Origin of the sequence: Bacillus sp. BP-3, assembly GCF_028401955.1 — a bacterium.
Lineage (GTDB): Bacteria > Bacillota > Bacilli > Bacillales > Bacillaceae_G > Bacillus_A.
The window spans coordinates 1-447,152 of record NZ_JAQOTJ010000003.1; the positions used below are offsets into that span (position 1 = coordinate 1).

At 34.4% G+C, this 447,152-nt stretch carries 444 protein-coding genes, 25 pseudogenes, 4 riboswitches and 7 other annotated features; of the genes and pseudogenes, 293 read left to right on the forward strand and 176 right to left on the reverse strand.

The annotated features are described in order from the left end of the window. Positions 1-510, forward strand: a 510-nt coding sequence (locus PLX19_RS05360) for an RNA-guided endonuclease InsQ/TnpB family protein (protein ID WP_272187484.1), incomplete at its 5' end; no start/stop codon positions are given. A gap of 44 nt (positions 511-554) precedes the next feature. Here the strand turns inward: PLX19_RS05360 and PLX19_RS05365 are convergent. Further along, positions 555-962, reverse strand: a complete 408-nt coding sequence (locus PLX19_RS05365) for a ribosomal maturation YjgA family protein (RefSeq protein WP_272187485.1) — start codon at positions 960-962, stop codon at positions 555-557. An 812-nt stretch (positions 963-1,774) separates the two neighbouring features. Between PLX19_RS05365 and PLX19_RS05370 the strand changes: the two genes are divergently transcribed. The 8 genes and pseudogenes from PLX19_RS05370 (at position 1,775) to PLX19_RS05405 (ending at position 7,732) form a co-directional block, all read left to right on the forward strand. Beyond that, on the forward strand, positions 1,775-2,839 hold the full coding sequence (locus PLX19_RS05370) for a DmpA family aminopeptidase (protein ID WP_272187486.1): 1,065 nt from the start codon (positions 1,775-1,777) through the stop codon (positions 2,837-2,839). Between the two features lie 120 nt (positions 2,840-2,959). Further along, positions 2,960-3,490, forward strand: coding sequence for a class I SAM-dependent methyltransferase (locus tag PLX19_RS05375; protein WP_272187913.1), 531 nt, complete (start codon positions 2,960-2,962; stop codon positions 3,488-3,490). A gap of 39 nt (positions 3,491-3,529) precedes the next feature. Further along, complete coding sequence (locus tag PLX19_RS05380; protein WP_272187487.1) at positions 3,530-4,426, forward strand: PhzF family phenazine biosynthesis protein; 897 nt, start codon at positions 3,530-3,532, stop codon at positions 4,424-4,426. Positions 4,427-4,525: 99 nt separating this feature from the next. Further along, positions 4,526-4,615, forward strand: a pseudogene (locus PLX19_RS26130) (DUF3885 domain-containing protein); the annotation flags it as partial. Between the two features lie 294 nt (positions 4,616-4,909). Beyond that, the gene (locus PLX19_RS05390) at positions 4,910-5,416 is read left to right on the forward strand and encodes an NUDIX hydrolase (protein ID WP_272187488.1); all 507 of its coding nucleotides are present in this window, start codon (positions 4,910-4,912) and stop codon (positions 5,414-5,416) included. A 33-nt stretch (positions 5,417-5,449) separates the two neighbouring features. Next, positions 5,450-5,869 (forward strand): GNAT family N-acetyltransferase, encoded by a 420-nt coding sequence (locus PLX19_RS05395; protein WP_272187489.1) that lies wholly within the window; start codon positions 5,450-5,452, stop codon positions 5,867-5,869. Positions 5,870-6,326: 457 nt separating this feature from the next. Continuing rightward, positions 6,327-6,512, forward strand: a complete 186-nt coding sequence (locus PLX19_RS05400; protein ID WP_272187490.1) for a hypothetical protein — start codon at positions 6,327-6,329, stop codon at positions 6,510-6,512. Continuing rightward, on the forward strand, positions 6,509-7,732 hold the full coding sequence (locus PLX19_RS05405; RefSeq protein WP_272187491.1) for an MFS transporter: 1,224 nt from the start codon (positions 6,509-6,511) through the stop codon (positions 7,730-7,732). Before PLX19_RS05400 ends, PLX19_RS05405 begins: the two co-directional genes overlap by 4 nt. Positions 7,733-8,242: 510 nt before the next feature. Here the strand turns inward: PLX19_RS05405 and PLX19_RS05410 are convergent. From PLX19_RS05410 to PLX19_RS05420, 3 genes are all read right to left on the reverse strand, one after another. Continuing rightward, positions 8,243-8,686, reverse strand: coding sequence for an aminoacyl-tRNA deacylase (locus PLX19_RS05410; RefSeq protein WP_272187492.1), 444 nt, complete (start codon positions 8,684-8,686; stop codon positions 8,243-8,245). A 73-nt stretch (positions 8,687-8,759) separates the two neighbouring features. Beyond that, a complete protein-coding gene (locus tag PLX19_RS05415; protein WP_090917350.1) occupies positions 8,760-9,992 on the reverse strand; it encodes an MFS transporter in 1,233 nt (410 codons plus the stop codon). Between the two features lie 4 nt (positions 9,993-9,996). Beyond that, complete coding sequence (locus PLX19_RS05420) at positions 9,997-11,043, reverse strand: ArsR/SmtB family transcription factor (RefSeq protein ID WP_272187493.1); 1,047 nt, start codon at positions 11,041-11,043, stop codon at positions 9,997-9,999. A 171-nt stretch (positions 11,044-11,214) separates the two neighbouring features. On the opposite strand from PLX19_RS05420, the gene PLX19_RS05425 reads away from it, so the two are divergent. Next, entirely contained in the window at positions 11,215-11,961 is a 747-nt protein-coding gene (locus tag PLX19_RS05425; RefSeq protein ID WP_272187494.1) for a Nif3-like dinuclear metal center hexameric protein, read from the forward strand. Positions 11,962-12,044: 83 nt separating this feature from the next. Here PLX19_RS05425 and PLX19_RS05430 read toward each other — a convergent pair whose 3' ends face one another. Then, positions 12,045-12,764, reverse strand: a complete 720-nt coding sequence (locus PLX19_RS05430; protein ID WP_272187495.1) for an alpha/beta fold hydrolase — start codon at positions 12,762-12,764, stop codon at positions 12,045-12,047. 263 nt (positions 12,765-13,027) lie between these two features. On the opposite strand from PLX19_RS05430, the gene PLX19_RS05435 reads away from it, so the two are divergent. After that, positions 13,028-13,573, forward strand: coding sequence for a hypothetical protein (locus tag PLX19_RS05435; protein WP_272187496.1), 546 nt, complete (start codon positions 13,028-13,030; stop codon positions 13,571-13,573). Between the two features lie 154 nt (positions 13,574-13,727). Continuing rightward, positions 13,728-14,480, forward strand: coding sequence for a WecB/TagA/CpsF family glycosyltransferase (locus tag PLX19_RS05440; protein WP_272187497.1), 753 nt, complete (start codon positions 13,728-13,730; stop codon positions 14,478-14,480). A gap of 52 nt (positions 14,481-14,532) precedes the next feature. Here PLX19_RS05440 and PLX19_RS05445 read toward each other — a convergent pair whose 3' ends face one another. Next, entirely contained in the window at positions 14,533-15,249 is a 717-nt protein-coding gene (locus PLX19_RS05445; RefSeq protein ID WP_272187498.1) for a HoxN/HupN/NixA family nickel/cobalt transporter, read from the reverse strand. Between the two features lie 567 nt (positions 15,250-15,816). Between PLX19_RS05445 and PLX19_RS05450 the strand changes: the two genes are divergently transcribed. From PLX19_RS05450 to PLX19_RS05545, 20 genes and pseudogenes are all read left to right on the forward strand, one after another. After that, a complete protein-coding gene (locus tag PLX19_RS05450) occupies positions 15,817-16,023 on the forward strand; it encodes a twin-arginine translocase TatA/TatE family subunit (RefSeq protein ID WP_272187499.1) in 207 nt (68 codons plus the stop codon). 127 nt (positions 16,024-16,150) lie between these two features. Next, positions 16,151-16,915 (forward strand): twin-arginine translocase subunit TatC, encoded by a 765-nt coding sequence (gene tatC / locus PLX19_RS05455; protein WP_272187500.1) that lies wholly within the window; start codon positions 16,151-16,153, stop codon positions 16,913-16,915. 135 nt (positions 16,916-17,050) lie between these two features. Beyond that, positions 17,051-18,124, forward strand: coding sequence for a hydrogenase small subunit (locus tag PLX19_RS05460; protein ID WP_272187501.1), 1,074 nt, complete (start codon positions 17,051-17,053; stop codon positions 18,122-18,124). Further along, positions 18,121-19,845, forward strand: a complete 1,725-nt coding sequence (locus PLX19_RS05465; RefSeq protein ID WP_272187502.1) for a nickel-dependent hydrogenase large subunit — start codon at positions 18,121-18,123, stop codon at positions 19,843-19,845. Before PLX19_RS05460 ends, PLX19_RS05465 begins: the two co-directional genes overlap by 4 nt. Positions 19,846-19,858: 13 nt before the next feature. Beyond that, positions 19,859-20,653, forward strand: a complete 795-nt coding sequence (gene cybH, locus PLX19_RS05470) for a Ni/Fe-hydrogenase, b-type cytochrome subunit (protein ID WP_272187503.1) — start codon at positions 19,859-19,861, stop codon at positions 20,651-20,653. Continuing rightward, complete coding sequence (locus PLX19_RS05475; protein WP_272187504.1) at positions 20,640-21,125, forward strand: HyaD/HybD family hydrogenase maturation endopeptidase; 486 nt, start codon at positions 20,640-20,642, stop codon at positions 21,123-21,125. Before cybH ends, PLX19_RS05475 begins: the two co-directional genes overlap by 14 nt. Then, positions 21,122-21,550, forward strand: a complete 429-nt coding sequence (locus PLX19_RS05480; protein ID WP_272187505.1) for a hypothetical protein — start codon at positions 21,122-21,124, stop codon at positions 21,548-21,550. The genes PLX19_RS05475 and PLX19_RS05480 overlap by 4 nt, the downstream gene beginning before the upstream one ends. 5 nt (positions 21,551-21,555) lie before the next feature. After that, complete coding sequence (locus PLX19_RS05485) at positions 21,556-21,912, forward strand: hydrogenase maturation nickel metallochaperone HypA/HybF (protein ID WP_272187506.1); 357 nt, start codon at positions 21,556-21,558, stop codon at positions 21,910-21,912. Next, on the forward strand, positions 21,912-22,568 hold the full coding sequence (gene hypB / locus PLX19_RS05490) for a hydrogenase nickel incorporation protein HypB (protein ID WP_272187507.1): 657 nt from the start codon (positions 21,912-21,914) through the stop codon (positions 22,566-22,568). Before PLX19_RS05485 ends, hypB begins: the two co-directional genes overlap by 1 nt. Further along, entirely contained in the window at positions 22,556-24,835 is a 2,280-nt protein-coding gene (gene hypF, locus PLX19_RS05495; protein WP_272187508.1) for a carbamoyltransferase HypF, read from the forward strand. Before hypB ends, hypF begins: the two co-directional genes overlap by 13 nt. After that, a complete protein-coding gene (locus PLX19_RS05500; protein WP_242224590.1) occupies positions 24,826-25,062 on the forward strand; it encodes a HypC/HybG/HupF family hydrogenase formation chaperone in 237 nt (78 codons plus the stop codon). Before hypF ends, PLX19_RS05500 begins: the two co-directional genes overlap by 10 nt. Further along, on the forward strand, positions 25,034-26,146 hold the full coding sequence (hypD, locus tag PLX19_RS05505; RefSeq protein WP_272187509.1) for a hydrogenase formation protein HypD: 1,113 nt from the start codon (positions 25,034-25,036) through the stop codon (positions 26,144-26,146). The genes PLX19_RS05500 and hypD overlap by 29 nt, the downstream gene beginning before the upstream one ends. Next, complete coding sequence (gene hypE, locus PLX19_RS05510) at positions 26,146-27,147, forward strand: hydrogenase expression/formation protein HypE (protein ID WP_272187510.1); 1,002 nt, start codon at positions 26,146-26,148, stop codon at positions 27,145-27,147. The genes hypD and hypE overlap by 1 nt, the downstream gene beginning before the upstream one ends. Before the next feature lie 143 nt (positions 27,148-27,290). Beyond that, positions 27,291-28,001, forward strand: coding sequence for an HAD family hydrolase (locus tag PLX19_RS05515; RefSeq protein WP_272187511.1), 711 nt, complete (start codon positions 27,291-27,293; stop codon positions 27,999-28,001). Positions 28,002-28,038: 37 nt separating this feature from the next. After that, positions 28,039-28,917, forward strand: coding sequence for a class I SAM-dependent methyltransferase (locus PLX19_RS05520; protein WP_272187512.1), 879 nt, complete (start codon positions 28,039-28,041; stop codon positions 28,915-28,917). Between the two features lie 60 nt (positions 28,918-28,977). Next, positions 28,978-29,433, forward strand: a complete 456-nt coding sequence (tsaA, locus tag PLX19_RS05525) for a tRNA (N6-threonylcarbamoyladenosine(37)-N6)-methyltransferase TrmO (RefSeq protein WP_272187513.1) — start codon at positions 28,978-28,980, stop codon at positions 29,431-29,433. Positions 29,434-29,532: 99 nt separating this feature from the next. After that, the gene (locus PLX19_RS05530; protein WP_272187514.1) at positions 29,533-30,057 is read left to right on the forward strand and encodes an AAA family ATPase; all 525 of its coding nucleotides are present in this window, start codon (positions 29,533-29,535) and stop codon (positions 30,055-30,057) included. A gap of 52 nt (positions 30,058-30,109) precedes the next feature. Continuing rightward, a pseudogene (locus PLX19_RS05535) lies at positions 30,110-30,274 on the forward strand (IS66 family transposase); the annotation flags it as partial. Then, positions 30,272-30,446 (forward strand): annotated as a pseudogene (locus PLX19_RS05540) (alpha/beta fold hydrolase); the annotation flags it as partial. The pseudogenes PLX19_RS05535 and PLX19_RS05540, both read left to right, overlap by 3 nt. 30 nt (positions 30,447-30,476) lie before the next feature. Further along, positions 30,477-31,520, forward strand: coding sequence for an MARVEL domain-containing protein (locus tag PLX19_RS05545; protein WP_272187515.1), 1,044 nt, complete (start codon positions 30,477-30,479; stop codon positions 31,518-31,520). A 162-nt stretch (positions 31,521-31,682) separates the two neighbouring features. On the opposite strand, the gene thrS is transcribed toward PLX19_RS05545, so the two are convergent. Then, positions 31,683-33,605 (reverse strand): threonine--tRNA ligase, encoded by a 1,923-nt coding sequence (gene thrS, locus PLX19_RS05550; RefSeq protein ID WP_272187516.1) that lies wholly within the window; start codon positions 33,603-33,605, stop codon positions 31,683-31,685. A 46-nt stretch (positions 33,606-33,651) separates the two neighbouring features. Beyond that, positions 33,652-33,881, reverse strand: a binding site (T-box leader). 42 nt (positions 33,882-33,923) lie between these two features. Beyond that, positions 33,924-34,155 (reverse strand) — a binding site (T-box leader). A 216-nt stretch (positions 34,156-34,371) separates the two neighbouring features. Between thrS and PLX19_RS05555 the strand changes: the two genes are divergently transcribed. From PLX19_RS05555 to PLX19_RS05565, 3 genes are read left to right on the forward strand one after another with little or no spacing between them, the layout of a single operon-like run. Beyond that, positions 34,372-35,301 carry an AAA family ATPase gene (locus PLX19_RS05555; RefSeq protein WP_272187517.1) on the forward strand — a complete coding sequence of 310 codons (930 nt, stop codon included), beginning with the start codon at positions 34,372-34,374 and terminating at the stop codon, positions 35,299-35,301. Next, the gene (locus PLX19_RS05560; RefSeq protein WP_272187518.1) at positions 35,298-36,398 is read left to right on the forward strand and encodes a DUF58 domain-containing protein; all 1,101 of its coding nucleotides are present in this window, start codon (positions 35,298-35,300) and stop codon (positions 36,396-36,398) included. The genes PLX19_RS05555 and PLX19_RS05560 overlap by 4 nt, the downstream gene beginning before the upstream one ends. 56 nt (positions 36,399-36,454) lie before the next feature. Next, a complete protein-coding gene (locus PLX19_RS05565) occupies positions 36,455-37,156 on the forward strand; it encodes a DUF4129 domain-containing protein (protein ID WP_272187519.1) in 702 nt (233 codons plus the stop codon). Positions 37,157-37,185: 29 nt separating this feature from the next. On the opposite strand, the gene brnQ is transcribed toward PLX19_RS05565, so the two are convergent. Then, positions 37,186-38,553: a branched-chain amino acid transport system II carrier protein gene (gene brnQ, locus PLX19_RS05570; protein WP_272187520.1), complete on the reverse strand. Its 1,368-nt coding sequence runs from the start codon at positions 38,551-38,553 to the stop codon at positions 37,186-37,188. A gap of 365 nt (positions 38,554-38,918) precedes the next feature. On the opposite strand from brnQ, the gene PLX19_RS05575 reads away from it, so the two are divergent. Genes PLX19_RS05575 through PLX19_RS05585 form a run of 3 tightly spaced genes read left to right on the forward strand, consistent with a single transcriptional unit; the run spans position 38,919 to position 40,831 of the window. Continuing rightward, positions 38,919-39,371: a DinB family protein gene (locus tag PLX19_RS05575; RefSeq protein WP_272187521.1), complete on the forward strand. Its 453-nt coding sequence runs from the start codon at positions 38,919-38,921 to the stop codon at positions 39,369-39,371. 20 nt (positions 39,372-39,391) lie between these two features. Further along, on the forward strand, positions 39,392-40,216 hold the full coding sequence (locus PLX19_RS05580; protein ID WP_272187522.1) for an MBL fold metallo-hydrolase: 825 nt from the start codon (positions 39,392-39,394) through the stop codon (positions 40,214-40,216). Positions 40,217-40,261: 45 nt separating this feature from the next. Next, on the forward strand, positions 40,262-40,831 hold the full coding sequence (locus PLX19_RS05585; protein ID WP_272187523.1) for an SGNH/GDSL hydrolase family protein: 570 nt from the start codon (positions 40,262-40,264) through the stop codon (positions 40,829-40,831). A 60-nt stretch (positions 40,832-40,891) separates the two neighbouring features. Here the strand turns inward: PLX19_RS05585 and PLX19_RS05590 are convergent, their stop codons facing one another. After that, positions 40,892-41,065: a DUF1272 domain-containing protein gene (locus PLX19_RS05590; RefSeq protein WP_272187524.1), complete on the reverse strand. Its 174-nt coding sequence runs from the start codon at positions 41,063-41,065 to the stop codon at positions 40,892-40,894. Between the two features lie 138 nt (positions 41,066-41,203). Between PLX19_RS05590 and PLX19_RS05595 the strand changes: the two genes are divergently transcribed. The 6 genes from PLX19_RS05595 (at position 41,204) to PLX19_RS05620 (ending at position 45,864) form a co-directional block, all read left to right on the forward strand. Then, positions 41,204-41,662: an Lrp/AsnC family transcriptional regulator gene (locus PLX19_RS05595; protein WP_272187525.1), complete on the forward strand. Its 459-nt coding sequence runs from the start codon at positions 41,204-41,206 to the stop codon at positions 41,660-41,662. Positions 41,663-42,056: 394 nt separating this feature from the next. Continuing rightward, the gene (locus PLX19_RS05600) at positions 42,057-42,464 is read left to right on the forward strand and encodes a MerR family transcriptional regulator (RefSeq protein ID WP_272187526.1); all 408 of its coding nucleotides are present in this window, start codon (positions 42,057-42,059) and stop codon (positions 42,462-42,464) included. Between the two features lie 124 nt (positions 42,465-42,588). Then, a complete protein-coding gene (locus PLX19_RS05605) occupies positions 42,589-43,911 on the forward strand; it encodes a hemolysin family protein (protein ID WP_272187527.1) in 1,323 nt (440 codons plus the stop codon). 125 nt (positions 43,912-44,036) lie between these two features. Next, positions 44,037-44,354 carry a hypothetical protein gene (locus PLX19_RS05610; protein ID WP_272187528.1) on the forward strand — a complete coding sequence of 106 codons (318 nt, stop codon included), beginning with the start codon at positions 44,037-44,039 and terminating at the stop codon, positions 44,352-44,354. Positions 44,355-44,483: 129 nt separating this feature from the next. After that, a complete protein-coding gene (locus PLX19_RS05615) occupies positions 44,484-45,200 on the forward strand; it encodes a class I SAM-dependent methyltransferase (protein WP_272187529.1) in 717 nt (238 codons plus the stop codon). Between the two features lie 91 nt (positions 45,201-45,291). Continuing rightward, complete coding sequence (locus tag PLX19_RS05620) at positions 45,292-45,864, forward strand: histidine phosphatase family protein (protein ID WP_272187530.1); 573 nt, start codon at positions 45,292-45,294, stop codon at positions 45,862-45,864. Positions 45,865-45,931: 67 nt separating this feature from the next. On the opposite strand, the gene PLX19_RS05625 is transcribed toward PLX19_RS05620, so the two are convergent. The 3 genes from PLX19_RS05625 to PLX19_RS05635 form a co-directional block, all read right to left on the reverse strand. After that, the gene (locus tag PLX19_RS05625) at positions 45,932-46,252 is read right to left on the reverse strand and encodes a cytochrome C biogenesis protein (RefSeq protein ID WP_272187531.1); all 321 of its coding nucleotides are present in this window, start codon (positions 46,250-46,252) and stop codon (positions 45,932-45,934) included. A gap of 46 nt (positions 46,253-46,298) precedes the next feature. Continuing rightward, positions 46,299-46,709, reverse strand: a complete 411-nt coding sequence (locus tag PLX19_RS05630) for a DUF5391 family protein (protein ID WP_272187532.1) — start codon at positions 46,707-46,709, stop codon at positions 46,299-46,301. Between the two features lie 134 nt (positions 46,710-46,843). After that, positions 46,844-48,031 (reverse strand): MFS transporter, encoded by a 1,188-nt coding sequence (locus PLX19_RS05635; RefSeq protein WP_272187533.1) that lies wholly within the window; start codon positions 48,029-48,031, stop codon positions 46,844-46,846. Between the two features lie 138 nt (positions 48,032-48,169). Between PLX19_RS05635 and PLX19_RS05640 the strand changes: the two genes are divergently transcribed. Further along, positions 48,170-48,691 carry a CGNR zinc finger domain-containing protein gene (locus PLX19_RS05640; RefSeq protein ID WP_272187915.1) on the forward strand — a complete coding sequence of 174 codons (522 nt, stop codon included), beginning with the start codon at positions 48,170-48,172 and terminating at the stop codon, positions 48,689-48,691. Positions 48,692-48,728: 37 nt separating this feature from the next. Here the strand turns inward: PLX19_RS05640 and PLX19_RS05645 are convergent, their stop codons facing one another. The 3 genes from PLX19_RS05645 to PLX19_RS05655 all read right to left on the reverse strand — a co-directional run bounded on the left by PLX19_RS05645 (position 48,729) and on the right by PLX19_RS05655 (position 50,825). Further along, a complete protein-coding gene (locus tag PLX19_RS05645) occupies positions 48,729-48,872 on the reverse strand; it encodes a hypothetical protein (RefSeq protein WP_098917096.1) in 144 nt (47 codons plus the stop codon). A gap of 97 nt (positions 48,873-48,969) precedes the next feature. Then, positions 48,970-49,114: riboswitch (cyclic di-AMP (ydaO/yuaA leader) on the reverse strand. Between the two features lie 38 nt (positions 49,115-49,152). Further along, positions 49,153-49,605, reverse strand: a complete 453-nt coding sequence (locus PLX19_RS05650) for a GNAT family N-acetyltransferase (protein ID WP_272187534.1) — start codon at positions 49,603-49,605, stop codon at positions 49,153-49,155. A 65-nt stretch (positions 49,606-49,670) separates the two neighbouring features. Then, the gene (locus tag PLX19_RS05655; RefSeq protein ID WP_272187535.1) at positions 49,671-50,825 is read right to left on the reverse strand and encodes a 1-deoxy-D-xylulose-5-phosphate reductoisomerase; all 1,155 of its coding nucleotides are present in this window, start codon (positions 50,823-50,825) and stop codon (positions 49,671-49,673) included. A 140-nt stretch (positions 50,826-50,965) separates the two neighbouring features. Further along, positions 50,966-51,179 (forward strand) — a binding site (T-box leader). Between the two features lie 41 nt (positions 51,180-51,220). Between PLX19_RS05655 and PLX19_RS05660 the strand changes: the two genes are divergently transcribed. Beyond that, entirely contained in the window at positions 51,221-52,207 is a 987-nt protein-coding gene (locus tag PLX19_RS05660) for a tryptophan--tRNA ligase (protein WP_272187536.1), read from the forward strand. Between the two features lie 30 nt (positions 52,208-52,237). On the opposite strand, the gene PLX19_RS05665 is transcribed toward PLX19_RS05660, so the two are convergent. Together PLX19_RS05665 and PLX19_RS05670 are read right to left on the reverse strand one after the other, a co-directional pair. Further along, the gene (locus PLX19_RS05665) at positions 52,238-52,693 is read right to left on the reverse strand and encodes an NUDIX hydrolase (RefSeq protein WP_272187537.1); all 456 of its coding nucleotides are present in this window, start codon (positions 52,691-52,693) and stop codon (positions 52,238-52,240) included. Between the two features lie 146 nt (positions 52,694-52,839). Then, the gene (locus PLX19_RS05670; RefSeq protein ID WP_272187538.1) at positions 52,840-53,682 is read right to left on the reverse strand and encodes a DUF2785 domain-containing protein; all 843 of its coding nucleotides are present in this window, start codon (positions 53,680-53,682) and stop codon (positions 52,840-52,842) included. A 163-nt stretch (positions 53,683-53,845) separates the two neighbouring features. Here PLX19_RS05670 and PLX19_RS05675 point away from each other — a divergent pair, with 163 nt between their 5' ends. The 7 genes from PLX19_RS05675 to PLX19_RS05705 all read left to right on the forward strand — a co-directional run bounded on the left by PLX19_RS05675 (position 53,846) and on the right by PLX19_RS05705 (position 60,467). Continuing rightward, complete coding sequence (locus PLX19_RS05675; RefSeq protein ID WP_272187539.1) at positions 53,846-54,598, forward strand: GNAT family N-acetyltransferase; 753 nt, start codon at positions 53,846-53,848, stop codon at positions 54,596-54,598. A gap of 49 nt (positions 54,599-54,647) precedes the next feature. Next, positions 54,648-55,493 (forward strand): hypothetical protein, encoded by an 846-nt coding sequence (locus PLX19_RS05680; RefSeq protein ID WP_272187540.1) that lies wholly within the window; start codon positions 54,648-54,650, stop codon positions 55,491-55,493. Positions 55,494-55,598: 105 nt separating this feature from the next. After that, entirely contained in the window at positions 55,599-56,615 is a 1,017-nt protein-coding gene (locus tag PLX19_RS05685; RefSeq protein WP_272187916.1) for a tyrosine-protein phosphatase, read from the forward strand. A gap of 169 nt (positions 56,616-56,784) precedes the next feature. Further along, on the forward strand, positions 56,785-56,979 hold the full coding sequence (locus PLX19_RS05690; RefSeq protein ID WP_272187541.1) for a hypothetical protein: 195 nt from the start codon (positions 56,785-56,787) through the stop codon (positions 56,977-56,979). Between the two features lie 181 nt (positions 56,980-57,160). After that, positions 57,161-57,886 (forward strand): ABC transporter ATP-binding protein, encoded by a 726-nt coding sequence (locus PLX19_RS05695; protein WP_272187542.1) that lies wholly within the window; start codon positions 57,161-57,163, stop codon positions 57,884-57,886. After that, positions 57,879-59,534: a putative ABC transporter permease subunit gene (locus tag PLX19_RS05700; RefSeq protein WP_272187543.1), complete on the forward strand. Its 1,656-nt coding sequence runs from the start codon at positions 57,879-57,881 to the stop codon at positions 59,532-59,534. Before PLX19_RS05695 ends, PLX19_RS05700 begins: the two co-directional genes overlap by 8 nt. A 336-nt stretch (positions 59,535-59,870) precedes the next feature. Then, positions 59,871-60,467 (forward strand): hypothetical protein, encoded by a 597-nt coding sequence (locus tag PLX19_RS05705; protein ID WP_272187544.1) that lies wholly within the window; start codon positions 59,871-59,873, stop codon positions 60,465-60,467. 148 nt (positions 60,468-60,615) lie between these two features. On the opposite strand, the gene PLX19_RS05710 is transcribed toward PLX19_RS05705, so the two are convergent. Next, a complete protein-coding gene (locus PLX19_RS05710; protein ID WP_272187545.1) occupies positions 60,616-61,908 on the reverse strand; it encodes a histidine--tRNA ligase in 1,293 nt (430 codons plus the stop codon). 341 nt (positions 61,909-62,249) lie between these two features. On the opposite strand from PLX19_RS05710, the gene PLX19_RS05715 reads away from it, so the two are divergent. After that, a complete protein-coding gene (locus PLX19_RS05715) occupies positions 62,250-62,948 on the forward strand; it encodes an ABC transporter ATP-binding protein (protein WP_272187546.1) in 699 nt (232 codons plus the stop codon). Further along, positions 62,929-64,218: an ABC transporter permease gene (locus PLX19_RS05720; RefSeq protein WP_272187917.1), complete on the forward strand. Its 1,290-nt coding sequence runs from the start codon at positions 62,929-62,931 to the stop codon at positions 64,216-64,218. Before PLX19_RS05715 ends, PLX19_RS05720 begins: the two co-directional genes overlap by 20 nt. A gap of 34 nt (positions 64,219-64,252) precedes the next feature. On the opposite strand, the gene ybaK is transcribed toward PLX19_RS05720, so the two are convergent. Further along, complete coding sequence (gene ybaK / locus PLX19_RS05725; protein ID WP_272187547.1) at positions 64,253-64,726, reverse strand: Cys-tRNA(Pro) deacylase; 474 nt, start codon at positions 64,724-64,726, stop codon at positions 64,253-64,255. 121 nt (positions 64,727-64,847) lie between these two features. Between ybaK and rraA the strand changes: the two genes are divergently transcribed. From rraA to PLX19_RS05755, 6 genes are all read left to right on the forward strand, one after another. Continuing rightward, positions 64,848-65,327 carry a ribonuclease E activity regulator RraA gene (gene rraA, locus PLX19_RS05730; RefSeq protein ID WP_272187548.1) on the forward strand — a complete coding sequence of 160 codons (480 nt, stop codon included), beginning with the start codon at positions 64,848-64,850 and terminating at the stop codon, positions 65,325-65,327. 472 nt (positions 65,328-65,799) lie between these two features. Beyond that, positions 65,800-67,443: a DUF4430 domain-containing protein gene (locus PLX19_RS05735; protein ID WP_272187549.1), complete on the forward strand. Its 1,644-nt coding sequence runs from the start codon at positions 65,800-65,802 to the stop codon at positions 67,441-67,443. 58 nt (positions 67,444-67,501) lie between these two features. Next, a complete protein-coding gene (locus PLX19_RS05740; protein ID WP_272187550.1) occupies positions 67,502-68,242 on the forward strand; it encodes a DUF4430 domain-containing protein in 741 nt (246 codons plus the stop codon). 6 nt (positions 68,243-68,248) lie between these two features. Further along, the gene (locus PLX19_RS05745) at positions 68,249-69,127 is read left to right on the forward strand and encodes an energy-coupling factor transporter transmembrane component T (protein WP_272187551.1); all 879 of its coding nucleotides are present in this window, start codon (positions 68,249-68,251) and stop codon (positions 69,125-69,127) included. Continuing rightward, entirely contained in the window at positions 69,106-70,764 is a 1,659-nt protein-coding gene (locus PLX19_RS05750) for an ABC transporter ATP-binding protein (protein ID WP_272187552.1), read from the forward strand. The genes PLX19_RS05745 and PLX19_RS05750 overlap by 22 nt, the downstream gene beginning before the upstream one ends. Further along, entirely contained in the window at positions 70,734-71,420 is a 687-nt protein-coding gene (locus tag PLX19_RS05755) for an ECF transporter S component (protein WP_272187553.1), read from the forward strand. The genes PLX19_RS05750 and PLX19_RS05755 overlap by 31 nt, the downstream gene beginning before the upstream one ends. Positions 71,421-71,828: 408 nt before the next feature. Here the strand turns inward: PLX19_RS05755 and PLX19_RS05760 are convergent, their stop codons facing one another. Then, entirely contained in the window at positions 71,829-71,999 is a 171-nt protein-coding gene (locus tag PLX19_RS05760) for a hypothetical protein (protein WP_272187554.1), read from the reverse strand. After that, on the reverse strand, positions 71,999-73,093 hold the full coding sequence (locus PLX19_RS05765; RefSeq protein WP_272187555.1) for a Rap family tetratricopeptide repeat protein: 1,095 nt from the start codon (positions 73,091-73,093) through the stop codon (positions 71,999-72,001). Before PLX19_RS05765 ends, PLX19_RS05760 begins: the two co-directional genes overlap by 1 nt. Before the next feature lie 105 nt (positions 73,094-73,198). Here PLX19_RS05765 and PLX19_RS05770 point away from each other — a divergent pair. Together PLX19_RS05770 and PLX19_RS05775 are read left to right on the forward strand one after the other, a co-directional pair. Next, positions 73,199-73,416 (forward strand): annotated as a pseudogene (locus PLX19_RS05770) (hypothetical protein); the annotation flags it as partial. Next, positions 73,413-73,637 carry a hypothetical protein gene (locus PLX19_RS05775; protein ID WP_272187556.1) on the forward strand — a complete coding sequence of 75 codons (225 nt, stop codon included), beginning with the start codon at positions 73,413-73,415 and terminating at the stop codon, positions 73,635-73,637. The pseudogene PLX19_RS05770 and the gene PLX19_RS05775, both read left to right, overlap by 4 nt. A gap of 61 nt (positions 73,638-73,698) precedes the next feature. Here PLX19_RS05775 and PLX19_RS05780 read toward each other — a convergent pair whose 3' ends face one another. Further along, positions 73,699-73,890 carry a hypothetical protein gene (locus tag PLX19_RS05780; protein ID WP_272187558.1) on the reverse strand — a complete coding sequence of 64 codons (192 nt, stop codon included), beginning with the start codon at positions 73,888-73,890 and terminating at the stop codon, positions 73,699-73,701. A 147-nt stretch (positions 73,891-74,037) separates the two neighbouring features. Further along, positions 74,038-74,136: riboswitch (SAM riboswitch) on the forward strand. A gap of 100 nt (positions 74,137-74,236) precedes the next feature. Between PLX19_RS05780 and PLX19_RS05785 the strand changes: the two genes are divergently transcribed. From PLX19_RS05785 to PLX19_RS05795, 3 genes are all read left to right on the forward strand, one after another. After that, complete coding sequence (locus PLX19_RS05785) at positions 74,237-74,488, forward strand: hypothetical protein (protein WP_272187918.1); 252 nt, start codon at positions 74,237-74,239, stop codon at positions 74,486-74,488. 309 nt (positions 74,489-74,797) lie between these two features. Next, positions 74,798-74,935, forward strand: a complete 138-nt coding sequence (locus PLX19_RS05790) for an NAD(P)H-dependent oxidoreductase (protein WP_272187559.1) — start codon at positions 74,798-74,800, stop codon at positions 74,933-74,935. Further along, entirely contained in the window at positions 74,932-75,300 is a 369-nt protein-coding gene (locus PLX19_RS05795) for a group-specific protein (protein ID WP_272187560.1), read from the forward strand. The genes PLX19_RS05790 and PLX19_RS05795 overlap by 4 nt, the downstream gene beginning before the upstream one ends. Positions 75,301-75,338: 38 nt before the next feature. Here the strand turns inward: PLX19_RS05795 and PLX19_RS05800 are convergent, their stop codons facing one another. The 3 genes from PLX19_RS05800 to PLX19_RS05810 all read right to left on the reverse strand — a co-directional run bounded on the left by PLX19_RS05800 (position 75,339) and on the right by PLX19_RS05810 (position 78,329). Continuing rightward, positions 75,339-76,601, reverse strand: a complete 1,263-nt coding sequence (locus PLX19_RS05800) for a serine hydrolase domain-containing protein (RefSeq protein WP_272187561.1) — start codon at positions 76,599-76,601, stop codon at positions 75,339-75,341. A 94-nt stretch (positions 76,602-76,695) separates the two neighbouring features. After that, positions 76,696-77,895, reverse strand: a complete 1,200-nt coding sequence (locus PLX19_RS05805) for an MFS transporter (RefSeq protein ID WP_272187562.1) — start codon at positions 77,893-77,895, stop codon at positions 76,696-76,698. A gap of 17 nt (positions 77,896-77,912) precedes the next feature. After that, positions 77,913-78,329, reverse strand: coding sequence for a MarR family winged helix-turn-helix transcriptional regulator (locus tag PLX19_RS05810; protein WP_272187563.1), 417 nt, complete (start codon positions 78,327-78,329; stop codon positions 77,913-77,915). Between the two features lie 188 nt (positions 78,330-78,517). Between PLX19_RS05810 and phaZ the strand changes: the two genes are divergently transcribed. The 11 genes from phaZ to PLX19_RS05865 all read left to right on the forward strand — a co-directional run bounded on the left by phaZ (position 78,518) and on the right by PLX19_RS05865 (position 91,099). Beyond that, on the forward strand, positions 78,518-79,414 hold the full coding sequence (gene phaZ / locus PLX19_RS05815) for an intracellular short-chain-length polyhydroxyalkanoate depolymerase (protein ID WP_272187919.1): 897 nt from the start codon (positions 78,518-78,520) through the stop codon (positions 79,412-79,414). A 222-nt stretch (positions 79,415-79,636) separates the two neighbouring features. Next, complete coding sequence (locus tag PLX19_RS05820) at positions 79,637-80,812, forward strand: MFS transporter (protein ID WP_272187564.1); 1,176 nt, start codon at positions 79,637-79,639, stop codon at positions 80,810-80,812. A gap of 4 nt (positions 80,813-80,816) precedes the next feature. Further along, positions 80,817-81,023: an NETI motif-containing protein gene (locus tag PLX19_RS05825; protein ID WP_272187565.1), complete on the forward strand. Its 207-nt coding sequence runs from the start codon at positions 80,817-80,819 to the stop codon at positions 81,021-81,023. 332 nt (positions 81,024-81,355) lie between these two features. Further along, positions 81,356-81,547 carry a DUF378 domain-containing protein gene (locus tag PLX19_RS05830; RefSeq protein WP_272187566.1) on the forward strand — a complete coding sequence of 64 codons (192 nt, stop codon included), beginning with the start codon at positions 81,356-81,358 and terminating at the stop codon, positions 81,545-81,547. Between the two features lie 223 nt (positions 81,548-81,770). Next, positions 81,771-82,853 carry a 3-phosphoserine/phosphohydroxythreonine transaminase gene (gene serC / locus PLX19_RS05835; RefSeq protein ID WP_272187567.1) on the forward strand — a complete coding sequence of 361 codons (1,083 nt, stop codon included), beginning with the start codon at positions 81,771-81,773 and terminating at the stop codon, positions 82,851-82,853. A gap of 12 nt (positions 82,854-82,865) precedes the next feature. Next, complete coding sequence (locus PLX19_RS05840) at positions 82,866-84,038, forward strand: 3-phosphoglycerate dehydrogenase family protein (RefSeq protein WP_272187568.1); 1,173 nt, start codon at positions 82,866-82,868, stop codon at positions 84,036-84,038. 57 nt (positions 84,039-84,095) lie between these two features. Then, positions 84,096-85,343 carry a DUF1015 domain-containing protein gene (locus PLX19_RS05845; RefSeq protein ID WP_272187569.1) on the forward strand — a complete coding sequence of 416 codons (1,248 nt, stop codon included), beginning with the start codon at positions 84,096-84,098 and terminating at the stop codon, positions 85,341-85,343. Positions 85,344-85,433: 90 nt separating this feature from the next. Beyond that, positions 85,434-86,111 carry a response regulator transcription factor gene (locus PLX19_RS05850; RefSeq protein WP_272187920.1) on the forward strand — a complete coding sequence of 226 codons (678 nt, stop codon included), beginning with the start codon at positions 85,434-85,436 and terminating at the stop codon, positions 86,109-86,111. 1 nt (position 86,112) lies between these two features. Next, positions 86,113-87,504 carry a sensor histidine kinase gene (locus PLX19_RS05855; protein WP_272187570.1) on the forward strand — a complete coding sequence of 464 codons (1,392 nt, stop codon included), beginning with the start codon at positions 86,113-86,115 and terminating at the stop codon, positions 87,502-87,504. 325 nt (positions 87,505-87,829) lie between these two features. Further along, positions 87,830-90,142, forward strand: coding sequence for an AAA domain-containing protein (locus PLX19_RS05860; protein ID WP_442869027.1), 2,313 nt, complete (start codon positions 87,830-87,832; stop codon positions 90,140-90,142). A gap of 144 nt (positions 90,143-90,286) precedes the next feature. Then, on the forward strand, positions 90,287-91,099 hold the full coding sequence (locus tag PLX19_RS05865; RefSeq protein ID WP_272187572.1) for a GNAT family N-acetyltransferase: 813 nt from the start codon (positions 90,287-90,289) through the stop codon (positions 91,097-91,099). Positions 91,100-91,162: 63 nt separating this feature from the next. Here PLX19_RS05865 and PLX19_RS05870 read toward each other — a convergent pair. Further along, positions 91,163-92,000 (reverse strand): annotated as a pseudogene (locus PLX19_RS05870) (alpha/beta fold hydrolase). Positions 92,001-92,097: 97 nt separating this feature from the next. Here PLX19_RS05870 and PLX19_RS05875 point away from each other — a divergent pair. The 8 genes from PLX19_RS05875 (at position 92,098) to PLX19_RS05910 (ending at position 98,403) form a co-directional block, all read left to right on the forward strand. Continuing rightward, positions 92,098-92,676 carry a GNAT family N-acetyltransferase gene (locus PLX19_RS05875; protein WP_272187573.1) on the forward strand — a complete coding sequence of 193 codons (579 nt, stop codon included), beginning with the start codon at positions 92,098-92,100 and terminating at the stop codon, positions 92,674-92,676. 12 nt (positions 92,677-92,688) lie between these two features. Further along, positions 92,689-93,186, forward strand: a complete 498-nt coding sequence (locus tag PLX19_RS05880) for a GNAT family N-acetyltransferase (RefSeq protein ID WP_272187574.1) — start codon at positions 92,689-92,691, stop codon at positions 93,184-93,186. 336 nt (positions 93,187-93,522) lie between these two features. Further along, positions 93,523-94,152, forward strand: coding sequence for a YdcF family protein (locus tag PLX19_RS05885; RefSeq protein WP_272187575.1), 630 nt, complete (start codon positions 93,523-93,525; stop codon positions 94,150-94,152). A 207-nt stretch (positions 94,153-94,359) separates the two neighbouring features. After that, positions 94,360-95,514, forward strand: a complete 1,155-nt coding sequence (locus tag PLX19_RS05890; protein ID WP_272187576.1) for an acyl-CoA dehydrogenase family protein — start codon at positions 94,360-94,362, stop codon at positions 95,512-95,514. 59 nt (positions 95,515-95,573) lie between these two features. After that, positions 95,574-96,254: a copper homeostasis protein CutC gene (locus tag PLX19_RS05895; RefSeq protein ID WP_272187577.1), complete on the forward strand. Its 681-nt coding sequence runs from the start codon at positions 95,574-95,576 to the stop codon at positions 96,252-96,254. Positions 96,255-96,270: 16 nt separating this feature from the next. After that, a complete protein-coding gene (lepB, locus tag PLX19_RS05900; RefSeq protein WP_272187578.1) occupies positions 96,271-96,813 on the forward strand; it encodes a signal peptidase I in 543 nt (180 codons plus the stop codon). A gap of 176 nt (positions 96,814-96,989) precedes the next feature. Next, a complete protein-coding gene (locus PLX19_RS05905; protein WP_442869028.1) occupies positions 96,990-97,730 on the forward strand; it encodes an NAD-dependent protein deacylase in 741 nt (246 codons plus the stop codon). 79 nt (positions 97,731-97,809) lie between these two features. Continuing rightward, entirely contained in the window at positions 97,810-98,403 is a 594-nt protein-coding gene (locus PLX19_RS05910) for a kinase (protein ID WP_272187580.1), read from the forward strand. Positions 98,404-98,462: 59 nt separating this feature from the next. On the opposite strand, the gene PLX19_RS05915 is transcribed toward PLX19_RS05910, so the two are convergent. Both PLX19_RS05915 and PLX19_RS05920 read right to left on the reverse strand, forming a co-directional pair. Next, the gene (locus PLX19_RS05915) at positions 98,463-98,759 is read right to left on the reverse strand and encodes an iron-sulfur cluster biosynthesis family protein (RefSeq protein WP_272187581.1); all 297 of its coding nucleotides are present in this window, start codon (positions 98,757-98,759) and stop codon (positions 98,463-98,465) included. A 279-nt stretch (positions 98,760-99,038) separates the two neighbouring features. Next, positions 99,039-100,508 carry an amino acid permease gene (locus tag PLX19_RS05920; protein ID WP_272187582.1) on the reverse strand — a complete coding sequence of 490 codons (1,470 nt, stop codon included), beginning with the start codon at positions 100,506-100,508 and terminating at the stop codon, positions 99,039-99,041. Between the two features lie 107 nt (positions 100,509-100,615). Further along, positions 100,616-100,809, reverse strand: a riboswitch (Lysine riboswitch). A gap of 433 nt (positions 100,810-101,242) precedes the next feature. On the opposite strand from PLX19_RS05920, the gene PLX19_RS05925 reads away from it, so the two are divergent. Further along, a complete protein-coding gene (locus PLX19_RS05925; RefSeq protein WP_272187583.1) occupies positions 101,243-102,046 on the forward strand; it encodes a VOC family protein in 804 nt (267 codons plus the stop codon). 134 nt (positions 102,047-102,180) lie between these two features. Here PLX19_RS05925 and PLX19_RS05930 read toward each other — a convergent pair whose 3' ends face one another. After that, the gene (locus PLX19_RS05930) at positions 102,181-102,690 is read right to left on the reverse strand and encodes a GrpB family protein (RefSeq protein WP_272187921.1); all 510 of its coding nucleotides are present in this window, start codon (positions 102,688-102,690) and stop codon (positions 102,181-102,183) included. A 168-nt stretch (positions 102,691-102,858) separates the two neighbouring features. Further along, positions 102,859-104,304: a MocR-like pyridoxine biosynthesis transcription factor PdxR gene (pdxR, locus tag PLX19_RS05935; protein WP_272187584.1), complete on the reverse strand. Its 1,446-nt coding sequence runs from the start codon at positions 104,302-104,304 to the stop codon at positions 102,859-102,861. 126 nt (positions 104,305-104,430) lie between these two features. On the opposite strand from pdxR (PLX19_RS05935), the gene PLX19_RS05940 reads away from it, so the two are divergent. From PLX19_RS05940 to PLX19_RS05955, 4 genes are all read left to right on the forward strand, one after another. Then, positions 104,431-105,342: a DMT family transporter gene (locus tag PLX19_RS05940; protein WP_272187585.1), complete on the forward strand. Its 912-nt coding sequence runs from the start codon at positions 104,431-104,433 to the stop codon at positions 105,340-105,342. Positions 105,343-105,450: 108 nt separating this feature from the next. Continuing rightward, on the forward strand, positions 105,451-105,945 hold the full coding sequence (locus PLX19_RS05945) for a GNAT family N-acetyltransferase (RefSeq protein WP_272187586.1): 495 nt from the start codon (positions 105,451-105,453) through the stop codon (positions 105,943-105,945). Between the two features lie 74 nt (positions 105,946-106,019). Continuing rightward, positions 106,020-106,661: an FMN-dependent NADH-azoreductase gene (locus PLX19_RS05950; RefSeq protein WP_272187587.1), complete on the forward strand. Its 642-nt coding sequence runs from the start codon at positions 106,020-106,022 to the stop codon at positions 106,659-106,661. An 80-nt stretch (positions 106,662-106,741) separates the two neighbouring features. Further along, complete coding sequence (locus PLX19_RS05955) at positions 106,742-107,206, forward strand: NUDIX hydrolase (RefSeq protein WP_272187589.1); 465 nt, start codon at positions 106,742-106,744, stop codon at positions 107,204-107,206. Positions 107,207-107,305: 99 nt separating this feature from the next. On the opposite strand, the gene PLX19_RS05960 is transcribed toward PLX19_RS05955, so the two are convergent. From PLX19_RS05960 to PLX19_RS26135, 6 genes are all read right to left on the reverse strand, one after another. Next, positions 107,306-108,508: an MFS transporter gene (locus PLX19_RS05960; RefSeq protein ID WP_272187590.1), complete on the reverse strand. Its 1,203-nt coding sequence runs from the start codon at positions 108,506-108,508 to the stop codon at positions 107,306-107,308. 110 nt (positions 108,509-108,618) lie between these two features. Then, positions 108,619-109,167, reverse strand: a complete 549-nt coding sequence (locus PLX19_RS05965) for a MarR family winged helix-turn-helix transcriptional regulator (RefSeq protein WP_272187591.1) — start codon at positions 109,165-109,167, stop codon at positions 108,619-108,621. 316 nt (positions 109,168-109,483) lie between these two features. Beyond that, the gene (locus PLX19_RS05970; protein WP_272187592.1) at positions 109,484-110,587 is read right to left on the reverse strand and encodes a DUF4018 domain-containing protein; all 1,104 of its coding nucleotides are present in this window, start codon (positions 110,585-110,587) and stop codon (positions 109,484-109,486) included. Then, the gene (locus PLX19_RS05975; protein WP_272187593.1) at positions 110,562-111,725 is read right to left on the reverse strand and encodes a DUF58 domain-containing protein; all 1,164 of its coding nucleotides are present in this window, start codon (positions 111,723-111,725) and stop codon (positions 110,562-110,564) included. Before PLX19_RS05975 ends, PLX19_RS05970 begins: the two co-directional genes overlap by 26 nt. Beyond that, entirely contained in the window at positions 111,722-112,651 is a 930-nt protein-coding gene (locus tag PLX19_RS05980; protein ID WP_272187594.1) for an AAA family ATPase, read from the reverse strand. Before PLX19_RS05980 ends, PLX19_RS05975 begins: the two co-directional genes overlap by 4 nt. Positions 112,652-112,777: 126 nt before the next feature. Then, positions 112,778-113,143, reverse strand: a complete 366-nt coding sequence (locus tag PLX19_RS26135) for a PH domain-containing protein (protein WP_442869029.1) — start codon at positions 113,141-113,143, stop codon at positions 112,778-112,780. Between the two features lie 86 nt (positions 113,144-113,229). Here PLX19_RS26135 and PLX19_RS05985 point away from each other — a divergent pair, with 86 nt between their 5' ends. Next, on the forward strand, positions 113,230-113,700 hold the full coding sequence (locus tag PLX19_RS05985) for an NUDIX hydrolase (protein WP_272187595.1): 471 nt from the start codon (positions 113,230-113,232) through the stop codon (positions 113,698-113,700). 259 nt (positions 113,701-113,959) lie between these two features. On the opposite strand, the gene PLX19_RS05990 is transcribed toward PLX19_RS05985, so the two are convergent. Next, the gene (locus PLX19_RS05990; RefSeq protein WP_272187596.1) at positions 113,960-114,205 is read right to left on the reverse strand and encodes a DNA alkylation repair protein; all 246 of its coding nucleotides are present in this window, start codon (positions 114,203-114,205) and stop codon (positions 113,960-113,962) included. A 119-nt stretch (positions 114,206-114,324) separates the two neighbouring features. Here PLX19_RS05990 and PLX19_RS05995 point away from each other — a divergent pair, with 119 nt between their 5' ends. The 4 genes from PLX19_RS05995 to PLX19_RS06010 all read left to right on the forward strand — a co-directional run bounded on the left by PLX19_RS05995 (position 114,325) and on the right by PLX19_RS06010 (position 117,491). Beyond that, entirely contained in the window at positions 114,325-114,708 is a 384-nt protein-coding gene (locus PLX19_RS05995) for a VOC family protein (protein WP_272187597.1), read from the forward strand. Between the two features lie 12 nt (positions 114,709-114,720). After that, positions 114,721-115,290, forward strand: coding sequence for a GNAT family N-acetyltransferase (locus PLX19_RS06000; protein WP_272187598.1), 570 nt, complete (start codon positions 114,721-114,723; stop codon positions 115,288-115,290). Positions 115,291-116,120: 830 nt separating this feature from the next. Beyond that, the gene (locus PLX19_RS06005; protein WP_272187599.1) at positions 116,121-116,486 is read left to right on the forward strand and encodes a hypothetical protein; all 366 of its coding nucleotides are present in this window, start codon (positions 116,121-116,123) and stop codon (positions 116,484-116,486) included. 255 nt (positions 116,487-116,741) lie between these two features. After that, positions 116,742-117,491 carry a DUF4362 domain-containing protein gene (locus PLX19_RS06010; RefSeq protein ID WP_272187600.1) on the forward strand — a complete coding sequence of 250 codons (750 nt, stop codon included), beginning with the start codon at positions 116,742-116,744 and terminating at the stop codon, positions 117,489-117,491. Between the two features lie 615 nt (positions 117,492-118,106). Here the strand turns inward: PLX19_RS06010 and PLX19_RS06015 are convergent. After that, the gene (locus PLX19_RS06015) at positions 118,107-119,543 is read right to left on the reverse strand and encodes an IS4 family transposase (RefSeq protein ID WP_272187602.1); all 1,437 of its coding nucleotides are present in this window, start codon (positions 119,541-119,543) and stop codon (positions 118,107-118,109) included. 261 nt (positions 119,544-119,804) lie between these two features. Beyond that, positions 119,805-120,387 (reverse strand): annotated as a pseudogene (locus PLX19_RS06020) (HAD-IA family hydrolase). A 435-nt stretch (positions 120,388-120,822) separates the two neighbouring features. Between PLX19_RS06020 and PLX19_RS06025 the strand changes: the two are divergent. From PLX19_RS06025 to PLX19_RS06065, 9 genes and pseudogenes are all read left to right on the forward strand, one after another. After that, positions 120,823-120,939, forward strand: a pseudogene (locus PLX19_RS06025) (recombinase family protein); the annotation flags it as partial. A gap of 248 nt (positions 120,940-121,187) precedes the next feature. Beyond that, a complete protein-coding gene (locus PLX19_RS06030) occupies positions 121,188-122,129 on the forward strand; it encodes a metallophosphoesterase (RefSeq protein WP_429755138.1) in 942 nt (313 codons plus the stop codon). Between the two features lie 653 nt (positions 122,130-122,782). Continuing rightward, positions 122,783-123,430, forward strand: coding sequence for a response regulator transcription factor (locus tag PLX19_RS06035; protein ID WP_272187603.1), 648 nt, complete (start codon positions 122,783-122,785; stop codon positions 123,428-123,430). Further along, a complete protein-coding gene (locus tag PLX19_RS06040; protein ID WP_272187604.1) occupies positions 123,423-124,820 on the forward strand; it encodes a sensor histidine kinase in 1,398 nt (465 codons plus the stop codon). The genes PLX19_RS06035 and PLX19_RS06040 overlap by 8 nt, the downstream gene beginning before the upstream one ends. 101 nt (positions 124,821-124,921) lie before the next feature. After that, positions 124,922-127,228 carry a glycoside hydrolase gene (locus PLX19_RS06045; protein ID WP_272187605.1) on the forward strand — a complete coding sequence of 769 codons (2,307 nt, stop codon included), beginning with the start codon at positions 124,922-124,924 and terminating at the stop codon, positions 127,226-127,228. 36 nt (positions 127,229-127,264) lie between these two features. Then, complete coding sequence (locus tag PLX19_RS06050; RefSeq protein WP_272187606.1) at positions 127,265-127,531, forward strand: hypothetical protein; 267 nt, start codon at positions 127,265-127,267, stop codon at positions 127,529-127,531. After that, positions 127,528-127,758 (forward strand): hypothetical protein, encoded by a 231-nt coding sequence (locus tag PLX19_RS06055; protein ID WP_272187607.1) that lies wholly within the window; start codon positions 127,528-127,530, stop codon positions 127,756-127,758. The genes PLX19_RS06050 and PLX19_RS06055 overlap by 4 nt, the downstream gene beginning before the upstream one ends. A 960-nt stretch (positions 127,759-128,718) precedes the next feature. Then, positions 128,719-129,499 (forward strand): annotated as a pseudogene (locus tag PLX19_RS06060) (phosphotransferase). Between the two features lie 588 nt (positions 129,500-130,087). Next, positions 130,088-130,585: an ACT domain-containing protein gene (locus PLX19_RS06065; protein WP_272187608.1), complete on the forward strand. Its 498-nt coding sequence runs from the start codon at positions 130,088-130,090 to the stop codon at positions 130,583-130,585. A 331-nt stretch (positions 130,586-130,916) separates the two neighbouring features. Here the strand turns inward: PLX19_RS06065 and PLX19_RS06070 are convergent, their stop codons facing one another. Next, positions 130,917-131,447: a GNAT family N-acetyltransferase gene (locus PLX19_RS06070; protein WP_272187609.1), complete on the reverse strand. Its 531-nt coding sequence runs from the start codon at positions 131,445-131,447 to the stop codon at positions 130,917-130,919. Positions 131,448-131,628: 181 nt separating this feature from the next. Here PLX19_RS06070 and PLX19_RS06075 point away from each other — a divergent pair, with 181 nt between their 5' ends. Both PLX19_RS06075 and PLX19_RS06080 read left to right on the forward strand, forming a co-directional pair. Next, positions 131,629-132,198 (forward strand): DJ-1/PfpI family protein, encoded by a 570-nt coding sequence (locus PLX19_RS06075; RefSeq protein ID WP_272187610.1) that lies wholly within the window; start codon positions 131,629-131,631, stop codon positions 132,196-132,198. 55 nt (positions 132,199-132,253) lie between these two features. Then, complete coding sequence (locus PLX19_RS06080) at positions 132,254-132,448, forward strand: DUF4083 family protein (RefSeq protein ID WP_272187611.1); 195 nt, start codon at positions 132,254-132,256, stop codon at positions 132,446-132,448. A gap of 113 nt (positions 132,449-132,561) precedes the next feature. Here the strand turns inward: PLX19_RS06080 and lsrF are convergent, their stop codons facing one another. From lsrF to PLX19_RS06100, 4 genes and pseudogenes are all read right to left on the reverse strand, one after another. Further along, positions 132,562-133,344, reverse strand: coding sequence for a 3-hydroxy-5-phosphonooxypentane-2,4-dione thiolase (gene lsrF, locus PLX19_RS06085; protein ID WP_272187612.1), 783 nt, complete (start codon positions 133,342-133,344; stop codon positions 132,562-132,564). A 13-nt stretch (positions 133,345-133,357) separates the two neighbouring features. Continuing rightward, the gene (locus PLX19_RS06090) at positions 133,358-133,714 is read right to left on the reverse strand and encodes a cupin domain-containing protein (RefSeq protein ID WP_272187613.1); all 357 of its coding nucleotides are present in this window, start codon (positions 133,712-133,714) and stop codon (positions 133,358-133,360) included. Positions 133,715-133,738: 24 nt separating this feature from the next. Then, the gene (gene lsrK, locus PLX19_RS06095) at positions 133,739-135,301 is read right to left on the reverse strand and encodes an autoinducer-2 kinase (RefSeq protein ID WP_272187614.1); all 1,563 of its coding nucleotides are present in this window, start codon (positions 135,299-135,301) and stop codon (positions 133,739-133,741) included. 22 nt (positions 135,302-135,323) lie between these two features. Then, positions 135,324-135,473, reverse strand: a pseudogene (locus PLX19_RS06100) (sugar-binding transcriptional regulator); the annotation flags it as partial. Positions 135,474-135,718: 245 nt separating this feature from the next. On the opposite strand from PLX19_RS06100, the gene PLX19_RS06105 reads away from it, so the two are divergent. Both PLX19_RS06105 and PLX19_RS06110 read left to right on the forward strand, forming a co-directional pair. Next, positions 135,719-136,249, forward strand: a complete 531-nt coding sequence (locus PLX19_RS06105; protein WP_272187615.1) for a GNAT family N-acetyltransferase — start codon at positions 135,719-135,721, stop codon at positions 136,247-136,249. A 19-nt stretch (positions 136,250-136,268) separates the two neighbouring features. Further along, a complete protein-coding gene (locus PLX19_RS06110) occupies positions 136,269-136,790 on the forward strand; it encodes a cysteine hydrolase family protein (protein ID WP_272187616.1) in 522 nt (173 codons plus the stop codon). Between the two features lie 100 nt (positions 136,791-136,890). Here the strand turns inward: PLX19_RS06110 and PLX19_RS06115 are convergent, their stop codons facing one another. Then, positions 136,891-137,445, reverse strand: coding sequence for a helix-turn-helix domain-containing protein (locus tag PLX19_RS06115; protein WP_272187617.1), 555 nt, complete (start codon positions 137,443-137,445; stop codon positions 136,891-136,893). 159 nt (positions 137,446-137,604) lie between these two features. Between PLX19_RS06115 and PLX19_RS06120 the strand changes: the two genes are divergently transcribed. From PLX19_RS06120 to PLX19_RS06140, 5 genes are all read left to right on the forward strand, one after another. Beyond that, positions 137,605-138,936, forward strand: a complete 1,332-nt coding sequence (locus PLX19_RS06120; protein ID WP_272187618.1) for a D-serine ammonia-lyase — start codon at positions 137,605-137,607, stop codon at positions 138,934-138,936. 188 nt (positions 138,937-139,124) lie between these two features. Then, positions 139,125-140,153 (forward strand): DUF2332 domain-containing protein, encoded by a 1,029-nt coding sequence (locus PLX19_RS06125; protein WP_272187923.1) that lies wholly within the window; start codon positions 139,125-139,127, stop codon positions 140,151-140,153. Between the two features lie 18 nt (positions 140,154-140,171). Then, positions 140,172-140,810, forward strand: a complete 639-nt coding sequence (locus tag PLX19_RS06130; RefSeq protein ID WP_272187619.1) for a hypothetical protein — start codon at positions 140,172-140,174, stop codon at positions 140,808-140,810. A 70-nt stretch (positions 140,811-140,880) separates the two neighbouring features. Beyond that, positions 140,881-141,816 (forward strand): aminoglycoside phosphotransferase family protein, encoded by a 936-nt coding sequence (locus PLX19_RS06135; RefSeq protein WP_272187620.1) that lies wholly within the window; start codon positions 140,881-140,883, stop codon positions 141,814-141,816. Positions 141,817-142,046: 230 nt separating this feature from the next. After that, complete coding sequence (locus PLX19_RS06140) at positions 142,047-142,913, forward strand: DUF2785 domain-containing protein (RefSeq protein ID WP_272187621.1); 867 nt, start codon at positions 142,047-142,049, stop codon at positions 142,911-142,913. 257 nt (positions 142,914-143,170) lie between these two features. Here the strand turns inward: PLX19_RS06140 and PLX19_RS06145 are convergent, their stop codons facing one another. The 3 genes from PLX19_RS06145 to PLX19_RS06155 all read right to left on the reverse strand — a co-directional run bounded on the left by PLX19_RS06145 (position 143,171) and on the right by PLX19_RS06155 (position 144,555). Continuing rightward, the gene (locus tag PLX19_RS06145) at positions 143,171-143,653 is read right to left on the reverse strand and encodes a DinB family protein (RefSeq protein ID WP_272187924.1); all 483 of its coding nucleotides are present in this window, start codon (positions 143,651-143,653) and stop codon (positions 143,171-143,173) included. A 91-nt stretch (positions 143,654-143,744) separates the two neighbouring features. Beyond that, complete coding sequence (locus PLX19_RS06150) at positions 143,745-144,218, reverse strand: hypothetical protein (RefSeq protein ID WP_272187622.1); 474 nt, start codon at positions 144,216-144,218, stop codon at positions 143,745-143,747. Between the two features lie 127 nt (positions 144,219-144,345). Continuing rightward, on the reverse strand, positions 144,346-144,555 hold the full coding sequence (locus PLX19_RS06155) for a hypothetical protein (protein WP_272187623.1): 210 nt from the start codon (positions 144,553-144,555) through the stop codon (positions 144,346-144,348). Between the two features lie 584 nt (positions 144,556-145,139). Here PLX19_RS06155 and PLX19_RS06160 point away from each other — a divergent pair. Then, entirely contained in the window at positions 145,140-145,409 is a 270-nt protein-coding gene (locus PLX19_RS06160) for a DUF1292 domain-containing protein (RefSeq protein WP_272187625.1), read from the forward strand. Positions 145,410-145,743: 334 nt separating this feature from the next. Here the strand turns inward: PLX19_RS06160 and PLX19_RS06165 are convergent, their stop codons facing one another. After that, on the reverse strand, positions 145,744-146,007 hold the full coding sequence (locus PLX19_RS06165; protein ID WP_272187626.1) for a DUF4825 domain-containing protein: 264 nt from the start codon (positions 146,005-146,007) through the stop codon (positions 145,744-145,746). Positions 146,008-146,572: 565 nt separating this feature from the next. Here PLX19_RS06165 and PLX19_RS06170 point away from each other — a divergent pair. Then, entirely contained in the window at positions 146,573-147,277 is a 705-nt protein-coding gene (locus PLX19_RS06170; RefSeq protein ID WP_272187628.1) for a YoaK family protein, read from the forward strand. A gap of 197 nt (positions 147,278-147,474) precedes the next feature. On the opposite strand, the gene PLX19_RS06175 is transcribed toward PLX19_RS06170, so the two are convergent. Next, the gene (locus PLX19_RS06175) at positions 147,475-147,924 is read right to left on the reverse strand and encodes a YndM family protein (protein ID WP_272187629.1); all 450 of its coding nucleotides are present in this window, start codon (positions 147,922-147,924) and stop codon (positions 147,475-147,477) included. Between the two features lie 299 nt (positions 147,925-148,223). Between PLX19_RS06175 and PLX19_RS06180 the strand changes: the two genes are divergently transcribed. From PLX19_RS06180 to PLX19_RS06210, 7 genes are all read left to right on the forward strand, one after another. Further along, positions 148,224-151,739 carry a DUF4020 domain-containing protein gene (locus PLX19_RS06180; protein WP_272187630.1) on the forward strand — a complete coding sequence of 1,172 codons (3,516 nt, stop codon included), beginning with the start codon at positions 148,224-148,226 and terminating at the stop codon, positions 151,737-151,739. Between the two features lie 96 nt (positions 151,740-151,835). Further along, positions 151,836-152,068 (forward strand) — a binding site (T-box leader). A gap of 55 nt (positions 152,069-152,123) precedes the next feature. Beyond that, positions 152,124-152,357 (forward strand) — a binding site (T-box leader). Between the two features lie 144 nt (positions 152,358-152,501). Continuing rightward, complete coding sequence (locus PLX19_RS06185) at positions 152,502-153,578, forward strand: bifunctional 3-deoxy-7-phosphoheptulonate synthase/chorismate mutase (protein ID WP_272187631.1); 1,077 nt, start codon at positions 152,502-152,504, stop codon at positions 153,576-153,578. A gap of 7 nt (positions 153,579-153,585) precedes the next feature. Next, positions 153,586-153,819, forward strand: a binding site (T-box leader). Between the two features lie 50 nt (positions 153,820-153,869). Then, on the forward strand, positions 153,870-155,042 hold the full coding sequence (aroC, locus tag PLX19_RS06190; protein ID WP_272187633.1) for a chorismate synthase: 1,173 nt from the start codon (positions 153,870-153,872) through the stop codon (positions 155,040-155,042). Positions 155,043-155,056: 14 nt separating this feature from the next. Next, positions 155,057-156,151 carry a histidinol-phosphate transaminase gene (gene hisC / locus PLX19_RS06195; RefSeq protein WP_272187634.1) on the forward strand — a complete coding sequence of 365 codons (1,095 nt, stop codon included), beginning with the start codon at positions 155,057-155,059 and terminating at the stop codon, positions 156,149-156,151. Continuing rightward, positions 156,144-157,244 carry a prephenate dehydrogenase gene (locus tag PLX19_RS06200; protein ID WP_272187925.1) on the forward strand — a complete coding sequence of 367 codons (1,101 nt, stop codon included), beginning with the start codon at positions 156,144-156,146 and terminating at the stop codon, positions 157,242-157,244. The genes hisC and PLX19_RS06200 overlap by 8 nt, the downstream gene beginning before the upstream one ends. A 17-nt stretch (positions 157,245-157,261) precedes the next feature. Then, positions 157,262-158,554, forward strand: a complete 1,293-nt coding sequence (aroA, locus tag PLX19_RS06205; protein WP_272187635.1) for a 3-phosphoshikimate 1-carboxyvinyltransferase — start codon at positions 157,262-157,264, stop codon at positions 158,552-158,554. A 106-nt stretch (positions 158,555-158,660) separates the two neighbouring features. Next, positions 158,661-159,833 carry a GNAT family N-acetyltransferase gene (locus PLX19_RS06210; protein WP_272187636.1) on the forward strand — a complete coding sequence of 391 codons (1,173 nt, stop codon included), beginning with the start codon at positions 158,661-158,663 and terminating at the stop codon, positions 159,831-159,833. Between the two features lie 78 nt (positions 159,834-159,911). Here PLX19_RS06210 and PLX19_RS06215 read toward each other — a convergent pair whose 3' ends face one another. Both PLX19_RS06215 and PLX19_RS06220 read right to left on the reverse strand, forming a co-directional pair. Further along, entirely contained in the window at positions 159,912-160,115 is a 204-nt protein-coding gene (locus PLX19_RS06215) for a hypothetical protein (protein ID WP_272187637.1), read from the reverse strand. 116 nt (positions 160,116-160,231) lie between these two features. Continuing rightward, positions 160,232-160,564 carry a nitrous oxide-stimulated promoter family protein gene (locus PLX19_RS06220; RefSeq protein WP_272187638.1) on the reverse strand — a complete coding sequence of 111 codons (333 nt, stop codon included), beginning with the start codon at positions 160,562-160,564 and terminating at the stop codon, positions 160,232-160,234. A gap of 568 nt (positions 160,565-161,132) precedes the next feature. Here PLX19_RS06220 and PLX19_RS06225 point away from each other — a divergent pair. Then, on the forward strand, positions 161,133-161,975 hold the full coding sequence (locus PLX19_RS06225; RefSeq protein ID WP_272187639.1) for an SDR family oxidoreductase: 843 nt from the start codon (positions 161,133-161,135) through the stop codon (positions 161,973-161,975). 430 nt (positions 161,976-162,405) lie between these two features. Next, positions 162,406-162,846 carry an Lrp/AsnC family transcriptional regulator gene (locus tag PLX19_RS06230; protein WP_272187640.1) on the forward strand — a complete coding sequence of 147 codons (441 nt, stop codon included), beginning with the start codon at positions 162,406-162,408 and terminating at the stop codon, positions 162,844-162,846. A gap of 621 nt (positions 162,847-163,467) precedes the next feature. Here the strand turns inward: PLX19_RS06230 and PLX19_RS06235 are convergent. Then, a pseudogene (locus PLX19_RS06235) lies at positions 163,468-163,801 on the reverse strand (RidA family protein). A gap of 280 nt (positions 163,802-164,081) precedes the next feature. Here PLX19_RS06235 and PLX19_RS06240 point away from each other — a divergent pair. Continuing rightward, entirely contained in the window at positions 164,082-165,269 is a 1,188-nt protein-coding gene (locus PLX19_RS06240; protein ID WP_272187641.1) for an RtcB family protein, read from the forward strand. A 391-nt stretch (positions 165,270-165,660) separates the two neighbouring features. After that, positions 165,661-166,227 (forward strand): hypothetical protein, encoded by a 567-nt coding sequence (locus PLX19_RS06245; protein ID WP_272187642.1) that lies wholly within the window; start codon positions 165,661-165,663, stop codon positions 166,225-166,227. Between the two features lie 88 nt (positions 166,228-166,315). Here the strand turns inward: PLX19_RS06245 and PLX19_RS06250 are convergent. From PLX19_RS06250 to PLX19_RS06280, 7 genes and pseudogenes are all read right to left on the reverse strand, one after another. Beyond that, positions 166,316-166,483, reverse strand: a pseudogene (locus tag PLX19_RS06250) (imm11 family protein); the annotation flags it as partial. A 146-nt stretch (positions 166,484-166,629) separates the two neighbouring features. Then, positions 166,630-166,824: pseudogene (locus tag PLX19_RS06255) on the reverse strand (SMI1/KNR4 family protein); the annotation flags it as partial. A 35-nt stretch (positions 166,825-166,859) separates the two neighbouring features. Continuing rightward, entirely contained in the window at positions 166,860-167,234 is a 375-nt protein-coding gene (locus tag PLX19_RS06260) for a hypothetical protein (protein WP_272187643.1), read from the reverse strand. Positions 167,235-167,389: 155 nt separating this feature from the next. Continuing rightward, positions 167,390-167,659, reverse strand: coding sequence for a hypothetical protein (locus PLX19_RS06265; protein ID WP_272187644.1), 270 nt, complete (start codon positions 167,657-167,659; stop codon positions 167,390-167,392). Positions 167,660-167,941: 282 nt separating this feature from the next. Continuing rightward, positions 167,942-168,238: a hypothetical protein gene (locus tag PLX19_RS06270; RefSeq protein ID WP_272187926.1), complete on the reverse strand. Its 297-nt coding sequence runs from the start codon at positions 168,236-168,238 to the stop codon at positions 167,942-167,944. Positions 168,239-168,413: 175 nt separating this feature from the next. Beyond that, complete coding sequence (locus PLX19_RS06275) at positions 168,414-168,752, reverse strand: hypothetical protein (RefSeq protein WP_272187645.1); 339 nt, start codon at positions 168,750-168,752, stop codon at positions 168,414-168,416. Between the two features lie 203 nt (positions 168,753-168,955). Further along, on the reverse strand, positions 168,956-169,258 hold the full coding sequence (locus PLX19_RS06280) for a contact-dependent growth inhibition system immunity protein (RefSeq protein WP_272187646.1): 303 nt from the start codon (positions 169,256-169,258) through the stop codon (positions 168,956-168,958). Positions 169,259-169,808: 550 nt separating this feature from the next. On the opposite strand from PLX19_RS06280, the gene PLX19_RS06285 reads away from it, so the two are divergent. The 4 genes from PLX19_RS06285 (at position 169,809) to PLX19_RS06300 (ending at position 173,216) form a co-directional block, all read left to right on the forward strand. Continuing rightward, a complete protein-coding gene (locus PLX19_RS06285; RefSeq protein WP_272187647.1) occupies positions 169,809-171,437 on the forward strand; it encodes an ABC-F family ATP-binding cassette domain-containing protein in 1,629 nt (542 codons plus the stop codon). A gap of 116 nt (positions 171,438-171,553) precedes the next feature. After that, a complete protein-coding gene (locus tag PLX19_RS06290) occupies positions 171,554-172,735 on the forward strand; it encodes an NAD(P)/FAD-dependent oxidoreductase (RefSeq protein WP_272187648.1) in 1,182 nt (393 codons plus the stop codon). A gap of 27 nt (positions 172,736-172,762) precedes the next feature. Next, a complete protein-coding gene (locus PLX19_RS06295) occupies positions 172,763-172,963 on the forward strand; it encodes a sigma factor (protein WP_272187649.1) in 201 nt (66 codons plus the stop codon). A 16-nt stretch (positions 172,964-172,979) separates the two neighbouring features. Next, positions 172,980-173,216, forward strand: coding sequence for a hypothetical protein (locus PLX19_RS06300; RefSeq protein WP_272187650.1), 237 nt, complete (start codon positions 172,980-172,982; stop codon positions 173,214-173,216). 52 nt (positions 173,217-173,268) lie between these two features. Here the strand turns inward: PLX19_RS06300 and PLX19_RS06305 are convergent, their stop codons facing one another. Next, positions 173,269-174,096, reverse strand: coding sequence for a peptidoglycan-N-acetylglucosamine deacetylase (locus PLX19_RS06305; RefSeq protein ID WP_272187651.1), 828 nt, complete (start codon positions 174,094-174,096; stop codon positions 173,269-173,271). Positions 174,097-174,388: 292 nt separating this feature from the next. On the opposite strand from PLX19_RS06305, the gene PLX19_RS06310 reads away from it, so the two are divergent. The 12 genes from PLX19_RS06310 to PLX19_RS06365 all read left to right on the forward strand — a co-directional run bounded on the left by PLX19_RS06310 (position 174,389) and on the right by PLX19_RS06365 (position 183,613). Then, the gene (locus PLX19_RS06310) at positions 174,389-175,246 is read left to right on the forward strand and encodes a hypothetical protein (RefSeq protein WP_272187652.1); all 858 of its coding nucleotides are present in this window, start codon (positions 174,389-174,391) and stop codon (positions 175,244-175,246) included. 147 nt (positions 175,247-175,393) lie between these two features. Then, positions 175,394-176,377 carry an alpha/beta fold hydrolase gene (locus PLX19_RS06315; protein WP_272187653.1) on the forward strand — a complete coding sequence of 328 codons (984 nt, stop codon included), beginning with the start codon at positions 175,394-175,396 and terminating at the stop codon, positions 176,375-176,377. A gap of 11 nt (positions 176,378-176,388) precedes the next feature. Further along, positions 176,389-177,060 carry a response regulator transcription factor gene (locus PLX19_RS06320; RefSeq protein WP_272187654.1) on the forward strand — a complete coding sequence of 224 codons (672 nt, stop codon included), beginning with the start codon at positions 176,389-176,391 and terminating at the stop codon, positions 177,058-177,060. After that, positions 177,057-178,073: a HAMP domain-containing sensor histidine kinase gene (locus PLX19_RS06325; RefSeq protein ID WP_272187655.1), complete on the forward strand. Its 1,017-nt coding sequence runs from the start codon at positions 177,057-177,059 to the stop codon at positions 178,071-178,073. Before PLX19_RS06320 ends, PLX19_RS06325 begins: the two co-directional genes overlap by 4 nt. Positions 178,074-178,309: 236 nt before the next feature. Further along, positions 178,310-179,020: a nucleotidyltransferase domain-containing protein gene (locus PLX19_RS06330; RefSeq protein WP_272187656.1), complete on the forward strand. Its 711-nt coding sequence runs from the start codon at positions 178,310-178,312 to the stop codon at positions 179,018-179,020. Continuing rightward, positions 179,020-179,688: a serine hydrolase gene (locus PLX19_RS06335; RefSeq protein WP_272187657.1), complete on the forward strand. Its 669-nt coding sequence runs from the start codon at positions 179,020-179,022 to the stop codon at positions 179,686-179,688. Before PLX19_RS06330 ends, PLX19_RS06335 begins: the two co-directional genes overlap by 1 nt. Positions 179,689-179,692: 4 nt before the next feature. Then, on the forward strand, positions 179,693-180,262 hold the full coding sequence (locus PLX19_RS06340; RefSeq protein WP_272187658.1) for a GNAT family N-acetyltransferase: 570 nt from the start codon (positions 179,693-179,695) through the stop codon (positions 180,260-180,262). Further along, a complete protein-coding gene (locus tag PLX19_RS06345) occupies positions 180,243-180,413 on the forward strand; it encodes a hypothetical protein (protein ID WP_272187659.1) in 171 nt (56 codons plus the stop codon). Before PLX19_RS06340 ends, PLX19_RS06345 begins: the two co-directional genes overlap by 20 nt. 291 nt (positions 180,414-180,704) lie before the next feature. Then, positions 180,705-181,469, forward strand: a complete 765-nt coding sequence (locus PLX19_RS06350) for a VOC family protein (RefSeq protein ID WP_272187660.1) — start codon at positions 180,705-180,707, stop codon at positions 181,467-181,469. Between the two features lie 151 nt (positions 181,470-181,620). Beyond that, positions 181,621-182,589, forward strand: a complete 969-nt coding sequence (locus PLX19_RS06355) for an NAD-dependent epimerase/dehydratase family protein (protein WP_272187661.1) — start codon at positions 181,621-181,623, stop codon at positions 182,587-182,589. 122 nt (positions 182,590-182,711) lie between these two features. Further along, the gene (locus PLX19_RS06360; protein WP_272187662.1) at positions 182,712-183,212 is read left to right on the forward strand and encodes a GNAT family N-acetyltransferase; all 501 of its coding nucleotides are present in this window, start codon (positions 182,712-182,714) and stop codon (positions 183,210-183,212) included. 56 nt (positions 183,213-183,268) lie between these two features. Beyond that, positions 183,269-183,613: an exosporium protein C gene (locus tag PLX19_RS06365; protein ID WP_272187663.1), complete on the forward strand. Its 345-nt coding sequence runs from the start codon at positions 183,269-183,271 to the stop codon at positions 183,611-183,613. A 245-nt stretch (positions 183,614-183,858) separates the two neighbouring features. Here PLX19_RS06365 and PLX19_RS06370 read toward each other — a convergent pair whose 3' ends face one another. Together PLX19_RS06370 and PLX19_RS06375 are read right to left on the reverse strand one after the other, a co-directional pair. Further along, a complete protein-coding gene (locus PLX19_RS06370; RefSeq protein ID WP_272187664.1) occupies positions 183,859-184,107 on the reverse strand; it encodes a hypothetical protein in 249 nt (82 codons plus the stop codon). 12 nt (positions 184,108-184,119) lie between these two features. Next, the gene (locus PLX19_RS06375; protein WP_272187665.1) at positions 184,120-184,446 is read right to left on the reverse strand and encodes a hypothetical protein; all 327 of its coding nucleotides are present in this window, start codon (positions 184,444-184,446) and stop codon (positions 184,120-184,122) included. A gap of 16 nt (positions 184,447-184,462) precedes the next feature. Between PLX19_RS06375 and PLX19_RS06380 the strand changes: the two are divergent. The 7 genes and pseudogenes from PLX19_RS06380 to PLX19_RS06410 all read left to right on the forward strand — a co-directional run. Continuing rightward, positions 184,463-184,810 (forward strand): annotated as a pseudogene (locus PLX19_RS06380) (multidrug resistance efflux transporter family protein); the annotation flags it as partial. Positions 184,811-185,115: 305 nt separating this feature from the next. Continuing rightward, the gene (locus tag PLX19_RS06385) at positions 185,116-186,516 is read left to right on the forward strand and encodes a protoporphyrinogen oxidase (RefSeq protein WP_272187666.1); all 1,401 of its coding nucleotides are present in this window, start codon (positions 185,116-185,118) and stop codon (positions 186,514-186,516) included. A 370-nt stretch (positions 186,517-186,886) separates the two neighbouring features. Beyond that, positions 186,887-187,093: pseudogene (locus PLX19_RS06390) on the forward strand (multidrug resistance efflux transporter family protein); the annotation flags it as partial. Positions 187,094-187,249: 156 nt separating this feature from the next. Continuing rightward, the gene (locus PLX19_RS06395) at positions 187,250-188,074 is read left to right on the forward strand and encodes an aminoglycoside N(3)-acetyltransferase (protein WP_272187667.1); all 825 of its coding nucleotides are present in this window, start codon (positions 187,250-187,252) and stop codon (positions 188,072-188,074) included. Between the two features lie 12 nt (positions 188,075-188,086). Next, positions 188,087-188,782: a phosphopantothenoylcysteine decarboxylase domain-containing protein gene (locus PLX19_RS06400; RefSeq protein WP_272187668.1), complete on the forward strand. Its 696-nt coding sequence runs from the start codon at positions 188,087-188,089 to the stop codon at positions 188,780-188,782. A gap of 38 nt (positions 188,783-188,820) precedes the next feature. Then, entirely contained in the window at positions 188,821-189,294 is a 474-nt protein-coding gene (locus PLX19_RS06405) for a tetratricopeptide repeat protein (RefSeq protein ID WP_272187669.1), read from the forward strand. A gap of 23 nt (positions 189,295-189,317) precedes the next feature. Beyond that, a complete protein-coding gene (locus PLX19_RS06410; RefSeq protein ID WP_272187671.1) occupies positions 189,318-190,388 on the forward strand; it encodes a hypothetical protein in 1,071 nt (356 codons plus the stop codon). Positions 190,389-190,460: 72 nt separating this feature from the next. On the opposite strand, the gene PLX19_RS06415 is transcribed toward PLX19_RS06410, so the two are convergent. After that, a complete protein-coding gene (locus PLX19_RS06415; RefSeq protein WP_272187672.1) occupies positions 190,461-191,444 on the reverse strand; it encodes a phosphodiester glycosidase family protein in 984 nt (327 codons plus the stop codon). 185 nt (positions 191,445-191,629) lie between these two features. Between PLX19_RS06415 and PLX19_RS06420 the strand changes: the two genes are divergently transcribed. Further along, positions 191,630-191,722 carry a putative holin-like toxin gene (locus tag PLX19_RS06420; RefSeq protein WP_090996886.1) on the forward strand — a complete coding sequence of 31 codons (93 nt, stop codon included), beginning with the start codon at positions 191,630-191,632 and terminating at the stop codon, positions 191,720-191,722. 248 nt (positions 191,723-191,970) lie between these two features. Here the strand turns inward: PLX19_RS06420 and PLX19_RS06425 are convergent, their stop codons facing one another. After that, complete coding sequence (locus tag PLX19_RS06425) at positions 191,971-192,783, reverse strand: HNH endonuclease (protein ID WP_272187673.1); 813 nt, start codon at positions 192,781-192,783, stop codon at positions 191,971-191,973. Positions 192,784-193,078: 295 nt separating this feature from the next. On the opposite strand from PLX19_RS06425, the gene PLX19_RS06430 reads away from it, so the two are divergent. From PLX19_RS06430 to PLX19_RS06445, 4 genes are all read left to right on the forward strand, one after another. Further along, positions 193,079-194,161, forward strand: coding sequence for an AI-2E family transporter (locus tag PLX19_RS06430; RefSeq protein ID WP_272187674.1), 1,083 nt, complete (start codon positions 193,079-193,081; stop codon positions 194,159-194,161). 235 nt (positions 194,162-194,396) lie between these two features. Further along, the gene (locus tag PLX19_RS06435) at positions 194,397-194,753 is read left to right on the forward strand and encodes an ArsR/SmtB family transcription factor (protein WP_020061802.1); all 357 of its coding nucleotides are present in this window, start codon (positions 194,397-194,399) and stop codon (positions 194,751-194,753) included. Further along, the gene (locus tag PLX19_RS06440; protein ID WP_272187676.1) at positions 194,737-195,177 is read left to right on the forward strand and encodes a DNA mismatch repair protein; all 441 of its coding nucleotides are present in this window, start codon (positions 194,737-194,739) and stop codon (positions 195,175-195,177) included. Before PLX19_RS06435 ends, PLX19_RS06440 begins: the two co-directional genes overlap by 17 nt. 118 nt (positions 195,178-195,295) lie before the next feature. Further along, a complete protein-coding gene (locus PLX19_RS06445; protein ID WP_272187677.1) occupies positions 195,296-197,059 on the forward strand; it encodes a SulP family inorganic anion transporter in 1,764 nt (587 codons plus the stop codon). Between the two features lie 360 nt (positions 197,060-197,419). On the opposite strand, the gene PLX19_RS06450 is transcribed toward PLX19_RS06445, so the two are convergent. Then, positions 197,420-197,560 (reverse strand): YrzI family small protein, encoded by a 141-nt coding sequence (locus PLX19_RS06450; RefSeq protein ID WP_272187678.1) that lies wholly within the window; start codon positions 197,558-197,560, stop codon positions 197,420-197,422. 480 nt (positions 197,561-198,040) lie between these two features. On the opposite strand from PLX19_RS06450, the gene PLX19_RS06455 reads away from it, so the two are divergent. The 7 genes from PLX19_RS06455 to PLX19_RS06485 all read left to right on the forward strand — a co-directional run bounded on the left by PLX19_RS06455 (position 198,041) and on the right by PLX19_RS06485 (position 208,201). Beyond that, entirely contained in the window at positions 198,041-198,976 is a 936-nt protein-coding gene (locus PLX19_RS06455) for an alpha/beta hydrolase (RefSeq protein WP_272187680.1), read from the forward strand. Positions 198,977-199,133: 157 nt separating this feature from the next. Further along, complete coding sequence (locus tag PLX19_RS06460) at positions 199,134-201,224, forward strand: hypothetical protein (protein ID WP_272187681.1); 2,091 nt, start codon at positions 199,134-199,136, stop codon at positions 201,222-201,224. A 280-nt stretch (positions 201,225-201,504) separates the two neighbouring features. Beyond that, positions 201,505-203,853, forward strand: a complete 2,349-nt coding sequence (gene helD, locus PLX19_RS06465; protein ID WP_272187682.1) for an RNA polymerase recycling motor HelD — start codon at positions 201,505-201,507, stop codon at positions 203,851-203,853. Positions 203,854-203,995: 142 nt separating this feature from the next. Further along, entirely contained in the window at positions 203,996-204,121 is a 126-nt protein-coding gene (locus PLX19_RS06470; protein ID WP_272187683.1) for a hypothetical protein, read from the forward strand. Positions 204,122-204,354: 233 nt separating this feature from the next. Continuing rightward, a complete protein-coding gene (locus PLX19_RS06475) occupies positions 204,355-205,881 on the forward strand; it encodes a spore germination protein (RefSeq protein ID WP_272187927.1) in 1,527 nt (508 codons plus the stop codon). 27 nt (positions 205,882-205,908) lie between these two features. Continuing rightward, the gene (locus PLX19_RS06480; RefSeq protein ID WP_272187684.1) at positions 205,909-207,012 is read left to right on the forward strand and encodes a spore germination protein; all 1,104 of its coding nucleotides are present in this window, start codon (positions 205,909-205,911) and stop codon (positions 207,010-207,012) included. Beyond that, complete coding sequence (locus PLX19_RS06485; protein WP_272187685.1) at positions 206,996-208,201, forward strand: Ger(x)C family spore germination protein; 1,206 nt, start codon at positions 206,996-206,998, stop codon at positions 208,199-208,201. The genes PLX19_RS06480 and PLX19_RS06485 overlap by 17 nt, the downstream gene beginning before the upstream one ends. Before the next feature lie 65 nt (positions 208,202-208,266). Here PLX19_RS06485 and PLX19_RS06490 read toward each other — a convergent pair. Together PLX19_RS06490 and PLX19_RS06495 are read right to left on the reverse strand one after the other, a co-directional pair. After that, positions 208,267-208,662 (reverse strand): annotated as a pseudogene (locus PLX19_RS06490) (3-hydroxyacyl-ACP dehydratase FabZ family protein). Positions 208,663-208,870: 208 nt separating this feature from the next. Beyond that, on the reverse strand, positions 208,871-210,064 hold the full coding sequence (locus tag PLX19_RS06495) for an LL-diaminopimelate aminotransferase (protein ID WP_272187686.1): 1,194 nt from the start codon (positions 210,062-210,064) through the stop codon (positions 208,871-208,873). Between the two features lie 284 nt (positions 210,065-210,348). On the opposite strand from PLX19_RS06495, the gene pduL reads away from it, so the two are divergent. Then, positions 210,349-210,918: a phosphate propanoyltransferase gene (pduL, locus tag PLX19_RS06500; RefSeq protein ID WP_272187687.1), complete on the forward strand. Its 570-nt coding sequence runs from the start codon at positions 210,349-210,351 to the stop codon at positions 210,916-210,918. 32 nt (positions 210,919-210,950) lie between these two features. Here pduL and PLX19_RS06505 read toward each other — a convergent pair whose 3' ends face one another. Continuing rightward, positions 210,951-212,153 carry an MFS transporter gene (locus PLX19_RS06505; protein WP_272187688.1) on the reverse strand — a complete coding sequence of 401 codons (1,203 nt, stop codon included), beginning with the start codon at positions 212,151-212,153 and terminating at the stop codon, positions 210,951-210,953. Between the two features lie 270 nt (positions 212,154-212,423). Here PLX19_RS06505 and PLX19_RS06510 point away from each other — a divergent pair, with 270 nt between their 5' ends. The 14 genes from PLX19_RS06510 to aroC (PLX19_RS06575) all read left to right on the forward strand — a co-directional run bounded on the left by PLX19_RS06510 (position 212,424) and on the right by aroC (PLX19_RS06575) (position 232,044). Next, a complete protein-coding gene (locus PLX19_RS06510) occupies positions 212,424-212,987 on the forward strand; it encodes a TetR/AcrR family transcriptional regulator (RefSeq protein WP_272187689.1) in 564 nt (187 codons plus the stop codon). Positions 212,988-213,001: 14 nt separating this feature from the next. Next, on the forward strand, positions 213,002-214,081 hold the full coding sequence (locus PLX19_RS06515) for a DUF418 domain-containing protein (RefSeq protein ID WP_272187690.1): 1,080 nt from the start codon (positions 213,002-213,004) through the stop codon (positions 214,079-214,081). Between the two features lie 93 nt (positions 214,082-214,174). Then, positions 214,175-214,351, forward strand: a complete 177-nt coding sequence (locus PLX19_RS06520) for a DUF3970 family protein (RefSeq protein WP_272187691.1) — start codon at positions 214,175-214,177, stop codon at positions 214,349-214,351. A 364-nt stretch (positions 214,352-214,715) separates the two neighbouring features. After that, a complete protein-coding gene (locus PLX19_RS06525) occupies positions 214,716-215,492 on the forward strand; it encodes a 2,3-dihydro-2,3-dihydroxybenzoate dehydrogenase (RefSeq protein WP_272187692.1) in 777 nt (258 codons plus the stop codon). A gap of 26 nt (positions 215,493-215,518) precedes the next feature. Continuing rightward, on the forward strand, positions 215,519-216,739 hold the full coding sequence (dhbC, locus tag PLX19_RS06530; protein ID WP_272187928.1) for an isochorismate synthase DhbC: 1,221 nt from the start codon (positions 215,519-215,521) through the stop codon (positions 216,737-216,739). 3 nt (positions 216,740-216,742) lie between these two features. After that, positions 216,743-218,362 (forward strand): (2,3-dihydroxybenzoyl)adenylate synthase, encoded by a 1,620-nt coding sequence (locus PLX19_RS06535; RefSeq protein ID WP_272187693.1) that lies wholly within the window; start codon positions 216,743-216,745, stop codon positions 218,360-218,362. A 45-nt stretch (positions 218,363-218,407) separates the two neighbouring features. Continuing rightward, a complete protein-coding gene (locus tag PLX19_RS06540) occupies positions 218,408-219,340 on the forward strand; it encodes an isochorismatase family protein (protein ID WP_272187695.1) in 933 nt (310 codons plus the stop codon). A gap of 6 nt (positions 219,341-219,346) precedes the next feature. Continuing rightward, positions 219,347-226,501, forward strand: a complete 7,155-nt coding sequence (locus tag PLX19_RS06545) for an amino acid adenylation domain-containing protein (protein WP_272187696.1) — start codon at positions 219,347-219,349, stop codon at positions 226,499-226,501. Further along, positions 226,498-226,719, forward strand: coding sequence for an MbtH family protein (locus tag PLX19_RS06550; protein WP_272187697.1), 222 nt, complete (start codon positions 226,498-226,500; stop codon positions 226,717-226,719). Before PLX19_RS06545 ends, PLX19_RS06550 begins: the two co-directional genes overlap by 4 nt. Positions 226,720-226,721: 2 nt before the next feature. Then, a complete protein-coding gene (locus PLX19_RS06555) occupies positions 226,722-228,161 on the forward strand; it encodes an MDR family MFS transporter (protein ID WP_272187698.1) in 1,440 nt (479 codons plus the stop codon). A 131-nt stretch (positions 228,162-228,292) separates the two neighbouring features. Then, a complete protein-coding gene (locus PLX19_RS06560) occupies positions 228,293-229,063 on the forward strand; it encodes a 4'-phosphopantetheinyl transferase family protein (protein WP_272187699.1) in 771 nt (256 codons plus the stop codon). Between the two features lie 54 nt (positions 229,064-229,117). Beyond that, complete coding sequence (locus PLX19_RS06565) at positions 229,118-229,675, forward strand: cold-shock protein (protein WP_272187700.1); 558 nt, start codon at positions 229,118-229,120, stop codon at positions 229,673-229,675. A gap of 70 nt (positions 229,676-229,745) precedes the next feature. Further along, positions 229,746-230,822 (forward strand): bifunctional 3-deoxy-7-phosphoheptulonate synthase/chorismate mutase, encoded by a 1,077-nt coding sequence (locus PLX19_RS06570; protein WP_272187929.1) that lies wholly within the window; start codon positions 229,746-229,748, stop codon positions 230,820-230,822. Between the two features lie 49 nt (positions 230,823-230,871). Further along, positions 230,872-232,044 (forward strand): chorismate synthase, encoded by a 1,173-nt coding sequence (gene aroC, locus PLX19_RS06575; RefSeq protein WP_272187701.1) that lies wholly within the window; start codon positions 230,872-230,874, stop codon positions 232,042-232,044. A gap of 62 nt (positions 232,045-232,106) precedes the next feature. Here the strand turns inward: aroC (PLX19_RS06575) and PLX19_RS06580 are convergent, their stop codons facing one another. Continuing rightward, entirely contained in the window at positions 232,107-232,877 is a 771-nt protein-coding gene (locus PLX19_RS06580) for a sulfite exporter TauE/SafE family protein (protein ID WP_272187702.1), read from the reverse strand. Between the two features lie 282 nt (positions 232,878-233,159). Here PLX19_RS06580 and PLX19_RS06585 point away from each other — a divergent pair, with 282 nt between their 5' ends. The 5 genes from PLX19_RS06585 to PLX19_RS06605 all read left to right on the forward strand — a co-directional run bounded on the left by PLX19_RS06585 (position 233,160) and on the right by PLX19_RS06605 (position 236,781). After that, positions 233,160-233,939: a TrmB family transcriptional regulator gene (locus PLX19_RS06585; RefSeq protein ID WP_272187704.1), complete on the forward strand. Its 780-nt coding sequence runs from the start codon at positions 233,160-233,162 to the stop codon at positions 233,937-233,939. Positions 233,940-234,263: 324 nt separating this feature from the next. Then, positions 234,264-234,830: a sigma-70 family RNA polymerase sigma factor gene (locus PLX19_RS06590; RefSeq protein ID WP_272187705.1), complete on the forward strand. Its 567-nt coding sequence runs from the start codon at positions 234,264-234,266 to the stop codon at positions 234,828-234,830. Next, a complete protein-coding gene (locus PLX19_RS06595) occupies positions 234,827-235,927 on the forward strand; it encodes a DUF4179 domain-containing protein (RefSeq protein ID WP_272187706.1) in 1,101 nt (366 codons plus the stop codon). Before PLX19_RS06590 ends, PLX19_RS06595 begins: the two co-directional genes overlap by 4 nt. A gap of 107 nt (positions 235,928-236,034) precedes the next feature. Beyond that, positions 236,035-236,283: a GlsB/YeaQ/YmgE family stress response membrane protein gene (locus PLX19_RS06600; RefSeq protein WP_272187707.1), complete on the forward strand. Its 249-nt coding sequence runs from the start codon at positions 236,035-236,037 to the stop codon at positions 236,281-236,283. 102 nt (positions 236,284-236,385) lie between these two features. Beyond that, positions 236,386-236,781 carry a cytosolic protein gene (locus PLX19_RS06605; protein ID WP_272187708.1) on the forward strand — a complete coding sequence of 132 codons (396 nt, stop codon included), beginning with the start codon at positions 236,386-236,388 and terminating at the stop codon, positions 236,779-236,781. A gap of 21 nt (positions 236,782-236,802) precedes the next feature. Here PLX19_RS06605 and PLX19_RS06610 read toward each other — a convergent pair whose 3' ends face one another. Beyond that, positions 236,803-238,014, reverse strand: a complete 1,212-nt coding sequence (locus tag PLX19_RS06610) for an MDR family MFS transporter (protein ID WP_272187709.1) — start codon at positions 238,012-238,014, stop codon at positions 236,803-236,805. A gap of 61 nt (positions 238,015-238,075) precedes the next feature. Here PLX19_RS06610 and PLX19_RS06615 point away from each other — a divergent pair, with 61 nt between their 5' ends. The 4 genes from PLX19_RS06615 to PLX19_RS06630 all read left to right on the forward strand — a co-directional run bounded on the left by PLX19_RS06615 (position 238,076) and on the right by PLX19_RS06630 (position 242,171). Beyond that, the gene (locus PLX19_RS06615; protein WP_442869030.1) at positions 238,076-239,890 is read left to right on the forward strand and encodes an ABC transporter substrate-binding protein; all 1,815 of its coding nucleotides are present in this window, start codon (positions 238,076-238,078) and stop codon (positions 239,888-239,890) included. 199 nt (positions 239,891-240,089) lie between these two features. Next, complete coding sequence (locus tag PLX19_RS06620) at positions 240,090-240,713, forward strand: YhbD family protein (RefSeq protein ID WP_272187711.1); 624 nt, start codon at positions 240,090-240,092, stop codon at positions 240,711-240,713. Positions 240,714-240,726: 13 nt separating this feature from the next. Then, positions 240,727-241,437, forward strand: coding sequence for a polymer-forming cytoskeletal protein (locus PLX19_RS06625; RefSeq protein WP_272187713.1), 711 nt, complete (start codon positions 240,727-240,729; stop codon positions 241,435-241,437). A gap of 26 nt (positions 241,438-241,463) precedes the next feature. Then, positions 241,464-242,171, forward strand: coding sequence for a cytoplasmic protein (locus tag PLX19_RS06630; protein WP_272187714.1), 708 nt, complete (start codon positions 241,464-241,466; stop codon positions 242,169-242,171). A gap of 131 nt (positions 242,172-242,302) precedes the next feature. Here PLX19_RS06630 and PLX19_RS06635 read toward each other — a convergent pair whose 3' ends face one another. Next, on the reverse strand, positions 242,303-242,623 hold the full coding sequence (locus PLX19_RS06635) for a hypothetical protein (RefSeq protein ID WP_272187715.1): 321 nt from the start codon (positions 242,621-242,623) through the stop codon (positions 242,303-242,305). A 376-nt stretch (positions 242,624-242,999) separates the two neighbouring features. On the opposite strand from PLX19_RS06635, the gene PLX19_RS06640 reads away from it, so the two are divergent. Then, entirely contained in the window at positions 243,000-243,857 is an 858-nt protein-coding gene (locus PLX19_RS06640) for a DegV family protein (protein ID WP_272187716.1), read from the forward strand. A 232-nt stretch (positions 243,858-244,089) separates the two neighbouring features. Then, positions 244,090-244,320 carry a hypothetical protein gene (locus PLX19_RS06645; RefSeq protein WP_272187717.1) on the forward strand — a complete coding sequence of 77 codons (231 nt, stop codon included), beginning with the start codon at positions 244,090-244,092 and terminating at the stop codon, positions 244,318-244,320. A gap of 58 nt (positions 244,321-244,378) precedes the next feature. Here the strand turns inward: PLX19_RS06645 and PLX19_RS06650 are convergent, their stop codons facing one another. Further along, positions 244,379-245,539 (reverse strand): tyrosine-type recombinase/integrase, encoded by a 1,161-nt coding sequence (locus PLX19_RS06650; RefSeq protein WP_272187718.1) that lies wholly within the window; start codon positions 245,537-245,539, stop codon positions 244,379-244,381. A gap of 338 nt (positions 245,540-245,877) precedes the next feature. Here PLX19_RS06650 and PLX19_RS06655 point away from each other — a divergent pair, with 338 nt between their 5' ends. From PLX19_RS06655 to PLX19_RS06670, 4 genes are all read left to right on the forward strand, one after another. Next, on the forward strand, positions 245,878-246,861 hold the full coding sequence (locus PLX19_RS06655; protein WP_272187719.1) for a DNA-binding protein: 984 nt from the start codon (positions 245,878-245,880) through the stop codon (positions 246,859-246,861). A gap of 336 nt (positions 246,862-247,197) precedes the next feature. Further along, positions 247,198-247,800 carry a DJ-1/PfpI family protein gene (locus PLX19_RS06660; RefSeq protein WP_272187720.1) on the forward strand — a complete coding sequence of 201 codons (603 nt, stop codon included), beginning with the start codon at positions 247,198-247,200 and terminating at the stop codon, positions 247,798-247,800. 197 nt (positions 247,801-247,997) lie between these two features. Continuing rightward, positions 247,998-249,434, forward strand: coding sequence for an FAD-binding oxidoreductase (locus PLX19_RS06665; protein WP_272187721.1), 1,437 nt, complete (start codon positions 247,998-248,000; stop codon positions 249,432-249,434). Next, on the forward strand, positions 249,431-249,982 hold the full coding sequence (locus PLX19_RS06670; RefSeq protein WP_272187723.1) for an MFS transporter: 552 nt from the start codon (positions 249,431-249,433) through the stop codon (positions 249,980-249,982). The genes PLX19_RS06665 and PLX19_RS06670 overlap by 4 nt, the downstream gene beginning before the upstream one ends. 34 nt (positions 249,983-250,016) lie before the next feature. Here the strand turns inward: PLX19_RS06670 and PLX19_RS06675 are convergent, their stop codons facing one another. Then, a complete protein-coding gene (locus tag PLX19_RS06675; protein WP_272187724.1) occupies positions 250,017-250,778 on the reverse strand; it encodes a DUF1836 domain-containing protein in 762 nt (253 codons plus the stop codon). 259 nt (positions 250,779-251,037) lie between these two features. On the opposite strand from PLX19_RS06675, the gene PLX19_RS06680 reads away from it, so the two are divergent. Together PLX19_RS06680 and PLX19_RS06685 are read left to right on the forward strand one after the other, a co-directional pair. Next, positions 251,038-251,490, forward strand: a complete 453-nt coding sequence (locus PLX19_RS06680; RefSeq protein ID WP_272187725.1) for a hypothetical protein — start codon at positions 251,038-251,040, stop codon at positions 251,488-251,490. Beyond that, a complete protein-coding gene (locus tag PLX19_RS06685) occupies positions 251,478-251,786 on the forward strand; it encodes a YxcD family protein (RefSeq protein WP_272187726.1) in 309 nt (102 codons plus the stop codon). Before PLX19_RS06680 ends, PLX19_RS06685 begins: the two co-directional genes overlap by 13 nt. A gap of 213 nt (positions 251,787-251,999) precedes the next feature. Here PLX19_RS06685 and PLX19_RS06690 read toward each other — a convergent pair whose 3' ends face one another. Further along, complete coding sequence (locus tag PLX19_RS06690; RefSeq protein ID WP_272187727.1) at positions 252,000-252,824, reverse strand: alpha/beta fold hydrolase; 825 nt, start codon at positions 252,822-252,824, stop codon at positions 252,000-252,002. Positions 252,825-253,070: 246 nt separating this feature from the next. On the opposite strand from PLX19_RS06690, the gene ppaC reads away from it, so the two are divergent. Both ppaC and PLX19_RS06700 read left to right on the forward strand, forming a co-directional pair. Further along, positions 253,071-254,003, forward strand: a complete 933-nt coding sequence (gene ppaC / locus PLX19_RS06695) for a manganese-dependent inorganic pyrophosphatase (protein WP_272187728.1) — start codon at positions 253,071-253,073, stop codon at positions 254,001-254,003. Between the two features lie 285 nt (positions 254,004-254,288). Continuing rightward, entirely contained in the window at positions 254,289-254,741 is a 453-nt protein-coding gene (locus tag PLX19_RS06700; RefSeq protein ID WP_272187729.1) for a DUF6884 domain-containing protein, read from the forward strand. An 87-nt stretch (positions 254,742-254,828) separates the two neighbouring features. Here the strand turns inward: PLX19_RS06700 and PLX19_RS06705 are convergent, their stop codons facing one another. Beyond that, the gene (locus PLX19_RS06705; protein WP_272187731.1) at positions 254,829-255,200 is read right to left on the reverse strand and encodes a cytoplasmic protein; all 372 of its coding nucleotides are present in this window, start codon (positions 255,198-255,200) and stop codon (positions 254,829-254,831) included. A gap of 289 nt (positions 255,201-255,489) precedes the next feature. Here PLX19_RS06705 and recQ point away from each other — a divergent pair, with 289 nt between their 5' ends. The 3 genes from recQ to PLX19_RS06720 all read left to right on the forward strand — a co-directional run bounded on the left by recQ (position 255,490) and on the right by PLX19_RS06720 (position 260,538). Beyond that, positions 255,490-257,607: a DNA helicase RecQ gene (recQ, locus tag PLX19_RS06710; RefSeq protein ID WP_272187732.1), complete on the forward strand. Its 2,118-nt coding sequence runs from the start codon at positions 255,490-255,492 to the stop codon at positions 257,605-257,607. Between the two features lie 91 nt (positions 257,608-257,698). Continuing rightward, on the forward strand, positions 257,699-258,169 hold the full coding sequence (locus tag PLX19_RS06715) for a DinB family protein (RefSeq protein ID WP_272187733.1): 471 nt from the start codon (positions 257,699-257,701) through the stop codon (positions 258,167-258,169). A 260-nt stretch (positions 258,170-258,429) separates the two neighbouring features. After that, entirely contained in the window at positions 258,430-260,538 is a 2,109-nt protein-coding gene (locus PLX19_RS06720) for a HelD family protein (protein ID WP_272187734.1), read from the forward strand. A gap of 119 nt (positions 260,539-260,657) precedes the next feature. On the opposite strand, the gene PLX19_RS06725 is transcribed toward PLX19_RS06720, so the two are convergent. Continuing rightward, positions 260,658-260,978, reverse strand: coding sequence for a 2Fe-2S iron-sulfur cluster-binding protein (locus PLX19_RS06725; protein WP_272187735.1), 321 nt, complete (start codon positions 260,976-260,978; stop codon positions 260,658-260,660). Between the two features lie 181 nt (positions 260,979-261,159). Here PLX19_RS06725 and PLX19_RS06730 point away from each other — a divergent pair, with 181 nt between their 5' ends. The 16 genes and pseudogenes from PLX19_RS06730 to PLX19_RS06805 all read left to right on the forward strand — a co-directional run. Next, positions 261,160-261,855, forward strand: a complete 696-nt coding sequence (locus PLX19_RS06730) for an RNA polymerase subunit sigma-70 (RefSeq protein ID WP_442869031.1) — start codon at positions 261,160-261,162, stop codon at positions 261,853-261,855. 9 nt (positions 261,856-261,864) lie between these two features. Further along, entirely contained in the window at positions 261,865-262,455 is a 591-nt protein-coding gene (gene clpP / locus PLX19_RS06735; RefSeq protein ID WP_272187736.1) for an ATP-dependent Clp endopeptidase proteolytic subunit ClpP, read from the forward strand. A 249-nt stretch (positions 262,456-262,704) separates the two neighbouring features. Beyond that, positions 262,705-263,217: pseudogene (locus PLX19_RS06740) on the forward strand (ABC transporter permease); the annotation flags it as partial. Beyond that, positions 263,214-263,555, forward strand: coding sequence for an MBL fold metallo-hydrolase (locus tag PLX19_RS06745; protein WP_272187737.1), 342 nt, complete (start codon positions 263,214-263,216; stop codon positions 263,553-263,555). The pseudogene PLX19_RS06740 and the gene PLX19_RS06745, both read left to right, overlap by 4 nt. 29 nt (positions 263,556-263,584) lie before the next feature. After that, the gene (locus PLX19_RS06750) at positions 263,585-264,493 is read left to right on the forward strand and encodes an MBL fold metallo-hydrolase RNA specificity domain-containing protein (protein ID WP_272187738.1); all 909 of its coding nucleotides are present in this window, start codon (positions 263,585-263,587) and stop codon (positions 264,491-264,493) included. A gap of 160 nt (positions 264,494-264,653) precedes the next feature. Then, a complete protein-coding gene (locus PLX19_RS06755) occupies positions 264,654-265,706 on the forward strand; it encodes a P1 family peptidase (protein ID WP_272187739.1) in 1,053 nt (350 codons plus the stop codon). A 35-nt stretch (positions 265,707-265,741) separates the two neighbouring features. After that, positions 265,742-266,089, forward strand: a complete 348-nt coding sequence (locus PLX19_RS06760; protein ID WP_272187740.1) for an NIPSNAP family protein — start codon at positions 265,742-265,744, stop codon at positions 266,087-266,089. A 110-nt stretch (positions 266,090-266,199) separates the two neighbouring features. After that, the gene (locus tag PLX19_RS06765; protein WP_272187741.1) at positions 266,200-266,664 is read left to right on the forward strand and encodes an HIT family protein; all 465 of its coding nucleotides are present in this window, start codon (positions 266,200-266,202) and stop codon (positions 266,662-266,664) included. Beyond that, the gene (locus PLX19_RS06770; protein ID WP_442869032.1) at positions 266,642-267,481 is read left to right on the forward strand and encodes a protein phosphatase 2C domain-containing protein; all 840 of its coding nucleotides are present in this window, start codon (positions 266,642-266,644) and stop codon (positions 267,479-267,481) included. The genes PLX19_RS06765 and PLX19_RS06770 overlap by 23 nt, the downstream gene beginning before the upstream one ends. Before the next feature lie 30 nt (positions 267,482-267,511). Continuing rightward, complete coding sequence (locus tag PLX19_RS06775) at positions 267,512-268,078, forward strand: GNAT family N-acetyltransferase (RefSeq protein ID WP_272187743.1); 567 nt, start codon at positions 267,512-267,514, stop codon at positions 268,076-268,078. 110 nt (positions 268,079-268,188) lie between these two features. Continuing rightward, entirely contained in the window at positions 268,189-268,503 is a 315-nt protein-coding gene (locus PLX19_RS06780) for a hypothetical protein (protein WP_272187744.1), read from the forward strand. Positions 268,504-268,660: 157 nt separating this feature from the next. Then, on the forward strand, positions 268,661-269,851 hold the full coding sequence (locus PLX19_RS06785; RefSeq protein ID WP_272187746.1) for a DUF2515 domain-containing protein: 1,191 nt from the start codon (positions 268,661-268,663) through the stop codon (positions 269,849-269,851). Next, entirely contained in the window at positions 269,817-270,224 is a 408-nt protein-coding gene (locus PLX19_RS06790) for a CBO0543 family protein (RefSeq protein WP_272187748.1), read from the forward strand. The genes PLX19_RS06785 and PLX19_RS06790 overlap by 35 nt, the downstream gene beginning before the upstream one ends. 226 nt (positions 270,225-270,450) lie before the next feature. Beyond that, positions 270,451-272,157 (forward strand): IS200/IS605 family accessory protein TnpB-related protein, encoded by a 1,707-nt coding sequence (locus PLX19_RS06795; RefSeq protein ID WP_272187749.1) that lies wholly within the window; start codon positions 270,451-270,453, stop codon positions 272,155-272,157. Positions 272,158-272,612: 455 nt separating this feature from the next. After that, entirely contained in the window at positions 272,613-274,421 is a 1,809-nt protein-coding gene (locus tag PLX19_RS06800; RefSeq protein WP_272187750.1) for a GMC family oxidoreductase, read from the forward strand. A 260-nt stretch (positions 274,422-274,681) separates the two neighbouring features. Beyond that, positions 274,682-274,816, forward strand: a pseudogene (locus PLX19_RS06805) (LysE family translocator); the annotation flags it as partial. A gap of 156 nt (positions 274,817-274,972) precedes the next feature. Here the strand turns inward: PLX19_RS06805 and PLX19_RS06810 are convergent. Then, entirely contained in the window at positions 274,973-275,698 is a 726-nt protein-coding gene (locus PLX19_RS06810; protein ID WP_272187751.1) for an MBL fold metallo-hydrolase, read from the reverse strand. Positions 275,699-275,919: 221 nt separating this feature from the next. On the opposite strand from PLX19_RS06810, the gene PLX19_RS06815 reads away from it, so the two are divergent. The 4 genes from PLX19_RS06815 to PLX19_RS06830 all read left to right on the forward strand — a co-directional run bounded on the left by PLX19_RS06815 (position 275,920) and on the right by PLX19_RS06830 (position 278,496). Further along, positions 275,920-276,726, forward strand: coding sequence for an HAD family hydrolase (locus PLX19_RS06815; protein WP_272187752.1), 807 nt, complete (start codon positions 275,920-275,922; stop codon positions 276,724-276,726). Between the two features lie 30 nt (positions 276,727-276,756). Further along, positions 276,757-277,356: an HD domain-containing protein gene (locus PLX19_RS06820; RefSeq protein WP_272187753.1), complete on the forward strand. Its 600-nt coding sequence runs from the start codon at positions 276,757-276,759 to the stop codon at positions 277,354-277,356. A gap of 295 nt (positions 277,357-277,651) precedes the next feature. Next, positions 277,652-278,068 (forward strand): e9imm peptide, encoded by a 417-nt coding sequence (locus tag PLX19_RS06825; protein WP_334313758.1) that lies wholly within the window; start codon positions 277,652-277,654, stop codon positions 278,066-278,068. Between the two features lie 299 nt (positions 278,069-278,367). Next, positions 278,368-278,496 (forward strand): hypothetical protein, encoded by a 129-nt coding sequence (locus tag PLX19_RS06830; protein WP_272187755.1) that lies wholly within the window; start codon positions 278,368-278,370, stop codon positions 278,494-278,496. Here the strand turns inward: PLX19_RS06830 and PLX19_RS06835 are convergent. Both PLX19_RS06835 and PLX19_RS06840 read right to left on the reverse strand, forming a co-directional pair. Continuing rightward, complete coding sequence (locus tag PLX19_RS06835; protein WP_272187931.1) at positions 278,479-279,318, reverse strand: oxidoreductase; 840 nt, start codon at positions 279,316-279,318, stop codon at positions 278,479-278,481. The genes PLX19_RS06830 and PLX19_RS06835 overlap by 18 nt on opposite strands. A gap of 278 nt (positions 279,319-279,596) precedes the next feature. After that, positions 279,597-280,208 carry a TetR/AcrR family transcriptional regulator gene (locus PLX19_RS06840; protein ID WP_272187756.1) on the reverse strand — a complete coding sequence of 204 codons (612 nt, stop codon included), beginning with the start codon at positions 280,206-280,208 and terminating at the stop codon, positions 279,597-279,599. Between the two features lie 161 nt (positions 280,209-280,369). Between PLX19_RS06840 and kynU the strand changes: the two genes are divergently transcribed. Genes kynU through kynA form a run of 3 tightly spaced genes read left to right on the forward strand, consistent with a single transcriptional unit; the run spans position 280,370 to position 283,165 of the window. Continuing rightward, positions 280,370-281,656, forward strand: coding sequence for a kynureninase (gene kynU / locus PLX19_RS06845; RefSeq protein ID WP_272187757.1), 1,287 nt, complete (start codon positions 280,370-280,372; stop codon positions 281,654-281,656). A gap of 2 nt (positions 281,657-281,658) precedes the next feature. Continuing rightward, positions 281,659-282,288 carry an arylformamidase gene (kynB, locus tag PLX19_RS06850; RefSeq protein WP_272187758.1) on the forward strand — a complete coding sequence of 210 codons (630 nt, stop codon included), beginning with the start codon at positions 281,659-281,661 and terminating at the stop codon, positions 282,286-282,288. Positions 282,289-282,325: 37 nt separating this feature from the next. Next, positions 282,326-283,165, forward strand: a complete 840-nt coding sequence (gene kynA, locus PLX19_RS06855) for a tryptophan 2,3-dioxygenase (RefSeq protein ID WP_272187759.1) — start codon at positions 282,326-282,328, stop codon at positions 283,163-283,165. A gap of 172 nt (positions 283,166-283,337) precedes the next feature. Here the strand turns inward: kynA and ppsA are convergent, their stop codons facing one another. After that, entirely contained in the window at positions 283,338-285,977 is a 2,640-nt protein-coding gene (gene ppsA, locus PLX19_RS06860) for a phosphoenolpyruvate synthase (RefSeq protein ID WP_272187760.1), read from the reverse strand. A gap of 391 nt (positions 285,978-286,368) precedes the next feature. On the opposite strand from ppsA, the gene PLX19_RS06865 reads away from it, so the two are divergent. Continuing rightward, complete coding sequence (locus PLX19_RS06865) at positions 286,369-287,292, forward strand: serine hydrolase domain-containing protein (protein WP_272187761.1); 924 nt, start codon at positions 286,369-286,371, stop codon at positions 287,290-287,292. Positions 287,293-287,415: 123 nt separating this feature from the next. Here the strand turns inward: PLX19_RS06865 and PLX19_RS06870 are convergent. Beyond that, positions 287,416-287,670, reverse strand: a pseudogene (locus PLX19_RS06870) (DUF3889 domain-containing protein); the annotation flags it as partial. A 419-nt stretch (positions 287,671-288,089) separates the two neighbouring features. On the opposite strand from PLX19_RS06870, the gene sleB reads away from it, so the two are divergent. The 18 genes from sleB (at position 288,090) to PLX19_RS06960 (ending at position 305,613) form a co-directional block, all read left to right on the forward strand. Beyond that, the gene (gene sleB, locus PLX19_RS06875) at positions 288,090-288,857 is read left to right on the forward strand and encodes a spore cortex-lytic enzyme (protein ID WP_272187762.1); all 768 of its coding nucleotides are present in this window, start codon (positions 288,090-288,092) and stop codon (positions 288,855-288,857) included. An 18-nt stretch (positions 288,858-288,875) separates the two neighbouring features. Continuing rightward, positions 288,876-290,216: a germination protein YpeB gene (gene ypeB, locus PLX19_RS06880; protein WP_272187763.1), complete on the forward strand. Its 1,341-nt coding sequence runs from the start codon at positions 288,876-288,878 to the stop codon at positions 290,214-290,216. 18 nt (positions 290,217-290,234) lie between these two features. After that, a complete protein-coding gene (locus PLX19_RS06885; protein ID WP_272187764.1) occupies positions 290,235-290,840 on the forward strand; it encodes a YhcN/YlaJ family sporulation lipoprotein in 606 nt (201 codons plus the stop codon). Positions 290,841-290,975: 135 nt separating this feature from the next. Then, positions 290,976-291,467: a GNAT family N-acetyltransferase gene (locus tag PLX19_RS06890; protein WP_272187765.1), complete on the forward strand. Its 492-nt coding sequence runs from the start codon at positions 290,976-290,978 to the stop codon at positions 291,465-291,467. A 26-nt stretch (positions 291,468-291,493) separates the two neighbouring features. Continuing rightward, positions 291,494-292,516, forward strand: a complete 1,023-nt coding sequence (locus PLX19_RS06895) for a homoserine dehydrogenase (protein ID WP_272187766.1) — start codon at positions 291,494-291,496, stop codon at positions 292,514-292,516. A gap of 215 nt (positions 292,517-292,731) precedes the next feature. Next, positions 292,732-293,490 (forward strand): DUF3959 family protein, encoded by a 759-nt coding sequence (locus PLX19_RS06900; protein WP_272187767.1) that lies wholly within the window; start codon positions 292,732-292,734, stop codon positions 293,488-293,490. 215 nt (positions 293,491-293,705) lie between these two features. Further along, on the forward strand, positions 293,706-294,803 hold the full coding sequence (locus tag PLX19_RS06905; RefSeq protein WP_272187768.1) for a hypothetical protein: 1,098 nt from the start codon (positions 293,706-293,708) through the stop codon (positions 294,801-294,803). Positions 294,804-295,345: 542 nt separating this feature from the next. After that, positions 295,346-296,122, forward strand: coding sequence for a DUF817 domain-containing protein (locus PLX19_RS06910; protein ID WP_272187769.1), 777 nt, complete (start codon positions 295,346-295,348; stop codon positions 296,120-296,122). Between the two features lie 40 nt (positions 296,123-296,162). Then, on the forward strand, positions 296,163-296,513 hold the full coding sequence (locus tag PLX19_RS06915) for a hypothetical protein (RefSeq protein ID WP_272187770.1): 351 nt from the start codon (positions 296,163-296,165) through the stop codon (positions 296,511-296,513). Positions 296,514-296,686: 173 nt separating this feature from the next. Next, positions 296,687-297,910, forward strand: coding sequence for a cytochrome P450 family protein (locus PLX19_RS06920; protein ID WP_272187771.1), 1,224 nt, complete (start codon positions 296,687-296,689; stop codon positions 297,908-297,910). A gap of 72 nt (positions 297,911-297,982) precedes the next feature. Next, positions 297,983-298,138: a DUF1540 domain-containing protein gene (locus PLX19_RS06925; protein WP_081904805.1), complete on the forward strand. Its 156-nt coding sequence runs from the start codon at positions 297,983-297,985 to the stop codon at positions 298,136-298,138. 219 nt (positions 298,139-298,357) lie between these two features. Then, positions 298,358-299,212, forward strand: a complete 855-nt coding sequence (locus tag PLX19_RS06930; protein ID WP_272187933.1) for a Cof-type HAD-IIB family hydrolase — start codon at positions 298,358-298,360, stop codon at positions 299,210-299,212. A 320-nt stretch (positions 299,213-299,532) separates the two neighbouring features. After that, a complete protein-coding gene (locus PLX19_RS06935; protein ID WP_272187772.1) occupies positions 299,533-301,269 on the forward strand; it encodes a PAS domain-containing sensor histidine kinase in 1,737 nt (578 codons plus the stop codon). Between the two features lie 317 nt (positions 301,270-301,586). Next, positions 301,587-302,117 carry a hypothetical protein gene (locus PLX19_RS06940; RefSeq protein WP_272187773.1) on the forward strand — a complete coding sequence of 177 codons (531 nt, stop codon included), beginning with the start codon at positions 301,587-301,589 and terminating at the stop codon, positions 302,115-302,117. An 11-nt stretch (positions 302,118-302,128) separates the two neighbouring features. Beyond that, positions 302,129-302,803, forward strand: a complete 675-nt coding sequence (locus tag PLX19_RS06945) for a response regulator transcription factor (protein ID WP_272187774.1) — start codon at positions 302,129-302,131, stop codon at positions 302,801-302,803. Continuing rightward, a complete protein-coding gene (locus PLX19_RS06950; protein ID WP_272187775.1) occupies positions 302,800-304,221 on the forward strand; it encodes a HAMP domain-containing sensor histidine kinase in 1,422 nt (473 codons plus the stop codon). The genes PLX19_RS06945 and PLX19_RS06950 overlap by 4 nt, the downstream gene beginning before the upstream one ends. A gap of 195 nt (positions 304,222-304,416) precedes the next feature. After that, positions 304,417-305,016 (forward strand): undecaprenyl-diphosphatase, encoded by a 600-nt coding sequence (locus PLX19_RS06955; protein WP_272187776.1) that lies wholly within the window; start codon positions 304,417-304,419, stop codon positions 305,014-305,016. Between the two features lie 90 nt (positions 305,017-305,106). Then, complete coding sequence (locus PLX19_RS06960; RefSeq protein WP_272187934.1) at positions 305,107-305,613, forward strand: DUF3189 family protein; 507 nt, start codon at positions 305,107-305,109, stop codon at positions 305,611-305,613. 45 nt (positions 305,614-305,658) lie between these two features. Here the strand turns inward: PLX19_RS06960 and PLX19_RS06965 are convergent, their stop codons facing one another. Beyond that, positions 305,659-306,363: a hypothetical protein gene (locus PLX19_RS06965; RefSeq protein WP_272187777.1), complete on the reverse strand. Its 705-nt coding sequence runs from the start codon at positions 306,361-306,363 to the stop codon at positions 305,659-305,661. A 593-nt stretch (positions 306,364-306,956) separates the two neighbouring features. On the opposite strand from PLX19_RS06965, the gene PLX19_RS06970 reads away from it, so the two are divergent. The 7 genes from PLX19_RS06970 to PLX19_RS07000 all read left to right on the forward strand — a co-directional run bounded on the left by PLX19_RS06970 (position 306,957) and on the right by PLX19_RS07000 (position 315,283). Then, a complete protein-coding gene (locus PLX19_RS06970) occupies positions 306,957-308,180 on the forward strand; it encodes an MFS transporter (RefSeq protein ID WP_272187778.1) in 1,224 nt (407 codons plus the stop codon). A 105-nt stretch (positions 308,181-308,285) separates the two neighbouring features. Then, positions 308,286-308,717: a GNAT family N-acetyltransferase gene (locus PLX19_RS06975; protein WP_272187779.1), complete on the forward strand. Its 432-nt coding sequence runs from the start codon at positions 308,286-308,288 to the stop codon at positions 308,715-308,717. A 215-nt stretch (positions 308,718-308,932) separates the two neighbouring features. Then, positions 308,933-309,244: a heterocycloanthracin/sonorensin family bacteriocin gene (locus PLX19_RS06980; protein WP_272187780.1), complete on the forward strand. Its 312-nt coding sequence runs from the start codon at positions 308,933-308,935 to the stop codon at positions 309,242-309,244. Between the two features lie 185 nt (positions 309,245-309,429). Beyond that, entirely contained in the window at positions 309,430-311,355 is a 1,926-nt protein-coding gene (locus tag PLX19_RS06985) for a putative thiazole-containing bacteriocin maturation protein (RefSeq protein ID WP_272187781.1), read from the forward strand. After that, the gene (locus PLX19_RS06990; RefSeq protein WP_272187782.1) at positions 311,352-313,295 is read left to right on the forward strand and encodes a TOMM precursor leader peptide-binding protein; all 1,944 of its coding nucleotides are present in this window, start codon (positions 311,352-311,354) and stop codon (positions 313,293-313,295) included. Before PLX19_RS06985 ends, PLX19_RS06990 begins: the two co-directional genes overlap by 4 nt. A gap of 22 nt (positions 313,296-313,317) precedes the next feature. Beyond that, on the forward strand, positions 313,318-314,889 hold the full coding sequence (locus tag PLX19_RS06995) for a SagB family peptide dehydrogenase (RefSeq protein ID WP_272187783.1): 1,572 nt from the start codon (positions 313,318-313,320) through the stop codon (positions 314,887-314,889). A 250-nt stretch (positions 314,890-315,139) separates the two neighbouring features. Continuing rightward, positions 315,140-315,283 carry a hypothetical protein gene (locus tag PLX19_RS07000; RefSeq protein ID WP_272187784.1) on the forward strand — a complete coding sequence of 48 codons (144 nt, stop codon included), beginning with the start codon at positions 315,140-315,142 and terminating at the stop codon, positions 315,281-315,283. A gap of 83 nt (positions 315,284-315,366) precedes the next feature. Here the strand turns inward: PLX19_RS07000 and PLX19_RS07005 are convergent, their stop codons facing one another. The 3 genes from PLX19_RS07005 to PLX19_RS07015 all read right to left on the reverse strand — a co-directional run bounded on the left by PLX19_RS07005 (position 315,367) and on the right by PLX19_RS07015 (position 316,445). Then, positions 315,367-315,594 carry a hypothetical protein gene (locus PLX19_RS07005; protein WP_272187785.1) on the reverse strand — a complete coding sequence of 76 codons (228 nt, stop codon included), beginning with the start codon at positions 315,592-315,594 and terminating at the stop codon, positions 315,367-315,369. A gap of 369 nt (positions 315,595-315,963) precedes the next feature. Beyond that, the gene (locus PLX19_RS07010; protein ID WP_272187935.1) at positions 315,964-316,287 is read right to left on the reverse strand and encodes a hypothetical protein; all 324 of its coding nucleotides are present in this window, start codon (positions 316,285-316,287) and stop codon (positions 315,964-315,966) included. 5 nt (positions 316,288-316,292) lie between these two features. Next, positions 316,293-316,445 (reverse strand): hypothetical protein, encoded by a 153-nt coding sequence (locus PLX19_RS07015; RefSeq protein WP_272187786.1) that lies wholly within the window; start codon positions 316,443-316,445, stop codon positions 316,293-316,295. A 159-nt stretch (positions 316,446-316,604) separates the two neighbouring features. Between PLX19_RS07015 and PLX19_RS07020 the strand changes: the two genes are divergently transcribed. The 9 genes from PLX19_RS07020 (at position 316,605) to PLX19_RS07060 (ending at position 324,976) form a co-directional block, all read left to right on the forward strand. Next, positions 316,605-316,730, forward strand: a complete 126-nt coding sequence (locus tag PLX19_RS07020) for a hypothetical protein (RefSeq protein ID WP_272187787.1) — start codon at positions 316,605-316,607, stop codon at positions 316,728-316,730. A gap of 248 nt (positions 316,731-316,978) precedes the next feature. Next, positions 316,979-317,815 carry an adenosylmethionine decarboxylase gene (gene speD, locus PLX19_RS07025; protein ID WP_272187788.1) on the forward strand — a complete coding sequence of 279 codons (837 nt, stop codon included), beginning with the start codon at positions 316,979-316,981 and terminating at the stop codon, positions 317,813-317,815. Between the two features lie 171 nt (positions 317,816-317,986). Next, on the forward strand, positions 317,987-318,991 hold the full coding sequence (locus tag PLX19_RS07030; RefSeq protein WP_272187789.1) for a serine hydrolase domain-containing protein: 1,005 nt from the start codon (positions 317,987-317,989) through the stop codon (positions 318,989-318,991). Positions 318,992-319,216: 225 nt separating this feature from the next. Then, positions 319,217-319,390 carry a hypothetical protein gene (locus tag PLX19_RS07035; RefSeq protein WP_272187790.1) on the forward strand — a complete coding sequence of 58 codons (174 nt, stop codon included), beginning with the start codon at positions 319,217-319,219 and terminating at the stop codon, positions 319,388-319,390. Between the two features lie 278 nt (positions 319,391-319,668). After that, the gene (locus PLX19_RS07040; protein ID WP_272187791.1) at positions 319,669-320,487 is read left to right on the forward strand and encodes a DUF2785 domain-containing protein; all 819 of its coding nucleotides are present in this window, start codon (positions 319,669-319,671) and stop codon (positions 320,485-320,487) included. 79 nt (positions 320,488-320,566) lie between these two features. Then, positions 320,567-321,382 carry a hypothetical protein gene (locus PLX19_RS07045; protein ID WP_272187792.1) on the forward strand — a complete coding sequence of 272 codons (816 nt, stop codon included), beginning with the start codon at positions 320,567-320,569 and terminating at the stop codon, positions 321,380-321,382. Positions 321,383-321,655: 273 nt separating this feature from the next. Beyond that, complete coding sequence (murQ, locus tag PLX19_RS07050; protein WP_272187793.1) at positions 321,656-322,543, forward strand: N-acetylmuramic acid 6-phosphate etherase; 888 nt, start codon at positions 321,656-321,658, stop codon at positions 322,541-322,543. An 18-nt stretch (positions 322,544-322,561) separates the two neighbouring features. Further along, positions 322,562-323,980 carry a PTS transporter subunit EIIC gene (locus tag PLX19_RS07055; protein WP_272187794.1) on the forward strand — a complete coding sequence of 473 codons (1,419 nt, stop codon included), beginning with the start codon at positions 322,562-322,564 and terminating at the stop codon, positions 323,978-323,980. Between the two features lie 153 nt (positions 323,981-324,133). Next, entirely contained in the window at positions 324,134-324,976 is an 843-nt protein-coding gene (locus PLX19_RS07060; protein WP_272187795.1) for an alpha/beta fold hydrolase, read from the forward strand. 217 nt (positions 324,977-325,193) lie between these two features. On the opposite strand, the gene PLX19_RS07065 is transcribed toward PLX19_RS07060, so the two are convergent. Further along, complete coding sequence (locus PLX19_RS07065) at positions 325,194-325,763, reverse strand: hypothetical protein (protein ID WP_272187796.1); 570 nt, start codon at positions 325,761-325,763, stop codon at positions 325,194-325,196. Positions 325,764-325,911: 148 nt separating this feature from the next. Then, entirely contained in the window at positions 325,912-327,291 is a 1,380-nt protein-coding gene (locus PLX19_RS07070) for an aldehyde dehydrogenase (RefSeq protein WP_272187797.1), read from the reverse strand. Positions 327,292-327,511: 220 nt separating this feature from the next. Here PLX19_RS07070 and PLX19_RS07075 point away from each other — a divergent pair, with 220 nt between their 5' ends. From PLX19_RS07075 to coaW, 6 genes are all read left to right on the forward strand, one after another. Continuing rightward, positions 327,512-327,661, forward strand: a complete 150-nt coding sequence (locus tag PLX19_RS07075) for a hypothetical protein (RefSeq protein ID WP_272187798.1) — start codon at positions 327,512-327,514, stop codon at positions 327,659-327,661. A gap of 172 nt (positions 327,662-327,833) precedes the next feature. Further along, positions 327,834-328,610: an NUDIX domain-containing protein gene (locus PLX19_RS07080; RefSeq protein ID WP_272187799.1), complete on the forward strand. Its 777-nt coding sequence runs from the start codon at positions 327,834-327,836 to the stop codon at positions 328,608-328,610. Positions 328,611-328,698: 88 nt separating this feature from the next. Then, positions 328,699-330,177, forward strand: coding sequence for a nicotinate phosphoribosyltransferase (locus tag PLX19_RS07085; RefSeq protein WP_272187800.1), 1,479 nt, complete (start codon positions 328,699-328,701; stop codon positions 330,175-330,177). Continuing rightward, positions 330,164-330,865: a nicotinate (nicotinamide) nucleotide adenylyltransferase gene (gene nadD, locus PLX19_RS07090; RefSeq protein WP_272187801.1), complete on the forward strand. Its 702-nt coding sequence runs from the start codon at positions 330,164-330,166 to the stop codon at positions 330,863-330,865. Before PLX19_RS07085 ends, nadD begins: the two co-directional genes overlap by 14 nt. Positions 330,866-330,918: 53 nt before the next feature. Next, entirely contained in the window at positions 330,919-331,740 is an 822-nt protein-coding gene (gene nadE, locus PLX19_RS07095; RefSeq protein WP_272187802.1) for an ammonia-dependent NAD(+) synthetase, read from the forward strand. A 261-nt stretch (positions 331,741-332,001) separates the two neighbouring features. After that, entirely contained in the window at positions 332,002-332,826 is an 825-nt protein-coding gene (gene coaW / locus PLX19_RS07100; protein WP_272187803.1) for a type II pantothenate kinase, read from the forward strand. 81 nt (positions 332,827-332,907) lie between these two features. Here coaW and PLX19_RS07105 read toward each other — a convergent pair whose 3' ends face one another. After that, positions 332,908-333,072, reverse strand: coding sequence for a hypothetical protein (locus PLX19_RS07105; RefSeq protein WP_272187804.1), 165 nt, complete (start codon positions 333,070-333,072; stop codon positions 332,908-332,910). Positions 333,073-333,477: 405 nt separating this feature from the next. Here PLX19_RS07105 and PLX19_RS07110 point away from each other — a divergent pair, with 405 nt between their 5' ends. Both PLX19_RS07110 and PLX19_RS07115 read left to right on the forward strand, forming a co-directional pair. Beyond that, on the forward strand, positions 333,478-335,814 hold the full coding sequence (locus tag PLX19_RS07110; RefSeq protein ID WP_272187805.1) for a GW domain-containing glycosaminoglycan-binding protein: 2,337 nt from the start codon (positions 333,478-333,480) through the stop codon (positions 335,812-335,814). A gap of 121 nt (positions 335,815-335,935) precedes the next feature. After that, complete coding sequence (locus PLX19_RS07115; protein WP_272187806.1) at positions 335,936-336,121, forward strand: hypothetical protein; 186 nt, start codon at positions 335,936-335,938, stop codon at positions 336,119-336,121. A gap of 144 nt (positions 336,122-336,265) precedes the next feature. On the opposite strand, the pseudogene PLX19_RS07120 reads toward PLX19_RS07115, so the two are convergent. Continuing rightward, positions 336,266-336,751, reverse strand: a pseudogene (locus tag PLX19_RS07120) (GNAT family N-acetyltransferase). 426 nt (positions 336,752-337,177) lie between these two features. Between PLX19_RS07120 and PLX19_RS07125 the strand changes: the two are divergent. The 5 genes from PLX19_RS07125 (at position 337,178) to PLX19_RS07145 (ending at position 339,050) form a co-directional block, all read left to right on the forward strand. Then, the gene (locus tag PLX19_RS07125; RefSeq protein WP_272187807.1) at positions 337,178-337,387 is read left to right on the forward strand and encodes a hypothetical protein; all 210 of its coding nucleotides are present in this window, start codon (positions 337,178-337,180) and stop codon (positions 337,385-337,387) included. Positions 337,388-337,426: 39 nt separating this feature from the next. After that, complete coding sequence (locus tag PLX19_RS07130) at positions 337,427-337,966, forward strand: hypothetical protein (RefSeq protein WP_272187808.1); 540 nt, start codon at positions 337,427-337,429, stop codon at positions 337,964-337,966. 69 nt (positions 337,967-338,035) lie between these two features. Beyond that, positions 338,036-338,545, forward strand: coding sequence for a hypothetical protein (locus PLX19_RS07135; protein ID WP_272187809.1), 510 nt, complete (start codon positions 338,036-338,038; stop codon positions 338,543-338,545). 31 nt (positions 338,546-338,576) lie between these two features. Further along, positions 338,577-338,861, forward strand: a complete 285-nt coding sequence (locus PLX19_RS07140; RefSeq protein WP_272187810.1) for a hypothetical protein — start codon at positions 338,577-338,579, stop codon at positions 338,859-338,861. Between the two features lie 3 nt (positions 338,862-338,864). Next, on the forward strand, positions 338,865-339,050 hold the full coding sequence (locus tag PLX19_RS07145; RefSeq protein WP_272187811.1) for a hypothetical protein: 186 nt from the start codon (positions 338,865-338,867) through the stop codon (positions 339,048-339,050). A 1,356-nt stretch (positions 339,051-340,406) separates the two neighbouring features. Here the strand turns inward: PLX19_RS07145 and PLX19_RS07150 are convergent. The 6 genes from PLX19_RS07150 to PLX19_RS07175 all read right to left on the reverse strand — a co-directional run bounded on the left by PLX19_RS07150 (position 340,407) and on the right by PLX19_RS07175 (position 345,832). Next, positions 340,407-340,820 (reverse strand): J-domain-containing protein, encoded by a 414-nt coding sequence (locus PLX19_RS07150; RefSeq protein WP_272187812.1) that lies wholly within the window; start codon positions 340,818-340,820, stop codon positions 340,407-340,409. Between the two features lie 21 nt (positions 340,821-340,841). Then, entirely contained in the window at positions 340,842-342,035 is a 1,194-nt protein-coding gene (locus tag PLX19_RS07155) for an alpha/beta hydrolase (RefSeq protein ID WP_272187813.1), read from the reverse strand. 202 nt (positions 342,036-342,237) lie between these two features. Next, positions 342,238-342,723, reverse strand: a complete 486-nt coding sequence (locus tag PLX19_RS07160; RefSeq protein ID WP_272187814.1) for a dihydrofolate reductase — start codon at positions 342,721-342,723, stop codon at positions 342,238-342,240. 33 nt (positions 342,724-342,756) lie between these two features. After that, a complete protein-coding gene (locus PLX19_RS07165) occupies positions 342,757-343,203 on the reverse strand; it encodes an NUDIX domain-containing protein (RefSeq protein ID WP_272187815.1) in 447 nt (148 codons plus the stop codon). Between the two features lie 437 nt (positions 343,204-343,640). After that, entirely contained in the window at positions 343,641-344,711 is a 1,071-nt protein-coding gene (locus PLX19_RS07170) for a CHAP domain-containing protein (RefSeq protein ID WP_272187816.1), read from the reverse strand. Positions 344,712-344,983: 272 nt separating this feature from the next. After that, a complete protein-coding gene (locus PLX19_RS07175; RefSeq protein WP_272187817.1) occupies positions 344,984-345,832 on the reverse strand; it encodes a patatin-like phospholipase family protein in 849 nt (282 codons plus the stop codon). A gap of 197 nt (positions 345,833-346,029) precedes the next feature. Here PLX19_RS07175 and PLX19_RS07180 point away from each other — a divergent pair, with 197 nt between their 5' ends. After that, a complete protein-coding gene (locus PLX19_RS07180; RefSeq protein WP_272187818.1) occupies positions 346,030-346,407 on the forward strand; it encodes a PH domain-containing protein in 378 nt (125 codons plus the stop codon). 157 nt (positions 346,408-346,564) lie between these two features. Here the strand turns inward: PLX19_RS07180 and PLX19_RS07185 are convergent, their stop codons facing one another. After that, a complete protein-coding gene (locus tag PLX19_RS07185; protein ID WP_272187819.1) occupies positions 346,565-348,238 on the reverse strand; it encodes a ribonuclease J in 1,674 nt (557 codons plus the stop codon). Between the two features lie 325 nt (positions 348,239-348,563). Here PLX19_RS07185 and PLX19_RS07190 point away from each other — a divergent pair, with 325 nt between their 5' ends. Beyond that, positions 348,564-349,769: an MFS transporter gene (locus tag PLX19_RS07190; protein WP_272187936.1), complete on the forward strand. Its 1,206-nt coding sequence runs from the start codon at positions 348,564-348,566 to the stop codon at positions 349,767-349,769. 66 nt (positions 349,770-349,835) lie between these two features. Here PLX19_RS07190 and PLX19_RS07195 read toward each other — a convergent pair whose 3' ends face one another. The 6 genes from PLX19_RS07195 to PLX19_RS07220 form a co-directional block, all read right to left on the reverse strand. After that, the gene (locus PLX19_RS07195; RefSeq protein ID WP_272187820.1) at positions 349,836-350,705 is read right to left on the reverse strand and encodes a pentapeptide repeat-containing protein; all 870 of its coding nucleotides are present in this window, start codon (positions 350,703-350,705) and stop codon (positions 349,836-349,838) included. A gap of 61 nt (positions 350,706-350,766) precedes the next feature. Then, a complete protein-coding gene (locus PLX19_RS07200) occupies positions 350,767-351,288 on the reverse strand; it encodes a YfiT family bacillithiol transferase (RefSeq protein ID WP_272187937.1) in 522 nt (173 codons plus the stop codon). 22 nt (positions 351,289-351,310) lie between these two features. Next, positions 351,311-351,811 (reverse strand): GNAT family N-acetyltransferase, encoded by a 501-nt coding sequence (locus PLX19_RS07205; RefSeq protein ID WP_272187821.1) that lies wholly within the window; start codon positions 351,809-351,811, stop codon positions 351,311-351,313. Between the two features lie 77 nt (positions 351,812-351,888). Continuing rightward, positions 351,889-353,208, reverse strand: coding sequence for an NAD(P)/FAD-dependent oxidoreductase (locus PLX19_RS07210; RefSeq protein ID WP_272187822.1), 1,320 nt, complete (start codon positions 353,206-353,208; stop codon positions 351,889-351,891). Between the two features lie 116 nt (positions 353,209-353,324). Continuing rightward, complete coding sequence (locus tag PLX19_RS07215) at positions 353,325-353,489, reverse strand: hypothetical protein (protein ID WP_170857705.1); 165 nt, start codon at positions 353,487-353,489, stop codon at positions 353,325-353,327. 12 nt (positions 353,490-353,501) lie between these two features. Next, on the reverse strand, positions 353,502-354,281 hold the full coding sequence (locus PLX19_RS07220) for an undecaprenyl-diphosphate phosphatase (protein WP_272187823.1): 780 nt from the start codon (positions 354,279-354,281) through the stop codon (positions 353,502-353,504). Positions 354,282-354,479: 198 nt separating this feature from the next. Here PLX19_RS07220 and PLX19_RS07225 point away from each other — a divergent pair, with 198 nt between their 5' ends. Continuing rightward, entirely contained in the window at positions 354,480-354,890 is a 411-nt protein-coding gene (locus PLX19_RS07225; protein ID WP_272187824.1) for a VOC family protein, read from the forward strand. Between the two features lie 208 nt (positions 354,891-355,098). On the opposite strand, the pseudogene PLX19_RS26140 reads toward PLX19_RS07225, so the two are convergent. Beyond that, positions 355,099-355,182, reverse strand: a pseudogene (locus tag PLX19_RS26140) (HAD family hydrolase); the annotation flags it as partial. Here PLX19_RS26140 and PLX19_RS07230 point away from each other — a divergent pair. Further along, positions 355,181-355,354, forward strand: a complete 174-nt coding sequence (locus tag PLX19_RS07230; RefSeq protein ID WP_442869033.1) for a hypothetical protein — start codon at positions 355,181-355,183, stop codon at positions 355,352-355,354. The pseudogene PLX19_RS26140 and the gene PLX19_RS07230 overlap by 2 nt on opposite strands. Here the strand turns inward: PLX19_RS07230 and PLX19_RS07235 are convergent. The 6 genes and pseudogenes from PLX19_RS07235 to proB form a co-directional block, all read right to left on the reverse strand. Next, a complete protein-coding gene (locus PLX19_RS07235) occupies positions 355,347-355,721 on the reverse strand; it encodes a nucleotide excision repair endonuclease (RefSeq protein WP_272187826.1) in 375 nt (124 codons plus the stop codon). The genes PLX19_RS07230 and PLX19_RS07235 overlap by 8 nt on opposite strands. Positions 355,722-356,117: 396 nt before the next feature. Beyond that, positions 356,118-356,243, reverse strand: a complete 126-nt coding sequence (locus tag PLX19_RS07240) for a hypothetical protein (RefSeq protein ID WP_272187827.1) — start codon at positions 356,241-356,243, stop codon at positions 356,118-356,120. 156 nt (positions 356,244-356,399) lie between these two features. Continuing rightward, positions 356,400-356,501, reverse strand: a pseudogene (locus PLX19_RS07245) (helix-turn-helix domain-containing protein); the annotation flags it as partial. 279 nt (positions 356,502-356,780) lie between these two features. Then, positions 356,781-356,975, reverse strand: a pseudogene (locus PLX19_RS07250) (glutamine amidotransferase); the annotation flags it as partial. Between the two features lie 21 nt (positions 356,976-356,996). After that, a complete protein-coding gene (locus tag PLX19_RS07255) occupies positions 356,997-358,244 on the reverse strand; it encodes a glutamate-5-semialdehyde dehydrogenase (RefSeq protein WP_272187828.1) in 1,248 nt (415 codons plus the stop codon). A gap of 190 nt (positions 358,245-358,434) precedes the next feature. Then, a complete protein-coding gene (gene proB, locus PLX19_RS07260) occupies positions 358,435-359,538 on the reverse strand; it encodes a glutamate 5-kinase (protein WP_272187829.1) in 1,104 nt (367 codons plus the stop codon). Between the two features lie 171 nt (positions 359,539-359,709). Then, positions 359,710-359,920, reverse strand: a binding site (T-box leader). A gap of 265 nt (positions 359,921-360,185) precedes the next feature. Here proB and proC point away from each other — a divergent pair. Then, positions 360,186-361,004, forward strand: coding sequence for a pyrroline-5-carboxylate reductase (gene proC / locus PLX19_RS07265; RefSeq protein ID WP_272187830.1), 819 nt, complete (start codon positions 360,186-360,188; stop codon positions 361,002-361,004). Positions 361,005-361,186: 182 nt separating this feature from the next. Here the strand turns inward: proC and PLX19_RS07270 are convergent, their stop codons facing one another. The 4 genes from PLX19_RS07270 to PLX19_RS07285 form a co-directional block, all read right to left on the reverse strand. Next, positions 361,187-362,314: an NAD(P)/FAD-dependent oxidoreductase gene (locus PLX19_RS07270; RefSeq protein ID WP_272187831.1), complete on the reverse strand. Its 1,128-nt coding sequence runs from the start codon at positions 362,312-362,314 to the stop codon at positions 361,187-361,189. A 163-nt stretch (positions 362,315-362,477) separates the two neighbouring features. Further along, the gene (locus tag PLX19_RS07275; protein ID WP_272187832.1) at positions 362,478-363,773 is read right to left on the reverse strand and encodes an MFS transporter; all 1,296 of its coding nucleotides are present in this window, start codon (positions 363,771-363,773) and stop codon (positions 362,478-362,480) included. Positions 363,774-363,891: 118 nt separating this feature from the next. Then, the gene (locus PLX19_RS07280) at positions 363,892-365,109 is read right to left on the reverse strand and encodes a methyltransferase domain-containing protein (RefSeq protein ID WP_272187833.1); all 1,218 of its coding nucleotides are present in this window, start codon (positions 365,107-365,109) and stop codon (positions 363,892-363,894) included. Positions 365,110-365,170: 61 nt separating this feature from the next. Next, positions 365,171-366,649: an amidase family protein gene (locus tag PLX19_RS07285; protein ID WP_272187834.1), complete on the reverse strand. Its 1,479-nt coding sequence runs from the start codon at positions 366,647-366,649 to the stop codon at positions 365,171-365,173. A gap of 295 nt (positions 366,650-366,944) precedes the next feature. Here PLX19_RS07285 and secY point away from each other — a divergent pair, with 295 nt between their 5' ends. Then, positions 366,945-368,249, forward strand: a complete 1,305-nt coding sequence (gene secY, locus PLX19_RS07290) for a preprotein translocase subunit SecY (RefSeq protein ID WP_272187835.1) — start codon at positions 366,945-366,947, stop codon at positions 368,247-368,249. Positions 368,250-368,749: 500 nt separating this feature from the next. Beyond that, positions 368,750-369,601: a creatininase family protein gene (locus PLX19_RS07295; protein ID WP_272187836.1), complete on the forward strand. Its 852-nt coding sequence runs from the start codon at positions 368,750-368,752 to the stop codon at positions 369,599-369,601. Between the two features lie 195 nt (positions 369,602-369,796). Here PLX19_RS07295 and PLX19_RS07300 read toward each other — a convergent pair whose 3' ends face one another. The 3 genes from PLX19_RS07300 to PLX19_RS07310 are packed head-to-tail and all read right to left on the reverse strand — an operon-like array spanning position 369,797 to position 372,337. Continuing rightward, positions 369,797-370,663: a DUF4097 family beta strand repeat-containing protein gene (locus PLX19_RS07300; protein WP_272187837.1), complete on the reverse strand. Its 867-nt coding sequence runs from the start codon at positions 370,661-370,663 to the stop codon at positions 369,797-369,799. A 53-nt stretch (positions 370,664-370,716) separates the two neighbouring features. Then, positions 370,717-371,421, reverse strand: coding sequence for an ABC transporter permease (locus tag PLX19_RS07305; RefSeq protein ID WP_272187838.1), 705 nt, complete (start codon positions 371,419-371,421; stop codon positions 370,717-370,719). Beyond that, positions 371,414-372,337, reverse strand: coding sequence for an ABC transporter ATP-binding protein (locus tag PLX19_RS07310; RefSeq protein WP_272187839.1), 924 nt, complete (start codon positions 372,335-372,337; stop codon positions 371,414-371,416). Before PLX19_RS07310 ends, PLX19_RS07305 begins: the two co-directional genes overlap by 8 nt. A gap of 161 nt (positions 372,338-372,498) precedes the next feature. On the opposite strand from PLX19_RS07310, the gene PLX19_RS07315 reads away from it, so the two are divergent. Further along, positions 372,499-373,218, forward strand: a complete 720-nt coding sequence (locus tag PLX19_RS07315) for a response regulator transcription factor (RefSeq protein ID WP_272187840.1) — start codon at positions 372,499-372,501, stop codon at positions 373,216-373,218. Next, positions 373,209-374,312: a sensor histidine kinase gene (locus PLX19_RS07320; protein ID WP_272187841.1), complete on the forward strand. Its 1,104-nt coding sequence runs from the start codon at positions 373,209-373,211 to the stop codon at positions 374,310-374,312. Before PLX19_RS07315 ends, PLX19_RS07320 begins: the two co-directional genes overlap by 10 nt. Positions 374,313-374,343: 31 nt before the next feature. Here PLX19_RS07320 and alr read toward each other — a convergent pair whose 3' ends face one another. From alr to PLX19_RS07345, 5 genes are all read right to left on the reverse strand, one after another. Beyond that, on the reverse strand, positions 374,344-375,522 hold the full coding sequence (alr, locus tag PLX19_RS07325; RefSeq protein ID WP_272187842.1) for an alanine racemase: 1,179 nt from the start codon (positions 375,520-375,522) through the stop codon (positions 374,344-374,346). Between the two features lie 47 nt (positions 375,523-375,569). Next, complete coding sequence (locus PLX19_RS07330; RefSeq protein WP_272187843.1) at positions 375,570-376,484, reverse strand: D-alanine--D-alanine ligase; 915 nt, start codon at positions 376,482-376,484, stop codon at positions 375,570-375,572. After that, positions 376,481-377,938, reverse strand: coding sequence for a MocR-like pyridoxine biosynthesis transcription factor PdxR (gene pdxR / locus PLX19_RS07335; protein ID WP_272187844.1), 1,458 nt, complete (start codon positions 377,936-377,938; stop codon positions 376,481-376,483). Before pdxR (PLX19_RS07335) ends, PLX19_RS07330 begins: the two co-directional genes overlap by 4 nt. Before the next feature lie 468 nt (positions 377,939-378,406). Next, positions 378,407-378,904 (reverse strand): DUF421 domain-containing protein, encoded by a 498-nt coding sequence (locus PLX19_RS07340; protein ID WP_272187845.1) that lies wholly within the window; start codon positions 378,902-378,904, stop codon positions 378,407-378,409. Positions 378,905-379,143: 239 nt separating this feature from the next. Then, positions 379,144-380,022, reverse strand: a complete 879-nt coding sequence (locus PLX19_RS07345; RefSeq protein ID WP_272187846.1) for an SDR family oxidoreductase — start codon at positions 380,020-380,022, stop codon at positions 379,144-379,146. A 228-nt stretch (positions 380,023-380,250) separates the two neighbouring features. Between PLX19_RS07345 and PLX19_RS07350 the strand changes: the two genes are divergently transcribed. From PLX19_RS07350 to PLX19_RS07360, 3 genes are all read left to right on the forward strand, one after another. Next, positions 380,251-380,703 (forward strand): PH domain-containing protein, encoded by a 453-nt coding sequence (locus PLX19_RS07350; protein WP_272187847.1) that lies wholly within the window; start codon positions 380,251-380,253, stop codon positions 380,701-380,703. 230 nt (positions 380,704-380,933) lie between these two features. Further along, positions 380,934-381,053, forward strand: a riboswitch (glycine riboswitch). A 107-nt stretch (positions 381,054-381,160) separates the two neighbouring features. Continuing rightward, positions 381,161-382,528 carry an alanine/glycine:cation symporter family protein gene (locus tag PLX19_RS07355; RefSeq protein WP_272187848.1) on the forward strand — a complete coding sequence of 456 codons (1,368 nt, stop codon included), beginning with the start codon at positions 381,161-381,163 and terminating at the stop codon, positions 382,526-382,528. Between the two features lie 321 nt (positions 382,529-382,849). Then, positions 382,850-383,710 carry a GNAT family N-acetyltransferase gene (locus PLX19_RS07360; protein WP_272187849.1) on the forward strand — a complete coding sequence of 287 codons (861 nt, stop codon included), beginning with the start codon at positions 382,850-382,852 and terminating at the stop codon, positions 383,708-383,710. Between the two features lie 434 nt (positions 383,711-384,144). On the opposite strand, the gene PLX19_RS07365 is transcribed toward PLX19_RS07360, so the two are convergent. Then, on the reverse strand, positions 384,145-384,327 hold the full coding sequence (locus PLX19_RS07365; RefSeq protein WP_272187850.1) for a hypothetical protein: 183 nt from the start codon (positions 384,325-384,327) through the stop codon (positions 384,145-384,147). Positions 384,328-384,904: 577 nt separating this feature from the next. Next, complete coding sequence (locus tag PLX19_RS07370; RefSeq protein WP_272187851.1) at positions 384,905-385,246, reverse strand: SdpI family protein; 342 nt, start codon at positions 385,244-385,246, stop codon at positions 384,905-384,907. Positions 385,247-385,970: 724 nt separating this feature from the next. Between PLX19_RS07370 and PLX19_RS07375 the strand changes: the two genes are divergently transcribed. Genes PLX19_RS07375 through PLX19_RS07385 form a run of 3 tightly spaced genes read left to right on the forward strand, consistent with a single transcriptional unit; the run spans position 385,971 to position 390,372 of the window. Then, complete coding sequence (locus PLX19_RS07375) at positions 385,971-386,933, forward strand: AAA family ATPase (RefSeq protein ID WP_272187852.1); 963 nt, start codon at positions 385,971-385,973, stop codon at positions 386,931-386,933. Then, positions 386,933-388,147 carry a DUF58 domain-containing protein gene (locus tag PLX19_RS07380; protein WP_272187853.1) on the forward strand — a complete coding sequence of 405 codons (1,215 nt, stop codon included), beginning with the start codon at positions 386,933-386,935 and terminating at the stop codon, positions 388,145-388,147. The genes PLX19_RS07375 and PLX19_RS07380 overlap by 1 nt, the downstream gene beginning before the upstream one ends. Beyond that, the gene (locus PLX19_RS07385) at positions 388,144-390,372 is read left to right on the forward strand and encodes a DUF4129 domain-containing transglutaminase family protein (protein WP_272187854.1); all 2,229 of its coding nucleotides are present in this window, start codon (positions 388,144-388,146) and stop codon (positions 390,370-390,372) included. The genes PLX19_RS07380 and PLX19_RS07385 overlap by 4 nt, the downstream gene beginning before the upstream one ends. Before the next feature lie 70 nt (positions 390,373-390,442). Here PLX19_RS07385 and PLX19_RS07390 read toward each other — a convergent pair whose 3' ends face one another. Both PLX19_RS07390 and PLX19_RS07395 read right to left on the reverse strand, forming a co-directional pair. Beyond that, positions 390,443-390,733 carry a hypothetical protein gene (locus PLX19_RS07390; RefSeq protein WP_272187855.1) on the reverse strand — a complete coding sequence of 97 codons (291 nt, stop codon included), beginning with the start codon at positions 390,731-390,733 and terminating at the stop codon, positions 390,443-390,445. Positions 390,734-390,865: 132 nt separating this feature from the next. Further along, on the reverse strand, positions 390,866-391,423 hold the full coding sequence (locus tag PLX19_RS07395; RefSeq protein WP_272187856.1) for an isochorismatase family protein: 558 nt from the start codon (positions 391,421-391,423) through the stop codon (positions 390,866-390,868). 420 nt (positions 391,424-391,843) lie between these two features. Between PLX19_RS07395 and PLX19_RS07400 the strand changes: the two genes are divergently transcribed. After that, complete coding sequence (locus PLX19_RS07400; protein WP_272187857.1) at positions 391,844-391,978, forward strand: hypothetical protein; 135 nt, start codon at positions 391,844-391,846, stop codon at positions 391,976-391,978. Positions 391,979-392,539: 561 nt separating this feature from the next. Continuing rightward, positions 392,540-393,469, forward strand: a complete 930-nt coding sequence (locus PLX19_RS07405; protein WP_272187858.1) for a GNAT family N-acetyltransferase — start codon at positions 392,540-392,542, stop codon at positions 393,467-393,469. Positions 393,470-393,625: 156 nt separating this feature from the next. On the opposite strand, the gene PLX19_RS07410 is transcribed toward PLX19_RS07405, so the two are convergent. Continuing rightward, positions 393,626-394,969 carry an aminotransferase-like domain-containing protein gene (locus tag PLX19_RS07410; RefSeq protein ID WP_272187859.1) on the reverse strand — a complete coding sequence of 448 codons (1,344 nt, stop codon included), beginning with the start codon at positions 394,967-394,969 and terminating at the stop codon, positions 393,626-393,628. A gap of 129 nt (positions 394,970-395,098) precedes the next feature. On the opposite strand from PLX19_RS07410, the gene PLX19_RS07415 reads away from it, so the two are divergent. Continuing rightward, positions 395,099-396,031 (forward strand): DMT family transporter, encoded by a 933-nt coding sequence (locus PLX19_RS07415; protein WP_272187860.1) that lies wholly within the window; start codon positions 395,099-395,101, stop codon positions 396,029-396,031. A gap of 66 nt (positions 396,032-396,097) precedes the next feature. Here the strand turns inward: PLX19_RS07415 and PLX19_RS07420 are convergent, their stop codons facing one another. Further along, positions 396,098-396,517 (reverse strand): carboxymuconolactone decarboxylase family protein, encoded by a 420-nt coding sequence (locus PLX19_RS07420; protein WP_272187861.1) that lies wholly within the window; start codon positions 396,515-396,517, stop codon positions 396,098-396,100. A gap of 122 nt (positions 396,518-396,639) precedes the next feature. Here PLX19_RS07420 and PLX19_RS07425 point away from each other — a divergent pair, with 122 nt between their 5' ends. The 3 genes from PLX19_RS07425 (at position 396,640) to PLX19_RS07435 (ending at position 399,023) form a co-directional block, all read left to right on the forward strand. Further along, the gene (locus tag PLX19_RS07425; protein ID WP_272187862.1) at positions 396,640-397,080 is read left to right on the forward strand and encodes an Lrp/AsnC family transcriptional regulator; all 441 of its coding nucleotides are present in this window, start codon (positions 396,640-396,642) and stop codon (positions 397,078-397,080) included. A 155-nt stretch (positions 397,081-397,235) separates the two neighbouring features. Then, positions 397,236-397,838 carry a DUF6241 domain-containing protein gene (locus tag PLX19_RS07430; protein ID WP_272187863.1) on the forward strand — a complete coding sequence of 201 codons (603 nt, stop codon included), beginning with the start codon at positions 397,236-397,238 and terminating at the stop codon, positions 397,836-397,838. 1,053 nt (positions 397,839-398,891) lie between these two features. Then, entirely contained in the window at positions 398,892-399,023 is a 132-nt protein-coding gene (locus tag PLX19_RS07435; RefSeq protein WP_272187864.1) for a hypothetical protein, read from the forward strand. Positions 399,024-399,103: 80 nt separating this feature from the next. On the opposite strand, the gene PLX19_RS07440 is transcribed toward PLX19_RS07435, so the two are convergent. The 17 genes from PLX19_RS07440 to yqeK all read right to left on the reverse strand — a co-directional run bounded on the left by PLX19_RS07440 (position 399,104) and on the right by yqeK (position 413,412). After that, positions 399,104-399,709, reverse strand: a complete 606-nt coding sequence (locus PLX19_RS07440) for a PRK06770 family protein (RefSeq protein ID WP_272187865.1) — start codon at positions 399,707-399,709, stop codon at positions 399,104-399,106. Between the two features lie 465 nt (positions 399,710-400,174). Then, on the reverse strand, positions 400,175-401,041 hold the full coding sequence (locus tag PLX19_RS07445; RefSeq protein WP_272187866.1) for an NmrA family NAD(P)-binding protein: 867 nt from the start codon (positions 401,039-401,041) through the stop codon (positions 400,175-400,177). Further along, positions 401,038-401,547: a hypothetical protein gene (locus tag PLX19_RS07450; protein WP_272187867.1), complete on the reverse strand. Its 510-nt coding sequence runs from the start codon at positions 401,545-401,547 to the stop codon at positions 401,038-401,040. The genes PLX19_RS07445 and PLX19_RS07450 overlap by 4 nt, the downstream gene beginning before the upstream one ends. Positions 401,548-401,654: 107 nt before the next feature. Then, positions 401,655-402,248, reverse strand: a complete 594-nt coding sequence (locus PLX19_RS07455; protein ID WP_272187868.1) for a MarR family winged helix-turn-helix transcriptional regulator — start codon at positions 402,246-402,248, stop codon at positions 401,655-401,657. A gap of 178 nt (positions 402,249-402,426) precedes the next feature. Next, positions 402,427-403,245, reverse strand: coding sequence for an alpha/beta fold hydrolase (locus PLX19_RS07460; protein WP_442869034.1), 819 nt, complete (start codon positions 403,243-403,245; stop codon positions 402,427-402,429). A 297-nt stretch (positions 403,246-403,542) separates the two neighbouring features. After that, entirely contained in the window at positions 403,543-403,848 is a 306-nt protein-coding gene (locus PLX19_RS07465) for a MazG nucleotide pyrophosphohydrolase domain-containing protein (RefSeq protein ID WP_272187869.1), read from the reverse strand. A gap of 149 nt (positions 403,849-403,997) precedes the next feature. Next, on the reverse strand, positions 403,998-405,689 hold the full coding sequence (locus PLX19_RS07470) for a M3 family oligoendopeptidase (RefSeq protein ID WP_272187870.1): 1,692 nt from the start codon (positions 405,687-405,689) through the stop codon (positions 403,998-404,000). A gap of 16 nt (positions 405,690-405,705) precedes the next feature. Beyond that, positions 405,706-405,954, reverse strand: a complete 249-nt coding sequence (locus tag PLX19_RS07475) for a hypothetical protein (protein ID WP_272187871.1) — start codon at positions 405,952-405,954, stop codon at positions 405,706-405,708. A 71-nt stretch (positions 405,955-406,025) separates the two neighbouring features. Next, positions 406,026-406,550 (reverse strand): NAD(P)H-binding protein, encoded by a 525-nt coding sequence (locus PLX19_RS07480; RefSeq protein ID WP_272187872.1) that lies wholly within the window; start codon positions 406,548-406,550, stop codon positions 406,026-406,028. A 19-nt stretch (positions 406,551-406,569) separates the two neighbouring features. After that, on the reverse strand, positions 406,570-407,490 hold the full coding sequence (gene murB, locus PLX19_RS07485; RefSeq protein ID WP_272187873.1) for a UDP-N-acetylmuramate dehydrogenase: 921 nt from the start codon (positions 407,488-407,490) through the stop codon (positions 406,570-406,572). 203 nt (positions 407,491-407,693) lie between these two features. Beyond that, complete coding sequence (locus PLX19_RS07490; RefSeq protein WP_272187874.1) at positions 407,694-408,278, reverse strand: GrpB family protein; 585 nt, start codon at positions 408,276-408,278, stop codon at positions 407,694-407,696. A gap of 93 nt (positions 408,279-408,371) precedes the next feature. Continuing rightward, a complete protein-coding gene (locus PLX19_RS07495; protein ID WP_272187875.1) occupies positions 408,372-408,770 on the reverse strand; it encodes a DUF3221 domain-containing protein in 399 nt (132 codons plus the stop codon). A 237-nt stretch (positions 408,771-409,007) separates the two neighbouring features. Next, positions 409,008-409,853: an alpha/beta fold hydrolase gene (locus PLX19_RS07500; RefSeq protein WP_272187876.1), complete on the reverse strand. Its 846-nt coding sequence runs from the start codon at positions 409,851-409,853 to the stop codon at positions 409,008-409,010. Positions 409,854-409,968: 115 nt separating this feature from the next. Next, positions 409,969-410,685: a 5'-methylthioadenosine/S-adenosylhomocysteine nucleosidase gene (gene mtnN / locus PLX19_RS07505; protein ID WP_272187877.1), complete on the reverse strand. Its 717-nt coding sequence runs from the start codon at positions 410,683-410,685 to the stop codon at positions 409,969-409,971. A 561-nt stretch (positions 410,686-411,246) separates the two neighbouring features. Continuing rightward, positions 411,247-411,810, reverse strand: a complete 564-nt coding sequence (locus PLX19_RS07510) for a GNAT family N-acetyltransferase (protein WP_272187878.1) — start codon at positions 411,808-411,810, stop codon at positions 411,247-411,249. A 72-nt stretch (positions 411,811-411,882) separates the two neighbouring features. Next, positions 411,883-412,797, reverse strand: a complete 915-nt coding sequence (locus PLX19_RS07515) for an aminoglycoside phosphotransferase family protein (RefSeq protein ID WP_272187879.1) — start codon at positions 412,795-412,797, stop codon at positions 411,883-411,885. A 3-nt stretch (positions 412,798-412,800) separates the two neighbouring features. Next, on the reverse strand, positions 412,801-413,412 hold the full coding sequence (gene yqeK, locus PLX19_RS07520; RefSeq protein WP_272187880.1) for a bis(5'-nucleosyl)-tetraphosphatase (symmetrical) YqeK: 612 nt from the start codon (positions 413,410-413,412) through the stop codon (positions 412,801-412,803). A gap of 273 nt (positions 413,413-413,685) precedes the next feature. Between yqeK and PLX19_RS07525 the strand changes: the two genes are divergently transcribed. Continuing rightward, positions 413,686-414,240 carry an undecaprenyl-diphosphatase gene (locus PLX19_RS07525; RefSeq protein WP_272187882.1) on the forward strand — a complete coding sequence of 185 codons (555 nt, stop codon included), beginning with the start codon at positions 413,686-413,688 and terminating at the stop codon, positions 414,238-414,240. A 71-nt stretch (positions 414,241-414,311) separates the two neighbouring features. Here the strand turns inward: PLX19_RS07525 and PLX19_RS07530 are convergent. From PLX19_RS07530 to PLX19_RS07595, 14 genes and pseudogenes are all read right to left on the reverse strand, one after another. Then, positions 414,312-414,410 (reverse strand): annotated as a pseudogene (locus PLX19_RS07530) (VOC family protein); the annotation flags it as partial. Between the two features lie 399 nt (positions 414,411-414,809). Next, entirely contained in the window at positions 414,810-415,214 is a 405-nt protein-coding gene (locus PLX19_RS07535) for a hypothetical protein (protein ID WP_272187883.1), read from the reverse strand. 16 nt (positions 415,215-415,230) lie between these two features. Then, positions 415,231-415,428 (reverse strand): hypothetical protein, encoded by a 198-nt coding sequence (locus PLX19_RS07540; RefSeq protein ID WP_272187884.1) that lies wholly within the window; start codon positions 415,426-415,428, stop codon positions 415,231-415,233. Between the two features lie 90 nt (positions 415,429-415,518). Then, the gene (locus PLX19_RS07545; RefSeq protein ID WP_442869035.1) at positions 415,519-416,007 is read right to left on the reverse strand and encodes an SMI1/KNR4 family protein; all 489 of its coding nucleotides are present in this window, start codon (positions 416,005-416,007) and stop codon (positions 415,519-415,521) included. A gap of 360 nt (positions 416,008-416,367) precedes the next feature. Further along, positions 416,368-418,938, reverse strand: a complete 2,571-nt coding sequence (pulA, locus tag PLX19_RS07550) for a type I pullulanase (RefSeq protein ID WP_272187886.1) — start codon at positions 418,936-418,938, stop codon at positions 416,368-416,370. A 941-nt stretch (positions 418,939-419,879) separates the two neighbouring features. After that, the gene (locus PLX19_RS07555) at positions 419,880-421,679 is read right to left on the reverse strand and encodes a Xaa-Pro dipeptidyl-peptidase (RefSeq protein ID WP_272187887.1); all 1,800 of its coding nucleotides are present in this window, start codon (positions 421,677-421,679) and stop codon (positions 419,880-419,882) included. A 962-nt stretch (positions 421,680-422,641) separates the two neighbouring features. Further along, positions 422,642-423,136, reverse strand: a complete 495-nt coding sequence (locus tag PLX19_RS07560) for an 8-oxo-dGTP diphosphatase (protein WP_272187888.1) — start codon at positions 423,134-423,136, stop codon at positions 422,642-422,644. 60 nt (positions 423,137-423,196) lie between these two features. Beyond that, entirely contained in the window at positions 423,197-423,985 is a 789-nt protein-coding gene (locus PLX19_RS07565) for a class I SAM-dependent DNA methyltransferase (protein WP_272187889.1), read from the reverse strand. 112 nt (positions 423,986-424,097) lie between these two features. Then, the gene (locus tag PLX19_RS07570; protein ID WP_272187890.1) at positions 424,098-424,646 is read right to left on the reverse strand and encodes a nucleoside deaminase; all 549 of its coding nucleotides are present in this window, start codon (positions 424,644-424,646) and stop codon (positions 424,098-424,100) included. 75 nt (positions 424,647-424,721) lie between these two features. Next, positions 424,722-424,883, reverse strand: coding sequence for a hypothetical protein (locus PLX19_RS07575; protein WP_272187891.1), 162 nt, complete (start codon positions 424,881-424,883; stop codon positions 424,722-424,724). 187 nt (positions 424,884-425,070) lie between these two features. Next, a pseudogene (locus PLX19_RS26145) lies at positions 425,071-425,184 on the reverse strand (small, acid-soluble spore protein, H family); the annotation flags it as partial. A 319-nt stretch (positions 425,185-425,503) separates the two neighbouring features. Beyond that, positions 425,504-426,997 (reverse strand): M1 family metallopeptidase, encoded by a 1,494-nt coding sequence (locus PLX19_RS07585; protein WP_272187892.1) that lies wholly within the window; start codon positions 426,995-426,997, stop codon positions 425,504-425,506. A gap of 520 nt (positions 426,998-427,517) precedes the next feature. Beyond that, positions 427,518-428,234, reverse strand: a complete 717-nt coding sequence (locus tag PLX19_RS07590) for a histidine phosphatase family protein (protein ID WP_272187893.1) — start codon at positions 428,232-428,234, stop codon at positions 427,518-427,520. A gap of 329 nt (positions 428,235-428,563) precedes the next feature. Then, on the reverse strand, positions 428,564-428,743 hold the full coding sequence (locus PLX19_RS07595) for a small acid-soluble spore protein H (protein WP_272187894.1): 180 nt from the start codon (positions 428,741-428,743) through the stop codon (positions 428,564-428,566). 394 nt (positions 428,744-429,137) lie between these two features. Here PLX19_RS07595 and PLX19_RS07600 point away from each other — a divergent pair, with 394 nt between their 5' ends. Both PLX19_RS07600 and PLX19_RS07605 read left to right on the forward strand, forming a co-directional pair. Then, complete coding sequence (locus PLX19_RS07600) at positions 429,138-429,455, forward strand: PadR family transcriptional regulator (protein ID WP_272187895.1); 318 nt, start codon at positions 429,138-429,140, stop codon at positions 429,453-429,455. Continuing rightward, complete coding sequence (locus PLX19_RS07605) at positions 429,442-430,008, forward strand: DUF2812 domain-containing protein (protein WP_272187896.1); 567 nt, start codon at positions 429,442-429,444, stop codon at positions 430,006-430,008. Before PLX19_RS07600 ends, PLX19_RS07605 begins: the two co-directional genes overlap by 14 nt. Positions 430,009-430,238: 230 nt before the next feature. On the opposite strand, the pseudogene PLX19_RS07610 reads toward PLX19_RS07605, so the two are convergent. The 17 genes and pseudogenes from PLX19_RS07610 to PLX19_RS07690 form a co-directional block, all read right to left on the reverse strand. Continuing rightward, positions 430,239-432,191, reverse strand: a pseudogene (locus PLX19_RS07610) (ABC transporter permease); the annotation flags it as partial. A 77-nt stretch (positions 432,192-432,268) separates the two neighbouring features. Beyond that, positions 432,269-432,496 carry a hypothetical protein gene (locus PLX19_RS07615; protein WP_272187898.1) on the reverse strand — a complete coding sequence of 76 codons (228 nt, stop codon included), beginning with the start codon at positions 432,494-432,496 and terminating at the stop codon, positions 432,269-432,271. Between the two features lie 221 nt (positions 432,497-432,717). Further along, complete coding sequence (locus PLX19_RS07620) at positions 432,718-434,661, reverse strand: AMP-binding protein (protein WP_272187899.1); 1,944 nt, start codon at positions 434,659-434,661, stop codon at positions 432,718-432,720. Between the two features lie 244 nt (positions 434,662-434,905). Next, positions 434,906-436,447, reverse strand: a complete 1,542-nt coding sequence (locus PLX19_RS07625) for an acyl-CoA carboxylase subunit beta (RefSeq protein WP_272187900.1) — start codon at positions 436,445-436,447, stop codon at positions 434,906-434,908. A 2-nt stretch (positions 436,448-436,449) separates the two neighbouring features. Continuing rightward, complete coding sequence (locus PLX19_RS07630; RefSeq protein ID WP_272187901.1) at positions 436,450-437,238, reverse strand: enoyl-CoA hydratase; 789 nt, start codon at positions 437,236-437,238, stop codon at positions 436,450-436,452. Positions 437,239-437,242: 4 nt separating this feature from the next. After that, complete coding sequence (locus PLX19_RS07635; RefSeq protein ID WP_272187902.1) at positions 437,243-438,154, reverse strand: hydroxymethylglutaryl-CoA lyase; 912 nt, start codon at positions 438,152-438,154, stop codon at positions 437,243-437,245. A 21-nt stretch (positions 438,155-438,175) separates the two neighbouring features. Next, complete coding sequence (locus PLX19_RS07640) at positions 438,176-438,391, reverse strand: acetyl-CoA carboxylase biotin carboxyl carrier protein subunit (protein WP_272187903.1); 216 nt, start codon at positions 438,389-438,391, stop codon at positions 438,176-438,178. Positions 438,392-438,419: 28 nt separating this feature from the next. Next, on the reverse strand, positions 438,420-439,757 hold the full coding sequence (locus tag PLX19_RS07645) for an acetyl-CoA carboxylase biotin carboxylase subunit (protein ID WP_272187904.1): 1,338 nt from the start codon (positions 439,755-439,757) through the stop codon (positions 438,420-438,422). 14 nt (positions 439,758-439,771) lie between these two features. Next, the gene (locus tag PLX19_RS07650; RefSeq protein ID WP_272187905.1) at positions 439,772-440,917 is read right to left on the reverse strand and encodes an acyl-CoA dehydrogenase; all 1,146 of its coding nucleotides are present in this window, start codon (positions 440,915-440,917) and stop codon (positions 439,772-439,774) included. Positions 440,918-441,130: 213 nt separating this feature from the next. Continuing rightward, positions 441,131-442,099, reverse strand: coding sequence for a YbgA family protein (locus PLX19_RS07655; RefSeq protein ID WP_272187906.1), 969 nt, complete (start codon positions 442,097-442,099; stop codon positions 441,131-441,133). Between the two features lie 4 nt (positions 442,100-442,103). Further along, positions 442,104-442,757: a TetR/AcrR family transcriptional regulator gene (locus PLX19_RS07660; protein ID WP_272187939.1), complete on the reverse strand. Its 654-nt coding sequence runs from the start codon at positions 442,755-442,757 to the stop codon at positions 442,104-442,106. 23 nt (positions 442,758-442,780) lie between these two features. Then, complete coding sequence (locus PLX19_RS07665; RefSeq protein WP_272187907.1) at positions 442,781-443,800, reverse strand: ABC transporter permease; 1,020 nt, start codon at positions 443,798-443,800, stop codon at positions 442,781-442,783. Next, positions 443,797-444,528, reverse strand: coding sequence for an ABC transporter ATP-binding protein (locus tag PLX19_RS07670; RefSeq protein WP_272187908.1), 732 nt, complete (start codon positions 444,526-444,528; stop codon positions 443,797-443,799). The genes PLX19_RS07665 and PLX19_RS07670 overlap by 4 nt, the downstream gene beginning before the upstream one ends. 254 nt (positions 444,529-444,782) lie before the next feature. Next, on the reverse strand, positions 444,783-445,175 hold the full coding sequence (locus PLX19_RS07675; protein ID WP_272187909.1) for a GtrA family protein: 393 nt from the start codon (positions 445,173-445,175) through the stop codon (positions 444,783-444,785). A 478-nt stretch (positions 445,176-445,653) separates the two neighbouring features. Further along, positions 445,654-445,863, reverse strand: coding sequence for a hypothetical protein (locus PLX19_RS07680; RefSeq protein WP_272187910.1), 210 nt, complete (start codon positions 445,861-445,863; stop codon positions 445,654-445,656). Positions 445,864-445,981: 118 nt separating this feature from the next. After that, complete coding sequence (locus PLX19_RS07685) at positions 445,982-446,569, reverse strand: DUF2441 domain-containing protein (protein WP_272187911.1); 588 nt, start codon at positions 446,567-446,569, stop codon at positions 445,982-445,984. 275 nt (positions 446,570-446,844) lie between these two features. Next, positions 446,845-447,152 (reverse strand): transposase (locus PLX19_RS07690; RefSeq protein ID WP_272187912.1); only part of this gene is annotated, 308 nt, incomplete at its 5' end.

Below are 447,152 nucleotides of genomic sequence, written 5' to 3' on the forward strand. Positions count from 1 at the left end.
TATACAACAAAACAAACAAACGGAAATATTGCGATTGCAGGAAATAAAATAAAATTACCGAAACTTGGCTTTGTTCGTTTCGCAAAATCAAGAGAAGTAGAAGGGCGTATTTTAAACGCTACCGTTCGACGTAATCCAAGCGGGAAATACTTTGTTTCAATTCTTGTTGAAACAGAAGTGCAACGATTAGAAAAAACAGGTTCGTCTGTTGGTGTTGATGTTGGATTAAAAGACTTTGCTATTCTTTGGACTGGTGAAGTATTTGGAAATCCTAAATGGTTTCGTACATTGGAAAAGAGGTTGGCTGATGCGCAGCGGATTCTTTCCAAACGTGTAAAAGGTTCTTCAAATTGGAATAAACAGCGTGTCAAAGTCGCTCGCATTCACGAAAAAATCACCAACGCAAGAACAGACTACTTGCAAAAAATTTCTACCGAAATTGTCAAAAACCACGACATCATTGGTATTGAAGATTTGCAAGTGTCAAATATGCTGAAAAAACAGAAGTAAAGTATTTCATTTAACGATGTACAATGATGTGTGTAGAGATTAGTTTAAATGAGATTGCTAGGTTTTCGAATCAATACAAATAACATTTCGATTATCACACCTATTCCAATACCTATCGCATAAGCCAATAAGTCACTCCATAAAAAACCATAACCTAATACTAATCCACCTAAAGTTGTTTCGCGAATATGATCTATCCAACAAGCATGATACAATTGGCTGAACTCAATGATATAACAAAATGATATGGCAAGTAACACAATAATTTTTGTTTGAGCTCTATTGAAAATAAATCCAAAACCAATAAAAATCATTAACGCCCATAGTGCATCTCCTAAGTATGTATTCAAAATATGTGGTAATACATAAGCAATTTTTCTTGAAGTTAGCCCTAATATAATTACAATGACGGTCATCATTGCGTATAGGAATCGATTGCGTTTTAATGTCATATGTAAATCTCTCCTCAAAGTATACTTTCGAAAATTAATAGCTTAATGATTTGTAGATTAAAATATTGTTACGTGCTGCAAATATGTTCTTGTTAAGAATACAGTCTCATGTAACTATGCAATTGTAGTTTATACCATTCCTTGTAACGAGAGGGTTTTTATACATTATAGATTGAATAACAATAAAAGGAAATGTTCAATCGTAGTTTATATATAGTGGGTTAGCGGTGTGGAACGTATAAAAGGAGTTGCTTCGTTATTTTTTTGTAGTTTGGATATACCTTCTTTATTGAAAGAATTAGGTTTAGTTTTTATGTTTGAAATAAAGTGATATTAGATAGTAAGGGATGGGAGGTCCATAATTGAGGAGCATTCAGTATAAACGTGTTTATATTTCAGAATAGCCTCTTCAAAATATTTAATCATGCTTTACATGCTTTTCAATTCAAACTGGAATGGGGCTAGTTTACTTAGACCTCATATATAGGTGTGAGGCGCTCTGCGCTTTAAATTAAGTATAAGATTTTTAAATCTGTCATTTTCGACACGTTTTTTATTTTAAGGAGGGAATTTGTGTTATTTGTCGTATTTTTAAAAAATAATAGACTATATAGAATATATGAATAATTTTGTGTAATTAGCAGTTGAAACTCTAAATAAGTTTGGAGTTAGTGCAAACAGCAAACTCTTTTGTTTAATTTGAGGTTTTTATATAGCGACATAATTCTGACATGCTACATTGGGCATATAATCCTAACAGAAGCTTGGATATTCAGATGTGTAACACTTGTTTAGAAAGATGGAGGTTATTAATGTTTAGTCAAAAAAGAATAAGAGATTATGGTGTGAAAATAGGACGCTTAGAAACAGGCTACTATAACTCTATTACAGATGTTGAAGGAGTTACTGTTGGGCATGTAACTCTTAGTGATAAGGATATACAAACGGGTGTCACAGCTATTCTTCCTCATCAAGGCAATATATTTAAGGAAAAACTAATTGCCTCAAGCCATGTAATTAATGGGTTTGGCAAGACTATGGGAACCATACAAATCAATGAGCTAGGTACATTAGAATCCCCCATAATTTTAACGAATACATTAAGTATCGGAACAGCTGCCGATGCATTAATTGAATATATGTTAGAACATAATCCAGAAATAGGACGAACGACTGGAACTGTTAATCCAATCGTATGTGAATGCAACGACATGCTATTGAACGATGTTCGAGCTAGATTTATAAATAAAGAACATGTGATTCAAGCATTAAACAATGCCTCATTCGACGTTCAAGAAGGTACTGTTGGAGCAGGTACTGGAATGCTGTGTTATTCATTAAAAGGTGGCATAGGTACTGCTTCTAGACGCATGAGAATGGAACATGGAACTTATACTATGGGTATTTTAGTATTATCTAACTTTGGAATCTTGAGTGATTTAAAAGTGAATGGAAAAGCTGTTGGAGAAGAATTGAGAGATGCTATCATTCAATCGCGTGAAGAACAAGATAAGGGATCAATTATCATAATTGTGGGAACAGATCTTCCCGTATCAGAAAGACAGCTAAACCGAATTATAAAAAGAACTATAACAGGCTTATCACGTACTGGTTCTATCATTACAACTGGAAGTGGTGAGGTGGTAATTGGTTTTTCAACAGCTACAAAAATCCCCCATGAAAAAACTGCACATTACATTTCGGTTCCAATGATTCACGAAGAAGATATAGATTTAGCATTTCGAGCTATTGGTGAGGCTACTGAAGAGGCTGTTTTGAACTCATTAGTGACTGCCACACATGTTATTGGACGAGATGGAAATGAAAGACCCACTTTCAAAGATTTATTAGATAAATATGACATTCAATTAACATAGAAAGTGAAAATGTTTTTTATAAGTGATATTCCTTCCTAACTACCGATAACACTGATTGTGCGAGGGGGCTTTTAAAGATTTTGCGATACCTTGGTTTTACATTAGAAAACAGAAGCTTCGATATTAGATTATGGATGTGGATATGGAAGAACGTTACTTGAGCTAAAACAAAATCAATTTATGAATTTGTACGGTGTAGATTTTTCAGAGGAAATGATTAAGCGAGCGAAGTTACTTAATAAAGACATCCATTTTGAGGTTGTTGAGAGTGGAAAGATTCCTTTTCCAGATGATTCTTTCGATGCGGTACTGTTAGTTGCGGTATTAACTTGTGTCTATCGTAATCAAGAGCAGGAGGCTATTTTACAAGAGGTGAAAAGAGTATTAAAGCCTGAAGGAATTGTTTATATTAATGATTTCTTACTAAATGATGATGACAGAAATGTAGATCGGTATACCAAATATTATGAAAAGTATCATACATACGGTGTATTTGAGTTACCTGATGGAGCTATGTTGCGGCATCATAATGAGGAACGAGTAAAAGAATGGACAAGCAATTTTCAACAGTTAGAATATGAAAGAGTAGAATATGTGACGATGAATAGAAATCGCTCTAATGGATTAGTATATATGGGAAGTTTGAAGTAATAGAATTTTTGAATCATATGTGATGAAGGGATGAATCTAGTGGATACAGTAACAGTTTATCATTATGACGCATTTAGCGATAAACCAAATAAGGGAAATCCGGCAGGGGTTGTTTTACAGGCTGACAAGTTACCTGATGATGAGATGCAGAGTATAGCTTATAAAGTCGGATTTAATGAAACTGCTTTTGTAATGGAATCAAGCGTAGCAGATTGGAGAATCCGTTACTTTACTCCAGGATATGAAATGGATCTTTGTGGTCACGGGACTGTAGCTGCCATTTATGCAATGCAAACTAGAGGTCTAATTAAAGAGGCGGGAGACTTTACAATCGAAACGAAAGCAGGGGTTTTACCAATAGAAGTGGAGTTAGATTCCAACAGTAGACCATACATAACGATGAAACAAGCAAATCCACAGTTTCAAGGATTTGATGGTTCAATAGAAGAGTTAGCTGCTTCTATCAACCTACATAAAAATGAATTAGAAGAAAACTTACCAATTGTATATGGAAGTACAGGGAATTGGACTTTATTAATTCCAGTGAAAAAGCTTGCGTCTTTTAAAAAGATGAAACCAAACAACAGGTTATTTCCATCTATCTTAAAAGAAATGCCTCGAGCTTCCATTCACCCTTTCTGTTTCGAAACATACGACTTAAATGCTCATATGCATGCACGTCATTTTTCATCAGCATATGCTGGTACAATAGAAGACCCAGTAACTGGAACAGCTTCTGGAGTTATGGGTGCATATTACGTTATGTTTATTGATAAAGAATCTAACGAAAAAAGAGAATTTTTAATAGAGCAGGGGCATGAAATGGGGAAAGATGGAAGAGTGCGAGTAATGGTGAGAAAAGAACAGAATGATACTTTAGAGGTTAAGATTTCGGGAAGTGCGGTGTATGTGAACGAGTTTGAAGTTACTTTATAAAAATGTTTAGCAAGAATGGATGTTTAGTTTTTTATTATAAGTAATTTTATAAAATTGATTCAAAAAGCCATGGGGGCGGAGATGTTATTAAATAATTTTATGCACAAAACATTTCCTAATTTAGAACTTAGACTACCTTTGTTTGATAGTTGGGAGATTGGTATCCGTTTTGAATTAGGTGTGGACTATATTTATGATGACAGGGGTGTGATTTGTTAGCTACATCACCTGAAACAATAAGAGAAATTTATAATAAATATAATGAGTAGATTTTAGATTACAACAGGGATGAAATTGCTAAGGTGTTTAAATAATATATGAAGGACTTAGCTTGAATATAGGGAAATCTTATTCATGAGATGATTCTTTTTTATTTATGTAAATATTAACAGTAATGTTTAAAACAATCTATAAAAGTTAATGTATTTTTTATTTTGCTTGAAATGAATAAAGAGATTATTAATGGATGGAGAGATTTAAATATTGAATGCACTATTAGGAATTACAGAAATTATTGATGAAAATAAAGTTAAGATCAACTACAGAGAAGCTGTCAGAGCAATTATTATTCAAGACAATAAGATCCTTCTCGTTCATTCTAACTTAGGAGATTATATATTTCCTGGAGGAGGGGTTGAGAAGGATGAAAGCCATGCAGAAGGGTTAATGAGAGAAGTAGCTGAAGAGACAGGTTATCTTAACTGTGTAATCGGAAAGAAAATGGGTGTGGTCGTTGAAAGGTATATAGATAAATATGATGAGAAAGCTATCTTTCAAATGACTTCCCATTATTATTTTTGTGAAGTGAATGGTGAGAAAAGCGCTCAAAAGTTAGAAGGCTATGAGCTTGAACAAGAATATACACCACAATGGGTAAGGCTTGATGAGGCGATTAATCAAAATAAAAATATCATTAACCAATGTGAACAAAATTGGTGGATACATCGAGAAAATTTTGTTTTAAAGGAACTGCATAAAATCAAAAATTAAATTCATGATATAAAAGAAAGTGGGAGTGACAAGTTGAATATTAGAGTAGCGAATGAATTAGATTATCCTTCTTTAAGAAAAATATATTTAGAATCACGTCGTAATAGTTTCCATTGGGCGAATATAGAAAAAATGGCTCTAGAAGATTTTGATAAGGACACTGTAGAAGAATATATTATTTTAGTAGAAGAAAATAATCATATCCTTGGATTTGCTTCTTTGTACTTGCCAGAAAACTTTGTACATAATTTATTTGTTCATCCTGATTTTTTCGGTAAGGGTGTTGGTGGAGATTTACTTAATGCTTCTATAGAAAAAATGAATAAACCGATAAGATTGAAGTGCATATCTGAAAATGAAAAAGCAATGAAATTCTATGAAAGTAAAGGTTGGAAGAAGGTTGTTGAAGAGGGAGAACCTGGGGAAAGATATTGGGTTATGGAATATGAATGAAAATATATAAGGAAAAGCCTGTTGATTGGGCTCTTTTTTGTTGAACTTATGTTAACTAGGTAAGATGAAAACACAAAATTACACTGCTAATCTTTAATCACAAATAATTTAGGGGGAGAGGCATTGATACATGCCATCAAGTCACGAATTTTTTATAATTATTTGCTACTTTGTCCCGAGTTACAAGAACGCTGGTACTGGGCTAACAAAACAAACTCCCCCCTAAAACGTTAAAAATTTCAGGTGTTGCAGGTTATTCTTTGAATTGTTGCTGTCCACTTACAGGAAGTCAGTTGATTTATACTCAAAATGTGTCTAAACGTGCAATTTTCCTGAAATAATATGTGCTCCTCAATAGACTAGGCACAAAAAACAATCTTTAACTCTTCTTTTCTCGTAACCTAGTTGGGTTTAGTGGTTTTAAAATTAAGAATAGATATTATTTTCTAACTATTTTTTGACAAAAAACATCTTTTGTGGAAAAATATACATTGTGATAAATTTCCAATTTAATGTAGAAGAAAGGTTATGTATAGATAAAGAAAAAGAAATTGTTTGTGGACTTTCTGGAATAGGACATATAAGTGATAAAGCTAAAAAACATGGGAGAAATTTTAGATTTAGAGGAGAGGATTTGAGATGAAATCCTTTAAAGCCATCATACATAATAAAAATTTATGCATTGTATTAGGAAGTCAACTAGTCTTTCAATTAGGGATATGGTTCGGTACAATTGGTAATTTACAATTTTTACAAATACATATAAAATCTCATGTTCTTCAGGCTTTTTTTCTTGTTATTGGTGGTGTCCTTGGGGTTATAATAGGCCCTTATGCAGGACGTTATATAGATTCTACTTCTAAATTAAAAGTATTACAATTAGTCGGATTGATGAGAATTGCATCTGTTTTATCAATGTTAGTTGCCATATATACGGGATCAATTTATTGGATGGTTATTTATAGTATAGGAATTGGCTGCTCGGCTTCTTTTTTTAATCCCACTATACAAACAATATTGCCAACTTTAGTTAAAGAAGATGACTTAATTACGGTTAATGCTATCAATATAAATATTATCACTTTATCAAGAATTTTTGGAGCTGTATTAGCTGGTCTTTTATTAACAGTCGCTCCTCTATATACATTATTTATTATTGCTCTTATTGCTTATGTAACCTTATATTTTATCAATTTTTTATTAGTTATTCCAAACGATGTACGATTGAATCCTAAAAAATTTAAGACTAATTTTAAGGATATTTTCCCTGTTATTATAAAGAATCATTCTATTAAAGTAGTTCTTACGTTATCCATTATCCCTCTAATCTTTATTTCAGGCTTTAATTTATTTGTTATTGAGATTGGAAAGGGACAACCGGGTTCAATCATGGGTATACTCTATTTTATGGAAGGGGCAAGTATATTAATTGCAGGATTATTTATCAAAAAAGTAATAAAACGATATCAAAAACAAGTGCGTATCCTTTTATTTACTTGCTGTTTGATGGGTATAGCTCAAATTTTATTATCATTGACAAACTTTTATCTAACTATTTTCTCTTTTAGTATATTTGGTTTGGCATATGGTATGTTTAATCCTCTTTTATACACATATGCACAACAAAAAGTTCCTTCAAGTATTCATGGAAGATTTTTTTCATTTAAAACAATGTTAGATCGAACCATTATGCAACTATGCTTGGTGTTAATTGGATTTTTACTAGATCAAATAGGATATAGAAGTTTAATGGTTTTGTTAGGTATATGTACTCTTACCCTAGTTTCTTCTATTATAATTGATTTTAAGGTAAACCCTAAAAGCTATACAATTGAGAATAGAAATAATTATTCTGATGTTTAATTAACTAATGGGCCTAGTGACAGGGTTCTTACTGCAAACCGCAAAGTAAATAAGATAATACTTTTATCAGTGGGCGATTGTATCTGGTAATGCTAGAAAATCTTTTGATAAAGCGATATGGTATTATTCTTAAGTGCAGATAATGTTTAGTTGTTTTTAGAAAACAATTCTAGTTTATCAGAAATCAATAAATTCATATCAAAAACGTTATCTTTTTTGTGTATTTCTCCAAAAAGAATAACGTTTTTTCGTTTTATAGATACAATTTCACTTAAGTTTGATAGGCGTAAGACGGTACTCCTAACTGTGTTTATCATATACAGTTAAAACAAGCACCTTACGACTGTATTGTTTCAACTAACATCAACTTTTTAAGCAATTCTTCAGTCGTTAAAACGGTGGCAAACTTATCTTCAAAAGCTTTTTGAACATCAATTATAATTCACTTGTTACTATACTAGATAGTCGGGGAACAGCGTTGAAAAAAGATGAACTTCTATAGTCACTACCTTAATCAAGAAAAGCAACAACTTGATTTATTTTTTCTAACGCATTTGGGTCAATCTTCAACGTTGATGTTGGTTCGCCTGTACCTCCGTAAATAAATGGATAGCACATAAGTCCTCTATCTAAGATACAAGGTAATGGAAGAACTAAAGATACGCTGCCAACAATGTATCCAGTTATTTGCTTAATTTCTTGCGGAGTCGCCATTTTCAATTGATTGCATCTTAAAATTCCCGATACTTCTTGTAAATTTACACGTCCGCGAGCTCCAGAAACAATAACCGCAAAATAATCTTTTTCTGACTTGATCACTAATGTTGCAGCCGTTTGACCAATCTCAATTCCGAAATAATCTGCACCTTCTTGGGCGGTACGTATTTGTTTTTCATGATGAATAATATCAAATGGAACTTCATGTTCTAGCAAAGTCATTTTTAAATTATTCATTGGTAAAAATCCCCCTTAGTGTAAATATATTTCCTAATAAAATTATACTATCTTTTGGATAACATAAAGAAAACTACGTGTTAGTAACGCTATCATTCTCCTCATCTAAAAAGGAAAAGAAGGGAAGTAACATACCAAATAAAGCAGGAATCATAATAAAGCTACCAATCATGATATACAAAAAACGGATACCTGATATTTCGACAATTTGCCCTGCAAATAAAATACCTAAAGGCATAGTTGCTCGGATCAAGAAGAGTCGAACAGAAAATATTTGTCCCATAAGATGAGAAGGAACGATTTTTTGAAGAAGACTCGTTTGATAAATATTGAAAAACGGGAAACAAATACCTCCAAGAATTTCGCATAAAACAGCAAGAGGAAAGGAGGTTACAAAACCAAGTAAGAAAAAGGATAACCCGCCCATAAGTAGGCCAGAAAGCATAACATATCTTTGCGGCCATGTATTTCCCCATTTTCCGACTAGAAAAGAACCAATTACATAACCGAAAGGAAAACTCCCCATAAAAATACCATATGAAAAAGATGTTCCGCTTAATTCTTCTATTATATATGGAACGTTGATTACCATGGTTACCCCAACGCTAAATTGAACTAAAGAAGTAAAGAAGCCAAGCCATATAAGCGTACGTTGCTTGAAAAAATATTGATATCCAGAAATGATTTGTTTTAACCAAGTCACCTTTTTACTATCGTGTGTAACGGAAGGCTCATGAAGATAAGCAAGGCTACTCGCACTTATAAGAAATAAAACTCCTACCATTATATAAGTAGATGAAGCTCCTATGTAAGCAATGATGAGCCCTCCTAGTGTAGGAGCTAAGAAGCTCATTGTTCGGACTGTACCGTCAAGCCAAGCATTTGCTTGTGTCAGTTTATTATGTTCGACAATTGTAGGAAGCAGGGCTGATGCAGCAGGAACATATAGAGGTTGCAGAATTCCAAGTACGATTTGAATAATGAACAAACTCCATATCTCAATCTGACCTGAAAACATAAGAAGAACGGGTATAAAAAACACCATTCCTCTTAAAATTTGAGCCCACAGCATAATATATTTACGACTTATCCTGTCAATGAACGGGCCGATAAACAGCTGAAGAATTAAAGACGGGATAAAATACGTTAGCCATAGCGTTCCCATAGCGGACTTTGAACCGGTCAATTCATACAATAATAACGAATTACATAGAGCGCCTATCGCTCCTCCTAGTTCAGAAATGGTTTCTCCGAGCCATAAACATAAAAAAGAACGGTTGGTAAATACATGTTGATTTTCCTTCATTTTTTCACCTCTTTTCTAGAAAACGCTGTAATTTTTCTTGGAGAGAAGTTAAATGATCAAGCTGTATATAATACCGAGAACCTTTGCCATTAATGATGCGAGCTGCTCGAAGTAAAGACAAATGATGATGAAGAGTCGTTTTTGGAATTTTAAGCTGCTCGGTTAGCTCTTGAAGTGAGTGATCTCTTTCTGTTAGCAACTTTATAATTTTTAATCGCGTTTCATCTCCAAGTGCCTTAAAACTATGAACTAATGTAGAAGGTGGAGAATAAGGATCTTCCATTAAACTCACATTATTGTCTGAGATTGGATAATAAAATACTTTCATCCCTGGTAAAGTTGTTTCTACATTCCAAGGCCGATACACATATTGCGGGATAAGTATAACTTGATGAATAGAAGGCTCAGGTTGATACATACTGCCTGTTATATATTTAACAAGCTCTTCTGGATGATACGTTGATTGAAGCGCACGTTTTTGCTGGGCATCACGTTCAAGCATACTGGTAAACTCGATGTAATTAGGTTGTATCACAGTTTCATACCAACCTTCAGAGATAATTTTTAAATGTTGTTTAAGCAAGGAAGTATCGATAGATGAAATATGTTTCATGTATGCTGGAAAGAATTTATGATGTTGGCAAGCCTTTATAAGGGAAGCAATAGCTGCACTGTCTTGCTGGGATGCTTTTTGCCGATGATCTTCATGCTGTAATCCGATATAAGGAAGAGAGTGCCAACGTAATTCCTCTTCAGTTAGTTCATCAAGAAAATGAAAGAAACTTTCAAGAGAATCAAAAGTACGAGAGTGAAGTAATTGCAGCAAAGCGAACCATGTGTTGTGCTTGTGTGTATACTGTAGTTCTTCGCGTACAGCCGCAGGTAATTTTTTCCCAATGTCCGCCCAATACTCGATTGGCTTTTCAAAAGTATGATGAAAATCATAATACGTAAAAGCCGCAATACCTAATCCCATTTCGAATAAAATCGAATGTTTAATTTGAACAGAATACGTTTCTCTTGTCACATTTAGGTTCATTACTTTTTTCATTGTTTAGCCTCCTTTTTATTTTATTCTATATTTTTGGAATTTTATTTTCAATAATTTTCGAATAATTTAAAAATAATATATAATACTTAAGGTTTAATGAAGGTTTTTTTAGATCAGTGAAGAATTTGTATATGTTTAAAATATAGTAAAAGTAAAAGGGTGGAGAAAAGCATGCAGATACAACAATTTAACCAGCACATTGAAGAATTATTTCGAGAACATTTACGTAAGTACGGTGATCAGTTTGGGATGACAAACGTAAGCCATGAACATTTTCATAAGATTGGTTATGCTACTAATTTAACACTTGAAACGATTAAAGAAGCAAAGAAAGAGAATGTAGATATGATGATAACGCATCATGATGCATGGGAGTTTCTATACGGAATGGAAGAAGCTTGTCTAACAAAACTGAAAGAATATAACATCAATCACTTTTGGGTGCATTCACCGTTAGATTTTGTTGAATTCGGAACGTGTACTTCGTTATTTCATACAATCGAAATTGATGAAATGATAACGTATTCTTCTTGTGACGATGAAGAATTACCTGGCGTTGGTGAATATACAAATCCAATTCCGTTTGCAGAGCTTGTAGAAAGAGTAGAGAATAAACTAGGTGAAAAGGTGAAGGCGTGGAAAAATAATGATAAAGAAGTAAAACGAGTTGGTATTATAACAGGAGCAGGTCATTCAACTGATCATATTCAAGCAGCGCTGGATAGTGGCTGCGATACATACATTACGGGAGAAAAGACGTTATATACAGTTCAATATGCGCAGTTTAAAAAGATTAATCTTATCGTGGGTAGTCATACGTTTACCGAAATATTTGGGGTGGAAAGTTTAGTGAAAAGGTTGCAGGAGTTGGATAACTCGCTTGAGGTTGTTCGATTGAATGAGGAGCACATGGAATAGATAAAGGGTGATGAATTTCTGACAACGATTTATGCAAATTGCGGCCTAGAAAAAGCATGGTATTTCTAACCATGCTTTTTCTATTATTCATGAACGCTCCTGTGTATAAAATCTTCGACGATAATATTAAAGAGATTAGGAGCATCGTGATGAACTAAATGGCCAGCTTTAGGAACGACAGCTTTTTCAATAAAAGTAGAATTGTTGAAATGTGAAAATAAATATTTGGTATCAAGTTCAGCGTTCGTTCCAGCGATTAATAGAGTAGGTATTTCTATCTCTTGTAATTGCTGAATTTGCTCAAAAGGATACCAGTTACTTTGAAAACTAATTTCAAAGAGTGTTTTCCAATCATTTTTCATATGAAGTTTATTAAAATAGTGTATGGAATTTTGGTCCTTCATTAACAATTGTAAACGATGTGCGTTTTCTTCGTTTAATACCTCCCGGTTTTCAGGTTTTTCTAACATAATACCAGCAAGCGTACAGGAAGATACTTTTTGTTGTGGAAGTTGTAAAATATGAGCGGTAATAAGAGCACCTAAGGAGGTACCAACAATTTGGTATGTTTCTAAGTGGAGCTGCTCGGTTAATTCTAGTATATCTAGTGCGGCTTGTTGAAAATAATTAGTGAAATCTTCAGCGTACGAATGACCGTGTCCTCTTAGATCGGGAACAATAACACGAAAACGGTTACTAAAATAATCAATTTGATGTTGAAAGCTTGACGCCCCGGTTTCTAGACCAGGATGCAAAAAAATAACAGGGTCTCCTTTTCCGTATTCTTCAAAGTACAATTGCATATAACCACCTCTATTGTATAGAATATATATATTATAATGTATTTTTCTGAATTTTAGTTAGAGCAAAATCTTAAAAATAAGTCCATGAGCCTTCAGAAATCGTTGTAAATGTAGCTGTTAATTATGGGGGAATTACAGATGTCAAGTAGGAGGCTTTGCTTCTAATTTTCAAGATATATTTATATAAATTAAGAAATATTAATAATCATACTTATGTGAAGAACGAGAGCCATATTTTAAGATTAATAATGTTGGGGGTATATATGCAATTTAAATATGAGTTAATTGGTACCGGTTGGGCGAACGGATTTATTGAACTAAACTCCCAAAAAATTGTATTTAGTCCCAGTTACATAACTGATGCATTTGGAGGTTTATTAGGTGGTTTAACCGACTTATCAAATGGTGAAGAACGAGTTGTAACTTTTTTATGGGAGGAAGAGCCCCATGGATTAGGTTGGAGACTCGAGCTTCAAGACAGCAAGGAACTATTCTTAACTATAACAGAATATAATGACACACTAGACTATATTAAGGGGAAGGAAGGCGTGACCATTGTAGACGCCACTTGTAATTTTCTTGACTTTGTTAAAATGGTTATAAAAGAAGCGGATAAAATATTACTTAGATATGGAATTGTGGGTTATCAAAATTTATGGGCCGAACACGAATTTCCATTAAGCAGTTACTTGCAACTGAAATATTTCTTAATGGAAGCAGACAAAATCTCCTTACAGACTAAAGAGAAATGTGAAAAAAAGGAATTAAAACAAGAGCTTCAATTCCTTATTCGTAATTTTAATTTTTAACTTTTACTTTTAAAAAGGATGTAAGCGACTGGTGAATGTATGGATAGGTGTTTTAAAATATGATACATATTAGCTATCATAAGTACTGTGATGGTAGTTTGAAGTGAAAATTTACATAATAATAGAAACATATGAAGGGAATTAGATTTAGAAAATGAAACAACAATACATAAAAGGAATACCATTTTGTAGTTTGGAGTATAAGCAGGTAGTAAATGTATTAAAAGATTGGGTATCAGAAAAGAACGGGAAACCAAGATTTATTGTTACTGCCAATCCTGAAATTGTGATGTCTGCGAAAGAGACATCAGCCGAATCTGTACACTTCAAAAATATTTTGTTGTCTGCGGATTTAATCACAGCTGATGGAATCGGTGTTGTAATAGGTTCTAAAATTTTAAATGGGCAGTTGAAAGAGCGGGTTACAGGTGCAGATTTAACGTATGACTTAATAGAATATTGTAATCAAAACAGCTATCGCGTGTTTCTTTTTGGAGCTGCTCCAGAAAATAATGAAAAAGCAATTAAAAATTTAAAAATAAACTATCCACATGCCATTTTTCAAGGGCAACACGGTTTTATAGGTAAGGAACAAATCGGAGAAGTTAAAAATCATATTAAACAGTTTCAACCACATTTGCTGCTTGTAGGCCTTGGTTCTCCTAAGCAAGAGATGTTTATCTATGATAATCTACAAGAACTAAATGTTCCTTTGTCCATTGGTATTGGCGGAATGATCGACATCATATCAGGTAATGTGAAAAGAGCCCCAAGGGTTATGAGAGATACGGGAACAGAATGGTTATATAGATTGGTAACACAGCCGAAGAGAATCAAACGGCAGCTTGTACTGCCGAAGTTTTTGTTGTCAGTTATGGCGGATAGGGTTAGAAAAACAACGAATTAAAAGTATAAAAAGAGATGGGAAATCCATCTCTTTTTATACTTTTAAAGAATTATTATTGGATCCAAAGTTTAAACAGCCCTTCTGTCACTCCTATGTTGTACATGTAATATATTCCAAATATTATACTGATGCTCCCAGTTATTTGGGTGAGTGTTTTATTCAGACTTATTTTTTGGGCACTAAAAACAAATGGAATCCCAATAATTGTTGTAAAGAAAAGCATCCCAATAACAGTTCCTACACCAAATATAAGAATATAAATAGCCGCTTCCCAAACACTCTTCACCGTACTCATAGTTAATAGCACCATTGCTCCACTTCCAGCAAGTCCGTGCACTAAGCCGATGAACATGGATTTTAAATATGAAACATTTTTATGTTGGTGTTGATGCTCATGTTTACCGCTATGTATATGAGAGTGGATATGCTTATGTTCTTCCCCATCATGTTCATGCTGATGTACATGAATATTTTTTAAAGAAAAGACGGTAGTCACACCAAGATAAACGAGCATAATACCTACTAGAAATTCTAATGACATCGCCCACTTTTCTGGTATTTCACCTTTCATAAAAATAAGAATAATTCCAATGATAAATAACGTAGCAGTATGACCTATTCCCCAGAATACTCCCGCTAAAGTGGAACGAGATAATTTTTTACTCTGACTAGCAATAGTAGAAACAGCGATTACATGATCCGGCTCAATTGCATGCTTGATTCCAAGTACAAATCCTAAAGCCAGAATGGATAGAAAACCAAACTCCATTCAAATACCTCCTCTAATAATATAACTTGTGAGATAAAGTGAAACTTTACTCAGTGGGGAGTTTTTCATCCCCCACTGAGTATTAGCCCGACCAATCGGGTTTTTACGGGCAGTTTATTTACCGCCTAACTTTTTTGCTTTTGCTAAATTTTGAGGTGGGAGTATTACTGCACGTTAATGCGGGATGGAAAGTTTAGAAACACGTTATAAATGTTAGTAAAAAAGAAGTAACATTCAACCCAATGCAGGAATGTTATTTCAAAGGTAAATTATAACAGAGAAAAATTAATTGCTTTTATAAAAGTGGAAAAATTCATAAATTCTTCTTAAACGAGCAGGTGAGTTAATTTAAGAAAAAAATTTTATAGATAAGTGCGATGTTGTTGCCTTTAACTTGTTGATGTGCAAATCAATATTAAAAGAATTTTATTACACGAACAACAAAACAGACACATTTCGTTCATATTCGAACTTCTTGTGAACTTTCCACTATTTGGGACAATGTTTTCCAAAATAATACTATAATCAATTTAGCAAAACACATCAGAAGTGAAGGGGTGAATACGCATGTTTTCTAATATTGGCATTCCTGGTTTAATTTTAATTTTAACTCTTGCACTTATAATATTTGGCCCTAAGAAGCTCCCCGAAATTGGTCGTGCGTTTGGTCAAACGTTAAAAGAATTTAAGAAATCTACAGCTGAGTTAAGGGATGATGTGGTAAGTGAAGTGAAGATCGAGAAAAATGAAGAGCAAAAAGTTGAAACAAAGTAAGGTGTAGTAGAAAGAATTTGGAATGTTCGCGGTTTTACTTGTTATGAAAGCGATTTCGTATTTTTTATACGAGTCGTTTTTTTGTAAAGCGGTAGCCGTTACCATTGTGAATGGGTAGGGGAAGAGGATGATAGATAAAGAATTGCAGATTGTGGACCATTTAGAGGAATTGCGCAAACGGATTATTATTTCAGCTGTTGCATTTGTTGTCTTTTTTATCGTTGGGTTTATGTTTACCACTGATATTTATAAATGGTTTGCAAAGGGTATAGATATGAAACTATCGGTACTCGGACCAAGTGATATATTATGGGTATATTTTATGCTTGCGACGGTGGTTGCAATTGCAGGAACAATCCCTGTAATTGCGATGCAAATATGGTTGTTTGTACGTCCAGCGCTGCGTCCGAAAGAGAGAAAGGTTACGCTTACGTATGTACCAGCACTCTTTTTCTTATTTATCATTGGGCTTGCGTTTGGCTATTTTGTTATTTTTCCTATGATTCTTTCGTTTTTGCTTCATTTGGGTCAGGATATGTTTGTTGCTCAATTTACAGCGGAGAAATATTTTCAATTTATGATGAATGTGACGTTGCCGTTTGGGGTTTTATTCGAGCTTCCGGTTGTAGTTATGTTTTTAACTTCACTCGGTATTTTAAATCCCTACGTATTATCAGCCATTCGTAAGTATGCCTATTTTATTTTGGTTGTAATTGCTGTTGTCATTACACCGCCCGATTTCGTGTCCGATTTTATTGTAACGATTCCCTTATTAGTATTATATGAAATTAGTATCTTTCTATCTAAATTTGTTTTTCGAAAGCAATTGAAGCGTCAGCAGGAAGAAGAAAAAGAATGGAATGTGTATGAGCAAGGGGGCGCTATCAAATAGTTATGAAAAGTGATTCAAGAGTTTTTTCTGAACAATTTTTCTATATCAAGGTGAAAATTTGATTAGTATGTTACATTTACTCTGAATTTTTGAGTATTACCTACTTGTTCCATGGAAAATGGAGGGGGCTAGCAAATGAAAAAGCAGAAAACAATCTATGAAACTGCGATGGATAACGGGGTTACCCGAAGAGATTTTTTAAAAATGTGCACGGTATTGGCTGCGGCGATTGGTCTCGATTTTTCAAAAACGGATAAAGTCGTAAAGGCGATGGAGACGAGTACAAGAGTTCCTGTAGTATGGCTGCAATTTCAAGATTGTACAGGCTGTTCGGAGTCGTTTATCCGTTCTTCTCAACCTAAAGTTGAAAGCGTTTTATTTGATATGATTTCACTCGAATATACAGAAGTTCTTTCGGCTGCATCTGGATTTCAAATTGAAGAAGCGATGGAACAGGTGTTGAAAAAATATAAAGGAAAGTATGTTCTTGCTGTTGAAGGAAGTATTCCCCAAGAGGGCTTCTTAAACATTGGGGGAAAATCAGGAAAAGATACTTTTATTGAAATGGCTTCGAACGCACAAGCGGTCATTGCTTATGGATCTTGTTCTGCATGGGGTGGCATTCCTGCTGCTTATCCGAATCCAACAGGTGCAAAACCAATTACGAGCTTTCAAACGAGTACACCTACTATTCTCGTTCCAGGTTGCCCGCCGATTGCAGAGGTAATGACTGGTGTGATAGCTCATATAATAACGTTCGGAAAATTGCCGGAATTAGATCATCTGGGACGTCCGAAGGCATTTTATCGTCACCGTATTCATGATAAATGTAACCGCCGTGCCTATTTTGATGCAGGCTTGTTTGTAGAGTCCTTCGATGATGAAGGAGCAAAGCAAGGGTATTGCTTATATAAGGTTGGCTGCAAAGGGCCAACAACATATAATTCCTGTGCTGAAATGCGCTGGAATGGAGGGGTTAGCTATCCGATTCAATCGGGAAATCCTTGTATTGGTTGTTCAGAAAAGGGATTCTGGGATAATGGTCCTTTCTACACAAGAAGAGCGAAAATTCCAGGCTCACAAACAACAATTAATCCGGATACGATTGGATTAGCAGCCGTTGGTGTTACGACAGCGGGTATTGCTGTTCATGCAGCAGGAACTGTAATTAAGAAAAAAATCGATGACAAACGAGGGGAAGACGAATGAGCGAGCGTATAGTAGTAGATCCAGTTACGAGAATTGAAGGCCATCTTCGCGTTGAGGTAGATATCGATGATAGGGGGATGATTAAGGATGCATTTAGTTCTGGGACAGCGGTTCGGGGACTGGAGTTAATTGTTCGAGACAGGGACCCTCGTGACGTATGGGCGTACATTCAACGTATTTGTGGTGTTTGTACATCGACTCATGCTCTTGCGTCACTTCGGGCTGTTGAGGATGCATTAGAAATTAAAATTCCGAGAAATGCTCATTTAATACGGGACATTATGAATATGGTAATCTTCTTTCATGACCATGTCGTTCACTTCTATCATTTGCATGCGTTAGACTGGGTCGATGTAATAAGTGCTTTACATGCAAATCCTTCTGAAACATCACGAATTGCACAATCGATTTCAAGTTGGCCAAAATCTTCCCCGGGCTATTTTGCAGATGTGCAAAACAAAATAAAGAAGCTTGTAGATAGCGGACAGCTTGGCATATTTGCGAATGGATATTGGGGACATAATGCATATAAACTTCCGCCAGAAGTGAACTTATTAGCAGTTGCTCACTATCTAGAAGCACTTGACTGGCAAAAAGAAGTTGTAAAAGTACAAACGATTTTTGGAGGCAAAAATCCGCATCCTCATTATGTAGTAGGCGGTATGGCAACTCCACTTGATATTAATAGTGACAATGGTATTCATGCAGAACGATTAATGCATATATCTCAAATCATTGATCAAGCTCGTGAATTCGTAAGTCAAGTGTATGTGCCTGATGTAATTGCTATCGGTTCTTACTATAAAGATTGGACATATGGCGGTGGGTTAGATAACTATTTATGTTATGGTGATTTCTCTACGCGCAGCATATATGATACGAAATCATACCGATTCCCAAGAGGAATTATTTTAAATGGAAACATGAATGAAGTACATGATATAGATCTCAAAGATCCTGAACAGGTGAAAGAGTTTATTGATCATTCTTGGTATACGTATGATGGAAAGGAAGGCAGTGGGATTGGAAAGCATCCGTTTGAAGGAGAAACATCCCTTCATTATACAGGACCGAAAGCACCGTATAAGAATCTGGATACGAATAAGCAATATAGTTGGCTGAAAACACCACGCTGGAAGAATCAGCCGATGGAAACAGGGCCACTCGCCCGGATGATGGTTGGTTATGCAGCAGGGGATAAAGAGATTATCAGTTTGATGGACGACACGCTGAAAAAGCTAGATCTTCCAATTACTGCAATGAAATCAGCGCTTGGTCGCACAGTGGCACGTGCGCTCGAAACGATTCTTCTATCGAGTTGGATTCGACATGATATGGATGAACTACTTAAAAATGTGAAGAATGGAAACCAGGTCACATTTGACCGTACAAAATGGGAGCCAAGCACTTGGCCGAAGAAAACAAAAGGAGTTGGTTGGGTTGAGGCGCCGCGCGGAGCATTAGGGCACTGGATTGATATTGAAAATGGAAAAACAAAAAACTATCAAGCTGTTGTTCCGTCTACTTGGAATGCATCGCCTCGTGATCATAACAATAATCTTGGAGCTTACGAAGCGGCATTGAAGGGAACACCGATGCTGAATAAGGAACAGCCATTAGAAATTTTACGGATTATTCATTCCTTTGATCCTTGTCTTGCTTGTGCAGTGCATTTAACAGATTTAGAGTCTAATAAAACAACTGAAATCCGATTAGGTTAGGAGGGGACACATTATGTCAGACCTCATGCCAACAACACATAACACCAATACGATTGTTACAGAAAAAAACAGCGAGGTGACGCTTCATCCAGAACGTCCAATTCAATATAAGAAAACAAAAGATGTCGTCAAAGTTTATGTATGGCAATTACCGGTTCGAGTGTTTCATTGGATTAACGTAGTAGCAATTATCTTGCTCATGATAACGGGAATTTATATTGGAAAACCATTTGTTAGTTCAAGCGTACAAGAGGAAGCATATTACTCCTATCTCATGGGATGGGCGAGATATATACACTTTTTTGCAGCATTTCTTTTCACAATCAATCTTCTTTATCGATTGTTCTGGGCGTTTATAGGAAATAAATTTGCCACATCGAACCCATTTCGCCTGGTGTTTTGGAAAGAAGTATTAGAAACGATTAAATTTTACTTATTATTAAAAAATAAAAAGCCGCATTACATCGGTCACAATCCACTGGCACAGCTTAGCTATTGGATTTTTATCGGTCTTGGTTCTTGGGTAATGATGCTAACAGGCTATTATATGTATTTTGAGCCGCAGCCAGAATCATTCTGGGCTAAGCTATTTGTTTGGATTCCGACTCTATTTGGCGGAGATAGCTATACGATTCGTTCTTGGCACCACTTAGTGGCATGGGCGTTTATGTTATTTACAGTTATTCATGTCTACATGGCAATTCGTGATGACTACATGGAACGAAATGGTACTATTTCGTCGATGTTTACAGGCTACAAGACCGAACCAAAAAAATTAGTTGGTGATAAGAATGATGAATCAAAATAAGAAAGTGAAAATTACGATACTTGGAATTGGCAACACCCTCTTTACAGATGAGGGTGTTGGCATTCATTTGCTGCCACTGCTTGAAGAAGCGTATAAGGATGATAAGCAAATTGAGATTATAGAGGGATTAACGGATGGGATGAAGCTTCTAGGTCCGGTTGAGGAAGCGGAAAATCTTCTAATTATTGATGCGATTAATGCAGGTGTTGAAGGTGGAACCATTCTTTCATTAGAAGGGGATGAAATTCCTGCTTATTTTGGTATAAAGATGTCCGTTCATCAAATGGGCTTCCAGGAAGTGTTATTTGCAGCGAAATTCAGAGAGCGCTATCCGAAAAAGATTATTATGTTTGGCATGCAGCCCACTTCATTAGAGCTTGGTGTAGAACTAACGGAAACGAACCAGGCAAAACTAGGGGACCTAGCGGAAGCAGTTATGAATCAAGTAAATCGTTGGAGACATATATCATGAATCGTCTCGATTTCTTAAAAGAGGTGACAGGAAGCATATTTCAAACCATGAAATATGTGTATGAGCCTTTTTTAAAGGATGATTTAGAAAAAGTGGAAGAGGCAGCAGATCGAGCACTCGGAATTACATGGGTACCTGTGATGAAAGTTGATGAAATGGTTATCGGGCCGGAAGTTCGCTTTGCTTCTGGCAAATCGATTATCGTGTTCTCACATGAAGAAAAGCTTCATGCTATTAGCGGTATTTGTCCGATTTGCTCCAATCTCATTCAAGTTCGTATGTATGATCATCGGGCGACATGTCCGATTTGTGACAAGGACTACGATTTTAAAACGCTGGGCGGAGAATTATCTGTCCAAAGGTTACAGATAAAAAGGAAGGACCAAATGTATGTTGTCGGTTTTACAGACAACAGTAAAAGGTGATCGTGATGCATGAAATGTCATTGATGGGAGATATTTTGCAGCTTGTTCAAGAGGATGCCGCAAAAAGAAATATTGTACAAATAAAGAAAATTGAATTAATTGTAGGAGAAATTAGCAATGCGATGCCAGATGCATTGCTAATGGCCTTCGAAATTTTTCGTGACCAAAACCTGCATCTATTTAGCCCCGCTGCACAATTAATTATTCATACAGAGGAAGCGAAGGCGGAATGTGTTATATGCGGTTTGACATATCATCCTACCCAGAAAATCGCATTGTGTCCGAACTGTAACATTCCATCTGGCAAGGTATTAGCGGGGGAAACATTTCAAATTTTATCTTATGAGGGGAACGATGATTGATGAATATAACGTTACGAACAGATGTATTAACGAACAATAATAAAGCGGCTGAATTTAACCGCGATCTTTTTGAAAAAACAAATACACTTGTGATTAATTTAATGAGTTCTCCTGGAGCTGGTAAAACGACGTTATTAGAGGAAACGGTAAAGGCGTTATCTGGATTCTATCGTATTGCTGTTATTGAAGGAGACTTGGCAACGGAGCGAGATGCTAATCGTATCCGCGCAATGGGAGCGAAGGCGGTTCAAATTAACACGTATGGCGGCTGTCATTTGGATGCACGAATGGTTGCAGCAAGTCTTGGCGAACTGGATTTAGATGAGATTGATATATTATTTATTGAGAATGTAGGTAACCTTGTCTGTCCATCAGGATATGATTTGGGACAGAACCATAAAGTTGCGGTTCTTAGTGTTCCTGAAGGAAATGATAAGATTCCGAAATATCCGCAAATGTTTATACGTACGGAGCTAGTTCTTCTTAACAAAATTGATTTACTCCCTTATCTTGATTTTAATGTGGAGGAAGCGAAAAAGGATTTAATGGAGATTAACCCAAATTCAACGCTTATTCCTCTTTCAGCAAGATCAGAAATCGGACTAGAAGAATGGTATGAATGGATTCAAGAGGCGTATAAAAAATGTACGCAGTAAATGTTAGTATCCGCGGGAGGGTACAAGGAGTTGGATTTCGTCCATTTGTATACCAGCTTGCCCATGAATATCATCTAGCGGGAAAAGTACAAAACAATATGGACGGCGTAAGAATTACAGCACAAGGAGAGAAGGCGAATGTGCAGCAGTTTTTGTTAGAGCTGCAAAGTAAAGCGCCCCGTCTCTCGCGTATTCATAACATAACTGTAGTAAATACAGAGCCAACCGATAGAGCCGAGTTTATCATTATTGATAGCGAGCGTCAGGGAGCTTCATCTCTTGTCATTCCAATTGATTCTGCAGTATGTGATGATTGTTTACAAGAGATGAATGATAAGGACAATTTCCGTTATGAATATCCGTTTATCAATTGTACGCAGTGTGGACCGCGATATACCATTATTGAAGAATTGCCCTATGACCGGTCGTACACGGTGATGAAGAACTTTGCGATGTGCACAGATTGCCAAAGAGAATATGAAGATCCAACAAATCGGCGCCATCATGCTCAACCTATCGCTTGTCCTTCATGTGGTCCGAAAGTTACACTTTTGGATCAGCATGGACATAAGCTTGAAACGAAGCAACCGATTCAACAAGCCGTGCGGTTAATACAAGCGGGACATATAGTGGCGATAAAGGGACTCGGTGGCTATCATCTTTGCTGCGATGCAACAAATGAACAGGCTGTGGCACTTTTGCGAAAACGAAAAGAACGTCCAGCACGGCCGCTTGCAGTTATGACTGCTTCTGTTCTTACGATTGATACTTTTGCTTATGTGAATGAGGCAGAAAGAAATTTGTTAAAAAGTCCAGAAGCACCTATTGTAATTGTAAAGAAAAAAGAAGGTAAACTTGCAGAAAATATAGCGCCAAATATGACGACAGTTGGTGTGATGCTTCCCTATACACCGCTTCATCATTTGCTCTTTAAGTATAATGAGAATGGTTGCTTTGTCATGACGAGTGCTAATCCTTCCGGGATGCCGATTCTCTATAAAGATAATGAAGCGATGACCTACTTAAACGGAATCGCTGATTATTTTCTTGTTCATGATCGAGAGATCCTTCATCCTGTTGATGATTCGGTTGTGCAAGTAAACGCCGGTCGTTTAGATTTTTTCCGAAGAGCTAGGGGTTATGTTCCTGATCCTTTTTCGGCAAGTCATGATGTATCTGGAATTGTTGCTTTTGGGGGACAACAGAAAACAACTTTTACAATTGGAAGAAATGAGCAAATTTTTCTTGGACCGCACATTGGTGATTTGGAAAATATGGAAACAATGAGTCATTACTTGCAGGAGTATAACCATTTAATGAAATGGTTGGATACAGAGCAGGACATTGCAGTTATAGATGCGCATCCAAACTACACAACGAGACAGCTTATTGAAGGATTTCATACAGTGCTAGAAGTGCAACATCATCATGCCCATATGGCCGCATGTATGGAGGAACACCATCTTACAGGAAAAGCTTATGGAGTTATCCTTGATGGAACCGGATACGGACTTGACGGAAACATTTGGGGATTTGAAATTTTTTATGGAGATGCCAGCAGTGCGGAAAGACTTGCTCATTTGCAATATACACCTCTTCCTGGTGGGGAAGTGTGTATTCGTGAACCTTGGCGAAATGCGGTCGCTATGCTGCTATTCTTACTTGGAGAAGAAGGAAAAAGCTTAGCAATCCTTCTATTTCCAGATAAAGAGAAAGAAATTCATATTTTAAAGAAAATGATAGAAAACCATATAAATATTATTCAAGCTGGTACATGCGGTCGCTTGTTTGATGCAGTTAGCGCGCTGTGCGGGATTACGAAAATTGCGAGCTATGACGGAGAGGCAGCAATATTGTTCTCGGAATTAGTGGATGAAACATGCGTATACGAGCCATATTCGTATGAATACATAGAAGACGAGCTTGTTACAATTCAAATGAAGGAAATGATTAAGGAAATTGTGCGTGACGTTTTAGCTGGTGAGGAGCCTGCAAGTATTAGCGGTCGTTTTCATGAAACGGTTGTCCAGTCTATTCTTACCGCCATAGAAAAGATTGCTAGTACACAACCTGAGCGAAGCAAAGCCGTCGTATTAAGCGGTGGTAGCTTACACAATCGTTATTTACGCAAACGATTACGAGAAGAATTAGTGAAACGAAAGTTTACCGTATATGTACCAGAACAAGTGCCGTGCAATGATGGTGGCTTATCATATGGTCAATTGGCAGTTGCAGCGGCGAAAAGGAGGGTTCAGTCATGTGTGTAGGAGTACCGGCAAAGGTTATGAAAAAAATGGAATATACGGCGGTAGTTGATGTGATGGGATCACAAACGACCGTTGGGATTATTTTCGTTCCCGAAGTAGAAGAAGGGGAATTTGTTATTGTTCATGCAGGTCAAGCGATGAGTATTGTTGATGAACAATATGCAAAAGATAGCGTGTTGGAATGGAGGAAGTTGGTCGATGCTCGAAATTCTGAAACAGTCGAATGATCCTGGTATATGTATGCCGCTTGTGGAAGCAGTTCTTGAAAAAGCGAAGGAATTTCAAAAGAAGTTTGGACGGAAGCCGGCTTTCATGGAAGTATGCGGTTCTCATACGATGGCACTTGCTAAAACGGGAGTAAAGCAATGCCTAAAGGCTGATGTAAATTTAATATCTGGTCCAGGATGTCCGGTCTGCGTAACGGATCAAAAGTCTATTGATGCAATGATTGCGCTTAGCGATGGAGATAACCGCATTATTTGCACGTTTGGTGATATGATGCGCGTTCCTGGGTCGAACAAAACGCTGCTAGATAAAAAAATTGCTGGCAGTGATATTCGGGTAGTCTATTCTCCGATTGATACGCTTACAATCGCAGAAAAAAATCCAGATAAAGAAGTCATTTTTTTAGGTGTCGGGTTTGAAACAACCATTCCGATTCTTACACTAATGGTTGGGGAAGCAAAGAAGAAGGGGATTATAAATTTTTCTATTTGGATGACGACGAAATTGGTGGAGCCTGTCCTGCGCTATTTACTAGAAGCAGGGGATGTACAACTCGATGGTTTTATCCTTCCAGGACATGTTTCCATTGTGTTAGGGGAATCATCTTATAACTATTTAGTTGAAGAGTATAATATGTCTGGTGTTATCGCAGGATTTGAAACAGCTGAATTGCTTTCTACCATTTATAAACTCATTGATTTAGCATTGCAAGAAAAGACTGCTATTGAAAATAATTATTCATCGGTTGTAAGCAACAGCGGAAATAAAGTTGCTAAGCAATGGATGGAAACATATTTAACGACTTGTGATGAAGTATGGCGTGGCATAGGTGTTATTTCAAATAGCGGGTTAGATTTAAAGAAAGAATATGATTTGTATAATGCAAAAAAGCGGTTTAAAGTGGAAGTAGGAGAACCGCGGAAAACAAAATGTCGTTGCGGGGAAGTCATAAGAGGTGTGATTTCACCGAGTGAATGCCATTTGTTTGGAAAAGCATGTCAGCCATTAAATCCAATCGGTCCATGCATGGTATCGGCAGAAGGTAGCTGCGCTGCCTATTATCAATATATGAGGGAGAGTTTGTAATGGAAACGTTCATCAATTTGGCACACGGAGATGGAGGAGAATTAACGCATCGTCTCATTCGTGATGTATTTGTAGCTGCATTTGGTGGGAAAGATACAGCACTATTTGATGCGGCATCCTTGTATATTCCAACCGGAAACGTTGCTGTCACAACCGATTCCTTTGTCATTAAACCAATTTTTTTTCCAGGCGGTTCGATCGGAAAATTAGCCGTTGCTGGTACGATCAATGATTTAGCTGTGAGTGGTGCAAAGCCGCTTTATTTAACGTGCGGCTTTGTCATTGAAGAAGGTTTTCCGATTGCTGATTTAAAGAAAATCGTAATCGATATGGCGAATGAAGCGAAAAAAACGGGTGTTACGATTGTTGCTGGTGACACGAAGGTAGTTGAAAAGGGAAGTGCTGACGGGGTATATATTAACACCACTGGGATTGGCGTGTATGAACAAAATAAGGGTTGCAGCCTTGCCTTTGAAGAAGGTGATGCTATTATCATCTCAGGAACGATTGGCGATCACGGCATTGCAGTCTTAACAGCAAGAGGAGATTTAGGAATAACAGCTCCTACCTTAAGCGATTGTGCTTCACTAAACGGCATGATTGACATCGTACTTCAGCAATGCGGGACTGTTCGCATTATGCGGGATCCAACGAGAGGTGGTCTTGCTACAACACTTGTAGAAATTGCCGAAGATTTTCAAATTACGATGACAATTAATGAACGTTCGCTGCCAATTAAACAAGAGGTACATGGTGCCTGTGACATTCTAGGCTTCGATCCTCTTTATCTTGCAAATGAAGGGAAAGCCATTTTTATCGTTGCAGACAGCCAGAAAGAAAAAGTAATCGATATATTAAAATCCCGCCCCGAAGGAAAAGATGCTACCATCATTGGCAGCATTACAAGCAAAGGAAAAGGACAGTTACTTTTGGAAACTCCCATTGGCTCTAAACGAATGCTGAATCGATTATCGGGCACTATGTTTCCGCGTATTTGTTAAATGACACCTCCTTTATTTGGAGGTGTTTTTTTATGCTTTTGAGATTAGTATGTGTAGTATAATAGAAGGAAAGTATAAGAGATTTTTCCTGAATTGGAATATTATCGCTGTAGGAAATAACCTGATATAAGGGGGGGAGAGGATTGAATAAGTATAGTTTACTCTTATTCGATTTGGATGACACGCTTCTTGATTCCACTTGGTTTAAAGTTGGATTAGTTAAGACTCTTGAAATACATCCTATTACCAAAAACATTGATGCATCTATATTCCTTGAAAAAAAGTTGCATATTCCTACGTCTTTATTGGAACGTTTTAAAAATCGAGAACTAACCCCAGTTGAATTTAGAAGAGCTAGGTGGAAGCACGCTTTTGCTCATTTTAATGTAATACCTGATGTAGAAGTTATTGATGAGATTGATGCACTGTTTCTTAAAACTAGTATGTCTTGCATTGATATAAATAATTCAATTACAAGTTTATTAAATGAGTTAAAAACACATTATAACCTTGGAATAGTCAGCAATGGATTATATGATCCGCGATTAAAAATTTTCCAAATGGGACTGTCTGAAGTATTCGGCAACGACACAATACTTCATGCGGAACAATTAGGTTATAGAAAGCCAGATTCAAAAATCTATTCGATGGCATTGGAACGCTTTGGCAAAAAACCAGAGGAGACTCTTTTTATTGGTGATTCATGGATTCATGACGTAGTTGGACCAATAGATGCTGGAATGGATGCTATTTGGATAAACAAAAAGGGTATTTCCAAAGCCACCGCACATATTCCAATTGCAATCGTATCAGATGTGACGGAAATAAGTGATATATTGCTAGGGAGTAACTAAATTACTAATTCAATGTAAAGAAAGGAGGCGTGTTAATTTGGAAGAATATTATTGGGGCGAAAAGTTAGATTATTTAAAAAATACAAGAGATTTATATTATAACGCTGATTATTTAGGATTTTTAGTGAATTCAGTTTGGGAAATTTCTAAGCCTGTACATATTATTGACTACGGTTGTGGGTATGGTTATTTAGGACTTAAGTTGTTACCACTGTTACCGATAGGTTCAAGATATACAGGTATTGATAAAGGACAGAAATTGATTAACGATGCAAAGAATTTGTTCCAAACTCTTCCTTATGAAACTGAATTCATAGTGGCTGATGTTGCTGAAATTGAATTAGAGAGTAAATATGATATAGCAGTTTGTCATGCTTTTCTACTACATATGACTGATCCAATAAAAATGTTGCAGAAAATGATCGATTCGGTTGTTAATGAAGGGAATATCATATGTTTTGAACCGCACTGGATCTCCAATATGTCTTCGTATCATCTTAGTGAATACGCTCAATCAGAAATTATGCAGCTTGGTGTTCTTCAGAAACTGTTTGAAGAAGATGCAAAACGAAATGGAAAAGATGGAAACATTGGGATTAAATTACCGACATACTTAAGTAAATTAGGTGTAAAAAATATTGATTGTCGAGTTAGTGATAAAGTTAATTTTCTTGACTCTAATGCAAACCAAGCAGATAAGCAGAGATTATATGATTCTCTCAAAGAGGAAGGACTAGGAATAGCCCCCGCTGAAAGAGAAGAGTTTCTTGAACGCTTAATAAATCGAGGGGCTACAAGTAATGAGGCATATGAACAGTATAAAGCAGAACTACGATTTTCTGAGGTATTCAATATTAATTCTTCTTTAAATTATGCTCCAAGTATGAGAATTACTTTTGGGATTGTAAAAAAATGAGGAAGATATTTTATTTACTGCTGTTAAGTGTACATCATGTAAAGAAAGAAGGAAACAAAATTGAATTTAATAAATATGTCTTTTATAGGTGAAGTGGCATCAATTATTGATGAAAAGGTATATGAACAGTGGGGAAATGTTGTTTCAACTATCATTATTCATCCAGAATATAAAAATGGACTAGTTGGATTAGAAGAATATTCACATGCGATCGTTATTTTTTTCATGGATCAATTTAAAGAAAAAACGCAGTCTTGGATTAGAAAACCAAGAGGGATAGAATCTTTAGATGAAAAGGGATGTTTTGCACAAAGAACAAAGTATCGTCCGAATCCTATTGGGATTTCTACTGTTGAGATTGTATCAATTGAAGATAATGTAATGATTGTAAAAGGATTAGATGCTAATAATAAGACGCCAGTTCTGGATATTAAGCCGTATATATCAGAATTTGATTCAAGAGAAGATACTCGTTCTCCGATATGGATGAAGGAATTGATGAAAGATTATTTTTAATTTATTTGATAGCGATGATAGTAATTTACGTATGTAGAAAGTATCTTTATTGCTTGTTTTAATAGATGAAAGACTAAAGTATATGGAGGGTGTATTCTTATGTTTTTTCTGCAAATGTCAGGTTTTCCAGGTTCGGGTAAGTCAACTTTGTCTAGGGAAATAGCTAAAATGACAGGTGCTATTATAATAGACCATGATATTGTGAAAACGGCACTGCTAGAATCTTTTGGGATAGATGATATTGATACAAGGCTTGCTGGTAAGATTTCGTATGATATTGAATGGGCGTTAATAGACTTTCATCTGTCACAAGGGCATGATGTGATATTTGATAGTCCTTGTTTGTATGTAGAAATGGTGGAAAAGGGGACAGCTGCGTCTAAGAAGCATCATGCAAAATACAAATATGTTGAATGTTATCTGAATGATATGCAGGAAATTGATAACAGGTTAAAAAATCGGAAGCGAATGATTAGTCAAATTCAGCATGTAGAATCGAAAGAATTATTTAAGGAATGGATTGAAAATAGTAAAAAACCATCTGATTCTCATTATTTGGTTGTTGATTCTGGACAGCCTTTAGATTGTTATATAAATGAAGTGATGACATATGTTAATAGTTAATAATAAATGGTGAAAGTACATATAAAAGTAAGCGTCAAATATTTTCAACTACCAGGTTTTACGCGAACCTGGGCGGGTCACAACAACCGAGTCCTATCTGTGGTTATACCGTACAGGAGATGTCCCGATCGTTCTCTATGATTATCAACCCACAAGAGCAGGAGAACATCCGAAATGTTTTTTAACTGGTTTTCAAGGATATTTACAGGTAGATGGATTAGGAAGTACAAAATTGAGTTTTATAGAGCTGGCTAAATTGCTAAAAGATAAATATCATATCATTTGATTTGCCTGGACATGGGAAAACACCAAGTTTTAAAAAAGATGAAGATTATGGGGCGTCATATTTAATAAACTGGGTAGTAGCGGTAGGAAAGGACATATTTCATAACATATAGAATGGTATTTTTGTTATATAGATGCAAATATATAAAGATGGTGAAAAAATGGCGGAGGAAAACAGAATAAATAAAAAGCAATATATAATTACTTTTCTCGTTTCAACAAGTTACATTTGGTTTTTGGTTATATCAGCATACAGTATGGGGGTTCCGCAATATAACCAATTGGTCTGGGGTATAGTACTAATAACGGCATTTACATTTATCATTACAGTACCAATTTTTTATATTGGCTTGCCTCTATTATACATTGGAGTTGTACTTGCCTGGTTCCGTATATTCTCTGTAAGGTTAATGTTGACTTATTATGTACTTTCTTGTTTTGTTTTATGGATTGCTTTATTTCTTCCTTTAAAATTATATGGTTATTATGAAGAAAATCAGATATTCACTAAACAAGCTAAAGAACAACGGATTGTAGAAAACATAAAACAAGCAGTTGAAAAAAATAACGGTCCCATTAAAGTTGTAGATGTAACAAAGGACAGTATGCTGGAATGGAATGAAGGTACAGGAAGTCCTGATCATCCATATTTACATATCAAATTTGAGTTATTAAACTGTGATAAACAAAAAGAAAATATTTTTAGATTTTCATGTACATCTTCTATTGAGGCCTACTACAAAGATAACAAGTGGCTGGTAGATTTTGATTCCAAAGAAAATGCAAGTGCAATGAACTTATCAAAAGATAACCAACAAGCCGAGGAAAATGATAAGAAGCAAGCCCTTACGCCTGATGAAGAAACGAATATTCGTAAAACTGCAGAATCTAAGGCAGCTCAATTATTAAAAGAAGATTATAATATAGATTTAACAATCGTAAAGTACACATTTAGAAAGAGCACGGATTCATACCAGAAAGAAAATAGACCGTTGAATCCAATTCACGCAATAACAATCAACGGATATTTAAATGAGGATCCCCAAAAAGCTGTCACGGTTAGGGTAGAATACGATCCTAATACAAAGCAATATTGGCGTCGTATATACGAAATGAGCGAAGCGGCTCAAAAAGAAATAAATAAACAGACCAAATTAAAAGAAGAGAAAAATACTTAAAAATGATATATCAAATTAGAGAAGGGCATCGTTACGGGGTCCTTCTTTTTTTATAATTTTAAAGGGAAACATTACAGAATAAATCATTCCTCATTACATATAAAAGAAACCGCAAGAAGGCTCAAATTATATCTTTTGAACTTCTTGCAGTTTCTTTTTGTATTATAAACTTCTATTTTGAATTTCCTGCTGAATATTTGCAAAGAATTCGTCAAATCGTACAGCTTTAGATTGTTGTTCTCCGTATTTTCGAATGTTTACTTCGTTACGCTCGGCTTCTTGATCACCAACGACAAGGACATATGGGACTTTTTGAACTTGCGCTTCTCGCATTTTATAACCGAGTTTTTCATTGCGAAGATCAAGTTCTACTCGTACACCAGCATCTTTTAACTTTTCTTCTATTTCTTTTGCGTATTGTTCATGTACTTCGGCAGATACAGGAATGATTTTTGCTTGTACGGGAGCTAACCATGTTGGGAATGCTCCGGCAAAATGTTCAATTAAGATGCCAAAGAATCGATCTATTGAACCGAATACAGCACGGTGAATGACAACAGGACGTTGCTTTTCATTTTTTTCATTAATATAGCTTAAGTTAAATTTCTCCGGCATTTGGAAATCGAGCTGTACAGTTGCACATTGATGGCTTCTATTTAAAGCATCTTTAATGTGAAAGTCAATCTTTGGACCGTAAAACGCTCCGTCACCTTCATTGATTTTATAGCGGAAATTGAGCTCTTCTAGTACATTTTGCAGGGCGCCTTCTGCCTTGTTCCATAACTCGTCATCTCCCATTGAATTTTCTGGTCTTGTAGAGAGCTCAACTTCATATTCAAAACCAAATGTACGATATACATAATCGATTAAATCAATGACTCCTTTTATTTCATCTTCAATTTGTTCAGGTGTTACAAAAATATGGGCATCATCTTGACAGAATGTACGAACTCTAAGAAGTCCATTAAGAGCGCCGCTAAATTCATGACGATGGACTTGCCCAAATTCAGCCATTCGAACTGGTAAATCACGATAAGAGTGCAGCTTATTTCTAAACATTAACATGTGACCAGGGCAGTTCATTGGTTTTAAAGCAAATTTTCCATGATCAACTTCTGTGAAATACATATTCTCTTTATAATGGTCCCAATGACCGGAGTTTTCCCATAGTTTTTGATTCATCATTAAAGGAGTACGAACTTCTTGATAATTACGCTTTTGCTGAATCCCTCGTAAAAAAGCTTCCATTTCGTTTCGGATAATTTGTCCTTTTGGTAAATAAAATGGCATTCCTGGCGCTTCTTCAGAGAACATAAATAATTCTAATTCATTGCCTAATTTACGATGATTGCGTTTTGCGGCTTCTTCTAAAAAGATTACATACTCATCTAGTTCCTTTTTAGAAGGGAAGGCAACCCCATATATTCTTTGAAGGACTTGGTTATTACTGTCACCGCGCCAATATGCTCCTGAAACATTTGTTAATTTAAAAGCTTTCATAAAACCAGTAGATGGTAAATGTGGTCCGCGGCATAAGTCTAAAAATTCACTTTGTTTGTAAAGAGTTATGTTTTGATCAGCAGGGATATCTTGTAATAGCTCTAATTTTAAATGGTCACCGAGCTCTTCAAATATTTGTTTTGCTTCATCTCGGCTTACTTCGATTCGTTGAATTTCTAAATTTTCATCAATAATGTTTTGCATCTCTTGTTCAATTTGAACTAATTCTTCAACTGCAATACTATTTGGAAGATCCATATCATAGTAAAAGCCATTTTCAATAACAGGACCAACGCCTAAGTTGATGTGACCGTGTATTCTTTTAACGGCTTGTGCTAATATGTGGGCTGCTGTATGACGTAGCACATCTAAACCTTCTTTTGATTCTAAAGTTAGAATCTCAATTTCTGCATCTTCCTGTATGCCTCTACGTAAATCAAATAGTTGCTGATTCACTTTTCCGGCAATAGCTTTCTTTTTTAATCCAGGACTAATTGATTCTGCAATTGCCTCTAATGTAGTTCCTTTTATATACTCCTGTTCACGACCATTTGGAAAACGAATTTGAATCATTTTGTTACTCATCATTATCACTCCATTTCATAATATAAAAAAACGCACTCATCCCTAAAACAGGGACGAGTGCGTTAATACCCGTGGTTCCACCCAGATTCCCATCACACTAAACAAGTGTCGATGGCTCCGTGCGCTGTAACGTAGCGTCTACGGTATTGGATACTATGTTTCCCCAATACAGCTCCAAGGTGGTAAGTATATTCTTCTGCGTTTAGGAAGATCTCAGCAATTCTTCCTTCTCTGTAAAACCGTAAGAATACCTCATGTCCTTTTCATAGCTAATTGTTATATGGAATTGAGAAAAATAAAAAACGCACTCATCCCTAAAACAGGGACGAGTGCGTTAATACCCGTGGTTCCACCCAGATTCCCATCGTACTAAAAAAAGTGTCGATGGCTCCGTGCGCTGTAACGTAGCGTCTACGGTATTGGATACTATGTTTCCCCAATACAGCTCCAAGGTGGTAAGTATATTCTCCTGCGTTTAGGAAGATCTCAGCAATTCTTCCTTCTCTGTAAAACCGTATAGAATATCTCGTGTCCTTTTCGTTGCTTTTTTATAGCATTAGTATGTTGATTCATAATATACAATATTTAAATAATTTTTGCAAATATTTTTTGGAATGAATTGTATTTTTTATAATTTAATATATGTAAAAAGAAAACTTATTTTACAAAAAGTCTCAAAAAATAAACGGTAAATATGCGAATTCTGATATACTACAAATAAATATCAGAAAAAACAGAAAATATCAAGAAGGAGGATGAGAAGAGTATGTCAATTTTAGAAAGAATTCGAGAAAATGTCTCGCAAGTCATTGTAGGGAAAGAAGAGGTAATTGATTTAGCAATGATTGCATTGGTAGCAAACGGACATATTTTATTAGAAGATGTTCCAGGAACAGGGAAGACATCATTAGCGAAAAGTCTTGCGAAAAGTATAGATGGAAAATTTCAGCGTGTACAATTTACATCAGATACATTGCCGGGGGATGTAGTTGGTTTAGAGTATTTTGACATGAAAGAATCTGATTTTAAAACGAGGATCGGGCCGATTTTTGCTAATATCGTGCTAGTCGATGAAATTAATCGTGCCGTTCCGCGTACTCAGTCCGCTTTATTAGAAGTGATGGAGGAGCGTACGGTTACGATTGCCGGGGAAACGCATGTGTTGCCGCAGCCGTTTATTGTACTTGCTACGCAAAATCCATTAGAGTCTGCTGGTACATTTCCGCTTCCGGATGCACAGTTAGATCGTTTTTTATTAACGATCAGACAAGGGTATCCAAGTCGAATGCATGAAAAGGAGATGTTACGTCGTTTCCGCAAACAAGACCCGATGCGCGGTTTACAAAGTGTGGTGTCTCTTGCGGATATTCTATCTTTGCAAGAACAAGCAAGGCAGGTTGAAATTCATGAAGAGGTAGAAGATTACTTATTGGATATTGTGGAGAAGACACGTCAGCATGAACTTGTTGAAATTGGGGTGAGTCCACGGGGGTCATTGGCTTTCATGAAAGCAGCACAAGCCCGGGCGTTATTAAAGGGAAGAGAATTTTGTACACCGGATGATTTTTATACGCTAGCAGAGCCTGTTTGTGCTCACCGATTAACTCTTAGCATTGAAGGGGATATGAAAACAACGAAAGCACGTGTAATGAAAGAGATTTTGGAGCATGTGGCTGTCCCGGTGGAGAATGTATGAAAGAGAAATTAACAATTAAACATCCGTTTGTGGAAACGTATGTTGCATGGAGTGTCGCTTTTATTACTATACTTATGTGGCTATTTATACAAAATTTCTTTCTGTTTGTACTTGCTTTTTTTTATTTGCTTATGGTTAGTTTTGCTCATTGGTATGTACGGAAAGCTTCACAAATATATTGTGAAATATCACAACAACACGAACGTCTTTTTATTGATGAGAACGGGCATTGCCGTGTACGTATTGTAAATCCAACGAAACTGTCGATTTTTGAAGTTGCTTTTCGCTTTCGCTCAGATGAACAGATGAAATGGGGATGGTCAGAAGGAGAATTAGAGCAATCAGTTCATTCGTATCGTATTCCTTTGCAACTGAAAAAGCAGGAAACGTTAGACATATATTTACATGTATCAGCGCAGCAAAGAGGACTACATAGCTGGCAAGAAGCGGAAATCATTTTGTCTGATCCATTTCATCTTATTACAATTCACATCCCAATAAGGAAACAACATATGCCGTGCTTTCGTATATATCCTCGCATTGCCAAAATAAATATTCCGGAAACAAACAGCTGGAAACACGGATTTCGAACTGCAGCTGTTTCGCCTCTTTATGATGAAACGAAGATTATTGGCGTAAAGGCATATGAACAGGAATCATTTCGTGCTATCCATTGGGGAGCAACTGCAAAAACAGGTGTATTAAGTGCAAAAAAATATGAATATACGCAAGGTGATCGGTATGCGGTCTATTTAAATGTATTAGGTTCAACGGGTTATATACTGCGTACTGATATAGAGTATTTAATCGAAGTGACAGCGGGCATTTGCCGGGAACTAATAGCACAAGATTGTTCATTTGAACTATGGGTGAATAGTATGTGCGAAAACGGAATTGTCCATATAACGTCTGGTAAATACCGAAAACAATTGCACAAAACATTACAATTATTGTCTTCTTTAACAGATCGAGATGTTCCGTTATCTTCGACTTATTTCTATCAAACCGGTTTCCGCCAGCAAGAAGCTGGAGCTATTCCGATTATTATTGGGAATCCACCTGAAAAACATGGGGGATGGTTGCAAGTGGTGAAATAAAGTAGCGGGGATAATTAGTGGTTATTATTGCAATTGATCTGGGAGGCCATACGAGTATGATATATAAACGAAAGCGTTTCATGTTTCAGATGCTTTTAGTTAGTATTTGTTTATTACTTGCTATGTCTATATCAAGCGGTGCGCTTTATACGCAAAAAATATTAAAAGAATTGTTGAAACAAGAGCGATCACCTATTACGGATGGGTGGGTTCCCGCTAAAACATCTAAGAGCAAAGAAGCGGTGCCTCCTTGGGAGAAGGCAAAACGGACAAAAACAAAATCGGATGTCAAAAAAGGTGAAGGGGAGCCGATGGAACAAGAGGATAGCGAAGTAGAAAAAAGAGTCACAGCGCCCCATGTTGATAGTAAACTCTTTCCCGGCCAGCAATTGTTTATCATGATTTCAGTTATCACAATCATACTAGTTTTAATTGTATTATATCGTTTGAAGAGAAAGAGAGGGAAAAGTGAAGAAGAAATTATTAAAATGAGCAGTGAACAGAAAGGTGAGGAGACTACTATTCAGCAAGTTTTCGCTTCTTTACCAGACAATAAAATTAGAGCCGCTGTTGCACAGTGGGAGCGAGCGTTACCCCAACATGAACAACGTCGTCCTTTTGAAACCATTCAACAATGGCTGTTTCGTCTACGGAAAAGCAAAGATATTGTCTCGATTTACGAAGATGTACGTTACGGACATCGTAATGTTTATAGTGAAGATGTAGAAAAAGTGAAAAAGTGGACAGAAGAGAATTGAAAATGAAAAACATCCTAAACTTGTTCAGTTTAGGATGTTTTTTTACGTGCAAGATCATGAGATGTATCTACACTAGAAGTACTCTTCACTCGTAATAAACTAATTCCATAGCCTAATACAGCTCCGATAAGTGCTGGCATAATCCATCCAAGTCCAGCATCATATAAAGGTAAAATGCGAGAGAATAAAGAATTGATTGCTTCAACTTTTAGATTTGCAGCATTTAGTCCATCAAAGAGACTTACGATAAAAGTAAACAGTAAGCTTACTTGATATACTACTGATCTTCCTTTAAACGCGCGGTGTAAAAACGTTAAGAAAATTAATACAATCGCTAACGGGTATATCGCTGTTAATACAGGTACAGATATGGTAATCAGCTCTGTTAAGCCAAGATTTGCAATGATAGCACTGAATATAGCTAAAATAACAGCGAATGTTTTATATGATATTTGTGGAAATACTTTATGGAAATAGGATGAACATGCTGTAGTCAGCCCAACACTTGTTGTTAAACAAGCTACAGTGATCATCATTCCTAATAATACATTTCCTAAAGAACCGAAGTAGTAATTTGCTACTTTTGATAAAACTTCTCCGCCATTTTCTAAGTGTCCTAATTTAGAAACACTAGAAGCCCCCATAAATGCAAGTGAAGTGTAAACAGCAATTAATACGACTGCGGCAATTAATGCGGCTTTTATACAAACATTGATGATTACTTTTTGGTCACTTACACCTTTCGCTTTGATTGCATTAATAATGATAATACCAAATACGAAAGCTGCAAGAGTATCCATTGTTAAATAGCCTTGCTGAAAGCCTTTGAAGAAAGAATTTGTAACAAATTCTTGTGTTGGCGCTTGAATGTCACCAATTGGTTTTACAACAGCGGTAACAACTAAAATACCGATAAATGATAATTTAATCGGAGTTAAAAACTTTCCGACAACATCAACAATCTTTGTAGGATTTAAAGAGAGTAAACAAGTTATGCCGAAAAATACGATAGTGAAAATAATTAAAGGTAAATGACCACTATTTTCTCCTACGAATGGTTTTACACCTATTTCAAATGATACGCTTCCTGCTCTTGGTAAGGCAAAAAGAGGACCAATTGCTAAATAAAGAATAAATGCATATACACTCGCAAACCATGGATGTACTCGACTTGCCATTGCTTGTAAGTCATCACTACCAGAAACACCAAATGCTAATACACCAAGTAGTGGTACACCAACTCCTGTAATTAAAAATCCAGCGGTAGCAACCCATACGTTACTTCCAGCTGTTTGTCCTAACATAGCAGGGAAAATTAAATTACCTGCTCCAAAGAAAAGGGCAAAGAGCATAAGCCCAATCACAAAAATATGTGAAGTTTGTACATTTTTTGACACGAAAAAACCTCCGAATTTAAAAATTTTGAATTTTTTGTACAACAATTACAATACAAAGTCATTTTTTGTCGAATTACTAACGATAATAACAAAAATAAATTATTATGCAAGACAAAAATGAATTTTTCGTAAATTTATTTTTTTAATCATTTTTATTGTATAGAAAATTTAATTTCTTTCTCTTCTTAAGCGCTTTCTTTCTGTATTGTATTATATAATAGTTTATGATAATTATTATTTTTGTATAACAAACAAAATAATAAATTAAATATTCCATTATTTTAAAATAATGTAAAAATAATTGATTTGAAAGTTTATTTTGTGATATTCTGTAAAAAAGAACGAATGTTTGTAGGGAGATGGTTATGGCGCAAACATCAATTGTTGAATATTGGGAGTATTATTCTAGTCTTACTAATAGTTTATTAGATTACTTAAGTTCAGAAGATCTTTCTTTTCGGCCATATGAATCTATGAAAACATTAGGAGAAGAGCTTCGTCATATTGCAGATGCACGAGAAATATATTTGCGTGCGATGGTGAATAAAAAAGGGCCATCATGGCGGGGAAAACGAATGGATTCAGAAATGGCTGTAAATCTCGATAAGTTGAAAGCATATTATAGTGAATTAGAGAATGGTTATAAAATGTTTACTTCGGAGCAAATCGAGTGGGAAAGAACTGTGGTTTGGAAAGAAATGAATGATCCTGATATCGAAAAGTGTTTCAATTGGTTGGTTCACTTTGAATGTACACATCAAGGGATATTAAGTGTGTACTTAACTGGACTACACATTGATTATGATATTTCTAGTTAATTTGAAGGAGAGATATAAAGATGAAGCATTATGTTTGTATAACGTGCGGTGTACAATACCCACTTTATAATGAACCACCTGTAAACTGTGTAATTTGTAATGAAGAGCGTCAATATGTAAATCCGATGGGACAAACATGGACAACGTTAGAGAGTCTACAGGAAAGCAAAACGTATAAGAATGAGATTGTAAAAGAAGAAGAAAATTTATATAGCATCACAACAAAACCGAAGTTTGCAATTGGTCAAAATGCTTATTTAGTCCAAACAGATTCATATAATTTGTTATGGGATTGTATTACATATATTGATGAAGAGACTGTAGAAAGAATAAATGAATTAGGGGGGATTCATGGCATTGCTTTATCACACCCGCATTATTATTCTACACAAGTAGAATGGGCAGAGCGCTTTGATGTTCTTATTTACATGCATGAAGATGATAAGGAATGGGTGACGCGTCCAAGCGAACGTATTGTATTTTGGTCTGGAGAATTGTTACAACTTTCTGAGAATCTTACACTGTATCGTTTAGGTGGGCATTTTAGCGGTGGCTCTGTATTACATTGGAAAAATGGAGATGAAGGAAGAGGAGTTCTATTAACTGGAGATATTATTCAAGTTGTTGCTGATGCAAAATGGGTAAGCTTTATGTACAGTTATCCGAATCTTATTCCATTACCAGCATGGAAAGTGAAAGAAATGGCTGAGAACGTAAAAGGATTGAAGTTTAATCGATTATATAATGCGTTTCATGGAATTGTGAAGGAAAAAGCAAATGAAGCTGTTCAAAAATCAGCGAAGAGGTATATTGAGGCACTTGAAGGAAAGTTACTTGATAAATAATATCATATAAAGATAGGTTATAAATAGAAACGGCAGGTGTAGAAAGTGAAAAGGTTAATTTGTTTTGGGGATAGTATAACAGCAAGAGAAATATTTGAAAATAAGGCATTGCGATTAACACCTAGATTGCGAAATGCTTTTCCTGAATGGGAGATTTTGAATGCAGGTATTTCAGGTAATAATACGAATGATGCACTCAAAAGGCTTGAAGAAGATGTATTATCTCATCAGCCTAGTTTTGTAATTGTATTTTTTGGTGCGAATGATGCTGCATTTCATAAACAAATACCATTACAAGAATATAGAGAGAATATACAAGAAATTGTAGAACGAATTTCACCACACAAAGTATTGTTAATTAGCCCAGCTCCAGTTGATGAGGAAAGGCAAAATGCAAGAACAAATGCTGTTTTAAAGCAATATGCAGAAGTTGTATCAGATGTAGCAACTCGAACTGGTAGCAATTTTCTTGATTTGTATACATCTATCATTCAGCTACCAAATTATAAGCTTCTTTTAGAGAATGAAAATCAAGATGGACTACACTTTGGAGTACATGGGTATGAATTTTTAGCCGAAGTAATCATTGAAAAGATAAAAGAAATTAAGTGGTGAAAAAATAACAGTAAAGAGCGCAAAATCTTATAGATTTTGCGCTTTTAATACGTAAAACCGTTATTTTTTTTTCGGTCTTCGAACTAATTCACCACCACAATTTGGACAGACATGATTTGTATTTTCTGTACAAGATGGGCAAAAGGTACATTCATATACACATATATATGCTTCTGAATCTCCTTGAAGGGAAGTATTACAAGTTTGACAATTTGCTTTCATTTCTAGTGCCATGGGGTTTCCTCCTTACATAGATCAATAAATTTTATAAGTATATAATAATATGAGATGGAGCTATTTTCCTTTCTATAAATAATGCATTCTATGATTTTTCTTTGTGGTTAAAACGAATTTATGAGAGGGACATTACAAATGAAAATAGATGTAATTGACGCACAAATTTTACAATGCTTAAATCAAAATTCTCGTCTTTCCATTCGTGAATTATCTAAAAAAGTTAATTTGTCTGCGCCTTCCGTAGCTGAAAGAGTACGGAAGTTAGAGGATGAAGGGATTATTGAAGGTTATACAACAAAAATTAATTATGATAAGTTAGGTTTTCATATTCAGGCTGTATTAGAAGTGAAAACAAAAAATGGGCAGTGTGAAAGGTTTAGAGCATACATGAAAGCTTATCCACGAGCTGTTTTTTGTTATCGCGTAGCAGGGCCTGCTAGTTATATAGTGAAAATTTCTGTCCGAAGCTTTCAAGAAGTAGAAGCGTTTATTGACGATGTTTCAAAATTTGCTGAAACAGTTACCCATGTTATTTTTTCAGAAGTAGGGATAGGCAATAATGTGTTAGATTATTATAGTCCAGATGAAATGTAACGAATAAAGTGAATGGGGGGGTCTTCATCCCCCACTGATTATTAGTTGAACCAATCGGGCTTTTACGGGCAGTTGAAGATGCTTGTACGACAAAAGATCTTGTATTTAACAATGAATTGATTCAGGCTAAACATGTTCATACAGTATTCATGAGTGCTTTAGATAAAATGTTTGCGAATGTAATAAAAACCACAGAACTTTTATCAAATAAAATGTAGTAAGAAATAGAAGCTATTCTACGACATGTAGATTTATAGCTTCTTCTTTTTGGCTGAAAAAAGGCGAATCTTAATATTTCTATAAAACATTTTTTAAACTGTAACGTTTGACTGTACAGTTTATGTATTGTATGATTGTTTGTAACATATACTGGGGAGGGAAGGTCGTTGGGAAGGTGTACCGAATCGGACAGTTGGCTCACATGGCTCATGTTTCGAAACGAACGATTGATTATTATACGAATCTAGGTATTTTGAAAGCGGAGCGATCTCAATCCAATTATCGCTACTACGACGAAACAGCAATTGAAACATTACGTTTTATTGAGAGATGTAAAGAAATGCATATACCGCTTTCTGAAATTAAGGATAGGATTGAGGAGAAAAAAAAGCTGCTCGGTGTAAATGAAAACGTTTCGGAACAAGTAAATGATGTAACAGAGCGTATCCACCGTTTGGAGACGGAATTAGTAGAATTAAAACCGTTATTAGATGGGTTAACAGATTTACAGCGCAAAAAACTAACGAAACATTTATCAACTCAAACGACAGCTTTAATCCAATCTCTTATCTTACTATTATAGTAGATAGAGCTATCCACCCTTTTAATTTCTGTATAGCGCGTTATTTTCTAAATTTAGAGAGTAAAAGAAAGTAATTATTTATACAGGAGGTGGACACCTTAGTTTTCGAACTAAGGGGAATTCTTTGGAAATATTTAATTTAGTTATGATTGCGATTTTAATCGCATTTACTGGATTTTTCGTGGCAGCAGAGTTTGCTATGGTTAAGGTGCGTTCAAGTCGTATCGACCAACTTGTCGCGGAAGGAAAACGAGGCGCATTAGCAGCCAAAAAGGTAACAGCGAATTTAGATGAATATTTATCGGCGTGTCAGTTAGGGATAACTATTACAGCTCTTGCGCTCGGATCATTAGGAGAGCCTACGGTTCATCGCTTATTACAACCGTTATTTCAAGATCTGCATTTACCAGAAACAGCTGCGAATTCAGTATCGTATATTCTTGCATTTGCAACGGTTACCTTTTTACATGTTGTTGTTGGTGAATTAGCACCGAAAACTGTGGCAATTCAAAAGGCAGAGACAATTACAATGTTGTTTGCAGCACCGCTTATTATGTTTTACAAAATTATGTTCCCATTTATTTGGATGTTAAATAAATCAGCGCGTCTTGTAACTGGTTTATTCGGATTAAAACCCGCTTCTGAGCATGAGGTAGCGCATTCAGAAGAGGAATTACGTTTTATTCTTTCAGAGAGCTATGAAAATGGAGAAATTAATCAAGCGGAGTATAAATATGTAAACAATATTTTTGAATTTGATAATCGTATTGCAAAAGAGATTATGGTGCCACGCACAGAAATCGTTGGTTTCTATCTTGAAGATTCAGTGGAAGATCATATGAAAGTTATCCGAAGTGAAAAGTATACACGTTATCCAATCTTTGGAGAAGACAAAGATGATATTATTGGTATGGTGAACGTAAAAGATTTCTTTATTCGTTATATGAAAAACGATAAAGAAGACCTACAATCTATCAAAACATTTATGCGTCCTATTATTGAAGTAATGGAGACAATTCCAATCCATGATTTACTTCTGCAAATGCAAAAGAAGAGGATTCCAATGGCTGTATTATATGATGAATATGGCGGGACAGCAGGAATTGTGACGCTTGAAGATATATTAGAAGAAATTGTTGGTGAAATTCGTGATGAATATGATGAAGATGAGCACCCTCCAATTCATCATGTTGACGAGCATCATAAAATTGTCGACGGCAAAGTATTGATAAGTGAGATTCAAGATTTATTTGGATTACACATTGATGAAGTAGAAGTTGATACAATTGGCGGTTGGGTGATGACACAAAATCACGAAATTCAAGAAGGACAATTTGTTGAAACAGAAGGATATGAATTTAAAGTTTTAGAAAAAGACGCACATCAAATTAAGCGTATTGAAATTCGTAGAATAGATGTACAAAAAGAAGAAGCAGCAACTGTATAGTTGCTGCTTCTTCTTTTATTCATGTAAAAATAAATTCCAGTATTATCCAGTTAAATGTATTTAATTATTCGGAATTATGTTAAAATGAAAAATGTGTCCTTTTAAACGAGAGGTGGATTCATGTGATGTTTTCTTCTTTACCTGGTTGGTTTTGGGCAATCTATTATGTTTTTTTATTAATCGCATTCAGCCTTTCTTGTGTTTATCTCTCCCAGAAAAAGAAACAACGCATCAGTATAATAGGCAGTATCATCAATATTTGTTGTATTGCAAGAGAGGGAAATGAATGGGATCATTTTAAGTTGTCTTTCTCTCAAGGGGAAAGCTGGACGTTTTTTACACTTGGTGGACATATATATATTCTACTTTGGACTTTGTTACTGATTTGGTTACTTTTTCACCTTTTTAAACGGAAGAGAATCGAAAGTACTATGAAAGAATAGCTTTTCTTCTGCATATTTGAGGATTTTTTAGTGGCTTTTTTTAAAGAATAAAGTGTTTTTGGTTAATGGTTGTAATTATATGGAATTTATTAGAAATTTACGTCTTCAGAAATGAAAGGAAGATAGAGTATGAATAAACAGCAAATTATTGATGCATACGATATATTAGCTAGTTATTATGAACATAGCGTTGATCATGAGGGCCCGTATAATACAGATTATGAACGTCCAGCTATGATGAGTCAGTTCTCTAGCAATATGAAAGAGATGAATATACTCGATGCTGGGTGTGCAGCAGGATGGTATACAGAGCAGTTTTTAAATAGGGGAGCAAATGTAACCGCGATTGATATTAGTAGTGAAATGGTTGCGGCTACAAAAAGAAGAATAGGAGAGAAAGCAGACGCTTTTCAACTAGATTTTGAAAATACGTTACCTTTTGCAGATCGTACATATGATTATATTGTTAGTTCGTTAGCTCTTCATTATATTGCAGACTGGAACCTTACATTTGCTGAATTTGCGAGAATACTAAAGCCAAATGGAACATTTTTGTTCTCCGTTCATCATCCAACAATGGATATTCATTTATCAGAGAATAAACAGTACTTTAACCGCGAATTTCTTCACGATAGATGGAAGAAAAGTGATAAGTATGTTGATATGTACTTTTACCGCCGGCCGCTGCAAGATATTATAAATGATACACTTCATCATTTCGAGATTGAAAAAATGATTGAACCGACCCCTACTGAAGAATTGAGAAAAAATCATCCATCATCTTATGAGAAGTTATTAAAACAACCAAGTTTTTTAATTATAAAGGCAAAGAAAAAAAGAGTCTAAGATTGTAATATTAATCGCCGTGTAGGGTTCTACGAGGTTAAACCCTAGATTTGTGTATAATATAAAATCACAGTAATTTCAGGAGGAAATTATGTATACATACATTTATATGGTAAGACATGGTGAATCACCTAAAACAGAAGGTAACGAACGAATGCGTGGATTGACTGAGAAGGGGAAGTTTGATGCAAATAGAGTAACTGAATTATTGAAAGATGAAGGGATAAACACATTCATTTCCAGCCCATATAGCCGAGCTATGTTGACAATTGAGGAGTTAGCTCATTTTTATGAGAAAGAAATATTAATAGACGAAAATCTTAGAGAATGTATGTTTACAAGTGAAGACACGATAATGTCAGATAAGGAGGTGTATCCACTTGTAAAGAAGATGTTTTCGAGTCCGAATTTTTCAATACGCGGCGGAGAATCAAAAGAAGAATGTCAGAACCGTGCTGTTACAGTATTGAAGGAGATATTAACAGATTATAAAAGGCATAAAATTGTAATTGGAACTCATGGACTTGTCATGACTTTAATGATGGAATACTTTGATCGTCAATATGAATATGAATTTTTAATGGAGACTTCAAAACCGGATGTATATAGGATGAAATTTAACGGTGAGCAATTAATTGATATAAAGAGATTATGGACAGAATGATTTTGATTTTAAAAATGCGAAGCTAGGTTGCTTCGCATTTACTTTTGTAAATTTTATAATGTTTCACTCAGAATAATAACGGCAATACATTTATTACAGGTTCTTCGTAGGGATGAATGCTTTTGATAATACGTAACACTTCTTCAATTTTTTCATACAAACATCTAAATTCCATTTTACATTCCGTACCGAAGCATATTTCACCAGTAGTACCGTTAAAAGGGATAGCCCCTTCTAGTGGCCTCCAAGATCCCTTAACATATGAGTAAGAAATAACATGATCATACTTACCTATTGTCAAAATACCAATATCGTTTAGTCTATTTCTTAATGTTTCGATATATTCTTCTGGTAATAGTACCTCAACTTTTACAAACGTAATTTTCATTTTGGTAGCTCCTTAAAACAAGTTGTATTGTAAATAACTTGTTTTATTAGATAAAGCGTTTTTGATGATTAAGCTTTGATGGTGAACGAAAAGCTATGAAATACCACAAAACGTTAACGATTAAAGAGGCTATGCAAAGTACTAGTAAAATAGGGGATTTACCCATCGTTAAAATGACCACAAGTATTGTCAAGGTTGTGAGAATCCCAAATCCACAAAAAACGGCCATGACGATTTTCATTACATTTACTCCTACAATATATAAAGTTAAAGGTAGGATATAAATTGCAAGAACGGTACCTATACTTGCCCACATACCATAAGTACCAAACTTATTGGTTTTAGGCCCGGAATCAGCAAGTGGAGAAAGTGAACCCGCAACAAATAAAGAACAGAAGAGTAATGCGGAAACGATAGTGATGAAAATAATACGAGATTTGTTTGTGTCTTTTGTCATAATCTGTTTCATTCCTTTCAAAGTAATTTACTTTCTCTTTATATCATAACAAATATATGAAAAAAAGGTTATTTTTGGTTTAATTGTAGATAAACTTAACATATGTGAAGGCGAAAACAGGGTATGTAAGAACGTTACATACTCTGTTTTATATGCATTAGATTTTCATCCGTTTTAACAGATCGATTTAAAAAATGAAGAAGTGAAAATCCAACAATGCCTAAAAGACCAAAAAGAATCCAAGGAAAACTCATATTTTGCCAATACTTCGTAAAGAAAGTTCCTGTATAGTTTCCAATCGTAAATCCTAGGGCAAGTGATAGTTGGAAGAAACCAAAATAGGTTGCTGTGTATTGTTCGTTGCTAAAGTTCGCTACCGCAATATCGGCATTCGGTAATACAAGTGTTTCCCCGATTGTAAATAAAATAACACATACCAAAAGCCAATTTGGATGAAAAGCCAATGGGATGAGAAGAAAAGATAGCCCCATTAGTAACACACCATACTTTACAAGAGACAACGCATAATATTTTTTGAAGAGATATTTAAATACAATCATAAATAAAAAACCTGTAATCGCGTTTACTGTAATGACAAGTCCTACTAAGTTTTGATCGTGGCTTATATTATTCATATGAAGTGGTAATGCAACCGTAAGCTGTGTAAACATCGTATAAAAAAACACCATGATGAGTGAAAAAGATAGAAAGGGTTTGTTTTGACCAGCCGCTTTTATTCCTGTTAAAAGTTGTGTTTCGTACACAGTAACATGAAAGTGAGATCTAAGAAGAAAGAATAGGAATGCAAGAACCAACATGAGTGATCCGGTAAATATAAATGGATACATAGGATTCCATTTAAGCAATATGCTCCCTGCAATCGGTCCAATAATTGCTCCGCCATTTAAAAAGAGATTTAAGTATGTAAAGGTATCTTTTCTTATATGGGCTGGTTGAGAGCCGAAGACAGCTCGTGCAGAAGGTTCATAGAAAGCTGTCCCAAATCCAATGAATATTGTAGCGAGCATAATGGTGTGAAATCCAGAAAATATTCCTAGTGAAAGAAAACCAATCCCTCGTAAAATTATTCCGATTATCATCATAGTAATATAGCCGATTTGATCTGCAAGTATTCCGGTACATAATGGGAATATTCGCGAAGTAATCGTAAGGGCTGTTAAAATGGTACCCACTTGCATAGCGGAAAAATGTAAAGAATTAGATAAATAGATAGCCAAAAAAGCCATTACAGCAAAATGACCGAGTGTCATAAAAAAAGAAGAAAATAATACAAAACGAATAGGTAATGAAAAAGACCTCAAAGTTGTCACCCTCCTTGTTAACCATCTATTTTTTTAAATGGTTAACATTTTTATGTTATGATTATACTGAAAATACGAAATAAAGTAAACTATGGAAAGTTGGTGGTGATTTTGAGTAACAACCAAATTGCGCCAGAGATGTTAGAAAGTATAAGAGCCTTTTTAAATACATGGAGAATTCCAAATGAAACGAGAGAACCAGTCGATTTATTTGAATCGGAAAAAGATATACATCAGTTTATGATTGAGCAGTGGAATGAAAAACTACCTTTTGGTTCAGTGAAAGAAGTAAAAAAATTCCGTGATACGATTCGTAGGGCGGTGGAACAACAGAAGCCGTTAAAGCCATTGTTTGAAAAATATCCATTGCAAGTAATGACGATGGATGAAGCGGACGTCATTACATACCAAGCACTTGGTGAAGAAAATTTATATACATTTTCATTGCGAGTTATTATCTCTGCCATTACAAACAACCAGTGGGGGAGATTAAAAGCTTGCCCAGATTGTAAATGGGTGTTTTACGATCAATCTCGTAACGGTAGTAAACGTTGGTGCGGTATGTATGCTGAAGGAGAAGGGGGACGTGCTTGTGGTACAATCGCAAAAGTAAAAAGGCACCGGGCGAAGAGAAAAGCGAGTTCAATTTATATAAAATAGCGGAAGCTTTGCAGTATGCAATGCTTCCGCTATTCTCTTACTTTTTACACTGAACAATGTGTTGCATAACATATTTATGTTGAATGCAACTTGCTGTTTTTGCTGTATAATATGGACGATGTTGTTCTAATTTTACTCTTTGCTCCATTGTTTTCTTTTCATGGTCGGATATACGTAACATGAAAATCATCTCCTTTTATCTAACAATATAGTTAAGTAAAATAAGAAACATATTGTTAGGGTTAAGGAGGGATGCTTTGTAGCATAAGTAAAAAACACCTTCCTCTCTCAATGCGCTTACGAGGTTAGCTGTCGGACTCGGAATGTGAGAGTATCCCTACTTAAACAAAGATTCGCCCCAAGTGGTATATGCCACAGAAATGGTTTCCCCGCTCCAAAATTTGGACTCAGCAAAAGGTTGTATATAAAATAAATTAACATATTTATCCAAAACAATCAATTTATTTTAGCCTTTTCAATTGTACAAGAACGAGGTCGTCTGGTAATGTAACTTCTTTTGTTTCTATAAAATTATGTTTCTTATATAAAGAAAGAGCAGGCGTGTTTTTCTTACCGGTTTGTACAATATAGTCTGTTGTTTCTTCATGTAGTTGAAATAGGTGTTGTAATAGTGCTGTTGCGATGCCTCTATGGAAATACGTAGGGGAAACAACGAGGCGATGAATATCAACAACAGTATCCACATATTGAAACGAAATAAATCCAGCTAACGTATCATCAATGAAGTATCCATAAAAGATTTCATTACAATTTTGAATATCCAAAATCGTGTCATATAATCGCGGAATTGAATTGTTTTGAATGTACTGTGCTTCAATTTTATATGCGGGAATTTGAACTCCTAAAATTTCCGCAGCTTCTTCAATAGAAGAAGGAGATAACTTTCGAATCAAATGAAGGCCCCCTTTTATGAAAAGAGTGAGAACCTTATATTCTCACTCTTTCGTATCGTTATTTTTTACATTTTTACAAGTAATTGATTGGCATATTGACGTGCCCATTGATCAGCTGCTAATACTTCTTCTAATGAAGGGTTTGCAATATTATGATGAGCTTCTAATGCAGAATAGATTGTTTTTTCAATGTCAAAAAATGAAATTTTATCTTGTATATATAAAGCATTCGCAATTTCATTAGCAGCATTTAATACAGCCGGAGTTGTCCCACCGATTTTCCCAGATTCATAAGCATAGTGAAGGCAAGGAAATTTCTCTAAATCAGGTTTTTCAAAATGCAAGCTACCAACTTTTAATAAATTTAATTTTTTAAAAGAAGATGGTAAACGTGATGGATAGTGGAATGCATATTGAATCGGCATACGCATATCAGATGCCCCAAGCTGAGCCATAATAGAGCCATCTACAAACTCTACAAGAGAGTGAATAATGCTCTCTTTATGAACCATAACATCGATTTTTTCATAGGGAACGTCAAATAACCAACGTGCTTCCATTACTTCAAATCCTTTATTTAGTAAGGTAGCACAGTCAATTGTTAATTTTGCTCCCATTAGCCAGTTTGGATGTTTTAGCGCATCTTTCGCTTTGAGAAGTTGCATTTCTTCACGTGTTTTATCTCTAAATGCACCGCCAGATGCTGTTACAATTAACTTTTCAATTTCTTTATTATTTTCACCATTTAAGCATTGGAAAATAGCAGAATGCTCACTATCTACTGGAATAAGGCGGCAATCATTTTTCTTTGCTAATTCTGTAACAATATGACCTGCTGCCACTAATGTTTCTTTATTCGCAATCGCAATGTCTTTTTTCGCTTTTAGTGCTTCAATTGTTGGAAGCAGTCCTGCTACACCAACGACGGAAGTTAAGACAAGATTACTATTCGGGTGTGTAGCAACTTCAATCAAGCCATCTTCTCCGTATACAACTTTTGTTTGAGTAGAAATTCGTGAGCGCATTGTATCTGCTAATTCTTTCGTACTCACACTTACAATGCGCGGCTGAAATGTTTGGATTTGTTGTTCTAGCATTTCAATATTTTTATTTGCAGTTAAACCGATAATTTGAAAATGTTCTGGGTGAGCAGTGACTACATCTAGAGCTGACGTCCCAATCGAACCAGTTGATCCCAGAATGGAAATGTATTTTACCATAATAAATCCTCCGTAATTGAATGAATCGTTTCCGTAAACTTATATGTAATTAGATAAAAAAAGAAAAATTCCTACTTAATAAGACAGAAAGTTCCCTTTTATCTAAAAAAACATCATGGTATAATAAGGAATAAATAAAAGAAAAGGCAATGAAAGAGAAGAGTACATATTTGGAGCTTCACAGAGAACTGATGGTTGGTGAAAATCAGTAAGGGAAAAATATGGAATGGACTCTGGAGCTGCAAGCCGAATTGAGTAGGCTTTGACGGTTGTTTCGACGTTATTCGAATCATAAAGAGAGCTATAAAATTGTAGCTAATAAAGGTGGTACCGCGGGAGTCCCTCGTCCTTTTTAGGATTGAGGGGCTTTTTTATATGTAAAAGGAGGAGTAGTTGTGAATAAAAAAGTTATGTTAACAGGAATTAAACCAACTGGACATCCGCATCTTGGAAACTATATTGGGGCAATTAAACCAGCATTGCATCTTTCTAAACATAGAGAAGGAGAAGCGTTATATTTTATTGCTGATTATCATGCATTGAATGCCGTACAAGATTCAAAGGAGTTTCGTGAATATACAAAGGAAGTAGCAGCGACATGGTTATCATTAGGTTTAGATGAGCATGTAGTCTTTTATCGTCAATCAGATGTTCCAGAAATCTTAGAATTATACTGGATTTTAGCTTGCCTTACTCCGAAAGGCTTAATGAATCGCGCTCATGCTTATAAAGCAAAAGTTGATCAAAATATAGAAGCAGGGGTAGATGTAGATACGGGTGTAAACATGGGATTATATACGTATCCTATTTTAATGGCTGCCGATATTTTATTATTTCAATCAAACTATGTTCCAGTTGGAAAAGATCAAATTCAGCATGTAGAAATTGCGAGGGATATTGCTTCGTATTTTAATAACGCATTTGGAGAAATCTTTATATTGCCCGAGTATATCATTCAAGAAGAAGGAGCAATTGTACCAGGCCTTGATGGACGAAAAATGAGTAAAAGCTATGGAAATGTCATTCCGTTATTTGAAGAACCGGAAAAGCTGAAAAAACTTATTTTCAAAATGAAAACAGATTCTTCCTTACCAAGTGAACCGAAAGAACTTGAAACATTATTTATGTTGTATAAAGAATTTGCGACAGCTGAAGAAGTCGCAATAATGAAAGAGAGATACGCAACAGGCATCGGCTGGGGAGATGTTAAAAAAGAGCTATTCCGTGTCATCAATCGTGAGCTAGAAGAGCCGAGGAAGAAATATGAAATGTATATGAATGAACCGCATTTACTTCAAGAAGCAATAGAAAAAGGAGCAGAGCGGGCAAGGAAAATTGCGAGGGTGAATTTGGCAGAAATAAAAAAACAGATTGGCTGTTAATGTGGAAAGGAACCAATTGATTTGGTTCCTTTAATCAAGATTGTTCTTTACAAATGTATCTAAAACTAATTTATGCACTGATCCAATATTTGTAGGGAGATCGTGGATGGGAAAGAATCGCAACTCTTTTGATTCAGCGTGATCGACACGTAATGTTCCTTCAAAATCACGACAAATATATGTAACAAGAACACCATATACTTGATCTCCATTTGGATAAATATTAAAAAATTCTTTCCCAGAAAAATTTTGAAATGTTTCTAACTGTTTCACGATTAACCCTGTTTCTTCAAAGACTTCTCGCTTAGCGGCTTCTTCTAACGTTTCGCCGCATTCAAGTGCACCGCCAATAATGCCCCAGCAATTGTAATCACTGCGAAGCTGAAGAAGTACTTCATTATTTTTGTTTAATATAATTACATGTGAACCTACTAAAATGAGTGGACGATTCCCAACTAAACTACGCATTTCTTCGATATATCCCATATAGACACCTATTCCTTTATTTATATTACATACATGCAAATTGTAAGTATGTTTCGTATGAAGTAAATTTTAACTTTTCAAAAATGGGAGCAGAATGACTTGCTCTTGCCTGACATATTGCTAAAATAAGGCTATTTCCCTCTATATTAATAAAATGCTGGCAGTTCTTTTAACATCATTTCTGCTTGAGATGTTATATTACTAAACTGAATATTGGGTACCGTTCTAAAATATAAACTGCGCAGGAAAGTTTTTATATTTGTACATAGATTACAAAAATCATTGACTGGAAGTCTTGCTTTGTATTGTGGGAGCAAGTTTAATTTGACACGAATAATATCAAAAAGCTGCTTTTGTGAGAAGCCTTTTGATATTATGGAAAGAAGAGGAGTAATAATACGCTCATCTTCATCAAAATGATATACAATCGAATAAACGAATATTTTATTTAAAAGACAATGAGTTAGTTCTTCGTAATATTGCTGCGGCAGTTTTGGATTATGAATAAGGGCATCAAAAGTATCTGCTGCATGAGCAACACTATGCGCCCAGCCGTGAGGATGTACATATCCTCTTAAATCAATTTCTCGGTTCATATAATCAACTAATTTTTCTTTTACAGTAATAATCGTTTCTGGAGATAAAAAATTCGTTTTATTATCTGCACATAATATTAAGGCGATTAATAACGTTGTGAAAGAACGTGTAAACACGCTATCATCATTATCATTAGAAGTGATGCCGCAATATAAGTATTGTTCTTTCAAAGTTAGCATAAGTAATTTTTCTAACTGAGCTTCATGAAAATATTCACGTGAAATGAGGTAAGAAAAGGTAGAGTAAATCAATTGATCACGTAAATAGCTGTCTAACGTTCCAATATGCTCTAGCATATGTATGCTTAATTGATTTAAATCGATATTTTGAGGCAATAAATATCCGTTTTTTTGAATAGTTTCTAACAATTGCTGCAGCATAATGGTATTCAATGATGCTCCTCCTCTTTATAACTTTATCGATAAAATCCCTTTTCTTGATGAAAGATTGCTGTTATAAATATCAAATTTCTAGTATTCTACATATTCATCAAAACTCCTGCTCATGCAATAAAAAATATGTTATTGTAATAATTTTACAGAAAGAGGTAAAAGAATGAATCAAATTGTTAATATGGAACGAGATTTCAAAGTATTAGGAGGAGAACCGCACTATATTACGATTGAAGAAAATAATACAGTTTCTTTTACAAAGGAACAAGTGACAGAGATTGTCCAATATTGGCTAGAGAAAGCAACAAATAAAGGAGTTTTACATTTACACTTTGTTATTTCATCAAAAAGTCCAAATTATACCCATTATGAAGAAGTGTTTCAACGTTTACAATTTCAGCATCAGAAAAGTTGTGTTATGGTGCTAAAAGATTTATCTGATGTTACAGATGTGGAAGTTCCGTTTACGCTGAAAACAATAGATGAAGTAGGCGAAGACGCATTTAAAGCAATTTGGTTTGAATCTATGAAGGATTCTTTAAATACGAAAGAAACGTTATCTATAGACCAATTATTATATGCTTTTCAAACAGGAATTGGCGGTAGATGGAACGAACATTGTTTAGTCGCCATTCAAGGAGAAGATCCAGTAGGTGTTATTTTGCCGCATATAGAGCCAGGTACGGTAGAAGAAGGGCGATTGTTTTATCTTGGTATTGTCCCGGAAATGCGTGGTAAACATTACGGGACAATGCTTCATGAAAAAACATTATACATTTTAAAAGAAATTGGTGCCTCATATTATGTAGGTAGCACTGACGAAATGAACGATGTCATGAAACGAGTGTTTTCTAGCAATAACTGTATACAGTTAGGGAAGATAAAGAAATACACAAGGTTGATGAGAAAAGGGTAAATGAAGATTACCCTCGAAGTATTGAAGAAATAAAACAAGGGGGAATTGGATGTTACAACAATCATTTAAAAGAATGATTCCTTTATATCCGGAAACTTTATTTTCAGACTGGCATGTAGAGCATATATCGCAGCGACAGGAGAATGAAAAGTGGGAAACGCTTTGGTTTCAGGTGATTACTCCTACAGGAATATTTCGGGTCAAACAGTTTTTTCTGGATATTATGGAACCGACTTTTCCAGACAGTTGTCTGTATCACGCGCAGGGCGAGTGTTTTCAATATAATAAACTTACCTATTGGTGTGGGATAAATTATAAAGGGTGCGATAGTTACGTCACTTCTAAGTGGAAAACACAAATTGAAATTTCTATTGATGATGGAGTTATCGAACAACAACAAATGGAGGAATTTTTATATGGATTACAACCGATTGAATTAGAGAAAGCAAAACAACAAATGAACTTACCATTTCATCGTCTAAGTTTTCAGGCTCATACAGAAAAGGGTGGAGGCGAAATCAGTCGTTGCTTTGGATGGTGTTCTCCTGAAGAAAAGGAATTTATATCATTACCGCTTCTAGTACCACGTTCATGGGATTTAGAGTCTGTTGGTTTTGGGGATAACGAAACGCAGTATGTATATTGGGATGCAAAAGAGCAGTTATATATATTATGGGCATGTCGGCATACCAATTATAGCTATTATCCTGTATCCTCATGGATAAGAAATTATAGTTCCCCGCAAAAGATTGGAAACTGCGAATACTATTTACATCCACAAAGAGGTACAGTTGTATATCAAGACTTGGGGAATGAACAAATTGCTTATGTATTTCGGGGAATACCTTGTACATCTTTTACAGATATACAAGATATGTTTTCTCTATATGTATAAATTGATTACAGAGTGTCGAAATATGTAAGACGCGTTACCATATGTGATATAGAATAGAGATTAGAAACAATAGAGAAAGTGATAGGTGAAAGAATGGAAACGAACATGAAACAACCAAGTTTAGATGTAACAGTAGAGCGAGAAAACGAGAACACTTTATCTATAAAATGGGGTAGTGTAGAAGAATCAGTATGTGTTTATTGGAGTACATCTCCGAAGAGTATTGAAGAAAATGGAACATTATTAACGATTGTAACAGAAGCTTCTGCGGTTACAATTGAAGATCCAAACCCGGCTGTACGTGTTTATTTTCGATTGGTAACGAATAAAGGAGATCGTATTACAGTAGCAGAGCGCCGCTTACCGCTGCAAGGTGCGTTTAACTTTCGTGATTTAGGCGGGTATGAAACAAAAGATGGCCGTGTGGTGAAATGGGGGAATTTGTACCGTTCTGAAGAATTAGCAGGGTTAACAGAAGCGGACATTCATTATATACATAATTTGGAGTTAAAAACTGTCTGCGATTATCGTACAGATTTTGAAGTGCAACATAAACCAAACCCTGAGATGCAAGATGTTCGCCAAGTTTCTTTACCAGTTATGCAAGATTTAGCAAAAGACTTAAATATCAATGAATTTTTTAGTTTAGGAGATTTATCAATGCTTGGCAAACCAGGTGAGTATTTAGTGAAGATGAACAGAGATTTCGTGACTAGTAATGAAGCATTTGTGACATTTTTAGAGCTGATACAAGACGCAAACAACTTACCAATTGTAAACCATTGTACAGCAGGAAAAGACCGAACTGGATTTGCATCTGCATTATTATTACTTTTACTAGGTGTGCCGGAAGAGACGATCATGGAGGATTATTTACTAAGTAATGGTTTTCGTGAACAGTTGAATGAGAAAATGATGGCTTTTTTAGGAGCGCAGCTTCAAGATGAAGCAAGTATTGAGATTTTAAGTGCAATGTTTGAAGCGAGGGTTGAATATTTACAAGCGGCATTCGATGAAATTCATAATGTATATGGTTCAGTGGATCAATATGCTGAAAAAGGAATTGGACTTACGAAAGAACAATTAGATGATCTGCGCGATTTATTGTTAGAAGAAAAGTAAAATAGGAGGTAGAGATTTTAAAAAGTCATGAGATTGCTTTTTAAAATCTCTATCTTTTTTATTTTCTTTATTTTACAATTAATTTGAAAATTGTTGAAATAATCACAAAGATATCCACATTATAAATAGTATAAATAATGCAAAATTAGAAATGTAGGGGGATGGGGAAATGTTAACATGGATATTAGGGGTATTAATCATAGTAGCAGTGACAGTTATGTTGACGATTATGGTAGGAAAAAATGAAGAAGAGAATTATGGAATTTCAACGAAAGGAAATATTAAAAGGCTTTCAATTATTTATCTTCTTTTAGGAGTAGTTTTAGCAGTTGGGGTAGCTTCGTATATATATTTTTATGGATAAGAGAACATAGAATAGTAGAAATAAAGTAAGACTTCCAGCAGTGGGGGTCTTACTGCTCGTTAATGTGGGAGGAAGAAGATTTTTTAGCATCTGATAATTCTAAAAAGTTACAAAATGCAGAAACGTATTATGTTACAATTAGAATGTAATTATTGGAAAATAAGAGAAGGGCTGGATATGAATGATTGAAATTATTAATGTATCAAAGAGCTATAATGGTAGTAAATTTGCAGTGAAAGATTTAAATTTAACAGTACCAAGTGGAGAGATATTTGGTTTTTTAGGCCCAAATGGTGCCGGGAAATCAACAACAATTAAGATGATAACAGGTATTCATTCTCTTGATAGCGGGACGATTTCGGTAAATGGAAAAGACATTGCGAAAGAGCCGCTTGAAGCGAAAAAGCTATTTGGATATGTTCCTGACAGTCCTGATATGTTTTTACGCTTAAAAGGGATTGAATATTTAAATTTTATGGCGGATATGTATGATGTTCCGAAGGACGTGCGCCAAGAAAAGATTCGAACACTAGCAGAGCGTTTTAGTTTGTACGAAGCATTATCTGATCAAATCCAAAGTTACTCACATGGAATGCGCCAAAAAATTATTATTATTGGAGTTTTGTTGCATGATCCAGATGTTTGGATTTTAGACGAGCCAATGACGGGATTAGATCCAAAATCGGCATTTATATTAAAACAAATGATGCGTGAACACGCTGATAAAGGGAAAACAGTGTTCTTTTCAACACATGTGTTAGAAGTTGCTGAAAAATTATGTGATCAAGTTGCGATTATTAATAAAGGAACACTTCAATTTCAAGGGAATTTAGCAGAAATACGAGAGCACTTTGAATCTAATGAATCTCTTGAAAAAATGTTCTTGGAGATGACAGAAAATGAATAAAATTTGGATGTTAACGAAAATATTATTAAAGATGAACTATGCTGATATGGTAACTGATAAGAAGAAACGTGTTACATCTTTATTTTTATTATTAGGTCTTTTGCTTGTTGGGTTTTTATTTATCGGTCCACTTGCGAATGGTATGTATGGAGTATTAAAACAAGTTAATCAGGAAAACGTACTACTTGGCATGGGATTAGCTATTGGTAGCATCTGGATATTTGTGTTTAGTATTACGACAATTTTAACAGTGTTTTACTATAGCAATGACGTTGAAATGTTATTACCACTACCACTTAAGCCCGCCCACATTATTACTGCGAAGTTTATTACCGTTTTAATTACACAATATGTAATGACTTCGTTTATTTTATTTCCTATTTTCATTGTGTATGGATTACAAAGTGGTGCATTTATTACATATTATGTTTACTTTTTAATTGTTTACGTATTTTTCCCGATTATTCCGTTAGTTCTTGCTTCACTTCTTATGATAATCATTATGCGTTATACAAATATTGCAAAAAATAAAGATCGAAATAATATGTTTATGGGGTTATTTACTTTATTACTAGTTGTCGGTATTAATATATTTATACAATGGAAAAATAGAAGCGCTGCTTCTGGGCGATCAGCAGCAGACTTTCTTGCAAATAACCAATCTTCATTTCTAGTAGAAATGACAAACTATTTTCCAACTACATATTTTGGAGCAATGGCATTAACAGAAAGTGATTCGTGGAAAGGCTTTTTATATTTACTCCTTTTCGCTGCGATTTCGTTAGCATTTTATGTATTGTTTTTCTATGTTGCAGAACGTACATATTTAAAAGGGGTTATTGGGATTTCAAATAGTACTGCGAAAAAAGAAGTGATTTCTTCTGAAGATTTTAATAAAGCTACCGTACAAAATTCACACTGGAAAGCATATGTGAAAAAAGAATTTCGTATTTTGACACGTACGCCACAATTTTTTATTAATTGTATTGTGCAAACTTTCGTGATGCCAATTATGTTTTTCTTTATTATTTTTGTGCAAGACGGTAACTTAGCTTGGATAAATAAATTTATAAATGATAGTGAAACAACAGGTCTTGCGCTTGGTCTTGCTTTTTGTGCAGGTATGTTTTTAATGGGGTCCAACGTTATTGCGACAACATCTTTTTCAAGGGAAGGTCGTACGTGGTTTATCAATCGTTATTTACCAGTTAAGGCAGAAGGCATTTTCTTTGCGAAAGTATTTACAGCTTGGCTCATTAATACTACTATTTTAGCGATCGTTGGTCTAGTGCTTATCATTGTGGGCGGTGTGTCACCAGTATTTATTTTACTTTGGTTCTTGCTTTGTGCAAATGGGTTATGGTTAAACAATTTAATTGGCACACGCTGGGATGCGCAAACAGCTGATATTCATTGGGATAGCGAACAAAAAATGTTTAAAAGTCGTTATACTACGCTTTGGAACTTTTTTGTGAATATACTGTTAGTGGGCATTACTGTTGGCGGGGTATGTGCGTTATTTTTCTCATTAGGAGTTGGAATGTGGGGGATGTTTTTCAGTATCCTAGTTATTTTCACAATAGTAAATGTTATTGTGTCTCGTAGTTTACAACTTGGTGCTGAACGCATCCTAGCAAATATTAAATAAAGTGAAACTTCCATCAGTGAGTGGGCTTCATCACCACTGATGGAAAGCCCTCACCTATCTTTTTTGCTGTCCTTTCAATCTTAAGGTGGGGGTCTTACTGCCCGTGAATGCGGGATAAATTGCAAATCCTCTGTTACTAAACAGAGGATTTATTGTATATTACTATCGGAAAATTGCAATATGATATAAAAGCAGCGTGTCTAACCGGATAGGTAATTTATTCGAATGAAGGATTTTATTGAGAAATTTGTATTTTAAATAAATAATAAAAAGGGATTTTTGGAAGTATATAGAAACTTATTTGGGAGGCGAAATTGTAATTTTAGGAGGCTTATTATGAAATTGAAAAAAATATCGATTGCTTCATTGGCAATTGGAGCGATGCTCTCCATTACAGCTTGCGGTACCTCGACAGAAAAAGATCAAGCAACTCAAACTAAAAAAGAACAAACAAACAATCAAGAAGAAGCGAAAACAACAAGTGCAGATCAAACAACTACGGGTAAAAACGAAGAAAAAGATTCAAAAACAACAAATGCAGATGGGAAAACTGAAACGAAATCAACGAATGCAGATCAAACAAAAAATGAGAAAACCGGAACAACTGAAACAAAATCAACAAACGGAAAGCAAAATGCTAGTGTGAAGAGTGGAGTAAAAGAAGTTGTACAGTTAATTGAAGAAGTGGACAAGCAATTGAAAGCTAATCCAAAACAAGAAGCTGTAAATAAACTTGGCAAACAACTTACTGATAAATGGGATGTAGTTGAGAAAGAAGTTGAAGCACAGCATGCAACCGATTATAAAACAATTGAGCAAAATTTATATCCACTCCTTGTTGAAATGGGAAAACAGAAACAAGATTTAAAGAAGCTAAAGACATTAACGATGAAAACAAAGCAAGATTTAAATCAACTTTTGAATAAGCTTTAATCAAAAAATGAATGCAAAATTAAATCTTATCTTATATATAGCTTATGTAATAAAAGGAGAAACGTAGCAGCAGTGTACGTCTCTCCTTTTATGATTAGTTGCAACAAATACATAAAAACATTCCGTATGCGCGGGGGGGCAATTCACGTCATAAATATTGTTTGAAAGTTCCATCTTCAATAGATGCGAGAGGAATGGTTTGTTCTGTTCCTTCCTTCATATTTCGTAAAACAGCTACATTGTTATTTATTTCTTCTTCACCGATAATAAGTACATATGGGATGTTTTCTTTATTTGCATAGTTAAGGGCTCGTTTTAGTTTACGATCTGCCAGCTCAAGTTCTATCTTTAAATTTTCATTTGTTCGCAATGTGTGAGCAATTTTTAAACACTGTGCCTGTGTTCCGAGTGGAATGATAAAAATATCTACAGAAGAGGAGGCACGTTCTTTTTGGATAAGAGCAGTATAAATGACATCTAAACCAAGCGATATTCCGACTGTTGGATAAGGTTTATTTTCATTTCGAAATGCACCGATAATGTAATCATAGCGCCCACCACTGCCTATGCTAGAAGTAATACTACGATCCGTTAAAAAAATTTCATAAATCGTTCCAGTATACATTGTAAGACCCCGTGCAAGAAAAGGGGAGAACATTGTATTAGCTTGAACGCCTAGTGTGGCTAGGTATTGTTGAAGTTCTTGAAGCTCAGTAACTCCTTCCTTAACAAGAGAATTTGGGAACATTTTATTAAATTCAGAGAGCGACATAGACATACATGTTTCTAACGTACTACATAACACGTCAATCATTTCGCTTTGTATCCCCCGATTTATTAAATCATTTCTTACACCGTCAATGCCGATTTTCTCAAGTTTATCTACAGATAAAATAACATCTTGTACTTGTGATTCAGGGATTTGAATTGCTTGTAACAACCCTGTTAATAGTTTTCGATTATTATATTGAATGGTTACGTCTAATTTTAATTTGTTAAAAACGTCAAGAGCCATTACCATTAATTCTGCTTCTGCTAAGACAGATTCAACGCCAACAATATCTACATCACACTGCATGAACTCTCGAAATCTCCCTTGTTTAATTGGACCGTTACGAAATACTTTCCCAATTTCATAACGTTTAAAAGGAAGGCGGATTTCTGGATTCATAGCGGCAACTTTTGCAAAGGGAATGGTTAAATCATAACGCAGAGCAAGTTTGCGATTCCCTTGATCTTGAAGCGTGTACATCTCCTTTAATATTTCAGATCCTCCCCCGTATTTATAAGCCATCAAATCATACATGTTCAAAATAGGTGTTTCTAGCGGTTTGCAGCCATATGCCTCAAATATTTCTTCACAAGTCCGTTTAATTGTATTACGCAACATTTGTTCTTCTGGTAAATAGTCTTTCGTCCCTTTTACATTTTGTAAGTTCATATTTATCACCCCTTTTTGAAATAAAAAAAGCTATGCGGGTATGAAAAGACCCACATAGCTTTATAATCGCTTCGTGGGTAAACAGGAATAACCCTGTACCCGCGAAGAAAAATTTCTTCGGATACAAGGCTTTATGTATGATGATGAAGTTGGAAAGAACAATCTATTCTCAACATAAGCAATCTCTCCTATAGATTTTTAAGTATTATACTATGAATTATTTAAATTATCAAATTATATTTCAGATTAAAAAACGATTGACAAAATTAGGGATGTTTAATAGTGTATTAAGTGTACTATATGTAATAGTACACTTAATAATAAGAAGATGGAGGAATTCTATGATTGAAGTAAAGAATTTATCATACTCTTTTAAAGTCGGTAAAAAAGGAAAAGAACAATCTATTCGAGTGTTAGACAATGTTTCATTTTCTATAAATAAAGGGGAACGAATAGCAATCGTTGGTAGAAGTGGTTCGGGAAAATCGACACTATTACATTTATTATCAGGGTATATAACACCAAATATGGGCAGTGTTTTCGTGCAAGATACTGATACAACAAATTTTACTGAAAAAGAATGGGCTCTATTTCGATTAGAACATTTTGGATTTGTATTTCAGAACTTTCAACTGATACCTAGTTTAACAGCTTTTGAAAATGTGGAACTCCCGCTTACACTGAAGGGAATAGAAAAGAAAGAAAGGAGAGATAGGATTTTAGAATTATTTAAAAAATTAGGATTGCAATCATATATGAATCATTATCCGAATGAATTATCAGGTGGGCAGCAACAGCGTGTTAGTATTGCAAGGGCACTTATTACAGAGCCAAAGATTATTTTAGCTGACGAACCAACTGGAAGTTTGGATACAGAAACAGAACAGGAGATTTTGCATCTGATTAAACAATTGAACGAAGAAAAGAAAATTACCTTTGTCATGATTACCCACGATGAAGCAGTGGCTTCAATTGCTAATAGGAAATTACGTCTAATTGATGGTCGTTTAGTAGATGGGGGTGTTCCGTTTGAAGTTTAAAGATCAATTACAATTTGTATGGCGGAATATGAAGAAAAATAAGTTAAGAGTATTTATGACGATTTTTGCGACAACAATTGGTTGCGCATTTCTTATTGTCTTAGCCTCTGTTGGTTTTGGACTACAAAAGAGTATTACAGATGAAATATTATCAAGACAAATTGTTACGGAAATTAGTATTCATGGAAAAAAAGATAAAAAAGAAATTTCTGAGGAAGATTTAAAGTATTTAAAGCAAAGTTCTGAAATAAAAGCTGTAATTATGCGGAAATATTGGGCGTCTCACACTGAGGCTTTCTTTGAAAATCGTATTGGAAATGTACAAGCAGTAACAACGAATATGGAAGAAGAAATGAAAGCACAAGCAGAACTAGCAGAAGGCCGCCTTCCGAAAAACAAAACAGAAGTGGTGATTGGTCATAATTTCGCGAAGAGTTTGTTAACTGCGGAAGAAAAACAAGTAATAGAAAATGAGCCGGATAAAAAGGTGGCTGGTTATGAAGGGAAACTTTTAAATAAGAGTATAATTATAAAAATAAAGGATGAGAAAGGCGAAGTGAAAAAAGAATACAATTTTACAGTTGTCGGAGTTTTAAAGGCACCATCAAGAGATTGGATGGAAGACAATCGGATTTATATGAATGCAGAAACAGAAAACGAAATAAATGAATTATTTAAAGAGCACGGGGAAAAAAACGAACTATTTCATCCTGAAATAAAGGTATATGCAAAATCGTTTGAAACAGTGGCAAGTACAACAAAAATGTTAAAAGAAAAGGGATATCATGTTTATTCTGTTAGTGAAGAGATTGAACAAGTAGATACCTTCTTCTTAATTGTAAAGATTGGACTGATTTTTGTAGGTACAATTGCTGTACTAATTGCATCAATTGGAATTTTTAATACGATGACGATGGCTGTAACTGAGCGGACAAGTGAAATTGGTATTATGAAAGCCATTGGAACAAATCCAGCAATTATTAGAAGGATGTTTGTAATGGAGAGCGCAATAATTGGGTTTGGTGGTTCTTTGTTAGCGATTTTCATCTCATACCTTATTAGTTTAGGTGTAAATGAATTACTTCCAATCTTATTAAAAGAATTTGCAAAAACGGAAGCACCAAAAGGATTTATGTTTTCAATGATTCCTCCATTTCTTATTGTTATTTCTGTTTCTATTAGTATAATTATTGCAATTTTTTCTGGACTAAGGCCGGCAATAAAAGCAACGAATATTAATGTGTTATCAGCAATTCGCCGAGAAATGTAAACAAAACCTGTCTCATCTATTGAGACAGGTTTTGTTATGAAGTAATGGAAGTCAGTGTTGCGTTACTAACTTTGATTAGGTCAGCGCCGTTCATAAAAATTTGTAGTCCTCTTTTTCCAGCACTAATGCTAATTGGGTCTAGATTTGCAGCAGATTCGTCAATAAAGAGTGGATAATTTTTCTTGACTCCAAGTGGTGAAACGCCGCCGCGTATGTACCCTGTTAATCCGAGTATTTCTTTCATTGGAATCATTTCAACTTTTTTATTTTTACTTGCAGATGCCAATGCTTTTAAATTGAGCTCTTTATGCGAAGGGATACAAGCCATAATTACCCCAGTTTTATCGCCGCGAAGGACAAGTGTTTTAAAGACTTGTTCTAATTGTAAATGAACTTGGTCAGCGACATGTTTCGCATCTAAGTTCTCTTCATCCCATTCATATTTATGAACTGTATAGGCGATTTTGTGTTTATCTAATAAACGACAAGAGTTTGTTTTACTACTCATGTTACACACTTCCTTTTTTATTTCTTCTATTTAGTATACAAAATTTTGCAACATAAGACAGGGGAAATAAGAAAGGACAAGAATATGTAACATAAATTATGAAAAGAGAAGAGGGAAAATGATGTGGAGAACGACTGATCTTTATGATATCAATGAAATGGAAGTGCAAGTGTGTAAGCCATTATTTCAATCATATGGAAAGAAAAAGCAGTTTTATGGAAAAATCGCGACGGTGAAAGTAAAAGATGATAACGTACTCGTAAAAAGAGCATTAGAGACGCTACCAGAGGGAACGGTACTAGTCGTAGATGGAGAGGGTTCAACAAATTGTGCATTACTTGGTGATAACTTAGCAAACATAGCAAGAAAGCGCAATTTAGTAGGTATCATTATCTATGGATGTGTTCGCGATTGTGCAGAGCTTCGGAATATCGAACTCGGTATTTTAGCGATTGCGACGATGCCAAAGCGAAGTGTGAAAGAAGGGAAGGGAGAAACAAATATTCCGCTGTCTTTTGGCGGAGTTTCTTGGATTCCGGGAAATTATGTTTATGTTGACGAAGATGGTGTAATTGTATGTGAAAAAGAAATTCATCGGTGAGTTATTATAAAAAATGAGGAGATAAAGTGAATCTTCTATTAATGTTTTTCATTCCTTATTGGGTTGTGACGAGGTCTATCTTTTTTTTGATTTCTTACAATCTTGAGATGAGGGGGGAATTCCTGCAAATAGCCATATAAAAATATTGTTAATCTTAAGAAGGAAATATGAGAAATGATAGACAAAAAAATATATAAATAGTAAAATAGTACAGAATTTTGTAACATTATGGATTTGCAAGAGCGTAAAATCTATGATGTAAAACAGTATTGTTTCCTATATAAAGGAAGCAACAGAGATGTTAAACACTTATTGAATATTTGTTTAGCTGCGTGTTTTTAATCCCGCATTAAAGGGCAGTAAGACTCCCACTTCAGGGTTGGGAGAGAAGAAAATAGGTGGGGGATGAAGTCCCCCCACTGATGGAAGTTTTACTTTATGTGATTTATAGGAGAGGGGATGATTCATCAGTATGACGAACATGAAAAAGTGGTTAATAACGTCATTTATGACAGTTACATTGGTTGTTTTGTCTTTTGCAAATACTGTACATATTACGTTTGCTGAAGGGAATACAGCAACGTTAGCAATTGTTGGAGATTCGCAAAAAGGAATTATGCTATGTCCAAAAGAAGTTGCAATTCAAGATGGAGAGACAGCCTATAGTTTCCTGCAAAAAGAAATGGGTAATAAAGTAACGGCAGAAAACACACCATATGGTGCATATATTAAAGGTATTGATGGCTTAATGGCAGGTGCAACAAGCGGATGGACATATGAGGTAAATAATCAATCACCAATGGTTGGGGCAGATAGCTATAAATTAAAAGCTGGAGATGTTGTGGCGTATCGCTATGTTGTTGATTGGAACAATATGAGTCAAGAAACTTTGCAGCAAGTGTTAGATAAACGTGGTACATGTAAGAAGGATACAGATCAACCGAATACAGAGAAACCAAGTACTAATAAGCCAGATGCACCAAAACCACAAGAACCTACAAAAGTTGATGTAATAAAGAAAGTTGATGAAGCAATTACAAAAACTGCCCAAAAGATGATGATAGATGGTATTGATGGTGACTGGGTTATGATTGGACTTACTCAATCAGGCCAAAAAGTTTCTAAAGATGCAAAGTTTAATTATTTACAATCGATAGTAGAACGTGTAGAAGAAAAAGAAAATAAATTTTCTTCTACTGAATTAGCACGTACTATTTTAGCAGTTACAGCAGTAGATGGAGATCCAACAAACATTGCTAGTAATAACTTAATTTCAAAGTTATATAACTTTGAAAATACACATTCTATTACAGATTACGTTTTTAGTTTAATTGCGTTAGATACAAAAAAATACGAAGTGCCAGCAAATGCAAAATGGAATCGTGACGCCTTAATTAAAGCTATTTTAACATTACAACATACAGACGGTAGCTGGGCGTATATGGGTAAATTAGAAGAACCAGGTGATGCTGATGTAACAGGAATGACCCTTGTAGCATTAGCACCATATCAAGATCAAGCAGAAGTAAAACAATCGTTAGAAAAAGCAAAGCAATATTTAGCTAGTACACAAACAGGTAAAGGTGGATTTTCATCTGGTGGTGTAGAAAATGCTAACAGTGTAGCACAAGCTGTTCTTGGACTAGCGGCAGCTAGTATCGATCCAACAAGTGCTTTATTTACAAAAAACAATTATAATGCAGTCCAAAATCTATTATCCTATCAACTAGAAAATGGTGGGTTTAAATGGTTGCCAGCTGATACGGAAGAGAGTGGCATGACAACAGAGCAAGCAATGTTAGCACTTGTACAATATAAGAACTTTTTAACGGGTAAAGGCTCTGTGTATGATTGGACAAAAACAGAGGCGTCAACAAATGAAGGAAATAAACCAACTGATGAGTCAAAACAACCAGTAGCAGAAGAACCGCAAAAGCAAACGAATAAACCTTCTGCTTCAAATGATGAAAAGCAATCTGTACAAAACGATACGAAAGTAGAAAATCGTTACTTACCAGAGACAGGTATGTCAGGCGGAGGTATTGCTACGTCAACTACGTTAGGCGTATTATGTATGACCAGTGCATATGTATTATGGAGAAGAAAAGCGGCTTGACAAAATTAGGAGCAAATATTTGCTCCTAATTTTATTATGAAAGGTGTGTGTGTAAAAGATGAAATTGATGAAATGGCTTGTATTGCTCGTTTTCTCATTTAGCTTTATTGCGGGATGTAGTCAAAATGAAGTGAAAACCGACACAAAAGTTGCTGGAAAGCAAATAGAGAAAAAAGAAGAGAAGAAGCAAGAAGAGAAAAAACAGGAAGAACAAAAACAAGAAGATAGTAAGCAGGAACAAAAGCCGGCAGAAGAACAGAAACAAGCAGAGAAACAAAAAGAAGAAAAAGCTGCAGAACCAAAATCTATAGAAGAAAATCAGTCCCAAGCGAAAACTGCAGAACCATCACAAAATCAACAAGAACAATCCGAAGTTGTAAATGAATCGAAAGAAACACTGAAACAAGAAAATGTACAGCAAGCACAAGTAAATCCTGTACCTACACCAGAACCAAAATCAAAACCAGAGGTAAAGACGGTTACGTTATCAGTAAGAGATGATCAAAGTACAATCTTAGGAGAAACGGAAGTAGAACTTCAAGACGGGGATACAGTCTTTAAAGTGTTAGGCCGAACATTGAAGAAAAAAGGGGTTCAAATGGAATATACAGGTTCGGGAAGCGGCGTATATGTTCAAGGTATTAATAATTTATACGAGAAATCTAAAGGTGCCGGGAGCGGATGGATGTATCGTGTGAATGGTGTTGCTGTGAATAAGGGTGCAGGTAGCTATAAAGTGAAACAAGGCGATAAAATTGAATGGTTTTATTCATTAGATTATAGGAAAGAAGATCGGTAAGGGGTAATGAAACTAGCATTTTCTTCAATGCATCCATTCATCAATTTTCTGTATTATATAGGGGTGATAATACTATGTATGGTATGTCTTCACCCTGTTTTTTTGATTGGTGCAATTTGTATGATCCTTATATTAAATATTACGCAAGGCAATGGAGAAAAATTGAGAAAAATGTTACCTAGTTCACTTTTTTTCGCTTTTATTATTACGATAGCCAATTCGTTATTAACGCACCGAGGGAGTACAATTTTATTTTATATTGGTTTTAATCCAATTACATTAGAAGCTGTAATATATGGATGCACAATGGCGTTATCATTGATTGTTATTATGTTTACGTTTACTTCTTATAATGAAATGATATCGAGTCATAAGTTTTTATACTTATTTTCCCGTATTTCACCGAAGGCAGCATTACTCACGATGATTACAGTACGCTTTGTACCTTTATTTATGAGACGTGTTACTCATATTACCCTTGTACAAAAAACAAAGGGAGTTCAAGTGGACGCGGGCTCTTTGAAAGAAAGGGCGCAGAACGGCATGAAGCTTTTACAAGTATTATTAGTTTGCTCATTAGAAGAGGCCCTACAAACTGCTGATTCAATGCAAGCACGTGGATTTGGAGTGACGAAACGAAGTACATATATTGGGTATCGTATGGGCCGCAGAGATTGGTTTATTCTTAGCTTGTTCGTCATTTTATTTGTATGTTGTCTTTTTTGTGTAAGTAAGGAATATGGAATTTTAACTATCTATCCAAAAGTAGAAGCGCTTTTTTTAGATCGGAATGATCTATTTGTATTTATTCCATTTCTTATGTATATAAGTCTACCAATTCTAATGGAAGGAAGGGAGTGGTTATGGTGGCGCATGCAGAAATAAAAGAGTTGTCATTTACATATACAGATGAGGAGTCTGCTGCTTTATGTAATGTATCTTTATCTATTTCCCATGGAGAATTTGTTGTATTAGCAGGCCGTTCTGGTTGCGGTAAGACGACGCTATTAAAACACTTTAAAAAAGAACTTCTCCCAATTGGTATGAGAGAGGGCAACATGTATTATGATGGAGCATCCTTAGAAGCAATACCAGACTTATTATCGGCTCAGGAAATCGGTATGGTATTTCAAAATCCAGAGAATCAGCTTGTGATGGATACGGTAATTCAAGAACTTGCATTTTCATTAGAGAACATCGGCTATGAAACAACTGTCATTCAAAAAAGAATTGCTGAATTAATTAGTTTTTTAGGATTTCAAGATATGTTGCATCAATCTGTACATACGTTATCTGGAGGGCAAAAGCAGCTTGTAAATTTAGCTGCTGTACTTGTTTTACAACCTAAATTGTTGTTGTTAGATGAACCGACAGCACAGTTAGATCCAATTGCAGCAAAAGATTTTTTAGGACTATTGAAACGAATTCATGAAGAATTAGGAATTACAATTATTATGAGTGAACATCGTTTAGATGAAGTAGTTCCTCTTGCCGACCGAATTGTTTTTATAGATGAAGGAACCGTTGTGTATGATGGAAAGCCAAATGAAGTGATACCAGAAATGTGGAAAGTAGAAGCGTTTCGTCCATATATTCCGCAAATCCCACGGTTGTTTTTAGAGTGGAAGGCTGAACATGTTCCGTTTACCGTTCGTGATGCACAGAAACAAATTCGTCCTATTTTAAATGAGTTTCGGTGTGATATACCATTACAGCATATAGAAAAAAGGGATGTAATACTACAAGCAAAACATGTTTCATTTCAATATGAAAAGAATGGACCGTTCATTTTACAGGATTTGACGTTGAATGTTAAACAAGGGCAATGGACAGCGCTTGTTGGAAAAAATGGTACTGGGAAATCAACGTTATTAACGCTTCTAGCAGGATTGCAAAAATGTCGCAGAGGAAAAGTAGTTTGGGAAGGAAAGCCCATTCATAAAGTGGAAGCGAAAGAACGCTTTCAAAAAATCGGTTATGTATCGCAGTATCCTTACTATCATTTCACCCATGATACTGTTTGGGACGAGTTGCTTAGCCGCGCAGAAGAACTATATAAAAGGGAAGCAAATGAAAAAGTAGAAGAAATGCTTCGGAAGTTTTCAATCTTTCATATTCGTAATCGCCATCCGCATGATTGCAGCGGTGGGGAACAGCAATTAATTGCTCTTTGTACAGTATTATTATCAAAGCCAAATCTCTTAGTATTAGATGAACCGACAAAGGGACTAGATCCAGGGAAGAAAGAAGAACTGGGGAAGTTGTTTCAACAACTACAAAGAGAAGGAACGACAATTGTTATGGCGACGCATGATATTGAATTCGCAGCAAAATATGTGGATAACTGTATTATGTTATTTGATGGGAAAATTATCATGGAAGAAACACCGGCGCGCTTTTTTAGTGAGAACTTTTTTTATACAACGTCTATTAATCGGTTTATTCGTAAACAATTGCCGTATGCTTTAACGTGGGAGGATGTGTTTGAGGCGTGTCCAGAAGATATGCTTGTATCGTTTTAGCTGTTTTAATCGTATTGATTAGTACACTTTTATTTACATCTTTTGTGGCAGATCAATACTACATATGGTGCAGCATTTTCTTTTTAATTATGATTATGCTACCATTTTATGTGCGTTTTGAGAGAAAAGCGTTTGTTTCACGTGAAATTGTACTGGTAGCTGTTCTAGCGGCAATTGCAGCGATTAGCCGAGTTCCGTTTTCAATCATTCCAAGTGTACAACCAACATCGTTTGTGATTATCGTATCAGCAATTGTATTTGGCAGTGAGACCGGTTTCCTTATCGGTGCAACAGCTGCCCTTGTTTCTAATATCTTTTTAGGACAAGGACCTTGGACACCATGGCAAATGTTTTGCTGGGGTATGATGGGATTTTCGGCAGGATTATTGCGGCATACGTGGATGATGAAAACTTTATGGGGAAGAGTCCTCTTTGGCTTTATCGCAGGATTTGCTTTTAACTGGATAATGAATTTATGGTTCCTTATTGGCTTTTTGAAAGAATTAACATGGGATACTTTTATAAAAGCATATATGACAAGCTTTTATTTTGATCTAGCCCATGCACTTTCCAATGTCCTTTTTCTTTGGATGTTTAGTACATCCTGGCTTAAAATATTGACACGCTTTAAGAGGAAGTATGGCATATTAGAGTAAGGAACTATCACTTACGTAAATAGTGAATAAATTTTTCTTGTACGACATAAATATATACAGTAGGATCGCGACTTACATATTCGTTTGCCTTTTGAGACACTTCTTACATTCAGTAGGAGGTGTCTTTTTTATCTTGAAAATTTAATTAAATAGCGATTCGATATAATCAATAAATACTATAATGACAGGTAAAAAGAATGGGTTTCACTTTTAAGTGTGAATGAGAAGAAGATGAAAGAAAATACTCCAAAGCATAGTGAGAGTACTGATATAGTCTCTTAAAAAAGAAGATAACCCCCAGGGGATTATCTTCTTTTTGGTTTTAGTATATTGATAAATATTTTGTTGTATATTCAAAGTAACCACTATATGAATTATCTCTGAATAATGTATTTTTTTATTGTAAAATCAAAACGTTTTTCCATGTTCTTCTTGAACAGAGTTTAGAGCATCTGATTGTTTTATGAATGTTTTACCATGTTCCGCCTGTAATGTGTTTGAAGGAGTATACCCAATAAGTCCTGTTAGTAGTAAAGTTAATCCGAATGTAATTCCAAAAAATTTAGCTGTTTTTTTCATTATTTTAAAGCCTCCTTATCTTGTAGTTTTTGTTCGGCTTCGTGTGACTTGTAAAAATATTGACTTGCTTTATCTGATTGATTAGAAGCATAAAACTTTAAAGCCAATTGTTTAGAGTAGTCATGTACGAATCCTAATAAATCTTCTTGCTCAAAGTATTGAATTCCTTCTTTAATTATTATTTCAAATGTACTAGTTGGTAATTTTGTATTTAATGCATGAATGATGGAGAAGTGGTGTTTATATTCAATAGCTTGTAAACGATTACAAATTTCCAATCCCTTTTCAATTAATTTATTTGTTTCTTTAGTATGACCTAATTTAAAATGTTCTCTTGCTAATAGAAAGGTACATTTATAGTCAGTTTCAGGATCTTCAATAGAAGCAGATAAATTTCTAATAGCAGCCTCAGATAAGTTTTGCTCAGCATATAAGAAGCCTAAATTATGTCTGATTTTTAGAGCAAGTTGTGTATTTTTCTTTTTATTAACAATATCTAAAGCATTTATGAAATATTCTTCAGCAGCTTCATATTGACCTAAAGAAGTGCATGTAAGTCCTAAAATATTGGTACAACCAGCAATATTAATCTCATTTCCTAATGAATTTTCATAATATTTTTTGGCTTTTGTTGCATAATTGATAGCCACAAGTGGTTGACGAATTTGATAGTTGAATGCTGCGAATTTGTAGGAAAATTCAGCTTTCTCAGCTTCGTCAGGTATATTCTTTAATAACTCTTTAGCATTGTTAAAGTACACGTTAGCTTCTTTAAATTTACCAATTTCAGTAGCATGTATTGCATTAAAAAAATAATAGTAATACGATAAAAAATTGTCAGCTGGTTTTTCAAAGCTGTTTATTTTTTCTGACAAAATTTTGGATTCTCTAAAATCATTTATAAGTAATTGATATCTAAACTCTAGTAAAGAGTAGTAGAATAAAATATTTTGATTTCCCTCGATATTATCAATTTTTTCCTTGACATCATTTCTAATTTCAAGTGCAAGAACAGTATTTTGATTACGAATTGAATCGTGCCATTTATTTAGTAGAGATGTAATTTGTTCTATCGCAACTTTTGTAGTCTCCATTCATAAACCCTCCTAATTTATATTTATTCAATTGTATCAAGTTTTAAAATATTTAGTTATTGAGAAATTTTTTTCTTTTACTAAGATTTTAAAGAGGTCTAAACTTGGTTAAAGGAGAGGGGAAAAGAAGTGATTGGAAGTCAAGGAAAAGGGAGTGAAGAACCGATTGTTCAAAGCTGGATGTCGGCAGCGAGTATATATTTTCTTGATTATGATGGGAATGAGTTAGAATTTATTTCTTTGTTATTTGATGGGCCTAACGATCATGAATATTACCATATTTAAGTGAATGGGAGAAGGAGATAGAGAATAAAAGGGTTTGAGGAAAAAATTTTATAATGAAAAAAGATTACAGTGTGTTGTTGTAACTGGAATTGTTCAATTAAAGACACCATGGTTTGTCATTGCGTTTATTCCAAGCTGCATTCGAGCTATCGTTTTGTATGGTAAAAAAGTATCTGTTTTAAAAGTGGGTGTGTGGGAAATCGTCAATTCAATTTATTTTTTCATTGCTACTATAGTGTTATTTCAATTTAAGGGCTGATATTAAGTAATAAAAAAGTAAGCATGATTCATATGTGCTTACTTTTTATTGTAAGGCATTTTTATTCTTGAGATAAAACTTCAGCTGTACTATCACATTGATGCAGTGCATGTTGAACAGCTTGTAAAGATTGTTCAATGCGTTGACGATTATCTGATTTCTCAACTGTTTGTAAGGCATTTTGTAAACAATTCTTTGCTTCGTGTAAAGCTTGGCAAGAATCTTGAACGTGACCACGTGCATTTTTTTGCATGACTGCGCCTCCTTTGGTTTTATACATTTGTAGTATGAGCAAAACAAAATAAAATATCAGAGCAGTCTAAAAAATAAATCCTGATTATTCTTATGAGAATTGACTTTTTAGGTTATATTCATTATAGTAAGAGATAAAGTGAATATTTTCTTATCCAGAGAGGTGGAGGGACTGGCCCGATGAAACCCAGCAACCACGATGTAGGTGCTAATTCCAGCAGAACAGTTTTGTTCTGACAGATAAGAAGGAAGAGATATGTACCGCTTCTTCTTATCGAAGAGGTTTTTTTATTGCAAAAAAACCGATAATGAAAGATGGACAACGAGAAGAAAGGAACGATCATGTTATGACACTTGAGAAATATATTACACTACGTAATGCAATTTATAAATATATGGAAGAGAAGGAAGAACCGATTACATTATTAGATATTCAACAACATATTGCAGCTGAACATGAAGGGAAATTTGCGAAGAAGATGCTGCAGCAATTTTACTTACTACGACTGCTAGATGAACTAAAATTAGATGGGAAAATTACGTTAGCAGAGCAACATAAATGTATAGATGATAAGGGGATATATTACATTGTAAAATAACAAAAAGGGGGTTACTCTCCCTTTTTTATAGTATTATTTATTTGAAAATTCATTTTGTTCGAAGAGCGTTATGTAGATAAAAAGACTGTGTTATGCAGTCTTTTTACAAGAGAATGGTGCTGAGTGTGTAGTGTTAAAAAATTAAATGTGCCCCTAAAGATGAGCGTTTTCGGCTAACAAATAAAAAGGACACCATCGCCGAATAGGTGTCAGTTGTTTTGTCAAAGAGGCTTGCCCCTTGACATGTATTAGAATAGCATGTGAGCATAGAAAAAGTCAAAAGGGAATTAAAGGAAGGTGTTGTTTACAATGAACATATTAATTGTATATGCACATCCAAACTCTTATAGCTTCAACGGTGCCATTTTGAAACAAGTGAAAAATAGTAAACAAGAAAAAAGAGAGAAATGGCTGCAAAAGATATATGAAAAGGCAACAAGATTATGAAAAATAGAGAACTGATTTACAAAATTGCGAATGTATGTAAAAGAGAAGATGATTTGTTTTTTTCTTATCTGGATTGTTTACTTGGTATAAAGGAGAATAGCAAGCAATTTTCTAAAGCCAAACAAGAAGTGCAAGAAGAGTATCTTATAAGAGGTATTTGTGAGAGAGAAGTAGACATATTAGTAGAACAAAGTGAACAAGTTGTAGAGTTGTATATACCTAAGTTGCTCCAATGGGAATTTTTACAGGAAAATGTTCATTATATAGAAGAGATATGTTCTATGGTATTTCAGTTAAAACCGTTATGTTTTTCAGAAGAACAATGGAAATATGTAATTACAATTATAGAGAAAGAGCTGTCATGAGACAGCTCTTTTCGTAACAAAAATTTAGGGATTTAAACTTAATTAGAGGACTCCCTCTGTAAGTATTCTGCAATTTGCAAATACATTTTGCTATATGCGGATTGTATTTCTCCATTATGATTCGCATTGGAAGAAAAATGAACGATAACCATATGTGCAGTTGGGTCGATATATAATCGTTGTCCATAACTGCCTAGTACTTCAAAGGCATTATGTTCATTGTGGGAGATCCACCACTGATTATGGTATGAATATTCTTCGCCATCGCCAACAGGGAGATCGTATTTTTTAATATCCTTAATTTCTTCAATTATAGAAGAAGAAATAACTTGTTTCCCGTCATATACACCATTGTCTAAAATCATCTTTCCGAATCTCGCCATATCTCGTGCAGTGGTATTTAATCCTGCACTTGCCTGTTCCACTCCAGTTTTGTCAACAACGTAATATGCATTTTCTTCTGCGCCAATTGGTGACCAAATCCGTTCACTTACTAAATCTGCGAGTGATTTTCCTGTTACAGTACGAAGGAGCCAGGCTAGTGTTTCAGCAGAACCGTTATTATATGAAAATGTTTCCCCTGGAGCAGCGGTTTCATTTGCTTCTAGTAACATATCATATATTGTTGTCGGTCCATTATAGTATTTACCACGAGGAAGAAGATTGCTTGCTAAATATAATTGTGCATCCTGGTTATCTAATCCAGCCTGTTTAAAACCGTGAGTTGGATATTTTGCTGAAACTTGCATATCTAACAGTTGTTGAATTGTTGCGATTCCAAATGGTGTTCCTTGTAACTCTTTTACATATGTTTCAGCAGTTGCATTGGGTTGTAGCTTTCCTTCTTCAATGAGTGAATTAACGAGCAGCCCTGTAAATACTTTTGCTACTGATGCCATACCGTGCGGTTCGCTTTCTTTATATCCATGAAAGTACAGTTCATATACAAGCTTTCCATCATGTAAAACAATAAAGGCATCTGTTTTATGTTTTTCTAATAATTTCCGAACCGTGGTATTATTTTCATCTTCATCTGTGATTTCTAGATTATCTAGATTTTGCAAATTAGTTGGAATTGAGGATACATAATTTTGATTTTTAACAACAAATTTTGTTGATGTTAATTCACACATATGTGAATAAGACCAACGGAGATAAGGATCTTGTAACCAATTTTTTTTTGTTACTGTTTGTCTTGAAGAAAAACTTTTATTTGGATTGAATAACGTAAATCCCATACCAGTCAAGATACATAAAAAAATCAAAATGATTAAAATGAGCGGGGATTTTTTTAGTCTCATAATAAGCCTCCTTCTAGTTTTATTATAAGAGATAAGCCTATTGAGAAGCAAAAAAAAGGAGAGTAAACGTAGAAGTTTACTCTCTCTTATAGGATTAAGCAGATAATTTTTCTTGCGTTGTTTGCCTTTTGAACTTTTGTTTCCGTCCATGAAGAATATAGTAAATCAGTAATGTAAATGCAACGATAATGGAAGAAATAAAATACATATGATGATAACTTGAATGTGCTGCGATAATTCCTAGAACGAATGAACCAATACCAATCCCTGTATCGAAGAATGAGAAATAAGTGGCTGTGGCAGATCCGCGTCGATGATCTGGTGCAACACTAACTGCAATTGTTTGGAAGCTTGGAATTAGAGTTCCATATCCAAAGCCGATAAGTACGCCAGAAGCTAGTAACCAAAATGGAGTATGTGATTGGCTTAAAACGAACATTCCAATCATAAAGATAATAATTGATGGATAAATGAGAACATTCTCTCCGAACCGATCGAATATTTTTCCTGAAAATGGCCTGGAAATAACAACTACAATGGCATATACAACAAAGAAATAACTAGCAATATCTGCCATGCCGAGCTCTTTCGCATAAACGGGAATAAATGAAAGAATACCGCTATAAGCAAAGGAAAGTACACAACCTGTAAGGGCAATAGGAATTGTTGAAGGCTCAATTAAATCTTTCCATTGCATACGTTTCTTTTCGTTATTGCCTGATGTTTTTTCGTCAGGAATATTTACTAATAGTCCGCATAAAAAAGCAAGTATAGAAAATATAGAACAAAGGATAAATAAACCTGTAAACGAGAACTTGGAAATGATTGTTAAACCTAAAAAAGGACCGATAACCATCGGTAAGCTCATAAATACTCCATAATAACCAAGTGCTTCACCGCGCCTGTGGGGTGGTGCTACATCTGTTATGATTGTACCAGTAGCTGTCGTTGCCATTCCAAATCCGATGCCATGAAAGAAGCGAAGAGCAAGCAGTAAGAATAAGCTTTGTGCACCAAAGTACATGATTGTTGCAGCTAAAAATAACGAAAGGGAGATGAATAAAATCTTCTTCCTTCCTAAATCATCAAGCCATTTCCCTGTAAATGGTCGGCAGATTACAGAAGAAATAAGAAACACTGTAGCGACAAGACCCATTTCTTCAGGCTTTCCTTTTAATCCGTCAATAACATATACAGGTAAAGTGGTGATAAGCATATAAAATGTTAAAAAGAGAAATAGACTACTCAAACATGTTCCAATAAAGTCTTTCGTCCAAAGTCTTTGACTTTCCATAGTCATCCCTCCAATTTTTAATCAAGATTTTGAATTACTTTTTGTAGTACGTGAAAAGCAAGGCGTAGTTCTTCCTCGCTAATATCTTGTAATGTCTTTTTCTCAAATGAATCTACTTCTTCCTGCCAACTTGGTATCATTGCAATTGCTGTTTCTGATAAAGAAATGAGTTTCTCGCGTCGATCTGTTCCCTCAGTTCGAGTAATCCATTCCATTAATTCCATGCGTTTTAAAGTACGGGTCATTGTTGGAGATTCAACGTTTAAATAATGACACAATTCTGTTTGTGTACAAGGTCCAGTTTGATTTAGCCGGAAGATCACAGCCCACTGCGCACTGTATAAACCAGTTGGGGAAACACGCTCATTGAAGCGTTTAGAAAATTTCCGAGCGGTTTGGCTGACAGTGTGAAAAAAGTGTTGTTTTTCGTCCATAGTGTATTCCCTTTCTAATTAGTTACCTAGCTAACTATATCTATTTTTTTCTGAATTGTCTAGTAGTATATTGCTATGCTTATGTGAAAAATAAATTAATTTCAGATTGAGAACATACATTCTGTGTGATATGATTAAATTGGAATTTTCTGTTTTTTTGTTATTGATAATTTTAAAGGGGGAAGCGAATAATGAAACCGACCATTATGAAATCAGTAGCATTATCAAATAGAGAAACAATTGCTTATCAAGAAGCGGGAAGTGGAACAGAAATAATAGTGCTTATTCACGGGAATATGACATCTTCACAGCATTGGGATTTAGTTATCGAACAACTACAAAATTCTTACCATATTTATGCCCTTGATTTACGAGGTTTTGGCTTTTCGACTTATCATCATCCGATTGATTCATTGAATGATTTTACAGAAGATGTGAAGTTGTTTGTAGATGAACTGCAATTAAAGAATTTTTCATTAGTCGGATGGTCAATGGGGGGAGGAGTTGCTATGCAGTTTGCAGCAGCTTATCCGATGAATGTAAATAAACTCATATTGGTAGAATCAGTAGGCGTGAAAGGATATCCGATTTTTAAGAAGGATATAAATGGTCAACCCATTGTATATAACCTTTTAAAAACAAAAGAAGAAATAGCCGAAGATCCTGTTCAAATTGCACCTGTTGTTGAAGCTTTAAAACAAAAGGATAAGCAGTATTATCGCAATGTCTGGAATTTACTTATTTATACGCATCATCAACCTAGTTCGGATCGCTATGAGAAATATCTTAATGATATGTTGACGCAGCGCAATTTTGTTGATGTAAATTATGGACTTGTAACATTTAATATATCCGATGAACATAACGGAGTTGTACCTGGAAACGGGGATATGAATCGCATTCAAGTACCAACATTAGTTCTCCAAGGTGATCGTGATTATGTAGTACCAAAAGTAGTTGGTGAAGAGTTGGCAAAACATTTACCAAATGCAAAATTGGTCATGTTAGATGATTGTGGACATTCTCCATTTATTGATTGTTTAGATGTGTTTATCAATGAAGTAATTACATTTTTGAAAGAGTAGCTACATTGTTTCCTACTTGTAAATACGAAATGTATCCTGTAATAGAATGTTGTATACGCTTATTCAGAAATTATATTTTTAAACATTCTCTCAAGTGTATGGGAAGGATGAAAGCTAGAAGTATGGACTTCTAGCTTTATTTTTGTGGAAATTAAGAGTATACGATTTATGGATAAAACATCTATAATAAAGGATGTGAGTTTATCGAGGGAGCGTAATAAAATGGGTAGAAAGTATACGTTTTGGATTATGGTTGGAATTGTTGCGATTTCCGGACTTTCACAAGGTATGTTGTTACCGGCAATTGCAATGATTTTTGAGAAAGAGGGAATTAGCTCAAGTTTGAATGGCATTCATGCAACGGCATTATATATTGGTATTCTTGTTATTTCACCTTGGCTTGAGAAACCGATGCAAAAATTTGGAATGAAACCGCTTATTGTAATTGGAGGATTTCTTGTTGTTGCAGCATTATTTGTATTTACGCAAACATTTTCTTTTTGGGTATGGTTTGTTCTTCGTTTTTTAGTTGGGGTAGGGGATCATATGCTCCATGTTGGAACGCAAACGTGGATTACGACAACAGCAAGTCCGCACAAAGTAGGGAAACAAGTGTCTATATACGGAGCGTTTTTTAGTATCGGCTTTGCGCTGGGGCCTTATTTAGCAAGTACAGTACAATACGGTATTGCAACACCATTTATTGTATCAACTGTCCTTTGTTTAATAGGATGGTTATTGTTGATTCCAACGCAAAACGCATTTCCTGACCAAGGAGAATTGAATCAAGAAAGTGAATCATCTTTGCAGCGATATAAGCAAGTATGGATAATAGGGTGGATTGCGCTACTTGGACCGTTAGCATACGGAGTATTGGAAGGGATGCTTAATAGCAACTTACCAGTATATGCGATGAGGAAAGAGTGGTCCGTTGAACAAATTTCATTTTTATTGCCAGCATTTTCGATTGGTGGAATTGTTACGCAAATCCCACTTGGTATACTTAGTGATCGTCTTGGAAGAGAGCGTATTTTAACATGGGTGTTTAGCGTCAGTACAGTGATTTTTCTATTTGCAGCTATATTCGATAAATATTATTGGCTTGTATTTATATGTATGTTGCTTGCTGGTATGGTTATTGGATCATGTTTTTCACTTGGACTCGGTTATATGACAGATTTATTATCTAAACATTTATTACCAGCAGGAAATATTTTGTGCGGAATTGCTTTTAGTATCGGAAGCATTACTGGGCCTGTATTAGGTGGACTGTTTATAGAGAAAATACAGTATACAAGCTTTTTCTTTGCCATTATGATCATAATGGCAGTCATTTCGATTGTTTATGTGACATATATGAAAAGTCAAGCAATGATAAGGAAAGTAGAAAGTAGGTAAAACAATGACAAAGCAATTAAAAAAGAAAAAATTTGAAGTATTTCCAGATGAAACGATTACACAGTGCCTAGAAAGAATGGAAAAGGAGGGCTACGCACCGTCTCGCCGTATGGAAGAACCTATTTTTCATGAGGTGAAAAGAGATGGAAAAACGGTTGTAGAACCTTGTGGACGAAAAATAATTTTTGAAGGAAAGATAAAAACGGTATAAAGTTCAACGTTATATAAATACAAATTAAAAAATCGACATAAAAACCCTTTTTCTTTTTAGGTGGGTGAGAGCATCTAGCCATGCATAGAAGCGACTTATATGTCTAAAAATTAAAATGGATATATAGATTGCGTGGATTTTTTATTGGAAAGTTGGCAAGTAACCGCTACTTCAAGATTCAAAGGAGATAAGTAGTAGGAGTTTTCATTTCATGCGAAGAAGGTAATTTGTTTAAGAGAAAAAATAAATATAAAAATGGGAAAATTCAAGAATTCCATGCATATAATATAGCGAAAGGCCTTTCACCATTTTTCACCAAGGGGGCAATCATAATGAAATTTTTGTCTTACCTTACAGCAATTCTGGTGATTATTGGCGGTTTAAACTGGTTATTTGTTGCGTTAGATTTTAATCTGGTGGAAAAACTTTTTGGTTCTGTACCAGCACTTGTTGATACTGTTTATTGGCTTATTGGTATTTCTGCATTATATCAAATTTATGACCGTTTTTTTGCAAGTAATTAGCAATTATACAATTATTATTCAAGGTGTTAAGCAGACGTGCTTAACACTTTTTTTGTTTCAATACGAAAGAGAAGTAAAGAACTTCATTAAAAAACACTTATGAGAACGGTTCCAATACTTCTTGGAATAAAATAGGGAAAACAATTTGACCGGGTATTTTATATGAGTTATAATTCAGAAAGTTTTAAAATTTATAAAAACAAATTAGAAAGAGGGGAATGTGATGCATCGAGTATACAATTTTTCAGCGGGGCCATCCATACTTCCTATTCCTGTTTTAGAGCAAGTACAAAAAGAATTACTGAACTATCAGGAAACAGGTATGTCGATAATGGAAATGAGTCATAGATCAACAGCTTTTCAGGAAATTATAGACGAAACGAAAAGTTTATTATGTGAGTTAATGAATATCCCTGAAAATTATGAAGTCCTTTTTATTCAAGGAGGCGCATCTTTACAATTCTCCATGATTCCACTAAATTTAATGCACCGATATAAACAAGCGGCATATGTGTATACAGGCTCCTGGTCAAAAAAAGCAATCGAAGAAGCAGAAAAAGTGGGAACGGTTTCGGTTGTTGCATCTTCTGAAAATGACCGATTTACATCCATTCCAGAATTCAATCGTACACTTCTTTCTCAAGAAATAGATTATATGCATATTACAACGAATAATACAATTGAAGGTACGCGTTATGTAAACATTCCTGAGACAGGAAAAATCCCACTCATTGCTGATATGTCTTCCAATATTTTATCTGAAGAGTATGATGTTACAAAGTTTGGACTCATTTATGCTGGAGCACAGAAAAATTTAGGACCTGCAGGATTAACGGTTGTCATCGTTCGTAAGGATTTAATTGGCGCTGCTAATTCTTCTTGTCCGACTATGTTAAACTATGAAACTTACAGTAAACATAATTCACTTTATAATACCCCGCCAGCTTTCAGTATTTATGTAACAAAACTAGTTTTGCAGTGGCTGAAAGTACAAGGAGGCGTACAGGAAATTGAAAAAAGAAATTACAAAAAAGCAGAAATTTTATACAATTTTTTAGATGAATCAAGCGTGTTCACTTCACCAGTACATACTACATATCGATCTTTAATGAATATTCCATTTACAACGTCTTCAAATGAAAGAAATGCATTGTTTATTCAAGAAGCGAAAAAGCATGGCCTTGAAGAATTAAAAGGGCATCGCTCAGTTGGCGGTATGCGTGCTAGTATTTATAACGCAATGCCAGTGGAAGGTGTACAATCACTTGTGAATTTCATGTATGCATTTGAAAAGAAGTTCAAATAAGGGGATGAAAAAATGTTTCATATTCAAACATTGAATCAAATTGCCGAAAAAGGAATTGCTACGTTTTCAAAAGAGAGATATAGAATAGGAGAAACTATTGAGAATCCTGATGGTATGTTATTGCGAAGCTACTCATTGCATCATGAGGAGTTTTCAAGTGATTTAAAAGCAATTGCAAGAGCGGGGGCAGGTGTAAATAATATACCAGTAGAACGGTGTACAGAAAAAGGGATTGTTGTTTTTAATACACCTGGAGCTAATGCAAATGCTGTAAAAGAACTTGTACTTGCAAGTTTAATTATGTCATCTCGTAATGTTGTAGACGGTATTGTATGGACAAAAGGTCTGCAAGGTGAAGAAGTACCTCAACTTGTCGAGAAAGGGAAAAAGCAATATGTTGGTTCAGAAATCGCCTCGAAACGTCTTGGGATTATTGGACTAGGTGCAATTGGGGCCCTTGTTGCAAATGATGCTTTATCATTAGGAATGGACGTCGTTGGTTATGATCCATATGTTTCTGTTGAAACAGCTTGGCGATTATCGAGACAAGTGCAGCGAGCGTTTAGTTTAGAAGAAGTTTTTGCGACATGCGATTATATTACCTTACATGTTCCATTGGTTGAACAAACGCGAGGTTTTATAAATGAACATGCACTTCAAGTAATGAAAAAAGGAGTTCGCATTTTAAATTTTTCTCGCGGCGAGCTTATTGACGAAGATGCGTTGGAACGGGCGCTTCATACGGGGGCAGTGAATCATTATATAACAGACTTTCCAAACGAGCGTGTGCTGCAAATGAAAAATGTCATTGCAACGCCGCATCTTGGTGCATCTACATATGAATCAGAGGAAAATTGTGCGATTATGGCAGCACGGCAACTGCAAAGTTTTTTAGAAACGGGTAATATCCGCAATTCAGTAAATTATCCAGATGTAGACCTACCGTATATCGGCAAAAAACGAATTACAATTGCGCATCAAAATATTCCAAACATGGTTGGACAAATTACGGCATGCTTAGCGGAGCATCATATAAATATTGCAGATATGATTAATCGTAGTAAAGGCTCTTTTGCATATACAATGATTGATATTGATAATGGGATAGATGATATTCTTAAAGAAGATGTTTTAGCGAATATTAGAGACATTGCAGGTGTCGTAGCAGTACGAATGATTGTATAAAGTGGTAGGTGCTTCTAGAGTTTACTACTTGTTAATGAGGATAAGGAGGAGATTTTGGTGGTAACAATTAAACCATTTCGGGCAGTTCGTCCTATACAAGAGCGAGCAAATGAAGTAGCTGCTCTTCCATATGATGTACTCAATAGTAAGGAAGCTAGAGAAACTGCAAAAGATAATCCATATTCGTTTTTGCATGTTGATAAGGCAGAAATTGACTTAGATTCATCTATTTCCCCATATGCTAATGCGGTGTATGAGAAAGCGAAGGGAAATTTACAATACTTAATTGAAGAGGGTGTGCTTATACAAGAAGAACGACCATGTTTTTACATTTATGAACTTACAATGAATGGTCGTTCTCAAACAGGACTTGTTGTTTGTACATCAATTGATGAATATATAAACGACACAATTAAGAAACATGAGCGGACAAGAGCTGAAAAAGAAAAAGATCGTATCCGTCATGTTGATGTGTGTAATGCTCATACAGGACCTATCTTTGTAACATATCGCGGGAACAATGAAATTGTAAATGTAATCGCGAATTGGAAAATAACGCATGGCCCTGTTTATGACTTTACAGCAGATGATGCAATTGGACATAAAGCGTGGATGATTCATGAAGAAAGAGTTATCGCTACATTAATCGAATTGTTTGAGGACATCCCTTCTTTATATATTGCTGACGGTCATCATCGCTCTGCATCGGCTGTGAAAGTGGGAATGATGCGCCGCGAAGCGCATGCAGACTATACAGGTGAAGAAGAGTTTAATTATTTTTTATCTGTACTTTTTCCGAAAGATGAATTAGAGATTTGGGATTATAATCGTATTGTAAAAGATATAAATGGGTTATCAGAAGTACAATTTTTACAAGCGATATCTCAAGCTTTTTATGTAGAAAAAGCAGAAGTAGCACCTTTTAAACCGACAGAGCGTCATACGTTTGGAATGTATTTGAATAAAGTATGGTATAAATTGACTGTAAAAGAAGATAGGGTTGATGAAAAGGATGTCGTAAATAGATTAGATGTATCAATTTTACAAGATCAATTATTACATACCATTTTACATATTGATGATCCGCGTACAAATGACAGAATTGATTTTGTTGGAGGAATACGAGGACTGAAAGCGTTAGAGAGAATGGTTGATGAGGAAGGATGGGCCGTTGCTTTTTCAATGTATCCAACAACAATGGAAGATTTATTAGCTATTGCAGATGCAGGGGAAGTAATGCCGCCAAAATCAACATGGTTTGAACCAAAACTTCGCAGCGGTTTATTTATTCATTCGTTGGAATAGAAGAGGGAGCAAATTGCTTTCTCTTTTTTTCTTGCATATTATGTACCTATCTTATAATGTATAGTCGTACTGACTGAAGGAAAGGGTTTGATATATATGATACATATTTTGTTAGCTGATGATGATTTACATATAAGAGAGCTCCTTCGTTATCACCTTCAAAAAGAAGGGTATACAGTGTGGGAAGCAGAAGATGGAAAAGCAGCACAGTCTATATTAGAGAAAGAAACGATTCATTTAGCAATTGTTGACATCATGATGCCGCATGTAGATGGTTACACACTTTGTGAAGAAATTAGAAAATATTATGATATACCAGTTATTATGTTAACAGCAAAAGATCAGTTAGTAGATAAGGAGAAGGGCTTTTCCGTCGGGACAGATGATTATATTGTAAAGCCATTTGAACCTGCTGAAGTATTATTTCGAATGAAAGCATTATTACGCCGTTATCAAATGCTAAGTGCAGATGTCATTCAATTGCATGGAACGACAATCGATCGAAAAAGCTATGAAGTACGTTGCGAGGAACAAATCATTTTGTTGCCGTTAAAAGAATTTGAGTTGTTATCACAGCTTGCGAGTTACCCCGGACGGATTTTTTCTCGTGAAGAATTGATTGAACTTGTGTGGGGAGTGGATTTTGCAGGTGATGAACGCACTGTAGATGTCCATATTAAGCGATTGCGTGATCGTTTTTCGAAACGGACAGATGATTTTCAAATTAAGACGGTACGTGGTCTTGGATATAAATTGGAGTTGAAATAAAATGCGATCATTATATTCAAGATTTGTAATAATATCGATTGTCATTATGTTAGTTAGCAGTATGATTGGGTTTTTATTATCGAATGTGTATTATCATCTTTATTTGAAACCATATAACAGTGAAAAAATTTTAAAATACGCACAAGAAGTAAAACATTTATATGAGCAATCCGATGAACAAAATCGAGAAGAATATTTGAAATCTATTTCTAATCTCGGTTTTGAAATTTATGTAGTAGATGATCAAAAACAAGGAAAACGATATGGAAATGCATTTCGAAAAATTAATGTGAGTGACGAAACAATAGAGAGTGTATTAAAAGGTCATACATATAATGGTATTTCAACTTATCCGACACGGTTGTTTATAACAGGCTTTTTTGATAATGAACTTTTAAATAGTATTGGGATTCCAATCCAACATGATGATAAGCAGTATGCGCTCTTTATTCGTCCTGATATTCAGCAACAATTTGGTGAAATGCGTATTTTCTTTTCTGTATTATTATGTTTAATGGTCGGATTAAGTATTATTCTTATTGCAATTGCAGCTCGGTTTATTGTGCGTCCTATTCAGCTTTTTACAAATGCAACAAAAAAAATTGCAAACGGAGAGTATGAAGTAGCCCTGCCAGAATATCGAAAAGATGAAATTGGAACACTGGCTGTCAGTTTTCGTAAAATGGCAAAAAGCTTAAAGGATTTAGATCGGATGCGACAAGAGTTTGTTTCAAACGTTTCCCATGAATTTCAATCTCCACTTTCATCGATTCAAGGATTTTCGAAGACGTTACAAACAAATGAGATGAGTGAATCCGAGCGTAAGCGTTATTTGAAAATTATTGAATCAGAAAGTAGACGTATGTCTAGTTTGTGTAAACAATTATTAACGCTTGCATCTCTGGATAAAGAAGAGAGAGTTTTAGATAAGAAAACATTTGATGTTGGAAAACAAATAAGAGATGTTATTTTTATGTTAGAGTGGCAATGGCGTGAAAAAGATGTTGCAATTGAATTGGATGTTCCAAATATACAAGTGTACGGTGATGAAAACTTACTCCATCAAGTGTGGACAAATTTACTGACGAATAGTATTAAATTCACAGAAAGTGGCGGTACCATTTCATTTTATGGAGAAGAGAAAGAATCGGAATTGTGTCTTACGATTTCTGACACAGGGATTGGTATGGGCGAAGATGAGATTGACAAGATTTTTGATCGATTCTACAAAGTAGATGAGGCGCGAAATAGAACGATTGAAGGTAGTGGACTTGGGCTTTCAATTGTAAAAAAAATTATTGACCTTCATGAAGGAAGTATTACTGTCCAAAGTGTAAAAGGCGAAGGAACTACGTTTACAATTTATCTTCCGAAAATAACTAATAATGTTTAGGGTATATAAGTTAAAAACGACCTAAAAACCTCTTTACTTTTTAGGTGGATGAGAGCATCTGACCTTGTATAGAAGCAGTCAGTTCTTTTTTACCACATGTAAGGGGAGAAAGTAAGTGCAGATTATATTTTATTTTGCATAGCAGCGACTTAGATGTTGAAAAATTTCATAGAAGGCTTGTACAAAAAGGATTGATAAAATGAAAAACCGTGGTGGAATTTTACTGCGGTTTTTTATGTTTTGTTTCAAAACATTGAATTTACTCTCCATTAGGAAGGATTTCACTTTCAGTCAAGCTTTAGATTTTATGGTATAGTGAGAAAGTATGTTTGCAGTAGAGGAAGGAGATCTAAACATGATTACATCTGCGCAAACTCCTTCATTAACAGAAACGATGAAAGAGTGGCATGAAGCGTTAATATATGAAATTAAACATTGGAAGACAGTTGGTGGAAACAAATTATCCATTATAAATGGACGGTTTTTGTATACAGACTATGAAAGTAGTGTCTATGTATTTCAGCTTATTTCTGAAATAAGTTTACCAGACGGAACACCGATTCGAATTGAATTTGACGGTGAGGAAGCAACTGGAGAAGTATTATCTGTTCAAGGATTAGACATTGAAATCAAACTCAATTATTACATGCAGCAACATATACATGAAGCGGTGTTATATAGTGAGCCGTGGCAGCTGTTAGAACAGTTACAAGAACGTTTAAAAGAAGTAAGAAAAGATAAACAAAGACGTCAGCGCGTGAAACGGTTACTACAAGGAACGAGTGAACCAAAACATATTGCGAAAATGAAAAAAGAGAAAAATGAACTTGCATACCGCGCTTTTTATAATGCAACAACGTACGTCTGGGGACCGCCAGGAACCGGGAAATCATACAATTTATCACGTATTATTGCAGCTCATTATCAAAGTGGAAAATCTGTTCTTGTATTAGCTCATAGTAATGCAGCAGTTGATGTATTAATGAGTGAAGTAACAAAACAAATTGAGAAAAAAGAAAAGTGGATACCGGGAGATGTGATTCGGTATGGTTTTAGTCAAAATGAACAAATTCGTAATCATGAAACGTTATTAACTACGCGATTAGTTGAATCAACAAATGAAGAATGGGAAGAAGAAAGGCTCTATTTAGAAGAATTAAGGCAAGAATTAAGACGAAAAATTCTTTCTTTTAAAGCGACTTCTGCTGAAAAGAGAAAAATGCAGGAAATAGAAGGAGACCTTCGCAAGCAAAAAGCAAAAGTGAAAGAAGTTGAAAAAGAGTATATTGAAAATGCAAAAGTTATTGGGGCAACATTATCGAAATGTGCAATCGATTCACTTGTGTATGAAAGAGCGTTTGATCTTGTGGTCGTCGATGAAGTAAGTATGGCATATGTTCCGCAAATTGCATTAGCAGCTTCTTTAGGAAAGCGTATTGTTGTGTGCGGGGACTTTCTACAATTACCGCCAATTGCTTTATCAAATCATGAGCTTGTGAATAAGTGGTTAAAAGAAGATGTGTTTTATCATGCGGGAATAGTAGAAGTGGTAAATGAACGTAAAAAGCATCCGAATTTATACATGCTGCAAGAACAGCGGCGTATGCATCCACATATTTCAAGCTTTACGAACGAATTTATTTATAAAAACGAAGTGTTCGATCATCCTTCTGTTATAGAGCGAGATAAAATAGCGACTTTACAGCCCTTCATGAAAGAAGCAGCGGTTTTACTAGATACAAGTAATATGGGCGCTTATTCATTAAAAGACGTAGCATCAAGCTCACGTTATAATATTTTTTCTGGATTAATAGCGATGCAGCTTACGCTAATTGGCTTAATGGATGGAATACCGTCAATTGGTATTGTAACACCATACCGTGCTCAGTCGCGCTTTTTATCAACGTGCATAAGGGAATTTCTTCAAAAAACAAAGTTCAAAAATGCACCGGTACTAGCGGCAACTGTTCATAAATTTCAAGGATCTGAGCGTGATATGATTTTGTTCGATACAGTTGATAGCTATCCGCGAGAACGACCGGGTGTGCTCTTCTTTGATCAAAAAAACCACCGTCTCGTTAACGTTGCAGTTACGAGGGCGAGAGGGAAATTTATTCAACTATCAGATTGTCAATATATGAGGAAAAATCTTTCGCGAAAACAAGCTTTATCTCATTTAACGTCTCATATACAAAGGCAAGGAGATGTGTATGATCGTACAACATTGAGGGCGATTTTAGAGCGGAAGATTACGAAAAGGTTACGGTGGTTTGTACAAACAAGCAAAGAAGAGACGAAAGTATTATTAAAAGATATGATCTCAGCGAAAAAGAAAATCATTGTATCTATTCCTAATTCAAGTCGTATAGATAAAAGAGTATGGCAAGCATTAGCACATGCAGAAGCGTCGGTAATGATCTATACAGAAGGTCAAGTTCCGATAAAAAACGTACAAGTGCATCGCCAAAATAAAGTGATGCCATTTGTTATTATCGATGACGATATCATGTGGGTAGGTGCCCCATTAACATCTCAGATGATCTTTGATGGTAGTCCAGAATTTCCGTATATAACAGCAAGACTACAGGCTCCGCAAACAATTGGAGTACTAAAAGGGTTTTTAGATATAAAAATATAGAGTTTTTTTCAAAATGGATTTATATGGTATGGGAAATAAATCAAAAATAACCTCAGACAAAAGTGTCTGAGGTTATTTTGATTAAACATAGGTTGTAAAGGAATGATTTCGAATTTGTCGAATAAATGTTATGAGGTGAAAGAAATGGAATTGTTAACAGAAATAGATGAAAGTTGTAAAGAAGAAATGCGATGTTGTTTATATAGGGAAGAGATGTTTCAAACATTAGCAATTCAAGGTTTGGAAAATGAACAACTTGGAGAATGTTATGTGGAGAAGGATGACAATGAAATAACTAGCATTTTGTATATAAAAGATGAAGGTAATACATATTTTACTACGTTTTGGATAAAAGACAAAACCAAACTTTTAGTTATCGCAAAACAGATCGAGTGTTTGAAAAGAAATTCTATACTTCTTGCTGGGAAGAGTGAATATGTAGAAAGTATTTTTAAGTATTTAGGGATAAAGGAGGAGATTAGTAGGGATACTCATTATGTATATGGTCAGAAATGTACGAAAGATAAAGATGTTCCAATAGTTAGAAAAGCTATTCATAATGAATATGATATATCGTTCATTCATAAATTTTTCATTCACTTTTTTCAGCCGAGTAATGAAGAACAGTTGCAGCGTTTGATCAATAAAGAAAAAATAAGCAATGATATTGAGAAAGGGATTTTTTTTGTTATGCATGACAATGTGCCAATCGGAATGGGGAGATATGGAAGTTATACAAAGAATTACATTGAATTCACAACATTTTATGTTGAAGAAAAATTTCGTGGGCAAAAATATGGAAAAATATTATTGTCTCATATGATTTTAGATTGCTTGAATTGTGGTAAAATCCCTATTTTACAAACATCTTCTAATAATATATCAGCTAGAAGTTTATACGAAAAACTCGGGTTTACAGCAGTAACAGACTATAGTTTCACATTTATCCCATATTAACGGGCAGTAAGATCCCCCACCTCAAAAATGAGAGAATCAAAGAAGAGAGGTGGGAATTGTGAATTAAGAACGAGACCAATTCTTCCTTATTTCCTCTACTACAGCCTCTGGATTATCACAATGTAGCATGTGAGTTGTATTAGGAATGCATTTTACTGTTCCTCTTGTTTTCTGCTCAAAAATATTTGCTGTCTTATCCCGGTATTCGTTCCAGCTGCTCGGTAATGTAGCTCTTAGTAATATGATATTGGATGGCAAGTTTTCATAAATATCTGCTGTTTCGTGTTTATGCATAGCTTTAATAATATTTCCAGCTGTTATGCCTCTTGCGTGCCAATATATTTTATTGTTCTGTTCTAATCCAAGATCTTTTACTGACATTTCTATGAGCGGAGACCACCTTGTATATACTTTTTTTTCACTATTGAAGAAATCTTTCCAATTATCAAACACATATTCTTCAAAATCTTTTTCATAGTACGCTACTTCTTCTTCCATAGTTTGGTTCTTAAGTCTTTTCGTTTGATAGCCACCATCAATGAGAATGGAACCTTTTACTCTTTCTGGATATTCCGCTAAATAAAATAATGATGCAAAACTTCCCCAAGAATGTGATAAAAAATAAAATTGACCAATCTCAAGATGATCCAATAAGTCGTTTAGCCAGGTTGCCAAACGAGGCATTTCGTATTCTTCAGCTTGTTCAAATGGAGAAGTTTTACCGTGTCCAGGCGCATCAATTGCAATCAACCTATACTCCTCTAAGCTCTTCAGCAACTTCGATAAAGCTAAGACTCGTGCTGCCTAATCCGTGTAAACAAAAGATTACAGGGTTATTTTCATTGCCCCATTCTGTAATATGTACATCTGTTTTCCCGTTGTTGATAAAATAGCGTTTCAAAATATATTCCCCCTAAGTATTTTTAGTCTGATATTTTGAAGATTTATACAATTGATATTATTATATAATAGAGATGGAAAGAAAAGGGGACTGTTTTATGGAATTTATATATAATCGAGCAAAATTGCAGTTATTATCTATAAATGATGTTAGGCCATTGTATGCTATTATTGAAAAGCACCCCGACATTTGGGCATATTTAATAGCGAAAATGGATTGCATGGAAGATATGGAAAGATTAGTTGAAGAATCATTAGAAAAGTATAAAAGGGGAGTTGACCTTCCGTTTACTGTAATTGATCAAACAAAAAATGAAATTGTGGGAACGACGCGGCTATACAACATGTCAATGGATTGCAAAACAGCAGAGCTTGGACATACTTGGTACAGTCCAAGCGTTCAACGTACAAGTGTAAATACAGAGTGCAAATATATGATGCTTCGCTACGCATTTGAGGAGCTAGGAATGTTGCGTGTACAAATTAAAACAGATGCTCGCAATGAAAAGTCACAGCGGGCAATTGAAAGGCTAGGAGCAGTTAAAGAAGGTGTAATGCGAAATGAACGTAAACTTCCAAATGGATATGTGAGGGATGCGGTTGTTTATAGTATTATTTCGGAAGATTGGCCAAGTGTAAAAGAGCAATTAGAAAATAAATTAATGTGTTATAAGTAGAGGGGGATTAAGTTGCCGTATATAGAAACAGAACATTTAAAAATGATTTCTTTCACTTTAGAGTTAGTAGAGGCTACAATAAAAGGAAATGAGGAACTTTCGAAAGTAATTCCTTATAAAATTTCGGATCAGTGGCCAATGCCTGATTATGCGGAAATTTTACCGTGGAAAGCAGAGCGACTACAGGAAAATCCGGAAAGTAGTAGGTGGAGTGGTCTTATTATTCATAAAAAAGATAATACAATTATTGGCGACATGGGCTGTAAAGGTGGTCCAGATGTGAATGGGATTGTGGAAATTGGATATAGTATTGTCCCAGATTACCAAGGAAATGGATATGCTACAGAAATGGTAAAAGGTCTTGTGGAGTGGTTATTAGATCAGCAAAATGTAACGACGATTAAAGCGGAATGTTTAACAAATAATACTGCTTCTGCGAGGGTATTGGAAAAATCTGGTTTTTGTTGTGTGTTACAGGAAGAACATATGAAATATTGGATTTTGAAATAACAGTTTAAGGGAAATGTCTCCTAGCATGCTAGGGGGCATTTTTTTCTTACAAAATGATTACGTATTTTATATACTTTTGATTCATGATTCCATTCTGCAGAAAAATTCGCTACAATATAGAAGTTAAGAGTTTGAGATAAATATAAGTTGTTATTGTAAATAGACCACTCATGTCAGTGTGAAATATAAAAGTTTCTTTTTATTGCAACCTCTTTTTTAGAACTGTTATATAAGAAAACTACCTTTTTTCAGATGAATGTAAATGATAAATTGACCGATTATTCGTTGAAACGAATTTTTTATAAAGTATGTATGAGTTACGGGGGCTATAAGTTTATGAAGAAAAAAAGAAGTATAAAAATAAGGGTGGTGCAGGCACTCTTATTCGTACTTGGTTCCATTATTGTATTTGTTAGTTATGCGGCGTATGATATTTGGAATTATTGTTCTAAGACAGATCGAGTTGATACAGATGTGGCAGTTGTGTTAGGTGCTGCTTCTTGGAATGGGAAACCATCACCAGTACTTCGCGAGAGAATAAATCATGCTATTTCTCTCTATCAAAATGGAAATGTTAAAAAAATTATTTTTACAGGTGGTACGAAATTTGAAGCGGAATTAGAAGAAGCGCGTACATCAAAAATATATGCACTAAAGCATGGTGTAAGAGATGAGGATATTTTAATTGAAACAGAGTCGCGTTTTACAGAAGAGAATTTAAAAAATGCTCTGCAGATTGGAAAAGAAAATGGCATACAAACGTATACAGTTGTAAGCGATCCACTTCACATGAAACGAGCAATGCAAATTGCTAAGCATCTCGGTATGGATGCCTATTCTTCACCAACACCAACGTCTGCGTACCGCAGTCTAGATACAGAGTTACCGTTCTTTTTTAAAGAGTTATGCTCTTATATTGGTTATGTTGCATCCTTACCTGTTCGGTTTATAAAGGGTGATGAATAAAGGAGATTTCCTAATGTTTTAGGAAATCTTTTTTTGTTCAAAACATTGTTTTTATATCGGAATAGTGTAACAATTGAGGTGTGGATTAATATGTTTAAGGAAAAGAATGTGTAAAGTGAAAGATCAATGAACGAAATATTTGGTGTGTTATAACGAAAGAGAACTGAATGCATATAATTTTAGGATGACGTGGAAAGGGTTGATGAAATGGATTTTGTAAGAACGAAAGAGCAACAAGAGCGGCTTAGTAAATTACAACCATATATCACTCTATTTTCAAAGAGAGAACAGCAGTTAGATAAATTGTATTCATTTCCTTTTGAAAATGTAGTAGATTTAAAAGGAATTGGGTATACATCATGGACAGTTCCAAAGGACGAAGGTGGGATAGGCATATCTTTATATGATTTTTTACTATTTCAAGAATACATTGCACAGGGCGATGGTGCAACGGCACTATGTATGGGATGGCATCTTGGGATTATGCATGAACTATCAGAAAATCGTTCATGGGATAAAAAAATGTTTTCTTGGCTTTGTAAGGCGGTGAAGAACGGGGCACTTATAAACCGTGCTGCAACGGAAAGAAATACGGGAAGTCCGACAAGAGGAGGAAGGCTAGAGACAATTGCAGTACGAAAAGGAGATAAGTGGATTATTTCAGGACAAAAAACATTTACAACAATGGCACCGGTATTAGATTATTTCCTTGTTTCCGCATCTATAGAAGGAACAGAAGAAGTAGGAGAATTTCTTGTTCCGTGTCGTACAGAGGGTGTTTCAATTGAGGAAACGTGGGATAGTGTAGCTATGCGCGGTACAGCAAGTCATGATTTAATTTTAGAACAAGTAGTAGTTCCGTATAAATATTTTGTTGAGAAAATCTCTCCGCGTAGTATAGAAAAGAGAAGAGGATGGCTTCTGCACATTCCGGCTTGTTATCTCGGAATTGCCCAATCAGCGCGGCAGTATGCTTTGCAATTTGCTGTAACGTATCAACCAAATAGTTTGAAAGGGCCGATTGCGACGGTGCCAAATGTGCAAAGATTAATAGGAGAAATAGAATTAGAGATGATGCAAGCTCGTTCTTTTTTATATAGTGTTGCAAAGCGCTATGAAGAAGAAAATAAACAGTGTATGCAAGCCGAGATGGCAGCGGTAAAATATACGGTGACAAATGCAGCGATTTCTATTGTAGATAAGGCGATGCGTATCGTCGGAGCAAGGAGTCTATCTGAAAAAAATCCATTACACCGTTATTATTTACATGTACGCGCTGGCCTTCATAATCCTCCAATGGATGATATGACAATTTCGCTATTAGCTCAGCGCGCTTTGCAAGATTTTGGTGTTGAAAAATAGGTACTACTTTCCTTTTTCGTATATAATAAAATGGACAATGTACAAAAAGGAGTTAACGAATGCTAGAAGTCATCGCAACATGTTTAGAAGATGCCAAACGGATTGAGCGTGGCGGTGGGAAACGGCTAGAATTAATTACAGCTTTTACAGAAGGTGGTCTTACACCAAGCTACGCGTTAATAAAAAACGTGATAGCTGCTGTTTCTATTCCGGTGCATGTAATGATTCGTCCGCATGCTAAGTCTTTTGTATATTCTAATGAAGAAATAGAATTATTGAAAGAAGATATTCGAGTGGCAAAAGAGCTTGGTGCAGCTGGTGTTGTATTAGGTGTTTTAAATGAAAAGAATGAAATTGATGAAGAAAAGTTGGCAAAATTATTAGAAGTAGCTGAGGAAATGAATGTGACGTTTCACCGCGCAATTGATGAAATGGCGGATTTAATAGCGGCCGTCAAAATATTGCGGAGGTCGAAGAAAGTCACACATATTTTAACATCTGGCGGACAAGGGAAAATAGAAGATAACATTTCGGTCTTGCGTCAAATGCACGAAGCAAGTGAAGGGCAAATAGAAATGATTGTTGGTAGTGGTGTCACGAAAGAAAATGTACAACGATTACTGCATGAAACAGGGATTACACAAGCCCACGTAGGTACTGCGGTGAGAGAAGGGAAATCGTGCTTTGGTGAAGTTGTAGCTCAAAATGTACAAGAAATCGCAAAAATGACTAGTTGTTAAAGGAGATAGTGGATAGATGAAAAAGAGTGAGATTATGTCATGGGTTAAAAGTATTGCTTTCGCTTTAATTATTGCATTTGTTTGTCGAGCATTTTTATTTACACCATCGCTTGTACAAGGGGAATCTATGATGCCAACGCTGGAAAACAATGAGCGGATGGTTGTAAATAAAATTGGCTATAGCGTACAAGGGTTAGATCGTTTTGAAATTATCGTCTTCCATGGGAATGAAGGGCATGATTTAGTGAAACGAGTAATTGGGTTACCGGGGGACACAATCGAATATAAACATGATGTTTTATATGTAAATGGTAAAGCAGTAGCTGAACCGTATTTAGATGAATATAAAAAGCAAATATCAGGTGAGGTGTTAACTCCTGATTTCACATTAGAAGGAATAACTGGACAAAAAACTGTTCCAAAAGGTTCTGTATTTGTACTAGGAGATAATCGTCAAGTATCTAAAGATAGCCGAGCATTTGGAGTTGTTTCTGAAAAACAAATTGTTGGGAAAGGTTCAGTAGTATTTTGGCCACTGCAGCATGCTAGATCGTTATAATCGTGTTTGGAAGGAATCAAAACTCATCTGGAGTTTTGATTCCTTCTTTTATTTTTTTAGGAAAATGTGCAATCAATATTTATGGAGTAGACGGGATACCTTATTAAGGAAATATTTCCAAGTTGTTGCGAATGCCTGTTATAATGAAAAAAGAATGATACATAGAGGTGAATGTTGTGCAGCATTATGGAGAAGTGCATTCTATTATTAAAAGTGCTAAGAAAATTACAGTGTTAACTGGAGCGGGTGCAAGTACAGAGAGTGGAATTCCAGACTTTCGTTCAGCAAATGGTTTGTATGCAGATGCAAATGTAGAAATGTATTTATCAAGGGGATATTATAATCGAAACCCGAAAGGATTTTGGAAACATTATAAAGCAATCTTTCAAATTGATACATTCCATCAATATAAACCGAATCAAGGACATACGTTTCTTGCGCAGTTAGAGCAGATGGGAAAAGATATTGTAGTGTTAACACAAAATATTGATGGTCTCCATCAATTAAGCGGGAGTACGCATGTCATTGATTTACATGGTACGCTTCAATCTGCTCATTGTCCAAAGTGCCGTGTACAATACAACTTACAATATATGATTGAACATGAAGTGCCGCGCTGTGAAAAGTGTAATTTCATTTTGAATCCAAATGTTGTGTTATATGGAGATACATTACCGCAATTTCAAAAGGCAGTTGAAAGGTTATACGAAACGGATGCATTGCTTGTGATGGGAACGTCATTGAAAGTACAGCCTGTGGCATCCTTTCCGCAAATAGCAAAACGAGAAATAGGGGCAACAACAATACTTGTTAATAACGAACAAACAGGACAAGAACAATATTTTGATTATGTGTTTCATGAAACAATTGGGGGATTTGTGAAGGGGATATTAGCAGATCAAGATAAGCCAGAGTAAATGTATTATATTTGATAGAATCTCGTTACTATTCCATCATAGTTACTAAAAAGAGAGCTGTTGCAAAGGGGAGAGGAGTTTGGGGGAGAACGAAAGAATATTGCTGGAAATAATTGAAAATGCAAGCGTAGGAAATAGGTTTATATTAGGGATAGATGGATTAAGCCGTTCTGGCAAAACAACAATTGTGGAAAAAATTAGTCAAAATGTGAAAGAAAAGAAGATCCCGTTTCATGTTTTTCATATTGACGATTATATTGTTCGGCGTGAAAAACGTTATAATACGGGAAATGAAGAATGGTATGAGTATTACAACTTACAATGGGATACGGATTGGTTAAGTCGAAATTTTTTAGGTAATCTAAAATCCGCTAACTATCTGAATCTTCCTGTTTATGATGATGAATCTGATACACATAGTTGGCAGGAAGTTCAACTTTCTAATGTTTCAGTTATCATCGTAGAAGGCGTTTTTCTGCAGCGGAAAGAATGGAGAAGCTTCTATGATTATGTCGTATATTTAGATTGTCCGAGAAATAAGAGGTTTCTTCGTGAAAGAGAAGATACACAAAAGAACATCGCCAAATTTGAGAATAGATATTGGAAAGCTGAAGAATTTTATGTAAATACGGAAGCTCCTGATAAAAATGCTGATTTGGTTCTAAAAGGATAAAGTAAGAAAAACAACGCATGACGTTTCTCAATGCGTTGTTTGTGCTTTGTTTAAAAGTATTATTTTTTCAGTGATAACCCATAAACAATCGTTTCACTCGGTGTTGTAATTTTATAACCAGTATTGTAATCTAGCGTCATTGTATTTCCAATGTAATCTTTTGTGAAATCATCCATTTGAATGATGAGTTGACCATCTTCAAATACAACATCATTTGCATTGTATTCATCAACGATTAAATCTAAGTTTACATAGACAGTACAAGTGTTTCCGATACTTCCTTTAATTCTAACAATGAGTTTATTTTTGTTTTGTAGCAATTGCTCTTTTGCGGCATTTGTAACACGAATATTCATATGATCACGTTCCTTTCTTAAACACCTATTTTAACAAAGAAACAGTAATATATAAATCCATTTTGATTTTTCAATATATTAGTTAATAGCATGCAAAACAAGAAGTGACCGTTACTTACGTTCTCCCTTTGTTGTAAACCTTGCATGTGGAAGGAGAAATCCTTGAGCGTTTCTGTGCACGCTAGATGCCCTCGTCTGTCTAAAAAGAAAGGAACGTTTTTCTGTATATATACATTAACATAAGAAAACCTACCAACAAAAGTTGATAGGTTTTGGTTGTTAAAGTTCACATTTATCTAATGGGATAACTTTTGTTTTCTTAGTAAATTTATAGCCTAACCAAAGTATTAAGAATAGAGGTAAGCCAATATACGAAACGAGTACACCGTTCCAATCAATAGATTTTCCCATAAATGCACCGTAGTTTTGACCTAGAATAACGATTAAGCATAATACAAATGCAAAGATAGGGCCAAATGGGAACCATTTTGCTTTATATGGTAAGTCATTTAAGTCTTTTCCTTGTGCAATATATGCTTTTCGGAAACGATAGTGACTAATTGCAATTCCAATCCAAGCGATGAAACCTGACATACCAGAGGCATTTAATAACCATACATAGACAACACCATCACCGAATAAAGAAGCTAAGAACGCAGCACATCCAACTAATGATGTTGCAATCAATGCATTTACTGGTACGCCGCGACTATTTAATTTTCCTAAAAATTTAGGTGCTTTACCTTGGTTTGCTAAATCCCAAAGCATACGTGCTGATGCATACATGCCGGAGTTACCAGCTGATAAAACAGCTGTTAAAATAACGGCGTTCATTACTGATGCCGCAAAGGCAATCCCGGCTTTTTCAAATACAAGTGTAAATGGACTTACTGTTATATCACTTGCTGCAAGGTTTTCGTTTGTATAAGGGATTAATAAACCGATTACGAGAATCGCAAAAATATAGAACAATAGAATTCGCCAAAAGATGCTGCGAATTGCTTTTGGGATGTTGCGTTGTGGATCTTCAGTTTCGCCAGCCGCAACTCCTAATAATTCTGTTCCTTGGAATGAGAATCCAGCTGCCATGAATACACCGATGATTGCCATGAAGCCGCCGTTAAACGGTGCATCTGCAACTGTAAAGTTTTTAAAACCAACAGGTTCTCCGCCCATAATACCGAAAATCATAAGAAACCCGACAATTAAAAAGGCAATAACAGTTACAACTTTGATAAGTGCAAACCAATATTCTGCTTCTCCAAATCCTTTAACAGATAAATAATTTAATAAGAACATAATAGCTAAACAAATGCCGCTCCAAAGCAAGGAAGGCGTATTAGGAAACCAAAACTTCATAATTAATGTAACTGCAGAGAGTTCGGCAGCAATGGTAATAGCCCAGTTATACCAGTAATTCCAACCTAGTGCGAATCCAAGTGATGGATCAACAAACCTTGTTGCATAGGTGCTAAATGATCCTGCTACAGGCATGTAGGATGCTAATTCTGCTAAGCTTGTCATTAAAAAATATACCATAATACCAATTGCAGCATAGGCGACGAGAGCGCCACCAGGACCAGCTGTGTGGACAACACCACCGCTCGCTAGAAATAAACCTGTTCCAATTGTACCACCAAGTGAAATCATTGTAAGATGGCGAGATTTCAATCCGCGTCGTAGTTCGTTAGTTGTTTGTGCAGATTGATTTGTAGTTGTAGAGGTAACGTTAGTAGTTGCGCCGTTCATGTTCAACACTCCTTTTCTTGTAAGATAGGAAGGAGCGGGGGGAATTAAAAAAACCGCCAAAGGACTTTAGCGGAGCAATTCAAAAATAACCACCCCATCATACCTTCCGTTAAGATAGCGCCCCACGTTTACACGGTAATTTTGTAAACGTGACAGTTCTGTTCCTATTCGAAAACAGCCCCAGCATATACTCCCAGAGAAGAAGTATAAACTTCGGCAGCTTTTCCTTTTATCTAGAGTTATTGACATTCTCTGTGTCTCGTCTAGATTACTAATAAAAGCCGCAACCTCTACCTCATCGGATTGATGAGGATTTTTCTATTACTATGATTTTTAATATATGGCAATTGTAATGATTTTCTGAAAATAGTGCAAGGATTTTTTTATAGAAATAAATGGTTATTTTAGAAAAGCGCTTTCAAAATTCATCCCGGTCCTAAAAGAGTATGTATTAAGTGACTCTCTGATAAAAAAGGTTATACAATAGTTTCGTATCGTGTTTCAAAAAAACCTTTAAATTAATAGAAAATTCAGAAAAAATTTTTCGACAAATCTATTTAAAATGATTATCTTAATTTTAAGAAGTATTGTGTTAAACCTAAATTATCTTTTAGTCCTCCAATTACTTTTTTCAATATGATAAGCATGAATTATCTAGTTTTCAGAAAATTTAAATTGAAAAGAACAATTGAAAAGTAATACACTAAAAGGATAAAAGTAAGGGTGGTGAGGAGATGTTACAGTTTGATCATCTTGTTCATGTCGTTCCATGCTCTCCAGCTGAGGTAATCAATCAAATGAAAATACACGGATTTCATGTAGTCCAAGGAGGAGAACATCCGAATTGGGGGACACATAATAGTTTATGTTATTTTGATTTAGCGTATATTGAGTTTTTGGCGGTGCAAAATCAAGAAATTGCAAACCAATCGGAAAATCCACTTATTCAACAAGTTGTTCAAAAGTTGCATAAAGGAGAAGGGATGCTTCAAATTGCGCTACGCACAGAACATATGGAAGTGCTTGCTGAGAGATTGATAGAACAGGGATTTCACATAAATGGTCCATTGGAAGGGAAACGGATGAGGGATGACGGCACACTCTTGAAATGGAAAATGCTGTTTATTGAACAAGAAGAAGAAGGTCCTAGATTTCCATTTTTCATTGAGTGGAGTGAATCGGATGAAAAAAGAAGGGATGATTTACAGAAAAAAGGAGTAATATCGCTTCATAACAATCAAATAATAGAAATGAAATCAGTGTTCTACGCTGTTACAAATGTAAGTGAAATAAGCAAGCGCTGGAAAGATTTACTGCAAATTGAAATGAGTCCACTGAAAATAAATAAGAACTGGAATGCAATAACTCAAAGTTTTTCTCTAGGCAAAATAACAATTCAATTTTGCGAACCTATAGGGAATGGAATCGTTCAAAATCAACTAACGAAAAACGGAGAGGTACCATTTGCGATAGAATTTGAAGGAAATGAAGAAAATATGAGAGTAAGTCATATATGGAATGGTATGTACATCTTTTAGCAGGTATTAAGGTAATGAAGATTACCTAGAGTACAGATACCTACTGTATTTCTAGGTAATTTGTTTGCTTTCTGTTTAGAGATAATAAAGTTGTTTAATCTCGGAATGCGAATGTTTACATATAGTCTCCCTTTTTAATTGTTAATTTTAGCTATTATTGATTTAACGAAGTCTGTTTTATCAGCTGCATATTTATATTTATTATTGGGATTAACCTGTGAAAGTTGAATTTTTAACTGTTCATATTCAATCCGAGCAGTCTTATTATTTTTTAAGTAATTTCTAAAACACAATTGTTCAATTAAATATTTATTACTCTTTTCATACATATGAATTTGATGCGTTCTCGGTTCTCCCTTGTTAAAGTAATATCTTTCAGGTAATACATCTTTTCTATACCTATAATTTAATTGTTCTAACTTAGCAACACATTTCACACCATTTTCAAAATTCTTTAATTCTATCGCAATATCAAGAATAGGTTTTGCGCTCAAGTGTGGAATAGAAGTACTTCCAATATGGTGTATTGCTAAAATGTATTCTCCAATTTGTTCTTCAATTAATTGTTTCTCTTTTAAAAATTCGACTTCCCATTCCTCAGTCCAAGGAACTAAAAAAACTTCACCATGGGGTAATCCTAACATTTGATTAACTCCTCCTGCATATAGCCCTTTTTTACATATGAAATATTGGAATATTCTTTCTTTCATTATAGAGCATACAAATAAAAAGATGGTGTGAAATTACAATTCATACCATCTTTTTGAATAACTATTTTATTTTAAAAAGGAAAAAGGAGATAGATTAACCTTTTATATACGAGACAAATGAATCGCCTGTTGCAGACGAGAGACTCCTTCAGTAATGTGATTTATATCTACTTTTCCATAAGATAGACGAATATAACCATCTTTTGCACCGAAAATACTGCCGGGCATAAAAGAAACTTGTTGTTTTAAACTTTGTATAATTAACTGTTTTTCATTGATAGGTTGATGTAATTTTCCCCATATATAAATTCCCCCTCTTGGTATAGAGAATGAGAGTTCTTCGTAAAGTGAGTGTTGCAGTGCATCTATTAAAACATCTCTTTTTTGTACTAACTTTGAACGTAGTTGCTGTAAATGTGTTTCAAACGGAACGGTTTCAAAAAATTGCTGCATAAGCCATTGCGGGAAAATACTTAAGCCTAATTCCATTTGATGTCGTGCATCTGATAAGCGTTCAACAACGGATTGAGGAGCAACGAGCCAACCGATTCGTAATCCTGGTGCTATCATTTTCGATAGGGAATGAACATAAATGACTGTTCCATTTGTATCAATTGATTTTAAGGTTGAACATGTTTGTTCTTTCTTTTCTAATGTTAATAAACTAGATGGATCATCTTCAACAATCGCAATACGTAAATCTGCACATAAAGATAACAGAGCTTCTCTTCTTTTTGGATGTAGAAGCGTTCCGGTTGGATTTTGGTAATTTGGATTTAAGAAAATCATTTTAATCCGATGTCTACGGTAAAGCTCTTCTACATCATCGGGATTAATCCCGTGTTCATCAACAGGTAATGGGAAAATACGAATGCCAGCCGATTGGAAAAGAGGCAACGAATAACAATGCGATGGGCTTTCAAATGCTACTGCATCACCTGGATTTAATAAACATTGCACAATAAGATGCAGTGCTTGCTGGGCACCGGAAGTAATCATAATCGATTGTTCCGTTGCATCAATTTGTAAATGCTCCTTCATATATGTAGCAACAGTTTGTCGTAATGGTAGAAAGCCCTGTGGATGATCATAACTTAATGATTGTGTTAACGGTTGTTCGTGTAAAATTGCTTGTAATTGCTGGTGCGGAAACAAATCGCATCCAAGTTCTCCATTAGCAAAATCAATGATACTTTCATTTTGCTGCACTTGCTCACGAATATAACGAAGAAGTGGTAAGTTAGGTAAAAATGTCCCGCCCTCTACAAACCCTCTCCAATTCGGTGTGAATTTTGGAGATACGCCCCACATATGTGTGCTGACACGCGTTCCTTTTCCGGTCGTACTTTCAACAATTCCCATTGCACGTAGTTCGTTATAGGCTGTCGTAATTGTACTTCGATTCACATGGAGATGCTCTGCTAGCATACGTTCTGACGGAAGAAAACTGCCAGGTGGAAGCTCACCGTACAAAATACGTCTTTCAATATAATCAACAACTTGTTGATAAATTGGAATTTTACTATCAGTATCTAATGTCCATTTCATTTGTAGCGTCTCCTTGTTTTTTCATTAAAACCATTATAGCAAATTGGCTGGGTGAAAAAACAGCCAATTGGATGGTGTTTCATTGGGCTAATTTTACTATCCTTAATAAGGGAAGGAGAGGTTTTGATGAAACAAAGGAAAATGGAAGTGCTCCTGATGTTAGTTGCTTTAGTATGGGGAGCAAACTATACGATAGGAAAATATGGAGTGGCATATATGTCATCCTTTCAATTTAATAGTATGCGTTTTTTAGTGGCATCTCCAGTTTTATTACTAATTACTTTTATTATGGAACGCTCATTACGTATCGAGAAAAAAGACTGGCTTAGACTTTTGACGGTGGGGATTGTAGGGACTACTTTATATCAAACACTGTTTATGCTTTCCGTAAAATATACATCTGCGACGAACGCTTCATTATTGATTGCAATGTCACCAATCTTTACGGGGATTTTAGCTGTCTTACATAAACAAGAACGCTTTTCTTTAAAAATCCAAGTTGGATCACTGCTGTCATTTAGCGGAGCAACACTTGTGTTATTAACAGGCCATACGAATCAGTCTGCATATGAATATGCGTGGATTGGAAATCTTATTGGATTAGCTGCATCGATTGCGTGGGGCTGGTATCCGATTCTGGCACAGCCGCTTATTACGAAATATTCAGCAATGCGCGTAACTGCCTGGTCGACTTTGGTAGGAATTGTTCCACTTGTAGTTTACTGTTTTATAAATGTCGACTCTTTAGCGTGGCCAACTGACATGTTAAGCTGGGGATCATTAGGGTACTCTATTGGTTTTGCGACAATCTTTGGACTTGCAATGTGGTATGTTGGAATTAGTAAAATTGGTTCAACAAAAGTAATGGTCTATATGTATCTTGTTCCGTTATTTGCTGTTATATTTGCGGCTATAACAATAGGTGAAGAGATAAATATGATGCAGTTATTTGGTGGATTTGTTATTTTTGCTGGTTTATATGTTGTGAAAAAAGGAACAGTGAAAAAGCCAGCATTTAATTTAAAAAAGGTAAGTTAGTATGGAAATGACTACACCGGGAGAGGTGCAGTCATTTTTTGTGTATTCAGAATGTGTATTTTAATATCTAATAATATAAACATTAATAAAAAAAGAGAGGTATGACATATGCACGTTAGGAAAATTAGACCTGAGGATTATATGACGATTCATTCTGTTATTAATGACTGGTGGGGCGGGAGAAAGATGGCAGATATGCTGCCAAAACTCTTTTTTGTTCATTTTCAAGAAACAAGTTTCATTATTGAAAAGGATGGTGAAATTGCAGGGTTTTTATGCGGCTTTTTCTCGCAAACTTTTGTGGATGAAGCATACGTTCATTTCATCGGTGTGAATCCGCAATTTAGAAGACAAGGGATTGCATCGACATTGTATTCTGCCTTTTTTGATGCAGTTCGTTCCAATGGTCGTCACGTTGTAAAAGCAATAACATCTCCAACTAACAAAAAGTCTATTCAATTTCATCGTGAGATCGGATTTGAAATTGAAAGAGGGGATGATGAAGTGGATGGAGTATCTGTACATACAAACTATGACGGAAAAGGTGGAAGTCGCGTGTTATTTGTAAAGTATATAAATGATGTAAGTAGCAAAACGATATAAAATTTTTAATAAAAATCAATATAAAATGCAATATAAGGAGGGTTGAAATTATATTTCGAAAGGAAAGATCACAAATGAACAAAGTTTTATACATTACTGCAAATCCAAAAACACCAGATCAATCATATGGACTATCAGTTGGACAAGCTTTTTTAGAGGTATATCGTAGCGAGGCTCCAAATGATGAAATTATTGAACTTGACTTATATAAAATTAATATTCCTTACATTGATGCGGATGTATTTAGTGGATGGGGAAAGCTACAACAAGGGACAGCATTTGAAAATCTTTCTGCTGAAGAACAAAGTAAGGTCGCTGCAACTAATAAATTAACAGATCAATTTGTAGAAGCGGATAAATATGTATTTGTAACACCGATGTGGAATTTTAGTTTTCCACCGCTCATGAAAGCGTATATTGATACAATTTGTATTGCAGGAAAAACATTCAAGTATACAGCAGAAGGTCCTGTTGGTTTGTTATCTGGTAAAAAGACTGTTCATATTCAAGCACGAGGTGGTATATATTCAGAAGGACCAGCAAAAGAAATGGAATTTGGAGATCGTTATCTTCGGGCCATTATGAGTTTTGTTGGAATTACAGATGTGCAATCTATTTTTGTAGAAGGTATGAATCAAATGCCGAATGAAGCAGAAAATATTAAAGAAAAAGCAATTGCACAAGCGAGAGAAATTGCAAAAAAATTCGCGGAATAATTAGAAAAAAACCCACAAATTTCTTATAATGGAATTTGTGGGTTTTTTATTTGTCAGATAGATATGGGGAGGAAATCGGGATGGATATTGTTTTTGCAGATAATGGGAAACGTTTTAATTATCGCGTAGCAGCTGTATGTATAGAGAATGGAAGAGTTCTTCTTCATCGCGGGAAGGGAGATAGCTTTTGGTGTTTACCTGGGGGAAGGGTTCAAATGCTTGAAAATAGTGAAACAGCCTTAAAAAGAGAGTTGAGAGAAGAACTAGAAGTGGCTGCAAATATAAAACGATTACTATGGGTTGTTGAGAAGTTTTTTACATATGACAACCATAAATTTCATGAAATATGTTTTTACTACGAGACAAGTTTAGAAGATTGTTCGATTCCGAAAACGGGTTCTTTCATAAGAGAGGATGGCGGACGAGAGTTTGAATTTCAATGGGTACAAATAGAGGAACTGCATCTTTTTCATACGCAACCGGCTTTTTTAAAAACAAAGCTAAAACATTTACCTGAGTGTGTAGAACATATTGTGACAACGTAAAGAAATAAGGAAATGTATGATAAAAAAGAGGATATAAAGGTATCCTCTTTTTTACGTGATGGAATGACCCATTACATATTAAAAGTAGCGGAAATCTCCTTATTTCACTTCAGCCATTGGTAAGTTTTCATGCTTAACGAAACACGCTGCAAGTAAGCCTAGACCGAGTATGGCTGCAAATAGAATAAACGTCGTAGTGAAACTGAAAGCTTTCATAAATGTAAAAGAGATAATTGGACCAAAACTTGTTCCAGCAAATAAAATGACTGTGTACATTGATATTGCAATACTACGGGCTTTACCTCCTAATTGACCAACAAGAGAAACTAAAGAAGGTACGGAGAGTGCAATGCCACTTACAAAGACTATACTCATTACTGTTAAAAAGAATATGTTTGTAAGAAAGCCCATCGAAGCTAGGGCGAAAATGGAGAGAAGTAGTGCCCACCGAAGTACAAACAGAACGCTAAAACGTTTTGCTAATTTACCTGCTAGTGGAGACAATATCATTCCTAGGACCCCGAATGAACGAATATAAAGAAGTTCGTGATTGTTCATTTGGAAAGGTAGATTAGTTAAATATTGTCCTAAGGTGGTGTACATACTAACGAAAGACATGAGTAGAACAAACGCTATTACGTAACTAAATATTAGATTTTTATTAGTAAAGACAATGCCGAGTTGCTTCATTGGCTCCCAAATATTTTTCTTTTGATTATGACTTATACTTGTTGGTAGTAACCAGAACACTATTGATGCAGTAAGAATATAAACTGCAGAAAGGGAGTAAAAAACAAATTGCCAATGAAATTGTTGGCTTACGTAAGCACTAAACACTTGACCGACGATTCCGGCAACGAGGAATCCTGTACTAATAAAACCAACAGCACCAACCTTTCTTTCGTTAGGGAATACTTCTAGTGTGTACGCTAACGCTACTGGTGAAAATGTTGCAGCAGCTAAACCTTGTAGACCTCTTAATACAACAATATATGAGAAAGAATGAACCATTCCAAGCAGTAATGAAATGACACTTAAAGAAATTAGTCCAATGCATATAATGTTTTTGCGGCCATATTTTTCAGAAATCGCACCGTAAATAAAACATCCACTAGCAAAACCTATTGAAAATATACTAGAAGTTGTAGCTGCTTGCGATAGAGAAACATGAAAATTATCACTAAACATGGTAATGAGTGGGATACTTACATATAAACTGGACATAACAACCATTCCAGTCCAGCATAATATGAGTGTCATAAGATTATAGTTGTGCTGTTTTTCAAAATCAATCGCGATCATAAAATCACCTTCACCTTTATTTTAATTATATTAACTTATAGTTAGATAACCTAATTAAATGGTCGAAAAAGAGCTACTATCGCTTTGGATAGGTAGCTGTTAATTGTTATTTATCGCTCAATTCCAAGTCGTACTTGCATATTTTCATTTAATTTTTTGATGATTTTCTCAAATACTTGGCGCTCAGTAGGATCTAATTCATCAAAAATAGAGGCACAAACGGACCAATATGTTGGCAATACTTTTTCAACAAACGTACGGCCTTCTTCGGTAATACTGACATGGATTTTTCTACGATCAAACGAGCTGGGTTTTCGTGTAACAAAGTTTCTTTTTTCCAACCAATCAATCATAGAAGTTGCAGATGCCCGCCTAATTCCTAAACGTTCAGCTATTGCTGAAGGAGTTATCACTTTGTTATCATGCAGAGTTATTAAGATTAGCAAATCAAGTTTGCTTTCTGTAATCCCGAAGTGAGCTAACTCTTGATCCATTACATCTAAGATATTATCGCTTAACCATAACATGATTAAGCCCATAGAGGCATCATTACGGTTTGTACTTGATGATGCAGAGTCATTAATAAGGTCTAAATAAGGGTGAATACCCAATTTTGGTAAGGTATCATCTGAATATGTTCCTTTTCCGTTCTTACGCATTTTCGTTATGTCTACTCCTTTAATTAGATTACCTAACTATAATCTATTCTAACTACAAGAAAGGAATTACGCAAGAGGAATTGTAGAGAAATTCATTCTTTTTTTAGGGGCTGTTATTTTAGAAGGAGAAAGATAATAAATTAGAGCATGTTTTGATTAAATCTTAATTTCTAAATTTAGACAGCAATAAGCCAAAAAAATAATGATGGTAGTTTTCACTTAATAAAATAAAGGAGAGCACATGTTGTAAATGACTAATGCATACTCTCCTTTATTTTTTACATTGCTTTCATGGAGGTCTTGAAAGCTTTTTATATTATTTTTTCTTATTAACTACCTTTTTGTAGTTATATAATGTATGCGCTTCTGTTTTGAATTGCTGAAGAAGGGTGCTATCTTCTTTCTCTCCATACCTGGCAGTACTATATGCTTTTATAATAATGTTGGACTGAATATATATGTCTTCTTCAGTGCCAAGTCTTTCCATCCACTGTTCTACTGTTTCACCACGTTGCCGATTTAAGGGCGGTTTTAATTTTTTTTCAAGTTTAAAAATTTCTTTGCGAATTGCATTATTTGGTGGTCGTAACTTTCGGTTTCGTTTTTGTATATTTTCTTGTTCTGGACCAACAACGATAGGTTCATAGGAAGACATACGCCCAAATAGGATTTCATGACGCTTTTTATATAGTTTCCGAATCACATATATCGCAATAACTACAATAATCAAGATGGTAATACATTGGATAATGAAAGGATCATATTCATTTCCTGGAAGCGGTGGAGGCGTCAAATTACCTTGCGTCAAATTACTATTTAAAGAAACGTCTGTCTGCTTCCGTTCAGCTGCTAGAAATAGTGGTTTTAATATATATCCCAATCCTAAAGCAATCCATTGAAGGGCATAAGTAATACCAGTTCGTACGTAAGAGAGTAAAGGGATGAATAATAAAACAATAATCCCAATAGCTGTAATTGAGAATAAACGCAACATTTGTTGGTTCCGATTGAAACTTGTAATCCATAATGTTAGGAATGTATGCAAAATAAGTAATCCTATTTCCCATATGTTTGGAAGTTGCATATGGAGAAGAATCGAACAAAAGGACCATAGAAATGCTCCTAATAATTTATGAAATGGTGAAACATTATCTTTTGCATACACAAGAAAAAAGAAAAACGGTAATAATACGGAACTTATTGAAGAAAATAACGCCAATGAATAGCAAACAATGATTTGTAGAATGAATAGTGCTACGAACCATGTTTTTTTCTTTTGTCCAATCTTTAAAATAGGCAGTAAACAAATATGACTAACTAGCAGAAATAAAATAATGAGTACAATTTCTCCTTTTTCAGTTAATAAAGAGAGAAGGAGAAGAAGAATAAAATCATTAACGTACCGTAGCCATGTATTCAAGCTGTTCCACCACTCCTTCATCGTGAACAATATATGTTGGCTGCATTGTATGAGGGATATTATGTTTAAGGATGCCAAGGAAAAACATCGTAGACGACCTCACTCTTTTTCGCATCATATAATGCAGAAAACTTTCTTTCGGCAGTAATGTGCTATCTTCTGAAATACGTGCAAGTTCTTCCAATGCCTTTGCATAATGCATAGGACCTTCATTTAGCGTCAAGTGCAGCGGCCCATCTTCTGCTAAAATGCTAATAAATAATTCAAAGGGAATTTTCTTTTTTGTTGCAATTTGACAAATGTATGTCGCATAGGAAATCAAGTCTTCTATATTTTCTTTCCATCCAATTCCTCGTTCTGATGCAAGGGATATGCAGATGGTCCAGCTATAATTTTTTACAGCTTCATATTGCTTTGCTTGTAAGCTTTGCATTTTCGCTGATGCTTTCCAATGGATGGAACGAAATGACTCCCTTTCATACTGTTTTACCCCGACAATTGACGTTTCATCATGAAAAAAAGAAAAATTTGTTCTGTAAGTGCCTAGTAATAGTTGCTGTATTTCTTGTAACCCAGCAACTTGCTTCGGGTTAGGATAGACAATAATTTCTGTTTTTAATTTATGCATAACGGGTAAATGAGCTTGAATGATGTTAAAGGGATCACCAATGATGCATTCAAACTGTTCAATTTGGAAAACGCCTCGTCTTGTCGCTGTGAACGATAAATCCCATATATTCTGTGAGCGAGCACGTTGTGAAAATGGGAAAGAAAAGAGCGTTTTTGATATTTGATCTAGACCATCGCTTGGCTGCATAACGAGCGACGGATTAATATGAAAAAAACATTTCCCATTCACTAGCGGTAATTTTGCTTCATTTTGTAACGCAACGGATAGTTGTCCGTTTTCTTCAGGAAACAATCTTGTTGTTTGTTTTTTATTCATAATTTGAAAGTGGTCTTCTATGTAAGTGACATACCGATAAATAAAAAAAGAAAATATATAATAAAACAGCATCAGATATACGATATATGACTGCGGTAAAAAAAATGTGAACAACAGTGCAATCGGGATCGTTAATTTAATGATATGAGTTTGAAATAATAATGGGATGGAGACGAGACGTTGACCATTCATGCTTGCTCAATCTCCACCGGTACATCCACCTCTTTTAAAATTGCTTCTATAATCTCTTGTTTTGTTGTACGAAGAGCACCTTCCATAGATAAAATAATACGATGCTTCCAAATGTAAGGAAGTAGGATTTGTACGTCTTTTGGTGTGCAAAATTCGCGATTACGTAAAAAGGCAAGAGCTTGAATTGCCCTCACTAAAGCGAGTGTTCCACGCGGACTAATTCCATTTGCGATGAAATCATGATTACGAGTTGCATTTGCAAGTTTGATAATGTAGCTTTCTATAGGTTCTGAAACATGAACATCCTTTACTTTATTTTGTACGTGGATTATATCTTCTAGTGAGATAATTGGATGAAGTTCATCTAACGGTTTGTTCGTTCGAAAACGTCGCATCATTTGAAGTTCTTCTTCTGAAGTAGGATAGCCAATCGAAACAGTCATTAAAAAGCGATCAAGCTGGGCATCTGGAAGAGGAAATGTTCCTTGAGATTCAATTGGATTTTGCGTTGCGATTACGAAAAACGGTTTCGGAAGAGGGGTGGAGTGCTTTTCAAGTGTTACTTGTCTTTCTTCCATTGCTTCTAATAAACTCGATTGTGTACGTGGCATCGCGCGGTTAATTTCATCTGCTAATAATAAATTTGTCAAAACAGGACCAATACGCAGTTCAAATTCACTTGTTTTCGGATTAAAGTATTCAATACCCGTTACATCACTCGGTAATACATCTGGTGTGAATTGTACACGCGAAAATTGCCCGCCAATACTTTTCGCAATTGTTTTTGCCAGCAATGTTTTTCCTGTTCCAGGTACATCCTCTAATAAGACGTGTCCATCTGCTAATAAAGAAACGAGAAGGAGATCGATTACATTTTCTTTTCCAACAAAAACAGAAGAGATATTCTCTTTTAATTTATGTATCATTTGTTTCTTCCTTTCTAGTACAATCTTTTTGAATATTTTAACAAAATTTTCTAAAAAATAAAACTATTTTTCGTTATACAACAATGTAGACCATCTCTTAATGAAGAGATATAAAAATGAGAAGCCCTAGGATAAAGGGCTTCTTGTAATTTGTTTTTGTAGTATGGAACAAAGTTGTTTTCTTACATTTTTATCATAAATATCTCGAAATTGTACCCATTCATCGTTGTAGTAAATCGCGATGTGAGAGCTGAAGAAATAAGGGTGCTCTTTTACTTCCTTGACATTTTCGTAAATGTATTCTTCATATCGCATAGGATTATAGTTGTCTTTTTCTTTATATATAAACAGCAGCCTATTATTTGTTATTACTATTACTCCCGGTACGGAAGGCCCATTATGTAGAAATAAAGATAGAGAACATTGTGTGTGATAAAGGATCATTTCATCTTTGTGAAGTAGGTTTTTTACTGTATCTTGTAATGTTGACATTGTATTCAGTCCTTTCTGTATATTATGATTATATCATGTGCATTTGTACGATTTAGAAAAAAGTAATGAATAATAGGGGGATTTTTATGGTTGAAAAACGCGATTATATTCGTTTCATCCGAGAGAAAGTGGGGTCTGAACGGATTTTTCTTAATTTTGCAGGTGGACTTATTTGTAACGAGGAAGGCGAAGTACTTTTGCAAAAACGAGGAGATAGGAATGCGTGGGGGTTTCCTGGCGGCGCAATGGAACTTGGTGAATCTGCCGAAGAGACAGCCATTCGTGAAGTATATGAAGAAACAGGGTTAAAGGTAACGGTTGAACACTTAATTGGGGTGTATACAAAATATTTCGATGAATATCCAAATGGAGATCAAGCGCAGACGATCGGATTCTTTTTTCAATGCAAGCCAGTAGGTGGGTCTTTAAAAGCAGATGGCAAAGAAACATTAGAGCTTAAGTATTTTCCGGTTGACGAATTCCCGCTACTCTTTGTGAAACAGCATGAAGATGCTTGGAAAGATTGGCTTTCGAATAAGAAGGGGTGTTTTAGATAAAGTGAAACTACCTTCAGTATAGAGTCTTACTACCTGTTAATGTCAGATAAATGTAGTAGAGGTGAGACACTTTTAATGAAAAAAATCTTTAAAAATCAGCATCGAAGGTTAGAAAGTAGGTCACCTTTTTGGATGCAATCTGCTAAAAATCGAGATGTGGTTCTTAAAGCTATTGCGAAACTAGAACAAAAGGAAAAAGCCTTCAAATAAGTGAAGGCTCTCTTTTAGATGATAAGTTAATATGTCCATCATTTAAAAACTAAAATAATTGATTTTGTGCGGGTTTAATAAATTGCTCTGGATTTTCAATTAATCCACACGCAGCGCATTGTACACGATATGTAGGACCTTGGTAGGCCATATGAAATGCACTTATATTATCATTTGTATATTCTTCTTCAATTTGGCCAGTCTGTGGATTTAATTTTACTGGTTTTACTGATTGTTCAATAATGTTGAATCGTGTGCGGTTTGTTTTACAATTTGGACAAAGCATTGGTTCCATTTTAACACACCTCCATCGTTAGCATTTGTAACTATGAAGGTATTTATTCACGAGAAAATTTTAGAAAGGATTTTTGCGTATTTTGTCAAATAGAGTAAGGATGTGAAGGAGGAAGAAATGTGAAACTTCAAATGAAATATATCATTTTATATGCGAAGCAATATGAGGACTGTATTCGTTTTTATCGTGATATATTACAGCTACCGATTAAAGGGGAGCACGGTACATATATTGAATTTGATACAGGCTCTACCATTTTGGCAATCAATAGGAGAGATGATGTTCGAGAGTTAACTGGATTACCAATTCCGAAGACGTTATCGGAATCATCTACATTTGAAATTGGATTTGTGGTCGACGATGTTACGGAAACAATACATAACTTCAAAAAACATGGGGTAAAGGTGTTAGTGGAGCCTATTACAAAACCATGGGGGCAAACCGTTTCCTACATTTGTGATCCAGATGGAAATTATATTGAAATTTGCAGTTCATTAGACTGAGGGGGAAAGGGCATGGAGAAGTTTCCTAGTTTAGAAACAGATCGTCTGCATTTAAGAGAATTAACGTTAGTCGATGCAGATGCAATGTTTCATTATTTTGCAAAAGAGCCTGTTATTCGTTATTTTGGAATGGATTCGTTTCAAAATGTTGAAGAAGTAAAAAATGTTATTAAAAACTTTAGGAGCAGATATGAAGAAGGATCTGCATTTCGCTGGGGAATTGTCTTGAAAGGAACAGATCAACTCATTGGAACGTGCGGCTTTCATTTAATTAATAATAAACATAAACGAGCTGAAGTTGGTTATGAATTAGATGAAACGTATTGGGGAAAAGGATATGCAATAGAAGCGCTGCAAGCTATTTTGAAATATGCATTTGAAACACTTTACTATTTACGCATTTCAGCACTTGTGTATCCGAAAAATACATCATCCCGCAAATTATTACAAAAGGCAGGTTTTAAAGAAGAAGGGTTACTTCGAAAATATATGATTCAAAATGAAGTAGCGCACGATGCGATTATGTATTCGCTGCTACAGGAGGAGTGGGTAACATCACTTCAAGGTACGATGAACACGTAAAAATAAAAAAAGATAACCTGAAACCTGAACTGTAGCCTATAAAATGGACGGTTTAACAAAAAATTATAAATAAAAACAAAAAAGCATTAGATATGAGATTATCCTCTTTAGGCAGACAGTGTAAAAAGACCATACACACATGGATGTTACACTATTACTTGGAGGGGATTATTCTAACGCTTTTCCAAATATTTGAAACCAAGAATTCAAAAACCGCTTACAAAATGAAGAACTCGTTACCGGTATTACCTATCTACGATTTCAGGGTGGATTCTGGTACCTTTATGTTGCGCAAGATATTTATAATACCGAAATTATTTCTTGGAAAATCCCTAAACACAATGATAATAAGCTTGTATTAGATACACTTTGATTAATACTAACAGGGGAGCACTCCGTATCCATTAAGTTAAAGAATTAGTGTCCCAAAAACGAAATTTCTATGCCTTTTATAGCAACGAAGTTCATTTTTATCGTTTTGGGGGTAACCCGTTTTATTAGGTTGATAGCGATGGGATACCGCAAGCACTTCGGACCCCCCACGCTAAGAGCATGCAGGATCTTATACAGTTTTTCGGCTAATCCAGTAACAAACAAGAACCCTAAAACTGCTCCAAGACAGGAATGTATAAAAAGATGCATAGAATGATAGAAAAAGAAACAGGCGAATCCCTTGTGAGAGTGAGAGTTCGTCTTTTTCCTTGCTACCAATAATGAGACGTTATGTTAACCAAACATGAATGCAGTATACATATTATATTTTATCTATCTTTTGTAAATAAAATTGTCATATAATAGAAATAACATTATGAATTATACAGGAGATACAAATGAAAAAATTTTTAATTAGTTATACTACAAGTCTGCTTACTTTTATTATCGGATGGATCTTGATCCTGTTTATTTTTGATCCCAGTCATTTTAAATGGACCGATTTATTTGGATTTATTATAATTGTCATCATTTATGGTAGTATACCAGCTCTCGTAGCTTGCCTGATTGGAGAAGTATTATACAGAAAAATAAAGCGATGTAGAGAATTTCAATTTGGAATTCCTGTATTTATAGGACTAGCAGTTATCTATACATTTTTTACTAGGTCATTTTCTTTTTATAGTTTTATTGATTTTGTTAGTTCTGTTACACCTATTATTATAGGTTCCTTAACTTTTTATTTAGTACGTAGAAAAATATAATTAACTTCCTATATCAAGAATTATGTGGACACGAAAGTCCTCCAGCAATCTGGAGGACTTTTAATAGTCTTTTAAATATATTGAATCCCCATAATGTTATGTTACGTTATGTTAACTTTACATGCATGTTTATTAATCACCTGATTAGAGATATGTGATCTAAACTTAGCTTATTCAAGGTACTAAGTTTTTTAATAAAAATAGTCATTTATTGTTATGATTAAATTTATAATATTTTTTAGGGAGGAACTCAACTTGAAGAAAACATTAATTGTTGGAGCATTATGCTTATCGATCGCTGCTTTAACTGCATGTAGTAATGGCGGTGAAGGGGCATCCACTGAAGCGAACAAAAATGAGATTATTATACATATACCTAAAGAAAAATCTAGAAACATAGAACGATTTGAAACATTTTCTCAAAATGTAAAAGATAAGAAAAATGACGAAATACAAATTAAAAATTATTTAACTGACGAGGAAGCAAAAGTACCAACTTTACAAACTGTAACTTATAAAGATGAAAAATTCACTTTTACTTACAAGTACAAAAACGACTATAGAAAGGATATATGTAATAAGCTTGTTACTCCTCAAGAAACACATGGTATAGCATATATGCTAAGAGATTGTGAACAGTCAGAAGATGGTATTATACTTCATAATACAGCGAAGGACGGTGAAGGAGTACACTCCATAAAAGATAAATCTATTGAATTTATTAAAGTTGAAGGGGATAAAACCTACATATACGTAAAACAATTTGATGTTGGAGCATTCGTGAACGCTATCACCCATATCGGGCATACACATTCAAATATATCCAGTACACACAAGCCAAATTTCAAAGTAAATGTTCACTTTTTAAGTGGAAAAACTCAAACATACTATTTGTGGATTGACAAAGAGAAATCACAAGGAATAATTATGGATTCAGAACAAACGAACCAAGGATATGAAATCGATAAAATATTTGTAGATGACATCATAAAAGCGTTAAATTAAAACGACATATTTTAATGCGCCTTGTTAAGATGCACTTTTAAGATGATTACATTAACTCTATTACTATGTTAAAAATCGACTGCCATCACAGGCGGTTTTCTTATACTCTCCTATACTTCCGCTAACGATAATTATGTGAATACAAAAGCTCTCCAAATCGCTTAATTGGAGGGCTTTTGGTAATCTCCTAAATACATTGACTCCCCATAATAGGATGTTATGTTAACCGAACATGTATAAAATATACAGCCAATTTCTAAAAGAAATAGCTTCCTTCGAATGGTACAATTAGGAAAAAGGGAGAAATATTATGCTTTCTGTATTGATTACAATAGGGGATAGCACCACATGCCCATCAAGCTATGCTTTTAAGACACCCCCATAACGAGAATTTTACCTTTTTACAGTTATTTATGAGAATTCGGCTCATTTTTTTCGTTTTGGGGAACAATCAATTTCTTAAGTTGATGGCGATGTATGGTGACCCCATGCCCATCAACTTAAGAAGGAAAATAAAATGAACTTTCGTTCATATGAACAAAAAAAACTTAAAATATTTTATGCCCTTAAAAAGGAGTATACCAAATAAACCTAGATAGGTATTATTTTTAAAAATTATGCTGCTTTCTTTTGTTTTCCAAGTCCACTATACTCATAGACAACACCCATAATATCAAAGACTGTCTTTTTCTCATATCTATGAGATTTCCGTCCATTCTTCTCTAGGAGGTGGAATAGGCGGATTAGAATCTTTATCATTTCTATGGTGCTTTGTCTTATAGCTTGATACAACAGGTGTAAATGATCTTGAATTATTCCAATCGCTTTATATTCACTTAATTCTCTTTTCTTCTTTTTCAAAAGAAGTTGACGCATTTTAAACATAGTAGAGGAGCACAGGAAGATAGCGATTAGCTTTCCATATAATTGGCACTCTAATCGTTCCTGTTTTACATGACGATAATGGTCTATTTTGAAAAGTGATTTCCACGTTTTAAAGATAATCTCTATTTGCCAACGTAAAGTATATAATTCATGTACCTGTTCCATCGGAACCCATTCCCAAGGTATATTCGTCACATACACGTTTAATCCAGCTACCAATTTACTTTTCTCTGAGTACGTTCTATTTTTAGATTTTTCTTTTTCCGCAATCTTCGCTCGTCGTTTTTGGAGTTGCTCTTCTGTTAATCGATTAAAAATAACACGTGCAAATAGTTGTTGTTTATCACCAATATAAGCATGTTTTAATTCAAATGTTTCTCCAGGCTGTAGTTGTTTCAAAATCTGTTTCACATCGATTTGTATGTATTCCGATTGTTTCTTAATGGCACCATTTTTAAAGTGTTCTGGAGCTGGATTTTTCACATATACATTCGTATTTAATTTTAAACGAGAAATATAGTATGTACCTCGTTGATCCATTTGATCTAAGTCTTCCAATGAAAAATAACCCAAATCACGAATACATAAATCTCCTGGGCGTAAAGTATTTAAACACTCCGTGCCAAATGTTTTGTCGTTATTTTTTCCTGGCTCAACTTGAAAGTTAAGAAATTCTCCACTGTGCAGATCATATTCTAATTGAATTTTGATTCCGGCTTTTTGAGCACAGCCTCCAGAGCCTGGATATACATTCTCTAAAGCATTTGGCACCTGAAATACGGTAGCATCTAGGATACGAATTCGCCCAAAATAAGAGAAGAGACGATTAGAAAATTGCGTTTGTTCACATACTTTTTGTTGTAACAGTAAAGAAAAAATATGTTGTAAAAACAAAACTGCTTTAGCATTTAAACGTTTATTTAAGCCCTCAGGGCTGAGTAAAGTACCAGTAGCTGCATGAAGCCTGCTACATAATCGGACTAAGGGATCACTTGCCACCCGTTGACTGATCCAAATACAAATGGTAGCTAAGTCTGAACCAGAAAACTTACGTTTTCGTTTGATAAATCCGATTTCCCTTGCAAGTTCTTCTAAGAATACAGGTGTAACATATCGTTGTAATTCTTCTGCAAATGGTAGTAGTTCATCTTGAATCGAGAGATTCATAAGAAAACGTCACCCTTTCTAATTTAGCTTTTTTAGAAAGGATAACGTTTTTTTGTATTTGAGGGTATTAAAATCTCTTGAATTGATGGGCATGTATGATGACCCTTAAGAGGATAGCGCATTTCTTTGCTATATAGTATAAAGCATGCATATAATTCGATGTTAGAGTGAGATTTATTTAGACACTATTTATTTAAATTAAGTTAATGGATAGAAACATTGAGCCCCTAGAAAAATCGAGGTATAGCTCCTTTATATCATTTATTGTTGATTATGCACTTGTCTTAATGATGGAATATCTGTATTAAAGAACTCCAAGTAGTCGTGTAAATGGTAATCTGCTACATCACTTTGTCCTTGATACATGCAGGTTACAATTCCTAATTCTTTTGCAGGTAACAAATCTAATTCCCTGTCTCCAATAGCTAGGTCAATTCTGTGTTTCTGATGCAGATGAATATATGATTCTGGATTAGGTTTGCGAGGAAAACCATCATCAATTGTAACCATATCTACAAAGTATTTGTCCCAGCCATAGTATTTTAAAATTTCTAAAACGCCATCTCTATGCTTATGTGTCATGATTACATTCTTATCTGCGAACTTTAAGATCTCTTCCACACCATGAAATGGTTTCATATCTTTTGGAGTCAATTTTTTCTTTAATCTTTTCTTTCTGATCGCTAGAGATATTATAGTAGTCCACGACATGGGAATATGAAATTTTCAATTTTTCATAAATTTCCTGTTTGTCTACCGCTTCTCCTAACACTAAAGAGAGCATTTTCGTATAAGCAGGATATGTATCAAATAAGGTTCCGTCAAAATCCCATAGAATATTCAATTAAATCACCTTTCTTGTAGTTATCTTGATATAATTTCGACAAAAAAACGTAAACTCCTTTTCCTAACATATTACTATGTTCCAATTAAGGGAAAGAATGTATAGGCACGCTAAAATAAGGAATTTGCACAGTTTACTCAAAATCTTCGTTTTGGGGTAATCTCAAATTTTTGAATTGATGGGCATGGGGTGACTTGTTTTCTTAAGTTGATGGGTATGTATGGTGACCCCGTGACCCTCAACTTAAGAGATTTTAATACCCCCAAATACAAAAAAACGCTATTCTTTTTGTAAAAATATACAGAAAGGATGGCGTTTTTGTATGTCTATTTCTGTCTCTGATGAATTACAACCAGTTGCTCAAGAAATTCAAAACTTCTTATCTCCAAATATTTTACGAAATATTTAGGGATAGAAGATCGGGATATTTTCATTGATAAAGAATGGAAGTCCGGTTCAATTACAGCAGTAGGAGCTATGAAAAAGTATGGCATCAAACGTTCTTCATTTTATAAACTTGCTAAACAATATGAGGAAAAAATAAAAGAATAGTTTGTCTTATTAATGTTTTCTTAAAAAGAACTTGTAGTGATTGCTACAAGTTCTTTTTGTTAAACTCCGTTTTGTTTGTTAAGAGATATACCACACTTTTTATTCTTTACACGTTTGGATAGATTGTTGGTTGAGAAATGATTTGAATTTTTTTCACATGAATCTCCAAAATGACAAATACCTGTAACATAAAAATGCTATAACAATTTTTAAATAGTAGTTTTTTATGATAAATACAGAGGTGACGTATGAAAGATAGTTTAGAATACACTCAGAAAAATGGACTAATAGTAAAGCCAATCCATTCTTTGAAACAATCAAAAAGAGGGATGTCCCGATGGAAGTTTAAGCGAGCATGTATCATTTTCCTTATAATCTTCATTTTCCCAATCGCTATTTATTTATATGCGTTTCAGTTTGAACCGAAATCATTGTCCATTACATGGACTGATATCGAAAGCCCTAATATTCCCAAAGGATTTCAAGGTGTAAAGATTGTACAGTTTTCAGACACACATTTCGGACCTAATTTTTCTCATGAGCAGCAAAAAAAGCTAGTCGATCAAATAAATGAACTGAAACCCGATATTGTAGTTTTTACAGGTGATTTAATTGATAAATTTGCAGAGTATGGTTCTAAAAGAAAAGAAACACAAACGATTTTGTCACAAATTCATGCTCCTCTTGGAAAATATGCGGTATTTGGCAATCATGACCGCGGGGGAGGCGGAGGGTATTTGTACAAACAGTATATGGAGGAAGCGGGTTTTACTGTTTTGGCCAATGAAACGACAAAAATCAAGGCAAACAATGGTGACTATATTACGATTTCTGGTCTTGATGACTTTTTACTTGGCAAACCAAAGGTGCAACCTACCCTTCAGCATTTACAAGAAAAAGATTTTAACATACTGCTAGTGCATGAACCGGATACGGTAGATGAGGTTCTTGCATATCCAGTTGATCTTCAACTATCTGGTCACAGTCATGGAGGACAAGTGCAACTTCCATTTATTGGTCCTATCATCACTACTAAATTAGCAGATCAATATGTAGAAGGATTGTATTCATTACAAGGGAAAACGAGACCGTTACAACTGTATGTAAATTGTGGTATTGGAACGACAAGAATGCCCTTGCGCTTTTTGAGTAAACCAGAACTCTCTGTCCTTTCATTAAGAAATTCATAACGTTAAGTTAAAATGAAAGATTTGTTAGATATGATGAAGTCAATCTTGCTATATTTAAAATTTGGTTGTAGTTAGGGGGATCCTGCTGACAAAAATGAATTACCCTAAAAGAATAAAAATAAGTCTTATTGTTTTAAAAGACACCAAATTTTCATTTAGAAGGTGACATAAGATCTTAAATTGCTGGCGATGTGACAGGGTTTCTATTAAAAATGACACAGAATATGTATTCTGCTTCACTTTTTAATTATAATCGATAGAAAGAGAAATCAATATCGGAGAGTTCACGATGAAAAAAGGTGATAGAGAGTGCTATGGATTTTAAAATTATCTTTTGGAAAAAGGTAAAAAGAAAACGATTTATATGACTCATTTAGAAAAATGGAGGGTGTGTAGCAACGGAGAAATTTTATATAAGAAGTATTAGGTGGTATAAGAGGTAATAAGAAATGTAATTTTTGGTTCATCACCGTAACATGGGGTTGATTTTTTGAAAATGACTCATTTTTCATACACGGAACGGAGAGTGGCAACTCGGAGTGGAGTGTACATCTATCTATATGTCACCTCCGTCTTTTGGTGATGAACTTACGAAAATTATTTTTTTAGAATTCTGAACAAAATCATAAGAATAAATTATTGATGGAGGAAATATGAACGTACTGATTGTAGACGATGAAAAGGATATGCTGCGGATTTTAAAAGCTTATTTTGAGCGAGAAGGTTATCATGTGTTTCTAGCTGAAGATGGAGAGCAGGCCCTCAATATATTTTACGGAACGAAAATTGATTTAGTGATTTTGGATTGGATGATGCCCTATGTTAACGGGCTTAATGTGTGTAAAGAAGTGAAGAAGCACAGCGATGTAAAGGTATTGATGCTGACAGCGAAAAGCGAGCATGAAGACGAGCTGATGGCACTAAACACGGGTGCGGATGATTATGTGAAAAAGCCGTTTCACCCAGGTATTTTGCTAACGCGGGCGAAAAAACTGCTGAAAGAGGATAAGGTCATATATATACACAATATTAAAGTTGATATGCAGGCGAAGAAAGTTTATAAAGATGATGAAGATTTAGAATTGACGAAGAAAGAGTTTGAGCTTATGAGCTGTTTTTTGCGGAATCAAGGCAGTATTTTGTCACGCAAGGATTTACTGGATCTTGTATGGGGGATTGATTATTTCGGTGAAGAGCGAACGGTAGATACCCATGTGAGACGATTGAGAGAAAAAATAGGTACGGATTTAATTAAGACACATAGGGGAATGGGATATAGCATGGAGAAAGGAAATGAATAAACTCGGGAGAAAATTTGCCATTACCATCTCTGTTTGTATTATTTGTATTTTTTCGTTCTCTATGTTGATTACCAACTATTTTTTGCCCCGCTATTATGTACACAGAGTGAAACAGGATTTAAATGCCATTTCAAAAGAAATTACATCTATGGAATACAATGATTTTATAAATTCTGTGGCGGACCTCGAGAAAAAACATAACTTGACAATTGTATATGAGCCCATCAGCAATGATGAGGAAAGTTTCAATTGGTCGCTGCGTGCACAGCTGGCAAAAAAGGGGCTGACATTGAATAAGTTTTGGGTTACAAAGGAAACATTGCAGAACGTGAAAAACGGAACCCTTGTAAATAAGCTATACGACCAAGGGAAGCTGAAGTCGAGTTTTTTGACAAGTTATACGGTAAAGGAGGGCGTATTTATAATGGTAGGTGAATCTATCGTACATTTTAATGAAACAGCCTATATCATTAATACGTTTAACCTGTATGTCCTCATTTTTGCTATTTTTGTTCTCGTTGTATTGGTATGGATATGGTCGCGGAAAATTACAAGCCCTTTACAGAAGTTGACAGATATTTCTAAAAATATCGCCATGCTAGATTTCAAAAAAACTAATATACGGACAAATGATGAAATCGAAGATCTAGCCAATAGTATTAATGTAATGAGTGATGCATTGAAAGTGGCGCATGAGGATTTAAATAGAAAAAACAAAAACTTAAAACTGTTCATGTCAGATATTACGCATGAGCTAAAAACACCCCTATCTTTAATTAAAGCATATTCCGTAGGCATTCAGGACGGCTTAGATGATGGCACGTATGTTCATACAATATTGAAGCAAACTGATAATATATCTGCGTTAATAGACGAATTGCTCGAATTTTCAAGGATAGAGCGGGAAGAATTGCACAAGGAGCCATTCGATTTGCTAGCTTTGTTTCAACATTGTTTGGCGAAGCATGAAATTGAAATCCAGCTTAAAGAAATTCATCTTTCGATCCAACAGGAAGATAAGGCATTATGGATCACAGCAGACCTCAGCAAGATTGAGAAGGTGCTAAACAATCTGCTTAGTAATGCCATCAAGTACACACAAAATAAGAAAATTGATATACGATTTGAAGAAAAGGAGGATAGAATTCTCTTCACAGTGGAGAACGGTACAAATATAAAGGAAACGGAGATTGAAAATATTTGGGAGCCCTTTTATGTGATTGAATCTTCACGAAGCAAAGATAAATCTGGCACTGGTCTAGGATTAACAATTGTCCAGTCTATTCTGAACCGCCATCAATTTGATTACGGTGTGTCCCTATGTGAGGACATCATTCAATTTTATATTTGTTTTCCGAAGAGTGTCTCTTCCGGCAAAAAAAGCAGCTAGCCATATGTGAATGGATAGCTGCTTTTTTGTTATTTTACCGAGTTTGTAACATTGGCGTCACAATGTGGACTTATAGTAGGTGACAGAAGGAGGTTTACAAGATGAAAAAAGCAATTTGTTATGTGATTATTTCTGTTTTATTACTTATCACGTTTCCCTCTGTGTATTATGCAAAGGGTGAAAAGAAGAAGATAAATGAGGGGCACAAATTTCAATACAGTGACTTCTCATTTGACGTTACACCAGAAACTGGTGAAATCGTCGTGGAGAAGGATGGCGTAAAGGAAAGTGCTTCTCTTCCTGTTCCAAAGAAAAAGGTTGCGGATGTAAAAAAGACAGACCGCCTGGTGTCGTGGAGCTATCCAGACGATAAGATGGAAATCAAGGTAGAGAAAAAGAAATATTATTTGGATATTACGCTGAAATCAGATGGGGCAAAACAATTCGAATGGCCAAAAGTAAGTGCAAATAGTTATACTTTGCCTCTATGGGAAGGTAAGCGAATACCAGCTGATGACCCATATTGGAAAGAATTCTTGAAGGATGAAGAGTTTTCATTTATTGAAAGTTTTTCTATGAGGTTCTTTGCATTGGATAAGTCTAAATATTCGATTGTATATATTGCGAACAATATGTTTAACGATAGCATCCATTTCAATACGGATGGTAATATACAATTTAGCTTTACTCATAAGTTTCCATCAATTAATCCAAATAAGGAGTATGGATTCAGATTATATGTGACGGATCCTGACCCTTCTCAAATCGCTCAAGTGTATAAGAACTATATAAAGGAGAAAGGAGAGTTCAAAACACTTACGGAGAAAGCGAAAGAAAATCCGAACATCAAAAAACTGTACGGTGCTCCTCATATCTATTTATGGAATGAGAATGCAATTACAGTGGAGAATATTCGTTGGAATCAGTTGAAGAGTAAATTGGATGACCCGTTTATCGCTTGGATGGAACAATTGCTGAAGCAGACAGAAGACGGCTCCACAGAGTTTGAAGCAGCTATTAGCGAATTGAATAAACAAGAATATATTGATAAATATCAAAAAAATATAATTATTCGTTCGTTTAATAAAGTACTGAAACTAGATCAGTTCTATAATAATGCAATATTCCCGAATACGGACAACGAATCGAAAAAATTGTTGGAGAAAGGAATTTCTCATTTAAGTGAACAAGAACTGTATACACTCAATAAACTATTACTAAAAAGTAAGCTTAAGGATGCAGCAGATGATATCGAGCAGTGGGGTAAACAGGATTCTACTAATTTAATTGAGGACATGCGCCAATCAGGAATCAAACATGCTTGGATTGGTTTGCCAAATTGGTCAAACGGTTTAATGAACCCGGGCATGGTGAAAGAAGCAAATGATTTAGGGTATCTTATTGGTCCTTATGATTCTTATCACTCTATTCAGGAGACTGCAAGCAAAGATTGGAACACTGCTTCTTTTGAAGATAAGAGTTTATACGAAAAGGCGACCATTACAAATAAGAATGGAGAAAAAATAAAAGGTTTCTTAGGAAAAGGAAGAAAACTGAATCCGACTCTATCGTTACCTAGTGTGAAGCAACGTACAGGTAGTATTTTACAGAATGGTATTCCATTCAATTCTTGGTTTGTAGATTGTGATGCGACTGGTGAAATATATGATGATTATTCTCCAGGTCATATTACAACGCAAGCACAGGATTTGAAGGCAAGGTTGCAAAGGATGGATTATATTGGAAAGGAAAAGCATATGGTAGTTGGTTCAGAAGGTGGTAATGATTTTGCAAGCAATGTTATTACTTTCGCACATGGTATTGAAACACCTGTAATTAAATGGGATGACGAGGATATGAGAGAGAATAAAACGAGTCCGTACTATGTAGGCGACTATTGGTCGTCAAATGATGCAACACCTGAACGTTACAGCAAGACTGTGCCAATCAAACCATTGTACCAACACATTTATCTAGATCCAGTATATTCTATCCCTCTTTATAAGCTTATATACAATGATTCGGTGATTACGACGCATCATTGGGAATGGGGAAGCTTGAAAATCAAAGATGAAGTTGGAAACAGAATGCTGTCCGAGTTATTATACAATGTTCCACCGTTATACCATATCGACAAGGATACGTGGAATACCAATAAGGATATGATTGTTTCCTATGTAAACATCTGGTCTGATTTTCATCAAAAAGCAGTGACAAAACCAATGACAAACTTTAAGATTCTTTCTGAAGATCGTTTAGTTCAATGTACGGAGTTCGGAGAGGATATGAAAGTCATTGTGAATTTTTCAAACAAATCGTTTAAATATAAGAGCGAGGAGATAAAAGGAAAAACAGCTGTTATATATGATGGGCATTCCAAAAAAGTATGGGATGCATCGAAATACTAGAATGATTTTTGTTTGTGCAAGGAGAGGGAGATATCAATGAAAAGGATTGTGTCAGTTCTGGTCCTAATCATTGCGGTTATAGTGGCTTTCCGTGCAATCTATGGAGAGTATACGCATAAGCAGGAAGTGCGTAAAGTAAAAGAGACAATCACTCATATAGCAAAGCAGTATGATATACCGCCATGGATTCCGCTCTTCATCGCTCAACACGAGAGCGGATTTAATCCGAATACTGTAGGGCACGACGGTACATCATTTGGGTTATTCAATTGCATCGATGTGGATTGGCTCTTTCCAACTTGACTGATGAAGAACTGAAAGATCTAGAAGTAAACACAAAAATCGTGGTGTCTCATATGACAGATTCATATAGAAAAGGAATAAAACAAGGATTAGAAGGATTGGAGCTTCTTAGGTACTTCGCAAATACTTCGGGCTGGCCCGGTAACTTAGGAACAAAATGGACAGATGAAAATACAAAATACAATAAGAGGTTGGCGGAAGCGTTCTTTGCTATAACTTCCAGCTAAAACTTGTAGGCGTTTATGTATTACGGCAGTCAGTGTAAAAACTTATTTATAAAGTCAGGAGATCTTCCCATTTGGGGGGGTCTTTCTTTAAAACATATGTAATTAATGTTCGCTAATGCTTATTGTGTGATTTGGTTCCATTGCTACACAGACTCCATATTTGGTCTGTAACTAAAAAAGTAAACTTTTTTACTGATATTGGTGAATCAATACAAGACAAAATCATCGAAAAAATAAATGCAGAAACTCCAGGATATTCTGTATCTTATAAAGTTGTGAAATCTTTTGGGGAAGAGTAAATAATCTATATGGGGTCACCATATATGCCTATCAACTTAAGATCACCTAATACCCCCATTATGAAAATTTTGTGCATTTTGCTCGTTTTTATTGTTTTGGGGTAACCTGTTCTTTTTAACTTGATGGTGATAGGACGCTACTCCTATTTGAAAACTTGGAAACACGTGATCGACTGCTCATCGAGAGTTTGAAAACGACCTTGAAAGAGAGATAAGAAGAACAGAAAATGGAACAGAAGAAAGGATTCTTTTCCTATTTTTTGAATCATGAGGACAAGCTTAAGCGTAGATTCTTATAATGTTGTTGAGGGGTCTTTTTTGATTTTTTCAACTAAATAGCAAAATAATTTAAAAACTTTATACAAAAGTCTTTTCTTGGTTGGAAGTCCCTGGTAATATCTAATTTAGAGATGTAAAGAAAGGGGAATCTGTACATATGTGGAATACCTTGAAATGATTATTTAATTGGATAGAGACAGTGGCGGTCCTTGGTTCTTAAGGATGCGTTTATTTGTCTATCTTAAATCATTCAAGGGATACATGGTGTGGACAATTAAATTCCCATTGCCGAGCAGATACCTTTGTATATCTGCTTTTATTTATGGGTAAAAATACATCTCTATTGACACAATCATAGAGTCCCTAAATTGGGGGGATTTTAATGAAAAGTCAGTACGAAAAAGAAGAAGCACTAACAGGAGGGAATGTCTCCAATGTATATCGTTTGGGAGATACGGTTCGACGAGAATTAAAGCCTGATAGTGTTAAAATTCATACATTGCTAAAACACCTTGAAAACAAAGGCTTAAACGGTGTGCCAAAGTTTTTAGGTATTGATGAAAAAGGCAGAGAGATTTTATCCTTTATCGAAGGAGAAGCTGGCAATTATCCGTTAAAAAAATACATGTGGTCGGATGAGACTTTAAAAGAGATTGCAAAAATGCTTCGTCTCTATCATGATGCGGTGAGTGATTTTTCAGTGGAAGAACGTTGGCAACCTATTGATAACACCCCGCAGCCATTTGAGGTGATGTGCCATAATGATTTTGCTATCTATAACATTATCTTTAATCGCGAAAAACCAGTAGGGGTGATTGATTTTGATTTGGCTGCTCCTGGTCCAAGACTTTGGGATATCGCCTATACGCTTTACACTTGCGTTCCTTTAAGTAGGCTTTATAGCTATTTATTATGATTCGTTAAAGGATGCTGAGCGGATCAAACAAAGGGTTAAATTGTTTTTTGATTCCTATGGTATGGAGGGAATAGAAAAAGGGTTTTTAGAAATGGTATTGCTACGAGTAGAAGGATTATGTAAAACCATACAAAGGAAAGCCAAAGAAGGCGATATGGCGTTTCGAAAAATGATCGACGAAGGACATTATGATCATTATGAAGAGGAACTTCGATTCATTCGCGAACACGGAAAAGAGTGGATTTAAGTTCATAGTTTCTTTTGGATAATTCCACCATTATATAAATATTCCCAAACATCTAAGAACCCTCATAACCGCTTCTAATTACACACTAATATGTAATAAATAAGCCGCTTTTTTTCTTGGAGTAGAAAAAGCGGCTTATTTTATGCTGAAATTTGCTTAGTATAAGTTAAAACAAACATTGTAAATGAATATAATCTAAAACGTTGAAATATTACGGTTTTAGTAATTTGTTTTTGAATTAGCTTTTGATTATAAAAAATCGATTTAAGAAGCAGAATATAAAAGCACCACTTAGAGTCACCAAAAAAATTCATTTTCAGTTGATATATCCTTTAGCGTAAGAAATTTACAGTCTCACATTCTAATAAATGTCATAGGGTATGATTTTAACGTGTTATCGGCGAAATCTTAATTACTCTGAATTAGAGGACAGTCCTATTTTTTATGTTATTTTTAGTAATTAAAAAATACAAATTTTGGATTTACTGAGCTATTCTTTTAATTTAAAATGAGAAGTAATGTTCTGAAAAATATAAAGAGTATAAAGGTTGAAAAAATGAATGGTTTTAAAGATGGGAGATTATGATTATGAGTGAAATATTTAAAACAAATATTTTTTGTAGTTCACCAATAAATCAAATAAAGGTAAAGAAAAAAGAAATAGATACTATGTTCCCAATGCCGATATTTGATCAGATTGTTAAAGGGAAAATTAAGGTTGATTTTGTACACATATCTGTAGAGGAAGTCTTATTTTCTGTAGAGAATGAAAAATTAGCAAAGGCAACTACAATTATCGAACAGTTAGACTATATTCCTGAAATCAATCCAGGGTGTATTAAGATAACCATAGAAGGAACAGCCGAATTTTCTGGGGTGCCTGGAATCGTAGCACAAGTCAGTACTGCTTTATGGAAAAAAGGTGTGCAAATCTTACAAGCAGCTGATAGTCATAAGACGATTTGGGTTTTGGTAAAAGAAGAAGATAGAAAGGGAGCAGTGGATGCATTATGGGAAGCTTTCAATGAATTGAACAGATTTTGTAGGAAAATCAATAAAGATAAACTAAGTGCTGTGCCTTGTTAAAAGATATTACTGTGGATTTGAAATAAAGTTATGATGCTCATAAAAAAGGAATTAGCAAATATAGTAAATGATCGAGTGAGTTATACGGAATGTAAAAGTGAGTTTGTAAATAAGATTTTAGAAGAAGTAATGAAATCATCTTGAACTAAAAGACTATTTATAATGTAACATCCGATACCACTAATTATGCGAACGGAAGTCTTTTCAGGTCTTCTGAAGAGACTTTTAAATTTTTTGTGATACATTGGTTTTATTTTAACAAAAGATGCTTTCATATATAGAAAATAATTTTTCAGTCTACAACCATTTTTAAACAGTCTAAAACATTTTTTTAGTGAAACGGTAAAGTAGGTGAATGAATTGGTAAATTATGAACAATGTATTTATAAAATTTTTTATCTACTTGCATGACAGGGAAATTTGTAGGTAATGTATCAATTTCTATATTTTCAAAATGATGCTTCTCGTAAAACCTGTGGGCCGCTACAAACTGTAACGTCGTTCCTAGGTATATTTCTTTTACTTCTTTTGTCTTTGCCCAAACAATCGCATTATGTAATAAAAGACTAGCTGCTTGAAATATTTTTCCTCTATACTCTTTTTTTACAAACATTTTTCTCAATGCTACTTGATGATTGCCAATATCTAAAAGGGCGATAGTTCCTACAACTTCTCCTTGATAAAGTGCTATCCAAAAGTTACCGTTTCCAGATTGATAAACGCTTTCTATCTTAAGTAAGTCAGGTTGATCCTCTTTTGAAATAGGCATATTATATTCATCTTGTTGAATGGAGAGAATTAAATCTAAAATTTGAGATTGATAGTCAGAAGAGTATTCTTGTATGGTAAGATTCTCATTCATATATAACACCGTCCGATTATAGTAGATTTTCATTACTTCTTTTATTATACAATATTTTATATTGATTATTCTAACAATTTGGTGGTGAAAAATTTCGCAATTTATTCTGAAAGTATCGGATAGGAATGTTTAAGGTTTTATAAGTAATCGAATCATAAGTGTAAAGGAGTAGGATTATTGTATGAAAAAGGTATTGTTTCTTGCTTATCCAGAATATGCTGATTTTGAAATAGCTCATGTACTATTTTTACTTAGAAAAATGGGTAAAGCGAAAATTACTACTGTCTCCGTAGATGGTAACCCAGTAGAAAGTATTGGTGGGTTATGGACCCAAGTTGAAGCTTCTTTATCTGAAATTAAACTAAATGAATTTGATCTAATTCTTATTTCTGGAGGAGATGGTATTCATAAAATATTAGATGAGGCAATTGTTAGTAAGATGCTAATGAACGCTTTTAACTTAAAAATTCCCATTGCTTCTATATGCGCTTCCGCTATTTTGTTGGGGAAGGCAGGGATACTTAACGGTAGAAAATTTACGTGTCTTCAGCATACATATGAGAATAACAAATCCCTATTTGAAACATCGATATATACGGGAGCAGATATTGAGGTAGAAAATACAATAATTACTGCAAAGGGTACTGCATTTGCAGAGTTTGCAGTAGCTGTTTGTCAATTAATGGACTTGCTGAAAGAGAAAGAAAAGTTAGATTCAACATTAAGGTTTTGTAAGGGGATAACCTCTTAACTTAAGAATCTTTTTAAAGAGAATTTCAATAAAGAAGAAATAGGGGGATAGGATGTTGGACCACTTTTCAATTATAAATATCATGTTTACTATTCTTTTCTTCGCTTTAATACTGGTATTTTTTATTTCGCTCGGTGCTTTTATACGCTCAAGACTCGTCAATCAATCTAGTCAAAGCACTTCTTTAGTTGAAATTGAGAAGAAATTAGATAGATTAATTGAGATGTTGGAAGAGAAAGAGAAAAATTAACAACATGCTTGATATAACAAGTAAGAAAATATATGAAATTAGAAAAGAACAAGTGATTTGGATAAAGCAAATTACTTGTTCTTATATCGTGAACATAAATGCTGTCTGAATGGTTAACTTATAATAGTATTATATAATTCTAGGGCTTCTTTTACATTTAATCCATTTTTTACGATACTATGAATAGATTGAATCATTGCGATCGGATGTTCAGATTGCCAAATATTCCGCCCCATATCAATACCTACTGCACCTTCTTGCAGTGCATTGTATGTAATTGTAAGCACTGCTTCAATTGTGTCTAACTTTGGTCCCCCTGCAATAACTACTGGAGCCGGACATGTACTTGTTATTTTTTCAAAGCCTTCACAATAATACGTTTTAATGATATCAGCCCCCATTTCAACACATACGCGTGAAGCTAACGCTAAAAAACGTGCTTCTCGTTTTTGCAGTTCTTTTGCTACCGCAGTAATTCCAAGTACAGGTAAACCATAATCGTGCGCTTCAGATACAACATTCGCAAGGTTTGTTACAGTTTGTGTTTCATAATCAGAGCCAACAAAGACAGATACGCCAACTCCAGCCACGTTATGACGCAAAGCTTCTTTTATTGGAGTAACAATTGTTTCATTCGAAAGATCTTTTCCAACTACAGTAGCCCCACCAGATACACGAAGAACCATAGGAGTTTTACAATCTTCTGGTATACAAGAATTAAGAACGCCTCTCGTTAAAAAAAGGGAGTCTGTGTATGGAAGAAGGTTTTTTACCGTTTCATGAGGTTGTTCCAATCCATGTATTGGTCCTAAGAAGTAACCGTGGTCAATTGCTAACATAACTGCTTTTCCATCAGGCAAAATAGTATTTAGGCGATTTTGAAATCCCCAAGTCATAGGGTATCACTCCTTAATTACAGTTTGGATTTTTTGTTTGCACAGTATCTTTTTCTTGCAAATGAGGTGATTTAATAAAGAGAGCTTTAAAATTTTGTGAAGAACGGTTGATGAGATAGTGAGATTCATGAGGTTGAACTTGTAAGACGTCACCTTGTTTAATAGGTACCTTTACGTGATTTATATAGAAATCTATTTCACCTTCTAATGCATAGAAAATTTCTTCACAGGTTGTATGATAGTGGTTTTGAAAATCTTGTCCTGGTTTAATGACAACAACACCTATATCAATATTAGGGCCCTTTACTAAATATTTTGGTCCACTATCACCGAAGCGGTAGGAGAAATCTTCTTCATTTACTTTTAACATGCTTTTCACTCCTTGTGTAACAATTTATAGAGCGCCAGGTGCAATCCACATATGAGAAGTATAGCCTTGATCAGCTAATTGGAGTTGCTGCTGATATACATTATTCCAGTTTTTGTATAGTTTTTGGTATTGTTTATGGTTTTCGTTGTTCGGTATATAAGTAGTTTCCCATTTTACAAATTGTTCAGAAATAGACTCCATTGAATGATAAATACCGGTGCCAATCCCTGCTACAATCGCTGTTCCTAAAGCGGCTGCTTCTTTGACCACTGGTACTTTTACAGGAACACCTAATACATCAGCTACAATTTGGCACCATAATTTTCCCTTTGATGCCCCTCCGGCAAAGACTACTTCTTTCGGAAATTGACCAGTTAATTCTTCAATTAACTTTAAATTCCCATATGTCACGAAAGCAGCATTTTCTTCAATAGCTCGAAATATTTCTTTCTTCCCGCATTTTTTAGAATCTAAGCTTAAATTTAAAAAAGAGGGAGACGCATGGCGCCAAGAAATATAGTTCATGACATTAGAAAAAATCGGAATGATACCGTGCGATCCAACTGGGACATGTTTTGCTTGTTCTTCTAATAATTCGTAAGCATCGATACCTAGTTCTTTTGCTTGTTGTTTTTCTTCTTGACAGAAAGCATCGCGAAACCAGCGCATAACAAGACCGGGAAAAAAGGCAATTGTTTCGTATTGCCAAAGAGCAGGAAGAACGTGACAATTTACACGAATGCGAGCGTTTGGATCTAGTATAGGATTGCTTACGTTTACTTCTTGTTGCCAAAAACTTCCGCCACAAATGAAAGTTTGCCCGCTTTTGACAACTCCAGAACCGAGAGAAGCCATTTGCGCATCTCCGCCTCCAGTAACAACAGGCGTTCCCTCGAATAATCCAGTTTCTGCTGCACATTGTTTTGTTACGTTTCCAATAATAGTTCCTGCTTCATTTATTTGTGGTGAGGGTATAGAGGAGAGTCTACATTGGGCTGCTAATTCTGGAGCCCAATTTCTATTTTGTAAATTGAAAATTCCCGTTGTACATCCATTGGAAGGGTCAACTTGTAATACGCCGCACAGTTTATATAAAATCCAATCATTTAACATAGAAATAGAATGTACTTTTTCATAAATCTCTGGTTGGTGTTTCGTAATCCACAGTAACCTTGGTAATGCACCTAAAGCGAACGTTTGCCCTGATACTGTATATACACCATGTTCAAGGCGAGGGTGTATTTGCTTAAGTTGTGTAACCTCAGCTGCCGCACGGTTATCAACATTGGCACACGCCCAAATTTCAGTACCATCCTTGTCATATAAAACAAGTCCTTCACGCATGCTTGTTGCACTAATTCCTTGAATAGAAGAAGAAGGGATTCCACTTGTTAGTAGTACATCATTTGTACAGTCTTGAATAAGCTTCCAGTTTTCCTTTACATCAAAATCCATTGAACCTGGGTATCGTGAGTTTTCTATGTGAACCCATTCTCGTTGACTAACAGCAAGTTGATTCCCTTGTAAATCAAATAAGACAGCTCGGATACTACCAGTTCCAGCATCATAAGCTAATAGAGCAGTCATTATATTTCACGCTCCTTCAGTCCCGTACCTTCTCTAGTAAACGGACAACGTTATTTCTAGATATATGTAGCAAGGAGGCATTTTTTTGTGGGGTAAGTTGTTTTTTATAATAATAGTAAACCGTTTTCGTTAACAAATTTTCTTCAATGTTCAGTTGTGTCATGTTTTCCATCTCTTCAACATATGTACATGGATTTTTATTTATACCGTTAGAAGATGGAATTTACTTGAGAATAATAAACTTTAGATATGAAGAAAAAGATAATGCTATAAAACACGTAGAGAAAAAATAGAGTTTGAAAAAATATTACACTCAATGCTGAACTAAGATGATTCTTCAAACCCCTTCCTTTCAAAGGAAGGGGTTATTTCATTAAAAGTTGAATACAGTAATGTTGCAAGAGGGGGAAGAACTATATGATATTTGAAAAAGGAAACCTATCCATTCGATACGTAACAGAAAATGATGTTCAAACTTTATCAAACTGGCTATCAAATCCTGAAGTTTTACGTTTTTATGAAGGACGAGACAAACCACAATCACCACAGCAAGTTCGAGAGCGTTATATAAGTGGTTTGGGAGAGAAAAGGTGTATTGTAGAATATCAAAACCAATCTATTGGTTATATACAAATGTATCCTTTAGATCCAGAATGGAAAGCGCTATACGGATATGATGAGAGAGAAAATGTGTGGGGGATGGATCAATTTATCGGAGAAACAGCGTACTGGAATCAGGGAATTGGTACAGAACTTATACAAGCTGCAATTACATATATTATGAATGAGTTTGGAGCAGTCGCAATTGCGATGGATCCAAGAGTAAGTAATGAAAGAGCAATTGGTTGCTATGAGAAGTGTGGGTTTCAAAAAGTGAAAGTGTTAAAAGAACATGAATTGCATGAAGGGGTATTGGAAGATTGTTGGATGGTGGAGTTTAAAGCATAAGGTAAAGGGAGTGATTATAATGAAACAAGCACTTATAGTAATTGATGTCCAAGAAGGAATGTATTCAGCGGGTATACCTGTACATAATGGCACGGAATTATTGAAAAATTTACAGGAAGTCACTCAAAAATGTCGTGCGCATGATATTCCAATTATTTATGTTCAGCATAATGGTTCTAAAGGTCATCCACTAGAAAAAGGAACAGCAGGTTGGCGCATTCATTCTAAAATTGTCCCGATGCCAAATGAGGTTGTAGTGGAAAAAGAAACACCGGATTCATTTTATGAGACGAATCTTCTTGAAGTTTTGCAAGAAAAAGGAATTGAACATCTTTTCATTTGTGGATTGCAAACAGAATATTGCGTCGATACAACCGTTCGCCGTGCGTTTAGTGAAGGGTATAAAGTAACGTTGATTCAAGGAGCGCATAGTACGTTTGATTCAGAGCAACTACAAGCTGAGGAGATCATTCGTCATCATAACAAAGTATTAGATTGGTTTGCGGATATAGTCGATGTAAAAGAAATAAAACTGATTTAGAGAAAGTTCATTGTATTTTTGTTTCATGGTAGTTAAGCCAGTATTTTTAGGAGGAATCCCTCGAAATGCTGGCTTATTTACTAGTGCGCTTTGTTGTTAATTAAAAAGTAGGTGGAGTAATTGCAAAAATCACTATTGCTTTCTTTTTATATGGATTTTCCCATTTGTGTTTCATGTAAGAGGGAATTTTAACACTATCGCCTTTGTGTAAGGTTAATGTTTCTTGATTTAAAGATAGGGTAACAGTTCCTTCTAAAACAAATGCAATTTCCTCCCCTTTATGTTCCAGCGGTTTTTCGGAAGAAGCGGATTGCGGCAATAAAGTCATAAGAGCAAGCTCGAGTGCTCCGCTTAAATCGGGAGATAGTAACTCGTATGATAAGCTTTCGCTTTCAGGAAAAGTAATTTTTTTTCGCTGGTCAGCTCTAACAACTAAACTTTGAGCATTTGTATTTTCCAAAAAGAAATTAAACATAGGGATGTTTAATGCTGCAGATATTAACTTAAGAGTTTGCAGTGATGGGTTTGCGGATCCCTTTTCAATTTGACTTAACATAGAAGGAGTGATATTGACGAGTGTCGCCAGCTCCCGGCTACTTAATCCTTGTGCTTTTCGGTATTCTGCTATTTTCTCTCCAACATTTATATCATTCATGTTAATGCTCCTTTTATCCATTCCTGTTAAATTAAATTAAAATTTATTAATTTATATTTAATTAATTATGTTTATGTGTTAAATTTATTTTAATTATAATAAATAAATTTTAATTTTGAAATGATAATATAGTAGGAATTAAGAAGGGAGAATATTCGAATGAAGAAGTATGACAGCGAAGCTATACAAATGTTAAAAGAAAAGCATCCTTTATTAAATCAACTTGTTTTGACAAAGGAAGTATTTTGGGTGAATCCGAATAAAGAAGAATTTGAAACAGGAATGAAAAAGGCTCCTCTTACTAAAGATGATGTAATGGATGCGGAGGAAAGGTTAAAGCGTTTTGCGCCTTATATTGCGAAAGCTTTTCCTGAAACGAAAGATACAGGTGGAATTATTGAATCTCCTTTAGTTGAAATTTCTTCTATGAAACAACATCTAGAACAAGAGTATAATCAGCATATCGAAGGTAATGTATTGCTAAAATGTGATAGTCATCTACCGATATCAGGGTCTATTAAAGCAAGAGGCGGGATTTATGAGGTTCTGAAACATGCAGAAGATTTAGCTTTGAAACATCATTTATTAAATAAACAAGATGATTATTCTATTTTAGATAGTGATACATTCCGCGTGTTCTTTTCGAAATATTCAATCGCAGTAGGTTCAACGGGGAATTTAGGACTTAGTATCGGCATTATGAGTGCTAAATTAGGATTTAATGTGACGGTTCATATGTCTGCTGATGCAAAACAGTGGAAAAAAGATTTACTTCGCAGTAAAAATGTTACTGTTATTGAATATGCAGCGGATTATAGTAAGGCAGTAGAGGAAGGAAGAAAGCAAGCAGAAGCGGATCCAATGTGTTATTTTGTTGATGATGAGAATTCAAAAAATTTATTCCTTGGATACGCTGTAGCTGCTTCTCGTTTACAAAAGCAACTGCAAAATCAAAACGTTATTGTTGATGCTGATCATCCTTTATTTGTTTATTTACCATGTGGTGTTGGCGGCGGACCTGGCGGCGTAGCGTTCGGTTTGAAATTATTGTTTGGTGACCATGTACATTGCTTCTTTGCGGAGCCAACACATTCTCCTTGTATGTTAATTGGTTTACTGACAGGTCTACACGATGAAATCTCTGTCCAAGATTTTGGTATTGATAATGTGACGGATGCGGACGGACTTGCGGTAGGAAGAGCATCAGGATTTGTAGGGAAAGTGATGGAGCCGTCATTAAGCGGCTGTTACACAGTAAGTGACGAAGCGTTATATAGATTACTAAAGGCTATGGCTGATACAGAAGGAATAAAATTAGAGCCGTCAGCATTGGCAAGTGTATATGGACCAGTTCAACTCTTTAAACAACAGCAATATATTCAAGAAAATCACCTGCAAGAGAAAATGAAACAAGCAACGCATATTATGTGGGCAACAGGTGGAGGAATGGTTCCACCTCAAATTATGGAAGAATATTATCAAAAAGGATAAACAATTTTTTTCTAATATATTATGTAAGGGTACATCACTTATCTAAAGTGGTGTACTTTTTGTTTTTTATAAGTTTCTTTTGGATTGTATATATTTCTATAACGAGGATAAATTTACCAAAACGTCAGTTTCGGTTATAATTAAATTGTTTTTAAAATTAGGAAAATTCATAATAAGTAAGGGGGATTATTTTGAATACAACTCAACTATCTGAACGATTTAAAAATTTCGCCAAACTAGAATGTAGAGGATCGAGTGAATTATATGAGCATTTATCCATCAAAATTTCAGAGGATGATGAATTGCTAGCGTTATGCATGAATTCTCGAGAAGGGCAGCCAGTTCCTAATTTATTATTTGGTACGGTTCATTTTCTTTTGCTAAAAGGAAATGAACATGTTTTAAAAGAGTATTACCCGAGTGTTACGAAGAATCCAAGGGAAATTGATGATTCTTTTCTTCATTTTAAAGATTTTTGCCAAGTGTATAAAGACGAAATAATTTCTCTCCTAAAGAGTAAGTTAGTACAGACTAACGAAGTAAGACGCTGTGCGTATCTGTATCCAATTTTTTGTTATATTTATAGTGTTGTCAAGAAACCGTTATCATTAATAGAAATTGGAACAAGTGCTGGTCTTCAATTGTTATGGGACAAGTATAGTTATTCATATGGGACAAACGGAATATATGGAGATAGAACCTCACATGTCCATATAACATCTGAAATAAAAGGAGATCATACACCATCATTTCTATTACCTAGTCCTCCAGTAGCTTCAAAAGTAGGATTAGACTTACATATTAGCGATTTAAACAATTTTGAAGATTATTTGTGGTTAAAATCTCTTATTTGGCCCGAACATGAAGAAAGGTTAGCGCTTTTTGAAAAGGCAGCTACATGTTTAATTGAAAATTCAGTAAAACTTATAGAAGGCGATGGAGTGGCATTACTTTCAGAAGTTGCAGAAAACCTTCCGGAAGATACTGCAATTTGTATTTTTCATACTCACGTTGCTAATCAAATACCAGAAGACACTAAGTATGAACTGATAGAAAAAATAAAAATCATTGGAAGTAAACGAGACGTTTTCCATCTTTACAACAATATGTGGGATCGAAAACTGCACCTTGATTATTATCTAGATGGTGTTGAGTACAATCAAACGGTTGGAGAGACAGATGGACATGGTAGATGGTTTGATTGGAACTTGAGGTAGATATGGAGTGGAGTTTTTATGACGATAATCGGTTTATTGGGAACAGTACACATAGATGATTTACGAAAAAGGTTAAGATATCCTCTACATTTAATGGAGAGTGCCATTCGTACTTTTCAGCCAAGTTCAATTCTTGGAGAAGTGAGACCTGAAGATTATAACCGGTACTTAGAAAATAGAAATTATAAAGGATATTTAGGTCCCTCTGAGTATAGGTCTTTAATTCTCCCATTGTGTGAGAGTGAAGGTGTTTCATTCGTACCTATTGATTGGTTTGATGACGAGGTAACAAGCCTAAACTACTTTTCTTATTATAATGAAGAATCGAGAAAGCACTTGGAACATGAGTTGTGTCAAATATATGAAAATATATTTAAAGTGACAGTTTTAGAACCATTTCCTTTAAATTCCCATACGACGAATGAAATAATCAAGAAAAAACAATTATGGCTAAAAGAAAAGAACCCCGTTGTACATGAAATTGTATGGTGTAAAAGAAATGAACAAATTATTGATAATATTATGGAATATGTTACAGATAATGAAAAAGAAAGAATCTTAATAACAATCGGCGCAGAGCATTGTTATTATATTCAGAAAGAATTAAGTAAGATAGGAATAGATGTGATTTTTCCGATTGATGTAAAGAAACGATAATTACTATAACTATCGTAATGTAATGAAAGAATTAGAAAGGCATTTGAAAAATCCATAATGGAGGTAAACTATGGAGAACGTTCCTCAATTTCTTCAAGAAAAAATTGATTTCTTACATTGTGCTAATAGAATTGAAAGATTATCTAAAGGATATTCTCCAGATGAAAAGTATGTAGTCTATTCTGATGATAAAAAACTCTTACTAAGAATCGGAAGTTTAGAAGGGTATGAAAGAAAAAAGACGGAGTTTCAAATATTAAAAAAACTGCAAGAATATCATGTTAAATCTCCTAAGCCAATAAATATAGGAATTTTAGACGAATTGAATTCTTGCTACACAATTTATTCTTTTATTGAGGGCGTTGATGTAAAAGAGAAATTAACTGTTCTTACTGATCAAGAGCAATACAAGATTGGTATTGAAGCAGGAGGACAGCTATCTAAAATGCATTTGCTTGAGGCACCTGTTCATATCAAATCTTGGTATGAACAAGCAATGCACAAGCATTATCGATACCTTGATGCATATAGGGAAAGTGGAATAAAGATTGAAAATGATCAAAAGGTTATGAATTTTATTGAAAAAAATAAGTATTTATTAAAAGGACGTCCGAATCGATTTCAACATGATGATTTTCATTTGCAAAATATTATTGTAGACAATAATAGGTATGCTGGGGTAATTGATTTCAATAATTTTGATTGGGGAGATCCAATTCATGATTTTGTAAAAGTAGCTTTATTTCAAAGAAATGAGAGTATTCCATTTTCAATAGGGCAAATTCAAGGATATTTTAATGATAATATTCCTGAAGATTTTTGGATGCTTTATTCTATTTACGCGGGAATGGTTATCTTTTCATCAGTAGTCTGGTCATTACGTTTTGCGCCACAGCAATTAGATGAAATGATTGAGAGGCTGCATCATATACTGGAAGATCATAAAGAATTTGAAGTTGTAAGACCTTTATGGTATGAACCACATATGTTATTTTGTGAAAAGTGATAAATGAAGTGTATTGAAAGAGGGATTTGGAATTTATGCTTATTAGGTTCATTACATTGTAGTAGAGGTTGAATGAAATATTGGATTAACAAAGTAAGTGTCAATATTGCCCACCTAACATTTGTAAAAAAACCATGGCGACCACTACTTTAAAATGGCTGATAAGGTAATAAAAATGGAAATGGGTATGGGTATGGTTAGCTAGTTTATTACCAAATGGAGGAACGAATATGAATATTGAAAGAGAAAAGCTTATAGCAGATTTAAAAAGGATAGCAGAGAACAACTATCATTTAAATAGCGAGGAAGAAGCAATGAGCTTCGCTCGCCTCATGCTCCAATATATAGGCGATACTGATCCAATCTTAAGAGACGACTTAATATACTCTACTTTTTATCAGTGGATTTGTGAAAAACAGTACTTCAGTAATGAAGAGCTAAATGAGATCGCTGATACTCTCATAGATGAAAAACATCTCTTCTTCCATATTGGAAATGAAGGTGATGATACTGTATTCACAAGGACTTTTTCAGCGCTTCTCATGGAAGTATTTTTATATTGGAATAGAAATAATACATACTTATCCATGGACAAATTTATTAAGATCAAGGATAGCATAATAAGATACTATAACGAAGAAAGAGATTTGCGCGGATATTTGGATGTTAAGGGGTGGGCTCATGGTGCGGCTCATGGAGCTGATGCTATGTGTGAGCTGGTACACAGCAAAGAAAGCGATGAAAATACTAGATTGAAGGTTCTTGATTCGCTGCAGCGGGTTTTAAGCAACGGAAAGTATATTTTAAGCAATGAAGAAGACGAACGTATGACACGAGTAGTTTTCCTTATTGCAGTGAAAGCTTTGCTTCCTAAGGAAAGCATATGCCAATGGATTGAGGGGCTGGAAAAAGGCATTAGCTCAGAATACAGCAGAGAGCAGTATATTGCCAGGATTAACACCAAGAATTTTATCAGATGCCTGTATTTTTCACTAATGCATCAGCAGGATACGAAGGACATTACAGATCTTTTATTTGAGACAGAAGAAAAACTGAATAAGTTTATTCGAATAGATAAAATTTTAGTAAGTAGCTAAATATATAGATTTTAATTTTTAATTAGTATAAAAACTAAACTTTCATATTTGCCGGTTTCTGGGCAATCAAAGTGTATAATACAGTTGTCTCTTTAAAAAATGTTTTGGACTATAGGAAAAAGTATTAGACTGAAAAAGTTGATTTCTGTACATGAAAGCACTTTTTGCTAACATAAAACCAAAGTATCGTAAAACCTTTAAAAGTCCCTTTAAGTACTGAAGGGACTTTCCATTTACATAATCAATGATATTGGTAATTATAGTGGATCACTTTTTTGTATAATTGAATTAATCAAGGTCTGTGTTAGGGGGGATCCGAGGTGACGAGCTATTGATACGATTTGTCCTTTATGATGGAATTCGTGTGTCTCGGTATGGGTTAAAAGCCATAGCGGAGTCGTACTCCATGGTTCTTTTTGCAATTTTACTTCATTTGCTATATTTTCGAACCAGCGAGCATTGAATTCATCCCAAAAACGTTGTACAACTGCATCTACTATCTCAAATCTAGTGCGAACTTTCTCTACATCCGAATGCTCAATTTCATAATCAGTAGCAAACAAAAAATCTGCTTGCTTTTGGTTAAATGCGAATGATCCAAGCCAGTATCGATAGCAATCGGTTACATGAATGTGGGTTCTAATAATATTACCGCTTCCGAAATTCGGAACTGTACTGTGCAACTTTTGCAGTGGAATTTCTTCCAAAAATGTAAATAAACTTTCTCTGGTAGAGCTAATAAAGCTGTATTATTGCTTTAAAACATCTAACATTCAACATCACCCCTCTTTTATTTATCATAATCCCCGTTATTGGAAGTTATTTTTAAAATTAGGATTCTGCATTATAAACATTTAAATCATTAGCATCCTTAAAGTAACTTTTAAATTTTTTATCAATATCTACATCCTTGCTTAATAGTAATATCAAGGTAGAATCCCAACAAACAATTTCAAGGGTTGCTTGTGGATGTTGAATCTTTGGATTTGATACCCAGAGTTCTTCGTTACCGTCTGCATAAGGTTCTATAAGTAGATTATTTACATCAATATTTATAGATTTATCAAACGCAGATAGTACCCCAAAAATAAATTGAGGATCATATTTGTTTACAAGAGCTGAAAGATCCTTACCAGCTATCCAGGTTATTTGATGCGACATTGTAGGATAATCTCGTATAAGTTTCTCTTCTTGAAGAGTAGCAAACTCCAAGTCTGTTATAAGCCAATTAAATTCTTTTTCTCTACCTTGAAATGCATCAAAAATTGGAGCTAAATGTGTATGCCCGGGTAAAATAAAATTCATATGGTTCCCCTAACTATTAATAATTTATGTATCTCCATTCGCTATTTGTAGTTACTATACCTGTTTGTATACTCTATTCATGCTCGGTTAACATAACGTAACATTCTCAAAAGTCTATTCATTAACATTACTTTTTAAATGCTTTTGGATTTTCAACTTTAAAAAATTGAACTAACCCACAGTCTAAACAAAAGGTAGTTAATAATTTAGAACGAGCTCCGCCTTTAAAAATAGTAGAAGATGTATCTTCACAAACATATGCATGAGCTGCATAACCAACTTTTCCTTCTTTAAGATTAGTTGAACCACAATTAGTACAGCTTGTTTTTTGTTTCATAATACAATCTCCCGCTTTCCTTTTTGTTCCATTTTATCATATTCTCTTAGAGGAAACTAAAATGTATATCTTATACACGTAAGGTTAACATAACGCATCATTATCAGCAGTAGCCAAATCCCAGAAACCCATTCATACCAGGAGTTTTCCATCCTTCTGTTTACCTTCACTGTATGCAGGATTTCATACAGCCCTATCACAATAGCATTGACAGTTTAAACCGTTTTCGCAGTCTGCATGAAACCGTGCATATCCTTAACATATAAAATCCTCGTTTTACCGTCATATGATCTTGACGTATCCAAAAAACGAAAAATTTATATCTCGACAGTTATTTATGAGAGTTTAACTCATTTTTTTCGTCTTAGGGGCAATCCATTTCTAAAGTTGATGGGCATGTGACGAGAGCTCAAAATGTATTCATTCATATTCACAGATGATATTCTTTTAGTTGGATTCTTACGCTGAAGCAGAAAGAAATTATTGTTTTTTGCGCATTAATTTGATTTTTTATGGAAAGATATACTAGTAAGTATACAATTTGAACGTTCTATTTTTTAGATTACAACAGGAGGAGAATGAATATGTCGGAAATTGAAATAGGAGAAATTTTTACCCTTAGCGATGAGAGTAATGAGGAGCAGGAAGTTGAAGTGCTCGGAACGATGAATGTCGAAGGAGCAGAATACATTGCTGTTGGCTTTGTAGAAGACATTCAAACGGAAACAGAGGAAGACATTGATATCTTCTTTTTAAAAGTAGAAGAAGATAGTGAATTCTCATACATTGAGAGTGACGAGGAATTTGAAAAAGTATCTGCTGCGTTTGAGAAAATTATGGACGAACAAGAATAATATTGGTTGGACACAAGAGGCGGATGCATATCAGCCCTCTGTTTTTGTATATAGATGTCCGCCCCATCGCTATCAAGCTAACAAGACAAAGTACCCCCTAAAATGAAAAAGACGTTATTCTTTCAGAGGAATCATTGGAAAGGATAATGTCTTTTTTATTTTATAAATTTGGCTCTTTTAAAGATAGTTTTTGATAATACCCTAAAAATAAGAGTGCTCTAATCTAGAGCACTCTTGCTTTTACTGGTGAAAAAGCTGATTAACTGAGTCCTCAGACTTCAAGTGTTCCTGTATCAGTTTCTTTAAGTCTTTTTCATTTTCAAACCCATCCAATTTATTGTTGTACCAATCTTGTAATTTCTCTTTTGTTACAGAGAATTATAATTCCATATGGTTCTTTCTTGGTCTCAAGTGAAATTTGATTTAACTCTTTGTTATGTGCCAATTGTTTTATGATATTTCCAACTGCACTGTTGTCACCTACATATGAATTCTTATATTGAAACAAATCTGTTTTTGAATCAGCATTTAGACTACATCTACTCAATAATATCATTAGCGATAACAATGAAATGAAATAAATGGTAATCCTCTTCACAGTTTACTCACCTTTCAGCTGATATTTTTATCTAATTTTACTATATTCAATAAAATACCTTCTAATAGTTTCTTGTTTTAGGATTTTCAAAGCAATCAATCTAAAGAGAATTTAGAGGGTGTTTATTTATATAAAAATAAATGATTAAGTTTCTACCACAACATTGCATTTTATGTTGTAGTAAATGAGGACATATGTTGTACAAAAAATAGATACAAGCACAATAATACAGCTTGTATCTATTTTTTAAATCTTTCTCACTTTTGTTTTTTGTAAAACTTCTTTTTAATACATTGGGGGTAAAATCCATTCTTAGCTAAATCAATACTCGATTATAAAGGGAGAATCTATAGATGTGAACGAAATTAAACAATTATAATATATTAAATAATTATGTTGATTGTAGGTGAAAATCTTGGTATGGTATTATATCATATTAGGAAAAAGTAAAAGGAAGCAACATCAAGATATAAATTACGAATATCGTGTGAATAGTATTAAAAATTATGTTGTTATTTGTATAAATGGATAATATATGCAATATAAGGTACAAGGAGATAATATTATGAAAGACAAACTAAGTACAATCCCCTCATTATCTTCAAACTCTGTTTATTTAGGTGTTTTGTTAGCTGTAGTTGGAGGCTTTTTAGATGCTTATACTTTCATCAGTAGGGACGGAGTATTTGCTAATGCACAAACAGGGAATGTAGTATTACTTGCTATAAGAGCAGCTAACGGAGAATGGCATAATGCTTTGCTTTATATCCCTCCTATTTTAGCTTTTATGTTAGGGGTTTTAATATCAGAAGTAGTAAAGATTCCTCATATAAGACATGCATTGCATAGTTATAGACGCTCTATTCTTATTCTAGAATGTATCGTTTTAATCATTGTAGGGTTCTTGCCAAAAAGTATGCCTAACATCGTGATAACCGTATGTATTTCGTTTGTATCATCTTTACAGATTTCTACCTTTAATAAACTTGATAAGTGGGCCTACAATTCAACGATGACAACAGGAAATCTTCGAACTGTAACACAGGCAGCATATTTAGCGTTTATAAAACATGATCAGGAAGAGAAAAAACGATTTAATGAATTTCTTGTTATTATTATTTCATTTATACTTGGTGCACTGTTAGGCACATTTACTACCACTCATATAGGATACAGAGCTATTTGGATTGCATCAGGAATTTTAGTGATTGCTCTTATTTTGTATCATAAAGATAGAGGGTATTGGAGAAAACCTCAAATGTTGAAATGAAAAGTTTTATAATAATATTTCAACATAACATTTTGTTCGATGTGGGTTTCTTTATAAAAGACATGTGAAGTGAATTGTAGTTTGAAACACAAATGACCTTAATTTGACAAAAAATCCTGAGAAATCGTAATTCTCAGGATTTTTCTTTTCGTTAAAGAGTGTAGTATTGTGAAACTCACGTCTTTATATTCGTTACCTCATTTCCGTTTTTTCGCATCAGTAACATCTTGCTCCTCAGCAAATTCAGTTCCATAAGCTAGCGACCTGTTGAAGGTGAAAGGTTTTCTTTCTATTGTTTGATAAGTAGCAATGCGATCCATTAAATAACGGTGAACAAAAACTTCTGCACCTGTAACGATAAAGGCTGATAAAATACTTCCCCAAGCTATTTGCATATAATTATTTAAAAGTACACTCCCCAAAATCCATACACTCATATAAGTGAAAAGAAAATCAACCATCAGTGCAGCGGTATTTCCTGCTCGTGGTAAGATAATTTGATCTCCTAGCATATACGACGCGATAGTAATAAATAAACTAAAGGAAAAGATGTCAACAATTGTTGCATCAAAGAATAAATCCAAACCAATTGCAAAAGCAATCATGCAGGATATAAATTTGATAAGCATAATCGTAATATGATTCATTATTTGAACCTCTCTTTTTCTATTTAGTTTGAATGAAAAAAGGGACTTTATGCATGGGAATTTAAAATTGCAATTTTTTAGGTAGTTTCTAAAAAGACAGAAGATAAATGCGTAGTTATAAATCAATTTAATGTCTTTAGTACTTAGCCTGTTTCCTTTGTTTCCGGTTATTTTAAGTACAATTTCTAATATACGGTTAAAATTTTTATTACCTTTACTTGTCTGAATGTTAAAAAAATACAAAAGAAATGTTATATTAGAAAGAGAAAATTAACATTTTTAGGTAAGGGGGGATCGGGGTGTGGATTACTTCGGAAGTAGAAATTCCAGATGAACTCTTTGATAAACTCGAACAAGGGAAACTGGTTTTATTTGTTGGAGCTGGAGTATCTATGAAAGGCAATTCAAACTTACCAAATTTTGATGATTTAGTGGATGATATTGCTAGCGCTCTATATGTAGACAAACGTGAGGAAAATGAACCGCACGATTATTATCTTGGAAAAATTGCAAAAACGAAAGATGTTCATCAGATTGCGAAGAATCTTGTTCATGTAGCGTGTTCAAAGCCGAATCCACTACATTATTCTATTTTGCAATTATTTGCAGCTGATGAGAATGTTCGGATTGTAACTACAAATTTTGATCAGCATTTTTCAACAGTAATTGAGGAATCAAAACGTAAAGTAAATATATATTATGCTCCAGCACTTCCAACAGGAAGAGCTTTTAAAGGAGTGGCATATATTCATGGTAATGTGGAACAAGAAGAAGAAAATTTAATTTTGACCGATGGTGATTTTGGAAGGGCTTACTTAACAGAAGGGTGGGCGAGACGATTTTTAATTGATTTATTTTCTAATTATACAGTTTTGTTTATTGGATATAGTCATAATGACCCTGTTATGAAATATTTAGCAACTGGATTACCACCTAGTACGAGGCGGTATGCATTTGTTGCGGGGGGAGATAATACATATCACTGGGAGCATTTAGGGATTAAGCCCATTGTCTATCCGAATAAGACACAAAATCATCAATCATTAGCAAAAGCAGTGCAGCGATGGGCAGAGTTAATGGGAGATAATTATATTACAAAAAGAACGCGAATTCGTGATATCGTAACGGTTCCACCATCTTTAGAGCAGGAACAACTGTCTTACATTAAACAGTCTGTAAAAAAAATTGAGACTCTTCGTTATTTTGTAGAATTTGCAAGAGACTACGAATGGGTGGAATGGTTAGAAAAAGAAGGACAACTGCGGAATTTATTTTCAGAGGAAGCTGAGCCTTCCGAGAAAGATCACTTGCTTGCACAGTGGCTTGTTGAGCATTTTTTGGTAAGCCACCAAAATGAATTATTTCAGTTAATGTATAAAAATAATACGGAAATATCTACCCTGTTATGGAATACGATATGTACATTTTTAGTGGATATGGAACAACCGATACAGATCGTTTCGTTTGCAAAGTGGCTTTTATTATTGTTAGAAAAGGCGAAAAGAAATGAATTTTCCATCGAAAGTCTGCCTTCTTTGCTTAACAAATGTACGTACCCAGAACATAAAGAGATTATGGTTCTTTTACTGACCTGTATATTAGATGGAAAACTAAAATTGAAGCGACTTCGGCAATGGGAGCAAGAGATGCAAGACGTTATTGAGTTAGCGGAAACAAATCATCTATCAGTTATCACCTTTTCAAAGCTGCAGCACATATGGGAAGCCAAATTGAAGCCATATCTTTCTTATTTTTCGATCCCAATATTACAGATTGGATTAGAAAAACTGCAGAGATTAACGCTAAAACAGCAGGCACTTGAAATACATGATTCAGTTAGTGATTCACGAAGTGCAATTGAACCTCATGAACAAGATAGCCAACCGCGTGAATTTTCGTTTTTAATTAATATAGTTAGAGATTGTATGGACTATGTTTGTGTTCATTATGAAGATAAAGCAAACTTTTATATTTCTTTTTTGATGGAATTTGGGAACACACTCCAAAAGCGAATTGCAGTGCATAGTATGAACTATACTGTTTTTCGAACGCAAAATGAAAAAATAGAATGGTTGTTACAACATCAATTGCTGACTGATGACAATTGTAAGCATGAAGTTTTTCAATTGTTAAAGAATCATTATGAACATGCAGCTGAACAAACGAAACGAAAAGTACTGACAACTATAGTGAAACAGTTTGAAGAAAAGACGTGTTATGTTGCTTGTAACTTAATCGATTGGCTTTATTTGTGCGTACCAACTCATGAATCTACGAAGCAAACATATGAATCCATGAAACAGAAATTTCCTCATTTTTTATCGAGGCAGTTTCCTGATTTACAAGAGGAGCGGACATTACAACCAATCATATGCAATTTAACAATAGAAGGTTTGTTACATATGAAAGAGGAAGAAATGATAGGGCAAGTTCTTCAATATTCACAAGAAGGATTGGTTGAGAAACATCATTTTTTAGAAATGCTTTCAAAGGCATGTAAAACAAATGTACAATGGAGTATTTCGCTTGCGTATCAATTAATTAGATATAAAGATGTAAGTAAAGAAGTATGGTTTGTATTAATAAGAGAATGGCGCAATAACCGGCAATTAACAGATAAAAACATACAAGAACTTTTACCATTGTTGCATCAATTTGTAAGGCACACTACTTATCATTGGCTCATTAGTAGTTTTCTGTATGAAAAGAGCAATCAGTTAGCAGAATTTCAAGAAGATACAATTCGAGCAGTAAAACAGCTTGCTTTTTCGTTATTTCCTTATGTTATGAAAGGAGGACAAGGAAGAGTTAAAGAGCAAATGGATTACTATAGTGAGGCTGTACAGCATCCCGTAGGGAAAATAACAGCAGTTTTATTAAAACTTTTAGCATATGAACATTTATATGATCGAAATATCCATGCTTATTTGTATGTATTTGAAGAACAAATGCGGAAAAAATCATACTGCGTAAATATTATGATTGCGAGGCTAACAGCTGATTTAACATTTCTCTATCATCTCGATAAGCACTGGTGTAGAAAACATATGATTCCTTATTTAAATTTGCAGAAGAATGAAGAGGAAACAAAGTATGCATGGGCAGGCTTTGTAAATACACAAATTAATTTGCCTTTATTTATACAAACAAAGAAATATATTGCTTTTGCTGTTCGGCATTTACATTTGCTGAATGGACAAACACAAGCAGTATTTATGAAATGGCTAAGTCTTGTCTTTTTAAAGTGTATTTTATATTGGGATGAACAAGTAGATTGGTTATACTCACTTTTTATACAGAGAGAAGAGAGCGAGAAAGTAAAGTTTATAGAAAATGTATCGTATTACGTAAAAACTTTGAGTATAAAAGAACAACAAAAATTTTGGCAAGATTGGCTTGCGGATTTTTTAGTAGAACGCCCTAAAATGAGTATAATAGCAGAGAAAGAATATATTATCTTTTTGCAGTTTGTGTTACATATGGATGTTATTGCTGAAAAAGGGATTGAAACGGTTCTATCGAATTTTACTATATCTTCATTGCAAGAAGAAAAACAATCATTGAAGTATTTATTTAAACAGCTGTTAGAAAAAAGTGAGTTAATTTATCAAAGTTCAAAAGTATATGCAACATTATTTTTTGTTTTATTAACAAAGGTAAATGATGCAGAGGGTATTGAAAATGAAGTGATTCATCTTCGGCAATTGTTTGATGAGATGCACCTTGAAAATACGTTACTTGAACATATTCAAAATGAGATGATGCGCATTGGAATGATCAATCGAAACGAAAATGATTCACATTTGTTATTATGAAACATACGATGCAATGGAAAGAAAAAATAAAAAATAATGAAAAAGTGTTGACATATTTTGAAATGACATTTTATAATACAAATCATACTTAATAAAAACAACGCATTGAAGGGAACAGAGTAGTGTTTATCTCCCTGTTAAAGAGAGCTGATGGTTGGTGGAAATCAGTACAAAGATAAACGTGAATTACAGTCCTGGAGCATCTTTTTCGTAGTAAAGACATATGTCTTTATGAAGGGAAAGACGGTCAAAATGATCGTTAACAATGAAGAGAGGTAGACAAATATGTCTGCAACTAGGGTGGTACCGCGATAATAATCGTCCCTACTGATTGGATCAGTAGGGATTTTTTGCATATATGCGGACCAACCTGATAATCAAATAATAAGCGCGATGATAGGAAATAGAGTAGTGGTTGTTTCCCTGTTACAGAGAACTGGTGGTTGGTGCGAACCAGTACATAAACAAGCATGAATTACAATCCTGGAGCATCTTTTTCGTAGTAAAGGCAAAAGTCTTTATGAAGGGAAAGACGGTCAAAATGATCGTTAACAATAAAGAGAGGTAGACAAATATGTCTGCAACTAGGGTGGTACCGCGATAATGATCGTCCCTACTGATTGGATCAGTAGGGATTTTTTCATATATTTCACATGAGGAATCGTTATCAATATTAGTTTGTTATAAGTGTTAGGTTCAGAAAATAGGGAATTTTCAATCCCTTATTATATAATTTCAAAAAGATACAAGGAGGAATTTTTAATGGGAAATCATGAATTAGAACAATTACGTAAACAGGTGGATGAGATTAACTTACAACTTCTGCACTTATTAAATGAGCGTGCAAAGATTGTGAAAGAAATCGGACAGCAAAAGAAATTACAAGGTACGAAACGCTTTGATCCTGTTCGCGAGCGTGAAGTACTCGATATGATTGCAGAGAACAATGAAGGGCCATTTGAAACATCTACGGTGCAACATATTTTCAAAACAATTTTTAAAGCGAGTTTAGAACTGCAAGAAGATGATAATCGTAAAGCATTATTAGTTTCACGTAAAAAGAAACAAGAAAATACGATTGTTGATGTAAAAGGTGAATTGTTAGGGGGCGGTGCGCAAACGTTCATTATGGGGCCATGCGCAGTGGAAAGTTTAGAACAAGTTCGCCAAGTTGCTGAGGCAATGAAAGAACAAGGAATAAAATTAATGCGCGGCGGTGCGTTTAAACCGAGAACATCTCCGTATGATTTCCAAGGATTAGGAATAGAAGGGCTGCAAATTTTACGCCAAGTTGCAGACGAATTTGATTTAGCGATTATTAGCGAAATCTTAAATCCAAATGATGTAGAAATGGCACTTGATTACGTTGATGTGATTCAAGTAGGCGCTCGTAATATGCAAAACTTCGATTTATTAAGAGCGGTTGGAAAAGTGAATAAACCAGTATTACTGAAACGTGGTTTAGCAGCGACAATTGATGAATTTGTGAATGCAGCAGAATACATTATTGCACAAGGAAATGATCAAATTATTCTATGTGAACGCGGCATTCGCACATATGAAAGAGCAACCCGTAATACACTTGATATTTCCGCAGTGCCAATTTTAAAGAAAGAAACACATTTACCGGTTGTTGTAGATGTAACGCATTCAACAGGACGAAAAGATTTACTTTTACCAACTGCGAAAGCGGCACTCGCAATCGGTGCAGATGCTGTTATGGCAGAAGTGCATCCAGACCCAGCAGTTGCTTTATCTGATTCAGCACAGCAAATGGATATTCCGCAGTTCCATGCATTCATGGAAGAGTTAAAAGGATTTAAAAATAAGTTATCGTAACTAAATATATATTGCGTTGATAGGGAAGCGGTAGTATGTATCTTCTTGTTCCAGAGAGCTGATGGTTGGTGGAAATCAGTACAAAGATATATGTGAATTACACCCCTGGAGCATCTTTTTCGTAGTAATGACGGAGGTTTTTATGAAGGGAAAGACGGTTAATATAATCGTTAACAATAAAGAGAGGTAGACATATTTGTCTATAATTAGGGTGGTACCGCGATTTTTTTTCGCCCCTACTGAACGAAATCAGTAGGGGTTTTTTTATAAAATCATAAGGGAGAAATGGAAATGAGATATATAACAGCTGGAGAATCACATGGTCCGCAGTTGACGGTTATTTTAGAAGGTGTTCCGGCAGGTCTTTCTTTAACTGTAGAAGATATAAATAAAGAGCTATTAAGACGCCAAAAGGGACATGGCCGCGGAAGACGGATGCAAATTGAAACCGACACTGTGGAAATTGTAAGCGGCGTGCGTCATGGCTATACTCTTGGTTCACCGATTACATTGGTTGTGAAAAATGATGATTTCAAACATTGGACAAAAGTCATGGGTACACATCCGATTCCGGAGCAAGAAAGTAAAGAAATGAAACGAACGATTACAAAACCACGTCCAGGGCATGCGGATTTAAATGGAGCAATTAAGTATGGTCATCGTGATATACGCAATATATTAGAACGCTCTTCTGCAAGGGAGACAACTGTGAGAGTAGCCGCAGGGGCTGTTGCGAAACAGATTTTAACAGAGTTAGGAGTAAATATTGCAGGGCATGTCCTTGAAATTGGTGGGGTAAAAGCGAAGCGAGTTCTTGACAAATCATTAGAAGAGATGCAACTGATTTCAGAATGTTCGCCTGTTCGCTGCTTAGATCAAGAAGCAGAGCAAGCAATGATGGAAGCAATTGATGCAGCAAAAAGTAACGGAGATTCTATTGGTGGCATCGTGGAAGTGGTTGCGGAAGGAATGCCGATTGGTGTTGGTAGTTACGTTCATTATGACCGGAAATTAGATGCAAAGTTAGCGGCAGCAGTCATGAGTATCAATGCATTTAAAGGCGTTGAAATCGGCATTGGTTTTGAAGCAGCCGAGCAACCAGGAAGTGCTGTACATGATGAAATTTTGTGGGATGAAGAAACGGGTTACACACGAAAAACGAATAACGCTGGCGGATTAGAAGGCGGAATGACAACAGGAATGCCGATTGTTGTCAGAAGTGCTATGAAACCAATTCCTACATTATACAAACCACTGGCAAGTGTAGACATTGATACGAAAGAAGTGTTTCAAGCAAGTATTGAACGTTCCGATAGCTGTGCAGTACCAGCAGCAAGTGTAGTGGCAGAAGCAGTTGTCGCTTGGGAGTTGGCAACTGCGTTAGTAGAACAATTTGGGCAAGATCGTATGGAGCTTATTAAGCAAAATGTTGTTCAGCATAAAAAGTACGCAAAAGAATTTTAAAAAGGAGGATCTTCATGAAAGCAAAAGAACAATTACGGGTGTTGCATCCTTATAAACCAGGTAAATCAGCTTCACAAATGCAAGCGGATTATGGTGTCCATTCATTTGTAAAATTAGCTTCAAATGAAAATCCGTTTGGTTGTTCACTTCGTGTGATAGAAGGATTATTAAAAGAGTGGAATGAACATGCTTTATACCCGGACGGGGGAGCAGTAGAACTTCGCCAAATAATTGCGGAGAAATTGCATGTTAAAAAAGAAGAAATTTTATGTGGAAGCGGCCTTGATGAAGTCATTCAAATTATTAGCCGAACAATGCTTTGCCAAGGTGATAACATTGTGACGGCTGAAGAAACATTTCCTCAATATCGTCATCACGCAGTAATTGAAGGATGTGAGGTAAAAGAAGTTCCGCTTCAAAATGGAGTCTATAACTTAGATGAAATTGCGGCAGTCATGAATGAAAAAACAAAAATTGTTTGGATTTGTAATCCCAATAATCCAACAGGCACATATGTGAATAACCGAAAATTATGTGAATTTATGGAGCAAGTTCATAACGAAACATTAGTTGTGATTGATGAAGCGTATTATGAATATGTCACAGCGAGTGACTTTCCAAATACAATGTCACTTTTGAAAGAATATAAGAACCTTCTTATATTAAGAACATTTTCAAAGGCATACGGTTTAGCAGCATTTCGAGTTGGTTATGCAATTGGAAATGAAACAATCATTGAGAAATTAAATGTTGTTCGTCTTCCGTTTAATGTGTCATCACTTTCACAAAAAGCTGCAGTACTTGCATGGAATGATGAATCGTTTTTACAAAGAACAATTCGCGAAAACCGTGAAGGCTTGCAGCGATATGAACGCTTTTGTAAAGAAAATGAGATTCCATTTTATTTATCTGAAACGAACTTTATCTTTTTACCGTTAGACAATGCTCAGGAAATATACGAACTTTGTGCACAGGCTGGATATATCGTTCGTCCATTTTTAAATGGCATTCGCATTACAATTGGTACGAGTGAACAAAATGAAGGGGTGATTAACGTGTTAACACAACACTTTAATAATAGTAGGTCTCGAGATGAGGCACATGTGTAAAAAAGTTGTATTAATTGGGACAGGATTAATTGGTGGTTCACTTGCTTTAGCGATAAAGCGAGAACACAATGTAATCATTACTGGTTATGACATTCAAAGTGAGCGAGTGGAACGTGCGAAACGATTGAACGTAATTGATGAGGCAGGAGTGAACTTACAGACAATATGTGAAGAAGCCCATCTGATCATTTTTGCATCTCCTGTTGAAGAAACAACGAAGCTACTAAAACAACTTGCTTCGTATCAATTACGTGAAGATGTCATCGTCACGGATGTTGGAAGTACAAAAGGTAAAATCATGAATCAAGCGAAAATGTTGCTGCCGGACGGTGTTACGTTCATTGGCGGACATCCGATGGCGGGATCTCATAAAACGGGAGTAGAAAGTGCAAAGGCGCATTTATTTGAAAATGCATATTACATTTTAACACCGATGCGTCATGTTCAGGTTGAGAAGGTGGAACAATTACAAGATTGGCTAAAAGGAACGCGTTCGCATTTTCTTGTGTTACATACAGAGGAACATGATTATGTAACAGGGGTTGTTAGTCATTTTCCCCATTTGATTGCGGCAGGGTTAGTGAAGCAAGTGGAGAAACATGCCGGAGATAATCCGTTAATTCATATGCTGGCAGCTGGTGGTTTTAAAGACATTACCCGCATCGCTTCTAGCAGTCCCAAAATGTGGAGTGATATAGTAAGACAAAACCGTTCTCATTTATTACAACTATTAGAGGAATGGATTACAGACATGAAGCAACTGCAGCATACAGTTGCAGAAGGCGATGACGAAGTATTACACACTTACTTCGCAAAGGCAAAAGAATATCGTGATTCTATGCCTGTCCGCAAAAGTGGGGCCATTCCCGCTTATCATGACTTATACGTAGATGTTTTAGATAAAGTCGGTGCATTAGCGCATATTACAAGCATACTTGCAAGGCATGAGATTAGTATTACAAACTTGCAAATACTAGAAGCACGTGAAGGATTACTCGGAGTGTTACGTATTAGTTTTCAAACAGAAGAAGATCGTATGAAAGCAACGCAATTTTTACAGGATGAACAGTATCAAACATTTGAAAATATATAAAGGAAGGTGTTTTATATATGAAAATTGTACAGCCAGCTAGAGAAGGGTTGCGAGGAACAATCGTTATTCCAGGCGATAAATCAATTTCACATCGTTCTGTCATGTTTGGCGCAATCGCTCATGGAAAAACAACGATTAAGGGCTTTTTACCAGGAGCAGATTGTTTAAGCACAATCTCTTGTTTTCGTGAGATGGGGGTATCAATCACGCAAAATGGAGATGAAGTTGAAGTAATTGGAAAAGGAATGGAAGGTTTACAAGAAGCGGAGCACGTACTAGATGTTGGGAATTCCGGTACAACCATTCGTTTATTACTTGGCATACTAGCGAATACGAACCTTCATTTTTGTTTGCAAGGCGATTATTCTATTGGAAAACGACCAATGAAACGAGTTACAAAACCGCTCAGCCTAATGGGCGCAGCAATTGATGGACGAGAAGACGGAACATATACACCGCTAACGATACGAGGAGGAAATCTTCAAGCAATTGATTATCTTGCGCCCGTTGCAAGTGCGCAGGTGAAATCGGCTATATTATTAGCAGGTTTAGGAGCACGAGGTGTAACAAGTGTTACAGAACCTTATGTATCAAGGGATCATACAGAAAGAATGCTTCAAGTATTTGGCGTACAATTGAAGAGAAAGGGAACGAAAGTTTCAATAGAAGGCGGACAACAGCTAATAGGGACGAACATTCAAGTGCCAGGAGATATTTCATCAGCTGCGTTTTTCTTAGTAGGCGGAGCGATTACTCCCAATAGTAAGCTTATATTACAAAACGTTGGAATCAATCCAACAAGAACGGGAATTATCGATGTACTTATAAAAATGGGAGCAAAAATAGCAATTGAACAAGGCGATTTAGATACTGCAGAACCCGCTGCTAATCTAACAATTGAAACATCAAAGTTAACGGGAATTGAGATTGGCGACGATATGATTCCAAGGTTAATTGATGAAATTCCAATTATCGCTCTTGCAGCAACGCAAGCAGAAGGGATTACGATTATTAAAGATGCACATGAGCTGAAGGTAAAGGAAACGAATCGAATTGATACAGTGGTAGAAGAACTAACAAAACTAGGGGCACGTATAGAAGCAACTGATGATGGCATGATTATTTATGGAAAAACAGCGCTAAAAGGAAATATCGTAAATAGTCATGGTGATCATCGGATTGGAATGATGCTTGCGGTAGCTGGATGCATTGCTGAAGGAGAGACACTGATTGAGGATGCGGAAGCTGTTGGCGTATCGTATCCAGGATTTTTTGAAGAAATTGAAAAATTGAGGTTAGAAACCCGATAGATTGCTATAAAATCTATCGGGTTTTTGTATGTGAATTTTGTATTTTCTAATTATTGTGTTATATTTTAATGTGCAGTTACGAATACGCTGAAGGGAGAACGGGAGTATGGAAGTGATTCAATTATTAGAGGAACAATACCGAGAAGCAATTCGACTATCTGAATATGCTTTTCAATACAAGGTACCAGAAGATCAAATTGAAAAACGTCTTCAGCTTTTGAAAAAGTATCATCAAATATTGGGGATATTAGAAGAAAACGAGCTTGCCGCAAAATTACACCTTATCCCGTTTGAAATATTTTTAGGTGGAGAAAAGTTCAAAATGGGTGGAATTGCAGGCGTGGCTACATACCCAGAATTTAGACGAAACGGTCATGTGAAAAAACTATTAAAATATGTTTTAGAGACGATGAGACAAGACGGTTATAGCGTTTCGATGCTACACCCATTTTCTGTTTCTTTTTATAGGAAGTATGGGTGGGAACTGTTTGCGAATCGCCTTGTATGTTCATTAACAAAAGCAGATTTAATTAGGAAAGAACATGTATCAGGAAGCATTAAACGATGTAAGAAGGACTCTCATTTGAAAGAAATTGAAATCGTATATGAGCAATTTGCGAAAAAATATTCCGGTATGTTAGTTCGAGATCGAGATATTTGGTTGAATTTTGTCTATGGTGATCTAAATGCCGCTGTTTATTATAATCAAGTGGATGAGCCAATGGGTTATATTTTGTATAAAGTAGAAAGCTCTAAGATGAAAGTAGAAGAATTTGTACCATTAAACAGCGAAGCTAGAATGGGTTTATGGAATTTCATTTGTCAGCATGATTCAATGGTTCAAGAAATTGAGATGATTGTGCATGAAAAAGAACCATTACTATTCTCACTACAAGAGCCGCGCATTAAAGCGGAAATAAAACCTTACTTTATGGTTAGAATCGTTGATGTTGAACGTTTTATTAAAAAATATCCATTTGCTTGGGAACATCATGAAGAAGAGGTTATTTTACATATATCAGATTCATTTGCACATTGGAATAATCAAACGGTAGTTTTACGAAATAAAGAAGCAGTAATCGTAAGTGAAAAAGAAGCTATAGCATTAAAAGCAAAGGGAGTACATGTAAACATTAATACTCTGTCGACTGTGCTTTTCGGTTACAAAAGTCCATGGGAATTATATCAAATTGGTAACATTTCAGGAATGGAAAAAGACATAAAACAATTTGAAAACTTGATTCCTTCTCAGCAACCATTTATTTATGATTTCTTTTAATCATTTATAGAGAAAGAACATAAAAAAGCGCTATGTGAAAGTAGCGCTTTTTATGTTCATTAAAAATTAAAAGTTCCATCAATATTTTCTATACATTGTAGGGATGTGATAAAAATGATAACTGACGTGTGGATGTGTTACCGGAAAGTGAATATGTGGATATTGCCACATGAAGGGCGTTGTAATCCCTACAACGGGACTTGGTGTATGAAAAGCGACAATGTGAACGGAAGGAGTTGCTACATGAATGCCAGCAACAACTCTTGTTGGAAAGAGATTCATAATAAGTTCACTCCAATAGGCGGTGTATACAATAGCATATTCTTTTGTTTGTTTGAAATGTTTGTCCTTTTTTCGCTATATAAAATTCCCTCCAGTTAAACAGCCCGTTTTTTCTTTTAGCTCTTTTTTCTTTTCGGTAAGTCAGGAGCCTTCTTCATTGTGTCAACAACATGCATGACCGTGAAATATGGATGTTTTAAAATCATTTTCGGTCCGCTCTTCTTCATAACATCTTTAACAAAATCTTTCATATCTGGTTTATAACAATGAATTTTGCAATTTTGACATGCTGGCTTCTTCTCTTGAAATGGACATTTTGATAAACGAAAATAAGCATACTCTTTTAACTTCTGACATTCTTCACATATAGTATCTTGTTTATGTTCGTTTTTACAATACATATCAATCATAATGCTAATTGTTTTCTCTTCACGTCCAATTCGATTCATGGCTAGTGCCTCCCGTTCCAAAGTTTCTCTGCTTTGATTATAAGACTTTTTTAGAGAGTTTACATGAATTTTCATTGACAGTTTTTCTAATATTTATTTCCTACGAATTATTAATGGAGAATGTCCCTACCAATTATAATCAGCAGTAAAAGCGAACGCATTAAGACTTAAATAAATGTCTTTCTTTTTCTTACGAGCTTCCGATGTTTAAATCACTGGAGCGATAAGCTTCGACTCGATTCTTCCACGCTATTGATTGATCTATTTTAGCCATAAAAAATCTCCGTCCTGTACGTAAGGAGATTTTTTATGGAATTGATTCTATCGGTAGGCGGGGACAGTTTGACGCTTACTTTAGAGGTGCGTATTCAAACACTTCGTTCTCGTTTAGGTAACCTTGCATTTCGGTTGGATTGTCTTTTGTTTTATTTCAAACAAAAAATACGAATTTACAGTGTTAAAAATCTTAATGTATGCCCTCGCTCCCTCTACTTAATTTTATTGAAAAGGATATATTTTCCTGAATATCAAAATACATTATAGAAAAATGCTGAGAGGGGTGTATGTGATGGGTTTCCCGCCTCAACAACAAAGTAGACCTGGCATTGAATCATTAATGATCCCTAGACCTATATTTGATAACCCAAATTATAAACCAGCCTGTAAGCTTATAAATAAGGTAGCGCTTATAACTGGTGGGGATAGTGGGATTGGAAGAGCTGTCGCTGTAGCCTTCGCGAAAGAGGGGGCAGACATTGCAATCTCATACCTTAATGAACACAGCGATGCAAAAGAAACAGAATTCTATGTCAAAAAGTACGGCCGTAGTTGTATTAGAATTCCAGGTGATATTGAGTATGAGCAGCATTGTCAACAAGTTGTAATGCGAACGATTCAGCGATTTGGTCGTATTGATATTTTGGTGAATAATGCTGGTGTACTATACATAAGGAACAGTCTACTTGATGTAGATTCGAATCAACAAGCAAGCACCTTTCACACAAATGTTTTTTCGCAGTTTATTCTTACGCAAGCTGCTTTGCCATACATGAATTCAGGGAGCTCCATAATAAATACAACATCCCTTAGTGCCTATCATGGAGATCAAGATGCAATTGACTACGCAGCATCTAAAGGAGCCATTGTTTCATTTACACGTTCTTTGTCATTGTCACTGGCATCGCAAGGGATTCGAGTTAATGGTGTGGCCCCAGGAGCAATTTGGACTCCGTTAATTCCATCTTCTTTACCTCCAGAATGGCTTACTACATTTGGAGATCATGTTCCTATGAAGCGAGCAGGTCAACCGTTTGAAGTGGCACCTGCTTATGTATTCTTGGCTTCCGATGATGCATCTTACATATCTGGACAAATTTTGCACGTGAATGGTGGAGCAATTGTAAACAGCTAAATACTTACACTACTAAAGAGTCATTTATAAAATGACTCTTTAGTAGTGTAAAGATCCGTTAATTGTTTACTTGTAATAGTTTTCTTTATATCAATAATTTTTGCTATTTAATTTTTTGTGGAAAAGATACGAAAAAAAGCTTTGAAAAGCTTTTTATACGAAAATAGAGGAGCATATTTATAAATAGATTCATATTTCAAAACTTCAAAATTGGAAGTTTTGCGCTGAAACTTTAAAACGTTGGAAGCTTCTCGATTGTTATGATGGTTCATGTATTAACATCTCCTTTCATCACTTTTTAATTATTACTGATATTTTATGGGAAAGAATGTATAATTTACATACGATTAATAAGTTGTTTCAGAGAGATTACTTTCTTTTTATTGTTAAATTAGTGGATTGTGGTTATGAAAATAAAGGGGAGTTGTATATGGATCAAATTGATTCAAAGATATTAGAATTACTACAAAATAACGGTCGTATGTCAATGGTGGACTTAGGAAAAGAAGTAAATATGACTCAACCAGCTGTTAAGGAAAGAGTCCGGAAGTTAGAAGACAAAGGGGTTATCGAGAATTATCGAGCTGTTGTCTCACAAAAAAAGTTAGGAAAGGATACAACTGCGTTTATTCTTTTTCAAGCAAATAACTGTAATCAATTTGTTGAGTTTTGTAGACAGTCACCGCATGTCATTGATTTATATAGAATAAGCGGACAATATAACTACTTGCTAAAAGTAGCGACAAGTTCATCAGAATTACTAGAGACCTTCAGTGATTCTTGTAATAAGTATGGTCGTCCGACAATTTTGATGGTATTGTCTACGCGTTTTGAACAAAAAGTTATGCTTCCTGAGCTTCTTTCAGAATAGGAATATATATTTGTTGGAAGAGAATCGTATTGAGACGACGTGTAATGTATATGATAGTGAAGTGAAATTTATGAGAGAAAGACGAGGAAATTGCTTTAGGAAGCTATTTGATTTCCTTGCAGAAAATAAATCCATGGTTACTATTTATTCAAATTCTACTATAGAATAGCAAGAGTCTAAAATAAGTGAGTCGTAAACTGTAAATCTTAAGGGAATTGACGAGGAAACGCTTAAAACAGCAGTAGTCAAGGAGAAAGACGCAGACATGAGCATACGCAGTAATGGGAGAATTGATGCATAGCGTAAACTGTTAAATAGTGAAATAATTAGAGTTAACTCATAAAAAAAGACCTAATAATATAGGTCAGAAGAATAGGGTAACCACATATTAACATTTTTGTCAGTGGAGGTCTATACGTATCGTATTGAGAAAAATAAAAACGACTTGTGCCGAAAATAGGGGAATAAACAAACGACTACGACTGCGTGAAGGGCTACAGGATAGAAATCTACATAGAAAAGTTGATCCTACATTGCTTATGTTTTTCGTTTTAACAATTCTGATTATTGTGTTTTCTTTTATACCCAAGCGTCAATCTCGACTTTAAATATAGGTGTAGCTTATGCGACTACATAAATCATTGTCGTACAAGGAAGGTGACCACTAAGAAAGTCACTTATTACTTCCTTTCTTTTATCAGAATCAATTTCTTCAACCAAATAAAAAACTAGCTTCGTCAAATCTTGGATACTCATGTTAGCAGATTCAAGATTTTTTCAGATATTGTCTATTGCTAGTTACATTTGTTCTACTGGATCTTCAAGTACAGTTCCATCTACTCTCATACCTAATTGTCCAGATAATGTTAACCATCTTTAGGTCCACTTAACATATTTGGTGTACAAAAGGAGCTACTGGTAAATGAATTTCTTTTGAATTTCTGGATATTTTCATATAATCAATCTTTTATTGTAATATTTTAATTAAACTCCCTAAAAATATTGCAATAATTAGAAAAATGCTATATTTTAATCACTCTTTCTTGTTGCTTTATCATGTTTAATAGCATTTATTTGATCAAACTTTATTTAAAAGTTAAAACAAAGGTATTATTTGATGGAGGTGTAATATGAAAAAAGCTTATGTAATGTTGGATGTTTGGGATGTCAGTACATTATAGCAGCAAGAAAAAAACTAAACAAAATCATTATCTTGTAGAAAAGGGGAATGTGAGATGTTGAATTTACAAGGAAAATACAATGAAGCAAAAGTATTTACTAATCATGTTGAAGAGAGTGCTATGGGGCAAATTATTGACCTTTGTAACCAGGAGTTCGTCAAAGACAGTAAGATTCGTATTATGCCAGATACACATGCCGGAGCTGGGTGTACGATTGGAACAACAATGACAATTCAAGATAAAATCGTACCAAATCTCGTAGGCGTAGATATAGGCTGTGGTATGGAAGTCGTTGTAATTAATAAGAAAAAAGAAGAGATTAACTTTGATCAATTAGATGACACAATTCGTAAATACGTTCCAAGCGGTTTTAATATCCGAGATAAAGAACATAGGTTTTCAAAAATGATTCATTTTGACGAAGTGAGAGCACCATTTACGTTACAACGTGCTCAAAAGAGTATTGGTACCCTTGGAGGAGGAAATCATTTTATTGAACTTAATGAGGACGAAAAGGGGAATGTATACATTGTTATTCATAGCGGTTCCCGTAACTTAGGAAAACAAGTAGCAGAGTACTATCAAAACTTCGCATATGAGCAACTGATGAGTGTTCAATCTGTTAAAGACGAAATCATTGAGCGATTAACAAAAGAGGGTAGACAAAAGGAAATATATGAAGCCTTACGAAAAGTGAAAAAACCTAATGTTCGCAAAGAACTAGCTTATTTAGAAGGTCAAGGATTCAGAGATTACATGAATGATATGAAGATTGCTCAAAAATATGCTGAATTAAATCGGAAAGCGATGAGTGATGAAATCGTCACTAGAATGGATTGGAAAGTAACTGATCAATTTACTACAATCCATAACTACATAGACATGGAAAATATGATTCTACGAAAAGGAGCCATTTCCGCTCAAAAAGATGAACGAGTAATCATTCCAATCAATATGAGAGATGGTTCAATTATCGCATTCGGTAAAGGGAATCCTGATTGGAACTTCTCTGGACCACATGGAGCGGGGCGTATTATGAGTCGAAAGAAAGCGAAAGAGGTACTTAACTTAGAAGATTTTCAGAATATAATGACTGATGTTTGGACGACATCAGTTGCCGAAAGTACTTTAGACGAAGCGCCAATGGTATATAAACCAATGGATGAAATTGTAGCAAATACTAAAGACACAATTGATATCAAACGTATTATAAAACCGATTTATAATTTTAAAGCTAATTAATTCAGAGATGTAGTATATAAACTACGGAGGTGTCTCCGTTCACTTCTATACTCAACACTTGGTATCTTTTCACTACTATAATGTCCTTTTAACAGTTTTCCTCCTAATTGAATTAACTTTACTGTCTGTTCACTGATATAAAAAGGATTAACTTCATCGCTACCTGGATTTGTGTCCAAAATATTGACTCAAGTCCAGTTATATTTAGTTAATTATATTATGGTGGAATATTCCTCTAACTATATTTTTAAGAGGTAATTAGTTTGGGAGTTTTCTATCATGTTTCGAATGATGAATTAGTAGAAGGAGCAATATTAGAATCTAGATATGGTCAACAAATAATTGATCCAAATACTTTCACATATAAGAACTTATTAAGGATGGTAATTGTATGTTTTTTTTCAAAAATATCAAAAAGTTAAAGAAGGAGCATTATGTACTAAAGGAAATGTACCATGAAACAAAGGATAGAGAGCATTCTTTAATGAAGGAATTAGAACGCTTGGCAGAAATTGAAGCAGATGGCAAATTTATTGAATCTATGCTGAAACAAGGTTATATAATTGATGGTATTGAGATTAATAAGACTAATATGAAATATTATGTGTGTGTTACTATGGATAGTGGGAGCATCACTATATCATTAAGAAATAAGAATCTGAGCCATTCATATCCAAGGTTATATGTGAACTTTGTTAAAGATCTTTATAACCCTTATATCATAACCTGTTACATTGTTGATGTGTTTGCAGTAGAAGAGAATATTGGAAATGGTTCTATTTTAATGAAGTATATAATTAAATGGGCTAAAAAAATGAAAGCATGTGAATTAAACGGAATGCTTTCAAATGTTGATATAGAAAAGTTGGATAAATTAGAGAAGTTTTATGAAAATAACGGTTTTACTGTTAAGTTTAATGAGGCAAGAACAAGTGGTGGAATAGAATTAAAGCTTTAGATGTGTATGTGAGTGTCAAGTAACAACAAATCTGACTTATATTAGATTGAGTCGGATTTTCTTTAGTTTATAACATGATGAAACTAGAACTTTGATTACCTTCTTCTATACATTCAATAAATATTTCTCCCCATGAATCTAGTAAAACTGTTGTTGAGTTGAACTTTCCTTTAAAATATTTTTTATCTTCTTGATAATTCAATAGTTGAAAGGATTCATAGTCATCAAACGAACTTCTCAATTCCCAAATTTTCATTTTTACTCTCCTTTGCTATTTTTCTAGTATAAATAAGATTACTCTTTTTTCGGTTTATTTAATCTTAATTCACCATTCAATAATTTTAGGGGAAGTAAAAATATAGACATCCAACTCTGAATTTCGAATTTTTATTAATTGTTTTATTAAATAAAATAGTCAGGATTTTCATCCGTTTTCATTAAAAATTCCTTTAAAGAATCCGCTATTTTTGCAGAACTAGAGTAGATTGGACACTGACCTAATTCATTTTCTTCTTTAAATTTAATTGTTAAAAAGCTGATTTTCGTGATTTCAAAAAATACTAATGAGTCTTCATCATCTATATTAGGGTTAGTTTCAAGAGTAAACATTATATTTAATAATATGTTCGCATTTAAATGTTCAATTTATTTAATAATTTTTCAATTCTTTTCAATTCATTATTACTCTGTTCTACAAGATATTCATCAGGACAGTCTTTCAATATATCAAAAAAGTTTTCAGCTTCTTTTAATACAGCTAAAAATAATTCATCTTTATTAAAACATGTTTTTTCTCCTGCAATAGACAATAAAATTTGCTCTTGCGAAATAAACTGCATTTTTACCTCTAAAGGTTGGTCTGGAAAATAAAACCTTACATCGTTTTGATTTTCAAGCAATTCTTCAATTGCATTTATGAAATATGACCACAACTGATCAATCATATCCCACTCTTTAAATCCTAAAATAGTATTTCCGTAATAGTTTATTATTATTGCACCTTCCATATAATCAAAATCAATAATTAGTTCTAAACATTTCGCATCGTCAAAATGTATGAAATATTCAAGAAAATCGCTTTCAATATTATCTAATGAAGTTATTATTGTATCATTTTTTATATATGATTTTACACTAATTATATTAACATCACCTCGGATTTTTATTTAGGATATAATTGTGCTACTCTGCCATTTTTAAATCCAACAATAAACGTTATTCCATCTACTTTTCCCTCAATTTGATACATACCTTTTGTTCCTTTGGAAATAATCATATCTCTATTCTGCCTGATAACGTCTCCTGCTATATTTTGTATATCAGATATTGACAAATCTTTGTTTAAAAATGATTGTTCTTTTTTTACTGAACCATCCCAATGATCTGGATGATGTCTGTCTAAAACATGTTTCATGCCTTTTTTATCAAACATTATTTCGTTTCCATCAACATGCCATTTTTTTGATTACTAGTCTCGAAGAAATGCTCGAAATGATACCGGATGAGATATCGCAGAAACGTTACCGAAACATCGTATATAACGCGCCTTGGTTACTAAAACGGTATTCATGAGTTTCGTGGTATGACGAAAGATGAGCAAGTAGCTTTTTTAAGTTTGAAAGAGGGAGTATTAGATGATATGATATCGAATTTAGAGGGAGCGCTAGTATAAACGTAACAATAAAACCGCCCTTGAGGACGGCTTCTTTTTGTGTTATTTCCTTAAAGTTCTATGCTTTCTTAGTTTTTCTTTAATATATTTTACATTATTTATGCCTAGACGAATTGAAGCGATGATAAGGTAAATCATTATAATGGAGTAGACAACAATCCAAATCGTATAAATATATGTATCTTGGTACCCATTTTCAGCAAGCCAGTTAGTAACTAGCATTCCGCCGAAGTAAGACGGAATTGTTAGCAAGCTTACGTCTCTAGGATCGGTTGCAAGATAAATCATAAGAAATAGAAAAGCAAGGGCACCTATTGTATTTACATTATCAAAAATCATCATCAAAAATCACCTGCTTTACGATTAATAACATAGCAACAATTCATTATTTTCATTCAATGAGCGTTAACTTCTTACATCTTCCGCAAATAAGTTGTTCCGCAGTTTTTCATAACTCCATAGTATTACTCCTTATGCTAAGTATATCAAACGTTAAGGGGAATTTCTCCAAATATTAGTTGGAATCACGGTTTTGTAAGTAAATTTCATACTCTGCTAACCATACCAGCATCAAGCTCTTTAATTCAATTGTTTCAATCTCGCAAGTATTCTCTTCTTCTTCATAATAACGATGAACAATTTTAGTATAATCTGTTCGTATTTTCAGATCGCAGCTATTTCCACCTATTTCAATATGGTTAACTTCGCCATTTAATACTCTATTAAGATATTGTAGACCATGCTCACTATGGATATCATCTTCTAACAAATCTGAAACTAAAGAAATTTCTTTTGGAAGTTCAATTCTTAAGATATTTAAAGGACATATATAAATTTTATATTCATATTTCATAAACTAACTTCACTTCTTATATCAATCAATAAATTGGATATACTGAAATTATTCTTCTGTTTGAGTCAATAAATAACCTAATCTTCATACTGTTAGAAGTTGTACCACTCCATCTACTTTAATCTTTGCTTCATATACTCCGTATTGTTTGTAGCCGTGAGGTAAATGTAAAAAGCCCCCCTATTATGGGCGGTCGATTGTTACTAAGTATTTTTTAATGCGTGTTTTACCGTTTTAACTGTTTGTTCGAGCCATTCCAATGGTGTTATTTCTAATCCTTCAAAATATATTCCATCTGTAGAATACTGTATGTACTCATTTTTTTCTTTATCACTATAATTACTTTGAATAAATTCAGTTAGAAAAATAATAGCATCTTCTAAATACTCTTTGGGTGCCTCTTCTAGTAATTCTTGGAGTGCTTCTTCATAGAAAGTATCTTGGTGAAAATTACTCCCTAAAAATTGAAATACCTCTTCATCTTCGAGATTGTTTTTAAGTAACATAATTCCCCTCCGTCCCCAGTTGAAATTATAAGCCGAGAGGATAAATATATAAATACCTAAATGGAGAGCGCAGTATTTTTGTTGTGTTTCTTACGTTATAATTTTTTCCTATGTATTTGTATAATGGCTGTCTAAATCGTAATGTAATATATACAATAAATGGGTTATCTTACATGGGGCATCTGTCCTTTTTGTTAATTTTAAACGTAAATAATTTGAGTGTTATCTAAGGAAATGGAGGGAAAGTATTGAAATGGTTAGGGGACGAGAGTTACAGTTTGGATAATGATAATAGTTATTTCGATAGAGTTTTAATATGTTCGAAAATATAAAGGGAATAAGCTATTAATCTAAAAATAGATATGTAATTTTTGTCGTAAATAATCCGCTAATAATTCAGTAAACTTAAGCGTTTAACATATCTATTGTCTTTCCTATATTTACTACGGTATAATGTGGATACAGTTTAAAATACGCGAATCGTAATCTGTCTTTTTTATTTAACGCGTGAGAAAACGCTGAAAGCAGCGGTATTACTAGGAGGAACTAAATGATTACAGTAAGTAACGTGAGTTTACGTTTTGCAGATCGTAAACTTTTTGATGATGTTAACATAAAATTTACACCAGGTAACTGTTACGGTTTAATCGGAGCAAACGGTGCTGGTAAATCTACATTCTTAAAAATTTTATCTGGTGAAATTGATCCATCAACAGGAGATATTCATATTACACCAGGTGAGCGATTAGCTGTTTTAAAACAGAACCACTTTGAATATGAAGAATTCCCAGTTTTAGAAACAGTTATTATGGGGCACACGCGTCTTTATGCAGTAATGCAAGAGAAGAATGCGATTTACATGAAGGAAGATTTCAGCGATGAAGACGGTATGCGCGCAGCTGAGCTAGAAGGTGAATTTGCTGAGCTAAACGGTTGGGAAGCAGAATCAGAAGCTGCAATTCTTTTAAAAGGACTAGGCATAGGTGAAGACCTTCATGCGAAAAAAATGTCTGAGTTAACAGGGGCAGAGAAAGTAAAAGTATTACTTGCTCAAGCGCTATTTGGTCAACCAGATATTTTATTACTGGATGAGCCTACGAACCATTTAGACTTAAAAGCAATTCAATGGTTAGAAAACTTCTTGATGAACTTCGAAAACACAGTTATCGTTGTATCCCATGACCGTCACTTCTTAAACAGAGTATGTACGCACATGGCGGATCTTGACTTTGGTAAAATTCAACTTTATGTTGGTAACTATGATTTCTGGTATGAATCTAGTCAATTAGCATTAAAATTAACACAAGATGCAAATAAGAAAAAAGAAGAGAAAGTAAAAGAGTTACAAAACTTTATTGCGCGTTTCAGCTCGAACGCTTCAAAAGCGAAGCAAGCAACTTCACGTAAGAAATTATTAGATAAAATTACATTAGACGATATTAAACCGTCTTCTCGTCGTTATCCGTTCGTTGGCTTTACACCAGAGCGTGAAGTAGGGAATGATTTATTATCAGTGGAAGGTCTTTCTAAAACAATCGATGGTGAGAAAGTACTAGATAACGTGTACTTCACTGTTAATAAAGGCGATAAAATTGCATTCGTTGGACGTAATGAAATTGCAATTACGACTTTATTTAAAATTTTAGCAGGTGAAATGGAGCCGGATAGCGGTTCATTTAAATGGGGCGTTACAACATCCCAAGCGTACTTCCCAAGAGATAACTCTGAGTACTTCGATAATAGTGAGATGAACTTAATTGAATGGTTACGCCAATTCTCACCGCAAGATGAGTCTGAAAGCTTCTTACGCGGATTTTTAGGTCGTATGCTATTCTCCGGTGAAGAAGTAAAGAAAAATGTTTCTGTTCTTTCTGGAGGAGAAAAAGTACGTTGTATGCTTTCTAAAATGATGTTAAGTGGTGCAAACGTATTAACATTCGACGACCCAACAAACCATTTAGACCTTGAGTCTATTACAGCATTAAACAACGGTTTAATGGCATTTAAAGGAACGATTTTATTTACATCTCATGACCATCAGTTTGTTGAAACAATCGCAAATCGTATTATTGAAGTAACACCGAACGGTTTAGTTGATAAACAATCGACATATGATGAGTATTTAGAGAACGAAGAGCTTCAGAAGCAAGTAGAAGCTATGTATAAAGAAGCAAAATAAATAGTAACATCCCCTACAATAAGGGGATGTTTTTTTGTTTCATTTTTAAAATTTCTCCTTTTAATTTGTCACAAGTATATGGATCAAATCGTTTTAAGGCTAAAGGGGGAATTAAGATGAAACATATTGTTATTTTAGGCGGAGGATTTGCTGGAATTAATTTGTTAAATGGATTAAAGAAAGAGTTGGGTCATTTAATAGGAAGAGAAGTCAAGATTACGTTAGTGGATAAAAATTCGTTTCATTTTCGGAAGGTTTTATTGTTTAAGTCAGTTGTTGAAGATGCGGATTTGAAAGTTCCATTGAAAAGGTATTGTACAGATGGAGTGGAATTTGTTAAAGGAGAAGCGATAGCTTGTAATCACTTTGAAAAAGAAATAGAAATAAAATTGGAAGATGAAGGAATAAGAACAGTGCAATATGATTATCTTGTATTAGCTCTAGGGAGTGTCATTCAAGAAATTCCTAGTACGTTAGGCGGGACAACATTAAGTAGTGTGAAGACTGCCGTAGACGTAAGACAAAAATTGCTTTCTTTAATTCAATTAGCAAAAACAGAAGAAAACAAAGATGCTAGACGGGAACTATTGCGCATCGCTATTGTTGGCGGTGGGATTACTGGCATTGAGACATCTGCAGAAATATGTGTTTGGTTTAAAAAAGAAGTCCAAAAAGTAGGGCTTAATCCAGATGAGGTAGAAGTTATTTTGTTTGATTCAAAAGAACATTTATTACGCGGGGTTCCGGTAAAAGTAAGTGAACGATTAACATATGAACTTAAAAAGATCGGAATAAAATGCATCCCTAAAACAAGAGTGAAGAAATTTGAAAATGGTCAGTTGCTTTGTACAAATGGAACAATATATGCAGCAGGAGAGTGTGTTTGGACACCAGGTGTGAAAGTGAATCCTATCATTCAAACATTTCAGCTTCCGTTGTCGAATGAGAACCAAATATTAGTTACTGATACGTACAGTATAAAAGGATATTCACATATATATGCAATCGGAGACTGTGCAAGGGTTGTTGACCAAAAAACGAATCAAGTAGATGGAATGACGTGTAAAGAAGCGATTCCACAGGCGACGAGATTAGGTAAAATTTTAAAGAATGAGATATATGGAATTTCTAACTCTGTTACTCACAAAGCGTACCCTGTAAAATTATATTGTATTAGTCTTGGACCTAATAACGGCTTTGTTTGGGTTCAAAAATGGGGAATGGACTTTATTTTATCAGGGAAAATTGGTGCTCGTATTCGCGAAAAAACATGGGATCAAGCTAGTTTACTTGTCTAACGGAAATAGAAAGCGAGGATTTTTTCTATGGAAAACGCTGAACTAAGTCAACTATATATCAATTATAAACTTCTTCTTTTCTCACTTGCTTATAAAATGACAGGTAGTGCTGCTGATGCAGAAGATATTATTCAAGATGTGTTTATAAAGTTGAATGAATATGAAATGAAGCACAGCTCAAATATAAAAGCATTTCTGTGTAAATTGGTTACGAACCGCTGCAACTAAGCCATTTTATGGTGCAGTGCGTGTACAACAACTTCTTATTGCTTTGGTAACTAAATTTCTTACGAATCAAGAAGAATACTCAATAATGCAAACAGAGGTGAATGGCTGTCCTGGAGTTGTAATCAGAAATCGCACTGGAATACAGGCTGTAATGAGTTTTAAATTTGAAGGGGTTAAAATTAAATCTATTTATACTATTTTAAATCCCGAAAAGTTAAAACATTTCCATATTAATATAGATCTAGCGGATTAAAAATGCGTTAGAAAAGGGCTGATTCTTATAAGAATCAGCCCTTTTATTCATGTTAAATTCGTTTATCATGCCAAAAGTTTAATTCGAAATGTTCATTTTCATTATAACTTTCAAACTCATAGCCTTTTTCTTTTAACCCTTTAATAATAGCAGATACGGCAGAAACAGATTGTGGGTGAATATCATGTAGCAGAATTACTTCTCTGTTAGTTTTTGCACCTGCAATTACATTTTCTACAATTTTAGTAGAAGCAGCATCGACTGGCATTTTATTATATTTCCAATCTAAAGAATCAATAGTCCAGTCCCATACTCGCAAACCATTTTCAGAGACTTGATTTCGTAATGCTTCATTCAGTCCTGGCATGGAACCATATGGTGGACGTGTTAATTTTGGATCTCGTCCAATAATATTAGAAATTAATTTTTGATCTTCTTTCATTTCATTCACATAACCGCCTTGCTTGTATAGCTTCGCGTAGTCATGTGACATACTATGCATGCCGACATAGTGACCTTCTGCTAATTCTCGTTTTACTAAATCTGGATATTCTTTAACGTTAGAGCCAATAAGGAAAAAAGTAGCTTTCGCATCATTTTGTTTTAATGTATCTAATAATTGAGCAGTGTATTTTCCTGGTCCATCGTCAAAAGTAAGATAAGCTACTTTTCTAACTTGGCCATTGTATTGTTGAGGTGCTTCTTTTGGAGCTAGTGCAGTTTGTATTTCACTAACTAGTTGAACAGGTTGTGAAGAATCTTCTGTACTAGCTTTTACAATGTGATTTGATCCGATTGATGCTCCGTATATGCATGAAATTCCTACACACATAATAAGAGTTCTTTTAAATAAAGTTACGAGAGATGATTTGTTACGCATAAATGTCCTTCTTTCTATTTCTAATAATCCCATTCTATTTCATTCTATTATATTAAGAATTTTATGTATAGTACTGTAAAAAAATATATTTACAAGTAAAGAAGGGATTTGTGAAAAGGATGCAAGATTTTTTGAATTTTGTTTATTAATTGTGTAATGAATTCATACATATTAAAGACATATGCTTTTGGGATGGAGTGGAATTATGAAAGTCTTTCATTTTAAGGATAAGAAATTCTCTTTTTTTCAACGATTTATACAAAGGAAAAACTTTAATACATGTGAAATTTTTATGGGAGCTATTTTTCAAAAACAAAAATATAAAGAAGGAAACGGGCAAAGTGATGAAAGAGAAGGAAATATAGAAAAATACTTTCGTCCGTCATGCTTCCCCGTTCTAAATAATCGTTTCAACTATCAGTTTTTTGATCCCTTCATTGATAAAAAATACAGTCAAATCATTCTTCCTCCGTCGCTTATGAATTCACCAGAAAATACAATCATTCATTATTTCAGTGTTTTACGAGAAGCTGAAAATCTAACCAAAAATAAAAAAGGAGGGTGCGGGACTGTTGGACTGTCCCAAATACCGTATCCAATTGCTTATAATTTTTTTACAAGTCAATACCAAGAACGAGTGTCCTATAAGAGCTATTTCCGTTCGTTCGAAGGAATTGGACATATCAATTTAATAAAACTGGCACCGTTACATCGAGATAAAAAACATCCGAAGGCAAGTCATTATTTCTTTGAAATTGAAACAATTGAAGGTTCGGCTAAAGGGATTACTTATTTCGCTTATTATTACGGTTATATTTATATTGAAAAGGAAGGAAATTTTTACAAAATTGATGATATTGAACTATACGGTGAGGATTTCTTATGTGCAGCTTATCACTTTTGGCAACATAGCGCAGAGATGGTCGTTGATACGAAGTTCGGAAATTGGTGTAAACTTGTGAAAGAAAGACTTCCAACAAAGCAAGAAGGTTATACGAAACAGATTGATGTGATTGGAATTGATGGGAACAAATATCGCTTTATATTTTTTCAACTAACAAATAATACAGATATTTTGGCCGCACAATATAAAAAGAATAGTCAAGGACAATGGAAGTTTATTGATATCGATCCTGAAAAATGTTTGTAGTTTAATACAAGGTGAAAAGCCGACAATGAATATAGGTCATGTTTTATTTTGCACCGCAGTATATGTCGAATAATATAATAAAGAAAAATTTATTAGAAATTTATTTTTATCTCGTATCCTTTCAATATAGCTTGAAAGGAGAATTCTATGAGAAAATTGTTTAAAGTATTAAAAAATATATTTGTTGGGTTCATTGCGGTTATTTTACTTGTATCAGTATCTGCATGTATATACCATAACTACCAATTAAGTAAGGAAGCAGCATTAATTAAAAGTAAGGGAACGTTAGTTAATATTAATAACAAAAAAATGAATGTATATAATGAAGGTAGCGGTGATGATACATATGTATTTATGTCTGGTTCTGGGATTGCTTCTCCTGTTTATGAAATGAAAGGAGTATATAGTAAGTTTTCAAAAGAAAATAAGATTGCTGTAGTAGAAAGAGCGGGTTATGGGAACAGTGATGTTTTTAACGATGGAAGGGATATTGATAAAATATTAGATCAAACGAGAGAAGTGCTTATTAAAAGTGGAAATAAACCACCTTATATTTTAGTTCCGCATTCAATATCGGGAATAGAGGCTATTTATTGGGCACAAAAATATCCTAAGGAAATTAAGGGGATTATTGCGTTAGATATTGGTTTACCTCAGCAGTATGTGAAATATAAAAGCGAAGTGGATAAGTCAACATTAAAAATAAGAGGAATAAATCTCTTAACAAAAATGGGTATTCATCGGCTTCTACCTTCTACTACTTATAATCCTGAAGTGATTCGACAATCTTTTTTAACTAAACAAGAAAAAGAAATTTATAAAGCAATATCGTATAAACAGTTTTTTAATGATGATATGAAACAAGAGCTCTTACATTCTTACGAAAATAGTAAAAAATCCATTAACCTTCCGATACCAAAAGAAACACCTATATTATTTTTAGATGCAATTGCTGATCAATATAAGAACTCGAAATATACAATACAACATTATAAAGATTATAAAGAATTTGCAGAACAACTTGAAATAGCGGATGTTATAAAATTGAGGGGGACGCACAGCATTTATTTATATCAGGCTGATGAAATATATAAGTTTTCTAAAGAATTTATCAACAAAAAAGTGAAATGAAGGTTTGCATAATGAAGGGATATCATATTTTAATAGTTGAAGATGATTTGATGATAGGTGATTTATTGCAAAAAATTTTGCACCGCGAAGGGTACAATGTATGTTGGAAGAAAGAAGGGGGAAATATTAATGAAATTATCCGTGAGATAGATTTAGTCATAATGGATATTATGTTGCCTGGTGAAGATGGCTATCAAATTACAAAGAAAATAAAAAATCTTGGATTAAATATTCCAGTTATTTTTCTATCCGCTCGAAGTGATATAGATAGCAAACTCCAAGGGTTGACAATCGGGGAAGATTATATGATAAAGCCTTTTGATCCTCGAGAGTTGTTATTAAGGATACAGAAAATGCTAGATAATCAATATGGTACTTTTACACAAATCAAACATGTATATATTGATGCAGAACATAAAAAGGTTTTCAAAAATAGCTTGCATAATGAAGTTGTATTTACCGCGATTGAACGTAAAATATTCTTTTATTTATATGAAAATAAGGATAGGATTTTAACGAAAGAACATTTTTTTGATTACTTATGGCAACTTGAAGACCGGAATCCAAATATCGTGAATGTACATATAAAAAAAATTAGAACAAAAATTAATGATACAAACGGGGAAATTATTCAAAATATATATGGAGAAGGGTATCGATTAAATACCTATATGAAGAAATGAAATTAAAGAAGAAATACCAGATATTATTATTTACCGCTATTAGTAGCGTACCATTGTTATTGCTATTGATTAGTGTCCTAATGTCAGTAATCTATGATGGTGTATTTAAAGCGAAGAACAAACACATTCCTTTTCATGAATCATTTGCATATCCTACAATGCTAGTTATCTTTTTTGTATCACTATTATTGTTAGCCGTTTTATTCTCGAAATCCATTAATTCGCTATTAAATAAAATAAATATATTAAATACAACGATTCGGCATTTAGCTAGCGATAAAAAGCTCCCGAATAAATTAGATGTGAAAAGTGATGATGAAGTAGGGGAATTAATTAGATCAGTAAATTTATTAATTGAAAGAACTACATATCGAGAATTAGAGCTTAAACAGCAAGAGGAAATGAAAAAGGAACTTTTAAATAAACTAAGACATGATATTAATACGCCTTTAACAGCAATGAGATTACAATTATTTTATTTAGAAGATCAATATCCTGGCCAAACACAAGTACTAGAATCGTTATATCAACAAATACAGTATATTGCTGAATTAACCAATGAATTTAAATTACAATCCACAGAGACGTTAGAGAATTCTTATATTGTAAATGATGATGTGAATATACATGATTTACTAGAAATAATGGTTAAAAAGTGGAGTTATCTGTATAGCATGCACGACATCGAATTAGTATATAATTCAGGTAATAAAGATTTAATATGGACCAGTAACGATTTATGGCTTCAAAGGTTGTTTGATAACATTTTTCAGAATACGTTACAACATTCAAAAGCGAAAAAACTTGTGGTAACGATTGAAAATAGTGTTGTCTCGATTGGAGATAATGGAATTGGTTTTGATATGAATGGTGAAAGTACGGGACTTGGATTGAAAATAGTTGAGGATATATGCAGACTGCTCAATATCAAATATACTGTACAGTCAAATAAAGAGGGAACTATATTTTATTTTACTACCATTGAAAAAATATATAAACCGAACTTTTCATAAAATACAAAATTAAAAAGAATCGATATGGATCACTTTTTGATCAACATCGATTCTTTTTAATTTGTGTGAAATATGCGGGTCTGATTTTTTCAATAAAACTATATAAAGATTATTTATAAATTTCACATACCGTATTATATTTTAATATAGGAAAAACAAAAATAATGTCGAATATATCATGAGTGGTAATAGGTAGTAAAGAATATATAAATAATAAACGAATAGGAGAGATACATATGGAACCAGTAGAGGCAGCTAAACAAATTCTTGCAATTCAATTTTCAAATTGTGACGCGGCTCTTTTAGGAGGAAGTATTGCTAGGGGAGAAGGAACGAAAACTTCTGATTTGGACATTATCATTTTTGATAGTACGCTTTCTTCAGCATATCGTGAATCTTTCAGAGCTAACGGATGGCCTGTTGAAGTGTTTGTACATAACTTTACGTCTTATAAAGACTTTTTTGCGAGCGATTGTAAACGTGGCCGTCCCTCATTACCACAGCTCGTTGTAGAAGGAATTGTGTTAAAAGATATAAAAGACATCATACCGGCTATAAAGAAAGAAGCGCAGCAACTATTAGAAAAAGGACCTGAACCTTGGACAAAAGAAATGATACAACAAAAGCGTTATTTCATTACAGATGTATTAGACGACTTTATTGGCGCAGCAAAACGAGAAGATGAATTGTTTATCGCAAATCATCTTGCGGATCTTGTTCATGAGTTTGTATTACGAATGAATAATTGTTGGACAGGACAATCAAAGTGGTTTATGAAAACTTTAAAAAAATTTGATGAACAGGTTGCTGCAGAGTTTGTAACTGTGTTTGAAAAGTTTTATAAAACAGGGGAGAAGGAGCAAGTTATTACATTTGTGAATGGTATTTTAGATATGTACGGAGGCCGACTTTTTGAGGGGTTTTGTATTGGGAAGGTTGAGAAGTAATGAGGCTTAATAAACTTTTAATAAAGGATGTACAACAATTCATTCCTTCTACTGTAGAAATAGGATTGTATTTATATGACACGAAAACAAAGGAAACGCTATGTATAAATGAAAATAAAAATTTCCCTTTAGCAAGTTTGGCAAAATGGATTGTTGGGAGCATTGCTTTTCAGAAAAGTAAGCATATAGCACCTATAACAATTAAAGAAGTTATTAGTAAACATTCGAGAAAAGCATACGATTCTATTTTAGAAAGAATTGATATAAGAAAGATTAATAGTGAATTACAGCATATGGAACTCGATATACTCGTTAATAAGGATAATATGAGTATAACTAAAAATTGTGGAACACCCGTTAGTATATTTCAATTCATGAAATTCTTATATCAGTACGAAAAAGAGAATATGCTTGTTTTCGAATCTTTAAAAGAACAAGAAGATCCAGATGGTTTTCGATTCTCTAATGATGAACATGAATGGCTACATATGACTGGTGGGCTTGAAACAGTTTGTAATGATGCAGGTTATTTATATTTAGAAGATCGAGTGCTATTTTGTGTTGGTTTTGTCCAAGCAATCGATGAAAATACAGAATGGTATCAATTAGAGCAAGTGCTGAAAAATATAGGAGAACTAATTGTACAAACATATAAAAAGGGGGAATGATTATATGTTTAATTTACCGAAAATTCAATTAAGAGAACTGTCACTAAATGATATAGAAGATCGTTATGAATGGTCTTTAGATAAAGAAGTAACGAAGCATTTAGTTGTTCCAGAGCAATATCCACCATTTACACGGGAAGATACAAGAGGATGGATTGAAATGTGTATCAATCGAACAAATGGTTATGAACAAAGAGCAATTTGTTCCGAAGATGGTGTACATATTGGTTGGATAGATTTGAAAAATTTCGATAGAACAAATAAAAATGCAGAGCTCGGAATTGCCATTGGTGATAAACGATATTGGGGAAAAGGATACGGAATGGTTGCTCTATACGAAATGCTGGAAATTGGCTTTGAAGAGTTCGATTTAGAAAAAATTTGGCTTCGAGTAGATGCAGATAATACGAAGGCGATGAAAAGTTATGAAAGAGCTGGATTTGTATGTGAAGGATTAATGAGAAAAGATCGACTGAGACAAGGAGAGTTTATCGATCGTTATCGTTTTAGTATGTTAAGAGAAGAGTTTTTTGAAATTTTGCGGAGTGATAAAAATGCATTTTATCAAAAATAATAAAATATCTGATGAAGTAATAAATAGATGGCAGGATATATTTGTTCCTAGTGAAGACTATTTTTTCTTTGAAAAGAAGCCAGCATTTTTCAAGGTAGATGAGAGGAATGCAGTTCATATTCATTTAGATAGTGGAACAAGTTATGCGTAATTTAGAGCAAGATGGTCGCCTTATTATACATAAAAAAAGAAAGAAGCGTATTGAAAATATATAGATTTGATGAAGAAGTTGGAAAGAAAATAGGTGCTTTTTAGGAAAAAGGAGAAAAGTATGAGACAAGTACAGCTACTGGTTTGAGGGAGATTGTAACAGAAGAGAAGGTCTATCAGTAAATATGCCTATACTACAAAAGTAGCATATATATTATCCCTCTTTAAGTGGATTTTTTTACTTAGTATATCTTATACACTAGAAGTAAATAAACATTGTGAGGGATGCTATATGATTACACATTTTGCAGATATAGAATTACAAACATTATCTATTGAAGGCGTAAAACAAGTATATGCTGATATTCTGCAATTTTCGATTGCAAAGCAAACAGAAACGTACATTCAATTTCAAGTTACTCCTTTTACAACCATTAGCTTCAAAGAAATATTAGAACCAATTGCACCGACTCATTTTGCTTTTCAAGTACCGTACTCTTTGTTTGATGAAATCGCATTGTGGCTCACACAATCGGGTGTCCAAATTTTAAAAGATAAACAAGGAGAAAAAGTTACACATCATTCTAAGGTAAGTAAAGCCGTATATTTTAAAGACAGTGATGGAAATATTCTTGAGATTATTTCACACGAATATGTACAAGAAGACGTTTTACAAAGAAATGGTCCTTTGCAAGTTATGTATGTTCGGGAAGTCGGATTTCCAGTTCCGTCTGTTCCTATGTTTCGAAAATGGCTAAAACATACATTACAAATGAAGACGATGCATGATCAAGATATATTCAATTTTGTAATTGGAGGAACTGCACATGCTGTTGTTGTGAAAGAAGGAAGGCCGTGGATTCCAATTGATATGAGAGCATTAATGCCAACAATGAATATTACTTTTGGAACACCAGATTTAGAGTTTATACAAAATGTAAACAGTAAAGACCATACATTATATTTTAAGAAGCATTCTTATACTATTACGTTGAAACATGTACCAGAGTTTTTACACGCTATTCCGAAACAATTGCATTTACCATTATCTTTGTAAACTAAGGGGGAATTTAAAATGAAGGAAGCTGCTTTATATGCAGAGAAAAATAAGAATTGCTATATTTCAACTAATAAAGATTTGTTACAAATGGGTTAGAGTTATAAACTTATAGTGTAAATAGATTCTTTAGAAAATGGGTGATACATAGATGGCTCAAATATTAGTAATGGGTGGTACGCAGTTTGTCAGTGAAGCGTTAGCAAAGTTTTTCATTTTTAAAGGATATGAAGTAGATATTTTCACTAGAGGAACACGTGACATTGCGTATAAGGGAGTACGTACACATCTTAGAGGAGATCGAAATGTTCCCTTAGACATAAAGAAAAACATTTCAGATAAACAGTATGACTACATTTTTGATATTACAGCTTATCATAAAAATCATGTAAAAACATTGCTTGATAATATAGATAGAAGTAAATTAAAGCGATATGTACTGTGTAGTTCAGGAGCAGTATATGCCCCTTCTACTCAAGTGTTATTTGAAGATTTTGAGCGAGCAGAAAATTACAATTGGAGACAATATGGACTCGATAAAAATGAAGCAGAAGATTATTTATTTTCCTTACATAAACAAGAAGGATTTCCAATTACAATTTTTAGACCTTCGTATATTTATGGAGAAGGCAATAATCTGTATAGAGAGGCGTACATATTTGATCGCTTGACAAAAAAACTTGCTATTCCTATTCCAAAACATGTGGGTCCAGTGCAATTTGTGCATATTGATGATGTCGTTCGAGTGATGGAAAGTGTAATAGGATCAGAACAATCTATTGGACAAGCTTATAATTTGTCGTATCCAGAAGATATTACATGGAAGACACTCGTTGATACAGCAAGTAAAATAGTTGGAATAGAAGCACATACTATAGAAGTAGATGAAACAATATTAAATCTTGCCATTTCAACACGAAATTATTTTCCGTTTCGAAATGTTACTTACAGAATGAATATTGAAAAATTAAGTGCACATCATTTATATGTCCCACAACTTGATTTACAGGCCGGTCTACAAAAGGCGTATCATTTTTATCAAACTGAAAATGTTCAGTTAAGTGATGCAACTATGAATAAAGTTGATGAGGTACTTCGTATGTTTTCATTACAGAAGTAATAAAAACATAATGATGTTATGTAAATTAAATATCATTTTATAAATATAAAGGAAAAAGTCTAATTTTGTAGAACCTGTCTAAAGGCAGATTTATATTTTTATGTAAGAAAGGATGTAGCCGGATGATTAGAATGTTAACGGAAGTGGATGCAGAAGAATATTGGGATTTACGCTTAGAAGCATTGCAAAAAAATCCAGAAGCATATGTTACTACATATGAAGAAGCAATCAAGAAAGAAGAGCCAATTCAAGAAGTTATAAGAAATTTACAAGGGGAACATAGCTCTACATTTGGTGCTTTTGATGAGAATAATAAGTTAATAGGGGTTGTAACACTATTAACCGAATCAAGAGCAGCACTACGTCATAAGGGGCATATTGTTGGAATGTATGTAAGTGCTCAAAGTAGAGGAAGAGGATATGCACGTAACTTAATAGATGAAGTCGTGAAAAAAGCAAAGGGGTTAACTATCGAACAAATTAGCTTATCAGTCGTTTCAGATAATATTGCAGCAAAAAAATTATATCAATCAATTGGGTTTGAATCGTATGGTGTAGAAAAAAAGGCATTGAAAATGGGTGAAGTATATCGGGATGAAGAATTTATGGTATTATTTTTGTAAGAAGTGAAACTACGTAATGTTGGATTATATAAATCCATTTTCCGAAAAGAGTTAAATTGGTAGAACTACATGTTCGTATCCCGAAAAAACAGGAAAAAGAAAATCATATGGAACTGATTTTTACAGTTGGTATAAAAGAGATTACTGGAATTGCTCAAGTTGTGTTTAGAATTTTTCGCGATGATCAAGAAATTTTTGTGGCTCAACAAGGAATAGAATCTAATGACTCAGAACAATTTTATATCGTAACATTTCAAGCGATAGACACGAATGTAAAAGCTGGTTCTCATACGTATCGTGTAACTGCTGAAAATATTACTCAAAATACAACAGCAGAAGTTGTTGGGCCAATTTCTTTTAGCGCTTTAGCTATCGCACGCGAGCATGATTGTGACGATTAATATATAATGAGTACAAATGGAAGGCATCTTTACAGTGTTTAGGAGGGGGATTTCTTTTCCCGTCCTTTTTTGAATGAGATGATAAGAAAATTTATTCTTTACTTTTTATAGCTTCTTTTAGTATTGCAAGGGTCTGCTGTAACCATTCTATAGGTGTTATGTCTAAACTTTCGAAATGTATTCCATCTGCACAACGCTGAATGTAGTTATTTTTTTCTTTATCTTCATAATCGCTTTTAATAAAGTCAGTTAAAAAAATGATAGCGTATTTTACTATCTAATAGATTAACACAAGTTGCAATTATAGTTTTTATCTCATCTTCATCAAAAATTGTATTGTTATAAGGATCCATTCCATATAAAGGCTGCATATCAAAAGAAACTTTATTTCTAATATGATATAAATGGATTTGAAGTTCATCATTGAATTCAACACATTTTGATTTAAAATAAATACTATTCATATTTTTTCCAACGTAAAAGTCTAACCCCATATTATACTCCTCCTAATTTTCAGGAAACGCAGTTATTACATTTCCCTTCTTCTCAATAACTACTTTCAAAGTGTTAATAGGCCTTCCGTTAGTTTTAATACCGATAGGTTGTCTGAAAGTTTGTTCGAATATATATCCTTCTCTTCCAGAAGTATTAGGCTTAACTAACACACCAATTCCCTTTAATGTACTATCTATTCCTGCCCTAATATCAAAGTTAGAGTTAAATTTTGATTTGTTTGCATAAGCTCGATTATTGCTATTACTTCCATGCTTTTCTAAAATATGAGTAGTATATACTTTATTATTTAAAGTATAATTGTCAGTTACATCAAGCACTTCTTTAAGTTGGGAGTCTGGTTTTTTACTATCCTTGTACGGTCTTTTTACAACAGGAGTTCCTAGTAAAGAACAAACTATGCAATCTATTTTAGTTGCTATTTGTTCGGGTGTAATTGCAACTATTTTATTTTTTAAAGCAACTGATATGGTTAGAGGAGATATGCAAAAACTAGCTACCGTGGAAGTAACACAATCTATGGAAGTACTGTTTGCTGTTATTGGACAATTAGTTTTATTACAGTCTTCATTTCCTTCTATTTTATCTTGGTGTGGTATGTTTGTAATAATGTTAGGAATGATAGCGCATAGGTATGTTTCCCATAAGGGTGAAGTGGTACATAACCAAAATGTTAGTGCCTAAATGATGCTTTAAAATGTATATATGAAACCTGTTCAATTTAGTATAGGCAATTTTATTACTTTTTGAGAATGTATTACTATAAGTTTTATGTCAAAAATTGATTGGGTAAAAGAATATGAACAAAAGCCGATGCCCTTAATATATAGGGAAATCGGCCTTTTCTTTATAAAATTTTCCTTAGCGTACGCTAAGGAAATTTCAATCTTTTTGCAGACTGTGTAAGCTGCTAGTCGAGAAAGCTAATTTTTGGGTATAATAATAAAGAAATTTATCAATTTATAGTATCGGTTAGGAGCTCAGTAGATATGAAAACAGTTGTTGTAGTAGGTGGAGGTATTACGGGACTCTCTACTATGTTTTACTTAGAAAAATTTAAAAAGGATTACAATATAGATTTAAAATTGATCCTTGTAGAAAAAGAGGAATATTTAGGCGGAAAAATTCACAGTGTAAAAGAAAATGATTTTATTATGGAAACAGGAGCAGATTCAATTGTTGCTCGAAATGAAAATGTGATGCCTCTTGTAAAAGAACTCAATCTAGAAGATGATATGATATTTAACGAAACTGGGATTTCTTACATTTATTCAGAGAATACGTTACATCCTATTCCCGCTGATACAGTATTTGGAATCCCTACAAGTGTAGAGTCATTGTTTAACAGTACGTTAGTCTCAACGAAAGGGAAAATTATTGCACTGAAAGATTTTATTACTAAAAACAAAGGCTTTACGAAAGATACATCGCTTGCTTTATTTTTAGAAAGCTTTTTAGGAAAAGAATTAGTTGAGAAGCAAATTTCTCCTGTCCTTTCAGGGGTATATTCTGGTAAATTAAATGAACTTACAATGGCATCTACATTACCATATTTACTTGATTATAAAAATAAATACGGCAGTATTATTAAAGGGTTTGAAGTGAACAAAAAACAATTCCAGGCAGCTGGAAATAAAAAGTTTTTATCGTTCAAAGGAGGACTTTCTACGATTGTTAATCGGTTAGAAGAGGTGTTGACTGAGACGGAAATACGAAAAGGAGTAACAACGACGAATGTAAGTAGAGTCGGTAATGGGTATGAAGTTTCTTTTTCGAATCGAGAGAAACTAAAAGCGGATTATATTGTTTTAGCTGCTCCTCACGATATTGCACAAGCAGTATTAAATTCTGCCGAATTAAACAGTGATTTCAATAAATTCAAAAATTCATCTCTTATTAGTATTTATTTAGGATTTGAAATACCTGATAATCAATTACCGGCAGATGGGACAGGCTTTATTGTTTTAGAAAATGGTAATTTATATTGTGATGCATGTACATGGACAAGCAGGAAATGGAAGCATACATCAAATAAACAAAACTTATTAGTAAGAATGTTTTATAAAAGTTCAAATCCAGAGTATGAAAAGATTAAAAATAATAGTAAAGAAGAATTCATTCAATTTGCTTTATCTGATATTAAAAAAAGTCTTGGAATTCAGGGTGAACCGCAGATTGTTGAAGTTACAAACTGGAAAGACTTAATGCCAAATTATCATTTAGAACATAATCAGGCAGTTCAATCTTTGAATGAGAAATTGTCAGCTGCTTTTCCAAATGTTTACTTAGCTGGCGCTTCATATTATGGTGTAGGCATTGGGGCTTGCATAGGGAATGGAAAGAATACGGCAGATAAGATTATGAAAGCATTACATAATTGCTCGGAGTAATGCGGGAGATAAACTGCCCGTAAAAGCCCGAGTGGTGAGGGCTAATAATCAGTGGGGGATGAAGAACCCCACTGATTAAGGTTTCACTTTATATTTTTGATAAAATCCTCCTCTAGTATAAGAGGAGGATTTCGTACGTTGTTGTACCTATATAAACCCATTTTAATTTTTCGATATATAAGCCGCAGTAATGCAAAATGTAACATGACCTACACTCACTTTTTCCTTTTGTTTTAATGGAAACAGGGCCTACCTATTTCTATACGTGGTCAAATGCTATCGTCCCCTGAAAAGAAAGGAGGTTTTATGTCGTTTTTTAAAAATTGTATATAAGTGGGTTCTTTCAAGTTTACTTAATAAGTCTATTAATGTAAAAGATGATCCACAAAAATTAGCAACAGTTGAAGCGACGCAATCTGGTGAAATATTATTCGCGCTATGTCACGAATTAATATTATTATCAGCACCGTTTCCATCAACCTTGTCTTAGATTGGAATGAGCCTTGTTATCGCAGGAATGATTTTACATAGTTTTGCGGCGGTTATGGAGAAAAAAGAGGAGGAAATATCAGCATGAGAGGATGATCTTTTAGAATCATCTTTTTTGTTTTTCAAGGGAGAAATTATGAATGATAAAAGGTAGCTCCTTTTCTAGATTAAAAATTAAGAAAAATATGATAATATATAAATGGAAGATAAAAGAAATTTCATTAAAAGGTATAGGGGATTTGTTATGAAAATAAACGATATAATTGCTAAAACAAAAGTGCCAAGCACAATTCATACACTTGCAAGTGATTTACGAGAATTAGGTGTTACAGAAGGAATGAATGTTATTGTACACTCTTCACTTAGTTCGATTGGTTGGATAAGCGGAGGGGCTTTGGCGGTAGTAGAGGCTTTAATGGAAGTAGTTACAGAAGAAGGAACAATTATGATGCCGACTCAAACGAGTGATCTATCTGATCCAAAAAATTGGCAAATGCCACCTGTTCCAGAAAGTTGGTGGAAAATTATTCGAGACAATGAACCACCGTTTCATCCAGAAACAACACCAACACGAAGTATGGGGAAAGTGGTGGAGTGTTTTCGTACATATCCGAATACAAAAAGAAGTAATCATCCGTTACATAGCTTTGCAGCATGGGGGAAACATGCAAAACAAATGATTGATGGACACAACCTTGCTCCTAGTTTTGGAGAACAGTCACCTTTGGGGAAAATGTATGATTTAGATGGATATATATTATTAATAGGAGTAGATCATGATTCAAATACATCACTTCATTTATCTGAAGTTCGTTCGCAATATCGAGAAAAAGTTCAAGTTGGAGCACCGATTATTGAGAATGGAGTTCGTGTATGGAAAGAGTATGAGGAATTTGACTATGATTCTGATGATTTTGAGTCATTAGGAAAAGCATATGATGAAACCGGATCAGTTATATTTGGGAAAATAGGGAACGCATCATGTAAATTAATGAAGCAACGAGAAGCGGTTGACTTTGGAACGGAATGGTTTTTAACACAAAAGCAAACGAAGCAAATATGTAACTAAAGGATGGAGAACATGAAGGGGAAAAAAGTACTGATAACAAGTGGCGGCTGTTTAGAAAAATGGGATGAAGTACGTGGGCATACGAATTTATCGACTGGAAGAATGGGAAGGTTTCTTGCTGAAGAAGCATTGAAGGCCGGGGCTTCTGTTATATATTTACATGGTTACTTTGCAGAAAAACCTGAAGAGGCTAATAACCTTTCTTCTCATTGTTTTGAAGGAATTATCGATTTACAAGATAAAATGAAGCAAATTATTACAAGGGAAAAAGTAGATATTGTAATTATGGCGGCAGCTGGATCGGATTGGGTTGTTGATAAAATTGTTGATCAAGAAGGAAATGTTATGGATAAGCTAGGGAAGTTATCAAGCGATATACCGCCAATTATTCATTTTAAGAAAGCTCCAAAAGTATTAGCACAAATTAAACAATGGGATCCGGGTGTTATGTTAGTCGGATTTAAATTAGAGAGCGGTATAAGTCAACAAGAGTTAATAACGAGAGCACAAATCAGAATGGAAGGTGCACAAGCAGATTTTATGGTTGCGAATGCTTCTAACGCACTATACACCTTTGAAACAAATCACTATATTATTACTAGAGATGGTGAAGTTCAAGTGTGTCCGGGAAAAGCAAATACAGCTAGAAGTCTTATCAGTAAACTTGCGATGATTGATTCTGAAAAAGAACAAGTTGTTATTCATTAATGAGTGTTAAGAAAGAATACATATTGTAGGGTGAGAAGATGGAAAATCTATTGAAGAAAGCAATTCAATTACGCAATGAGAATAAATTCGCTCAATCAAGAGAGATATTATTAAGTTTAACAAACTTTACTCAAAATCCAGAAATCTTGTATCAATGCGCATGTACACACGATACTATGGGGATGGAAACGGAAGCCGTTTCTTATTACGAGAAAGCTATTGAACTAGGTTTAGAAGGAGAAAGTTTGCGAGGTGCTTATATCGGTTTAGGAAGTACATATCGCTGTATTGGAGAGTATGAGAAAGCGATTGCTACATTAGAAGAAGGAATCAAACTGTATCCGGATGATGACGCTATGAAAGTATTTTTATCCATTGCAAAGTACAATGTACAATCTCATGAAGATGCGATGAAACTGCTGCTAGAAGTGGTAGTGAAAACGGAAGGTGTAAAGAACTATGAAAGAGCAATTATATTTTACAAAGATCATTTAAATGAAATTTTCAAATAGAAAGAATAGAAAGGGATGATTACATGAATCATACTATATCGAAGAAACGATGCTTAATTTGGTTCGCTATTACGAGTTTGATTATCCTTTCGAATATTCTCCTTTATGCACTACCTATAATGTCGCCTTTACCAAACCGAGTAGCACTTGCTTCTCTATTTGATTTTATACTTACTATTCCAATCGTTACTTACATACTGATTATAAGAAAGCGATATTCACTAAAATATATTTTTCCTGTGATATTTGCAGGTTATGTGGCTGCAAGATTTATTATTCCTAATCAGTATTTTGAATCTTATTCGTTTATCACATATATAGTAATAGCTGGGGAAATTGCATTTCTTTGCTTAGAGCTGTATCTTTTTTACAAAATAGCAAGAAAACTACCTGCGATTGTTCGTTCTTATAAGAAATACAAGCTTGCGTATCCATCTTTTTCATATGCAATCGATAGAGCTGTATACGATTCCGTTTTCAAAAATGTCGCTGTGAATGTATTGTTATCAGAGTGTAAGCTGTTTTATTACGCGTTATTTTCTTGGTGTAAAAAAATACCTGCAGGTTCAGGAATGTTTACATATCATAAAAAAACAGGTGTAATTGCATTTAATATTATGCTCATACATGCAACTTTAATTGAATCAATCGGTTTTCATTATTTTCTTCATCAATGGAATCCGCTTGTAGCATGGATTTTGCTAATTTTAAATATTTACGCTGTGATATTTTTCTTAGCAGAAATACAAGCAATTCGTTTATGTCCATATGTTGTAACTGATAAAGAGCTTATTCTACAAGTTGGGTTGACGAAACAGCTTATCGTCCCATTTTGTAAGATTCAAAGCATACGTCATAATAAAGGAGCATTACCTTCTGAAATTGAACAAAAACAAATTTTTGATGCGACAGTAAACGAGTTTATGAAAGAACCAGCAAAACTCGAAATCGTATTGGTAAAGCCAATGCAGGCAACTATGTTTTATGGGTTTCAAAAAACAGTAACAAGGGTTCACATCAATGTGGATGATGAGAGAGCGTTCTATGATACCGTTATGAATAAAGTTCAAGAGACAATCAGTTGTCAATCATAAAAGCTGACCATACAAGAATCCTTACCAGCCGAACATTTAATCTTTCAGCAGGTAAGGATTCTTTAGTAATACTTATTTTTTCGGAATAACGACAAATGCATTTGGAAGATATCGCATCCCTACAGACGTTTCGGTTGCCGGTTTTAATTGTAGCTTTCCTTTATAAATCATAGTTGTGGAACCTCCGCCGTCTAGGGCAAACGCATCTATACATCCGTATTTTTTGAAAAGGGAAACCATATCTCTCATGGAAGCTCCGCGATGGTTTTTGTTCCAATAGAACCTTCCGTCTGTTACAATCATGATGACATTCCCCTCAGTATCTTGTCCGATGCCTGTTCGTGGTGCCCAGCCAAAGGCTTCCTCAACTTGATCAGTCACCATATTTTTCCCGTCTACAATCAACTGCGGTCCGAATGCAACGGCCTGTGTTACGTTCATATGCTTTAATTCATTTATAGAATACATACCTGTAATGAATTGTCCTTTTTTGGTGAATCCACAAACAAGATTACGTGTATCTTGACTAAATCCAGGCTCTGAACGAATTATTCCATCAGATAGTGCGATTCCAATAATTTGTCCACCACGCCCAACACCTCCTGGATCTATAAAGCCTCCTGCATTGATACCTGCAATAGCTTCATTTTGTTCAATGAGATCAGATAACGGTTGTCCTTGATCGTGATATTTCGTACTTACTAAATGAATGGTAGTTGGGTCATTTACTTTCATTACCTTTGCTGTGAAATGCGGATCTTCAATGGTCTCTACAGTTACAGAAAAAGGTTGTTTTTTACGAGAAAATAAACCATTAAGAAGCTTTGATTTTTGTGTTGGGGGTGCATAAATAGCAGTTTGTAGTTGATGAATCTCGTCTTTCGACAGGAGTAATCTTGCAAATTGTGGATGTTGTGATGACAGAATAGAGCCTCCTATCATTTCACGCAGTTTGTGACCGGAATTTGTAGCATACAACCAAATTACTCCTCCTGTAAGAACAATGAGAGTGATTATACTTATTTTTTTAATACCCTTTTTTATCCGATTCTTCATATGACTACCTACTTTTTTCTTAGTATGTCACATTTGTTATTTCTCAACACAATAAAATAACCGGCATGTACAAAGCTCGCCGGTTTTCATCGTAAAGAATTGAAAATTATGATAAAATGAAAGAGTAACTCATGGTCAGAGTGGTTGTTTTGTTATCACTTCTCTAAGTGTTGGGGGGTGATAAATTGAGTGAACTTTCGTTGCTTTTGCAAGGCGGTCTTTTTCTCGTTGCATTGCTAACGTTTGTTGTGTTATTAATCGACAAGCTCAAAAAATAACAACCCACTCTACGCCAATAGAAGGTGGGTTGTTTAATTCATGAGAAACAAATAGGATAATGAATAATCCACTCTGCTGAGTTATATGGGACTAGTGTGTTGCCGCACGCTAGTCTTTTTTTATTTATATGCTAATTTAGTTTATTTATGTGATTGTATCGCTCTTTTCATTGTTATTATAGCACAATCTTGTTTATATAAAAAAGGAGAGCGTACGTTCTTCTTTTTGGAAACATATCGATTATTTTTTAAGATTGAATTCCGTTTGCTGGCTTGAATAATCCATTCATATATTCTTTTAAACTTTTTCTATAAAACATTTGGTTGACTGCATCATTTATACCAACAATTGGTGACGGAAGATTGTATCTTTTTTTCGATAAATGAACAACGACATCAAAAACATCAAAGAGGCGAATAAAGCAAAATAATCCATCTTTGTCGCTTAATAAAATGAAATAGTGGTTTTCACAATCGGTATTTAATGTGTTCCATAATGAACTTTTGCTTAACTCTCGTACAATATTTCTTTCTTTTAATTCAATGAAATCTATGTTAGATAAAATGTTAGAAATAACAACTGCATCGGGATCGTGAAAATAACCATCTATTGTATGTACAGCAAACAAGTAAGCCATTTTCAATAAACTCATCTTATATTTGCGGTTATCAAGGAGTAATTCACGTTGAATAGAACCCGCAACTTTTGTTACTCGCTCTTCTTTCCAAATTTCATCATGAAGTGAGATATCGTGTCTTTTACATAGTTTCATAATGAGAGAATTTGAAAATCGTAACTCAGCACTATCCGGTTCTTCATTTGCATATTCTTCTTCATTATATATATCAAGAAGAAGAGGAGAATCAATTTGATGTTTAAGTTGATCTATTTTATACTGTATTAATTTATGGCTAATTAATAGACGATCAATACTTGCTATTTCGTTTTCATGGCATGTTTCACACACCGTGTTGATATAATAATATCCACATAACACTTCTGGAATTACATATTGTTCTATACATTGTTTATCATTTCTACAAATACTGCATATTGGCATAGTTATCACCTTTTAGTTGCAAATTTTTATCTTGCTATGTACGGACAATAAAACCCTCACCTCAAGAATTTGAGATACGCAAAGGAGATAGAGAGGGAATAACTGCCTGTAAAAATTCGTTTGGTTCAACTAATAATCAGCAGGGAATGAAAACACTGCTGACAAAAGTTTTACTTTGTATGTCTTTATTGTAGTGTATTTATTTATGTATTGGAATATAGATCGAGGAAATAACATATAAATTTTTGCTTCGATTTGTTACAATGATAGAAGAAATTTAAAAGGAGGCACTTTTTTGAAATCAAAAGTTCATTTTTGGACATTAGAAGTATTGATGGTTGTAGTGATTATTTTTATCTGTACAAAAATTTCGTTTTTATTTCAACCAATCGGTATTTTTATTTCCACTTTATTTTTCCCTATTTTAATTGCTGCATTTTTGTATTTTATGTTTAATCCCGTGCTGCTTTTTTTAGAGAACAAAAAAGTACCGCGCAATTTAGCAATTTTGTTACTGTATGTCTTTATTATTACATTAATAGCTGTTGCGGTCGGCGTTGTAGTTCCAACTGTATCTCATCAGCTTATGGAATTAGTAACGAATATGCCAACGTATATTAAAGTAGGGAGAGAATACATAACGGATTTATCGAATCATAAGCTATTTCAATGGCTTACAACACAGGATTATGTTTCTCTAGCAACAATAGAAAAGAATGCTCTTACTTATTTGAAAGAAATACCCAATACGCTTACAGCGAGTGCAACTGCATTATTTGGAATTATTACAAATGTTGCGTTAGTTGTTTTCACAGTTCCATTTATTTTGTTTTATATGTTTAAAGATGGTCATAAATTCCCCGGATCAGCGGTTCGTTTTTTACCAGAAACGTACCGTGAAGAAGGGCTTCGTCTTTTTAAAGAAACAAATGAAACCCTCGCGGCGTACATTCAAGGCCAAGCACTCGTTTGTTTATTTGTTGGAGCTTTCACGTTTGTTGGTTATTTAATCATTGGGCTTCCTTATGCTTTTATTTTTGGGATTGTGGCAGCAGTTACGAATATTATTCCAAATTTAGGCCCGTTTATTGGAGCAGCGCCAGCTGTTATTGTTGGACTATTTGTATCGCCAATGCAGGCGGTATGGGTTATTGTTGTGGTAACAATTGTTCAGCAATTTGAGAGTAATATTTTATCACCGCGAATTATGAGTGAGAAACTAAATATTCATCCTTTAACAATTATCATGTTAATTCTAGGTGTCGGAAATTTTGCTGGAATTATTGGGATGATTTTAGCTGTACCAACCTATGCTGTATTGAAAACAATTATTTCAAACTTAGTAAGACTTTTTGAATCGAAAAAAAATAAGAAATAGAAAGAAGGCCGGTTACAGAGTGTAACTGGTCTTCTTTCTTTCTCAATGTAAATGTAATATATATATAATTAAAATATACGTATGGCTGATTTGACTTTCGGCCGTTTCATATCGTCAAAAATTTGTATTGAAAATTATTTACGATAGCAGTATTCTATACATATTCAAACATTTGAAGATGTATAGAATACTGCTAAATTCTTTAAAATTATAAGTAAGTAATGGAGGCGTTTGAATGGGAAATGAAATGCAACAGTTTAAGGCTGACTTTTTTAAAGCCTTATCACATCCTTTGCGGATCCGTATTCTTGAATTATTGTCAGAGGGTGAAAAAAGTGTAAATGAACTCCAAAGCATTCTTAATAAGGAGGGTTCTGCCGTTTCACAACAATTGAGTGTACTACGTGCAAAGAACATTGTTGTTGGTACAAAAGATGGGAAACGAGTTTTATATTCTCTTCGAGATCCAATGATTATGAATTTATTAGAAGTTGCACGAGCGATTTTTAATAATCATTTAATTGATACGATTTCAATGTTAGAAGAAGATGATAAAACCATAGTAAAGGAGGGGGTTGAGTATCGAAGTTAAGAAAGATGTTATTATTCAACATGGAATTGAAATATTTCGCTCAGTAGGAGCACATCATGTTTGTGATGTTTGTATTAAAAGTGGGAATTCTTGTTGTTTTGCATGCCAGCATTTACAAGATAAAGTTGGATGTCAAAAGAGAAATACATCTTGTACAGCCTGGTTATGTGGGATTCAAAGTTTTTTATTTGATAGAATAGGATTACTGGATGAATGGAAGAGTTTTTGGAGTGAAGTTCCAGGTCAAATGTTTCGTAGAGATCGTACGCCAGATAAGGTATGGATTAAATCCTTTATCGATACAGAGAATCTAGATAGCCGAGAAGGAGAGCTTTTAGCAGAAAGGTTGAAAAACTATGTGCAAGAGAACGGAGATATAGGTGAATTAGAACGTCATTTGAGCAAAACGTATAGTCAATACTAAGCTAATGTTTTCCTTATATAAGAGCATGAAAAATGTATTTACAATTCAAATATATTAAGAGGTAATTAATTTTTCAGAAACAGCAAGATTTATTAATAATAGAAAAGAAGGGTTTATAATGAAAGGGTTATTTACAGGAAGATTTGAAGGATACTCATTGGGGCACTTTCAAAAGGATCTTCTTTCAGGAACGATTGTCGGAGTTGTTGCGATTCCGCTTGCTATGTCTTTTGCTATAGCTTCTGGAGTTAAACCAGAGTATGGGATTTATACAACATGTATTGCTGGAATTCTTACAGCGCTATTTGGTGGTTCGAGATATCAAATTGGAGGGCCAACAGGTGCTTTTGTTCCGATTCTTTTAAGTATTGTAATTACCTATGGATATGAAAATTTGTTACTGGCAGGTTTATTAGCCGGAATTCTTTTATGTCTAATGGGTATATTTAAATTGGGCTCTTTAATTAAGTTTATCCCGCGTCCTGTAACAGTTGGTTTCACATCAGGTATTGCTGTTACTATTTTTACGGGACAAATTGCTAGCTTTTTAGGTTTAACAGGTATAAAAAAGCATGAGGCATTTATAGCAAATCTGAATGAAATCTTTATTCAGATTGATACCGTCAATTTTTACAGTATTATAACAGCTTTCATTTGTCTTATTGTTATACTCGTAACACCAAAAATTTTCCCAAAAGTACCTGGTTCACTAGTAGCTATTGTAATTTCAACTTTAATTGCAACGGTATTTTTTACGGGCCATGTACCAACTATTGGTACAGCTTATGGCACGATACCCAATACACTTCCGCAGTTTCATGTGCCAGAAATCACATTAGAACGGATCAAACAGCTGATGGGGCCGGCATTTGTAATTGCGATGCTCGGCGGTATTGAATCTCTTTTATCCGCTGTCGTGGCAGATGGAATGACAAATAGTAAACACAACAGCAATAAAGAACTTATTGGTCAAGGAATTGCTAATATTGTCACACCGTTATTTGGAGGAATTCCAGCAACTGGAGCCATTGCCCGAACAGCAACTAATATTAAGAGCGGAGCCACTTCGCCGATTTCAGGTGTTATTCATGGAATCTTTGTATTATTAATACTTTTATTACTAGCTCCGTATGCTTCGCATATTCCACTTGCTAGTATGGCTCCTATTTTAATGGTAGTAGCTTGGAACATGAGCGAACAAAAACATTTTGCTCATATCCTTAAAATGAAGAGTGGGGATTCTCTTGTATTAGTTGTAACATTTTTGTTTACTGTATTTACGAGTTTAACAACAGCTGTAGAAATCGGTCTTATTTTAGCTATTATTTTATTTACAAAACGTATGAGCAACATGCTAGTCATATCTAAAGTGCTTCCAGACCATTCAAGAAAGAATGAAAAATTGTTACCGCATGTGGTGAATAAAACTCATGATTGTCCGCAAATTAGTATTTATACAATAGAAGGTCCATTATTCTTTGGTGCTGCTCAAACATTTGAACAAAACATTTTAGCAACTATTCATTATAAACCTAGAGTTTTAATTTTACGAATGGGAAAAGTTCCTTTTATTGATACTACAGGAGAGTCTTACTTTAGAAGTATTGTTCATTCTTTTAAACAACAAGGTGGTATACTTCTAGTCTCAGGTATTCAATCTGAACTAAAAACAACCTTAGTTAGAAATGGATTGTATACTGAAATTGAGGAACAGAACTTCTTTGAGCATACAGGGGACGCAATTAACTACGCTTTAGAACATTTGGATACGAAAAAATGTTTAGGTTGTAAACATTTTGCATTTCGTGAATGCAGCCAACTTTCTCATCAACCTCAGAAAGTGAATACATTAAAAGATAAAGTAAATGCATTAGATTTTTAAAAAAGTAATAAATAAAAGTTGTGAACAAGGTTGCTTATATTTTTTTAAGGCAACCTTGTTTTTTGTTTGTAGATCAGATTTTAACCGATAAAAGATTGGTTGATAAGAGCATTTTACTAATTTAAAAATGGATTCCTCTCGAACTATTCAAACCGTAGTTTTTTTAGATTTTGCAAACTGTATTCCTGCATGTTGCAAGCTTGACAGAGGTAATTTTCAATAATTCCATTTATTCATAATCTAATCCTAAAAAATACATATTTTGTTATGCGGAGTCTACCTCTACAATCCAAATCATAATTTTCCACTTAGATAAAATCATTTTAACTATCTCCTTTCATCGCTATTTAGTATTCAAGATTACAGATGGTTATAAAACGATATTTGTCGATCTTTTACTTCGTCTACAATTTGTTGAACACGTTGTTTATGTTCAAGTTCTTCTTCAGATAGACGAGCTTTTTGAATCGTAATCGTTAAAAAGAATACGTGAAATGTCATATTATTTTTAACTCCCTTCAAATGTGTAAAATTGTAAGAATGTGAAAATCGCACAAAAAAGCCACAGGAAGACAGAGTGCTCCTGCGGCAAGTCATGAAAAAGCCACAGGAAGGCATTCGACCTCCTGTGGCAGAATAATTTAAATCATAGTAAACACGATTTTCAATTCTCCATACGGATGGTCGAACATTTATTTAATTGTGAAACAGGCGCTACATTTACAGTTACTTTCATCATTTCATTCGACCTCCTTTGGAAATTTTTTCTTACGTAAGTAAGTATATACAATTGGGTAACACTTGTAAACCCCGAAATGTAAAAATAGGATAAAAATTTTGAATTTTGATGAAAATATACAATTTTTAAGAGAGATTTTTTAATGAACAGAGAATAATTAGTATGTAGTAAAATAAATTAAAATTTCCTATTTTTGGAGAGGGACAATTATTAAAAAACTGGATGGGGGTATAATTATTATCATGGCTTTTCAAACTGATTATCTTTTAAAAACAATAATTAGCACTGTACTATTTCCGTTTACAGCGGGAAATCTATACATAAGAAAAAAGAATGAAACGAAGGAACCCGGAAGTATCGTGAAAGTCCATGGTCGCAGCATTCATGCTATTATTTCCGGTGAAGAAAATGGAAATCCTACTGTTATTTTAGATGCGGGATTAAGCGGAAATTGTTTAGCTTGGTGTCTGGTCCAGCCTGGATTATCAAAGTTTACAAGAGTAGTTTCTTTTGACCGGGCTGGATATGGATGGAGTGATACGAGAAGTGGTATATCGACTAGTAAAGAAGTAGTAAATGATTTGAAAATAGCTTTAGACGAAATGAACATTTCTCCTCCTTATATTTTAGTGGGACATTCATTTGCAGGACTAAATATGCGCTTATTTGCAAGTCAATATCCTAATGAAGTAGCAGGAATTGTCTTGGTTGATGCGGCACATGAAAATCGATACGTGAAAGAGGAAATGAATACAGACAGATCGCAGCAATACATAAAAAGCTTAAAGCAGATGAGGTTAGGATATATCACCTCTACTATTGGTTTGCCGCGCCTGTTAAAAATACCGGTAGGAGGAAGAAGTCTTCCGGCGCAAGTTCAAAATCATGTAAAACATGTGGGATATACTCCCGGAGCATATGAAGCAGTTTATAAAGAAATGTTGTACAGTGAAGAATCAGCGAAACAAATAAAGCGAGCAGAAAATTTACGTGAAAACTTGCCGGTAGTTGTCATAAGTTCTAACAATACAGATCCAATATGGAAAGAGCAGCAGCAACTATTATGTGGACTAACGAGCTGTACGAAGCATATTCAAACAGAGAATGGTCATTCGATTCAATTAGAGAATCCAGAGGTCGTGATTAAAGCTATAACAGGATTATTAAAGATAGAATAGATTGTCTCAAAATCTCAATGTTTCTATGAAAAAAAGAGAAACATTAAGATTTCTATTTTTCATAGATTGCGTAATGAAAATCAAAAATGGGAAAATATATAAATTGCAAGTGGAAAATATGAATAAAAGGAATACACTTGTAGAAGGAGGGATGGGGATGAAGGCTTGGAAAGATGATGTGTATAGGATACTTGGAGTATGGTCTTTACTTGCTGCTTATATTGTTTTAACAATGTCTATGCGTTATTCATGGTTAACGGTGTATCAAAGTTTAGCGGTATTAGGAGTACCCATTATTGCAATCGTATGGTACTTTACAGTTAGAAATGTAATGTTTGCAAATGTGCTGTTTATAAGGGGGATGCGTGTAACCTTATATCTCGCCTATGCGTGGTCATGTTGGATGCTTCGAAATATTTACGGTATTGAAAATGAGAAAATATGGCTTTCTGTTAGTTGGCTTCTTCCAGCATTATATCTTTATTTCACTGACAAAAAAACAGAGTGGTATGTGCTTGGCGGCGGAGCAGTGCTTTACTTTTTATCAAATTTAGATGAAGCAATGTGGTTTGTCGTTTCACATAAATGGCAATCTATTATGATTACAACTGCTTCAGTTATATGGTATTGCCTAGAACGAAAGATGTCAGGGCGCTATTTATTTTATACAACTAGCTTGTTAGGATTATGGATGGTATATCTTGCGGTTTTATATGAGCAAGGAGAGCCTAATTACTGGTTAAAAGTAGTTTGTGCAATTTTCATGACAGTCACATACACAATTATCTTTAAAAAGATAAAAGAAGGACATTTATATAAAATAACGACTGGTGCAATCTTAACGGCATGGTCATTGTATGCATTTATAGACATTACAAATCTATTTGTAAACTTAACTATGAATCTCTCATATATTTTGATGGTACTTGTCGGTTTGTTTGTTTTAATTTCACAGCAATATTTCACTTGGCAAGAAAAAAAGAATCAAACGAATATACACCCTCGGAAAATAGGAGAGTATGTGTTATATGTTTTAGTAAGCTCAATAGGAAGTGTTCTTTTTCTTGCTAGTCTTTACTTTATTTTATGGGAAACCGCAAGAGAAAGCAGTATGATCATGATTGTAGGCGCTACGCTAAGTGTGCTTGCGATTTGGGTATATAAAAAAATAACAACAAAATTTTTACGAATTTTTTTATTTGTCTTCGGTATCATGGCAGGCATTACAACACTTGTAACAAGTCACCATTACATATGGGGATTATTGTATGCTGCTTGTATTTTTTTGTATTGGCTATTCGCAAAATATAAGGCAGAGCAATATAGTTTATGGTGGTTATTAGAAGGAGTCATAGTAAGTGAATGTATGAAATCGGTTGAATATACAACAAGTATGAGTTATCTCGTATTTATTCACATTGGATTTTTCATATTTACGATTTTACGGAAAAATAAATGTTTATTACGAAATAGCGTTGGCTTTGGAATGATATATGTCTTTTTCTATTTGTTAGCAAAATACGAAGGGGCGGATCCTTGGTTTATTGTAAGTGCACACGGTGGATATATACTACTTCTTGTACTAGGCATGTTGTATGTAAGAGATACTGTAATCAAGCGGATTGGCGTTGTTATCTATTTGTTTACGAATTTTATTATGTATGAGACAAATTACATTGGAAACTATGGATTGAGCTGGATGCTGTTTCTGGCAGGGATTATATTGTTATTAACAAAAAAGCAGCAAAAACAAGAAAATATTATTAAACTTAACAGAACGTATAAGAAAAAACACGCATGGTTAGTAGGTATACTTTCTAGTTTCATTTTACTTGGTACTATTACACAGCAAGAATGGAACTATTATAATAGCACTGTTGTATTACTGAAACTGGAAAATCAAGTTGAGAAATTAGGCAATATGAAAAAAGTATGGTTTTCTTTGGAAATAGAAGCGGAAGCAAACGAGATGATGTTGAATCGTGAAACGAAAAAAGAAACAAAAGTACCTGTGTTTATAAAATTAAAGAAAAATCAAGGGCAAGGGAAGGATTATCATTTAGATCAAATAAAGCTCGGTGACTACCCGAAAGAAAAAGGAATTTGGATTAAAGGATATATGAATTATGGATTTGTTACGATAGGGAGTAAAAGTGAAGTTCCTGTTAGCCTTGTGAAAGGAGAAGGGATGTATGCGAAAGTCCAAATTGCGAAGAACGGAAATAGTAGAGTAATCGGAATTCAATGACATTAATGATGAAATTGAATATGCTAAATAAAAATCGATTCCCTAATTAGGGAATCGATTTTTATTTGAAACTTTAATAAGCGTCCTTAGTATCGAGTGAAATTGTCGTTTACGGTTCCTATTTTCATTGAACTAAGAAAGCTGTATATGTTAAAATGAAAAAATGACCATTAGAAACCTTATTGATTTACCCATGTATTTATCCATAATAATTTTATCAAAAAACAACTGTGTTTGTCAAACTTTTGGTCAAATTATTTTGTCGACAAGGAGTGACAATATGGAGAAGTATGAACAAGAGTGGAAGAGAGAACAAAAACGAATAGAGGAAGTTGTCAAGAAAATTAAAGGGCGCGTAGAGAGTCTACAACAATATGTAAGTAGCGGAAAAAAAGAGGTAGTTCATATTCGGAAAAATTTTTGGAATGATGTAACAGCTAACTTTGATAATGCTGAAGAAGCCGTTGAAACAGCGGCAAGTATAAAGCAACAAGTAGAATTGTTAGCAGAAAGAGAACGCAGTCACTATCATGCTGATAAACAACTTACCATGTTAAAACGACTAGAACTATCTCCGTATTTTGGAAGAATTGATTTTTTAGAAGAAGGTGAAAGAAGTCCAGATCAAATTTATCTTGGTATTCATTCGTTTTTTGATGAGAGTACAGAACAATTTCTAGTATATGATTGGAGAGCACCAATATCTAGTCTATATTATGATTATTCGTTAGGATCGGCCGTGTATCATGCACAAGATGAAATGATTACAGGGGAAATAACTGTTAAGAGACAATTTCTCATTCGTAACGGTCAAATGAAAAGTATGTTTGATACCGGAGTAACGATTGGTGACGCGTTATTACAAGAAGTGTTAGGGAAGAATGCCAATACACAAATGAAAAGTATCGTTTCTACGATCCAGAAAGAACAAAATCTAATAATTCGTAATGAAACGAGTCGTTTACTTATAGTTCAAGGAGCAGCAGGGAGCGGAAAGACATCGGCTGCATTGCAGCGTGTGGCCTATTTACTATACCGATATCGAGATACATTACATGCAGATCAAATCGTTCTTTTTTCTCCTAATTCAATGTTTAATAGTTATATATCGTCTGTTCTCCCTGAATTAGGAGAAGAGAATATGAGACAAACAACCTTCCAAGAGTATTTAGAGGAGCACATCGAAAAAACTTTTACTATAGAAGATCCATTTACACAAATAGAATATGTACTTGCAGGCAAAGAAGACTCAGAATACTTATTACGCATGCATGGTATTCGATATAAAGCAAGTGCACATTTTGTAAAGATTGTAGACTGTTATGTGAATTATTTAAAACAAGGTGGAATGATTTTTAAAGATGTGAAATTTCGCGGGAATGTATTAATATCGAAAGAGGAAATTCGAGAAAAATTTTATTCTTTCCCTCAATCTATGCGAATTCCGAATCGAATAAAATTAATTTCTGAGTGGTTACTAAAAGAATTAAAGAATAGAGAGCTGTTAGAACGAAAAGAACTTTGGGTAGAAGAAGAAATACAGCTATTAGATAAAGAAACGTACGCTAAAATTCATAAAAAACTACAACGAGAGAAACAATATGACGCTAATACATTTGATGATTTTGAACGTGAACAACAATTGTTAGCTGCAATGATTGTAAAAAAACATTTTAAACAGATTCGTAAACGCGTGAAAAAGTTTCAATTTATTCATACGGCCTCTATTTATTTACAGTTATTTACTGATCCGTTATTTGTAAGAAAATTCATAGATGTTAACAATTTACCGTCAGACTGGAAAGAAATATGTGAAGAAACGGCTAATCGCATACGTAATTTTAATATGGCTTATGAGGATGCGACGCCTTATTTATATTTAAAAGATCAGTTGGGGGATTTACAAAAAAATACATCTGCAAAGCATATATTTATTGATGAAGCACAAGATTATTCGGTATTTCAATTTACCTTTTTGAAACGATTATTTCCGCATAGTAAAATGACAGTACTTGGTGATTTTAATCAGACGATACACGCACATGCGACTGAAAATGAATTTTCGCAACTATATACCTTATATGGAGAGGAAAAAAGTAAGAAGATTGAACTTAATCGTAGTTATCGTTCAACAAAACAAATTATTGAATTTACGCGGCAATTTATTTCAGAAGGTAAGGGTATTAAACCATTTGAGCGTGAGGGGAGAAAACCGGTTATAACAGCGGTAGAAACAGATGAGGAATTACATCAAAGCATTGTAACTCGAATTAAAGATTTTAAAAAAAATAATCATAAAACGATAGCGATTATTTGTAAAACTGCCGAGGAAAGCAAAGCGGCATATGGCATATTGCAGCAACATGAACAAATGCACCTTATCGAAAAAGAAACAGCTTCGTTTGATTCGGGGATACTTATTGTGCCTTCATATTTAGCGAAAGGCATAGAGTTTGACGCTGTTATTATTTATAACGCTTCAAACCAACAATATAGAAAAGAAAGTGAACGTAAGCTTTTTTATACAGCTTGCACACGTGCTATGCACGAGTTATATATTTATTATAAAAAGGAATTAAGCCCTTTTTTATCAGCAGTTAATGTAAATACTTATATTCAGGATAAATAAACGAAACAGAGGTCAGGCTATGAAGCCTGACCTCTGTTTCGTTTACATTTTTATATGGTGGAAGGGAGATTTCGTTGGATTAAATTTCCGTACATCACACATAATAATCCGTAAGAAATTCCAATGATATAGGATGGTTAAAATGTGGAAAACAATAGTTGCCTATCTTCCAGAATGGAAAGTATTTGGACAAGCTTTTATTGTATTATTCGTCCCATATGTGATTTCAAAAATCTTTAGTTGGATCCATACATTAGAGGAAAAGTAACGGAATGAATGATTCGTGTATTCATTCTTAAGTCAACCATAGAAGACTTACTTTATTAACATCCTCTCAGTCTGATAAACATTTGCATGTGATGCCAAAAGTGGTGATTGCTGGTGAAGTTTAAGTTTAGGCTGTCATTAAATTTGGATATACATTAAGCTTTTTTAAGAGAAAGAGTGATAAGAATGAGAGAGCAGGAGTCAACAAATCAACAAATGAACAATACAACGAAAATGTATGAAGGTGAGCAAGGAATGATGTCCAATCAAAACTCATCTGAAAAATTTATAGGTAACTTTACGTTGGATTTAGAACTTGTAAAGCAAGAAATTACTTTTAACTCGGATGTACACTTTCGAGAGTTTAACATTGGACGTACAGGTATTCGGGCTGCGATTATTTTTGTGGAGGGTTTGTCAGATAAAGAGCTCATTGACACACATATTATGAAATCATTAATGAATGATTTTTATGAAGAATATAAACATGACTCATCTTATATGAACGGGACAGTTTCAAAAGAGTTTATTATCGAGCAAGTCCTTTCTATTAGTGAAATAAAAGAAGTTCATGATATTAAAGGGTTGATGTCAAAAGTATTGACAGGGTCAACGGGACTATTAGTTGATGGGTCATCAGAAGTATTGATTCTCAGTACAACAAAAGGAAGAACTCGGAATATTGAAGAACCTATTTCAGAGGTATCCGTCCGAGGTCCACGAATCGGTTTCACAGAAATTTTAAGCGATAATACCGCTCTGTTACGACGTCATGGTGAAAATGAAGGCTTATCATTAATAAAATTCCAAGTAGGGAAGCGAGCAAAAAAAGAACTTGTTGTCGCTTATATGAATGAGATTGCTGATTCGGAATTAGTAGAAGAAGTGAAGGGGAGAATTCGAAAAATTGACATTGACAATGTAGCAGAATCAGGTTATGTAGAGCAGCTCATCGAAGATAATTATTTCAGTCCTTTTGCGCAGGTGCAGAGTACGGAGCGCCCTGATCGTGTCGTTGCTGCATTGATGGAAGGGCGGGTTGCAATTTTATTAGATGGAACGCCTTTTGTGTTAATCGCTCCAGTTACATTTAGCATGATGATGCAATCGCCTGAAGATTATTATGAACGTTGGATTCCAGGCACACTCATCCGCCTATTACGTTTTGGATCAGCTATTATTGCTCTTTTTACACCTGCTTTGTATATTTCTTTTATCTCGTTTCATCCTGGATTGATTCCGACTAAGTTAGCCATTTCTATTATAGGAGGACGCATAGGTGTTCCTTTTCCTGCGATTATAGAAGCATTGCTTATGGAAGTGGCTATTGAAATCTTGAGAGAAGCCGGGCTGCGTTTGCCAAAACCAATTGGCTCGGCAATGGGGATCGTTGGCGGATTAATTATTGGGCAAGCTGCGGTAGAAGCTGGAATTGTTAGTCCTATTATGGTCATCGTAGTAGCCGCAACGGCCATTTCTTCATTTGCTCTCTCGCATTACAGTACAGCGATTCCACTTCGCATCCTTCGCTTTGTAGGCATGTTTTGCGCTGCATTGTTTGGACTGTACGGTCTCATTCTGTTTTTTCTCTTCTTATGCAGTCATTTGGTGAAACTGAAAAGTTTTGGCGTACCCTATGTTAGTCCAGCTGTTCCTTATCGGACAAGTGATTGGAAAGACTTTGTCGTTCGCGTTCCATTCCAAATGATGAAACGTCGTCCAAAGATGATGCGTACGAAGGATCCAATACGAAAAGGATAGATTACTTTGAAAAGGAAGTGACCAGCGATGATTACCAATCCTAAAGATCGAATTGAGACTTCACAAGCGGCTGTCATTATGATCAATTATGTACTTGCAGCAGGTATTCTCACCTTGCCTAGAACAGCTGCTGAGAAAGTACAAACACCAGATGTGTGGATAACTGTTATTTTAGGTGGTCTGATTGCAATGGTTACGGGGATAATCATGGTCAAATTAAGTCAACAGTTTCCTGAAAAAACATTTTATCAGTATAGCCAAGATATTGTAGGGAAATGGATAGGCGGGTTACTAAGTCTATGTATTATCATTTACTTTTTTACGCTTTCCTCATTTGAAGTGAGAGTACTGGAGGAAGTAACCAGTTTCTTTTTACTGGAAGGAACACCTGGCTGGGCTATTATTATGACGTTTATGTGGGTGGGTCTCTATTTGATGATAGGTGGCATCAATCCAATGGCTCGTATGTTTGGGATTATATTTCCGATTACAATCTTCATTTTTTTGTTAACGGCCTTTATGAGTATCGGAATATTCGAGATAGATAATCTCCGGCCGGTATTAGGATTAGGTATTATGCCAGTACTAAAAGGGATCAAAACAACAACTCTCGCTTATTCAGGTGCGGAAATCATGTTGCTCCTGTTGGTGTTTATGGAGCAGCCAAACAAAGGTGTAAAGGTTGTACTAGTTGGAATTATTATTCCTTTGATCTTTTATGTAATTACTGTTGTGATGGTAATTGGAGCGTTTTCTGTTGATGGAGTATTAACGAGAACATGGCCAACGTTTGATCTTATGAGAAGTTTTGAAATCCCTGGTTTAATATTTGAACGGTTTGAATCTTTATTACTTGTAATATGGATTATGCAAATCTTTTCAACTTATACAATCTGTTACTATGCGGCTGCTTTTGGATTGGCTCAACTTTTTAAAAAGAATATTCATTCGTTTATGTATGGATTACTACCAGTTGTATACGTTATTGCTTTAATCCCAAAGAATACTAACGATTTATTTAAACTTGGAGATATGATCGGGAATACTGCTTTGTTTTTATTCGGTGTATTGCCAATTCTTCTCCTCATGATCGTAAGATGGAGGAAGGGAAAGAATGAAACAAAATCTTAATAATATACGATTCCTCCTAGTTTTACCGTTAGTACTTTTCCTTTTTTCTCTTACAGGGTGCTGGAGCAGTCATGTAATTGAAGAGCTTGGTTTTGAAGTAGGTTTGGCATTTGATAAGGGCAAGGAGTCGACTGTTGAAAAAGCACTAGAAGACGAAGGTGGAGGATATCCAAAAAAGAACCTTATAACCACTACCTATCAATTTGTTAACCCGCAATCATCTGGTGGAGGTGGGAAGGGCGGGGCGTCGCAACAAAAAGCTTATACGAATGTTTCCGAAACTGGAGATTCTCTTCATCAAATGATTCGTGAAGTTTCATTGAGAAGAGATCGCCCTGTAATTTTTCATCATACGAAAGTGATTGTTATTAGTGCAAATCTGGCGCGTACGTATAGCTTAAAAAAAATACTGGATATTTATCTTCGTGATAATGAAATTCGACCAAGTTGCCTTATGTTAATTAGCAAAGGCCGAGCTAGTAAGACGCTCGAAATGAAGGAAGCAGGGGAAATTCCAGCGCTTCGCCTGTATGGAATTGCAGATAATCAATATAGAACGTCAAGAATTTTGCCTCCTGTTCCTCTTGCTAAATTGCCAGGAAAGATGCAGTCAGAATCCAGTTTTCTTTTGCAAAATGTTATTTCATCAAAAGGAGAAGTGAAATTTTCGGGGGCTGCTATCATAAAAGGAAAGACAAAAAAATTGCATGGCTTTTTATCTGAAAAGGAATTGGAAGGCTTAACATGGATAACGGGGAAAGGGAAAGGTGGTTTAGTAAAAGGTATTGATAAAGAGACAGGCCAGCCGATTATGTATGAGGTTGCGTCTATGAAAAGTACAATCACCCCACATGTTAAAGGAAACAAAATTTCTTTTGATGTAAAAATCGAATCAGAGGGTCGTATATCTGAAAATTGGGTTACTTCGGGAAATCCTTTTAATAATAAATTTCTAAGAAGAGCAGAAAAAGCTGCTATACAAGAAGTGAATCGACTAGTAGATCACACATTAAAAAAGATACAAAAAGAATATGAGGTTGACGTTGCTGGCTTTGGAAACAGATTAAGAATTAAGAACCCAAAAGTATGGGAAAAGGTCAAAAAAGATTGGGATAAAACATTTAGTAAAGTTCCAATTAAATATAGCGTAAAAATAAATATTAAAGATTATGGAGCAAAAGGATCTTAATAGAAGAGAAAAGAACAGTGCGTGTAAATGTCACTGTTCTAATTTTTGTAAATCTAAATTGGATTTCATTGCATATACACTAATAATTTATCTACACTGACTATGGTTTTCTTATTTACAGTGACATGGCCTTTCCCAAGGATGAATCCACTCTTATTACGAATAACTTCATAATATAGATCTAATCGATCACCAGGCTGAACGGATTCTAAAAAATCTACTCCCTCAAGTGATGAAAGAAATCCAAATCCATCAGTATTTTCCACGCTGACAAATGCTCCGAGTTGTGCAATTGCTTCAACAATTAACATGTGTGGCATCGGCGTTTGCAATTCGGTTATAAACCATTCGTTACAACTTATATTTTTATAACCTTTTACCTATTTTCCTGACTCCATTTCAACGATGCCATCGATCATTAAAAATGGATACCGGTATGGGAGTATGCTTTGAATATTAATATTACTCATGCATGACCTCCTTGATTATATTTAGATAAGAGAGAAGAACAGTAGATGTGTTCTCGTATTCTTTTTATAACGCCACTTGCTTTCTTCACATGTGGTAGGGAAAGGCCTTAACTGCTTTTACGCACGGTCAGGTACTCTAAAGTGGTTTTTATGTCTTTTTTTTAACTCGTATATATAGAAAAGGGTAGAAAAAGTGTAACTAATTTTTGATTAAAGCACTCTCACTAGAAAAAATGCCGCTATTTTTAATGTTGTTAACTACTTGTTTTAATTTTTCTTCATTTTGAACAAGGGCAATGCGGACAAAACCTTCTCCATGTGGGCCAAATGCATGACCTGGTGTAACAACGACATTGGCACGATTAATTAATGCATATGCAAATTCCAAAGAAGTATAATCTTTTGGAACTTCTGCCCATATAAACATGCTTCCAGCAGGCTTTTCAACATGCCAACCCGCTTTGGCTAGCCCATCAATAAATATGTCTCTTCGTTTTTGATAAATTTTCCGATTTGCTGCGCAATATGCAGTACCTTCTTTTAAAGCAACAGTTGCTGCTTTTTGAATTGGAAGAAAGACTCCATAGTCTGTATTTGATTTAAATTGGTTGAGCGCTCCGACGATTTCTTCATTTCCAATTATGTAACCAATACGGCTACCAGCTAAGCTATAGCTTTTAGATAAAGAGTTAATCTCCACACCGACGTCTTTTGCTCCAGGAACTGAGAGGAAGCTAATAGGTTTTTGATCATCATAATAGAATTCAGAATAAGCGAAGTCATGAACAACGATAATATTATATTCTTTTGCAAAAGTAATCACATCAGTAAAAAATGATTCCGTTGCCATTGCTGGTACTGGATTACCTGGAAAGTTTAAAATCATCATTTTTGCTTTTTGAGCAACTTCTTTTGGGATTGAATGTAAATCAGGAAGAAAATGATTTTCTTTTTTTAACGGCATAAAATACGGAGTTGCTCCTGCCATCGCAAGACCTGTCGCATATGCTGTGTAACCTGGATCTGGAACAAGAATAATATCGCCTGGATCAGCAAAAACCATTGGTAAATGAACAAGTCCGTCTTGTGATCCCATTAATAATAAAACCTCATTATCAGCATTTAAAGTGACATGATGATGTATCTTATAATATTCTGTTACGGCTGCGTGAAATTCTTGTGTACCAGTTAAAGTATATCCATAATTAGTCTTTTCGTTTGCTGCATTTACAAGTGTATTTATGACAATATCAGCAGGGGGCATATCCGGGTTTCCGATACTTAAATCAATAATTGCATGACCTTCTGCTATTTTCTTTTTTTTATATGTTGCTAGTTCACTAAAAATTGATGCTTGAAATGCTTCCATTCGATTTGCTAGCGTGAAATTCATGAATAACGCCTCCTAAAATACTGGTGTTGTAGTTATAACTTGTCTTGGAATTCTTATTATTTTATTTTTCTGAAAACACATACAAATATATTTTATCATTTTTTATGAAGATGTAAAAATAGTGTTGGTTGTAAAATTTCCTTTACCGTATATTTTATTTTAAAAATAATACTTACACAAAAAAAAGAAGTTCTTAGAACATATGTTAACTTTGATTTTTATAACTAATTTTCGTAATTATGGAAATAATAGAGAGTGTATATCAACAAAGGGAGAAATACAAAATGAAGCAAATTCCTATCGGTGTATCAAATCGACATATTCATGTGACAAAAGAAGACTTAGAAAGGCTTTTTGGAAATGGCTATGTGTTAACGGTAGCAAAGGAGCTTTCTCAACCCGGAGAATTCGCAGCTGAAGAAACAGTTACGATTAAAACTGAGAAAGCCGAAATTGCGAAAGTACGAATCCTAGGACCTGTTCGCAAATTTACACAAGTAGAGATTTCAAAAACAGATGCTCGTCATCTTGGCATCAATGCCCCGCTTCGCTCTTCAGGAAACATTGATGGGACACCTGGTATTACTTTAATTGGTCCAAATGGTGAAGTTCAAATTGATAAAGGCGTAATTGTCGCTGAGCGGCATATTCATATGACAGCACAAGATGCAGCGCAGTTTCAAGTGAGCGATGGACAATATGTGAGTGTTAAAGTTAAAAGTGAGAGAGGATTGATTTTTAATCAAGTATTAATCCGGGTGAAGGATACATATGCTTTAGACATGCATATAGATACTGATGAAGCAAACAGCGGAAACATAAAAACAGGAGATTTCGGTGAACTAATTATATAATAATGAAAGCCATCTCAAAAATGAGATGGCTCCTACATATTCGGTGTTTGGGAAGTATCTTTGCTTAGTTGTTTTTGCTGTAAAACCGAAATGAAAATAATAAATAAGGAAATAACACCAAAGATAAGCACCATATACTGCAATCCAATTGTATCCAAGAAAAAACCAGTTCCAAGTAAGACAATTTGGAACATTACACGATCAAACATATTACGGAATGAGAATATTCGTCCATGGTAGCTTTTATCAATTTTCGTTTGGAAAATTGTTGACATAACAGGAAAGAAGCAGCCCACACTAAAACCAAACATACCAAAAGAGACAAGTGTCATCCATTTTATATCGCTGAAATAGAGAGATAAATGGGAGAAAGCAATGCAAAATGAAAAAATATACAGTAACTTATATGATGAAACACGTTCGGATAAACGTTTAATAACAAATGCACCAAGCATAAATGATAGACCTTCAATTGTATAAATAAACCCTTTAATTGTTGTATCATGCTGCAATTCACTAATATTTATAACCATTAAATTAAAACCGCCAATAAATAAAAGTGGAATAATACTTAAAATTAAAGCACGAAATGCAATCGGGATTTCTTTTAAAATACGAAATACTTCCATAAAACTTGTATTTTGACGTTGCTTTTCATTTGTTATATTTGTTTTTGTATCTTCAAAGTTTAAGAAAAAGGTAGAAAAGAATAATAGTGCGTATGCAGCCATCGAAAAAGCGTACATATATTTTAAACTCATTATAACGAGAAGAACACCGCCAAGCGATGTACCAACAATACGAGCAATCGTTGCGATATTCATATGAATCCCATTCATTTGTAATAGTTCATGCTCCTGAACGATAAGAGGGATAACAGATTGCAGTGCAGGGAAGTAAAAAGCTGCAGAAATTTGAATGGTGATCATAAATAAAATCATAAATGCAATGCTTTCATAATGAATAGCAAAAAACATAAAAATAACGCTTATGACACGGCCAAACCCTGCATATAAAAGTACTTTTTTCTTGGAATATTGGTCAATAAATCTTCCGGCCATGGGACCAACAAGAACGCCAGCTAATAAACCAATAAACATAATAACGGATTTCATAAAATCAGATGGAACATGCTTTTGCATGAATTCCAAATTTCCTAAAATCCCAAGCCATAAACCAACCCCAGCAATAAATTCACCGGTGAGAACAACCCATACATTTTTATTATGCCACATAGAATAACCTCTCAGTCTCTAATTGTAGTAAAAACCGTATATAAAACCTCCTTTTTCATACTATCCTATAACTTCATTTTTTGAGTTAGAGTATATATTAAAGGTTTAAAGGAGGATTTTCAATTTTTTTGATTTAGAGGTTATTTCTGTTGCTGATAGAGCAACGTATTACTCCATTTTAAAATTAATTGTTATTTCACCTATTGAAAATGGGAATTATCTCCTTTTTATTTACTTACCGGTAAGTAAATAAAAAGGAGATTAAAAACCATGTCAATCAAATATGAACAAATTTTAGAAGTCGCATATAAATTATTTGCCGAAAATGGATTTGAAAGAACTAGTTTATCTATGATTGCAAAAGAAGTAGGTGTGACTAAACCTGCAATTTATTATTACTTTTCTTCAAAAGAAGAATTAATGAAAGAATTGTTTAAAGTAATTATAAAAGAAATAAATTTTTCTAAATTTTTTTCAATTTCTAACTATAGTAAAGAAAATTTTGAAACACAGCTTATACATGACGGAATTCATATGATACAAGTTCAAGAAAAAGACGTCTATTACTCCAAAATATTAAATGAATACGTTATGTTGAGCATGCGCGAAGAAAAGTATGGAAACTGGCTACAGGAAATATTACAGGATTATTTAAAAGGGTTTATTGAAATTTTACACTTTGGAGCTGAAATAGGAGTACTAAAAAATGAAAAAATTGAAGCGAAGGCACAATTGCTAACTTTAGTTGTAGAGGGATTAGATAAATATGTAGGAAGTTCATTCAATCTCCATGCGGAAGAAATTTGGAGGTTAACGGTAAAGAGTATTTTATAAAGGGGAGTAATACTATGGTTGAAAAATCAAAAAGAATAACAGGTTTCGATTTCGCTAGGGCACTTGCGATATTTGGGATGGTCATTGTGAATTATAAACTAGCAATGGGAGCAGATGGTAATGGGGCAGCGTGGATTATTTATTTCACAGGCCTTTTTGAAGGAAGGGCGTCTGCAATATTTGTTATTTTGGCTGGAATTGGTATCTCTCTTATGACCAAACAAGCACGCGTAACGAAAGATCCTACTCTTATAAATAAGAGTAAACATACAATTTGGAGAAGAGCGATATTTTTATTCATTCTGGGAATATTCTTATATACAATCGGCTGGAGCGCTGATATATTACACTATTATGCATTTTATATGTTTCTATCCTCCTTTTATATTGTCGCATCAAATCGTACTCTTCTATATTTTTTCATCGGAATTTTAACTACAGCACAAATTTTTCAACTTATATTTGATTATACGAAAGGCTGGGATACAACTTTCCATGAATACCCTGCATTTTGGACACTAGCAGGTTTTTGGCGTAATCTCTTATTCAATGGATTTCATCCTATTTTTCCTTGGTTTTGCTTCTTATTACTCGGTATGTTGTTAGGAAGGCTAGATTTTACACGAAATGATATAAGAAAAAAATTATTATGGTATTCCTCTTTTTCATTTCTTGTATTAGAAAGTCTTTCGTTTTTTTTTATTAAAACAATAAGTCCCTATATAGGCGGAGACATTGCAATATATATCTTTTCCACAAAACCCATGCCTCCAAATCTATTTTATATTTTATCTAGTTCAAGTACGGCTATTATCGTGATTATCTTATGTATATATGTCTCAGAAATTTTCACTAAAAATGTAATTATAAAATCTCTTATTCTAACAGGACAAATGGCATTAACACATTATATTGGTCACGTCCTCTTTTTATTTCTTTTAGCAGCTGGAAATTTGTTAGAAAATCAAACTCTATATATTTCGCTTATGTGGTCTATTGTTTTCTTTATAATTGCAATTGTTCTGTCCTATATATGGCGATCTCGTCTTACGAGAGGACCAATCGAATTACTCATGAGAAAATATAGTGATTAATGATTGAGAATATGTCATATTTTCTATCTTGTGAGATTCATAGTAATCGATATACTTGATAGAGTGGAATATATTTAGCAGGGAGCAATAGCAATGATTCGTGTACGTATTGAAGGAACAGAAACTGAAGTTATGCGATTTTTAAAAGATATGCCTGAGGTGCCTGGATATGAAAGAACATATTCACGTGAACCACGAAAGGGAAATAATCCGAAGTATACAAATAGCAAGAGTGTTTTAGCATATCTCACATATAAGCAAATAAAATAACCGATCCTATTTAGGATTGGTTATTTTATTTTATATAAGATAGAGAGGAACTATACTTATAGCCTTAATGAGTAGGTAATGAGGTTTATATGGAAATACGACGAACACAGAATATTAATTTTTATATTTTTCAACCAATAAAATACAAAAATATATTGACTATTTAATTGAGAAACATTATCATTTTAATTGTTATATTGATAGTGATAATCATTATCAATATCGTTAAATTAATGATAGATAAATGAAGCCCTAAAATTTATTTCTTAATTGACAAACTATATAAAATCTACTTGTTTTACAAAAAAGTAATTTATATTTTAGTTTGTCAATTACCTACATCTTAAGAAAGGAAAATAGCTATATGAATCTTACAGGAAAAGTGGCACTCGTTACAGGCGCTGCCCAAGGTATTGGAGAAGCAGTAGTACGCATATTTGGTGAGTATGGTGTACAAGTTGCTGCTGTAGATAAAAATATAACTGCACTAGATAAACTTGTTTCTGACCTAACTGCTAAAGGTGTTTTTACGAAAGCGTTTGCCGTAGATGTTAGTGACAGCGCATGTGTTGAAGACATTGTCAATCAAATTGAAAATGAAATGGGACCAATTGAAATTTTAGTTAATGTCGCTGGCATACTTCGCATGAGTCCCATTGATTTGTTGAGCGACGAAGAGTGGAATGAGGTTTTTTCAGTTAATTCCACTGGAGTTTTTTATGTATCTCGTTCAGTGAGCCGACGCATGATGTCTCGCAAGTCTGGTTCGATTGTAACAGTGGGCTCAAATGCTGCATCTGTACCACGAATGCATATGTCCGCTTATGCAGCGTCTAAAGCAGCGGCAACAATGTTTACAAAATGTCTTGGTTTAGAGATGGCTAAATATAACGTTCGTTGTAACTTAGTTTCTCCAGGTTCAACATATACTGAAATGCAGCGGCTACTTTGGAATGATGAAGATGGAGTTGAAAAAATCATTGCAGGTTCGCAAGATACGTACAGATTAGGAATTCCATTAAACAAAATAGCAACTCCTTTAGAAATTGCTGAAGGAGTTCTGTTTTTAGTTTCAGATAAAGCAAGTCATATCACAATGCATAATTTGTGTATTGATGGCGGTGCTACTTTAGGAGTCTAAATTTAAATAGAGGAGGCTGTAAAATGATGAATCATACAACTGCTTTAAGGGAGTTAGCGCCAAAGCTATTAGATGACTATAAAGCTGAATCTTCTTTCTTTTTTGCTTCACCTTATCGAACCATACTTGCCGAAGGAGTGTTTACTACAGTGAAGCATAATCAAGTAGAAAATTTTCCAGAGCTTGTTCATGCTGTACTAAGTAATGCAAAGCAAGCGGGCCATCGTAATCCAATTGTTGTAGGTGCTTTACCTTTTGACAGACAACGACCTGTACAGCTTGTTGTACCTCAGGAAAGCAGGGTTGCTGATTGTTTACAATTCGGTGCTCAAGATCAAGTCCAGCTGTCTTCTACACTTACATATGAAATGAAACCTGTTCCATCACCTGCAGAATATATACGTGGTGTAGAACGAGGAGTAGCAAAAATAAAAGCAGGTGACTTAAAAAAAATTGTTCTATCTAGATCACTGGATTTGAATTCTCCAGAAAAGATTAATATTCAAAAGATACTTCGTGGTTTAGCGAAGCACAATAAACACGGATATACGTTTGCGGTAGATTTACCGAAGAGTGAAGAGGAAAAGAATAGCGATATTTCACTAGAACGTAGTCGCACACTTATAGGAGCTAGTCCAGAGTTACTTGTTTCACGTAATGGAATACAAGTCGTTTCTAATCCTCTGGCAGGATCTAGACCTCGAAGTGAAGACCCTGTAGAAGATAAGAGACGGGCAGAGGAACTACTTTCTTCAGCTAAAGATTTGCATGAACATGCCGTTGTTGTTGAAGCAGTAGCTGCTGCATTACGTCCGTACTGTCGTATATTATACGTTCCGGAAAAGCCATCATTAATAAATAGTGAAACGATGTGGCATTTGTCTACAGAAGTAAAAGGAGAATTATTTGATACATCCGTTTCTTCATTAGAACTTGCACTTGCGTTGCATCCCACACCGGCTGTTTGCGGAACTCCAACTGAAAAAGCTAGGGAAGCTATTAAAGAAATTGAACCGTTTGACCGAGGGTTTTTCACTGGGATGCTTGGCTGGAATGATTTAAATGGTGATGGTGAATGGATTGTTACCATTCGATGTGCGGAAATTGAGGAGAATTCACTTCGTTTATTCGCGGGAGCTGGGGTTGTTGCAGAGTCAAAACCCGTGGAAGAATTAGCCGAAACAGCTGCTAAATTTCGCACGATGCTACGTGCCATGGGATTGAATAATGAATTACTGGAGGGATAAACGATGTTAACAGGATGCAGCGAGTGGCCGAAGGAATTTGCAGATCAATATAGAGAGAAAGATTGCTGGCGCGGGGAGACGTTTGGAAAAATGCTACGAGAACGTGCAGAAAAGCATGGTGATCGAATTGCAATTACAAGTGGAGACACGTATGTAAGTTATGCTGAACTTGATAACAAGGTAGATCGTTTAGCTGCAGGTCTTCGAAGTTTAGGAATAAAGCAAAAAGATCGAGTTGTTCTTCAATTACCTAATGTTGTGGAATTTTTTGAAGTATGTTTTGCGCTCTTTAGGATTGGTGCGCTTCCAGTCTTTGCATTGCCATCACATCGAAGTAGTGAGATAAGTTATTTTTGTGAATTTGCTGAAGCAACGGCTTATATTATTTCTGATAAACAGCTCGGATTTGATTATCGCAAGCTTGCTAGAGAAGTAAAAGAGAAAGTACCAACGTTACAACATGTCATAGTTGTAGGAGAGGAAGAGGAGTTTGTAGGAATACATGACCTCTATATGGACCCAGTCAATCAGTGCCAAGTACAATCTAATGATGTAGCGTTTCTACAATTATCTGGCGGAACAACGGGGTTATCTAAATTAATTCCACGAACACATGATGACTATATTTATAGCTTACGAGCAAGTGCTGAAATTTGTAAATTGGATAAAGCCAGTGTGTATCTAGCTGTACTTCCTGTTGCACATAACTATCCACTTAGTTCACCGGGAGTTCTTGGAACATTATATGCCGGAGGAAGGGTAGTGCTTGCTTCTGGAGGAAGTCCTGATGAATCTTTTTCTCTTATCGAAAAGGAACGCGTTACAATAACAGCACTTGTACCGCCACTTGCGATGGTATGGCTTGATGCAGTAGCGTATCGAAATAATGATTTATCGAGTCTTCAAGTTTTGCAGGTGGGTGGTGCGAAATTTAGTGCTGAAGTTGCTAAGCGTATACGCCCGGCATTTAATTGTACATTACAACAAGTTTTTGGTATGGCTGAGGGATTAGTGAATTATACGAGATTGGATGATTCAGAAGAAATCATTATTCATACGCAAGGAAGACCGATGTCCGAGTTTGATGAAATTCGTGTCGTTGATGAAAAGGATCATGATGTGGCGCCAGGGCAAGTAGGGAGTTTGTTAACTCGTGGACCTTATACAATCCGTGGTTATTATAAAGCTGAAGAACATAACGATAAATCATTTACTTCCGATGGATTTTATCGCACTGGCGATCTTGTCAAAGTAAATGAGCAAGGTTATCTAATAGTGGAAGGGCGCGATAAGGATCAAATTAATCGCGGCGGCGAGAAAGTTGCTGCTGAAGAAGTTGAAAATCATCTTCTAGCTCATTCAGCTGTACATGATGTAGCAATTGTATCCATGCCAGATGATTATTTAGGTGAACGTACTTGTGCCTTCGTAATAGCACGCGGACAAGCACCAACTGTAAGTGATTTAAAAATGTTCTTAAGAGACCGTGGGATTGCAGCATATAAAATTCCAGATCGCATCGAGTTTGTAAAATCATTTCCACAAACTAGTGTAGGAAAAGTGAGCAAAAAAGAATTGCGTAAAGTTATTGCTGAAAAACTTTATTTTACAGTGCAGTCATAGATTGTCTATAGATAATTTTAATAATACTTGGAAGGAAGTGATTAGATGGCTATTCCGGCTATCTCAGTATACACAATGCCAGTAGAGGCAGATTTACCAAATAATAAAGTAATGTGGAAGCCAGATCCTAAACGCGCAGTTCTTCTCATTCATGATATGCAAGAGTATTTTTTGGATGCATATCATGCAGCGGAATCGCCGAGAGTAGAACTTATTTCAAATATTCAATCAATCAGAAAAACATGTAAAGGACTTAACATTCCTGTTATTTATACAGCGCAGCCAGGTGGACAAACAATAGAACAAAGAGGATTATTGCAAGATTTTTGGGGGGCTGGCATTCCTGATGGGCCTCATAAGAAAAAGATTGTAGATGAACTTGCTCCAGATAGGGATGATATTTTCCTTACAAAATGGAGATATAGTGCTTTCAAGAAAACAAATCTTTTAGAAATTTTACACGAACAAGGGCGTGATCAGCTTATTATTTGCGGGATATATGCGCATATTGGATGCCTTTTAACAGCGTGTGAGGCATTTATGGATGGGATTCAGCCATTTTTCATTGCTGATGCAGTTGCTGATTTTTCACAAGAACATCATAAACAAGCTTTGCAGTACGCATCTGATCGCTGCGCAGTAACTTTAACAACAAATTTATTATCGAAATATTTAGAGGATTCGAACGACACTTCTTCGATAGAGAGAGATTCAAGATTTACATTACAACGAGTACGTGAGCAAGTAGCGGAATTGCTTCGTGAATCACCATCTGCTATTGGAGAGGATGAAGATTTATTAAATAGAGGACTCGACTCAGTTAGAATTATGAGTTTAGTAGAGAAGTGGCGCCAGATGGGGGTAGAAGTTACATTCGCAGATTTAGCTGAACGTCCAACAATTTCTGAATGGTTTCATTTGTTGTCTTCTCAAACAGAAAAGATGCTGTCAAATACGGATAACATGATAAAGGGGTAAGTACGAATGTCTAATTATCAAGAGGTTCGCTATTCGTTGTCAGGTGCGCAAATAGGTATGTGGTTTGCGCAGCAACTTGATCCAGAGAATCCAATTTATAATACTGGTGAGTATATAGAAATACATGGTGCAGTAGATACAAAAATATTTGAGTTAGCAGTGCGTAAGGTTGTAATGGAAACTGAATCTTTACATGTTCATTTTGAGGAAGATGAAAACGGGCCATGGCAAGTTATTGAGAATTCTTCTGAATTTCATATGCATTTAATCGATGTTAGTGGAGAAGAGAACCCGATAAAAGCCGCTGAAGCTTGGATGGAATTAGATTTATCTAAGCCGATTAACTTGAAAAAGGACAAGCTGTATACAGAGGCGCTTTTTAAAGTTTCTTCTAATCGTTTCTTTTGGTATCAGCGCATTCACCATATTGTAATGGATGGCTATGGTTTTTCGTTACTTGCAGAGCGAGTAGCAAAAGTGTATACGGCATTAATGAGTAATCAATCGTATGATGAGCGTTCATTTGGACACTTACATACTATGTTAGAGGAGGACGCAACATATCGTACATCAGAACAATTTGAGAAGGATCGTGATTTTTGGTTAGAACGCTTTCAAGATCAACCCGAAGTAGTAAGTTTGGCAGAACGCGCTTCTAGAACATCAAGAGCATTTCTTCGTCAAACAGCCTATCTGTCTCATTTAAGTACAGAATCTTTGCAAAAGGTTGCACATAAGTGCAGTGCAAGTTGGCCGGAGCTTATTATAGCCGCAACTGCAATCTATATTTACAAACTAACAAGTGCAAAGGATGTAATTCTAGGTTTACCGATAATGGGACGATTAGGATCTGCATCTATTAATGTTCCTAGTATGGTTATGAATGTAGTCCCGTTGCGCTTATCTATAAGCTCCGATTTGAGTTTTGCTGAGGTTATTCAAAATGTTTCTCATGAGATCCGTAATATACGCCTTCATCATAAGTATCGTCATGAGGAATTGCGACGAGATTTGAAATTATTAGGAGAAAATCAAAGGTTATTTGGGCCAATGATTAATGTAATGCCATTTGATTATGGTCTAAACTTTGCAGGAAATCGTGGAATGAAACATAACCTTTCAGCAGGACCAGTTGATGATCTTTCAATAAATGTGTCAAATGAGTTTGGTGGAAACGGCTTAAGGATTCATTTTGACGCAAATCCTGAGGTGTATAACGTGGAAGAGCTACTAATTCATAAAATGAGATTTGTGAATCTTCTGGAAAACATCTTGAATTTTCAAGTAAATTCACCGATTGGAAAACTAGAACTCTTACTTCATGAAGAACGTAAGCAAGTTTTGGTCGAATGGAATCAAAATACGAAGGAAGATTCATTCATAAGTGTACCTGCTCTCATTGAAAAACAAGTAAGTAAATCTCCTGATTCTACTGCTGTAGTATGTAATGGGGTGGAGCTTACCTATAAAGAATTAAATGAACAGGCAAATCAACTTGCTCATTTCTTGCTAGAACAGGGCGTTCAATCTAAACAATTCGTAGCGTTAGCATTTCCAAGATCTGTAGAGATGGTTATTGGGATGCTAGCAGTTCTTAAGACAGGTGCAGCGTATTTACCGATCGATCCAGAATATCCAGAGGATAGAATTACGTATATACTAAGCGATGCGCAGCCTGCTTGTATCCTAACACATTCTTCTGTTTTGGCTAATTTACCGAATGAGGGTCACACAACAATAGTTGTACTTGATAACAAGGATACAAAAGAGGAGTTAAGAGGATATCCGAAAAGTAATTTAGATTCATTTGATAGCGTATCACTTTTAAATCCTGCATATACAATTTATACTTCGGGGTCAACAGGTAAGCCAAAAGGTGTAGTTGTGCCAATGCAAAGCTTAAGTAACTTTTTATTGGCAATGCAAGATCAATTCTCATTACATGCAAATGACCGTTTGTTAGCTGTTACAACTTTTGCGTTTGATATTTCCGCTTTAGAAATCTATTTACCACTTATTAGTGGATCGAGCGTTCAAGTTGCTAAGAAGGAAGCAGTCCAAGATTCGACTGTATTAACAGAGATTATTCAAAAAGAAAATATTAAAATTATGCAGGCTACACCAACACTTTGGCATACACTTGTAACGGATTATCCAGAAAGGTTAATAGGACTTAAAGTTCTTGTTGGTGGTGAAGCGCTTCCTTCTAATCTAGCATGTAAGTTAAAAGAATTAAATTGTCATGTTACCAATCTTTATGGACCAACTGAAACAACAATTTGGTCAACTTTAATGAATATGGAAGAAGAGAACGGTACACCTTCTATTGGAAGACCGATTTGGAATACGCAAGTATTTGTACTAGATGCAAGTCTACAACCTGTGCCACCTGGAGTAATTGGTGAATTGTATATTGCTGGTGCTGGACTGGCAAATGGATATTTAGGAAGACCTGATTTAACAGCTGAACGGTTTGTTGCTAACCCATATGGACCACCCGGCACACGCATGTACCGTACAGGTGACCTTGTCAAATGGCGTATGGATGGTTCATTAGATTATGTTAGTCGTTCCGATCATCAAATTAAGATTCGTGGGTTCCGCATTGAGCTAGCTGAAGTGGAAACGGTATTGCAGAAACATCCTCATGTAGAACAAGTAATTGTAATCGTTCGTGAAGATCAACCTGGTGAGAAACGCTTAGTTGCTTATATTGTACCTCATGTTGAAGGAAGCTTTGACTCTGCAGAGTTTCGGACGTATGCTGCAGAAAACTTGCCAAGTTATATGATACCATCGGCGATTATGATTTTATCTGAATTGCCGTTAACACCGAACGGAAAAATTAATCGTCAAGCATTGCCAGCACCTAATTTTAATTTATTTGTTAGTGAACGCGTAGCTAGAAATCCAAAAGAAGAAATTTTATGCGATTTGTTTGCAGAAGTATTGAATCTAGCGAGGGTTGGAATAGATGATAACTTCTTTGAAATAGGTGGCCATTCTCTATTAGCTGCTCGTTTAATGAGCCGTATTCGTGAAACGTTAGGTGTAGAATTAAGGATTGGAAAACTATTTGAATCGCCAACTGTTGCTAAACTTGTTAAACAGCTAGATAGTACTCAAAGTGCAAGACCAGCCGTTCAAAAAGTGGAACGTTCCAAGGAAGTACCACTTTCTTTTGCGCAGCGTCGTTTATGGTTTTTAAACTGTTTAGAAGGTCCAAGCCCAACTTACAATATTCCGGTAGTGATTCGGATGTCCGGAGAATTAAATCACGAGGCTTTACAAGGCGCATTCTATGATGTTGTCGATCGGCATGAGACGCTGCGAACAATTTTTCCAGATACGCTTGGTATGTCACACCAGCAGATTTTGGAGACTATTGATGCTATACCGAATCTCATAATTACACATACAACTGAGTCAGAATTACCTGAATTACTTGCTGAAACAGTACGATATAGCTTTAAACTGGCAGAAGAGCCCGCTATTCGAATTCAGCTTTTTGAAATAAACCCCAATGAGTATGTACTACTTATATTATTACATCATATTGTTGGCGATGGCTGGTCTTTAAATCCGCTATCAAGAGATCTTGCTACTGCCTATCAAGCGCGTTGTCAAGGTGAACCAGTTCAGTGGAAGTCACTTCCGGTGCAGTATGCGGATTACGCTCTTTGGCAGCAGGAGTTGTTAGGAAATGAGAGTACACAAGATGGGCTTATTTCACAACAAATTGATTTTTGGAAAGAAGAGTTGAAAGATTTACCAGAGCAAATTGAGTTACCTATAGATTTTCAGCGTCCAGCGGAAACGAGTTACCGCGGAGAAACGATACATTTCCATTTGAATTCTGAGTTACATGAACGATTATTAGAGCTTGCTCGAAAAAATAGTGTTAGCTTATTTATGGTCTTACAATCTGGCCTTGCAGCATTACTTACACGGTTAGGAGCCGGAACTGATATTCCAATAGGAAGTCCAATTGCCGGACGTAATGATGATGCTCTCGGAGATATTGTTGGATTGTTCGTAAATACACTTGTTTTACGTACAGATACATCTGGAGATCCTAGCTTTAGTGAGCTTTTAAGTCGTGTACGTAAGGTCAATCTTGCAGCATATGAACATCAAGATGTCCCATTTGAAAGACTTGTTGAAGTATTGAATCCCATACGTTCGAGAAATAGTCATCCACTATTTCAAATTATGTTAGCTTTTCAAAATACACCAGAAGCTACACTAGATGTGCCGAATTTAGAAACAATCATTGAGATTGAAAGTGTTGGGTCATCAAAATTTGATCTTACTATTGAATTAAGTGAACGTAACACTGCTGAAGGTACACCAAATGGCTTACACGGTTTAGTTGAATACAGTACAGATTTATTTAAACGCGAAACAATAGAAAAACTCGCTGCACGTTTATTGCGATTGTTAGAAAATGCTGTAGAAAATCCAGATCAACCGATTGGATGTTTAGAAATCTTAATACAAGAAGAGCGTCAAACAGTACTACAAAAATGGAATAGTGATGTTCAGCTTATACCTGAAATGACTTTACCAAAATTATTCGAAAAGCAAGTTCAACGTACACCAGAAGCTACTGCAGTAGTATTTGAAAATACTAAAATAAGTTATGCAGAGCTAAATAAGAAAGCAAATCAGCTCGCACGCCTATTGATTGCGAAAGGTGTTGGACCAGAAAAAATGGTTGCTTTAGCAATGTCAAGATCGTTAGAAATGGTTGTCAGCTTATTAGCAGTTCTGAAAGCTGGTGGTGGATATTTACCGTTAGATCCTGATTATCCATCCGATCGCATCGCGTTTATGTTAAATGATACAAAACCTACTTGTGTCATTACAAACACACAAGTAGTAATTGATTGTGGCAAGATACCAAAAATTGTAGTTGATGATTCGAAAATAATTGGAGAATTAAGTAAGCATAGCGAAGAGAATATAGGAGATATAGAACGAATACAACTGTTATCACCTTTACATATCGCCTATGTTATTTACACATCAGGTTCGACAGGTAGACCAAAAGGTGTAATGATTCCTCATCAAAATGTCTTTAGACTGTTTGAAACAACAAATCATTTGTTCCAATTTCATTCAGAAGATGTTTGGACAATGTTCCATTCTTATGCTTTTGATTTCTCAGTTTGGGAAATTTGGGGACCGTTATTGTATGGGGGACGTCTTGTTGTTGTACCACACACTGTGACCCGTTCACCTAAAGAATTTTTAGACCTACTTGTTCGTGAAAAAGTAACAGTTTTAAATCAGACACCATCAGCATTTTATCAACTTATGCAAGCGGATCGTGAAAATATTGAAGCGGGGCAAAAACTTTCTTTACGCTATATTATCTTTGGCGGTGAGGCACTGGAACTTAGTCGTTTAGAAGATTGGTATAGTCGTCATCCGGAAAGTTCACCTAAACTTATCAATATGTATGGTATTACAGAAACAACTGTACACGTGAGTTATATTGAACTCGATCAAAATGTTGTATCTTTACGAGCAAATAGTTTAATTGGATGTAGTATACCAGATCTTAAAGTTTATGTATTAGATAACTATTTACAGCCGGTACCACCAGGAATAGTAGGAGAAATGTATGTCGCAGGGGCAGGGCTTGCCCGTGGTTATTTAGGACGTGCGGGATTAACTGCTGAACGATTTATAGCAGATCCATATGGAAAACCTGGTACCCGCATGTACCGTACAGGAGATTTGGCACGTTGGCATCAAGATGGCACATTAGATTATATAGGACGTGCAGACCATCAAATTAAAATTAGGGGTTTTCGAATTGAACTAGGTGAAATTGAAGCAGTTATTATGCAGCACCCTCATGTTGAACAAGTGGCTGTTATTGTACGTGAAGATCAACCTGGTGATAAGCGTTTAGTGGCCTATATTGTTTCTTCAGAACATAATGTTCTTGATACAACTGCAATGCGCCAGTATGTAGGACATAGTTTACCTGATTATATGATCCCATACGCTTTCGTTATGATAAGTGAATTACCTCTAACTCCAAATGGCAAGTTAGATCGTAGAGTATTACCGACACCAGAGTTCACAACATCTACAATAAGTAGAGGACCACGAACACCACAAGAGGAAATATTATGTAATTTATTTACAGACGTTCTGAATTTACCACGAATTAGTATTGATGATGGCTTCTTTGATCTTGGTGGTCATTCATTACTTGCGGTTCAGTTAATGAGCCGAATTAGAGAAGCACTTGGAGTAGAATTGAATATTGGGAACTTGTTTGCGGCACCAACAGTTGCTGGGCTTGCTGAAAGACTTAAGATGGGAACAAGCCAAAGTGCACTAGATGTAATTTTGCCATTAAGAACAAGTGGGGAACAATTGCCTATATTTTGTGTGCATCCAGCAGGTGGACTAAGCTGGTGTTATGCAGGGTTAATGAAGTCTTTAGGGACGAATTATCCAATTTATGGTGTACAAGCGCGTGGTATTGCAAAAAATGAAGAACTACCAAAAACATTAGAAGAGATGGCTACAGATTATATTGAACATATTCGTGAGGTTCAGCCGTACGGCCCATATCGCCTATTAGGTTGGTCTCTTGGAGGAAATGTTGTTCACGCAATGGCGACCCAATTACAAAATCAGGGAGAAGAGGTTGAACTGCTTGTTATGCTTGATTCTTATCCAGGTCACTTCCTACCGAATACAGATGCACCTAGTGAGGAAGAAGCACTCATTGCATTACTGGCATTAGGTGGATATGACCCAGATAACATGGATGGAAAGCCTCTTCATATGGCGAACGCTCTTGATATACTTCGCAAGGATGGAAGTGCGCTAGCTAGTCTTGAAGAGGAGACGATTTTGAATTTAAAAGAAACATACGTAAATTCTGTCAGTCTTTTAGGGAAGTACGTTCCAAAAACATTCCAGGGTAACCTTTTATTCTTTAGATCAACAATTATACCAGAATGGTTTGATCCAATTTCTCCAGACACATGGCATAGTTACATAGATGGAGAAATTGAACAGTATGAAATTGATTGCCGTCATAAAGATTTATGTCAGCCAGGGCCACTTACAGAAATTGGGCAAGTATTAGCTGGTAGATTACAAGAAATGAGAGGGGCAAGTAAAGTATGACGAATCCATTTGAAAATGATAACTTCATGTATAAAGTGCTAGTAAATGAGGAAGGCCAGCACTCTGTCTGGCCAGCCTTTCTTGATGTACCATCTGGTTGGGATGTTGTTCATGGACAAGATAGTAGACAAGCTTGTCTAGCATATATTGAATTACATTGGAATGATATGCAGCCAAATCATCTTCGCTCGCTTGCATGCATTCCAGCAGAGAAGTAACAATGAATTTGAAAATGAATCCGAAAATTGTTGTTAGTGTTGTGTATGTAGTTGCTATGTTTATGGCTTCCATGGACGCAACTATCGTAAATATAGCTTTGCAAACGATTAGTCGTGAATTACAAGTTCCGCCTTCAGCAATAGGGGCTGTTAATGTTGGCTATCTAGTGAGTCTTGCTATAGTCCTACCCATTTCTGGATGGCTTGGAGATCGATTTGGTACAAAGCGAGTATTTTTAATTGCGCTTTCTATATTTACAGCTGCTTCTGCACTATGCGGAATTGCTGATGATATTATTTCTTTAAATATATTTCGGATGATACAAGGTGCTGGCGGAGGGCTATTGACACCAGTCGGAATGGCGATGTTATTTCGAACATTTTCTCCACAAGAAAGACCGAAGATTACAAGGTTTATTGTTTTCCCAATTGCTGTTGCTCCGGCAATTGGACCGATTATTAGTGGGTTCTTTGTAGAGCATATGTCTTGGCGATGGGCATTTTATATTAATCTACCTTTTGGAATAATGGCTTTACTATTTGGTTTGTGGTTTTTAGTTGAGCATATTGAAAAAACTGCTGGCCGGCTAGATTTACCTGGCTTTATCCTTTCGGCATTAGGTTTTGCGATGTTGATATATGCAATGAGCCAGGGACCTTCGAAAGGTTGGAGCTCTCCAGAAATAATAGGGACAGGGTTAGGTGGACTTTTACTTATCGTACTCTTTATTTTAGTTGAGCTTCGTGTAAATCAACCACTGCTGGATTTTCGCTTACTACAAGATCGACTATTTCGGAATATGAGTCTCATTTCGCTATTTACAGCTGCTGGATTACTCGGCATGTTATTTGTATTCCCGCTTATGTATCAAAATGGATTACATGCGTCAGCGCTAGAAACAGGTCTTACTACATTTCCTGAAGCGGTTGGATTGATGATTGCTTCCCAGATTGTACCTTGGTCTTACAAAAAGTTTGGTGCACGTAAGTTGATTTCTTCCAGTTTACTATGCGCAGCAATCGTATTTATTTTGTTAAGCTTCGTAAATCAGGAGACAAACCCTTGGGTTATTCGAATATTACTTTTTCATATAGGTTTTTTCCTAGGTCACTCTGTAGGATCTGTTCAATGTTCAGCTTTTCATAATATTTACCCATCCTCAATGGGGAGAGCAACAACCATTTTTAATGTGCAAAATCGGTTAGGTTCTGCTATCGGTGTTGCAATTCTTGCGAGTCTGCTGGATGTTTTGGGGAATGATACTGTCGGTGAAACAGGAACTGACAATACTAGTATTGCAGCGTATCAAATTACTTTGATTGGTGCTGCTATATTTCTTTTAGTAGCATTGTTGATTGCATTACGAATTCGGGATACAGATATGATACGAACAGTACATAAGGAACAACCAATTCATTCAAAAGCAATAGCGAATGAGTAACGTATTGTAAAAAAATATTATCCAGACTAAGCAAAAAGTTTGGATAATATTTTCACTCAAGTATTGTACGAGAAAATAATATGGAAGTTTCCTTTATAAAATATAGGGAATGTGAAAGTGAGTGATTTTTTATGAAAGATTGGGAGGTTGGTGATTCCGTACCACTACTTACTAGAGATAGCTGTCAAATATGGTGGGCGCGAATTACAGACATACAACCATGGCATTATGACTTATTAAATGAAACAGAACGAGAAAGAGCAAATTTATTTCATCATTCCCATGATCAAGCAAGGTTTATTATTGGATGTGTGATTAGTAGATTAGTATTAGGTGTGCAGATTCAGATGTTGCCGTATCAAGTCCCAATAGACCGTACCTGTTCTAATTGCAAACTACCACATGGACGGCCACAATTACCTAATGGAATGCCGCATTTTTCTGTATCGCATTCAGGCGAAATAGTAGGAGTTGCATTTACTGCGTCAACACCTGTGGGGTTTGATGTAGAACAATTGAAACCAAAGCTTGACGTGGCGACAATGTCTGAAGGAGTACTAACGGATCTAGAATTCGCTCAAATTAAAAAGTTAACAATAGAAGAGCAAGTAAAAGGATTTTTAATATATTGGACAAGAAAAGAGTCACTTTTAAAAGCAACAGGAGAGGGGCTTACTATTCAACCTTCTAATGTTAGTGTGTCTAGTCCAGCCTCTTCTCCTCAGTTACTTTTATTTAAGAATAAACCAGAACTTGTAGAAAGTACTTCAATGATAGATTTGTATCCAGAAACCGATTATGTCGCAGCTCTTTCTATACTAAGTAAAGATGTAAAAGAAATTAGACAGTTTCATGCAAAGCAACTTTTAGATAAAAATCAGAACATGACTGTATCCTATTAGAATAAGTTGGTTTTGATAACCGTTATTTCATTATTTATAAAAGAGGTGTTTGTTATGTTGGTTATAGAGAGTGTAAAAAGAGAATCCAGTAATAGTAGATCAACTAAAATAATAAAAGATCTACTATTCTCTAACAATGAATCAACTAAAGTACTGTTAGAAAAAATACTGAAGGATACTGTTCAGACACATATAGTTGAACAAGATATGATTGAGAGAAAGTTCATTCCGAAAGAAGCAAGGAATTTTTTTGATATCAATGGGACATTTCTTTATAGATTATCTTCAATTCATTATAACGGGAAAGTACTATCTGAGAGTGTGGCTTTTGTTGATGCAGCTCTTTTACATGAAAGCCTTACAGAAAAATTAGAAGCAAGAAATATGTTCATTGAAAATATCATACAACGAATACAAGCACGAAGAAATATTTTATATCAAGGTTATCAACCTTCCGGAAATATTCTTGAGTTATGTAACGGATTTTCACTGGAATCTAATATATTCCCTACAATAAAATATCAAGTCGTGCAAAATTCTAAATGTACTTTTTATATTTGTGAAGTATTCCATTTAGACAATATACATAGCGCAGTATACGGAAATTTGTGAATCTTATAAAAAGAAAATTTTCATCCATGGAAGAAAATACATGAAAATAGATAGAGGGAGTGGTTTACAAATGGGTAATCAATCATTAGAACAATTACGTAGCGAAATGGATGAAATTAATTTGCAATTATTACACTTATTAAATAAGCGAGGTACAGTTGTTCAGCGAATGGGACAGCAAAAGAAACGACAAGGCATGAAACGTTTCGATCCAGTTCGTGAACGTGAAGTACTTGATATGATTGCAGAGCATAATGAAGGACCATTTGAAACATCTACAGTGCAACATATTTTCAAAATGATTTTTAAGGCGAGCTTAGAACTACAAGAAAATGATAATCGTAAAGCATTGCTGGTTTCGCGTAAAAAGAAACAAGAAAATACGATTGTTGATATTAAAGGTGAATTGTTAGGTAGCGGCATACAAACGTTCATTATGGGGCCTTGTGCAGTAGAAAGCTTAGACCAAGCTCGTCAAGTCGCAAAGGCAATGAAGGAACAAGGAGTTACATTAATGCGCGGCGGTGCATTCAAACCGAGAACATCTCCTTATGATTTCCAAGGATTGGGAGTAGAAGGGCTGCAAATTTTACGCCAAGCAGCAGACGAATTTGATTTAGCGATTATTAGTGAAATTTTAAATCCAAATGATGTGGAAATGGCACTTGATTATGTGGATGTGATTCAAGTAGGTACTCGTAATATGCAAAACTTCGATTTACTAAGAACGGTTGGAAAAGTGAATAAACCTGTATTACTAAAGCGCGGTTTAGCAGCGACAATTGATGAATTTGTAAATGCAGCTGAGTACATTATTGCTCAAGGAAATGATCAAATTATTTTATGTGAGCGTGGTATTCGTACATACGAGAGAGCAACGCGTAATACATTGGATATTTCTTCCGTACCGATTTTAAAGAAAGAAACGCATTTACCAGTTGTAGTGGATGTAACGCATTCAACAGGAAGAAAAGACTTATTATTACCAACTGCGAAAGCAGCATTAGCAATTGGTGCAGATGCTGTTATGGCAGAAGTGCATCCAGATCCGGCGGTTGCGTTATCAGATTCTGCGCAGCAAATGGATATTTCGGAGTTTCATGCATTCATGTACGAGTTAACCAATTTTAAGAATAAGTTATTGTAGTTAATAAAAATAGAGGTAATTGTGTAAATAACACAAAAGGGGAAATAAAATGAGGTATATAACAGCTGGTGAATCACACGGTCCGCAGTTGACAGTAATTTTAGAAGGTGTTCCTGCAGGTCTATCTTTAACTGCAGAAGATATAAATAAAGAGTTATTAAGACGCCAAAAGGGCTATGGCCGCGGAAGACGGATGCAAATTGAAACGGATACTGTGGAAATTGTAAGCGGCGTGCGTCATGGCTATACTCTTGGTTCACCGATTACATTGGTTGTGAAAAATGATGATTTCAAACATTGGACAAAAGTCATGGGTACACATCCGATTCCGGAGCAAGAAAGTAAAGAAATGAAACGAACGATTACAAAACCACGTCCAGGGCATGCGGATTTAAATGGAGCAATTAAGTATGGTCATCGTGATATACGCAATGTATTAGAACGCTCTTCTGCAAGGGAGACAACTGTGAGAGTAGCCGCAGGGGCTGTTGCGAAACAGATTTTAACCGCGTTAGGAGTAAATATTGCAGGGCATGTCCTTGAAATTGGTGGTGTAAAAGCGAAGCAAGTTCTTGGAAAATCATTAGAAGAGATGCAACTGATTTCAGAACATTCGCCTGTTCGCTGCTTAGATCACGAAGCAGCGAAAGCAATAATGGAAGCAATTGATGCAGCGAAAAGTAATGGAGATTCTATAGGTGGCATCGTGGAAGTGGTTGCGGAAGGAATGCCGATTGGCGTTGGTAGTTACGTTCATTATGACCGGAAACTAGATGCAAGGTTAGCGGCGGCTGTCATGAGTATGAATGCATTTAAAGGTGTTGAAATTGGCATTGGTTTTGAAGCAGCAAGGCGACCAGGAAGTGCTGTACATGATGAGATTTTGTGGGATGACGAAATGGGTTACACGCGAAAAACGAATAACGCTGGTGGATTAGAAGGCGGAATGACAACAGGAATGCCGATTGTTGTTAGGGGTGTGATGAAACCAATTCCTACATTATATAAACCACTAGCAAGTGTAGATATTGATACGAAGGAAGTATTTCAAGCAAGTATTGAACGTTCAGATAGCTGTGCAGTACCAGCAGCGAGTGTAGTGACAGAAGCAGTTGTCGCTTGGGAACTGGCTGATGCATTAGTAGAACAATTTGGACAAGATCGTATGGAGCTGATAAAGAACAATATTGCTCAGCATAAGAAGTATGCGAAAGAATTTTAAATGAAACAATAAAAGTCGCTATTTCTATTTTTAAGAGATAGTGACTTTTATTGTTTCATGAATTAAATAAGATGTAGATAATCTAAAATGTTTTTTCCGATTAAAAAGAGAGTTACTGCGATAAATAATATTCTGACATACGATACACCTTTTTTAATCGCGAAGTTGGATCCTACAAGAGCTCCTAAAATCATAGCAATCCCCATCGGAATTCCATATGAAAAATTCACAATATCTAAGTATAAAAACATGATGAGAGCGGCAATGTTACTACCAAAATTAAGAACTTTTGCATTACCGGCTGACTGAATAAAATCAAACCCAATCATTAAAAAGGAAAATAGCAAAAACGAACCAGTTCCAGCCCCAAAGAATCCGTCATAAAATCCAATAATAAATACTGTTACCGCAAAGGCTGCTCCTCTTTTCCAGTTCATTCCTTCATATGTAGAATCTTTTCCCCAATCTTTTTTCAAAATTGTATAGATAGCAACTGTAATTAGTAATACTAGCACTAATGGTTTTAATACTTGTGAGGAAATATGCTTTACCACATATGCACCAAAAAACGAACCAATTACAGTCAAAGGGAATAATTTAGATACAAGCCGAAAATTAACTTTACCTGATTTAATAAATGATATTGTACTTGTTAAAGCTCCCATTGAACTAGCTAATTTATTCGTAGCAATTGCTGTTGAAGGTGGCAATCCTGTAAATAGTAAGGCCGGTATAGAAATCAAACCACCACCTCCAACTACTGAATCGATGAATGCAGCTAAAAAACCAGATAGTACTAAAAAAGCTAGTGTGTATAAGTTTAAATCTTCCATAGTAACTACTCCTAAAATAGTATTTTGTTATTAAAGAAAGGTTCTAATTATTAGTCACTATTAAAGTAGTGACTAAATATATGTTAGCAAAATCATAAGTATTTGTGAATAAAAAATTCGAAAATAATGACTAATAAGGAAAGTTGAGAAATCAAATTTAATTAGATGTTAGCAATTGATAACGAAATAGAAATCATTTACTAAAATGTTTTTTAACGATACTATTAGCTTTAGTAGTTAAATATTTAACGTTATTTTAAACGCTTATATAGGAAGGTTATTATGGAAAAAATCTTACAAAAAGTTCAATCGCTAGGTTTTAATCAATACGAAGCGAAAGCGTATGTAGCCCTTGTATATTTAGGGGCATCAAGCGCTTATCAAATAAGTAAACAATCAGGTGTTCCTCGTGCTCGGATATATGAAGTGTTAGAAGGATTAGAAAAAATGGGTGTGGTGATGAAAGAAGAAGTAAATGAAGCTACACAATATTCTCCTTTGCCTGTTGATGTATTTCTAGAATCAATTAAACAAAAATGGGAAGATACATATACATCTGTACAACAAGAATTAAAAGCAGTTGAAAGTCAAAGGCCAAAAACTGATCCGCGTGTTATAACGATAAAGGGAGAAGAAACGATACTTTCATTTTGTCGCATTCTACTTCGCCGAGCTCAAAACAGAATTATAATATCTATGTGGAGGACAATGTATGAAAAGCTTGAAGATGACTTACAAGAGATGCAAAAAACTTGTAGTCTAAAGGGAATTGTTTTTCAAGTTGAGAATCCATTGCCAAATTTAGTAATTCATCGTAAGACCGATTATATAGATAACATCGGAGAAAAAAAGTGGTTTATTATTTCTATTGATGGCAAAGAAATGATTTACGGTCACCCTGTAGAACAAAATGAAAATACCTTTTATACAGATGACCCTGTACATGTGTCACTATTAGAAAATTACATATGGCATGATGTATTAGTGAATCGATTAATGCAAGAAAGTAAAGAGAATTTACAACCTTGGATTTCTGCAGAAAGAGAAAAGTTTTTTAATTAATGATTTCCACATATTACTCGATAAAATGTAGAGATCCTATAGAAATGTTTACGGAGATCGCTTAACGTTTATTATAAGCGGTCTTTTTTAGTATACATTTTGTAAGTGAATAACATTAAAATACCTCATCTTTTTTTCTTCCACATAATTTCTTGTAATTTCCTTTCATTTTATGTTCGAAATTTTAAAAAAGTCTCTGAAATTGATAAGCTATAAACTTCGCACTTCAAATAAAATTTTTTATAGTTATTGCGAGAGAAAAAATTTTCTCAAACGTTATATAGAGTGTAAAAGCTTTTACAAAAATGTAAGGAGAGTTGTTACATGAAGTCTAATGATACAAATTTTATACGGCGATTACAGCGACAAAAAGAAGACGCACTCGAATTCATAGTCGATATGTATTTACCGCTAATAAAAGGAATTACTTATAAAATCCTTGCTCCACTTGAAAATAAAGGAGTCATAGAAGAATGTATAAATGATGTATTTTTGTCCATTTGGAACAATTCGAAAAAGTTTCATGGAGATCAAACTGATTTTAAGAAATGGATTTGCGCGATTGCGAAATTTAAAGCGATTGATTATTATCGAAAGGCTGCAAACAATATAGAACTTCCTCAAAATTATATGGATTTGAATGCAGAAAAGTCACCTGAAGATGAACTGATTTTAATAGAAGACCGAAATGAACTCATAAAGTTAATGAATCAGTTAGAGCCAATCGATAGAGAGATTTTTATTATGAAGTTTTTTCTAGGTTTAAAAACGGAAGATATAGCACAAAAATTTGGTTTAACTAGAGCAGCTGTAGATAATCGGATTTATCGGGGGAAAAAGAAACTGCATAAAACTGCTACAAATCTTAATTTGGGAGGTAGTGTAGTATGAAAGATATTTATGAATTGTTAAATGATGTAGATATAGATGAAACGGAATTTAAAGAAATGGAAGTAAGTGAACTTGAAAAGGCAAAGGTGAAACGCACTTTAAAACAATCTATACATAAGAAGAAATATACAAAAAGTTGGAAAGTAAAAATCGTTGCAGCTACAATTATTGTTGGTTTATCAGCTACTACTTTTGGATTAGCATTTCCTACTTATGCAGGGAGTTTACCTATAATGGGTGATATTTTTCGCTTTTTAGATAATGGGAGAACAGGTCTTTACGGTGGTTATAAAGAGTTTTCAACTGAAATGAATATGACAAAAGAAAGTAAAGATATTAAAGTTACTATTAATGATGCGGTTTTTGATGGGAAAACAACAACATTTACATATTCTATAGAAAGTGAACAAGACTTAGGGGATAAACCTGTTGTATTCGATAATTTAAATTTAGTGGGGGCAGATGGAATGACAGGAAGTTCTCAAATTTCAAAAGTTGCTGAAAAGAAGTATGTAGGCTTGGTAACGGCTACTCATCAAAATCCAAAGAAAAAAGATTCTATAAATGTAAGATGGAATGTAGAAGGTATAAAAATTTCAGATCAGGAGAAAGAAATTAAAGGAAATTGGAATTTCGCTTTTAATTTAAAAGCAATAGATAATAATGAGAAGTCGATTAACGGTAGTGTAGAAAAAGATGGTGTAAAAGTAAATATGGAGAAGTTAACAATAACACCGATGTCATTCATTGTTTACTACAACCAAGAAGTTTCTAAAGAAGTTAGAAAGAAATGGGATGATGTGGATATAGAGTTAGAAATTAAAGATGACTTAGGAAATCAATATTCGGGGGAAGGAAACGGAGGAACTGGTAAAGATCCATATAATATTAGCTGGAGTAAAACGTTTCAAAAGCTTGATAAAAATGCAACTAAACTAATCATAACCCCTCATGTTAATTTACGAATTCATACTCCTGATAATCATGGAGGAGTAGAAATGACAGGAGGAAAAGAAAAGAAAATCTCAGTGCCAGAAAAATCTGGTGGAGAGAAGAATTTTGTTTTAGAAGATATAGTGATTGATTTAAAGAAATAACAATATTCTATGAACATTTTAGCGTATTTTTCCATAAAAATGTAGCATAACTAAACGTAAGTAATTACACATTTGATATGTTAACAATTTTAAGGGGGAAATAGCGCATGGCATTTTTATGGTCATTAATTGTTGGCGGTATTTTAGGTTGGTTTGCAAGCTTAATTATCGGAAGAGATGTTCCTGGTGGTGTAATTGGTAATATTATTGCGGGGATCATTGGATCCTGGATTGGTACATCGCTTCTTGGTAAATTCGGCCCTGTGATTGGCGGCTTTTCAATTGTCCCAGCCTTAATTGGTTCCATTATTCTTATTTTTATCGTTAGCTTTTTGCTTCGGATGATGAAAAAGTAAAGTAGGAGGACTGTTTACTAGTGTAAGCAATCCTTTTTCGTTAATTTTGTGTTATATTCATAAATCTGTTATGCTAAGGGCATAACATTTGGAGGTGTCAACATGAAAGAATTTACAGTTAATTTTCATCAAGAAGATAATGCAAAAGCAACGACTGTTTATAAATTAAATGAAGATGATTTTAATAAAGCTACAGAAGGCGGTACGCGTCATCTGTTTGATTTAGATACAAACGTAGGTTTTTTTGTTTTCTTCGATGCAGAAGATGCTGAAGGTAATGAGCAATATTTAATGCTTCAATATGAAGGGGATCATGAAGAACCAAGCGCGTGCTACGGTTTTGATTTAAAACTATTTTATCAATTTGTAGCTCTGTATTTAAATGATCTTGAATTCCAAGGTGAAACAGATGAAGAAGAGGAAGAATACGGTCCAATTCATCATTTGGCACATTTACTTTATCACATCGTAGAAGACGGAAAAGAGATTGAAGCTTAATTACATAAGAAAGGCTGCCCATTATGCGGACAGCCTTTTTGTTTTGTCTTGTTTTAGAATATAAGTTATAAAGAGATACTGACATGTGCCGCCGATGATAAGAAAAACGGCACACATATTAAACAAGAAACTCCCGCTAAAATGTTGTAATAATAACGCTCCAGCTGCTGGACCGAGCATTCGTGAAATATCCCAGTGCGTACCGTAAATCGAAAAATATATGCCTCGCATATGTTCTGGTGCTAATTCAGAAACGAAACGTAACAAATGATTTAAAGCGATACTTTCTCCTATTGTTAAAATTAGTAGTGTAAAAAATAGTAACCATAATGTATTGGAGTAGCCGTAGCCAATCGCGGCAATCGTATAGCAAATATAAGAAATAACAATAATTTTTTGCATAGAAAATTTCTCTGCCCATTTTACGACTCCTACTTGCAAAACAATCTCCATAATGCCTTTACAAGTAGCCATAAATGTAAAAACAAACATAAAATTAGTGAATAGTTCCTTTTCGGCATATAGTCGATAGTTTGTTTCCATTTGCGCATAGAAAAAACTGATAGGTAGCATAAAAATCATAAGCCCAAACACACTATAATGTCGCGATAGAAAATGTCTCCAATTCGTAGGTGTAGTTTTTTGTTCATCATGTTGGAAAAGTGGAGCTGTTTCGGGAAGTTGTGTCCATACAAGAACTGAATAGAGAAATAAAGCAGTAGCTTCTAAGATAAAAAGAATAATTGGATTATCATTGTAGAATAGATATCCAAGTGCAGGACCAACGATTGTTCCGACTGCCCCAACCGTTTGAATGAGAGCAAATACTTCAGCTTGCTTTTCTTTCTCTGTTACATCTACAATTTGCGCTCGCTGTGCAGGGATATAAAGAGAACGCCCTAGACCATTCATAATGTAAAAGAGAGCAAAGAGTATAACGGATTCGGCGAAAATAAAACCAGTCATAGCACATGCTTGTAAGAGTAGTCCAGTTAGAATAATTCTTTTTCGTCCATATCGATCTGTTATGCTGCCGCCAAAAAGTGTAAAGAGAATTTCACTAAGCGGTTGTAGACCAAAAAGTAACATAGTAAACAAGGCGTTTCCATTTAATGCTTTGTTTACATATAAGATAAAAATAAGTGCGAGCATTGCTCCGGTTATACTTGTTAATAGTTCTCCAAATAACCGAATCCATATTGGTTTACTGTAACGTTTTGCAAATGTCATCATTTCATTCTCTCCTTTCTATATGGAAATTTTATGATAGAAAGGAAAGAGGAAAAAGAGTAGAATGGAGCAAAGAAATTTTTCATCTTTTAGGGGGATATGCATGGTAATTTTGGATCATTACATACAGCTTTGGCTTCAGTATGCAAAAGGGAGAAATCTTGGGGACAACATAGAAATATCGCTGCAAGACATTTCAAAATCATTATATTGTACAGATCGAAATAGTAAATTCACAATAAAAAAACTAGAAGAAATGCAATGGATTTGTTGGTTTCCAGGACGGGGAAGAGGAAATCGATCGAAAATCGCTTTTTTACAAGATCCTGCATCGCTTATTTATGAAAAAGGAAAAGCATTAGTAAAACAAGGCGAAATCAAAAGTGGAAAAGCATTTATTCAAACATATGCAAAACATTTCCCTTACATATTAAAACAATTCCAAACATGGATTGACACACTTTTTGGATACCACATTGAACAGTCACCTCAAGGAAGAATTGATGTTTTACGTTTAAACATGCGCATACGGCCAATTACATGTTTAGATCCGATGTATGTGACACTCCGTTCTGAGTGCCACATTGTTAAGCACGTTTGTGATACGCTTGTTCATTATAATGAATTGACAAATGAAATTGAACCTCGCCTTGCTTTCTATTGGGAATACAATCATACACATAATATATGGACATTTTATCTCCGTAAAGGCGTTCATTTTCATAATCAAAAAACGTTTACTGCACAAGATGTTAAGTATACTTTCAATCGTTTTTTAAGTACAAAAGATAATCCTTATCGATGGATGCTGCAAGATATTAAAAGTATACATATCGTAAGTGAATATACAATCGAAATTCACTTGCAAAGAGAAAATGAATTATTTTTACATATTTTAGGGGGGGGACATTGTTCTATTGTTTCGGAATCATATGTAACAGAGAATAATGCATGCCTATTAAATGGAACAGGTCCATTCAAACTTGTTAAAAATGATGATGCACTTCTTATTTTGGAAGTAAATCCTTTATATTTTCGTGAACGCCCATTTCTTGATCGTATTGAACTATGGTACTCACAAGATTTAAGCAGTTATAGTGGTTATGAGGTATTATTAGGTTCTTTACAGCATGATAGAAAGAATGTTCAAAAAGAAACGTCTCAATTAGAAGCGAATGTAACATACATAACACTCAATACAAAAAAACAAGGTCCCATGCAACATATAGCTTTTAGGCAAGCTGTACAACAAATTATCAATGGCAAGAAAATATTAAATGATTTAAGAGGGGAACGAGAAGAAGTAGCAACGAATTTGTTATTAGGGAAAACAATCGAAATAAATAAAGAAAGTTCAATTAAAGAGTTATTGAGAATTAGTGGATATAGTGGGGAAACATTATATTTATATACTTTTCAAGAGCAAGATCACGTTGAGGATTCACATTGGATTCGAAGGGAATGTGCTAAGTATGGAATTAAGATAGAACTATCTTTTTTAGATGCACATGAACTTCTTACACTTCGAACAATAGAAGAAGCTGATTTGATTCATGATAGTGCTACAATAAGCGAGCACACTGAATTAAGCTATCTATATTTACTACTAACGACAAATAGTTTTCTTCATCAGCATAGTTCTTTCAATTTAAATGAAAAGTTGAAACGTGTATTTAAGGAACAAAATCAGAGTGTACGAATGCAATTGTTAGGGGAAACAGAACAGGAGCTCTTAGAAAATATTCATATCATTCCTTTGTATCGTAACAATATGACGATACATACGCATGAGACAATACAAAATGTAGAAATTAATTCCCAGGGCTGGATTAATTTTTATCATATTTGGTTTAAACATACACATAACGTAACAATGTAGTAAAACAAAGTACTCATAACCCATCATTTCTTCGAACGTTATACGATGAAATGATGGGTTTATTCTTTAATATAGGGAGGATAAATCTATACTAGTGATAGCGCTTATTATAGTTTGTTTTTCATAAAGATAGGAAAACACTCCTTCACAGTGCAACAATGTTATGTTACACTGAATAAAAAGAAGGGAGAGCAAAATTTTGAGCCAGGACTTAATTTCGAAAAAAGATTTGTTAGATCTTACAGGGATTTCCTATGGTCAGCTATATAGGTGGAAAAGAAAAAACTTAATACCCGAAGATTGGTTTGTGCGAAAATCAACGTTTACAGGGCAGGAAACGTTTTTTCCGAAAGAAAAGATTTTAGATAGAATAGAAAAAATACAGACGATGAAAGAAAATTTGTCTCTTGATGATTTGGCTGACATGTTCTCACCAAATGTGAATGAGGTTTGTTTAACAAAGGAAGGAATTATACAACGTGGAATCGCTTCAGAGTCAGTAGTTAATTTCTTTATAGAACAAAATCAAGAAATGGCTGAATTTCATTTTGCAAAAATCCTTTTTATTTATATTTTAGAAAAGGTGCTTCAGTCTGGAGAGATTAGCCTTGAAGAAGGAAAAATGATGTTACATGTTTTAAATGAGCACTATGAAATGATGAAGAATAAACAGGGTGAACTTATTTTCATTCGAAAATTAGGTATTTCAACATGTTTCTTACTTTCGAATGTAGAGGATTTATATTTTGATCAAGGTACGAAAATCGTTTTACGTTTACCTTTAATGATTTGTACAGAAGAATTAAAAACAAAGTTATTATGATGGAGGGAAAATAGTGAAAACAGATGACTTGTTAATTAATGGATATGGAACGTCGAATGGAGGACAGTTTCGCAATGTACAATTAAATGGAAAAGGGACTGTAAATGGGGATGTAGAATGTGTGGATTTTGAATGTAATGGTTCTGGTCATGTAAATGGAGATATAAAAGCTGAGACAGTAAAAATAAGCGGTTCTGGAAAGATAAATGGAAAACTAGATGCCATGCAAATGAGCATTGAAGGCAGCGGCAATATACAACAGGATGTGGATGTAAGGAAAATAAAAATTTCTGGCAAAGGAACAATTGGAGGACATGTATCTGGTGAGGACATGAATGTTAGCGGTAAAGCAATCATTGATGGGAATTGTGAAGTAGATACATTCAAATCAGAAGGACAATTTATCGTGGGTGGCTTATTGAGTGCAGATGATATTTTTATTGATATGCACGGAGAATGTAAAGCAAAAGAAATAGGTGGTCAAACGATTAACATAAAATATAGGAAATCCGCTTTAAGTTGGCTCTTTGAAACAATGTTTACTACTCGGATGGAAACAGAGTTAATAGAAGGGGACAATATTATAGTTGAGTATACAAATACGAAAACGATTCGAGGTAACAATGTTACGGTTGGCCCCAATTGTGAAATTAATCTTATTGAATATACAGGAGTTTGTACAATCGATGAAAACGCTAACGTAAAAGAAAGTCGAAAAATTTAAATTTTTAATAGAAAGGGAAAGATAGCATGAAAGAACAGTATAACCTTAGTTTAAGTGGTTCTGGTAATTCATCGGGTGGTATCTACAAAAATGTCAAAATTCGCGGAGAAGGAACGATTTTGGATGATATTGATTGCGATGTGTTTAAGACGTATGGAGCGAGCGAAGTGCAAGGAAATGCAAAAGCACATACGGTAACTGTGTTTGGAGAAACGAAAATTCGTAGAGATTTGCATTCAGAAAATGTGAAGATTAACGGTAATCTTGAAGTTGGTGGTTCGGCAGAAGTGAAACGTACAAAAGTACGAGGGATGTTTGACATTGGTGGAAATTTTACTGGCGAAGAGGTCGATGTAACGGGTGGAATAAATGTGAAAGGAAATTTAGAAGCAGAGAATTTCATATTAAATGGCGGTTTTACAATTACAGGTATGCTGAATGCTGGAAATATTAATATCATTATAAGGTATGAGCACAGCAATGTAGAAGAAATAGGCGGCGAGAAAATTACAGTTCGAAAAAAATCATCGTTCTTTCCTTTCTCGAAACACGGAGGATATCTTCAGGCCAATGTAATCGAAGGAGATGAAATTTATCTTGAATATACAAAAGCTGATGTTATTCGAGGTAACAATGTTACGATTGGTCCAGGGTGTGAAGTCGGAGTAGTGGAATATCACGAAACTTACAAAAATGCGAATCAATCACTTGTGAAAGAATATAAACAAATATAGTGGAATACGGAAAACTATGATTTAAGAACCGTTTTTTCGTGTATTATCTCAATAAAGAAATCGATGAAAAACACTCCCTTCATTTGAAGAGAGTGTTTTTATTATTAATGATTCAGAAACCTAAACTGAAATTATTCTTCGATAATTTCGTATTCTTCATCTGCTAATAATAAAATTTGTAACTTCTTACCTTTATTATGTACTTCTATTACATCATATGTTCCTAATTTTTTCATTTTATTTGCTGAAGCATTTACCATTCCTTCAACAGAGTCGATTAAAATATCTTCTTCAACGTAGGATTCAGGTAAAGACATATCTTCAGTTTCTAATACACATGCATATAAATTTTCTAAATCAGTAGCTGATGGGTTTAATTCCTCAACATCAATAATATTTTTTATTGCATCTACATGTTCTTCTTTCGGTTGATATACTTTAATTTTAGCCATATTCTATTCTCCTTTATTTCTTAATCTAAGAGGCTATATATTATTATAACGTTTTTTATGAAAAACATGAAATAGTAATATGAATGTAAGTGAAGAAATAATATTTTTATCCCGCATTAACGGGCAGTAAAAGTCCGATTGGTGAGGGCTTTCCATCAGTGGGAGATGAAAAAGTTCTCCACTGATGGAAGTTTCACTTTATTCGATTTTTTATTTATACTTGAGAAAAAAGTCATTGTTACTTCTTTGTGTGAATACAATATAGTAGAAACATGATATATAATATTTTTCACTTTCTTAATCTTTGTATTACATATATAATTTAGAAGAGACGAATCCGACTGTTTATTTATAAAAGAATTGAGGTTTACAAACAATGACAATAAAAATTATTACAGATAGTGCGGCGGATTTACCGAAGGAGCTGCTCCATACTTATGATATAGAGGTTATTCCTCTTCGTGTATATGATGAACAAGAAAATGAATTTATTGACGGGGTAACACTAGATCCAATTGACTTACTTCGAAATATGAGAGAGGGAAAAATATATAGAACATCTTTACCTTCTTTAGAAAAAATCCAAGAGGTATTTACTACATACGCAAAACAAGATGTCGCATGTATTTATTTAGCTTTTTCTTCTGAGCTCTCTGGCACATATCAATCCTCTGTTCTTGTAAAAGAGGAAGTAAAAGAAAACTACCCTAATTTATCTTTAGAAATTATTGATACAAAATGTGTATCAACTGGTCAAGGATTAATCGTAGTAGAAGCTGCAAAAATGGCACAAGGCGGAGCTACTAAAGAGGAAATATTAAACCGTATTGCTTTTATGGCTAATCATATGGAGCACATATTTACGGTTGCGGATTTACAATATTTGGTTCGTGGTGGGCGGTTAAGTAAAGTAGCAGGGTTTATAGGTGGCTTATTAAATATTAAGCCTATTTTAAATGTAGAAGATGGAAAACTTATTCCGCTTGAGAAAATACGCGGCCGGAAGAAAGTATTTCAGCGTATAGTAGATATTATGGAAACAAGGGGTAAAGACCTTGGGAATCAAACAATTGGAATTTCGCACGGCGATGATTTAGAAAGTGTAAACATTTTAACAGAAATGATTGCCGAAAAATTTGGATGCAAAGTATTTGTAGTAAATTCGATTGGTGCGGCTGTTGGAGCCCATGCTGGTCCGGGAACATTAGCTATCTTTTTCTTAAATGAAATATAAGAAGGAAAAAGTCTCTTAAAATAAGAGGCTTTTTCTTTTTTGTTAATAACAGTTATTCATACAACTGTTTCGTTTTTTGGATCATATGTACTTTGGAAAATGAAATCCCTTATGTAGTGATAATAGATATACGTAATATTTTTAAGGACAAAACATTGATTTTAATATATAATTTTTATACATTAAATATTGTTATTTAGACGTTTAAAATTTATTTTAAGGATGTATACTCATGAAAAACATTGATTTTATTCTTGAAAGTGATGAGGTATTAAAGCCCTCAGAACGACTTATTTTATTACTATTAGAAAAACATAGAATACTATATACAAATGATTTACTTGTATTATCGAATTTATCGTATAAAACATTAGTGGATTCTCTAACAACACTCGTTATGAAATCTTATATAATTAAGGAAACTGGAAAAGGACGCAATCAAAATAGATATAGTTTAATATAAAAACATTATTGTAAACTAAAAGAGGGAGAGTTATAAATATACTCTTCCTCTTTTAATGTTAAAATTCATCATCACTAATTAAATTCCCAGCGTCATGATCTTTCATTAATCGTTGCTTCAAATAATTCTCTTTCGTTGTTCTATCATCTTTATGCCCAACAGCTGCCGCAATGATATGCGGTGGTAATTGTTTATAGTCATATAGGTATTGAACATAAAAATGGCGAAAGAAGTGTGGGGTTATTTTTTCATTTTTTGTAAACGATAAACATGTTTCTTTTATAATTTTGGTAATGTATTGTGACAGGTAATTTTCTTTATATTCTGTGTTATTTTTTGTTTGAAAAATTGTACCACCATGCTTGATTCCTAGCTCAATTGGCAAACGGCGCCGTATTCGAAAAGAAATGATTCGTTCAAACACAGCTTTATTAATGGGTACGATTCGTTCAGAATCTCCCTTTGTATTTACATAAAGATAATAACGATTGCGTAATGAATCATATTCTAAATCTTCCCATTTTGCATGCGCAATTTCGGCAACACGTAATCCAGTTGTTGCTAATATGGAAAGCAGGGCATAATTGATAGGATTATTTTTATAATAGGAAAGCAATTGTTTTACTTCTTCGTAAGATAACTCTCTTCTTGGTTTATGTTTTTTCGTTATCGTTGTACTTAGTATATCAATGTACAAAGGCTCTTTAATATATTCAATTTCATATAACCACTTTAGAAAAGAACGTGTAATGCGTAATTTTCTACTTATTGTTGATGGCTTATAGGTTTCATTTGATTGATAGGAAATAGCTTCTTCAGCAAGCCATTTTTGATAATTACGAATATGTCGTTTTCGTAAATTGATCCAAACTTTACCTTCTATGAAATGTTCCACATCCATTTGTAAAAATTCCATATGCTCTTTAATAAAAAAATAAAATTGTGATAAATCTCTAGAATAAAGAAGACGAGAGGTATCTTTTACTCGTCTTTCTTTATCAAAATGCGTTTGTCGATTTAAATAATAGTACAAAATTTCTTCATCAGAAAAACCGTCGTATGAGTATGTATGCTGACGTTCATTTTGCTCTTTTCGATTTTCAGCTTCTTTTATAAAATCTTCGTTCCATATTGCAATCGTATTTGCAAATTTTTCATTATTACTTTTATTATATAATAACGAATATTGATTATGAATTGGTATAAAATTAAATTTCATATTATATCAAATCCTTATTTGTTTCATTTATAGTAAGAATAAAAGAAAATAAAATATATCTAATATTTATTTTAAAGTGCATTTAAATAAAATACAATATTAATTCTTAACCATAGAAAATCACACATTTTCTATGGTTAAGAATCTATTTGTAAATATTAATTTTTATAAGTTGAATTAAAAAATATAAAATTTAATTTAAATATAAAAAGAGTTCACGTCTGTTGATACTATAATTATAGTTTTGTGTTTATATGTGTTATAATAAGTTTATATTGTATAAAATTTATCTTTTAAGTTCAATTATATTTAGTTTTGATTAGAAAGGATTTATCTTTATGTACGATCATACATACGAACAATATATGGATACAAATGAGGTAAAAGAATATTTACGGATTTCAAATTTCACATTTAAGAAATTAATGAAAGAACATAAATTAACGCCAATTAATAAAGACACGTGGCGATTAGACGGAAGTTTTTTGTTTCGAAAAAATGAGGTTACTACATTACAATCTCAGTTACGTATAGAAGGAATTACGTTAAACCAAGCAAGTAAACAGTTTCATGTTAGTATGTATCAATTATGGAAATGGATTGAAGAAGGGGAGTTATCCTATACAATTCAAATGCATAGAAATAAAGAAACAAAGTTTGTACAAGAAGAAGATGTAAAGAGTTTGGCTGAAAAATTAGATGATACCAATAGCCTTTATACATATTCTCGAAAATATAATGTTGTTTTATTTCAAAAATTTATACATGGGAATACAATTGCACGCATAACCTCTATTCCAAAAAGGGGAGATATTATCGTAACAGATGAATTTGGAAATGAGATGACATTGCAGCAGGCAAAAGAAGGGGGCTTTTTTGCAGCATACCAGTTATCAGATAAGCCGAGAAGCCACCATCAAAAATTTGTGAAGTTTCGCTTTTTGAAAACACACAATTTACGAAGCGATATTTTTCAGCGAATGGATTTCTTATTGCAATATGTATCACCAAGAAACATTCGAATTTCAGAAGAACACAATTTTTGGATTGTTGAAATTCGCCAATCACTTATTCAAGTTCCTATGCAAATTCAACAAGAGTGGATCGATTCTCTTATGCCATACATAATAGAAGGGAAATTAGTAAAACGTCCTAATAATAGTATTTACTTAGATAGTAATAGTGTTACGAAAAGTATTGTACTTTCTTCATCAGAGTATCAATCTATCTCAAATATTGTAAATGAAGAAAAGATCTCAATAGAGGAATTTATTACTTCAGCGATTCGAGAAAAATTAGATCGTTATATAATAAAATACTAAAAGACTTATTATGTTACAGATAAGTCTTTTTTTATACAAAAATACCCAAAACCTCTTAAAAATGACCCTTCAGATTCCTTTTTAAGAGAAGATAATGTATAGAGTAATACGATAAGATTCAATCCCTATAAAAATTCGTAAATGACCTTATAGAACCCTCAAATTAATTCGTTACCTTTAAAACCACAAGAAGTTTACATAATAATTTTATGTATTAGAAGATTGTATAAAATAGCAAAGAATAGATAACATTTTCTTATACATCTTGAAAATGATAATGTAATGTGATTATTTTGCAAACTCGTTTATTATGGATGATATAAATGGAGGATAGCTATGGAAATTCAGATTGTATTATTTGATGGATTTGACGAATTAGATGCGATAGGACCTTATGAAGTATTAAAACGGGCAAATGAGTTTGGAGCGAATTTCGATGTAAAAATGGTTTCATTACATTTGAAGTCGGTGACTGGATTTTATGGTTTAAAAGTTGAAGTGAATCAATTTCTTAGTGAAGACAACTGTCCAGATATTTTAATTGTACCAGGTGGTGGATGGAACCATAAAGGTGAGAAAGGAGCACGGATAGAAGCAGATAAAGGTGTATTACCTAAATGGATTGCTAAGTTTTATGAGAAAGGATCTATCATTGCTGGTGTTTGTACCGGAGGAATGTTAATGGCTGTTTCAGGCATAACAGTAGGACGGAAAATAACGATGCATCATCTTGCGCAAAAAGAACTGGCATCATACGGCTGTGAAGTACTAGGTGCTAGAATTGTTGATGATCATGACATTATTACTGCAAGAGGAGTAACATCCGGCGTTGATTTAGCTCTATGGATTATTGAACGTTTTGTAGGTTCTGAAGTAGCGTATTCCGTTGAAAGAAGACTGGAATATGAAAAAAGAGGTACTGTATGGCGAAGAACATAATTTAAATTTGCAGAAGAAAAAAAGTAAATTTTTAAGGGAATCGGCATTTTATAATGAAGTGCTGATTTTTTATTTATACAGCTATTCATCGGCTACAAAATAAAAAAATGAGAAATATAGCTTTCTATATGTAAAAACAAATGATATAATTTCAATCAAAGTGTAATAATACACTTTGATTGAAAGGGGAGGATAAATTGAAAAGAGGTAAGTTGATAATTTCTCTAGTGATATACACAAGCTTATTAACGGTTTCTATACATACATATACAAAACAACTAGCTCAACCTGTTATAGCAGACGCAGGACGATTACTTCCGACAAAAGTTAAACGAATAGAGAGCGTTCAAGATGAAAAGAAGTTACAACAATTGGTTCGGGACACAAACACTTCAAATGAAAAACTCTCTATTGCTGGGATGCAGCATACGCAAGGGGGGCATACATATTATCCAAATAGCACTGTTTTAGATATGAAGAGTTACAATAAAATATTGGACTTCAATCCAAAGCAAAAAAGAATTAGGGTGCAGAGCGGTGCAACGTGGAATGATATTCAAAAGGTAATTAATCCATATGGTCTTGCGATTCAAGTCATGCAATCACAAAATATCTTCACGATAGGTGGTTCTTTAAGTGCAAATGTACATGGGCGGGATATTCGGCATGATGCACTTATAGATACAGTGGATTCATTTCGATTATTAATGGCAGACGGCAATATTAAAAATGTAAGTCGAAATGAAAATACGGAATTATTCTCTCTTGTAATAGGTGGATACGGTTTATTTGGAGTTATTCTAGATGTTACATTAAATTTAACAGAAGATGAACTATATCAAATACGAACTAAAACAATAAACTATCATGATTATACTTCTTATTTCAAGAAACATGTTGAAGGTGACGAGAGAGTGCGTATGCATTTAGCTCGTATTTCTGTTGCACGAGATTCATTTTTACGGGAAATGTATGTGACGAATTACGTTCTTGTTACGAATCAAGAAAAGCGAGAACAATATAGTACTTTAAAAGAAGAGACAAATGTTGCTCTGCCAAAGTTTTTTCTTGGATTATCAAGATATAGTGACAGGGGAAAAACTTTGTTTTGGAACATCCAAAAGAAATACTTTGAACATGCGAATGGATCTTATGAAACTCGAAATAACGTCATGAGATCAGATAGTGCCTTTATGGAGTATGAAAATCCGAATCAAATAGAAATTTTACAAGAGTATTTTATTCCAGTTGATCACTTTTCACCGTATATAGATGATTTAAGAAATGTACTAGAACAAGAAGAACCTAATGTTCTGAATATTACAATTCGATATGTAACAAAAAATGAAAATGCGGTTTTATCCTATGCGAAAGAAGATATGTTTGCTCTTGTACTTCTTATCAATCAAGGACGTTCTGAAGACGAAATAAAAAAAACAAAAAAGGTAATTCAGAAGATGATAAACGTTACTTTACAGCATGATGGAAGCTACTATTTGCCGTATTATCATTATCCAGACAAGCAGCAGTTTCAAAAAGCTTATTCACGTTCAAATGAGTTTTTTCAAAAAAAGAGGAAATATGACCCACAAGAACGGTTTGTTAATTTATTTTACAAGGAGTATGGTCAATGACATATAGAAGATTTGTAGTTTCACAAAGTCTCATTATGATGGCAGGGGGTATGGTGTTTCCTTTTTATGTATTACTACTAAGAAGCGTAGGAAACAGCTTTTCACAATTTGGCCGGGCATATGGTTTATTTGCATTAACATCAGCACTTGCCTATCCTCTAATTGGGAAAATCTCTGATCGGTTTGGTGATAAAAAACTGTTAATCGTATATTCATGGTCAATGGCTGTTTTAATGCTATGTTTTCCGATCGCTACAGAAGTTTGGCATGTATATATTTTACAAATTTTAATGGGATTGTTAGGGGCTATACAGAAAAATGCAGAAAAAACATCGCTTGCACGAAAGGTAGAGCGTCAAGAAGCTGGATATGAAATTGGAAAATATCACGTCTGGACATCTTTAGGGGCAGCGATAGCTATTATTTTAACAGGATATTTAGTTGATTTTTTAACGATTGGAACAATTTTTTATATCGCTTCTATTCTATATATGATAAGTGGTATCGTACTTTGGAGGACAAACAGCGAAACCACCTATAACCGATAACACTTGTTATCGGTTATAGGTGGTTTACAATGGTTTAATTCACATTTAAATGCTGTAAAAATAACGTAGCTGATACGTAGCGCTTCGCTAATCTTTGTACATAAGCAGTATGAACAGATAACGTTGCAATAACAATTGTATTTCGAATGGCTTCGCGTTGTTCCATGTTTATATGCTCAATTTTAGCTGCCAACTGATCGGCATGTTCTTTAATTGTTTGTTCAATAGTATAAATCGTATTCGTTGTATTGAATTGAATGTAACCTCGTTGATTCAATTTTTCAAATAGAGAAGAGTAAAAAACGTATAATTGTATAGGGTTAATTAAATCATCAGTGCGATCTGCAGGGTCATTCACGATAAGCTTTAATAACTTTCGAATGGAGTCAAAATCGAGCGCTGTTTTTAAATCTTCTACAATAAATAATAAGGCCGCTTGTTCAATTGAATATTTTTTCCCCTTTTGCGGAGAACCGATCATTTCTTTTATATCACGTTTCACCCAATTTTGCAGTGCCGTAACAGAAAAGTTAGTATTTTCAATTTGATTCCCAAGAGCTACAATTTCATTTAAAGAGAATCCAATATCTGTTTCTTCTATTTTAATAAGCTTTTCGAAAATGGGTGCTAGTGCAGTTGTAATAATAGCTGTAAAACTTTGGCCGTTCTCAATATCTTCTTTATGTGACTTTGCCCAGGCTTCTTGTAAAATTGCAAGAGGCTTTTTTGTATTCCATCCTCTAAGAGAAAGAAGGAGCATCGCCATTTCGTTTCGTGTGAGATGAAATGTTTCCATCTTTTCACCTCCAATAATATAAAAGTTCTTATGAACTTATATTATGCATTGTTCTATATAAAGTCAATTGTATTTTCATGATTGTTCGTGTGGTTAATCAAGTTAATAATTTTAATAAATATCTCTTGATTATTCTAAAAAAAGTTCATATAATAGGTTCATAAGAACTTTTTAATTAACTTTAAAAAATATCTATCTTTTTCATGATTTAATAGAAGGATAGATATGATATATATAATAGAAGGAGAATGAATTGTATATGTTAAAAAAAATAGTTACAATATTGACAGCATTTATGTTTGTCTTTGCTGCAGGTAGTTTCATTTCAGTAGATAGCGCTTATGCAAAAAGCTATAAATCTGGTAAAAAATCATATACTCCAAGTTCAAGTCAAACACAAAAATCAAAGGTAGATTTGAATAAAAAAGATTCTAATGTAAATGCAAATAAAACAACAGATTCAAAAACAAAAGCAACAAATACAGCACCAAAAAGTAATAAAGGTAGCTTTATGAAAGGTCTTTTACTTGGTGGTCTTGGTGGTTTATTAATGGGTAGCTTATTTGGTCACATGGGAGCTCTTGGTTCTATATTAGCATTTATGGTGAATATGCTAGTAATGGCTGGAATTGTAATGTTAGCAGTTCGCGCATTTAAATACTTTAAAAATCAACGTAAAAAACAGGTGGAAGAAGCAGCATGGAAACGATAAAAATATCTGAACAAGAGCTGATTAACGCACTTTGTGTATATATTGCACAAAAACGTCAAGTTGCTCCGGAACAAGTGTCGGTGGAACTAATGTACGATGACGATTATGGTTTCTCAGCTGAAGTAGAAGTAAACGGCCGTCAGCAAATTTTAATTCAAGCAAATTTAATTGAGGCACTTCGCTTATGGCTTGATATGGAATATAACATTAATCCATTTGCTGCAAGATTACAGCTTGAGTTACATGATGAAGAAGGTATTATCGCGCTTGTGAATTTAAATAATTCTTATGAGTAATATAAAAATAGCTGCTGAGACATAACAATCTCAGCAGCTATTTTTTGTTAGTAAAAGAACATAAAAGTTATATTGATTAAAGATGCCCTATAAGGAACTCATAGAAGTATGCGGAGTTGCAGGAGCAGCGGCTACGGATGAGTCAAACTGTTATACTTGTGCAGGAATGCATGGAAGAATTGTGTTAACAATAATATTAATAAAACACCTTGATTAAGAAGGTGTTTTATTAATATCTATAGATTGAATAAAGGTATCTACTATTTTATTAAAGTTGTCAGCTTCTTCTAAAAATGGACAATGGCAGCTATCTTCAAAAATGATAAGCTGAGAGTTTTGAAGATTCGTGTGTAAATGTTCGCCTGCTGCAACCGGAATGAGCTTTTCTTCTCTGCCGAAACAAAGTAAAGTAGGGATGGTAATTTGAGCTAGGTAGTCTCGATAATCCACAACAGACTGGTCAAACAAAATAGCACTTGCGACAGATTCTGGGATAGTTGTCACTTCTTTTAATATCCACTCAAAATCATCTTTAGAAAGAGGATTTTTGAACATTAATGATATAAATTCTTTCAAGAAGTTAACTCGATTCATTTGTATTTCTCGCATAATATGAATAAGGGCTGGAAGATCAAAAGCCCCAATTGGAAAGTCAGTCCATTTGAAATCAGAAGCTAGTTCATCTACGATAACAGAAGCTTTCACGTTACTTTCACCAAATTGTTTTAAATATTCCCAAACAACAAATGCACCCATAGACCAGCCAACTAATACAACGTTTTCAAGAGATAATTTTTCGATAAAAGCATGTAAATCACGAGCATAGTTTGCAATGGTATGCCCAGATTGAACGTGTGAAGAACGGCCATGACTTCGCAAATCTAGTGAAATCGCGCGGTGATTTTCACTAAAATACGGTAGCTGTTTATGAAAAAAGCGGCTGCTCATCCAAACTCCATGTACGAATATAATTGGGGTTCCTCGGCCTAGGTCTTCATAATATATATTCGCATCATTATCAAGTTTGATATAAGGCATGTTCGTAAACCTCCTTTTTACAGAAAAAATAAGTTTATATATTCGAAAATATGCTTTATTTCAGCTGTGTATTCAAAGATTCTAAAAAAATACCATCGCCTTTTTTACAAAATAGTCATATATATCGGTACAAATCTCTACTTTTCACGTAAATTCAAAAGAAACATTGATTATTTCAAAAAAAATTCGCATAAAATATTGTCATATCCTGCCCTTTAAGATATCCTTTTGTAGAGAGGTGAAATCATGGAAAAAGTACTTATTTTCGGGCATAAAAACCCAGATACAGATGCAATTTGTTCTGCAATTGCATATGCAGAGTTAAAGAAAGAATTAGGAATGGATGCTGAGCCTGTTCGTTTAGGCGAAATTAGCGGTGAAACTCAATTTGCTTTAGATCATTTTAAAGTAAAAGGACCGCGTTTTGTTGAAACAGTAGCAAACGAAGTGGACAATGTTATTTTAGTTGACCATAACGAACGTCAACAAAGTGCGAATGATATTGAGTCTGTTCGTGTATTAGAAGTAATCGACCATCACCGTATTGCTAACTTTGAAACGAGTGATCCTTTATACTACCGTTGTGAGCCTGTTGGTTGTACAGCTACAATTTTAAATAAAATGTACAAAGAAAACGGCGTTGCAATTCGTAAAGAAGTTGCAGGATTAATGTTATCTGCAATCATTTCCGATTCTTTACTATTTAAATCTCCAACTTGCACAGACCAAGACGTAGCAGCAGCTCGTGAATTAGCTGAAATCGCTGGTGTAGATGCTGAAAGCTACGGTTTAGACATGTTAAAAGCAGGTGCAGATTTAAGTGGTAAAACAATGGAACAATTAATTTCACTTGATGCAAAAGAGTTCCAAATGGGCGATGCAAAAGTTGAAATCGCACAAGTAAACGCTGTTGATACAAATGACGTTCTAGTACACCAAGCAGAACTAGAAAAAGTAATCTCTGCAGTAGTAGAAGAAAAAGGTTTAGACCTATTCTTATTCGTTGTAACAGACATTTTAACAAACGATTCTGTCGGCCTTGCCATCGGTAAAGCAACACAAGCTGTTGAAAAAGCATACAACGTAACGTTAGAAAACAATACAGCTACTTTAAAAGGTGTTGTATCTCGTAAAAAACAAATCGTTCCTGTATTAACAGAAACATTCCAAACTCTATAAGAGAAGTTTTGGATGAAAAGGAAAGAACAAGCAGATATACAGTCTACTTGTTCTTTTTTTGTTTTTAGAAGGCATAAAATTTCGATATTAAAGTCTGTTATTTTAATGTTTCATATAGAAAAGGTGGAACTTGAGTAGGGAGAATTGAAAAACCTGATATTTTTATCTGTGAATGAAAAATGCTATGATTTTATTGCAAATTATTTTGTCATATCTTAAAAGTAATAATGAAAAAATAAAGCAGGTTATATAGGATTGAGAGAGAAAAGAGGTAAGAAGATACGAATGAAAAGACTATGCATAATTCCATGTGGAAAAAAGAAGATTTGGGATAAGTGTCCTGATATTGGGCCGAAAGAAGCAAGAGAAGTGTACATTAGCCCATTCGGAAAAGCGTGCCAAGCGTATGCTTCTCAATTTTTTACACACTGGGTTATTTTATCTGCAAAGCATGGATTTTTACTACCAACCGATATAGTGAAAGAAAACTATGATCTTGCTTTTAATTCGAAAGGAAGTGAGATTATGAATATAGAACAACTAAAAAAACAGATGATGGATAAAGACCTGCTAGACTTTGATGAAATTGTTCTGCTTGCAGGAAAGAAGCATAAAAAAGTAGTGACAAAGTTATATCCAGAAGAAATCATCTCTTATCCATTAGAAGGCTGTAAAGGGATTGGATATATGTTGCAGCGGCTGAAGATGGCAGTTGAAAATCATAACGAGATTCAGTAAATGTAAAAAAGTTTAATTAACGTGGAAGTTAAAAAAATAAAGGGGCATTTGGAAACCCCTTTATTCTAAAGAGAATTTTCATTTAGATCATTCTAAATGTTGGTAATAATTTATCACTTGCTCCATAAGATTTCTGATCTCTTTTACTGGTGGTTTTTTATCGTATATATCTATATGTGAAGAGTAATAATTTAAATTTCTAACAAGGCCTTTTCCGATTTTTTCTTTTAGGAAAGGGAATATTTGTCCAGTATAGTCTTCAAGAGATTTACAATAATATTTTTCATCTAAATAAATACTATATTTACATGTTAGCTCTACTAGTGGGTTACCTTCAAAATCATATACATCTTTAGAGTCAAAAATGTCTATTAGTGCAAATCTATCATTAAGATAAACTTTTTTCTTTTTTACAGGCTTATTAGAAAGAATAAAAGCGATACCTATTGCATTAATCAATATGATGCCTCCTATAAATATAAAGTGAAACTCTCATCGGTCCTCACCAATTGGACTTTTATGTGCAGCACATCTCCCGTCTAATCCCCTTGCCCTTTGTTGAATTTTGAGTAGGGGGATCTTATTACCTGTTAATGCCTTATAAAAAAAGATACTAATAAAATATATCGATATTTGTTAAATGTAAAGGGGGAAAGTGTAGTTAGAGGAGAAGTAGAGAGTACAACGACTTTTGACTAATGGTATAATACTAATAGATGAAAGACTAAGAAAAGCAGGTGAATCCTTTTTGTTTACTAAAGCACAAGAACTTTTAGCTTCCTATTTTGGCTACTCGTCATTCCGTAGAGGGCAGGATGAAACAATTAAAAATATATTGGATGGAAAAGATACTGTTTGCATTATGCCAACAGGCGGCGGGAAATCTTTATGCTATCAAATTCCAGCATTAGTGTTAGAGGGAACAACATTAGTTATTTCTCCACTTATTTCTCTGATGAAAGATCAAGTTGATACCTTAACTCAAAATGGTATTCCAGCTACATATATTAACAGTTCTATTTCAATTACAGAAGCAAATCAGCGCATTCAGTTAGCGAAACAGGGACATTATAAATTGTTATATATTGCACCGGAACGTCTTGATTCGATTGATTTTATTGATCAACTCATTGATATGAATATCCCGTTAATTGCAATTGATGAAGCCCACTGTATTTCACAATGGGGACATGATTTTCGTCCGAGTTATTTGCATATTCATCGTGTACTTGATTACCTTCCAGTTCAGCCAATCGTACTTGCATTGACAGCAACAGCAACGCCACAAGTACGCCAAGATATTTGTAGTGCTCTAGGAATTGCAGAACAGAATACAATTATGACGACTTTTGAACGAGAAAATTTATCGTTTTCTGTTGTGAAGGGACAGGACCGTGATGCCTTTTTATCAGGTTATATTCGTCAAAACAAAAAAGAAGCGGGAATTATTTATGCAGCGACGCGTAAAGTTGTTGATCAGCTGTATGAAAAGTTAAATAAAGAAGACGTTTCTGTCGCGCGTTATCATGCTGGTATGAATGATAACGACCGAAATGAACAGCAAGAACGTTTTTTACGAGACGAAGTAAATGTAATGATTGCGACATCTGCATTTGGTATGGGAATTGACAAATCGAACATTCGGTATGTAATTCATTATCAACTTCCAAAAAATATGGAAAGTTACTATCAAGAAGCAGGACGTGCTGGGCGTGACGGATTAGATAGTGAATGTATCTTGCTATATTCACCGCAAGATGTGCAAGTACAACGCTATTTAATTGATCAGTCAACAGGAGCGTCTCGATTTTCAAATGAACTAGAAAAATTGCAACATATGACTGATTATTCCCATACCGAAAATTGCTTACAATCATTCATTCTACAATATTTTGGAGAAGAGCCAAAGCAAGATTGTGGCCGCTGCGGTAATTGTACAGACGATCGAAATAGTGTTGATGTTACAAAAGAAGCACAAATGGTATTGTCATGCATGATTCGAACAAATCAACGTTTCGGTAAGCAAATGATTGCCCAAGTATTAACAGGATCAAAAAATAAAAAGGTGATGGAATTTAATTTTCACACGTTACCGACGTACGGACTGCTGTCAAATCAAAGTACAAAAGAAGTGAGTGAGTTCATTGAGTTTTTGATTTCGGAAGAACTGATTGCAGTGGAGCATGGCACATATCCGACATTAAAAGTAACAGCTAAAGGTAAAGAAGTTTTACTTGGGAAACAACTTATTTTCCAAAAAGAAAGAGTGGAAACAAAACAAATAGTGAAAGATCATCCACTATTCGAAGAGCTACGTCATGTGCGTAAAGAAATTGCCCAAGGTGAAGGGGTACCACCATTTGTTATTTTTTCTGATCAAACATTGCAAGATATGTGTGCAAAACTACCGAAAACACAGGAGGAAATGTTAGAAGTAAAAGGAATTGGGGAACATAAGCTTGATAAATATGGTAATATATTTTTACAAGTTGTCACAAATTTCCTCGAACAGCATCCCGATATAGAAGAGATGATAACGACAGAAGTGATAATAGAACGAAAGCAGTCAAAAAAGGCAATGAAAAATTCTCATCATGCTACATATGAGATGTATAAACAAGGGAAAGAACTTTCTCAAATTGCCGCTGCGCGAGAATTGTCTTTGCAAACGGTAGAAAATCATTTAATTCGTTGTTTTGAAGAAGGAATGGAAATAGATTGGCCAAGTTTTGTTCCGAAAGAATACGAATCTATGATTGCGACCGCAATAGAGAAAGCTGAGGGTGGATTGAAAGCTATTAAAGAGCAGCTTCCTGACTATATTAGTTATTTTATGATTCGTGCTTATTTACAAATGAACAAATAATTACTTGTATGAAGTCATTTCATGTCACTTCTAATTTGTCTAGATGTTTCATACGTTAAAGAGTATGAGAGATTTGAAAGGGGAGTAAGGTATGAATAAATTAATATTTAAACAATTTCGTATGACAAGAAGTTATTTTATTAAAAACGTAGAATCACTTTCGAAGGAAATAGTAAATGTACAGCCAAACGGTTTTAACAACACGATCCAATGGCATATCGGCCATGTATTAACAGTTGCTGAACAGTTTATGCTTGGCTTTCCACATAAAACGACCCACCTTTCCGTAAATTATATTGAATTATTTGGAAACGGTACAAAGCCGGCTAATTGGAAAGATGATGTACCTACTGTAGATAAACTCATTATAGAGTTGAAAGATCAGTTAGTTCGTCTTCAACACATTCCTGCTAAACGGTTAAATGAAACGCTGGAAAAACCATTTATGGGACTTGAAACTTTTGGAGAACTAGCAGGTCTTACGTTAATGCATGAAGCAAATCACTTAGGACAAATTCAAGCAATGAAGCGTATCATTGAACATACAGGTGTAAAGAATTAGTAAACTCCCGAAAAATTAATTAGTGACTTTCAAAAGGGGCTATTCTCAGTGAGATAGCTCCTTTTGATTTTGCAAAAACACTCAATACAAAAGTTATGGTTAACGAGTGCCTAAAAGAACAAGTTTCTTCGTCAACGTGGATTAAAGAGTTAATATAGATTTTTTTAGAAAATCTCTCTAAACACTTGACTTATAAGTTTCATTTTTAATACAATTAATTTTCGACTGAAAATTCCAACGAATGGGAGGGGATTCCAAAAATGAAAGACATGTATGAACTAGAGCTAGAGAAATTAAATCACACACTTTCGCAAATTAATCACCAATTGGATAAGCTAGAAAATATACCGGTTTATCATGGAGAAAATTTTACTGAACAAGTACTTGAAACTATGCGAGAATCTAATCGTCAAAGACTTCGTATTGCCAGTGAAGAACCTTATTTTGGACGATTAGATTTTAAAGAAGAGGGACATGCGCAGCCAGCACCTGTTTATATTGGTAAAGTTGGTGCTTCTGATGAAGAAACGCAGCAACCAATCGTTGTTGATTGGCGGGCACCTGTTGCCAGTATGTTTTATTCATTTACAGGAGGAGAAGATGCAGCTTTTTATGATTCTCCAGAAGGAATCGTTAAAGGAATTGTTTACTTAAAACGCAATATTGCTGTTAGGAAGCAAACACTCGAACGTGTTGTGGATACATATGTAAGGGGAAGTGAGGATCTGTCACTAGCAGATGATTTTCTTCTCTATCGCTTAGGGGAAAATAAAGATAACAAATTAAAAGATATTGTTTCAACGATTCAAGCAGAACAAAATGATATTATCCGTGCTGAAAAAAATGTTCCTCTTATTATTCAAGGTGTTGCAGGTAGTGGGAAAACAACGATTGCTCTGCATCGTCTTGCTTTTTTAATTTATCAGTATCATGAGCAACTCAAGGCTGAAAAAATGATTGTTTTTGCACCTAACAGTATATTTCTCGATTATATTTCCAGTGTCTTGCCAGAACTTGGTGTTGGCAATATTCATCAAACTACGTTTCAAGACTGGGTATTACATACTTTAGAAAATAGTGTTTTTGTAAAGAATACTGATAAACAACTACAACAAGCATTCTCCATTCATAAAAACAAGCATGAAATCATGGCTGGTAAATTAAAAGGTTCAATCGAGTTTCAACTATTTATTAAACGAAGTCTGTCTGACTACGAGAAAAACATAGTGCCAACGAAAGACTTTGAACCTTGGGATGGTTCCGTATTGCAAGGAAAGGTAATCCAGCAATGGTTTGAAGCAGAATATAAACATTATCCAGTTGGGAAGCGAAGAGAGCGAATTGTCGCTCGCATGAAGCGTTGGATTGAGATGGAACTCAAAATGATTTCAGATACAAATAAAAAGAAACAACTTAAAAAACAAGCAACGCAAAGAATGAACAGTTATTTAAAATGTTGGCCAAAGATGACTGCACTATCTTTTTACAGTATGTTGATGAAACAAGAAAATATTTTCAGTGTGTTGCCAGCTGAAATTGTACAAGAAACAGCAAAAAGCTGTCGGAAAAAAGAATTGGCACTAGAAGATTTAGCACCGCTCATTTATATTCATCACTATCTAGAGGGCATAAAACTTGGACAAAAATTTCATCATGTCGTAATTGATGAGGCGCAAGACTTCTCACCATTTCAACTGTTTATTTTAAAAGAAATAACACTTGGTAATTCTTTTACCATTTTAGGTGATTTATCACAAGCTATTCATGAGTATCAAGGAATTGACGATTGGGAACAGTTCCAAGACGTATTTGATCACAATGCACAGTACTTTGAATTAACGAGAAGTTATCGGTCAACAAAAGAAATTATTAGTTTTGCAAATGAAGTGATTCAAACGGCAAATATTCCAGTAGGTCTTGCTAATCCTGTGTTTCGCAGCGGTGAAAGTGTAAAAGTTGTCTCAACAAATGATCAATTGCAATCTATTCTATCTACTGTAAAGACTATGCAAGAACAAAATGTAAAAACGATTGCGATTATCGGACGTACAGAAGAAGAATGTCGTGAGATATATGGAAAACTCACAGAAGCTGGTATTTCTACAAATATAATAGAAGCGAATCAAAGCAAATATGAAGGCGGTATTTCAGTCGTTCCTGTTTATTTAGCAAAAGGATTAGAATTCGACGCAGTACTACTTATGGATGTAGATGCAATTCATTATAAACAAACAAAGCGAGATGCTAAATTGTTATATGTCGGGTGTACTCGTTCCCTACATGACTTATGGATTTTTTATTCAGGGACATGCTCACCTTTAATTCAACAAATTTCAAAAGAGTTGTACGAAGAAAGGATAGATGATTAATTAAGAAGGAAATGAAATTAAAAGCTATAGCCCTGAAATACACTATGTTTGACGGTACTTTTAGGGCTATAGCTATTTTTCATGAGTAGTTAGTTTTAAGAATATAATGAATAGTATGTTTATTCAAATGGTCTGGGTCCTGCATCCATCCCTGAGTTTTCTACTGTTAAAACAGGACGAACTGTCATATCTGCATTTATATATACTTGACATGATAGACGTAAGTGATCCTCTACACCTTTTTCTGCAAATACAGATTTTTCAATCTTACCAGGTTCACAAAAATTACCTTCTAAAATTTCCACACGGCAAGTTGTACATTTTACTTTCCCGCCGCAGCGATGAAGAATATTCACACCATTATCTTCTAGCGCCAACACTAATTTTGTTCCTGTTTCCACTTCAAAAGTTCCTTTTCCTGGAACGGTTATTTTTGGCATTTTATACTCTCCTTATATAAAATATGAATAAGATAATTATCACCTTACCCTGTAAGAGGTAAACATAAGAACGACAATATTTCTTGGATGAAAAACTTATTATAAAAAATTCATAACACCCGTAACTTTTTTCTTTTTTTAATCGTTTATTAAATAAGCGCGCTTAAAAGGAGTGATCACTTTGAATACGAAAAGAGAGATGATTTCACAATCTAATGTAGAAATGCAACAATTAAATAGATCTATCATTATTAAACATTATGCGGAACTGAAGCGTTATTGTACATTTTTAACAAAAAGCACATGGGACGGAGAAGATTTGGCACAAGAAACAATATGTAAAGTATTGAAGAAATATATGAATGAAGATTGTAACCAAAGTATTTGTTTAACGTTGCTATACAAGGTGGCTCGTAACCAATGGCTGGATCATATGCGGACAAAAGCTTATGAAAAAGAAAGTAATAAAGAAGCTTCTTATGAACCTCATGAAAATGTTGCTGAATTATATGATTTAATCGAAATAATGCTATCTTGTTTAAATGAAATGCAAACTGTTATTTTCTTATTAAAGGATGTGTTTGAATATAGGTTAGCTGATATCGCGGCCATTACTTCCATGTCAGAAGGAGCAGTAAAAGCTTCCTTGTTCCGAACACGTAACAAACTGAAGACGATACAAGAAGAGGAACGTTTTGTAACCTCCAAAGACATGGAAGAAGAAACTGAAATACTTGTAAAGGCAATACAACAACAAAGGCCAGAGTTATTCGTAAAACTCATACCAACACTGCGATTTTCAAAAATCTCACAACAACAACCATTACTTTTATTACACAAAAGGTCTTCATACAACTGCTTTTCATGTGCTGCTTAAACTAAAATGGTGGAGGGGTTTTTCATGAGTGTAATTCCTTATGTGATAGAACAAACAAAACTTGGTGAACGTTCGTATGATATTTATTCCCGGTTACTAAAGGATAGAATTATTATGATTGGGCAAGAAATTAATGATCAAGTTGCTAATAGTGTTGTGGCTCAATTATTATTCCTAACGGCAGAAGACGCAGAGAAGGATATATCTATTTATATTAACAGTCCTGGTGGTTCAACTTCTGCAGGTTTTGCCATTTTAGATACGATGAATTATATTAAGCCGGATGTACAAACCATTTGCATTGGTTTAGCAGCTTCGTTCGGGGCGTTATTGTTATTATCGGGAGCAGAAGGGAAACGCTTCGCTTTACCAAATAGTGAAATTATGATTCATCAGCCGCTCGGTGGAACGCAAGGGCAAGCGACTGAAATTGAGATTTCAGCAAGACGGATTTTGAAATTAAAAGAACATATCAATCAAATTATTGCCGATAAAACAGGGCAGCCAGTTGAGAAAGTAGCAAAAGATACAGAACGGGATTATTTTATGAACGCAGAAGAGGCGAAAACATATGGAATTGTAGATGGGATTATCGGTTAAAGCTGAAAAGAGGTTATTGAATCATATCGTTCAATAACCTCTCATACTGTTGAAAAACAATCTAGTCAATATTTTGAATAAGTTTTACTTTATATAAAGAGTAGAAAGAATCAATCAAACATTGCTATTGTACAATGTTTGGTTGATTTTTTTATTTTGGAAAAGATGCAAGTGCTTCTAACCAGTAAGTCACTAATTTTGAATTCCAGCGGTCTTCATGATAAATCGCATAAATATGCCGTTGTAATATTTATTGATATTTGTGGTATTTTACCCAATACAGTTCCGAGTATTGTTATGGTTGTAGGGCTCATTTTATTTTGGAACGCACCATTTATGCCGCTTCCAATTTATAATACATCGGTTATGGTTATCGTTACATATGTTGTACTCTTTTTGCCATACACGGTGCAATATGTGAAAGCTTCATTAGGACAAATTGATGATTCGCTTCTATATGCTGGAAATATATTTTCTGGAAGCCCATTATATATATTTTGGAAGATTATAATGCCACTTATTGTTCCGGGTGTTCTAGCTGGGTGGGCCATGACATTTATTATTTCTATACGAGAATTGGTAGCATCACTTCTTGTAGTACCGCCATCTGTGGAAACATCAGCAACATTTATTTTTGCACAGTTTGAACAAGGGAATGTTTCAGTAGGCATGGCTATGGCTGTCGTTTCAGTAGGGCTAACTACAATTTGTTTGTTACTTCTTCAATATTTACAAGAAAAAAAGAAAGGAATACGTTCATGAGAGTGAAAGTGTGGGGAGGAGCTGGAGAATATGGACGGTCCTGCTACTTTATAGAGAATAAAGCGGAAACGCTACTGTTTGATTGTGGCATTAATCGCTCTTGTACAGATTGTTATCCCAAAATAGAAAAAGAAAAAGTCCCATTTTTACAAGCAGTTTTCATATCCCATATTCACGAAGACCATACAATGGGGCTTCCGCTTTTGGCTAAATATGGATATAGGGAAAAATTTGGATCACTAGTTATACACTACAGCAGCTCCCGCTATATTTCGAAAAATGGAAAAGCTACAATAAAGAAAAAAGAGAAGACTTACCATATAATCAATGTGATATAGAAAATTTAGATTATATATGTATTGATCAAATGAGTCGCCCAAATGAGTGGGTGGATGTTACATCTAGCTTACGTTTTCAATGGGGATATAGTGGACATATGTTAGGGGCTGTGTGGTTTTTAGTGGATATGAACGGAGCGTATGTTTTTTATTCTGGAGACTATACACCAAAATCATGTTTATTACGAGCTGATTTACCTGCGAATTTAAAAAAATCTATAAAATTAGCAATTCTGGACGCTGGATATCATACAGATTGTACGTCTCAGAAGGAACGAACTCTCCAACTATTTGATGAAATAGACGAAGCAGTGAGAAAGAATGGTACAGTTTTATTACCCGTTCCTCCATTAGGAAGAGCTCAAGATTTATTAATGCTCATACAAAAACGATATCATAAGATACCTATACTTGTAGATAGCGAAATAAAAGATGGTTTAGAAAAAATGAAACACTATACAGAATGGTTAAAAGAAAATGTGTTTCTCAAAAAAGATACAGATGTACGAAATATATTCCTAATCGACGGAAGGATAAAACTGCAAAAGAATAATTGTACACAAATCATTCTTATACGGGATGCAAATATGCGGACAGATGATGCGAAGAATTTGTACAAACAATTAAAAACGGACAATCGTAATACCATTATTTTTACAGGAAACATTGCAAAAGGAAGTTTTGCTGAAAAAATAAGAAATGGACGAGGACTTAATACTCGATATATTCCATATAAAGTTCACCAAGGTATAGAAGAAGTGAAGGAAATGCTTCAAAATATATCGCCCCAATATACTTTACTCGTTCATGCATCTAAAAACGATACTGATCAATTACAACAGAAATTAATGGAATGTGGATTTAAACACATCTATTCGGCTACTTTAGCTGAAGAAATAAGTTTTAAAAAAGAGGTTGTTGAATATAACGCTCAATAACCTCTTTTTGGTTTTTGAAGGATTAACAGGCAGTAAAATTCCGTTGTTAGAAGTTTTGCTCTATAAACAATTGAATTTTCCTAATTAATGGAATAGAATGAAAATATTATATATTCTTCGTTACTAATATATAAAATACATATTATTTAAGGGGTCTACAATGCAAAGAAAAAGACTAAGAGATTTAGATATTAATATCGGAAAATTAAAACCAGGAACATGTAATGCAATTACAGATGTGGAGGGTGTAATCGTCGGTCACAAAACGATTTTAGATAAGGATGTTTGTTCCGGACTTACCGTTATTCTACCTAACAACGGGAATCTAGCTGGATCGCATTTTCCAGCAGGCTTTTTTTCTTTTAATGGAACGGGTGAATTCACAGGAAGTCATTGGATTGATGAAACAGGTACTTTAGTAACTCCGATTGTTTTTACTGGTAGCCATTTACTTGGATTAGCACATCATTTTCTGTCGCGTGCTACAAGAAGAATTGAAAATTTAGAACCTTTCTCAAATGGAATAGTAGCAGAGACGTGGGATGGATGGTTAAGTGACTTAGAAAAAACATCCATGACATACGAAGATTTAGAAGAAGCAATCCTTCATGCTAAATCTGGCGTAATCGAAGAAGGAAATGTTGGCGGCGGTACAGGGATGATTTGTTTTGAATTTAAAGGCGGTATCGGTACTTCTTCTCGCATAATTGAATGTGAATCTGGGACTTATACAGTCGGTGCTCTTGTACAAACCAATTTTGGTAGAAGAGAAGATTTTATTATGAATCATAAACCCGTTGGCAGTATATTAAATGAAATGGAAGTGCCATTACCGTGGAGCACCCCGGAAAATGCAGGTTCTCTTCTCGTTACAGTAGCAACGGATGCACCGTTAGTACCTTCACAATGCGAAAGAATATCAAAAAGAGCATCGCTAGCAATGGCTAAATTAGGCGGTATCGGAGAAGAAGGTAGCGGAGATTTCTTCCTGACCTTTTCAACGGGGAATTGTTATTCTTACGATAATGAAACACCTCATCCTATCAATATGTTTCCATCAGAACAGTTAGATTTTATTTTTGAAGCAGCGATTGAATCTGTTCAAGAAGCAATTGTTAATTCTATGTGTATGGCAGAAACGATAACAGGACAAAAAGGGAGACAAGTACATGCATTGCCGTTAGAGCGTTTAGTAGAAATCTTAAAATCTTAAATTGGCAATGTATTATCACCGACAAGGGGGGCTTTATGTTTTATAGACGAAAGTTTTATATTGTAAAAAGTGAGTTTGTCGAGATTTTTAACAGGCATTTTAATGAAACCAATTTACCAAATCAACTTAAATATGGCTCACGGCTAATAGGCCGATGGATGAAGGATAATGGTGATGATACTGTAGAGGTTTTTGCAATATGGGAATATGATAGTTACGAGGATTATGTAGAAATTGAATCCAAAGTTAGAAGTGACGAGGCTCATCTTAAACGCATTCATGACTGGTACGAAAAAAATGGCGGAAGAGAGCATGTATTAAAGGAATATATACTAGAAATGAGAAATGAAGCCTTAGAATCAACTGTAATGAGCGATGAGTAATATATGAACAATAATTTCAAGTATTCTATCTTCGTCAAACAGGCATGATTGTTGAAGAATCATTAGATTTATACAATTTTATTTTCACTTTACAAATAGGGGGTGTATATATGTTTTCTCATAATCAAAGCTGTTTTATTTGTAAGAAACACAAAGGAAGTATTTCCGTACCAGGCGATGTTATTTATGAAGATAACTTTGTCTATGTTGGACATGTTTATTGGGAAGAAGAAGAAACATATTTAGGCTATCTGATGATCGATACGAAAAGACATACACCGGGTTTAGCGGAAATGAGTGAAAAGGAAGCGCAAGCATTCGGGCTCATTGTTAATAGAGTAAGCCGGGCTTTAAAAAAATGCGAAGGCGCGGAACATATTTATGCATTTGTATCTGGAAATGGCGTACCACATATGCATCTTATCCCGCGTTATCCGAACACACCGCAAGAGTTTTGGTCTCCAACAAAAATTGCAACTTGGCCAGGGGCGCCTCTAGGAAGAGAAAAAGAAATCGAACAATTATGCGAAAGGATCAAAATGTATTTGGTGAATGAATATGAATATAACGGATAAACCTCAGCAGTTTTCGTGGGTAGGGAATGAAGAGATGTGTATCGATCAAGTGAAAATTGATCAATGCGGCGATGTAATCATCGGGAGATATGGCGGAAACAAAGCCACTGGTGCTAAAAAAAACGAAGATGGAGCATTAGTATGGGCCTATGATGACTGGGAATTTGCTATGATTTTAGATGCTCATTATAGTGCGGAAAGTACAGCGCTACTAGTGCAAACGATGCAAAATGAGTTTTTTAATTTAAAAGAATTGTTAGATGAACCGATAGAAACGGTATTCCAATCCGTAGAAAAATATATATTATCTATTTTTCAATCTGAATCATTTCAACAATCTTGCCAGCGTATAAAAGGAGAGACAGCTTGTTTAATTTGTGTACGAAAAGCAAATTATCTTTGGTGGTTATCCGTTGGGGACTGTGTAGTATATCTTCTGCATGATGAATTACATAAATTAGGTCAGTACACTTTGAATCAACGAAACTTCTATGAATGGGTTGGTTTTGTCAATACATTTTCATTACCAGTACCTTGTTATTCATCTGGAGTTCGAGAATTGCGTACAGGACATAACCGTATTGTAATGGTGACAGATGGTCTATTGGAATGCGGGGAACATTATTACGAAAAACAATGCAACATATATACTGATCTCTATGGAGACAAAGAGAATACACAACTAACCAATCGCATTGAGAAGGTATTACAGCATGTACATGAGCAGCGTGGAAGAGATAGTGCGACGATTATAAGCTGGGATTATACAAACTCATTACCATCTATTTATCCAAGCGATCAAATATTTCAAAAGTAAAGCTTAATACTTATAAAGAAGGGGAGTAACATGGATCTTGAAATAGCTTTTGAAGAATTTCCGATTCTAGAATCTACGAATTTAGTATTAAAGAAGATTGAAGATGTTCATTTGCAGGACGTATATACAATCTATAGTAACGATAAAGTATTTGAATACTGTGGAATTATCCCGAAACACAATTTGAAGACAGTAAGTAAAATGATTCAGCACTTTGAGAGAGACTATAACAAACAAAGTAGAATTAAGTGGGGGATTTTTCAAAAAAATAATAGTGATACATTAGTTGGAATTATTGAAGCGATGGATTTTAATCGAAAGGTAAATATGGTCACAATCGGATACTTTTTAGGGGAAGAATACTGGGGGAAAGGGATTGCATCTGAAGCAGTTCATGCGGTTGTGAAGTTTTTATTTGAGGATGTCCATATAAATAGAATACAAGCTGAGGTTATGCCAGCAAATGATATATCAAAGAAGGTACTTGTGAAGAACGGATTCCTAAAAGAAGGCTTATTAAGACAAGCTACTTTATGGTCCGGAAAGGGAATTGTCGATTTAGAAATATATAGTTTTCTTCAAGAGGATTATAAATGATATAAAATAATAAAATTTTGTTACAAACACATTAGTGACCTTTATCGTAAAAATAACTATACAAATTAATTTTGAGGAGGCCATAAACGTTTACAATTTCTTTATGTGTAATGGCATTAGGTATTTTCATTATATTTGTAGGATATTCTATACGAAGAAAAGGGAATGCTTCATTTATCACAGGAAACAATAAAACCTTTGTTCCAAAAGATGAAAAGAAATTAACTGAACGAATAGGTATAGTTGTATTTTCATTTGGCGTTGAGACTGTATTGTTTCCGGTGATCTTTCACGTGATTCATGGTATTGAAGGGTACTATTTTGCAATATTAGCTTTGCTTCATATAATGGTTGTATTTTTTTCATGTTTTTCGACCAAATGGAAAAGCAGCGCTATCCAAAGAAGGAATAGTTATATAAGCTGAGGATCTTCACCAATGAAGATCTTTTTTACATTGAATAACATTAATATAATTACATTCCCTTTCATTAACTTTATAGTGATAAGAAACAGTCATCATTTATTCTCCGTGTTTGTAATAAAATGATACAAGAACATTCATGTTAACGGGAGGAAGAGGAATGCACCAAAACGATCGGAAAAAGAAATGGAACGACTTTTCCAAAATAATTCCGCATTCTCTTTTAGATGTGAAAAATGAATTAAAGAAAAAATGTGAAAACAAACAGCTCCCCGTTAAAACATGGAAGTTAACAGAAGAAGAAACAATGCTAATTCATAAAATTAAAGAACAAACAAGTGGGCGCAACAAAAATAACGTGACGCGAACGCACGCTTATTATCGTTTTTACCTTCGATACCCAGAGATACAATGGGCATTGCTTGGGCATATGGTATCGCGTAATGGCGGTTGGAATATGACCGATTTAAAAGGGGAGTTATATACTAGATTATTGTCAGAAAAAGATCAACTCACCTTCTTTTCTTTTTTAGAACGAGGTAACTGGTTAATCTTTCAGGATGTATATCCGCAATTTTTGTTGTACGAACAAAGTGTAAAAAAATCAAAAAATTTATTCTATCTTTTACCTTTTTTTCATGTATCAACGTTTATGGAAACGATATGGAATTATTTTTGGAACACAGGTGATCGCTATACATTAGCCATTGCCACCGTTATTAATGAACAAAGCTATTTAGAAAAAAGGGTTATTCAAAATGAATATTTTAAAAAGACTGTACTAAATAGTATTGCATTCAAACTTTACGATTTTTTCCGTTTTAATCATATCCTCTTTCCGTTTTATAAAGATGAGACTAAACAACAAACACTGCTATTCGGTGATACGATGAAACATTTTACTTCCCTCCATGAACGAATTCTACTCGGAAAACGATTATACTCACTATTATTTCGCCGCGAAAACATCTTACAAAGAGTATTAAACTGGGCTCATGATTATCCGCATACTGGTTCACGAAAAGACTACTGGCCGCATTTGTTTTATGATGTAAACGAATCATTTTCTCGTGCATTTTATGAACGCCGAATAAAAAACTGCCAATTAAGAAAAGGTGCGAATCGCTTATATAGTCCACGATTAATATACGCATGGAAAGACCTTAATCATGAAGAAGCGGAAAGTGAAGACTGGTTTGAAGACTGGCGCGTTATGGATTATTTAATCGATAAGGGAGAAAGTACAGATGGAAAGATTTATAACGAATACTGCAAAACGCTTGAAAAAATTGAGCTTGCCATCTTGGTCAAAAAAAATGTCTTGCTCCGAGAAGAAGCAGGGGAGGAATAACCTGAAAGCTATTGTAGCCGCGATCATTGTCTCTAGTTTAATCGGAACATATTTAGATTTATTATTTGTCAATAAACAAATGTATGCCTTTCCAGTGAGACCCTTCCCGCATATATTTACAATTAATATTGCATTTACGTTATTCATATTACCTACTTCCACCGCTCTTTTTGTGTGGAGTATGAAAATGTTACCTACATTTTCAAAAATCATATTTATCATTTTGATTGGACTTTGTATGAGTATTTCTGAACGATTTGCGGAGCAGCTAGGATGGTTCGTTCATAGCGAAGCATGGCATCATTCCTATTCTTTTTTCGGATACATGATTTTCCTGCTTTTTATATGGAAGTTTTATCGTTGGTTTCAATAACAGGAAATTGCGTTAAAGAGATCTAAAAAATAAACAAAAAGATTGTTCGAAATCCTGTATTGAAATTTAAATAAGATTTATCATATCTGGCGAGAAGACCCCTACCTCAAGCGTGCAACGGTAGGTGGGGGATGAATCGCTTTTTTGTTTTTTAAGTATATGAATAGAAACGTACGTTCTTATTTGGTATACTTTGTGTATACAAAACAAGAAAGGGGTATGTCCAATGAAAAAAGCATATTTTTCAATTCGTATCTATAAGAATGCACTGAATCCGAAATATGTTGAAGCTATAGGGCATGCTCTTTTCGTATTTAACCGTGCGAAGCATTTCGCTTTTCAAACGCAAGTGTTAGAAAAACGTTCTGGTACTTCCAGACGTTCTGATAGTATGCAGATTACTGTGAAATCACGATTTAGTTTGAATGACTATTATGCAAATAGTGCTGTGCAGGAAGCCAATGCACTATTTTCTTCTCAGACAGAATTGAAGAAATTGTATATTGAAAATAAAAATGAACAAATGAAAGCTGTAAAAAAGAAGATGAAGAAAACTAAGTCAGATTTGACAGTGCTGAATAAAATAAAAACATCGTTTATCAAAGGGAAGCCAACGTTCAATAAAACGTCCAAAGAACAACAAAGGGGACAATATTTTGTTGTGCAATTTAAAAAGAGAACGGATATTTACTATCATGCCTATCAATTTGAGCATGAATATTTGGATGTGCGTATTCAAGCACTTCGTTCTCGGTTAGGGAGCCTTACATTTCAGTTGGATAGACTACAAAAACTACTTCATAGTTTGAAAAACAAAGTTTCTTCTGTTGTATTTGGGAGTAAAAAATTATTCAAAGCACAACATACTGTAGATGCTTATGTTCAAAATCATTCACTTTGGGTGCAGGATTTTGAAAAAGCTCGTTACAATCAAATGTTGATTTCAGGTCGAAAAGACGCGAAATCAGGAAACTTTGTTTTTACATATAATACGGAATCACAATCTTTACACTTTACAACCCCAAACAATGTTGCAGTTGAAATTCCTAATCTTACATTTCCGTATGGACAAGAACAAGTGAATGCAGCTGTTCAAAATCAATGGAATTGCAAAGATAAAAAGAATGCAGGGAAACCAATCAGTTGGGCAATTGAAGACCACGGGGAGTACTACATTTTTAAATGTTTCGTAGATATTGAAGAGAACCAAAATAAAAACTTCAGCAAATCCGATGGTGTCATTGGAGTAGACTGTAATTTTGACCACTTTGCTTGGTCAAACATCAATAACCAAGGACAACTTATAAAAACGGGTGTATTATCCTTTGATATTTTAGGTAAAACATCAGAACAAATTACGAAAATAATTGAAGCAGAGGCCATTGCATTAGTTGATATTGCTGTAAAAGCAAACAAACTGATTGTTGTAGAAAAATTAAACACAACAAAAGAAAAGGTTAAGAATCCTTATGGCAACAAAAAAGCAAATATGATGATAAGCATGTTTGCTTATAAAAAGATGATTTCAGCTATGAAAAGCCGTGCTGAGAAGATGGGTGTAGCAGTATTTGAGGTGAATCCAGCGTACACTTCTCAAATTGGTAAAATCAAATATATGAAACGTTTTGGTATCAGCATTCACCAAGCAGCTTCTTATGTCATTGCTAGAAGAGCAATGGGATTGAAAGAAAAACTTCCACCAATTTTGTATTCCCTATTACCGGAGAAGATGGTAGGTCTGCATCATTGGGCGCAATGGAAGTGGCTATCTGGGATCCTGTCTGATTTGCGTGTTCACACATTCTATCAGATGGAGCTTTCGAACCATAACAAGATTCGTTCTGTGAACGAACTTTTTCCTTCAGGGGCTCTTACCGACTTGGAAGTAAAAGGTTTGTCTAAGTTTGAAAGCAGAAAACCCATACCTTGTTGAATGGGTATGGTCTGCTAAGCATTTTGTCTTAGTTGTTCCTTTGGGGAATCCCCTTCCTCAAAAATTCGTTAGGATTTTAGGTGGGGGTAGTTCAATTTCAATAACGCGTATTATGTTGATTTTACATGTATAAAGGATACATAAAAAAACGCTGATTTTTTATCATCAGCGTTTTTTTATATAATTTTTCGGCATATCCGACACACAACCTGAACACTGAAAGCCGCGCCGCTGCAGCGATATATAAAATCCTGCATATTTCAGAATGTCCGAGAATCAGAAAAATCCTTGATACAAAAGGATTTTTGAAAGTAAATAATTTTTAACAATGATATATTATGTTAATTGAAAATGTATAGAACTTATATTTTTAGATAAATAAAGACAATAGCACAAGAAAACATGCTCTTTTTACATTTAATATACAAAATACAAAAAAAGGAGCTTGATTATTCATGCCATTAAAAAATAGAGGCTTCTTTATTCCTGTGGCATTTCCTATTGAGATTCCAGAACCTATTCCAGAACCTATTCCAAAACCTATACAATCAACCGAGCAGACCGGATTTGATTATATCGTGATTGGTGCTGGAACTGCCGGAGGGGTAATTGCCAAAGAATTAACGGATGACAAAAGTACTTCTGTATTAGTGCTTGATGCAGGAGCAAATATGACGAATGAGCTAAGCGGTGCTTCCATTACAGATGCAATTAATTTAGCCAGCGATAATAAGTTTACCTTTAATGTTACTTCCAATCTAGAGAAAATCATTGAACGTCCGCTTTTTTCACAAAATGGTCGGGGAATTGGGGGAAGCTCAAGTATTAATAACATGTATGCGGTGCGCGGGAGTAAAGAACTTTATGATAAATGGGGAGAACTTGTTGGTGATCAATGGAGTTACAACAAGATTCGTTCCTTATTTATGAAAAATGAGACCTATATAGGGGGAACACAATGCTCTAACGAGAGGGGAACGGAAGGTCCTATTTTTGTTAGACAGCAACTTATTCCTCCTCATGGGCTTATAGAAACCTTGACTAACGCAACCGCAAAGGTTTTGGGTATCGACATTGTTGAGGACTATAATACAGGTGTAAGAGATTGTACATTTTACAAATCACAATATACCCAACAGGAAAAAAATAGTCAATTTGTTCGTTCATCGACAGCAACAGGATATTTAAATGACAATATTGTTAGTCAAGGAGACCCGTTTCGTCCAGATGGGTTTGGAGTTGATGGAAGAAAGTTGGTTATTTTAGCTGAAACAACTGTTAATAAAATCTTATTTAAAGAAATTCAGGGACTGAACATTGCGGTTGGTGTTGAGTTTGTCAAGAACGGTATTTCACAAAGAAGGTTTGCAAGAAAAGGCATTATCGTCTCTGCAGGATTTTTTTCCTCAGTCATTCTACAACGTTCAGGAATCGGCAGATCGTGCGATTTGGCTAAAGCAGGTATATCAACATTAATAGAGAGTCCAAATGTGGGTTACAATCTACAAACTCATGCTTATGTTGGACTGGGAGTTAGAGTGGAGACCTCTCAACTTGTATCGATATTATCGGCTGATCCTGACCAGCCCATTGCCCTAGGTGCCTTTAAAGCAGAGAATCCAGCGAGTCTGGAGGGTCGTCGTCTCCAAATGTTAGGGGCCCCCGTACCTTTATTTCTTCCCATTCAAGAGGTGATCAGTAATGGTTGGAATTTTGATGGCTCCAGTGATACCAATATCATGAGTTTCGGCATTTTAGATCTTAACCCGAAAAGCAAGGGTACGATTATGGCAGCACATAGCAATCTTGAAGCTCCTCCATCGCTTACCTTCAATCCGTTGCAAAATCGTGATGATCTAGATTTTCTTCTGGATCAATATATCAATACTTACAATATTATTCAGCATGCTCGAACTCTTAATAACGGCATAGGTGAGGTTGTATACCCTCCGGAAAATATCTTCAAGACAGGCGCACGAAAGCAACTTGAGAATTATGTTAGGGCGTCTTATTCGAACTTCTTTCATTTTGGAGGGCAATGTAAGATGGGAAGGACGATTCAAGAAGGAGTAGTAGATGGATTCCTCAACGTCTTTGGTACAAAAAATCTTAAAGTTGCTGATCTTTCCATTTCACCTATTTTACCAGATGGCAACACTTCCATCGCTGCTCAGATGATTGGTTTAAATGCGGTACGATTTATCCGTGAAGATCCTCACCCTTACGTAGTAGATGATAAAGAATTTGAGAATTATAAGGAATAGCACACACATTTTAATGTTTTTATACGCTAAGAGATTCTCAAAACTCGATGTTAGAGGGAGAAGGAACAATCGTGCCATAAAGTACAAAATAACTTACAGATAAGGAAATAATGAATTTTTGATATTCCATAAGATACACAAAGATTAGTGATAAAGGCCCATGGAGGCGTGACGGGATTTGTGATACAAGATTTGATATAACTGTTCCTAAACGGTCTTTATGTTTTGTGGTGTAACAGGATTATAAATCGTAGCAAAATATTGCTTATTTTTCTTCATATGTTACAAAGAAACTAAGAGGAAATGAAAAAGTAGGAATGCTTCTAAATGAAATAACAGGGATGATTTTTATCGGTATGGGGTTGAAGCTGCTTCAAGCAAAGGCCCATCAATAAGCCTACATTATAAATAAGTGCCCCTTGCAGGAAGTTTAAATGAAAAGAAAAAGCCTCTTTAGTTGAATCTTAAAGAGGCTTTCGCTATATAAAACATTTATTTTACTACTTTCTTAAGTATAATTAGTCACACATCTTATACTTAATTATCGAGTTTTATAACTCAATTCGCTCTACAAGATTTTGAATTTGTTCTTTTGGAGCATTCATACAAATGCCTCCGTGATAACAAATGACCGATTCGATATCAAAATCTAAATATTTCTCTAAAGAAGCAAGGGCTGTATTCATGTCTAACGTTGTTCTCTGAACAGGTCCTTGTAAAGAACCATCTACACATATCATTGCATCACCAGCAACAAGAGTTTTACTTTTCTTTACATACAGGCTAACATGTCCCGGAGTATGTCCTGGTGTATGAATCACTTGAATGCCTCCGCAATACGGAAGTTCTTGTCCATCTTCTAAAGTTTGATTTACGTTACATTTAGGAGGATTTGCATACAACAATTGTATTTCTTTCGGAAGAGATGCCCACGCTTCTTTGTTCATGCGTCCAGGATCTGTTTTTATAAGCGGGAATTCCCCCTCGATATATGGTTTATCAAGCTCGTGTGCATACACATTGATTTTATTAGTGGATGCTTGTAGTAGTTCTGGAAGGCTTCCGATATGGTCTATATCTTGATGTGATACAATGACTGCCTTTAAGTTTTCAAAAGGAACTCCTAAAACATTCATCGCAGTATGTATTTGTTCCAACTGACAAGGCATACCGGCATCAATCAAAACAGCTTCTTCATCATCCCAAATAAGTGTAGGATGTAAGATAAAACCTTGTATTTTTAATTCAAGTGTGGAAACTCCATTTGAAACCTTCATTGATTACGCCTCCTTGATAAATGTGTTTGTATAGTAATTAATACTACATATGATAATTTACCACGTCTTATGAATGTAATCAACGATAAAATATTAATTATAACACAAATGAGTTTATTCGTCAAGTTATTATTAATTTTTATTGTTAAATTTAAGCAAAGAGGATTTCCAAACTATATCTAGAATAAGAAAAAGATATTTTTAGACAAGGAGATGTTTACATGGATCTTATATCAAACGTTAAAGGGATTGTTTTAGACTTAGATGGTACGTTACTAAATTCGCAAAAAGAAGTATCTAAAAGAAACTTACAAGCTATTCGAGAATGTTATAGAAACGGAATAACTGTTATTTTTGCGACAGCAAGACCCCCGCGTTCAGTAAATGCCTTTCTTCCACAGGAACTTCAAGAAATGGCGGCGTTTGTATATTACAACGGAGCTTTAATCATTGATAAAACATCAGAGTACAAACAACATTATCCAATTGAATCAGCTATTACAGATGAAATTTTTGAATATGTAATTACTCACCATTCAGATGCTTGTCTTTCTATCGAATCTGAAGATACGTGGTATAGCAACAAGATGCTAGATTATAGTAAAGCTATGAATGCAATTGTAAATCCAATTGTAGTTTCGTTAGATGAATTGAAAGAAATGAAGGCTTCAAAATTATTAATCACACAATATCCGTATTATGAGAAATTACATAAACAATTTGAACATAAAGTAAACACTGTATGTACCGACTTGGGAACTTTAATTCAAATTATGGCCAAAGGTGTTTCGAAAAAACAAGCTATCATGGATCTTTGTGTTCAAAGTCAAATACCTATGAGCAGCATAATGGCATTTGGTGATGATTGGAACGATTTAGATCTTTTCCATGCGTGCGGTTTTCCAATTGCTATGGAAAATGCAATACATGAACTAAAAGAACTAGCATATGTTGTTACGAAATCTAATGATGAAGATGGTGTAGCAGAAGTGTTAGAGAAGTTAATTTGTACTGTTAGTAATAGTTGAAGATGTATTTGAAGAAGGGAATTAGCGAATGTGGAAAAGAGAATTGAACAAATAATAGAGTTTTTACGAATAATAGATCTGTTCAAATCGATTGAAAGAAAAACAAAAGTTTCTCATACTAATCGTCATGAAAATGATGCAGAACATACATGGCATATGTGTATGTTTGCTCTATTATTACATAAAGAAATAGAAGAGGAGATTAATTTTGAAAGAGCTTTAAAATTAATCTTAATACACGATCTTGGTGAAATATATGCTGGTGATACTTATGCGCATGATTCTTTCGCTAGAATAAATAAGAAACAAAGAGAAGAGGAAGCGATCAAAAAGTTATTTCGTGAGTTGCCAGATGATTTAGAAGCTGAATTTCACGAACTTTGGAATGAATACGAAGCAAATGAAACGAAAGAAGCAAGGTTTGTTCAAGCGATAGATAAAATGCAGGCATTTACACAAAATGTACATACAAATGGGGAGGTATGGCAGGGAAATAAGGTAACCTCTAATAAAATCATTAAATACAATGAGAAGTGGGCCAAACAAAGCAAGACATTTGAAGATATATTTCATTATTTTTGGAAAGTTGCTGAAATTAAAGAAATATTTTATACAAAAAAAGAGGATTGAGTCCTTCGATAACAGGTTCGGTTTTCGAGCACAAAACACAAAATAGCATACTAATTAACAAATCAAATTACATTTGCTTTGGCTTGTTCTTATTCCCTGTTATATCAAAGTTTATCTGTTTTTAACAATAAATTAGCATAAGGAATAAAACCTCAAATAACATGTTGACAATAGCTATTGTCAAAACGTTAAATACTATGTTAATTTTGATAAATCAAAAGGATGATTGTAATTTTATGTTAAAATGAATATAGAAATTGTGAAGAAATGTACTTAAATTAATGAGGTAGTTATCTTGAACAAAAGGAGTAAGGAATTGGACGAAAAGAAACTATTAAAATTAGTTTTAGAAATTCAAGAGCTACAAGATTTCGGGAAAGATTTTGAACATAAACTTACTGTATTTGAAAATAGTGTTCCCTATCCAAACGCAAAAGAATTATTTTTTGCTGACTACGGTGCAGAATACATTGTAAAAAGAGCTATTAACCATAAAGCTATAAAGTTAGGTGAGTTAAGTAAAGACGAGTTAGTTACCTTGGTTCAAAAACTTATGGATGGGGAAGGAGAAGAATGGGAGCTGACAATTTGGTTGGACATGCTTACATCGTCTGTTGTTGACCCTGAAATAAGTGATTATATTTTCTGGAGTGATGAAGAATTAACCGCCAGAGAAATTATAGACAAAGCATTGGCTTATAAACCATTATAATTATAAAGTGTGTTGCTCCAAGTAGAGTTAACGCTCTTTTTTAAGAATGAATTGTGTGAAATCAATATTTTTAGAACTTTGTTTGAGTTTGGTCTTTAATTTTAATTGAATAAGACAATAAAAGACGCTCAGAGTTTTTTTCAACTCTGGGCGTTTTCATATGCTAATTATAATGTGATTTTGCAGGTCAATTCGGTTTCTAATTTTATTGTGAATTTATCTTCTAAGTATAATTTTGTACTCCAAAACTGACCCCGTTAGTCTTTTGAATCAAATCCATCTTATATCTTCATTGATATATGGGTAATTCGACAAAAGATAAAGACGCTTCGACGATGTTTGGCATTCCGATTGTACCAGTAGGAGCTAACAGTAGTCCATTTTCAAATCAGTTTTCTTATTTGTTGACACTATTTAAATCGCCTTAAAACAAGAAACTCCCACCATTTCCACGGCAGCAGATTTTTCAATAGAATCATTAGCTTTACACCTTTTCCGATTGGATAACGTAAAGTTGGATGCTGTGATTGTGCAATACTTACGATTTTCTCAGCAACATCTTGTGGATCTCCAAAATTCTCGCTTCCGTTATGAATATGTTGTTCAATTTTCTTCATGTATTCTTTGTAAGGGGACTCAGATTCGGAGTTAGCTTCCGCAAGTTTTTGTCCTACTTCCCAAATGTTTGTGTTATATGATCCTGGTTCAATTAATGAAACATCAATTCCAAACGGTTTTACTTCTAAACGAAGAGATTCACTCCAGCCTTCAAGGGCATATTTAGACGTAACGTAAGGGGAGAGGCCAGGGAACCCTATTTTTCCACTGATGCTACTAATATTAATGATTTTTCCATGTTTTTGTCTTCTCATAATCGGAAGAACAGCTTGCGTTACTGCGATGGCTCCAAATACGTTTGTCTCAAATTGTTTACGATACTCTTCAATTGGAATTTCCTCGACAAAACCCCCACTTGCATACCCTGCATTGTTAACAAGAATATCTATCTGTCCAAGATTGTTAATAAAAGTTGTAAATTCCCTAATAGACTCTTTGGAAGTTACATCTAATTGATGAATATTTATATTTTGTTCTATATGTAACGATGTAGCATGTTTCATTAATTCGGTTTGTTTTTCAATGTTTCGCATCGTAGCGATGACAAGATAATTTTTTTTAGCAAATTCTAATGATGTAAGAAGTCCAAATCCGCTTGATGAACCTGTAATAATCGCGATTTTTTCAGTCATTTGTTTCTCACTTTCTATTGAAATTAAGTTTGATTTCATCATATCGAAAGGAGGAAGGGGAATACAATAGATTATTTACATAGACATATTCGATATTTTCACTTAAAAAAGTAGATTTTTAGGGAATTTGCTTTTTATATGTCAGAATATGCGCTTACCGGGGAAATAATAGGGAAATGCTATTTCCAATAAGTAATAACCTAGAATTACGAGATATGAAAATGTATGGTATAGAATAGATACTTTAAAAGGCTTGTTTTATATTTATACGGTACATTTTAAGAATAAAGCCCGCCCATATACATTTCCGTTAATGTATGTACAATGTCTTCGAGAGAAAATTCTCGTTCATTTCGTACAATTTCCCATAAAAACATTTCATTCGCAAAGAACCAACTTCTCGCTGCTAAAAAACAATTCAAATCGTTACGTGCTAAACCGCCTCTTTGTGAATATGTAATATCTTGAACAATTCGTTCAATAAAACGTTCTCGAATAGTATTCCATCGATTTCGAACTTCTTTAGAAGTACCAATTGCTTCTTCAACAACTTGTAGTAGTTGCCTCTCCGTTTCTGCCATTTGTAAAAACGCATGAACTTGCTTTTGAATCATATGATGAGCTTCTTTCCTTGTTGTTGGTTGAAAAACACGTTCTGCAATCACATAAAATTGATTCATCACATCCTCCATTAAAACAATGAGTAAATCATCTTTATTTTTAAAGTATACATAAGCTGTTCCATATCCTGTTTCAGCTTTTTTTATAATTTGGGAAATGGTTGTTTTTTGGAATCCTTGTTCGATAAATACTTCACGGCCAGCCAGTAATAATTTCTTTTTTGTTTCTAGTGAACGGCGTTGTCTTGCCGAAAAAGTAGCTTTAGTCATATGTACCACACCTTCATACTGAAATATCAGAAAAATCAACTTTATTGTAGAGGAAACAGTAATATAATGTCAACTGACATTATGTCATTGACGCTATGTCAGTTTCGATGATATATTTTAACTAATTAGAATTAAGGGAAAATTCAAAGGAAGGTGACAGAATGTACGCAAAACCATTTGAACCATCTTATGAGTATGCTCGTCAATGTGATCAGTATGATGAGCTTGCATCGTTTCAACATGAATTTTATAAAAAAGAAGGAACTATATATTTGGACGGAAATTCACTTGGACTTTTGTCAAAACGAGCTGAGCAGTCTTTATTAACATTGCTAGATTCATGGAAACAATTCGGTATTGATGGTTGGACAGAAGGGAAGTATCCTTGGTATTTCTTATCTGAGCAATTAGGTGAATTAAGTGCTCCTCTTATTGGTGCTACGCCCGAGGAAGTAATTGCAACCGGTTCCACGACAACGAATTTACATCAAGTAGTTGCTACGTTCTACGAACCGAAAGAAGGAAAAACAAAAATCCTTGCTGATGAATTAACATTTCCATCTGATATTTATGCTTTGCAAAGCCAAATTCGTTTAAAAGGATTGGACCCTAATGAGCATCTTGTTCAAGTAAAAAGCAGGGATGGAAGAATGCTACATGAAGAAGATATCATTGCAGCAATGACAGAAGATATTGCACTCATAGTACTTCCAGCCGTGTTATACCGAAGCGGACAAATTCTAAATATGAAACTTCTTACGGAAGAAGCACATAAACGCGGTATTCATATCGGCTTTGATCTTTGCCATTCTATCGGTGCTATTCCGCATCATTTTGAAGAATGGGACGTCGATTTTGCAGTTTGGTGTAATTATAAATATTTAAATGCAGGACCTGGCGGCGTTGGCGGTTTATACGTAAATAAAAAACATTTCAATCGTCTACCAGGGTTAGCAGGTTGGTTTGGCTCCCGAAAAGATAAACAGTTTGATATGGAGCACGAACTTACACCAGCTGAGCATGCTGGTGCTTATCAAATCGGAACACCGCACGTATTAAGTGTTGCACCGCTTATCGGTTCTTTAGAAATTTTTAAAGAAGCAGGTATTGATCGCTTACGACAAAAATCCTTGCATATGACACGTTATATGATAAACCTTATACAACATGAATTAGTAGATATGGGCTTTACACTTGGTAATCCGTTAGAGGATGAAATACGAGGCGGACATATTTATTTAGAACATAAAGAAGCAGCAAGGATTTGCAAAGCATTAAAGGCAAAGGGAATTGTTCCTGATTTCCGCGCACCAAATGGCATTCGTTTAGCTCCTGTCGCTTTATACAATACATATGAAGAAGTATGGAACGCTGTACGAATTTTGAAAAAAATCATGGTAGAAGAGGAATATAAACAATTTGAAAACAAACGAGAGGTTGTGGCATAAAGATGAGAGAAAACAAGTGGATTGATATTTCACAACCTCTAAATAATGATATTGCCACCTGGCCTGGCGATACACCTTTTTCCTATGAAGTTTCATGGACAAAAGAGCAGAGCGGCTCTGTTAATGTTGGGAAAATTTCAATGAGTATCCATACCGGTACACATATTGATGCGCCGTTTCATTTTGATAATGATGGTAAAAAAGTAAGTGATCTAGACATTAACGTCTACGTTGGCCCTGCTCGAATTATAGATGTAACAGGTCACGAAAGCATCGGAGAAAAAGAACTCGAAAAGTATGATTTAGAAGGGGTTAATAGATTATTATTGCGAACCTCATCAAAAACAAATCCACATGTATTCCCTGAAATGATTCCGTATTTACGTGCGGATCTTGCGCCCTATCTTTATGAAAAGGGAGTACGTCTAATTGGTGTGGATGTTCCGTCAGTGGATCCGCTTGATGATAAAGAATTAGCAGCACACCATGCGTTATTTGAACACGGTATTCATATTTTAGAAAATGTTGTTTTAGAAAATGTACAAGACGGAGACTACGAACTTATTGCTTTGCCGCTTGCGATAATAGATGCAGACGGTAGTCCAGTGCGTGCTGTATTAAAACCATTATAAAAAATAAGTATATACTGCATAGAGAGGATGTACACATATGAGCGAGAATGAAAAAGTAATTATGGAAAAGGGGATTCATACAGATTTTCGTAATAACATGACTTACGGGGAATATTTACAACTTAATAGTCTGCTATCAAGTCAAAAGCAATTGTCTGATCATCATGATGAAATGTTATTTATCGTGATTCACCAGGCAAGTGAACTTTGGATGAAATTAATTTTACACGAATTAGAAGCAGCTATTGAATCTATTAAAAATGATAATCTTGCACCTGCTTTTAAAATGCTTGCACGAGTTTCAAAAATTCAATCGCAAATTATTCAGTCGTGGGATATTCTTGCTACGCTGACACCGTCTGAATATATTGAGTTCCGCGATTCGCTTGGTCAAGCATCTGGTTTTCAATCTTATCAATATCGCATGATTGAATTTGCACTTGGTTATAAAACACCACATGTTCTTAAAATCTATGAAAAAGATGAAGAGTTACATGCACGTCTACATAAAGCACTTCATACACCGAGCCTATATGACGTTGCAATTCAAACACTTGCAAAAGAGGGCTTTCTAATTAACGAAAGTGTTCTTCAAAGGGATATTACACAGCCGTATGAGGTCGATGCAACAGTAGAAGCAGCGTGGTTAGAAGTGTACTCAGATGTGAAGAAATACTGGGATTTATATCAATTAGCTGAAAAGCTAATCGATATTGAAGATTGGCTACAGCAGTGGCGCTTCCGTCATATGAAAACGGTAGAACGTATTATCGGTCATAAGATAGGCACTGGCGGTTCTTCAGGTGTTTCGTATTTAAAACGTGTGCTTGATCAATCATTTTTCCCAGAGCTTTGGGCTATTCGTACAAAGCTATAAACGATTAAACAATAAGCATAAAAGTTTTCTCTATGAAAAAGCTTTTATGCTTATTTTATAGTGTTACAAAAATGATGTTGTGGGTTATTGAAATACTCTTAGCTTTGTTAAGATCACTGTATGGTTTGTCTAAATCTTGGTGCTATTAATTAAATTTGAATGTGTTCGGAAATTATAAAATTGTGATATATCCTTCTGTTCCATGCACACGAATTCGTTGCCCATCTTTTATCAATTTGGTAGCGCTTTCCACCCCGACAACTGCTGGTAAGCCATATTCACGTGCGATAACTGCTCCATGGGTCATCAATCCACCAACTTCGGTGACTAGGCCTTTTATGGATACAAACAATGGTGTCCAGCTAGGGTCAGTAAAGGAGGTGACTAATATATCTCCATCTTCTAGATTAGCATCTTCCATGTTTAAGATAACACGTGCTCTTCCCTCTATAACTCCGGAAGAAACAGGTAGACCTATAATTGCTTCGGCCGGGAGATTTTCTCGTTTGTACTCACCTGCAATAATTTCACCATCAGACGTGATAACACGTGGGGGAGTTAGTTTTTCGTATAATTTGTACTCGTCTTTTCGTTTGCTGATAATCTGGTAATCTAGTTTATTTGTGCGTACGACTTCGTGAAGTTCTTCAAAAGTCAGATAGTATATATCTTCTTTTTCATGAATAACGCCCTCTTGTACGAGTTGTTCGGCTTCTTTCAGTAAAGCCTGCTTATAAACGAAGTAGCGATTAATCATGCCGTATTTTGGATATTCCCGATAACCGATGAAATTCCGGATTAGGTGGATCATTCGTTTTGCTTCTTTGACTTTTTGTTCACCATCCGGTAATTGCTTCAATCGATCTAATAACTCTTGTTCTTTTTTCAAAGCTTCCTGTTGCCCTTGCTCAAATTTCCGATTGCTAGCATTAGGCTCAAAGTTTTTAATGTTATTAAGAATCATAGGGACAAGTGTAATTGGTTTTTCACTCCATCGAGTTCTAGTAATATCGATTTCTCCGGCACATCGCATTCCATATTTGCAGAGATAATCATAGATAGCGTCTTGGGCTTCCCGTCCACCATCAAACTTGACCAGGTCATCCAAAAAGTTATCATCTTTTACATGTTGTAAATAATCAATTACTTCTGAATAAGGACGAATCACATCTGCAACATCCAATAGTGCCAGACCCATTTCCGAAGTAATATTGTTTGGTACAGATTGAGAAAGCGTATCTGCTACGTTTTTTTCACCTAACCACTTGCTCATTTTTTCACCTAACCACTTGCTCATTTTTTCATTGATCCATGTTGAAGCATCCATAGCAGCCATAAACACGGCTGAACTTTGTGGGTCAAATAAAATCTTTTTTAATATCTGGATATCTTCCAAAATAAAAGTAAATAAATCCAATCCTAATTTCGTTTGGATGTTTTGTTTTAACTCTTCTATTGATGTTTGACTACTCTTAATCAAATCAGAAACGATTGTCGGATCGTTTTCAATTTGTGCCCTAGAATCCGTAGACGACACACTTTTATTGCTTTTACCGGAACTCTGTTCTTGCTTATCATTTAGTAAAGATTTTATGAAATCTCCTCTCTCTATTATGGTCATAAGTGAGTCTTTCATGAGCGGATCGTGTTGTCCCATGGCATCTAATAACATTTTTCTGCTGTCAAGTGAAGCTAGCATATGTGTGACATCAACAAACAACCTTCCACCAGCTTTACGCATGGGTGCATTAGTCGTTAACAGGAAAAAAGACAATCCCAGTGGTTTCATGGGATCGGTCATCATTTGTTGATGACCAACAGATACATAAACGTGATTTTCTTGATCATTCGCTTCAGGGATAGGGTACAAAGTAGTGATTGGCCGACTCTGGACAATATAAAATGTATCATCAACCAAACACCATTCGATATCTTGTGGGCAACCAAAATAAGCTTCGATCTGTCTTCCTGTGCGTGCTAGTTGTAAAATTTGTTGTTCAGTAAGTGTTTGCGTCTTTTGTTGATCAGGATCAATCTGTTGTGTCTCTGTTCCGCCTTCTTTTCGTCCATAGATTGCCAATTTTTTGGTTGCTATCATCTTATCGACGATTTCCTCTTCCTGTACTTTATAACAATCGGGAGATACCAAGCCAGAGACCAGTGCTTCTCCAAGTCCAAAACTGGCATCGATTGATAGCAGCTTTCGGTTAGAAGTAATTGGATCAGCGGTAAATAAAATCCCTGAGGCCTGTGGGAAAACCATCTTTTGAACGATAACGGATAAATAAACTTGCCTGTGGTCAAATCCATTTTGCATACGGTAAATTACCGTGCGAGCCGTAAATAAGGAAGCCCAACATTTGTTGATATGCTGCAAGATTGCTTCTTTGCCGATGATATTTAAAAAGGTATCTTGTTGACCAGCAAAAGAGGCATGTGGTAAATCTTCAGCAGTCGCACTAGAACGCACCGCATAAGCATGTTCATCACCAAGCTGGGAGAGATAGTGAGTAACTGCTTTTACAACATCGGAAGGAATTTCTACTTCCATAATGAGTTGTCGAATCTTCCTGCTAATTTCACCAATTTGATCTCGATCTTCTACTTTTAGCATTGCTAGTCGATCTAACAATGCATGATACGTTTCGTTTTGCTCGATGGCTTTTTGATATCCCACTGTTGTAACACAAAATCCTTCTGGTACTTGTATTCCTTCAATTTTTGATAATTCCCCTAAATGTAACCCTTTTCCGCCGACAAGCAAAAGCTGCGTGTTTTCCATTTCTTGAAACCCGAGAACCAAAGAACTCATTCTGCATCTCTCCTTACCATCAATGTTCTATTGATTTTAGCAGTAGTAAATGAGAATAAACAGTCTATATTAACCATTTTCTACATGTTATAATTAAGTTAGGAAGAGTGCAAAAAATAGCTAGACCTTAGCATAAAGTAAGCTGATGTCCCCGTTCACTCCTCGAAAGCAGCTCATGTACCTTCTAACCCACAATGAATATGACTACAATCAACTTTTCCATTTAATCTGTTTATTTCCTCAAAAATATCACCTTTTTAAATGTAACCCTGCTTCATTTGTTTTAATTCTTAAGTTGATGGACATGTGGCGGTAGCCCTAGAAAAAATCTACTCTTTTTTGTTTCTCATTTTATATTCCGTTATAATGGTCAAATTAGCGCTAAGTAGTAATGGAGGAGTTTCTATTGAACTTACCAGAATTAGAACATGCACTTAAAAAGAAAAAAGTAAATGCTTTTCTCGTTTATCAAAAAGGTGAAATCGTTACAGAATATTATAAAACAGAGAAATGTGCACAAAATCTATATAAAATTAATTCGATAACAAAAAGCGTTATCTCTATTCTAATTGGCATTGCAATTGAACAAGGATATATCAATAGTATACATACACCCATTGTAGAGTGGATTTCAAATATGCCAAAAGAAAAACAGTTATTAACAATGTATCATTTATTAACGATGACAACGGGAGAAGAGTGGAACGAATTTGGTGACGGTGTTAATTTCCCAAATGATTTTGTAGAGTCGGAAAACTGGATTGACTATATTCTCAATAAACCGATCAATGAACAACCAGGAACAAAAATGAATTATAATTCTGGTTCTTCTCATATATTAAGTTATATTTTGCAACTTGCGACAGGGATGACAACAGCAGCGTTTGCTGAAAAATATTTATTTGAACCGTTACACATTATGAACTATGAATGGCAACAAGATCCACAGGGCATTTTTGTTGGTGGTTTTGGTATGAAAATGAGTCCAAAAGATTTACTTAAAATCGGGCTTCTCTGTCTACAAAACGGCTACTGGAATGGACAGCAACTCGTTTCTTTAAATTGGATTGAACAATCGCAGCAAAAACGATTTACGACGTATGAACATATCGGAGCATACGGTTATCACTGGTGGGTCTTAGATAGAGAGACGTGTAACGTGCCATATCATACATATTTTGCAATGGGATACGGCGGGCAATATATTTTAAATGTACCTCAATTAGAACTTACCGCAGTCATTAGCAGTCAAATGCCTAAACGAGGATTAGTACCTCTCAAATTGTTTGTGAAATATTTACAAGAAATGCATTAAAAAGTAAAGCTACCAAACACAAACCTCGGCACTACTCAGAACTTCAGTAATAGGGTAGAGTTTTCTTTGTTTTTGTTGACTCGCCTTGAAAAAATCTTTTTCTATTGGCACAGCATGCTGTTTTTATCTAGGGGTTTCTTTGAAGGAAATGTTGATAAATTTTTCTGTTTTTGTTTCAAATTCTACATCAACAAATACTCCAAATTCTTTTCCGCTCTTGTCACGCAACCATAACTTAAATTTTTCAACTGATATATTTACTGTTTTCGGTCTTCTTCCAATATGAAGATAATCAATAATATCAGCTTGCGGATATTTTTCTTTCGTCATTTGCACCGCAAGCTTTCCCCATTTCGCATAGGGAGGCTGCGCATGAACAGAAGGAAAAGGGTTGAAAATAAACAAAACCATTGAAGCAAGGCCGATACAAATAAATAATTGAGTATATAACCGTGTCATCTTAAAGCTCCTTTATAACATTTTTTATCCCGCATGAACGTGCAGTAATACTCCCAACTCAAAGTTCAGCGAAGGCATTGTCTAGTTCTAATGGCTAGAATCTCCGGTCGTTTCGCCCCCCATCGGACGAGGCAAAAAGCGCTTTTCTGAAGAAGTTAGGTGGGAGATAAACTGCTGACATGCGCCCGATTAGTAAGGACTGGTTAAAGTTTCACTTTATAGTGTTTACACTTAGGCATATTCATATGAATGTGCCTTTTTTTGTCTTTATTACATAAAACCGCATGATTTACAAAAAATAACCTTGAATTCATCGTCATATTCAAGGAGGTTGAACTATGCAGTGTAGAGCTTTTTTCAAAGTGGCGCTTCTGCTCATTACGGTGGCAGTTACTTTGTTAGTAAGTAGTGTTCATGAGAAGGAGGTAGGGGCTTTTTCCAATCAAGTTATCCAAAAAGGCGCTTCTGGAGAAGATGTAGTCGAACTACAATCAAGACTCAAATACATTGGATTTTACAATGGGAAAGTAGATGGTGTCTTTGGATGGGGTACATATTGGGCTCTACGAAATTTTCAGCAAAAATTCGGGTTAAAGGTTGACGGACTTGCTGGTACAACTACAAAACAAAAGCTCGTAAAAGCTACCAAATATGAAAAGCAACCAAGTAACACAGCGAACAATCAAAATAATAAACCATCGCAAAATAATAAACCAGCACAAAATAAAGGCACAAATGTTCCGAATGGATACTCGCAAAACGACATTAAAATTTTAGCAAATGCTGTATACGGAGAATCACGCGGTGAACCTTATATCGGACAGGTTGCTGTGGCAGCTGTTATTTTAAATCGCGTTAGTAGTTCATCTTTTCCAAATACAGTCGCAGGCGTTATTTATGAGCCGCGTGCGTTTACTGCTGTTGCAGACGGCCAGATCAATTTAACACCAAATGAAACAGCAAAAAAAGCTGTACTCGACGCAATTAACGGATGGGATCCATCTGGAGAAGCACTTTATTACTTTAATCCGGATACAGCAACAAGTAAATGGATTTGGAGCCGCCCGCAAATTAAGAAAATTGGAAGACACATTTTTTGTCACTAGTTAGGAGGTGGATGAGATATGTTTAGAGGTTTATTAATTGTTTTATTAACAATCGGAGTTGTAGGCACAGGGTATTGGGGATATAAAGAGCACCAAGAAAAAAATGCGGTATTAATACACGCTGAAAATAACTACCAGCGAGCTTTCCATGATTTAGCCTATCAAGTCGATCTATTACATGACAAGATTGGAACAACATTAGCAATGAATTCACGCACATCATTATCACCAGCATTAGCCGATGTGTGGCGTATTACATCGCAAGCGCATTCTGATATTGGTCAATTACCACTTACGTTACTCCCGTTTAACAAAACAGAAGAATTTCTATCAAATATCGGAGAATTCAGTTACCGTACAGCTATACGTGATTTAGATAAAGAGCCATTGAATGATCAAGAATATAATACACTTCAGCAACTATATAGTAATGCTGCGAATATTCAAGATGAACTGCGTAAAGTACAGCATCTTGCTTTAAAAAACAATTTACGTTGGATGGATGTTGAACTAGCGCTTGCTTCTGATAAGAATCCAGCCGATAACACAATTATAGACGGATTTAAAACAGTAGAAAAAAACAGTAACTCTTATTCACAAAGTCCTTTTGGACCAACGTTTACAAGTCTGCAGACAGAAAAAAAGGGTGAAACACACATATCGGGTCCCAAAATTTCAAAAGACCAGGCAATAAATATTGCAAAATCTTTCCTTAGCTTGAAGGGAAATGAAACGATTTCTGCTGAAAAAAGCAGCAAAGGAGCAAAAGAAAAATTTTATAGCATTACAGTAAAAGATCCTAAGACAAATAGTGAAACGAACATGGACATTACTGAACAAGGTGGCTTTCCAATTTGGGTTATGAACAACCGTGAAGTAAAAGAACAAAAAATCAGTTTAAATGAAGCAGGAGAAAAGGGACTTTCCTTTTTAAAACAAAATAAATTCAAAAGCATGGAGTTATATGAAAGTTCACAATACGATTCTATTGGTGTTTTCACATTTGTAACAAATCGTCACAACGTGCGTATTTATCCAGAATCCATTCAAATGAAAATTGCGCTTGATGACGGTTCGATTGTTGGTTTCTCTGCTAGAGACTATTTAGCATCTCGTAAAGATATAAAAGTCCAAAAGCCAACATTATCGGTTTCGGATGCGCGAAAGAAAATTAATCCTAATTTGAAAGTTATGGAAGAGCGTGAAGCAATCGTTGTAAATGACTTGCATAAAGAGGTTCTATGTTATGAGTTTTTAGGTACTCTTGGGAAAGACACCTATCAAATCTTTATTAATGCCAATAGTGGTACTGAAGAAAAAGTAAAAAAATTACAAAGTGTAGAACAAATTTATGATTAACGAATAGGAGTGACACCTTTGAGGAAAACCTTATATTTTTGTATCTGTTTACTTCTATTAGCAAGTTGCAGTACAAAAAAGAATGATAACGAAGCGAATCCTAAACCAACTTCAAATACAAAACAATATACAACAAGAAACGTAACATATAAAGAAAATACGCGTAAAACAGAAGTAACAAAAGCTGATCATCTTGCAAGCATTGCCTCAAACATACCTGGTGTAAGAGATGCAACAGCTGTTGTTCTTGGTAAGTATTCCATTGTCGGTATTGATGTAGGTGCTAAGTTAGATCGTACAAGAGTAGAAACAATAAAATACTCCGTTGCTGAGAGCTTAAAACATGATCCACAAGGTTCTAATGCTGTTGTTGTGGCTGATTTAGATACGTACGAGCGTTTAAAACAAATTGGAAAACGGATTAAAGAAGGTAAAGCTGGCGAAGGAATTCTCGATGAACTTGCGGCAATCATAGGTCGTGCGATGCCACAAGTGCCAAACGATTTATTAGAAAATAAACAGACCAATCCAGTGAAAGAAAATAATCAACAATTACCAAAAGACGAACAAAATGAATTAAAACAAGAACAAGTCGACCAATCTAATCAACAGTTAAAACGATAAAATACTCCCCGTGTAATGTAGCACGGGGAGTATTTTATCGTTTCGAGATTGAAAATTTCATTTATTCTCAAAAATATTGTATGATTTTGTATGGAAGGAAACGTATGTTTTTAGAACTGGGGAGGAATAAATGTAATGAAAACGAATCAATCCATTCAACTCGTTCCATATACAGAGGAATATAAAGAAGCTTTTCAAACCTATACTTTACCAGAAGAACAAGTACAATTTACTGCTCATCCAATGGATCTTTTAGACAAAGTAAAGCAGAATCCAACCCGAAATCCTATTATTATTATAGCTGATGACAAGCCAGTAGGTATTTTTTCATTGCAATCAGGAAGTCGTGTGCAAGAATATACAACGAAAGAAAACTCTTTGTTACTCACTTCATTTTCAATCAATTACACTGAACAAGGAAACGGATATGCAAAACGAGCATTGCAACTGCTACCAAATTATGTAGATTTATACTTTCCAAACATAGAAGAAGTTGTATTGGCAGTCAACGAAAGAAATATTCCTGCGCAAAAATTATATATAACAGTTGGTTTTGAAGACAGAGGACAACGCCGAATAGGACCGATTGGACCGCAACTTGTTTTATATTTACCTTTAAAAAAATAAACATTCAAAAGTTAGCGGAGGATCTTATGCAAATCAAAATAATACTTGCTGGTTATGGCACCGTTGGAAAAGAATTTATAAAACTCATTCATGAAAAAGCATCGTTTATTCATAAAGAGTTCGGCATAGAATTACTTCTTGTTGGAATTATTGGACGTGATGTGAAGTTATATCATCCAGAGGGGCTTTGTGCCGATACTTTACTCACACAAGGAGAGGGATCAGCAGCTTTACATAGATACATCGAACAACATCCAGTTCATAACGAAAACATGCTGGGTCATGTTTTTATTGAGTCAACACCAACCAATCTTCAAAATGGGGATCCTGGAAAAGAATATATATTAGAGGCAATAAAAAAGGGAATGGATATTGTCGCGATTTCCAAAGGAGCTCTTGTTACTTCATTTAAAGAAATAGACGAAGCCGCTCGATTCGCAAATGTACGCATCCGATATAGCGGTGCAACAGCTGCTGCACTCCCTACATTAGATATCGGTCACTTCAGCCTAGCGGGATGCAAGATTGATCGCATTGAAGGCATCTTAAACGGGACGACAAATTATATTTTAACAAAAATGCATGAGGATGGCACTTCGTATGAAGAAGCTTTACAGCAAGCACAGCAAAAAGGAATTGCTGAAACAAATCCATTATTAGATGTGAGTGGAATGGATAGTGCTTGTAAATTATTGCTACTATCAAATAGTTTATTGAACACAGAATATACCCTTGAAGATATAAGGATTAAAGGAATAGACGATTTATCAAAACAAGATATACAAGAAGCAAAGCAGCAAGGAAAACAAATCAAACTACTAGCAAGAGCAAATACGGACGATAACGGTAAAGTGCGGCTTGAAGTACAACCTTATGAAGTAGACTCGAATCACTCTCTAGCTGGCGTTATCGGAACCGAAAAAGGAATTACTTTTTACACAGACACCATGGGAGCAGTTTCTACTATTGGTGGAGCTTCTAATCCAAGAGGAGCTGCCGCCGCTGCCTTAAAAGATGTGCTCAATTTATATCGAAAAGACAGAATATAACTTTACATATAATGTTGGTGCAAATCCCACTTATTTAGAAAAAGTGGGATTTGTCATTTTCTTATATAAAAGCAGTGATTGATTGTCAATTATCGTTATGTTTTTCTATTTACTTTTTATCATCAGAAGGATTAAGATATTTTTTAAGTATGTATACAAAACAGAAAAATACCATTATGCTATAGAAGTTAGAAAGCTGAAAGGGATTGAGAATTGTGAAAAAACTTGATGTACTGTTAATGGTGCTCAGCGCCCTGTTCCCAGTTACAGGTTTAATGAAACAAATGCCACTACAATTATCATTATATATAGGTGGATTATTGTTTTTAACTAGTTTTGGGAGCTATCATGCAAAACGAATGCATTCAAGAATATTTAGTTGGGTAGCTTATGCATCATTTATCACGCTTTTGCTGGCAATTTGGAATCAATATATAACAGTCGATTCTTTAATTGCAAACGCAAAAATTGCTGCATGTATTGCTATCATCCCATTTTTATTCCGATTCCGTACATATGCCATTACATTAGGGCTACTCGGATTATGGGGCATGATGCTTTGGGATGTAAAACAAATTCAATCATTAGCAGTTCTTCAGCGAATGATGAACATACTCACAACAGAAAAACTGTATTTAGTCATTTTAGTGGCAGGTTTCTTACTCGGCGGATTGCTTGCAAGCGTACTGCATCGTGATAACAATAACCAAGAAAAAACAAACGCATTTAAACAAAAACAGAAGCGAATGAGACCTACATTTAAAATTCGCATTCCAAGTTTACCAAGGTTAAAATTTAAAATGCTTAAGTTCAGTAAAAAATCTTCTAAACAACGAGACACTCGCAAGTATGAACAAAATCATCAAGAAACAGCACCAACAAACCATACAACGCCAACAGAGCAACATAATGATGTTGGAACAGTGCAAGGACAGACGAGAATGGAACGAAGAAGAAATCGTTATAATGCATAGAGAATGATCTTGTACAATTTTAAAAACCCGTAATGTCTACGTATAATCGATAGAGCATTATGGGTTTTTCGTTGTAATAATATACCTATTCATTATCATAAATTTGAACAAGAAAAAATTTAAAAGCGAGTTTTTGTTTGAAAATAGCCATTGTCCAATTAAAATGAATATTTTATAGTTAAATATATAGAAAATATTAACAATAGGAGGGCGACATGCAAGAAAATTACGTACTCTCCTTTTTACAACCGCAGTATCCAAAAATTGCTGATATTGCATATAGCATAGAAAAGAGTGTCTACAATGATCCGCATGAAGCACTTGTTAAAACTCGTCTATTTGGAGAAGCTGTCGCAAAAGAGATTTGGGATAAAGAAAATTTACAAAGTGTATATGAGATAAAGCATGTAGAACGCATACATAAGCTATTTCGTGAAGGAATTATTAATGAAACATTCCTTGGTTATTTTGATTTAATCCGTACAATCGGCAATAAAGCTATTCATGATGCCCAATACGGAAGTATTGTAGATTCGATCCGAATGTATCGAATTGTTTTTAAAATTGCTGTTTGGTTTATAGAGTCGTATGGCAATGTGAACTTTCAAACTCCAAAATATCGAGATCCAGAGATGCCGCAAAAGACAGCTGAGGTTCATAACGATGAATTGACAGAACTATTAAGTAAAACAGTGGAAGAAGTGATTGAAAAATCCATTCAAACAACGATACAAGAAGTATTCGCGCATATGATGATACAACAACAGATGCTTAATGTCGATCTCAAAAAGCAAGAAGAAACAGAAGTAGTTATTTCAAATGAAAAGAAAACAGAACAAGTACTTAATACAACTTTTGATTTAATTACATATCTTCAAAAACACAATGTAGATGTAATTGACAAACGTGAATTTGGGGGAACATTGTGGGTTCTTGGCGGTTGGGAATTAAATGAACTTTTATTCCCATTAAAAGAAAAAAAAATATTCTTTCGTTACAAGGAAAAAGGAAATCGTACAACAAAAGGAAAACCGGCTTGGTTTTTATTTGGTCCATATGTAACAAATAAAAAATCAAAAACAACAAATAAGAAAAAAGAAATAATGAAGTTTGATCTTATAACATATTTAAAAAAACAAAATGTTGAAATAATAGATAAACGCAATCGCGGTGGAACATTATGGATCATTGGTGGTTGGGAGCTTAACAAAATTTTATTCCCGCTAAAAGAACATAACATTTATTTCCGCTATATAGCAAAAGGAAATCGGGCGACAAAAAATAAACCAGGTTGGTTTCTGATGGGAAAATAATGTATAGAAATGTACATCTTACTATTAAATTTACATTTCTATATTATTAATTATATACCTATTTTGTACCTTATTAAGTCACAACAAATGCCACTTAATAAGATTTTAATTTCATTGATTTCACATAGTTTTTCATAATCTAAGCTGCTTTTCTTTTTCATATAGGAAGAGGAAGACGACTAAAGTAAGACATTTGCCGATTACTGTTTAATAAAAAAACATTAATACATAAAGGGATTTTTCATATGACAGGATCTTTGCACGCTATGAGATTTTATAGCGTACGATTAGCACAGCCAAAAAAATGATATAGGATAAAAGGAGATGTATATGACAACATCTTCTTTTGTTCTTTTTTAATAAAAAGTAATATATAATTGCAACTTTCTAAACTTTTATAAAACCAAATGCGATATAATTATTAAATGCTTCGATTACCAAATATTTCTGAATTCAAAGATTGTAGAGAAATCTTCAAAAAAGAAATAAATAAATGGTAGCTTTAGATCAAACAATAGATACACACTTTGAGGAGAGTAACAATGGTATATTTTCGACAATTAGTTTATTTTGGCTATCAACAAGCTCTTTCCTGCATGTTTCCTGTCCTAATCTTTTTGACACTTGCTCTTTCGAAGGTGATTCATATTCCGGGTCTATACCGTTATGATTTCATCTTGCTTGTCTGCCTTCTTATTCAATATGGCATGTATAAAACTGGACTCGAAACAAAAGATGAGCTCAAAGTGATTACTGTTTTCCACCTAATTGGACTAGCATTAGAAATATATAAAGTGTATCAAGGTTCTTGGGCTTATCCGGAGCAGGCGTGGACAAAAGTGCTAGGCGTGCCGCTTTATAGCGGCTTCATGTATGCAAGTGTAGCAAGTTATATATGTCAGGCATGGCGCAGGTTTCATTTGCAAGTAGAAGGATGGCCAAATGCAATATGGACAATTCCACTTGGAGTGATGATTTATTTTAATTTTTTCACACATCATTTTATATATGATTTTCGCTGGGGTCTAACAATCTTATTATTTGTAGTGTTTTTTCGTACTTATGTACATTTTTCTTTGCGAGAGGTTACATACAAAATGCCGCTTGTTCTTTCATTTTTCTTAATAGGTTTTTTCATTTGGATTGCAGAGAATATTGCAACTTTCTTTGGCGCGTGGCAATATCCAAATCAACATGGAACATGGAAACTTGTTCATATTGGAAAAATTAGTTCCTGGTTTTTACTCGTTGTCATTAGCATTATGATTGTGGCACAATTAAAACAACTTAAAATAAAAAAAAGCAGTAGTTCTTCTTAATATAATTGTCTTCATCCTACAGTAAAGAGGTGAATCCGTCTTGAAGAAAAGAAAAAGAATAGCCTTTTTGGTATGTATTTTAATCGTTATTTTGGCAATAGGGTTTATTGTATATAACAAAATAAGTGAAAATAATTTAGATTGTAAAGCGAGTGCTGTTCAAATCAAAGCTGTTGTGGTAAATCATACGGATCAGCCGCTAGCTGGTGTAAAAGTGTATGAAGGTTCAATTGCTAATAACGAACGCACTGTCACAAATTCACAAGGAGAATTTCAATTTTACTCCGGTGTTTGCGGTGAGATTACTATACTATTTGTTACACCTGATGGAAATACATACACAAAAAAATACGACAGGGAAGACGTACCTAAAACAATAAAGTTTGAGTAGTGAATTCAATATATCAATAAGTAAGAGATGTACTTCTGAACATCTCTTTTTTTGTTTCATTATAAAAGGTAATGTGAATTTGTAATTTTCTCAACTTACATAAAAATGAATGCGTTATAATAGTCATTAGGTGCTATAATCACCAAATATTTCTAAAGACGGAGGTTAGCGGTATGTCTTCAAATAACGAAATGAATCGTAACACATTACCTGAGATTAAATTAACTTCGGCTGCATTTAAACATGAAGCATATGACATTTACAAAGAGTTACGTGCATCTCATCCTGTTTATCAGGTATATCCTAACGCCTGGCTTATTACAAGATATGAAGATGCAGTAAGTTTATTAAAAGATACACGTTTACTGAAGGATGCTAAAAATGTATTTAGTAAAGAAGAGTTTGAGGCCTATTTTACACTAGAAAATGGAGAGTATTTGAGAAAACATATGTTGAGATCTGATCCACCTGACCATAGTCGCCTACGATCCCTTGTTCAAAAAGCGTTTACCCCGCAGATGATTTTACAGCTGAAAGATAACATTCAATCTATTGCTGATACTTTATTAGACAAAATAGAACATCAGCACACTATAAACCTCGTAAATGATTATGCTTTTCCACTTCCAATTATTGTGATTAGCGAGATGCTTGGTATCCCTCAAGAAGACCGAGATAAATTTAGAGTTTGGTCACATACGGTTATTGATTCTCCAGATACACTAGAAGCTATTCGAGAAACTGATAAAAAGTTAGGTGAATTCATTGATTATTTACGAGATTTAGTAGATAAAAAACGAGAAAATCCTTCAGACGATTTAGTGAGTGCATTAATACAAGCAGAAAGTGAAGGAACAAAATTAAGTGCCACTGAATTAAATTCAATGATTATGCTGCTTATCGTTGCTGGACACGAAACAACTGTCAATTTAATTACCAATATGACTCTAGCATTGCTTGAACATCCTGATCAATTGCTACTTCTACGGCAAAATCCAGATTTGATTGACTCAGCAATTGAGGAGTCATTACGATTTTACAGTCCAGTTGAAATAACGACTATGCGCTGGGCAGCAGAATCATTTACATTGCATGGTCAAAATATAGAGCCGAAAAATGAGGTGATTATTTCCTTAGCCTCTGCGAACCGCGATGAAAAGATATTTCCAAACGCTGATATTTTTGATATTACAAGAAAAAATAATCGTCATCTTGCTTTTGGTCATGGCAGTCATTTCTGTCTTGGTGCACCGCTTGCCCGTTTAGAGGCGAAAATTGCAATTTCTACCTTATTACATCGCATGCCAGATCTTAAATTAAAAGGAAAAAGAGAAGACTTAAAATGGAGTGGTAATTATTTAATGCGATCATTAGAAGAATTACCATTATCTTTCTAAGCGAATGGATACGAAATAGTATGACACCTCTCAATACTGTTCATACTAAACAAAAAAAGGAGGTGTCATACTATGGCTCAAGATGTTCTTTGTGAAGTGAATAATTGCCAATATTGGGGAAATGGAAATAAGTGCAATGCTGAATCTATTTATGTAGTAAGTCATACAGGGAAACAAGCATCTGATAGTAAAGAAACAGATTGCAAAACATTTATACCAGAAGTTTAAGTCTCTAAGGGTAGCCTAATGTGGTTACCCTTGTTTTATGTATATTATTGATAATAACAATCATTTTCATACTTTTTTTTGCATGTAGAGAAAATAAAAATTTTCTTTAATAAATGGTTTACTCTTGACCTGAAATGCGTTTCATACATTATAACTATGATGTTACATGTGAGAACGATATCATTTAAAACAAATATAGAAACGAAAGTAGGGAAAAGAATGAAGCTTATTGCAATTGATTTAGACGGAACCCTTCTTACATCAAAGAAAGTAATTAGTGAAGAAAATGCAGAAGCTATTAAGGAATGTCAAAAAAAAGGACATGTTGTAGCTATTTGTACAGGGCGTTCAATGATAGATGTTCATAAACTTTTACAAGAAACAAACTTACAATGTCCAATCATTGCGGAGAACGGTGCGATTTTGTATTTAGATAATGAAATGATACAACGATATCCCATTGTAAATGAACATGCAGAAGAAATCGTTGATTATTTAGAAGAAAAAAATATATCTTATCAATTGTATACAGATCAAGGTGTATATATCCCAAAATATGGAGAAGAAATCATTCAACTTGAGATGGATTTTATTATAAACTCTGATATACATGTTGATGAAAAAGAATTGAAACATATAGCAGCTTTATATTTACAGCATACTGAAACGAAAACAATCGAAAGCTGCAAACCGTTATTTTCAGAGCCAATTCATATTCATAAAATTCTCCCATTTTCATATCAAAGGGAAAAATTAAAGCTATTAAAAGAGCAATTTATAGACAACGAGGAGTTATCGATTACGGCATCTTATTGGCACAATCTTGAAATAAATCATCTGCATGCTCAGAAAGGAAATGGATTATATACACTAGCAAATCATTTAGGAATATTAAAAGAACATACTGTCGCTATTGGTGATGGCTTAAATGATATTTCCATGATGGAAAAGGCAAATATATCAATTGCAATGGGAAACGCAGTGGAAGAGATTCAAGCACTTTGTCATTACAAAACACTTTCAAATGATGATCACGGTGTCGCTCATGCACTGCGCCGCTATATTATTGGATGAACTGATTTTGTTATTTAGACCACGGTGAAAAGTGATGAAAGAGTAAAAACGTTCTTATTAATCCCATTACTTAAACTTCTAAATAGTTAAACGCGCAAAAATGCACAAATTTCGACAAAATATGTGCGTTTTTGCGCGTTTTTTTCTTTTTTTTCCTATATTTCGTGTTGAAAAATAAATAAATTTATGAATAACTCTATTTTTCTATGTACCTTAATAAATTTAATTCGTATAATGGAAAAGTTGGGTAAATTTGAAAATTAAACACAATTGAAAAATCAATATATACATTTGAATTATTAATATAGGAGTTGGCGGATATGTATCGGCTTACAGAACTTATTGATACTAGAGAAGTACAAAAAATGGCAGAGCAATTTTATTTTTTAACACATATTTCACATCAGCTTCTTGATTCCAATCAAGGGATAGTGTTCCATTACGGCACAGAATCTAATGATACACATTCACATACAAAAATCCATGTTCCGATTATCATTCATGAACATATGATTGGTGATTTTATCGTTTTTTCTCCTCAAGATTGTATTGATTCTTGTACAATATTTTTTAAATCTCTTGCAGCGCTTATGACCAATTTAGGAATAAATAAATTGCACGAACTTCAGGAGAATCAATCGATACCTGCGGAAAATCTATATACTATTTTACAAAACATGCCCGTGATGGTCGATGCATTTACTGAAAAAGGTACTATTGCGATATGGAATCGAGAATGCGAACAAGTAACAGGGTATAGTGCAGCTGAAATTGTTAAAAATCCTCGCGCATTAGAGCTTCTTTATCCTGATGAAGCGTATCGGAATCAAATGCTTCATGAATTTTCTACACGCGGTAAAAACTTTCGTGATTGGGAAATGACGCTTACTTGTAAAAATGGTGATAAGAAAACCATTATATGGTCAAACCTATCAAAGGAATTCCCTGTTCCTGGATATAGCTATTGGGCAATTGGCGTGGATATCACCCATCGAAAAAAGATTGAAGAGGAACTCATTCAAAAATCTTCAGAGTTAGAATTAATTTTTAAAGCTCTTCCAGATTTATGCTTTTTAACTAATTTTGATGGCACAATTGTTGATTATAAGGCTGGGTGCCCAACAAAATTTTATGTGCCTATTGATGAATTTATGGGGAAAAAGTTTCAAGATGTTTTACCTTCTGATGTTGCTGATCAGTTACAAGAAGCATTTGTAAAAGTACAACAAAATAATTCCATAGAAATTGTAGACTACTCCTTACCGATGCACGATAGTATGTATTATTTTGAAGCACGATGTTTACCGCTTTTAACAGATAAAATTATGATTATTGTTCGTGATATTACCGAACGAAAGAAAACAGCTGAACTATTAAATAAATCAGACACATTAGATGCGGTCAGTCAACTTGCTGCAGGCGTTGCGCACGAAGTACGTAATCCTTTAACTGTCATTAAAGGATTTATACAATTATTACAAATTCAAATGAAAAATGACACAGATTATTTCCCATTGATGATTTCCGAAATTGAGCGTATAGAATCTATTATTCATGAGTTTTTATCGATTGCAAAACCTGAAATTACCTCTTTTGAAAACAAGAATCTTTGTTTTATATTAGAAAATGTTGTGTCGTTAATTAACACAAAAGCAATTATGACGAATATTCATATCACATTCCAAACTGATCCTGACGTCTTGTATATGGATTGTTGTGAAAAACAGTTAAAGCAAGTATTTATAAATGTTTTACAAAATTCAATTGAAGCAATGCCAAATGGTGGAGACATCATAATTTCTGCTAAAAAAACAAGCGACAATGAGGTCATGATTTGTATTTCTGATGAGGGGATTGGTATTCCAGAAGAAAGAATTATAAAACTTGGAGAACCTTTTTATAGTACGAAAGAAAAAGGGACAGGCATTGGTTTAATGATTAGCTATAAAATTATTGAACGTCATCAAGGAAGGATTCATATAACGAGTAAGGTTGGAATAGGGACTTCGGTGAAAATTTACTTACCAATTTCTCAAACTTATATAAATGCAAATTGAAAAAACACTTTTTAGGGGAGGGCGAGAGTATTAGGCCGTGTATTGAAGCGGTCAGATGCTCTTTTTTTCTTTATGTAACTGTAAAACAAAAAGAAAGATGAGTATAAGTGATGTAAATGTATACTCATAATGAAACATCCTTTCATTTTTTATCACTACCAGGTTACTCAAATATGTCCGAACCCACTTCCTTCTTAAGAAACTATTATGCATTTTCTCATCTAATTTTAATCTTTCTTTCATCGTTCTTTCCATTTTTATGGTTAAAATATAAGCGAACAATCACTTTTCATCCTTACAGAAGGAGGGAGACTAAAATGTCGAAAAGTCAATTAAATCAAATTTTTCATGTATCCGTTAAAATTATAGGGGCTTGTATTATTGCATTTGGTGTTACAATGTTAGTGTTGGACTTTATGGTAGGAAATCAAATTGCATTAAAAGGGTTGAATAAAAATCTTGGATCCCTCGCAGAATACGGGGCAATTGCAGCAGGTTTCTTATGGTTATTTCGTAATATTTGGTTGTTTTTACATAAAAGGAAAGTAACGGTTGCCAAATACACAAAAGAACTTTATATGTTATTAAAGCAGTATCATACGTTTATCGGGTATGCAGTTTTTACAGTCGCTGTTAGTCATGGGATATATTTTTTAATAGTAGGTAGCCGTAATAAGATTCTAATTTATAGTGGAATCTTTACTTTAATAGGACTAGTTCTTGTTACCATAGCTGGTATACTATTACACAAACTGAAGGATAAGAAAAAATATGTAACGTATCGAAAAGCTCATCAAATTGTAGCTATTATATTTGGAATTGGATTACTCGTTCACCTTGTTGTATAGGAGTGATAATATTGCATCGTATTTTAATTATTGAAGATGAAGAAAGTTTAGCGGAATTTTTAGAGTTAGAACTAAAATATGAAGGATATGCAGTAGATGTTGTGTATGATGGGAGAAAAGGATTAGAAACGGCTCTTGAGCATAATTATGACATTATTCTTCTTGATTTGATGATTCCCGGTCTTAATGGAATTGAAGTATGCCGCCGATTACGGGCAACAAAAGAAACACCTATTATTATGTTAACAGCGCGTGATAGTATTATGGATCGTGTAACCGGATTAGATAGCGGTGCAGATGATTACTTACCGAAGCCATTTGCTATTGAAGAATTATTAGCAAGAATGCGTGTGATTTTGAGACGAAATCAAAAAGAAGAGCATAAAAATAAACTTCTTTTAAGATTTAATGATTTAGAACTCGATGTAGAGTCTCGAACTTTGCATAAAATAGAAGAGATAATTGAGTTAACAAATAAAGAATTTGAGTTGCTTATGATGTTTATGAAAAATATTAATCGCGTTTTGACAAGAGACATGCTCTTAGAGCAAGTCTGGGGATACAATGCAGTGGTAGAGACGAATATAGTAGATGTATATGTTCGTTATTTACGCAATAAATTGAATAGCCATGACAAAGAAAACTATATACAAACTGTCAGGGGCGTAGGATATGTGATGCGATGATGAAGCAAATAAAGAATCGGATTCGAAACTTACCTATAAAATGGAAATTAACACTATGGTCCAGCACGTTATTATTTGTCTTATTCTTTTTATATAATATTTTACAATATGTTATTATTGATCACTGGACACTTGATTATGAAAAAAAACAAATTAGCAGACAAGTAACAGAAATTGAAGCTTATTTTAAGAATGGGAATACAAGCTTTTCCGCAAATACAATTGAAAACAGTAAGGATTTTCTTGCAACTATAAATGATAAACATCAAATGATTCGAATTTTGGATGCAAACGGAAAGGCACTTGTCACTGTTTCACGTGACTTTAATCCAAAATTAGTTGTGCCAAAGTACGTCAATGAATCTGAAACTTCTATGACAAGACATTATGAAGATAGAATATTTGTACAGCGCACGCCGATTACAACACATACATTTACGGGTACAATTGAAGTTGGACAAAACTTTGAAGCTTTTGATCATTTAATGAAGCTTATTTTTCTCATTATGATCGCTGCTGGTATCGGAGGATTGCTACTTAGCTTTTTAGGCGGTACTATTCTTGCAAAGCAACTTCTTTTAAGTGTGCAAGCTATTACAGATACGATGAACAAAATTAAGATAAATGGATTAAAAGAAAGGGTACCAATTCACGAAAACAATGATGAATTTGCCAAGCTCGGATTGCTTTTTAATGAGCTAATGGACAATTTAGAAACATCTTTTGTGCAACAAAAACAATTCGTTGAAGATGCATCCCATGAATTACGTACACCACTTACGATTATACAAGGACATCTCTCTATGTTAAATCGCTGGGGAAAAAATGACCCTGCTATCTTACAAAAATCATTAGATTCGAGTTTAAAAGAAGTAGATCGTTTAAATAATCTCGTGTCAGAATTATTAGAATTATCACGAGCAGAATCTGAACAAATGTATCCTATTGCAGCCGAACCTGTACATGTACATTCAGTAATAGAACAAGTTACGCAAAATTTCGAGTTGCTGCATGCAGACTTTCATTTTGATAGAAAATTACACGCAAATCATGCATGTGTTTCTATTCCTGCTTCTTATCTTGAACAAATTTTAGTCATTATACTGGATAATGCGATCAAATATACAAAAGAACATGAAAAATATATTTGCTTGCAAAGCGAAGTAGAAGAAGAAGAAATTAAGATTACCATTGCAGATCGCGGGGTCGGAATACCAAAGTCTGATTTGCCATATGTACTAAATCGTTTTTACCGAGTCGACAAAGCAAGAAGTCGAAAACAAGGCGGAAATGGATTAGGACTTTCCATTGCAAAGCGCCTTGTAGAAAAATATAATGGACGTATTATGATAGATAGCAAAGAAAAAGAGGGAACGACAGTTACCTTATTATTTTATTGTCTAAAAAGCGAGAAGTAGATTACATCCTTCTCGCTTTTATTTGTGGACTTAGCATAATTATAATGAATGCAAATGAAAAATGAGAAAAAGATGAGAAAAATTTAAAGAACATTTCATATTGCTAGTGTATACTGAGCGAATCAACGAAATAGGTGATCACTAATGATTTAAAATTAGTGATTATGAACTGAATGTAAACAAGGAGAGACTTATATGAATTACACAATATTCCACTGGATTAATAATTTGGCAGGATCCTCTGCTTTGTTAGATAAGATGATGATATTTATTACAAATAGCGCACCTTATGTTGCAATTATCTTGATGCTTTCTTTATGGTTTAGTAACGGTCAAAAAGATACAGCTATTCGTAAGCAATATACAGTTTTGTACACAGCTCTTTCTGTTTGTACAGCACTACTTTTAAATGTTTTGATTCATGCACTTTATTATCATCCACGTCCATTTGTCACATATCATGTACACAAATTAGTACCACATGCTACTGATTCTTCATTCGTAAGTGATCATGCTGTACTTGTATTTTCTATAGCATTTACAATGATTTTACGCGGAGAGGTATGGAAAAATATCGCGGTGCTTTGGGCTATACTAGTTGGTATTTCGCGTATTTATGTTGGTGTTCATTACCCAGCAGATATTATAGGTGGTGCTGTTTTATCTTTCCTAACAAGTGCTTTAGTCGTCAAATATACAAACAAAGTAGAACCTTTGATACGTCTCATGTTTCAAATTTACGCTAAAATAACAAAACGAATTCCATTGCTGTCTAAGTACAATCACATAGCTTAAATTGTCCACGGTTTATAAATACGTTTTAGATTAGAATGCAAATATTTGGTCATAATAGTAATCATGTATATCAATTTAAAGGATGATATGATGATTTATATTTATACTGATTATGGCGGGACACATACAACTTCATTAGCAGCAGCATATCATTTAAAAAAACTACCAACTAATCGAAAACTTACAAAAGACGAAATATTAAACGTTGATTATTTTAATAAACTAAAAACTTCTGATATGGGAAAAATTATTTTTCATGGGCGAGACGAAAACGGAGACCCTGTTTATACAGTCGGTCATGGTGCATCTAAAGTTGTAGTTCCAGCATTAAAAAATTTAAGTATATTATTACAAGATAAATATCAAAATCACGAAAAAATTGTGTTTTCTAACACATCACCAACTGTACCAATTGCTATGACGATTGGTGGTTTATTTTCAAGAAGATTAAAAATTGATTTTATTGGTGTACCGTTGTTAGTTTTTGGTGCAAAACAAGCTTGTGATAATATAATCAGGCTCGTAGATTATACAAAACAAGCTGGAAGATTAACAAATGATGATGTTGTAGTATTAGAAAATGAAAACTTTAAATAGTTTATCAAAAAAGGATGGTTAATCATATATTAACCATCCTTTTTGTTATACGATCTCAACTTTTTTTCGAATGACAATCTTATCAATGTCATCTTCTTCATCACCAATATATAAATCACGTTCTCTCAAATACATTTCAAAATATAAATCCGCTTCAGCACGTTCATCGTAGGGCTTTATAGATAAAACAAATCCTAATTTATGTTGATCTTCTAATTCCACAGTTGAAATGTATGCTGGAATTTTATTACGTAAAAATAACTCCTTAATTGGAATAATCATGTCTTTCATTAATTTTGATAAAAGAGTCGTTTCAAATTCAAAATTAAAGCGCTCAATGCTTGATAAATCTGCAAAAACAACGCCAATAAAACCAGTATTAAAAATTTCTTGATAGTTTTCTTCTTCTATATTTCCGTTATAAAAATTCTTTTCAATTAAGTAATTTTTAAAATAAGCAATGCCTTCAGCTTCTTTAAAAGGTTTCGTTGAAAGAACAAATCCGATTTTCTTTTGTTTATGTAAATACGCACATGATAAGTAAGCAGTAATACTATGTTCAGCAAAAAGAGAACTTGTTGCTTGCGCGAGACCATCTAATACATGATGTGCAATGTGTAGTCGTTTACGAGAAAAGTAATATGATTTTTTTTGAAGTTCTAATGTATCGATAAACACAGAGCCAATAAAGCCTGTATTTGAAATAGTAGGAGTATGCTTTTTTCTTCCTCTGCGTTTATTTTGAGTCAATGAAATCCATCCTTCCTAGTATCTTTTCCATAAGGGAGGAGATACAAAACGAACATTTGTTCTTATATTTATATAATACTATTTATTCGTTGAAAAGTAAATGCTTTTATCCTCAAAATAAACAAAAAGATGCCTCAAAAAGGCATCTTAATTAAGAATAGGGAAGAGCATTTCCCCTATGATATTATGTATATTTATATTAAGAAACAGATACAAATTCCTCTGCATCTTCGACATCTAAATGGCAATCCATTGTACGTACTTCTTGATCTTCATGGCTTCCAAAATAAATAGTAATTTTCATATATATCGCTCCTTTATTCTAGGAATACCTAAAATAATCGTTTATTGCTTTTTATTATATACCACTTTACATATTCCTACAATCTTATCATTATGCTTAAAAATGTTTCTTTAATATTAAGAAAATTGTTATAATAAACACATCTATATTGAAGGAGGAAATAACATGCAAAAAACACTAAAAGCATTTTCAAACGCAGGAAGAGGAGTGAATATCAACTAACGGTCATATAGCACTCCTACTTCCTAAAATCATCATAAAAAATGAATAACGGAAAGTAGGAACACAATTGAAGAAACAAACTATCGCAACGCATAACATTTCCATTTTATTTTGGGTGCAATTTTTTGGAACGATTAGTTTTTTACAGCCCGTAATGACATTGTTTTATATGGAAAGAGGCTTAACGGCAGCCAATATATTTATTGTCATGATGTGTTGGAGCGTGGCAGTACTTGTTGGGGAAATTCCAGCAGGCGTTTTTGCAGATCGATTCGGTGCAAAATTATCATTTTTGACAGGATCTATCATAAAAACGTTTAGTATTTCTATCTTGCTATTTGCAGATAACCTATGGTTATTTTGTCTATATAGTTTATTGAACGGTTTTTCGGTTACATTTTTCTCTGGTGCGGACGAAGCATTAATTTATGAGTCACTAAAAGAAAACAATGAACAACATGTAATGGATCAAGCAATGGGAAAAATCCAATCGGCAGGCTTTATATCCATGTTATTCGCTGTAATTTTCGGTTCGTATTTCGCCAAAGATTTACGAGAGGAACAATTTACACTTTTAATTGTTCTTGGAATAGCATTTCATTTGGTAGAATTTGCATTACTACTTTTCATCAAAAGTCCAAAGAAGCTATCATCCTACCGAGAAGAATCTTTTTCACAAGTATTTGAAGGGATAAAGGTAATTCGTAAAGCACCGCAATTACTTATTATGTTTTTAAACGTCTCGCTTGTGTTCATTCCAGCAAGCGCAGTATATGACACATTTAACCAACCGTTGTTTACGAAAGCAGGCCTTCCTGTATTTGCAATTGGTATTATGTATGCTTTAGCTGCTATCCTTGGATATTTTTCCTCAATATCAATTGGATGGCTTACTTGCAGATTTTCACGTGCAATTTTAATGAATGTAACAGGTGGTTTAGCTGTTGGTGGTTTACTATTATCAACGTTTTTCGGAGACACTTTGTGGGTTATATTAGGAGCCTTTTTTATCTTACGGTTCGTACGTGCAATTCGATATCCGATATACTCGCAGCTTAGTAATGATATTATCCCGTCGCATGTACGTGCAACAACGATTTCATTACTATCTGTTTTAGATTCAATATTAGATCTTATTATTTTCGGAACACTATCATTCGTAGCTGTTAAGTCATTACCATTTGTATTCGCTAGCTGTGCATGTATTGCATGTATTGGGACGTTTTTACCGATTAAAAAAATTGAAGTGAGCGATACGGCGCGGCATAGAATGAACCGAAGTATAGAATAAAATAGTCCGCCAAAGTGTCTAATAAACTTTGGCGGACTTTATGTTTACACCATAAAAAATATTAGTAGACAATATAATAATTTGAAATATATGGAGGTCAATCTCATGTTACTTATAGAGAAAGCAAAACTTGATGATATACAATGGATTAATTTTCAATACGAACAGGTTGATTTTGTACCATCACATTTAGAAAATGAAGAGATTGCAATAGCATATTTTAATAGTCAAAAATCTGGTTTAGGAAGATTAGTAAAAATTGATGAAAACAACTTTGAATTGGGTGGAATATATACGTTAGAGGAATATAGAGGAAAGAATATTGCTGATAGTATCGTTGCATTTCTTATTAAAGAAGCTAGGAAATTTCAAATTCAAAATGTATATTGCATTCCATTTGAACACTTAAAACCTTTTTATAGTAAACATGGGTTTCAAGAAGTAGTAGATCTAGTTTTGGTACCTCAACCAATTATAGATAAATATAATTGGTGTTTAGAGCAATATGATACAAAAACATTGTTAATGAAATTATAAATTTGAAAACACACATAAAGTGTGTTTTTTCTTTTTTTATAGCTAGAAAAGAATGCGTGAACTTACATAATTCTAAATTAGGCATTTGAACAAGTCACAATACCTAGACTTAGGTCATACTTTGTTGGGGAGTGCAATTCGAAATGGTCTATTGTCCATTTGTTACAAGTCGTTTTTCGGTATAACTTGCAAATTATGTTCATGGAGGTAATGAAATGAATAATTTTCAACAAGAACTTCAAACGTTAAATTTAAATGATTATAATGCTGGAAATGTTGTGTACTGGGATAGTCAAATTCCTTCTCCATACTATATCGCTGAGGACGCTACTCGTCGTTGCGGTGGTTGTGGTCGTTGTGGTGGTTTTGGACGTTGTGGTGGATTCGGTCGTTGTGGAGGATTCCGTTGCTTTGGATGCTTTGGATGCCTTGGATGCCTTGGATGCGGCGGCTGCGGAGGTTGCGGAGGTTGTGGTGGATTTGGCGGTTGTGCCGGATTCTGCTGGGATGGAATATGCGTTATTTAATTCCTATTTTTTAATTATAACTTTACTTAAAGAAAAGTGTTTCTACACGATTTTCATTGTAGAGACACTTTTTTTTAAGTATGATAAACCACTCTTCTTTTTTTCCTTTTGACATAAGAAAAAATAGGATACATAAAATTGTTATGATGACAGTTTAATGCGATAAACAGTGAAGGAGGAGTACAATGACAAAATTAAACTCTTCTACGCGTTTGAAATTGAAACGAGATACTTTCTTTCTCTCTAATCCAAAAGGAGAAGTGTACTTTAGAAATAATACAAGTTCATTCCGTATGGAAGGGAAGTCAATCAACCAATGGATTGAAAAACTGGTGCCAATGTTTAATGGTGAATATACTTTAGGGAGTTTGACAGATGGCTTACCTGATCTATACCGAGAGCGAGTATTTGAAATAGCAGAAATACTGTACCAAAATGAATTTGCAACAGACATAAGTCAAGATCATCCACACCAATTGCCAGGAAATATTCTCAAAAAGTACGCATCTCAAATTGAATTTTTAGATAACCTCGGCATTTCAGGTGCATATCGTTTCCAATCTTATCGCCAAACGAAGGTATTAGCTATCGGTTCTGGTTCTTTTTTTGTTTCCTTAGCTTCTGCGTTACTTGAATCGGGATTACCACAATTCCAGATGTTGATTACTGATCCCGTACAAACCAATAAAAGAAGATTAAAAGAATTAATAGAACATGCCAAAAAAACAGATCCCGAAGTATTGATTGAAGAAATTTTTTTACAAAAAGAAAAAAGAAATGGTTTGAAGGATGCGGTGCAGCCATTTCAAGCGATTTTGTATGTATCACAAGGAGATGAAATAGAAGAATTAAAAATTCTTCATGCTATATGTAAAGAAGAAAAAAAGATTTTCATCCCTGCCATATTTCAGCAAGGAGTCGGATTAGCTGGGCCACTCGTACACCCAGAAAATGATGCTTGCTGGGAATCAGCTTGGCGACGTATACACAAAACTGCATTTTCTAAAACTTCTCAAGAACACATTTTTTCTTCTACAACGGAATCAATGTTAGCGAATGTAATTGTATTCGAACTGTTCAAAAAGGTTACAGATATAACGAAACCTGCACAAACTAATCAATTTTTTCTGTTAAATTCTGAAACGTTAGAAGGAAACTGGCATTCTTTTTTACCTCATCCGTTAGTAACCGAGCAACTGGAAATCGAATGGGTCCAGAATTTCAATACGAGAATGAAACAGAACTCAACTAAAAATGAATTGAATGAATATACTCTGAACTTGAATTATCTTGTCTCAAAAGAAGCAGGGATTTTTCATATTTGGGAAGCAGGTGACTTAAAACAGCTGCCGCTGGCTCAATGTCGAATTCAAGCAGTTGATCCGCTGTCAGAAGGTCCCGCTGAACTATTACCAGATATGATTTGTACAGGTTTAACGCATATGGAAGCAAGGTATGAAGCTGGATTATCCGGAGTTGAGACCTATATATCGCGAATAGTTAGTTCCAAGCTTTCCGAACATGAGGATTTTATAGGAATTGGAGCCGGGGAAACAATTGCAGAATGTGTGTCTAGAGGATTACAAAAATGTTTAGATGAAGAATTTCGTAAGAGACAACTACAACAAAAAATTTCTGTTTCCCCGCTAAAATTAGATGTAGTAGAAGATGAACGCTGCCGCTTTTATTTACAAGCACTTACCACAATACAAGGAATACCTACAATCGCTTTAGGAGAGTCTATTTTTAATTTCCCTGTTATTTGGATTTGTACGAATAATCGCTGGTACGGAAGTGTAGGATTCAATAGAACATTAGCGTTACGCAAGGCATTACAACAGGCACTTACAGAAACGCAAAATTATAACGATTGTCTCACATCTCAAGCAATAGAGACTTCATCTGTTTTATTACAAGATAAAATGCCATTACATTTCGCTATTTGTTCTTGTGAAAACATGACACAAGAACAAATATTACAGTCTGCTGAACAGACATTAAAACAAGATGGAAAACGGCTCTACGTATTTGAAGTATCGCTAGAAGCAATCTGGAAGGAGGAATTGGCAGGAATATTTGGAGTATTATTGGGAGAGGAGGAATCCCATTGAGCGCTTCCATTTTAATTATTGGAGAGGGACTATTGGCAAATCGTGCATATGAAGAGTTAGCTATCCAATATGAAGTCAATCAACAGACAGATTTTGATTTAAAAATACCAGCAACAACCGATTTAGTACTCGTGTTACATGATAATTGGAATCCTTCTTTTCATACACAGGCAGAAAGTGTACTTCAATCAACGAATATTCCTTGGCTGCGAGCTTTCGTTTCATTTGGAGAAGGAATAATTGGCCCGCTAGTTCGTCCTGGCAAGCCTGGATGTTCCCAATGCGCAGATATACGTCGTACTTTTGCAGGAAATGATTCGAAAGAAACGTGGGAAATATTGCGAATTCTAACAACAAAAAAAGAAATACCCCGAGACATATGGGCATCAAGTAATGCAGTATTACAGATGACACATCTTCTGCTAGAAGAAGTGCGGTGCATTTTACAAGATGGCCATGCACGATTAGAAGGACATATGTTGTTCGTTAATTTAGAGACACTGAAAAGCTCCTATCATTTTTTTCTACCTCATCCTTTATGTTCAAATTGTAGCCAATTGCCTATTGATTCATCACATACAGCCAAGATTTCATTACAATCAAGCCCAAAGATTAACATAAATGATTATCGTTGTCGTTCAATCTCTGAACTGAATAAAGTATTAGTCAATGATTATTTAGATTATGAGACTGGTTTTTTAAATGATAAAATGTATAACCTTACACCTCCATTTGCCGAGGTAAGTGTAAATCTTCCGCTCCTCTTTGGGAACGAAGGAACAGCTGGCCGTACCCATTCATATGCAACTAGCGAATTAACCGCTATATTAGAAGGATTAGAACGGTATTGTGGTCTAGAACCTCATGGAAAACGTACAGTCATTCAAGACACATTTCGCAATTTATCTCATCAAGCACTTCATCCTCTTCAAGTGGGTGTACATGCAAACGAACAATATATACAACCTAATTTTCCCTTTAAACCGTTTCATCCAGATCGTCCAATGAATTGGGTATGGGGTTATTCCTTCATGCAAGACCGTTCAATTTTAGTTCCAGAACTACTTGCTTATTATAGTTTAGGTGGTGCAGATGGTTTTGTTTATGAGACTTCCAATGGTTGCGCATTAGGTGGCAGCTTAGAAGAAGCAATTTTTTATGGCATTTTAGAAGTCATTGAGCGCGATTCATTTTTGTTAACTTGGTTTGCCAAGCTTCCTCTTCCACGTCTTGATCTTTCTTCTGTCAATGATCAAGAGTTGCAGTTAATGGTAGAGCGTGTGCGTGCAGTAGGGGGATATGATATACATTTGTTTAACTCAACAATGGAGCACGGCATTCCAAGCGTCTGGGCACTGGCAAAAAACAGAAAGAAGAAGGGATTAAATATTATCTGTGCAGCTGGAGCTCATTTAGATCCGGTACGAGGGACGAAAAGTGCAATATATGAATTAGCTGGCATGATGTTAACTCTTGATAAGGAATTTGAGACGAATCGAAAGAAATATGTACAGATGTTCCATAATCCTTCCCTCGTGCGGCAAATGCCTGACCATCCTATGGTATGTGGTTTGCCAGAAGCGGAAGAACGTTTTCAGTTTTTACTAGATAATAATCGTCCGTTACAAACATTTACCGAGGCATTCCAGCAGAAAATAAGACATGAGGATTTGACAGATGATTTAAAAGAAATACTACAGGTGTTGCATCAGTTAAACTTCGATGTGATTGTGGTAGATCAGACGACACCAGAAATAATGCGAAATGGATTACATTGTGTAAAAGTACTCATTCCAGGAATGTTGCCAATGACATTTGGGCATCATCTTACGCGCTTAACTGGTCTAGAGAGAGTGTTACACGTGCCAATGAAACTTGGGTATACGAAGCAATCGCTAACGTTTGAACAACTCAATCCACATCCACATCCGTTTGCGTAAGTAATGATTAGGAGGGAGAAGGATGAGTTTAGAAACATTTTTGAACAATTTACATTTTCATGTTGACAATGCAGCATCTTCGACTTGGGAGGTGGACTGGGAAGACGGGCCACTTGCATATAAACTTTATCGAGATTTACCAGGAATTCCGTTATCTTCAGAAGTTACATTAACACTTGAAAATCTCGAAGTATCAACAGAACCTAATCTTCGGGAAATCGGTCATTTTCTTTGGTACGTATTTGGGATTACTCAATTCAGTCAGTCGACCTTACCGACACAAGAAATGAATGTCATGCAGTCGTATCGGAGATTTGTTCCATCGGGCGGAGGCTTATATCCAAATGAATTGTATATATATTTAAAGATGGAAAATGTGCCTGTTGGGATTTACCACTATGATGTAGCACACCACCGTTTAGTGTTATTAAGAGAAGGGAATTTTGATTCATATATAACGCGGACACTTGGAAATAGCTGTGACACATCTGCTTGTTTCGGTGTTATGTTTGTATCGACAATGTTTTGGAAAAATTTCTTTAAATACCATAACTTTTCTTATCGTTTGCAAGGATTGGATGCAGGGGTATTAATCGGACAATTGCTGGAAGTAGCAAAACGATTTCACTATACATCAAGCGTGCATTTTCAATTTCTAGATCGGGCCATTAATCATTTACTCGGGTTATCAGAACAAGAGGAGAGTGTATATGCAATTATCCCTCTATCGGTAAATTCTGCAACCGTAAAGTGCAATCATGAAAATGATGCTACAAATAAAGAATTCTTCGCTACTCAATTATGCGAAGAATTACCAGTTATTCATCATAATCACTATGTTCGATCCCGAAAGATTGCAGAGTATCCGATGCTGATTCAAATGAATGAAGCATCTATGCTTGACTCTACAAAATCGTTTCAAAAAATCAAGAATGAAACGAATAAAATGCGTGATGGTCAAGCGTTAGTTCTTCCCCGTATAAAGCGAATGTCGTACGACTTAGCATCAGCGTGCCAAAATCGATTTTCACCGGAAATGGATTTTACTTTTAGGAAAATGAGCCAAGAACAATTAACTACATTATTGCATGAAGCAACTGTCTCTTTTATCTATCAAAACGATTTAGATACAAATCATGAAGAACTCGCATCCCGTGTTTCCTTATATGTATGTTTATTTGGCGTTGAAGGTATCCCTAACGGCGCTTATCATTATGATAGTAATGCTCATACATTACGACAAGTACATCTTGGAGATCATCGATTCATACTGCAAAGCGCGATGACATTCCACAATGTGAATCTCTTTCAAATACCACTTTGTCTACATGTAGTAGGGGATAAAAATCATTTTAAAACAGAACTTGGATATAGAGGATACAGAATTCAACAGATGGAAGCAGGCATCATTGTACAGAAGTTATTATTAGCAGCTTCTGCTATAGGACTTGGGGGGCACCCGCTTCTTGGATTCGATGTCAATTTGTGTGACGAACTTTACAGGTTGGATTCAGAAGAAAAAACGAGTCTCATCCAAATTCCAATCGGCTTTTATCGTCAACGTCCTTGGCTGAAAGGGAGTTTGCATAGTTAAATAGTTACAAATTATAACCAACCTAGTTTATTAGAAGTATCAGATAGCTTGGATTCACTTGAATTCAAGCTTTTTTGATGTAACGTGATTGAAACAGTGTTGTAGTTTTAAAAAAAAAACTAATTTCACTTACCGTATTTTTACAATCGATAATACAAATCATTATTTCAATACTCATTGTTCAAATAGAGTAAAAAAAGATACTATGGGGCATGATTATATTTGAAAATATAAGAAGGAGATAACCGAAATGAAAAAACAACCTAATGAAAATAAAAAACAAAACATTAAAAAATTAAATACAGAAGAAAACGCTATTTATAGCGATCCAAAAGATGCGAGTAATATGCAACCAATACCACAGCCAAAAGATTATGATGAAATAGAGTATTAATATAATAGCAAAAAGGAACAGAAACAATTTTATTTCTGTTCCTTTTTTAGTTACTCAGCAACTAATGATAATGTTTTTCTCGTTTATTCCTTATTAGGAGGCGGAAAAGAAAGAAAAACTAATGAATCAATAAGTTCTACTGAAATACTGAAATCATCATGAATCGTAATTACTACACAAGCAACTAACGGTAACGTAATGATAATTACGTCACCATCAATAACAACCCCCGATGAACATGTGTCGTAGTCACTTATAGACAGCTCTATTTCTGCATCTGGAGCAATTAAAATTTCCAAACATATATTCATACATTGTTCGAATACGTAAGCGATTGTAAACCTCTCCTCTCATAATAATCCATAATTCATATGTAGATAGAAGTTTTGACTCCATATCTGAAGGTAGCTCTCATACCATACTATTTGAATGTACCTCCTCTTGATTGGACAGGTTATCTATTTATAAAAAAATAGGTATGTAAGTCAATCTAGAGAATCAGATAAAAGCGCATTTTATAGCAGCAATTATGGACGATTACAATAACGAAAGTGAAAGCTTCACTCTTGTGTATAATTCCTTTCATGAACATAAAAAGCCCGATATAACTTTAATGAAGTTACAATCGGACTTTTTATGCCAAAATTAACTTAATGTAATGGATCGTTAGCAAACGTTACTTAAACATTTCCATACCTCATCCAGCCACTTTCAGATCGCTCCGCTTTATATTTACCGTAAGACAGAAGCTTCATCGTTGAACGAATAGACGCGTGAAACACTAATCTTAACTTCCATTCTTCTTCCATATCATTTGGATAGGCTGTTGATTCGTAAACATAATAAGCTGCCATAATACAGGGAGCTACTTGTTCTGGTTCAAATCCATAAGCAATTGCATCATCTACAACGAAATCAATTAGATATCGATTTCCATCTAACATTTCTTTTTGAAGCAACTTTTTTACAGATTCCGGTACTAATTCTAATATTTTATTTTTTATGACAGTCATTTTTTTGCTCTTTCAGCACGAAGAATTGCATCATTCGTAGGTGTATTAGGTACATAGTTCCCATGACTGTCAATGCTATGCGCCTCTTTATCATATCGTCCGTTGGCACTACGCTTCTTTATTGTGAACGGATTTTGATTGTTTCCCATATTTATCACCTCCAATGAATAGTATGTGCTAATAAGAAAGTATTTTGTTCAAAAAGAATTCTTTGCAAAAAAATGGAATAGAAATAATAATTTATCCTGAATGAAATGGTTACATACGTAAAAAAATAGGTATAAACCTTAACCAAAGGAGGTTAATTTATGACGAACAGAAATGATAATCGAGAACGCAAAAACAAATATCCGAACAATTTAAAGAAAGATACTGAGTTCTCTAAAGATGTAAATATTAGAAGTGAAGTAACGAAAAAAGATTTAAATAAATAGTCTTTTGATGCATTAAATATTGAAAAAGCTTGGATTCAACCAAATCCAAGCTTTTTCAAATGATAAAAACAACAAATTTCATTTACCGTATTTTGGTAATAATAATCACAACAAACAAAAAAACAAGATTCAATGAGTTGTAAGTAACCTTACGTAAACAACATATGTATGAAAAAATTATAGGATGGAACTATATTTCATAAAAGGTGTATAAATCATCTTTGAATATAAAAAAAGGGGAATTGATCATGAAACTAACGCCAGAACAGCGCATTCAATTGCATGGGTTTAATAATCTTACAAAATCATTAAGTTTTAATATGTATGATATTTGCTATACAAAAACAAGAGAAGAACGAGAAGCCTATATTGAATACATAGATGAACAATATAACGCAGACAGATTAACAAAGATTTTAAAAAATGTATCTGATATTATAGGTGCGCACGTATTAAACGTTGCTAAACAAGACTACGTCCCACAAGGAGCGAGCGTAACAATTTTAGTTTCCGAAGGACCGATTGTAGAAGTACCAACTGAATCATTTAGCGAATCACCGGGTCCTCTTCCGGGATCAGTCGTCATTCAATTAGATAAAAGTCATATAACAGTTCATACATACCCTGAATATCACCCAGATGAAGGAATCAGCACTTTTAGAGCAGATATTGATGTGTCGACATGCGGAGAAATCTCACCTCTTAAAGCGCTAAATTATTTAATTCACTCATTTGATACAGATATTATGACCATCGATTACCGAGTTCGCGGATTTACAAGGGATATAACAGGTAACAAATTATTTATTGATCACGAAATAAGCTCCATACAAAATTACATTCCAGAGAATGTAAAAAATTCGTATGACATGATTGATGTGAATGTATATCAAGAACATATTTTTCATACAAAATGCAAACTAAAAAAATTTGACTTAAATAACTATTTGTTTGGATATACACAGGAAACATTATCTGTAGATGAACAACAAGAAATTACAAAGAAATTAAAATTGGAAATGGATGAAATATTTTATGGGAAAAATATGAATCATGGCTCAATTGAAGAGGATTCAACTGAATGAAACATCTAAAATATCACTAAAAAGTAGGAAAACTTCTCCTACTTTTTTACTTTTCCGATGTGAAAATTATTCAGTTTTTATGATTAGAAATCGCAGTACTGAAGAAAGGTATTTTTCATTTTTTGTCGAATTTGAATTTTGGTATAGATTCAATACAGAAAGGAATAAAAAATGAAAAAATACGAGCAATTAATTTCATGGGTAGAAAATATTAAAGACCGAAATCATAGCTCCGCAGCAGCACTTTTTATTATGAAAGATAATCAAGTTGTATTGGAGCATTATAGCGGAACTCATTCTAATACAAAAAATAGTTCGCCTATTACAGCAACTTCACAATTTAACGTTGCTTCTGCAAGAAAAAGTTACTTAGGACTTGCGATTGCCTATGCGCTTTATGAAGGGAAAATTAAAAGTCTAGATGATCATGCTGTAAATTACTTTGAAGAGTATGACAAAACTTTACTTGCTAAAACAACAATAAGGCACTTAGTAACTCATTCGCACGGTCTCAATGTAAGTGACAGCGGGATTATGTATCGAGAATTTGAACCTGGAGAAGGGTGGGCTTACAGAGGTATTAATGTCGAAATGATGACGCAGCTCATTAATAAGCTATATAATAAAAGCTTTCCGGAATTACTGAGAGAACGAGTCTTTATACCCGCAGGTTTTACCGAAACAGCTTGGCAAATAGAGGATCATAACAATTTAGTAAAAGTAGTCATTAATCCAAATGAAGCAGCTGAAAGCAAGTTAGGTGCATCAGATGACGGGACAGAATCAAATCTTTTTGTCTCCGCCAGAGAGTTTGCCTTTTGGGGAAATCTTCACCTAAATAAAGGTAAGATGAATGGAAAACAAATTGTCCCAAAAAAAGTTATTGAAATGGCAACACAAGTTCATTCTCCTCATTTTAAAAATACAAATTTACCACAAAACGGATTATTTTGGTTTGTTCAGAATACACCAGCATTGCAAAGTGAAATAGGTGAAAGAGTTCCAAAAGGATCTTATCAAATATTAGGGATAACTGGTCCAACAATTTTAGTGATTCCTGAATATAATGTCGTTGTCGCAAAGATGTATAACAAAAGGTATAACTATGGTGGAAACGATTATCTTCAATATTTAAGAGACTTTAGCAATATAGTGGCTGATACATTTGCTCAATAACCATACTGGGTGATACGACTTGTACATAAGCATTAGAAAATGAAAAACAATAAAAAAGAAACTATATAATCAACAAAAAGACACCTCATCATAAGTGTCTTTTTGTTGATTATATACGATAAAGCTAAAGGTATTACTTCGTATTAATTTTCATCTCAATTTCCGTATCTCACACAGCATTGTGGACATAATAAACATCGTTAAACAATTATTAGAAAAATCGAAATGACAAAAGAGCGGGACGGATGGTATGAAACAATCATCTTTATCATCGCTAATTTAATTAGACCGCCTAATCAGCAAAAGGAAAAATCAAAAAATTATCGCGGGGCAGCCAAAGCATGTAAGAGAATTATTTCAGGTTTTAAAGAAGGAAGAAGAGAATGCTCTACTATATAGAGTCCATTCTTTTCTTTTTCATTTTTATGAGTGGCTCACAAAAGATGGAATAAACAACAATCCAGTAAAACATATAATAGTATTTCTGAAAATAAGGAAGTAAAGTTTACAATGTTTAGAAAAGCTATAGATAGATTAAAATTAATTTTGGAGATGTGGTAATATGCAAATAGTTGATAGAATTCTACAAAAGTATATATTGAGGATAGCCTATAAAGAGGCATATGAGGTAGTATAAAAATAAAACAGAAAAATTTTAAAAGGGGATAGAAAGTATAATGATGGATGAACAAGACTTGAAACAAGAATTACAACAAATTAAAAATAACAATTATGCTGTACCAGAAGATGTGGATGCCTATCCATATGCCCAATGGATGATGGATTATATCGGGTCAAATGATGCTGAGCTACGGGATGAATTAATTTACAGTACACTCGAACGATGGATTACAAGCGAAGTATTTAGACAAAAAGAGTTACGGGGATTACTGCTGCAGGCGCTTAGTCCTGATTATTTGTTTTATAAAATCGGTGAAAAGGGAACAGACTCTGTTTTTAAGCGTGCTTTCTCAATTTTAATTCCACCGCTTATTTTATCTGTTCATGAAAACGAACCGTTCTTATCTGAAGAACAGCTTTACAGCGTGGCAGAACAAGTTCTCGAATATGTGCATCTTGAGCAGGATGTGCGAGGATATGTAGAGGGAAAAGGCTGGGCTCATTCTACTGCACATGCCGCAGATGCCTTGAATGCTTTAGCTCGTACGATACGAAATCGCGATTTTTCGCATGCTATCCTTACTGTTGTTCGACATAAGGTTCGTCTACATGATTACGTATACATAAACTTCGAGGATGAGAGATTAGTGACAGCAGTAATGTCTATATGGAACCAAAATCTCTTAACCCAAGAAGAGTGGAACAATTGGCTTCACAGCTTTACAATAATTGAAGAAGCTCCGACTTCTCAAAATGATATTTTAGTACAAAACATTAAATCCTTCTTAAGAAGCTTGTATTTCCGAGCTTTAGAACAAGAAGGAAACTCTACGTTGACGATTGCTGCATTGGAGACTTTAAAAAAAATTGCATAAGTTTTAATTTGAGGTGTAATTTTATAATTAGATTCATAATGTTATTTTTCACAAAATTAATAAACTCGAGGTAAAAGAAATGAAAAAAATTTCAGCATTCATGTGTGTTTCCCTACTCTTACTAGGAGCATGTGACAAAAAAGAAACTGCTGTACCAAACAATCAAACAGAAAAACAACACGATAAGAAACAAACGGAAAAACAACAAGAGTCTCATGCAGCGAAACAAAAAGATGTGTTTGCAGCGACTCGAACAGCTTTAAAAGCAAAAACGAAAATGAATATATTCTTACCAACAGAAATCCCTCTGTCTAATGAAAAAAAGGTTTTATCTGCACATACTGAAGGGCAAGATAAAAATTACATGGTTACATTTTTTGAAAGCAACAGTCCATTACCTGTTGATTCCGCTGTACTTTCGGATTCTAAACAAGCTAAGAAAATCGCAAAACTATCTGTCAAAAAGTATGAGACAAAGGAAGAAGCTGGTAAAAGTTTATGTTCAACATTTAGATTAAATCCTGATTACGAAAAAGATATCCCGAGCAAAGATGATCCTAGTGCAACAGATTTAGGGAATGGAATTAAAGGTTTTACTGAGGGAGCAGCAGGAACAATGTATTTAAATTTTGTTAAGGATCATTGGGCAATTATTGTAAAAAGTCCATTGACAAATAAAGATGAAAATATAGCAATAGCAAAATCCATAGTGAATCAATTAGATAAAGCACCACTCCCAACTCCAAGCTCTTACGCAGTTATAGATGTGGATAACAGACAGAAACAAAACCGTGTGTATTGGCAAAATGGAGATACTTTATATGGAATAGAAACAAGTGGCTCTATCCAAGATGCATTAACTATTGCTGCTCACTTTGAGTCTACGTCTAAGTGATTAACAAATGTATTTGCTCAATGAAGTAGATAAAAGAATCTAAAAATGTCATTGTCCTCTAATCAATTTAGTAAATATATTTCTGTGATGAAACATAACCAATTAAAAAGAAATACATATTGTTTATCAAAAGAAGAGTCTTAACAATTTAAGACTCTTTTTTTTGCATTTAGCATAGCAATATAAAACAAATAGTATTCATGGAGAAGATGAAACATCATCAAGTACATAAATACTATCTGATATATTTCGAAATAAATGAGGGTGATGAATATGTTAGAACATTTAATAACCGAAGCACGTAATAAAAAAACAATGAATTTAGACGAAATGTCAACAATTGATCTTTTAACAATCATGAATGAAGAAGATGCAAAAATTGCAAAAGCAGTGAAACAAGAACTTCCACAAATCGCCAAGGCAGTTGAAGCAATTATTGCAGCAAAAAGAAAAGGTGGCCGCTTAATTTATATCGGAGCCGGAACGAGCGGACGTATTGGTGTATTAGATGCGGTTGAATGTCCTCCAACATTCGGAACGGATCCAGAAGAGGTAATTGGATTAATCGCTGGTGGTGAAAAAGCGTTCATTAAAGCAGTAGAAGGTGCAGAAGATAGCAAAGATTTAGGTATTCAAAACTTAAAAAATATTTCCTTAACAAACAAAGATATTGTAGTAGGAATTGCAGCAAGCGGCCGTACTCCATACGTTATTGGAGGATTAGAATATGCAAATTCAATTGGTACACAAACAGTCGCAGTATGCTGTAACAAAGGTTCAGCAGTCGGAAAAATCGCATCCATTGCTATTGAAGTAGTAAATGGACCAGAAATATTAACTGGTTCCACTCGTTTAAAAGCAGGTACATCACAAAAATTAATTTGCAACATGCTTTCAACAGCTTCTATGGTAGGAATCGGGAAAGTGTATGGGAATTTAATGGTTGATGTTCAACTAACAAATGAAAAACTAATAGAGCGCGCAAAGCGTATCGTGATGGAGGCAACCTCTTGCGATTATGAAACAGCTGAAACTTACTTAGCAAAAGCAAATAATAAACCTAAAATCGCGATTGTAATGATTTTAACAGGACTTTCAAAAGAAGAAGCAATGAAGAAATTAGCAGAAACGCAAGGATTTGTTAGACAAGTCGTAAAATAACCGAAAAGAGGACGACAGATGAACAAATATCATAGCATGGCATCTCAAATTTTAGATGCGGTTGGTGGTAGTGATAATGTTTCAGCATACACAAACTGTATGACACGTCTTCGTATTACACTTGTAAATCGTAATTTAATTAATGAAGAAGTATTAAAAAAGATTGATGGGGTTCTTGGCACTGTTGATGATGAAACATATCAAATTATTCTTGGACCAGGTGTTATAACAAAAGTAGCAGAACAGTTTGGTGCTTTATTAGCAGAGAGAAAAGATGGCTCTTCAAAAATTTCTTCTGCAGATGAACTACAAGCAAAAGCTGCAGAAATCAAGGCAGAATTAAAGAAAAAGAATAATACACCTTTTAAAATTTTTTTAGGAAAAATAGGAAATATTTTCATTCCGCTTATACCAGCATTCGTTGGGGCAGGGTTAATTGCTGGTATCGCTTCAATTCTATTAAATAATATTACAGCTGGAAATTTAGATAAAGAAACTTGGGGACAATACGTAACAGTTTTAAATGTGATTAAAAACGCACTATTTAGTTACTTAATAATTTTTGTTGGCATTAATGCGGCAAAAGAATTCAATACAACACCAGCACTTGGTGGGGTAATCGGTGGTATGCCCCTTTTAACTGGCATATCGTCAGAAAATCCAATTCTTAATATCTTTACTGGTCAGCCGCTATCTCCAGGACAAGGTGGAGTTATTGGGGTATTAGTGGCTGTTTGGATTTTAGCATTTGTAGAAAAGCTATTACGTAAATGGATTCCCGATGCCATTGAAAGTATCGTGACGCCCACAATCGTATTATTAATAGTAGGGCTTGTAACAATTTTCTTCATCATGCCATTAGCAGGTTTCGTTTCAGATAATTTAATTGGCGCTATCAATTGGGTATTATTACGAGGTGGTGCATTTGCTGGATTTGTACTTGGCGCAACATTTTTACCACTTGTTATGTTAGGTTTACACCAAATATTAATACCAATTCATCTTGAAATGATCAATGCAACAGGTATGACACAATTACTTCCTATTCTTTCAATGGCAGGGGCTGGGCAAGTTGGAGCGGCAATCGCATTATGGATTCGCTGTCGTAGAAATAAATCTTTAACAAATGTAATCAAAGGTGCACTCCCTGTAGGAATTCTTGGCATTGGGGAACCATTAATTTACGGAGTCACATTACCATTAGGTCAGCCCTTTATCACCGCATGTATCGGCGGAGGTATTGGAGGAGCAGTCATCGGATTGCTTGGCAATGTTGGTGCAATTGCTATTGGGCCATCGGGCCTGGCATTAATCCCTTTAATTGCTGGTACAGTATGGTGGAAATACGTCATTGGATTATTTGGAGGATATATTGGTGGGTTTATCGTAACCTATTTCTTTGGTGTGCCAAAGGAAGCGATGATAGAACAAAAATAATACATATTAAAAGTACGATTAATTTTTTGATCAATCATTGGGATTCTACTATCATTCACCTACAGGGGAAAACTGCCACTTATGAAATATACATGCCCTAATATGTCCTAATATCTTATAATAATAGGGAATTAATGTTAAAGGAGGGGTAACATGGTTGAGCGAATACTGAAAATAAATAAAGTGGAGATTTGTGCAGAAAGTTTTGGAAATCCTAAGGACCCTGCTGTACTTTTAATTATGGGAGCTATGTCTTCATTAGATTGGTGGGATGAGGATTTCTGTCTCCGTCTCGCTGATCAAGGACGATTTGTTATTCGATACGACCATCGTGATTTGGGACGATCGACTACTTATGAACCTGGTACTTCCAACTACACAATAGTAGACATGGCTACCGATGCAGTTGGAGTCCTGGATGCTTATTCCATAAAGCGAGCTCATATTATTGGAATGTCCTTAGGCGGTATGATTGGTCAAATTCTTGCCCTTAGGTATCCGAATCGTTTATTTACGCTTACTTTAATTGCATCAAGTGTGTTCGGGACTGAGATGGAAAAACTTCCTCCAATGGATGAGAATATCCTAAATCACCATGCAAAGAGTACATCCATAGTTTGGTCAAATCAAGAAGAAGCTGTTTCTTATATTGCGGATGGATGGAAAACTTTAGCCGGTTCCAAACCTTATGAGAGAGAAAGAATATATAAACTGGCGAAAAGGGAAGTGACCCGCGCTAAACAGCTTCCAAGCAGATTTAATCATGCCATGCTGCAAGGCGGAGATGAGTATTACGATAGGATGGGAGAAATCAGCATACCGGTACTCATTATTCATGGAACAGAAGATCCAGCTTTGTCATACGAGCATGGACTTGCTCTTGCGAAAGCAATTCCACATGCTAAATTAGTGACTCTTGAAGGATCAGGGCATGAGATTCATAGTGAAGACTGGGAACAAATAATAGAATCAATTGCAAAATTTAGTTCCCGATGAAAAGAAGTCGTTGATAATTTTAATGGTTATCAACGACTCTTGAGGAAATGCAGGCTGCCGTACAAATCATTGGCAAAAATGACATTCATGAGTTAAATTGAAGTGACATTGTTACCATCAATATATGAATATTCGTTCTGCGACATTTCCTAGAAAACAATAATGGTTTAAATAAATAAGCCGACCATCACAATATTAAGGAGGTCGGCTTTACTCGTTATCTATTTATTCCTATCAGTTTATACCATTTCTTAAAGAATACCCGGCTCAATTCCACCCATATCCAACTGTACACAAAAGAAAAAATATAAATAAATCCTATGATTTTTAATGAAATTGATGTACTGACGATTGGACCTAAAACCGGGAAACGGACAATATAGAGAAGGAAACAGATTCCACATAGCAATAAGAAAGATGTAAAAAAGATAATGTTGATTCGTTTTTTTAAACTAAAAAGAGATGACCCAATTCCTAAACCTACTATCCCTGTTGTGAACGGAAAAACAAAAGATTCACCGGGTTGGATCAGAACCAGTAAAAGAAAGGTTAAAACATAACTTTGAATTCCAAAGGGAATTGATACAATAGTACAAATCAAAATAGGAGCAGTAGCAAAAGGACTAATGAGATATCCAATCCCCGGAAGAAGGTTTCCAGTTGACTGCAAGAGCGCTGCAAGTGCCGAAAAAATGGCAGTGAGCACGAGTTTTTTAGTATAAGAAAATGTTTTAAAATAATCGTGAAGCTTATATGACTCTTGTGACAAATCGCTAAGCCAATACATAACATTCTCCTTTTTCGTTTGTACTTAGATAACTTTCTTAATACGTCATAAAATTCCTATTTTAGAGGTTGGCTTTTTCCCTGTAGCCAGACTCCTTAAAATCCAAAAATCAACGATACATAAGGTCTTTATCCTTATTTATTCTCTATTACTTAAAAATCTTTCGCAAAATTTTAATTTTGTCCCTATACGGTGGAAATACCAACCCAAAGTCTATCCTTGAACTTTTCTTTAAAATGCTTTTACGATGTGTAAAAGTATCAAAACTATGTTTGCCATGATAGGCACCGAACCCTGCATTTCCTACTCCACCAAAAGGCAAGTGGATATTAGCCATATGTGACATTGTATCATTGACGCATCCTCCTCCAAAAGAAATTCGTCCTAATACTTGTTTTTCGGCGTTTTTATTTTCAGTAAATACATACAAAGCTAACGGTTTGGGATGGTTGTTAATCATATGAATGACCTCATCTAAATCGCTGTACTCCATAATTGGTAAAATCGGTCCAAAAATTTCTTCTTTCATAGCTGAATCATCCCACGATTTTGCTTCAAGAAGTGTTGGTTCAATATATAAATGACTTCTAGATGATTTTCCACCAAATATTATATGAATTTGGTCTTGTTCTAATATAGAAAGAAGTCTATTAAATTGTCTCTCATTGACAATTCGACCATAATCATCGCTTTTTAATACATCTGATCCATAAAAGCTGGTAATGACTTCTTTCATTTTCGAAATCAGTTTTCCCTTAACAGATTTGTGTACAATAACATAATCAGGTGCTATACAGGATTGCCCGGCATTTATAAATTTCCCCCAAATAATACGTCTGGCTGCTATATCGAGGTTAGCTGTTTCATCGACAATAGCCGGTCCTTTTCCACCAAGCTCTAATGTTACTGGTACAAGGTTTTTCGCCGCAGCTTCCATGACAACTTTTCCAACTGGAACGCTACCAGTAAAAAAGATATGGTCAAATGGTGCATGAATCAATAAAGAAGTTGTCTCTATATCACCTTCAATTACACGAATATATTGCTTTTCAAACGTTTCACTTATTATTTTGTTCATTACAGCTGAAACATTTGGTGCATTTTCTGAAGGTTTGAGGACTACACAATTTCCTGCCGCAATTGCCCCAATAAGAGGTTCAATTAATGATTGGAATGGATAATTAAAAGGTCCAATAATCAACACTGTACCGTATGGCTCTTTTATTATGTAGCTTTTGGAAGGCGCAAAATGAATAGGTGTTTTTACTTTTTGAGGTTTCATCCACTGTTTTAGGTGTTTCATTATAAAGTTGATACTGTTATATGCGAAACCAATTTCTGCAGCATATGATTCAAACTCGCTTTTGTGTAAATCTTGATATAATGCGCTCAGCACTTGATTTTCATATTGTTTAATAGAGTTTTTTAATTTTTCTAACTGTTTAAGACGAAATTGAAGACTTCTTGTATGATCATGATGGAAAAATTGTCTATGCTCTTGAATAAGTTGTTGCATATTATCAACCATTAGGAAATCCCTCCAATAGCAAGAAAATATTTAAATACCATGTATATCAATTGTAAAAACGATTTGATCCCAATCCATTTATTGTACGTATTGTTCAGACAAATCATTCTTTCTATTAATCTTACAGAATTGTAAGATATCTGTCATCTTTTTCAATAGCATTTAAAAATACCCAGCTTATATACTAAAGGTATACTTACTAAAAGGGGAGTGTGAGAATATGCATGAAGTGATTGAAGAAGTAATAGCTGGCCTATGTGAATTCGTAGTTGAAATTGCAGGTGAAGTCGTTACTGACATCTTTACAGATTGGAATACAGAGGAAGAAAAAGAAGAAAAGGAGGAAAAGGAAGAAAAGGAAATATTGTAAATTCAAATCATTCATTATATAAAAACAAACGATGTACAATGAAATTTTTAAAGATTTCTATGGACAAATCAAAATAATTCGTGCATAATTGTAAATATTAATTAACACATCGTTAATTAATAAGGGCGAGAAATACATAAAGAAAAATACTAACCGCTTAGGAGGGAGACAAATGTCAAACCAAGAAGCTTTACAACAATATGATGTAAAAAAATATCACACACCTGATGGCTATACATCAGATATCGCAGTATTTACTATTGTTACTGAAGAAAAAGAAGAACATAAACCTCCTGTTATGGCTCTGAAATTAATGCTGATCAAACGGGCATTAACAAATGCAGAAGGAAAACCTAATATGGAAGCAGGGAAATGGGCGTTACCTGGCGGCTTTGTACAGGATGATGAAACGGCGTTTGAAGCAGCAAAGCGAGAGCTGGAGGAAGAAACAGGTGTAGAAGGTATACATATTAAACATTATGGCGTGTATGATAAACCTGGCCGTGATCCACGAGGTTGGATTATTTCTAACGCGCATTATGCCATTGTATCAGAGTATTATTTAGAAAAACGTCAAGCTAATGATGATGCTGCAGAAGTTGCATTATTTTCAGTTGATGAAGTTCTGAAACTTGACTTAGCTTTTGATCATCATCAGATCATAAGTGACGCAATTAAATTCATTACAATTGATTTACTTCAAACAACTGTCGCAAAAAACTTTTTACCAAAAAGTTTCACATATTCTGAGTTACAAGCCGTATTATTAACAGTTACTAAGGATCCAGCAATTAAGAGTGGACAGGCATTCGCGAGAAAAATAAAAACGTTGCCGTTTATTCAAGAAATTACAGGTCAAACGACTCAACGAACATCAAAAAAGTCCGCGCAATTATATCGTTTTGTAGAGATGGACATAGTACAACCCATATACACGGCTAGATATTAATTTTTTTAAAATAAATATTTAACAATTTGTTAATTGTTAAATATTATAGAGAATACAATATATGTTTACATACTGGGAGGAATTTATAATGAATTATACATATACAGATGATAGCTTAGCACTACATACTGATCTTTATCAAATAAATATGGCAGAAACGTACTGGGAAGATAATATACATAATCGTAAAGCTGTATTTGAGGTATTCTTTCGAAAACTTCCATTCGGAAATGGGTACGCTGTCTTCGCTGGTTTAGAAAGAATCATACATTACTTAAAAAATTTCCGATTTACTGAAAATGATATTGCATATCTTCGCGATGAATTAGGATATCAAGAGGATTTTTTGAAGTTTTTAAAAGGTATAGAGTTTACCGGAACTGTCCGCTCAATGAAAGAAGGAGAATTAGTCTTTGGGAATGAACCGATACTTCGAATAGAGGCGCCTTTAGTAGAAGCTCAACTTATTGAAACAGCCATTCTAAACATTGTAAATTACCAAACATTGATTGCAACGAAAGCTTCACGCATGAAACAAGTAGTAGGAGAGCAAACTGCAATGGAATTTGGAACTCGCCGGGCTCATGAAATGGATGCAGCGATTTGGGGCACAAGAGCTGCATATATCGGTGGATTTGAAGCTACATCTAATGTACGTGCTGGAAAACTGTTTGGAATTCCCGTAGTTGGTACACATGCACATGCAATGGTTCAAGCATATCGCGATGAATATACCGCTTTTCATAAATACGCTCGTAGACATAAGGATTGCGTATTTTTAGTAGACACTTATGATACATTAAAATCAGGGGTACCAAATGCTATCAAAGTTGCCAAAGAACTTGGCGATCAAATTAACTTTAAGGGAATTCGATTAGATAGTGGAGATTTAGCTTATTTATCTAAAGAAGCGAGAAAAATGTTAGATGAAGCAGGATATACAGAAACAAAAATTATTGCATCTAATGATTTAGACGAAAAAACGATCACTCATTTAAAATCACAAGGAGCGAAAATTGATATTTGGGGCATTGGAACAAAATTAATTACAGCATTTGATTCTCCTGCACTTGGAGCCGTTTATAAACTTGTTTCCATCGAAGAAAAGAACGGTGAAATGGTGGATACAATTAAAATCAGTTCCAATTCTGAAAAAGTAACTACTCCGGGTCTTAAGAAAGTGTACCGTATCATTAATACGATAAACAAAAAATCAGAAGGAGATTACATCGCGTTAGAGACGGAAAAACCAACTGAAGAAGATCGATTAAAAATGTTTCATCCAACGCATACATTCATTAGTAAATTTATAACTAACTTCGAAGCTAAAGAGCTGCATCACGATATTTTTTCAGAAGGTAAATGTGTTTATCAATCTCCATCGCTGCAGGAAATTCAGCAATTTACAAAAGACAACTTAGATTTACTTTGGGATGAATATAAACGTGGATTAAATCCAGAAGAATATCCTATGGACCTTAGTCAAAAGTGTTGGGACAACAAAATGAAGAATATTGTGGAAGTAAAACAAAAAGTTGCGGAGATGATTAAAAATGAAAATAAATGAAATCGAATCGACGAAAAGTATGAAATATCTTCAAGAGTTGAATCCAGAAAAAGATATTAGTGAGCTGTTTAAAAAAGGGCGACGAATTGGGATATACGGTTCATCATTCGATCCAATTACAAATGTTCATTTATGGACTGCCTCAACTGTAGCACATCGTAAAAAACTAGATTACATTATCTTTTTACCTTCTACAAACATGCGCATTGATAAGAAAATACAGACGACCGGAGATCATCGCGCTAAGATGATTAGTTTAGCCATACAAGATAACCCGAAGTTCATTCTGGACACGCATGAATTAAACGTATTACCAGGCAAACATTATACATACTATACAATGAAGCATTTTAGGACTATATTTAAAGAAGCGGACTTATTCTTTATCATGGGTGCAGACCTTTTAGTAGATATCGCTGATGGAAAATGGAAAATGGATAAAGAATTGATTAGTGAAAATAATTTTATCGTTATGGCTCGCAATGGTATCGATATGCTCCAAACGATTAGTCGATCTGCTCTCCTTCGTAATTATGACGATGGTAGGTTTCAATTAATCGATAAAGGATTAGCTATGGAAATTAGCTCTACATATATACGCGAAGAATTTTCTAAAGGTGGCGAACCGCGGTACCTTCTTCCGGATAGCTGCTACTATTACATTAAAGAAAAAGGTTTGTATCAATAATAGAGATTACATATCATATAAAACGCAAAAAAACTGAAAGGGAAGATTTTGAAATGACAACTTTACAACAAAAAATCATGTCAGACTTAAATGTGTCAGCAGTCATTGATCCGCATCAAGAAATTCGTAAAAGAGTCGATTTTTTAAAGGATTATGCACTTAAAACAGGAGCAAAAGGATTCGTTTTAGGAATTAGCGGTGGTCAAGATTCAACATTGGCTGGAAGACTTGCTCAGCTAGGGGTAGAAGAACTGAGAACCGAAGGGCATAATGTAAAATTTGTAGCTATTCGCTTACCGTACGGTATTCAAAAAGACGAAGATGATGCACAGGCAGCATTACAATTCATTCAGGCAGACGAAGAACTTGCATTTGATATTAAAACGACAGTAGACGCTTTTGCAGAGCAATATCAAAAAGATGCAAAAGAGCAACTTACAGATTTCAATAAAGGAAATGTAAAAGCACGAGTTCGAATGATTTCACAATACGCAGTAGGTGGACAAAATGGCCTTCTTGTAATCGGTACAGACCACGCAGCAGAAGCTGTAACAGGTTTCTTCACGAAATACGGAGATGGTGGTGCTGATATTCTTCCGTTATCGGGATTAACAAAAAGACAAGGAAGAGAACTATTAAAAGCTTTAGGTGCTTCAGAAAGATTGTATTTAAAAGTTCCAACAGCAGATTTATTAGATAATAAACCACAACAAGCAGATGAAACCGAACTAGGAATTTCTTATGATGAATTAGATGATTATTTAGAAGGTAAGCAAGTATCTAAAGAAGTAGCAGAAGCAATCGAAAAGCGATATTTAGTTACTGAACATAAACGACAACTTCCTACAACTATGTTTGATGATTGGTGGAAATAATAAAATTGCAATGGCATGAAATTAACGATATAGATTAATTCGATAACAAACCAAATAAAGAATGCACATACTAGATGTATCTATATGTGCATTCTTTTTGTTTGTACATATTCACATTATCTCCATACCCAAAATAGAAAGTATGCTATGAACAATAGTTAAAAGTAGAAAAATTCTTGAAATAAAGTAAAATAATTAAGAAAGTCCTTATAAAAATCTAAAATATACACGAGTGAATCTAAATAAGGAGCGAGTGAACCAATGAAAGGAACTGTCGGTATCGATGTTGGAGGCACATTAACCAAAATTGCTTATTTTGATAAAGATAATGAATTACAACTTCAAAACTTTTGTTCCGATGAACTTGAAAAAGTGGGAGACTGGATTAATTCGAATGATTTAATAAATGAAATATGTATTACTGGAGGCAAAGCTGAACAACTAAAAAAGCTTATTTTAGCGAAACAGCATATAAATTATATTTTAGAGTTCGATGCTACATGTAGAGGCGTTAATTATCTACTTCATAAAAGTAATTATTCTTTTGAGAATTATGTAGTTACCAATATTGGAACAGGTACCTCCATACATATAATGAACGGAAATACATACTTTCGTATAGGAGGAACTGGAATAGGCGGTGGCACATTGAAGGGGCTATCTACACTATTAACTGGTATAGAATATTTTGATGAAATTGTAAAATATTCGCAGATGGGTTCTAGGACAAAATTAGATATAAAAGTTAGTGATATTTATACCGAAATAAAGTCTCCTATAGATGGAGATCTTACTGCCAGTAACTTTGGAAATGCCTCCATTAGTAAAGGGGATCATAATATATCAGATTTAATCGCAACTGTTCAAGGGCTTGTTGGAGAGGTTATAACAACTTTGAGTCTTCAAGTTGCAGAGGCGCAAAGCATAGATAATATTATTTATATAGGATCTACTTTATCAAATAATGAACCGTTAAAAAATATCATAAGCGGTTATACACTACAGTACAATAAAAATCCTATTTTCTTTAAAGATCCTGGATTTAGCGGTGCTATCGGTGCTTTATTAAGTGAAACTAAATCATAATTCACACCCAAAAAGCATGGCAATTTACCATGCTTTTTGAATAAATCTTTCTAGAACATGCACTGAAAAGTTCATTTTTAATTATAGGCTATCTTTTTTAGTAGATAATTCACCGCCAGATTTCCCTTTGGACTGAGAGGTATCTTTCACACGAACATAACCCGTAGTTGCGTCTTCAGTAGTAGGTCCAGCTGTATTAAATCTCTCATCTCCAGTGCGGTGAGAATCGTTCGATTGATTTTTCATGGAGCACCTCCTAGTTAGAATAAGTGTAGTATGCCCATGTTAGAGGCGTTATTATATTTAATTTTTCATTTATTTTGCCATTCTTTTATTTTATTGATTCTATGCTAAATACATAAAGAACAACAATTTTGAAATACCTCTAAACTTAATGGTAGAGCAGCGGCATGAATTTCAAAAAGAAAGCTAAGTCATAATTTAACTTGGGAAGAAATCCAAAGAAGAAATAGTTACATGAATCAATTAAAAAATATCTGTTTACTTATTTTTTCTATAATTGTATTGATATAATAAAAGAGTAGTTAAGATAAGTAGATTCAATATTTTTTACGAATCACCATCTTAATATACATAAATTTCCAAAAAATATTTAGTAAAGCTAAAATAAACAAAAGGGGATTTAACATTGTGTCTAAAAAGAAAAACTCAAAACTAGGTACTTTATTATGTGTAGCAGGAACAACATTAATGTTAGCTTCGCCAACAATAACTAATGCGGAAACACCTACTGTAAACGTTCAAGGTAGTCAAATTATCGGAGTAGGAACTCATGGTATTTGGTCCACGCCTTATGGTTTACCTGGTGCTAATTATGTTGGTTCTACAAGCCTTTATTTAGGTGAAGAAATCGATTTTGATCAAAAGATAGATTTAAACGGGGTTACTTGGTACAAAATTAGCTTAGACGGAAAGAACCTAGGTTGGGTAGACAGCAGAGCATTCAGTAAGCTATCAAACATTGAGAAAGTAAATGAAGACGTGTATATGGGGTATATGAAAGTGGACGCTCACGGTGTTTGGTCTGCACCTTATGGTATTGATGGTGCAAATTACATCGCCCCAACTGATAAGTACGCTTATAAAAACGTTAAAATAATTGAAAAAGCGGTTAATGGTAAAACAACTTGGGTTAAAATTAGCATTGACGGTCAAGTTGTAGGCTGGGTAGACAAGCAAGTAATCGACAATGGCAATGTTAAACCTGCAAACTTGAATGTAGTAATCGGAAATACGGTTGGTAATGATATTTGGTCTGCACCTTGGGGTACGAACTATGCGGAGTATGGTGGTTCTACAAACCAATACGCTTATCAAACTGTTCATGTATCAAAGACATTAAAGGTAGGTAGCACGAACTGGTACTACATCAGTAAAGACAACAAAAACATAGGTTGGGTTGATGGGGTAAAATCTCTATCTACTTTAGATCAAGTAAAAGATGAAAACTTCTATATGAGTGTCGGAACAGATAAAAGTTCTGATGGTGTTTGGTCTGCACCATACGGCGAACCAGGTGCTTACTGGATAGACTCTGCAAGTAAATATAACTTCCAACGTGTACAAGTTATCCAAAGTGGAGTGAAGAACGGTACAACATGGTATAAAATTAAGCAAGGAAACACAGTACTTGGTTGGGTAGACTCTAGAGTCAAAAGCAACATTGAAACACAAGAAGAAAACAAGACAGCTTACATTGATGTCGTTAAAAGTTCAGACGGTGTTTGGAGTCAACCTTATGGGGTACATGGTGCATATTGGATTAATTCATTAAGTAACTACTCATTTAAGGAAGCAAAAGTTGTTTCAAGCGCAGTAGTAAACGGCACAAAATGGTACGATATATTTGTTGATGGTCAACGACTTGGTTGGGTAGACTCTAAAACTCTTACTACTAACTTCTATACTCGCTATGAAGATAAAACTGTTATGCTAGGTGATGTAAACGGTAATGGTATATGGTCAGTGCCTTACGGTCTAGAAGATGCTAGATGGGTTAATGGTGCAAATGCATATTCAAACAAACCAATCCATGTAACTCGTAGATTAGTTATGGGTAATACAACATGGTATAACTTTGAAGTAGATGGTAGAGAACAAGGTTGGGTAGACGCTAAAGCGGTATTTAATGCAACAAACATCAGAACATTGAATGAAACATACCATGTAGTAGGTCAAAGCGGTCATGGGGTATTATCTCGACCTTGGGGTATGCAAGGTGGTTCTTACATTCAACCTGCAAACAATCTATTAGGTAAAAACCTAACTATGAAGTTAACTATGGATTACAATGGCACAACTTGGTATGGTTTTGATTATAACGGTCAGTTTAGCTGGATAGACTCAAAAGCAGTAGCAAGAGGTGCAGTACAACAAGATGGTTTAAGTGGTATTGTAGCTTCATCCCCAACGGCTCAACGTACAAATCAAATTGTAACTGTAGTGGCTTCGGGAACCTCTGCTAGAGTGTCTTTATTTGAGAAAGAAGACGGTTTATGGAATGAAAAGCTATCTACAAACGGTTTTGTTGGCTCTCAAGGGGTTGGACAAGCTAGTGAGTCTACAAGTAGAACTCCTAAAGGTTCTTATTCTCTAGGATTCTCATTCGGAACTTCAAACCCAGGAACTAACTTACCATTCCGTCAAATTACACCTAATTCTTATTGGATTAGTAATGTAAACGATGACCAATATAACACATGGCAAGAACGTAATAGTTCTTCTAGAAGTGATGAACACTTAATTGACTATCCTGCACAATATAAATACGGTATTGTAATCAACTATAATACAGAAAACATTCAAAAAGGTGCAGGTTCTGGTTTCTTCTTACACGTGTCTAATGGTAAACCAACAGCAGGTTGTGTAGCTATTCCAGAAAACCAAATGTACGAATTAATGAAGCGAATCAAACAGGGTGCTTGTATTATCAACGTAAATAATGAACAAGAGATTAAAAACTACTAATTAATATAAAAATTGTAAACTATGAATTTAAGCATTAAATATAAAATTGAATAAACTGAGAATAGTGGATAAGCGATCCTTATCCACTATTTAAGCATAATTAAGAAGGAGAAAAATTATTATGCCATCTTATATTCATTTTAAAGAGAAAATAACACAACCGGATTATGAAATTAAAATCATTTCATTTGGAAACAACTTTCCAAGTATTGATATATTTGAATCACAACTCCATTATCTATTTATAATGATCCGCTCAGGAATAGACATACAGGATATAAAGAAAGAACTGAATTGGACTACATAAGAGCTAGATCAACATATCAACACATTATAGAAAGAAGGGTTATTAATAAAAGAAATAAAAGTAGTTATTATCCTGCATGTATGGTTATAACAGCTTATGAAGGAAAGCAGCTATATAATCTATGTGAACATCGGCCTTTTTCTCCTATAAAAACCTACTTAAAATTTCTCCAGGCAACCCTTCGATTCCACAAATTTTCTCCGATGTATATCCTTGCTTTATTAAAATTTTTCTAGAAGGGATATTTTCTGGATCAATAACTGCTTTCAACTTGTTCAAATTTGTTTGCTTAGCTAATCCAATTAATTGTCTTGCAATTAAACTACTCTATCATTCATCCCAATATTTAGGTAATATCATATAACCAATTTCAGCTTCTTCAATGTTTTGTTCATTTAATGTTAAATGCCCAAGTCCAACAAACTCACCCGCCACACGATTATAAAGTATATATGAGCCATATAGCTCATATTTTTCATTGCGCATTAATAATTTCTGATAGTTTACTTGAGCCTCTTCTAATGGAATCGCTCGTTCTGTAATTTGTGTCATAACTTGTTCATTCGATACTAGTTGGAAGTAATCATTAAAGTCTGTTGCTTCAAACTTTTTAAAGATTAGTTGGTTCATTTTTTTAATAACCCTCTTAACTAATAAAGATTGCCGTTAATATTATGAATTGACAGGACATCACTATTTTCATGCTCTTAATTATTTGGAGAATTGCCAATCAAATAGTAGAATTCGTTATTCTTAATAGACAGAAAATAACATATATGAACTAGGCTAATATTGAAAGAGAAAGTTTTTTTATTTTTATCATATTTCGACAAAATATGATAAAAATAAAACAATTAATTTGTTACGATAGTGTAATAATCTTACATTTTGTATAGTAAGGAGGAAATGATATGAAGGGCAATGCGGAATTTGATAAAACAAAAAATTATCGGTATACGTTGGAACGCATTTGGGATGAGACAAAAAAATGAAAAAAATAAAAATAGCCGATGAAAACGATAAGTAATACTACCTAAAGTAAGAACAAGGGGTAGAGTGAAATGGATAATAGGTATTGCAGTTCCCTTGATGTTACTGTTTGGTGGTTGTTCTTCTAATGAGACATCTATTGAAACAAAACTGGATATAGAATCAGAGAAAGAAAATAAAGACCTAGTAGAAAACTATTTAAACACTTTAACAACACTAACTGGTAAGCTAACATCAAGTGTAGAGGACATGCGAAATTTAGCTATCAGAAGTTAAAATACAATCTAACAGATGAGTAACAAATGAGGTATAACAATGAAAACAAACAAACTAGTAACACTAGCATTACCATTTATGTTATTGACAGGGGTGGTAGGTTGTTCAAACGATAAAGCAGAAGAAAAGAAATCTGATAGTTTAAAAGTATCAGAAGAAAAGAAAACTGACACTTCAAAAACAAGTAAAAAGGTAGATAACTCAAAGTTACAGGTTGAGAAAGAGTACAAGTCAAACCTAAACTCTTTAATGGGAGAGTTTACAAAACAAGCAGTAGAGTTAAACGAAATTCTAGCTAGTGATAAGAATCGAATAGAGAAGAGAAACGAGTTTGATACAAAGTCAGATATTTTCCAAAAAACAGCTGATAAAATAATTGCTTTAGACCCTGGTGAAAAGTATAAAGAAGTACATAGTATAATTAAAGACGCTATGCTTTCATCAAAACAAGGTTCACTTTTAATAAACAGTGGTATAAACCTTAAAGATGATAAGATGATACATGATGGTGGGGAGACAATGACTAAAGCGTCCCAACAACTAGCTGAAGCAGATAAAAAGTTAAAAGAAATGAAATAGAGGAATCAAAAAGGAAACAGGTTACTTATCATATAAGTAACCTGTTTTAAACAAAGAGAGGTGAGGGTAGTGAAACGAAAAGTATTAGCAGTGGCATTTCCACTTGTATTAGCAGGGGTAGTTGGATGTGGTAGTAAAGACGTTTCAGAAGATAAAAAGACTGATAGTTTAAAAGTATCAGAATCAAAGAAACTAGAAGACTCAAGTGTTAAGTTAGAGAAAGAGTACAAATCAAAACTGAAACCTCTATTAGCAGATTTTATCAAGGATTCACAGGAAATAAACTTAATTTTATCTACTGACAAACCGGCAGTAGAGAGGGGTACAGAGTTTGAAAAGAGGTCTAAGAATGTTCTAGAGTTAGACGCTAAGGTAAATAGTTTAAACCCTGGTAATAAATATCGAGAAGTTCATAATAAGATAACAGACACTATGCTTTCAGCAAAGTCCGGTTTCATTACAATTAGAAATGGATTAAACATAAACGATGAAAGTTTAGTCAATGAAGGTAAAGACGCAATAGATAAAGCAATTAAACAATTAGTTGAAGAAGAGAACAAGTTAAAAGAAGAAAAATAGTATAATTACATCAGAGAGAAGGTTTTCACCTATGAAACGTAGTTTAATTTGTTTAGCACTTCCTGTACTATTAGTTACAGGAGGTTGTTCAAACAGTGATTCTAAGAAAGAAGACAAGATTGAAGTAGCAGAAAAAGAAGAAATATCCTATACAGACCAAGTAAAAGAATTCACAGGTGATTTTTACGAAGGTACAAAGAAACTAGCTGAACTAACAACAAAAGATAGTTCGTTATTTACAGTAAAAGAGGAACAAGAAAAAGTACATGATAAAAGAAGATACAAAATATTAACATTAAAGATTATGGAGGAATGAAGAGTGTCTGATTTTACAAGTATCGCTCGAATTGACTTAGTAGAACGATTTGATTTTAATACAATTGATTTAGAAAATAAATATTTTTGTATTAAAGTTGTTAACATTAATAATAATGGCTGTGCTATTAAAAATAACAATAGATTTAGAGAGAGCTACAACAAAGATGGGGGGGGAATGGAACTATAAAAAAATATAGTGACGAGGAAATTGAGCACCTACTATTAGCATTAAAAACAACGGTGCAAATTTGTATAGATAACAAATTACATAATGCTCACGAGCTTAGAAAATATATCGAAAGTTAAATACATGGATTAAATTGGAGGGAATAGAAAATGGATGTAAAGACACTTTTGTTACAACAATGGGCAAGCCGCTTAGATGAAGAAGACTGGTTTCCCCACTTGAAAAAGTGCTAGAGAATGTTACTTTTAAACAGGCAATTTGGAAACCAGTAAAGTACACCATAAAAGTACACATAAAAGTATACATAAAAATGCCACAATTATAACCGCTTAAAACAAAAATAACAAAAGAGGGGGAGAATCCTTATTACTTATTTTAATTTAGTTAATTCTTTTACCTAGTTTACATAATATAAATTATAGGTAGTTATAAAAAAGAAGTGGTTTTGTATCTCTTTGAGCAAGTAAACTATACATTTTGAGATAAAACAGAGATTTTGAAACAATCCATAACATATATACATGCCAGTTTAAAACTTCATAAATTTAAATACACGCTAAAATTTCATATACAACAATTCATTGCATACATCCGCAGAAATTTTATTTTGAATCATTACAGTCATATTTTATATTGAATTGCATTGAAAATTTTATTTGTGAACTTTCTTTTCTTTTTATTTTATATTTATTTACATCTTATTTTCTAAATATACACAGAAACTTGTTGTATATAAAAATTTCTCATAATTAGGTATTTCTCATAATTAGGTCTATCCTATATTTCTTTTATTCAATTTACAATTATTAGTTAACATAATATTTTTATGAAATAAAAAAATCCTCCCTTATTATTTTTGGAAGAATTTTAATACTAGTATTGACCTTGATCTTCTCCAACAAATGTGATGATTTACTTGCTAACGATTTGACTCTATATATCCCCTGTCCATAATAACGATATTTCTTTGTAAGTGTCAGATTTTAAAGTATTCAACATCAATAAGTATGTATCCTATGAAAGTTAAGAGAAGAACTATAGTAAAGAAGATTATTTTTTGCGTTTTACTCCTGTTTTTAAACCATCCCCATCTTTTGGTATCCATGTCTAACCAATAGTAATCAACCAGAAGAAATAACAAAATGACTAAGAAATAGCAAAAGATTTTCAGCATAATCACCTCCTTTTTTAGCCCCATAAATGCATGATACCTTCCTGTTCATCCTATTTTATTTGGAATAATGCTATATCACATTATGAATATTCTCTTCTATAAAGAACTGTATCAAATTTAGATAACCATGCTAAAATAAACTTTCCGAGCTTATTCTCCAAAAGCACATTAGCTATAAAATATTAACTTGGTATACTTATCTTCATTTTTTGCGCTGACGGCGGACAAGTTAAATTGTACTCATGAATTTTTTTATTAATCATTTCAACTAATGCAGCTGTTTCTTCGTTTTCCATGCATGTATGCAACTTCTCCTTTAATGTATCAATCTCTTTCGAAAGCTCAATCCACCTCGGCAATACATGATTATCTTTCAGTGTTTTATATAATTGTTTTTCTGGATTATAAGAGAGACTTTTATCCATTTGCAGTGGCTTTCCTTTACCTACTAAGTCATCGAATACGCCTTCTTTTTGCGACCGTTTAATAATCGAACTTATATGATCTTCATACGTATATGACCATACCTTTTCATCTTTTACTAGAATCTCTTGTTTCTTTATCGCTTTATCTAACTCTTTTTCTCTATCTTTCATATGTTCACCCCTCCTTTTTTATTATTTCATAGGTATTTTTAATTGTTGTAAGGATACTAATCCATCAGCAAACTGTTTGTGCCACCACAGTACATCGTGACCACCAGGGAATTCGACATAGGTACTTTGATATTCTTCTTCTTTAAGTACTTGTGATAACCTCCTGTTTGCTTTTAATAATGGTTTATTTTCTAACTGCCCGGCACACATATAAATTTGTAATGGTAACGTGCTGCTGCTTTTAAATTGATCTTCAATCCAATGGTGTGCTCCTGTGTAATTTTCTTTCTTCCAATGTACAGAGCCAGACATTGATAAAACGTTTCCGAGATGCTCTGGATATTGCAATGCTGCATAAAAAGCTGCTAAACCACCAAGACTGAATCCGCCAATTGTTGTATGATATGGATTTGTATTAACATGATATCTTTGCTGAATCCAAGGAAGTAGTTCTTTTGTTACAAACATATTCATTTCTTCAGAGAATGTGAGTTCTGTAAATCGATCTACATGATCAATGCCAATTAGAATACATGGCTGAATTGCTTTTGTATGTATAAGATGATCTAGTGTTGCAGCTGCTGATAACGTCTGTAGCATAGATCTGCCATCAAACATGATAAGAAGGTCATAAGAAGATTGTTCAGGTGAGTAATTATGTGGAGTATACATCCAAAGTTTCCGTTCATTCTTTAAAATAGAACTATAGAACTGATGTGTTTCCACTTTTCCTTTTGGAATATGAGTTGGTTGCTTTGTTTTGGTAATTTGTGACGATAGGCCTAACTCTAAAATAGAAATTGGTCCTGCTTCATGCTTAAACATCTTAGAATTCAATGGATCTCGCTTATAATTTTCACTTCGTTTTATCCAATTTTGTTCAAAATGATCATTAATTGAAAAGTAATACGTTGAAGCAAACTTTTCATTTGTTCGAAACGTTTTAAACCATATGTTTGTATGTAAGAACTTATCCATTTCATTCACTGCTATTTCCCAACCAGGAAAACTTCCAAATATATATGCATTTTCGGTCAGTTCATCACCTAACCAAATATATGTAACAAGATCATACTCATCATCAATTGGACAAGTCTCTACAATAGGTAGTTCTTGTTTTTTAATGCTCTCCAAAAACGATGTAAGAGCAGGGTGATTACCTTGATTTAATTGCTTTGCCAACTCATCCATAATCGGACTCATTAGTTTCTTCATTCTTTACCTCCCTTTCCTCGGTCTTGCTCAATACTTATTTCAGTAATAAAATGATTGTTTCCTTGTTACTTACTATGGATATAGTGTCTATTTTGTGAACAAAATTTATATTTAATATAGAATAAAGTATTTAAAAAGGTATTTTCCTGTCTAGAAAACACCTTTTTAACATACCACAAGTTATCGGTAGTTCTTCTCGAACTTATTTTATTTTCTCAAATACATGAAAGTAATGCTCATAGTGGTTCTTTTCATCTTTAATTCCTTTTTCGACTGATAATTGTTTCCACGAGGAAAAATCAATCGTTGGGAAGAAACGATCTCCTTCAAAAGGAGCGTGAATCTTAGTTATGTATAACTTTTGAGTGTAAGGAAGAAATTTTCGATAGATTTCTTCTCCCCCAAGAATAAATACTTCTTCGCCTTCACATTTAGAAAGAGCGTCTTCAATCGAATAAGCGATATGACAGCCTTCAGCCTTATAGTCTTTATTTGTTGTTAGGACGATGTTTTTACGTCCATTTAAAGATTTTCCTATTGATTCATAGTTCTTTCTTCCGAGAATGATAGAATGTCCCATAGTAATTCGCCTCAAATATGCCCAATCATTCGGGAGTCTCCAAGGAAGATCGTTGTCTTTGCCAATTACATTATTTTCTCCGACAGCAACCATTGCGGATATTATCATGTTTTCATCTCCATTACGCCATCTTATCAAAAGTTAAAGTGTACTAACCCAACATGTTTCAATATCATGTTCTTGAATTTTTTTCATTAGTATTTGTATAGCACTATCTGGCATCACCTTATGACTTTTTAAATTTTCTTCAGTAGGTACAATCCAATAAAAATCCAGATGAGATTCTCTAGACTTTGGAGATGTTTCCACTTTTAATTGATCGCTATTCACTTTGAAGACATGGTTAATTTCATAGTGCAATGTATCTCCGTCCCTCCACTGATTTTCAATTACACCGAGAAACTTTTCAATTGAGCAAGCTGCACCTAGTTCTTCTTCCCATTCTCGTCTAAGTGCATTTTCGACTGATTCACCTAATTCAATATGTCCTCCTGGCAAAAAACAATGATGCCCTTTATAATGCGCTACCAAAAGCTGTCCATCTTTTATAAGTATTCCCCTTACAATGTGGTGGAATTGACTTCTCATATTCTTGTCCTCCTTATTTACTAATCAGATATTAAATTCTAATATGAGAAGTGAAATTCCTTTTCTGGCTGAATATAGTGCTCAGAGATAATAAAATTGTTTCTTTTTTGAAAGCGAATAGGTACACATAGCCTCTTTTTTTAAATTGTTTAGTTTAGCCAGTATAGAGGTAGCGTTAGGAAAATGCGGATTTACAACGTTAAGCAATAGATACTACCATCTATTTGACATAAGACCCACGCTAAGCTATTTTTTAGAGGTTAAAAACCCTGATTTTTCTACAGTAAGCAGAAGAAACAGGGTTATATATTTCCTTCCTCTTGTTTTTGGATATTGCTTTTTTAAAATAATGAAATGTTTTTCTAACGCTCGTTAGTTTAACAAGAAGGGAGAAATATCAAACTTAAATATTAATTGAAACTCTTGGTACACAGTATTTATATGATAGGATTATAGTCACCATCGAATTGAAATTCGTATTCATTGTCGATTCGAATATAGCCTAGAATGTTGCGTTCCCTACACCTACAAAAAACGCTTGAATAGTTCTCGTTATCTTTGTTCCCTTCTGCGACAAGAATTTCTTGGTTTTCGCAGTCAAGGACAATTCCAATATGGTCGTGAGAATTATTTGATAAAAGTTTTTCATAAATAACTATATCGCCGCGTTGTGGTCTAAAGTTCTGGTCATCATAATAAAAAAATCCAGTTTCGGGTAGTTGAGCCCACTCAAATATAGCACCTACACCAGCTAGTCGATGATTACCGTTTGGGTAATGTATCGGCAGCAAGATTCCTGCCTGCATACAGCAATGGTATACGAATGCTGCACACCAATTCCCTTGGAGTACTTTATATATATTGGGATCAGGCCAATAATGGCAAATTTCCGTATACAGTTTATCTTCTGGAATTCCAATAATGTTTTGACTTGCTAGTTTTTCTGAAATATCGGCCAACAAGCTTCGTTTATCTTTTTCGTTTTTTGTAATCTTTTCATGATGATTGGTTAGAACTACTTCTTCAAATTGGTCCTTTGGAATGGATAATTCGCCAAATACATTATGAAATCTTTGAACATCAATATGGGATACGGTGTGATCCAAGTTCTGAAAGAAATTATTAAGTATAATAGCATCTTTGATTAATTCATCGTATGGACCGTGGAATTTCCCACGCTGATTCTGGTAGAATATTGCCCGAAGAATGATAAGCTGTTCATCCTTAGAAAAAATATTTAAATCTCTTATGATAGGTCTAATGGTTTCAGCACTATTAATACCAGGAAAATAAATAATACCAGTTTTATAGAAATAATAGTTGTGAAGCAAACCTGTGATAGCCGTAATTTCTGTCTCTAATCCTCTCTTCATTGCAAGCATCGAAGCGAAAGATGATACTCCATTAAGTTGAGCATAAGCTTCTTGTCTGTTAACTAAGCTGTCCAAATCAAGTATTTCATTAACAAGTACACGAATACTTTCAAGCCTGTTTCTTGAACTATTCACAGATCATCTCACTTCCTATTCCACTTTATTTTCTTGACTAAACTTGAGCTTTGGTTTAGATACAATTTTTTACAATCTCACATTAATTTTAGCATCCCATCCATTTTTGTTTTGCCTAATAGGGGTCACTATATCATTCTAGGAAAATTATACGCTCATGCCATCTTTTTAAAAGGACTTTATTATTTTTTTAAACACATTTATTTTGTTTTGTAAAAATACGGTAAATGAAATTTGAGTGGGCAATATTGTGCAATTGACTCATCCATAGCTTACTTTAGCCATTCTTTCAACTGCTCAAATTGATTCTTCGCATCGTTATAGCCAAGTTCATATAAATGAACCAATCTTTCTTGATTACGTTCCAATCCACTTACAGGTAATTGAACACTTGGTTGAATGACATAGAAATTCTCTTTTTGTTCTTCTGAATAGAGATGCGATATAGTATTGTTATATATTTCAGAATGCTGAGTAAGACGATCTGCCACATTTGGATAATGTCGATATAACCATTTTGCAATGAAAGCAACCTTATTAGGCTCTTTTTTATATCCCGCTGGCTTTGTCATAATGACAACATTTTTTTGATATCCATCGGCCTGTGCTTTCTGAATCGGAATTGGATCGGTTATTCCTCCATCAAGTAGCCTTTTATCATCATATTCCACTACCGGTGCAATAAATGGTACAGAGCTTGATGCACGGATAATTTTTAAAATATTATCTCCATGTTTATGCTTATTGTAATATATAGCTTCACCTGTTTCACAATCTGTTGTACCAATAACAAACTGTTCTGCTCCGTCTTGGAATGTTTGAAAGTCAAATGGTACAAGTTTATTCGGTACCTCATCAAATAGAAAATCCATACCAAACAATTCGCGTTTTCGTAAAAAATTTCGAAATGAAATGTAACGCGGGTCACTTACAAGTTCTGTGTTTACTTTCTTATTTCGTCCTTTTTGACGAGACAAATACGTAGCAGCCATACAAGCTCCTGCTGAAACACCTATTACATATGGAAAATACAAATTTTGTTCCATAAAAAATTCTAATACACCTGCTGTATATAGCCCCTTCATTCCTCCGCCTTCTAAAACTAATCCAATATTATTCATCAATTGTCCCTCTATCATAAGTTCATTTTGTATAAAAAAGTTCTTACACAAATATATTAGCACAAGATATTATGATTAAGTATTAAATCGTTTCATTGCAATTACAATATAATTCTTATCCCTAAAAGTAAGAATCTTCTTTTCGTTACATGTTACAATAAAGGAGGTTTATTCTATACATAAAGGAGGTATTCATAATGGGTTTATTTAGTGGTTTTTTAGGAAATGCATCTGATGCAGATATAAGTGAGGTAGAACGTGATTTACAAGCAATTATGCTCGATGATGAACAAGTAGAACACGCTTATAAGTTAATTCGCGATTTAATCGTATTTACAAATCGTCGTATGATTTTAGTGGATAAGCAAGGTTTGACTGGTAAAAAGACGGAATTTCATTCTATTCCATATAAAAGTATTACACAATTTAGCATCGAAACAGCTGGACATTTTGACTTAGATGCTGAATTAAAAATTTGGATATCAAGTATGCATGCTCCGATTACAAAAGAATTTAGAAAAGATGATAGTATTTATAGCATTCAAAAAGCACTTGTGATGTATACAACAAAATAATCAGTTTTGTATTTTTATACGAAACTAAAAGTATAAACCTCGTGATTTTTGGAACAACATACAATATATTTGTTTAAAAATACAAAAACAGACTTTTCTATGATAGTCTGTTTTTGTATTCCATCATCTTAATCTATCCCTTCACTACTTACTTCGCCTAAACTTCAATGATTATAGGAAGAATCATTGGTTTTCTTTTTGTCTGTTCGTATAAAAATTTCCCAAGTGTTTCTCTTATATGCTTTTTTAGAACATTCCAATTGTTGATGTCCTTCTTTTGTAAATTATGAATGGTTGTTGTAACTAATTGATTAATTTCCTTCATGAAATCTTCCGAATCACGCACATATACAAATCCGCGCGAAATGATATCTGGACCAGAAATCATTTTCCCCTCTTGTTTACTAAGAGTTATGACTATAACAAGCATACCATCCTCAGCAAGCTGTTTGCGGTCACGTAAAATAATATTTCCGACATCTCCAATACCTAATCCATCTACATATACATTTCCTGCAGGTATTCGTCTTGTTTGATAAGCCACTTGATTTCTTATATCAACAACGTCCCCATTATTAATAACATAAATATTATCTTTCTTCACACCAACGGATTCTGCTAAAAGGAGATGATGATGTAACATTCTAAATTCACCATGTATTGGAATGAAATATTTTGGCTTCATTAAAGTAAGCATTAACTTTAGTTCTTCTTGATAAGCATGTCCAGAAGCGTGCATCCCTGTTGAACTTCCAGATCCATAAATCACATTAGCCCCTAATAAAAATAAGTTGTCTACAATTCGTGAGACATTTCGTTCATTTCCTGGTATAGGAGTGGCAGCGATAATAACAGTATCTTCAGGAAGGATATCCACCTGTCTATAGTTTCCACTAGCTAAACGAGCCAACACAGCCATAGGCTCACCTTGACTACCCGTACAAAGAATAGCTACCTTTTCTGGCTCCATTTGATTGATTTCATGTGCCTCAATCAACATTCCCTCTGGAATATTCAAATATCCCTTCTCTAAAGCAACTGTTACGACGTTTACCATACTCCTTCCAAGCAAAGCAAGTTTCCGATTTGTTTTAATAGCAGCATCTACCACTTGCTGTACACGATTAACATTAGAAGCAAAAGTAGAAAGTATAACTTTTCTAGAAGCTTTGAGAAATGCTTCTTCAATATGGTTACCTACCAATCGTTCTGATGGCGTAAATCCAGACCGTTCTGCATTTGTACTTTCAGAGAGTAAAGCTAAGACACCGCCTTCTCCAATTTTGGCCATTTTATGAATATCAGGATATTGATTATTGATAGGAGTCAAATCAAACTTGAAGTCACCTGTATGCACCACTGTACCTTCAGGCGTATGAAAAGCAATGCCAAGACAATCGGGAATGCTGTGATTCGTTTTGAAAAAAGTAAGACTTATTTGCCCAAGTTCAATTAACGATTCAGAGTCAATCACAAATAAATCTGTTACATTTTCTAGTCTATGTTCTTTTAGTTTAACTTCAATTAATCCTAGTGTTAAAGTTGTTGCATAAATAGGCACGTTCAATTGTTTTAATAAATATGGAATACCGCCAATATGATCTTCGTGTCCATGGGTTACAACTAATGCTCGGATCTTATTTTTATTTCCCTGCAAGTATGTAATATCTGGGATAATTAAATCAATTCCTAATAAACTTTCATCAGGGAACTTGGAGCCACAATCAATTATGACGATATCGTCTGCGTATTGTATGACATACATATTTTTTCCTATTTCGTTTACACCACCTAAAGCAAAGATAGATAGTGCATTTTCTACTGTATCCAAAATCAAAATCCTCCTTTCAAACGTTATAAAAAATATGGATTTCCCTTTTATGATTAACCTATCTAAGTAAATGTTATTCTAATTTATAGTGAATCAAACATTGATTTTTCCTTTATTAATGAAACAGATAAACTGTTTGACAAGGTTAAATAATGAACTTTTATTTCAAAACTACAATGTGTATACAGATTTAATAAAAGGTAAATGATTTTTATTAAATTGAATAATTTATTTTTGCAACATATGGGTAGATTTCTAAAGGTTAGCACTAAGATATAAAAGTTAATACCCCATACATTTGATTAAGGAGTGAGTAATTATAAATATAGATAGAAAAGACAAATGGAGTTTATGGGCACTTTCATCTGTACCATTAGTTATGACGCTCGGAAACTCCATGTTGATTCCAGTCCTTCCGTTAATCGAAAAAAAATTGAATATTACTGACTTACAAGTTTCTCTTATTATTACAATTTATTCAATCGTCGCTATTTTATTGATTCCTGTAGCTGGATATTTATCAGATAAATGGGGAAGAAAAAAAGTGATCATTCCTAGCCTATTCATAGCAGCACTTGGAGGGGCAGTTACTGGTTGGGTATCATGGAAACTAGACAATCCTTATACGTGGATTTTAATTGGAAGAATCATTCAAGGAATTGGTTCAGCTGGTGCAATGCCTGTAGTTATCCCTTGTGTAGGTGATATGTTTCAAGATAAAGAACAAGTAAGCTCCGGTCTAGGACTAGTAGAAACATCAAATACATTAGGGAAAGTTTTAAGCCCGATTTTAGGCTCCTTATTAGCTTCATTTATCTGGTTTCTTCCTTTTTGGTTTATCCCTATTTTGTGTATAGTCTCAATTATATTAATTATATTTCTTGTTAAACCACCGAATCCAACTAAGAATCCAACTAAAGAAGCGCCTCCGTTAAATGTCTTCCTGCAGAATGTAAAAGATATCCTAATGGAAAAAGGGCGTTGGCTTCTTCCTATTTTCTTGCTAGGTGGAATCATTATGTTTATTTTATTCGGTATTCTTTTTTATTTGTCCTCAATTTTAGAAAAACGATATCACTTAGAAGGTGTTTGGAAAGGTCTTGTACTAGCGATCCCTTTAGCTTCTCTCTCCCTTACTTCTTATATAACTGGAAAAAAGATTGGAGATAAAAAGGGAGTTATGAAATGGTGTATATGTATTGGGTTTCTCTTATTAGGAATAACGTTAACGATTCCGATATTCTTTAAAAATATTTATATTATTATCATTAGTCTTGTGATAAGTGGAATTGGAATCGGAGTGGCTCTTCCAAGCTTTGATGCTTTAGTAACGGAAGGTGTACAAAAAGAACAAAGGGGATCTATCACATCTCTTTATAGCTCTATGCGTTTTGTAGGTGTAGCAGCTGGTCCGCCTTTATTTGCTTTGTTAATGAAGGGACCGGATAATTATATCTTTTATCTTTCCATTTCTCTTGCTCTCTTGGGAGCTATATTGGCTCTTAAATTTATTAAACCGGAACATAATTAAATCAGCAAGGTTCCGTTTCATAGCGGAACCTTGCTGATTAATACCCACTTTATTCATAAAATTCTTTTAAGCAGACCAATGTGCTGGACGAGAAAGTGAATGAGGTAATTTTGTACGAGTATCGCCCTTCGCCGAGTTCACTTGCACTTGAGTAAGAAAGATACTATTTGTGAGATTTGCTCCACTAAGATCAGCATCTCGTAAATCTGCACCAATTAAATCAGCATCGCGCAAATCAGCATCGCGAAGGTTAGCTGCGATTAAGTATGCTCCTCTTAAATTAGCCCCTTTAAGATCCGCGCTTTTAAGATTTGCCCCCATCAGATTAGCACTTCGATGGTTGATTCTCTTTCTTTTTTTGCTCCCCTTGCTTTGACGACTTGATTCTATCCACACAAGTTCACTTGTCTTTAAAAGTAAATCATTTACATTTGCTCGGTGTGATGGAACGTCTAGTTCTAAAAGTAAATCAGGACTAAGTTGCGAAAGTCGTTCCATTTCTTCAAGTGCACGTCTCAGTTCACTGTGAATCGGATGAGTCGCTTTCAACGTCAAGGCTTCCGTCAAATACGAGAGCATCTCATGAAGTTGCTGCATAATAGGGAACACATCAAACATTTTCTTAGCTGTTTCTGGGCTTTCTTTCCAACCAATGCCCCCAAAAGTCACTTGCGAAACCTTTTGGCCTGCACCAAAACATTCAAAAACAGTACACCCCTTAAACCCTTGTTGTCTAAGATTTTTATGAATACTGCACCGAAAATCTGATTGGAGATTTTTGCATGGTGTTCCACCGTCTTTATTAATTGCAAAATCTGCAGAAGCTGCAAAAGGCAGTGCAACACAACATAAGCCGAAGCATTTCTCGCAATCAGCGCGTAGACTATTAAAACTAGTATCAAATTTTACATTAAGATCATTTTGTTGTTCAAACAATTCGTGCATCTCCCTTGTTTCTATGTTCCTTACATGAATGAATATATAATCTCTAAAACTATTACCATCCTAATCGATTGCGAAGAGAAGTAATGTGTGCTGTATGATGACGACCGTGCCATGCATACAGTCCAATTGTTATACCTAGTTTATTTGCCCCTGTTTCCGGATGGTGAAATGTCTTTTCAAAATCAGTAGTTTTCATTGATTTCAGCAAAGTAACCCATCTCTTATGTAATGATTCTAAAAGTGCTAAAGATACTTCTACAGGAAGTTCGGAATCAGGTAGATCTGCCCATTTCCCCTCCATATATGGTTTAATCGTTGGATTATTTTCTGTCAGCGCTAATTTAAAACGAATATAGCTATTCATATGACTATCTGCAATATGATGAACAACTTGGCGTACTGTCCATCCACCAGGACGATACGGTGTATCAAGCTGAGTTGCATCTAAGTCTTTTATCCCTTGTGTTAACTCAGTAGGAAGGTTTTCAATTTGCTGTATCCAATTTTCAATTGTTTCTTGTGTTAACGTTTCTTGATAAGTGAAATGACCGATTGGAAAACGTAAGTCCATAATTGTATTGCTCTCCTTTTTTGTTTTAATTAGTTTGTTTCCAAACATAATGGATAAAATCAGTATGATGTGCGTTTTCATCAATTGAAATACGTGAAAAATCGCTCTTCTCTAATACTTTTTGAGAAGCGATATTATCAGTTGTTGTTTTCGCATGAATTTCTGTAACGTGATAATTTGCAGCTTCATCTAAAAGGAGTGTTACACCTTTAGTGGCAACACCTCTTCCGGCATATTTTTCTCCTATTCTATATCCAAGATACCCCAATTCTTTCTTTTTCTCAATGTCTACTAAATTAATTCGTCCAACAATTGTTCCCACATGATTTCTTATGAGATGAAAATATGAAATGCCTTCAAATTGCTCTTGTAATAATTCATAAAATATCTTTTGAAATGTTTCAAATGTATAGTAATCCTCACTGCGACTGGGCACCGTCTTTTCGAAGAAAGCCCTATTACTACATTCAAAAGCAAACAGTTCCTCTGCATCCTGTTCTTTTAACTTTTCTATATAAAGTTCCATCCGCTAATCATTCCTTTTCGAAATCTATCAACTATATACAATTTGCTATTTTGTCATGAAATCCTGCTGTGGAAAGCCTATTTTCTTCGGCTCGTAAATACAGCAAACAATACTTTTGGATGAAACAGGTGTAAGGGGCCACGTATGAGATTCATAACTCGAACTAATCGAATATAAACTTCTGAATTGCTTGCGGAAAGTTGATATATTTTTTTCGTATACCATTGTTGAAAAGGCTGCATAAAAGGTTTACTTCCTTTAATCTTTGGATGACGAAATGATTCTGTAGTAGTCATATTCCATGGCGTTGCAATAATCTTGGCTATTCGCTTATAAAATTTTCTAGTAAATCCTTTTTCTAGCGTACTTCCGTGCTGCAGGCATCGCTGTAATTCTTCTGCTTCCATTGCCGCGACTGAAATTCCTTGTCCAAACACAGGGTCAAAACGGCAATGAGCATCCCCAATGACTAAGAACCCTTTAGGAATATTTCTCGCTAAGTCAAAACGTCGCCGCACTTGGCAAGGGATCTTATGTATTTTTATATCTGTAATCGATTCTGCTTGCGTAAGAAAGCCAAGTACATCTAGAATAGGTAATTTATGTGCAAAGATAAGAAATTCTTTATCAGTTTGTGGTGCAGGCTCATTGGCGTAACCACTAAGCGTAACTAAATAGCGATTATCTTCAATGATTTGAATAAATGCACCATAAGGGTTTTCTGGAAAACTAGGGGAAACAAGTAAATTACACCAGTCCGGACGTTCTTTCTGTTTTAAACAAACTAATTTCGTTGCATAAAATAACTGGATCCATACTTTTTCTTCTTTTACTTCGATACCATGTGTCTCTAGCCAATCTATACTTTTAGAACCAAATCCGCTTGCATCAACGACTACATTTGCATGAAGTTCCTCTTCTTTTCCTGTTTTCAAACATTGTGTTTTTACTCCGACAATTCCGTTCTGCTGCTGATCTATTAGCAACTGCTTCACCTTTGTTTCATATTTCGTTTTAACATTAGAGACTTGGTTAATCCTTCTTTGTAAATGCCACTCGAGCATCGGCCGACTCTGTTGGACCATCTTTATTTCTCCAACGAAAGGTTGCTTCCATAAACCGAAATGATGCCACTTTAAATCCCTTGTAAAGTTATTTACAATACCTCCATCTTCTATTAATTGCTCCATAATGCCAGGAAATAATTTCTCAATTGCTTCTTCTCCACCTTTTAATAAAACATGTGGATGATAACTTTGTGGAACTCTCTTTCTAGGAGTCTTTTCTGTCCATTCTTCTCCCATTTCTAAAATGATTACTTGTTGAAAAGAATGTGATAAAGCTTTTGCAGCAAGTTTTCCAGCAACACTTCCTCCAATTACAATTGCAATCTCCAATACATTACCTCCTAAATGTTATTCACGTAAAAACCTCTTGAACAATACAATTTATGACAAACTAAAAAATCCTGTATCATAACTTTAGTACAAGATTTTGATTTTCAGCGATGATTTCATTCATTTTTATCCTTCATAACAAGGACAGCATGCGTAAATAATCCACAAGCAATCCCGACAAAAATCCCAATGTTAGGCTTTTCTAATAAAGCTCCTCCAGCTAGCCCCAACATAAAAAATCCTCCATAAAATAATCCTACTGCTTGCTCATATTTTTTCATGATCTTCCTCCCTTAAAATACACCAGTAAATTGTAAGGTAAGAATTAAAATGCCAAGGGCCCATACATAATACGCAAACATTTTGAGAGAATGATGTTTTAAATATTGAATCATCCAGGATACTGCAATATATCCAAAGAACGCTGCAGATAGCGTACCGATGATAAGTGCCGTATTAGAGATTGGTTCTGCTTTCCCTTGAAAAACATCAAGTGACTGTAAAATAATCGCTCCCACAATTGCAGGTGTCGATAATAAAAATGAGAAATAAGCGGCTGTTTCCCGGTCTAACTTTCTCCATAAAGCAGCAACAATCGTCATCCCCGACCTTGAAATTGCCGGAAAAATCGCAACCGCTTGAAATGAACCGATAATAAATGCGTCTTTATATGTAATATCGTTCATCTTCTTCTGTCCGCTTTTTTGTTTCTCAGCCATATATAAAAATAAACCTGTCACTAAAAATTCCCATCCAACTGTAATACCCGTTTTTGAAATTTCTTCAAAGAAATCTTTAAACAATAAACCAATTACCACTGCAGGAATTGTTCCGATAATTAATAAATACGTTAACTTTGAGAATGGATTTTTGATTAAATACAGAAATTCTTTTTTATAGTAAATAAAAACTGCTATTAACGTCCCTATATGAAGCATCGTATCTAAAAAAAGACCTGCCTCATCTAAACCAAAAAGATGTCTTCCTAAATACAAATGACCAGTACTGCTAATTGGCAAAAATTCCGTTAATCCTTGAATAATTCCTAAAATAAAGGCTTCTAACCAATTCATGATTGTCTCCTTTCAAGTTTGCTTGTACCAGTATATGTTTGTGTTTTTTTAGTTATGTGAAGTTATTCATTTTTAATAGATTCTCATATTGAATGACAATAAGGTAATAATAATTGACACTAGAGAACCCTTAAAGCTAATATAATACATACACAAGAATGTATGTTCGTCAAATTTTATAAAAGGAGTGATTAGGAAATGGAAAATTCAAATCAAAAAATTACTACGTTTTTAATGTTTCCAGGAACAGCTGAGGAAGCAATGAATCATTACACTTCTATATTTGATCAATCAGAAATCATCAGTATTTCTCGTTACGGAGCGAACGAAGCTGGCAAGGAAGGAACTGTGTTACATGCTACGTTTTCATTAAAAGGACAAGTATTTATGTGTATTGATAATAGTAATAAAGATGTACATAAATTTACCCCCGCTATGTCATTGTTTGTCTCATGTGATACGGAAGAAGAAATTGATCGAGTATTTAATAAGTTATCTCAAGACGGCGCTGTTTTAATGCCACTCACTAATTCTCCATGGAGTGCAAAATTTGCTTGGGTTCAAGATAAATATGGCGTTTCTTGGCAGCTAAATCTTGCGAATAATTAACTTTGCAAATAGGGGTAGTACTAGTGAAGCTGTCACCACCCGTAATAAGGAAATGTCAAAATTATTTCCAACATACATACCCCCGTCCTTTTTTGGATGGGGGTAAAATAAAGTAGTTAAATTTTTTAAGGATGCCCTAGCGATATAGTCATTTTAATATTTTAATTTTCTTCAATAATAGCGCCCGTTAACAGAATAACAAAAGTGCTTAATATGTAAAATAACTTAATAATCTATCAAAAGAATTGATCTCGGCATATGGTTTTATTTCGAATGCAGGGTTAAAGAGAATTTCAAACGCAGAACATGACGAAAAATATAAAGTTCTCTTATATATACAGCGAAAATATATTGATAAAGATAATCTGCGTAACGCTATTGTTGAGATTGTAAATGCTATTATACGAAATAAAATGACCTCAGCATTATGCCGAGGTCATTTTATTTATAAATTTTTTATTTAAAAAACACTTTATCTACATTATATTTCGCTTGAAGTTCATTAATAATATATGTTTCGTAAATTTCACGTTCCATCGGATCTTCTACGATACATGCATCAATTCGATATACTTCATCTCTGTATGCTTTTACTGGTGAAACATTATCTTCAAAATGCTTTTTAATTCTTTGACGTAATTTACGTGCCTTTCCAACAAACAGAAGATCATCATTTATATCATAAAACATAAAAATGCCGCCTTTATCTCTTGGAATCTGATGGAAATCAATAAATCCATTAATTGGAGTAATTCTCGGTTCATCACCTTTAATTACTTGTTTACGTTGTGTAATCGTAACGTCTGATGTTGGTATCTCAATTTTAATCACTATATGTCACGTCCTTTTTTGTTATAAAGGAAAATAGTATCACAATTATGTAAAAAAAACCATTATAAATTTTGTCTTGGACTAATTAAATAATACAAATAGGCGCTTTCGCAAAATAAAGAAAGCGTCATTTTTATGTAAGAAACGATACACCTTTTCAACTTAAGAATTTTATAACACTCCCAAAATAATAAAATTGTACATTTTCACCTGAAGATGCACTTACCGAAATTCTTTTCCCACCTAAAATTGATGTTCCACATCTTCGCATTTTTGAGGAAGGAGTCTTCTGTCGGAAAACGATAAAAAGACCGCCTTATAACGATCTAATTTTAGTATCTCTTAAAAACATCAAGTTAATTTTGAGGGACAGATTTACTGCCCCATATTGTTTACTTATTTTGATTTTTTTTGAGCTCTTAATGCTATTTTTTCAAGTCCATTTTCTCCTGCGAATTCTACATCTGCTTTTTGTAGAGCATTTTTATTATTTTTAAATTGATTATTCTTATTTTTAATCATTTTTTCACCACCCTTGTAGTTTGATTTAATTATTCCATCAAGGATGCCAACTATAATAAATACGCTATATAAAGATCACGGAGTAATATTTCTATATTATCGGCACCCACGATTTTAGTTTGCTTTCTTTTTTATAGGCTATGCGATTTGATTTTCTTTTTTAACTAAACTCATCCATTCGCTCAATAAGAAATTGAATACAAAGCGACTGTAACCAATCGTTTTAACAATTAATATTTCTTGTTTCTTATTTGGATAAAATAGAAGTAAATTTCACTTTTGTAAAAAGTTTGATCATTTTCTATCTATGTTATTCAATAATCGCACCCCATTCTTGAAAATCGTTCCATCATTATTACCAAAGAAAAAAGTCCCACCGTTATTCAATAAGATTAAAAAGAGATTTAGTTACCAGTTCTATTTATAACAACTTCAGTAAATACTTTTAAGTTATATACAAAAACCATGCTTTGATATCGTATAAAGCATGGTTTTTTATTTAAACGAATATAAAACTGCTAAGTTGATTTTTCTAGCTCATCTATTTATTGAATTCATTAACTGGAAGGAGTATTCAGATTTATGAGTCTTATTTAGGTTATACTATGAATGTAATGTATCTGGTGCAAATACATCTAATTTTCTCAGTACTTCTATCGCAAATTCCAGAGGAGCTACTCCTAATACAGTAACCAAATTCTTACCAGATGCCGCAGGTCCCATCTCATAAAATAAAATCTGTCCTTCTACTTCTTATCCCCGAATCTGCCCATTCCCACGAATTACATATTTTGTGGAAGTCAATGCAGATAGCCCCATCGGTCCCCGCGCGTGCAGCTTTTGCGTGCTGATACCGATTTCTGCACCAAATCCAAATTCAAAGCCGTCAGTAAAACGAGTCGAAGCATTATGATAGAGCGCCGCGGCATCGACGGATATGAAAAACTTACTGACGTTTTCCTCGTTCTCTGTTATGATCGCTTCGGAATGCATGGAGCCATACGCATTGATGTGGTGAATTGCTTCTTCAACAGAGGAAACGATTCTGACTGCCAGTGTAAGAGACAAAAACTCTGTTTCCCAGTCTTCTTCTGAAGCGGGTACAAGAGAAGAATCAATTGTCAATGCTTTCTTATCTCCGCGCAGCTCCACCCCTCTTTCCTTCAAGAAAGAAAACAGCTCGGTACCGAATCGCTGCGCCCAATTCTCATGAAGTATAATTGTTTCGATAGCATTGCATACAGACGGACGCTGTGTTTTGGCATTTACGATAATATCGAATGCCATCTGTTTATCCGCTGTTTCATCAATGAAAATGTGACAATTTCCTGCACCTGTTTCCAACACAGGAACAGACGCTTCTCTCACTACAGTATCTATCAACTGCTTGCCACCTCTTGGAATAAGAACATCCAAGTACTCGTTCAATGTAAACAGCTGCTTTGCGCTGTCTCGTGAAGTATCTTCAATAAGCTGTACGCTTTCTGGAGGCAAGCTCGTTTGTTTGAGCGCTCGATGAATGACAGCGACGATGGCTTTGTTGGAATAAGCGGCGGAAGAACTACCACGCAAGATCACTGCGTTACCTGTTTTCAAGCAAATTGTGGCTGCATCCACCGTCACGTTCGGCCGCGCCTCATAAATCATTCCGACAACACCAAGCGGCACGCGCATCTCCCGAATAGACAATCCATTCGGCCGTTCCCATGTAGCTACACATTCTCCAACAGGATCGTGCAAATCAATCAGCTGCCGAATACCCTCTGTCATATCAATAATGCGCTGTTCATTCAGCATGAGGCGGTCGAGGAGAGAGGCAGACATTCCTTTCGCTTTACCTTGTTCGATATCCCGTTTGTTCTCCTCCAAAATATAGGATGTCTCTACTATCAATTGCTCAGCAACAGCCGCCAGTGCCTTATTTTTCTCATTAGTTGATTTGGCCACAAGCTCTCCCGCAACCTTTTTCGCTTTTTGTCCCTTTGCCAACACTTCATTCATTTTCGTTTCCTCCTTTTAAAAATTAAAAAGTATAAAATTTGAGACGTGGCCAACTAGGCACTACCATCCAGGGATCTCCTGCATAGATACTAGTTGAATTAATCTGACGCTTAGAGCGAGAAAAGACAAGCAGCGTCTTCTAGGACGGAGGAGCCTGTGTTCTTCACTTGAACGAGCCATTTCTCTATTTTTAAAATGAAACCCAATTATCCCTATGAATGACCTCATAGCTATGCCTTTCACCTCGCGCTTGAATGTCGTGGCTCTGCATACCTTTTAGCTCTCGCAATTCCTCTGCACTATATCTGCACTGTCCTTTCCCTATCACGCGGCCTTGCTGCGTGATAACCTCCACGACTTCTCCGGCTTGAAAGATCCCAAACACATCGGTAACACCGGCAGGCAGAAGACTTTTTCCGCGCTGTATGATGGCAGCGGATGCTCCGGCATCCACTTCGATTTGTCCGCCGACAAGGGAATGCAGTGCGATCCATTGCTTGTTCATCTTGATCACTTTTTGAGGCGCATTGCCGATATACGTTCCATCACCTTTACCCTTCAAAACATCTAAAAACTTCTCCTGTCCACGTCCTGTTCCGATGAATACACTCACACCGAGAGATAGTGCCATCTTCGCCGCATCGATTTTCGATTTCATGCCGCCGGTACCAAGTTTCGAGCCAGCATCTCCAGCAAGAGAGGTAATTTCTTCCGTAATGGCAGGGAGAAAATAATACTTTTTCGCATCCGGATTTTTCTGGGGATTCCGGTCATACAAACCGTTCACATCCGTAAAAATCATGAGCATATCCGCCGAGACAAGCCCGCTTACTAAAGCTGACAGCATGTCATTATCACCAAACGTCAGCTCCTCCAAAGAAATAGAATCATTTTCATTGATTATAGGAAGAGCAGAGCGGTTTAGTAACTCCGATAAAGTGGCGTAGGCATTACTGTATTGTTCTTTTCTGGAAAAGTCGCTTCTTGTCAGCAAAAGCTGCGCGGTAACAATCCCATATTTGCGGAATTCCTCCGTATACGCCTGCATCAACAAACTTTGCCCGACAGCGGCGGCGGCCTGCTTCCCTTTAATTGTCACGGGGCGGCCGGGATACCCGAGAGCGGAAAAGCCTGCGGCGACGGCCCCAGATGTAATCAGCACGATTTCATGTCCTTCCTGCCTCAGCCTTGCCAAGGCGGCAACATGATCTGAAAGCTGTTCGCCAGAGATGCCTCCATGATTTGCTGCCAAGGAACTGCTTCCAATTTTTACGACAATTCGTTGTTTTTTCATTTTTGTACTCCCTAATCTAAAGTAAAAGTTTTTTGTAAATTGTACTGCTTCTTTTTCGAATGAGAACAAACTATTCTTCTACCATGTGCAATTTGCAGCAAAGAACCCCTCACCAATGATGCCTATCTCGCAATAAAGAGCCAAATAAAAAAAGACCGCTCCGCCCTTAATAAAAAGGACGAAACGATCTTTGTTCCGCGGTACCACCTTCATTGATATAAATCTATATCCGCTTGTCGCCTGTAACGCAGGCATACGCCTAAACTTTCATTTAAGACTCAGGGATAGGTTCGATAATTTCTATACGAGGAATCTTTCAGCCTGCGGATTCCACTCTCTTGCGCAAGAAGACATATGTACTAGTTCCCTTCAACGATGTTCACTTTAATTTTTATATAGTATGCGCTATAATGCATTTTTATGTCAAGAGATATTTTAGAAAATAAGGAAGGTGCCAAGTTTAATTCCTGTTAATAAGTGATTTCTATATATTTTTTGTATTGCAAAAAGTTATATACTCTCTTAAAATGTTTTTTTATACGAATCTTGGTATAGTTTATTTCTTCTGTACGAGATATCATTGTTTTTTTAGTATAATAATACCGAACAAATAAAATTTATAATAAAAGGAGCAAGAACGAGTTATTATGAACAAACAAATAGGATTCATCGGATGCGGAAACATGGGTATCGCTATGATAGGTGGAATGATTAACAAAAATATAGTTTCTTCGGATAACATAATTTGTTCAGATATAAGTGCCATTCATTTGAAAAATGCTAGTGAAAAATATGACATAACTACAACTACTGACAACAATGAAGTAGCTAACAATGCTGATATTTTAATTTTATCAATTAAACCAGACCTATACTCATCAGTAATTAACCAAATAAAAGAGCAGATAAAAAACGATGTAATAGTCGTAACTATTGCTGCTGGAAAAAGTATTAAGAGTACTGAGAATGCTTTCGGCAGAAAGTTAAAAGTAGTTAGAGCAATGCCTAATACACCTGCTCTTGTTGGAGAAGGAATGTCTGCGTTATGTGCTAATGAAATGGTTACAGAAAAAGATCTAGAAGACATACTAAATATATTTAGTAGTTTTGGCCAAACAGAGATCGTAAATGAAAAACTAATGGATGTTGTAACATCTGTAAGTGGTTCTTCTCCAGCATATGTATATATGTTTATAGAATCCATGGCAGATGCCGCTGTACTAGATGGTATGCCAAGGGCTCAAGCATATAAATTCGCAGCTCAAGCTGTATTAGGTTCTGCAAAAATGGTACTTGAAACAGGAATACATCCAGGCACACTTAAAGATATGGTTTGTTCTCCAGGTGGAACGACAATAGAAGCTGTAGCAACATTAGAGGAAAAAGGTTTAAGAACAGCTATCATTTCAGCTATGAAACGTTGTACTCAAAAATCTGTTGAAATGTCTAGTTTAACTAATAAATAAGAAACTATGTTTAGGGGTATCGTAACATGGCCATCAAGCTAAGTAATCCTTTTCTCTTTACAACAAAAAAGAATCTTAATTCTTATAAATAGTTGTAGAAAATGAAATTATTGTTATGAATTATTTTTTTTTAGGCTGATGGGCATGTAATGATACCTCTATATGTAATACATATTATGTATCTAACTCTTTAGTTGTTCAATTGCTCCCGCTATATCATAATAACTAAGATCCAGCTCTGTCGGTTTTCCAAGGGCCAGTTTCGCAAGTTCAGAACCTAGAAAAGGTCCTGCCGTTAATCCAGAAGCACCAAGCCCATTGGCAACAAGTATGCCATCAAAATTAGGTAAAGCGCCAATTACCGGTAGGAATCCTGGTGTAAATGGCCTATATCCAACTCTCGTTTCCATCATCGTGCTACTTGATAAACCAGGAGCGACTGATAGTGCTTTATCAAATACTTCATGTAATCCACCGGCAGTTACTCTGTAATCAAATCCAGTGTCATTTTCATGCGTTGCGCCTATTACTACACGGCCAGCTTCAAAAGCAAGAATATACTGATCATTTGGCGGCATAACAACTGGCCAATTGTCTGTATCCACGTCTGATACTTGAAGATGAACAATTTGCGCTTTTTGGAATGTAACTAAGAAATTAACGCCAAGCGGTTGCAATAACTCATTTGCCCAAGCACCAGCAGTTACAATCACTTGATCAGCTGTTAAAGTTTCACCCTCTACTTCAATACCGATAACTCGATTGTTCTCATGTACTAATGATGCATTTCCTTTCATATATACTGTACCATGTTTTTTTGCTGCATTTACAAGAGCTTGACGAAGTGCTCTACCGTTTACACGAGCAGCACCGCTAATATGCACAGCACTATACTCTTCTGATAGTGGTGGAAATAGCTTTTTCGTTTCATCTGATGACAAACGTGTAATTTCACCAATTTCCGGAGCATCCTCTCGTCGTTTATACGCTCGCTCCTCCATCTGATTTAATTTCTTCTCTTCCGTATGAAGACTAATAGCTCCTACACGTTTATAACCAATATCTTTTTCACCATCCGCTTCTAATTGTTCAATTAAGGAAGCATAGTAACGAGCCCCACCTTTCGCCATTTGATACCAAGCTTTGTTACGGCGCTGTGATAACCAAGGACAGACAATTCCTGCTGCTGCATCTGTCGCCTGCCCTAAATCTTGACGATCAACCAATGTAACCCGAGCTCCTGTTTTTGCAAGATGATAGGCAGTAGACGCTCCAAGAATCCCAGCTCCAACTACAATATACGTTTTCATTTCTAACACCTTTCCCTTTTTATATCTTTATTTTAGAAATTTAATCTATAAATAAGCAAACATTACCTTTAAGGTGAATTTCTTTATTCAGTATACTTGAAGAGGAGTTTTTTTCAACTATAACGACGATTTTTGTTACGCAATAAATCGTCATTATAATAAATCAAATACTTATATTTTCTGAAGTTAGTTCAAATTTCAATTTATTGGCTGAACGCATATTAAATAACAAGAATAACATTCCTCCTGCAACAGGCATGACATAAGAAGGAAGGATGTTTAATAGAGCTCCTGATGAAATCATCGCTATAGGAAGCATGATTTTCGTGATACTAATGCCAATGCTTAGTACTCTACCTCTATATTCATCTGGAATCTCTTTTTGCATAAAATAAGCGAGAGGGATATCAATTAGCGTTATGAACAACCCAAACAAGAACAAGACGACAATGAAATAACAGGTAAAAACGATGGAGTTCAGTTGTAAGCTTTTCAGCATAACTGGAACTCCTAATAGAATCATACAAATCGCTAAAGCAAAACTTACATATTTTAAAAGAATGGAATAGGAAATTCTTTCTATGATTTTCTTTACCAATAAAGCTCCTAAAATCATCCCCATCGGAAAGGCCCCTTGGATCATGCCAAACTCTTTTGACCCTAGCTTTAGAACTGTATTGATCATATACGGTAATGGAACAGTCACTGCAAAGCCGAGAAAGAAATTAATTAATATTAAAATCGTAAACATGCTCTTAATACTTTTTCTTTCGAATAAAAAGTTAAATCCGTCCTTTATATCACTTATTAAATGAATTTTCACACCTGAATGATCTTCATTTGTTTGGAAATTGAAAAGTTTAAAATGAATAAACATCATTGATAAACCAGAAAGGATAAAAGAAATTCCATTCAAAATAATAAAAGTTCTGATATCAAAAATTGCAAAAACAATCCCTCCTAACATGGGACCCATAATCAAAGAGACTGAGTCAATTATTTTACTAATAGAATTGATATTCATCAACATTTTTTCAGATACAATGTTTGGCTTCGCTGCTTCTAAACCTATTCCAAAGAAAGTAGTAAACACCGTCAAAAGAAAGGTAGTGACATAAATGATGAGTAAATTTAATTCATATTTCATACATAATATATAAACCAAAACCAACAAGATTCCGCTAAGAAGATCCATACAAACGACTAACTTCTTTTTGTTGACCTTATCCGCAATCACCCCAGCAAACGGATTGATGATAACCATCGGAATAATTCCTAATATAAGAGTAACTGCAAAGCTTAACGCCGAGCCCGTCAGTTTTAAAACGTATAACCCTAACGCAAAATTATAAATAGCTGTACCAAATATTGAGACAGTCTTTCCTGTAGAATAGAGAAATAAGTTTTTCATTTCTTTTTTGTTCTTTTCGTTACTTACACTCATTTGTAATGCTTCCATAAATGCTCCACCTCACTTAACTTTTTATACAATAAGGTTAAGCTGCCGGGTGAACCCAATATCAATAGATGTAATCCATAAAATTTTAAGGGGAAATGAAAAAAAGATAGGGTTAACCCTATCTTTTACCAAAAAATGAATATGAATAAATTTCTTCACCTTGCACAAAGAAATTTTCGTACTTCCCACCTCGATCAACATATTCAGAAGTCCTTTCCTCTATAGGAATATACTTTAAATTGTTGATGTTTTCCTGAATTTTTCTAGCTATAAAGTTGTCTCTGAATTTTGCTTCAATTTTGCTTTTGGTGCTAAAATTTTTAAAAGTAATAAATGTTCCCAATAAGTAACAATTAGGTTTGAAAAGGTGAACTACTTCACGAAGCAAAAACTTTTCATGTTCAAAGCTATAATTACTAGTACCCGAATGATCAATAACGATATCGACGGAGTGATCTTGTATTGGTATATCTAAAAAATCAGCACAAATAAAGAGGATGTTTCTTCTAAAACCAGTTCTCTCTAATACACTTTTTAAAAATCGATGCCGCTCTAAGTTTCGATCCACGGCAATATATAAGCAATTTTCCGGTAATTCCTGATAAATATTTCGCAGAAAAAAGCCGACTCCTGATCCTAACTCAAGTAATACTTTATCGCTCAAATCTAATTGAACGAGTTTTCTCTTTGACCATTCTCCACTTTTATGAATACTTTCTAAATAAGCTGGATCAGTTGCATGAATATATTCAAGAACATATTCTTCATGATAGGGACCCGAAGCCGATTGAAATGAATTACCAACTTTTAAAATACCTGATTCAACAAGATATTCTTCACCGCAATTGCAAATTAACTTCCCATCCAAAATCTGATTTCTATGAATGATCCCATCTTGAAGAATAAGTTTCCCACTACATTTTAAACATTTCAACATATCGAGTACTTTAAAATCAATTCCCATTATTGAACTCGAGCCTTCAGGTTTTGCTGATAGCTTATCTAATTTCGTCTTTAGCTTGTCCTTTATTTCTACTAAATGATTTATTTCCTGCTCAACATGCTCATATTTATCCATAAATAAAGATTGATAGTACGTATCATGTTCATAATCTGTAAATTTACCAAAATTTTTATAAAGAAACAATTGTTTAATCTCGTTTAAACTAAATCCCATCCCTTTAAATTCTAAAATAATCTCTAAAACGTTTTGACAGCGCTCATCAAAAAAATAATGACCTCCCTTCTTTTCAGGCACAATCAATCCTAAGTCCATATAATGCCTAATTGTATCGATACTTAATTTATTGACTTCTCCAAATTTACCAATCTTCACTATATCACTACCCGTACATATTTTTTATTCATCAGTTCTGCTTTTCTTACATCAAAAACAACTATACTTTTTCTATAAAACTAGGGGGTTTCCGAAATCTTGTTGCTTGCTCAAAAGCGTAACCAATCTTAATTAAAGTCCCTTCAGTAAATGCCGTTCCAGCAAAAGTAATGCCAAACGGACGACCGTTTTCCATATATCCTGCTGGTAAAGCAATTGATGGATAACCTGCTTTTGCAGAAAGAGTAGAACCTACATAAGCCGGGAATAAAATGGCATCTAGGTTATATGTTTGAAGTGCAAAGTCTATTCCTTCATTCTGTGAATAATAAAGATCTTCTAATTTCGCCATTATGTATTCTGAATTACTTAATGTATTTGGTAGAGATCTTCTATATTCAAGCATGTTTTGTCCATACTTTAATGCCTTATCCCCCAGTTTATTATTAAATTCTATTAATTCGTGATCACTATGAACGGGAGCGTATGACGGTAATTGATACAGATAATTACCTAAACTATGTTTTATTTCATACGTTGGCACTTCATAACTCCATTTTCTATGAAAAGAAGGGATTTCAATATTCTCTATTACTTCTGCTCCCTCTTCTTTCAGAATGTGAATCACTTGAGAGAATAAATGTTCATCGAACTCACCTGGTAGAAAATTTTCTTCAGAAACCCGCTGAAACACACCAATGCGAGCTCCCTTTAATCCACTCTTATCTAAATATGCCGTATAATCTTGTACAGCATCTACTTCACAACGATAAGTTGCTGGGTCTAGTTCATCTTTGCCGCTCAATACACTTAATAAAAGAGCAGCATCTTCTACAGTTCGAGCAATGGCCCCTGCAGTATCTTGTGAATACGTAAACGGCATGATACCCGATCTACTAATCAGTCCAACAGTCGGTTTAATACCAACTACAGAGTTTTGTATTGCTGGACTTAAAATAGAGGCATCTGTTTCTGTACCAACTGATAATACCGTAAAGTTTGCAGCAACTGCCGCAGCGGAACCAGAACTGGATCCACCTACAAAGAATTCTCCAGGACTATAAGGATTAAGAGTTTGGCCTCCTCTTGCACTATATCCAGCCCACATTTTTAGCGACATACCATTTGCTAATTCTGTCATATTCGTTTTTCCTAAAATAATAGCTCCTGCGTCTCGAAGCATTTTAACTAGAAACGCATCTTTTTGACTCACGTGATTTTCTAAAGCAAGCATACCAGCGTTTGTATGCATTTTATCTCCTGTTTCTATATTATCTTTCAATAAAACTGGAACCCCATGAAGAGGTCCTCGTTTTCCTTTTTTCTTTCGCTCATAATCCAATGATTCAGCAAGAAAAATCGCATCTGGATTTATTTCAAGTATAGCGTTTATATTAGGACTGGCTTTATCATACTTTGCGATTCGATACAAATAATACATAACAAGGTCTTTTGATGTTAACTTACCAGCTTCCATCGCTTCTTGAATCTTTTCAATCGTTAACTCTTCCCCATCTATATTCGGTAACTGAAATTCCATAAAGTGAACCCCTTTTTAAGAAAATTATAACAATTCACCTCACCTATAATCTAGTAAAAATCCTTTGTATGTATCTTTTTATCCTTCCCTCTGTACAAATATTTGTTTTATAGTTATATTATGGTTATTGAGTTGTTACGAAAACATAAACATCGCTCTATTTTATATCCGTAAACTGTTTGAAAATCCATTTGTCATAATGAATTTTATTCGGAAGGAGGTTTGCAGTTTATACGTGAGGATATAAAAACTAGTTTTACTTTACATAATTAGTAAACATATAGGAGGCGACATGATGTTTCGTACAATTTCAAACTTTATGAGAGTAGCTGAGATCAGAAGCAAAATTCTTTTTACTTTAGCGATGTTAATCGTTTTTCGGATTGGCACATTCATTCCAGTTCCTCATACTAATGCTGAGGTTTTAAAAATACAAGATCAAACAAATATTTTAGGAATGCTTAATGTATTTGGCGGAGGTGCCTTAAAAAACTTTTCCATTTTTGCAGTAGGCATCACACCGTATATTACAGCTTCCATCATCGTTCAGTTATTACAGATGGATGTCGTTCCTAAATTTGCAGAGTGGGCAAAACAAGGTGAAATGGGTCGCAAAAAATCAGCTCAATTTACCCGCTACTTTACAATTGTTCTTGCATTCGTTCAGTCGATAGGAATGTCTATCGGCTTTAACAATATGGCTGGTGGACAATTAATAACGGATCCAGGCCTAAAAACCTACTTATTAATTGCTACCGTATTAACTGCTGGTACTGCGTTTTTAATGTGGTTAGGTGAACAAATTACCGCAAATGGAGTAGGCAACGGAATTTCAATTATTATTTTTGCAGGTCTTGTGGCAGGAATTCCAAGTATTATGAATCAAATATACTTACAACAAATTCATAATGCTGGAGATCAACTCTTTATGCATATTATAAAAATTGTATTAATTATTTTAGTCGTTTTAGCTATTATCGTTGGTGTCATTTATATTCAACAAGCAAATCGGAAAATTCCTATACAATATGCAAAAGCTTCTAATGGGAACAATCCGTATCAAGGAGCAAAAAATACACATTTACCTCTTAAGGTAAATAGCGCAGGGGTTATTCCTGTTATCTTTGCTTCCGCATTTTTAATGACGCCGCGAACAATTGTGCAGCTATTTCCAAGTTCCCCAGTGTCCAAATGGATCAATACAAATCTTGATTTTACACATCCAATTGGAATGTGTTTATATGTTGGACTCATTATTGCATTTACATACTTCTATGCCTTCGTTCAAGTAAACCCTGAACAAATGGCCGAAAACTTGAAGAAGCAAAACGGGTATGTTCCAGGCATTCGACCAGGGATTATGACAGAGAAATACGTTACAAAAATCTTATATCGCTTAACTTTTGTTGGAGCAATTTTTCTAGGATTAATCTCTATTTTACCAATTTTATTCACAAAAATTTCTGATTTACCAGCTTCCGCTCAAATTGGCGGGACGAGCTTACTCATTATTGTCGGTGTTGCTCTAGAAACGATGAAAACGTTAGAAAGCCAGCTTGTAAAACGTCACTATAAAGGATTTATTAAGAAAGTGAATTAACATTTTATTTTATACAAACCCCTCTTATATATCGATGTTTTTACGATAAATAAGAGGGGTTTCTTTTGTAATAACTCTTGTGTTGTTTCAAATATTTCTATATCTAAAAAAGTTTTTAATGGCATCAAGACGTATTTTATGATTACAATCTTCACAGCAAATTACCTCATATGAAAGTATTCTTATCCCTCCACATGATTCAACACTCTTGCAAATTGTGCCGAAAACTTACTAGAAATCCCGTCTTTCATACCGAAACGCAGAATATTTTCATTAAATCGAAAAATCCTTTCATCATAGCCAGCTGCAAATACATGTTTTTAGTTTTATTTTAGATTTAACACAAAATTTTTCTTTTCTAATTGAATAGTAACGGAACAGGGTAAGCAAAAGGAATAATTATAGAAGGTAAATTTCTAACTATATAATTAAGTTATTTAACTACATTATAGTCTACAAATTGAATAACTTAATGTAAATATATGAACTGGGGAGGATTCATGTATTCTATTTTTAAAGATACTGTTGCTGATATGACATGGTTAGAAATTGAAGAGGCCTTACAAAAAGGTGCCGTGGTGCTATCACCAACTGGTGTGATTGAACAACAAGGGCCCCACTTACCTACGGGGGTAGATATTTACGAGAGCCATTATATTTGTCGTTATATAAAGAAAAGATTAGAAAAAGAGAACATTCCAGCTATAATAGCACCTCCTTATTATTTTGGTGTAAATCATATTACGGGCGCATTTCCCGGTTCTTTTACATCAAGAAAGGAAACCGTACATGTAGTCTTATTCGATATGTGGGAATCCCTATTCAGATGGGGAGCAAAGCATATATTTGTCATTGATATACACGGAGATCAACAGCATGGTGATGCGCTGATAGGAGCAATTAGAAAGACAAGGCAAACACTAAATATTGATGTTCGTTCGGTTATTGCTAATTTGTTAGCAGATCAGTTACGGATCACGAAAGATCAAGAAGAATTTTTGATTTTTGATATCGATTTTTCCTTTGGTTCATTTGAGCCTCCTCCTCGCTATCCAGATTTTCATGCAGGGGCGCAGGGAACCGCACGATTTCTAAAATATTTTCCCGATTTGGTAAGGAAAGAAAAAATCAAGGAACTAGCACCTAGGCTATTAAGCAAGGAAGATCTGGAAGAGTGGCAAAAAGGAGACGAAAGAACTAAATCGATTGCCTCAAAAGGATATGTTGGAAATCCTCAAGGTTATACTCCCTTCTTAGCAGAGGATAAGTTAGATTTTATAAGCGGCTTTATTGAGTTTGCATCAAGGGAGATACTTCATTATCTAGGAACACAATCAAAGAAAGGAGATTAAATTTTTCTTTCATTGGAATGTAAGATCAACAAAAAAGAACAAAAAAGATAATCAAACTTTTTATAAAACTTAATGATGATTTAAACAATAAGAGCCCATTTTAATTTTTGTTCAAAATGGGCTCTTATTGTTTGTTACCAAATACAATTTCAATTCATATTTTGCGTCAAGCTTTATTTCAAATCAGCAAATATGTTAATTTATCTTTATTGTTCCTTCCTTACTTAAAACCTCCAACTTATTTGATGCATCACCAATAATTGCTTCTTTCGATTGTCCAGTATCCCTTTTTCTCTTAAGTTTATCTAGATTAACGGTTATTTCAGATGAAAGACTATTAGCAGTAAGTATCAATGAGGTCGGGGCTTCTTTATAAGATACAGCGATATCTCCCGATTTTGTTTCTACAAACAATGATTTTCCTTCTGTTGCATTTTTAATTGCTACTTCACCCTCAGATGAAGTAATTTTCATCGTATGACTAGTGACACTTGTAATATAATTATCGCCAGCAGTGGAAGCTACAGTTAATTCTTTTAACGAGCTATTTTTTAAGCTTAATTCCCCATCTTTTGATGTAAATTTACCGTTATCTGCTGAAAGTCCTTCAATTTTTTCAGAACCAGAGTCATTTGAAATTGTAATGTTTTTAGTCGCTACATCTTTCATTTTTATATCACCGAAACTATTATTCAATGTAATCGTATCTATTTCATTCTTTGGGATAGAAATATAGATTGTACCTTTCTTCCCGAAACTGAAACCTTCAAGTATCCCCTTTTGGTCTTTTTGATTAATTTCTATTTTCTTACTATCATTTTTAATTGTAACCGGATCTTTTTTCTTGTCATTTTGTTTTCCTTCAACTTCGATTGTTATTTTTTTTGATTTCGTATTTTTGAATTCAATATCCCAAGATTCGTTGTTTATCACTATTTCTTCAATACGATCTGCTTCTAAGGAGTTTTCTTTTTCAAAACTCTTTCCCCTTACTTCATTAAAGCTAAAAACCAATCCTCCAGTTACAAGTAACGCAGTACAAGTTAGTATAATTTTTTTCATTTTTTATTCACCATCCTTTACTAAATTTGAATATTATTTCATCTCTCTTTTATTTAAGCAACATCAATTTCGTCAATTTTATAATAAGAAAGGTAGCCAATTATTAGACCGAGTAGACAAAATGCAATTGGTACTCCAATAAATTCGAATAAACTAGTCGAACTACCGCCATTTGTAACAGTTGAGTTAATCAAAAACCCTATTAATACAGCTGAGGTAATTGTTGTAGCGGTTGACTTTTTTCTCATACCAAAATATAAAGGAATCAAGCTTACTCCAGCCATCATAAATGCATTAATAATAGTAGTTGGAACTGTAGCAATTATTTCATTCATACTTACAGGTGTTTCAAAAAACCCTATAATTGGATTTGAGAAGAAAGTTAACATACTGATAATAAAAGTAGTAAAAATTATGCTAAAAAAACAAAATCCAAATACAATTGATAACTTAGCTTGAATTAATTTTTTGCGTTGTAGTGGATAGGTAAACACGAATTGAATTGTTTTGTTTTTGTATTCATCAATTACTAAACGCGATAAAATTACACTTGAAAAAATTATAAATGTTATTCGAATAAGAATATTCGTTAAAGCCATGAATGCCGCATAATCTGGAAACATTTGCTCACTCTCACCTTTAGAACCCACTGCCATAAGACCGACAGCGGCGAAAATTCCTACAATACAAATTGCTAGTCCTTTAAAATAACTAGATAAGAAATGTTTTTTCCATTCTAGTTTCATAAGCTTAAACATGTTGACCGCCTCCATTAATAAGATTTAAAAAGTAATCTTCTAAATTGTGTTGTTTTCTTTCAATTCTCTTTACTATGACTTCATCCAATATCAATTCTTTATTGATTTGATATTGAGAAATGGCTTGTTCAAAAATTCGAATCGTATTTTGGTTCATTATTTCATACTTTTTAATACCTAATTTATCTTCCAAGATCTGTATCGTTTTTTTCAAATTGTCTACTTCGATTTCAAGAAATTCAATATTATCTTTTCTGATTTCTTCCATTTTTATCTCTTTTAATAATTTCCCCTGATTAATAATGCCTATAGTATCTGCTATAGATTCTATTTCGGATACAATATGACTTGAAATTAAAATAGTACTTCCATATTCCTCTTTTAAAAGTAATAAAAGCTCCCGAATGTCTTTAATTCCGATTGGATCAAGTCCATTGATAGGTTCATCAAGAATTAAAATTTCCGGTTTCGTAACAATCGCTCGCGCAATCCCTAATCGTTGCTTCATCCCTAAAGAAAATTCATGAATTTTTTTATTTGCCACCTCTTTAAGTCCTACAATTTCTAAAGCTTCACCCACCGCTCTTTTATCATGATAGCCAATGTATTCACAATGAAAGTCTAAATTTCCCTTTGCTGTTAACCGGTCATAAAACACTGGGTATTCAATGATGCTGCCTATTTTCTCTAAATATTGATAAGATGTTGGTAAAACAGGCTGATTTAATACAATGATCTCACCAGAAGATGGCTTTACTAAATTTAAGATCATCTTCATAATGGTTGTTTTTCCAGCGCCATTCGGTCCTAAAAACCCGTAAATCTCTCCTCTATTAATTTTCATATTGACATTAGAAACCGTTTCAGTTTCCTTAAACATCTTGCTTAATTTGTTAATTTTGATAGCATATTCCACTTGTAGTCCCTCCTGCTTTATATTGATATGTTACAATAAGCTTAACGAATGAAAGTAAAATCAAAGTAAACTCTATGGAAAATGCTTGTAATATTTTTATTAGGATAAACATCTACTGAAAATAAATTGGTAGGATGCGGTTGAAATGAGGGATAATCGAAATGGAATCTGCAAAAATATTAGTAATAGATGATGAAGTTGGTATATTGAAATTATTAAAAATAATACTAAAGAAAGAGAATTTTATTCATATAGAAACTGTCTCAACAGGTAAAGATGCGCTGCAACGTATCAAAGAAAAAGTATATGATATTATTTTGCTTGATATCATGCTCCCAGATATAAGCGGCTTTGAGCTATGTACGGAAATTCGAAAAAATACAAATACACCTATTATTTTTATTAGTGCGCGCTCGACTGACTTCGATAAATTGACCGGTTTAGGAATAGGCGGAGATGATTATATTACAAAACCTTTTAATCCTTTAGAAGTAATTGCCCGAATAAAAGTCATCCTTCGTCGTCAAAAAATGTATGAAAATTCACAAAAGCAATCTACTTTATATAATTATGATTACTTCACTTTTAACCCTGAATCTGCGACATTAACAGTTAAAAATTATCCGGTAGAATGCACAGCAAAAGAACTGGAATTACTACATTTCTTTTGCAAAAATCCGAATCGTATTTTCACGACTGCTCAGCTCTACGAATTTGTATGGGGAAACGATGTTTTTGGAGAAGAAAAAACCGTCACTATTCATATATCCAAATTACGAAAAAAACTTGGGGATGATACACGTAAACCTAAAATCATTGTAAATTTACGAGGAATTGGCTATAAATTCATCCCTCCAAATGGGGCGTTTATATGCGAATAAAAACCCGATTTACATTCCATATAGCATTAGGACTTATTCTTTGGATGCTTGTAACCGGTTTTGGCATTGTCATTATAGTTGAAGGTATTCTTCCACCGCTCGGTATCAATGTAAATGAAAACACAGAAGGTTTACTTGTAGCTGGGATTTTTGTTATTAGCACAATTATTTGTATTGGCTTGTTTGGGTGGTATTTTGGTGGTCCAATTGGATTCATAATGGCGTGGATTCATCAACTCTCACAAGAAAATTATAAGCAACCTATAGATTTGCAAAAGATTTATACACGAAAAGGAAAACTTCGTATGCGTTATCTACTATATCAAGAGGTACTTCAACAGCTTCAAATATTAGCTGTAAAATTACAAGCTTCTGAAATAGAAAGAGAAAAAATAGAACATGCCAAACAAGAGTGGATTGCTGGTATTTCACATGATTTAAAAACACCACTAACATATATCAAGGGATACTCAGCACTTTTATTAAATGATCAGTATGAGTGGTCAAAGGAAGAAGTTCAATCTTTCATCCAAGAAATTGATGATAAAGGTAAACATATGGAAGAATTAATTCAAGATCTAAGCTTCGTCTTACAGCTTAATAACGCTGAAGGTATGTTACCTTTAAATAAAACAAATCAAGATTTAGTCGAATTTACAAAAAGAGTTGTTGCCGACATTAATCAAGATCCACAAGCGAAGAACTATAAACTTCACTTTAAAACGGACACACCTATGATTAATGTTGAATTTGATCATAAATTTATGCAACGTATCTTACAAAACCTTATAATGAATTCGATTTTACACAATCCTGAAAATACCGATATATGCATAACACTTTCTGATGATGACAAAAGTGTAGTAATCCATATTATGGACAATGGCGTTGGCATGTCCTCTCATATGCTAGAAAATCTTTTTCAACAATATTACCGTGGAACAACGACTGATGCTTCCTCTGAAGGTACTGGACTTGGAATGGCAATTGTCTATAAACTTGTACTTGCTCATAATGGGACAATCTCTGTCGAGAGCGAACTTTCAGAAGGTACATCATTCAATATTGTATTACCAAAAAAAGGATGTCTATGAGACAACATGTCTTAAGACGTCCTTATCTGTACTATAGACTTTTTCGTAGTTCGTTTATTATTTCAATTGGCTTATCATCTTTTATATAGATACGAGGTATCCTTCTGCTTAACATACAAGTAACCTCATAGTTAATCGTACCTAATGTATCTGCAATCTCATCTACATAAAGCGATTCCTTCCCTTGACTTCCATAAAAAACCACTTCATCACCAACATGTACAGGTATTGCCTTTGTAACATCCAGCATTAATTGATCCATACAAACACGGCCAAGAACAGGCACACGAATTCCATTAATCAATGCATATCCTTTATTTGATAATTGACGGTTGTAACCATCCGCATATCCAATTGGTACAGTCACAATCCATTCCTCACCCGTTGTTACGTACATATTCCCATAACTTACACCACGATTTTTTTTCGCTTGCTTAATATGAGCTACTTTCGACTTTAATGATAATGCAGGTTTTAAAGACACGGCTGTATAATCTACCTCTTTTGAAGGATACATACCATAAATCCCAATTCCAACACGAACCATATTTTGAAACGTATTACCAAGCTCCATTGATCCGGCACTGTTTGAACTGTGAATATAAGGAAGATGAATTCCTTGCTCTTTCGCTATATTTACTGCTTTCTCAAATAAACCCGTTTGCATATTTGTATATGTTTTATCAGCTTCATCAGCTGTAGAGTAATGTGTAAACATACCTTCTACTTCTATATATTTCATGTTTTTTAGTTCTTCTAAAAACGGCAAGACTTCCTCTTCTTGTAGACCAATACGGCTCATTCCTGTATCGATTTTCACTTGAATGCGTGCGCTCTTTTCAAGCTGATTGGCAATTTCATTGATACCCTTTAAATCCTCTATTCTATATACCGTTATCATGATATTATGCTCAACAGCATCTTTAACAGCATCAACTGATGTATAGCCTAAAACTAAAATCGGTACAGTCACTCCTGCCTCGCGCAGTTCAATTCCTTCATCTACAAATGCAACAGCAAGTTGATGAATTCCTGCTTCAATTGCTGCTTTTGCCACTTGAACTGCTCCATGGCCATACCCATTCGCTTTGACAGCTGCCATCATTGTAATATTTTCATCGTTCACACGCTTTTTAAATTCTCTCACATTATGTTTTACAGCATCTAAATTCACTTCAACAATCGTATCTCTTCCATATCTCGAACTCATCGGTCTAAACTCCTAACTCAATAGTTTCTTTCCATTCTATTTCTAATTTAAAAACCTTCGTTTCTTCTAGTCTGTAAAGAAACTTCAATAATCATATCCAATAGCTTGCTATAAGAGATTCCCACGGCATGAGCGCTTTTGGGTAGTAAGCTATTTTTTGTCATCCCTGGCAATGTATTCACTTCCATGACATATGGGATTCCATCTTTTATAATCATATCAACTCTAGCATAAACACTGCATTTTAATGCTTTATAGCATGCCATCGCAGCCTCAGCGACACGCTTTTGAGTTGTGACCGGAAGTTCTACAATCTCTTCAACCGTAGCCGCATCATCGTATTTCGCATGATAGTCAAAGAACTCAGCTGCATGTTGAATTGAAATAATCGGTAATAGTTTTCCATCCAAAATGGAACAGGTAATTTCTTCGCCCTTTATATATTTTTCAATTACGATTTCAGAATCCCATTTTAATACATCCACAAGCGTAGATAATAAAGTATCCTTATCGTATACGATTTTTACTCCTACACTAGAACCACCTGAATTTGGTTTTACGACTAACGGATATCCAATTTTGTCTATTTCATCAAATTGAAGCTCTTCCATATTTGAAATATGAATCCAATCCGGTGTTTGAATGCCCTCATAACGAATAATTTTTTTCGACATATTTTTATCCATACAAATACTGCTTGATAACATATCACTTCCTGTATATGGAACGCCGATGGTTTCAAGTGTACCTTGAATCGTGCCGTCCTCCCCGTATTTTCCATGTAGTGCTAACAGGGCAATATCAAGATCTCCTACCTTTTCAACAAGCTCTTTTTTGTCATTAAGTTTAATAGGAACGACTTCGTACTTACTCTTATCCAAATGTATAACCATTTCTTTCCCTGTCATAATGGAGACTTCTTTTTCGGAGGAAACTCCTCCCATAATAACGCCAACTCTCATTTTTCCAACTCCCAATTTTCATTTTTTAAGGTATCACCAATTGTCCTAATTCCATGGACAATATCCGCTTCTTTTAACCGGGAAAATCCCAATCGAAACGTATTACTTCCCCCTCCATCTGTGTAAAAAACATCCCCTGGAGAAAAAACAACTCCCTTTTGATAGCATTTTTTCAAAAGCATACGTGAAACCATTCTTTTTTCTAATTCTATAAAAAGATGTAGTCCACCATCTCCAGTCATTCTTTTAAAAGGAATATATTGATTGCAAGCATGAACGGCTAGCTCATATTTTTTCTTATAAACTGCCTTAGCTTTTTTTAAATATTTTTCAAAATAACCATCATGCAAATATTGATAGAGCACCGCCTGATCCATTGTAGACGTATGAATCGTCCGTGCCCTTTTCACACTTTCCAAACAGTGGATTAATTCCTTATCTGCTAAAATCCATCCAACACGTAACCCTGGAAAAAGAATTTTTGAAAAGCTACTGATATAGATAACATTGTTGCCAGGTCCGGCGAAAGTCATTAACGGAGCTAAATGGGAACCTGAATAGCGTAATTCCTCATTAAATCCATCCTCTACGATAGGAATTTGGTGTTTTGAAAAAAGTTTCATAATTTCAGTCCTTTTTTCCGAGGATGTGACTATCCCGGTTGGATTATGATAAGACGGAATTAGATATGCAAAATCAAAATCCATTTCGGATAATTTTTTCTCAACTTGATCAATATCAATGCCATCATCTTTCATTTCGATCCCGTGTATATCAAATCCATGTAATCGAAAAAGTTTTAGTGCAGCATGATGAGTAGGATTTTCACAAATAATACGTCCAGACTTTTTAGCTAAAGAAGACAATAAAATATCCAAACCCTCGGTGAAGCCATTCGTGATAAGAATATCTTTATTGGAAATGTCTACTCCTTTCATTTCCATGTAGTGAAGAAGATAATCAATTAGAGGTTTATAACCTTTGGCATATCCGTAGTTCAAAACAATATCACCTTCAATGGACATTCGAGTCAGAAAAGCTCTCTTAAAATTTTCAACATCAAAAAGCTTTTCATCTGGAGCAATGCTATTGAAGGAAATCATGCCTTTTTCCCACCGAACACCGTGCTTCATTAAATCTAATTCATCAGCTAGCGAGGTAACTTCATTGACCTTTTCTTTCCAGTTTAGTTCGATGGATGGCGCTTTTGATGTTTCAATCTCACCTACAAAATTTCCTTTTCCCTTTATTGCATAAATTAGACCTTCTTGCTCCAAATCCGCGTAAGCAGTGAGAACAGTATTTCTGCTGACCGATAATAATTTACTAAGTTCTCGAGTAGATGGAAGTTTCTGGTTCTCCAGCAAGTGTCCTTTCATAATCATTTTTTTTAAATAATCCTTTAATTGAACATAAACAGGACGATTATCCACTATCTTAAAATCATTAAACACTTCCTTGCCCCCTTGTTATCATTTTTGCATAACAATATCTATATCGAAAGGTCCACAACATATGTATTTTCTTTAACTAGTGGTATGGTGGTTTTAAAACCATTCATACCACTTTAATATGAAGAATGGTGCAGATTAAAATTCACTTTAGCTTCTTAACCAATAATAATTTAGACATTTTAATTATCGACCTTCTTTATAAATGATACATTAGTAGATGTTTCGTAATCTCCAAGTAGATCTTTGGTATGTTAGAAAATCTTTTTCCACAATATTACCGTGGAAAAACAGCTGATTCTCCTCTTAAGGTACTGGACTTAGAATAGCAATTGTTTATAAACTTGTACATGCTCATAATGGTACAATCTCTGTCTAGAGGAATCTTCAAACGGGACATCATTCAATATTGTATTACCGAAAAAAAGACGTCTATAAGACAATAAGTCTTAAGACGTCCTTTCATTTTTCTTATTCTTTAGAAATATACTGACGCAGAACCTTTTCCAACACTTCAAGAGTAACAGGCTGTGCTTGAGCATTTAATTGATATCCGATACGACCGTTTGGCTCTGCAGTTGCTTGCTGTAATGTTTGAATGTCATGAATTCCCTGTCCTCTTAAATGCATAAATAATTGCTGCTCTGTTATTTTGGCACGTTTTAAGTTATCCTTTAAAATTTGTCCATCTCTAATAATAACGATCGTGTTACCATCTAGAAATCGTTCTACCTTTCGTGATTTCAATTCTAGATAATGAATGATAAGTAAAACAGCAGAAAATATACAGGCAACTAATATAGTTGGTCCTAACTTCTTACTTAGTACAGGCTCTACAATTATGCGTCCAATAGATACAACGATAATAATTTCAGCTCTTGTCATCTGACTTAGAGACTTACTTCCAGCAAATTTTAAAACGATAATACCTGTACTGATTAGAATGATACTTTCAAAAGCAATGTTCATCTATATTCCAATCCTTTTACAACAATCTATACATAGTATTACCTTTTTCAAATTATTCTTAACCTTAATTTATTTCATATAGAAAAGAGTATGTTCCAAACATACTCTTAAACAGTTCAAAAAATTCTCTTATTTATTCCGTTTATCTATGTTTTTGGGTTATATGTCAAAGCTAAATTACCATTTTGCAACCCTGTGAATATTAAAAGACGATTTTGTAACTACATCATTATATTTTTTTATAAAGTATGTTTTACATGTTCTTCAAAATATTTTCCCCAATCAGGCTGTCTTCCATCTATATCTTTAAATTTATATTCTCTTGCTAACTCCCACGAACTAAGTGCTTTTCCTGTCTTCTTATGAACATTAGGATCACTCGCTAAAGCAGCAATTGCTCTTCCAATAAAAAATGGTGTTTCTGATGCGATAAAGTGCGGATCTTTTTTTGCACCTTCTTGCCAATTTTCTTCTGTCACACCAAATATATCTAACATAGCTTCAGAACGTAAAAATCCTGGACTGACTGCAACAGATGTGATGTTGTAGGGAGCTAAGTCTCTTGCCATTGCCTGAGCTAAATGAATTGTGGAAATTTTAGCAAGGCTATAAAACATATTTCCTCGATATTCGTAATCAACACCATCTGTAATTTCAATAACGAGCCCTTTCTTATTTTTCACCATAAGCGGGACACCGTAATGACTTGTTATGATATGAGAATGTACAGCGGTTGTTTGCATTTGAATCCCATTGTCTAAATTATGTTCCCAAAATGGTACATTCCATTCTGTCAGCGGATCGCCTCCCCACACATCATTCACTAAAATATCTAACTGCCCATTCTGCTCTTTTTCAATTTTTACAAATAAAGCTGCCACATCTTCTTTCACAGTATGATCAACGCGAACCGCAATTCCTTTTCCACCTAGTTTCGTTACAAGTTCAGCTGTTTCTTCGATAGTCTCAATTCTTCCCATTGATGATAGGTTTCCTTTTGTACTTCGTCCTGTCACATATACAGTAGCACCAGCTTCACCGAGCATCATCGCAATGCCCCTTCCAGCACCGCGTGTTCCACCTGCTACTACTGCTACTTTCCCTTGTAATGGTTTCATGTATTTCTCCTTAACATGTTATTTGATTACACTTCATTTCAAAAATGATTCTCTTCCCTTTTCATTCTGCCATCTAAATTCAATATAAACTACTTTATTTTCAATATTCTTCTCTGAAAATAATATATTCTTAATTATACACGCGGAAATATGGTGATATTTGTATAAAAATAAAACATTCCTCAATTCTGATAGGAAAACATCTCACACAATTAAAAAGGTAATGTAATGAAATGGAAAGTAAGGCGAGACCGAGGATATTGGTATAAGATGATTGGAATCCTCCTTTTATCTAATACACTCCTCTCACTTCCACCTTGGTTAGATGAAACATTGAATTCTGTAGATTGGCTCATTATTCCAAGTATCATTTTTATATTTGATTTATTTATGTTATGGATTATATTTGTGATTCACTATGAATTGCGAGAAAAGAGTTTATATGCAAGATGCGGTCCTTTTTGGTGCAATGTTCCCTATAAAAATATTACAGGAGTTCATCCAACTGATGATATGCTTATCGGTTTTCGCCTAGCAGCTGCATTTCACGGTGTAGAAATTCACTATCCAAATACTTTGCTTGGCAGTGTTAAATTGTCACCAGAAAACGAGGAATTGTTCATACAAACTTTATTTACTAGGTGTCCACATTTACAAAATAGTGAAGCGAAACAGCACTAATTCAATAGGTATTTACTCTTATGACGCAGGAGGATACATATCTGTATGGGAGATCCTTTTTCATTTCTTTCTTGACTTACCATACAATTCATGACTATAATTACTCATGTTAATTTCATAGCATTCGGATGAACCATACAGGAGAAGATCTTATGATCTACCGATGGGGCAAAAAGCTGGTCGGACAGCTTTGAAACTCTCAGGTCTTGTATTCAAGTAGAACTGTATGGGGACGAATCTCTGGAGAGACTCCCTCCTGTTGCAAGCAACATGGAGGAAACAGAGCACCGAAGGAGCAAATCCGCTATTTCAGCGGATAATCTCTCAGGTAAAAGGACAGAGACAAGCGACAGAAAATACCGATTCCCGAATCGGTTTATTTTTCTATTCCTTGTATCTCCAGAGACCATTTCGTTTACATGAAATGGTTTTTTATTTTTTCTAAAGGAGAGTAAAGATGGAAACAGTAAATCAAGTATTAGAAGTAATCAATCATTATGTATGGGGGCTACCGACACTGTCACTACTTGTTGGGACAGGAATACTCCTTACAGTACGTCTACGAGGCCTACAATTTATCAAACTATTATATGCCCATAAGCTAGCATTCGGAAAATCAGAGGATAACTCATCTAAAGGAGATATTAGCCATTTCCAAGCGTTAATGACCGCTATGTCTGCTACTATCGGGATGGGGAATATAGCTGGTGTTGCTACCGCAGTGTCTATCGGGGGACCTGGTGCAGTATTTTGGATGTGGATTACAGCCTTGTTTGGAATGGCAACAAAATATTCAGAAGCGATTCTTGCAGTTAAATATCGCATGCATGGTGCTAACGGAGAATACTCTGGAGGCCCGATGTATTATTTAGAACATGGGTTAGGAAAGAAATGGCTCGCTATATTATTTGCTATTTTCGGAATAACAGCTTCATTTGGAATTGGAAATATGGTGCAGTCTAATTCAGTTGCTGAGGCGATGAAAATTAATTTTTCCGTATCCCCGGTCATATCAGGAATCGGAATGGCTCTTTTTATCGCAATTGTTATTTTAGGCGGTGTTAAAAAAATAGGAAAAGTGACCGGTTTTTTTGTTCCAATTAAAGCTTTCTTTTATATCATTGCTGGACTTATTATTATTTTTTATCATATAGGTCAAATTCCAGAAGCTTTTCAGCTTATTTTCTCAGGAGCTTTTCATGGCACTGCAGCTGCTGGAGGCTTTGTCGGAGCAACTGTTGCTTCAGCTATTCAAATCGGGATGGCCCGAGGTGTGTTCGCAAACGAAGCTGGACTTGGAAGTGCACCGATTGCTGCCGCCGCTGCAAAGACTGACTCCCCCGCTAAACAAGCACTCGTATCTATGACAGGTACATTTCTTGATACATTCGTCGTATGTACAATCACTGGTTTAGTACTGATCACAACAGGCGCTTGGAATTCTGGTAAAACAGGCGTTGAAGCAACGACCTTTGCATTTCAAACTGTATTTGGAAGTGCGGGAAGTATGATACTTGGCATTGCGATTATTTTATTTGCCTATTCGACCATGTTAGGCTGGTCATATTACGGAGAGAAATGCGTTGAATATTTATTTGGCCCTAATGCGGTTCGTTACTACCGTCTTATTTTTATCAGTATAATCATATTTGGAGCAAACTTAAAACTAGGACTAGTTTGGACATTTTCTGATATTGCAAATGGGCTAATGGCAATTCCGAATTTAATCGGTCTAATCGGATTAAGCGGGATTGTTGTTACAGAAACACAACGGTTTTTGCAGGAAGAAAAATCAAACATTTCTAACAATCAGATTGCAAGTTAATTTAACTTTTTCTTGTGAATCCCCCTCCTTATCCACCTTTGAACTGTACTCTATAAAATGGACAGTTTAATAAAAGACCATAAAAAATCAAACACTTAGAAGATGTTTTCGATACGCTATCGGAAACATCTTTTTTAGTGTCCATGATTCGGGGGACAATTCAATCTGTATAATATACAACTTTTTCAGTCCGTACTTTTGTCTTTTAGAAGGATCACTAGCTTGCTAAACAAAGTGTTTTCTTATAACAGTTAAATCATGTTAAAATCAAGAAACGAAAAATAGTATTAATTAAATTTAAAATTATTTAAGGAGCCACCAATGAATAATAAAAACTTTAAATTAAGTATTTTGGATGAAAATGATATTGAAGGACTAATATCTTTATCAGAACTCGTTGGATGGGATTATGATAGAAATGAAATTAGAACAGTTATGTCTTCTGGTAAAATTTTAGGACATAAAAATGAGATGGGTCAAATTGTATCAAGTGCAGCAATAATTGCTTATGATACCAATTTAGCATCAATAGGAATGGTAATTGTAAACCCTAAATATAGAGGACAAGGTCTTGGGAAAAAAGCTACTAAAGAGTGTATTAATCTTGCAGCAGAAAAGACATCTATAATGCTAATTGCTACAACCGAAGGGAAGCCTTTGTACAAAAAAATGGGTTTTCATGAAGTCGGTTATGTACATAAATTCATCTGTAATAACTATACAGCATCAGATGAATACTTTTCTACTAGATTAAAAGCAGAGGAATTAAGGGAGAATGATTTAAATACAGTTATTGAATTAGATAAAAATGCTTTCGGTGATTCAAGGAGAGAATTCCTTGTAAATAGAATTAGACAGTCACATCAATCTCTTGTCTTAAAAGATGAATTTGGAAGTATCTTAGGATATGGTCTATCTATTTTAGGTCCTGTAAATTTAATTTTAGGACCGATTGTTGCCCCTGATTACAAAGCAGCTGCATTTCTAACCCATCAATTAGCTTTTAATCATAAAGGGAAGTTGAGGATTGATATTCCAACACGAGATGAATTATTTATGACCTTTTTAAAAGATAGTGGTTTTGAGAAAGTCAGTCAACCTCCAATAATGATAATTAACTCAGATTCAATGCCTATTAGAAACAACCACTTATATGGAATTGCAGCACAAATTTTCGGATGATTCAAAAAACGATAGCGATATTGAGGTGTTTTAGCGAAAAGGAGTGATATACAAATACTCGAAAGGTTAAGTTATTAACGACATTTTTAATAAATCTCTCTCAACAAGATATTGGATTTGTGATGAAAGCGATGAAACAAAAAAAGTGTTTGTAAATCATATTTCCTGAATGCAATAAAATTGTGTTAAAAATAATAAATCTTACCGCCCAGAGGTTGTATAGAAAAATCAGTTATAATGCTACTGCCTGTAGTAATGTGATGAATATTGGATATATATAAATTTTGACTTTTGGGCTGTAAACTACGGTTTTATTTTATCTTAAAGCTGTTTTTTCTTTTTTGCAGAAATATTTACACCCTAAATTTATAATTATTATAATAACGGTGAGATTTTTAGAAATGGAGAAAGACAATGAAAAAAAACTTTTACTATTACTGGTTTGCTTCTGCGAGTATTTCTTTAGCAGATGTTATATATATCATGGTCATTACAACATTTATATACCAGGAAACAGATTCAGCATTTATTGCATCATTGTTTCCTCTTTTTAAAGCTTTGGCTAGAATTGTGGCAGGATTTACTGCTCCATTGTTACTTGGAAAATCTAAAGTCATATGAAAAATCGATTTCTTAACGTACAGGGAATCGACTTTTTTTGGTTATACATCCCTTAGTACGTAAAATTCAGAATTATCTTAACTTCGATGTGAGAATTATTGAAATTTCAATGGTTCCCACATCATTTACATGTATTCAATATAACTATTGATTTTAATAAAGTATAATTGCCCAAATGTAAATCTAATGCCCAACCTCCAGCAATACATCACCGAATTGGAATTTCAGAAAACGATTCATATATTCTCGAAACGGTTACTGGCATCCAATTATCTATACCGGTTCTCAAATTAATCATTCCTCCTTATTTTTGCTAAAGTTAATAGGGGCATATTCTAATAAACTTCCATAATAACGAAAAATAGCATAGTTTTGATCCTCAAAATTTATCATAGCCCACTCCACGTAATTTCAATAATTCATCCTTCAGCGGTACCCCTTATATAATGTGCAAAATTAACTAAGATACGTATAAAATATATTGACTGTTTATAAAAAAAGTTCGACCAAATGGGATTCTTCAATTATAATCATGATACGATTTTTATAAAAAAATTTGTAATTGATATTATATCATTTCTCCATTACCTTTAATTTCATTTCTACCTTAAGAAACATAATCATTATTAATAGTAGCATAAGAGCTATAAGTGCAATTATTGTATGTGGGTACCTGAATGTTAGGCTAATTATACTTCCTATAAAAATCATCAAAAAACCGTGTTGTCTCATAATTTCAGCACTATATTTATTACCCGCATTCCATAACTCAATATTCTTCATAGATCGACGCGTTCGATAGCCAAATGCTGCATTAATATCTGTAGGCGGATATTTTTTTAATAGCAGTGCCGATAAGATGAATATGATGCCAATCAAAAAACTAATTCCTATATTTACAAGCATATATACCATTTAAATCCCCCTTTATTTATTTTTTCAAAATTAATTATTACCTTTACAAACCGTATTGTACCATATTATTACAACTAACCTTTATTTTGTTAATTAATGCGAATATATAGTGGAACAACTATTTGGCATTATTTATGGAAACCCACAATAATCAAATAAGCCAGAGGCGTGGTATTCTAGAGTTTTCCTAAATAAAGATACTAGAAGAAATAAGTGACAGCAACATTAATTTTAGGTATAGTCAGAAAATATAATCTGAATATTTATAAAATTTCAAGTAGGATTTCCTTTGGAGATATAGAAATTATATGTATATCATTTTGTTTCTTACCTTTAAACTTTTGCAATATATGATTAAAGCTTCTCAGCTAAAATATCGCATTTAATTTTTACCTATTTATATCTACTTTGATTTTTCAACATCTAAGTTGCTGTTATATAAAACAAATAGTGACATGCTAATTGTTTGCTCACTTTATTTTAACATTGCCTGTGGCAGAAAAGGTCCCTGACCATCCTAAGTGCGATCAGTCGCTCTCCTTCTCCCCTAAAAAAGGAGATTTTATGTCAGCTTTCCAATTTGTATTTATATATAATACAAATGCTTATTACCTCTTAGATTACTATTCTACTGGAATAAACCGAAGAAAAATCATTTCTTTAACTGAAATTCTATTTCACAGTAAATGAACTAGAAAACGATTATAAAATTAGGGGGATTACGATGACACAGCTTGATACACTACATCCAATTGTAGAACAGATCATTAACAATATTGAAAAATTGATGGTAGGAAAACGAAAAGAAACGATCTTAACTTTGACAGCTCTCTTAGCTGAAGGGCATGTTTTATTAGAAGATGTTCCGGGTGTCGGAAAAACAATGTTAGTCCGTACTCTTTCAAAATCAATTGATGCTAATTACAAAAGAATCCAATTCACACCTGATTTACTGCCGTCAGATGTAACGGGTGTTTCTATTTATAATCCAAAAGAATTGCAATTTGAGTTCAAACCTGGACCAATTATGGGGAATTTTGTGCTTGCTGATGAAATAAATCGTACATCGCCGAAGACACAATCTGCCTTACTTGAAAGTATGGAGGAAGGAAATATTACAATAGATGGCATCACAAGACCGTTACCAAAACCGTTCTTTGTAATGGCTACACAAAATCCGGTCGAATATGAAGGGACATACCCTTTACCTGAAGCTCAGCTTGATCGTTTCTTGTTGAAACTAAAAATGGGCTATCCTACAGCAGAAGAAGAATTTGAAATTTTAAACCGCATGGAAAAAGCAAATCCACACTCTCATATACAAGCTATTATTACAATTGAAGAATTACTGAACTTACAACAAAGGGTTCGGAAAGTAAGCATAGACAAATCCATTAAGCATTACATCGTAAAGCTTGTTAATCAGACTCGTTCTTATAGTTCTATACAGCTAGGTGCAAGTCCACGCGGCTCAATTGCTTTAATGAAGGCTTCACAGGCTTATGCATTCATCCATGGCAGAAATTATGTTATTCCAGACGATGTAAAATTTTTAGCGCCCTACGTTTTAGCTCACAGACTTATTTTAAAAATGGAGGCGAAATTTGAAGGTATAACGGAAGAAAAAATCATCGCAAAAATCGTTGCACGAACCACTGTGCCGACTCAAAGGGCGATGAACTTTTGATGAAACGACTACTTCGAACAATTTATCACGTTGTAAAATTATTGCTACTTCCTTTAAGCCTAGTCTTAACATTTGTATATGCCATGTTGCAAGGGGGATTTGTAAGCTGGTTTTTATTTTACAGTACAATTCCTTTCAGCCTTTACTCATTACTCCTTCCCTTCTATGCCTTACGGGACGTTGAAGTAAGTCGAATAACAAACAAAAAGGAATATATAGCAGGAGAACCATTTAAAAGCACGATTACAATAAAGAGAAAACTTCCTTTTCCCTTATTTTATTTAGTTGTAGAAGATGAACTACCACCACATTTTACAAGTTATAAACAAACAAAGACGAATAAAGTAGTTCTCTTTCCTGGATTTAAGCGCACTATTTCATTTCAATATATCATTGATACAATTCCTAGAGGAGAACACAACTTTTCGAGCGTACATATAAAAACTGGGGATCTATTCGGTATTATGGAAAAAGAGGCAACTTTTTCGGTCCCTGATACGTTTTTAGTCTATCCTCATTATGTAGATATAAAGTATCGCCAACTAGAAAACCATTTTGAACAAGGAGCGCTTTCAGCAAATATAAATTTAGCAAAAGACTCTACAGTTTCTGTCGGTGTCAGAGAATATATACCCGGTGATCGTTTTTCTTGGATTGATTGGAAAGCAACTGCACGAACAAACAATATTATGACGAAAGAGTTTGAGCAACAGCGCAGCCACAATATCATGATATTTATGGATAGAACACCATCTCCTCTATTCGAATTAGTCGTTTCGTTTACCGCCTCCATTGTGAGAGCTGTCTTGAAGCAAAATTCACCAGCGTCATTCGTGTCTGTTGGCAAAGAACGAACCATTTTCCCTTTAGATAATGGAGATACTCAATTGCAACAAATCTTTTGTCATTTAGCAAAAGTACAAGCAGACAGTATGTTCCCGCTCTCTCAAAGTGTAGAAATGGAACTAAAGAAAATGTATCAGCCAATCACTATAATACTTGTCACAAGCGATCTTTCTCTCGATATTCAAAAAGCAGTTGATTACGCAGCGATTAAAAATAGAAGATTAATAGTGGTCGTCGTGAAAGAAAAAGAAAACCAACTCTCACATCGTGAACTTAGTATTCTAGAAACTCTACAAAAACGAAAAATAATTGTAAAAGTTGTTTATGAAAACCGTTATACGAACGTGTTTTTTGAGGTGAGCAAATGAAAACATTACAAGTGAAAAATCAATGGGATATGAGTAAATTCTTTATACATATATGCGGCTTTCTTCTTTTACTAGAGTGGGTAAAACCGCTTATAGGTATTACAAATGTAGGTAGATTAGATATTTTTGTAATATTTATAGGAATTTGCTTTACCCTCTCATTTTTTCAAGCGAAGTGGCAAATTCCAATTAAGGTTGTAAGCATTTTATTCATCATTCATTCCTTATATTATAAAAATGTTTTTATAAATCCATCATGGCTTACAGCATTCGTTTCTGATATTTTTCAAAATACTTCCCTGTTTTTTCAGGGGAATTTGCTAGATATTTCTCCAGTTTTTCCGACATTCTTATTTTTTCTATCATTTTGGTTTTTGAGTTCTTTCATCTCTTTTTGGATGATTCATAAAAAACGTGGCTTGTTATTTCTAATTTTGACTATTATTTATATCTCGGCTTTTCATAACTTACATTTATACAATTCAAAATATGCAATAATTCGTACCCTTGTCATCGCTTTTTTTATGCTGAGCCTTCTTCAAATTGAACGGATAAAAGCGAATGAACAATTACAAAATTATGATAGACATCTCACAAAATTACTTAGGCCTCTTGCGATATTTATAATATTGTCAACAACCATTGCCTACATTGCTCCAAAACCCGGCCCTCAATGGACCAATCCGATGAATTTTTTGAAATTCAACACATCTGAAGTTAGTAAAAAACAAGAAGTTTCTAAAATCGGATACGGCTTAGATGACTCGCAATTAGGTGGGCCTTTTGAAGCAGATAATACAGTTGTTTTTACGGCGCAAATGCAAAACAAACAATATTGGAGAGTAGAAACAAAGGATTTTTATACAGGTAAAGGCTGGGAGATTTCGGAAAAACCAAAAAAAATTTCTTTTCAAAAGAAGAATGAAGTCATGAAATGGTATGAACGAAATACAAAAACGGTAGTATCCACAGCAACGATTACGATGCAAAAAGGTTATCCTCACCTTATTTATCCAGCAGGTTTACTATCAGTTGAGGCTGCTTCTGATATATCATACAGCGTGGATCCATTTTCTGAAAAAATTGATACGTTGTACGGAAATTCTTCTACTGTTCTAAATTCATATAAAGTAACATATGAAACCCCGCAGTTTTCTATAGAAGATTTGAAAGCTGTAAAACCGAATGAAGGTAATGAAACAAGTTCTTATTTCATGACAAAGTACACACAAATTCCTGAATCATTACCACAACGAGTAAAAGAATTAGCTTTCAATCTAACAAACGATAAAGAAAACCGATATGATAAAGTATTAGCGATCGAAAATTATTTCACAGCCAATTCATTTAAATACGAAACAATCAATGTTACTGTGCCTGGTAAAGAGCAAGATTATGTAGATCAATTTCTTTTCGATACACAAAAGGGGTACTGTAATAATTTTTCAACGTCGATGATTGTATTACTTCGTTCGACCGGGATTCCCGCTCGTTGGGTAAAAGGCTATACAGAAGGAACTCTTGATAATACATATACCAGTTTAGAAGGTGATAACGTTTATAAAATTGCAAACAATAACGCACACTCTTGGGTTGAAGTATACTTTCCAGGATACGGATGGATTCCATTCGAACCAACGAAAGGATTCACCAATCCCTATAATTTTATAAACCATACTCCTACATCTACTACACAAAATAGCGAAGAAACTAATTCTAACAACGGACAAATACAACAGCGGAACAATGAGGCAAAGTTGAAAGGTTTAATGGAAGATACAGAAGTAAACTCTACTAAAAAGATAACAGATTCTAAAAAAGGTTTTTCTTGGTGGTACTTTATCCTCTCTACTATTCTAATAAGTATCACAGGGTACATTCTCTTTACTACTAGAATGAAATGGATAACATGTTTTATAACTCATTTCTATAAATACAGAAAAAATGATACCGTATATCCAAAAGCATACAATGCACTTTTAAAACAATTTGCAAGAATCGGTATTCCCCGTAATGAAAGTCAAACATTACGAGAGTACGCACTCCGTATCGATATGCTTTATAATTCAACTGATATGCAACAACTAACTCTTAGTTATGAAAATGCTATATATCAAAAGGAACAGGCCGCAGTCGAGTGGAACAAATCCGTACACTTATGGGAAGTGCTTATGAAAAAAGCAGTCTCTCTGCCTAAATCAAATGACTTCGATGCAGTGATTTAATTTTGATAAAGTGAGTTAAAAGAAAATGCCTCAAAGACTATGATCTACTTTGTTCTTTGAGGCATTCTTTTTAAATAAATATAGAGGAGAGATAGCTAACTTCTAATCCCTCCGCCAACCTATTCATATCTTCTACATTCACTTTAGATTTAGTAAGCATCTCTCCATTCACCATCCCTTCAAGGCACTCCACTAAAATATATCGATTCCAATACATGAAATGAGAGATAATTGCAGCCGTTGACCATTTCCCCTCACAAATAGGACTAAAAAATAACTTTTCATTTACTGTCTCTAAAAAAATAAGAAAAGGGATTAACTGATTTAGTTCTCCAATAATACAATGAGTTGACTTTTTCATAATCTCCTCTCCTTTGTCTTAAACGTGTATAACCTCGTTCTAATTTTAGAACGGGGTTATACACGTTTGACTTTACCATATTTTAAAAAATAGCAATAACGCGCTTTTCAAGTTAAGTGAATAATTAAAGATTTACCGATAATTGTCATGGATTGGTTGGAACAAATCTTCTTTGCTAGTTCGAACAACAGAAAAATTGTCAACATTGTAATGACCATGAAGTATTTCATTATGATGACTGATAATCTTCTCAGCAGGTAGAATGGAAGAATCCGTCGTCGAATGACCATCCCCTACTAAAGTAACATCAAAATGATTCACCGTTGCAGTTCTAACCGCTGTGTCAATACAGTGTTCTGTTTTACATCCCATCATAACAAGATGTTCGATCTCGTTTCCCTTTAAAAAATCCATTAATGGTGTTCCATAAAACGCATTTGTAGCTGCTTTATCAAATATTTTTGCGGAAGTTGGCACATTTATTTTCGTGTGTATTTGAAACCCGGGACCTTTTCCTTCAGTAACATCCTTATCCCTTATAAAGATGATTAAAGCGTGTGATTCTAATGCCTTATTAATAACTAAATTAATGTTATCTAATAAGGCTTCTTTATTAAACACACTTTTCGTTTCATTATTGCCATCAACTAATTCTTGTTGAACATCAATGATTAGCAAAGCTTGGTTCAATAGAAAAACCCCTATTCATTATAATTTTTTACACCTGTTCTCCAAACCTATCTTCATTATAAGATTCATAATATCGCCCCCTCTATCTTTTAACTTATTTCGTGATAGAACTATACAATCCTCTTTTTCAACCTAGCATCATTTAAAAACTATTTTCCTTTTGTTATTCAATTATACGGTCCTTTAATCAAATAATTAATTTTTCCTGAAGATAAACCAAGGCTAAGAAAAAAGTCAATTGAACAAATTGACTTTTTTCCCGACTATGTATTAGAGCAACTGATTCCTTCAAGTTACATTGAACAAGCAACATCTGTCCAAATAAAGACCAACGATTTTAATCCTTATTTTGCTACGGCAGACCATCATCAAGGATACGGCTATCAAATCTAGATGAACTCTTACTCTAATTCATATCGTATGGATGGTTTATATGGTCAATATGTTGTAATGCTGCCACATAAAAATGCAGTTATAACATATATTTCAAATAAACCACAAAATATGACAGGTGTTCTTGAACTTACATGGGAGACATTAATCGATAAACTATAATCTTATCGAGGATTATATGTTGTTATGTTAATACGCATTCTTCTTATTATATGTAACAAAGATATTAGCTTGTTCAAGTAAACAAGCTAATAGAAACATATTGTTATGCCATTAAAGGGTGCGATTGTTAAGCAAGAAGTAAAAGGGCGATACATATTATATATGAATAATATGTATCGCCCTTTATTTTTAATGAGTTTCTAGAATTTAGGTCTTGATAAAATTACCTAATTTAGGCTTCTTTTTATCTTACACCGTAAAGTGAATGTTATAATAAACGACCTAAATTAATATAATATTTGACAGTGAAATTCTTAAATAGATGGCAATGGCCTTTGTCATCTATTTAAGAATTTCGTGTATTAATTAGAGTACTATGAAGAGAGGATAGTTCGTTTAATATAGAAACGAGTATCCTCTCTTTTTATACATATTAAAAATATAAACAGGTTGTTTGAATGTTTAAACTATACAAGCAGACCAAGAAAAATCTAAATATTTCTTTTTGTGGTAATATAAGGATTGAAAACAACTTATTTTAAGTCTAAAGGAGACGTTTAAATGACAACAATAAGGATTGAGAGAGCATCTATTATAGACGCTGAAACATTAACAGAAATTTCGAAAAGAACCTTTGGTGAAGAAGCAAAAAAATGGCTCCCAGACCAAGAAAGTATAATTGACTATAACATTCAGCCACCAGGTTATGCTTCAATTGAAATGACCAAGTATATGATTAATGAATTAAATTTCTTCAAAATTTTTTACAACGAAACGATTGTGGGGGGAATTATTGTCACGATTTCAGGTCACTCTTTTGGGAGGATAGACCGTATTTTTGTAGACCCTAACTATCAAGGGAAAGGCATAGGATCAAAAGTCATAACTTTGATAGAAAAAGAGTTTTTAAATGTGCGAGCTTGGGATCTTGAAACATCTAGTAAACAGATCAACAACCACTTCTTTTATGAAAAGATGGGATATGAAGCAATCTTTAAAACAGAAGATGAATATTGTTACATAAAGAGAATAGAAACTTCATCAGGAATAGTAAACTTAGTTGAAAATGAGGATATTTCAGATACCCAATATGAAAACTGTAATATGGCTAAGACAGAGTGTTATCAAGTAACTCTAAAAGGCAGTTCGTTTAGCAACAGTAATATGATGAGCAGCCATATTAACAACTGTAATCTCAGTCATTCAAAGTTTCACAATATAAATTTAAAAAACACATTGTTTGCCGATTTAAATTTTTCTAATAGCGAAATGGCTTTAGTGACGTTAGATGGGGTTCGTTTCGTTGATACAAATCTTGGAGATCAGGACAATCCAATCACGTTTAATAGATGCAACCTCAAAGGAAGTAAAATCACTCATAGTAATCTTAGGAATGTAGAAATACAGCAAAGTGATATCACAGGTATGAAGATAAACAATATCCCAGTTGCAGATCTTCTTGAGTTGTATTATCAAGTAAATAAAAAGTAATCAATGTACGCATAAAAAACACTAGCCTTTATTTAATGAACGTTTGTTTTAAATAGCAATTTTTAAAGGAGCTTATCTATTTATCTTGTCTAGGAAGTGAGCTCCTTTATTTTCTAATTGCTTATTATAAAAAGTGATCATAAACCTCCCTTTGATTTATATAAGTTTTATTTCATCGATAATCTTATATATCCCCTCTTCAATCCTTTCTATTTTTACATTCGATACATTCAGCTTCAATATTTTTTCTTTTGGAAACGAAGATAAATAATTTTTTTCAATCGAATCTACTATTACTTTAGTTTGTAGTAACTTTCGAATAAGCGGTCGAACGATAATCTTCTTATTTAAAATGATGTGTGTATGCACACACGGCAAATTTGCATCATGATATCGAAATAACTGATTGTTTATGCTACTCCATTCTTTCAAAGAATCAGCTAACTTCTTGGATCTTTCATAATAGGAAGCACGAATTTTTTGTTTATGCCGATCAAACATCCCGCTCTTTATGTAAACCTCTAGCGCTGCTTGTGAAATCATCGAGCTATCGATATCTTGTAATTTTTTATATGTTAAGAAACTTTCAGTTAAACAATTAGGTATAACGGCAACACCAACACGGAGTCCAGGAAAAATAATTTTAGAGTAACTTTTCAAATAAATAACATGAGAGCAATCATCATAACTATACATCGGATCTGCTTTAGTATCTCTTTCTAAATCCGCTAAATAATCATCTTCCACAATGAACACATCATACTTTTTCGCTAAGCGGACAATAGTTTCTTTTTCTTTCTTAGAATACGATGTTCCTAATGGATTATGAAATCTCGGCATCGTATAAAAGAATTTAATGTCTTCTGTTCGAAAAATACGTTCTAATTTATTTAAGTCAATCCCTTCAGCTGTTCGTTCTATGCCAATCACCGGGATGCTGTTCGTTTCTAAATATTCGATATACAAATGATAACTTGGTTGTTCAATTAAAATTGTTTTCTTGTTATTTGGAAATGGAATAGAAGTTAACAAAGATAATGCTTGCTGTACACCTGATGTAATAAAAATATTTTCTTCATTCGTAAATACTTGATAGTTTGTTAGTTGTCTTTGAACAACTCGAATTAACGAAGGCAAGCCTTTCGGAGTTCCATATATAAATAAATCATTTTTGTATGTATCAATTGCTTTATTTATGCAATGCTGAAAATCCAAATATGGAAAAACATCTGGATCAGGCGCAGATGTTGCAAAGTCTATGACACTACTATGTCTAACATGATTTTCATTTGTTTTTTTCACAACATAGTATCCGCTCTTCAAAACGGAGTATATCAAATGTCTTTTTTCTAGCTCTTGAAGCGCACGAATTATGGTACTTTTCGTGCATTGAAAACGGGTACTTAATGATCGAATAGAAGGTAATTTATCTCCTTCTTTCAATTCACCAGTTTGAATTAACTTTTCTAAATCATTAAAAACAATTAAATATTTATACACGTTTACACCTCCTTCTTTATATTTTTGTACCGGTACAGATCATATTTATTTGTATTGTAGCACCCACAAGAAAGTATTACCATTTACATATACTGGCCAGTAAGAAAATTGATGATACGAGGTGTTATTATGACACAAACAAAAAAAGCTTACGCCGCAGCAATCCTTTATACATCTATAATTGGTTTTTCATTTATGTTTGTAAAACTGACCCTTACAATCACAGGGCCGCTGGATACATTGGCTCATCGATTTACTGTTTCTTTTCTAACCGCATCCATTCCAGTCATATTCGGTTTGATTAAATTAAATATTACGTTTAAAAATATGCTTTCTATTTTACCTGTAGCCATTCTATATCCAGCATTATTCTTTACTTTTCAAGCATTTGGATTAGTGTATACATCTTCATCTGAAGCAGGAATTATTCAAGCTACCATTCCAATTTTCACAATGGTATGCGCTTCTTACTTTTTAAAAGAACGAACAACAATTTGGCAAAAAATTTCGCTTCTTTTATCCGTATCTGGGGTCATTTTCATTTTCACTATGAAAGGATTAGGCTCCCATACTACTAGTTTTACCGGCGTTATACTGATTCTCTTATCAGCATTATCATCAGCTGGCTATAACGTACTAGCACGAAAGATGACAAAACAATTTCGATTAATTGATGTAACGTATATGATGACTGTAATTGGATTTGTTTGCTTTAATACATTATCTATCGGAAACCATATTGCAGCTGGAACTATACATTTATATTTTCAGCCCTTTACAAACTCGTTATTTTTAGTTTCCATCTTATATTTAGGAATCCTTTCATCACTGTTAACAGCATTCCTATCAAATTACGCTTTATCCATTGTAGAAGCATCGAAAATGAGTGTATTTAGCAATGTGTCTACTTTAATTACAATGTTCGCTGGTGTTATCTTCTTACAAGAAGAGCTCGCGTATTACCATATTATTGGGGCAATCATAATTATACTCGGCGTATTAGGTACAAACTTTTTAGATGAAAAATTTATTTCAGCGAAGAAGAAAAACGTTAGTGCGTAGAAAAAAAGCCTGTTTTGATCTAATCAAAACAGGCTTTCAACGATATTAGATACTCTATTCATTATTTTATAACTGCTCTTGTGCCTCTAATCTAAGCATCGCTCCAAAATATTGCGAAGCAGTCGTAAAAGCAATAAATGCACAAAGTTCACTTATTTCTTTTTCACTAAAACATTCCCTCAAAATATCAAAAATTGCATTTGATATATCTCCTTTTTGCTTTAAAAATACTTCCGCAAATCCTACAGCAATCGAAATTTTTTCATTAAACTTTTCAAGCTCAGGTTTTCCCTTTGCTTTACAATATTCACAACCATTACTTTGTGCTAACGTTCTCCTTACTTGTTCTTTTAATTCAGCAGAGAGTAATCCATCTTTTTCTAGTACATCTCCTAAGCGAGACCACCCTTTCATCACTTCTATGTTATGTCCTAAAAGTCTTTGAAATGGTGATTCTCCGAAATTAGATTCTATAATTCTTGCCATTTAAAGCACCTCCTTGTTATATTAATAATAAAAAATAAACCCATTTAATCCCATTAAAATAATAACGAATTGAAGAAAAATATTTAAAATAATTAACAAAAGAAAGAGGTTTTCTTTAAATAATGAAAATAGATAATATTGATAAAAAAATAATAGATGAATTACATAAAAATAGTCGGTTATCAATGAGTGAAATTGGCAGAAGAGTTAATTTATCTTCACCTTCCGTAACAGAACGTGTAAGACAAATGGAATCGTTTGGAATCATAAAAAGATATACTTTAGAAGTTGCTTATGAGAAATTAGGTTTACCGATCCAATGTATCATAGAAGCAACAGTTAAGAACGGAGACTATAAATCGTTTAAAAATTATATAGAGAACCTTCCAAACGTAGAGTTTTGTTATCGTATAGCAGGAAATGCTTGTTATATGCTAAAAATGCAGTTTGAAGATTTCGCTAAAGCAGAGAAATTCATTGAAGATGTAAATCCATTTGCACATACTGTTACACATTTTATTTTTTCACCGGTTCAAACAAATTTACGAATTAATACGGACTAAACACCCGCCTAAAAATCACTAAAGTTTAATAAATTATCCTAAATCTTTAGTGAAAGAATTTGAAAAAGATTTAGTTAATCTGATTAGGATTAGCGGACCTTCATCACATTAGTGTAAGAAATCAGTTTTCGAAGATATTCGCAGGAGGATTTATTATGAAAAAGAAAATTACTTATAGTGTAATTGTTTTAGTAACTTTATCAGTAGGAACGTACATCACTCTAACATATAATGATAAAAAAACAGAAGAAAAAGTTCAGGAAAAACCGAAAGTTCAAACCATTCAAAAGCAACAAAAAGATAGTTATGTAGTTAGCAATGATGATTTATCTAAAGCAGCTCAGTCTATTGGAGAAATCAAAAACGAGCAAACTATAAATGACATGATGATAAACATGTCTTTCCAAAAACTCACATTCAATGGGAATAATCTTCATGTCCGTGGTACCCGTGATGTAGGTCGAGTTCAAATGACCAAAGAAAACATTCACTACTTAAAAAACAACTTAAATGTTATCAATAATGATGAAAGGCCAAAATATGAATCTATTCTGAACAAATGGTACAACGGAAATTTCGAATCTGCAGTTGAAGACTATCGAGAAATTCTTTATTTACGTTTTGGAAAAAAGCAAAATGTGGAGGGATCTAAACTAGCTAAAAAAACTGATAGCGATGAAAAAGAATATATTCTCCATTTCTTTGGTCAAGAAGGATTAGCTATTCATAATAAAGAGTGGAAACAGGGCGAGTTGTAGAAATAAAGCTAAATTTCACTCCACTAGGAAGTACAATGTTTTTACTCTACAATACGATATTTCCACTGTAAAAAAATTAAAACACTTCAATTTAATATCGAATTGAAGTGAACATAATGCAAAGTCTTAAATCTTTAAATTGGATATCACTATCTTTTTACCATTGTTTATTTATAATGCTGCCGTATTAGTTTCAATGATTGTTATATAAAATGAGTTTGGTTAGGTGCGTTTACTTATTTAGAAATATAAAGTACAAGATGAAATAAAAAAGTAGCTGATAAGCTACTTTAGTCGTTTAAGTATTCATTCTATATTTCTTCATGTATTGATATCGATACATTATATATTCGCAAAATTCAACTTTTGATTTGCTATTCTTTGCTACACACTAATGTCTCATAATCAAATATTCTTAAGACTTAGAGCAGATATTTTATCTACATTGTCTTCATTTATTTCGTTACAATATCAAAGACCCGTCTATTTCTTCAGCTGTGCGAACACAATACAATAAAAACATTCCGTATGAGATGATTAATGTTAACCAGATCATGTGCTCACTCCTTATCTTTTACTAATTTTTAATTGATTCCTATATTGTTAGTTTAATTCTTTTATTTTAATGTAGAAATTCATTTTCCTTACATCTGTCTTACATTATTGTAAGTTATCTACCTCAATTGTTCATTTTAATAAAACCCACATTTATTGTGTAAATTCTACATAACAAAAAAGCACCTATTATCATAGGTACTTCAGATTTATACATATTTAGTATGAAATGAAAAAAGAATATGTACAAAGCGTATTCCTTGTTTACTTCTTTATAGAAATATTTATATTACTGGTGTGCATGTTAAAGGAATAGGTAACTGTAACAGTAAACATAATTCTATCCTATTTTTTATAGTTTTAGAATAAAGTTTGATTAAGAATAGATTGCTAAATCCTATTCGGACATAAATAAGGATCCTCCATTTGAAAGTAAGGATAAACAATCTCAATAAAAACAAATAATTTTAAAATAGCTTTAAATAAGTGAAACCCTATTTGTTTGAAACGCTCCCAAATATTGATTTAAACAATAAAGAGGAAATTGATAAAGTCTTACCGTGGTCAATGGATTTATCATCTAGTTGCAAAGTACCGAAAAAAAGTGAAGAAAACAAAAAGCAACTCTAAAATCAACCTTTGTTGTATATTTGGAGTTACTTGACGTTTACCAATCAAATCTTTTCAACACTATATATATTTTTTATAGGTTATTTTTTACCTTGTTCACCACTTGCTATTAACGTACTTCCTGAAAATGTCTCTTTCTGTATGAAAACTTTATTAATTAACTCTTTCTCTTCCTCTTGTGACATTACCCCCTTACCTTCACCAAGGTTCCCGCTTTGTAATTTCCAAATTGTATTATGATCGGCATTAACCTTCTCGTATTTCCCTTGTTTCCACCTTTCTAAAATATCTATATATGCATTTTTATGATCCATATCACCGCTCTTAATAACCCCTAATAAACTTTCAATTCGTTCTTGCGTTATAAAAATATAACCCCACTTTTGATCCGCTTTTACTTTTTGATGTGCCATTTCGTGTAATGCAATTTGTACTTTTTCATCAGTCCACTTAAAACCTTTATTAAAATCACTATTTGGTAACGAGTAATTACTATTATCTAACAGCTTTGCGTTTTCTGCTTTTACTTTGCTATCAGCTAACACTTCCACTGCTGGAGCCACTGTTGGTGTTTTTTTAGTAGTTGGTTTACTTTGATTGAGGTAATATAAGATTCCATAAGTAAGTGCTACACCGATTACTACCATCCCAGCAATGATTCCTAGTATTTTTAATAGCGTTTTCATTGTCCGTTTTTCCTCCCCAGCATTCCATTACTTATTTTCTTCCTATCTATTTCGTTATTCACAAAAATTATCCATCTGTTCTCTCCCCCAAAAATACTATTTTATTAAAATCTTTAATAGGTTTCCTTTTATTGTATTTCTTTTCAGTTTAATATTGCAAGATTATTCTGTAAAATAACCATAACTTTATACATTGGAAGTTTTCTTCATCATTTATAACTATGTGTACCCCGTATCTTTTAAAGTATTTTAGATTGAGGTCTTGCTAAAATCAAAAAGTCGCATTTTTTTACAAACATCATAACTTTATTTCAAAAACACATTCACATGTATATATCACCAACAAGACTTAACTACAAAAGCAGAACAGAAAAATAGCCAGTCTTCACCACTTTAAAGCGAGAAACCGGCTTTATTTTATAACTTGTAATCATTTTTATTCTCTTTCTACTTGATTTATATACCTTATCTAAAAACCTCTAAATTCTCACAAAGAAAATCATCCAATGTACGCGGTTCTCTACCAAGCAACTGCTTCACGGTGCCCATAGGTCTTTCTGGCAACATCACAGACATGGTTTGAATTTCTAAAACATGATCTGCAAGCCAATGAGGCATATGTTCATGCTCGATTAGATTACGTCGTAATACTTGAGGGTTCATGTTGATATAGTTAATTGACCTACCTAGAAGAATGGAAAGTTTTCTCGCAATCTGCGGATAGCTGAATACCGCAGCGCCAGTAAGAGTATATATTTTCCCAGCCACTCTACTGTTAGTCAAAACTTCCACAGCAACATCTGCAATATCTCGGCAATCAACGAAGTTACATGCAGTATCACCCATAGAACCACAGAAAACGTCTTGAGTTTTTATCGCAGGTGCAAACCTTAGAATATTTTGCATAAACGCATATGGACGTAGCACAGTATGAGTGATGTTAGATTCAGCTAAAGTTTTCTCGATTTCATGATGCCAACTTGCTACAGCTACTGGAGACTTTGGATTAAAAGCTGGACTAGATACTTTTACGATGTGCTCAATTCCGATTTCCGCAGCAATGCGAATAATCGTAGTCTCCAGCTCAACTTGTCTTGGACTGTTAGACATCGCAAGGAAAAGCTGGCTTGCTCCTGTAAACGCACGGCGCAATGATTCAGGTTCAGCTGCATCAGCAGACTTGATTTCAACCAGTGATTGATCTAAATCACCAATTTTTATACGTAATTTCTCGGGATCTCTACTTATCGCTCGAACAGGAATACCAAGGTTAACTAAACTTTTCAAAAGCGCACTGCCAATCGTACCTGTTGCCCCAATCATAACAATCATTTTCTATCTTCTCCTTTGAATGAAATAATGTTTTTGAAGTTCATTCGCCAACGCCATATTATCATTGAACTTGCGATTATTGTAGATAGCGGAAAATCAATCCATACCCGATTTAACCAGACAAAGTGTTTGGTCGGCCACAACACTTCCATTAAAAAAGTAGTCATCCATGCAGTAAAAATGCCAAACGTAGCCCCAATCAATGTGAAAACTACCATCACAACTAAGTAATTTACACTGATAAGCCATTGATTATGAATCCCTTGTCTCTCTAGCCAAAGACCAAGTATCAAAGCAACAATGGCTGATGTTCCTCCAATTGTTGTCAGTGCACCAATTTGAAGGTCCTTGCTACCAGTAATCACTCCTCCAATGCCTGCCATCATGGCAGGAGCTACATAAGCCATCAATACTTCACGCCATAATACAAAAGTTTTTGTCTTGGAGTTTAAATCTGTAATAACATATACCCCTTTCGCTTTATCCGGATACTTTATCGTTTTCATGTATTCACCTCCTTTCTATTTTGAAATCTTTTTAATATAATTAGTCACCTAACTATATAAGTGTGAAAATAGGCTAGCTTTACTAGCCCTTCCGAACTGTTCATTCTTTATTCATCTAGATCTTCCGTAAGTGCTGATATACCTTTTGTCACTCGACCAAGCAATTCAAGAAATACACTACGTTCCTCGATACTAAGTAGCCTAACCATACATTCTAGCCTTGCGAAGTGCTCTGGAGCCATTTCACTAAGCTTCTTTGCACCTTGCTCTGTTAAAATGACTGATTTTTGACGCCCATCTTTTGAACTAGGTCGACGGGATACAAGACCATCTCGTTCAAGAGTATCAATTAAACCTGTCACAGTAGCACGTGTGACACCTAAATGCTCTGCCAATTGCGAAGGTAATGCTTCTCCTTCGTTATCTTCAAGATCTGCCAATAAACGATAGCGCCCTGTTGATAAACCAAATCTTGAAAAATGAATCTCCGTGGCATGTCCAAGCTTAGCCCCCGCCGCCATTAGCCTAGTCGCAACGAGAACAGCTTGTGCATCAACGTCTAAATTGTAGCGATCAATTTGACGCTTAGATTGTATAAGTGAAGGAACAACCTCATTGTAATTTGTTACTTTAATATTGGCACTAGCAGTTGAAACTATATAAGCATCTTCCGTTTTTTTAGGGTCTTTCCTATTGCTCATGTATGTACCTTCTTTCTTCTTTTCAATTATTCAACAATTACAATTTATATAGTTAGTATGGCACCTAATTACTTTTTCTGTCAATTTATTTTTGATTTTTAAGCAGTAAAATTGTTTATTAAAAATTTATTAATTAGCTGATTTCGTTAAACTATTTAAAATAAAAATTTTTCTATAATTATTTTTCTTCTACTCTATCTAGCCATTCATTTATTAACGAATTAAATAAAACATTCTGCTCAATCTGCAAGTTATGTCCCGCTTTATCTAAAACCGCAAAAGTAGCTCGTGGAAACTTATCAAGCAGCTCCCAAGCATCTTTATAGCCTGTTACTGAATCCTGTTTCCCTAATACAAAGAGGCTTGGTTTTTCATACAGCGATAACTGACTATCCACATCAAATGAAAAAGCATATTGCTTCATTATTTTTGTTAAAAACGCCTCATCCGCTAATTTAATACCTGATATGATTTCTTCAAGATAACGTTGCCAATTATATTCATTAAGCACTACAAATTTCGAACTGAAACTCTCACATTCTTCATTACTTAACTGAGATAAAAACTTTTCATCTCGGTAAATAACCGTATGCGGAGGAAGCTGTCTCTTGCTTATATCCGGAATAATCAAAGGACAAATAAATGCTGCGCCATCTATTTTTTCTTTTCTTTTGGATATAACTCCTCTAGTTATGTATCCGCCATATGATTCACCTACAATTAAAAAAGATTCATATGGAATAATTGTATCTATAAATTTTAAAACAAGATCTAACATTCCATCAGAGGTTTGAATAGATTCATGTCCCTTCGTTTTCCCCATACCTGGCAAATCGATATAAATCCGTTTCCAACCTTCTCTTTGTATAAAAACAGGCTCCATACATCCCGACATCAATCTATGATCAGGAGAAAAACCATGAAGCATAATAATTGGTTTACCAGAACCATAAATTTCATAATGAACTTTAACATCCCCTATTAAGCATTCCATTATATCCACTCCGAATTTTCAGTATTTTCACTACTATAATAAAGGAAAAGTTCTATCTTTCCAAACAATTTATCTTATGTTTCTTATTGTTAAGTAAAGATCATTTTTATTTCTTTACATCCCGCACACAGTTGACATAATATAATTATATACACCTTGTTAACTACGTGCTTGCAAGAAGGTTTCTAAAAGCTGTTTTATTTCTGCTATATAACATCATTAGTTTTCGCACGATATACATGATCATAATTTTCAAACCGTCTAGCGAAAAGTGAATAAAAATATAGAATTCGATTGTTTTTATTCATCCCAATGTCTATATTTATTTATCTCACTCTTTTTTCTAAATGCATCTTCTAAGTCAATATCGAGTTTGTTAGCAAGATCAAAAAGATTCCATACCACATCATAAATTTCAAAACCTAACTGTTCCTTTAGTTTATTAATATCATCTGAATCATGTTTTGAAGAGATTTTTAAGACTTCTTGAACAACCTCTCCTATTTCTGTAACCAAAAATAATGCTCTTTCTTCAATCGTTGCGTTCTCAAAACCTTTATTTTTACTAAACTCTCTAACTTCTCCTTGTAATGTAGATATTTTCATTTGGCCAACCTCCCATCTGGAAACTTAGTAGAAATAAGTTTCTTTAATTCGCCATTATCACTATACTTACGCCCTAAAACATTAAATAGTATTAGTGAATGGGCCAAAGTAATAAAATATTTTTTGTAAATTATAATCTCAACACCTTATTACTCTTCCTCAAATAACTCAAGTTCCCTCTCCACAAACTCCATCAACTCTTCAATTGTTTGCATCGTAAAGTCAAAACGAATACCTGCTGCTTCATACACTTCTTTTACTGATTTTGTACTTCCTAAAGATAGCGCCTCTTTATAATTGATTAAAGTTTGTTTTGGATTTTCTTTAAATTGCTTATACATCTGCAGAGCACCTATTTGTGCAATTGCGTACTCAATGTAGTAGAATGGCACCTCGAAAATATGTAAAATAGACAACCACTTTGTCTCTAACCAATTTTCATAGCCTTCCCAATTCACAAAGTTAGAGTCATATGTTCTTGCTAGTTCTTTAAATTTCTCTTTTCTTTCGGCATGTGTATGGTTTGGATTTTCGTACATCCAATGCTGGAATTGATCGACCACAGTAATTATAGGTAAGTATTGTACCATCAATCGAAGTTGCTCACGCTTTGCTGTATTGAAATCTTCTTGATTTGGATAAAATATATTCCAATACTCCATCGTTAGGAGTTCCATTGTTGTGCTTGCCAGTTCTGCTGTTTCCATAGGAACATTTCGATATGGCCCTAGTTCAATGTCTTTCATAAGTTCATTATGAATACAATGCCCCATTTCATGTAACAGTACCACGACATCATCTTGTGTGTTACAACAATTCATGAATATAAACGATTGTTTAGAAGCAGGTAAAGATTCACAAAAACCTCCTGGTGCTTTTCCTTTACGACTATCTAAATCTAAGAGATTCTTTTCTTTCATCTCATGTAGTAATGCAGAAAAACGAGAATCAACATTTTCTAAAATATGAAAACATCCTTTTACTAATTCGTCTACATTTTGTACTGGTTGTAAAGGCTTCTCGTTTTTTGGAACTGCTCTAATGTCCCAAGGTCTAAAAGTATGTAATCCTAAAGTTTTTTGCTGTTTTTCTTGAAGTTTCTTCTGTAACGGAACAACATATTGACGCATTGCTTCTGCTAACTCAAGACATTCGGTTGCTGTATAATCAAATCGTTCATATTTTTTAAACATATAGTCGCGGTAATTTTGCAAACCAACATTTTGAGCTTTTTGATGCCGCAACGCAATTAACTTATCCATAATAATTTGAAGGTCCTCTTCAACTGATAACATGCTTTCTTGAATAAGAGTCATTGCATTTTTTCTAACCGTACGTTCAGGATTCTGAAGATACACCTGCATGTCGCTTAACGACTTTTCTTTACCTTTCCACATTACCGTTAAGTTACCTGTAATCTCGAAATACTTCGTTACTAACTCATCTTCTTTAATTTCTAAATCTATATTTTCTTCATTGAACAATTCAATGGCATTTTCTACTTTTTTATCCAATAAACCAAAATATTTAGGATCTAGCTGTAAACGAAATGGAGATTTATAGTATTTTCTGTCTAGTAAGCTTTTGTAGTGTTTCACTAATGGGTGCACATGCTTTTGATCAAAATCGAAAGCTTCTTTCGCTTGCTTGTCATCAGTGCTACACTGAAATTGAATATAATGTTGTTTGAGCTGTTCTTCTACTTCATCTAAAAATTGCGACTGTCGCTTCAACGACTCTTCAAGTTCCTCGCTAGATTGAATCTCTGTTTGTAATAAATCTTCAAATTGTTTGTGTAGCGTTTGTAAATCTCCGATAACGAAATATTCAGTATTATCCATACGTAAGACACCCCCTTCATACGATATTCTTCGCAACAAGTTTTAAATGCTCAGCAGGAATAATTTGTTTCACTGCTTCCTGCAAATCCTCTGCCAATACTTCTTCAATATGCTCCAAAGCAACTTCTAATATGCTGCACTCCATTGTTTCCACATTAAGCAGTGAATAATGATCATTTTTCTTAATTACCAAATATCTATGATCTTCTGTTACTAATAAAGCTCCTAGTTGAATTCCTAATACTCTATCATCTTCAAATTTCATATATATTCCTCCTATCTAAATAAATTTTACAATAAAAGGATATAAGAAGATACAAAATTATACAGATCGTATTAAATCGCGATGAAAGGGCATTTTCTTAAGTATAAAGGACTAGAAATTTGCTTAATAAGAAAATCAGCAATATCTCCATTATAAATTTTCAAACCAGGGATATCTCTTAAACTCACTTTTATGCTACCAGTGGCTACCCCCTCCATTACAAATGGTAAACGAATAAATGTCCAATTGAGATTACTTTTCAACAGCAGATTTAACTCTTTATACTTGTCTTTCATCATATTTGGAAAAAGAATTCGAAACATCCTTGCTCCTATTTTATTAAGGAAGCTTTTATGATCTCCTGGTACATCGACCGATCCACCCGAAACCACTATATATCTTAAAGACACCTCAATCTCCCTTTGAATAAAAATGATTTTGCTGTATATAAAGAAAAGAGACATACATTTGTATCTCTCTTTTCTTTCCACATTTTTCATTATACCAATTTGACACTGTATCTTATTCAAATTTCTTACATACTTCTTTAGTAAATCATTGGTTTTTTTATATTTTTTACGAATTATCACTGACATCTCAAGAAGTATTTCCTAATTAAGATATTAATTCTTCTCCAATAATTTTTACTTCTGTTTCTAATTCTACGTTAAATTTAGATTTTACCGTTTCTTGCACATATCTGATAAGTTTTACATAATCACTCGCTGTACCTTCACCTACATTCACCATAAATCCAGCATGCTTAGTAGATACTTGGACACCACCTATTTGTTTACCTTGTAACCCGCTATCTTGAATTAACTTACCAGCAAACATACCTGGAGGACGTTTAAAAACACTTCCACAAGAAGGATATTCTAATGGTTGTTTTGATTCACGTAAAAATGTCAATTCATCCATTTGTTCTTTGATTTTATTGTAATCTCCTTCTTGTAAAGCAAATGTCGCTTCTAACACAAGGTATCCTTCTCTAGAAATGGAACTGTTTCTGTATTCTAATTCTAAATCATCTTTATTTAAATTAAGAATTTCGCCATCTCTAGTTAGAACTAACACACTTTCAATAACATGTGATATTTCGCCACCATATGCTCCTGCATTCATGTATACTGCTCCGCCAACTGTTCCTGGAATGCCACAAGCAAATTCTAATCCAGTTAGATGATTTTCAAGTACAAATTTAGAAGTATCAATAATAGTTGCTCCGCTTTGAACAATGACCTTATTATCTTTTAATGAAATATCTGTTAACTTGGTTAAATTCAGAACAATTCCTCTAATACCGCCATCTTTAATAATTAAGTTTGAACCATTACCTAAAATAGTAAACTCAATATTATTTTGATTTGCATATTTTATTACATCTTGTACCTCTTGATACGTAGTAGGTAAAATAAAATAGTCCGCATTTCCACCCGTTTTAGTAAAAGTGTATTTTTTTAACGGTTCGTCTTTTTTAACTTTAGTATTATCTAATATATTTAATAAATCGTTGTATACTTTATCCATTTCCATAACCTCTTTACCTAGAATCTGTCTTATCCATTATAATGCATTTCATTTCAAAAAGACTAATGTATTATTTTTGAAAAGATTCAAACAATAGTTTGTGGTTTGGAAAGGCCTTACTATTTTGTGTAAATAACCACTTTTGCTTATTCTTTAATAAGATACTTTTTATAACTATAGTTTTAGAATAAAGTTTGAACAATAATTCCTCAGTTTGGGTTGTATTTGTTTTCAAATTCCGTTTTTGCAGTTTTAGTATATTTGTTAACAAACTCTGTTTTTGCTTCCGTATATCCATCTCTGTCATGTTCATATTTATCTATTAAGCTCATTTTCAAGTTACCATATTCTTTTGCAACATCTTTATGTAATTGTAAAAAATCTCTAAAATACAATTCATTCCAATTGCCTATATACCGAACATGAATATGAAATACTTTTTCAGCAAATCCACTTTCTGTATAACCTTTCATAAACATTAAATGAGGTGCTGGCTTTTGTGATTGCTTTTCGATGATATATCCGTTTTTCTCTAACACATTAACTAAAAATTTCAAATCGCAGTCTTCTGTTATTTCAAGCAATATATCTATCGTTGGCTTTGCTAATAATCCAATAACAGAGGTACTTCCAATGTGATTTATTCGTTCAATAAATTGTTTACCAATTATATTGCTAAATAATTTTTCTTCTTGTAAATACCAATCTTTCCATATTGGATTATGCTCTTTCAAAATAATCGGAAACAGTTCCCACAATTCCTCTAGTGACATTTCTGATAAGCTCCTACCCACTATACAATCCTCCATTTTACTTAGTAATCCGTTTTATAAAATTTTATTTCAGAGTTCTCTAAAATATTAATGCAACATCTCCATTTCTTAATCCTAAATCTTTTCCATCTTTGTAACCTGTATCTTCGCAGGGTAAGATTCGAGTATTTCACTATACTCTATTCTAACTTTGTCACCTGTTTGTAATTGCTTTACTATACTTGAATTATTAATGTGTAAAACAGCGTCAGCGGGAATTTTTCTTTTTAATCTTTCTTCTAAGTTTTTTCTGTCATAATCATCTTTTAAATACTTCTCTTCAATGAAAAACACAGCATCTCCCTTAAGCAAAATATAGCCATCTATCCAATTAGAAGCCGCATTATTATCTGTTTTCTTTGTAGATATTTTTAATTCATTACTTGTATCTGTTTTCCACATTAAAACCACTATGAAGATCAGTACAAAAAATATAATCATACCAACTGTTTGCATACTTTTTTTCATTTGCATCTCTATCACCTAACATACCTTTTCTAAAACATTCATTACTAAATAGTAAAAAACCATAAATGAGATTCCTACACTCTAATTTCTTTTAGACTCTGTTAATTAGTAGCGTTGGTTTAGCACCGACATTTAAACCTCTCATTTGTACAACAAGAACGGCGAGATATTAGGTATTTGACCTATATTGACGAGGGGAAATTGGAGCCACAGTCTATATTTATCTAAATCTTCACATATTAATTAGATGGTAGTAAATTCTCGAACGGTTGTTATAAAAGATTCCTTCTCTTCAACAAAAGGAAAATGATTACTATTCTTAAAAATTTCTAATTTAGAATCTGAAATTAATGTATGCATTTCTTTTGAGTACAAAACAGGACATTGTACATCATATTGACCACAAAGAATAAGAGTAGGAAAATTAATATGTTTTAATTTCTCTCGAACATCATAAGTTTTAATGTCTTTGTTATAAGCTCTCATTCTTTTTCTAATAATTTTACTAAAGGATAGTTCACTAAAATATTCATTATACTTTTCTGATTCATAGAGAGACAATTCAATCAACTTTTTATTAGCTATTCTTTTTTTATCTTTCGAAACAAAGGGTAACATCAATGCTAAAAATATTTTGGATACCTCTTTACGATGTTGACCAGTTTTAAAATTATATAGACAACTTTCCGAATTTAAAAACTCATTAGATGCGGCAGTATCACATAATATAAGGGAATCTAATACCTCGGGTTTACTGGTAGCATATGTTAATCTTAAAAATCCACCCGCAGAATGCCCAGCAAAAGACCATTTTGGGTATCCTAACTCAGTTCGTATGCTTTCGAGGTCCTTAACTGTCTCATTCATTGTCAGTTCGTTTGAGTTTCGAGCTTTTGATGAATTTCCAGCCTGTTTTAAATTAACTAAAATAACCTTATAAAACGATGATAGGCAATCTGCAAAAATCGAACCTCTAATGGAGAATTCTTGGTATAGATGTGTTATACACAAAGGTTTTCCATTACCAGTAATAAAGATTTCAAAAGAACCTCTTTCTGTATTAATAACCTTCTGTTCATAATTTACCAATTCATTCACCTACTTTACACTATTTCCAATTCTGCATGTATTTCTAAATTTCTGATATTACCCCCCTTAACATCAACTTAAAACTCAAAACAAGCGTTCTTGTTTGAATCAAATATCAACAGTGTTCATTAACAAATCCTACTTTTAAAGAATATAGTAAATATGTAACCATATATTCGCACGCTTTCTCACAAGCTAACATCTTAAATACTTTTTGTTCTTCTACTGTTTTATCATTCGCTTGATCTGAAGCAGCTTTTAAACAAAGAAACAGTTTTTTATTCACATAACAAACATAAGAAAATGCAGCAATTTCTTGATCGACCGCAAGAGCTCCGTATACTGTCTGAAGTAATTCTCTCGTTTCTGAACTACGAATACGCTGGTCACCTGAAACAAATGTCCCGTAATGAGAGTTGTAAGCTGACTGCAACTTTTTCATTTCTTTAATCAACTGTTTAGAAGGTTGAATACTTGCTGCTCTGCCTGTATACAAATCAAACGGATCCATTCCCGTTCCTGCTCTGGTTACATCATGTTGCATAACTTTAGTAGCGACAACAATATCACCGTTTTTCACCTTGTTTGATAAACTGCCGCAAATTCCTGTCATAAATAGCTGCTCAGGTTGGAATTCACTAATAAGAAGTTGAACACAACTTGCACATTGTACTTTTCCGACTCCAGTTATGACAGAAATCAATTCAATGCCGTTCAGATTATGAAAATGAAACTCCCAAGCTGCTCGTTTTTCTTTCTGATAGCTTGGATAATATTTATGTAAATACGTAAGCTCTGGTTCCCATGCTGCTACGATAGCAATCCGCTTCATATATAAAATTCCTCTCTAAATATTTATTTTTATTAAATATAGTACATCCTCACGAATTAAAGTTAATGATAATCTAATTATGTATCCTTAAAACATAATACAAGTTTTTATTTTGTCATATATACCATCATTTACTTCGCTCTTTACAACCAATACCCTTCTTTCTCCTTTTGAACATAGTAAAGCTCATGAAAAAACGCTATTCTTTTCTTGTATTTCTACAAAAAGAATAGCGTTTTTAAATTTCTTAGGCATTCTGAAGGTAAGTACTTTATTTAATGTATCTTCAAAAGAAATCCCCATCTTTAAGCACAAAGTAAAAAGTGAAGTACACCCTAGAAGAGGTAATGTGGAGATCCATTTCAGTTAGGCACAGCTTAACTCACTTATACAAATACTCAATTGTTATTATAGTGAACATACTCTATATCCGATATTCTCACTTGTTTATAGGATTTAGACTGGATTAAAGAGCCAATTACTAAAAAATCGTCTTTAAAAATTGAACTTATGTAAATTGAGTTTACTGACAATATGGTACCATTCCAAAACACATTTTACTTATTTACTAAATATTATTGGCATATCATCAACGTATCTCTTCCAAATCATATGATCATATCCATTCCCCCAATAATCCTTCAACAAATAATCAGGATCTCCAAATTTCTTCTTCCATACCTTCTGTGCATTTGTATACCCACTATCTAAACAAAACTCTTTCATTCCCCTGCTTAACAAGGTAAGAAACATTGCATTTAAAAGTAAATTCCCTATACCACGCCTTTGGTAATTTGGATGTACAAATACCGTTCCTATTTCTGGTAAATCATTTAATGCTTTATTTGTGCAGCAGTTTATTAGTTCACTTGCTAGACCGTATTCAATTGTACCGATAACTTTATTACAACTTTTATCAACAGCTATCAAAAAGTATCGATTTTCCCCATTGCTATCAAAGTCATATTTTAAGTATTCTTTCTTAATTTCAATTTCATTTTCTATATCATTAAGTAATTCCGATAAACCTTCTCTAGCAAACGTATCTTTAATGGTTGTACTAAAAAATTGATTTATCTCTTCAGTGTCTTCAATGTGCGGTCTTCTTATCTCCACTTTACACACCAAAAATCACTCCTTGTTTTTCTATAGTTTCATATGTAATTTATTTATATTTTTATTAAATAGTTTTATATCTTATTTCAAACTAACTCTTAATTCATCAAACCAGCGAGCACAAGCAATTGTCTCTTCAGGTACTCGGTCATGACTTTCAAAGTACCACCATGATGAAAGGATACAGTGAGATAGCCCCCACGCTATCATTCTTTCTTTGTCTAGTTGAAGTTCCTCTGCCAATTGTTGTATGCGATTTGCTAATACCTTCTTTGGATTTGATTTATTAAATAAGTGATTTCTTAAATACGCAATTGTTTCATATTCTGCTTCGCCGATAACTCCCTTTGGATCAATTGCAAGCCATTGATCCGTCCCCATACATAAAGCGTTGTCATGATGTAAATCACCATAAAGCAAAAGCGGTTTAGAAATTGTTTTGATTAATTGTGGAAATAAATCTTCTGCTTTATTGACAAGGTCTTTTGGTAATGGTCCTGTATCACCATCAAAATGTACTCGTAAACGCTGCAATCCTTTTGACCATTGTTCAATAGAAGGGAATGTATATAGAGTAGGAACTGGTTTCCAAAGTTTTTTCATCGTTTGTCCAATAATTGTCGTTGCTTTTTCTTCATTTTCTATATAGGCAAGTGACATACCTGGTTTGATATATTCTAATAGTAAATATCCATAGTCAGAATCTGAATCAAGTAATGCCACTGTTCCTTCTCCTTGAAAATAACGAAGTGCTTCTATTTCGTTCTTCAAATCATCACTAGGGACACCGAGTTTTAGCACAACATCTTGTCCATTTTCCTTTCGGGCTATACTAACATAGTTATAAGATAGATTGGAACACGATTGAATGACTTGTAGTGATAATTTTTCTTCAATCTCTTGAATCGTACTCGGAAGCTTTTCAATCCACTGCTTCCCTTGTTCTCCGTGAACATCTTGTATGGTTGTTTTAAAAGATGAAGGTATGCATAACATTGTTTATTCCACTCCTAATTTCTCTTTTAAGTCAAAATAAGCATCCTGTAACCATGGATGAACTACTTTTAGATTCTGTTTTCGCTCCCATAAGTATGAAATGTAAGCAAAACAAGCGTGTTCTAATGACTGTTCTAACGCTTCTTGAATTTCTGTAATATATGGAGGTGTTCCACTTTGGTCCCATTTAATTTTATCTGCAACAAATAACACCATATCTAAATGTGTCGCATTTTTTCTTAATGTTGTATGACAGCTAATTGCATTTAATATCGTTTCGTTTTCTACTTTAAAAATATCGTGTGCAATTCTTTTTGACAGTTTTTGATGAATAATCATCGGAAATATCCTTTCTTCCTGTAGCACTTCAATTTGCATCGTCTCTGCTACTTGAATACGCTGGTCATTTGGAATAATGGCACTAATATCATGGAGATAGCCAGCAATCGCTGCTGCTTCCTCATCTAATTCAAATCTCTTGGCAATTCTTTTTGCTTCATTCGCGACTCTAACAGAATGCTCGTATGTGTGAAGTTTATTATATTGTTCTAGCATTTGTTTAATATCTAGCTCCCAATCTCCTGTTAGAGAAATGGAATTTATCATTTGGTTCATTCTCTACTCCCCCTAAAAAGCTTCTAGTTTCTTAATTTTTATTCTAGAAATATACAAATAATCCTTTTTATTACGTTACATGAAATTTTAAAATGATGATTATATAAGGATGTGTACATACTAACAACTTGTATTTTTCTTTTTATTTGCTACAAAAAATACAACTCCTATGTCATTTATTTTTACAATCTGTCCTTTAAACAAGAATCAGTAATTGATATGATGGAAAAGTGAAAAAAAGCTTTAATAAATGTAAGGATGTGTTTTTATTTAATGGTTTTACATTCTTTCGATTATGAAATATTTCAGTGGGTCAACTCGTTTGTTTATAAATACCCTCTCCTAGATAAAATGATGATTTTTTTCGCTGAGTATGCTCAGTACATTTTGATTGTTTTATTATTCATTTTATGGATTACAAATAAAGAAAATAGAGTGACCGTATTTCAAGCTTTATTTGCCTGTTCCATAGCATTTACTATGAATCGAGTGAGTGAATTATTTTTCTATCGCGATCGGCCATTCGTTTCGCATCACATTAAACAATTGGTAGATCACGCTGCAAATTCTTCTTTCCCGAGTGATCATGCTACAGCTGCTTTAGTAATTACAGTAACAATTTGGCTATGTAATAGAGGAAAAACATTTATGTGGATCATTTTCGGAATGTGTATCGCTTTTTCAAGAATTTGGGTTGGTGTTCATTATCCTTTCGATGTATTGACCGGTATAATTCTAGGAGGATGTACAGCACTACTTGTTCACTACCGAATTATGAAAATGAATTTTTTGAACAAAATAACGAATTATCCTTTATTTCATAAATAAAAGCAATTAGCAAACAAAAAAACGCTTGATTTCCCAAGCGTTTTTTTCTCGGTTTATAGATACCATTTCATTTATTTTTCTTTGTGTTTCTCATCCCATTCACTTAAATAGGATGCATATTCTAATTCATCTGGATTATCCTGTTACATAGAAATAAACTCTAGTTTATTTGTAAGCAGAAAATAGCATCTACTTAAGGAGATTATCTCAATGGATTTTTTGAGTTTGATGCTTTTGAACTTATTTGTACTCGTGAGGAGTTTATGCCGTATTTCATTAAATATGAGGAAAATATGTTGGCTTTATCCTATTAACTAAATTACCATTTACGGCCCCTGAAACAGACTTTTGTATTAACGATTTTTTCTTATTAAAGCCGTATAGAGAAAAACAAATAGCAGATCGAACCAGTTCAGAGATTTCCAAACAACACAGGGGAACATATCACGTGTCCCAATTAAAAAGCAATTCGAGAACAGTGGCTTTCTGGGGAAAATTCTATCAAAAAAACGAGATTGAATATCGAGAAATTGATAAAATGGATGAAGATGATTTGTGTTTAACCTTGTTTAAACAGTTAGTAGCATTACAAGTGATTTAAATAAGAAACTAATGGCTGTTAATATAGATAGTATGAGGAACAAGTATTTCAAAAACTTCATAAGATATGCACCTGGTTTAAAATCTTTCAGTACGTCTGCCATATTTTTAAAAACAAAGTAACTGAAAACAAGTGCGTTAAAATTAAACCCATAGCCTAAGTAAATTAAAGTTTTAATAGGTAAACCTATAAATTCACTTGCTCCCATCATAATAAATGAGAAAAGAAATGCTAGTCCATATGGAATATAAGTTACCTTTGAATCTCTTAATCTCTTTTTCTGTATTAATAGTCTTATGAACATAACAATGAACCATAATTGTAAACCTAATTCAATTAATCTAATTACATATTCTCTCCAAAATGGTAACACGTTACTACCCCTTTCACTACTCTTTGTTTAAATTAATTTGCTTATTTTTCGTTTCTCTGTTATTTTTCACGTTTTTAATAAACCGTCTTACCCAAAGTACAATAAGTATGATATAACCAATTATAGCTGATGGATTTAATATGTACGTATTTATGAATTCTGCTGTATCGTCAAATCCTTCACTGGTAAATTCACCCCAGGTTACAAATTTCATCATTATCCACATGCCTGTATTAAATATAAAACCACCAAATAATAGAAAATTATAATTATCTCTTCCATTATCCATATTAATTATAAATGATTATATAAGTCCATCATAAGCATCTCCGAGTGATACAAAATCACTCTGCAGCCAATACCAATACTTCCCCTTATAATGTATAAGTCTTTCAAGTAGATCTATAAATGATGTTGCAATGATTTGTGATTCTCCTACAACTCCATGACGATCAAAAAAGCTGTCATAACATTTCCCTAATCTATTTTGATGCAAATCAATTGTTACGTATTCTTCTTGTCTACCATTGCATATAATATACCAATTTGAACTCATATCATCTTCACACAACTCACTTATTATTACCGGATTTGCTAAAATTAATTCTTGTGGAGAGACTATATAAACTGAATACTCCTCATTCTCAAACAAAACCATTCCTCCGCAAAGACTGTAAAATTCCTTTACATCTTCAGGGAGGCTATGTTTCTTCTCATTAATTATCGGTAATCCTGCAGGCTCAAGCACACGACAATCAGATAAAGATTCTATTTGTGCAATAAGTTGACGCATTTTTTTCAATATAACCACCTTCATTTTTCATAATACGCATCTTATATAAGATAGCAAGTTGCTCTTTATAATGTACCTCCTGGTTTTATCCGCATCGTTATTTTCAACTATTCAATCTTATTCTACTGAATCCTCAATTCATTTTCTATACTTTATTAATACTCAATAGACACTAGGATACGGAACATGATTTAAACAATTATTATGTAAAAAAACAGCAGAGTTCTTTACAATCTCTGCTGCTATCTGTTATTTAACTGCTAGCTTAAAATAATTTTTTATTGAATACACCAACGTTACCAAACTTCCGATATGGTTAGTGAATTTTTTAAGCAAGATTTCTTTTTATATAATCTATTCTTATTTGATCGGTTTTTCTGTTTTTAAAACAAATGAACTTAATGCAGGAACCTTAATCTTATTATCATGGAAAACATAAAGCACTTTATTTCCTGCATGTTCACCATCTACTAGCACTTTCCAAGGACCTTTTGATGGAAGAGTAATTTCCACGGTTTCCCTATTCGCATTGTGAGCTACAACAAAGCCTTCAGTTTTATCACCATTTGCTTTGCCATCTATTGTATAAGCTACAACATTTTTTGGCGCATCAATGAACGCTAGATGTTTTTTTATTTGTTCAGCAGATGTCATGCGAAAAGCTGGATGGTTGTTACGCAACTCTATTAAGCCTTTCATATAATCTACTTCTTTACCGAATGCCGCGCGGCGCACCCAATCCATCTGGTTAATAGAATCAGGAGATTTGTAGCTATTATGATCCCCATATTTTGTACGCATGAACTCTTGACCTGCATGCAAGAATGGAATCCCTTGCGATGTTAATATGATGGAAGAAGACAACTTGTGCATTTGTTTACGTACTTCTTCACTGTCGCCAGGATTAGTCAACGCAAGCTTATCCCATAATGTATTGTTGTCGTGTGCTTCAACATATGTCAGAACCTGCTCAGGATCCTGATAAGTAGACACTTTTTTATCATAATCCATACCAGCCTTAATTCCTTTTTTCATGCGTTCTTCCATGCTTTGTTTTCCGTTCACAAAACCATTATCCTTCTCCTCAAATACACTGCCTTTCAATCCATCACGAATATCGTCATTAAAATGAGCGATTCCTTTCATTTTCTCCGCGTTTTTTTGAGTTGCCTTCAACTCAGACGCAAGAGGGGTATTTAAATCCCACCCTTCTCCATGAATAATAATAGAAGGATCAATTTTATTAACGGCTTTACGTATCGCATTCATTGTTTCGACATCATGAATACCCATCAAATCAAAGCGGAATCCATCTAAATTATACTCTTTTGCCCAATACGTGACGGAATCTACCATGAATTTCCTCATCATCTTTCGTTCAGAAGCCGTATCATTCCCTACGCCAGTTCCATTTGCGAGTGAACCATCCTCGTTGTAACGATAATAATAACCTGGAACTAACTTATGGAAATTGGATTCAGCCGCATTGTACATATGATTATATACCACGTCCATCACAACACGAAGATCATTGTCATGAAGTGTTTGAATCATCTGCTTTAATTCAGTAATTCGAACAGTCGGCTCATAAGGATTAGTAGAATACGAGCCTTCTGGTACATTGTAATTTTTCGGATCATATCCCCAGTTATATTGTGGTTCATTTAACTTTTCTTCATTTACTGAAGCATAATCAAATATCGGTAAAAACTGGACATGAGTAACACCAAGATCCTTAATATGATCAAGACCTGTTTTTACGCCTTTGGGTCCTCTCGTTCCTTTTTCTGTTACACCAAGATATTTCCCTTCATGTTTAATACCACTTTCAGGTTGAATGGAAAGATCACGTACTTGCAACTCATAAATAATCGCATCTTCCGGATTTTTTAATTTTGGTTTTTTATTCCACTTCCAATTTTTCGGATTTGTTTCTTTTAAATCAACGACTGCCCCTTTATCACCATTCACAGAAGCAGCACGCACATATGGATCAACGGCCTCAGTCCATTTATCACCAATCTTCACCTTATATGTATAAAAAAGGCCTTTTTGATCACCTTTAAGCTTTGCCGTCCAAGTTCCTTTTTCACCTTGTCCCATGTTTATTTCAGTACCTTTTTCATCATTCCATTTTTTGTAAGCGACCAACTTTGCCTCACTCGCAGTAGGAGCCCACAAACGGAACTTTGTTTCCCATGGCGTATATACATTACCTAAATCATTACCATCATAATAAAATAAATGATCAAATTCCTCGCTACGAATTACTTTACCAATTTCAGTATTAGCTTCAATGGAATTTCCCATTTTGATTTTGTATGTTTTTTTTAAATCAAGATTCTTTTCTGTAATGATTTTGACCTTATTGGTCATATCTCCATTATTTGTATCATAAGGACTAACTTTCTCTATGTTAACGCCCTCAATTTCAATTTTTTGCTCCTTACTATTGAATGGAACATTGGTAGTTATAGTAATTTCATTGAAACTATCAATAATGGCCTTCTGAATAGAAAGTTCAGAAGAAGGTTTAGAATTGTATACTTTATCATCGCCAGAAAGAACCCATACTTCAGCACGGCCATCCTTAATATTTTCGATCCAACGATCACCACCATCTTTTTCCCATTCATTCGTACGAACTATAAATCCTACACGATTATAGTCACCATCCATTTTCACCTTAGCATACTTACCAAACTCATCTTCCCCAGTAAATTCATAGGACCTGCCACTCGCATTTTCGGCCCACATCCAAAGATTCCAATCTTTTGTATTTCCAGACTTCTCCTTATAATGAATGATAATTTCAGTTGTTTTCGTATTTGAATCTGCTTTCGCAATCTGAAAAGAAAAACCAGATAATAGCATGACCATTACAGTAAGCAATAACATCGTCTTGTTTATTAATTTTTTTGTAATTTGCACTCCATTCACCCTTCCTTAAAATATTACGAACAATTGATTATGTTCATTTCAAAACTATGTGTTACTAACTAAGTAACACGGCTTAAGTTAATCTGAAAATCTCTTTATAACACCCCCATATTGAATGTATTCGTATTTATTTCAATAATCTTTTAATAAGAAAATCAAACATAAAAAGAAATAACAAAAATCTACGAAAACGTTTGCATTAAATCACAAAAAAAGATTTACTTATTCCTTGTTATATCGCTAAATATCAAAAGATCATAGAAAATCTTTTTAGGAAACCGTTTGTTACCGCTTTCAATTTTATAGTACTTTCTATAAAGGGGTCAATATATTATTAATTATCCGTTTTTATTTTGTGTACATATTTCAAATTCTGTTAACATTTAAAGTTGTAAATCCTTTAAGAGAAAAATCATGGATATATTTTGACTTTGAGACTTCATTGTAGCTCCAACACCTACTAAAATTACTATTCTTATTGCTAAGTTAGGGGGTTTCGTAGTGATTCCTCACCCCGATTTTTTTCTCATTATGTTCCAGTTTCGATACGATTTCAAATATGATTTTTGAAAATTCGCTACATCATAGTTCAATCTAATAACGCTGAACAAGTTGCTGATAAATCTTCTAATTTATTGTTAGCATCCAAGGTTGTAGAAAAAAATCCATATGAAGATTAAATCTTTTTTTTAGAGGTGCAGCTAATACCCATCAGGCTAAGATTTTAAAGTACTCCCTTGTTATTTTGGAGAACAAAGAATTTCTTAACTCGATAGACTTTTAACAAACTTTTTGTTTTCCCATTATAGCAAATGAAGCCTCCAAAATAAAAAAGCCTGTATAGGCTATCGTACTACACAGGCCCTTAAAACGCTTGAAGAAATTGATAAACTCGAAGAGTTTGTCAACAGCCCCCATTCAGAGGCTTTTTTCTATTTTACAATTGGTAATGTTACTTCACTTAATTTCACTGTAAGTTTCGTCCCTGCTTTTGGACGAATCGTATAGTCATAGTCACTTGCAATTAATACGACTCCTATTTGATGGCCGGGTTGAAATACATAATCATCCGGCTGCATGTCCCATGTAAATGTATAATCTTTCCCTGGTATAATTGGCATTGACCGTTCTTTTCCATTCAAGTTTTGTGGATCCATCCATCCTCTCGTCACAACTTCTGGTTTTGCACCGCCATAATCAACAAGTAATGCAGTTAAATTTGAGACTGGACGATCAATATTTCCCTTAAATGAAATTTTTGGTGTACCACTTATTCTCATTTCTTTTTCGAGCTTAGGCATTACATATACTAATCGATTTGGTGATTCTAATTCTGGATTTGCTACTAATTGATTCGATTTTATTTTTGCATCATCTAATAATGAGAAGACTTGTTGCACAGCCCCCATTCTAAGCGGTAAATCTACTGCTTTATTGCTTAAAAGCATACGCATTTTAGATGGAACTGCTGCAGGGTCTGGCCAATTTTTTAATTTTTGCCACGGTTTATTTTCTCGTTGTACATCTACCATCGGTTCATTCATAATGCCATTTTCAATACCGTATAACCAATAGTCAAACCATTTATTTTGTGTTTGCTCCCAGTTATTCTCGGAAGTACCACCATGTTCTCCTTGATGTAACCACATTTTGCGGGGAACATTATTTTCTCCTAGAGCTTCCCACCACTCTGCAAACTGTTTTGTCTTTACATTCCAATCATTTAAGCCATGTACAACAAATACACTTGCTTTCACATTTTTGGCACCCTTCACGTAGTTACGCTTATCCCAAAATTCATTATAATCTCCTGTTTTTCGATCTTGCCCATCAGTTAGTTCTTTTATGGCTTTATTACAAACTTCAGGATCATATCGTGTTAGTACTGCTTCGGCCATTTTATCTGCATCTTCACCTTGAAAACCATCTGGTGCAATGACTGCTCCATTTGCACGGTAATAATCATACCAGCTACTAATTGCCGCAATTGGAATAATTGTTTTTAATCCTTCAACTCCTGTTGTTGCAACAGCATTTGGTAGGGTACCATTATATGACACTCCGGTCATCCCAACATTCCCTGTAGACCAATCCGCTTCTATTTCATCACCATATTCATTGAATGCTTTTGCTCTTCCATTTACCCAATCAATAACAGATTTTGTACCGATAATCTCTTGTTCGTCACCAGTTGTTGGACATCCACCTGAATTCCCAGTTCCGATACTTTCGCCTAAAATAACAGCATATCCACGAGGAACATAATAATTCCCATATGAACCGAGGTTAGCTGGTTCTGCATAAGGTTTACCTTCCGTAGGATATAATTCTTCATCTACATTATAAGCTGGTACATTATTTATCCCTGAACGATAAGGACTCATTTCATAAATAACAGGAACTTTCACACCCGGTTCTGTTTTAGGTCGCATCACCTTTATCGAAACAAGATCCTTTTTCCAATCTAGGTCACTATCAATCTCAGTTTCTACATATAACTTTTCTACAATTGCTTCATCAATTGAATAAATAGGCTTGGTCATTCCATTTTCCAACTCAATTTTTGTTGATTGAGCTACTGTTTCTGGCACTTTACCATTCAATGGTAACAAAGAAAATTTTATCGAACGCTCTTTGTCTTTTTCTGCATGTACTGTAGTACTATAGATACTTGATGTGAGGATTAATGAAAACATTGCTGAAAGTGCAATTACAAACTGTTTTTTCTTCAAATTCCTTCCCCCTTTATTTTTTTCTATCACTTCTTTTACTATACAACGAAATGACAGAAAATTCAGTTTTCCAAAAGGTGAAGACTTGAGAAATTTGTAATATTTTCTCTTATGAAGTAGCCCACATCGCTATCAAGTTAAGCTTTTGAAGCATATCCAAAACGAAAATTTTTTCTCTATAAATAGATTACAATAGTATTACGATTCCCTAAGATTCTTTTAGAATTACAAATAACAGTCGGACAATCGAGATGGTAAATAGCCATCCATACTCATTGGCTACGCCCTTCTCATTCCCTTAATACTGCTGTATACAACCTAAAATATTATTGTATATAACTTAAATTCTCATAATTATTAGGGGTATTCTGAGAAAATTGAGATAGTTCAGCCACCTATCCGAGTCACCATCTGATTCCAATAATGTTCCACCGCCTTGATTAAATTATCTATATGCTATCACGTAACATAAAGCGCCTTCAAACAATACATTGTTTTTTTGAAAATTACATTAAATAACGAGAAGCTTCTGTAATTAAAAGTTTTACATTAGGGATATACATAAAAACCTTCATATTTATGTTGATGTCCCAAATAATTCTGTTAGGAATCCCGACATATGCCCATTAAGCTAAAGCAAAATTGTATCTATAAAATCTCATTGCCATCAAGTTAAGAAATACACTATAAATACAAAAAGCCATATCCTAACGTAGCAATAATCCTTAATCCCCCTAAGACAATCCCAATCATTTTTGATAGTACGTATTTTCCCATTAATTCACCTCATATAACATAAATTTCTGTGCTTTTATAACATATCTATAAAAAGTTTTAAATTCATTTTGTACAAGGTAAGTGGGCTAAGCTACTTTGCAATATACGTTTCTTCCTCTCCACCTATCATGGCGTAACATCACAATCACCAAAAAATGGCAGAACGGATTGCTTAACGTACATAATTAGCATTTTGCGGGCACTATCCTATAATGTTTCTCCACCCTATTTAAAACAATATCCCGCTCTTTGTCCCATACCGAATGCCACTCAAATGTTCCCGGTTCAAAAAATAGTGGAAACCTTTTTCTAAACCAATCTTGCATCGGTAAATTTAGCACATCTTTTATATCCACCCACACTAACTCTCCTTCAGGCGGCTCATCAAGTAGCTTGCCTTCAAAAGATGTGGCCAAATAATTAAATACCATATATCGTAACTTTGTATTTGGCTCACAAAACTCAGTGATTCCTTTAAAGATAATATCTTTTACGATTAAACCTGTTTCTTCACGTACTTCTCGGATCGCTCCGTCTACAATACTTTCCGGAAAGTCGACTTTTCCACCAGGAGCAATGTACCCCGGAAAACCTAAACGATCCGGACGATTCATAAGGAGAACTTTATCTCCATCTTGCACCATACACATCGTTAACATTTTGCATTCAAAATTACTCATCAAACATTCCCTCCCTTATGTAGATTCGTTGCTGAAAACTGTATTGTAAGAAATCTCTTATCATTTTTTTCTCGCTAAATACAACGCAACAAATTGTGGTTTTTCAATTTTCCCGCCATGTTTTTCAATTACGTTATGAATACTATGGAACAATTTTTCTTTTACCTCTTTTGAAAGTAAACGATGGGCAGATTGCGTATGTAATAATGCAATGTAATCATCACTTGTATATGTATCAGTCCAGTTATAGGTTTTAACAACTAAATTTTGAAACAAATCATGCTGCATTGTTAGATTTGTTCGTTCCTCAATTAATTCTTCTGGAGTTGGTAACTGATTAGGATGTAAATGCGGAGCATACTTTTCATAACAAGCTCCAACCTCTCGAAAGACATCTGTATCAGGTTGTAAATGATATGTCCAAAAGAAGGCCATTGTCCCATGTTTGTGCAGTAAATTCACTACTTTCTGATAGCCAATTTCAGGATTTATAAAATGAAACGCTGTTGCTGAAACAGCAAGCGAATATAAATCACCCTGCCGTTCCCAGCTTTCAAAATCCCCTTGATACACGTGTATACCATTCTCATTTCGAAATTTAGAAGCGGTAAATTGTGCTAATTGTTCCCCTAGCTCAATACAATCAATCTGCTTATATCCTAACTGGGCGAGTCCTTCCGTTGCTTTACCTGTACCACAACCAATTTCAAGAATTCGATCTTCCTTTTCAATATTTGCATACGTGAACAAATCTTGAAAAAGTTCCTTTGGATATGTCGGTCTTATTTTCTCATATTCTTCGGCAATATCATCAAAAGTATATTTTCTTTCTTCAAAATTTACATCCATTCTTTTCTTTCACCTCTTCCTAAAAAACTGCTACTTCACTTATCATTTCATCCATAACAATTGAGATGCCTTTCTTTTCTTGTTTCGCTTGCACTAGCTTATTTGACTCATACTATTTTCGACCTATCGCAATGCCAATCGGACAATCTTGCTCCCATGTTTGTAATAATCGGTCTACATCATGTCCTCTCCCCAATACAAAATCTGTCTTCAGAACAAATTGGACAATTTCAAGTTCTCTATGAGGACCTGAAACTTTCATATTTTTCCCTTGTAAATAAGTATTTCCGTCTTTCAAATTTGTTGCTCCGACCATCTTATCTCTTGCTGCATAATGAATAATTCGTATCCCAGACATAACAATTGCACCAAAACATAAAGGACATGGTTCCATCGTAGAATAAAGTTCATACTCCTTACGCGTTGTATTTGTTTCTAAATTGTTTATTTTTAAGATTGCATTAATTTCTGCATGAGCAATTTTGTTATTACATATTTCATTCGGCATCACTTCCGTCTCGTAAACTGTATTTCTACCCTTTGAAATGATATTTCCACTTCCATCTACTATAACAGCACCAATGGGAAATGAACCGTTACAATACGATAACCAAGCTTGAGTGAAACATTCTTTCCATGGTTTGGATAATGTTTGCCACATATTACATTCCATCCTCCCTCTATGAATTTTTAGTATATTTGTTTCAAATTCTAATAAATTCTATATTATTTCATCTCAAATAAAAAAAAGCACTTGCTTATATAAATCATCTTTCTCACCTCCAGGTATTCCTCCTATTAATCTTGCCGCCATATTTCTCTTTCTTCTTACAAATAGACCTCTGCTGTATTTCCTGCTCCAATTTTTTCTTTCATTAGTTAGTCCTACTTTCATCAATCTTTTATACGCCTTCTATTTATTTCCTTTCCATAGGCTCCTTTCCCTTCTTTATTCGACAAAATTCAAGGGAGATATTGTTGTAGAAAATAGTTAATTCAAAATCAATGTATAGGATTTGAGACAATAAAAAACAGCTGTCGAAATTTTTCCGGCAGCTGTTTTTATTGAGAAAACATGTAAGCAATTAATACTCTATTAAGCTGGATAATGGAATCTCTTGTTCGTTATTTAGATCATTAAGAGGATAGATTCTCGTTGTTTCATTATTTTCATCTACATTTTGAATATAGATTTGAACCCCGTTATAGGTTAATTAACCATAACAGATGAAGTCACAGTCTTTTTTTGCACGTTGTGTATTCATGATTATAACCTCTTTTTCTAATTTTAATGTGAACTTCACTCCCACAAATTATTCTGTAATGAATCAATGGTCTTCGGAATTACATCAAGACTTTTTTTGTCGATGATTGAACTTTTATCCATGATGATTCGAAAACTTAAGGAAACAAAAAAGTTAAAAAACAACTAATTTATAGTGAGGTATGTAAAATTAAGCGTAAAGATTAAACACAAAAACCTGCCGAATTGGATTCACGACAGGTTTATTTATACGTTTATTCTTGATCAGAAACAAATATTCTATGTGACGCAAAGAAATTTGCCAAATCTCTTCCGGTTGATTTCTCCATAATTTGAATAAAATCTTTTGTCGTACTCACACCAAACTTCTTTTCATTAAAGTAATCTTTCATCGCTTTGTAAAAGACTTCATCGCCAAGTTCAAGACGAAGATCATTAACTGTTCTTGAACCGTAACCATAAATCATTTTATAATATGCCTCAATCCCGCCTTCTGCAGCACGTTCAGCAAATGTTGAAACAGGATACGAAAGATGATAGTCTCCAACAGGTTCTGCCTTTAGTTGATCAAGCTCTTTACTGTAGAGCGCAGCTGCAAAACTAGCAAATGATTCGTCAAGCCACGCTTCATCGTGCTCATTATTTCCAATAATGCCGTAAAACCATTGATGTCCAATCTCATGCGCAGTAACATTTTTAACCCATTCTTGAGAAGGATTTTTAGCGATACTTATCATCGTTAATTGTGGATATTCCATTCCACCAAACCAGCCTTCCATGCCAACGATATCTAGTTCTGGCCATGGATACTCTCCAAAACGGTCACTGAACAGCTTGATGCTCTCAATCCCTGCCTCAAGCATAGAATCAGCATATTTTGCTTGTTCATCTGTATAATACACATTAATATTTACATTATTTACCTCCTTTTGTTTTACTTTGTAAGCTGGATCCATTTCTATTGCAAAATCACGAACTTGTTCGGCTTTATAATGATGCGTTGCTAAATTTCCTGAAATATGTGGTTGTCCCGTTTCCGTTCCTGTCGTTGCAATGACCTGGTCTTTCTCAGTCATAAGTGTTACATCAAAATCTCCAGTTAAAGAATAAAAAGATTCTCCATATGGAAAATAAGCATCTACATTCCAGCCCTCTTTATCGTATACTGCTAGAATTGGGAACCAGTTTCCAAGCGAAGCTGTGTTTTTGTTCCAACCAAAACGATCTTGTCGTTCCGGTACACGAACTACAAAATCCATCGATACAGTAGATTTTTGATTATTAGGAATTTGAACAGATGAAATATGCAGTGCAGTACTATCCACAGCAAATTTTGCTGTTTTCCCATTTACTTTTACATTAGAAACAGACATAATTCCGCCATTTTCTTTAGATGTTTCTGCGTTTCCCCACAAGTTAAAATAAAGTTCGTTCAGCTGCGTACGAGTATTGTTCGTAAAAGTGACTGTCATTTTTCCTTGAATAGTGTGATTGATAGAATCATAGTAAACGCTCATTTTATAGTTTGGATTTGCTGGACCAAATATATCTTGTCCTTGCTTGTTCATAAATTGCGACTGAAATGGTGTCTCCAGGTGAACAGGAGATGTAACTGCTGGATCGTATGCTCCTTTTACAGGGTAATCCTTTTCCGAAGCACTTATAGTAAGTCCAGAAGGAAATAATATACCAGCCATAAATGTCGAAGCTGTTACCCATTTTGCAGTCTGTTTTACAAACTTTTTCATAAAAACTCCCCCTTTTCCATTTTTCACCACATAAATTCGCCATAAACTGTAAAAATCCCTTGGAATTTTATTTGAAATTACTTGAGAAAGTTATAGAGGAAATCTTAAATATTTTACTTTAAATTCTAATAAAAAATTTTTTATTTCATCTCAAATAAAAGAAAGCACTTGTTTATATAAATCATCTTTTTCACTTTCAGGTATTCCTTCTATTAATCTGGCTGCCATAATAGCTAGGAGTTACTTCACTTCCATTTCAACCATTTTAATAATTAACTCTATATGATCTAGTTCCATTATTGTACGTAACTCACGAGGAAAGCCCCCTTTCTTTCCAATTGATACTCTATATAGTTCATCATTCTTTATCTAAGAAGTATTTACTAAAAAAAGTAACCTCTCAATTTTTTTGAGAGGTTCTTTATAATTAACACAGTCAGTCCTAATGACAGGATTCCACTACGAAAAAAAACAGTCTCTGACTCTCGTAAGAAATCTGCCTTCTTCTCATTCTATTACTTTATACTATTGCACTTTCTTTACCTTTTTCAACATAACTCATATCACCAACAGATTCGATTGTATACTCTCCATCTTTATAGTGAATTTTAGTTACACTTGCATTTTCTAATCCAAGTTTTATTTTACTATTATCAATCATATCTACTAATGCTGTGATTGTAATTCCATGAGATACGATTAAAACGTTACCTCCACCATTTTGGGTAGTCTCTTCACTAATTTTATCAAGTTCTCTTTTTATACGGGTGGAAAAGGTTTTCCAATCCTCAGCTTGCTTCGTATCGTCTGCCGCTACAATGAAATTTACAATTTTTTCAAGCGATAACCCCATTAGTTCATCTACTGATTTCACACCAGCAACAACCCCAATCATTTTTTGCATATTTTCATTCTTATCGCCTTCAAAAATTCCGAAATTTAATTCACGTATGTCTTTCCTTTGTACAAGTTTTAACTTTGATTGCTCACTATATTTTAATACTAAGTTAGCAGTTTCAATAGCACGACCACTATCACTACTGTATGCAGCAACAAAATGAATATCTTTTAAGCCATTTCCTAAATGTTTAGCTACTTCAACACCCGTTTCTACTAATGGAGAGTCCGCCCAACCTTGCACACGCCCACTAGCATTTAACATTGTTTTACCGTGTCTAGTAATATATAACGTTACGATATTATCTAATGTATTATTACTCTTTTCCATCTTATTCATTACTTTCTCTCCTTTTAGGCTATAATCTATCTGTGTAAATTACTGAATAAAAAAATTGAAATTTAGCTTAATCCTCTATTTCTTGAGGAGTTTTATAATCAGTACTAGCTTGTATTCTTTTACAATTATAGCATCCATAGGGTTAGACTTTCCATTTTGTACGCTAACACGATATAAGTGTTAACATCCAGAGATTTTCTATTGCATTAACTCAGTTATCTTCTTATAACAATAAAAAGAGTGAACTCCCGCATTATTAATACAGAATTTCACTCTTTTTATAAAAAAATCAGATTTAATTCTACAGCTACGACTACAAATTTTTTTATTTAATGCTCAATTAAGCTAGATACAGAAACCTCTTGTTCATTATTCGGTTCGCTTAGAGGATAAATTCTTGCCGTTCCGTTCGTTTCATTTACATTTTGAATGTAGATTTGCTCCCCATTGTAGGTTACATTCGCCATAACTGGTGAAGCAGCAATCTCTTGTGCACGTTGCTTGTTCATCATTATAAACCTCCTTTTTCGTTTAACAATTATAATATTGACTTTCACTCCCTCAAATATTCTGGTGAATCCATATCCAATAAACAAAAAGTGAACTTAAAAAACGTAGTTTGATTTTTGTCATCGAACTACTTTCCAGAGATAATAAAGTTGTTTAAAAAATGCTGATCATGTTATTCAACAATTGGGCCATTTAATTGAATAAGACTACACAAAAAGTCGCTTTCCCTTATGTAAGGAAAGCGACTTTTTAGCTTGATTTTCCCCTTGTTATCAAGCTATTTACTATAAGTTCCTTTGACCAATTTTGAAAATTTCGTTGACTATTCAGTTGAACTGTATTAAGTTGTTATTAAGTTGAACTATATAGTCAAACTGAGTAAAGGGTGAGGATATGAAACATAAATTATTACCGTTGTCTGAAACCATGCATTATATTTTATTAGCTATGCGTGAGCCACTCCATGGCTATGCCGTAATGCAGAAGATAGAAAAGATAAGTAACGGTACTGTTATTTTAGCAGCTGGTACATTATACGGTGCGATTGAAAACTTGAATAAGCATGGTTGGATTGAACCTGTTGGAGAGTCAGGTCGGAGAAAAGTTTATATGATAACTGCGGAAGGAAGCGCCATTTTGAAAATGGAACAAAACAGGTTATTGCATATTTTATCCCTGTACAAAGGAAGTGAATCGAATGAAGAAATTTAAGATGTTTTTTGATTTTGAAAAAGAGGAGCAATGGCTAAACGAGCAATTACAAAAAGGCTATCGTTGTACAAATATTAGTGGATTAGGAATATACACTTTCGAAAAAACCGACAAGAGATATGTGATGCGATTGGATTATCAAGATTATTTATCAAAGGAAAAGTTCAAAGATTACATAGGGATATATGAAGACTTCGGTTGGATTTATATAAATGACTCCTGGCTTGGTGGGGTTCGATATTGGCAAAAAGAAGATGATGATCAAAATGAAATCTTCTCGGATCGCCAATCAAAGAGTAATTATTATAAACGATTGATGGGTTATTCATTTGGTTTATGTATACTGTTATTGCCTCTTTCTTATATATTTTACAAGGATTCGGGATTATATCATGAAGGTCTTTGGAGTATGAAAGGTGCATTATTTTGGAAAGCATTTTTATTTGAAACTCCATTTGCCCTTTTGAAGTCGCTTACCACTCTTATGGTTGTTTTCTTTGGTATCAGTTTCTATAAAACTTATCGAAAGTATTCTATGTTAAAAGAAAAATAAGCGTTTTTGAAATCTTCCAGAATCGGGCGCTATTGTTGAATAAACCTTAGATTTTCAAACGACTTTATTGTTATATTTTTGAGTACAGTGAGGTATCTTATATCGAAAATTAAACAACTATATTTTAACCCCGCCCTAAATTTAGAACGGGGTTATGCTTGTTTTAGGTTTTAAAATTTAGTAGCTTTATTGTCTTTTTATAACTACGTTTTTACATTCGTTATATACATCTATTTACTTTGCAATAGATGAATCGGCTTAGCTGATAACGATTGTTTTGCTGCGATCCAGACAACAATTGCTGTTGTTATAACAGATAACAGGATGCCAAAAATAGACCAAGTTACATCGATTTTCATTGGCATTTGGAATAAGAATCGTAAAACAACTCCTGAAAAAGCTAAAGCAACTCCAGCCCCGACTAATCCGGCTGATAAGGAAATGATGGTGTTTTCTAATAAAATAGACTTCATTAAATTACTGGAAGACATACCTACTGTCTTAATAATCGCTACATCCCGAGTTTGTTGAAGTAAGCGAATGACCACTTGATTTCCAATTGTCAAAACAGCCGTTAAAAATGCAAATAATGCTACGATAGAAAAGAAAGTACTTTGTATATGAATGATATATTGTAGACTATCGATTGCCGTAGCGGAAATTGAATAGGCCATTGCTGAATTAGGAAGTTTATTGTTTAACTCTGCTAGAATCGTATTCGTTTGTTTTGGATCACTATCTAATGAATAGGTAATGCGATTCGGTTTTCCATATGTAACTAATGTTTTTGTTGGAATTCGAATACCTACTGTTTTTACAATACCTGATTGAAAGAAACCGACAATTTCACAATTCACCAATTCATTTCCTATTTGAACATCAACTGTATCACCTGTTTTTATCCCTAGCTTTTTATAACTATCCAACAGGATTGCTTTTTTTCCTCCTGCATCCGCCGATGTTAAATCACGCCCTTCAGATATGATATATGCTTTGGAAGCAAGAGCGGTATCTATACCTTCTACTGAAATTTTAGTTGAACTAAAAAATTTATCTTCTTTTACTTTTTGGGTGTATTTCGTTGTCGCTTCTTCACCGTTAATATTTTGAAGCCTTCCATCTAGTTGATAACCTTTTTTCCATGCTTTTATTTCCTTCATCGATTTAATTTGCTTTTCCACTTTTTCTTCATCGTTAGCTGAACTTGTAATAAGAAGATTTCCCATTGCTTCTTTTTCTAGTTGTCCTTGCACAGATTCAATTAAATTATCAGCAAATACGTGACTGGAAACTACAGAAACGACGCCTATCGTTAAGGTAACTGCTAATAATCCATTTCGTTTATTCGTAGCAGCTATATTGTGTAAGGCAAGAAAAAGACTTTGTGGCACCCTATTTTTCAAAGTGCCAATCATTCGGAATAATAAAGCGTATATAAACCCAATCAAACGAACGAAAGCAACAATACATAACACAACTCCAGTTGTAAGGAGAAAAGCAAGGAGCCACTTAAACATCACACTACCATTCTCATTTGCTGTAAATGCTATTTTATGTACATAAGCAGAAAGAATACCACAAACTAAAATAAAAAGTTGAAGTTTTTTCCTAAAAGGTAACGAATAATTAACACTAGTATTCTCTGTATCTCGTAACATTTGAAGAGGTGACACACGCATTCCACTTTTTACTGGTATCCATGATGCTAAAAAGGTTACGACAAATCCGACGATGATTGTAGTACCAACAACAGACCATGACATTCCCCACGTAAGAGGTAAGGAAAGTACACTTGATAAATATGTGGTGAGCCAAACACTAGCTAATAATCCAATTCCAATCCCACCAGCTGTTCCGAGAATTGCTAGCCAGAACGCTTCTAGCAAAAAATAGCGAATAATAGATCTCGTTTTCATTCCTACTGATTTCATGACAGCGATATCATGTGTACGCGAAGCAATGATTACTTTCATTGTATTTGAAGTTGTGATTGCTGCGATTCCAAGAGCTAATACGCTAAATAGTTGAAGAAATGGAAGTAACATATGCAAATCTTTTTGTTTTTCTAATTCTTTATCCTGAATGTCAATTACACTGCTTTGCGGTAATTGTTCTTGCACTTTACTTTTGAAAGTAGAAACGTTAACTTTATCACCCAATCCAATTAAAGCTTCATTAACTGTATTTTCTGTAAATCTCTATTTCACAATTAATACTCATACACAAAAGAGGTTGCTAGATAAAACAGGATAAATCTATATTATTTCTTCTTAAAGTTTCTTAAAGGACTCTTATCACTTAATTCGACGAAGAAAGGAAAAAGTAATAAAAAGAGGCAACGTAAAATTTCACTGGAAAAGCGAAAGGTTTCATCTGAAAAATATTGTCTTTTATTACAGTACGGACAATCTTTCCCGTCATTTTTCATAAAAAGTGACCACACATCTTTTGCTTTCCACTTTGTTTTACAATTCGTACAGCGAGTCATAGTACTCCCCCTATTCTTATAATCCATTTTCTTGATTACGGTTTTTATATTTACAAAATAACCCATTTTTATTTTACGTAAAATAAATACTTTAGTAAATGCAACCGTGTAGTAGTCTACAAAGAAAAAAGTACACCACTTTCCAACAAGTGATGTACTAATAATTAAATAATGTGTAACATTGTATAATTATACTGTTTTTATAACTACTATGATTAAAATTACAATTGTTTCTGCGACTGTATTCCTTGAATATTTGCCACAACCTCAGGATTCACAAGTGAAGATAAATCTCCAAGTTCTCTTCCTAGAAACGCTGCCTTTATAACACGACGCATCACTTTTGAATTACGTGTTTTTGGTAAATCTTCGACAACATGAATATCTTTCGGGCACAATGCTTTCCCAATATGAGTGTTTACTAGACTTAGTAATTCTTTTTTTAGTTCTGGTGTAAACACAGTGCCTTCACGTAACACAACAAAGCAATGACATACTTCACCTTTCACTTCATCTGGAACTCCAATTGCTCCGGCTTCGACGACATCATGGTGTTTTACAAGAATGGACTCATACTCCGCAGGTCCAATGCGTTTTCCGGCAATATTTAACGTGTCATCAGAACGCCCTGTAATAATATATTGTTCTCCATCGTATAATACCCAGTCACCATGCACCCATTTGTTTTCAAAACGGGACCAGTATGTACTTACATAACGATCGTCTTCTTCCCAGAAGCTTTTCGTCATACCGACCCACGGCTTTTCAAGACATAATTCTCCGACTTCATTTTGAACTGGTACACCATTTTCATCTAATACAACAGCGGCCATTCCTGGCAGCGATGCGTTAAAACTAATTGGCGCAATTGGTTTTATGAGGACGTTTCCAAAAATACCACCAGAAATTTCAGTGCCACCTGAGTAGTTACAAATTGGCACTCTTTTTTTGCAAACTGTTTCAAAGAGCCACATCCATGGATCTGGATTCCATGGCTCACCTGTTGAACCGATTACTTCTAAACTCTGCAAGGAATGTTTCTCCACCCATGAATCGCCTTTTGCCATTAATGAACGAATTAACGTTGGTGAAATACCAAGATGCGTTACTTCATAACGATCAACCATTTCCCATAAACGATCTGGTTCTGGATAATCAGGAACACCTTCATATATAACCATCGTTGCACCGTTAAGAAGAGAACCAAATAGTAAAAACGGCCCCATCATCCAACCCATATCAGTAATCCACAACACACGGTCACCTTGTTTCACATTCATACCAAAACCAGCATCAAATGCTGCTTTTAACGGAAATCCTGCGTGCGTATGTACTGTTCCTTTTGGCTTCCCAGTTGTACCAGATGTATAAATAAGCATAAGCGGGTCGTCACTTTCCATTTCTTCTGCGTGCGTAAATGGTTTGTCTTTTTCAAGAACACTCCATGAAATATCATAATCCTGCGGTGTAAATTCATTTCCGGCATGACGAACGATTACGACTTTTTCAACACTTGGGCAATGCTCACACGCTTTATCTACTTCCTCTTTTAAAGAAACTGTTTTACCGCGGCGAGCAAATCCATCTGCGGTAATAATCATTTTAGATCCCGCTGCTTGTACACGTGTCATCACTGCATCGGAAGCAAATCCTGAGAAAATAGGAGACATGATTGCACCAATTTTCATGACAGCTAACATGGCAACTACTGTTTCTGGAATCATTGGCATGTAAATGGTTACACGATCTCCTTTTTCAATTCCTAAATGCTTTAAACCATTTGCAACCCGGCTTACCCAATCATCTAAATCTTCATATGTAAATGATTTTGATGTACCGTTTTCACCTTCCCATATAAGAGCCTGCTTTGTTTTCGTATCATCTTCTGCAATCCAACGAGATAGTGCAGATTCAACAACATTGCAAGTTCCATCGACATACCACTTAGCAAATGGAATACCGTTTGCTAAATCTAACACTTCTGTATAAGACCGCATCCATTGATACCCTACAGCTCGCTCTGCTTCTTCCCAAAACCACGCTGGATCTTCAATAGACTTTTCATAAAATGTTTCATAATCACCATAACCAAGCGATTGCATCCATTTATATAAGCGTGTGTTTGCTTTATATTCCTCTGTTGGAAACCAAACTGCTTGCTTCACAATTTGTCCCTCCTTAATTTTTTTGAAAAAGAAAACCCTTTGGCAGGGCGTTCTCACTCATATATAAATTTATTTCGATGTTTCAACATCTGATCCACTACTAAGTAAAGCAAAAGGGATCTACACTTGTTTTCTCTCTTTGTTTTTGCACCGCACGTAGCAAAAAAAGGATTTGACCGCTTCTATGCACGGTCAGACGTTCTCATCCATCTAAAAAGAAAAGGATTTTATGTTTTTTACATTTTTATACTGGATAAACTGGATGTTTACGATCTGTAAATATTTGATATTTACTCATATACATTTCAAAACGTTGCTTCAATTCAGTGCGTAATTGATTTGGATGAACGATACCATCAATAACCATCTCTGATGCAAGACGATAAATATCAATGTCCTGCTTATACTCTTCACGCTTTTGCGCGATAAAGGCTGGGCGCTCTTCTTCTGGCAGTGCTGCAATTTTATTTGCATACACTGCGTTTACCGCTGCTTCTGGTCCCATTACCGCAATTGAAGCTGTTGGAAGAGCAAGGCAGCAATCAGGTTCAAATGCAGGGCCTGCCATCGCATATAAACCAGCACCATATGCTTTTCTTACAACGATAGAGATTTTCGGCACAGTTGCTTCACTCATAGCGGAAATCATTTTCGCACCGTGACGAATAATACCAGCTCGCTCTACCTTCGTACCAATCATAAAGCCTGGTACATCAGCTAAGAATAAAAGCGGAATGTGGTAAGCATCGCATAGTGTTATAAATTTCGCTGCTTTATCAGCAGAGTCATGGAATAATACGCCGCCTTTCATACGAGGCTGATTCGCAATAATCCCAATTGACATACCGTTAATACGCGCAAAGCCCGTAATAAGTTCTTGTGCAAATAGCTTTTTCACTTCAAAGAAAGAGTCCTCATCAATTACACGTTTAATTAGATCGTGCATATTAAAAGGTGCATTTTGATTTTCCGGGATAATTTGTTCTAATGTTTTTTCGAATTCTTTCGGTTCTTGAGGTTCTGTCATTGGAGCTTTTTCTAAGTAGTTGCTTGGAAAGTAAGAAATATAGTGACGTGCTTTTGAAATGGCATCTTCTTCTGTTTTGCAAAGTACATCTCCGCATCCAGATACAGAGCAATGCATACGTGCTCCACCCATTTCTTCTAATGTCACTTTTTCACCGATTACCATTTCAGCCATACGAGGTGAACCAAGGTACATAGATGCATTTCCTTCAACCATCATTACAACGTCGCAGAAAGCAGGAATGTATGCACCACCTGCAGCAGATGGACCGAATAGTAAACAAATTTGTGGTACTTTTCCAGATAATTTCACTTGGTTATAAAAAATGCGCCCTGCCCCGCGTCTACCTGGAAACATTTCAACTTGATCTGTAATACGCGCACCAGCAGAATCAACAAGATAAAAAAGCGGTACACGTAATTTTTCAGCTGTTTCTTGAATACGTAAAATCTTTTCTACTGTACGAGACCCCCATGATCCTGCCTTTACAGTAGAATCATTTGCCATTACACAAACAGTGCGGCCATTTACTTTACCAGTTGCGGTAACAACTCCATCCGCAGGCAATCCTTCTCGTTCACAGTTTGCAAATAATGCATCTTCTACGTACTCACCGTTATCAAACAAAAGCGCAAGACGATCACGAACAAATAATTTACCTTTTGCCGCATTTTGTTCATGATATTTCGGTGCACCGCCTTGCTTTATCGTTTCTACACGCTCTTCTAATGTACGAGATTGTTGTTTTTGATCTAGCATATTCATTCCCCCTTATAAATCGGCTTCCGCTTTTCACGAAATGCTTGTAGTCCTTCTAAGCGGTCTTTCGTATGAATAACACCTTCATACGCTTGCCTTTCCATTTGTAACCCTGTCTGCAAGTCTACTTGCATCCCGTTTGTAATCGCTTCTTTTGCACGGCGAACTGCAATTGGACCATTCGCTGCAATTTTTTTAGCAATTTCAACTGCTTTTTCTTCCAATTCTTCAGCAGGTGTAACATATTCAACAAGTCCGTATTCCTTTGCATCTTCAGCCGAAATACGTCTAGCCGTATAAATTAATTCTTTTGCGCGTCCCATTCCAACTAAACGCGGAAGACGCTGCGTCCCACCAGCTCCTGGAATAATCGCAAGCGATGTTTCTGTTAAACCAAGACTTGCTGTTTCCGAAGCGATGCGAATATCACAAGCAAGACTTAATTCAGTCCCGCCCCCAAGCGCAATTCCATTTATCACTGCAAGAACAGGTTGCGATAATTGTTCTACCATATCCATAGTAGAGCGAATTATTCCAACCGCATCACGCACTTGTTCTTCATTCATATTGGCACGTTCTTTTAAATCTGCACCTGCACAAAATGCTTTTGTACCTGCCCCTGTAATCATTACGACACGGACATCGTTTTCTTCGTTAATGCGACTTAATGTATCTTGTAGTTCTTCTAAAAGAGCAAGTGATAAAGCATTTGCTTGCCCTTCACGATTTAATGTGATTTTCACAATATGAGGCGTTACATAATCAACTGAAATATTTTGCAGCTGTAACATTAGATCACCTACTCACTGTTTTATGTTCCAAAGCGCGGTATACATGACTCGGGATCTGCGTACCTAGCTTGCTTTGGATAAATTTTGTTGCTTGTAATAGCTTTTCTTCGTTTATGTTAGTTTGTATACCCATTTTATGAAGCATATGAACTAAATCATTTGTTGCAACATTTCCAGATGCACCAGGTGCATACGGACATCCGCCAAGGCCACCACATGAACTATCAAAAGTTGTAACACCACACTCTAATGACTTGACTACATTCGCAAGTGCCATGCCGTACGTGTTATGGAAATGCATTGCAAACTTAGAAGAATCATATTTTGGAAGTAGGTGCTCTAGTACACGCTCTACTTGTACTGGATTTGCCACCCCGATTGTATCCCCAAGCGATACTTCATATATGCCGTATGAAAACAATTTGTTACAAAGTTCATCAACTGTATGAACGTTCACTTCGCCCTCATATGGGCAACCAAATACAGTCGACACGTAACCACGTACCTTTTTCCCAACAAATAATGATTGTTTCGTTACCTCTTCAATAACAGAAAGTGCTTCATCAATCGATTTATTAATATTTTTCTTATTATGTGTTTCACTAGCAGATAAAAAGACGTTCACCTCATCTACATCTTGCAACAACGCCCGTTCCAAACCATTCTGATTTGGAACGAGAGCTGCATATGTAACATGCGGTTTCCGCTCAAGCGCAGCAAACACACCTTGTGCATCGGCTAAAGCAGGAATCCATTTAGGGTGAACGAAAGATGAAACTTCAATATAGGAAAGACCTGCGTCTGCTAGCATATAAATCCATTTCACTTTATCTTTTGTACTAACAATTTTCTTTTCATTTTGCAAACCATCACGCGGTCCAACTTCTTTAATAGAAGCAAAAGAAGGTAATTTCAATCGCTTGCACCCCGTTTCTCACTATTCGATTTCTAACAATACATCTCCCTCATTAACAAAATCGCCTTCTTGCACAAGAATCTTCATGACTGTGCCCGCTTCTTCTGCAGCGATTGGAATTTCCATTTTCATAGATTCTAAAATGACGACATCTTGATCTTCCTCTACTATATCTCCTACACCAACTACAATTTTCCAAACATTTCCTGCCATCGATGCATATACTTTTGTCATCATTTATTTCCCCCTTTATATTTCGTAACTTTTATTTTTTCACAAGCTGCTTTGTTACAAAGCTTGTTGTGTAAATGCCACCTTGGAATACTTCATCTTCTAAAACTTGTAGAAGCATCGGCGTATTTGTTTTAATCCCCTCTACTTTAAGTTCTTCTAGAGCTGCTTGCAGCTTTTGGATTGCTTCTCCTCGCGTTTCCCCATGTGCAATTACTTTCGCAATCATCGGATCATAAAACGGTGTAATTGCTACACCATCCTCTAAGAAATGATCAATGCGCACTGATGTTGGAAGAGACAGGGAGGTAATTTTCCCTGGTGATGGGAAAAATGTTTTTGGATCTTCAGCATAAATGCGTGCTTCAATGGCATGACCACTACGTTTTACTTCATTCTGTGTAAACAAAAGGGTTTCGCCTGATGCAATTCTCAATTGCTGCTCAACTAAATCAAGACCAGTAATTTCTTCTGTTACTGGATGTTCTACTTGTAATCTCGTATTCATTTCTAAGAAATAGAAATTTTTCTCATCATCAACAAGAAATTCAATTGTTCCTGCATTCGTATAACCGAGCGCTTTCGCCGCTTTTACTGCAACCTCCCCCATTTCTTTGCGTGTTGCCTCATCTAAAAATGGAGACGGAGCCTCTTCAATTACTTTTTGATTACGGCGCTGCACCGAACATTCACGTTCCCACAAATACACCGTATTACCTTGTTTATCAGCAAGAACTTGAATCTCAATATGATGCGCATTTGTAATCAATCGTTCCATATACATTTCTCCATTGCCGAAGAAATTTTTAGCACGCGTTTGATTACTTTCAAAAGCTTGAGTGAGCGCTTGTTCAGTTTCAATCACTTGCATACCAATGCCCCCGCCGCCAGCGGATGCCTTTAACATAAGTGGATAGCCAATTTGGCTTGCAATTTCTTTTGCTTCTTCAACTGTCGGAATACTTGATGAAATACCAGGTACAATCGGAACTTCAGCCGCTAACATTGCTTTACGAGATTCAATTTTGCTTCCCATCTTTGCAATGACATCTTTTGAAGGACCGATAAAGACAATGCCTTCTTCTTCACAACGAGCTGCAAATGTTGTGTTTTCTGACAACAATCCATAACCTGGATGAATTGCCTCTGCTTTTGTTTCTTTTGCAATTTTAATAATTTTTTTAAGATTTAGATAACTTTCTTGAACGCGTGGTCCTCCGACAGGATACGCTTCGCTTGCCATCTTCACATGAAGGGCAGCCTCATCAGCTTCTGAATAAATTGCTACAGTTTGAATTCCAAGTTTTTCACACGTTTTTATAATACGAACAGCAATTTCACCGCGATTGGCAATTAATATTTTTCGAAACATAGTGAACCCTCCCCTTAGCGACATCCTAAATGTCTTGAAATAACGAGACGTTGAATTTCAGAAGTACCTTCACCAATTTCTAATAGCTTTGCATCACGAATATGACGCTCTACTTCATACTCACGCATATATCCATAACCGCCATGAATTTGCACCGCTTGGTTAGATACACGGCTTGCTGTTTCAGACGCAAAAAGTTTTGCCATCGCAGCTTCTTTTCCAAATGATTTATCATTATCTTTTAACCAAGCAGCCTTATGCACCATATTGCGTGCTAATTCAATTTCTGTTGCCATATCTGCTAATTTAAATTGAATTGCTTGGAAGTTTGATAGAGAACGACCAAATTGTTTGCGCTCTTTCGCATATTGCAGTGCACGCTCAAATGCAGATTGTGCGATCCCTACTGCTAATGCAGCAATCGAAATACGACCACCATCTAACGTATATAAAAATTGTTTAAATCCTTTATTTACATCCCCAAGAATATTTTCTTTCGGTACACGAACACCATCTAAAACTATTTCACATGTATTGGAAGCACGAACGCCCATTTTATCGTACGGACTAGAAATTGTTAGTCCTTCGCTATTTGTCGGAACGATAAAAGCAGAGATTCGTTTTTTTCCGCTTTCCTCCACGCCATTGATAGCGGTTACAATGATTGTATTTGCATACTCAGCGTTTGTAATCCAGCACTTCTCACCGCTAATGACATATTCATCTCCATCCAATACTGATTTCGTTTGTGTACCACCAGCATCAGACCCAGCATTTGGCTCCGTTAATCCGAATGCACCAAGTGTCTTTCCAGATGCCATTGGAACTAAATATTTTTGTTTTTGTTCTTCTGTACCAAAATAATAAATAGGAGAAGCACCCAATGAGATTGTTGCCGCATAACTTAATCCTGTACCACCGCATGCACGGCCAATCTCTTCAACTGCTAGTGCGTATGATAACGTGTCGCCGCCAGAACCACCGTATTCTTCAGGGAATGGGATTCCTAACAAACCAAGTTCGCCCATCTTTTGAAACGTTTCATATGGGAATTCTGCCGTTTTGTCGTAATACACAGCCTTCGGAGCGATTTCCTTTTCAGCAAAGTCGCGCACCATTTCTTTGATCATTTGTTTTTCTCTAGTAAGAGTAAATTCCATTTGTCACACCCCTTATCGAATTCGTTATTTCGACAGCGTGCGCGTATATTGTACAAACTTTACTCTAAAAAAAGAATGAATAGTAGTAAGATGATTGCTACAATTCTGTCACAATTTAATTGTAAAACAGAATCTGTACTAATGCACAAAAAAATTCCTACATTGTTCTACAACAACATAGGAATAAAAAAGTCGAATTATGCAGTTTTTTGTTTAATAATCCCGACCTTTTCCAGAATCTGTGATTTCCACTAACATTTCTGGATACGGTTCAAAATATGTTTGTCTCAGTAAATATGTTTCTTCAAATCGGATTGCCCATGATTTTAAAATAATCAGTAAACTGCTTAATGGTATTTTCTTTTCCGCATACTTACTGAGTAAAGAAAGAAAATGATCTTTTTCTTCTTTCTTCAATTTATTTTTAAAATACCCGAAAATATGCTGACATACGTTGATATTTGATGTATACCGCGGTGTACGATTTAACAATACGTACAATATCTCCTCATATTTTGCAAACACTTCATCAATCGAATACTTTTCCTTATTCGCGATGATACGCCCTAATTCTTTTTGCTTCGTTTGATTATATGCCATGAATAAATACTTTTGATCGGACTGAAATTCAATTAATGCTTTCATGTTTTTATTTTTCTTCAACGCTTTAAAATGCGCAATTGTAAATAGTTGCGTCAAAAAATGTTCGCGAATGATAAAATTCGACAATCTTCCTTCTTCCTCAATCGCTAAATGTGAAAACCTCGCTAAAACTGCACTACCAAATAACCCGACGCCCTTGCCTTTTGTGGGTGCCTTTCCTAATCCAGCATATATTTTCACATCACGCGTTCCGCAGCTTGGCGACCTATTTTTCAATATAAAACCATCCACATCCGGTATAGAAGATAAAAATACATTTGAAAATTGCTGCATTTTCTCCGTTAAATCAGCACCCGTTGATGGTTGCACTAATTTTTGTGTTCCATCATGTTCCACAATACGAATTGTTTCCCTTGGAATACCAAGTCCAATCTCCACTTCTGGACAAACTGGAATAAATTCTACAAAAGGCTGTAGATTACGTACTGTTGCATCGGACAGCTTATCACCGTTATAACGACATGCTTCAAATTCTAAACATTTACTTACGACAACTGCTGGTTTTACAAATTGTCTCATATGATTACCTCCGAGGTGTTAGCCCGTATAAAATGAATTGAACGGTAGACTCGATCTCAGCCTCATCATCCCACTTCTCTTCAGGTAGTAATAAAAAACGAGTTAAAATTAAGCCGATAACAGCTGATAAGGTGAATCGTAAAACTGTTGGTGTTGGGAGTTCAATAATTTGTCCTTGCTCCTGAAAGTGATTCACAATTTTTTCAAAACGAGCGTAAATTTCCTTTGCGAGTAACTGCTGGATTTCATCTCTCAATTCAGGTTGAAACGGTACTTCTTGTATTAAAATTTTCAGCATTGGAAAATGTTTTCTCGCAAATTCAAAGCGATTCCGGATCACCGTACGTAAAAAGTTTTCATACGAATCATACGTATTTTCAAATATTTCTTTCGCAAAAGTTTGCACAAAAAACGGAGCGGCAAACTTCGTTAACGTCGGCATCACAACCGCTAACAACAAATCTTTTTTCGTTTTATAGTAACGAAAAATTGTTCCCTCTGCTACACCAGCACGCTTCGCAATTTCACTTGTTGAAGTTGCCGAATATCCTTTTTCACTAAACATATCTACTGCCGCTTCTAAAATGCGCATTTGCCGTTCATTACGCTTATCTGTCCCTGTGGCGGCAATTAACTCTTCTAGCCAATCCTCTTTCATAACATACTCCTTTTTTCTTTCCATTATATTCTTCTATGCTTCTTCAAAGCAAACACGTTACCTAATGTAAATACAATCGCAAATAATAATAAAACACCAAGATCACCAGCAATTTCGCTAAATCCTTGATTTCGAATCATAACTTGTCGCATCGCATCTGCACCGTATGTTAATGGAAATAACTTTCCTAATAGTTGTAACCACTTATTCATAGACTCAATCGGAAATAAACCAGAAAAGAAAATTTGCGGTACGATAACTAATGGGATAAACTGAATCATTTGAAATTCATTGTTTGCATACGCTGATAAAAATGTTCCAAGCGTTAATGCTGTTAATGAAAGCATACATGTAATCAGTAACGTCAGCCACGGTGAACCTGCAACATATAAATCAAGAACATACACAGAAAAACTAACAATGAGGACGGATTGGAAAAACGCAAAAATACCGAATCCAATAATATAACCCGCAACAATTTCCCAGCGCCGAATTGGAGTTGATAATAAACGTTCCAATGTACCGCTTAAACGCTCCCTGACAAATGAAACTCCTGATAAAATAAAGACAAAGAAAAATGTGAAGAAACCAATCAATACTGGACCTAATCCATCAAACATTGTAAAATCAGCTGATCCATGTAAAAAAGAAACATCTGGCTTCATAGTCATCGTTTCTTTTTTCTCCATACTTTTTTGCAAAATTTGCATAACCGCACGATTTTTTGATGAATCACTGCCTTCTAACGTTACTTTCATTTTTCCATGTTCTACAGTAACTACTGCATCAATTGCTTGATCTTCTAATTTACCTTGTGCCTTTTCTTTATCGTATTCATAAAATGAAGCATCTTGTTTTTTCATCGCGTCTACAATTGGTGCCGGTACATCAACTAAAGCAATATGAGGCTTGTAGTCTTTTTGTGTAAATACAAGTGCAAGCAGCCAAAGAAGAAGCATCGGTGCTCCAAACATAAGCGCAAGCGACCGTTTATCTCGGAAAAACTGACGAATAATACGAAGAACAACTCCAAATACTCTCATCGTTCCACTGCTCCTTCCAATAAAAAGACATCCTCAATACGTCCAGATGTTGTTCGCTCTTTTAATTCTATCGGAGAACCAGTTGCGATTAACTTCCCTTCACGAATTAAACCAAGACGTTCACAAAACTCTGCCTCATCCATAATGTGCGTTGTCACTATAATGGTTGTTCCTTGTCTTTTCAGCTCATAAAACTTACCCCAAATTGATTTTCGTAAAACAGGATCAATCCCCACAGTCGGTTCATCTAAAATCAGAAGCTTTGGTTCATGTAAAAGTGACATAGCAAGTGATAAGCGTTTCTTCATTCCACCTGAAAAATGTTGCACTTGCTTTTTGGCATCCTCAGATAATTGTACAAGCTCAAATACTTCAAATATACGTTCTCTCTTTTGTTTTCCCTTTAATCCATACATTGTCGCGATAAAATCAGCATTTTCATAAGCAGATAACTCCTCATACAATGCGTCAGCTTGCGCCATATATCCAATTTGCTTCATTCCATTCAAATCCGGCATAACCGTTTGCAGTGCCGTTACTTCTCCTGATGTCGATTCGCTAATACCAGCAATCATCTTAATAAGAGTCGTCTTTCCAGACCCCGAAGGGCCAACTAAACCAAAAATTTCAGCTTCGCGGACAGAAAATGAAATATCTTGAATCACTTGTTTCTTTCCAAAATACTTTGAAACACCTTTAAGCGATACTGCCTCATTTTTTAGAGACATAAATTTTCCTCCTCTTCATTTTAATGAGTGAGTACTCACTTTTATTTTAACCTAATTATCATCAATGTCAAAAGATTCTTTTATTGTTAGTTACAAACACCTTTTCTTTAATGCTTGTAATCTTCAACAAGAAAACTCAACAAAACAAAAAACGAGATGAATTTCCATTAGAATCCAAGAAATGCAGACTAAAGAACCGCTTTAAAATAAAAAAATTCCTCAACATAAATGCTGAAGAATTTTTTGTAATAATTTTACATAACAGCTTCTTTTTTTGTAACTAATATTTTTTTTGATATTGCAAATGTAAAAGGAATTGCAATTACAGATGATAGTAAAGGTGCAATATCTTTATTAAAATTCAATACATCAACTAAAACATAAATACTAATTGTCGTAATGATAAAGTTTACAATGTAAGTTAACGGAAATTGGAAAAACTTCTTTAATGTTACTTTTGTTCTATACGTAAAGTATGTATTCATAAAAAAAGAACCAATCATACTCACGATAAAGGCTATACTATGTGCTGTTAAAGTACGAAAATGAAAAGCATGAGTAAATAATAAATAAAGTAGCCAGTAGTTTATTGTATTCATACATCCTACCAAAACAAATCTAGCTATTTGTTTGTAATTATTGTTCATTGTCATCCTCCATACGCGCAAACTGAACCATATTATACCATATTATACCATATAAAGAGATTTCTAACATATGAAAGTTACAGTCGTACAGATTGCATGCTTAATACAAGGTTATCGTAATTCAATATATATTGAGAGTGCACGGGAGAACTTTTTAATTTTAATAAGCATAATTCCAATGGCTTTTTTACTTTACTACGTTACATAGCAAACTCATGAAACAATAAGATTAATTACTTTTTTGCTTCTTATTTGATAATTTCTAATTCTATATAAATCTAAATTAAAAAACCGACATAAAACCATTTTTTTAGATGGTCAAGAGCATCTGGTCATGCATAGAAGCGGTCAGGGCCTTTTTCTGCCACATACGCAGTGAAAACCAGAGATAGCAAGCGAGTACAGTTTCCTTTTTCTCTGCATAGCAGCAACCTATATGTCGAAAAATTAAAGTGGATTTATATAAATTTTCCCCATACTATTTTTCTCCTCTTAAAATAGCTTTTTTTAAAATAAAATAAGTAATAGAAAATAGTAAACAAGTAGCTATTGTACCAAAAGTTGCAATCGAAATTTTACCAGCCATTGTTTCGTTTGGATCTAATGCATTTGGTAAAACTGTACCAAATACAGCAAGACAAGCCATTAGAATCATAATGTATTTTAAGATTTTTATTTTTCGATTCATATTCATTCACTCCTTTATTCCTAAACAGCAATTTCTAAAGATTCTCCTAATGTCCAAAGAAATACCAATCTCTAATTCGTAATTTTTTACAAATAAATATATGAGACTTTTCTAGAATCTAAGCTGAGAAATCATTAATAATTTCTACCACTTCAATTGTTCCGTTAATCAAAAGCTCGGGAAGCTCATTTTTCACATTACCCTTCCAATATTCTCTAGCCTGTTCAATTTTTTGAGAAAAAGGAGCCCCATCTTCCTTTGGTAAAAGGTTTCCATCTCCCTCAAAAGAATTCCCAATAACTCGAAGTTTAACAATCTGCAAAACGTTCCGATTGTAAGAATCAAATAATTCTTTCCATTTCAAAGCGTCTTCATAGTTTTTCGCAGCGTATAAGCAAGACAGCCTCGAAGGATAGTCAGGATATTCTTGTAGTCTAACCATTTCTACTATCACTTCTCTAATCGCTCTGATTGTTTGGTCTACATATTTAATAGCTACTTCAGTATTTTCTTTATTCAAGTTCAAGCCTTTATCTGTATAATGATTTTGTAAAATCTGAATGAAGTCCTCACCTTTAGCATTCAATTGTTCCCTCTCAAAAAAGAAGTGATATAAGGTATTGTTTTGCTTCTTGTCAAAGTTAATAATCTGCCCAAGATTCATTTTTTTCCTAGTAACAATGTGATAAACATACTTCTCTTTCATGCCTGCCTCCTATTGATGTTCATTGTATTGGCTATATCATACAATACACCATATTATACCAACAAATAGAGGTGATAAGGGGAAAATTCCCCCTTAATAGGGTAGTTTTTGAATCCCCTCTACAAAAGACTACGCACCACAATTAATAAAATAAGTGGATACAAATCTATCTTAGCTGGATAGTGATGTGGCGGGACTCCTATTTGGAGTATCGTTTTTTATATACAATAATTGGTGAATAACTGATTGTTATACCTTCAAATTAAAAAATCCCGTTATATATAACGGGATTTTTTCCAGAGTGTTGGGAAACCCTTCAGGGTTTCCGACACTCTGGGAATTATTGATTTGTTAATGAACAAAAGAACTAGAAAATGATAAAAATAAGAAAAATAGCCCTTCACCTGACCGCTTTTGGTCAGGTGAAGGGCTATTTTTTTCATGTTTTGACAAGCTGCGGTAAGATATGCTTGCATTTGGACAGACTTCAGCCCTCGAAACCGAGTATATCGATAGCCATGTAGTTCCTTGGCATCCGCAAAACTCCGTTCAATAGTAGAACACCGTACTTTATATAGTTTTT

What these genes read in the sequence shown, in the direction of transcription:
- PLX19_RS05475 (WP_272187504.1), top strand. Translation starts at nt 20,640, where the DNA reads ATGAATCAAAATAAGAAAGTGAAAATTACGATACTTGGAATTGGCAAC.
- PLX19_RS06565 (WP_272187700.1), top strand. Translation starts at nt 229,118, where the DNA reads ATGTTGGTTATAGAGAGTGTAAAAAGAGAATCCAGTAATAGTAGATCA.
- PLX19_RS07385 (WP_272187854.1), top strand. Translation starts at nt 388,144, where the DNA reads ATGAAAACATTACAAGTGAAAAATCAATGGGATATGAGTAAATTCTTT.
- PLX19_RS07665 (WP_272187907.1), bottom strand. Translation starts at nt 443,800, where the DNA reads ATGAGAGTATTTGGAGTTGTTCTTCGTATTATTCGTCAGTTTTTCCGA.
- PLX19_RS06515 (WP_272187690.1), top strand. Translation starts at nt 213,002, where the DNA reads ATGGTTGAAAAATCAAAAAGAATAACAGGTTTCGATTTCGCTAGGGCA.
- PLX19_RS05710 (WP_272187545.1), bottom strand. Translation starts at nt 61,908, where the DNA reads ATGAACTTACAAAATGTAAAAGGGACGAAAGACTATTTACCAGAAGAA.
- PLX19_RS06655 (WP_272187719.1), top strand. Translation starts at nt 245,878, where the DNA reads ATGTACGATCATACATACGAACAATATATGGATACAAATGAGGTAAAA.
- lepB (WP_272187578.1), top strand. Translation starts at nt 96,271, where the DNA reads ATGAAAAAGAGTGAGATTATGTCATGGGTTAAAAGTATTGCTTTCGCT.
- PLX19_RS06030 (WP_429755138.1), top strand. Translation starts at nt 121,188, where the DNA reads ATGAAAGATAGTTTAGAATACACTCAGAAAAATGGACTAATAGTAAAG.
- PLX19_RS05945 (WP_272187586.1), top strand. Translation starts at nt 105,451, where the DNA reads ATGCACGTTAGGAAAATTAGACCTGAGGATTATATGACGATTCATTCT.
- PLX19_RS06350 (WP_272187660.1), top strand. Translation starts at nt 180,705, where the DNA reads ATGATTACACATTTTGCAGATATAGAATTACAAACATTATCTATTGAA.
- PLX19_RS05420 (WP_272187493.1), bottom strand. Translation starts at nt 11,043, where the DNA reads ATGAAAAAAGTAATGAACCTAAATGTGACAAGAGAAACGTATTCTGTT.
- PLX19_RS05370 (WP_272187486.1), top strand. Translation starts at nt 1,775, where the DNA reads ATGTTTAGTCAAAAAAGAATAAGAGATTATGGTGTGAAAATAGGACGC.
- PLX19_RS07255 (WP_272187828.1), bottom strand. Translation starts at nt 358,244, where the DNA reads ATGAATGAAGTGTTGGCAAAGGGACAAAAAGCGAAAAAGGTTGCGGGA.
- PLX19_RS07605 (WP_272187896.1), top strand. Translation starts at nt 429,442, where the DNA reads ATGAAGAAATTTAAGATGTTTTTTGATTTTGAAAAAGAGGAGCAATGG.
- PLX19_RS07130 (WP_272187808.1), top strand. Translation starts at nt 337,427, where the DNA reads ATGAAAACAAACAAACTAGTAACACTAGCATTACCATTTATGTTATTG.
- PLX19_RS06920 (WP_272187771.1), top strand. Translation starts at nt 296,687, where the DNA reads ATGTCTTCAAATAACGAAATGAATCGTAACACATTACCTGAGATTAAA.
- PLX19_RS06035 (WP_272187603.1), top strand. Translation starts at nt 122,783, where the DNA reads ATGAACGTACTGATTGTAGACGATGAAAAGGATATGCTGCGGATTTTA.
- PLX19_RS05425 (WP_272187494.1), top strand. Translation starts at nt 11,215, where the DNA reads ATGCAGATACAACAATTTAACCAGCACATTGAAGAATTATTTCGAGAA.
- PLX19_RS05780 (WP_272187558.1), bottom strand. Translation starts at nt 73,890, where the DNA reads ATGCAAAAAAATGCACGTGGTCACGTTCAAGATTCTTGCCAAGCTTTA.
- PLX19_RS07300 (WP_272187837.1), bottom strand. Translation starts at nt 370,663, where the DNA reads ATGAAAAAAATTATACTAACTTGTACTGCGTTACTTGTAACTGGAGGA.
- PLX19_RS06405 (WP_272187669.1), top strand. Translation starts at nt 188,821, where the DNA reads ATGGAAAATCTATTGAAGAAAGCAATTCAATTACGCAATGAGAATAAA.
- PLX19_RS06070 (WP_272187609.1), bottom strand. Translation starts at nt 131,447, where the DNA reads ATGAATGAGAATCTTACCATACAAGAATACTCTTCTGACTATCAATCT.
- PLX19_RS05980 (WP_272187594.1), bottom strand. Translation starts at nt 112,651, where the DNA reads ATGATACATAAATTAAAAGAGAATATCTCTTCTGTTTTTGTTGGAAAA.
- PLX19_RS06980 (WP_272187780.1), top strand. Translation starts at nt 308,933, where the DNA reads ATGAATAATTTTCAACAAGAACTTCAAACGTTAAATTTAAATGATTAT.
- hypD (WP_272187509.1), top strand. Translation starts at nt 25,034, where the DNA reads ATGCTCGAAATTCTGAAACAGTCGAATGATCCTGGTATATGTATGCCG.
- PLX19_RS05625 (WP_272187531.1), bottom strand. Translation starts at nt 46,252, where the DNA reads ATGAAAATTACGTTTGTAAAAGTTGAGGTACTATTACCAGAAGAATAT.
- PLX19_RS06750 (WP_272187738.1), top strand. Translation starts at nt 263,585, where the DNA reads ATGAGTCGCCCAAATGAGTGGGTGGATGTTACATCTAGCTTACGTTTT.
- PLX19_RS07040 (WP_272187791.1), top strand. Translation starts at nt 319,669, where the DNA reads ATGATGGATGAACAAGACTTGAAACAAGAATTACAACAAATTAAAAAT.
- PLX19_RS05955 (WP_272187589.1), top strand. Translation starts at nt 106,742, where the DNA reads ATGGATATTGTTTTTGCAGATAATGGGAAACGTTTTAATTATCGCGTA.
- PLX19_RS05645 (WP_098917096.1), bottom strand. Translation starts at nt 48,872, where the DNA reads ATGTTACGTATATCCGACCATGAAAAGAAAACAATGGAGCAAAGAGTA.
- PLX19_RS06760 (WP_272187740.1), top strand. Translation starts at nt 265,742, where the DNA reads ATGTTTTATAGACGAAAGTTTTATATTGTAAAAAGTGAGTTTGTCGAG.
- PLX19_RS06840 (WP_272187756.1), bottom strand. Translation starts at nt 280,208, where the DNA reads ATGACTAAAGCTACTTTTTCGGCAAGACAACGCCGTTCACTAGAAACA.
- PLX19_RS07645 (WP_272187904.1), bottom strand. Translation starts at nt 439,757, where the DNA reads ATGTTTCGAAAAATATTAATTGCCAATCGCGGTGAAATTGCTGTTCGT.
- PLX19_RS06770 (WP_442869032.1), top strand. Translation starts at nt 266,642, where the DNA reads ATGAATATGAATATAACGGATAAACCTCAGCAGTTTTCGTGGGTAGGG.
- PLX19_RS06675 (WP_272187724.1), bottom strand. Translation starts at nt 250,778, where the DNA reads ATGGAAACATTTCATCTCACACGAAACGAAATGGCGATGCTCCTTCTT.
- nadD (WP_272187801.1), top strand. Translation starts at nt 330,164, where the DNA reads ATGAAAATAAATGAAATCGAATCGACGAAAAGTATGAAATATCTTCAA.
- PLX19_RS06410 (WP_272187671.1), top strand. Translation starts at nt 189,318, where the DNA reads ATGAATCATACTATATCGAAGAAACGATGCTTAATTTGGTTCGCTATT.
- PLX19_RS06645 (WP_272187717.1), top strand. Translation starts at nt 244,090, where the DNA reads ATGAAAAACATTGATTTTATTCTTGAAAGTGATGAGGTATTAAAGCCC.
- PLX19_RS07465 (WP_272187869.1), bottom strand. Translation starts at nt 403,848, where the DNA reads ATGAAAATATCTACATTACAAGGAGAAGTTAGAGAGTTTAGTAAAAAT.
- PLX19_RS07375 (WP_272187852.1), top strand. Translation starts at nt 385,971, where the DNA reads ATGACACAGCTTGATACACTACATCCAATTGTAGAACAGATCATTAAC.
- PLX19_RS05860 (WP_442869027.1), top strand. Translation starts at nt 87,830, where the DNA reads ATGTTTGCAGTAGAGGAAGGAGATCTAAACATGATTACATCTGCGCAA.
- PLX19_RS07625 (WP_272187900.1), bottom strand. Translation starts at nt 436,447, where the DNA reads ATGCTAGATCAAAAACAACAATCTCGTACATTAGAAGAGCGTGTAGAA.
- dhbC (WP_272187928.1), top strand. Translation starts at nt 215,519, where the DNA reads ATGAATCATACAACTGCTTTAAGGGAGTTAGCGCCAAAGCTATTAGAT.
- ppsA (WP_272187760.1), bottom strand. Translation starts at nt 285,977, where the DNA reads ATGAGTTCTTTGGTTCTCGGGTTTCAAGAAATGGAAAACACGCAGCTT.
- PLX19_RS07165 (WP_272187815.1), bottom strand. Translation starts at nt 343,203, where the DNA reads ATGAGAAGTCAATTCCACCACATTGTAAGGGGAATACTTATAAAAGAT.
- PLX19_RS06280 (WP_272187646.1), bottom strand. Translation starts at nt 169,258, where the DNA reads ATGTTACTTAAAAACAATCTCGAAGATGAAGAGGTATTTCAATTTTTA.
- PLX19_RS07685 (WP_272187911.1), bottom strand. Translation starts at nt 446,569, where the DNA reads ATGAAAGAGAAGTATGTTTATCACATTGTTACTAGGAAAAAAATGAAT.
- PLX19_RS06210 (WP_272187636.1), top strand. Translation starts at nt 158,661, where the DNA reads ATGGAAGTGATTCAATTATTAGAGGAACAATACCGAGAAGCAATTCGA.
- PLX19_RS05640 (WP_272187915.1), top strand. Translation starts at nt 48,170, where the DNA reads ATGTTAGAAAGTATAAGAGCCTTTTTAAATACATGGAGAATTCCAAAT.
- PLX19_RS06835 (WP_272187931.1), bottom strand. Translation starts at nt 279,318, where the DNA reads ATGACTGAAAAAATCGCGATTATTACAGGTTCATCAAGCGGATTTGGA.
- PLX19_RS05740 (WP_272187550.1), top strand. Translation starts at nt 67,502, where the DNA reads ATGAAATTGATGAAATGGCTTGTATTGCTCGTTTTCTCATTTAGCTTT.
- pduL (WP_272187687.1), top strand. Translation starts at nt 210,349, where the DNA reads ATGAAGCAAATTCCTATCGGTGTATCAAATCGACATATTCATGTGACA.
- PLX19_RS06890 (WP_272187765.1), top strand. Translation starts at nt 290,976, where the DNA reads ATGAAAACGAATCAATCCATTCAACTCGTTCCATATACAGAGGAATAT.
- PLX19_RS05430 (WP_272187495.1), bottom strand. Translation starts at nt 12,764, where the DNA reads ATGCAATTGTACTTTGAAGAATACGGAAAAGGAGACCCTGTTATTTTT.
- PLX19_RS07405 (WP_272187858.1), top strand. Translation starts at nt 392,540, where the DNA reads ATGACAACAATAAGGATTGAGAGAGCATCTATTATAGACGCTGAAACA.
- PLX19_RS06460 (WP_272187681.1), top strand. Translation starts at nt 199,134, where the DNA reads ATGAAGGCTTGGAAAGATGATGTGTATAGGATACTTGGAGTATGGTCT.
- PLX19_RS05655 (WP_272187535.1), bottom strand. Translation starts at nt 50,825, where the DNA reads ATGGTAAAATACATTTCCATTCTGGGATCAACTGGTTCGATTGGGACG.
- PLX19_RS07030 (WP_272187789.1), top strand. Translation starts at nt 317,987, where the DNA reads ATGAAAAAATACGAGCAATTAATTTCATGGGTAGAAAATATTAAAGAC.
- PLX19_RS07615 (WP_272187898.1), bottom strand. Translation starts at nt 432,496, where the DNA reads ATGACTCGCTGTACGAATTGTAAAACAAAGTGGAAAGCAAAAGATGTG.
- PLX19_RS06540 (WP_272187695.1), top strand. Translation starts at nt 218,408, where the DNA reads ATGGCTATTCCGGCTATCTCAGTATACACAATGCCAGTAGAGGCAGAT.
- PLX19_RS06960 (WP_272187934.1), top strand. Translation starts at nt 305,107, where the DNA reads ATGATTTATATTTATACTGATTATGGCGGGACACATACAACTTCATTA.
- PLX19_RS05920 (WP_272187582.1), bottom strand. Translation starts at nt 100,508, where the DNA reads ATGAACGGCGCAACTACTAACGTTACCTCTACAACTACAAATCAATCT.
- PLX19_RS26135 (WP_442869029.1), bottom strand. Translation starts at nt 113,143, where the DNA reads ATGTCAACATTACAAGATACAGTAAAAAACCTACTTCACAAAGATGAA.
- lsrF (WP_272187612.1), bottom strand. Translation starts at nt 133,344, where the DNA reads ATGACTTGGGGATTTCAAAATCGCCTAAATACTATTTTGCCTGATGGA.
- PLX19_RS06315 (WP_272187653.1), top strand. Translation starts at nt 175,394, where the DNA reads ATGAGAAAATTGTTTAAAGTATTAAAAAATATATTTGTTGGGTTCATT.
- PLX19_RS06275 (WP_272187645.1), bottom strand. Translation starts at nt 168,752, where the DNA reads ATGAAATATGAATATAAAATTTATATATGTCCTTTAAATATCTTAAGA.
- PLX19_RS05700 (WP_272187543.1), top strand. Translation starts at nt 57,879, where the DNA reads ATGAATAAAATTTGGATGTTAACGAAAATATTATTAAAGATGAACTAT.
- PLX19_RS06935 (WP_272187772.1), top strand. Translation starts at nt 299,533, where the DNA reads ATGTATCGGCTTACAGAACTTATTGATACTAGAGAAGTACAAAAAATG.
- PLX19_RS05620 (WP_272187530.1), top strand. Translation starts at nt 45,292, where the DNA reads ATGTATACATACATTTATATGGTAAGACATGGTGAATCACCTAAAACA.
- PLX19_RS07475 (WP_272187871.1), bottom strand. Translation starts at nt 405,954, where the DNA reads ATGAAATTTGAAGATGATAGAGTATTAGGAATTCAACTAGGAGCTTTA.
- PLX19_RS06175 (WP_272187629.1), bottom strand. Translation starts at nt 147,924, where the DNA reads ATGAATCATATTACGATTATGCTTATCAAATTTATATCCTGCATGATT.
- PLX19_RS06985 (WP_272187781.1), top strand. Translation starts at nt 309,430, where the DNA reads ATGACAAAATTAAACTCTTCTACGCGTTTGAAATTGAAACGAGATACT.
- PLX19_RS06720 (WP_272187734.1), top strand. Translation starts at nt 258,430, where the DNA reads ATGAAAGACATGTATGAACTAGAGCTAGAGAAATTAAATCACACACTT.
- PLX19_RS06075 (WP_272187610.1), top strand. Translation starts at nt 131,629, where the DNA reads ATGAAAAAGGTATTGTTTCTTGCTTATCCAGAATATGCTGATTTTGAA.
- PLX19_RS07305 (WP_272187838.1), bottom strand. Translation starts at nt 371,421, where the DNA reads ATGTTTAAGCTTATGAAACTAGAATGGAAAAAACATTTCTTATCTAGT.
- PLX19_RS05800 (WP_272187561.1), bottom strand. Translation starts at nt 76,601, where the DNA reads ATGAGACTAAAAAAATCCCCGCTCATTTTAATCATTTTGATTTTTTTA.
- PLX19_RS05750 (WP_272187552.1), top strand. Translation starts at nt 69,106, where the DNA reads ATGGTGGCGCATGCAGAAATAAAAGAGTTGTCATTTACATATACAGAT.
- PLX19_RS07275 (WP_272187832.1), bottom strand. Translation starts at nt 363,773, where the DNA reads ATGGAAGCATTACAAATGAGTGTAAGTAACGAAAAGAACAAAAAAGAA.
- PLX19_RS06310 (WP_272187652.1), top strand. Translation starts at nt 174,389, where the DNA reads ATGGGAGCTATTTTTCAAAAACAAAAATATAAAGAAGGAAACGGGCAA.
- PLX19_RS07400 (WP_272187857.1), top strand. Translation starts at nt 391,844, where the DNA reads ATGGATGGTTTATATGGTCAATATGTTGTAATGCTGCCACATAAAAAT.
- PLX19_RS05445 (WP_272187498.1), bottom strand. Translation starts at nt 15,249, where the DNA reads ATGGAGTTTGGTTTTCTATCCATTCTGGCTTTAGGATTTGTACTTGGA.
- mtnN (WP_272187877.1), bottom strand. Translation starts at nt 410,685, where the DNA reads ATGAAGCGGATTGCTATCGTAGCAGCATGGGAACCAGAGCTTACGTAT.
- serC (WP_272187567.1), top strand. Translation starts at nt 81,771, where the DNA reads ATGCATCGAGTATACAATTTTTCAGCGGGGCCATCCATACTTCCTATT.
- PLX19_RS07345 (WP_272187846.1), bottom strand. Translation starts at nt 380,022, where the DNA reads ATGAAACCATTACAAGGGAAAGTAGCAGTAGTAGCAGGTGGAACACGC.
- PLX19_RS05630 (WP_272187532.1), bottom strand. Translation starts at nt 46,709, where the DNA reads ATGACAAAAGACACAAACAAATCTCGTATTATTTTCATCACTATCGTT.
- PLX19_RS05465 (WP_272187502.1), top strand. Translation starts at nt 18,121, where the DNA reads ATGAGCGAGCGTATAGTAGTAGATCCAGTTACGAGAATTGAAGGCCAT.
- PLX19_RS05440 (WP_272187497.1), top strand. Translation starts at nt 13,728, where the DNA reads ATGAAACAACAATACATAAAAGGAATACCATTTTGTAGTTTGGAGTAT.
- PLX19_RS07525 (WP_272187882.1), top strand. Translation starts at nt 413,686, where the DNA reads ATGGTTTTACATTCTTTCGATTATGAAATATTTCAGTGGGTCAACTCG.
- PLX19_RS07680 (WP_272187910.1), bottom strand. Translation starts at nt 445,863, where the DNA reads ATGAATCGAAAAATAAAAATCTTAAAATACATTATGATTCTAATGGCT.
- PLX19_RS06040 (WP_272187604.1), top strand. Translation starts at nt 123,423, where the DNA reads ATGAATAAACTCGGGAGAAAATTTGCCATTACCATCTCTGTTTGTATT.
- PLX19_RS07240 (WP_272187827.1), bottom strand. Translation starts at nt 356,243, where the DNA reads ATGATTAAAAATAAGAATAATCAATTTAAAAATAATAAAAATGCTCTA.
- PLX19_RS06225 (WP_272187639.1), top strand. Translation starts at nt 161,133, where the DNA reads ATGGGTTTCCCGCCTCAACAACAAAGTAGACCTGGCATTGAATCATTA.
- PLX19_RS05610 (WP_272187528.1), top strand. Translation starts at nt 44,037, where the DNA reads ATGTTTTCTTCTTTACCTGGTTGGTTTTGGGCAATCTATTATGTTTTT.
- PLX19_RS05865 (WP_272187572.1), top strand. Translation starts at nt 90,287, where the DNA reads ATGGAATTGTTAACAGAAATAGATGAAAGTTGTAAAGAAGAAATGCGA.
- PLX19_RS06930 (WP_272187933.1), top strand. Translation starts at nt 298,358, where the DNA reads ATGAAGCTTATTGCAATTGATTTAGACGGAACCCTTCTTACATCAAAG.
- PLX19_RS07515 (WP_272187879.1), bottom strand. Translation starts at nt 412,797, where the DNA reads ATGTTATGCATACCTTCATCTTTTAAAACAACCATACAAGATGTTCAC.
- PLX19_RS07545 (WP_442869035.1), bottom strand. Translation starts at nt 416,007, where the DNA reads ATGCGTCAACTTATTGCACAAATAGAATCTTTATCTGATTGTCGTGTG.
- PLX19_RS06355 (WP_272187661.1), top strand. Translation starts at nt 181,621, where the DNA reads ATGGCTCAAATATTAGTAATGGGTGGTACGCAGTTTGTCAGTGAAGCG.
- kynA (WP_272187759.1), top strand. Translation starts at nt 282,326, where the DNA reads ATGAGCGAGAATGAAAAAGTAATTATGGAAAAGGGGATTCATACAGAT.
- PLX19_RS06385 (WP_272187666.1), top strand. Translation starts at nt 185,116, where the DNA reads ATGAAAACAGTTGTTGTAGTAGGTGGAGGTATTACGGGACTCTCTACT.
- PLX19_RS07225 (WP_272187824.1), top strand. Translation starts at nt 354,480, where the DNA reads ATGGAAAATTCAAATCAAAAAATTACTACGTTTTTAATGTTTCCAGGA.
- PLX19_RS06815 (WP_272187752.1), top strand. Translation starts at nt 275,920, where the DNA reads ATGGATCTTATATCAAACGTTAAAGGGATTGTTTTAGACTTAGATGGT.
- PLX19_RS06220 (WP_272187638.1), bottom strand. Translation starts at nt 160,564, where the DNA reads ATGAATCGAATTGGACGTGAAGAGAAAACAATTAGCATTATGATTGAT.
- PLX19_RS07105 (WP_272187804.1), bottom strand. Translation starts at nt 333,072, where the DNA reads ATGAAAAATCAATCGAACGATTCTCACCGCACTGGAGATGAGAGATTT.
- PLX19_RS07215 (WP_170857705.1), bottom strand. Translation starts at nt 353,489, where the DNA reads ATGAAAAAATATGAGCAAGCAGTAGGATTATTTTATGGAGGATTTTTT.
- PLX19_RS06425 (WP_272187673.1), bottom strand. Translation starts at nt 192,783, where the DNA reads ATGCCAATATGCAGTATTTGTAGAAATGATAAACAATGTATAGAACAA.
- PLX19_RS06765 (WP_272187741.1), top strand. Translation starts at nt 266,200, where the DNA reads ATGTTTTCTCATAATCAAAGCTGTTTTATTTGTAAGAAACACAAAGGA.
- PLX19_RS06470 (WP_272187683.1), top strand. Translation starts at nt 203,996, where the DNA reads ATGTGGAAAACAATAGTTGCCTATCTTCCAGAATGGAAAGTATTTGGA.
- alr (WP_272187842.1), bottom strand. Translation starts at nt 375,522, where the DNA reads ATGAGTTCGAGATATGGAAGAGATACGATTGTTGAAGTGAATTTAGAT.
- PLX19_RS06105 (WP_272187615.1), top strand. Translation starts at nt 135,719, where the DNA reads ATGATATTTGAAAAAGGAAACCTATCCATTCGATACGTAACAGAAAAT.
- PLX19_RS05760 (WP_272187554.1), bottom strand. Translation starts at nt 71,999, where the DNA reads ATGAAAAAAACAGCTAAATTTTTTGGAATTACATTCGGATTAACTTTA.
- PLX19_RS06360 (WP_272187662.1), top strand. Translation starts at nt 182,712, where the DNA reads ATGATTAGAATGTTAACGGAAGTGGATGCAGAAGAATATTGGGATTTA.
- proC (WP_272187830.1), top strand. Translation starts at nt 360,186, where the DNA reads ATGAACAAACAAATAGGATTCATCGGATGCGGAAACATGGGTATCGCT.
- PLX19_RS06520 (WP_272187691.1), top strand. Translation starts at nt 214,175, where the DNA reads ATGATTCGTGTACGTATTGAAGGAACAGAAACTGAAGTTATGCGATTT.
- PLX19_RS06155 (WP_272187623.1), bottom strand. Translation starts at nt 144,555, where the DNA reads ATGAAACAAAAAACAAGCTGTACTAATTGTGGTTCAACTAATCTTAAA.
- PLX19_RS06635 (WP_272187715.1), bottom strand. Translation starts at nt 242,623, where the DNA reads ATGGCTAAAATTAAAGTATATCAACCGAAAGAAGAACATGTAGATGCA.
- PLX19_RS06150 (WP_272187622.1), bottom strand. Translation starts at nt 144,218, where the DNA reads ATGAATTTTATTTTACCCGGGCATACACATTTAGCTCCAATTTTTGAT.
- PLX19_RS07155 (WP_272187813.1), bottom strand. Translation starts at nt 342,035, where the DNA reads ATGAAGAAACTAATGAGTCCGATTATGGATGAGTTGGCAAAGCAATTA.
- PLX19_RS05875 (WP_272187573.1), top strand. Translation starts at nt 92,098, where the DNA reads ATGGAATTTATATATAATCGAGCAAAATTGCAGTTATTATCTATAAAT.
- PLX19_RS07285 (WP_272187834.1), bottom strand. Translation starts at nt 366,649, where the DNA reads ATGGAATTTCAGTTACCGAATATAGATGGGGAAGAGTTAACGATTGAA.
- PLX19_RS05435 (WP_272187496.1), top strand. Translation starts at nt 13,028, where the DNA reads ATGCAATTTAAATATGAGTTAATTGGTACCGGTTGGGCGAACGGATTT.
- PLX19_RS05555 (WP_272187517.1), top strand. Translation starts at nt 34,372, where the DNA reads ATGTCAATTTTAGAAAGAATTCGAGAAAATGTCTCGCAAGTCATTGTA.
- PLX19_RS07015 (WP_272187786.1), bottom strand. Translation starts at nt 316,445, where the DNA reads ATGGGAAACAATCAAAATCCGTTCACAATAAAGAAGCGTAGTGCCAAC.
- PLX19_RS06615 (WP_442869030.1), top strand. Translation starts at nt 238,076, where the DNA reads ATGGAGCAAAGAAATTTTTCATCTTTTAGGGGGATATGCATGGTAATT.
- PLX19_RS05545 (WP_272187515.1), top strand. Translation starts at nt 30,477, where the DNA reads ATGCAAATATATAAAGATGGTGAAAAAATGGCGGAGGAAAACAGAATA.
- kynB (WP_272187758.1), top strand. Translation starts at nt 281,659, where the DNA reads ATGAGAGAAAACAAGTGGATTGATATTTCACAACCTCTAAATAATGAT.
- PLX19_RS06065 (WP_272187608.1), top strand. Translation starts at nt 130,088, where the DNA reads ATGAGTGAAATATTTAAAACAAATATTTTTTGTAGTTCACCAATAAAT.
- PLX19_RS05950 (WP_272187587.1), top strand. Translation starts at nt 106,020, where the DNA reads ATGAACAAAGTTTTATACATTACTGCAAATCCAAAAACACCAGATCAA.
- PLX19_RS07045 (WP_272187792.1), top strand. Translation starts at nt 320,567, where the DNA reads ATGAAAAAAATTTCAGCATTCATGTGTGTTTCCCTACTCTTACTAGGA.
- PLX19_RS05790 (WP_272187559.1), top strand. Translation starts at nt 74,798, where the DNA reads ATGAACATATTAATTGTATATGCACATCCAAACTCTTATAGCTTCAAC.
- ypeB (WP_272187763.1), top strand. Translation starts at nt 288,876, where the DNA reads ATGTTTAGAGGTTTATTAATTGTTTTATTAACAATCGGAGTTGTAGGC.
- PLX19_RS06525 (WP_272187692.1), top strand. Translation starts at nt 214,716, where the DNA reads ATGAATCTTACAGGAAAAGTGGCACTCGTTACAGGCGCTGCCCAAGGT.
- PLX19_RS05990 (WP_272187596.1), bottom strand. Translation starts at nt 114,205, where the DNA reads ATGGAACCAATGCTTTGTCCAAATTGTAAAACAAACCGCACACGATTC.
- pdxR (WP_272187584.1), bottom strand. Translation starts at nt 104,304, where the DNA reads ATGAAATGGACATTAGATACTGATAGTAAAATTCCAATTTATCAACAA.
- PLX19_RS06215 (WP_272187637.1), bottom strand. Translation starts at nt 160,115, where the DNA reads ATGAATCTCTTTCCAACAAGAGTTGTTGCTGGCATTCATGTAGCAACT.
- PLX19_RS07340 (WP_272187845.1), bottom strand. Translation starts at nt 378,904, where the DNA reads ATGAACATTGCTTTTGAAAGTATCATTCTAATCAGTACAGGTATTATC.
- PLX19_RS06545 (WP_272187696.1), top strand. Translation starts at nt 219,347, where the DNA reads ATGTCTAATTATCAAGAGGTTCGCTATTCGTTGTCAGGTGCGCAAATA.
- PLX19_RS07355 (WP_272187848.1), top strand. Translation starts at nt 381,161, where the DNA reads ATGGAAACAGTAAATCAAGTATTAGAAGTAATCAATCATTATGTATGG.
- aroC (WP_272187633.1), top strand. Translation starts at nt 153,870, where the DNA reads ATGAGATATATAACAGCTGGAGAATCACATGGTCCGCAGTTGACGGTT.
- PLX19_RS06550 (WP_272187697.1), top strand. Translation starts at nt 226,498, where the DNA reads ATGACGAATCCATTTGAAAATGATAACTTCATGTATAAAGTGCTAGTA.
- PLX19_RS06680 (WP_272187725.1), top strand. Translation starts at nt 251,038, where the DNA reads ATGTTAAAAAAAATAGTTACAATATTGACAGCATTTATGTTTGTCTTT.
- aroA (WP_272187635.1), top strand. Translation starts at nt 157,262, where the DNA reads ATGAAAATTGTACAGCCAGCTAGAGAAGGGTTGCGAGGAACAATCGTT.
- PLX19_RS05985 (WP_272187595.1), top strand. Translation starts at nt 113,230, where the DNA reads ATGGTTGAAAAACGCGATTATATTCGTTTCATCCGAGAGAAAGTGGGG.
- PLX19_RS06285 (WP_272187647.1), top strand. Translation starts at nt 169,809, where the DNA reads ATGATTACAGTAAGTAACGTGAGTTTACGTTTTGCAGATCGTAAACTT.
- PLX19_RS07080 (WP_272187799.1), top strand. Translation starts at nt 327,834, where the DNA reads ATGTCAAACCAAGAAGCTTTACAACAATATGATGTAAAAAAATATCAC.
- PLX19_RS07115 (WP_272187806.1), top strand. Translation starts at nt 335,936, where the DNA reads ATGCCATCTTATATTCATTTTAAAGAGAAAATAACACAACCGGATTAT.
- PLX19_RS05965 (WP_272187591.1), bottom strand. Translation starts at nt 109,167, where the DNA reads ATGCGTAAGAACGGAAAAGGAACATATTCAGATGATACCTTACCAAAA.
- PLX19_RS06260 (WP_272187643.1), bottom strand. Translation starts at nt 167,234, where the DNA reads ATGGAAGGTGCAATAATAATAAACTATTACGGAAATACTATTTTAGGA.
- PLX19_RS06800 (WP_272187750.1), top strand. Translation starts at nt 272,613, where the DNA reads ATGCCATTAAAAAATAGAGGCTTCTTTATTCCTGTGGCATTTCCTATT.
- PLX19_RS06755 (WP_272187739.1), top strand. Translation starts at nt 264,654, where the DNA reads ATGCAAAGAAAAAGACTAAGAGATTTAGATATTAATATCGGAAAATTA.
- PLX19_RS05830 (WP_272187566.1), top strand. Translation starts at nt 81,356, where the DNA reads ATGAAATTTTTGTCTTACCTTACAGCAATTCTGGTGATTATTGGCGGT.
- tatC (WP_272187500.1), top strand. Translation starts at nt 16,151, where the DNA reads ATGATAGATAAAGAATTGCAGATTGTGGACCATTTAGAGGAATTGCGC.
- PLX19_RS05460 (WP_272187501.1), top strand. Translation starts at nt 17,051, where the DNA reads ATGAAAAAGCAGAAAACAATCTATGAAACTGCGATGGATAACGGGGTT.
- kynU (WP_272187757.1), top strand. Translation starts at nt 280,370, where the DNA reads ATGTACGCAAAACCATTTGAACCATCTTATGAGTATGCTCGTCAATGT.
- PLX19_RS07020 (WP_272187787.1), top strand. Translation starts at nt 316,605, where the DNA reads ATGACGAACAGAAATGATAATCGAGAACGCAAAAACAAATATCCGAAC.
- PLX19_RS05695 (WP_272187542.1), top strand. Translation starts at nt 57,161, where the DNA reads ATGATTGAAATTATTAATGTATCAAAGAGCTATAATGGTAGTAAATTT.
- PLX19_RS07675 (WP_272187909.1), bottom strand. Translation starts at nt 445,175, where the DNA reads ATGAACAATAATTACAAACAAATAGCTAGATTTGTTTTGGTAGGATGT.
- PLX19_RS07660 (WP_272187939.1), bottom strand. Translation starts at nt 442,757, where the DNA reads ATGAAAGAGGATTGGCTAGAAGAGTTAATTGCCGCCACAGGGACAGAT.
- PLX19_RS07160 (WP_272187814.1), bottom strand. Translation starts at nt 342,723, where the DNA reads ATGATAATATCCGCAATGGTTGCTGTCGGAGAAAATAATGTAATTGGC.
- PLX19_RS05975 (WP_272187593.1), bottom strand. Translation starts at nt 111,725, where the DNA reads ATGAATGGTCAACGTCTCGTCTCCATCCCATTATTATTTCAAACTCAT.
- PLX19_RS07295 (WP_272187836.1), top strand. Translation starts at nt 368,750, where the DNA reads ATGTATTCTATTTTTAAAGATACTGTTGCTGATATGACATGGTTAGAA.
- PLX19_RS06830 (WP_272187755.1), top strand. Translation starts at nt 278,368, where the DNA reads ATGGGTAATTCGACAAAAGATAAAGACGCTTCGACGATGTTTGGCATT.
- PLX19_RS06325 (WP_272187655.1), top strand. Translation starts at nt 177,057, where the DNA reads ATGAAATTAAAGAAGAAATACCAGATATTATTATTTACCGCTATTAGT.
- PLX19_RS06605 (WP_272187708.1), top strand. Translation starts at nt 236,386, where the DNA reads ATGAAAGAATTTACAGTTAATTTTCATCAAGAAGATAATGCAAAAGCA.
- PLX19_RS06120 (WP_272187618.1), top strand. Translation starts at nt 137,605, where the DNA reads ATGAAGAAGTATGACAGCGAAGCTATACAAATGTTAAAAGAAAAGCAT.
- PLX19_RS06510 (WP_272187689.1), top strand. Translation starts at nt 212,424, where the DNA reads ATGTCAATCAAATATGAACAAATTTTAGAAGTCGCATATAAATTATTT.
- PLX19_RS06340 (WP_272187658.1), top strand. Translation starts at nt 179,693, where the DNA reads ATGTTTAATTTACCGAAAATTCAATTAAGAGAACTGTCACTAAATGAT.
- PLX19_RS05795 (WP_272187560.1), top strand. Translation starts at nt 74,932, where the DNA reads ATGAAAAATAGAGAACTGATTTACAAAATTGCGAATGTATGTAAAAGA.
- PLX19_RS05665 (WP_272187537.1), bottom strand. Translation starts at nt 52,693, where the DNA reads ATGGGATATATCGAAGAAATGCGTAGTTTAGTTGGGAATCGTCCACTC.
- PLX19_RS05575 (WP_272187521.1), top strand. Translation starts at nt 38,919, where the DNA reads ATGGCGCAAACATCAATTGTTGAATATTGGGAGTATTATTCTAGTCTT.
- PLX19_RS06670 (WP_272187723.1), top strand. Translation starts at nt 249,431, where the DNA reads ATGACATATAGAAGATTTGTAGTTTCACAAAGTCTCATTATGATGGCA.
- PLX19_RS05855 (WP_272187570.1), top strand. Translation starts at nt 86,113, where the DNA reads ATGCGATCATTATATTCAAGATTTGTAATAATATCGATTGTCATTATG.
- PLX19_RS07320 (WP_272187841.1), top strand. Translation starts at nt 373,209, where the DNA reads ATGCGAATAAAAACCCGATTTACATTCCATATAGCATTAGGACTTATT.
- PLX19_RS07420 (WP_272187861.1), bottom strand. Translation starts at nt 396,517, where the DNA reads ATGGCAAGAATTATAGAATCTAATTTCGGAGAATCACCATTTCAAAGA.
- PLX19_RS06715 (WP_272187733.1), top strand. Translation starts at nt 257,699, where the DNA reads ATGAATAAATTAATATTTAAACAATTTCGTATGACAAGAAGTTATTTT.
- PLX19_RS05785 (WP_272187918.1), top strand. Translation starts at nt 74,237, where the DNA reads ATGACACTTGAGAAATATATTACACTACGTAATGCAATTTATAAATAT.
- PLX19_RS06590 (WP_272187705.1), top strand. Translation starts at nt 234,264, where the DNA reads ATGAAGTCTAATGATACAAATTTTATACGGCGATTACAGCGACAAAAA.
- PLX19_RS07600 (WP_272187895.1), top strand. Translation starts at nt 429,138, where the DNA reads ATGAAACATAAATTATTACCGTTGTCTGAAACCATGCATTATATTTTA.
- PLX19_RS06240 (WP_272187641.1), top strand. Translation starts at nt 164,082, where the DNA reads ATGTTGAATTTACAAGGAAAATACAATGAAGCAAAAGTATTTACTAAT.
- PLX19_RS06595 (WP_272187706.1), top strand. Translation starts at nt 234,827, where the DNA reads ATGAAAGATATTTATGAATTGTTAAATGATGTAGATATAGATGAAACG.
- PLX19_RS07445 (WP_272187866.1), bottom strand. Translation starts at nt 401,041, where the DNA reads ATGATTGTTATGATTGGGGCAACAGGTACGATTGGCAGTGCGCTTTTG.
- PLX19_RS06485 (WP_272187685.1), top strand. Translation starts at nt 206,996, where the DNA reads ATGAAACAAAATCTTAATAATATACGATTCCTCCTAGTTTTACCGTTA.
- PLX19_RS07360 (WP_272187849.1), top strand. Translation starts at nt 382,850, where the DNA reads ATGAATAATAAAAACTTTAAATTAAGTATTTTGGATGAAAATGATATT.
- PLX19_RS05735 (WP_272187549.1), top strand. Translation starts at nt 65,800, where the DNA reads ATGACGAACATGAAAAAGTGGTTAATAACGTCATTTATGACAGTTACA.
- hypB (WP_272187507.1), top strand. Translation starts at nt 21,912, where the DNA reads ATGAATATAACGTTACGAACAGATGTATTAACGAACAATAATAAAGCG.
- PLX19_RS05580 (WP_272187522.1), top strand. Translation starts at nt 39,392, where the DNA reads ATGAAGCATTATGTTTGTATAACGTGCGGTGTACAATACCCACTTTAT.
- PLX19_RS07495 (WP_272187875.1), bottom strand. Translation starts at nt 408,770, where the DNA reads ATGCAAATGAAAAAAAGTATGCAAACAGTTGGTATGATTATATTTTTT.
- murQ (WP_272187793.1), top strand. Translation starts at nt 321,656, where the DNA reads ATGTTAGAACATTTAATAACCGAAGCACGTAATAAAAAAACAATGAAT.
- PLX19_RS06330 (WP_272187656.1), top strand. Translation starts at nt 178,310, where the DNA reads ATGGAACCAGTAGAGGCAGCTAAACAAATTCTTGCAATTCAATTTTCA.
- PLX19_RS07440 (WP_272187865.1), bottom strand. Translation starts at nt 399,709, where the DNA reads ATGAAAACGCTATTAAAAATACTAGGAATCATTGCTGGGATGGTAGTA.
- PLX19_RS06950 (WP_272187775.1), top strand. Translation starts at nt 302,800, where the DNA reads ATGATGAAGCAAATAAAGAATCGGATTCGAAACTTACCTATAAAATGG.
- PLX19_RS05410 (WP_272187492.1), bottom strand. Translation starts at nt 8,686, where the DNA reads ATGAATAATTTAAAAATGACTTTGCTAGAACATGAAGTTCCATTTGAT.
- PLX19_RS07670 (WP_272187908.1), bottom strand. Translation starts at nt 444,528, where the DNA reads ATGTCTCTAAAAAATGAGGCAGTATCGCTTAAAGGTGTTTCAAAGTAT.
- PLX19_RS06810 (WP_272187751.1), bottom strand. Translation starts at nt 275,698, where the DNA reads ATGAAGGTTTCAAATGGAGTTTCCACACTTGAATTAAAAATACAAGGT.
- PLX19_RS07180 (WP_272187818.1), top strand. Translation starts at nt 346,030, where the DNA reads ATGGGTTTATTTAGTGGTTTTTTAGGAAATGCATCTGATGCAGATATA.
- PLX19_RS06130 (WP_272187619.1), top strand. Translation starts at nt 140,172, where the DNA reads ATGACGATAATCGGTTTATTGGGAACAGTACACATAGATGATTTACGA.
- PLX19_RS05415 (WP_090917350.1), bottom strand. Translation starts at nt 9,992, where the DNA reads ATGAAGGAAAATCAACATGTATTTACCAACCGTTCTTTTTTATGTTTA.
- PLX19_RS05705 (WP_272187544.1), top strand. Translation starts at nt 59,871, where the DNA reads ATGAAATTGAAAAAAATATCGATTGCTTCATTGGCAATTGGAGCGATG.
- PLX19_RS06505 (WP_272187688.1), bottom strand. Translation starts at nt 212,153, where the DNA reads ATGTGGCATAATAAAAATGTATGGGTTGTTCTCACCGGTGAATTTATT.
- helD (WP_272187682.1), top strand. Translation starts at nt 201,505, where the DNA reads ATGGAGAAGTATGAACAAGAGTGGAAGAGAGAACAAAAACGAATAGAG.
- PLX19_RS06290 (WP_272187648.1), top strand. Translation starts at nt 171,554, where the DNA reads ATGAAACATATTGTTATTTTAGGCGGAGGATTTGCTGGAATTAATTTG.
- ppaC (WP_272187728.1), top strand. Translation starts at nt 253,071, where the DNA reads ATGGAAAAAGTACTTATTTTCGGGCATAAAAACCCAGATACAGATGCA.
- PLX19_RS07650 (WP_272187905.1), bottom strand. Translation starts at nt 440,917, where the DNA reads ATGGAATTTACTCTTACTAGAGAAAAACAAATGATCAAAGAAATGGTG.
- PLX19_RS06480 (WP_272187684.1), top strand. Translation starts at nt 205,909, where the DNA reads ATGATTACCAATCCTAAAGATCGAATTGAGACTTCACAAGCGGCTGTC.
- PLX19_RS07480 (WP_272187872.1), bottom strand. Translation starts at nt 406,550, where the DNA reads ATGTCAGTGATAATTCGTAAAAAATATAAAAAAACCAATGATTTACTA.
- PLX19_RS07140 (WP_272187810.1), top strand. Translation starts at nt 338,577, where the DNA reads ATGAAACGTAGTTTAATTTGTTTAGCACTTCCTGTACTATTAGTTACA.
- PLX19_RS05895 (WP_272187577.1), top strand. Translation starts at nt 95,574, where the DNA reads ATGCTAGAAGTCATCGCAACATGTTTAGAAGATGCCAAACGGATTGAG.
- PLX19_RS05805 (WP_272187562.1), bottom strand. Translation starts at nt 77,895, where the DNA reads ATGGAAAGTCAAAGACTTTGGACGAAAGACTTTATTGGAACATGTTTG.
- PLX19_RS05530 (WP_272187514.1), top strand. Translation starts at nt 29,533, where the DNA reads ATGTTTTTTCTGCAAATGTCAGGTTTTCCAGGTTCGGGTAAGTCAACT.
- PLX19_RS06995 (WP_272187783.1), top strand. Translation starts at nt 313,318, where the DNA reads ATGAGTTTAGAAACATTTTTGAACAATTTACATTTTCATGTTGACAAT.
- PLX19_RS06790 (WP_272187748.1), top strand. Translation starts at nt 269,817, where the DNA reads ATGTCTTGCTCCGAGAAGAAGCAGGGGAGGAATAACCTGAAAGCTATT.
- PLX19_RS06400 (WP_272187668.1), top strand. Translation starts at nt 188,087, where the DNA reads ATGAAGGGGAAAAAAGTACTGATAACAAGTGGCGGCTGTTTAGAAAAA.
- PLX19_RS06910 (WP_272187769.1), top strand. Translation starts at nt 295,346, where the DNA reads ATGGTATATTTTCGACAATTAGTTTATTTTGGCTATCAACAAGCTCTT.
- PLX19_RS06580 (WP_272187702.1), bottom strand. Translation starts at nt 232,877, where the DNA reads ATGGAAGATTTAAACTTATACACACTAGCTTTTTTAGTACTATCTGGT.
- PLX19_RS06925 (WP_081904805.1), top strand. Translation starts at nt 297,983, where the DNA reads ATGGCTCAAGATGTTCTTTGTGAAGTGAATAATTGCCAATATTGGGGA.
- PLX19_RS06975 (WP_272187779.1), top strand. Translation starts at nt 308,286, where the DNA reads ATGTTACTTATAGAGAAAGCAAAACTTGATGATATACAATGGATTAAT.
- PLX19_RS07065 (WP_272187796.1), bottom strand. Translation starts at nt 325,763, where the DNA reads ATGTATTGGCTTAGCGATTTGTCACAAGAGTCATATAAGCTTCACGAT.
- cybH (WP_272187503.1), top strand. Translation starts at nt 19,859, where the DNA reads ATGTCAGACCTCATGCCAACAACACATAACACCAATACGATTGTTACA.
- PLX19_RS07005 (WP_272187785.1), bottom strand. Translation starts at nt 315,594, where the DNA reads ATGAATATATGTTTGGAAATTTTAATTGCTCCAGATGCAGAAATAGAG.
- PLX19_RS06585 (WP_272187704.1), top strand. Translation starts at nt 233,160, where the DNA reads ATGGAAAAAATCTTACAAAAAGTTCAATCGCTAGGTTTTAATCAATAC.
- PLX19_RS06785 (WP_272187746.1), top strand. Translation starts at nt 268,661, where the DNA reads ATGCACCAAAACGATCGGAAAAAGAAATGGAACGACTTTTCCAAAATA.
- PLX19_RS07565 (WP_272187889.1), bottom strand. Translation starts at nt 423,985, where the DNA reads ATGGATGTAAATTTTGAAGAAAGAAAATATACTTTTGATGATATTGCC.
- PLX19_RS05825 (WP_272187565.1), top strand. Translation starts at nt 80,817, where the DNA reads ATGACAAAGCAATTAAAAAAGAAAAAATTTGAAGTATTTCCAGATGAA.
- PLX19_RS07370 (WP_272187851.1), bottom strand. Translation starts at nt 385,246, where the DNA reads ATGGTATATATGCTTGTAAATATAGGAATTAGTTTTTTGATTGGCATC.
- PLX19_RS05765 (WP_272187555.1), bottom strand. Translation starts at nt 73,093, where the DNA reads ATGGAGACTACAAAAGTTGCGATAGAACAAATTACATCTCTACTAAAT.
- PLX19_RS05680 (WP_272187540.1), top strand. Translation starts at nt 54,648, where the DNA reads ATGTTACAACAATCATTTAAAAGAATGATTCCTTTATATCCGGAAACT.
- PLX19_RS05365 (WP_272187485.1), bottom strand. Translation starts at nt 962, where the DNA reads ATGACATTAAAACGCAATCGATTCCTATACGCAATGATGACCGTCATT.
- PLX19_RS06005 (WP_272187599.1), top strand. Translation starts at nt 116,121, where the DNA reads ATGAAAAAATTTTTAATTAGTTATACTACAAGTCTGCTTACTTTTATT.
- PLX19_RS06015 (WP_272187602.1), bottom strand. Translation starts at nt 119,543, where the DNA reads ATGAATCTCTCGATTCAAGATGAACTACTACCATTTGCAGAAGAATTA.
- PLX19_RS05485 (WP_272187506.1), top strand. Translation starts at nt 21,556, where the DNA reads ATGCATGAAATGTCATTGATGGGAGATATTTTGCAGCTTGTTCAAGAG.
- PLX19_RS06660 (WP_272187720.1), top strand. Translation starts at nt 247,198, where the DNA reads ATGGAAATTCAGATTGTATTATTTGATGGATTTGACGAATTAGATGCG.
- PLX19_RS06555 (WP_272187698.1), top strand. Translation starts at nt 226,722, where the DNA reads ATGAATTTGAAAATGAATCCGAAAATTGTTGTTAGTGTTGTGTATGTA.
- PLX19_RS07540 (WP_272187884.1), bottom strand. Translation starts at nt 415,428, where the DNA reads ATGAAATTTGTAACCTGGGGTGAATTTACCAGTGAAGGATTTGACGAT.
- secY (WP_272187835.1), top strand. Translation starts at nt 366,945, where the DNA reads ATGTTTCGTACAATTTCAAACTTTATGAGAGTAGCTGAGATCAGAAGC.
- PLX19_RS06630 (WP_272187714.1), top strand. Translation starts at nt 241,464, where the DNA reads ATGAAAGAACAGTATAACCTTAGTTTAAGTGGTTCTGGTAATTCATCG.
- PLX19_RS06110 (WP_272187616.1), top strand. Translation starts at nt 136,269, where the DNA reads ATGAAACAAGCACTTATAGTAATTGATGTCCAAGAAGGAATGTATTCA.
- PLX19_RS06455 (WP_272187680.1), top strand. Translation starts at nt 198,041, where the DNA reads ATGGCTTTTCAAACTGATTATCTTTTAAAAACAATAATTAGCACTGTA.
- PLX19_RS06475 (WP_272187927.1), top strand. Translation starts at nt 204,355, where the DNA reads ATGTATGAAGGTGAGCAAGGAATGATGTCCAATCAAAACTCATCTGAA.
- PLX19_RS07075 (WP_272187798.1), top strand. Translation starts at nt 327,512, where the DNA reads ATGCATGAAGTGATTGAAGAAGTAATAGCTGGCCTATGTGAATTCGTA.
- PLX19_RS06775 (WP_272187743.1), top strand. Translation starts at nt 267,512, where the DNA reads ATGGATCTTGAAATAGCTTTTGAAGAATTTCCGATTCTAGAATCTACG.
- PLX19_RS07590 (WP_272187893.1), bottom strand. Translation starts at nt 428,234, where the DNA reads ATGAATAAGATGGAAAAGAGTAATAATACATTAGATAATATCGTAACG.
- PLX19_RS07450 (WP_272187867.1), bottom strand. Translation starts at nt 401,547, where the DNA reads ATGAAAACGATAAAGTATCCGGATAAAGCGAAAGGGGTATATGTTATT.
- PLX19_RS06370 (WP_272187664.1), bottom strand. Translation starts at nt 184,107, where the DNA reads ATGGGGTTAGACTTTTACGTTGGAAAAAATATGAATAGTATTTATTTT.
- PLX19_RS06725 (WP_272187735.1), bottom strand. Translation starts at nt 260,978, where the DNA reads ATGCCAAAAATAACCGTTCCAGGAAAAGGAACTTTTGAAGTGGAAACA.
- PLX19_RS05940 (WP_272187585.1), top strand. Translation starts at nt 104,431, where the DNA reads ATGAAACAAAGGAAAATGGAAGTGCTCCTGATGTTAGTTGCTTTAGTA.
- PLX19_RS06905 (WP_272187768.1), top strand. Translation starts at nt 293,706, where the DNA reads ATGCAAGAAAATTACGTACTCTCCTTTTTACAACCGCAGTATCCAAAA.
- PLX19_RS06445 (WP_272187677.1), top strand. Translation starts at nt 195,296, where the DNA reads ATGAAAGGGTTATTTACAGGAAGATTTGAAGGATACTCATTGGGGCAC.
- PLX19_RS06495 (WP_272187686.1), bottom strand. Translation starts at nt 210,064, where the DNA reads ATGAATTTCACGCTAGCAAATCGAATGGAAGCATTTCAAGCATCAATT.
- PLX19_RS06745 (WP_272187737.1), top strand. Translation starts at nt 263,214, where the DNA reads ATGAGAGTGAAAGTGTGGGGAGGAGCTGGAGAATATGGACGGTCCTGC.
- PLX19_RS07150 (WP_272187812.1), bottom strand. Translation starts at nt 340,820, where the DNA reads ATGAAAGATAGAGAAAAAGAGTTAGATAAAGCGATAAAGAAACAAGAG.
- PLX19_RS06000 (WP_272187598.1), top strand. Translation starts at nt 114,721, where the DNA reads ATGGAGAAGTTTCCTAGTTTAGAAACAGATCGTCTGCATTTAAGAGAA.
- PLX19_RS06640 (WP_272187716.1), top strand. Translation starts at nt 243,000, where the DNA reads ATGACAATAAAAATTATTACAGATAGTGCGGCGGATTTACCGAAGGAG.
- thrS (WP_272187516.1), bottom strand. Translation starts at nt 33,605, where the DNA reads ATGAGTAACAAAATGATTCAAATTCGTTTTCCAAATGGTCGTGAACAG.
- sleB (WP_272187762.1), top strand. Translation starts at nt 288,090, where the DNA reads ATGCAGTGTAGAGCTTTTTTCAAAGTGGCGCTTCTGCTCATTACGGTG.
- PLX19_RS07640 (WP_272187903.1), bottom strand. Translation starts at nt 438,391, where the DNA reads ATGATGACAAAAGTATATGCATCGATGGCAGGAAATGTTTGGAAAATT.
- PLX19_RS07655 (WP_272187906.1), bottom strand. Translation starts at nt 442,099, where the DNA reads ATGAGACAATTTGTAAAACCAGCAGTTGTCGTAAGTAAATGTTTAGAA.
- PLX19_RS05960 (WP_272187590.1), bottom strand. Translation starts at nt 108,508, where the DNA reads ATGATCGCGATTGATTTTGAAAAACAGCACAACTATAATCTTATGACA.
- PLX19_RS06305 (WP_272187651.1), bottom strand. Translation starts at nt 174,096, where the DNA reads ATGCGTAACAAATCATCTCTCGTAACTTTATTTAAAAGAACTCTTATT.
- PLX19_RS07365 (WP_272187850.1), bottom strand. Translation starts at nt 384,327, where the DNA reads ATGACTTTAGATTTTCCAAGTAACAATGGAGCAGTAAATCCTGCCACA.
- PLX19_RS06270 (WP_272187926.1), bottom strand. Translation starts at nt 168,238, where the DNA reads ATGATTTTTGATAATGTAAATACAATAGGTGCCCTTGCTTTTCTATTT.
- PLX19_RS06690 (WP_272187727.1), bottom strand. Translation starts at nt 252,824, where the DNA reads ATGCCTTATATCAAACTTGATAATGATGCGAATATATATTATGAAGAC.
- PLX19_RS07415 (WP_272187860.1), top strand. Translation starts at nt 395,099, where the DNA reads ATGACACAAACAAAAAAAGCTTACGCCGCAGCAATCCTTTATACATCT.
- PLX19_RS07470 (WP_272187870.1), bottom strand. Translation starts at nt 405,689, where the DNA reads ATGGATAATACTGAATATTTCGTTATCGGAGATTTACAAACGCTACAC.
- PLX19_RS07455 (WP_272187868.1), bottom strand. Translation starts at nt 402,248, where the DNA reads ATGAGCAATAGGAAAGACCCTAAAAAAACGGAAGATGCTTATATAGTT.
- PLX19_RS06320 (WP_272187654.1), top strand. Translation starts at nt 176,389, where the DNA reads ATGAAGGGATATCATATTTTAATAGTTGAAGATGATTTGATGATAGGT.
- PLX19_RS07330 (WP_272187843.1), bottom strand. Translation starts at nt 376,484, where the DNA reads ATGAGAGTTGGCGTTATTATGGGAGGAGTTTCCTCCGAAAAAGAAGTC.
- PLX19_RS05590 (WP_272187524.1), bottom strand. Translation starts at nt 41,065, where the DNA reads ATGGCACTAGAAATGAAAGCAAATTGTCAAACTTGTAATACTTCCCTT.
- PLX19_RS06570 (WP_272187929.1), top strand. Translation starts at nt 229,746, where the DNA reads ATGGGTAATCAATCATTAGAACAATTACGTAGCGAAATGGATGAAATT.
- rraA (WP_272187548.1), top strand. Translation starts at nt 64,848, where the DNA reads ATGTGGAGAACGACTGATCTTTATGATATCAATGAAATGGAAGTGCAA.
- PLX19_RS06600 (WP_272187707.1), top strand. Translation starts at nt 236,035, where the DNA reads ATGGCATTTTTATGGTCATTAATTGTTGGCGGTATTTTAGGTTGGTTT.
- lsrK (WP_272187614.1), bottom strand. Translation starts at nt 135,301, where the DNA reads ATGACTGCTCTATTAGCTTATGATGCTGGAACTGGTAGTATCCGAGCT.
- PLX19_RS06135 (WP_272187620.1), top strand. Translation starts at nt 140,881, where the DNA reads ATGGAGAACGTTCCTCAATTTCTTCAAGAAAAAATTGATTTCTTACAT.
- PLX19_RS06140 (WP_272187621.1), top strand. Translation starts at nt 142,047, where the DNA reads ATGAATATTGAAAGAGAAAAGCTTATAGCAGATTTAAAAAGGATAGCA.
- PLX19_RS07035 (WP_272187790.1), top strand. Translation starts at nt 319,217, where the DNA reads ATGACAAAAGAGCGGGACGGATGGTATGAAACAATCATCTTTATCATC.
- PLX19_RS06230 (WP_272187640.1), top strand. Translation starts at nt 162,406, where the DNA reads ATGGATCAAATTGATTCAAAGATATTAGAATTACTACAAAATAACGGT.
- PLX19_RS05915 (WP_272187581.1), bottom strand. Translation starts at nt 98,759, where the DNA reads ATGAATATTCGTGTTACAAATGCCGCAAAAGAGCAATTGCTACAAAAC.
- PLX19_RS06200 (WP_272187925.1), top strand. Translation starts at nt 156,144, where the DNA reads ATGTGTAAAAAAGTTGTATTAATTGGGACAGGATTAATTGGTGGTTCA.
- murB (WP_272187873.1), bottom strand. Translation starts at nt 407,490, where the DNA reads ATGGAAATGGATAAAGTATACAACGATTTATTAAATATATTAGATAAT.
- PLX19_RS06700 (WP_272187729.1), top strand. Translation starts at nt 254,289, where the DNA reads ATGAAAAGACTATGCATAATTCCATGTGGAAAAAAGAAGATTTGGGAT.
- PLX19_RS05840 (WP_272187568.1), top strand. Translation starts at nt 82,866, where the DNA reads ATGTTTCATATTCAAACATTGAATCAAATTGCCGAAAAAGGAATTGCT.
- PLX19_RS05925 (WP_272187583.1), top strand. Translation starts at nt 101,243, where the DNA reads ATGTTACAGTTTGATCATCTTGTTCATGTCGTTCCATGCTCTCCAGCT.
- PLX19_RS06115 (WP_272187617.1), bottom strand. Translation starts at nt 137,445, where the DNA reads ATGAATGATATAAATGTTGGAGAGAAAATAGCAGAATACCGAAAAGCA.
- nadE (WP_272187802.1), top strand. Translation starts at nt 330,919, where the DNA reads ATGACAACTTTACAACAAAAAATCATGTCAGACTTAAATGTGTCAGCA.
- PLX19_RS06395 (WP_272187667.1), top strand. Translation starts at nt 187,250, where the DNA reads ATGAAAATAAACGATATAATTGCTAAAACAAAAGTGCCAAGCACAATT.
- PLX19_RS06185 (WP_272187631.1), top strand. Translation starts at nt 152,502, where the DNA reads ATGGGAAATCATGAATTAGAACAATTACGTAAACAGGTGGATGAGATT.
- PLX19_RS07070 (WP_272187797.1), bottom strand. Translation starts at nt 327,291, where the DNA reads ATGGTTGATAATATGCAACAACTTATTCAAGAGCATAGACAATTTTTC.
- PLX19_RS05685 (WP_272187916.1), top strand. Translation starts at nt 55,599, where the DNA reads ATGAAACAACCAAGTTTAGATGTAACAGTAGAGCGAGAAAACGAGAAC.
- PLX19_RS07270 (WP_272187831.1), bottom strand. Translation starts at nt 362,314, where the DNA reads ATGAAAACGTATATTGTAGTTGGAGCTGGGATTCTTGGAGCGTCTACT.
- PLX19_RS05565 (WP_272187519.1), top strand. Translation starts at nt 36,455, where the DNA reads ATGATATATAAACGAAAGCGTTTCATGTTTCAGATGCTTTTAGTTAGT.
- yqeK (WP_272187880.1), bottom strand. Translation starts at nt 413,412, where the DNA reads ATGAACCAAATGATAAATTCCATTTCTCTAACAGGAGATTGGGAGCTA.
- PLX19_RS05715 (WP_272187546.1), top strand. Translation starts at nt 62,250, where the DNA reads ATGATTGAAGTAAAGAATTTATCATACTCTTTTAAAGTCGGTAAAAAA.
- PLX19_RS05690 (WP_272187541.1), top strand. Translation starts at nt 56,785, where the DNA reads ATGTTAACATGGATATTAGGGGTATTAATCATAGTAGCAGTGACAGTT.
- PLX19_RS05595 (WP_272187525.1), top strand. Translation starts at nt 41,204, where the DNA reads ATGAAAATAGATGTAATTGACGCACAAATTTTACAATGCTTAAATCAA.
- PLX19_RS07560 (WP_272187888.1), bottom strand. Translation starts at nt 423,136, where the DNA reads ATGAGTAATTTTGAATGCAAAATGTTAACGATGTGTATGGTGCAAGAT.
- PLX19_RS05810 (WP_272187563.1), bottom strand. Translation starts at nt 78,329, where the DNA reads ATGGACGAAAAACAACACTTTTTTCACACTGTCAGCCAAACCGCTCGG.
- PLX19_RS06160 (WP_272187625.1), top strand. Translation starts at nt 145,140, where the DNA reads ATGTCGGAAATTGAAATAGGAGAAATTTTTACCCTTAGCGATGAGAGT.
- PLX19_RS06265 (WP_272187644.1), bottom strand. Translation starts at nt 167,659, where the DNA reads ATGTTTGATAAAAAAGGCATGAAACATGTTTTAGACAGACATCATCCA.
- PLX19_RS06940 (WP_272187773.1), top strand. Translation starts at nt 301,587, where the DNA reads ATGTCGAAAAGTCAATTAAATCAAATTTTTCATGTATCCGTTAAAATT.
- PLX19_RS06450 (WP_272187678.1), bottom strand. Translation starts at nt 197,560, where the DNA reads ATGACATTTCACGTATTCTTTTTAACGATTACGATTCAAAAAGCTCGT.
- PLX19_RS06435 (WP_020061802.1), top strand. Translation starts at nt 194,397, where the DNA reads ATGGGAAATGAAATGCAACAGTTTAAGGCTGACTTTTTTAAAGCCTTA.
- PLX19_RS06535 (WP_272187693.1), top strand. Translation starts at nt 216,743, where the DNA reads ATGTTAACAGGATGCAGCGAGTGGCCGAAGGAATTTGCAGATCAATAT.
- PLX19_RS06345 (WP_272187659.1), top strand. Translation starts at nt 180,243, where the DNA reads ATGCATTTTATCAAAAATAATAAAATATCTGATGAAGTAATAAATAGA.
- PLX19_RS05450 (WP_272187499.1), top strand. Translation starts at nt 15,817, where the DNA reads ATGTTTTCTAATATTGGCATTCCTGGTTTAATTTTAATTTTAACTCTT.
- PLX19_RS07000 (WP_272187784.1), top strand. Translation starts at nt 315,140, where the DNA reads ATGAAAAAACAACCTAATGAAAATAAAAAACAAAACATTAAAAAATTA.
- PLX19_RS06865 (WP_272187761.1), top strand. Translation starts at nt 286,369, where the DNA reads ATGGAGGAGTTTCTATTGAACTTACCAGAATTAGAACATGCACTTAAA.
- PLX19_RS06245 (WP_272187642.1), top strand. Translation starts at nt 165,661, where the DNA reads ATGTTTTTTTTCAAAAATATCAAAAAGTTAAAGAAGGAGCATTATGTA.
- PLX19_RS06795 (WP_272187749.1), top strand. Translation starts at nt 270,451, where the DNA reads ATGAAAAAAGCATATTTTTCAATTCGTATCTATAAGAATGCACTGAAT.
- PLX19_RS05615 (WP_272187529.1), top strand. Translation starts at nt 44,484, where the DNA reads ATGAATAAACAGCAAATTATTGATGCATACGATATATTAGCTAGTTAT.
- PLX19_RS05405 (WP_272187491.1), top strand. Translation starts at nt 6,509, where the DNA reads ATGAAATCCTTTAAAGCCATCATACATAATAAAAATTTATGCATTGTA.
- PLX19_RS07425 (WP_272187862.1), top strand. Translation starts at nt 396,640, where the DNA reads ATGAAAATAGATAATATTGATAAAAAAATAATAGATGAATTACATAAA.
- PLX19_RS05820 (WP_272187564.1), top strand. Translation starts at nt 79,637, where the DNA reads ATGGGTAGAAAGTATACGTTTTGGATTATGGTTGGAATTGTTGCGATT.
- PLX19_RS06050 (WP_272187606.1), top strand. Translation starts at nt 127,265, where the DNA reads ATGAAAAGGATTGTGTCAGTTCTGGTCCTAATCATTGCGGTTATAGTG.
- PLX19_RS06955 (WP_272187776.1), top strand. Translation starts at nt 304,417, where the DNA reads ATGAATTACACAATATTCCACTGGATTAATAATTTGGCAGGATCCTCT.
- PLX19_RS06170 (WP_272187628.1), top strand. Translation starts at nt 146,573, where the DNA reads ATGAAAGACAAACTAAGTACAATCCCCTCATTATCTTCAAACTCTGTT.
- PLX19_RS06895 (WP_272187766.1), top strand. Translation starts at nt 291,494, where the DNA reads ATGCAAATCAAAATAATACTTGCTGGTTATGGCACCGTTGGAAAAGAA.
- PLX19_RS06295 (WP_272187649.1), top strand. Translation starts at nt 172,763, where the DNA reads ATGGAAAACGCTGAACTAAGTCAACTATATATCAATTATAAACTTCTT.
- PLX19_RS06090 (WP_272187613.1), bottom strand. Translation starts at nt 133,714, where the DNA reads ATGTTAAAAGTAAATGAAGAAGATTTCTCCTACCGCTTCGGTGATAGT.
- PLX19_RS06045 (WP_272187605.1), top strand. Translation starts at nt 124,922, where the DNA reads ATGAAAAAAGCAATTTGTTATGTGATTATTTCTGTTTTATTACTTATC.
- PLX19_RS07350 (WP_272187847.1), top strand. Translation starts at nt 380,251, where the DNA reads ATGAAATGGAAAGTAAGGCGAGACCGAGGATATTGGTATAAGATGATT.
- PLX19_RS06415 (WP_272187672.1), bottom strand. Translation starts at nt 191,444, where the DNA reads ATGAAGAATCGGATAAAAAAGGGTATTAAAAAAATAAGTATAATCACT.
- PLX19_RS07570 (WP_272187890.1), bottom strand. Translation starts at nt 424,646, where the DNA reads ATGTGGCAAACATTATCCAAACCATGGAAAGAATGTTTCACTCAAGCT.
- PLX19_RS05675 (WP_272187539.1), top strand. Translation starts at nt 53,846, where the DNA reads ATGAATCAAATTGTTAATATGGAACGAGATTTCAAAGTATTAGGAGGA.
- PLX19_RS07060 (WP_272187795.1), top strand. Translation starts at nt 324,134, where the DNA reads ATGGTTGAGCGAATACTGAAAATAAATAAAGTGGAGATTTGTGCAGAA.
- PLX19_RS07055 (WP_272187794.1), top strand. Translation starts at nt 322,562, where the DNA reads ATGAACAAATATCATAGCATGGCATCTCAAATTTTAGATGCGGTTGGT.
- PLX19_RS05885 (WP_272187575.1), top strand. Translation starts at nt 93,523, where the DNA reads ATGAAGAAAAAAAGAAGTATAAAAATAAGGGTGGTGCAGGCACTCTTA.
- proB (WP_272187829.1), bottom strand. Translation starts at nt 359,538, where the DNA reads ATGAAAAAACAACGAATTGTCGTAAAAATTGGAAGCAGTTCCTTGGCA.
- PLX19_RS06610 (WP_272187709.1), bottom strand. Translation starts at nt 238,014, where the DNA reads ATGATGACATTTGCAAAACGTTACAGTAAACCAATATGGATTCGGTTA.
- PLX19_RS07390 (WP_272187855.1), bottom strand. Translation starts at nt 390,733, where the DNA reads ATGAAAAAGTCAACTCATTGTATTATTGGAGAACTAAATCAGTTAATC.
- hypF (WP_272187508.1), top strand. Translation starts at nt 22,556, where the DNA reads ATGTACGCAGTAAATGTTAGTATCCGCGGGAGGGTACAAGGAGTTGGA.
- PLX19_RS06685 (WP_272187726.1), top strand. Translation starts at nt 251,478, where the DNA reads ATGGAAACGATAAAAATATCTGAACAAGAGCTGATTAACGCACTTTGT.
- PLX19_RS07595 (WP_272187894.1), bottom strand. Translation starts at nt 428,743, where the DNA reads ATGAACAAGCAACGTGCACAAGAGATTGCTGCTTCACCAGTTATGGCG.
- PLX19_RS07085 (WP_272187800.1), top strand. Translation starts at nt 328,699, where the DNA reads ATGAATTATACATATACAGATGATAGCTTAGCACTACATACTGATCTT.
- aroC (WP_272187701.1), top strand. Translation starts at nt 230,872, where the DNA reads ATGAGGTATATAACAGCTGGTGAATCACACGGTCCGCAGTTGACAGTA.
- PLX19_RS07220 (WP_272187823.1), bottom strand. Translation starts at nt 354,281, where the DNA reads ATGAATTGGTTAGAAGCCTTTATTTTAGGAATTATTCAAGGATTAACG.
- ybaK (WP_272187547.1), bottom strand. Translation starts at nt 64,726, where the DNA reads ATGAGTAGTAAAACAAACTCTTGTCGTTTATTAGATAAACACAAAATC.
- PLX19_RS05480 (WP_272187505.1), top strand. Translation starts at nt 21,122, where the DNA reads ATGAATCGTCTCGATTTCTTAAAAGAGGTGACAGGAAGCATATTTCAA.
- PLX19_RS07175 (WP_272187817.1), bottom strand. Translation starts at nt 345,832, where the DNA reads ATGAATAATATTGGATTAGTTTTAGAAGGCGGAGGAATGAAGGGGCTA.
- PLX19_RS05500 (WP_242224590.1), top strand. Translation starts at nt 24,826, where the DNA reads ATGTGTGTAGGAGTACCGGCAAAGGTTATGAAAAAAATGGAATATACG.
- PLX19_RS07380 (WP_272187853.1), top strand. Translation starts at nt 386,933, where the DNA reads ATGAAACGACTACTTCGAACAATTTATCACGTTGTAAAATTATTGCTA.
- coaW (WP_272187803.1), top strand. Translation starts at nt 332,002, where the DNA reads ATGAAAGGAACTGTCGGTATCGATGTTGGAGGCACATTAACCAAAATT.
- hypE (WP_272187510.1), top strand. Translation starts at nt 26,146, where the DNA reads ATGGAAACGTTCATCAATTTGGCACACGGAGATGGAGGAGAATTAACG.
- PLX19_RS05890 (WP_272187576.1), top strand. Translation starts at nt 94,360, where the DNA reads ATGGATTTTGTAAGAACGAAAGAGCAACAAGAGCGGCTTAGTAAATTA.
- PLX19_RS05930 (WP_272187921.1), bottom strand. Translation starts at nt 102,690, where the DNA reads ATGTTAGGATTACCCCATGGTGAAGTTTTTTTAGTTCCTTGGACTGAG.
- PLX19_RS05745 (WP_272187551.1), top strand. Translation starts at nt 68,249, where the DNA reads ATGAAACTAGCATTTTCTTCAATGCATCCATTCATCAATTTTCTGTAT.
- PLX19_RS07315 (WP_272187840.1), top strand. Translation starts at nt 372,499, where the DNA reads ATGGAATCTGCAAAAATATTAGTAATAGATGATGAAGTTGGTATATTG.
- PLX19_RS05560 (WP_272187518.1), top strand. Translation starts at nt 35,298, where the DNA reads ATGAAAGAGAAATTAACAATTAAACATCCGTTTGTGGAAACGTATGTT.
- PLX19_RS06650 (WP_272187718.1), bottom strand. Translation starts at nt 245,539, where the DNA reads ATGAAATTTAATTTTATACCAATTCATAATCAATATTCGTTATTATAT.
- PLX19_RS07430 (WP_272187863.1), top strand. Translation starts at nt 397,236, where the DNA reads ATGAAAAAGAAAATTACTTATAGTGTAATTGTTTTAGTAACTTTATCA.
- speD (WP_272187788.1), top strand. Translation starts at nt 316,979, where the DNA reads ATGAAACTAACGCCAGAACAGCGCATTCAATTGCATGGGTTTAATAAT.
- PLX19_RS07205 (WP_272187821.1), bottom strand. Translation starts at nt 351,811, where the DNA reads ATGGAACTTTATATAGAAAAGTTAAAAGAACAGGATGCAGAGGAACTG.
- PLX19_RS06780 (WP_272187744.1), top strand. Translation starts at nt 268,189, where the DNA reads ATGGCATTAGGTATTTTCATTATATTTGTAGGATATTCTATACGAAGA.
- PLX19_RS07585 (WP_272187892.1), bottom strand. Translation starts at nt 426,997, where the DNA reads ATGAAAAAGTTTGTAAAACAGACTGCAAAATGGGTAACAGCTTCGACA.
- hisC (WP_272187634.1), top strand. Translation starts at nt 155,057, where the DNA reads ATGAAAGCAAAAGAACAATTACGGGTGTTGCATCCTTATAAACCAGGT.
- PLX19_RS06560 (WP_272187699.1), top strand. Translation starts at nt 228,293, where the DNA reads ATGAAAGATTGGGAGGTTGGTGATTCCGTACCACTACTTACTAGAGAT.
- PLX19_RS06335 (WP_272187657.1), top strand. Translation starts at nt 179,020, where the DNA reads ATGAGGCTTAATAAACTTTTAATAAAGGATGTACAACAATTCATTCCT.
- PLX19_RS07630 (WP_272187901.1), bottom strand. Translation starts at nt 437,238, where the DNA reads ATGTTACAGCTGCAAAATATTTCAGTTGATTATGTAACGCCTCATATT.